Here is a 452,966-nt window from a genome sequence, read left to right as displayed (position 1 = left end):
GAGCTGCTGCACACGGAGGAAGTGCCGATGGCGGTCGCCTCGGGCTCCTCACGCGCAGCCATCGAGGCGGTCCTGGCGGGCACCGGTCTTGACGCGTTCATCACCACGGCCGTCTCCGCCGAGGAGGTCGCGCGGGGCAAGCCGGAGCCCGACGTGTTTGTGGAGGCCGCACGCCGCCTGGGTGCCGCTCCCGCCGACTGTGTGGTCCTGGAGGACGCGGCTCCGGGCGCGGCAGCGGCGCATGCGGCGGACATGCGCTGCATCGCCGTTCCCTACGTCCCCGAGACGGCCGACGACCCGGCCTTCGGGGCGGCGGGGCTGCTTTTCGCGGGCGGGCAGGGCGAGTTCACGGCGCGGGCGGCGTACGACTGGCTGCGGTCGGCGCAGGCCTGACGCCGCGCGGAGTCAGCCGACCCAGCCGCCGGTGAGGCCCTGCACGGCCGAGCCGTCCAGGTCGGCGAGCTTCGTGCCGGTGAACGCGCGGGCCCAGTCGGACGTCTGGACACGGAACGCGGGCCGGTCCGCCACAAGCGTCTCCAGGACGTTTTCCGCGACCTCGGCCGGGGTCTGCGCGCCGCTGAGGAACTGCGAGACGGTGCGGTCCACGTAAGCCCGCAGAGCGTCGGTGTACGGACCCGCCGCGGCGACGGCGGCCTCCGGGTCGACACCGAGGTTGTTGACGAACTCGGTGGCCACGGCTCCCGGTTCGACGACGGAGACGGTCACACCCAGCTTGGCTGCCACCGGCGCGAGGCTCTCCATGTAGCCCTCGACGGCGAACTTCGCGGCGCAGTACGCCTCGTTGAAGGGCTGCCCGACGACCCCGCCCACACTGGTGACGGTGATCAGCCGGCCGCCGGACGCGCGCAGGTGGGGCAGGGCGGCCTTGGAGACGTGAAGCACGCCGAAGAAGTTGACCTCCATGACCCGGCGCACGTCGGCCACGGTCTCGTTCTCGAGCGTGCCGAGGTGTCCGGCACCCGCGTTGTTGATCACGGCGTCGAGGCGGCCGTGGTCGCCGATCACGCCGTCGATCGCGGCGGCGACGGAAGCCTCGTCGGTGACGTCCAGCTGCCGGATGTCGAGCTCGACCCCCGCGTCCGCGGCCGCCTTGCGCAGCTCTTCGGCGCGGCCCGTGTCGCGCAGGGTCGCCACGGTCCGCCAGCCGGCCTTGGCGGTGGCGACGGCCGTGGCCAGGCCGATGCCGGAGGAGGTGCCGGTGATCAGAACAACCTTGGAAGGCATGGTGCGCCCTTTCGACGGTGACACCGAGAATTTCAGTGCGTGTACACACACTATAACCATTCTGTGTGTGCACACGCAATAGGTAGGATCGGGCTCATGGCACAAAGGAAGCTCACCCAGACGGAGATGCCGGTTGCCGACCACGCCTTCTATGGCCTCGTCTGGGCCGGAACCGTCCTCACCGAACGTGTGGACCGCGCCCTGACCAAGGCTCACGATCTGCCTGTCTCCTGGTTCGAGGTCATGCTCTGGCTCGCCTCCAGCCCGGATCCGGTTCCGGCCTCCGTACTGGGCAACAGCACCATGCTCAGCCGCAGCCAGGTGTCCCGCGTGGTCGACGCCCTGCAGAGCCGCGGGCTCGTCACCCGCACCCCGTCCCCGCGGGACGCGCGCTCCGTCGAGGTGGCGCTCACCCCGGAGGGCCGGCGGCTCTTCGAGGAGGCCGACGCGACGCGACGCGCCTGCCTTGCGCCGGTCTTCACCGACCTCCTCGACGCGGAGGATCTCGAAGCGCTCAGCACGGTGTGGCAGAAGCTCAAGGCCAACAAGGACGCCTGAGCGGGACGGTCGGACGGGTCGGCGGATCAGCCCCGGGAGGCCGATCAGCGGATCAGCCGAGGAACGAGAGCCGGACCTGACGGTCCGGGTTGTCCTTGTTGGTGTCGACCAGGCACACGGACTGCCAGGTGCCGAGCTCCAGACGGCCGCCGATGACGGGCAGGGTGGCGTGCGGCGGGACGAAGGCGGGCACGACGTGGTCCCTGCCGTGGCCCGGGCTGCCGTGGCGGTGCTGCCAGCGGTCGTCGGCGGGCAGCATGGTGTGCAGCGCGGCGAGCAGATCGGCGTCGCTGCCCGCGCCCGTCTCGATGAGGGCGATACCGGCGGTCGCATGCGGGACGAAGACGTTGAGCAGGCCGTCCCTGCCGCCCGCCGCCTCCATGAGGAACTCCTTGCAGGCGCGGGTCAGGTCGGTCACCGTCTCGGTCGGGCCGTTGGAGATGGTCAGGGTCTTGGTGGTGAAGGGTCCGGGCATGGGTCCATCTTCCCGTTCGCACCGCGCGATCGCGCGCGCACGCTCGCACCGCACGGAGTCCTCTCAGGCCCCGGCCGTCGCCCCCTGCCGCAGCGCCTCGATGAGCTTCTCCACCGACGGCCGCCCCCGCGCGGCAGCCCGCACCACCACCACGACATGGCGCTCCACCGGATCGTCCAGCGAAACCGGCACGATCCCCTCGGAGCGCAGCCGCAGCATGAGGCCGGTCAGCGGCGCCACGCCCAGCCCCGCCCCGACCATGGCCAGCGAGGTGGCGGTGTCGGTGACCTCGTGGACGACGCGCGGTTCGAATCCGGCCCGGCGGCAGGCCGTACGGATGGCCCTGCCGTAGTACGTGCGGGCCGCGGGCAGAATCGAGTCCCGGTCGGCCAGCTCGGTCAGCCGCCACGACGCCCCCGCGGGCGGCGCCCCGGCTGCCGGTACCGCCAGCGAGAAGCGCTCGGAGTGCAGCCGCACCAGCTCGGAGGCCTCGTCCCGGGCCAGCGGGGCATCCGGATAGTCCAGGCCGAGCGCCAGGTCGACCCGGCCCGCGGAGACCTCCGCGTGGGCCTGGTCGACATCCACCTCCTGGCTGACCACGCGCACGCCGGGGTGGTGCTCGGCGAGCCAGCGCAGCGCGGGCGGCAGAAACGCCGCGGCCGCCGTACCGAACACCCCGAGCCGCAGCCTCGCCGCGATCTCCGTACGGGTGCGCTCGATGGCGGCCGCCGCCTCGGCCTGGGCCCGCAGGATGCGCCCGGCGTGGACGACCAGCGTGTGCCCGGCGTCGGTGAGTTCGACCCGGCGTCCGGCCCGCCTGATCAGCTGCGCGCCCGCGGTCCGCTCCAGCTGGGCGATCTGCTGGGAGATCGCGCCGGGGGTGTAGCCGAGGGCCGCGGCGGCCGCCGTCATGGTGCCGCAGCGGTCGAGTTCGACCAGTGCGCGCAGATGTGCTCCACCCAGTTCCATACAGGGGATCTAAAAGATCGACTGCTGGAACTGTCAATGGACGCGAAGAGTCGGCCCGTCCACCATGGCTTTCATGGGTCACAGTGCTGAGGTCGTCATCGTCGGCGGTGGTGTCGTCGGGGCGAGCATCGCCTTCCATCTGGCCGAGGCCGGGGTCGGGGACGTCCTGGTCCTGGAGCGTGACGAACCGGCGTCGGGCTCCTCGGGCAAGCCGATCGGCGGGATTCGCGCCCAGTTCTCCGATCCGCTCAACATCAGGCTGGGGCAGCGCAGCCTGGAGGCGTGGCGGGCGTTCACCTCGCGCCCGGGGGCCGATGTCGGGGTCGAGAGCGTCGGCTATCTCTTCCTGCTCGGCGACGAAGCCGAGGTGACAGCCTTCCAGCAGGCCGTGGACGTACAGAACGAGCTCGGGGTCCGCAGCGGGATCATCACGCCGCGCGAGGCGCACGAACTGTGCCCGTACGTGGATCCGGGCTCCTTCGTCGCCGCCGCGTACTCCCCCGACGACGGCTTCGCGCTTCCGAGGGCGGCGGTCGACGGGTATCTGCGGGCGGCCCAGCGTCTCGGCGCGAGACTCCGTACGCACTGCGGCGTCACCGGCATCGACACCGACGGCGGCCGGGTGCGGGCGGTGCGCACGACGGCGGGCACGGTCCGTACCTCGGCCGTGATCTGCGCGGCGGGCCCCTGGTCCGCCGCCGTCGGCGCGATGGCCGGGGTGAGGCTGCCCGTCACCCCGCTGCGCCGGCAGATTGCTCTGACCGGGCGACTGTCCCCCGCGCCTCCGCGGATCCCCTTCACCCTCGACTTCGCATCGACGCTCTACTTCCACAACGACCGCGCGGACGGGCTGGTCCTCGGCCTGTCCGACCAGCGCCAGAAGCCGGGATTCGGGCGGGAGTTCAGCCGGGAGTGGCTGGAGCCGTTCCGTGAGGCGGCCGGGCGGCGGGCTCCGGCGCTCGCCGGTCTTCCGGCCAGGAGCGGCTGGGCTGGGCTGTACGAGATGACGCCCGACCGCAATGCCCTGATCGGCCGGTCGGGCGACGTGGACGGCTTCCTGTATGCCACCGGTTTCTCCGGGCACGGGTTTCTGCAGGCGCCCGCGGTCGGCGAGATCGTCCGTGATCTCTATCTGGAGCGGACCCCGTTCATCGATGTGGGCCCGCTGTCCGCGGCCCGCTTCGAGGGGCGGGCCGCCGCAGTCCGCCCCGAGGCCCACATCATCTGACCCGGCACGACCGGTACGGGAAGGAGAACACAATGCTCCCCACCTGGTGGCTGCGGGCCGCGTTCGCCCGTCGGCTCTCCGACATGTACGGGGCGGAAGTCCCCGCGTACACCACGCTTCTTCAGGTGTCGGCGCAGGTCAACGACGAGGTGATCGGCAAGCGCGGTCACGCGGGACGGCTCGGCGGCATCGAGCGGGTCACGGCCGAGCGGCACGGCGCCATCCGTGTGGGTACGCCGCGCGAGATGCGCCAGGTCGCCCAGATCTTCGCCGCCTTCGGCATGCAGCCGGTGGGTTTCTACGATCTGCGCGAGGCGGCGGCCAGCTCCGTGCCGGTCGTCTCCACCGCGTTCCGGCCCATCGATGCCGAGGAGCTGGAGCGCAATCCCTTCCGCGTCTTCACCTCGATGCTCACCACCGCCGACCGGCGGTTCTTCGACGCGGATCTTCAAGCGCGCCTCGAATCGTTTCTGGCCCGGCGTGAGCTCTTCCCGCCCGAACTCCTGGACCTCGCGGCGCGCGCCGAGCGGGACCAGGGACTCGACGAACCGTCCGGCGAGCACTTCCTCACCCTGGCGGTGGCCGCCTTCGAGCTGTCCCGGGAGCCGGTGGACCGCGCCTGGTACGCCGAACTGGAGCGGATCTCCGCCGTCGCCGCCGACATCGGCGGCGTGGCCGGCACCCACATCAATCACCTCACGCCACGGGTTCTCGACATCGACGAGCTCTACCGGCGTATGGGCGAGCGCGGCATCACGATGATCGACCGGATCCAGGGTCCGCCGCGCTGGGACGGGCCGGATGTGCTGCTGCGGCAGACGTCGTTCCGCGCGCTGGCCGAACCGCGCCGTTTCCGCGAGCCGGACGGCAGCGTCACCAAGGGTTCGCTGCGGGTGCGCTTCGGCGAGGTCGAGGCGCGGGGCATCGCGCTGACCCGGGCGGGCCGTGCGCTCTACGACGAGTTGGCCGGTGAGCCGGCCGAGGTCTGGGAGCAGCGGTTTCCGCGTACGGAACGTCAACTGGCCGTCGAGGAGCGAGCGTTCTTCCGCTACGAACTGGGCGGCGACCGGCCCCGCGACGACCGCACCCCGCCGGACGATCTCGCGGGCCTCCTCGACGGGCGATGGGTGAGCGCCCGTCCCATCGTCTACGAGGACTTCCTCCCCAGGTCGGCCGCCGGGATCTTCCAGTCGAACCTCTCCGACGAGGGCACCAGGGACTCAGCGGCCCTGGGCGCCCATTACGACCAGCAGTGGCTCTCCGGCGTACTGGAGCGCCCCGTCCACGACCCCTTCGACCTCTACGCCGCTCAGCAGGACAGCTCACTTCGCCACGCCTGTCAGGCCCTCGGACTCCCCAAGGACACACCGTGACCAGCACCACGCTTCCCGACAACGACTCGCTGCGCGCCCGGGCTCGCGAGAGCCTGCGCGGCTGCGGCGCCCGACTGCCCGTGGACGGCGGCGATGTCATCGCCCGTACGCCGCTGACGGGCACCACTTTGTTCACCCTGCCCGCGACGACACCCGAGCAGGCAGACGCGGCGATCGGCGCGGCTGACGCGGCGTTCCGCGAGTGGCGCACGGTCCCGGCGCCGCAGCGCGGTGCGCTGGTCAAGCGGCTGGGCGAGCTGCTGAGCGAGCACAAGGAGCAGCTGGCCGACCTCGTCACCATCGAGGCGGGCAAGATCCGCTCCGAGGCGCTCGGCGAAGTGCAGGAAATGATCGACATCTGTGAGTTCGCGGTCGGGCTCTCCCGGCAGCTGTACGGGCGGACCATGGCCTCCGAGCGTCCCGGCCACCGCCTCTCGGAAAGCTGGCACCCGCTCGGCGTGGTGGGTGTGATCTCGGCGTTCAACTTCCCGGTGGCGGTCTGGGCGTGGAACACCGCGATCGCTCTGGTCTGCGGTGACACGGTGGTCTGGAAGCCCTCGGAGCTCACCCCGCTGACCGCGGTGGCCTGCGACGCCCTGCTCGCGCGCGCCGCCGCCGACACCGGTGCGCCGACGGGTGTGCACGGGCTGCTGCTGGGCGGCCGCGAGACAGGCGAGCGGCTGGTCGACGACGAGCGGGTGGCCCTGGTGAGCGCGACGGGATCGGTCCGGATGGGGCGGGAGGTCGGCCCGCGGGTGGCCGCGCGCTTCGGCCGCTGTTTGCTCGAACTGGGCGGCAACAACGCGGCGATCGTCACGCCCTCCGCCGATCTCGACCTCTCGGTGCGCGGGATCGTGTTCTCCGCGGCGGGCACGGCGGGCCAGCGCTGCACCACCCTGCGCCGGCTGATCGTCCACGAGGACATCGCGGACCGGCTGGTGGAGAAGATCGTCCACGCGTACGGCCAACTCCCGGTGGGCGACCCGTTCCAGGAGGCCACCCTGGTGGGCCCGCTGATCTCCGCCACGGCTCACCGGGCGATGACCGAGGCGCTGGCGGCGGCCGAGGCCGGCGGCGGGAAGATCCTCACCGGCGGCGACCGGCAGCTGGGCGAGCAGGCGCCGGATGCGGCATACGTCCGGCCCGCGGTGGTGCGGATGCCCGCGCAGACGGACGTCGTACGCCGGGAGACCTTCGCGCCGATCCTCTATGTGCTCACCTACCGGACCCTTCAGGAGGCCGTCGCGCTGCAGAACGAAGTCCCGCAGGGCCTGTCCTCCAGCATCTTCACGCAGGACCAGCGGGAGGCGGAGCGCTTCCTCGCGGCGGACGGCTCCGACTGCGGTATCGCCAATGTCAACATCGGCACCTCGGGCGCCGAGATCGGCGGGGCGTTCGGCGGCGAGAAGGAGACCGGCGGCGGGCGCGAGTCGGGTTCGGACGCGTGGCGGGCGTACATGAGACGGGCGACGAACACGGTGAACTACTCCGACAGCCTGCCGCTCGCCCAGGGAGTGAACTTCCTGTAGGCCCCGTGCGGGATCGGGAGGAAGGATCGGGAGAGGTTCGGGAAGATCCACGCACCTCACGCGGTTGGTAGAAACGTGAACAACTTCGGGGTACGTGACGTGGACGTGGTCGTCATAGGCGCCGGACAGGCAGGACTGTCCGGCGCCTACCATCTGCGGCGCGCCGGACTGGTGCCGGACCGCGAATTCGTGGTGCTCGACCATGCCACGCGAGCCGGGGGTGCCTGGCAGTTCCGCTGGCCGTCGCTCACGTACGGCAAGGTGCACGGCATGCACGCGCTGCCGGGCATGGAACTGACCGGTGCGGATGACGGGCGCCCCTCCTCCGAGGTGATCGGCGCGTACTTCACCGCGTACGAGAAACGCTTCGATCTGCGCGTACACCGGCCCGTCGATGTCACTGCCGTGCGCGAGGGCGAGGGCGGGCGGCTGCTCGTCGAGACCTCGGAGGGGACCTGGGCGGCGCGGGCGCTGATCAATGCGACGGGCACCTGGGACCGTCCCTTCTGGCCACGCTACCGGGGTCAGGAGACCTTCCGTGGGCGGCAGTTGCACACGGTGAACTATCCGGGACCCGAGGAGTTCGCCGGACAGCGCGTGATCGTGGTGGGAGGCGGGGCTTCGGGCACCCAGCATCTGATGGAGATCGCGGAGTACGCGGCGGACACCACCTGGGTGACTCGGCGGCCGCCCGTCTTCCGCGAGGGCCCCTTCGACGAGAACACCGGGCGTGCGGCCGTCGCCATGGTCGAGGAGCGCGTACGCCGCGGGCTGCCGCCTCAGAGCGTGGTCTCGGTGACCGGACTGCCGCTCAACGACGCCGTACGGCGGGCCCGCGAGTCGGGCGTTCTGGACCGGCTGCCGATGTTCGACAGGATCACGCCTACGGGCGTGGCCTGGGACGACGGGCGGACGGTGGAGGCGGATGTGATCCTCTGGGCGACCGGATTCCGCGCGGCGATCGACCATCTCGCGCCGCTGAAACTGCGCGAGCCCGGTGGCGGCATCCAGCTGGACGGCACCCGCGCGGTACGGGACGCCCGCGTCCATCTCGTCGGATACGGGCCTTCGGCCTCGACGATCGGCGCCAACCGGGCGGGCCGGGCAGCGGTCCGCGATGTCAAGCGGCTGCTGGAGCGCGAACCGGCCCTCGTCTGACGCCCGTCAGCCGCTGCTGCTCGCGCTCCTGCGCCTGGCGTTGAACTCCGCGACGTTGCGCCGATGCTCTTCGTAACGGGCCGTGAAGCGCGTGTCCCCCGGCGCCACAGTGACGAAGTAGAGCCAGTTGCCGGGCGGCGGACTGATCGCCGCGCGCATGGCCTGCTCCCCCGGGTTGTCGATGGGGGTCGGCGGCAGCCCGCGGCGCTGGTAACTGTTGTACGGGCTGTCGATGCGGGTGTCGGCGGCCGTGGTGTCCAGCGTGCTGCGGTTCAGCGCGTAGTTCAGGGTCGAGTCCATCTGCAGCGGCATCCCCTGCGCGAGCCTGTTGTAGATGACGCGGGCGACCTTCCCCATGTCCTCCGCTGTGTCGGCCTCGGCCTGAACGATGCTGGCGACGCTCACCGTCTGATAGGCCGTCAGCCCGCTGCGCTCGGCACCGCTGCTGATGCGATCGGCCCCGAATCGCTGATGGGCCGTGTTGACCATGTAACTGAGCAGACTCTGAGGAGTGGACGTGGAGTCGACGGGATACGTGGCCGGGAAGAGGTAGCCCTCGGGATTGCCCCGGGCGTCGGCCGGGAGCTTCAGCCGCGCCGAGCCGACCGCCTTCGCAGTGGTGCCCGGCGGCTCGTCCAGGGCCTTGTCGATCGCCGCGTAGACCTGAGTGGCGCGCCACCCCTCGGGGACCAGCAGCGACTTCTTCTCCTCCTGGGCCCCGTTCAACAGCAGCGGCACCAGGACAGCGACCGCCGCGACGAAAACGGCGGTCACGGTCAGCACCAGTCGGCCCCGCCGGGTCAGCCGGAACCTGCGTCCGGGCGGCCCCGACGACGGTTCGCTCTTCATACAGGCACGCTAACCCGGGGCTCGCACCGATCCCGGCAGCCGGCGCTGGGCGGCACATGGCTGTGCCGCGGCCGACGACTGACCGGTGGCTCAGGGAGCGAAAGACGGCAGCGCCGCGAACTCGGGCACCACCTGGACCGCCCCGGCGAGCGCGTCGAGAGTGCGTCGCACGCGGCTCAGCGGGTGGTCGGGGAACTGCGCGTCCCACTGGGCGTGGTCGGCGGCATGGAAGGGCAGACCACCCTGCACCTCCGGCGCGTAGGGGTGCGGCCGGAAGTACTTGTCGTGGCCGACCTGCGCCATCACCATGGCCTCCCGCATCCCCGTCATGCCCCGCTCGGGTGCCTGGATCTTCACCACGGTGCTGCATGTCGCGCGCGGCACGGTGAAGCTGCCGATGAATGCCTGGCCGCTGGGCTGTCCCGGCAGCGGCAGCTTCAATATCTGCTTCAGCGCGGGAAGCGGTCCGAGCGACTTCACTGATGCCTCGATCAGGCCACCACCTGCCTGGGCGGTCAGGCGGGTGAGCGCGGCGCGCAGCGAGGGGCCGTCGTCGAGCGAGGCCGGCAGGTCCGGCGGCAGCCCGAAGAAGTGCAGCGACAGCACATCGCCTTCGTCGTTGGCCCAGACGTCCTGGTCGACGGGCCGGTATCCGGGGAGTTCCACACCGAGGAGAGCTCTCATGGGCGGTGATCATGCCGTACCCGGGCGGGCGACGGTCCGTCAGGGTGCCACCGGGGCCAACCGGGCGTCCCTGCGGACCAGGTCGGCATATCGGCCTTCCCGGTCGAGCAGCTCCTCATGGCTGCCGCGCTCGGCTATGCGCCCCGCGTCGAGGACCACGATCTGGTCGGCGCCCCTGACCGTGGAGAGCCGGTGGGCGATGGTGATGGTGGTCCGGCCCGCCGAGAGCGCGTCGATCGCCTGCTGCACGGCCTGCTCCGTACGGGTGTCGAGCGCGCTGGTCGCCTCGTCGAGGATGAGGACCGGCGGGTCGCGCAGAATCGTCCTGGCTATGGCGAGGCGCTGCTTCTCGCCGCCGGAGAAGCGGTAGCCGCGCTCGCCGACCAGGGTGTCGTAACCGTCGGGCAGCGATGCGATGTGGTCGTGGATCTGCGCCGCCCGCGCGGCCGCCTCTATCTCTGCCTGGGTCGCGTCCGGCTTGGCGAAGCGCAGGTTCTCGGCGACCGAGGCGTGGAAGAGATACGTCTCCTGGGAGACGACTCCCACGGCCCGGGCGAGGCTGTCGAAGTCGAGCTCCCGGACATCGACACCGTCGATCGTGACCCTGCCACCGGTGACGTCGTACAGCCGCGGGACGAGATAGCTGAGCGTGGACTTGCCGGAGCCGGTCGGGCCGACGACGGCGAGGCTGCCGCCCGCCGGGACGGCCACGTCGATCCTGTCGAGGGTCGGCCGCTTCTGCTTGTCGTCGTACACGAAGTCGACGTCCTCGAACCGGACTTCGCCGCGGATCTTCGCCAGCCGGACCGGCTCCTCGGGCTCGGTGATGTCCACCGGCAGGTCGAGATACTCGAAGATCCGCTGGAACAGGGCGAGCGAGGTCTGCATCTGCACTCCGGTGGAGAGCAGGCTCACGGCGGGGCGGAACAGGCCCTGCTGGAGCGAGACGAAGGCGACGAGCGTGCCGATCGATATCGCGGGCCGGCCCGACTGGAGGGCGAGTCCGGCGGCCCAGTAGATGAGGGCGGGCATGGCGGCCATGACGATGCCGATGGTCGACATCCGCCACCGCCCGGCCATGCTGGAGCGCACTTCGAGGTCGACGAGCCGCTCGGACTCCTCGGCGAAGGACCTGGTGAGCGAGTCGGCCCGGCCCATGGTGCGGCCGAGCAGGATGCCGCTGACGGAGAGCGACTCGGTGACGGTGGCGGCCATGGCGGCCATCTGCTTCTGGCGCTGCGTGGTGATCTTCTTGCGTTCGCGGCCGACGCGGCGGCTGATCCAGACGAACAGCGGCAGCAGGAGCAGCGAGACGACGGTGAGCCGCCAGTCGAGCGCCAGCATCGCGACGACGGTGGCGACCACGGCCGTGAGGTTGGAGACCAGGGAGGTCGCCGTCGAGGTCACGGTCGCCTGCATCCCGCCGATGTCGTTGGCGATGCGTGACTGGACCTCTCCGGTGCGGGTTCTGGTGAAGAACGCGAGCGGCATGCGCTGCAGCTGGGCGTAGACGCCGGTACGCAGATCGTGCATGACACGCTGGCCGACGGTGGTGGAGATCAGGGTCTGGAGCACGCCGAAGACGCTGGTCATCACCGCGGTGAGGATCATGCCGAGGGCGAGCAGGCTGAGCAGCCCGGTGCGGCCCTGCGGAATGGCGGTGTCGAGGATCTCGCGCAGCAGGAAGGGCGAGGCGACCGAGACGAGCGACGCGGCACCGACGAGCAGGCCGACGACGGCGAGGCGGCCGCGGTAGGGGCGGAAGAGCCGGAGGATACGCCGCACTTCGGCGGGCGGTTGCTCCGAATCACGGGGTGGTGGTGTCCAGTTGGACTCGGCGTCGATACGCATGGGCTCCTTCGACCAAGGGCGAGACGGCAGGGACGGTGAAGCAACAGGAAGGTGATGCGCGGCAAAGATTTTGAGAGCATAGCTCATTGTTACCTATATTCACAATGAGCCCGGTCCTGATATTGTTCCCGGCATGAGCACCGACCCCGACGGCCTGCTGGCCGAGCAACTCCTGCGGCTGACCCGACGGCTGCACCGCAGTCAGAAGCGCCAGCTGGAGTCGGCCGACATCGCGATCACGCCCGCCCAGTCCCGCCTCCTGCGCACCCTCGCGCATTACGACGAGCCGCCCCGCATGGCCGATCTCGCGGCCCGCCTGGAGGTGGTCCCGCGCGCCGTGACCAGCCTGGTCGACGGCCTGGAGACGAGTGGCTGCGTCCGCCGCGTACCCGACCCGACCAATCGCCGGGTGATCCGGATCGAGCTCACCGACACCGGCCGCGCCGCGCTCAGAGCGCTGCGCAGCGCGCGCCGGGCGGCCGCGGAGGACATCCTGGCTCCCTTGACCGCCGACCAGCGCGAGGTGCTCGGCGGACTGCTGTCCACCCTGGTCGACGGGCCGGGGCCCCGCTGCTGAAGCCGCCGACCCATCGGCGTCCGAGCCGCTAGGCCCTGTCCGGGCGCAGCTCAGCAGTACCGCCGGTCCTCGGTCAGCATCCCCTGGACCGTCCGCAGACCGCGGTCGTAGCAGCCGCCGGAGCCGTAGAGCCGGTAGCGCTCGGCCGTCGTGCCGACCGCGTGCCGCTGGTCACGCGGCACATTGGCCGTGTACGTCGCATCGCCGGTGTACGCATCGTCGAGGCGCGACCACGCCAAGCGCCGTCCGCTCCGCGCCACGACGGTGTCGGCCTTGTCCCCCAAGGTGAGGACAGTGCGCAGCCGGTCGCCTTCGCCCAGTGTCGTGACACCGTCCATCGTGTACGTCCGATGGCCGCGCGTGACCTGCCCACCGCTGGTGACGCTCTCGTCGTCGCTCCAGGTCCCCTTGAGTGCGTCCAGGTTCTCGCCCTCGGTCCAGCGGTGGACGGAGGTGTTCGCGAGCGTGCGGCTGACGGTGGTGGCGACCCGCCCGTGCGAGGTGTCGAGGTGGCCCCCGACGGTGAGCCGATGGGCGCCCTCGGTGTCGAGCCGGTGCTCCGAACCGGGGGTGTACGTCACGGAGTTGACCGGCGTGGATTCCTCGTGCCGGGTCAGCGCGCCTGTCACCACCGCGCTCCCCTCGTCCTGCCAGACCAGCACATTGGTGGGCGTACTCCAGTCGGCCTGACCCAGCGGGACTCCGACGACGGACACCTCGATCCGGTGCGGCATGCCGTCGTTGAGCCGGGCGGCGAAGGGCGTCAGGTCGTACTGGATGGGCTTGATGTCGAAGGCCCGCGGCCCCGGAATCACGTACCAGAGGAAGGGGTTGGACCAGCCGCCCGTCCAGACCGTCGGGAACGGCGCGGCGATTCCGGCGAGTTGTCCGTCGACCTTGATCTGCACCTCGCGGTACGGCCCGCCCGCGGCCTTGCAGGAGTACGGCGCGGATTCCGGGACGGTCAGATACCAGTACTCCTCGCAGCCGCCGCCCGACCCGGTCGCGTACACCTCGGCGAGGATCCGCTCGGAGTTGCGCGGCGTGGTGAGCGAAGTGCCGTCCAGCGCGAGCACCTTGTCGGGCGTGGCGGCCGCTTTCGCCGTGCCGCCCGCCGCGTAGAAGGTCAGCGTCACCTTGACGTCGAGTACCCCGGTGTACGTCTCGTTGACCACGTTGCCGATGAGCATCTCGACCGGCTGGGCGCTGCGCAGGGTGTCGCTGTAGCGCGTGACGTCCTTCTCGACCGACCAGGCGATGCCGTCCGGCGAGGGCTCCGGGGTGGACGTACGAAGAATCTCGACGCCACCGACGGTGAGATAACCGAGCCGGTCGTACTGCCGTCCCTTGACGCTGCCGTCCAGCCGCAGCACCACTCTGCTCCAGCTCCTGCCGCAGCTCTTCGGGGGCGCGTAACTCCCCTTGTACGGCGTGAAATCGCGGAACTGCGCCTCGGCGAGCGTCACGTGGCAGGACTTCGTGTCCGGGCGGGCGACGGGCGGCGCGGCGGTCACTGGGTCGTGCCAGTCGGTTCCGAACTCGGCAGGGGGCTCGTCGGCCGCGGCGGCGGGGCCGGCGCCGAGCAGCGATCCGGCCGCCAGCGCCAGACCGGCGAGCATGGACATGATCTGTCGTCGTCTCATGCGTCAGGAGTGAAGCGTGCGGCGGGCGCCGGGCGCCAGACCCACGTGTTCGACCTTGGCGCGTTGTGTGTGCTGCGCACGAAAATCGATTGCGGGACGGGGCTCCGAAAGGCGAACCTTGCACGGATTCCGCCACACTTTCGAGCTCTGGGACATCATGCAGATTCGCGATCTTCCCTATCCCGACCCCGGTGTGGCCGATGCCAGGTCCGGGCCGCGTTTCCTGCTCTGGCTCGGGCGGAATCAGCTGGGCGGACAATTCAAGGCGCTGGCCTGGGGTCTGCTGCACTTCTGCGGTGTGGCCGGACTGCCGCTGGGCGTCGGCCGGGCCGTACAGGCGGTCGTGGACCGTTCCGGCAGCGCCTTGGCACTCGCGGGTGCGCTGATCGTCCTGTGCGGCGTCGCGATCACCTTCGGCGACACGATGCTGCACCGCGCCGCCGTCACCAACTGGATCACCGCCGCCGCACGTGTCCAGCAGCTGCTGGCCCGCAAGGCGGCCGAGCTGGGCTCGGCGCTGACCCGCCGGGTCGCGGCCGGCGAGGTGGTCGCGGTGTCCACCGGCGACGTGGAGAAGATCGGCTGGTTCGTCGAGGCGGTCTCGCGCTTCGCCGCCGCCGCCATCACGGTGGTTCTGGTCTGCGTCGGCCTCGTCCTGTACGTACCGGCGCTGGGCATGGTCGTCGCGATCGGCGTCCCCGTGCTGGCGCTGGCCGTGCTGCCGCTGCTTCCGCGCGCCACCCGGCGCGCGGACATCCAGCGCGAGAAGGCGGGCAGGGCCACCGAGCTGGCCTCGGACACCGTCGCGGGATTGCGGGTACTGCGGGGCATCGGCGGCGAGGAGCTGTTCCTCGGCCGCTACCGGCAGGCTTCCCAGGAGGTGCGCAGGGCGGCTGTCCGCAGCGCCCGTATGTGGTCGCTGATCTCCGCTATCCAGGTGCTGCTGCCGGGCCTGCTGCTGATCGCGGTCATCTGGTACGGAGCCGGGCTCGCGCAGGACGGCCGGATCGAGGTCGGTGAACTGGTCACCGCCTTCAGCGCGGTGACGCTGCTCATGTACCCGTTGCGGCACTTCGAGGAGATCGCCATGGCGTACTCCTTCTCGCGGCCCTCCGCGAAACGGGCCGCGCGAGTGCTGTCACTGCGGCGGGCGACCGAGCCGTCCGGCGTGGAGTACGGCCGGCCGAGCGGCGATCTGTACGATCCCGCCACCGGCGTCCTCGCGCCCGCGAGCCGGTTCACCGCAGTCGTCTGCGGCGACCCGGACGCGGCGGGACTGCTCGCCGAACGGCTCGGCGGGCATCCGGCCGCCGACGTTGCAGGCGCGCCGTCCGTGCTGCTCGGCGGGGTGCCGCTGGACGACCTGGCGCTGGACGAGGCCCGTGCCGCCGTCCTCGTCCAGGACAAGGATCCGGTGCTGCTCTCCGGCACACTGCGGGAGCTCCTCGACGTCCCCTCCTCCGGCAACGTGTCCGCCCAGGACGCCCTGCGGGCCGCGCAGTGCGGCGATGTGCTGGACGCGCTCGCCCAGGCGTCCGTCGACACCGAAGGCGACCCGATGCGCACACGGATCACCGAGCGCGGACGTTCGCTGTCCGGCGGGCAGCGCCAGCGGCTCGCGCTGGCACGCTCCCTGGTCACCGACCCCGAGGTGCTGGTCCTCGACGAGCCCACCTCCGCCGTGGACTCGCACACGGAGGCACGGATCGCCGAGGGCATCAGGCGGCTGCGGACCGGCCGCACAACAGTCGTGTTCGCCTCTTCACCGCTGCTGCTGGACCGTGCGGACCGGGTGGTGTTCGTGCACGACGGCAAGGTGGCCGCGGTCGGTGTGCACCGCGAACTGCTGCACACCAGCGCCGGCTACCGGGCGGTGGTCACCCGCGAGACCGAGGAAGAACAGCACGCCGGGATCACCGTCATCGGCGAACTGGAAGCGATGGAAGAGATCGAGGAGTCGGCATGATCGGCGTGGCGCCACCGGCGTACGACCCGGCGGCCCCGGAGACGGCGGCGACCCTGCCCGTCGGCACACCGGCGACCGTGCGGGCGTACGTCCGCGAACTGCTGCGGCGGCACCGCAGAGCCTTTGTGCTGCTGGTCTCGGTCAACGCCGTCGCGGTGATCGCCTCGATGATCGGTCCCTATCTGCTGGGCGGGCTCGTTCAGGACCTGGCGGACGGGGCGCGGGATCTCCATCTGGAGCGCACCGCCGCGCTGTTCGCGCTCGCGCTGGTCGTCCAGACCGTGTTCGTACGGCTGATGCGGCTGCGCGGCGCGATGCTCGGCGAACAGATGCTGGCGGACCTGCGCGAGGACTTCCTCGTGCGGTCGGTCGGGCTGCCGCCGGGGGTCCTGGAGCGGGCCGGCACGGGTGACCTGCTCTCCCGTATCACCACCGACATCGACCGGCTGGCCAACGCCATGCGCGAAGCCGTGCCGCAGCTGGCGATCGGTGTGGTCTGGGCCGCGCTGCTGATCGGCGCGCTCACCCTGACCGCGCCGCCGCTGGCACTCGCGGTGCTCGTGGCCGTTCCTGTGCTGGTGATCGGCTGCCGCTGGTACTTCAGGCGTGCGTCTTCGGCGTACCGCTCGGAGGCCGCCGGGTACGCGGCGGTGGCCGCGATGCTGGCCGAGACCGTCGACGCCGGGCGGACCGTCGAGGCGCACCGCCTCGGCGGACGCCGGGTGGCGCTGTCCGAGCAGCGGATCAGGGAGTGGACCGCCTGGGAGCGCTACACGCTCTACCTGCGGTCGGTGCTCTTCCCCGTCATCAACGTGACGCATGTGACGATCCTCTGCAGCGTGCTGCTGATCGGCGGCGCCTTCGTTCTCCAGGACTGGATCAGCGTCGGGCAGTTGACGACGGGCGCCCTGCTCGCGCAGATGCTGGTCGACCCGGTCAATCTGATCCTGCGCTGGTACGACGAGCTCCAGGTCGCCCAGGTGTCGATCGCGCGGCTCGTCGGCGTACGCGACATCGAGCCGGACGCGGGCGACGCGGGCGTCGTGCCGGACGGCCGCGATGTCCGGGCGGACGAGGTGCACTTCGGCTACCGCGAAGGGGTGGACGTCCTGCACCAGGTGTCCCTGGCGGTCGCTCCGGGCACCCGGCTCGCCCTCGTCGGCCCGTCCGGCGCGGGCAAGTCGACGCTGGGCCGCCTGCTCGCGGGCATCTACGCCCCGCGGGCCGGACAGATCACGCTCGGCGCCGCCGAGCTGTCCCGGATGCCCGCGGAGCGCGTCCGCGAGCATGTCGCCCTGGTCAACCAGGAGCACCACGTCTTCGTGGGCTCGCTGCGCGACAACCTTCTGCTGGCCCGTACCGACGCGTCCGACGCCGAGCTGCTGGCGGCGCTCGGCGCGGTCGACGCGGACTCCTGGTCACAGGGACTGGACGACGGTCTGGACACCGAGGTCGGCTCGGGCGGCTTCGCGCTCACCCCGGCCCAGGCCCAGCAGATCGCGCTGGCCCGCCTGGTGCTCGCGGACCCGCACACGCTGGTCCTGGACGAGGCGACGTCACTGCTCGACCCGCGGGCGGCCCGCCATCTGGAGCGCTCGCTGTCGCGGGTCCTGGACGGCCGCACCGTGGTGGCCATCGCCCACCGCCTGCACACCGCGCACGACGCGGATGTGATCGCGGTGGTGGAGGACGGCCGGATCAGCGAGCTGGGCAGCCATGACGCGCTGGTGGCGGCGGACGGGGCGTATGCGGCGCTGTGGCGCTCCTGGCACGGGTGAGAGGTCGGTGCGGCTGAGGGGTGAGTTCCGGTGAGGGGTCAGTAGCCGTATCCGCTGTCGTTCTTGGCGGCGGGTACGGCTTTGGTGATGGCCTTGCCGTGCGCGTCCATGACGTACCAGACCTTGTCGATGCCCTGGCCCTTCACATCACCGGCCGCCTTGTCGGGCGCGTAGTAGTAGAGCGGGTGACCGGCGTACGTCGCCTGGGTCTTCCCCGCCAGGTCCGTGGTGTTGATCAGCTTCGCGTCGGCGCCGGCACCGGCCTTGGGCTTGCCCTCCATCGGCGGCCACAGCTTCAGGCACTGTGCGTCGCACTTCATCGAGTTCATGTTCTTGCCGTCCGCGGTGAACAGATAGAGGGTGCGCCCCTTGCCGTCTACGAGGATCTTGCCGAGCGAGGAGTCGGCGATCTTCACGGTGGACGGGTCCTTGACGGCGGAGGCGGCCTGGGTGCTCGATCCGCTGGTGCCGGTGGCGCCCGCGCTCCCGTCCCCGCATGCCGCGAGTCCGAGAGAAGCGGCGAAGACGAGCGCGACTGTCGCGACGGTGCTCCTGCTCATCCTGCTCATGGTGTGCCATCCCTTCCTTGACCCCGGTTGTACGCAGGGACGGCGGCAACGGATTGCGCGGCGATGCAATCCCTTCGCTGCGCCGTGACGTATCTATGCGATGTGGAGCTGTTCTCGCGCGCGGACCGGACCGACGACGCCTCACTCCTCGCCGGGCTCGGCATAGGCGACGAGGCGGCATCGACCGCGTTCGTCCGCCGCTTCCAGGGGGCTGTGTACGGTCTCGCGCTGTCCGTCACCCGCGAACCCGGCCTGGCCGAGGACATCAGCCAGGAGGTGTTCGTACGGGCCTGGCGCGCCGCAGGCAGCTATGACGCGCGCCGTGCGTCGGTGCTCACCTGGCTGCTGACCATCACCCGCAACGCCGCCATCGACGCGGTGCGGACCAGGCGGCCGACTCCCGTACTGGCCGAAACACTGGAGCGGTTGATCGGTGCGACCCTGCAAACGGAGGGACCGGAGCAGCGCGCGCTCCTCGCCGTCGAAAGCAGACGCGCCGTGGCACGCCTCCGTACGCTGCCCGCCGAGCAGGCGCGGGCCGTCGTGCTCGCCGTCATCGGCGGGTGCACCGCCGCCGAGGTCGGGCGGCACGAGAACATTCCGCTCGGCACCGCCAAGACCCGTATCCGCACGGGTCTGCGCAGGCTGCGCGACTCGCTGGAGGAGGAGAGCCGTGACTGAGAGCCACCCGGTCGAGGAGCAGCTGGTCGCCCTCGCGCTCGGCGATCTTCAGGACGAGCAGGCGGCGATGCTGGAGCATCTGCGCGGCTGCCAGGCGTGCCGGACGGCGTACGACGAGATCTCGGGTGCCGTGGACGCGGTGCTGCCCGCCGCGCCGGCCGTCGCTCCTCCGGCGGGCTTCGACGCCAAGGTCCTCGAACGCCTAGACGTGAAGCGCCCCGCGAGCCCCGCACCGCGCCGGTCGCGCCGGATCCCTGTGCTGGTCGCCGCGGCAGCGGCGGCCGTCGGGATCGGCATCGGCTCGGCCGTGACCGCGACGGTCGTCGACCAGGCCCCTGCGAGCGTCGCGCTCAGCGAGAACGGCGCACGGCTCGTCAGCGGCACCGGGTCCACGGTCGGCTCGGTCGAGCCGAGCCGGGCTGGGGACGAGCGGGTCGTCGCCATGCAGATCACCGACGCGCCACCCGGCAAGCACTACACCTGCCGACTGGTACTGAAGGACGGCACGGTCCGTGACGCAGGCGCCTGGTGGGTGCCCGCATCCGGACGCGCGACGTGGATCGCGTACGGCACGGCGAGCACCATCGACCGCGTGGAGCTGGTCGCCGACGACGGCGCCGTCTGGTCGACGGCCGACCTGTGACGGCTGCCCCAGGGGCGCCGGCCCCGCCTGTCCTCGATCGCGGGACGGACTGGGACAGGCCCTAGATGTAGCCCAGCGCCGCCGCGCCGCCCACTCCGCCGAGCAGCATGAACACCGGCATCAGCACCTTCAGCTCGATCCAGCTCCCGGCCCGGAACCGCATCGCCTTCGGCGGGCCGATCGGGTACCAGCGCTTGCGGCCCACCGGGATCGGCCACAGGATCGGGCAGCCCGAGACCGTCAGCGCGTCGCCGATGTCGTGCACGAGCGCGCCCAGCACGATCGGCAGGCCCAGCCACAGGTACTCCTGGCCAGGGGCCGTGAACAGCCAGTCCGCGCCATTGCCCGGCTTGTCGAGCACTCCCGCCAGGATCCATGCGCTCGTGGCGCCCAGCAGCCAGACCAGTATGTCGCTGGAGACCCGCGCCGCCCGCCACAGCAGGCCCTCCACCGCGAGCACCAGATGGATGAAGAGGATCGCGAGGACCGCCCACCGGCCTCCGAGGATGGCCAGCGCCGAGGTGCCCGCGCCGATCATGACTGCCCAGAGCCAGGTGTGGGTGAGCGTGCGATGGCCGCCGGTCCTGCGCTTGTCGCCCTGCTTCTTTGTCGCTTTGTAGACCGCGTACGACAGCTTGTCGACGACCTCGCACAGTCCGCGCGAGATGGGCCCGAAGGCCCGCGAGATCGTCGCCGCCTGGTGGTCGAGGTCCGGCGCCAGCGCCGCGCCGGCGCAGATCAGCGCTCCGACGACGAGGACCGGCCACGGCATCGGATGGCCGGCGGCGGCTGTCGCCGCGCCCACCCCCAGCCAGGCAGCCGCCCCGGACAGTGAGTGCGCCGGTCCCATCATGTGCGTTTCCCGCCCCATTGTTCTTGTGGTGAAGCCCAGTTGACAGGGCAGCGTATCGCCCGCGATCTTGCCGCCGACGTCCGGTTCCCTGATCCGGGGTGAAGGCAGGCAAGATGGGGGCGTGACCCTTATCGATCAGCTGCCGCCGGATGCCGACCCCGATGTCCTCTTCGAAGCCTTCTCCTCATGGGCCGAAGGCCAGGGCATCACGCTCTATCCGGCTCAGGAGGAGGCGCTGATCGAGGTGGTTTCCGGGGCGAATGTGATCCTTTCGACCCCCACCGGCTCCGGAAAGAGCCTTGTTGCGGCGGGCGCGCACTTCGCCGCTCTCGCCCATGACCAGGTGACCTTCTACACCGCGCCGATCAAGGCGCTGGTCTCCGAGAAGTTCTTCGACCTGTGCAAGCTCTTCGGCACGGAGAACGTCGGGATGCTGACGGGCGACGCGTCCGTCAACGCGGACGCCCCCGTCATCTGCTGCACTGCCGAGGTGCTGGCCTCCATCGCCCTGCGCGACGGCAAGAACGCCGACATCGGCCAGGTCGTGATGGACGAGTTCCACTTCTACGCCGAGCCGGACCGCGGCTGGGCCTGGCAGATCCCGCTTCTGGAGCTGCCGCAGGCGCAGTTCGTCCTGATGTCGGCGACCCTCGGCGACGTCTCCATGTTCGAGAAGGATCTGACCCGCCGCACCGGCCGCGAGACCGCTGTCGTGCGGTCCGCGACCCGGCCCGTGCCGCTCTCGTACGAGTACGTCACGACGCCCATCACGGAGACGCTGACCGAGCTGCTCGAAACCCGGCAGTCGCCGGTCTACATCGTGCACTTCACGCAGGCCCAGGCGGTCGAGCGGGCGCAGTCGCTGATGAGCATCAACATGTGCACGCGCGAGGAGAAGGACAAGATCGCCGATCTGATCGGCAGTTTCCGCTTCACCACCAAGTTCGGGCAGAACCTGTCCCGTTACGTACGCCATGGCATCGGTGTGCACCACGCGGGCATGCTGCCCAAGTACCGGCGTCTGGTCGAAAAGCTCGCGCAGGCAGGCCTGTTGAAGGTCATCTGCGGTACCGACACGCTTGGGGTCGGCGTCAACGTCCCTATCCGCACAGTGCTGTTCACCGCGCTCACCAAGTACGACGGCAGTCGGGTACGGACCCTTCGCGCCCGCGAGTTCCATCAGATCGCCGGGCGCGCCGGGCGGGCGGGCTTCGACACCGCCGGCTTCGTGGTCGCCCAGGCCCCCGAGCACGTCATCGAGAACGAAAAGGCGCTCGCGAAGGCCGGCGACGATCCCAAGAAGCGCCGCAAGGTGGTCAGGAAGAAGGCCCCCGAGGGCTTTGTCGCCTGGTCGGACACCACGTTCGAGAAGCTGATCGCCTCCGAGCCCGAGCCGCTGACCTCCCGCTTCCGGGTCACCAACATCATGCTGCTCTCGGTGATCGCCCGGCCCGGAGACGCCTTCAAGGCGATGCGCCACCTGCTCGAGGACAATCACGAACCGCGCAAGGCGCAGCTGCGCCACATCCGTAGGGCGATCGCCATCTACCGCTCGCTGCTCGACGGCGGAGTGGTGGAGCAGTTGGACAAGCCCGACGCCGAGGGCCGCACCATCCGGCTCACCGTCGACCTCCAGCAGGACTTCGCGCTGAACCAGCCGCTGTCGACCTTCGCACTGGCCGCCTTCGACCTGCTCGACCCGGAGTCCCCGTCCTACGCCCTGGACATGGTCTCCGTCGTCGAGTCGACGCTCGACGACCCCCGCCAGATCCTCGCCGCCATGCAGAACAAGGCGCGCGGTGAGGCGGTGGGCCAGATGAAGGCGGACGGCATCGAGTACGAGGAGCGCATGGAGCGGCTCCAGGACATCTCGTACCCCAAGCCGCTGGAAGAGCTGCTCTGGCACGCGTACAACGTCTACAAGAAGTCGCACCCGTGGGTCGGTGACCACCCGGTCTCGCCGAAGTCCGTCATCCGTGACATGTACGAACGGGCCCTGACCTTCACGGAGTTCACCTCCTGGTACGAGCTGGCGCGCACCGAGGGCATCGTGCTGCGCTACCTCGCGAGCGCGTACAAGGCGCTCGATCACACCATCCCCGACGACCTCAAGACCGAGGACCTCGAAGACCTGATCGCCTGGCTCGGCGAGATGGTGCGGCAGGTCGACTCCAGTCTGCTCGACGAGTGGGAGCAGCTCGCCAACCCGGAGATCGAGACCGCCGAGCAGGCCCAGGAGAAGGCCGACCAGGTCAAGCCGGTCACCGCGAACGCACGCGCCTTCCGGGTGCTGGTGCGCAACGCGATGTTCCGGCGGGTGGAGCTCGCCGCGCTCGACAGGGTCGACGACCTCGGGGAGCTGGACGCCGAGTCGGGCTGGGACGAGGACGCCTGGGGCGAGGCGATGGACGCGTACTGGGACGAGTACGAGGAGCTGGGCACCGGGCCCGACGCCCGCGGGCCCAAGCTGCTGCTGATCGAGGAGGACGCCGAGCACGGGCTGTGGCGCGTCCGGCAGATCTTCGCCGACCCGAACGGCGACCATGACTGGGGTATCAGCGCCGAGGTCGATCTGGCGGCCTCCGACGAAGAAGGCCGGGCCGTCGTGCGCGTCACGTCCGTCGGGCAGCTCTGACACCGGCCCCGACCACTGGGAACACAGGAGAACACTCGATGACGAACCCGGCCGAGCGCCTGGTCGATCTGCTCGACCTGGAGCAGATCGAGGTCAACATCTTCCGCGGACTCAGCCCGAACGAATCCCTGCAACGGGTCTTCGGCGGGCAGGTGGCGGGCCAGGCGCTGGTCGCGGCCGGCCGCACCACCGACGGCGAGCGGCCGGTCCACTCGCTGCACGCGTACTTCCTGCGGCCGGGCATCCCCGGCGTGCCGATCGTCTATCAGGTCGAACGGGTCAGGGACGGCCGCTCGTTCACCACCCGCCGGGTCACCGCGATCCAGGAGGGCAAGACGATCTTCAATCTGACCGCCTCCTTCCACCGGCCGGAGACGGGCAGCATCGAGCACCAGCTGCCGCCGCGGCTGGAGTTCCCGGACCCCGAGACGCTCCCGACGGTCGCCACGGAGATCCGTGAGCACCTGGGTGCGCTGCCCGAGGCGCTGGAGCGGATGGAGCGGCGCCAGCCCTTCGACATCCGCTATGTCGACCGGCTGCGCTGGACGCCGGAGGAGCTCAAGGAGGCGGACCCGCGCAGCGCGGTGTGGATGCGCGCGGTCGGCCCGCTGGGCGACGACCCGCTGGTGCACACGTGCGCGCTCACCTACGCGAGCGACATGACGCTGCTGGACGCGGTCCGTATCCCGGTGGAGCCGCTGTGGGGCAGACGGGGCTTCGACATGGCCTCGCTCGACCACGCGATGTGGTTCCACCGGCCCTTCCGCGCGGACGAGTGGTTCCTCTACGACCAGGAGTCGCCGATCGCCACGGGCGGCCGCGGGCTGGCGCGCGGCCGTATCTACGACCTGGCGGGCAATCTGCTGGTTTCGGTCGTGCAGGAAGGTCTCTTCCGTCCGTGGGGTTCACAATGAACGTCGATTGCCTGCCCATGAGGAGATTTCCATGACCCTGTACGACATCCCGCTGCGCACGCTCAACGGCGAGCCGACGTCCCTGGCCGACTACGAGGGCAAGGCCGTCCTGCTGGTGAACGTGGCTTCCAAGTGCGGTCTGACCCCGCAGTACGCCGGTCTGGAGCGGCTGCAGAAGCAGTACGGCGAGCAGGGCTTCAGCGTCGTCGGCGTGCCGTGCAACCAGTTCGCGGGCCAGGAGCCGGGCAGCGCGGAGGAGATCGAGTCCTTCTGCTCGGCGACGTACGGCGTGACCTTCCCCATGCTGGAGAAGACGGATGTGAACGGGGCCGACCGGCACCCGCTCTACGCGGAGCTGACGAAGGTCGCGGACGCGGAGGGCGAGGCCGGGGACGTCCAGTGGAACTTCGAGAAGTTCCTGATCGGCAAGGACGGCCAGGTCGTGTCCCGCATCCGCCCGCGCACGGAGCCGGAGGACCCGGCGGTCATAGCCGCGATCGAGGCGCTGCTCGCCGCGTAACACCGCCAAGCGCCGGACGGGCTCGGTCGAGTGCGTCCGGCGCTTGTTGATGACCTAGGCCCTGTCCGGTCGATCCTGCCGGGCTCGCGTGCCCTGGCACGGCACTCCCCCGTAGCCCTTCGGGCACGGGAGGTGCCCCCATCGCCAGACCCGCTCCCTGATCCGGCCTGATCGACCGGACAGGGCCTAGCGGATCGGCATGCCCGACAGGGTGCGGGCGATCACCAGGCGCTGGATCTCGCTGGTGCCCTCGAAGATCGTGTAGATCGCGGCGTCGCGGTGCATACGCTCCACCGGGTATTCGCGGGTGAAGCCGTTGCCGCCGAGGATCTGGATGGCCTGGGCCGTGACCTTCTTCGCGGTCTCGGAGGCGAACAGCTTCGACATCGAGCCCTCGGCCGACTCGAAGGGCTTGCCCGCCGCCGCCATCCACGAGGCGCGCCACACCAGCAGCCGTGCAGCGTCGATCTGGGTGCGCATGTCGGCCAGTTGGAAGGCGATGCCCTGGTTGTCGATGATCGGGCGGCCGAACTGGCTGCGGGTCATGGCGTAGTCGAGCGCGACCTCGTACGCGGCACGGGCGGTCCCGACCGCCATCGCGCCGACCGCCGGGCGGGACGCCTCGAAGGTGGCCATCGCCGCGTTCTTCACGCGCTCGCCGCCCTTCTTCACGCTCTCGCGCGCCCGGGCCAGACGCTCGTCCAGCTTCTCCTTGCCGCCGAGCAGGCAGTGGCCGGGGACGCGGACGTCCTCCAGGACCACCTCCGCGGTGTGGGAGGCGCGGATGCCGTGCTTCTTGAACTTCTGGCCCTGCGAGAGGCCGGGTGTGTGCGGCGGGACGATGAAGGAGGCGTGGCCCTTGGAACCGATCTCCGGGTCGACGACGGCGACGACGACATGGACGTTGGCGATGCCGCCGTTGGTGGCCCACGTCTTGGTGCCGTTGAGCACCCATTCGTCCTTGGCCTCGTCGTAGACGGCGCGGGTACGCATGGACCCCACGTCGGAGCCCGCGTCGGGCTCGGAGGAGCAGAAGGCCGCCAGCTTCAGATCGTCGACGTCGCCGTACATCTGCGGGATCCAGGTACCGATCTGCTCCTCGGTGCCGTTGGCGAGGACACCGACGGCCGCGAGTCCGGTGCCGACGATGGACAGACCGATGCCCGCGTCACCCCAGAAGAGCTCCTCCATCGCCACCGGGATGCCGAGGCCGGAGGGGTCGAAGAACTGCTGGGCGTAGAAGTCGAGGGAGTAGATTCCGACCTTGGCCGCCTCCTGGATCACCGGCCAGGGGGTCTCCTCACGCTCGTCCCATTCCGCGGCGGCCGGGCGCATCACGTCCTTGGCGAAGCCGTTCAGCCAATCGCGGACCTGCTTCTGGTCGTCGTTGAGCTCGAACGTGAACTCGGCCATGTTCCCCTCCAGCACTGCGGTGACGCTCTTTGTGTTACTTGCGGTAACCAGAGTCTGTTACCGGCAAGTAGCCCCTGTCAACCGGCGACGGGCCGATCCACTGGACGGTCAGGCATGGTGTTACGTTGCGCAGGCGCCACGCAATCCCAGGCGTCGCGCAATCGCTCGGGCGGGGAGAAACACCTATGGAGACCACACAGCAGGCGGCGGGCCAGCAGCGGACTGCCGACCAGCGGCGCCGGGAGCTGCTGGAGGCGGCCGACCGGGTGGTGCTCCGGGACGGGCCACAGGCGTCGATGAACGCCATAGCCGCGGAAGCGGGCATCACCAAGCCCATCCTGTACCGGCACTTCGGCGACAAGGGCGGCCTGTACCGGGCCCTCGCCAAGCGCCACACCGACGCGCTGCTCGACGCGCTGCGGGCCGCTGTCGACGCCCCGGCCGACCGGCGCGAGCGGGTCGAGGCCACGCTCGACACGTATCTCGCGGCGATCGAGGCCCGCCCGCAGGTCTACCGCTTCCTTATGCATCCGTCCGAGGACCAACAGCCCGCGGACGCGGGCTCGGAAGGGGCCTTCGACGTCGGCCGTCACTCGGCACCGCTGCTGCGCCGGCTCGGCGAGGAGCTGGCGAAGGTCATCCACGACCGGGTCGACCTCGGTCCGGGCAGCGAACAGCTGGCCCGGGTGTGGGGGCACGGCATCGTCGGCATGATGTACGCGGCCGGGGACTGGTGGCTGGGTGAACGCCCCTGCTCCCGCGCGGAGTTGGTGCGCTGCCTGGCGGACCTGCTCTGGGGCCGGCTGGCCGCGGCGGCGGACCGCGCGGGGAGCCCGGGGTTCTGACGGGGCGCCTGCGGCGGGCTGAAGTTCAGCCCGTCCGGCGTTTGAGGACATGCGGCCGAAGGTCGCATACGGGGTTCGGGGCGGAGCCCCCACGCGGCGGAGCCGCACAATGTCACAGTGGGAAGGGGCGGGGTGGGAAAAGGCCCCGCGCAGCGGCAACGCCTACCCCCACTTCGCCCGCCGCGCCGCCCGCAGCACCCTCGCCCGGCGCCACCCCGTCAGCCGGTCCGTGTAGACCAGCCCCTCCAAGTGGTCGCACTCGTGCTGCAGGCACCGCGCGAAGAACCCGGTGCCCGCCACCCGCACCGGCTCCCCGTCCACCGTCACGCCCTCCACCACCGCGTGGTCGAAGCGCTCCGTCCCGGCTTCGAGGCCGGGCAGCGAGAGACAGCCCTCCGGTCCGCGCACGGTGACCCCGTCCGCCTCCACCAGACGCGGGTTGACGATGTGTCCGAGATGGCGGACGTCCTCGTCGTCGGGGCAGTCGTAGACGAACACCCGTAGCGGGACGCCCACCTGGTTCGCGGCGAGGCCCACGCCCTGCGCCGCGTACATCGTCGCGAACATGTCCTCGACCAGCTGCCTCAGCGCGGGCGAGAAGTCGGTGACGGGCTCACAGGGGGCATGCAGCAGCGGATCCCCGAGCAGGCTCATGGCCTTCACGAGTCCAGAACTGCCGGGGATGGGCCGGTTTCGCATGGCCGTAAGGGTACGGTCCTCGATGACCTCCGCGTTCTCCGGCGGTGCCGCCGTACGGGCGCCTGGCCGGACCTCGATAGGCTGGGCCGGACCGATGCAAGGAGGATCAAGGACGATGTCAGGCAACTCGGAGCCCCTGACGCCGCGCGCCAAGCTGGCCGTGACGGCAGGCAAGGCCGCTGCGGCGGTGTCCCGCGCCGCCGGACGCGGCAGCGGCTCGGTGATCGGCGGCCGGGTCGCGCTCAAGCTCGACCCCGATCTGCTGGGGCGGCTGGCGCAGCACCTGGACGTCGTCCTCGTGTCGGCGACCAACGGCAAGACCACGACGACCCGGCTGATCGCCGAGGCCCTGCGGGCGAGCGGACCGGTCGTCTCCAACGCGCTCGGTGCCAATATGCCCGCGGGCATCACCTCGGCGCTGGCCGGTGGCTCCGACGCCAAGTTCGGTGTGATCGAGGTCGACGAGAAGTACCTCGCGGGCGTGGCCCGTGATGTGACGCCCAAGGCGATCGCGCTGCTCAATCTGTCCCGCGACCAGCTGGACCGCGCGGCCGAGACCCGGATGCTCGCCGAGAAGTGGCGCGAGGGTCTGGCCGGTACGAAAGCCATGGTCATCGCCAACGCCGACGACCCGCTGATCGTGTGGGCCGCCTCCTCCTCGCCCAACGTCGTGTGGGTGGCCGCCGGCCAGGAGTGGAAGGACGACGCCTGGTCGTGCCCGTCCTGCGGCGGTGTGATGCAGCGCCCGGGCGACGACTGGTTCTGCGGCGAGTGCGGCTTCCGGCGTCCCGCCCCCAGCTGGGTGCTCAGCGGCGACCATGTCCTCGACCCGCACGGCTCGGCCTGGCCGATCCACCTCCAGCTGCCCGGCCGCGCGAACAAGGCGAACGCCGCCACCTCGGCCGCGGTCGCGGCCTGCTTCGGCGTGCCGCCGCAGGTCGCCCTGGAGCGCATGTACTCCGTGCAGGCCGTCGCGGGACGCTATGACGTCGTCTCCTTCCTCGGCCGCGATCTGCGTCTGCTGCTGGCGAAGAACCCGGCCGGCTGGCTCGAAACCTTCTCCCTGATCGACCCGCCGCCGACCCCGGTCATCCTCTCGGTCAACGCGCGCGGCGCCGACGGCACGGACACCTCCTGGCTCTGGGACGTCGACTACACCCGGCTCGCCGGTCACCCGATCCTCGTGATCGGCGACCGCCGACTGGACCTGGCCGTACGGCTCGAAGTCGCGGGCCTGGACTTCCGGGTGTGCGAGAGCGTCGACGAGGCGGTGCAGCTCTCCCCGCCCGGGCGGATCGAGCTGATCGCCAACTACACCGCCTTCCAGGACGTGCGCCGCCGCGTCGGCAACTGACCCGCGGACCCCGAAAAGGACTTATGAGCATGAGCGACAACAGCCTGCGTCTGGTCTGGGTCTACCCGGACCTGCTCAGCACCTACGGCGACCAGGGCAACGCGCTGGTCGTCGAGCGCCGGGCCCGGCAGCGCGGCCTGGATGTGATGCGCATCGACGTACGCAGCGACCAGCCGGTCCCCACCTCCGGCGACATCTATCTGATCGGCGGCGGCGAGGACCGGCCGCAGCGGCTCGCGGCCGAGCGGCTGCGCCGCGACGGCGGGCTGAGCCGGGCCGCGTCCAACGGCGCGATCATCTTCTCGGTCTGCGCGGGCTACCAGATCCTGGGCCACGAGTTCATCAACGACCTCGGCGAGCGCGAGGGGGGCCTTGGCCTCATCGATGTGATCTCCACGCGCGGCGAGGGCGACCGGTGCGTCGGTGACGTACTGGCCGACATCGACCCGCAGTTGGGCCTGCCGCAGCTGACCGGCTTCGAGAACCACCAGGGCATCACGCACCTCGGCCCGACGGCCCGCCCGTTCGCCCGCACCATCCTGGGCCGCGGCAACGGCACCGGCGACGGCACCGAGGGCGCGTACAACGAGACCGTGTTCGGCACGTACATGCACGGCCCCGTGATGGCCCGCAATCCGCAGATCGCGGATCTGCTGCTCAAGCTGGCCCTCGATGTGAACGCGCTGCCGCCGACGGACGACCGGTGGTACGAGTCGCTGCGCGCCGAGCGCATCGCGTCCGCGACGCAGCCCGCCTGACAGCTCGCCCTGCAGCGCACCCGTCAGCCCGCCTGACAGAAAGCTGACGTCCATCTGTCGGACAACCGGTTCGGACCCGTCACCCAGCGCCGGTAGGGTGGCGGGGATCCGACCGGACGACGTGGTCCGGGACTCTGCCCACGTTGTAAAGGTATTTCGGGCTATGCGCATTGGTGTGCTCACCTCCGGCGGCGACTGCCCCGGTCTGAATGCCGTCATCCGTTCCGTCGTGCACCGCGCCGTCGTCGACCACGGCGACGAGGTCATCGGCTTCCACGACGGCTGGAAAGGCCTCCTGGAGTGCGACTACCGAAAGCTCGACCTTGACGCGGTCGGCGGCATTCTCGCCCGCGGCGGCACGATTCTCGGCTCCTCCCGCGTCCAGCCCGCGCATCTGCGCGACGGTGTGGAGCGGGCCAAGGGCCATGTCGCCGAGCTCGGTCTCGACGCGATCATCCCGATCGGCGGCGAAGGCACCCTCAAGGCCGCCAACCTCCTCTCCGAGGGCGGGCTGCCGATCGTGGGCGTCCCGAAGACGATCGACAACGACATCGCGTCGACCGATGTCACCTTCGGCTTCGACACCGCCGTCGGCGTCGCCACCGAGGCCCTCGACCGGCTGAAGACCACGGCCGAGTCGCACCAGCGGGTGCTGATCGTGGAGGTCATGGGCCGCCACACCGGCTGGATCGCACTCCACTCCGGCATGGCCGCGGGCGCGCACGCCATCGTGGTGCCCGAGCGTCCCTTCGACATCGAAGAGCTGACCAAGCGGGTCGGCGAGCGCTTCTCGGCGGGCAAGAAGTTCGCGATCGTCGTGGTGGCGGAGGGCGCCAAGCCGCGCGAGGGCTCGATGAAGTTCAACGAGGGCGGCAAGGACGTCTACGGGCACGAGCGCTTCGCAGGCGTGGCCCAGCAGCTCGCTGTCGAGCTGGAGCAGCGGCTCGGCAAGGAGGCCCGTGCGGTGATCCTCGGCCATGTCCAGCGCGGCGGTACCCCGACCGCGTACGACCGTGTCCTCGCCACCCGCTTCGGCTGGCACGCCGTGGAGGCCGCGCACCGCGGTGAGTTCGGCATGATGACGGCGCTGCGCGGCACGGACATCACGATGGTGCCGCTGGCCGAGGCCGTGGAGACGCTGAAGACCGTCCCGGCCGAGCGTTACGCCGAGGCCGAGTGCGTGCTGTGACGCAGGAGCGTACGACTGGAACCGCCCCCGGCCGCAGCAGCGGCCGGGGGCGGTTCTAGTCTGGTCCGGACAACAAGCGCGAATCGGGAGCGAGCGGATGGATCACAGCGGGCACGGCATGACGATGGATCTGCCGCCGTTCACGCTGGGGCGGGGGCTCGAGTTCTCACCGGACCCGTTCTTTCTCGTCGGCTGTCTGCTGGCACTCGGCCTGTACGGCTGGGGCGTGCTGCGGCTGCGCGGGCGCGGGGACAGCTGGCCGGTCGGCCGGACCGTCTGCTTCACGGTCGGCGTGCTGAGCGTGGCCCTGGTGATGTGCACCAAGCTCAATGACTACGGCATGGTCATGTTCAGCGTGCACATGGTGCAGCACATGGTGATCAGCATGCTCTCCCCCATCGTGCTGCTGCTCGGGGCTCCGGTGACGCTGGCGCTGCGCGCGCTGCCGGTCGCGAGCCGTCGCGGCAGCAAAGGGCCCCGCGAACTGCTGCTGGCCCTGCTGCACAGCCGCTACATGCGGATCGTCACGCACCCGGCCTTCACGATCCCGCTGTTCATCGCGAGCCTGTACGGGCTCTACTTCAGCCCCCTCTTCGACTTCCTGATGGAGTCCAAGACCGGGCATGTGGCGATGATGGTGCATTTCCTCGCGGTGGGCCTCGTCTTCTTCTGGCCGATCATGGGTATCGACCCCGGGCCGCACCGGCCGGGCTATGTGATCCGGATGCTGGAGCTCTTCGCGGGGATGCCGTTCCACGCCTTCTTCGGCATCGCCCTGATGATGGCGACCGAGCCGATGATCAGCGCGTACAGGAATCCGCCGGCCTCGCTCGGCATCGACGCGCTCACCGACCAGAACGCGGCCGGCGGTATCGCCTGGGCCTTCAGCGAGATCCCGTCCGTGCTGGTGCTGATCGCGCTGGTCTTCCAGTGGTACGGCTCCGAACAGCGGCAGGCCAAGCGCATGGACCGGGCCGCAGACCGGGACGGCGACAAGGATCTCGCGGCGTACAACGCGTATCTCGCCTCGCTCCAGGCACGCGGACAGTAACCGGGCAGTAGCGCGAGGCCCACCTCACGGGTGACCATGAGGTCGACGGCCGCGGCCGTCGGAGGAGGGCGCGCATGTCCGGATCCACGAAGGCGATGGGAGTGCTCACCGTCGGGACCCTGGTGGTCGTGACGGCGTACACGGCGGCACTCGGCAGCAATGGCTGGCTCTGGTTCGGCTGGGTGGTGCTCGGCCTGGTGACGATCGGAGTGATCGCTTCGCGCGGCACCTGACCCGGCGCACCGGGGACGGAGCCGCTCAGAAGCGGAAGACGTCCGTCCCCGGTCGCCGCGTCGAGTTGCCTGTCCAGATCTCCTCGCGCCTCGGTGAGTGCCTCGCAGGCGGCGACGGGATATGGGTGTGCCCCGCCGGGCTGCCGGCGGTACGCATCCGTGCACCAAGGAGTTCGACTCGGTCCAGAGGCCCGGCCCCCCATCGCTGCCGTCGCGGGCAAGGGGCCGCGCGGGCGGACAGCACGTACGGGCGGTGCGAATCGCCCGTACGGCTCCCGCGCGTGGCCCCTGCCGTCATCCGACCCCGGCGGGCGCGACGGCGCGGTCCGGCTCGCGGACCTTCGCCGGCACCGCGGACACCTCGTCCTCGGGGAACGCCAGGCTCCTCGGCAGCGGCTTGAACTCGCGGACGGGCGGCATCGAGACCGGCGCGGTACGAAGGACACGCTGGACTTCCTTGACGCGCCGGCTGAACCAGATCACCTTGCCGGTGGCGGTGCCGCACGTGCCCCAGCTGTCGCTGAGCACGGCGACGGTAGCCAGTCCGCCCTTCGTGGGGGAGGAACTGGTCACCCGCGGCATCCTGCGGTCCTTGTCCGCGACGGATGCGATCAGATGTCTGCCCGTCCAGCGCAGCTCCACCACGCACGTCTTGTCGCCCTTCACATGGTGGACGACGTTGCCGACGAGTTCGTCGACCGCGCGGCATACCGGTGCGATGTGGTCTTCGAGACTCCAGTACCGAAGATGCGCTGCGAGAATGCGCCGGATCTGGGGAATCCGTTCTGTCGATGCCTGCACTTCCAAGGTGTAGCGGCAGGCGGCCGTGACATGCATGACCGTTACTCCTCACCGCGACCTGGTCAGCTCTTCGACTAGGGACCCCGAGTGCGAAGAGTGAGCAAGTGTCGCTTCTGGGTCACCAACAAGATTGACCTCGGGTGGCCGAGACCGCAACACATCGCCCGACCGGAGCAAGCGGCGGCGGTGGGCGTCCAGTCATCACCATTCCGACCCCAGACGCTTACGCCCGGTAAGACCTGCACCTAGACTGACCCCCCGGCGTGCCCGATGACCTGGCACAACGCAGCCGTGAAGCCGATCCGGACCAAGTGAGGAGCACCCTCAATTGTTCTATTACGTGCTCAAATACGTCATTCTGGGGCCGCTGTTGCGGTTGCTGTTCCGGCCCAGGATCGAGGGACTCGAGCACATCCCCGCAGAGGGCGCGGCCATCGTCGCGGGCAATCACCTGTCGTTCTCGGACCACTTCCTGATGCCCGCGATCATCAAGCGGCGCATCACCTTCCTCGCGAAGGCGGAGTACTTCACCGGGCCGGGTCTGAAGGGCCGGCTGACCGCCGCCTTCTTCCACAGCGCCGGGCAGATCCCGGTCGACCGCTCGGGCAAGGATGCGGGCCAGGCGGCGATCCGTGAGGGGCTCGGGGTGCTGAGCAAGGGCGAGCTGCTGGGGATCTACCCCGAGGGCACGCGTTCGCACGACGGCAGGCTCTACAAGGGCAAGGTCGGCGTCGCTGTTATGGCGCTGCGGGCCGGGGTGCCGGTGGTGCCGTGCGCCATGGTGGGCACCTTCGAGATCCAGCCGCCCGGGCAGGTCCTGCCGAAGATCAAGCGGGTCACCGTGCGGTTCGGGGAGCCGCTGGAGTTCTCCCGGTACGCGGGCATGGAGAACGAGAAGGCGGCCATCCGCGCGGTCACCGACGAGATCATGTACGCGATCCTCGAACTGTCCGGCCAGGAGTACGTGGACCGCTATGCCGCCGACGTCAAGGCGGAGCTGGAGTCGGCGAAGAAGTTCCCGCGACGAAGAAGCTGACAGCGGATCCGCGCTCGGCGAACCGCTCTGGGCCCGGTGTCCGCCCCGCGCCTAGCGTGCCTCGTATGACCATGGGAAGCGCGGTTGTGCTGGGAGCGACAGGACAGGTGGGGCGGGCAGCGGTGCGCGCGCTTGCCGCGGACGGCTGGGAGGTGCGGGCGCTCTCGCGCGGCGGCGGCCGGGACGAGAGCTGGCCGGAGCGGGTGCGCGCGGTGCGTGCCGACCGGGAGGACGACGCGGCGCTGGCCGCGGCGCTCGGCGACGGCTGCGACGTGCTGGTGGACATGGTCGCCTACGGGAGCGGCCACGCACGGCAGTTGAAGGGGCTCGCGGACCGGATCGGTTCGGCGGTCGTGATCTCCAGTGGCGCGGTGTACGCGGACGACGAGGGACGCAGCTTCGACACCCAGGGCGAGCCGGGAGGCTTTCCCCGCTACCCGGTGCCGATCCCGGAGACCCAGCTCACCGTCCAGCCCGGGGAGGCGAGTTACAGCACCCGCAAGGTGGCCCTGGAACAGGAGTTGCTGGCGGCGGGCGCGGCTCTGCCGACGACGCTGCTGCGCGCGGGCGCGATCCATGGACCGTACTGCCGCACCCCGCGTGAGCTGTACTTCGTGAAGCGGGCACTGGACGGCCGCCCGGTGCGGGTGCTGGCGTACGGCGGCCGCAGCCGGTTCCATCCGGTGCATGTCGCCAATCTCGCCGAGCTGATCCGGCTCGCGGCCCGGACGCCTGGCTCGCGGGTGCTCAACGCCGGTGATCCCGAGGCGCCGACGGTCGCCGAGATCGGCGCGGCGATCGACCGGGTGCTCGGCCACCGGAGCGAGAGCGTACTGCTGGAGGGCGGCCCGCCCAGCGGCTCGGTCGGCGAGACGCCCTGGACGGCCGAGCATTCGGTCGTGTACGACATGACGGCACCCGAACGCGAGCTGGGCTACCGGGCCGTGACGAGCTACGAAGACTCCCTGCCCGCCACCGTCGAGTGGCTCGCCGGGCAGCTGAGCGGCAGGGAATGGACGGACGCCTTCCCGAAGATGGCCGCGCAGTACGCTCCGAACGGCGACCTCTTCGGGTATGCGGAGGAGGACGCGTGGCTCAAGGAACACGGCTGGGGAGCGAACTGAGCGCGTAGCACGACGCCTTGGGCAGTTTGATCGCCCTGCTGGACGAGCTTGCTGCGGCGCGACATACGAAAGGAGGGGCGGCCGGAACCGGCCGCCCCTCCCCCGTATCGGCTGTGTCCTACGGCTTCGGCGTGGCGTGCGGGGTGCACGTCACGTCGCTGCTGTCCAGCGTGCCGCTGACCAGGTAGGCGTCCACCCGCTGGTTGATGCACGGGTTGACCAGACCGGTCACACCGTGCGAACCGGCGTCCTTCTCGATGATCAGACGCGAGCCCTTGAGCCGCTTGTGCAGCTCGACGGCGCCATCGAAGGGAGTGGCGGCGTCACGCGTCGACTGCACGATGAGCACCGGCGGCAGACCCTTGCCCGTCTTCACGTACAGCGGGTTCTGCTGCTTGGACGACCACGTGGCGCACGGAAGGTTCATCCAGGCGTTGGCCCACGTCATGAACGGGTAGTCCTTGTGGAGCCGGGTGTTGTCCCGGTCCCACTTCTTCCAGCTGGTCGGCCACTTGGCGTCCGCGCACTCGACGGCCGTGTAGACGGCGTTGCCGTTCTCCGAGGCGATGTTGCCCTTGGTGTCGGACAGGTCGGGCGCCGCGGCGTCGACCAGTGCCTGGGTGTCACCCGCGAGGTACTTGCTCCAGGTCTGGGCGACGGGCACCCAGGAGGAGTCGTAGTACGGCGCGCTCTGGAAGAAGCTGATGAGCTCCGCCGGTCCGACGACCCCGCCGAGGGGGCTCTTCTTGGCGGTGGCCCGCAGCTTCAGCCACTGCTGCTCGACCTTCTCGGGGGTGTCCCCGATGTGGAAGGTCGCGTCGTTCTTGGCGACCCAGGCCTTCCAGTCGTTCCAGCGCATCTGGAAGGCGACGTCCTGGTCGAGGTTGGCCTCGTACCAGATCTTCTCCCGCGAGGGGTTGACGACGCTGTCGACGATCATCCGGCGCACATGGCCCGGGAAGAGCGTCGCATAGACCGCGCCGATGTAGGTGCCGTAGGAGACGCCCAGGAAGTTGAGCTTCTTCTCACCGAGGGCGGCCCGGACGACGTCCAGGTCGCGCGCGGTGTTCGGCGTGGTCATGTGCGGCAGCATCCAGCCGCTGCGCTCGGCGCACCCGTCCGCGTACTCCGCGGCGAGCTTGCGCTGGGCGCGCTTGTCGGCCTCGCTGTCGGGCACCGGGTCGGCCTTCGGCGCCTTCACGAACTCCTGCGGGTCCACACAGGAGATGGGGGCCGAGTGGCCCACACCCCGAGGGTCGAAGCCGACGAAGTCGTACGCCTTCGATGCGTTGACCCAGAGCGGGTTCTTGTTCGTGACCCGGGTCGGGAAGCGCATGCCCGAGCCGCCGGGGCCGCCCGGGTTGTAGATCAGGGCTCCCTGGCGCTCAGCCTTGGTGCCGGTGTTGCCTATTCGGTCGACGGCAATCTTGATCTGCTTGCCGTTGGGGCGTGCGTAGTCGAGCGGCACGCTCACCCATCCGCACTGGATGGGCTTGGCAAATCCCCAGTCCGCGGGGCAGTCCGCCCAGTCGATCCCCTTCTTCGCGGCCCGCTCCGCGGCGACCTGAACACCACGTGCCTCGGACCAACCGCTGTGGCTGCCAGTGGCGTTGGCTGCCGGAGCGGTGATCGCGCCCGTGATGAGGGTGCCCGCGATCAGAGTGCCGGCCGAGCCGAGCACTGCTGTGCGTCTCACGTAGAACTCCCCCTTCTGTTGTCGAGTTCTCCGGGGGATCCTTTCGTCTGTGGGGCTGCCGGGAACAGGTCGTACTGGTGTTTCTTTACCGAACCAATACCGGTAAGTAGTGTCCCGCTCAGCGGTGCACCGAAATGACCTGGTTGGCCCTACTCGGGCAGCTCAGCGCTCAGCACTTCGTCGAGTACGGACCGGAGTTGGCGGGCGTCCGGCGCGACGACCGTGACCAGGTAGGCCGGACCGGCAAGCGGTGTGAGCACCGCGCTCTCGCCCAACAGCCGCGGCTGGACGGGCTTCTCCTCGAACTCGGGGTCCACGACGAGGAGTTGGCCCACGGCTCGGTGTCCGGCCAGGACCGCGCCGCCGTCCCAGCCACCGGGGGCGCCGGGGCCGTAGCCCAATTCCTGGTCCAGCAGCGGACGTCCGGCGCGGTGGACGGTGAGGCGGGTCGCGAGGGTGCCGGGCTCTTCGCCGTGGCGGCCGAGGATCTGTTCCTCGCGCAGCACCAACCGTGCGCTCGCCGCCAGTTCGACGCGCGTACGCATCCGCAGATCGCTGCCGGACACGGAGATGAGCTGCTCCGGCAGCCAGCGCAGTTCGGCGTCCTCGCCGACCGTCAACGACACGTCGTAGTGGGCCTGTTCGGGGATGCGGCCGGGCAGGGCGATGGTCGCTGCGGCGGAGTCGACGTGGAGCCGTGCCCCGTCGGCCGCCTCCGCCTCGATGGCCAGCCGGTCGCCGCCGAGCGGCGCGCTCATCGCGCCGACGACGGTGACACGGATACCGGGGCCGACGGCGCGCGTGCGGCGCAGGGCGAGCGGTCCTTCGCTCGTCAGTACCGGCAGGCCGTCGCGGGTGGCGACGATGCGTGCGGTGGCCTGGATGCTCATGCGGTCCAGGCGGCCAGCTGGGCCCGCACCCAGTCGGCGACCGGGCGCACTCCGTCCTCGCCCCTCAGCGAGGTGAAGGCGACGGGGAGTTCACCGCGCTGTTCCTTGGCGTCGCGTGCCATCCGGCCGAGGTCGGAGCCGACATGGGGCGCGAGGTCGGTCTTGTTCACGACGAGCAGATCGGCGGTGGTGACGCCGGGGCCGCCCTTGCGCGGGATGTCGTCGCCGCCCGCGACGTCGATGACGAAGATCTGCGCGTCGACGAGGCCCTTGGAGAAGGTCGCGGTGAGATTGTCGCCGCCGGATTCGACCAGGATCAGATCGAGGGGACCGACGCTCTCCTCCAGGTCCTCGACGGCTTCGAGGTTGGCGGAGATGTCGTCGCGGATGGCGGTGTGCGGGCAGGCTCCGGTCTCGACCGCCTGAATGCGCTCGGGCGGCAGTACGGCGCTGCGGAGCAGGAATTCGGCGTCCTCGCGGGTGTAGATGTCGTTGGTGACGACGGCGATGGACAGCTGGTCGCGCATGGCTGCGCAGAGCGCGGCGACGGTTGCGGTCTTGCCGGAGCCGACGGGGCCGCCGAGGCCGATGCGCAGGGCGCGCCGGGTGCCGTCGGGGCGTACGGCGTCGGCGCTGACGGCCCCCGGGCCGGAGTGCGAGTGGTCGAGATGCATAGTGCGGCTCCTTGATGTCTTACGAGGCGAAGAGGCGTACGGGCCAGGCGGCGTGCGCCTCCGCCGTGATGTCGAGCAGCGGGGCGGACGCGGCGGGCAGCGCGTCGACACCGTCGCGCGCCGCGCGTGCGGCCTGTGCGGCGACCTCGTCCATGGCGGGCGCGAGGCGGGCGAGGACGGCGGTGGCCTCGAAGGGGTCCAGGCTGAGGAGGCGTACGGCTGCGGTGGCCGGTCCGCCGACCGACTCGTACACGGCGCAGTGCGCGGCGTCCTCGGGGGCGAGCCCGGCGGAGCGGGCGGCGAGCCCGAGGACGATCGGCTGGTGGGTACCGCGCGGGAACGCCGCGGCGAGCGCGTCCAGTTCGGGACTCGGCCAGGTGGAGCGGGCGGCGCGCATCATCTGGCGGCCGAGCTTGCGGGCGGTGGCCCGCAGGGCGGGTGAGGGGGTACGGGCGTCGGCGGCGGCGTCGAGCGCGAGGGGGTCGAGGCCGAGGGCAGCCGCGGCGGCGAGCCCCGCCGAGGTGAGACCGGTGGTGTGCAGCCGCCCCCGGCAGAAGGCCTCCAGATCCCGGGCATCGCGGATCCGGCCCGCCTTGACGGCCGGTTCGGCCCCGCCGGAGTGGGCGTGGCCACCGGCGGGGAACCGACCGTCGGTCAGGACGAGCAGCGCGGCTCTACTCATCGCGGCACATCAGAAAAGGAAGTAGCGCTGGGCCATGGGCAACTCCGCCGCGGGGGCCGGTTCGACCGGCTCGCCGTCGATCGTCACCGTGAACGTGTCGGCGTCGACCTCGACATGCGGGAGCGCGTCGTTCTCCCGCATATCGGCCTTGGAGACCCGGCGCGTGCTGGTGATCGGCACGAACTTCTTGCCCAGGCCGAGGCGTTCGGGCAGATCGTCCTCGATCGCCGCCCGGGAGACGAAGTTGAACGAGTTCGCCGCGGGCGCCTTGCCGAGCGCGCCGAACATCGGCCGCGGCATGACCGGCTGGGGGGTCGGGATGGAGGCGTTCGCGTCGCCCATCTGCGCGTACGCGATCTGGCCGCCCTTGATGACCAGCTGCGGCTTGACGCCGAAGAAGGCCGGATCCCAGAGCACCAGGTCCGCGAGCTTGCCGGTCTCGACCGAGCCGATCTCGTGGTCGAGGCCCTGCGCGACCGCGGGGTTGATCGTGTATTTGGCGACATAGCGACGTGCCCGGTGGTTGTCGGCACGGCCGTCTCCGGGCAGTACTCCCCGCCGCTTCTTCATCACATGGGCCGTCTGCCAGGTACGCATGATCACCTCGCCGACGCGCCCCATGGCCTGCGCGTCGGAGGAGATGATCGAGATGGCGCCGAGGTCGTGCAGGATGTCCTCGGCCGCGATCGTGGAGGGCCGGATCCGGGACTCCGCGAAGGCGAGGTCCTCCGGCACGGCAGGGTTGAGATGGTGGCAGACCATCAGCATGTCGAGGTGTTCCTCGATGGTGTTGACGGTGTGCGGCCGGGTCGGGTTGGTGGAGCTGGGCAGTATGTGCGGCTCGCCTACGACCGTGATGATGTCCGGTGCGTGCCCGCCGCCCGCACCCTCGGTGTGGTACGCGTGGATGGTGCGGCCCGCGATCGCGGCGAGGGTGTCCTGGACGAAGCCCGCTTCGTTCAGGGTGTCCGTGTGGATGGCGAGCTGGGCGCCCGTGTCCTCGCACACGCTCAAGCAGGCGTCGATGACGGCGGGGGTCGCCCCCCAGTCCTCATGGATCTTGAACCCGAGTGCCCCGCCGCGCAGTTGGGAGTGCATGGCCTCGCGGGACATCGTGTTGCCCTTGCCGAGCAGGCCGATGTTCACGGGGAAGGAGTCCATCGCCTCGAACATCCGGGCAAGGTGCCAGGGCCCGGGGGTGATGGTGGTGGCCTTGGTGCCCTCGGCCGGTCCGGTGCCGCCGCCGACGAGCGTGGTGACGCCGGTCGCGAGGGCCTGGTCGATGATGGTCGGCGAGATGAAGTGGACGTGCGCGTCGATGGCGCCCGCGGTCACGATCCTGCCGTTGCCCGCGATGATCTCGGTCTCTGGCCCGATGACGAGATCGGGGTGTACGCCGTCCATCGTGTCGGGGTTGCCGGCCTTGCCGATGCCGGTGATGCGGCCGTCGCGGATGCCGATGTCGGCCTTGACGATGCCCCAGTGGTCGATGACGACCGCTCCGGTGATGACGGTGTCGGGTGCGCCTTCGGCCCGAGTCGTACGGGACTGGCCCATCGACTCGCGGATCACCTTGCCGCCGCCGAACACGGCCTCGTCGCCCGCGAGTCCGGGCCCGCCGGAACGGTCCTGCTCGATCTCGACGAGAAGGTCGGTGTCGGCGAGCCGGATCCGGTCGCCGGTGGTGGGGCCGAAGAGATCGGCGTAGACGGCGCGATTCAGCTCAGGCATCGAGACCGCCTCCGACCTCTCCGCGCAGGCCCGCGATGACGCGTCGGCCGGTGAAGGGCACGAGTTCGACGTCTATGGGGATGCCGGGCTCGAAGCGCACGGCGGTGCCCGCGGCAATGTTCAGCCGCAGGCCGCGCGCGGCGGCGCGGTCGAATTCCAGGCCGGGGTTGGCCTCCGCGAAGTGGTAGTGGGAGCCGACCTGGACGGGCCGGTCGGCGGCGTTGACGACGGCGAGGCGGGTGACCTCACGGCCCTGGTTGAGGCACACGCGGCCCTCGGCGAAGAGGATCTCTCCGGGAATCATCGGCGGCCTCCCTTCAGACGATCGGGTCGTGGACGGTGACGAGCTTGGTGCCGTCCGGGAAGGTCGCCTCGACCTGGACGTCATGGATCATCTCGGGGATGCCCTCCATGACATCGGCGCGGGTGAGGACCTTGCGGCCCGAGGCCATGAGTTCGGCGACGGTGCGGCCGTCCCTGGCGCCTTCGAGGATGTGCGAAGTGATCAGGGCGACGGATTCGGGGTGATTGAGCCGCACCCCGCGCGCCCGGCGCTTCTCCGCCACGTCGGCGGCCACATGGATGAGCAGTCGTTCCTGCTCGTGCGGGGAGAGTTGCACGCGTCCACCTCACAGTCGTCCGGCCCGCCCGGGTGCAGCGCGAAGCTGACCCACGTCAACACTCTGTTGACCAAAGCGCGGGTGTCTCACGGCGAGCGGTTGAACGTTAGGCGGAGAGTTTTTCCGGCGCGTTAACTGATCTTGGTCTCACGCCGGGACACGCACGGACACGGCCTGCGCAGGGGCTGTGAGCCCCGCTGCGGTGGTGCTCACCTTCTGGGCTTCCAACCGGCCCAATGGCCCGTACGGACGAGGACGGAGGTCGTATACGGGCGGCGGCCGCCCGGGGCGCGCGGCCCTTCTGTGCGCCGGGGCGTGGTCAGCGGCGCTCGTCGGGGCGCCGGTGCTCGGCCGCGAGGCCGAAGCGCCCCCGTTCGCCGGTAGCGGATGCGGCCGAGCCGAGCGAGGAGACCGAGCTGATCACCTGCTCCTCGGCCGCCTCCCGATCGCGCTCGAGTCGTTCCAGGTCAGCGGCGGACACCAGCGCCACGAGCGGCTTTCCGTGCCGGGTCACGACGACGCGCTCCCCGCCGTAGACGACGCGGTTGATCAGTTCGGCGAGCTCTGCGCGGGCTTGCGTCACCGGAATCTCGTAGGCCATGCTCCCCATCATAACGGCCTGTACATCCTGTACATTTTTTACAGATGGCCGTGCGAGAGGAGACGTACGTCATGAACCGACCGGCCGCCCGCTACGTCCTGCCCCAGTTCACCGAGCGCACCAGCGCGGGCCACCGCACTCTCGATCCGTACTCGAAGCTGCTCGACGAGCGGATCATCTTCCTCGGCACCGCCGTCGACGACACCGCCGCCAACGATGTGATCGCACAGTTCCTGCACCTCGAGTACGCGGCACCGGACCTCGACATCGCCCTCTACATCAACTCCCCCGGCGGCTCGCTCAGCGCCATGTCCGCGATCTACGACACGATGCAGGTCATCACCTGCGATGTGGAGACGACCTGCCTGGGGCAGGCCGCCTCGACGGCCGCGCTGCTGCTCTCCGCCGGGGCCCCCGGCAAACGGATGGCGCTGCCCGGCGCCCGGATCGTCCTTCAGCAGCCCGCGTTCGAGGAGCCGTTGCAGGGCCAGCCCTCCGATCTGGAGATCCAGGCACAGGAGTTGCTGCGGCTGCGGACCCAACTCGCCGGAATGCTCGTACGCCACACCGGCCAGACCTCCGAGCGGATCGCCGCCGATCTGGAGCGCGACAAGATCTTCGACGCCGAGGACGCCAGGGCATACGGACTGGTGGATCATGTGATCAAGAACCGCAAGACTTCGCTCTCCGCCGCCGGTTCGAGGTGAGCACCGGATGCTGCCACCCGAACAGCCGCAACTGCCCGCACTGACCCGCGCCGAGTGCGAGTTCGTCGACAGCTATCTCGAAGTCCTCGATCTGCTGGGGCGGATCAATCCGGCCCGTGGCACGCACACCTATGGCGCACTCCGCGCGGCACAGGCGCTGGTCGGACGGGCCGAGGCGCTCAAGGACGCCCTGACGCTGATGCATATGCGCGGCGAGAGCGAGGTGCATGCGGCGACGCTCGCAGAAGCACTCAGAGTGCTCGACGGCGAGCGGCGGGCGCGCCGGGTGACGATGCCGCCCGCGACGACGAGTTGACGAAACAGGGGCTTCCGTACGCCATCAGGGTACCGGGGTGCATCCCCCATTCGATGGAGTCGACGCCCCTTCCTCGACTACGGACAACTTGCGCACCATGACTACCGATCTGGCGGAATGACTTGTTCCGGTGCTGGTGCGAGACTCCTCAACTGTCACGTACCCGTCCGCAAATCCGTTCTGTCCACCCGAACAGGTCAGGGGTGGCAAAGCTCACATACGGCCGTTTCAACTCGGAAATACGGCACAGAGTGGGTCAAGATCCCTGGGACGACAAGCCCCCGCCACCTCGGCGGGGCGGTCCGGGCGGACGCCGAGTCCTGCCGCCGCACCGGATGTCTGGTCGACAGGAGTGCATCGGCAGGAGTGGAGGACCCGAGCAGCACGGGACAGCCGGACGCCCGGCGGTCCCTCGGGGTGAAGCCGCATCCGCGGCCGGGCATCTTCGTCCGTCCGAACCCGACAGGTCATCCTTCACAGGCGGCTGACGAAGGGTTGCGCATGACTGCGCAGATTCATGTCCCGTACTTGATGACCAGGGCGGGCGCCGTGTCGGCTCTGACCCTCGCCGCCGTCGGCGGCTCACTGCTGGCACCGGGCGCCGTTCCGGAGGCGAACGCGGCAACGACCCACGCGAGAACGGCACTCAAGGTGGCTGCCTCGAAGAAGGGTGCGCCCTACAAGTTCGGCGCCACGGGTCCCTCCCGGTTCGACTGCTCAGGGCTGACGCTCTACTCGTACAAGAAGGCGGGCAAGAAGCTCCCGCGTACCGCCCAGCAGCAGTTCAACAGGACCCGTCGCATCCCGGCCTCCTCCCGGCAGCAGGGAGACCTGGTGTTCTTCCACTACGGCAGCAGCGTCTACCACGTGGGCATCTACGCCGGCCGCGGCAGGATCTGGCACTCGCCGAAGACCGGCTCCTGGGTGAAGCTGGAGAAGATCTGGACCAAGAGCGTCTGGTACGGCCGGGTGCGCTGACGGCCGGTGGCTCATGGCGCGCCGATCGCCGCGTTTCGCCGTGGCGATCGGTGCGCGGGCCCCCTCCGGCGCGCCAGTTCAGTGCGCCAGCGGTTCGGCGAGCAGGGTCACTCCGAGAGCCGTGAGCGCTCCGCCGGTGACGCCTTCGACGGCCCGCGTGGTGCGCGGCCTGCGCAGCCACGTCCCGAGGCGGTCCACGAGCAGGGCAACCGCCGGGAACCAGACCAGAGCCACAGCGACCACGATCGACGCGAGCAGCAGAGTGCGCGGCAGGACCGCTGCACCGTCCGGAACGAACTGCGGGAGCAGGCTGAGGAAGAGGACGGGAGCCTTCGGGTTGAGGACGTTCGTGAGGAAGCCCTGGCGCAGGCTGCGGCGTATGCCCTGCGCGGCCGGGCCCTGCGGATCCTCCACCGCGAGCGCCGGGCGCAGGGCGGAGCGTACGGCCCGTACGCCCAGGTAGAGCACATAGGCACCGCCCAGAATCTGCAGCGTGCGGAACAGCACCGGCACGGCGACCAGGACGGCCGCGAGTCCGGCGACCGCCAGCGCGGTGTGCACGAGCAGTCCCCCGGCGACGCCGATCGCGCAGGCCACGCCCGCGCGCCGGGAGGCGAGCGCATTGCGTACGACGACGGTGAAGTCAGCGCCCGGCATGGCCACCATGCCCGCGGCGACCCCGATGAAGGCGACCAGTTGTGCGTCCATGGCCACCATCGTGGACCGGCCATGGCCTTAACGTGTACTTGTAATCTTCTGGGTCTGCCTAAAGAGATGCTTAAGGGGTGGCATGTACGACCCGACACGGCTGGCGGCGCTCGTGGCGGTCGCCGAGGCCGGTTCGATCACCCGGGCCGCCGCCCGTCTGGGCTACACCGCGCCCGCGCTCTCCCAGCAGCTGGCCAAGCTGGAGCGCGAGGCGGGGGCGGCCCTGCTGGTGCGGAGCCATCGCGGTGCGCGGCTGACCGCCGCGGGCGAGCTGCTGGCGGCGCGGGCCCGCCGGGTGCTGGACGAGATGGACCGGGCGCGGCACGAGCTGGCGCGGCTGTCGGGGCTGTCCGGCGGGCGGCTGCGGGTGGGGACCTTCACCACGGTGGGCGTCCATCTGCTGCCGCCGGTGCTGAGCTCGTTCCGCCGGGCGCATCCGGATGTGGAACTGACCGTCGCCGAGTACGAGCCGCCGGGCGGGGTCCTGGCGGTGGCGGCCGGCGAGGTGGATCTTGCGCTGACGCACACGTACGAACCGGCGGAACCGGCGCCGCCGCCCGCCGGTGTGGTCCTGGAGCCGCTGCTGGTGGAGGAGTTGGTCCTGGTGACGGCGCCCGGCCATGCGCTCGCGGGTGGCTCGGGGCGGCTGCCGGTGGCCGATCTCGCCGGACAGCCTCTGATCAGCAGCGCGCCCTCGCATCCACCGCGCAGGGGGGTCGAGACCGCGCTCGCCCGGGCCGGGGCGACCCCTGCGGTGGTGTGCGAGTCGCCGGGCTACGCGCTGGTCTGCGCACTGGTCAGCGCGGGGATCGGGGTCGCGGTGGTGCCGGAGATGGTCGCGGCGATGTCGGCGACGCCGCTCGGCGTACGGCAGTTGGACCCGGCGGACTTCCGGCGGACGATCTCGGTGGCGCACCGGGGCGAGGAGTCGGGCCCGGCAGCGGAGTCCCTTCGGGCACTGCTACGTGGCGCGTTCGGCCGCGCGTGAAGTGCGGGGCGGACCGGCGGGGGCAGGTGCCGTCGGGCCGAGGCCTTCCGGCCGACGTCAGTTCTGGACGGGGGCCGTCCACGGAAGGGCGATCCAGACCGTCTTGCCGCCCTCGGGGGTCGGTGTGACCGAGAGCTGCCCGCCGCACTCCGCGGTGAGGCTGCGAATGATGACCATGCCGCGGCCGTTGTCCTGCCGGACCGCCGCCGGCAGCCGCTGCGGCCAGCGGGGATGACTGTCGGTGACGCCGATGCGCAGTTCCTCGTCGCGCTCGAGACGCAGGTCCACGGTGAATGTCGGCGACTGGCCGAAGGTGTGCTGGACGGCGTTCGTGGCCAGTTCGGAGACGATCAGCCTGACGGTGTCGACGGCTTCGGTCTCGACGGGCAGCCCCCACTCGGAGACAACATGTGCGGCGTATCTCCGGGCGGCGGAGACCGAGGCGGGATCGCTCGGCAGGGTTACGGAGGCTTCCTGATGGTCTGCCATGGCGAGCTGTCCCTTTCCCACCGTGGCCGCGCTCCGACTCGTAGCGGAATTGCAAGGACGGCCGCGGATTGTGCTTCGCGCCAGAGTGCCACCTCACGTGCTGCCCCAGGTGGCGATCCACCAAGATATGCAGATACCTGTCGCTCAAAGCGGTGAACTCTGCTACGCGAGACCGTATTTGGGCGCACAATCTCACGTTGACCGCGGGCGGAGGCGGGACTCAGTCAAGCCGCCGGCGCGACCTCGATGATGGTCTTCGTGGCCTGCTCGATCTGCTGATCCGTCAGGTCTGCCCGCGCCGTGAGCCGGAGCCTGGAGATACCGTCCGGCACCGACGGAGGGCGGAAGCAGCCGACCACAAGCCCAGCGGCACGGCAGTCCGCGGCCCAGCGCAGAGCCGCCTCGGGCGACGGAGCCTGTACGGAGACGACAGCGGCGTCGGGGCGTGCGGCGGTGAGTCCCGCGTCCGTGAGCCGCCGGTGCAGCATCGCGGCGACGGTGCGGGCCCGGTCCGCCAGCGCCGGTTCGCGGCGCAGCAGCCGCAGGCTCGCCAGGGCCGCTCCCGCTGCCGCGGGAGCCAGGCCGGTGTCGAAGATGAACGTACGGGCCGCGTTGACCAGATGGTCGATCACCCGGGCCGGGCCGAGGACCGCTCCGCCCTGACTGCCCAGGGACTTGGAGAGAGTGAGGGTTGCGACGACGCCGTCGGCGCCCGCGATGCCCGCGGCGCTCAGGGCCCCCCGGCCTCCCTCGCCCAGTACGCCGAGCCCGTGCGCATCATCGACGAGCAGGGCAGCTCCGTACTCACCGCAGGCCTCCGCCAGGCCGGCCAACGGTGCGGCGTCGCCGTCCACCGAGAAGACCGCGTCGCTGACCACGAGTGCCCGCTGCCCCGGATGCGCCTCAAGCGTCTTGCGTACGGCGTCGACGTCCGCGTGGGGGACGACCGCGGTCTCCGCGCGCGAGAGCCGACAGCCGTCGACGATCGAGGCGTGGTTGCCCGCGTCGGAGACGATCAGCGAGCCGAGGCCGCTCAGCGCGGTCACGGCGGCGAGGTTGGCGGCATAGCCCGAAGAGAACACCAGGGCCGCCTCGAAGCCGCAGAAGGCGGCCAGCTCCCGCTCAAGATCGGCGTGGAGGGCCGTACTGCCCGTGACGAGCCGGGAGCCGGTCGCCCCCGCGCCCCAGCGGCCGGCCGCCTCGGCCGCGGCGCCGGTGATCTCCGGGTGCCGGGTGAGGCCCAGATAGTCGTTGCTGGCGAGATCCAGCAGCTCGGACTCGGCAGTGCGCGGCCGGAGCGTACGGACGAGACCCGCGCGCTCGCGGCGGCGCGACTCGTCGTCGATCCAGGCGAAAGGATCCTGGTGCATGGTGGTCCGGTCCTTTTGTAGGCAGCGCACAGACCCTAACCGGGGTCACTAGAGGAGCGGATGTGGCCATGCACACACCTCAAACATGCTCTGTTGTGGAGTTCCTCCTTGGCCCTGGCGCATGCCGTACGTAAGGATCAGCGCCATGGACCTGCTGACCACGCTGGTGGACAAGGGGCTGCGGCGCGAGCTGCCGACCCGTGAAGAAGCGCTCGCCGTGCTGGCGACCTCCGACGACGATGTGCTCGAAGTGGTGGCCGCGGCCGGCAAGGTGCGCCGCCAGTGGTTCGGGCGACGGGTGAAGCTGAACTATCTCGTCAACCTGAAGTCGGGGCTCTGCCCCGAGGACTGCTCGTACTGCTCGCAGCGGCTCGGCTCCAAGGCCGAGATCCTCAAGTACACCTGGCTGAAGCCGGACGAGGCCTCGCAGGCGGCGGCCGCCGGTGTCGCGGGGGGCGCCAAGCGGGTCTGCCTGGTGGCCAGCGGCCGCGGTCCGACGGACCGGGATGTCGACCGGGTCTCGAAGACCATCGAGGCGATCAAGGAGCAGAACGAGGGCGTCGAGGTCTGCGCCTGTCTCGGACTGCTCTCGGGCGGACAGGCAGAGCGGCTGCGGGCCTCCGGCGCCGACGCGTACAACCACAACCTCAATACGTCCGAGGGGACATACGGGGACATCACGACCACGCACACCTACGCCGACCGCGTGGACACCGTGCATCAGGCGCAGGCCGCCGGGCTCTCCGCCTGCTCCGGGCTGATCGCGGGCATGGGCGAGAGCGACGAGGACCTGGTCGATGTCGTCTTCGCGCTGCGCGAGCTCGACCCGGACTCGGTGCCGGTCAACTTCCTGATCCCCTTCGAGGGCACCCCGCTGGCGAAGGAGTGGAACCTCACCCCTCAGCGCTGCCTGCGGATTCTTGCCATGGTGCGGTTCGTCTGCCCCGACGTGGAGGTAAGGATCGCGGGCGGCCGCGAGGTGCATCTGCGCTCGATGCAGCCGCTCGCGCTGAACCTGGCCAACTCGATCTTCCTCGGCGACTACCTGACCAGCGAGGGCCAGGCGGGCAAGGCCGACCTCGACATGATCGCGGACGCGGGCTTCGAGGTGGAGGGCACGGACACGACGACGCTGCCGGAGCACCGTGCGGACGCCTTGGCCGGGGGCGGCTGCGGTTCCCACTCCGGCTCCGGCGGCTGCGGACCGTGCGGTGACGGCGAGCCCGCCGCGGCCGAGGCGCCCGTCGCCGAGGTTCCCGCGGCGCGCACGGATCTGGTGGCCGTACGCCGCCGTGGAGCGGGCACGGATCTCGCGCCCAATGCCTGAGTCCGGGTACAGCCCCGGCGAGCTGCTCGACCTGGACCGGGCACACGTCTGGCATCCGTACGGCCCGATGCCGGGCCGTACGGATCCGCTGATCGTGGAGTCCGCGTCCGGAGTACGGTTGCGGCTCGCCGAACCGGTCCACGGACAGCGCGAGTTGATCGACGGCATGTCGTCCTGGTGGTCGGCGATCCACGGCTACAACCACCCGGTCCTCAACAAGGCCGTGCACGACCAGCTGGGGCGGATGAGCCATGTGATGTTCGGCGGGCTCACCCACGAGCCCGCCGTCCGGCTGGCCGCGAAGCTGGTCGAGATCACGCCCGAGCCGCTGCGGCACGTCTTCCTGTGCGACTCGGGCTCGGTTTCGGTCGAGGTCGCGGTGAAGATGTGCCTGCAGTACTGGCGCTCGGTGGGGCGGCCGCAGAAGCAGCGGCTGCTGACCTGGCGCGGCGGTTACCACGGGGACACCTGGCAGCCGATGTCGGTGTGCGACCCCGAGGGCGGGATGCACGAGCTGTGGTCGGGGGTGCTGCCGCGGCAGATCTTCGTGGGTGCGCCGCCGGCGGAGTTCGAGGAGTCGTACGCGCAGCAGCTGCGCGAGGCCGTCGCGCGGCACGCGGACGAGCTGGCCGCGGTGATCGTGGAGCCGGTGGTGCAGGGTGCGGGTGGGATGCGGTTCCACTCGCCCTCGTATCTGCGGGTGCTGCGGGAGGCGTGCGACGAGCACGGGGTGCTGCTGGTCTTCGACGAGATCGCGACGGGATTCGGCCGTACGGGCAGTCTGTTCGCCGCCGAGCAGGCCGGGGTCTCGCCCGATGTGATGTGCCTGGGCAAGGCGCTGACCGGCGGCTACCTGTCGATGGCGGCGACGCTGTGTACGACACGGGTGGCCGAGGGCATCTCGCGCGGCGAGGTGCCCGTGCTGGCGCACGGCCCGACGTTCATGGGCAATCCGCTGGCGTCTGCGGTGGCGTGCGCCTCGATCGATCTGCTGCTCGCGCAGGACTGGCAGCAGGAGATCAAACGCCTGGAGGCGGGCCTGCGGGACGGCCTCGCGGCGGCGGCAGGGCTGCCCGGTGTACGGGATGTCCGCGTGCTGGGCGGGATCGGCGTCGTGCAGCTGGACCACGAGGTGAACATGGCGGCGGCGACTGAAGCCGCGGTGCGGGAGGGGGTCTGGCTGAGGCCGTTCCGGGATCTCATCTACACGATGCCGCCGTATGTGACGGGCGACGAGGACCTCGGGCGCGTGTGCGGTGCGGTGCTCGCGGCGGCGGCCGCGGGCTGAGGCTGACGCCCACGCCCGGGCGCGCCGGCTTCGCAGCGCGGACGCGCACTCGCGGCGGGGTTCGCTTCGGCATCTTCGCGGGGCGCACAGGCGGCGGGGCGCCGGAACCCGGCGCGGAGTGATGGCTTCGCGCCGCGCGGCACGGCGCGCGCTCCTGGCTCGCGGCGTGGCGCCGGGAGGCGTCACGGAGCGCCTGGCTCGCGACACAAGGCGGCGCGGGCAGACTGGCACGCGGCGCAGGCCGGGGTCGGGGCCCCGCCGTACAACCGAAACAGAGAGGCAGCGCACAGCCATGGCAGTCATCGTCGTCACCGGGACCGGGACCGAGGTCGGGAAGACCGTCGTCACCGCCGCCGTCGCCGCGGCGTTTCGGGCGCACGGTCGGTCCGTCGCCGTGGTGAAGCCCGCGCAGACCGGGATTGCCGTCGGGGAAGACGGCGATGTCGCGGAGGTGGTCCGGCTCGGCGGAGACGTGGTCGGGGTCGAGCTTGCGCGGTTTCCCGAGCCGCTCGCTCCCGCCACCGCCGCGCGGCGGGCCCAGATGGCGGCCGTGCGGCCCGCGGACGTGGTCGAGGCCGTGGAGAAGCTCGCCGCCGAGCATGACCTCGTACTCGTCGAGGGGGCCGGCGGCCTCCTTGTGCGTCTCGACGAGGACGGGGCGACCCTCGCCGATGTCGCCCGGCTGCTGGCCGCGCCCGTGCTCGTCGTCGTGGCGGCCGGGCTCGGCACCCTCAACTCGACCGCACTGACCGCGGAGGCCCTGCGCGCACGGGAGTTGGAGCAGCTGGGTGTGGTCGTCGGGAGCTGGCCCGACGAGCCGGAGCTGGCCGAGCGGTGCAATCTCACGGACCTGCCCGAGGCCGCCGGGGCGCCGCTGCTCGGGGCCGTGCCTCAGGGAGCGGGCGCGCTGGCGCCCGCCGAGTTCCGTGCCCGCGCGGGGAGTTGGCTCGCGCCACGGCTCGGCGGCGTGTGGGACGCGGAGGCGTTCACCGCGGCCGTACGCTGATCCGCATGCGAGCCCGTATCGAGGAGATCGTCTTCGACTGCCACGACCCCGCCGGCCTGGTGCGTTTCTGGGCCGCCCTGCTCGGCGGCGACCCGGTCGACCGGAGCGAGGACTGGTCGTACATCGATCCGCCCGGCTTCGTACGCGTCGCCTTCCAGCGCGTGCCGGAGGGCAAGTCGGCCAAGAACCGGCTCCATCTCGATCTCGACGCGGGCGATGTCGACGCGGCCGCCGACGAGGCGGTCGCGCTCGGCGCCGTACGGCTGGGACCGGCCATCACCGACGAGTACGGCCGCTTCCAGGTGCTGAGGGATCCCGAGGGCAACGAGTTCTGCTTCGTCTGACCGGGGGGACAATGGCGGTGAGTGCAACCGCCGTCCCGAGGAGGCCCGCCATGCCCCGGAGCAGCTCCAAAGTGCCACAGGACGCAGTTCACCATCCTCTCTTCGCCCGTTTCTACGCCAGGTTCAGCGTGGCGGCCGACAAGAGCGCGGGGATCGTGGCCTTCCGCGAGGAGCTGCTGTCCGGTCTCTCCGGCCGGGTCATCGAGATCGGCGCGGGCAACGGTCTGAACTTTGCGCACTACCCGGCGGCCGTCTCCGAGGTCGTGGCACTGGAACCCGAGCGCAGGCTGCGGCACTTGGCGACGCAGGCAGCCCGGCGCTCCGAGGTCCCGGTGGACGTGGTGCCGGGTGCGGCCGAGGCGCTGCCGGTCAAGAGCGAGGCTTTCGACGCGGCCGTGGCATCGCTGGTGCTGTGTTCCGTACGGGATCTGCCGCGCGCACTCGGCGAGATCAAGCGGGTCCTGCGGCCGGGCGGAGAGCTGCGGTTCTTCGAGCACGGCCTGGCCGAGACGAAGGGCATGGCCAGAACGCAGCGCGCGCTGGACCGCACCGTCTGGCCGCTGCTGTTCGGCGGGTGTCACACCGCGCGGGACACGATCGCCGCGATCGAGGCGGCGGGCTTCGAACTCGGTATGTACCGCAGGCTGCAGATCCCCGAACGGGGCCTGCGGCTGCCGTCGTCGTCGTGTGTGCTGGGCGTGGCGCGACGTCCGTTCGTCAGCGACCCGCACGGGTGATCAGTGGGTCCACTGCCGCAGCTCGTCGGCGATGGTCCGCAGGTCGGCCTTGCCCTCCTTGACCAGCCGTGCCAGATCCCGTACCTGGACGGGTGATGTGGCGACCTTCAGTCCGCAGGCGACGAGATAGCCGTAGGCGACGGCGGAGGCGAACATCGCGTTGGAGTGCTCCAGCGCCGGTACATGGAGGAGCAGCTGAAGCAGGGAGGCGGCACGGGCGTGCGGATCGCTGTAGACGGGGATGCCGAATATCTCCGCCTCGTGGCGGCTGACGGCGGCGACGAGCGCGCCCCAGTCGGTGACCTGGGGGTCGCCGGGGGTCTTGTGCTCGGCGACCATGAGCAGCCAGGCGAGGTCGATCGAGAGGCTCATACGGTACGCGGCCGCTTCGGCGTCGTCGTCCGGTTCACCGCCGGCCCTTGCCCTGTTCCTTGCCGTGCCCGGTGCCGTGCTCCGTGCCGAACTCCTCGGCGAACACGGACTCGTACTGCTTCATGAAGTCCGACGCCGCCTCGACGAAGGTGCGTCCCACCTCGCCCGCGTCCTGCTTGACGAGTTCCTCGATATAGCGGTTCACACTCATCCCGCGCTGCATCGCCCGCCGGCGCGCGGCCTCCGCGGTCGTCTCGTCCACTCTCACGTTCAGCTGAGTCTTCGCCACGCCATCAAGCTAGCGCGCCGACGCTAGCATCGACAAGAGAGCCGTCGCGTGTCCCTTACATCCACCCCGAGGACCGGACCTAGGATGGATGCCGACTCGCCCGTGCGCGCTCTACCCTCGCCTCCTGTACGGGAGCCGGAGCGGCCACGACCCGGGAGGCGGCCTTGTCCACACCTGCCACTGCACCCACCTACGAGCAAGCCGCGGATGTGCCGCTCGCGGCCCGGGCGCGGGCTCTGACCAAGGCGTACGGCACCGGCGAGACGACCGTACGCGCCCTGGACGCCGTCGATGTCGACATCGCGCGCGGGCGGTTCACCGCGGTCATGGGGCCCTCCGGCTCGGGCAAGTCCACACTGATGCACTGCCTCGCCGGTCTCGACACGGTCTCCGCCGGGCAGGTCTGGCTCGGCGACACGGAGATCACCGGACTCAAGGAACGCGAGCTGACCCGGCTCCGGCGGGACCGGATCGGCTTCATGTTCCAGGCGTTCAACCTGCTGCCCACCCTGACCGCCGCCGAGAACATCACGCTCCCGATGGACATCGCCGGACGCAAACCCGACCGCGAGTGGGTGGAGCAGGTCATCGACACGCTCGGGCTGCGCGACCGCCTGAAGCACCGGCCGTCGGAGCTGTCCGGCGGACAGCAGCAGCGCGTGGCCTGTGCCCGCGCGCTGGCTTCCCGACCCGAGCTGATCTTCGCGGACGAGCCGACCGGAAATCTCGACTCGCGCGCCGGGGCGGAGGTACTCGCGTTCCTGCGCGAGGCCGTCGACCGGCTGGAGCAGACGGTGGTGATGGTGACGCACGACCCGGGCGCCGCCGCCCACTCGGACCTGGTGCTGTTCCTCGCGGACGGAAGGATCGTCGACGTCATGCCGGACCCGACAGCAGAGGCGGTACTGGAACGCATGAAGCGCTTCGACGCCCTGCGCAAGAGCTGAGGACACTGTGCTCAAGGCAACGCTGCGGAGCTTCTTCGCACACAAGGGCCGACTGCTGCTCTCGGCGCTCGCCGTACTCCTGTCCGTGGCCTTCGTCAGCGGCAGTCTGATCTTCTCGGACACCGTCTCGCGCACCTTCGACCGGCTCTTCGCCTCCACGGCGGCGGATGTCACGATCTCGCCGAAGGAGGGCATCAGCGAGAGCGTGCCGACCGGAGTCGTACGGACGGTGCCCGCCTCGCTCGCGGACCGCGTCGCCTCGGTCAACGGCGTCAAAGCCACCCATGTCGAGGCCGCCGTACAGAACATCACGGTCGTCGACGACAAGAACGAGGCCGTCGGGCCCACGACCGGCGCACCCACCATCGCCACCGTCTGGCGGGTCTCCGATCGCAGCCCGGTGAAGCTGACCAGCGGTCACGAGCCGAAGGGGCCGGGCGAGGCGCTGCTCGACAAGGACACCGCCGACAAGAAGAACCTGGGCATCGGGGACTCGCTCACCGTTCTCGCGCAGCCCGGATCCTTCAAGGTCCGGATCGTCGGGATCGCGACCTTCACCACCACCAACCCCGGTGCCGCGCTCGTCTTCCTGGACGGTCCGACCGCCCAGACCAAGCTGCTCGGCCGGACCGGTGTCGCCACCTCGGTGTCGGTCGACGCGGCCGACGGGGTGAGCGATGCGAGCCTCAAGCAGCGGATCGCCGCCGAGCTGGGTGGTACGTACGAACTGAAGACGGCCGACGAGCAGGCCGAGTCGGCCGCCGCTCAACTGGGCCCGTTCCTCGATGTCATCAAGTACGTGATGCTCGGCTTCGCGGGCGTCGCCGTCCTCGTCGGCGTCTTCCTGATCGTCAACACCTTCTCGATGCTGATCGCCCAGCGCACCCGCGAGCTGGGGCTGTTGCGGGCGCTCGGCGCCGACCGCCGCCAGGTGCGCAATTCCGTCCTCGCCGAGGCGCTGCTGCTGGGTCTGGTCGGCTCCACGCTGGGACTGGCCGCCGGTATCGGGCTCGCGGCCGGGCTGATCGAGCTGATGGGGCTGCTCGGGATGAATCTCAGCGCCGCCGAGATGGTGGTGGGGGTGGCGACTCCGGTATCGGCGTATGTGGTCGGGCTCGGCGTCACCTTCGTGGCCGCGTATCTGCCGGCCAGGCGGGCAGCCCGGGTGTCCCCCATGGCCGCGCTCTCGGATGCGGAAGTGGCAGGAGTGGGACGGCCGTTGAGGATCCGGGCGATCGCCGGGGCCGTCGTCGGCGCGGCCGGTGCGGCCGCGCTGGCCGGATGCGCGGTGAGCGAGAAGACCTCGTCGGCGGCCTCGCTGCTGGGACTCGGAGTGGTGCTGACGCTGATCGCGACAGTGGTGGCGGGACCGCTGCTGGTGCGCCCGGTGATCCGCGTGCTCGGCGGGTCCTTCCCCAAGCTGTTCGGCTCGGTCGGCCGGATGAGCCAGCGCAACGCGCTGCGCAATCCGCGGCGTACGGGCGCCACCGCGGCCGCCCTCATGGTGGGCCTGGCACTGGTCGGCGGTCTCTCGATCGCCAGCGCCTCGATGACCAAGTCCTTCGACAACCAGATCGACAAGACGCTGGGCGCGGACTTCGTTATCCAGAACGCCAACTTCATGCCGTTCCCGCAGGAGATCACCGAGAAGGTGAAGGACGTCGACAGCGCGGGCACCGTCGTGCGGCAGCGCTTCGCGCCCCTCGCGCTCAACATGCCCGACGGCAAGCGGGTGGAGTCGACGGCTTCGGGCTACGACCCGCAGCTGGACCAGGCCGCACACATCACCTACGCGAGCGGGAACACGGCGGCCGCGCTGGCGCCGGGCAGCATCGCGATGGACCGCGGTTTCGCCGAGGACCACAAGGTGCGCATCGGCTCGGTCCTGCCGGCCGAGTTCGCCGGCGGGCAGAAGGCCCGGCTCACGGTCGGGGCACTGACGAACATGGACCAGAGCGGCGGGCCCGGGATGCAGGGCGGCCTGTTCATGGGGCTGAGCACCGTCGAGAAGTATCTGCCGGGCGGGCAGGAGGCCGTGCTGTACGTCAACGCCGCGAGCGGCAGCGACGTCAAGGACCTGCGCAAGGCGCTGGAGACGACTCTCGACCGGTATCCGCAGGTGCAGGTACGCGACCAGGCCGACTACAAGGAGCTGATCCGCCAGCAGATCGCCGTGATGCTCTATCTCGTGTACGCGCTGCTGGGGCTCGCGATCGTCATCGCAGTGCTCGGCGTGGTCAACACCCTTGCCCTGTCGGTCGTCGAGCGGACCCGGGAAATCGGACTGCTGCGTGCCATCGGTCTCTCGCGGATCCAACTGCGGCGCATGATCCGGCTTGAGTCCGTCGTGATCGCGGTCTTCGGGGCACTGCTGGGGCTGGCGCTGGGCATGGTCTGGGGTGTGGCGGTGCAGCAGGTGCTGGCGCTGGAGGGGCTGAAAGCCTTCGCGGTGCCGTGGGGCACGGTCATCGCGGTGGTCGTGGGCTCGGTGATCGTGGGGCTGGCGGCGGCGGTGCTCCCGGCGCTGCGCGCCTCGCGGATGAACGTGCTGGCCGCCATCGCACACGAATAGCCGTCCGCGGGAGGCGAGTTCATGGCCGGGCCGTCGCCTTTGCGTAGCAGCCCTTCGCAACGTGGGAAGTCGGTGGCGGGCCCACACCTGACCGTGTTTGGCTGCGGGCCATGATCGACGTGCACATACGCCCCGCCACGGCGGACGAGGCGGAGAACGTCCTCGCCTTCTGGAAGGAAGCGGCCGAGGGTACGAGCATCACGGACGACGTGGAGGGGGTGACCCGCCTGATCGAGCGCGACCCGGAAGCGCTGATCCTGGCCGAGTCCGGCGGGCTGCTGGTGGGCTCGGTGATCGCGGGCTACGACGGGTGGCGGTGCTCGCTCTACCGCCTCGCCGTGCGTCCTTCGCACCGCAGGCAGGGGGTCTCGACGGCGCTGCTCGATGCGGCCGAGCGACGCTTCCTGGCCGTCGGCGGCAGGCGCGGCGACGCCATGGTGCTGGAGGCCAACGAGCGGGCCCAGCGTGCGTGGGCCTCGGCCGGGTACCACCGCGAGGACCACTGGCGCCGCTGGGTGAAGCCCTTTCCCGCTGCGTAGTGGCTCCATTCGCCGCGGCACCCAGCCCTTTGCCCGTCCTTTACCATAGGTGGACCAGTCACTCCCCCGTACGAAAGGTGTGAGCGTCCGCCCATGGGCGAGCCTCCCAGTAGCCGACATCGAGCAATCCTCCTGCCCCTACCCGATCATGGGACGGAGGTGACCCGATGACCGAAGTGCTCCTGCTCGTCGTGGCGGTGCTGCTCTCGCTCGCCTGTGGCGGCTTCGTCGCGGCGGAGTTCTCCCTCACCACCGTCGAGCGCGGGGACCTCGAAGCGGCCGTCGAGCGCGGTGAGCGCGGGGCGGCGAGCGCCCTCAAGGCCGTACGCAGCCTCACCTTCCAGCTCTCCGGCGCCCAGCTCGGCATCACCGTCACCAATCTGGTCGTCGGCATGCTGTCCGAACCCTCGATCGCGAAGCTGATCCGCGGCCCGATGGAGGCGCTCGGGCTCTCCCCCTCGGCGGCCTCGTCGACCGCCCTGGTCATCGGTACCGGGCTGTCGACGATCGTGCTGATGGTCGTCGGCGAGCTGGTCCCCAAGAACTGGGCGATCTCCTCGCCGCTGGCCGTGGCGAAGGTGGTGGCGCCGCCGCAGCGGGTCTTCACCGCCGCCTTCAAGCCCTTCATCAGCCATCTCAACAACACGGCCAATCGCATCCTGCGCCGGCTCGGCCTGGAGCCGACCGAGGAGCTGGCCTCCGCCCGCAGCCCCCAGGAACTGGTCGCCCTCGCCCGCCACTCCGCCAAGGAGGGCGCGCTGGAGGCGGACACCGCCGAGCTGTTCGTCCGCACGCTCAAGCTGGCCGAGCTCACCGCGGAGAACGTGATGACCCCGCGGGTCCAGGTCACCGCCCTCGACGTACAGGCCACCGCCGAGGACGTCGCCAACGCCACGCGCGCGACCGGCCTGTCCCGCTTCCCCGTCTACCAGGGCAGCCTGGACTCCGTCGTCGGCATCGCCCACATCAAGGACGTCCTCGCCGTCCCCGCCGCGCGCCGTCCCCGCCACCGCGTCTCCGAGCTGCTGCGCGAGCCCCTGCTCGTACCCGAGACGCTGACCGTGGACCGGCTGCTCGACCGGCTGTCCGGCAAGAACACCATGGCCGTCGTCATCGACGAGTACGGCGGTACGGCCGGCGTGGTGACGCTGGAGGACATCGTGGAGGAGGTCGTCGGCGAGGTGCGCGACGAGCACGATCCGCACGAGACTCCGGACCTGGCCCCGGCGGGCGAGGACGCCGACGGGCGCTCGCTCTGGTCGGCGGACGGTGCGGCGCGGACCGACCAGCTGGAGCGGGTCGGACTGCGGGTGCCCGACGGCCCCTACGAGACGCTCGCCGGCCTCATCGCCACCGCCCTGGGGCGCATCCCCGCCGAAGGCGACCGGATCGAGCTGGCGGACTGGCGGCTCGATGTGGTGGACGCGTCCGGTCGGCGGGCGGCCCGGGTGCTGATGCACGCACCGCTCCCCTCGGACGACGACACCGAGGAGGCCGGACGATGATCGCGGTCCAGCTCCTCATCGGCCTGCTGACCCTGGTGGTCAACGCCTTCTTCGTCGGCGCGGAGTTCGCCATGATCTCCGTACGCCGCAGTCAGATCGAGCCGGCGGCGGAAGCCGGGAACCGCAGTGCGCGCAGCGTCCTGTGGGGCTTGGAGCACGTCTCGGCACTGCTTGCCGCCGCTCAACTCGGCATCACGCTGTGCACTCTGGTGCTCGGCATCGTCGCCGAGCCCGCCATCGCGCATCTGCTCGAGCCGGTGTTCGACGCGTTGGGTGTCGCGCACGGCCTGATCCACCCGATCTCGTTCGTGATCGCGCTGTCGCTCGCGACGTATCTGCACATGCTGCTCGGCGAGATGGTGCCGAAGAACATCGCGCTGGCCGACCCCGCGCGCAGTGCGCTGCTGCTCGGCCCGCCGCTGGTCACGCTGGCGCGGGCGCTGCGGCCGGTGATCTTCATGGTCAACGCCCTCGCCAACGGGCTGCTGAAACTGCTGCGGGTGGAGACCAGGGACGAGGTGGCCGCGACCTACTCGGACGACGAGCTGGCGCGGCTGGTGCGGGACGCGGGTGACGCCGGTCTGCTCGACGACCGCTCGGCCGAGCGCCTGCGCGACGCCCTGGAGCTGGGGCGCCGACCGGTGCGCGATGTCGTGATGCCGGTCGAGAGGGTGGTGTACGCGCAGGCCGGGACGACGCCCGAGCAGCTGGAGATGCTGTCGGCCGAGTCCGGGTTCTCCCGCTTCCCGGTGGTGGACTCGGGCAGCGGGATCCTCGGCTATCTCCATGTGAAGGACGCGCTGGACGCGGCTCCGCGCGATGTGCCGTTCCCCGTCACCGCCCTGCGCCCGATCGCCCGGGTGCGGGCGGCGACGCCGCTCGACGACGTACTGACCGCGATGCGGCGCAGCCGTACACATCTGGCGGCCGTGCTGGACGAGGACGGCACACCGGAGGGCCTTGTGACGATGGAGGACGTGTTGCGGGAGCTGGTGGGCAGGCCCCGCTAGCTCGTCCCGGTTGCGGGTGCCGGGGTTGGCGCGATGGCGGCCCGTTCCGTGGTCTCGGTGAGACCCGGGCCGGGCCGTCCGGCTTTGGCCGCGCCGATCGCGGTGAGTACGGCGAGGAAGGTGGCCAGACCGGCGGTGGCGAGTGCGGCCTGCCAGTCGACGTCGAAGAGGTTCGTCGCGCCGGCTGTCAGGACGGCGACCAGGGACTGGGCGAAGGTGCGCACGGCGCGCTCCGCGGTGGCTTTCCAGAAATCTGCGGTGAACATGCTCTGGACATACTGCGGAACGCGCCGTACCGACAGACCCGGCGGCAGAACTGGAGCGCCGTAGCCCTGGAGCGCCGGTAAGCCGGGAGCGCCCGTATGCCTACAGCGCGGTTGCCTACAGCGCCGTCGCCGCCAGCCAGGCGTCGAGAGCGGCACGGTCGCCGCCGATGGCGAAGCGGGCGTCGTCCGTACGGTGGCGTCCGTACACGAGCAGCAGCAGATCGCCCGCCGTCGCCTCGACTCCGGCGGCGGCTTCCTCGGCGCTCTTCGTCCAGGAGTAGCCGCCGTCCCCGAAGCCGATCGTCCAGGCGGCACCGGTGTCCGTGGCCGTCAGCCGGACCGAGCCTCTCGCGAGGGCGGCGACCGGCTCGGCGATCCACGAGTAGTACGGGAGGTTCTCCAGGAACTCCTCGATGCCGTCGGCGGCCGTGCCCGCTGCGATACGCGGTTCCACGCCCAGCGCGAGTTCGGCGTCGGCGAGATGGACGACGGCCTCGAAGAGCAGGCGCCGCGGGAAGAAACGCACCCGCTGATCGGCTCCGTGGGACCACATCGGCGTATCCGGGTCGACGGCGCGCAGCGTCCTGAGCGTGGCTTCGGCGCTGCGGGCGAGCCACTGCGGATACGCCCTGGGATCGTCGGGGAGTTCGAGGGGGACGTCCCGCGACCAGACGCGCTCGGCGGCCCGGGTCCGCACGAGATGTTCCATCCATCGATGCGTGGCGCCGTGGTGCTTGACGAGATCGGCGAAGGTCCAGCCGGGGCAGGTGGGAACGGGCGTGGCAGGGTCCACGTCCCGTACGGTCTCGACGAACCGGCGCTCCAGATGCTCGACCGAGTCGCAGTACAGCTCGTGCTCGTCGTCGTCGAGACCGAAACTCTCGGGGATCCGCAGCAGATCGTCGCGCCAGGCTCCGTCGGGCTCACGGGCGGCCGCCCGGCGGATCAGCGCGGAGAGAGCCCGGCGGTCCCTGGGCGAGAGGCGCCCGAGCAGATAGCCGGTGTTCTCCAGCCATTTCACCGCGATGTCGGGGTCCAGGACATCGTCGTCACAGGTGTCGATCGTGGTCACCAGATCGGCCAGCGCCTCGGCCAGCGCGTTCAGTAGCGCGTCACTCACAGAGCTCCCCTCCCGGTACGGAACCGACGGACCTTACCGCGCGGTACGATCACTCCGCCATGGAGATGAATGCTAATTACACTAGTTTTGTCGCGGTCGGCGATTCCTTTACCGAAGGCATGTCCGACCTTCTGCCGGACGGCTCCTACCGCGGCTGGGCAGATCTGCTCGCGGGCCGAATGGCCGCGCGCACTCCGGGATTCCGCTACGCGAATCTCGCCGTCCGCGGAAAGCTCATCGGCCAGATCGTCGACGAGCAGGTGGACGTGGCGGCCGCCATGCAGGCCGATGTGGTCACGCTGGTGGGCGGGCTCAATGACACCCTGCGGCCCAAGTGCGACATGGGCAGGGTGCGCGGGCTCCTGGAGGAGGCCGTGGAGAAGCTGACGCCGTCCTGCCGTCAGCTGGTCCTGATGCGCAGCCCCGGCCGCAACGGTCCGGTGATGGAACGCTTCCGCCCCCGCATGGAGGAGCTGTTCGGTTACGTCGACGAACTGGCCGCCCGGCACGGCGCCCTGGTGGTGGACCTGTACGGCTCCGAAGTGCTCGGCGACCAGCGGATGTGGGACGTGGACCGGCTGCATCTGACGGCCGAGGGGCACCGGCGCGTCGCCGAGGCGGTCTGGCAGACCCTCGGGCACGACGCGGAGGAGGACTGGCGAGCGCTGCTTCCGGCCGCGGTGCGGCCGGGCTGGGCGGTGCGGCGGGTCGGCGACCTGCGGTTCGCACGCCAGTATCTGGGTCCGTGGGTCGGGCGACGGCTGACGGGGCGATCATCGGGCGACGGCCTTCCGGCGAAGCGGCCCGAGCTGCTGCCGTACGAGAATCCGCGTTCGTAGTAAGCCACAAACCGGACCGGGGCGCTGGCCTGCGCAAACCGCCAGTAGAATCCGTACACGTGACAGCCAAGCCCCGCATCCCCAATGTCCTGGCCGGCCGCTACGCCTCCGCGGAGCTGGCCGTCCTGTGGTCCCCCGAGCAGAAGGTGAAGCTGGAGCGTCAGCTCTGGCTCGCGGTGCTGCGCGCCCAGAAGGACCTCGGCATCGAGGTGCCCGAGGCCGCCGTCGCCGACTACGAGCGGGTGCTCGACCAGGTCGACCTGGCATCGATCGCCGAGCGCGAGAAGGTCACCCGCCACGATGTGAAGGCGCGCATCGAGGAGTTCAACGCGCTGGCGGGCCACGAGCAGGTCCACAAGGGCATGACGTCCCGTGATCTGACCGAGAACGTCGAGCAGCTGCAGATCCGGCTCTCGCTGGAGCTGATGCGGGACCGCACGGTCGCGGTTCTCGCCCGGCTCGGCAAGCTCTCCGGCGAGTACGCCGAGCTGGTGATGGCCGGACGCTCGCACAATGTCGCCGCGCAGGCCACGACCCTGGGCAAGCGCTTCGCGACCGCGGCCGACGAGCTGCTCGTGGCGTACGGACGCCTCGAAGATCTGCTGGGCCGCTACCCGCTGCGCGGCATCAAGGGCCCGGTGGGCACCGCGCAGGACATGCTCGACCTCCTCGGCGGCGATGCCGCGAAGCTCGCCGAGCTCGAGCAGCGCATCGCCGGGCATCTGGGCTTCGCGCACGCCTTCACCTCGGTCGGTCAGGTCTACCCCCGTTCGCTCGACTACGACGTGGTCTCCGCGCTGGTGCAGCTGGCCGCCGCGCCGTCCTCTGTCGCCAAGACGATCCGGCTGATGGCCGGTCACGAGCTGGTCACCGAGGGCTTCAAGCCCGGCCAGGTCGGCTCCTCCGCGATGCCGCACAAGATGAACACCCGCTCCTGCGAGCGCGTCAACGGCCTGATGGTCATCCTGCGCGGCTATGCCTCGATGACCGGCGAGCTGGCGGGCGACCAGTGGAACGAGGGCGATGTCTCCTGCTCCGTGGTGCGCCGGGTCGCGCTTCCGGACGCGTTCTTCGCCTTCGACGGTCTCCTGGAGACCTTCCTGACCGTGCTCGACGAGTTCGGCGCCTTCCCCGCCGTCGTCGCCCGCGAGCTGGACCGCTACCTCCCCTTCCTCGCCACCACCAAGGTGCTGATGGGTGCCGTACGGGCCGGGGTCGGCCGTGAGCTCGCGCACGAGGCCATCAAGGAGAACGCTGTCGCGTCGGCGCTGGCGATGCGGGAGCAGGGCGCCGAGCGCAATGAGCTGCTCGACAAGCTGGCGGCGGACGAGCGAATTCCGCTGGACCGGGCGCAGTTGGACGCTCTGATGGCCGACAAGCTGTCGTTCACGGGCGCGGCGGCCGACCAGGTGACGGCCGTGGTCTCCCGGATCGAGGAAATCGCCAAGCAGCACCCGGAGGCCGCCGGTTACACCCCGGGGTCGATCCTCTGACCCCCGAGGAGCTGGATGCCGCCCGCGATCGCATCGTTGCGGATGTGGTCGCGGGCGGGCTTTCCGTACTGTTCTGCGGCATCAACCCGGGCTTGATGACCGCGGCAACGGGCCATCACTTCGCCCGGCCCGGCAACCGCTTCTGGCCGGTGCTGCATCTGTCGGGCTTCACACCACGGCAGTTCAAGCCCGCCGAGCAGGAAGAACTGCTCGGGCATCGACTGGGCATCACCAATGTGGTGGCCAGGGCGACGGCTCGCGCCGACGAACTGAGCGACGAGGAGTTCCGCGAGGGCGGGCGGCTCCTGACGGCCAAGGTCGAGCGGCTGCGTCCACGATGGCTGGCGGTCGTCGGCGTCACCGCGTACCGCACGGCCTTCGGCGAGAAGAAGGCCAGGATCGGGCCTCAGGAGCGCACGATAGGCGAGACGAGGATCTGGGCGCTGCCCAATCCGAGCGGGCTCAACGCACACTGGACAGCGCAGACGATGGCCGAGGAATTCGGGCGGCTGCGAAGGGCCGCGGAAGTGGACGGTTCCCAGCAGGACGGTTCGACGCAAGCCGGTTCGCTCGGGGACGGCTCTTTCTAGAGCGGGTCTATCTCGGTGACCACGGCCAGCAGCTGGAACCTGGACAGTCCGACCGCTATCCACCGGTCCTCGATCCGCCACAGATGCAGCCATTCCATCTGCACGCTGAGCCTGCGCCACGGGTCGGGCACCTCTTCGTCCCTCTCGACGCGCAGCCGCGTACTGGCAAGGCTGAACAGGTCGGGCTCGCCCCAGCGTCGTTCGAGGATGTTCAGCAGGGCGCCGTGCTCCTCCGCACGCTGGTCGGCCGCCGCGTCCCCGCCCTCGTCATCGTCCGCTCCGTCGCCGAACTGCCCGTTCAGCTCCGCGATGTGAAATCCGGGGCCTTCCGAGCCGACGTCCGACGGGCCGGGCTCCACGGGGAACTCCCGGGAGCGCAGCAAGTCGATCGTGTCGAGGTGCTGTGCCGTGGTCATGCCCCCAGTAAACCGGCCCGCACTGACATTTGGCTGTCCGTCAGGCATCCCGGCGGCACAGGGCCCACCGCCACGCGCCTCAGGATTGCTCGCCGCCTTCGCGGCCAGCGAGTACGATCCGGGCACACACGCGCTCGAGCTGGGAGGACACACGGTGGGGCGGCTGACCGGCGGAGACCCGTCGCTGCTGCGGCGGATCAACTCCGCGGTGGTACTCCATGCACTGCGGGGCGCTGACTCCCCCACGCTCACGGACCTGACCCGGATCACCGGTCTGTCCCGGCCGACCGTCGAGGGCGTGATCGAGGGGCTCATCGAGGGCGGGCTCGTCGTCGAGAGCATCCCCGAGGAGGGCGGTACCCGCCGTCAGGGGCGCCCCGCCCGGCGGTTCAGGTTCCGTGCCGAGGCCGGTCATCTGCTGGGTGTCGAGATCGGGGCCCACCGGATCGCCGCACTGCTTTCCGGCCTGGACGGGCGGATCATCGGCGCCGGATCCAGGGAGGTCTCGGAGACGGCCTCGGCGGACGAGCGTCTGGAGCGGGTGCGGCAGGTCGTCGCCGACGTCCTGCGCAGGACCGGCGTCGCCCGCAGCAGCCTGCGGGCCGTCGGGGTCGGCTCCCCCGGCATCGTGGAGGCAGACGGAACCGTACGACTCGGGACCGCGCTGCCCGGCTGGACCGGTCTGGCGCTCGGCGAGCGGCTGCGCAGGTCGTTCCGCTGCCCCGTGCTGGTCGAGAACGACGCCAACGCCGCCGCGGTGGCCGAGCATTGGAAGGGCGCGGCGACCGAGTCCGACGACATCGTCTTCGTACTGGCCGGGCTCAGCCCGGGTGCGGGGTCGCTGATCGGCGGACGGCTGCACCGCGGTTTCGGGGGCGCGGCGGGCGAGATCGGGGCGCTGCATCTGCTCGGCCGCGAAGTGACTCCCGAGAAGCTGCTGTCGACGACCGACGAGCCGCTGCATCCGCTGGACGAGCAGGCGGTCGCCGATGTCTTCGCCCACGCCAAGCAGGGTGATCCGAGAGCGCAGGAGGCCGTCGAGCGGTTCATCCAGCGACTGGTTCACGATGTGGCGGCGCTGGTGCTGGCGCTCGACCCGGAGCTGGTGGTCATCGGCGGCTGGGCCGCGGGACTCGACGGCGTACTCGATCCGCTGCGCGACGAGCTGTCCCGGTACTGTCTGCGCCCGCCGCGGGTGGCTCTGTCGCTGCTCGGCGAGGCGGCCGTGGCGACCGGTGCGCTGCGTCTGGCGCTCGACCATGTCGAGGAGCAGTTGTTCGCCATCGAGGGAACAGTGACGGCCCGCCGCTGACCGCGAGTTCGGTGCGACGGGCCGTACGAGCCCTGTGTAGCGCGAAGGGCGAGACTCAGGAGGCGCGGCGCTCCTGGTCGTCGTGGCTGATCTCCAGATCGCCGGAGTCCCCGAAGGTCAGCCGGCAGGTGTCGGCGCGGTAGGTGGCCACCGAGACGGCGGCGGTCCTGCCCTCGGAGAAGTAGCGCGTGGTGACGATCAGGACGGGCGCGCCCGGCAACCGGTCGAGCTCCTTGGCATCGTCGGCGCGGGCCGAGCCCAGCTCCACCGCGCGGTCCTGCCCCTCGAACTCGAGGCGCTGGAGCTCACGCAGTACGGCGCGGGCCCGCGCGGGGCCGGACGGAGCGTCGATCGCCGACAGTTCGGGCACGGCGGAGGCCGGGATGTACAGGAGCTCGGCGGCGACCGACTGACCGTGGGAGACGCGCAGTCTGCGGACGGAGTGCGTCTGTTCGTCGGTCTCGGTCTCCAGCAGTCGCGCGACCGCGGCCGGCGGGACGACCGTCTGGCAGTCGACGGACTGCCAGGCGTCCTGCCCGGTGCCCGGCCAGGCCTGCTCGGTGGTGGAGACGTCGACGCCCATGCGAGGCGGCGCGACGGTGGTGCCGACTCCGCGACGGCGCTGCAACCGGCCTTCCAGCTCCAGCTGTTCGAGCGCCTGACGGAGTGTGGCGCGGGCGACTCCGAAGCGAGCGGCGAGATCTCGCTCGTTGGGCAGGATCTCCCCCACCGAGAAGTCGGAGTCGAGTGCTTCGCCGATCACGGTCTTGAGGTGCCAGTACTTAGGTTCCGGCACCGATTCGAGCTGCGTGGTCCCCACCCTGATCCTCCGCAATCGCCGTTCCAGCGGCGGCTATTCCGCGCCCTTGTTTATTAAAGGTTCCTGCACTAACTCTGCGACCATAGGACGGTACAACTACTTGGTCAAGACCAATCCTGCGGCCGTTACGCAGCGGAACCAGCCGGATTCGCAGAGCGTTCACAGGACGTTCGTACCGCGTGACACACCCGCAGCAACAGACCCCGTGGCCGGATCTGGACACGGGGTCTGACGTGCGAAAGGACGCTCTACTCCGGGGTCAGCGAGGTGAGCTTGTCGGGGTTGCGGATGATGTAGACGCACTGGATCCGACCGTCCAACACCTCCACCTGGAAGACGGTGTCCGGATTTCCCGCGGAGAGCACGAGGAGCGCGGGCGCACCATTGAGCTCGATGAAGCGGAGGTCCATCTCCGGGATCGGCTGCTTCACCACGGCGAACAGGAAGCGTCCGACCTTGTCGGCGCTCTCCATGACCCGCAGCGGCGCCTTGGCCTTGCCGCCGCTGTCGCCCACCAGGCGCACGTCCGGTGCCAGCAGGCTCAGCAGCGACTCCAGGTCACCGCCGGAGGCGGCGGCCAGGAAGCGCTCGGTGAGGTCGCGGCGTTCGGTGGGGTCGACGTCATAGCGGGGCTTGCGCTCCTCGACGTGGCGGCGGGCCCGGCCCGCGAGCTGCCGAACGGCTGCCTCGGACCGGTCGAGGGTGGTTGCGATCTCCGCGTACGGGAATCCGAAAGCCTCGCGCAGCACGAACACCGCGCGCTCCAGCGGCGACAGCGCCTCCAGCACGACCAGGACGGCGAGGCTGACGGATTCGGCGAGTACGGTCTGCTCGGCGGTGTCGGGGACGGTGTACCCGAAGTCGGTGGCGAGCGGTTCGGGCAGCCAGGGGCCGACATACGCCTCGCGCCGCGACTGGGCCTGGCGCAGCCGGTCGATGGCGAGGCGGGTGGTGATCCGTACGAGGTAGCCGCGCGGCTCGCGGACCTCGCTGCGGTCCGCGGCCGACCAGCGCAGCCAGGCCTCCTGCACCACGTCCTCGGCGTCGGCCACCCGGCCGAGCATCCGGTAGGCCACGCCGGTCAGGACGGGCCGGTGCTCTTCGAAGACGTCTGTCACGGTGTCGGTTGCCACACCTCTATCCCAACCGACCGCGCTGTGCCTGTCCAGCCGGTCGGGGTGCGGTGCGCGACACAGCGTGCGGCCGCGTAGGCTCGCCCCCTTGAACTGGAAGCTACCGAGCGGTAATTGTTACTGACAAGCCGTCTAAAACGTCTTCACGCGGGCGACACCAGGGAGCAGCAAGCATGGCCGAGAAGATCGCGTTCTCCATCGAGTCCGCCCGCGGCAGCCAGGCGCTGTCCGTCACCTACGAGCGCGCGGGCAGGGGCGAGCCGCTGCTGCTCCTCCATGGAATCGGGCACCACTGGCAGGCCTGGGAGCCGGTCATGGGGATCCTGGCGGCGGAGCGCGATGTCATCGCCATCGACCTGCCCGGCTTCGGCACGTCCTCCGCGCTGCCCGACGGTGTTTCGTACGACCTGACCAGCGTCGGCTCGGTCCTCGGCGCGCTGTGCGAGTCGCTGGCGATCGAACGCCCCAATGTCGCGGGGAACTCCCTGGGAGGACTGCTCGCCCTGGAGTTGGGCCGGGAGAAGCTCGTCCGGTCGGTCACGGCCCTGTCGCCCGCCGGCTTCTGGTCGCCGGGCGAGCGCCAGTACGCCTTCGGGATGCTGCAAACCATGCGACGCGCGGCCCAGGCGATGCCGCTGCCGATGATCGAGGGGCTGTCCCGGTCGACCGCCGGGCGGGCGGCGCTGATCAGCAGCATCTACGCCCGGCCCGGACGGCGATCACCTGAGGCGGCGGTCGCGGAGACCCTCGCCCTGCGCGAGGCCACCGGTTTCCACCAGACGCTCGCCGCCGGCCGGGACGTCCTGTTCACCGACGATGTGCCCGATGTGCCGGTCACCATCGGCTGGGGCATGCGGGACCGGCTGCTGCTGCGCCGCCAGGGCATCCGGGCCAAGCACGTCATCCCCGATGCCCGGCTGGTGCGACTGCCCGGCTGCGGCCATGTCCCCATGAACGACGATCCCGCGCTGGTCGCCCGCGTGATCCTGGACGGCAGCCGCTGACCGCTTGTTGAACACCCCGGAGCCGAGTGCCGCGCCCACCCCGGCCAGCACACCGCCCACCGCCTGGGGCGCGCCGAACGAGCCCGTCCCGACGAGCGGCGCGGTCAGGGCGGCGGCGACGGGGATCAGTCCGGAGAACAGCGTGGCGCGCTCGGCGCCGATGCGCTGAACACCCATGTACCAGGTGACGAATCCGACGACCGTGACGACGGCCGCCTGCCACAGCAGTGCGAGCGTCTCCGCCTGCCCCGGCGCGCGCACAAAAGCCGCGCCGTCGAGGACGAGGCCGATGATCGTGGATTCGACGGCGGCGATGCCGCAGACCGTGGCGGTGAGCAGTTTGGGGCCGAGCGGGCGCAGCACCGGAGTGGCCAGTACGGCGAAGCCGACCTCACCCGCCAGCGCCCCCACCGACCACACGATGCCGATCAGGTCGGTACGGCCCCACCCCTGGACGGTGAAGGCTCCGGCCGCCACCAGCAGCGCTCCGTACAGAACGGGCCGGGCGGGCCGTCGGCCGTCCAGGAGCGGTACGAGCACGGCGACGATGACGGGCGCGCAGCCGACGAACACGCCCGGAACAGCAGGCTCCGAGGTGCGTTCCGCGGCCAGGATCGCCAGATTGAATCCGACCATGCCGACGGCGGCGAGCACGCAGAGGCGTACCCACTGCGACCGGCCGAGGGCCCGCAACGGTGCGAGCGCGGCCCGGCCGCCGAGCAGCGGCAGCAGGAGCAGACAGGCCAGGGCGTAGCGCAGCGCCTGACCACCCGCGTACGGATAGTCGCCGAGGACGCTGTTGGCGGTGAAGGAGGCGCCGACGAGGACGTAGGCGAAGCTGACGAGCAGCGCCCCGCGCAGGGTATTCGCGTTCATGTGGCGACGCTATGGATCGAGGCGGTCCCGGTTAAGGTCCACTTCCATGACGTCATCGGGGACCACTTCGGCCGCGGGCGGATCGTCACGCGGTGAGGCCTGGAACACCGCCTGGGAACTGCTGCTGCCCGCGGCGGCCGCCCCCGCACGGCAGCGCGGGCGGGCCCTGCAGTCGGCGCTGCGCGACGCCGTGCGGTCCGGAAGGCTCGCGGCGGGCACACGGCTGCCGTCGAGCCGCGAGCTCGCCGCGGATCTGGGGGTCTCCCGTGGCCTGGTCACCGAGGCGTACGAGCAGCTGACCGCAGAGGGCTATCTGCGCAGCGACCGGGGCGCGGGCACCTGGGTCGGCGACGCGACCCGCCCGGCTGTGCGCGGGGCGCGCGACCTGGCGCCACGTGCTCCCGGCGCGCTGGTGGACTTCCGTCCCGGGACGCCGGATCTCTCGCTCTTCCCGCGCGCCGCGTGGGCCGCCGCGCACAAGTCCGTGCTCGCGCGGCTGCCGCACCGGGCGCTGGGCTATCCCGATCCGCGCGGGCTTCCTGAACTGCGGACCGCACTGGCCTCGTTGCTCACCCGGCGGCGCGGCGTCGTGGCCGACCCGGAGTCTCTGGTGGTGTGTTCGGGCGTCGCGCAGGCCATGACGCTGCTCGGATTTGTCCTGCACGGGCACGGCCTGCGGACGGTGGGTGTCGAGGACCCGGGCAGTCCCGACCACGGGTCGCTGTTCGCGGCGGCCGGGCTGAGCACGACGGCGCTGCCGCTGGACGGTGAAGGGCTCGCCACCGGGCCGCTGGAGCGGTCCGGTGTCCGCGCCGTGGTGACCACTCCGGCCCACCAGTTCCCGACCGGAATCGCCTACTCCGCGAGGCGTCGCACCGAACTCCTCGACTGGGCACGGTCGGTGGACGGCCTGATCGTCGAGGACGACTACGACGGCGACTTCCGCTACGACCGCGCACCTGTCGGAGCTCTGCAGGGGCTCGACCCCGACCGCGTCGCCTACACGGGCTCGGTCAGCAAGTCACTGGCGCCGGGGCTTCGGCTCGGCTGGCTGGTGGTGCCCGGCCGCCTGGTGGACGAGGTGGTCGAGCGCAAACGCACGATGGATCTCGGCAACCCCGCCCTCGACCAGGCGCTCCTCGCGGACTTCGTCGACCGCGGCGGCTACGACCGGCAGTTGCGCCGTTGTCAGCGCGCCTACCGGGAGCGGCGGGACACCCTTGTCGCGGCGCTCGCGGAGCACTTTGTGGGCTCGGAGGTCAGCGGCATCGCGGCCGGGCTGCACATCATCGCGACGCTCCCGGAGCGCTACGGCCCCGGGCCCCGGTTTGTCCAGCGCGCGGCCGCGGCCGGCGTCGCGGTGCGCCCGCTGGCCGACTACCGGGTGGCGAGCGCCGAGGACAGGGGCGTACGTCTGGTGATCGGCTACGCGCAACTGGCGCCGTCCGACATCGTGCGCGGGGTGCGCCTGATGGCCGAAGCCGCAGTGTCGTAGGGCACGTTGTTCACTTGGGGTTCGCGCCCTGGCCGTGGCCGGGCGTTAGGCATGGCTCGGCACACTCGCCCGACCTGCCCCAGGAGGCCCAGCGATGTCGCACAGCCCGCGGAGTTCGTCCCCCGACCGCCGTTCCGTACTGCGCGGCACGGTCGCCGCGTCGGCGGCGCTTGCACTGCCCACGCTCGCAGCCGCGCCCGCACTGGCGCTCTCCGGCCGCCCCGGCGCCGCGTGGGGTGTGCAGACCGGCGACGTCACCTCCTCGTCCGGCCTGGTGTGGGTCCGCTCGGACCGGCCCGCCCGGATGATCGTCGAGACCTCGGCCACGGACTCCTTCCGGCACACGCACCGCCGGCACGGCCCCCTGCTCGGGCCGGGCACTGACTTCACCGGTACGACGTCGCTGCGCGGCCTGCCCGCGGGCGAGCAGGTGCACTACCGGGTGACACTGGCCGACCCTGACGACCCGCGGCGCACGGGCGAGCCGGTGTACGGGACCTTCCGTACGGCTCCCTCGAAGCGCCGGGAGGGTGTGCGTTTCTGTGGTCGGGCGACATAGCGGGCCAGGGCTGGGGCATCAACCCTGACATCGGCGGCTACCGCGCGTACGAGGAAATGCGGCGCCTGGACCCGGACTTCTTCCTGTGCAGCGGCGACACGGTCTACGCGGACGGTGTGATCCAGCCGAGCGTGACCCTGCCGGACGGACGGATCTGGCGCAACATCACCACCGAGGAGAAGTCCAAGGTGGCGCAGACGCTGGCCGACTTCCGCGGCAACTTCCGCTACAACCTGCTCGACGAGAACGTCCGGCGCTTCAACGCGCAGGTCCCCACCGTCGTGCAGTGGGACGACCACGAGGTACGCAACAACTGGTACCCGGGCCAGATCCTGGACGATGTGCGCTACACAGAAAAGAACGTGGATGTGCTCGCCGAGCGCTCGATGCGGGCCTTCAGTGAGTACTTCCCGATCTCCACGCTCCCCTCGCAGGGCCGCGACGGCCGTGTCCACCGGGTGGTGCGCTACGGCCCGCTGCTCGACGTCTTCGTCCTCGACATGCGTTCGTACCGCAACGCCAACTCCCCCGGCCGGCAGGCCGACGACACCCAGGGCATCCTCGGCGCCGAGCAGCTCGCCTGGCTGAAGCGTGAGTTGTCGCGCTCGCGTGCGGTGTGGAAGGTGATCGCCGCCGACATGCCGCTCGGTCTGGTCGTGCAGGACGGCGCGACGAACTTCGAGGCCGTGGCTCAGGGCGATCCCGGCGTGCCTCTCGGCCGTGAGCTGCAGATCGCCGAGCTGCTTCGTTTCATCAAGCACTGCCGGATCACGGGCACGCTCTGGCTCACGGCTGATGTCCACTACACGTCGGCGCAGCACTACGCGCCCGAGCGGGCGGCCTTCAAGGACTTCGCGCCGTTCTGGGAGTTCGTCTCGGGTCCGCTGGCGGCTGGCGGCTTCCCGGCCAACGCGCTCGACGGCACCTTCGGGCCGGAGCGTGTCTTCGTGCGGGCGCCGGAGCGCGCGAATGTCTCGCCGATGGAGTCCCCGCAGTACTTCGGGGAGGTCGACATCGACGGCGGCAGCGGCGAGCTGACGGTGCGGCTGCGGGCTGAGGGCGGGACGGTTCTGTTCAGCAAGGTGCTCCAGCCCGGGTGCGTGGGGCAGTAGTACGCGCTCTGCGGTGAATCAGGGAGCCGAACAGTCCACGCCAGAAAGGGTAAGAACCAGCCGATAGCGACCCAGATCCGGGCTTAACCCATCAGTCACAAAGCGTTCGTGATCACGCAACACCATTCGGTCACAGTGATGCCATGACTGATGTGACTTCCGCGAAGACCGCCCGCCGCCCACACCACTGGCGGCGGGATCTCGTCGAGTTGGCGGCCATGTTCACCGCCGTGGCCGTCGCCGATGCCATCGCCAACATGGTCGGGCACGGCCCCGACGGCCCGTTCCTGCTCATCGCCTCGGCCGTGGTGCTCATCGCCACGGCCACCTTCCACACATGGTGGGCACGACGCCACAGCCACGCCCCTCCGGCGCTCACGTCCGATACCGCCGGTGGGGCGCGGGAGGCCGGCGCGACCGAGCTCGCGGCTCGGGGCGGCGAGCTGTTCGAGACCTCGCTGTGGCGGATGCGTACCACGGTGCGGGACACCCCCGGCAGCCTCGCCGCGCTGTGCACCGCCCTCGCCCGGCACCGGGTGGACATCCTGACCCTGCAGACGCACCCGCTCGCCGAGGGCACGGTGGACGAGTTCCTGCTGCGTGCCCCCGCGTCCCTCCAGGCCCAGCAGCTGACCCGGGAGATCTCGGCGGCGGGCGGCAGCAACACCTGGATCGAGCGCGCCGACGCCCACGACCTCGTCGACACCCCGACCCGGGTGCTCGGCCTCGCCACCCGTACCGCCCTGGACGCGGCTGAACTGCCGCTCGCGCTGCGCCAGTTGCTCGGCCGCTGCACGATCCACTCGCTGCCCGCCGTCAGCCTCTCCGGCCGACCCACGGGCGAGATGCCTCCCGTCGAGGGCGTACTGGAGGAGACGGTGATGCGGCTGCGCGACCCGAACGGCGGCGCGATCACCGTCGAGCGGCCCTATCTCCCCTTCACGCCCACGGAGTTCGCCCGGGCGCGGGCCCTGGTCGAGCTGGATGCCCGCCTGGGCCCCCGCGTCCCGCGCAGCGAGGACGTCCTCACCCTCCCCGAGGGCAATGAGATCACCGTGCGCCGCGCCGACCAGGGCGATGTCCCGGCAGCGAAGGCCATGCACGACCGCTGCTCCGACCGCACCCTGAGCCTGCGCTACCACGGCCCGATCGGCGACGCCGACCGCTATCTCAACCATCTGCTCAGCCCGCGCTTCGGCCGCACACTCGCCGTGCAGACGACCTCCGGCAAGCTCGTCGCCCTCGGTCATCTGCTGTGGGACGGCGACGAGACCGAGGTCGCCCTGCTCGTCGAGGACGCCTGGCAGCGCCGAGGGATCGGCGCGGAGCTGCTCGGCCGACTGGTCGACCTGGCCGTCGAGGCCGGCTGCGAGAGCGTCTACGCCGTGACCCAGTCGTCCAACACCGGCATGGTCGCGGCCATGCGCGGTCTCGGGCTGCCGCTCGACTTTCAGATCGAGGAGGGCACGCTGGTGATCACCGCCCGACTGGACGCGACTGCCGTACGCCCCCGCGCTCGCTTCGAACAGGCTGAGCGCTGAGGGCCTGGGTCAGATCGCGCCACAGATCCTCGACGTCCTCGAGCCCGACCGACAGCCGCAGCAGCCGGTCGCTGACGCCCGCCGAGCGCCGGTCTCCCTCAGCCACGATGCGGTGGCTGATGGAGGCCGGGTGCTGGATCAGCGTGTCGACGCTGCCGAGACTGACCGCGGGAGTGATCAGCCGTACGCCCGCGATCACGGCGTGCGGGTCGCCGTACACCTCGAAGGAGACCATCGCACCGCCGATCCGCGGATAGTGGACGCGGGCGACGCGCGGGTCGGCCGCCAGGCGGCAGGCCAGGTCGGCGGCGGTGGTGGAGGCGGCCCGTACCCGTACCGGCAGGGTCGACAGTCCCCGAAGCAACAGATATCCGGCCATCGGGTGCAGAACACCGCCGGTCGCGAAGCGGACCTGGCGCAGCTTGCCCGCGAATTCCTCGTCGCAGGCCACCACTCCGCCCATCACATCGCCGTGCCCGCCCAGATACTTCGTGGCACTGTGCAGCACGAGCCGGGCGCCGTGCTCGACCGGCCGCTGGAGCACGGGAGTGGCGAAGGTGTTGTCGACGAGCAGCGGCACGGAGCCGCAGGCGTGCCGCACGGCCCGCAGATCGACCTCCGCCAGCGTCGGGTTCGCGGGCGTCTCCACCATCACCAGACCGGTGTCCGGCCGGATCGCCGCGGCGATGCCCGCAGGGTCGGTCCAGGTCACCTCGGTGCCCAGCAGCCCGGCACCGAGCAGATGGTCGCTGCAGCCGTACAGCGGACGCACCGCGACCACATGGCGCAGGCCCATGCTCGCCCGTACCAGCAGTACGGCGGTGAGAGCCGCCATGCCGCTGGCGAAGGCGACCGCGCTCTCGGTCCCCTCGAGCCTGGCCAGGGCGGTCTCGAAGCGGGCCGTGGTCGGGTTGTCCAGCCTGGCGTAGACGGGCGGCCCCTCCAGGCGCGCTCCGGTGGCGGCGAACTCGTCGATCCGTTCCGCTTCGCCTGCGGCGTCGTAGGAGGGATAGGTGGTCGACAGATCCAGCGGCGGGGCATGCAGACCGAGCTGCGCGAGATCCTCGCGTCCGGCGTGGACTGCTTCGGTGGCCAGCGCCCGGGGTGGGTGGGCGGCGAAGGCTGCGTTCTCCATGCCCGCACTGTGAACACCCACCGGCAGGTCTTGGCCATGGCCCGTGTTACGTTCGGCGAATGGCTGAAACTGTCGCTCTCGACCCGGTGGATCTTCACATACTCCGGCTGCTGCAGAACGACGCCCGGACCACCTACCGCGATCTGGCGGCGGAGGTCGGAGTCGCTCCTTCCACGTGCCTTGACCGGGTGGCGAGGCTGCGCCGCTCCGGTGTGATCCTCGGGCACCGGCTGGCCCTGGACCCGGCCCGGCTGGGGCGGGGACTGGAGGCGCTGCTCTCCGTACAGGTCCGTCCGCACCGGCGTGAACTGATCGGTCCGTTCGTCGAGCGCATCCGGGCTCTGCCCGAGTCCCGTGCGCTGTTCCATCTCACGGGCCCGGACGACTACTTGGTGCATGTGGCCGTGGCGGACACCGCGGATCTGCAGCGACTTGTGGTGGACGAGTTCACCTCCCGGCGCGAGGTCGCCCGGGTCGAGACCCGGTTGATCTTCCAGCAGTGGGACTGCGGCCCGCTGCTGCCTCCTCAGACAGGTGGCTGACAGGCCGCTGGGACTCGATGATGGTGACGCGGAGGCCCCACTCGTATGAGGATGTGCCCATGTCAGTCACCCTCAGCAGCCAGCTGCCCCGCCAGGTCGCCGACGCCTACGTCGACGCACTCATCGAACTCGATCCGACGATTGGCACATATCTCGGGGTCAAGGAGAGCTCGGGTCTCCTTCCCGACTACTCCCCCGCAGGTCAGGAGGCATTCGCCGAGCTCGCACGCGAGACGCTGGCCAGGCTGGACCATGCGGAGAAGCTGCCGGGCGCCGAGAACGACGCCGAGCGGCGCTGCGGGCGGCTGCTGCGGGAGCGTCTGACGGCCGAACTCGCTGTTCACGAGGCTGATGAGGGTCTGCGTACGGTGAGCAATCTGCGCTCACCGGTGCATACGGTGCGCGAGGTGTTCACCGTGACGCCCACGGAAACCGATGAGGACTGGGCAGCCATCGCGCGGCGGCTGCGTGCGGTGCCGCACGCGCTGGAGGGTTACCGGGCCTCGCTGGAACTCGGTCTGGAGCGCAAGCTCCTGGGCGGCCCACGTGCCACGCAGACGAATATCGGCCAAATGACGGAGTGGATCGGCACGGACCGGAGCTGGTTCGACGACTTCGTCGCGGACGGCCCCGCCACGCTCCGCACCGAACTCGACGCCGCGGCCCGCTCGGCGACCGAAGCCCTGACCGAGCTGCGCGACTGGATGCGCGATGTGTACGCACCTGCCGGGGCGGACGCGCCCGACACGGTCGGGCGCGAGCGCTACGCCCGCTGGTCGCGCTACTTCAACGGCACCGACCTCGATCTCGACGAGGCGTACGCCTACGGCTGGTCCGAATACCACCGGCTGCTGGCCGAGATGAAGACCGAGGCCGACAAGATCCTTCCGGGCGCGGGGCCCTGGGAGGCGCTCGCGCACCTCGATGTGCACGGCGAGCACATCGAAGGCGTCGAGGAGGTACGGGTCTGGCTGCAGAGGCTGATGGACGAGGCGATCGAGGCGCTGGACGGCACACACTTCGAACTCGCCGAGCGGGTACGGAAGGTGGAGTCCCGTATCGCTCCCCCGGGCGGTGCCGCGGCGCCCTACTACACCGGTCCCTCGGAGGACTTCACCCGGCCCGGACGCACCTGGCTGCCGACCATGGGCGAGACGCGCTTTCCGGTGTACGACCTGGTGTCGACCTGGTACCACGAGGGTGTGCCCGGCCACCATCTGCAGATCGCGCAGTGGGTGCATGTCGCGGACCAGCTCTCCCGCTATCAGGCGACGATCGGCGGCGTCAGCGCCAACGCCGAGGGCTGGGCACTGTACGCGGAGCGGCTGATGGACGAGCTCGGGTTCCTGCCCGACCCGGAGCGCAGGCTCGGCTATCTGGACGCGCAGATGATGCGGGCGTGCCGGGTGATCGTGGACATCGGCATGCATCTGGAGCTGGAGATTCCGGCGGACTCACCCTTCCACCCGGGCGAGATCTGGACTCCGGAGCTGGCGCAGGAGTTCTTCGGCAGCCACAGCGGGCGGCCGGCCGACTTCGTGGAGAGCGAGCTGACGCGCTATCTGTCGGTGCCGGCGCAGGCGATCGGCTACAAGCTGGGCGAGCGGGCCTGGCTGCTGGGCCGGGAGAACGCCCGCAAGGCGCACGGCGACGCGTTCGACGCGAAGGCGTGGCACATGGCGGCGCTGTCGCAGGGTTCGCTGGGACTGGACGATCTGGTCGACGAACTGTCCAAGCTCTGACGACCGGTTCACACGGGCGGGTGAGGCGGCGGCCGGGCTCGGGTGCGAGACACCCTTCGGCCAGCCGCCGGCTCGTCGTCGAGGGTCGGCAGCAGCCGAGTCGTCCGCGCCGACGGGCGCTGTCAGCAGATCTGCCTCGCGCGGCGCGGGCGGCGCGCTGGGGTCGGTCACCACCAGCGTCGTCCACTCCTCGCCACTGCCTCGGCGGGCGATCAGCCGCCCAGCGGAGCCGACCGGAGCCGAACGACGGAGCCGTGCCGCTCCTTGACGATCTCCAGCTGGGCGGGGATACGACGACGCAGATCGGCGACATGGCTGACGATGCCTACGCTGCGGTCCCGTTCGCGCAGCGAGTCGAGGACGTCGAGCACCTCGTCCAGGGTCTGGTCGTCCAGGCTGCCGAAGCCCTCGTCGATGAAGAGGGTGTCGAGCCGTACGCCCCCGGCCTCGTCGGTGACGACATCGGCGAGGCCGAGCGCGAGGGCGAGTGAGGCGAAGAAGGTCTCACCGCCGGAGAGCGTCGCGGTGTCGCGTTCGCTTCCGGTCCAGGCGTCCACAACATGCAGACCGAGCCCGGAGCGCTTGCCGCCCGCTTTGGTGTCGCTGTGCACCAGGGTGTAGCGGCCGGACGACATGCGCTGCAGCCGCGCGGTGGCCGCGGCCGCGACCTGTTCGAGGCGAGCCGCGAGCACGTACGACTCGAGACGCATCTTGCGTTCGTTGTCGGCTGATGTACCGGCGGTGAGAGCGGCGAGCCGGGCGACCCGGTCGTACTCCTCGCGCAGCGGGCCCAGCCGGAGTACTTCCGCCACGGCCTGGCGGGACAGTCTCGCCAGCTCGGCACACCGGTCGCGGGCGGCGGCGAGCACGGACGCGGCGTCGCGCAATGCCCGCTCGGCGTTGTCGTGGGCGACGCGGGCGGCTTCCGGGTCGGCGGGCGGATGCTCCGCGGCGCTACGGGTGTCCGCCTCGGCCAGCCGGTCGGCGACCGCGGCCGCCTCGGTCTGCCAGGCGTCGATGCGGTGCTGCAGGCCGCGCTGCTCAGCGACTGACAGCAGCGCGGCGGCCGCGGCGCGCGGTGTGTCGAACCCGGCCCGGAACGCGGCGTCGGCCAGCCGGTCGTCGGCCTCCTTCAGCCGCTGCGCGGTGAGATCGAAGGACCGCACGGCGTCGGCTGCCCCGGCGAGCAGCCCCACCCTGCGCTCCAGCAGCGTGGCATGCTCGGCGACACTGCCCGCGTCACCCCGGGCCCGGACCAACTCGTTCTCCAGCGCCGCCTGTTCCCGGTCGAGACCTTCGCGCCGCGAGGTCCGCGCCGCGACCCGCCGCTCGGCCTGCTGCTGACCGGCGAGCCGCCCTTCGTGCTCGCGCTCGGCACGGTCGAGCGCCTCGCGCGCGTCGTGCATGCCGGAGGCGACGTGGTGCGCGTGACGGTAGTCGCGCTCCAACTCCTCGACGAGGGCGAACAGTTCGGCGGCGTCAGGGTCCGCGCCGGTCCCGCCCAGGGCGTCATCCGGCTGACCAGCCGCCGCATCAAGCCCCGTACCCGAAAGCACCGGCTCCCCGCCCCGCAACGCGGCGGCACCCGCATCCCCAGCCGGTTCCGAACCCGGCGACGGCGCCCGTGCCTCGTCCCTCGCCGTCGTGAACGCCTCGTGAACTACCGCCAGTTCGCGTTCCGTGTCCGTCTTGGCGGCATCCGCTCGCGTGTAGTCCCCGTACGCCGCGTCCTCGGCCGCGCGGTCCACGTGTCCTGCGCCCGCCCGGGCCGGGGCCGGGTGGTCGGCCGAACCGCAGACCGCGCAGGGTTCGCCGGGGACCAGACCTGTGGCCAACTCCGCGGCGATGCCGCGCAGCCGGCGTTCCTTGAGGTCGAGCCAGCTCTCGCGGGCTGCGTTCGCGCGTTCGCGAGCCGTACGCAGCCGCTCCTCCATCTGTGCGGTGCGTGCCGCCAGTTCGTCCCGTTCACGGGCTGCCCGCGCCGTGCGGCGCGCCGGATCGAGCTTCCCCGCGAGGTGTTCCGCGCGCGTCGCCGCTTCCTGCGCGGCCGCGATCCGTTCCTGGCAGGTCCGCCGGACCGTGTCCCAGTCAGCCAGCCAGCTCGCCGCGTCCTGGAGAAGGTCCTCGTCCGCCCGGGCCTGACGGTCGAGGTCCGCCCGCTCGCGGGTGATCTCAGCGCTGCGTTGCTCCGCGCGCCGAGCGGCTTCCAGGCCGCCCAGGTCCTGGCGCAGCTTCCGCTCCAGGGCCGACAGCTGCTCCGCTCCCGCATCCTTGAGCTCGGGCGGCAGCCCGGCGCGCGCCCGGTCACGGTCGGCGTGCGCGGCGCGGTGTTCTCGCTCGGCGTCGTCCCGCAGCCTCAGCGCGGGCTCGACGAGCTCCGCCTTGCGGGCCCGTTCCAGCGTGGCCTGGTTCTGGTCCCGCTCGGGACGCCGCGCCTCCACGGCCTCGCGCCGCTGCCGTGCGTCCTCGTATCTCGCCTGCAGCCTGGCCAGTTCGCGCTCGGCGTCCAGGGCGTGGCGGGCGGCCGCCTGCCGGCTTTCGGCCGCGGCCAGCGCGCAGTCGCCGATGTCCAGCGTCTCCCGGGCACCCGCGCGGGCGACGGCCGCCCACTCCAGGACGGCCGTGGCGAGTCCGGGGTCCCCCGGCTGCTGCCGGGGCGGCGGCCAGTCGCCCGCCGTTGCGCCCGCGGCCTGCTCCATGCGGTGGGCGATTGCGAGCAGCCGCTCGTCACCGGCCCGTACCTGCTGTTCGGCGGCGCGCCGCCGGTCGGCCAGGCGCTCCTCGACCGCGGCGAAGCGGCGTGTGTCGAAGAGCCGCCCGAGCAGCTTGCCGCGCGCCTCCGCGTCGGCGCGCAGGAAGCGGGCGAAGTCCCCCTGCGGCAGCAGCACCACCTGGCAGAACTGGTCGCGGCTCATCCCCAGAAGCTGCGCGATCTCCTCGCCGATCTCCTGGTGGGAACGGCTCAGCGCCTTCCACGCGCCTTCCTTGGCGTCGTATTCGCGCAGCCAGCTCTGCGCCCGTTCAGTCGTGAAGCCTTGCCCGTTCTTCTTGGGGCGGGGCTGGGCGGGCCGCCGCCGGATCTCCAACCGCCGTCCCGCCACGGTCAGTTCGAGGCATACCTCGGTGAAGGTGCCGGCCACCGCATGGTCGCTGCGCAGCGAGGCGCCGGGACTCTGCCGCGCGCCTGGCACCGCCCCGTACAGCGCGAAACATACGGCGTCGAGGACGGAGGTCTTGCCCGCTCCGGTCGGGCCGTGCAGCAGAAAGATCCCGGCTTCGCAAAGCTCGTCGAAGTCGACTTCCTGGGCGGCTGCGAAGGGGCCGAAGGCGGTGAGGCACAGCCTGTGCAGTCTCACCTGGCCACCTCGCGCACGCCGTCGTCCACCCGCACGTCGTCGAAAGCACCGCGCAGGACGGTGCGCTCCAGACCGTCGGGCCCACTGCCGCCGCGCACATGGGCCACGAAGTCCTCGGCGATCTGCTGGTCGTCACGTCCCTTCAACCGCTGTGCGTACGAGAGGATCTCGTCCTTGTCGGAGCGCTCGGGCTCGAAGACCAGGCTGAGGGTGTACGGGAACCGCTCGGCCAGCCGTGCCATCGGCTCGGCCGGGCGGACGGCGTCGGTGAGGGTGGCCTCGACGAACGACTGCTCGTGCGCTGCGAGGGCCGGGTCGTCGAGCAGTTCGCCGAGCGGTCCGCGCAGCCGGGCGAGCGGCCGCGGCACGGGGCAGTCGATGCGCTCGGCCTCGATCTCGCCGTGCGCGCCGAGATCGATGAGCCACATCGTCTTGCGGTGGTTCGTCTCCGAGAAGGAGTAGGCGAGCGGCGATCCGGAGTAGCGCACGCGCTCGGTGATGGTCTGGCAGCCGTGCAGATGGCCGAGGGCGGCATAGTCGACGCCGTCGAAGACCCCGGCGGGCACGGCGCAGACGCCTCCGACGGTGATGTCCCGCTCGCTGTCGCTCTCTTCGCCGCCCGCCACGAAGGCGTGGGCGAGGACGACGGATCTGGTCCCCGGCTCCCGGGTCGCGAGGTCGGCGCGCACCCGCTCCATGGCCGCGCCGATGACCGACTCGTGTCCCGCCTTCTCCGTCCCGAACTCGTCCTTCACCAGGGCCGGTTCGAGATACGGCAGTCCGTAGCAGGCCACCTGGCCGTGCGCGTCGCTCAGCAGCACGGGTGTGGCGCACCCGGCCGGATCGGTCCGCAGATGGATCCCGGCGCGCTCGATCAGCCCCGCCCCGACACCGAGCCGGCGCGCAGAGTCGTGGTTCCCGGAGATCATCACGGTCGGCACACCTGCGGCGGCGAGCTGGTGCAGCGCCCGGTCGTACAGTTCGACGGCGGCGAGCGGCGGCACCGCCCGGTCGTACACGTCTCCCGCGACCAGTACCGCGTCCACGTCGCGATCGCGCACCGTCGCCACCAGGTGGTCGAGGAACACGGCCTGGGCGTCGAGCATGCTCACCCGGTGGAGCGAACGCCCCAGGTGCCAGTCCGACGTATGCAGGAATCTCATGATCCCCGAGAGTATCGGTGGGGTCTGACATCACGGGCGGCTTCAGGCGTCTCCATACGCCTCGCCCCCCAGCTCCAGTCCCGCCGTCCCCGCCGTGGCGTCGGCCAGCCAGCCGCGGAAGGCGTCCACATCGGCGTCCGGCAGCCCGATCTCGATCGTCACCGCCTCCCCGTACCGCACCTCGCGCACCGTGCGTCCGGTCGCCCGCAGATCGTTCTCCAGCTTGCCCGCCCGCTGGTGGTCGACGGTGACGGTGGCCAGCCGGAAGCGCTGGCGGGTGATGGTGCCGAGCGTGTCCAGGGCCTCGCCGACGACTCCGCCGTACGCCCTGATCAGCCCGCCCGCGCCGAGTTTCACACCGCCGTAGTACCGGGTCACGACGGCCACGACATACCGGACGTCGCGCCGCATCAGCATCTGCAGCATGGGCACACCCGCCGTGCCGCCGGGTTCGCCGTCGTCACTCGCCTTCTGCACGGAGGCATCGGCGCCGATGACGTACGCGAAGCAGTTGTGCGTGGCGGTCGGGTGCTCCTTGCGGATGCGTGCGACGAAGGCCTGCGCCTCCTGTTCGGTCGCGGCGGGCGCGAGCGCGCAGATGAAGCGCGATCTGTTGATCTCGGTCTCGTGCACGCCCGCGCGGGCGACCGTCCGGTACTGCTCCTGCATCCGGCCACCCTATGCGCCTGCGCAGGACAAGAGCGCGGAGGGAAGCGGAGGCGAGGGGAGCGGAGGGGAATGCTCTGCGCGCGCCGCCCGTTGTCACATGCATGTACGCAGACGCAGAGACGATCCGCAGGATCCTTACCTCCACGGGCGACACCTGGGCGGTCGTCGGCCTGTCGAACAACCAGTCACGGGCGGCGTACGGGGTCGCCGACGTCCTCCAGCGCTACGGCAAGCGCATCGTCCCGGTGCACCCCAAGGCCGAGACGGTCCACGGCGAGCAGGGGTACGCGACGCTCGCGGACATCCCCTTCGACGTCGACGTGGTCGATGTCTTCGTCAATTCGGGCCTCGCGGGACCGGTCGCGGACGAGGCGGCGGCGATCGGCGCGAAGGCGGTCTGGTTCCAGCTGGGCGTGATCGACGAGGACGCCTATGAGCGCACCTGTGCGAGCGGCCTGGACATGGTCATGGACCGCTGCCCGGCGATCGAGATCCCGCGGCTGGGCTGACGGGCCGAGCGGGGCAGCGGCAACACCCGGACAGGCCTCCGCAGGTGCGGACTGGGGTTGTTCGGGTATGTACCACGCCCCCGGCGTGCGCCCATACTTGCGGCGTACCGACCACACGGGGGAGGCACCAGTTGGGGCAGCTGATTCGCACCCGGGACGGCCGGACTCTTGCTGTGGAGCACCAGGGAAATCCACAGGGCAGGCCGGTCTTTCTCTTGCACGGCACTCCGGGCAGCCGACTGGGACAGGCTCCGCGCAGCGGACTGCTGTACCGGATGGGCGTGCGTCTGATCACCTTCGACCGTCCCGGGTACGGCGGGTCGGACCGATTACCGGGGCGGCGGGTGGCCAATGCCGCGGACGATGTCGAGACGATCGCCGACGAGCTGGGGCTCGATGAGTTCGCCGTCGTAGGGCGCTCCGGCGGCGCGCCGCACGCTCTGGCCTGCGCGGCTCTGCTGCCCAAGCGCGCGACACGTACGGCCGCGCTCGTCGGGCTGGCTCCACGTGACGCCCAGGGCCTCGACTGGTTCGAGGGCATGACCGAGTCCAATGTCCGGGAGTACATCAACGCGGCAGCAGGCCTTGGACAGCTGGCCGCCGCGCTGCGGTTCCGCGCGACAGCGATCCGGGCGGACCCGGCGGGCTGGGTCGCCGACATGCTCCGTTTGCTGCCGGAGTCCGACCGCGGGATCGTCGCCGACGTCGGAATCCAGTCCATGCTCGTACGCAACTTCAAGGAAGCGCTGCGCAGTTCGGCCGACGGCTGGGTCGACGACATCATGGCGTTCAGCACGGACTGGGAGTTCCGCCCCGAGGACATCAGAGCGCAGGTGCTGCTCTGGCACGGCGAGGACGATGTCTTCGCCCCGGTGCAGCACACCCGGTGGCTGGCCGAGCGGATTCCCGGCGCGCAGTTGGCGGTGAAGCGCGGGGCGGCCCACTTCGGTGCGCTGCAGGTGCTCACCCGCGTACTGAGCTGGGCCACCTCGTGAGCCGCCTCAGACCGGCTGCGGTTCGAGGTCGCGGTTGACGCGCCGCCACTCCCGTGCCGCCTCGGTGATCGGATGCTTCACGCCCAGCTGTTTGGTGGCGGACGCCAGAGTCTCGGTGCGTAATTCCTGAGCCTCTTCCTCTCTGTCTGCCGAACGCAGCGTGATCGCGAGATTGGTCCGGCAGGCCAGTACATCCGGGTGCGTCGGCTCGTACCGGTGCAACAGGCCCTCCAGCGCGGCCCGTTCCCAGTGCTCTGCCTTCTCGTGCTCCCCCAAGTCACCGTAGGAGTTGGCGAGATTGATCGCGGCGCACAGCGTGAAGGGATGACGCGTGCCCAGCGCCCCCTCCAGCGCCGTACGGATCTCTTCACCCGCTTCCGCCGCCTGAGCCGCGGCGTCGAGACCGCGCTGGTAGATGGTCACGTTGTTGCGGCAGGCCAGGGTGAAGGGATGGTCGTTGCCCAGCGTCTCGCGGTACCCGTCCAGGATTTGCAGGGCGAGGTCGAGGGCCGCCTGCTTGTCTCCGACCGCCGAATAGTCCGCGGCCAGGTTGAGCCCGCAGGCGAGGGCGTCGGGCACCTTCGGTCCGTACCGCCCCCGGTAGCGCTTGTACGTCTCCTCCGTGATGCGTTTCGCCTCGTGCGGCTCACCGGCCTTGCGGAGGGAGACCGCGAGGCTCTTGGCCGTTCGCAGCACCTCGGGCACATCCGTGTTCAGTACGCGCTCGAACGCGGCCACGACCTCGCGCAGGACCTGTACCGAGGACCGGTACTCACCGGTTTCCCGCAGGTCACGGGCGAGGTGACCCTTGGTCGTCAGGGTGAACGGATGGTCTTCGCCGAGCAGTGCGCTGCGACGCTCCACCGTTTTCTCATCCAGCCTGCGCGCCCGTTCGCTGTCGCCGGTGAGCCGGTAGTCGATCGCGAGGTTGTTGGCCGCCATCAGCGTCCGCGGATGGTTCTCGCCGAAGATCTGGCGAAATCCGTAGTAGATCCGCCGGTCCCGTTCCAGCGCGTCGTCGAACCGCCCCAGGCCGCGCAGATCGGCGGCCAGGCTGCCGGTGGTGATCAGAATGCTGGGATGGTCGTCATGCGGGTGGTCCTCGTGGAGCACATGGATCTGGCGGGCGAGGGTGTCCTCGTCCATGTCGTGGGCCTCGTGGTACTTCCCCTGTGCGCGCAGGGCGTTGGCCAGCTCGAAGCGCATGTTCAGGGTCTGGAGGTCGTTCTCGCCCAGCTCACGGGACCAGGTCTCGTTGAGCTGTGATCCCAGGACCCGCGCGGCCTCGAGTTCACCGCGCTTGAGCAGATAGCGGACGCGGTCGACCATCAGCTGCCGTACGTTCTCCTCGTCGCAGTCCGCGATGCCCGACGGATCGAGGTGGGGCCAGATCAGGTCGAAACTCGGCCAGCTCTTGGGGTCGTTGACCGGATTGTCCCTGTCCGCCCTCTCCGCCGGCCGTGCCTCGGCGAGAACGCGATGCACTTCGTGCTTCGCCTTTTCCTGTTCCTCCGGCGAGAGCCCGGCCCGGACCGCTGCCTGTACCAGCCGGTGGACCTGGATTCTGCTGTCCACCGGGTCCTGGTCCACCTTGGCCAGCGCGAAGCGGTTCAGGGTCTCGATGACCTTGCCCAGCATGTACCTTTCCCGCAGGTCGGGGTCGTACGGCAGCAGCGACTGGAGCATCGAGTCACTGCCGATCAGCTGCATCGATATCGGCTCCGCGGAGAAGAACGAGCACAGCTCCAGCAGCCGAACCGCCGCTTTGGACTCCTCACGCAGCCGCGCGATCGAAATGTTCCAGGTCGCGCCGATCCGCAGGGAGTAGTCCTCGGGCTTGCCGAGTGAGAGGACCTTGGTGCTCTGCTCCTTCAGCTGCTCCACATAGGAGTCCACCGGAGTGGCCGTCTCGGCGAGCCAGGCAGCCGCCACTTCCACCGCCAGGGGGAGGTCGCCGACAGCCTCGGCGACCCGGTCGGCATCCCGGGAGGGCAGTTTCGACACCCGGCGGCACAGGTGCTCGACGCTCTCGGGGCGGGTGAAGACCTCGACTTCCATCGGTTCCAGCCGCGTCGATCGCGGCTTGTTGCGGCACGTGGCCAGGACATGGCCGTAGATGCCCTGGGACACGGGGCCGGTCTCCTCGGGGAGCAGCTTCAGCGCCCCGTCGAGATCCTCCACATTGTCGAAGATCAATAACCAGCGGGCGTACGGTTCGCCCCTGCGCAGCGCCTGCACCGCGGCCTCGGCCGCCTCGGCGACCACATCACCGGCCCTGAGACCGAGCTCCGCGGCCAGCTCCGCGAGTGAGGACACCACACGGTCGGGCTGTTCCGCCTCCACCCACCACACCAGGTCGTAGTCGGCCCGGAAACGGTGCGCGTACTCACGGGCCACCTGCGTCTTGCCAACGCCCCCCAGCCCGTACAGGACTTGGGGGAAGCGCTGGCCGGAGCGGGTGTCGCCGCGCAGCTGGTCGCGCAGTCGGTCAAGGACGGAGGCACGGCCGGTGAACCAGGAGTGGCGGGGCCGCAGGTTCCACACCTTGGGTACGGACCCCGGGTAGCGCACTCCGGCTGCCGCGGACGGCCGGGACATGGCGGCTCTCTCCCCCCGGTCCAGCGCGGACAGCAGCGCGGTCGCCGCATCTTCCTCGTCGAGCCGCACCAGATCGACGCCCCGGACGCTGATGGGCAGATTACGGCGTACGTCGCCGACTCGGACCGGGACCAACTGACGCCGGCTGACGGAGGAATCGAGACTGGTGGACGACTCCCAGAGGTTCCCGTCCCGCTGCGCGTCGAGAAAGGCCTGCGAGACCACGGCGAGCACGGTGTATGCCCCGGCGGACCCGAATTCCACTTCGACACCGGCCAGTCGCCCCGAACGGACATCCACCGGCACCACGTTGAATCCGCTGCGGCTGAGTACCGATTCGAGCCAGTCGGCCCACAGTTGGTCCTCGGCCACATAGGGCAGCACCACATTGGACTGCGGAATGGGCGGTCGCCGCGTATAGGACTTCACATGGGCGCGCCGTTCCGCCTCGTCGATCGGTGGCAGCGTACTCACCAGCCCATCGGTGAGCACGGAGGTGAGCCGCTCGCAGGCGGTGAGCATCGAACTGGAAATGTTCGGAGCGTCACCGAAGGTCGCGAGGATTTCCTCATACGCGTAGAACGGTCGGTAGGGAACCTCAACCGATCCCCAGTAATTGGCGAGTTCGTCCCTGCTCAGCCCTGCAGGAAGCCCGGGGAAGCTCTCCCTGGCCAGTGCGCGACCGGCGTCGGCCTTCTCCTTCTCGCCGTCGTCTATCCGCATCGGAACCGGCAGTATGCGGATGTTCTTGTCGTGGTACCGCTCTGCGATATCGCGGGCCACTTCTGACGCACCGTTGATGGACTGGTCGCTCAGGGTGAAGCAGACCACCAGAACCTGCGGCATCTGGACCGTACAGATATCGGCGATATCGCTGAGTCCGGTCCTGCTGTCGATCAGGGTGTAGTCGTAGTGACGGCGCATGTCCGCACGCATCGCGTCGAAGAACTGACCGCCTCCGAAACGCTCGTAGAAGTCGTCCCAGTCCATTCTTCCGACGGTCGCCGAATAGTCGCGATTGCGCCTGCCCGCGGAGAGGAAGTCGAGGCTGCCGCCTTGCGGAAAGGCCCAGTCGAGGGAGGTCGCGTGCGGCCTGACCCGCGCGTACTCGCGGTGCCAGTCGGTTTCGCGCTGCGCGGGCCGCCGGGCCTCCTCCTGGTACTCGGTGATCAGATTGATCAGCCCGGGAGTGGCTTCCAGGACGGGGAGATCGAGAAACGGGTGGAAGAAGCGGTGCAGGCCCGGTGCTTCCAGGTCCCAGTCGACGGCCAGCACGCGATAGCCGTTCGCCGCCAGAATCCAGGCGACGTTGGCCAGCGCCATGGTGCGGCCCGTGCCGCCCTTGTACGAGTAGAAGGTGACAATGGTCCCTTCGCGATTCCCTGTCATCACGACCCCTCCCCCTTGTCGGCGTTGCCTTTTGGCTGCTCCGTGTCATGAGCGGTGGATGCGGGAACTGCCGCTCCGTAGCCGATCCCCGACGGAAGCACCCGTGGGATCGGAGCGCTGGGTCCCGGTGGCGGATAGGTCCGCGCATGGGCCGCGTAGTGCTTGTCCGCCGACTTCACGGCGCCCGGCAGCTCCTGGCTGAACGCCTCCAGCGTGGGGAGTCCGCCACTCGACGACCGATGCCCGCCGCTCGCTTCCGGCCGCGGAGCCAGAGACTCTTCCGTGGCCGCACTCAACTCCTCCTCCCGCTGCCGCGATTCGGGGTCTTCCCGATTCCAGGGGATCATGACGCTGATCCAGGGACGGTCCTCGGCGCACAGCCGCCGCACCAGGTCCCTGTGGTGCGGGGCGTCGAGCGCCCAGCGGTCCAGCAGAAGAAGGCTCGGCGCCCGTGGCGGCCCCGGAGCCAACAGGCGCTCCGCTTCGGTCTCGAAATCCCCGACGCTCACCCGGTAGTCCAGGTTTCTGACGAGATCGACGGCGTGGTCGGCAATCGGTCTGGAGGATTTGGGATGGTACGGATTCCAGTCGCGCGGGCGGGGGCCGTAACAGTCCGAGCCGCGGTCCGGAGGAAGACTGGACCGGGAACAGGCGAGGACCGACACCTCCATCTCCCGTGGATGACCGGGCGGTCCGAACGCGCTGGGCATCGACCCGTAGTCCTGGCGGGGATCGCCCTCGGATATCTGTGTCTGCTCCGCCACGCTCACGATGCGCTTCGCGAGGAGATAGACCGCGCGCTCGTACTGGTCCCGTAAGTATCTGAGCTTGATCAGCCCATAGAACCCCTCGTCGGCATAATCTTCCCCGAACGTCGCATGGTTGAACTGCAGCCGCTCCGCCGGATGCGGCAGCTGCTTCGCCGGCACCGGAACCCACAGCGCCGGAACGATCCCGGTCACCGGGCTGCTGTTGATGCGCGCCTGATGGTGTGCCGCGCGTTTGGAGAAAACAAACCATTCACGGCCGCACTGTTCACTCAGGAAGTAGCGCGGCGAATAGAGCGGCACGAAGACCCTGCAGTAGGCCAGAGCCTCCGACAGCCGCTCCTGCCAGCCTTCCCCCGGCTGCATCTGCTGATCCAGGAACCCGGCCGACGCCCCCGCCGGAAGCGAGGTGAGCTGGCGCACGTGATCGCACAGATCGCTGTGCAGCCTCTTCACCCAGATGTTCGGGTCTTTGTCCTTCGGATGATTCTTCGGCGTGTGTGCATAGCTGAGGAAGAAGTATGGCTCTGATCCATCTCCCCCCGCCCCCATGGCTCCAAGCAACAACGTCTCCCCCGGTCCATGTCGATGGATCCCTCAGTGTAGAAACGCCGATTACTCAGCGGAACAGCGCGAACACGCCTGCCCGCGTTTCCCCTCAGTCGATCGCGTGAAGCCTGCTCGTCATCCCCGCCACAAATCGCCCACCAAGGGGTGTCAGCGCACCTGATCCGGCCAGCTCCTCGACAGCCTTGGCGGCCTGTCTCCGCCGGTCGGCGCACTGCGCCTGCGCCGTGGGCGCAGACTCGCCGTCCGCCGCAAGCCTCCGTACGCGCCAGAAGTCCGCCACCGCGAGCTGCGCGTACGCCTCCTGCATCAGACCGACGAGCGGCCCTGGGCAAAGATCGTGACGGTCCAGTACCGCACCCAGCTTCATCTGCTGGAACTCACGGATGATCAGCAGTGCCAGCAGGTCCGGCGAGCCGGGCCTGACCGCCCCCACCGCTCCGAAGGCTTCTCTGGAAGCGGCGCCGACATCGCTGCCGTCCCTAGAGTGCAGCGGGGTGATGGCTCGCAGACCGGCCGCCAAGCCCGGTCCATACAACGGCAGTTGACGTTGAATCAACGACCAGGCCTCGGTCAGGTCCTCCGCCCACATCTTCGCCTCACCGGCGGACAGGCGCTGAGCCACGGGCCACTCATAGGCGTCTCGCAGCGGGTCGGTGTCCTCCAACGCCACGGTCCAGCCCGGAAGTTCGACCAGTCGCACGGGCTGCCAGTGCGGAGTGAGTCCGTCCACACCCTCCTCCCAGGCGATCCGCAGCATCTTGCCCGCCGCCCGTACGGAGAAGCCCTCGACGTCCATGGCCACCTCCGCGTGGCCGGAATCGTGTCCGAGAGTCACCGCGCCGATGCCTGGGAGCCGCAGAAGTCCGTCGCTCACCGGGACGACGACTGTGACCTCGCTCCGCGCCCTCATCGCACTGGCCGCCGCGAGCTCGGCGAGACCTGCCGTGATGGTCCCCGACCCCCAGCCCTTCAGCACGCGCAGGGCCCATGGACGCGTATACGGGTGAGCCAGTACCGCGTCCACCGCGTGTGGGGCGTCCTGGTCCAGGTGCCGCAGCAGCTCCGATGCCGCCGCAGCAGCCCTGTCGCCGACCGGGGCACGCTCACTCACGGCGGCCAGCAGTTCCCGGTTGAGGTCGAGTTGTGCCGCTGCCAGGCGCTCCACGGTGTCCGCACTGCCGAATCCCGTGGCCAGTTCGTCGAGGTCGTCGGCTTCCCCCGATCGCAGGGGCCCGGCCGGCTGTGCCGCCGCGGCGGCTTCCCTGTCGCGAATATTCATGATCAGTGCCAGCAGATCGGGGCAGAAGACGGAGGGATTGTCGAATCCGCTTCCGGTCCGGTAGCGGTGGGCGTAGAGGCCACCCCCACAGGAGGTGACCACCGGGCAGGCGCGGCACTGATCGCTCAGCTGCTCAACTCCCAGCTGACGGGCGAGCATTCCGGGATGCTCAAGCACCTCGTCAACGGAGTTCGCGAAGACGTCCATGCCCGTGACCGGTGCGCCGTCATAGGCAGTTTTGAGGCTGTCGGCCTGCTCGAAGGTGCCGTCGGTCTCGATGACCACAAGATCCGCGGGTGCCAGTCCCAGCGACTCGGTCAGACTGCTCTCACCGCGCAGCGTGCGCAGCACGGAGTCGAAGATCCGCACGGGGACCGGGCGCCCGGAACCGTCCCAGCGCCGATAGATGGCAGCGAGCCAGTCCGCGTAGGGCGTCGCCGAGGCCCCCGGTCGCGGGGGCGGCACGTCCCAGGTCGCATGGGGCAGAAGGAAGTCGATGCGCGGGGGACGCAGGGCGACCAGGGCGTCGTACACCGCAAGGGGGTCGTTCTCGACATCGATCGTGCACAGCAGTCCCGCAAACAGCCGCCGGTACGTAGGCCGGTTGAGGAGATCGACGGCCCGCAGCACCTGCGGATGGCTGCTGCGGCCGTCGGCATAGCGGCGATGGCGGTCGTTGGATGCCTTGTCACCGTCGAGCGATACGCCGACATTGATGTCCAGTTCGGCAAAGAGATCGCAGAAGCGCTCGTCGAGCAGCACTCCGTTGGTGTGAATGCGCAGATCCAGGGCGCACACCCCGTCCAAGGCGCTGTACAGCTCCTCGGCGGCCTTCCTTAATCGGATGGGCCCGGCCAGCAGCGGCTCCCCGCCGTGCAGCACGACCTGGACCAGCGAAAGCCGGTGGGCCCGGGCATGCTCGGCGATGCGTGCCGCCGTCTTTTCCATTGCCTTTTCAGCCATTGCCCTGGGCCGACCACGCCAGCTCGAGTCCGCGTGCTCGTAGACATAGCAGTGATCACACGCGAGATCACAACGGCTGTGCACCTTGAGCACGAACTGACTCAACGACGGGAGTGGCCGGTCCACGGCTCGGCTCCTTTCAGTCACTCAGATCGAGGACTGAAAGGTTGCACCCAACGGACGAGACCCGTCACTGGTCGACAACAGTCGACGGACGGACGCGGGCAGGTCCCCACCAGCGTGGCCAATGGCCTGTTTGACCAGCGGCTCCCGATGGGTAACCTGCTGACTGGGTGCGGCCTCGGGCCTGCCGACCGCGGAGACAAGGGCAGTGTCCATTGAGCGCCTTTCAGTATGGATGGCTCATGGAACGCAGGAATGCGCACCAGTGAGACTATTGTGAAGCAATACAGCCTATTCGGACATTTCGCGCAACACGTGTCCCCCCTCGGCGCCAACGAAATTCAAGCGCTTTGGTTGTCGATTGCCCGATCAGGCCAGCCATTCGGGCGACACGCGCGGGCGCGCGTACCAGAGTAAAAGGCAGCCGCCCGCCTACGCCATGGCCTTGGCTACTCAAGACGTCTCGATTCCGAGACGTTCGACGACCACCGCACCCGGCAGCTCCGTGAACGCCTTCCCCGGCACGATCAGCTTCCCGCGCCGGCGCCCGCTTCCGATGAGCACCCACTCCGTGTCGACCACCGAGGAATCGACCAGCAGCGGCCAGTCGGCGGGCAGCCCGATGGGTGTGATGCCGCCGTACTCCATCCCCGTCTCGCCGACCGCCGTGTCCATTGAGGCGAACGACGCCTTGCGGGCGCCCAGTTGCTTGCGCACGACGCCGTTCACGTCGACCCGCGTACTGGAAAGGACCACACACGCCGCGAGTGTCGACTCGCCGCCGCGCTTGCCCGAGACGACCACGCAGTTCGCCGACTGTTCGAGCAACTCCCGCCCGTAGTGCTCGACGAAGGCGGCGGTGTCCGCGATCTCCGGGTCGGTGTCGACGTAGATCAGCTGCTGGGCGGGGATGTCGCCGTGCCAGGACCGCACGGCGTCGGCGACGGGCTCAGTGAGCAGTTCGAGGCAGTCGGCGGCGGGCCGGGCGTCGTCGAACGTGCCGATGGGAGCGTGCATTGGGCCACGCTAACAGCCGCTCCCACACTGGCGGTTGAGCGGCTCAGCGCGCGGGCGGGATCGAGACGGCCATGGTCATCTCCACCGGCTCGTCCCCATCGTTTCGATAGGCGTGCGGAGCGTTCGCCTCGAAGGTGGCGGAGGTGCCCGCCGGCACGGCGTGAGGCTCGCCGTCGACGACGAGGGTGAGCTCGCCTGCGGTGACGTGGAGCAGCTCGACCGTGCCGTCCGGGTGCGGGTCGGACTCGCTGGTGTCGCCGGGCATCAGCTTCCAGCCCCAGAGTTCGAGGGGACCGCTGCGCTCGGTGCCGACCAGCAGGGTCGTGTAGCTGCCGGTCGATGTGGACCACATGCGGACGGCCTGTTCCGGGGGTACGAGGCGGACCTGCGGGCCCTGCTCGTAGTCGAGGAGCGTGGTGATGCTGACGCCGAGGGCGTCCGCGAGCTTCACCGTGGTCCCGACACTCGGATTCGTACGCGCCTGCTCGATCTGGATGATCATGCCCCGGCTGACCCCTGCCCGGGCGGCGAGGGTATCCAGCGTGAACCCCCGCTCGCCGCGCCAGCGCTTGAGATTGCGGGCGAGCGACTGGGTGAGCTGATCGAGGTCCGACACATTCCGTCCAACTGTCCGGCCGTCCAATATTCTGGATGACAGAGTTCAATACATTGCACTACGGTGTGGTGCACCCAAACGTTCACTGCACTGTACTGCGAGGCCCGCCATGACCGCACTGTTCGCCCTGGCCACCAGCCTCCTGTGGGGTCTGGCCGACTTCGGCGGCGGACTGCTGACGCGACGTACGCCGGCCCTCACGGTCGTCGTCGCCTCGCAGGCGATCGCGGTGGTGGTACTCGGCGCGATCGTCGTCGCCACCGGCGGCTGGGCGGAGGCCGGACCGCAGCTCTGGTACGCCGTCGCGGCCGGTGCCGTCGGCCCCGTGGCGATGCTCTCCTTCTACAAGGCGCTCGCCCTCGGCCCGATGGGTGTGGTCTCCCCGCTCGGCTCACTGGGCGTCGCCGTGCCCGTCGGCATCGGTCTGATCCTCGGCGAACGGCCCGGGCTGCTGCAGTTCGCCGGAATCGCCGTCGCCGTGGCCGGAATCGTGCTGGCGGGCGGACCCCAGCTGCGGGGTGCGCCCGTGCAGCGTCAGGCCATCCTGCTGACCCTCCTCGCCGCCTTCGGCTTCGGCGCGGTGATGGCTCTGATCTCCGAGGCCTCGACCACGATCACCGGTCTCTTCCTCGCTCTGTTCGTGCAGCGCGTCACCAATGTGACGGTCGGCGGCGCGGCCCTGTTCGTATCGGTGAAGCGCGGGGCGCGGGCGCTGCCCGAGGACGGCGGGATGCGGGTCGTGTGGGCCTCGATCCCGGCGCTCGCCTTCGTCGGCCTCGCCGACGTCGCGGCCAACGGCACCTACTCCATCGCCGCGCAGCACGGCCCCGTCACCGTCGCCGCCGTACTCGCGAACCTCTACCCGGTGGTGACGGTCCTCGCCGCGCTCGTGCTGCTCAAGGAACGGCTGCGTGCGGTCCAGGCGACGGGCGCGGGGCTCGCGCTGGTGGGCACGGTCCTGCTGGCCACGGGCTGATCGTCGCCCCTGCCGTCAGCTCTCCTCCAGCTCCGCGAGCGCCAGCAGCTGCTCGGGGGTGATGCCTTCCGGGATCGGCACGGGAGCGGGCGTGCGCAGCGGGGGCTGCCAGCCGCGGACCGGGTCCCAGCTGCGTACGACCCGGGCGGGGGCCCCGGCAACCACCGAGTGGTCGGGGACCTCGCCCCGTACGACAGCGCCCGCCGCGACCACCACATTGCGGCCGAGCCGCGCGCCGGGAAGGATCACCGCGCCCGTGCCCAGCCAGCAGCCGGGACCGATCTCGACCGGCTCGGTGCGGGGCCACTGCTTGCCGACCGGCTCATGGGGGTCGTCGTAGCTGTGGTTGGTCGAGGTGATGTAGACATACGGCCCGCAGTACGTGTCCGAGCCGATGGTCACCCTGCTGTCGGCGATGACATGGCTGCCGCGGCCGAGGACCACACCGCCGCCGAGCGTCAGTACGGGGTCGGCGCCCAGGTCGAGACCGGGCATCATCCCCGCTGTGAGGGTGACCTGTTCGGCGATGATGCAGTGGTCGCCGAGCTCGATCCACGCCTCGCCGAAGACGGTGCCCTGCGGGAAGGCGAGCCGGGTGCCGGAGCCGAGCCGGCGAAAGCGCAGTGGGCCGGGGTGCTCCGCCGTGACTGCGCCTGTTTCCTGCACCCAGCGCCAGCCGCGCTGGACGGCGCGCGCGAGGACGCGCCGACGCCAGGCGGCGAGCGATGAGAACGTGTTTCTGTTCCGGGGCACCCGCACACGGTAGTCGGCCCGCCTGGCCTGATCACGGCCGTGCGCTGTGATGTTCGCCCCACGCCGCGTCACACAAGGTTATTGATCACCCGTCAGCGACGACAGGCCGTGCCCGGGGCCGGACCCCCCTGCCTCGACGAGGCGGCCACCGCGGTGGGGGACGTGGCCCGCGCTCGCCCCGGCCTTCCGGCATCCCGGGCACAGCACCGAAGCGGGCACTCTGCCTGCCGCGACGAGACACGGCAACGGTGCGTTCCGCATTTCGGTGCCTGGAAGCTATGCCGCAGGCCGACGAGCGCCTATCCGTGAACGCGATCTACGGATACGCAAATAAATCAGCCCGGGCGGTTGTTCCTTGACCGGCTGAGCTGCTGCCGGGACTGCGATTCGAGCTTCCGGCGGGCCCGGGAGACATGCTGCTCCACGGTACGCGGCGACAGATGCAGCGTAGCGGCGATCTCACGGTTGGTGAGCCCCGCGGAGGCCAGGTCCACGACCTCCTGCTCACGCGGGGAGAGCTGGTCCCCGTAGCTCGGGCGCCCGCGGGGGCGCTGCTCGGCGGCGGGCTGATGGGCACGGAGCGTCGCCCGTACGCGTGCCGCGTCCCAGCCCGCCCCCAGGTCGGTCAGTTGCTGGACACACAGCGCCAGCTCCTCGATCGCAGCGGCGGCTTCGGTGACCTGGCCCGCCTCCAGCACGCACTGCGCGGCAACCTCGTTGGTGAGGATGGCCACGTACGGGCGGTGCATCTCGGTGTACATGGCCGCTGCTTCACGGAAGTGGGGCGCCGCCCGGGCCGGTTCGCCCGCCGTCTCCAGCAGGACGCCATGACACCAGTGGAGTGCGGCCTCGGCCGCCGGTACGAGATTGCCCTTCACGCCGGCCTCGAACTCGGCGACCATGTCCGAGGCCAGCTGCGCCCGGCCCGCGCGTGCGGTCGCCTCGACGGCCCAGGGCGCGAGCTCCGAAGCCCACACCCAGACACCCTTGTCACGCAGTCGGTCCCAGGCGTCGGCTGCCTCGGAGGCCGCTGTGTCGATGTCGCCGCGGGCGATGGCGGTACGCACCAGCGCACCGGCGGCCGCGGCCACGTGCGGCAGCGGTGAGCCGACGGGCAGCGGATGCCCGTCGCCCGACAGCCAGGCCGCCATCTGCTGCCACTCGCCCTGGGACAGGGCGAGCATGCCGAGGACGATCCGGGCGTCGGCCGCCGGCCCGGGCATGACGCCCGTCTCGGCGACGAAGGCCCGCGCCCGGCCGGCCAGCCCCTCCCACCGGCCGTTGATCCAGTCCAGCAGGAGGACGCTGCCACGCCCGTCCTGTTCGACGTACGAGGCTCCGCTGCGGGCCGCCAGATCCAGCCCCTCTTCCAGCAGGTCCCCCACGCGCTGCAGATGTCCCAGCCACAGGGAGGCGTCCGCCGCGTTCACCAGTCCGCGCGCCACGTGCGGGAGCCGGTCGGGGTGATCGGTCTCCGCGCGCAGCCGCTCCAGCACGTCCCAGGCGGTGGGGTCCCCGATCTCCAGCTGTACGGCGATGCAGTTGGCGGCGACCGCCGTGCGCACTTCGGGGTCGTCGCTTCGGGCCGCCATCTTCTGGACCTTCTCCAGCCAGTGCAGATTGCGTTCCAGCGGGACCGCGGACATGACGGGCATGGCGAGCGCCGACATGGCGCGTGCCGCGAGGGCCGGACGTTCCGCCAGCTCGTCGGCCGCCTGCTCCAGTTCGACCCAGCCCTGCAGGCCCATACCGGCCTGGTTGTACAGGACGAGTCCCAGGTCGAGCCTGATCTGACCGCGTACGGCCGGGGGCAGGGACTGGTCGCCGAGGATCTGGCGCAGCACCTGAACGGTCTGGTCGGTGTGCAGCCCGAGCACCGCGCTGTGGGCCAGCAGCGGCGCGAGCCTGGCACGCACCTCGCGCGGTACCGACGGGTGGGACAGGGCATGTTCCAGCAGGTCCATCGCCGTCTGGTGTTCACCGGCCTCGGCACACTGCTGTGCGGCCCGCTCGACTGCCTTCAGCCAGCCGCGCAGCTGGCCGCCGCGGTGCCGGTGGGTGGCGAGCCGTGCCCACGGCACGGGGTGGCGGCGGGCGAGGACGGCGGCCGCCCGGCGGTGCATGTCCTGGCGCAACGGCCCGGGGAGTTCCTCGTAGACGGCCGTGCCCGCGAGCGGTGAGGGGAATCCGTACACATCACCGCCGGTCTCCTGGAGTACGGCTCCGCGCAGGGCGGCCATCAGGGCCTCGCGGCCGGTTTCGGCCGGCAGCGCGGCGACCGCGTACAGGTCCTCGGCGCTGCCGGGCTCGTCCAGTACCGCCGCCGCACGCGGGACGGCACGGTGCTCCGGTGACAGCGCGGCCAGCCGGCCGAGGACCAGTTCGGCCAGCCGTACGGGAGTGCCCGTGGCGTCCACGTCCCGTGCGGTGTAGCGCTCCTTCGGGCCGCACACGTCCTGTAGCTGGCGCACCAGGTCGACGACGACCTGCGGGACTCCCGCGGAGCGCTCGTGGATGCGGGCGACCAGTTCCGGCGGACAGCTCTCGGGGCCCAGCCGCTCCTCGACCAGCCGCCGCACCTCCTCGGCGTCCAGTGGTTCACGTCGTATGCGCAGCAGGGACAGCCGGGCCGGGTAGCTCACGGGTCTGCCCAGCACCAGACCGGGTTCGGCCAGCTCCTCGGGCCGGTAGACCAGCACGGCCGCAAGTCCGGCGGGCGGCCGTTCCAGCAGCCGCCGCAGCAGGTCCTGGCAGCCCGGGTCGGCGCGGTGCACGTCTTCGGCGATCAGCAGTACAGGGCCGCCGGACTCGAGCAGCGGCGCCAGCTCCTCGGCCAGCGCGGCGGCGTCCGGATAGATCCGCGGCGGCAGCGGCGGCGGTTCGATGCGGGCGCGCCCGTTGGTCCGGTCGTTGCCCGTCTCGGGGCGGGGCGGATGGGCGGGGTGATGTGCCAGTGCGGTGCCGGAAGCGGTGAAGGTCAGGACGACGCGTGGTCGCGGTCCCGTCTCGGAGGCGTCGAGCAGCCGGTCGACCAGTCGGCTCTTGCCGGTCCCTGCCTTTCCTTCGATCAGGAGCAGGGCCGGCTGGCGGGTGGGACGGTCGAGGGTCTGTTTCAGCCACCTTTCCCAGGTGTCGTCACCGAGTGTGTTCACCGGCTCACTCTCCTCGACATTTCCGGGCATTTCATTTCTTTAGGTATCCGTACTTCAGTCTCCCCAATTGCGCCGACTGTGCGCTGCCCACGAGGTTAGACCCAGCGCCCGGGCACCACCTGGGCAAAAGGAGCCGACAGTGATCGCATCAGCAGAGGAGTCCCCCCACCATCCGTCTTCCGGCCGGGTGCCGCATGGCGGAATTTCGGGACTGGCCCAGTGTGCGATGTCGGCGACGCCGGAAGCCGCGCGCACGCTGAGGCACTTCGCCCGCGCCGTCGCGCAGCGGTGGCGACTGCACGACGACTTCCACGAGGCACTTGCGGTGATCGTCACCGAGCTGGTCAGCAACGTGGTGCTGCACAGCGGCAGCCCGTGGGTCGCAGTGGCCATCAGGGTCCGCGGGAACACCCTGACGACCGAAGTCAGGGACGGCGGGAGCTGGAAGCACCGCTCAGTACGGCGCCAGGAGCCACTGGACGCCCACGCCGACCTCGGTCATGGTCTCCGGCTCGTCGACGCGTTCGCGACACGGACCACCACGCGCAGGCTGGAGGCCGGCAGCGTGGTGGCGGCAGAGATTGTCATGCCCGCCTCTTCCGGCGGACCCCCGGTGTAGCGGACTGCGGCCGCGTCGAGCGGGCGGGAAACCCGGCGGGAGTTCAGCCGGTTTCCGTCGCCTCGCGATGCCCCTTGGCCAGCAGCAGATACATCGAGGCGTTGAGCTTGATGCCCTCCCGCTCCTCCTCGGTCAGCTCACGCTTGACCCTGGCGGGCACGCCCGAGACGAGCGAGCCTGGCGGTACGCGCATCCCCTGCGGTACGAGCGCCTGCGCGGCGATCAGCGAACCGGCTCCGATGTGCGCGCCGTTGAGGACGGTCGCGCCCATGCCGACCAGTACGTCGTCCTCGACGGTGCAGCCGTGCAGCACGGCATTGTGGCCGACGGAGACGCGCTCGCCGACGGTGACCGGGAAGCCGGGGTCGACATGGACCGTGCAGTTGTCCTGGATGTTGGTGTCGGCGCCCAGGACGATCGGGCCGCAGTCCGCGCGCAGCACCGTGTGGTACCAGACGCTGGAGCCCGGGGCCATGGTGACCTCACCGATCACGACGGACGTGGGAGCGGTGAAGGCGTCGGGCGCGATGCTCGGCTCCTTGCCGCCCACTGCCGCGATCAGTGCCTGTCCCGCTGCCATCGCCGTCTCTCCTCGGTTCGCGTGTGGCTGGTCAGTCGGAGGCGGGCACGGGGTCCGGCTCGGCCTTCGCCTGCGCGGCCGCCTTCTTGGCGCGGCTCTTGAGCACCAGCATCGAGGTGAGGCCGATCAGCACGGCGAGGACGAGCCCCAGCCAGGAGAACCGCTTGAGCCAGGCCTCGGCGACGACACCTACGGAGTAGATGACGGCGGTCGTGCCGCCCGCCCAGAGGATTCCGCCGATGACGTTGGCGATGAGGAACTTCCAGTACGGCATGCGCAGCACGCCCGCGAGCGGCCCGGCGAAGATACGCAGCAGGGCGACGAAGCGGCCGAAGAAGACGGCCCACATGCCCCACTTCTCGAAGGACCGCTCGGCCACGGCGATCTGCGCCTCACCGAAGTGCTTGGGGAACTTCCCGCCGAGCCAGGCCAGCAGAGGTCTGCCGCCCTTCCGCCCGATGGCGTAGCCGATCGAGTCGCCGATGACCGCGCCGGCCGAGGCACAGGCGCCGAGGATGTACGGATTGATCTCGCCGTGCTGCGAGGCGAGCAGGGCAGAGCTGACGAGGACGATCTCGCCCGGCAGAGGAATGCCGAGGCTCTCAAGGCCGATGACCACCCCCACCAGGAGGTAGATGCTGACCGCAGGGACGGTCTCGAGCCACTCCTGGACGTGCAACGCCGGTTCCTCCCGAGGTCACCGGGCACGGGCTGCCCGGCGTGCACCCGCGTCGGCGCACGCCGGGCAGCCTACCTCGGGCGCTCAGGCAGTGCGCTCAGGCGATGTACAGGCGGTGTACTCAGGCGTTGGGGCGCAGCGTCCACACGATCGTCATCTCGCCGGTCACCGCGCCGTCCGCGCGCTGGATGGCGATCTCGACGGGGAACTCCGGGCGCTCCCCCGCGTCCAGTTCGGCGACGACATCGGCGATCGGGCGGCCGAGCGTGGCGGTCGCGGTGACGACGCCCATCGCCAGCTTCTTGTAGCCGATTTCCGCCTTGACGGCGAGCGGTACGGCACGGTTCATCTGGTCGCCGAAGGCGGCGATGACGATGGCACCACTCGCGGTCTCGGCGAGCGTGAACATCGCTCCGGCGTGCGGTCCGCCGACGTGGTTGTGGAAGTCGCTCTGGTCCGGCATGCGGACGACGGCCCGCTCGGCGGTGGTCTCCAGGAACTCCAGGTTGAGGGTCCGGGCCATGGGGACCGTGGCGGCGAGCATCTCGCCGACTGACATCTGATCAGCGCTCATGGACCGCAATGTTACCCATGAGTAGCAGACTTGGCCATCCCCTGGCGGGGGCGGACGTGGCACCTGTGGCACCGCACCTCTATCGTTACTCGCCATGTGGCCAGGACAGCAGCCGCCCGGGGGCGAGCAGAACCCGCAGGACCAGAACCCGTACCAGCAGCCGGGGTACCAACAGCCGAATCCTTATCAGCAGCCGGGATACCAGCAGCCGGGTTACCAGCAACCCAATCCGTACCAGCAGCCGACGGCGCCGCAGTACGCCGTGCCCGGCCAGCCGCCCGGTGCGCCGCAGCCGCCTCAGGACGACAAGAAGAAGACGACCATCGTCGCGATCGTCGCGGCCACGGCGGTCGTCGCGGCCGCGGTCGTCACCGGCGTCATCGTGCTCAAGGACGACGACAAGGGCACCAGTGACGAGGGCGGCAAGGTCAGCGCCTCGAAGACGCCCACCGCCAACAAGCCCAGCACTGCGCCCGCTTCACCGACCGAGAACCCGCGCGGGGGCGAGGACGCCAAGCCGCTCATCGCGGGCTGGAAGGTCGTCACCAACCCCAAGCGCGGGACCCAGTTCGACGTCCCGCCCACCTGGGAAGTCGCCGGCTCCAGCATGAGCACCTTCTTCGAGGACGAGAAGAAGAACGACGGCTCGCCCGTCGTCGTCATGTCGGCCCCGGCCCACTACAAGTCCAAGTGGTGCACGTTCGACACCGACAAGGACGGCAAGCCCGAGCAGTGGGGCCTGAGCACGACCGGCACCAAGGGCGGCAAGGGCGCGACCGACGCCGCCACCGGCGCCTACAACGAGGCGGGCAACTGGGTCTGGGCGGGTTACGCGCAGAAGGAGCCCAAGGGCACGGTCAAGATCACCAAGGCCAAGCCGTACACGACCAAGTCCGGGCTCACCGGCAGCGTCGCCACGGCCACCGCGCTCGGCGTGAAGAAGACCAACAAGTGCAGCACCGACGGCAAGTCGATCGCGTTCACCTTCAAGAACAGCAAAGGTGACTTCGCGAGCTGGGTCCTGTACGCCAACACCGGCGTCAAGGACGAGGTCCCGGACGCGACCATCGCGCAGATCCTGAGCACGGTCCGGCTGGCGGGAACGCCCAGCGACTAATCCGTTCGGCAATGCGGCCGACAGCGGGGATGGTCCCGAGGTGACCTTTCCAGCCACCTCTCCCCGCCGCCGGGGTTCCTGCATGTTCTGCAACGGCACCGGGACGCGATTGACGTTGGGCCCGAACGGGACCCGAATCGGCACGTGCCTGAGCTGCGGAGGCCGAGGTCGCCTTGGGCCGGCCCTGTCCGGCCGTCTCAGCCGATACTGAAAGCGCCGTCGGGCGGCTCGGGCGACGCCACCGCGTCCGCGTCTCGTACGACCCTCGCGTCCCCGATGAACCGGGTCAGCGACGGGCCGTGCTCCAGCCGCGCCGGGAAGGCGTCGGCAGAGGTGCGGCGGGCGAGGAGCGCCGTGTCGATGGGGGTCTGCGAGGCGAGCAGCAGCGCGTTGCCGAAGCGCCGCCCGCGCAGTACGGAGGGTTCCGCGATCAGCGCGAGCTCGGTGAACACCACGGCGAATGTGACGAGTTGGGAGCGCAGGAAGGCGAAGGGCGCGCCGTCGGCCAGGTTGGCGGCGTAGATTCCGCCGGGCCGCAGGACGCGTTCGGCGGCCCGCGCGTACTCGACCGATGTGAGGTGGGCGGGCACCCGCGAGCCGCCGAAGACATCGCCGATCAGCAGGTCCACGGAGTCCGCGGGAGCCGCCTCGACCCAGGCACGGGCATCGGCGCCGTGCAGCTCGATCCCCGATCCCGCGGGCAGCGGCAGCTGCTCGGCGACCAGCGCCAGCAGTCCGCGGTCCGCCTCCACGACGTCCTGGCGCGAGCCCGGCCGGGTCTCGGCCACGTAGCGCGGCAGGGTCAGCGCCCCGCCGCCCAGATGCAGCACATCGAGAGGGGCGCCCTCGTCCGCGGCGCAGTCGACGACATGGCCGAGGCGCCGCGCGTACTCGAACTCCAGATGGGTGGGCGCGTCCAGGTCGACATACGACTGGGGCGCACCGTCCACCGTCAGCAGCCAGGCCCGGTCCCGGTCGATGTCCGGCATCAGTTTGGCGGTGCCGCGGTCAACCTCGCGGATGACGGGTAGCTGCTCGTTCACCGTCTCATTGTGCCCACACCGCGGCGACGGCCTTGACGTGCGCGGCGGCCTGGGCCAGCCCGGCGCGGGCGGCGGGGGCACGCAGTGCCGGGTCCAGGCGGCCGCGTCCGATGGCCTTCCTGGCGGCGGCGTCCGGGGTGATGACCTCGACGCGGGAGCCCGCCGCGGCGAGCTGTGCGGCCTGGGCGCGTGGGGAGGCGATCGCCTTGGTGCCGGAGGCGATGGGAGCCAGAACGACCACCCGCTCGCAACCGGCGGCGAGGTGGGCGTTGGCCGTGGTGTGCACTCCCCCGTCGATCCACCTGCGGCCTTCGATGGTGACCGGCGGCCAGACACCGGGGACCGCGCAGCTGGCCGCGACGGCGGTGACGAGCGGTACGCCGCTGTCCTTGTCGTAGGTCTTCAACGCGCCGGTGAGCGCGTCGACGGCGGTGACGAGCAGGCGCCGCTCCGGCCATGTGTGTGAGAGCAGCCGCCGGGCGATCACCTCACGGCGGGACGCCTCGTCACCGGTGTCGCGGGCGAGTGCCAGCCTGCCGAGCTTTCGTCCGTACTCCTCGGGCGTACGGGACGTGAGGATCGCCCGTGCGTACCTCAGCGTCATCGAAAGACCGAACCGGGCGGCGCTCTCGCCCTCGGGCGGGGCGAGCTGCCGCTCGTACAGCTCGGCGAGGTCCAGCCTGCCGGATGCGACCTGGGCGGCGACGACCGCGCCCGCGGAGCTGCCGACAAGGAGGTCGGCGGTGGTCAGATCCACGCCCGCGCGGGCGAGTCCGTGGAGGATACCGATCTCCCAGCCCACACCGGTGATTCCACCGGCGCCGAGTACAACTGCCGTGTCAGCCATGGGAGTCAGTCTGGCGCGGCCGCGTCCCGCGGGCTGCGGCGGGGGCGGGGGCCGGGGGACGCCAGCTTCGCGGTGCGGCTCGCACCCGCGCGCGGCGAAGCCCACTCGCCTCCCGCGGGTGCGGCAGGGGACGGCCGTGGGGGCTGAGGCCCCACCCCGGGGCGCCGGCTCCGCGGTGCACCTCTGCACCCCGGCCCAGCGGATCCGGGCGCCGCCTCCCACGGGTGCGGGAGGGCAGAGAAGCGGGGGCTGACGCCCCCGCGCCCCCGGGGACGCCAGCTTCGCGGCGAAGCCCGGGTATCGCCTCGCGTGGGATACGGGCGGGAAGGGACGCAGCAGCTGACGCCCCCCATGCCCCCGGGCGCCGGCTTCGCCGCGCGGCTCGCGCCAAGCCGCGCGGCGAAGCCGACGGCACCCCGGCGCACCACCCGCCGAACCGGCGCCGCCTCCCGCAGGGTGCAGGAGGTGGGACGCAGCAGCGGAGGACAGCCCGCCTGCCGGCGCAACCGGCGCCCCTCGCCGCCGCGTCCCACCCCGCAGTCACACCAGTTCCGTCACCGTCCCCGCGCCCACCGTGCGGCCGCCCTCGCGGATTGCGAAGCCGAGGCCCGGCTCCAGTGGGATGTCGCGGCCCAGCTCCACGGTCATCGTGACCGTGTCGCCGGGCCGGGCGACCGCCGCCTCGCCGAGGTCGATGTCGCCGACGACGTCCGCCGTCCGGATGTAGAACTGCGGGCGGTAGCCGGTGGAGACCGGTGTCGCTCGGCCGCCCTCGCGGGTGGACAGCACGTACACCTGCGCCGCGAAGCGCCGACTCGGCACGACGCTGCCCGGCGCCGCCACCACATGGCCGCGCCGGACCGCGTCACGCGCCATGCCGCGCAGCAGCAGGGCGACGTTGTCACCGGCCTCCGCGGACTCCATCGGCTTGCCGAAGGTCTCCAGACCCGTGACGACCGTCTCGGTGTCCGCGCCGAGGACCTGGACGCGGTCGCCGACGCGGACCGTGCCCCGCTCGACGGCGCCGGTGACGACCGTGCCGCGCCCCGTGATGGTGAGCACGTTCTCCACCGGGAGCAGGAACGGCGCGTCCGTGTACCTGATGGGCATCGGCACATACGTGTCGACGGCGTCGAGCAGCGCATCGACGGCGGCCGTCCAGCGTGGGTCGCCCTCCAGCGCCCTGAGCCCGGAGACCCGTACCACTGGCGCGGCGTCGCCGCCGTACCCATGGGCCGTCAGCAGCTCGCGGACTTCCAGCTCCACCAGGTCGGTGAGCTCGTCGTCGCCCGCGTCCGCCTTGTTGAGGGCGACGACGATGTGATCCACGCCCACCTGGCGGGCGAGCAGGACGTGCTCGGCGGTCTGCGGCATGACCCCGTCGAGCGCCGAGACGACGAGGATCGCCCCGTCCAGCTGCGCGGCTCCGGTGACCATGTTCTTGACGTAGTCGGCGTGACCCGGCATGTCCACGTGGGCGTAATGCCTGGTGTCGGTCTCGTACTCGACGTGCGCGATGTTGATGGTGATGCCGCGCTGCGCCTCCTCGGGCGCCCGGTCGATCCGGTCGAACGGCACGAACGTGCCGGTCCCGCGCTCGCTGAGGACCTTGGTGATGGCGGCGGTGAGTGTGGTCTTGCCGTGGTCGACGTGGCCCATGGTGCCGATGTTGAGGTGCGGCTTGGTGCGCACGTATGCCGTCTTGGGCATGACTGTTTTCCTCGGTTTCCTCGGAACTCGAAGCGTGATGGGACCCCTGGGCCTTGCCGACCCTCCCCCTGTGGGGTCCGCAGGACGATCCGGGAAGGGTCAGCTTCGGGCGCCGTCGAGGGGCGCTGCGGCAGCGGCGGCTGCGGCCGCTGCGGGGAATGCGGCAGCCTTCGGCGCGTCCGCGACTGCGGACGGCGCTGCGAGGAAGGCGTACCGGAACATGTCGACGATGATCGCTCAGGGCGCTTCGCCGCGTCGAATGGTTTTCCCCGCACGGGAGTTGCGAGGGAGCCGCGCGGGAGTTGTACGTGAGTTCAGCAGCTCACAGGTTCTTGAGAGCCTCGCGTACGGACAGCGGCGCGAGCCGGTCCCGGTGCCGCTCGACGAAGTCGCGTACCGCGTCCGCATCGGTCTTGGCGTACTCGCGCAGGCACCAGCCGATCGCCTTGCGGATGAAGAAGTCGGGGTGGTCGGCACGGCGCAGGCAGTAGGCGAAGAGCCGTTCCGTGTCGGTCGCGTCCTTGTAGCGGAGCTGATGGAGCAGCGCGGTGCGCGCGACCCACAGGTCGTCGTCCTCGATCCAGCTGTCCATGACGGACTTCAGCCCGGGATCGGCGCTCACGAGCGGTCCGGCGACATGTGAGGCGAGCGCGTCGACGGTGTCCCACCAGGAGACGGTGACGACGAGATGGCGTACGACCGGCAGCAAGCCGGAGGAGCAGCGCTTCACGTGGCGGCGCAGATAGTCGACGGCGAAGTAGTGGTACTCGCGCTCTGGCAGCTCCCAGCAGCGCAGGGCGATCGCCGTGCAGTCGGCCTCGTCGGGGACGGCGGTGCCGTCGAGAACGCTGCGGGAGAGCTCGCGGCGGGCGCCGGTGTAGAGCCCGAGGAAGGGTGCGATGCCCTTCATGTACGCGGCGGTCGACTCGGCCCTGACCGCATCGGCGCCGGTCGGGTACACGGCGGTGAGGCGCGGAAGGACGGTGTCGGCGAGCTCGCTGTGCGGGACGGCGGGCGGTTGGACCGGGGTCATGCGGCTCACATTACGGCGATCACATCCACGTGTCGGTTAGTCTCCCCGGATGCTCGACCCCGTCCCCCGGCCCGCATCGGGCCTTGCCGTGCGCTGCACGCGGGCGCTGTTCTCGCCGTGGTCGCGCCTGTCCCTGCTCGTGGCGATGCTGGCCGCCGCCGCGGTGACGGTGGTGTTGTACGAGCCGCAGCGGCTGCTCTCGGCGGGCTGGCCGCCGCAGCTGAGCGGGGCTGCCGCGGTGGTGCTGTTCGGCGTCGCGTACGGGGCGTGCACCGCGGCCTTCGTGCCGCGCCCGCTGCTCAATCTGGCGGCGGGCGCGCTCTTCGGCTCGCAGGCCGGGTTCGTTTCGGCGCTCGCCGGGACGGTGCTGGGTGCGGGTATCTCGTTCATGCTGGGGCGACTGCTCGGGCAGGACGCGCTGCGGCCGCTGCTGCGGGGGCGCTGGCTGAAGGCGGCCGACACCCAGCTGAGCAGGCACGGCTTCCGCTCGATGCTGGCGCTGCGGCTCTTCCCCGGCGTGCCCTTCGCCGCGGCGAACTACTGCGCCGCCGTCTCCCGTATGCGCTATGTCCCTTTTCTGCTGGCGACGGCGCTCGGCTCGATCCCGAACACGGCGGCGTATGTGGTCGCGGGCAGCCGGGCGGGCTCGCCGACGTCCCCGGCGTTCCTGATCGCGATGGGCTTCATCGTGGTGACGGGGCTGGCCGCGGCCTGGGTCGCCTGGTGCAAGCGGCACCGGCTGCGGACGCGTTAGACCGGGCGCGGCGGACGGTCAGGGGCAAGGTCTTGCTGGACCCGGACTTACGGTCCATGGCGACCCCGCCGCCTCATCTGCTCGCCACCACCGCCCAGGTGGCGTGGGGGGAGTTGAGCGCGCGCCGGGCCGCGCACCAAGGCGTGGGCCCGCGTCCGGGCGTTGAGCGGGCGACGATGGCGCGCGGCTCCATGGGCGCCCCGTCCGGCCCGCGAGGGGGCGGGCGCCCGGTGCGGGCGCTGACAGGGGCTGCGAGATTGCCGCCAATCGGGGGACGCTACGCTTCCTGAGACCTGGCGCATGATCGGGAACGCTACGCGCCGTCAGACCGTGATCATTTCTTGGGTGGCGTAGTTTTCGATGTCTTGGTTCGAATCATTCATCCTCGGGCTCGTCCAGGGACTGACCGAGTTCCTGCCGATCTCCTCCAGCGCGCATCTGCGGCTCACCGCCGCATTCGCCGGCTGGGAGGACCCGGGCGCCGCCTTCACCGCGATCACCCAGATCGGCACGGAGACGGCCGTCCTCATTTACTTCCGCAAGGACATCGCACGCATCGTCTCCGCCTGGTCCCGTTCCTTGACGAACAAGGAGCTGCGCAGTGACCACGACGCCCAGATGGGCTGGCTGGTCATCGTGGGCTCGATCCCGATCGGTGTGCTCGGCGTCGCGTTCAAGGACCAGATCGAGGGCCCGTTCCGAGATCTGCGGCTGATCGCCACGACCCTGATCGTGATGGGCATAGTCCTCGGCATCGCAGACCGTCTTGCCGCCCGTGACGAGCAGGGCGGCAAGCACCGGGCCATCAAGCAGCGCAAGACGCTGCAGGAGCTGAGTGTCAAGGACGGTCTGATCTACGGTGCCTGCCAGGCGATGGCCCTGATTCCGGGCGTCTCGCGCTCGGGCGCGACCATCAGCGGCGGTCTGCTGATGGGCTACACGCGTGAGGCGGCGGCTCGCTACTCGTTCCTGCTGGCCATCCCGGCCGTGCTGGCCTCGGGCGCCTTCGAGCTGAAGGACGCGAGCGAGGGCGGGCATGTGGACTGGCCGCAGACCTTCTTCGCGACGATCATCGCCTTCGCCGTGGGCTACGCGGTGATCGCCTGGTTCATGAAGTTCATCACTACGAAGAGCTTCATGCCCTTCGTGATCTACCGCATTCTGCTGGGAATCCTGCTGTTCGTCCTGGTCGGAACGGACGCGCTGAGCCCGCACGCGGGTGAGTCGGGCGGCTGAGGCGCGTTGACGCGGGACTGACGGTTGTCGTACCGAGGCCTTAGCCTGTCTGCATGTCCCCCTTGTCCCGCGAGTCAGAAACCGCGTTGTCCGCCGCCGAGCTCAATGCCCGGATCCGAGAGCTGTGGGCGGACGGCGAGCTGCCCGACGACCGGCGCCCGGAGTACGAGGCGCTGGTGGTGGAGTGGGCCGCGGCCGCGCTCGGGGACGTACAGCACGCCGCCTGACCGCAGGGCGGGCAGGCCGGGAGCGCTCGGCGTGATCGCGGGCTCGGCTAGCCTGAGTGCACAATGAACCGTTTGACGACGTCATGGGGCGGCTTCGAGCTCGCCCGCTTCCCCGAGGAACCCCGCGACACCCTCCGCGCCTGGGACGCCGCCGACGAGTACCTTCTGCGGCAGCTCAAAGGGATGGACGACGCCGCGCCCACGGACCTGAACGGCATGCTGGTCGTCGTCGGGGACCGCTGGGGCGCCCTCGCCACCTCGCTCGCAGCCCACCGGCCCGTACAGATCACGGACTCCTTCCTCGGCCAGGAGGCGACCCGGGCAAATCTGGCCCGCAACGGCACCGACATGGACGCGGTACGCCTCCAGTCGGTCAGGGACCTGCCGCCGGAGCGTGTCGACGTACTGCTGATCCGGGTGCCCAAGAGCCTCGCGCTGCTGGAGGACCAGCTGCACCGCCTCGCGCCCGCCGTGCACGCGGACACGGTTGTCATGGGCACCGGGATGGTCAGCGAGATCCACACCTCGACGCTGAAGCTGTTCGAGCGGATCCTCGGTCCGACCAGGACCTCGCTCGCGGTGAAGAAGGCGCGGCTCATCTTCTGTACGCCCGACCCCAGACTCGCCCGCACCCCCAGCCCCTGGCCGCTGCGCTATGCGCTGCCCGACGACGTGGGCGTTGTCGCCGGCCGGACCGTCACCAATCACGCGGGCATCTTCTGCGCCGAGCGCCTCGACATCGGCACCCGTTTCTTTCTGCGGAGCCTGCCACAGCGGCACGGTCCGGAGCGGGTCGTCGACCTGGGCTGCGGCAACGGCGTGGTCGGCACGGCGGCCGCGCTGGCCAATCCGGCGGCCTCGGTGACCTTCATCGACGAGTCGTTCTCGGCGGTCGCCTCGGCCGAGTCGACGTACCGCGACAACGTCCCGTCGGACATGAAGGCGGAGTTCCTGGTGGGCGACGGTCTGTCCGGTGTGCCGGACGCGTCCGTCGATCTGGTGCTGAACAATCCGCCGTTCCACTCGCACCGGGCGACGACGGACACGGCCGCCCGCCGGATGTTCGGCGGGGCGCGCCGTGCCCTGCGGCCGGGGGGCGAGCTCTGGGTCGTTGGAAACCGCCACCTCGGCTATCACCTGAGACTGCGCCGCCTCTTCGGGAACTGCGAAGTCGTCGCCGGCGACCCGAAGTTCGTGGTGCTGCGGGCTGTCAGGCAGTAGCCGCCGGGGCCCGGCTCAGCGGCCCAGGCCGTCGGCGCCGTCCTGCCACTCGGCGTACGGAACACGGGAGATCTCGCGTACGCCTCCGAGCGTGGCCCATTCGTCCTTGCCGAGCCGGGTGAGCGGCGCCAGCTTCGTCACCTCGGGGTGCCCGCCCGCCATCACTTCCTTGCTGACCGCGGCGTGGACGACGCGGCCGAAGACGACCGTCGAGTCGCCGAGTCGTACGGTGCTGTGCAGTTCGCACTCCAGGGCCACAGGGGAGGCCGCGACGCGCGGAGGCTTCACACGCAGGCTCGTCTCGCGGGCGATGCCCACCGCGTCGAACTCGCTGATGCCACGCGGAAAGTCGGTGGCGGTGGCGTTGATCTGCTCGAAGAGCGGCTCGGGTGCGAAGTTGACCACGAAGGCCCCGGTGTCCTCGATATTGCGCAGCGAGTCCTTGCGGCCGACCGAGGTGAACTGCACGACGGGCGGAGCCACGCACGAGATCGTGAAGAAGGAGTGCGGGGCGAGATTGTCCGTGCCGTCGGCCGATGTTGTCGAGACCCAGGCGATGGGCCTGGGGACGACGGTGGCGGTCAGCAGCCGGTAGAAGGTGTCGCGGTCGCACTGGGCCGGGTCGTAGTCGATGCGCATGGGGGAAGTATGGCGCCTGACGCCGAACTGGCGCAGATCGACCGTTTGCTGAACAAGAGCGGGTGAAGAGCAGGTGACTGGCGTGCACAGCCCTTGGCCTTGGGCCCTTACTGCCCGAAACTGACCCGATGACGCAGCGCGTGGATCTCGCGACCGTGATGGACCGACTGACCATCGATGAATTGATCACCAGTTATGCGGTGGCGGTGGACGACGGCGACTGGGACGCCTACCGCGCCCTGTTCACCGCCGAGGGGCGCGCGGACTACCGCAGCTCGGGCGGGATCGAGGGGCCGGCCGCCGAGGTCGCCGACTGGCTGGCGGAGACGATGCGTCTCTTCCCGGTACGCCAGCACCTCGTCGTCAACCGGCGGCTGCACATCCAGGACCTGGGCGGCTATCCGGGCGACCGGGCCGAGCTGCAGGCCGACTATGTGAACCCGATGCGTCTGGAGTCGGGGGACGACTTCGTCTCCGGCGGCCGGTACACCTTCGGCCTGCTGCGTACGGACGCGGGCTGGCGGCTGCGCACAGTGGTGATCCACGAGAAGTGGCGGCGGGCTCCGGACGCGCCCGGCGGCGCCTGACCGACCTGGGCGCACTGTTCTTGCAGGTTCTGCTCGCGCACACTGGAGACGACACCGCTCGCGGTCGCTGCGAGGCGGACGAGGAGGCGCGGTATGCGGATTCCGGTCGGCCGGCCTGGCTGGGCCCGCGCGCGAGAGCTCGCGGCGTCTGGGCGCTGGCGGGCCGTCGCCGCGCTGGCCGCCGGTGCGCTACCCGCGCTGGCCTTTCCCGAACCCTCGCTGTGGTGGTTCGCGTATGTCGCGCTGGTGCCGTGGATGCTGCTGGTCCGGGACGCGCCGACGGGCCGCCGGGCGGCGGTCGAGGGCTGGCTGGGCGGCATGGGCTTCATGATCGCCGTGCATCACTGGCTGATCCCGAGCCTGCATGTGTTCATCGTGCTGATCGCCGCGCTGCTGGGGCTGCTGTGGGCGCCCTGGGGGTGGCTGGTGTGGTCGCTGCTGTCCGGGAGGCGGCCGAGGCCGGCGAGAGCCGCCGTCGCTCTGGCGGTGGTGCCCTCGGGCTGGCTGATGATCGAACTGGTCAGGTCGTGGGAGGGGTTGGGCGGTCCCTGGGGGTTGCTGGGGGCGAGCCAGTGGCAGGTCTCCCCCGCTCTGCGGCTCGCCTCGGTGGGCGGCGTCTGGCTGGTGAGCCTGCTCGTGGTGACGGTGAACACCGCGGTGACGGTGCTGATCGCGGTGCCGCACGCCCGGACGGCCGCGGTGGGCGGCGGGGTCATCTGCGCGCTCACCACGACCGCGATATGGCTCTGGCTGCCGCAGCCGGAGCCGTCGGGGCGGGCGCGTATCGCTGTCGTACAGCCGGGCGTCGTCGACGGTATCGAGAGCGTCGAGCGGCGCTTCGCCCGCAGTGAGGAGCTGACCCGCCAACTGGCCGGTCAGGACATCGATCTGGTGGTCTGGGGCGAGAGCAGCGTCGGCGTGGATCTGCGCGAACGCCCCGATCTGGCGGCCCGTATCGCGGTGCTCTCGCGCGCGGTCGGCGCGGATCTGCTGGTCAATGTGGACGCCCGGAGCCAGGACGGCGACGGCCGGGCGGGGATCTTCAAGAGTTCGGTCCTGGTGGGCCCGCAGGGTCCGACCGGTGATCGCTACGACAAGATGCGGCTCGTCCCCTTCGGTGAGTACATACCGGCGCGAGGGCTGCTGGGCTGGGCGACCTCGGTGGGCAAGGCGGCCGGCGAGGACCGGCTGCGCGGCAGCCGTCCGGTGGTGATGGTGCTGCCCGGCGAGGGTACGGGCGGACTGCGTCTGGGGCCGCTGGTCTGCTTCGAGTCGGCGTTCCCCGACATGAGCAGGAGGCTGACCCGGGACGGCGCACAGCTGCTGATCGCCCAGTCGGCGACCTCGTCGTTCCAGGGGAGCTGGGCGCCCGAGCAGCATGCCTCGCTGGCGGCGCTGCGGGCGGCCGAGAGCGGCCGGCCGATGGTGCATGCCACGCTCACCGGCGTCAGCGCGGTGTACGGACCCGACGGCGGCCGGGTCGGCCGCCTGCTCGGTACGGACAGCAGTACCGCCGCCGTCTACGACGTCCCGCTGGCCCGCGGCACCACCCCCTTCGTCAGGTTCGGCGACTGGCCGGTCTACGGAGCGCTGGCGGTCCTCGCCGCGCTCTGCGCCGCCGAGGGTGCGCGCTCGCTCAGGAGGCCTGCTCCAGGGCTCGCAGCACCACCTGTTCGCACAGCGCATGAGTCCGCAGCGCGTCCTGTGCACTGAGGAACTTCCCGGCCCGTACGGCGTCGATGAAGGCCAGCACCGACTGCTCGATACCTCGCTGGCGCGCGACCGGCACCCAGTCGCCCCGCCGCCGTACGCTCGGCTGCCCCTTGTGGTCGACGACCTCCGCGAGATTGCGGACCTCGCGCTTGGTGTCCTGGCCCGACACTTCGAGGATCTCCTCGGTGGAGCCGCTCATCCGGTTCATCGTCCCGATGGCGGTGAAGCCGTCGCCGGACAGCTGCAGCACCACATGGTGCATCAGGCCGTCGACGATCCGGGCCCGTACATCGGTGTGGTCGACCGGTCCCGGGGCCAGAAAGCGCAGGGTGTCGACGACATGGATGAAGTCGTCGAGTACGAGGGTGCGCGGATCCTCGGCGAGGCCGACGCGGTTCTTCTGCATCAGGATCAGCTCGCGCGGGTGCTCCAGGCACTGGGCGTAGCCCGGTGCGAGACGGCGGTTGAAGCCGACTGCCAGACTGGTGCCACGCGCTTCGCCGAGGGCCACCAGCCGCTCGGAGTCGGCCAGTTCGTACGCGAGCGGCTTGTCGACGTACGTCGCCACACCCGCTTCCAGCAGCCGCGTCACGATCTCGGCGTGCACGGACGTCGGCGCGTGGACGAAAGCGGCGTCCAGGCCCTGGGCGAGCAGCGAGTCGAGGTCGGTGTGGCGGCGCCCGGCCGGGATGTGGTGGGTCTCGGCGATCCGCGCGAGGGTGGCGGGGGTCCGGGTCTGCAGATGCAGTTCGACCCCGGGCAGCGTGGTGAGCACGGGCAGATAGGCCTTCCGCGCGATGTCGCCGAGCCCGATGCAGCCGACCTTCACAGGGGCCTCCCTTGGCGCTGTGCCGGTTGTCCTTCGTGTGCGTCGTGTGCTCCGGCAGCATACGTGCGCTGCGGCGGCCCGAGTTGCTGCGCGGAATGCTCGGAGAATAAGGCCTGGCGGCAGGTGGGTCCGTGCTCCAGGATGATCACCATGACCACACCTGAGCGCACCGAACCGGCCCCCGCCGCAGATGAACGCACCATGCTGGACGGCTGGCTCGACTACCACCGGGCCACGTTGGAACTGAAATGCGCGGGGCTCGACGACGAGCAGCTGCGCACGGCGTCGGCGCCACCCTCCACGCTCTCCCTGCTCGGCCTGGTGCGGCACATGGCGGAGGTCGAGCGGCACTGGTTCCCGGTGACCATGGCCGGCGAGGAGCCTGCGCCGATCTACTACTCCAAGGACGACCCCGATGGCGACTTCAACGTCACCGAGGCCGACACCTGGGCCGAGGGGTACGCCACCTGGCAGGCCGAGATCGCGCGGGCCAGGCAGGCCGTCGCGGGACGATCGCTGGACGAGCTCTCGGTGAGGAAGGACGGCCGCACCGGAGAGCTGTTCAATCTGCGCTGGATCTACACGCACATGATCGAGGAATACGCGCGGCACAACGGCCAGGCCGACCTCCTCCGTGAGCGGATCGACGGCGCGACCGGCGAGTGACCGACGGCTCCCGCCGTCACCCGTGTGGGCCATTGTCTGCTCGTACGACGGTGAACGCGCGCCGCGCACAGCAGAGTTGATCAGGTGCATCGTACGAGAACAACCGTCCTGGCCGGGATGGCCGCCTTCGCCCTGTCCGGCTGCGTCGTCCTGACCGGATGCGTGGCCGTGAAGCCGCGGCCCGCGCCCGCAGCACCGCTGCCGCCGCCGGGGAGCGGCCGTCCGGCGCAGGTCGGTGAGCCGCAGATCGGGCAGGACCCGGCACGGGAGGACCTTGCGCCCCCGGCGGCCGAGAAGACCACGCCGCCCGCCGCCGGGGACGCCCCGCGCGATCGGTCAAGACCGGGGCCCGCGAAGCCCGTCACCGCGGAGCCGCCGGCCCGGCCGCACGAAATGCCCGCGCGCCCGGGGAGGCCCGTGGAGCCCGTCACGCCGGCGCCGGTCGTCGTCCCTCCTGGCGTCTGTGCGCTGAGTGAGGACTACGGCCACTGGCGCCCCGGCAGCACCGAAGCCCGGATCTGCCGGGAGGTCTACGGGAATTGAGCCTCACTCCCCCCGCAGCCGCCCCTCCAGCCGCTCGATCGCGGCCCTGACGCCGTTGCCGTATCCGTCGTCCCCCAGGGCGTCCGTCGCCGCGCGAGCCCGGTCGAGATGGACCCGCGCGGCCTCGGGGCGCTGGAGCTTGACATAGTCGGCGGCGAGGTTGAGGTGGAGCGAGGGGTAGAAGGCACGCACCGCGGACGCCGCCTCGTGCCGGGTCGGCTGCTCCTCGCTCAGCCCGTCCGCCGCAGCCAGCGCCCGCAGGTCCCAGGCGAGCTCGTCACCGGGGTCGTCCTGGGTGTCCGCCATGTAGTGCGCCAGGGTGCAGCGGTGCAGCCCACCACCGGCCTCGCCGATCTCCGACCAGAGGGCGCCGAAGCGATTGCGGGCCTCCTCGCGGTCTCCGCCGTGCAGCAGCATGATCGCCTGCCCGATCCGGGTCATGACGGCGTCCCCCGACGCCTCCGGCTGCTCCCTCACTGCGGCCTCCCACGTCCATGCGGCGATTGCGCGAAATGCGACGATTCACGGATCACGACGCTAGCCGCCGCGCGTGACAATGCCGCACAGGCTCGGGCACGGGCCCGAGCCTGTCAGCCGGGTGCGCGAACGCTCAGCCGAGGTTCGGGATCCGCCAGTCGATGGGCTCGTGGCCCTGGGCGGCGACCGCCTCGTTGATCTGCGTGAAGGGGTGCGAGCCGAAGAACTTCTTCGCGGACAGGGGCGAGGGGTGGGCGCCCTTCACCACCACATGCCGCGTCTCGTCGATCAGGGGCAGCTTCTTCTGCGCGTAGGCGCCCCAGAGCACGAACACCGCGGGGTCGGGCCGCGAGGCCACGGCACTGATCACCGCGTCCGTCACCTTCTCCCACCCCTTGCCCTTGTGGGAGTTGGCCTCGCCGGCCCGCACCGTCAGCACGGCGTTGAGCAGCAGGACACCCTGCTCGGCCCACGGCATCAGATAGCCGTTGTCCGGGATGGGGTGGCCCAGCTCCGCCTGCATCTCCTTGTAGATGTTCCGCAGGGAGGGCGGGGTCCTGACGCCCGGCCGCACGGAGAAGCAGAGGCCGTGCCCCTGCCCCTCTCCGTGGTACGGGTCCTGGCCGAGAATCAGGACCTTGACGCGGTCGTACGGTGTCGCGTCGAGGGCGGCGAAGACCTCCTCGCGCGGCGGATAGACCGGCCCCTTGGCCCGCTCCTCCTCGACGAACTCGGTGAGCTCCTTGAAGTAGGGCTTCTGCAGCTCTTCGCCGAGGACGCCGCGCCAGGACTCGGGCAGCATGTCGGTGTCGGTCACGTCAACAACCTCCGGAATGGGACCAGTTCTCGACAAGAGAACCTACCGGGGGCCACTGACAACGGGGTCTACCAGCTGGCCTTGCGGTACAGCTGCCACATCTGCATGAACGTCTGCGGGTTGATCGCGAGTTCGCCGCCGCCGATCTCCTCGCTGGAGGCGACGTACATCTTGCCCTGCCACAGCGGCAGCAGCCGTACGTCGTCGCCGAGGATCTCCTGTGCCCGTTCGAACTGCTTGGTGACCGCACCGCGGTCGCTCTCGCGCCGGGACGCGGGCAGCAGCTGGTCGGTGATCTCGGGGCTCTCGTACGGCATGCTGAGCGCGTTGTTCTTGCCGACGAACGGCGCCACAAAGTTGTCCGGGTCCGGGAAGTCGGGGAACCAGCCGCGTCCGAAGACGGGGTACTCGCCGGCCTGGTAGGCCTTCCTGAAGTCCTTCTCCGGCTTGCCCTCCACCGTGATCTTGAACAGGCCGGTGGCGTCGAGCTGCCGCCTGAGCTCGACGAACTCGGCCTTGGAGGCGGAGCCGTAGCGGTCGGAGGAGTACCCGAACGTCAGCGGCACCGGCTTGGTGATACCGGCGTCCTTGAGGATGGCGCGCGCCTTGGCCACGTCCGGCTCGCCATAACGGTCGAAGAACTCGGTGGTGTGGCCGGAAATACCCTTGGGGACCATGGAGTACAGCGGCTCGGCCGTGCCCTGGTAGACCTTGGCGACCAGCGCGCCGCGGTCGACGACCTGGGCGATCGCACGGCGTACGGCGAGCTTGCCCGCCATGGGGTCCTTGGAGTTGAAGACGAGGTAGCGGATGTCGGCGCCGACCGTCTCGACGAGCTGGAGGCCGCCGTACTCAGGCTGCTTCGACTGAAACTTGACGACCTCCTGCGCGGTGAGACCACGGTAGATCGTGTCGATCTTCTTCTTCTTGAGCTCTCCGACCATCACGTCGGAGTCCTGGAAGTAGCGGATGGTGACGGCTTCGTTCTTGAGCTTCGCGAACCCTTCGTACTTGGAGTTCTTGGTCAGCTCGGCCCGGTCGCCCTTCTTGTACGAACTCAGGACGTATGGCCCCGAACCGGTCAGCCCGCCGTCCTCGCGGAGCTTGTCCGCCGGGTACTCCTTGGGCGGGACGACAGCCATGGCGGGCGTGGCCAGGATGAACGGGAACGTGGCGTCAGGCGTCTTGAGGCTGAACTTCACGATGCGGTCCCCGGCGATCTCGACCTTGTCGAGCGAGCCGAGCAGACCGTTGGGGCCACCCTGCGCATCGATCGTCCGGATCCGCTCGATGGAGTACTTGACCGCCTGCGCGTCGAGCTTGTCGCCGTTGGAGAAGGTGAGGCCAGGCTTCAGCTCGCACTCGAAGAGCTTGTTGCTGGAATCGGTGAAGCGGCAGGATTTCGCGGCGTCGGGCTGCGGCGCCGCGCTGCCGGACGGGAAGCTCACCAGCGTCTGGAAGACATTACTCAGCAATTCCCATGAGCCGTCCCAGGCTGCGGCCGGATCGAGGGTGGTGGGCTCGCTCATCGTACCGACCGTAATCTTCTGCTGGCGCTCGGTGCTCTCACCCGAAAACAGGCTGCATCCGGCCAGCAGAGATATGGACGCTAGGGCTGCAGTGGCCTGCAGGCAGGTCCGGTAGAACACGTGCACGCTCCTCGTTCAGCCATGGGTCGGCCGACCATACCGCAGCGCCCTGCCGGGTCAATCTGATGGCCCGGCAGGGCACTTGACACATTCAGGAACAAAAGGGTCCAGGGGGCTCAGTGCACCCCGGCATTGAGGAAGATACCCCCGTCTACGACCAGCGTCTGCCCCGTGATCCAGTCGGATTGGTCAGAAGTCAAAAATGCCGCCGCTCCGCCGATGTCCTCGGGCACGCCGAGGCGCGCGAGCGGGTAGGCCGCGGCCGCCTCTTCCTCCCTGCCCTCGTACAGGGCCTGGGCGAACTTGGTCTTGACCACTGCCGGTGCGATCGCGTTGACCCGGACACCCGGCGCGAACTCGTGCGCCAGCTGCAGTGTCAGATTGATCATCGCCGCCTTGCTCATGCCGTAGGAACCGATGAAGGGCGAGGGAGCGAGACCGGCGACGGATGCGATGTTCACGATCGCACCGCCGTTCTCCTTCTGCCAGGCCTTCCAGGTCTGCTGGGCGAAGCCGAGCGCCGAGATCACGTTGGTCTCGTACACCTTGCGCGCCACGTTCAGGTCGAGCTCGGCCATCGGCGAGTAGACCGGGTTCGTACCCGCGTTGTTGATCAGGAAGTCGACGCGGCCGAAGGCCTCCATGGCACGCTCCACGGCGGCCGCCTGGTGGGCCTCGTCGTGAGCCTTGCCCGCGACGGCGATCACCCGGTCGGCGCCGAGCTTCTCCACGGCCTCCTTGAGCGCGTCCTCACCACGGCCGGTGATGCAGACCCTGTCGCCGCGGGCGACGAGCGCCTCGGCGACGCCGTAGCCGATGCCACGGCTCGCGCCGGTGATCAGCGCGACCTTTCCGCTGTCCTGTACCTCTGCGGTCATGTCCGTCGTCTCCCGATTCAGTTGAGCGGTCCGCCGGCCACGTACATGACCTGGCCGGAGACGAAGCCGGCCTCGTCGCCCGTGAAGAAGGCGATGGCGTTGGCGATGTCCTCGGGGAACCCGACGCGCGCGACCGGGATCTGGGTGGCGGCAGCGGCCTGGAACTCCTCGAAGCCCATGCCGACTCGGGCGGCCGTCTGGGCCGTCATCTCGGTGACGATGAAGCCGGGGGCGACGGCGTTGGCGGTGATGCCGAACTTGCCGAGCTCCTTCGCCAGGGTCTTGGTGAAGCCCTGCAGACCGGCCTTGACGGCGGAGTAGTTGGCCTGTCCGCGGTTGCCGAGCGCCGAACTGGAGGAGAGCGAGACGATACGGCCGAATCCGGCGTCCACCATGTACTTCTGGCAGGCCTTGGCCATCAGGAACGCGCCCTTGAGGTGCACGTTCATCACGGTGTCCCAGTCGGACTCGCTCATCTTGAAGAGCAGGTTGTCGCGGAGCACGCCCGCGTTGTTGACGAGGATCGTCGGCGCGCCGAGCTCGGCGGCGACGCGCGCGACGGCGGCCTCCACCTGGGCGCTGTCGGAGACGTCGCAGCCCACGGCGAGGGCCTTGCCGCCGGCCGCGGTGATCTTCTCGACGGTGTCCTTGCAGGCCGCCTCGTCGAGGTCGAGTACGGCTACGGCGCGGCCCTCGGCCGCCAGTCGTACCGCGGTGGCTGCGCCAATGCCGCGCGCAGCCCCGGTCACGACGGCGACGCGCTGCTCGGTGGTGGACATGCTGGTTCTCCTCGCCCTTGGATGCGGCTCACCCGGTACGTCCCACGTCCCAGGGATGAGCGACCGCTTAGTACCTTCAGCAGACGTGACGCTAGAAGCCCTGGCACCCGGTGTCAACGGCCCACCGGGTGCGCCCCATCACTCACGGAATCACTCACCGGACGAGCAGGTCGAGCAGCCGCTCCACCTCGGCCTGTGGATCGGAGGTCAGTCCGGTGTGCACAGGGCCCGGCTGTACGACGGTCGAGCGCGGCGCGATCAGCCAGCGGAAGCGGCGTCCCGCGTCGTCGCGCGCCGCCTGGCCTGCGTCCTCGCCGCCTCGGCAGACACCCTCGACGGCCCGCAGCGCGGCGCGTACCCCCGTCACATCGGCACGGGGGTCGAGGGCCTTGAGTTTCCCCTCGTCGAGATGCGTACGGGCGGCGACGAAGGACTTGGCGCGGCAGTAGACCACCACACCGGCGTTGAAACACTCACCGCGCTCGACCCGAGGCACCACACGCAGCAGCGCGTACTCGAAGACATCACGCTCGCTGACATCACGCTCGCTCACTGGCCCGCGTCCTTCGTGCTCTTGGTCGGGTGCGGCCAGGGGGTCAGATGCTCGGTCAGCCAGCCGGGCGCCTGCGAGGGCCGGGGCTTGGAGGGCGCGCTCAGCGAGATCCGCTCATGGATCGTCGCCGCACGGGGAAGCAGCGCCTCGACATAAGCCCTGCGCAGCGCGTCGGTGGTCCCGAAACCCGGCTCGTCGACCAGCCACTCGTCCGGGACGTCGGCGGCGACCTCGGTCAGCAGTTCCTCGGTGACCAGCGGTGCGAGTTCGGCGGCGGCCGCGGCGATGTCCGGCTTGAAGGGCGCGAGGGCATGGTCGGACGCGTCGTACGGCTTGGCCGCCGAGACCGCGGCGCCCGGCCAGTTGTGGTGCCAGATCATGGTGGCTCCATGGTCGATGAGCCACAGGTCGCCGTGCCACACCAGCATGTTGGGGTTGCGCCAGGAGCGGTCGACATTGTTGATCAGCGCGTCGAACCAGACGACCTTGCCGGCCTCGGCCGCGTCCACCTCGTACGCGAGCGGGTCGAAGCCGAGCGAACCGGGCAGGAAGTCCATCCCGAGGTTCAGCCCGCCGCTCGCCTTCAGCAGCTCCTGGACCTCCTGATCGGGCTCGCCGAGACCGATGACGGGGTCGAGCTGGATGGTGACCAGCTCGGGGACACGCAGACCGAGCCGCCTGCCGAGCTGTCCGCAGATGACTTCGGCGACCAGGGTCTTGCGGCCCTGTCCCGCTCCGGTGAACTTCATGACGTACGTGCCGAGATCGTCGGCCTCGACGATGCCGGGGAGCGAGCCGCCTTCACGCAGGGGCGTGACATAGCGGGTCGCCGTGACTTCTGTGAGCATTTTCCCAGGTTATCGAGCCCAACATCCGACGGCCGCTGCCAGGCGTTGGCCGTTGATGAGCGCGACGACCGAGGATCCCGTGGCGAGACCGAGGTCGGCGACGGCGTCCTTGGTGATCGCCGCGGTGAGGCCGCCGCCCTCGACGTCGACCTTGACGCTCGCCATGGCGCCACCCACCGCCACGTCGCTCACCGTTCCCGGGATCTGATTGCGGATGCTCAGCCCTTCGACGGGGCCGGTGGCCAGAGCCACTTCGGTGGACTTGACGAGGGCGCGTACGGCGGAACCCTCGGCAAGCCCCAGTTCCTTGACGGCCTCAGCGATGATGGCGGCCGTGATGTCCTGGCCCCCGTCGAGGCGGACCTTGACGGTCGCCTTGGCCTCTCCGGAGGTGACCGACGTGACGGTGCCGGGGATCTGGTTACGAATGCTCAGGCCCATGAAGAAACACCTCGGGGTTTTGGATGGAATGTCGGTTATATCCCTCCGCGCCTCCTGCACCCTACCCACACCCATCGCAGCCGTTCAGTCACGCATCGCAAGCAGCAGGGCGTCTCTGCGTCTGGCCTGGCAAACCAGAGGAGACCTGGTTGCCGCCCGAGGACAAGCAGGATGCCCTGCGCGATGCAATTGCTCGTTCCTCCAATCGCCACAGCACCTGCCATGGAGAATCAACTGATCAATTGCAAATGAGAGGAGAAACGCCATACCGTGTCGCACATGCAGTCCTACACCATCGGACAGGCGGCACGTCTGCTCGGCGTCAGTCCCGACACCGCGCGCCGCTGGGCGGATGCCGGCCGGGTCGCGACCCATCGCGACGACGGAGGCCGCCGTCTCATCGACGGCCGTGATCTGGCCGCCTTCTCCATCGAGGTCGCCCAGGGCGGCAACGGCGAGGAAGACGCCTCCTACACCTCGGCCCGCAACGCCTTCCCCGGCATCGTCACCGCGGTCAAGCTCGGCGACGTCGCCGCGCAGGTCGAGATCCAGGCAGGTCCGCACCGGCTCGTCTCACTCCTGACCCGGGAGGCCGTGGAGGAACTGGGTCTGGAGGTCGGCATGCAGGCCACCGCCCGCGTGAAGTCGACCAGCGTGCACATCGACCGCACCTGACCCCTCGCGCAACCAAGCGGCGTCGCCCGTCACCGGCGCGGCTCATCACCATCCGCTCGGACGGCACCAGCCGACCACGTCCCCAGGGAGTTCCACCCTCATGTCCCTCACCTTCACCAGACGCCGCGCCGCCGCTGCCGTAGTGGCTGCTGCACTCCTCGTTCCGCTCACGGCATGCGGCAACGACGACTCCAAGAAGGACACCGGCAGCGCGAAGTCCACCGAGTCCGCCACAGGTGCTCCCAAGGCCAACTTGACGGTGCTGGCAGCCGCTTCACTGACCGACGTGTTCAAGACCGCCGGCGCGGCATACGAGAAGAAGAACCCGGGCACGAAGATCACGTTCTCCTTCGCCGGGTCGCAGGAGCTGGTCGCCCAGGTGAAGCAGGGGGCTCCGGCAGACGCCCTGGTCACCGCCGACACCAAGAGCATGGACAGCGTGAAGGCGGACACCGGTACCCCGGCCGTCATCGCCAAGAACCGCCTCGTCATCGCGACCGTGGAGGGCAACCCGCACAAGGTCGACGAACTGGGGGACCTCGCGGACACGAAGCTGAAGGTCGTCCTCGCCGCCCCCGAGGTGCCGGCCGGCAAGTACAGCAAGAAGATCCTCGACGCCCAGAAGATCACGGTGAAGCCGGTCTCGCAGGAGCCGAACGTCCGGGCCGTCCTGAGCAAGGTCGAGCTCGGCGAGGCCGACGCGGGTCTCGTCTACAAGACGGACGCCGAATCGGCCCCCGACAAGGTCGACGCCGTCGAGATCCCCGACGCACAGAACGCCATCGCCGAATACCCGGCCGCCGCGCTGAAGCAGTCCAAGAACGCCGAGGCCGCCGCCGCGTTCGTCGCATGGCTGTCCACGCCCGAGGCACAGAAGATCCTCCAGGACGCAGGCTTCCAGAAGCCGTAGTGCCGGCGACTGCCGTGAGGGGGCTGTCCGTTCCGGGGGAACGGACAGCCCTTCACTCATCCATAACCCCGAGTCCCAGGGAACTCCGATGAAACGAATCCGCGGTCGCGCACCGGGCCCCCGCACGCCGATCACCCTGGCGATCCCCGCGCTGCTCGCCGTCGCGTTTCTGATGCTGCCGCTCATCGGGATCCTTGTCCGCACCGAATGGGGCCAACTCGCGGACCATCTCACCACTCCGGGTACCACCGAGGCGCTGCGGCTGTCGCTGCTCGTCTCGTTCTGGGCACTCGGCCTGTCTGTGGTCCTCGGCGTGCCGCTGGCGTGGCTGCTGGCACGTGTGCCGTTCCCCGGGAAGTCGCTCGTCCGGTCCCTCGTCCTGCTGCCGATGGTGCTGCCGCCCACCGTCGGCGGTGTCGCCCTGCTGCTCGCCTTCGGCCGCCGTGGGCTGCTCGGCCCCTGGCTGGAGAACACCTTCGGCATCACCCTGCCCTTCCACACCTCCGGCGCGGTTGTCGCGGCGACGTTCGTGGCGATGCCGTTCCTCGTCATCAGCCTCGAAGGGGCACTGGGCGGGCTGCGTCCGAGTTACGAGGAGACCGCCGCGTCCCTCGGGGCCTCTCCGGTGCGGGTGTTCTTCACGGTCACGATGCCCATGGTCGCCCCGGGCCTCATCGCGGGCGCCGCCCTCACCTGGGCCCGGGCGCTGGGCGAGTTCGGCGCCACCATCACCTTCGCCGGCAACCTCCCCGGCACCACCCAGACCCTGCCGCTGCAGGTGTATCTGCTGCTCCAGGACGAGCCGGAGGCAGCGACATCGGTCTCGCTGCTGCTGCTCGCCATCGCGATGCTGGTGCTTGTCGCGCTGCGCGGCCGCTGGACCGCTACGCCCGCCGCCCGCTCGCAGGTACCCGGACCTCCGGTGGACGAAGCCGAACCAGGTGTGGCCCCGGTGGCGCCCGAGCCCGCCGACGCACAGCCCGCGGCTCCGCAGGAGCTCTGGCCCCTGCACGCCGAGGTCACCGGCTTCAACCGGCTCACCCTGGACGCCGGACCCGGCACCACTGTCGCCGTCGTCGGCCCCAACGGCGCCGGGAAGACCACCCTGTTGCGCGCCCTCCTCGGCCTCACTCCACGCGCCCACGCCGAACTGCGGCTCGGCGACCACGATGTCACCGGCCTTCCCCCGCACCGCAGGGGCGTGGCCTGGGTGCCCCAGGAAGGTGCCCTCTTCCCGCACATGAGCGCCCTTGCCAACACGGCCTACGGACTGCGCGCCCACGGCGTCCCCCGCACCGAGGCCCGCCGCAGCGCCCAGGAATGGCTCGACCGGCTCGGCGTCGGCCACCTCGCCCATCGCAAACCGGCTCAGCTCTCCGGCGGTCAGGCCCAGCGTGTTGCGCTCGCCCGGGCGCTGGCCGCACGCCCCCGGCTCCTCCTGCTCGACGAGCCGCTCGCCGCACTCGACCAGACCACCCGCGCCCACGTCCGCCACACCCTCCGCCGTCATCTCGACGGCTTCGGCGGCGTGTGCCTGATCGTCACTCACGACCCCGTCGAAGCCGTCGCGCTCGCCGACCGGGTCCTCGTCCTCGACGACGGACGTGCCCTGCAGGACGCCCCGCCCACCGACGTCACCCGTCACCCCCGCTCCCCCTGGGTCGCCCGCATGCTCGGCCGCAACGCCTGGCCCGGCACCGCCACCGTCGAAGGCATCCAACTCACCGGCGGCGGCACGCTCGTCGTCGCGGACCCGCTCCCGGTCGGCACTGGCGCCCTCGCGATCATCGCTCCGGAAGCCGTCGCCGTGCACCGTGACAAGCCCAGCGGCAGTCCTCGCAACGTGTGGCCCGGCACCGTACGGGAGATCACCACCAGCGGGAGCCGGCTACGTGTCCTGATCACGTCGGAGCAGGCGCCGGACCTCGTCGCCGAGATCACCCCGCAGGCCGCCGCCGAGCTCGGCCTCGCCGACGGAACTCCCGTCTGGACCAGCGTCAAGGCGACCGAAGCAGCTGTCGTGGCCCTCTGAGCCGATCCGGTGATCGCTCGGATTTTCGCTTGTCATGGCCTGCGCGGACATGCCAACGATGCCTCATGGCCGAAGACACGCAAGACCTCATGGACGCCCAGGACTTCCCCCGTCAGTACGCCCGGACCCGGCGTTTCTCGCTCGGTGTCCCGCGGCACTTCACCGTCTCGCCGGACGGCTCGCGCGTGCTGTTCGTGCGCAGCACGGGCGGCGAGGACCGCGTCAGCAGGCTGTGGTTGTACGAGGACGGACAGGAGCGCGTACTCGCCGACCCTCCCCCAGCCTTCGGCCGGGCGTACCCCCATCTCGCTGCGCTCACGCTCGGCGGCGAGGCGGACGTGCCGGAGGCGGAGAAGGTCCGGCGGGAGCGCGCCAGGGAGACCTCCTCGGGTGTGGTGTCGTACGCGACCGACAGCGCGGCCCTGATGGTGGCCTTCACGCTGGGCGGCGAGCTCTGGACCGTACGGACGGACGGCGGCGCCCCCCGCAGAATCGCCACGGCGGGCCCGGCGGTCGATCCGCGTCCCTCGCCGGACGGGGACCGGATCGCGTACGTCTCCGGGGGCGCGCTCCACGTCGTACGGGCCGACGGCAGCGACGACCGGCTGCTGGCCGCGCCCGAGAGCCCCGAGGTGACCTACGGGCTCTCCGACCATGTGTCGGCAGAGTCGATCCACCGGACGCGCGGCCACTGGTGGTCGCCGGAGGGGGACGCGCTTCTGGTCGCCCGGGTGGACACCTCACCGGTGCAGCGCTGGTACATCGCGGACCCCGCGAATCCGGCGAAACAGCCGGTATCGCTGCCGTATCCGGCGGCGGGAACGGCGAACGCCGAGGTGTCGATGCACATCATGCGCCTCGAAGGGGCGGGGAGGACGGCGGTCGAGATCCCTGAGGCGGCGGGCGAGGACCACTTCGCCTCGCAGTGGACCGATCCGACCTTCGAGTACGTCACGGCGGCGAGCTGGGACAGCCACGGCCCGCTGATCTCCGTGCAGACCCGCGACCAGCGCTCGGAGTACGTCCTGGCCGTGGACCCCGCGACCGGGGCGACGCGGACGCAGCATCGCGCCCACGATCGGGCATGGGTGGCTCTGATGCCGGGCACTCCGGTCCGCCTCCCGTCGGGCACTCCCGTGATCCCCTGGTGCTGCTCGGACACGCACGGGCTGCGTATCGGGGACGCCTTCACCCCGGACGGGCTTCAGGTCCGCGAAGTCGTCGGCACGGTCGGCGAGCGCGTCTTTTTCACCGCGAGCGAGGATCCGACCGAGATCCATGTCTGGTCCCACGACCCGGACGCGGGCTTCGTCCGCGTCAGCGAGGAACCCGGCGTCCACACCGCCCACGTCGGCGGCGACACCGTCGTCCTGGACAGCGGGACGGACGAGGGGCAGACGGTGACCGTGCTGCACGGCGGCAAGCCCGTCGGGCAGATCGCCGTGCTCGCCGAGAAGCCACGGGTCACGCCCCGGCCGGAGTTTCTCACGCTCGGAGAGCGTGAACTGCGCAGCCAGCTCTTCCTGCCGTCGTGGCACGAGCCGGGTTCGGGAAAGCTGCCCTTGCTCCTCAACCCGTACTCAGGAGCCGGCATCCAGCTGGTGGTGCACGAGCGCGGTTGGTGGTCGGCCGTGTCGCAGTGGTTCGCCGAGCAGGGTTTCGCCGTGCTCGTCACGGACGGCCGCGGCACCCCCGGCCGGGGCCGCGCCTGGGCGAAGGCCATTCACGGCGACCGGCTGACGCCCGTACTCGAGGACCAGATCGACGCGCTGCACGAGGCGGCCTCGCGCCATCCCGATCTGGACCTGGACGCGGTGGCGATACGCGGCTGGTCCTACGGCGGCTATCTGGCGGCGGGCGCGGTGCTGCACCATCCGGAGATCTTTCACGCCGCGGTCGCGGGCGCCGCCCCCACCGACCGCAGGCTCTACGACACACACTGGGAAGAGCGGTTCCTCGGCCACCCGGACGTGCAGCCCGAGAACTACGAACGCAGCTCGCTCGTCCCGTACGCGCACAAGCTGACCCGTCCGCTGCTGCTGGTGCACGGCGTCGCCGACGACAACGTCGTCTTCGCGCACATGCTGCGCTTCTCGTCGGCGCTGCTCGCGGCGGGGCGCCCGCATACGGTTCTGCCGCTCTCGGGGGCCACCCATCTGGTCACTCAGGAGGACCAGGTCAGCAACCTGATGCTGCTCGAGACGGCCTTTCTGAAGAAATCCTTGAATTCCCCGAGTATCTGAACGTGCCGCGCCGCCCACTCGTACACCATCAAGAACCGGCCGTTGTGCGGGGGCCGGACAGGGACCGTTGAGAGGGAGCCATCATGACCGGATCGCAGGGGTCTGCGCGGAACATGACACGCCGTACCGTCGTCGCCGCGGTGGGCGGGGCCGGTCTCGCCGTCGCGCTGACCGCGTGCGGCAGCTCGGACGACGGCAGTACGTCGGTGGCCGACAAGCCGGCGGGCGGGGCGGGCGCCGGGGGTGGCGGCAAGGAGCTCGCCAAGATCACGGACATTCCCGAGGGCGGGGGGAAGGTCATCGGCGATGTGGTTGTCACCCAGCCGAAGCCCGGAGAGTTCAAGGCGTTCTCGTCCAAGTGCACCCACGCGGGCTGCGCGGTGAAGGACATCTCGAACGGCACCATCAACTGCCCCTGTCACGGGAGCCAGTTCAGCGCGGCGGACGGCAGCGTCACCAAGGGGCCCGCCACCAAACCGCTGCCCGCGGCCTCGATCACCGTCGACGGCGGCTCGATCAAGCTCGCGTAGCGCGCCGGGGCCGTTTCCAGCAGGACAGGACATCGTCGGTCGTGGTGATCGTGGCGACGAGCGCGAGCGTGTTGCGGACCATCGCGGGGATGTAGTCGGCGGGCACCCCCGCGATGGCGTCCTGCGGAACCACCGCCGTATAGCCGAGGTTGACCGCGTCGAAGACTGCGTTGGGGATGGCGACATTCGCCGAGACACCGGTGACGACCAGCGTGCGGCAGCCGAGATTGCGCAGCAGTGCGTCGACGTCCGTGCCCGCGATGGGTGACAGGCCGTGCAGCCGCCGTACGACGAGATCCTCGTCCGCCACCTGTATCGGAGGTGCGATACGGACGGCCGCCGTACCGGAGTGCTGCTGTACGGGCAGCCGGGCGGCGGCGCGGAACAGCCGGGCGTTGTGGTTGGCGCCGCGCCCGTCGGGGCGCCTCTCGGCGACCGCGTGCAGCACCTGCACGCCCGTCTCATGAGCCCCGGCGACCAGCCGGGCGACCCGGTGGAGCGCGCCGGACGACCTGGCCTGCGCGGCGAGTTCGGGCAGCGCGCTGTCCATGCCGACGACACCTTGCTGGCACTCGACGGTGAGCAGCACGGTGGTGGCCGGGTCGAGCTGCTCCGCGAGCTGTTCGAAGGACGGCACAGCTTCCCCCTCATGCGGCTGGGACTGGGCGCGCGACAGTAACCGCCATTGCGCGACGACGGAAGAGCCTCCATGATTTCTGACACACAGTCAGTTACATGGGCGAACTACGAGGAGGGGGCCGCGCATGGCCGTCACACAGCGCCGGGGCCGTCGCATCATGATGACGCCCGGCGAGCTGGACGAGTTCCTGGCCGGGCAGCGCACCTGCCGGGTGGCCACCGTGTCCGCGGACGGCCGTCCGCATGTCAGCGCCCTGTGGTTCGCCTGGGACGGGGGCTCGCTGTGGCTGTACTCCATCACCCGCAGCCGCCGCTGGACCGAACTGCGGGCCGATCCACGGATCGCGGTCGTGATCGACGACGGCGAGGAGTACGGGGAGCTGCGCGGCGTCGAGCTTTCCGGCACGGCCGTCTTCGTCGGCGAGGCGCCGCGCACCGGTGAGCCGTGCCCCGAACTGGACGTACCGGAAAGCCTGTTCGCGCGGAAGAACTTCGGCCTCGACGAGATGCCGCACGACGGCAGGCACGCCTGGCTGCGGCTGACTCCCGATGCGATCGCGTCATGGGACTTCAGAAAGCTGTCGGGCCTCTGAGCCGTCGGAACTGCTGTCGGACCGCCGAGCGGTCAGTGCTGCTGCCGGCCCGACGAGCCGTCGGAGGTGCTGTCAGGCCGCCGAGCCGTCCGCACCCTCCCGGCCGGCCGCCTCGCGCAGCGCCGCGACCGCCGCCCTGATCGACGGTCGACGGTCGGCGTCCGTCCGCCACACCGCGTAGATATGCCTGAGCATCCGCTGCCGTACGGGTACCAGCCGCACCCCCTCGGGCACCCAGCCCCGTCCCAGCCTGGGCGTCACGCACACCCCGAGCCCCGCCTCGATGAGCGCCAGTTGTGTGTGGTGCTCCTCCGCCATGTGCGCGATCCGCGGCTCGAAGCCCTTAGAGCGCAGCGTGAACATCAGCCACTCGTAGCAGAATTCGCCTTCCGGCCAGGACACCCACTCGTCCTTCGCGAACTCCTCCAGATCCACCTCGGTCCGGTCCGCCAGCGGATGATCCGCGGGCATGGCGACATCGGGGATGTCGTCGAGCAGATGAGCCTGGGCGAGCCCGCCGGGCATGGGCAGTCGTTTGTTGCTCCAGTCGAGGACCACGGCGAGGTCGAGGTCGCCCCTGACCACCTCCCTGATCCCCTGCTCGGGCTCCACCTCGCGTGAGCGCACACGCAGTTCGGGGTGGGCCGAGCGCAGCGCGGTCAAGGCGGCGGGAAAGAGCCCGCGGGCGGCCGTCGGAAACGCCCCGATCCGCACCTCGCCGACGACCTGTCCGCGCTGTGCCTCGATGTCGGACTGGGCGAGCTCGACCTGGGACAGGATGCGCGCGGCGTGGTCGGCGAGCAGCTGACCGGCGTCGGTGAGCCGGACTCCGCGTCCGTTCTTCGCCAGCAGCTGCTGGCCCACCTCCCGCTCCAGCTTCGCCATCTGCTGGGAGACGGCGGAAGTCGTCACATGCAGCCCGTCGGCCGCTCCGCTGACCGAGCCGTGGCGGGCCAGCGCGTCCAGGGTTCGCAGGCGCTCCAGATTCAACATGTAAGCAATGCTAAGCGAAGGCCGCAAATAATTCTCGCTTGTCCTACGAGATCGGGAACGGGATCGTTGACGCCATGAGCACCGCTGCCCCCTCCAGAGCCTCTTCGGCACCCACCCACACCCCGACCGGCTCCGTACGCCGCCGCGGCCTCGACTGGCGCATCCGGTTCGCGGTGCTCTCCACCGTCTGGGGCTTCAGCTTTCTCCTCATCAAGGTCGGCACCGGCGCGTACGCCCCCTTTCAAGTGACCTTCGGGCGGCTCTTCTTCGGCACGGCGGTGCTTGCCGTCGCGATGACGGTCCGGCGGGACCGGCTGCCGCACGGGATCCGCACCTGGATGCACCTGGCCGTGGCCGCCTTCCTCCTCAACGCTCTGCCGTTCTCACTCTTCGCCTACTCCGAGCTGACGATCCCCTCGACGCTCGCCGGGATCTGCAACGCCACCTCGCCGCTGTGGGGCATGGCCCTGTCGATGGTCGCCCTCTCCGAGGACCGGCCCACCCGCCGCCGCGTCGCCGGGCTCGGTATCGGCTTCCTCGGCGTGCTGACGGTGCTCGGTGCCTGGCAGGGTTTCTCGTGTCTCGACTTCGGCGGCACGGCGATGGCGCTTCTCGCCTCGCTCAGCTATCCGATCGGCTGGATCTACGTCCGCCGCACACTCGCCGGCAGCAGCCACTCCAACCTCTCGCTGACCGGTGCGCAGCTGCTGCTCGCCACGGTTCAACTCGCCGTCGTCACACCGCTGTTCACCACGCTGCCGACCTCCTTCCCACTCGTCCCCCTGCTGGCGGTGGTCGCGCTCGGCGCCCTGGGAACGGGCTTCGCGCTACTCATGCAGTACGGCCTGGTCGCGGAGGTAGGCCCGACGACCGCGCAGATGGTCACGTACTTCATTCCGGTCATCGCGACGGCGGCGGGCGTCGCGGTGCTGGACGAGCAGCTCAGCTGGAACACCCCGGTCGGCGCGCTGATCGTCCTGGCGGGCGCGGCGCTGAGCCAGAGCAGGCCGAAGACACGCGCCGCGGCTCAGCCGTAGCTGCGCGCGGGGGCCGGGCCGACCGCCGCGGCGACCGCGTCGGCGACCTGCCCGATCTCGTCCATCGCCAGGCCCGAGACGGTGAGCCGCACGCCGGGCGGCGAGGACATCCGAAAGCGCGCTCCGGGCGCGACCGCCCAGCCCGCGCGCAGCAGCCGGGTCACGGCTCCGGTCTCGTCGGGCACGGGCACCCAGACATTCATGCCGCTGCGGCCGTGGGCCTCGATACCGCGCCCGGTGAGGGCCTGGACGAGCGCGTCGCGGCGCTGTCCGTAGGAGCGGGCGACCTCTCGGGGATCCACCGCACCGGACGTCCACAGCTGGACGACCGCGCGCTGCAGCAGCCTGCTGACCCAACCGGGCCCGAGCCCCTGCCGCCCCATCACACGGTCGACGGTGACGGCGTCGCCGGTGAGCACGGCTACGCGAAGATCCGGGCCGTACGCCTTGGCCGTGGAGCGTACGAGCGCCCAGCTGTCCGTCGGCCCCGCGAGGGGGTACAGCGGCAGATCGACGATGGCGTGCCCGTGGTCGTCCTCGATGAGCAGGGTGTGGGGGAACTGGGCGAGTACCGCGCGCAGTTCACGCGCGCGTGCCTTGCTCACGGCGGCGCCGGTGGGGTTCTGGGCGCGGTCGGTGACGATGAGCGCCCTGGCTCCGCCGGCGAGCGCCCCCCGCACCTCGCCGGGCAGCGGCCCGTCGTCGTCGAGTGCCACCGGCACGGGCTTCAGCCCCAGCGCCGACACCAGATCCAGCAGGCTTCCCCAGCCGGGGTCCTCGACGGCGACGGCGTCGCCGGGCTTGAGGTGGGCGGCGAGTACGCGCTCGATGGCGTCCAGCGACCCCGATGTGACGGCGACCGGCCCGTCAGGCACCCCGTCGGCGTCCATCCCGGCACGGGCGAGACGCCCGAACTCCGCGTCGACGGGCGCCTGTCCGTACAGACCGGGCTCCTGGGCATTGCGCCGGGCCGCGGCTGCGAGCGCCTCGTGCAGCGGGGGCAGCAACGCGGGGTCCGGGTTTCCCTCACCGAGGTCCCGCACGCCGGGGGGCGCTTCGACCCCGATGGTCCCGCGGGCCGTACTGGCCGGGCGGGGCCGCACCCGGCTGCCCTTGCGTCCGGCTGTCTCGATCACCCCGCGCTCGCGCAGGGTCCGGTACGCGGACGCGACGGTGTTCGGGTTGACGCCGAGCTCGGTCGCCAACTCCCGCATGGGCGGCAGCAGTCGACCCGGCTCCAGGTCACCCGTGCCGACCCCGCGCTCGACGCTGGCGGCAATCTCCGATGCGCGGCGGCCTACGATCCGATACTCTCCTAGCACAAACAAGATTATGCACTAGTGCAATGGAGAAGGCAATGCCGGACGCATACGAGCCGACCGACCGCACCGTCCCGACGCGCGCCAAGGAGCGCGCGGCGTACGACCGCGAGCAGGTCCACTCGATACTGGACGAGGCGTACGTCTGCCACCTCGGTTTCGTCCGCGACGGCGCGCCGGTCGTTCTGCCGACGTTGTACGCCCGCGTCGACGACCACCTCTACGTCCACGGCTCGACGGGCTCACGCCCCCTCCGCATGGCGGGCGAGCCGGAACCGGGCCTCGCCGTATGCCTGACGGTCACCCATGTCGACGGCCTGGTCCTGGCCCGCTCGGCCTTCCACCACTCGATCAACTACCGCTCGGTCGTCGTCCACGGCACGGCCCACCCGGTCACGGACCCCGACGAGAAGCGCACGGCCCTGGACGCCCTGGTGGACCACGTGGTCCCGGGCCGCTCGCTCGACTCGCGCCCCGCCAACCCGAAGGAACTGGCGGCCACGGCGGTCCTGCGCCTGGACCTCACGGAGGTCTCGGCCAAGCTCCGCACAGGCGGCCCGAACGACGACCCGGAGGACGCGACGCTCCCGTACTGGACGGGAGTGGTCCCCGTGACCACGCGGCGGGGAACCCCGATCCCGGCGGCGGACCTGGACGAGTCGATCGGCGTACCGGCCTACCTGACGCGGAGCTGACCTCACGGCCCGCGGGGCGGGGGCAGCGCCCCCACCCCGCACCCCCTACCGCCGCCCCACCCGCGTCTCTGCCACCGCCAGCCCAGCCACCGCCACCAGCAGCAGCAAGGTCCCGGTCACCGTCGCCCCCGTCAGCCGCTCGTCCAGCACCGTCACCGCGATGACCGCCGCGCTCACCGGCTCGAGCAGCATGATCACCGAGACCGTCGCGGCTCGCACCACCGCCGCCCCGGCGAAGTAGAGGGCGTACGCAAACGCCGTCGGCACTGCCGCAACATAGGCCAGCAGCCAGACCACACGCCCCAGTTCCTCGGTGTGCGGCAGCAGCCCCTCCCCCAGCGCCATGGGCAGCAGCCCGACCGCTCCGATCGCGAACGCCCAGGCCGTCGTCGACAGCGAGTCGCCACCGCCCCCGCCGCGTCCGAGCCACCGCGTGAGCAAGGTGATCGCCGCGTATCCGGCGGCTGAGAGCAGCGCGAGGGCCACACCCCCCGGCCGCACCGTCCCGCCCTCGCCGCCGAGCACGAGCACGAAGAGGCCTGCCAATGCCCCCGTGACCGCCAGGACACCGCCGCGCCCGAGCCGCTCGCCCATCGTCAGCCGCGCACCCACCGCGATCAGCACGGGACCCGCGCCCAGCGTGACCACCGTGCCGACAGCGAGCCCGGTCGCCTCCACGGCCGCGAAGTAGGCGCTCTGGAAGACGGTGAGGCCGATGCCCGTGGCCAGAATCCGCAGCAGCCGACGACGACGCGGTTCACCGGCCGCGGCACGGCGCGCGGCAGGCGTACGCCGCGTACGCAACGCCAGCACGCCCAGCAGCAGCACCAAGCCCCCGGCGCAGCGCCAGAACGACAGCGCGAGAGGACCGAGATCGCTCACCTGGAAGACCAGCGAGGCAGCCGCGCCCGCGGTCCCCCAGGCGACCCCGGCGAAGATCAGATAGAGGAGGCTCCGCCCGACGGGCACAGGAGTGGGCAGAGGCGTCGGGGCCGGCACATGTGCGGGCACGCCGACAGCGGGAGTTGAGGAAAATTTCGACACGTGACTTCTCCGTGTGAAGAACGGGATGGCTGGTCGCTCGGCTCCGTCACGCGGGCAGCGACGAACCGCTCGGGGACACCCCGAGCCCGGTCTTCGTCAACGGCTGGCCGCCCGCGCTAAGCGGCAGGCGGCGGAAGTACGGTCGAATGCATGACCGGCACCCTACGGTGCGGCGTGCGGAGCCGACAACTGTCCCCCGGGGACAGCGGACTCGGTGGGCCCACCCCCCGCGACCGGCCCCGACGGCGCCTTCGGAGCCTGTGACTGCGCGATGAACGCCCCGACCAGCACCACCGCACCGCCGAAGATCTGCGGCGCCGACAGATGCTCCCGCAGCAGCACCCACGCCAGCACGGTCGCGACAACCGCCTCCAGGCATGCCACGACGCCCGCCACCTGCGGCGAGAGCCTGCGCACCGAGACGACCCCGGTGACGTACGCGAGCACCGTGGCGATCAGGACGATCCAGCCGAGGAGCAGCCCCGCGGGCACCTGCGTGCCGCCCATGTCCGCGCTCCCGCCGAGGAGCGAGAAGTCCATCCCCCACGGCCGCGCCACCAGCGTCAGCACAGCCGCGCCGATGAGCAGTCCGTACGCGATGACGCCCATCGGGTCCGCCGCGTCGTCACCGTCCCCGCCGTGGTCGGACAGGACGAAGTAGCCGACCTGGCAGCACGCGGCGGTCAGCGCCAGCAGCAGCCCGACCACGTCGAAGCCGACCCCCGACCACACCTCGACGACGCATGCGAGACCGGCGACGGCGAGAACGACGCCGAGGGCGGCGGCCCTGGTGACCGGCCTGCGCTGGACAAAACGCACCCATCCCAGGACGAGCGCGGGCGCGAGATATTCGATGAGGAGCGCGACACCGACCGGGATCCGGGAGATCGCCGCGAAGTAGCAGGCCTGTACGCCCGCGACGGCGAGCAGCCCGAAGCCGACGAGCAGAACCGGCCTGCGCAGCACGAGGTCCCGGTGGCGCCAGGCCACCGGCAGCATGACGAGCGCGGATCCGGCCACGCGCAGCCACACCACATGCAGCGGGTCAAGACCCGCTTCGATCAGCGGCTTGGCCGCGACACCCGATCCACCGAACGCGAACGCCGAGCCCAGGGCGAGTCCCAGGCCGGCGTTTCTTCCCTCAGACGCCTGCATCGGCACATCATGACAGCGCACGACAGGACCGTCACCCCCGTGACACATGTCGAGACGCCGCGGCCCGGAGCGCGCGTCGGGCGGTCAGCCAGCCGCTGTCCGCCCGCTCAGAACCGCCGCGTCCGCCCCGGCCCGCCGCAGCACCTCCACGGCCCGGCACCCCGGATCCGCGGCGAGACTGGCGAGCAGATCGATGCCCGCGGCCCGCGCCTCACCCCGCAGTTGTGCCCGCTCCAGCGCGCCCTCCATCGCGGCGCCGGCCGCGGGCGACCACCCCGACAGTTCGCCGTCCGTCTCGCGTACGACGGCAAGGGTGCCCGAGTCCTCCACCGAGCCCTGCCAGCGCAGGCCGTACCCGATGCTGCGCTGTACGAGATAGCCGAGGACGCGCGCGGCCTGCGGCCCGCCGCCAAGTGCCGTCCGCACCTCGGGGTCCGACTCGATCAGCGAGTGCAGCAGATGCGCCGTGTCGATCTGACGGTCGCCGTCGCGCAGGGCCCTGCGGCGCGCACCGGCCACCACCGGAACCAGCTCCGCGGTGAGCCGGGAATCGATGCCCGTACGGATGACGGCGGGCTGCCGAGGCACCCGCGGGGTAGGGCTTTGCACATCTCCCACCCCATCAGCTCCCGAAGGCCCGGGCGTCCTCGCCGGGGCCCATTTGCACATCCCACGGAGGTTGGGCACGCACGACCGGTTTCTCCTCCTTACGGATGAGATCGAGACACTTCTCCCCCAGGGGTGCGCGCCGCCTTGCCCGATCCAGATCTGACTGTTCATCAGTATTGAATGTTCGGGCAGGTCCGGCTACGTTCCGCGACACCGTAACCCGACATGGAGGGGTGGTCGTATGGCCGAAGTCAGTGCCGAAGCCCGGATCGAGGCGCCGGCCGAGAAGGTCTGGGCCCAGCTGACCGACTTCACCAGCTACGGCCAGTGGAACGCCACCCACACCAGCTTCCCCAAGGGCGGGCCGCAGACGCTGGAGCTGGGCGCCACCTACGACGAGAACATGAAGCTCATGGGATTCCCGGCCGAAGTCGCCTGGACCGTGGACGAGTTCGAGGCCGGCCGGGTGCTGGGAATCAAGGGCAAGGGACCGATGGGCGTCAGCGTCGGCAACCGCTACACGCTCACGCCGGACGGGAACGCCACGCAGGTGCGCATCGACGGGGAGTTCACCGGCGCTGCCGTGTCGCTGATGGCAGGCAAGCTCAAGGACTCGGCGACCGCCGCACTCAACGAGTCGCTGCGCAAGCTGGGGGGACTGGTCACCTGACGCCCGCAGGACACAGGAGAGAACCACAGGGCACACGGGAAGAGCCCCGCGCTCGCGCACGGGGCCCTTCTCGCGCCGTGAGTCAGTGCTCGTCGGCAAGGATCAGATAGAGCTTCTTACGGGCTTCATTGATGACGGCGACGGCCTTCTGCCGCTGCTCGGTGCTGCCGGTCTTCCAGACCTGACCGAAGGCCTCCATCAGACCGAAACCGGCCTGACGGATCTCGTTGACCGTGTCCCAGTCGACCCCGCGCCCGGCCTCTTCCCACGGGGCCTCCGGCCCCGACTCGGCCTCGGTGCGCCCGGCGTCGGTGAGCGTGAACAGCTTCTTGCCGCCCGCGGTCTCGTTGGTGATCAGGCCTTCGTCCTCGAGCAACTGGAGCGTCGGGTAGACCGAGCCGGGGCTGGGCCGCCAGGCCCCTCCGCTGCGCTCGCCGATCTCCTGGATCATCTCGTAACCGTGCATCGGCCGGTCCTTGAGCAGCGCCAGGATCGAGGCACGCACATCTCCGCGCCGCGCCCTTCCCCGACCGCCGCCACGACCGCGTCCGCCCCCGAAAGGTCCACCGAACGGCGGCCCGAACGAGCCGAACGCCGCGCGCCGCCCCTCGAAGTCACCCCGACCCTGATGGCCGGGTCCGCAGTGCCCATGTCCCTGACCGTGTTCATGTCCCTGTCCATGTGAACGCATCGCTACGCTCCTTCCATCGTTGATCTGTCGCGATGCGTCAACGATATATCGGAATGTGTCGGCTGGCAACACCCAATCGGTCCAGCAACCTCGAATTGGCCTTGGCCTGCGGCTTCGTGGCACCTCTACGGTCGCGGGATGCGGATTCGAATCGTCGACGCCTTCACCGACCGTCCCTTCACCGGCAACCCCGCCGGAGTCCTCCTGCTGGACTCCGACCGGTTCCCCGAGGACTCCTGGCTTCGGCACGTGGCCAGGGAGGTGAACCACGCCGAGACCGCCTTCGCTCACCGGCTCCCAGCAGGCGGCGAGGCCGACTGGGCGCTGCGCTGGTTCACGCCGGCCACCGAGGTCGACATGTGCGGCCACGCCACGCTGGCGACGGCCCATGTGCTGCACACCACCGGCGCGGCCACGGGCAGGGTGCGCTTCGCGGCACGCTGCGGCATCCTGTCCGCCACCGCCGACCCGAGCGGCACGATCACGCTCGACTTCCCCACCGCGAGGCTCACGCAGCTCAAGATCCCGGACGGAGTCGCCGAGGCGCTCGGCGCCGACGTGCTCTCCGCGCACGACACGGGCCCGCACATCGGTGATCTGCTCGTCGAGCTGGCCGACGAGCAGGCCGTACGCTCACTGGCCCCGGACATCCGCGCCCTGGTCGACCACTCGGAGCGCGGCATCATCGCCACGGCGGCCGCCGCGGACCCGGAGAACGGCTATCACTTCGCCTCGCGCTGCTTCTTCCCGCGGGTCGGTATCGACGAGGACCCGGTGACCGGCAGCGCCCACACGGCACTCGCGCCGTTCTGGTCGGCCCGGCTGGGGCGCACCGAGCTGACCGGGCTGCAGGCCTCCGCGCGTACCGGCCTGGTCCGCACCTCCGTGCGCGGCGAGCGCACCCGGCTGACCGGCCACGCTGTCACCGTCATCGACGGCGAGCTGCTCTCCGCCCCCTGATCCGCGAGCGCACATACCGATGGGGCGTACGGATCTGCCGTACGCCCCATCCATGCACCCCGCTCACGGCGTGGGCAGCCACCCCACCTTGCCCGCCAGCAGCCCGTATCCGACGAAGGCCACGATGTCGAGCAGCGCATGCGCCGCCACCAGCGGCCCGACCCGCCCCCACCGCCGGTAGAGCAGCACGAACAGCACGCCCATCACCATGTTGCCGACGAACCCGCCGACGCCCTGGTAGAGGTGGTACGAGCCGCGCAGCACCGAGCTCGCCACCAGCGCGGCCATCGGGCTCCAGCCCAACTGCCCCAGCCTGCGGAGCAGATATCCGACGACGATCACTTCCTCCAGTACGGAATTCTGGATCGCCGAGAGAATCAGTACCGGGTACTTCCACCAGACGTCCGGCAGCGACTCGGGCACCACCGTGAGGTTGAACCCGAGGGCGCGCGTCGCCAGATAGAAGGCCAGCCCGGCGCCCCCGATCCCCGCCGCGACGAGTGCGCCGCGCCCGAGATCGCTCCATGGCCTGCTCCGGTCGAAGCCGATCGACCGCAGCCCGGCGCCCTCCCGGAACAGGAAATGCGCGACGAGCAGAACAGGCACCAGGGCCGTCGCGATGTCGAAGAGCTGCCAGGCGAGATCGAGCCACGGCCGTCCGGGGGCGAACGACCCGTTCAGCGTCGCCGCCTGCTGCTTCAGGCTGCCCGGTTTCGTCAGCGATCCGACAAAGCTGATCAGCGCCGACACCGCGCTCGCACCCAGTGAGAGCGCCAGCACGAGCAGTGTCTCGGACCGCAAGATCCTTCGCGACATGCCCTCTTGAGGAAGAGAATCAGCCACGCGTCCCGCCTCCGCCTGCACACCTGCCTCCAGTTGTGTAATCCCGCCTCATCCCCATCCTCGCCCCGCTAGGGTCTCGAATACAGGTGCGAAGATCGCGCGCGACAGGCCGGGGGACGAGCGTCATCGCGATGACGCGGTCCCCTTTTCCTTGCTCATCGTTCAAGGAGGGGCACCACCGCATGGGACGTCACAGCTTGCCCGACGGCGAGGCGAGGGACGGAGGCAGGTCCCGTCCACGCGTACGCAGGCGCACGATCGCGATCGCCACGATGCTCGTTCTCGCCGTGGCGGCGGGGACGGGCATCGCAGCACAGAGCGGTCTGCTGTCCTTCGCCACGTCGTGCGAGGACCCCGCGGTACGCCTGGACGTCGTCGCCTCGCCCGACATCGCGCCCGCCGTGCGCGAGGTCGCCGACCGCGCCCGGGAGAAGCGGATCAGATCCGACGGCCAGTGCATGGACGTACGCGTCACGGCGCGCGAGAACTACCAGGTCGCGCAGGAACTCGCCGCGGGCAGGGCCGAACCCGGCTACGAGGTGTGGCTGCCCGACTCCAGTGTCTGGGCCGAGCGCGCCAAGGCGCTCACGGAGAGAGTCCCGCTCACACCGGCCGGCAATGTCGCCGTCTCCCCCGTCGCCCTGGCCACGGTCCACTCGGCGGGCTCCGCCCTCGGCTGGCCCAGGAAGACGTACACCTGGGCGCAGCTGACGCAGGCCGCCACAGCGACGGACAGGGTGCGTCTCGGCTCCGCCGACCCGGACCGCAGCGCGACCGGGCTGCTGGCGCTCACCAGCGTCGCCCAGTCCGTGGGGAAGGCGGGCGGCCCGGATGCCGACACCGAGGTCGCCGCCACCGCCAAACTCCTGTCGCAGCGTGTCTCGGACGCGGACGCCAAGGTGGTGGGCACCCTGGCGCCCGGTAAATCCGGCAAGGGTGGCGGCGACCCCCTGAGCAACCAGGCCGTGTATCTCTCCGAGCAGGCCGCCTTCGCGTACAACTCAGCCACCCGCGACAGCGCACGCGACCTCGACCTCTTCTATCCCAAGGACGGCGCGCCCCAGCTCGACTATCCGTACAACCTGGTCGACGAGAGCCGGCTGAGCACCGACGAGGGCCGGGCCGCCACGCGCTTCATGGGGCTGCTGGGTGAGACGGAGGCCCGGCGGACCCTGACGGCGCACGGCTTCCGCGCTGCCGACGGCGAGGCCGAGGAATCGGTCGTAAGCACCGCCGGCGGCCGTGCGCCCCAGCCCTACGCCCCGTCGGCGGTCACGGCCCAGCCGCTGCCGACGGACGCCCTGCAGGAGACGCTGGGCACATGGACCATCACCGTGCAGAGCGCCCGTCTCACCACGGTTGTCGATGTCTCGGGATCCATGCAGCAGCCTGTGCCGGGCCGTGAACCGGAGAGCCGGCTCGATGTCACCAAGGCGTCCCTGCTGCAGGCACTACGCCAGTTCACACCGCAGGACGAGATCGGGCTGTGGGAGTTCGCGACCGGCCTCGACGGACCGAACGACTACCGCAAGCTCGTGCCGACGGCCCGGCTGGGTGCCCCCGTCAAGGGCGAGGGCACCCAGCGGGCCCGGCTCTCCAAGGCGTTCAAGGCGCTCGCTCCCGTCCCGGACGGCGCGACCGGTCTGTACGACACGACGCTCGCCGCCTACAAGGAAGCCCGGGCGACCTATGCGAAGGGCAAGTTCAACGCCCTCGTCCTGCTCACGGACGGCTCCAACCAGGACCGGTTCAGCATCTCCCGCAGCGAGCTGATCTCCCGGCTGAAAGAGCTCACCGACCCCGATCGTCCGGTGCCCCTGATCGCGATCGCGGTCGGCCCCGACGCCGATCAGGCGGAGGTCGACGAGATCGCCAAGGCGACGGGCGGCGCCGGATACCAGGTGAGCGATCCCGCGGAGATCCAGGGCGTGATCCTGAAGGCGATCATGGCGGTCGGGCAGACGGGGCGGACCGCGGCTCAGGAGTGAGTCCCGCCCAGGAGTCGGCTCGCCGGGGGAGGTGGACCGCCCAGGAGTGAGGCGCCCGCGCAGGATGGGGACCCGCTCAGGATGGGGACCCGCTCAGGAGCGGGATCCGGGGAAGCCGACCGGCCAGGTGTGCACCGGCTCGCCCAGGTGCATCAACTCGCAGTAGCGACGGGTGGTGGCCGCGAGTGCGGCCTCCCGTCCGAGACCGGCCTCCAGCGCGCGGTGATAGGTGTCTGCCTGCCAGGTGGCCCCGTTCACGCGCCTCTTGCACCGCTCCTCGATGACGCCGAGATAGAAGTCGCGGTCGGCGGGCTCGACGTTCCACGCGTCGAGTCCCGCTGCGGCGAGCGGCAGCAGTTCGTCCCGTACGAGCTTGACGGCCGGCACCGTGGTGATGCCGCCCGCCCGGCCCGGGCGCGGCCACCGGAGTTCCGCGTCGATGCCGTGGCGGCACGCGGTGTCGAAATTCTCGGCCGCGGCGGAGAAGGGCAGTTTGCTCCACACCGGCCTGGCCTCTTCGGCGAGCGCGCGCACCAGCCCGTAGTAGAAGGCGACATTGGCGATCACGTCGGTGACCGTGGGCCCGGCCGGGAGCACGCGGTTCTCGACCCGCAGATGGGGTACGCCGTCGACGACCGCGTACACCGGGCGGTTCCAGCGGTAGACGGTTCCGTTGTGCAGCACGAGCTCCTGGAGCCTGGGGACCCCGCCTTCTTCGAGCACCCGCAGCGGGTCCTCCTCCTCGTCGCAGATCGGCAGCAGGGCGGGAAAGTAGCGCAGGTTCTCCTCGAAGAGGTCGTACGCCGAGCTCACCCAGCGCTCGCCGAACCAGGTCCGCGGCCTGACCCCCTGCGCCTGCAGTTCGGGCGGTCGGGTGTCGGTGGCCTGCTGGAAAAGGGGCGGCCGCGACTCGCGCCACAGTTCCCTGCCGAACAGGAAGGGGGAGTTGGCGCCGACGGCGACCTGGACGGCGGCCACCGCCTGCGCGGCGTTCCACACATCCGCGAATCTCGCGGGCGTCACCTGGAGGTGCAGCTGCACGGACGTACAGGCGGCTTCGGGCGCTATGGACGCCGAGGTGCAGGTCAGCCGCTCCACGCCTTCGATGTCGAGCGCGAATTCCTCGCCGCGGGCCGCGACGATCTGGTCGTTGAGGAGCGTGTACCGGTCGACGTCCGAGAGGTTCGCGGAAACCAGGTCGTCCTGGGCGAGCGTCGGAAGAATTCCGATCATGACGATCCCCGAGCCAAGTTCTACGGCCTTTCGGTGGGCGTATCCGAGGCCGGTGCGCAACTCCTCTGCCAGCTGGTCGAGAACCCGCCCGCTCAGCCTGTGCGGAACAATATTTACTTCCAGGTTGAACATTCCGAGCTCGGTCTGGAAATCCTGGCTTGCGATACGCTCGAGCACTTCCGCATTCATCATCCGTGGCAGCCCGTCGGAACCCGCGAGATTGAGCTCGATCTCAAGACCCATGAGATTCTTGGGCCGGTCGAACCTCTTCTCGGCCAGCAGCCTCCCCAGTCCCGCGAGGCACTGCTGCAACTTCCTCCGGTACCTTTGCCGATCGGACAGGTGGAACCCGCCTGCCACGACCTTCTCCCCCATCGAAGCGTCCCTCCTCGAGTGGGCACCACGCAGCACCAGCCGATCACGTCACGGTCGATAATGCCCACACTGACTGATCCATAACGCCCCATGGACGGTCCGCTGCCAGTAGGGTGTGCGAAGTGGCCGAGCGGCACATTCCCTCGGCATGATGCAGTTCGCAGTTTCCGCTGCCCGATGCCTGGTGAAAAACACCGACAGGTTTCAGCCTACCGTGCCGACAGTAAAGCCCCAGGCCGTGAACCTGCTCGCTCAAGGAATCGGCAGATACTTCGCAACAAATAGACCTGATTCCGCCTTGCCGGAAATACGCAGGAGCGCTAGCAGAAACATGGCGAGAACACGTGTCGTATAAACTTCGCGAACGAGGCAGAGAGTTGGCGCCCGGTGGGGTTTCCGGCCCCCTCTGACCCCGCCACGCTGACAGTGCCGTCCGCACCTGCCCCTGCACAAACGTGTCTCCGAAGTGAGAGGCGACCCACCATGCCGCTGCATGTCCCCCCGGCCCCCGCGCCTGCCCTCCGCAGCGTCCTCGCGGCTCTCGGTTCCCCGACCGCCGTCCGCGAGGCCCGCACACCCGCTCTGAGGTCCGTCCAGGGATCTTTGAGCCCCGAACTGCCGCTTCCCGTCCATGTGCTGGATCAGATCGTCCCGAGCAGCAGTGCCCCCTACACCCGCCTCACGGGCTGGCGCTTCCTCATCCGCAGCGGCGAACGCGCTGTGGCCGCGGCGGAGACGATGCTCACCCCAGACGGCTGGACCTTCTCGCATTTCTTCGAAGGCCCCTATCTGAGCTCCACCGAACGGGCGCTGCGGCAGGCCGAGTCGATGAGGACCCACTTCCAGCCGCGGCTGCTCTCCATCCCCGAGCTCTACATGCTGACCCTCTGGCTGCACGGCGACACCGACGCCGACGCCGGGACCGGCACACCCCGCCCCACCGACGTACTGGTACCGCTGGCTCCGGCGCCTCCGGGCATCACCGCGCACCGGCCGCACCAGGTCTCCGATCTGCTCCCGGTCATGACCCTGCGCCTCACTCCGGCCCCGCTGCTCGGCTCCCCCGCATGACCGCCGCGGTCTGAGGAGCGCCCCCAGGCGGCCCCTGCTCACACCCACTTCGCGCCCCGTGACCGTCCGGTCGCGGGGCGCATTTCTGCCCCGGGTGGACTAGCCCATACCGGCCCCCCCGAACCACCCGAAAGGACAATGCAGTTGAGCTGAACCGTCCGCCCGGGTGACACGTCATTAACCAGTAAGAAGAGCTGCCGCGAAATCCCTGCGGATTGACGCCCGTGGGGCAACACTGGGATCGGACCGAGAGATACGGGGGGCGGCCATGAACTCCTCATCGAGCCGCAGGACAGTCACATTCGACACAACGCAGCGAAAGAACCCAGCCATGTGCCAGCACCAGCCAGCCTGCCCGACATCCGACTCAGCCGACCGGGAAGCCGCGCGTCTCGTGGCGCACCACCCGGAGCAGGGCTGGAGCCTGCTGTGCAACGGCATCCTGCTCTTCGAGGACACCGGCGAGCTGCTGCCGGACGGGCAGATCATCGCGCCGCACCGGCAGGTGATGACGGCCGCCTAGAGCCGTCCGTACGGCGACGAAAGTCGTCCGTTACGACGAGGGGCCGGCACGGAGACTGACCTCCGCACCGGCCCTGACGCATGCGCGCCGCCTGTCTGGCCCCGTCTGCCGGTCGCCGTCCGTCAGTTCTCGTACTCGTCCATCGGCGGGCAGGAGCAGACGAGGTTACGGTCGCCGAACGCACCGTCGATCCGGCGCACCGGCGGCCAGTACTTGTCCGCGGCGCTCACCCCGGCCGGGAAGACCGCCTCCTCACGGCTGTAGGCGTGCTCCCACTCTCCGCCGAGCGCGGCCGCGGTGTGCGGGGCGTTGCTGAGCGGGTTGTCCTGCGCGGGCCACTCGCCCGAGGCGACCTTCTCGATCTCGCCCCGGATCGCGATCATGGTGTCGCAGAAGCGGTCGATCTCGGTCAGGTCCTCACTCTCGGTGGGCTCGATCATCAGCGTGCCGGCCACCGGGAAGGACATCGTCGGCGCGTGGAAGCCGTAGTCGATCAGCCGCTTGGCGATGTCGTCGACACTGACACCGGTCGACTTCGACAGCGGCCGCAGGTCCACGATGCACTCGTGGGCGACGAGGCCCGCCGGGCCCGTGTAGAGCACCGGGTAGTGCGGCTCCAGGCGCTTGGCGATGTAGTTGGCCGCGAGCACGGCGACCTGCGTCGCGCGCTTGAGGCCCTCGCCGCCCATGAGCCGTACGTACGCCCAGGAGATGGGCAGGATGCCCGCCGAGCCCCAGGGAGCGGCCGAGATCGGACCCACACCCGTCTCGGGTCCCGCGGTCGGCTGGAGCGGATGGTTGGGGAGGTACGGTGCGAGGTGCGCGCGCACACCCACCGGACCCACGCCCGGACCGCCGCCGCCGTGCGGGATGCAGAAGGTCTTGTGCAGGTTGAGGTGCGAGACGTCGCCGCCGAACTTGCCCGGCTTGGCGAGACCCACCAGCGCGTTGAGGTTCGCGCCGTCGACGTACACCTGGCCGCCGGCCTCGTGGACCTGGGCGCAGATGTCGGCCACGTGCTCCTCGAACACGCCGTGCGTGGACGGGTAGGTGATCATCAGGACCGAGAGCTCGTCGCGGTACTGCTCGATCTTGGCGCGCAGGTCCTCGATGTGCACCTCGCCGTCGTCGGCGGTCTTCACCACGACGACCTTCATGCCCGCCATCACCGCGCTGGCGGCGTTGGTGCCGTGCGCGGAGGAGGGGATCAGGCAGATGGTGCGCTGCTCGTCGCCGTTGGCGCGGTGGTACGCGCGCACGGCCAGCAGGCCCGCGAGCTCGCCCTGCGAACCGGCGTTGGGCTGGATGGAGACCGCGTCGTACCCGGTGACCTCGGCGAGGCGCTCCTCCAGCTCATGGATGAGCGTGAGGTATCCGGCGACCTGCTCGACGGGGGCGAAGGGGTGGATCTGCCCGAACTCCGGCCAGGTGACCGGCTCCATCTCCGTGGTCGCGTTCAGCTTCATGGTGCAGGAGCCGAGCGGGATCATGCCGCGGTCCAGCGCGTAGTCCCGGTCCGCGAGCTTGCGCAGGTAGCGCAGCATCGCCGTCTCGGAACGGTGCTGGTGGAAGACCGGGTGCGTGAGGTAGTCGTCCGTCCGCAGCAGCGACTGCGGCAGAGCGTCCTCGGTCGCCGCGTCCAGCGCCTCGATGTCGCCCTCGATGCCGAAGGCGGCCCAGACCACGTTCAGCTCCGTGCGTCCCGTGGTCTCGTCGCAGGAGATGGAGACGGTGTCGGCGTCGACGAGGTGGAGGTTGACACCGCCCTCGCGTGCGGCGGCGAGCACGTCGGCGGCCTTGCCGGGCACCCGCGCGGTGAGCGTGTCGAAGTACGAGCCGTGCACGACCTCGACGCCACCGGCCCGCAGGCCCTCGGCGAGCAGCGTCGCGAAGCGGTGGGTGCGCTGCGCGATCGACCGCAGTCCCTGGGGGCCGTGGTAGACCGCGTACATCCCGGCCATGACGGCGAGCAGCACCTGGGCGGTGCAGATGTTGCTGGTGGCCTTCTCGCGGCGGATGTGCTGCTCACGGGTCTGCAGCGCGAGGCGATAGGCCTTGTTCCCGTCCGCGTCGACGGAGACGCCGACGAGCCGGCCGGGCAGGCTGCGCGCGAACTTCTCGCGGACGGCCATGTAGCCGGCGTGCGGTCCGCCGAAGCCCATCGGCACGCCGAACCGCTGCGTCGTGCCGACCGCGATGTCGGCGCCAAGCTCGCCGGGCGAGGTGAGCACGGTCAGCGCCAGCAGATCGGCGGCGACGGTGACGATCGCGCCGAGCTCGTGCGCCTGCTCGATGACGGGCTTGAGGTCACGGACGGCACCGGAGGCGCCCGGGTACTGGAGCAGTACGCCGAAGACGCCGCGCTCGGCGATCTCGGCAGGGATGCCCTCGCTCAGGTCGGCGGTGACGACCTCGACACCGGTCGGCTCTGCGCGGGTCTCGATCACCGCGAGGGTCTGCGGCAGGGCGTCGGCGTCGACCAGGAAGACGCCGTTCTTGACCTTGCCCACGCGGCGGGCGAGCGACATGGCCTCGGCCGCGGCGGTGGCCTCGTCGAGCAGCGACGCGCCCGACGTGGGCAGGCCGGTCAGATCGGCGACCATCGTCTGGAAGTTGAGCAGCGCCTCGAGGCGGCCCTGGGAGATCTCCGGCTGGTAGGGCGTGTACGCCGTGTACCAGGCAGGGTTCTCCATGACATTGCGCAGGATGACCGGCGGCGTGAAGGTGCCGTAGTAGCCGAGGCCGATCATCGGCGCCAGCACCTGATTGCGGTCGGCCAGCGTGCGCAGCTCGGCGAGGACATCGGCCTCGGTGCGCGCGCCCGGGAGATTCAGCGCCTCCGCGCTCTTGATCACATCGGGCACCGCGGCGGCGGTCAGCTCGTCCAGCGAGCCGTACCCCACCTGCGCCAGCATCTTGGCCTGGGCCTCGGCGTCGGGCCCGATGTGGCGCTGTTCGAAGGGGATGCCCTGCTCCAGCTGGGAGAGCGGAATGCGGTTGGCGGTCATTTAGGAGGCCTCCTGGTCTGACACGACCGGCGAGGGGCATCGCGGCGCGGATGCCCGGACGGCCTCCCCCTCTGTCATCTCAACCTGAGAGCTTCACCGGCGCGCACGCAGGCGCGCCGGCTTTCACCGTCGGTGAGAGCGGACGCCGTCCGACGCCCGCCCTGCTTTCCAGAGTGACCTCGTCCGTGCGGTACAGGGGCCTGAGAGATTCCGGGGAGGATTTGCTCCTTCGGCGCCGCCGGTGTGTCACCGGTGGACTCTCCCGCACGGGGTCAGCAGCCGTCTGCCAGCGTACCAGCGCGGTCTCGCTCCGATCGCTCAAGTGGCCGACAGTCACGATGTGCACTTTTGTAGTATTTAAACAGCAGTTGCGACCTATTGGAGGGACCGTGCAGACCGACATCGATCCGCGCAGCCTGATCGGCCGCAAGGCGTTCGACCGCAACGGCACCAAGATCGGGACTGTGGACGAGGTATATCTCGACGATGCGACCGGCGTGCCCGAGTGGGCTGCTGTGCGCACCGGCCTCTTCGGCAGGGACGCTTTCGTCCCGCTGGAGCCCAGCAAGGTGGTCGACGACACCCTGCACGTCCCGTACGAACGCTCGCTGATCAAGGACGCGCCGGACTTCGGTGTCGGCCGTCATCTCTCCCCGGAGCAGGAACTGCAGCTCTACCACCACTACGGCCTCGATCTGTCCGAGGCCCCTGAGACGCCCACGCCGTCGGCGGACACCTCCTTCGGCCGCGTCGCGGGCCAGGAGGACTGACCCGCGCCCTGCTCCTTCTCGGGCAGCGGCACCAGCGGCAGGGGGTCGGAGGGCTCGAGATCGGGGTCGTCGACACGGAAGGTACGGACGCGTCCCGGCGGCGACCCCGGCTCCTCGAACCGCACGGTGACCCGTCCGACGCCGCTGCCCTGCACCCAGCCCGCCCCGTACTGGGCATGCCGTACGTCGTGCCCGGCCGCCCAGCGCCGCTCCGCATGCGCCACGGGCTCCGCGACGCCCGCCCCATCCGACTCGTCGCCGTCGCCCTCCGCCTCCGCTGACCCCTCGTGCGCCGATCCGGCATGATCGTCCGCGGCAGCCTGTTCCTCGGCAGCAGCCTGGGCGAAGAGGTCTTCCTGGGTGTAGTCGGTGAGCCCGGTGACGCCCACGCCGAGCAGCCGTACCCCGCCCGTGGTGTCCACGGCCTCCAGGAGCCGCCCGGCGGCCTCCCGCACCACCGAGGGATCGTCGGTCGGCCCGCGCAGCGTCTCGGAGCGCGTGAGCGTCGAGAAGTCGTATCGCCGCACCTTCAGCACGATGGTCCGCCCGGAGTGCCCTGAGGCCCGCAGCCTCTGCACACACCGGTCGGCGAGCCGCTCCACCTCGATCCGAACCCGCACCCGGTCGTGCAGATCCACATCGAAGGTGTCCTCGACCGATACCGACTTCGTGTCCCGCTCGGCCACCACAGGCCGGTCGTCGTACCCCATGGCCATCCGGAACAGCGAGGTGCCGTGCGCCCTGCCCAGGAGCCGTACGAGCTCGTCCTCGCCCGCCTCAGCGAGCTCGGCGACGGTCGTCATACCAGCCCGGCGCAGATGCTCCCCCGTCGCAGGTCCAACCCCGGGCAGCGTCCGCACGGACATCGGTCCCAGCAGCTCACGTTCCGTACCCGGCTCTATGAGCAACAGACCGTCGGGTTTCGCCTGCTCGGAGGCGATTTTGGCCAGCATCTTGGATCCGGCGAGCCCGACGGACCCGGTGAGACCCGTGACCGCGCGGATCTCCCCACGCAGCCGCTCCCCCCTCTCCCTGGCGGACGTGGAGTCGTCAGCGACCCCGCCCGCCTCCAGGTCCACGAACGCCTCGTCCAGGCTCAGCGGCTCCACCAGCGGCGAGAGCCTGCCCAGCAGCTCCATCACCTGCTCGCTGACCGTGCGGTAGAGCGAGAAGCGCGGCACGAGATACGCGGCGTTGGGCGCCAGCCGTCTCGCCTGCGCCATCGGCATCGCGGAGTGGACCCCGAAGCGCCGTGCCTCGTACGAGGCGGTGGCGACGACCCCGCGCGGCCCGAGCCCGCCGACCACGACGGGCTTTCCGCGCAGACTCGGCTTCGCCGCCTGCTCGGCGGCGGCGAAGAAGGCATCCATATCCAGATGCAGAATCGTCGGCGCGGATCTCACAACTCCGATGCTGCCCTACGCCACTGACAATGGCCCCGGCAGAGCGTGGTCCGTACGCCGCGCCGGCTCAGACGGCCCGGTCGCGTCTGCGTCTGGCCAGCTCGTCCGCGGGGTTGTTGCCGACCAGCGTCTCGCCCGTGTCGATCCGCTCGCCGTGGAGCTGCGACAGCGCCGCCTCGACATCACGCCAGACCACGCCGACGGCGATCCCGAAGATCCCCTGGCCGCCCTGGAGCAGATCCACGACCTCGTCCGGCGACGAGCATTCGTAGACGGTGGCACCGTCGCTCATCAGCGTCATGCGCTCCAGGTCCGAGACGCCGCGCGCCCGCAGATGCTGTACCGCGGTGCGGATGTTCTGCAGCGCTACGCCGGTGTCCAGGAAACGCTTGACGATCTTGAGTACAACCACATCGCGGAAGCTGTAGAGCCGCTGCGTGCCCGATCCGTACGCCGACCGCACGCTGGGCTCGACCAGCCCCGTGCGCGCCCAGTAGTCGAGCTGGCGGTAGGTGATACCCGCCGCCGCACACGCGGTCGGACCGCGGTAACCGATCGTCTCCCTGGCCTCGGCCGCACTTTCGTGAAGCGGATGCAGCCCGCCCTCCCCCAGACTCCGTCCGGGGACGCCCCCAGCCGTACCGTCGCCGCTGCTTCTCACGCCGACCTCCGTCCTTGACCTGCCGACTCGACGGTAGGCAGTCACCAGGGGTGCGTCAACGATCGCCACGCCGAGTGATAATCACCCTGAGAGTGGTTTCTCGTGCCCGTATTCGGGGAAAGGCTACTCGAATGCGCTGACGCCGACCGTTCGGACGGTCACTGGCTGTTGGTGCCGAAGTCCTCGGGCGAGATCTGATCGAGGAACTCGCGGAACTTCTCCACCTCGTCCTCCTGCTCGTCCGGGATGGCAATTCCCGCGTCGTCGAGGACCCCGTCGCTGCCGTAGATCGGCGTACCCGTACGCAGGGCCAGCGCTATGGCGTCGGACGGCCTGGCGCTCACCTCGACGCCACTGGCGAAGACCAGCTCCGCGTAGAAGACCCCTTCGCGCAGGTCAGTGATGCGCACCTCGGTGAGCTCCTGGCCCACCGCCTCCAGCACATCCTTGAAGAGGTCATGCGTCAGCGGCCTCGCCGGAGCCATGCCCTGCTGGGCAAAGGCAATGGCGGTGGCCTCCCCGGGACCGATCCAGATGGGGAGGTACCGGTCGCCTCCCACTTCACGCAGGAGCACGATCGGTTGGTTCGAGGGCATTTCGACCCGGACACCCACAACGTCGAGCTCGTTCACACAGCAACCCTAGGACGTGCCCGACCGGTTTGGGTAGTCGGGCTCTCCCATGATCAGTGCAGCCGGACCCCGAGAGCCGTCTGTACCAGGGCCGCATGCAGCCGCACGGACAGGGCAGCGAGCTCTTTCGTGGTCGCCTCGGCGTGCGCCCTGGTCTGCGGATTACGGTGCCGCCGCAAGGGTGCAACGACCTGCTCGACCAGGCTCGCCTCACGGTCCGCGGCGGCTTTCATCGCCCGCAGATGCCGCGGCTCCAGCCCGAATCTCCCCAGGTCCGCGACCAGCTTGGCCACTGTCACCGACTCGGCGTCGTAAGCGCCGTCCTCGTCCTGCGCCAGCAGGCCGTACGACTCCCACTCGGCCAGGTCCGCCTCGCTCACATCAGCGGCCGCGAGGAGCTCGGAACGGCCCACCCGTGCGGCAGTCGGCCGGTCGGCGCCGGCTTCCCACGGGCCGTCGAGCAGCTCCCGCTGCGGGCCCTGCGAGGGCAGCTGAAGCTGCTCACCGCGGCCCAGGGCGTCGAGATGCTCACGGATGACCTTCAGCGGAAGATAGTGATCCCGCTGCATCCGCAGCACCTGCGCCAGCCGCTCCACGTCCTCGGAAGTGAACTTGCGGTACCCGGACGGTGTCCGCCGCGGCTCGACCAGCCCTTCGGACTCCAAAAAACGGATCTTGGAGATGGTCACTTCGGGAAACTCGTCGCGCAGCCGACTGAGCACCGTACCGATGCTCATCAGCCTCTCGCCCGCGGTGGCGGTGCCGTGCCCGGCACCGCCCGTCGGTGTTCGCAGCATGTACCTTCCTGGGGGTCCCCCCGGACGGAGTCTGGGGGAGGGTTACACGCCCCGCTGGCTCGCGTAGAAGACCAGCCGGTACTTGCCGATCTGGACCTCGTCACCGTTCGACAGGACGGCGGAGTCGATCCGCTCGCGGTTGACGTACGTGCCGTTGAGGCTGCCGACGTCCGCGACGCTGAAGCGGCCGTCCGGTCCCCGGCGGAACTCCACGTGACGCCGCGAGACGGTCACGTCGTCGAGGAAGATGTCGCTCTGCGGGTGACGGCCGGCCGTGGTCAGCTCGCCGTCCAGCAAGAAGCGGCTTCCGGAGTTCGGACCGCGGCGCACCACCAGGAGCGCCGAGCCGAGCGGCAGCGCGTCGACGGCGGCCTGGGCCTCGGGAGACAGAGACGGAATCTGTGTCTGCCCCGTCACCTCCGAGTCGTACGCCTCAAGGCCGGAGATGGAGATCGTCGAGGTCGTCTCCGAAGCACGCTCGGCGGGCGCCCCGCCACGCAGCGGCGCACCGCAGTTGGAGCAAAACCGGCTGGCCTCGGCATTGCGGTGCCCGCACCTCGTACAAACCAAGGCCGACATGGACGGATCCTCCTGCCGCGGCTGCCCCGCGTGGGGATTGGTTGAATACGGGTCCGGAGCAAACCCTCCACCCGTACTTGAGGTTGATGGTTCCCCGAAACCTATGCGGCCGGAACCGGCAGGGTCAACAGACGACGCGCCCTGACCGCCCGAAATGTCACCGCCCGGACCAGCGACCTCATCCCGGAAGAGCGGCCGCTCAGCGCCCTGCTCCTCACTCTGGCCATGGCGCGGCGCGCGATGCCGGGCGTTGCCACCGTCCTCGCGTGCGCTCTTGCCGAACAACTTCCCAAACAACTTCACGGGCGATTCCCCTTGACCGAAATAGACCCGCCCGTGGGGCAGGACGAACCCTCAATGATCAGACCTGCCGACCCGGACATCATCACAACGTCCGTGACCACCAGACAGTTTCCACCACGCGGCACGCGTGTGATGTGCCGACCCCCCGCAAGCTCATGCCCTGGTCCGCCGGACCCCATGCACCCCCGCCTCACTGCGCCGACGACCGAGCGTAGTCAGGCCGCTTCGCGGGTCGCAAGGCGTCCACGACGATCTTCTGCGAGCGCGCCACCGTGGCGGTGGCCTGCTCCTTCTCCAGTGTCTGGACCACGCCGCCCGGGATGTTCAGGGCGGGCTCCAGATCCTGCGGCTTGCCGATGACCTTGAATCGGTACGGGGCCTTGACCGGTTTGCCGTCCACCTCGATGTCGGCACCGGTTCCCGTGAAGTAGGTGTCCGCGACGACCCGGACGCCGTTGACCTGGATCGCTTCGGCGCCCGCCGCGCGCAGTTCCTGGATCGCGTCGAGCAGCATGTCCGACTCCACCGTGCCGGACGGGTCCTCGACGGTGAGCGTGATGCCGGGGCCCTGCGCGGCGACCGTACCGGCCAGGATGCCGAGCTGCTGCTCCTTCTGCAGGGTCTGCTTTCGAGCCTCTTCGGCCTGGTCCGAGCTGTTCTCCAGCTCGGTGCGCTGGTCCTCCAGACGCTGCTTCTCGTCCTCGAGCCGCTGCGTGCGGTTGTCGAGCTCGTCGAGGATGCGCACCAGGTCCTCCTGGCGGGCGCCGCGCAGCGCGCTGTTGTCGCTGTTGGAGCGGACCTGGATGGCGAGGCCCAGACCGAGGACGAACAGCAGGAGGGCGACGATGAGTTGAGCGCGGCTGACCCGCGGGGGCCACAGCACCGCGACGAGCCGCTGCCGACCGGTCTGTTGCGCGGGCTCGGGCTTCTCGGCCTCGGACTTCTGAGCCTCAGGCTTCTGAGCCTCAGGCTGCTCCGGGCGGGGCTGTTCCGGCTCGGGCTGTTCCGGCTGGGTCTGCTCCGGCTCAGCGTTCCCGGAACCGGTGTTGGCGGCCGACGGCGTCACCGACTCCGGCTCATCGCCCTTGGGGTGCTCTTCGCCCTGCGGATTCTCTTCGCTGTTCATCGGCCTCACGCCCGGAACACGTGCCGGCGGATCGCGGCAGCGTTGGAGAAGATCCGGATACCGAGCACGACGACCACACCCGTCGACAGCTGGGCGCCCACGCCCAACTTGTCGCCCAGGAACACGATCAGCGCTGCCACCACCACGTTCGACAGGAAGGAGACGACGAAGACCTTGTCGACGAAGATTCCGTCGAGCATGGCCCGCAGGCCACCGAAGACCGCGTCGAGAGCCGCGACGACGGCGATCGGCAGATAGGGCTCGACCACCGCCGGCACTTCGGGCCGGACCAACAGTCCGACCACGACTCCGACGACGAGGCCCAGTACGGCGATCACGATGTGCCCTTCCCTGTGTCAGCCGTGCCCTGCCCGTTGCCCTTCCCGGCGTCGGGGGTCTTCGGCTCTGCTGTACGTACGATCAAGCTCGGCGCCGCCGGCAGGCGCAGCTTCTCCTCGGTGGAGATGCTGGTGCGGATACCGAAGTTCTCCTGCAACGCGTGCAGATACTGCCCGTCGGCACTGTCCTGGAACGCGGTGCTCAACTTCTTCCCGTCCCCGACCGCGAGCACCGTGTACGGCGGCACCAGCGGCTTGTTGTCGACCAGTATGGCGTCGCCCGCCGCGCGGATCGCCGACAGGGCGGTCAGCCGCTGCCCGTTGATCGCGACGGCCTCAGCGCCCGACTCCCAGAGCCCGTTCACGATCCGCTGCATGTCGCGGTCGCGCACCCGGCCCGTGTCGTTGAAGCCGCTGCTCTCCCGCGGCCCGCCGCCACCCTGATCGGTGTCCTTCGCGTCGTCGACGACGAGCTTCACCCCCGGCCCCTCCACCTCTGTGGCGCCGGAGAGCAGTGCGACAAGTTCTGCCTGTTCCCCGCCCTGCGTCTTGAGGGCCTTGCGCTGCCGGTTCCCCACCTCGTCGCGGAGCGTGTCGACACTCCGCTCCAGCGCGTCGGCGTCCGCGGTCTCCGCGTCGATCCGGTCGATGAGCTCCTCGCGCTCTTTTGCCACCACCGGTGCAGATATCCGCGCCTCGGCCGCTCCGACGGTCACGACGAGCGCGGCCAGCACGAGGCCGGCCGCGAGTCCGAGCTTGGCACGCAGCGTACGGGGAAGACCTCCGCCCTCGGCCTCCTTGCGGGCCGACGCCTCCGCGTATCCGTCGTCGAGGCTGTGCTCCATGACGTTCGTCAGCAGCGACATGGACGCATCGGGACGTGCGGGTGGAGAGCCGGTGCTCCGAACGGGGGGCTGCTGCGACATGCCGCACATCGTCGCACGTCGCAGGTGTTACCGCCGAATGGCCCCACCGGTGTGCCGGAAGCCGTCTGCGGACAACTCCCGGCACACCCGTCACACGTCAGTGACCTGCGCTGTCCACAACGGCGGACCATTCGTCGAGGAGCGCCTGCGCCGAAGCGTCATCCGGCCCCTCTGCCCACAAATGAGTGACGGCCTCCGCGGGGTCGGGAAGGACCATCACCCAGCGACCGTCGGCCTCGACCACACGTACACCGTCGGTCGTGTCGACATGCCGGTCACCGGCCGCCTCCACGACGCGCCGCATCACCAGCCCCTTGACCGCCCAAGGAGTGGCCAGATCGCGCCGCAGCACATGCGCCCGCGGAATGCGGGCATCGATCTGGCTCAGCGTGAGCTGCGTACGGGCCACGAGCCCGACCAGCCGTACAAGGGCCGCCGAGCCGTCGAAGACGCTGCTGAACTCCGGAATGATGAAGGCACCTCGGCCGTCACCACCGAAGATCGTGGTCTCCTCGCGCCCGACACGCGTCAGATCGTCGGGCGAGGTGGTCGTCCACTCCACCTGTGTGCCGTGGTACGCGGCGACCTGCTCGGCGATCCGCGTCGTGGTCACCGGAAGCGCCACCCGCCCACTGCGCCGCTCCGCCGCCACCAGGTCGAGCAGCACAAGCAGCGCGCGGTCGTCCTCGATGATGCGTCCTCGTTCGTCGACCAGCGACAGCCGCTCACCGACGGGGTCGAAACGCACCCCGAAGGCCGCCCGGGCGGAGGCCACGATCTCGCCCAGCCGCACCAGTCCGGACCGCCGGGTGTCGGCCGACTCCGTCGGCCTCGATTCGTCGAGCCCGGGGTTGATGACCAGGGCGTCCACGCCGAGCCGTCCGAGGAGGCTCGGCAGAACCAGTCCGGCGCTGCCGTTGGACGCATCGATGACGACCTTGAGACCCGACTCGGCGATGCCGGAGGTGTCGACATTGCGCAGCAGGGATCCGGTGTACGAGTCGAAGACGCTGGACGGGAAGTGCAGATCCCCGATCTCGCCGGGGAAGGCCCGCCGGTACTCCTGGCGCGCGTACACCCGGTCCAGCTTCCGCTGACCGGCCTGCGAGAGGTCCGCGCCGCGCTCGTCGAAGAACATGATGTCGACGGAGTCCGGCACACCGGGAGACGTGCGGATCATGATGCCGCCGGCACTGCCGCGGGCGGTCTGCTGCCGCGCCACGGGCAGCGGCACGTTCTCCAGGTCGCGTACGTCGATGGCGCTGGCCTGCAGCGCGGAAATGACGGCACGCTTGAGCGCACGGGCACCCCTGGAGTGGTCACGCGCCGTGGTGACCGTCGCCCCCTTCTTGAGGGTGGTGGCATACGCACCGGCCAGCCGCACGGCCAGTTCGGGCGTGATCTCGACATTGAGGATTCCGGACACTCCGCGGGCCCCGAAGAGATGCGCTTGGCCACGAGACTCCCAGATGACCGAGGTGTTGACGAAGGCGCCGGCCTCGATGGTTTTGAACGGGTAGACCCGGACATTGCCCTGGATAATCGATTCTTCGCCGACAAGGCACTCGTCGCCGATGACCGCGCCGTCCTCGATACGTGCGGCACGCATGATGTCGGTGTTCTTACCGATCACGCAGCCTCGGAGGTTGCAGTGCTCACCGATGTACACGTTGTCGTGGATCACGGCCTTATGGAGAAAGGCGCCGCTCTTGACGACGACGTTGGACCCGACGACGGTGTGCTCGCGGATCTCCACATCGGCCTCGACCTTGGCGTAGTCGCCGATATACAGCGGACCGCGCAGCACGGCGTCCGGATGGACCTCCGCGCCTTCGGCCACCCACACACCGGGAGAGATCTCGAATCCGTCGAGTTCGACATCGACCTTCCCCTCGAGGACATCGGCCTGGGCCTTCACATAGCTCTCGTGGGTGCCCACGTCCTCCCAGTAGCCCTCGGCGATATAGCCGTAGATCGGCTTGCCTTCCTTCATGAGCTGCGGGAACACATCTCCGGACCAGTCCACGGGAACATCGGCCTCGACATAGTCGAAGACCTCTGGCTCCATCACATAGATGCCCGTATTCACCGTGTCCGAGAAAACCTGTCCCCAGGTCGGCTTCTCGAGGAAGCGCTCGACCTTTCCTTCTTCGTCCACGATGGTGATACCGAATTCGAGAGGGTTCGGCACTCGCGTCAGACACACAGTGACCAGTGCACCCTTCTCCTTGTGGAAGGAGATCAGGTCGCTCAGGTCAAAGTCGGTGAGCGCGTCACCGGAGATGACGAGAAACGCGTCGTCCTTCAGCGCTTCTTCGGCATTCTTCACGCTCCCCGCAGTGCCGAGTGGCTTCTCCTCATTGGCATAGGTGAGCTCCATCCCGAGCTCTTCGCCGTCACCGAAGTAGTTCTTGACGAGTGAGGCGAGAAACTGCACGGTTACGACGGTCTCATTGAGCCCATGCCGCTTGAGCAGGCGCAGGACATGCTCCATGATCGGCCGATTGGCCACTGGCAGGAGCGGCTTGGGCATGCTCGAGGTCATTGGGCGAAGTCGGGTACCTTCGCCACCGGCCATCACGACGGCCTTCATGTCGGAAGCGTCCTCCTTGAAGAGACGACGGTCTAGCCGACTGGACCCGTCAAATGAGGCCCTTTGGCGTCATGCACGGCCGGCAACACTGCTCGGCACGGCATCGACGAGGTCAATCGGCCACTGCATCCGCCTTGACGAGGCGGCGGACCTGGACCACGTAGAGGATCCCTGCCCACCAATACAGAGTTGTACCCCATCCTGCGAACGCCCATCCGAAAATAGCAGCGAGTGACGCAAGCCACCCACTCCCGTCACTCAGGAGCAGGAGGGGGAACGCATACATGAGGTTGAACGTGGCTGCCTTCCCCAGGAAGTTGACCTGGGGCGGCGGATAGCCGTGCCGGCGGAGGATTCCCACCATCACCAGCAGCATCAGTTCCCGCGCCAATAGGGCGGCGGTGAGCCAGATGGGCAGAATCTCGCGCCAGGTCAGCCCGACGAGAGTGGAGAGGATGTACAGCCGGTCCGCAGCCGGGTCGAGGAGCCGCCCCAGACTGCTGATCTGGTTCCAGCGCCGCGCAAGCTTGCCGTCGAGATAGTCACTGACGCCGCTCAGCATCAGTACGAGCAAAGCCCAGCCATCGCTGTTGGGCCCCCCGAACTCGGGGCGGAGAATCAGCCACAGGAAGAGCGGCACACCGGCGAGACGCGCCATGCTGAGGATGTTGGGGATGGTGAGCACCCGGTCCGTCTGGACGCGGGTCTCCTGGACCTCCACCCGGGGGCCTCCTGTGCGGAACGTTCCAATGATGCTCCCTGACCCTACCCTCAGCCGCAGCCGCGGGATGCACAGGGGTAGGACGGCGGTATTGCCCCCTGAACGCAGAAAAGCCCCGCACCAGAAGGTGCGGGGCTCTCCCACAATAATTGTTCGGCGGCGTCCTACTCTCCCACAGGGTCCCCCCTGCAGTACCATCGGCGCTGAAAGGCTTAGCTTCCGGGTTCGGAATGTAACCGGGCGTTTCCCTAACGCAATGACCACCGAAACACTGTGAAGATATCGATTCCGGAATCCCCCTGTGACCGTGGGGGGACTCGACAGTTCGTTACTTCAGAACTGACACAGTGGACGCGAGCAACTGAGGACAAGCCCTCGGCCTATTAGTACCAGTCAGCTCCACCCCTTGCGGGGCTTCCACATCTGGCCTATCAACCCAGTCGTCTACTGGGAGCCTTAACCCCTCAAAGGGGGTGGGAGTCCTCATCTCGAAGCAGGCTTCCCGCTTAGATGCTTTCAGCGGTTATCCTTTCCGAACGTAGCCAACCAGCCATGCCCTTGGCAGGACAACTGGCACACCAGAGGTTCGTCCGTCCCGGTCCTCTCGTACTAGGGACAGCCCTTCTCAAGACTCCTACGCGCACAGCGGATAGGGACCGAACTGTCTCACGACGTTCTAAACCCAGCTCGCGTACCGCTTTAATGGGCGAACAGCCCAACCCTTGGGACCGACTCCAGCCCCAGGATGCGACGAGCCGACATCGAGGTGCCAAACCATCCCGTCGATATGGACTCTTGGGGAAGATCAGCCTGTTATCCCCGGGGTACCTTTTATCCGTTGAGCGACGGCGCTTCCACAAGCCACCGCCGGATCACTAGTCCCGACTTTCGTCCCTGCTCGACCCGTCGGTCTCACAGTCAAGCTCCCTTGTGCACTTACACTCAACACCTGATTGCCAACCAGGCTGAGGGAACCTTTGGGCGCCTCCGTTACCCTTTGGGAGGCAACCGCCCCAGTTAAACTACCCATCAGACACTGTCCCTGATCCGGATCACGGACCCAGGTTAGACATCCAGCACGACCAGAGTGGTATTTCAACGACGACTCCACCTGAACTGGCGTCCAAGCTTCACAGTCTCCCACCTATCCTACACAAGCCGAACCGAACACCAATATCAAACTGTAGTAAAGGTCCCGGGGTCTTTCCGTCCTGCTGCGCGAAACGAGCATCTTTACTCGTAGTGCAATTTCACCGGGCCTATGGTTGAGACAGTCGAGAAGTCGTTACGCCATTCGTGCAGGTCGGAACTTACCCGACAAGGAATTTCGCTACCTTAGGATGGTTATAGTTACCACCGCCGTTTACTGGCGCTTAAGTTCTCAGCTTCGCCACACCGAAATGTGACTAACCGGTCCCCTTAACGTTCCAGCACCGGGCAGGCGTCAGTCCGTATACATCGCCTTACGGCTTCGCACGGACCTGTGTTTTTAGTAAACAGTCGCTTCTCGCTGGTCTCTGCGGCCACCCCCAGCTCACTGTGCAAGACAGATCACCAGTGATGGCCCCCTTCTCCCGAAGTTACGGGGGCATTTTGCCGAGTTCCTTAACCATAGTTCACCCGAACGCCTCGGTATTCTCTACCTGACCACCTGAGTCGGTTTAGGGTACGGGCCGCCATGAAACTCGCTAGAGGCTTTTCTCGACAGCATAGGATCATCCACTTCACCACAATCGGCTCGGCATCAGGTCTCAGCCTCAATGTGTGACGGATTTGCCTATCACACGGCCTACACCCTTACCCCGGGACAACCACCGCCCGGGCTGGACTACCTTCCTGCGTCACCCCATCGCTTACCTACTACCACCTCGGTTCGGCGGCTCCACCACTCCCCTTTGCCCGAAGGCTCCGGGGCGGCTTCACGGCCTTAGCATTAATGGGCTCGATACTGGGCGTTTCAAAGCGGGTACCGGAATATCAACCGGTTGTCCATCGACTACGCCTGTCGGCCTCGCCTTAGGTCCCGACTTACCCTGGGCAGATCAGCTTGACCCAGGAACCCTTAGTCAATCGGCGCACACGTTTCTCACGTGTGTATCGCTACTCATGCCTGCATTCTCACTCGTGAACCGTCCACCACTCGCTTACGCGGCGGCTTCACCCGGCACACGACGCTCCCCTACCCATCCGTACTCCCGTTGGGGATATATGTACGAATGACACGACTTCGGCGGTACGCTTGAGCCCCGCTACATTGTCGGCGCGGAATCACTTGACCAGTGAGCTATTACGCACTCTTTCAAGGGTGGCTGCTTCTAAGCCAACCTCCTGGTTGTCTCTGCGACTCCACATCCTTTCCCACTTAGCGTACGCTTAGGGGCCTTAGTCGATGCTCTGGGCTGTTTCCCTCTCGACCATGGAGCTTATCCCCCACAGTCTCACTGCCGCGCTCTCACTTACCGGCATTCGGAGTTTGGCTAAGGTCAGTAACCCGGTAGGGCCCATCGCCTATCCAGTGCTCTACCTCCGGCAAGAAACACACGACGCTGCACCTAAATGCATTTCGGGGAGAACCAGCTATCACGGAGTTTGATTGGCCTTTCACCCCTAACCACAGGTCATCCCCCAGGTTTTCAACCCTGGTGGGTTCGGTCCTCCACGAAGTCTTACCTCCGCTTCAACCTGCCCATGGCTAGATCACTCCGCTTCGGGTCTTGAGCGCGCTACTAAACCGCCCTGTTCGGACTCGCTTTCGCTACGGCTTCCCCACACGGGTTAACCTCGCAACACACCGCAAACTCGCAGGCTCATTCTTCAAAAGGCACGCAGTCACGACGCACAGAGTAAACTCTGCGCGCGACGCTCCCACGGCTTGTAGGCACACGGTTTCAGGTACTATTTCACTCCGCTCCCGCGGTACTTTTCACCATTCCCTCACGGTACTATCCGCTATCGGTCACCAGGGAATATTTAGGCTTAACGGGTGGTCCCGCCAGATTCACACGGGATTTCTCGGGCCCCGTGCTACTTGGGTGTCTCTTAAACGAGCCGCTGATGTTTCAGCTACGGGGGTCTTACCCTCTACGCCGGACCTTTCGCATGTCCTTCGCCTACATCAACGGTTTCTGACTCGTCTCATCGCCGGCAGACGATGACAAAGAGATCCCACAACCCCGTATGCGCAACCCCTGCCGGGTATCACACGCATACGGTTTGGCCTCATCCGGTTTCGCTCGCCACTACTCCCGGAATCACGGTTGTTTTCTCTTCCTGAGGGTACTGAGATGTTTCACTTCCCCTCGTTCCCTCCACACTGCCTATGTGTTCAGCAGCGGGTGACAGCCCATGACGACTGCCGGGTTTCCCCATTCGGAAACCCCCGGATCAAAGCCTGGTTGACGGCTCCCCGGGGACTATCGTGGCCTCCCACGTCCTTCATCGGTTCCTGGTGCCAAGGCATCCACCGTGCGCCCTTAAAAACTTGGCCACAGATGCTCGCGTCCACTGTGCAGTTCTCAAGCAACGACCAGCCACCCACCACCCCACCCAACAGGGCGAGTTCACTGGGGCCGGCATCGCGAAGGTCCAGACGTTTCAGTCCGTACCCTCAGACACCCAACAGCGCGCCCGGCAGGTCTCCCGCCCCGGGCTCCGTTCCACGCTCCGAAGAGCAGTACTGGAAGACCGAGTTGGTCAGACCTGCCGAATAGTCAACGTTCCACCCATGAGCAACCAGCATCGGACGTACGCCGATGTACTGGCCTCTGGACCGGCGGAGCCGGCCTAGAAGTGCTCCTTAGAAAGGAGGTGATCCAGCCGCACCTTCCGGTACGGCTACCTTGTTACGACTTCGTCCCAATCGCCAGTCCCACCTTCGACAGCTCCCTCCCACAAGGGGTTGGGCCACCGGCTTCGGGTGTTACCGACTTTCGTGACGTGACGGGCGGTGTGTACAAGGCCCGGGAACGTATTCACCGCAGCAATGCTGATCTGCGATTACTAGCAACTCCGACTTCATGGGGTCGAGTTGCAGACCCCAATCCGAACTGAGACCGGCTTTTTGAGATTCGCTCCGCCTCGCGGCATCGCAGCTCTTTGTACCGGCCATTGTAGCACGTGTGCAGCCCAAGACATAAGGGGCATGATGACTTGACGTCGTCCCCACCTTCCTCCGAGTTGACCCCGGCAGTCTCCTGTGAGTCCCCATCACCCCGAAGGGCATGCTGGCAACACAGAACAAGGGTTGCGCTCGTTGCGGGACTTAACCCAACATCTCACGACACGAGCTGACGACAGCCATGCACCACCTGTATACCGACCACAAGGGGGGCACCATCTCTGATGCTTTCCGGTATATGTCAAGCCTTGGTAAGGTTCTTCGCGTTGCGTCGAATTAAGCCACATGCTCCGCTGCTTGTGCGGGCCCCCGTCAATTCCTTTGAGTTTTAGCCTTGCGGCCGTACTCCCCAGGCGGGGAACTTAATGCGTTAGCTGCGGCACCGACGACGTGGAATGTCGCCAACACCTAGTTCCCAACGTTTACGGCGTGGACTACCAGGGTATCTAATCCTGTTCGCTCCCCACGCTTTCGCTCCTCAGCGTCAGTAATGGCCCAGAGATCCGCCTTCGCCACCGGTGTTCCTCCTGATATCTGCGCATTTCACCGCTACACCAGGAATTCCGATCTCCCCTACCACACTCTAGCTAGCCCGTATCGAATGCAGACCCGGGGTTAAGCCCCGGGCTTTCACATCCGACGTGACAAGCCGCCTACGAGCTCTTTACGCCCAATAATTCCGGACAACGCTTGCGCCCTACGTATTACCGCGGCTGCTGGCACGTAGTTAGCCGGCGCTTCTTCTGCAGGTACCGTCACTTGCGCTTCTTCCCTGCTGAAAGAGGTTTACAACCCGAAGGCCGTCATCCCTCACGCGGCGTCGCTGCATCAGGCTTTCGCCCATTGTGCAATATTCCCCACTGCTGCCTCCCGTAGGAGTCTGGGCCGTGTCTCAGTCCCAGTGTGGCCGGTCGCCCTCTCAGGCCGGCTACCCGTCGTCGCCTTGGTAGGCCATCACCCCACCAACAAGCTGATAGGCCGCGGGCTCATCCTTCACCGCCGGAGCTTTCAACCCCCAAGATGCCTCGGGAGGTGGTATCCGGTATTAGACCCCGTTTCCAGGGCTTGTCCCAGAGTGAAGGGCAGATTGCCCACGTGTTACTCACCCGTTCGCCACTAATCCACCCCGAAGGGCTTCATCGTTCGACTTGCATGTGTTAAGCACGCCGCCAGCGTTCGTCCTGAGCCAGGATCAAACTCTCCATGAATGTTTACCCGTAATCGGGTCGAACACCACAAGAGCGGGACGACCGGTCGGAATAAGACCGATCGTCCACAGCGTCCTCGCTGTGTCATTGCCTGCCCGCCACAAAGGACCGACAGGACTTTCAAAGGAACCTCAACCCACCGAAATGGGCCGGGGTTGTCAATCTGGCGTTGACTTTTGGCACGCTGTTGAGTTCTCAAGGAACGGACGCTTCCTTCAGACCCTTTTCATCGGGCCCTCCGGGCGCTTCCCTTCGGTGTTTCCGTACACTATCAGGCTTTTTCGGTCTTCCTGACCACCGCCCTGCGGGCAGGCAGAGGTTTAGACCAGTTAGTATCTCGGCTTGATAGGTGCTGCCGACCCCCGACTCAATGTCGCGTTGGGGCCAGGCAGGGGTACGACAGTACAGCTCGCCGAGAGATGAGGCAAATCGTTTCCGGTGCGCCCCTAGGTCCGCGAACTGGTAGCTCTCAGGCGTAACTGGGACATCCAGTGACATACCCTTCTGAACAGTGCGTCGTCCAGGACAGCAGGGACGACGCCGTACGAATCTCCGCCCTGGGAGGCTCCATGACCACAGTGACGTCCCCTATTGCCGGACGGGCCATCGGACTCGCTGCCGTGCCGGACCCCGTCTTCTCCGGTGCGATGGTCGGTCCCGGTACCGCTATCGACCCCGTGCGTGAGCCTTCGGAGGCCGTCGCCCCCGTCGACGGAATCATCGTCTCCCTGCACCCGCACGCCTTCGTCGTCGTCGACGACCAGGGGCACGGTGTACTGACGCACCTCGGCATCGACACCGTCCAGCTCAACGGCGAGGGCTTCGAACTGCTCGTCAACAAGGGCGACACCGTCCAGCGCGGGCAGGCAGTTGTGCGCTGGAACCCGTCGGCCGTCGAAGAGGCCGGAAAGTCCGCCATCTGTCCCGTCGTGGCGCTCGAAGCCACGGCCGACTCCCTCTCCGACCTCCGTGAGGACGGCGACGTCAAGGCCGGCGACTCGCTCTTCGGCTGGCAGTGACGCCGGAGTCGCAATGACGGCTGGTCGGACATCCACCGCGGCGGCACGGGCCGTCGCTCAATCGGAGACGGGTGTAATGGAGACAACGCTGCGAGGCGTCGGCGTGAGCCATGGTGTGGCGATCGGCGAGGTCCGGCACATGGGTACGGCGGTTCTCGAGCCGCCGGCCAAGCAGATTCGGCCCGAGGACGCGGAGCGTGAACAGGGGCGCTCCCGCAAGGCCGTGGAGGCCGTGGCAGCAGACCTTATTGCCCGCGGCAATCTGGCCGGTGGCGAGGCGCAGGCCGTGCTGGAGGCGCAGGCCATGATGGCGCAGGACCCGGAACTCATGGCCGACGTGGAGCGCCGTATCGCCGTCGGCAGTACTGCCGAGCGCGGTGTGTACGACGCGTTCGCCATGTACCGGGAGATGCTCGCGGGTGCCGGTGAGTACATGGCCGGTCGGGTGGCGGACCTGGACGACGTGCGGAACCGGATTGTGGCGCGGCTGCTCGGTGTGCCGATGCCCGGTGTACCGGACAGCGACGAGCCGTATGTACTGATCGCGCGGGATCTCGCGCCCGCGGACACCGCGCTGCTCGACCCGGCACTTGTACTCGGGTTCGTCACCGAGGAGGGCGGGCCCACCAGCCACAGCGCGATTCTGGCGCGGGCACTGGGAGTGCCGGCCGTGGTGGCGCTGCCCGGTGCCAAGGAGCTGGCCGAGGGCACGCTCATCGCCGTCGACGGCAGTACTGGCGAGATCTTCGTCGAGCCGAGCCAGGAGAAGCGGGGTCAGCTGGAAAGGGCGGCGGCGGAGCGCAAGGCGGCGCTGGCCGCTTCCAGTGGGCCGGGGGCGACCTCCGACGGGCACAAGGTGCCGCTGCTGGCCAATGTCGGCGGGCCCGCCGATGTGCCGGCCGCGGTCGAGGCCGGTGCCGAGGGTGTCGGTCTGTTCCGTACTGAGTTCCTCTTCCTGGACGACAGTAAGCAGGCGCCCTCGGAGGAGAAGCAGGTCGAGGCGTACCGCAAGGTTCTCGAGGCCTTCCCCGAGGGCAGGGTGGTCGTGCGGGTGCTGGATGCCGGTGCGGACAAGCCGCTCGACTTCCTGACTCCGGCGGACGAGCCGAACCCGGCGCTGGGTGTGCGCGGGCTGCGGAGCCTGCTGGATCACCCGGAGGTGCTGCGTACGCAGTTGACGGCGCTGTCCAAGGCCGTCGCCGGGCTGCCGGTCTATCTCGAGGTCATGGCCCCGATGGTGGCGGACCGCACGGACGCGAAGGCGTTCGCGGACGCGTGCCGCGAGGCCGGGCTGCAGGCGAAGTTCGGTGCGATGGTGGAGATTCCGTCCGCCGCGCTGCGGGCGCGCTCGATCCTGCAGGAGGTGGAGTTCCTGTCGCTGGGCACCAATGACCTCGCGCAGTACACCTTCGCCGCCGACCGTCAGGTGGGTGCGGTGTCGCGTCTGCAGGACCCGTGGCAGCCAGCGCTGCTGGACCTGGTGGCGCTGTCGGCCGAGGCCGCGAAGGCCGAGGGCAAGAGCTGTGGTGTCTGTGGTGAGGCTGCCTCCGATCCGCTGCTCGCGTGTGTGCTCACCGGTCTTGGTGTGACCTCGCTGTCGATGGGTGCCGCGTCGATTCCGTACGTCCGCGCGACGCTGGCGAAGTACACGCTCGCGCAGTGCGAGCGCGCTGCCGCCGCGGCGCGTGCCGCGGACACGGCCGAGGAGGCGCGGGTCGCCGCGCAGGCGGTGCTCTCCGGCGAGTAGCCGGTGTGCCGTGGCTCGATGGTTGATCGATGGGGCTTCCTGCCGGGGGCGGCAGGAAGCCCCATCGGCGTTTCAGTGGTGGTTGTCCCGGTCGTCGGTGGTGATGGCGAATCCCGCGCAGTATTCGACGCCGGGCTCCGGGGACAGCGGCTCCCCGGTGTTGGCGTCGGTGCAGTAGGCGCTGAAGACCTCGCCCGCGGTGAGCGGGACGAGACTGCGCTCGTGGAGCCGCCAGCCGTGCAGGCGGTCGGGGGTGCCATCTGCGCTCGTACGGAGAACTACTCCCCCGGGCGTTTCGAGGGCGATGCCCGTGGCGAGGACGGTCACGAACTCCGCGCCCTCCGAGGCGTCCAACTGGGCCTGTGCGTCGGCGGCACCCTCGGCATGGAGGACGGCGACGAGCTGTTCGTCCGGGGCGGGGATGCTGCAGACCATGTGGTGTCTGCCCGGTCCGGCCGCTTCGAGCAGGCTCATCAGAATGCTGGAAGCCCTGTCGAAGGCGGCACGGCCGATGTCCTGGCCGCAGTCGGCGCAGTCCCCGAGGTCGGCGAGGAGCATCGTCGCGTACTCCCAAGTGGCCTGGCGCACTGCCTTGTTGATCAGCTGGGGCAGCAGGCTGGTGACCGGCTGGCCGGTGTACGCCAGGGTGGCGCCGCGGGCCGCGATGGCGGCGGTGTAGCGGCTGCGGCTGGCGGCGGCGTCGGGGTCGAGGCCCGCCTCGGTGCAGTACTCGGCGAAGTCCTCGGGGTCGAAGAGGGCGACGGTGGTGTGCAGCTGCCGGGAAGCCAGGGTCTTGAGCAGCGCCTCGATCTGGCGGAGATAGGTGGGGTGGTCGTCGAAGGTGAAGGTGCGGTACTGGCGCATCGCGCTGAAGTCGTACTCGTCGGCGATGAGACCCACGGTGCTGGGCACTTCGCGGCGGAGGGTGCGGCGCAGGGATGCGGTGGTCTTGTTGCGCCGGCGCGTGGACTGCTTGGTGTTTGCCATGTCTCCCCCTGTGTCGATTACTGGTGACTCACCGTAATCGACGGCACTGACAACGGGGCTTCGGGCAGCTTGTTCCGTACGAGACCGCTCTGCGCGAAGCAGGTGGCTACCAGTCCGGCCCCCATCAGGGCCCAGCCCGCGGGGCCTGCCGCGATGACGCCGGTGACGATCAATGGGCCCGCGCTGCGCTGGGCCGATGCGGCCACTCCATGCACTCCGAGGTAGGCGCCCTGTGCCTCGTCGGGGGCGAGGGCGACAGAGAGTTCCCAGGAGATGGTGGCGTGGATGATCTCCGCCAGGGTGAGCGCGGCGGCGGCGAGGACGAGGGCGGTGATCGCGAGCCACCGGCTGCCGACCGCGGAGGCGCTCATGGCGAGGGTGCCGACGGCGAAGGCCGCTGCGAGGGGGACCAGCAGCCGCCGTGCTGCTCGCGTCGTGGCGCCGAACTTGGCTATGGGGATCTGCAGCGCCACGACCATCACGTTGTTCAGTACGAGGAGCAGCGGGGCCAGGCCGTGCGGAGCTTCGGTGGCGTGCACGATCCAGAGCGGTAGTCCGACCATGAAGACGGCGTCGTCGAGGAAGAGCACCGTCTCACTGGCCACATAGAGGAGATAGGTACGGTCGCGCCAGGGGTTCGCAGGCTTCACCGGGACCGTCTCGCTGCCGGAGCCGGTGACGACACGCGAGGGTGAAGGGGCGTCACCGCAGCGCAGGGTGAGCAGTGCTGCGGCGAGGGAGCTGATCGCGTTGCCCACGAGGAGGGACTGATACGCGGCGGTGGTACCGATGCCGAGCGCGGCTGCGGCGGCCAGGCCGCCGATGGCGAAGCCGGTGTTGCCGACGGTGCGGTTCAGGGCCTGATAGCGAACGCGCTGGGAGCCCGTGATGCGAGTGGCGTAGAGCTTGGTGAGGACGTTCGCGCCGCGGTCTCCAACGCTGGCGAAGGCCGCGCAGACGAGCAGCAGTGCGTAGTGGTCGGTGGTCAGCAGGGCCAGGCCGGCGAGGGCGCGCAGGAGCTGTGCGGCGATCAGGACGCGGGTGACGGACAGCCGGTCGGCGACGCGGCCGGCGATCGGTGCTCCGGCGATGCCGACGCCGGCCGACAGCGCAATGAGGAGGCCGACTTCGGTGAGGGAGAGGCCGGTGACGTAGGTGAAGTAGAGGGCCTGCGTGGCGGTCCACAGGCCGTTGCCCGTCTTGTCGACCATGGTGATGGCAAGCATGCGGCGACCATCACGGCCGCCTGGGATGCGGTTCTTGAGTGTGCCTTTGGGTGTGTCTTCGAGTGCTGCCCGGCTCTTCGGCAGGCTCACCGGTTCCCCCCTTGACGTGAGTTATGTATTGATACATAGTTCATTACGTGGCAACACAATATTCGATCAGTGGTACGACCGCCAAGGGAATCGCCGCGTCCGTCGAACGGGCTGTGGCGGACGGCGGTTTGGGGCCCGGCGACGCGCTGCCGCCGGTGCGGCGGCTCGCGGACGATCTCGGGGTGAGCGCCGGGACGGTCGCCACGGCCTACAAGGAGCTGCGGCAGCGCGGGGTCGTGGTGACGCGCGGGCGGGGCGGAACCGTGGTCGCCGCCGCGCCCGCGGTCGCTTCCCGGCGGCCTCCGAAGGTGCCCGAGGGGCTCCGGGATCTGGCCGGGGGGCACCCTGATCCGGCGTTTCTGCCGGATCTGCTGCCACCGGGGCAGCTCTCCCCCGGCGCCCGCTCGCACCGTTCGGCCCCGCGACTGCCGGAGCTGGAGGAGGCTGTACGCGCCTGGATCGGCGGCCATGGGGTGCCGGTCGAGCATGTCACCTTCGCGCACGGCGCACTGGACTGTGTGGCGCGACTGCTGTCCACCGAGCTGCGGCCGGGCGACACGGTGGCGATGGAGGACCCCGGCTACCACCACCTGCTGGATCTCGTACAGGCATTGGGCCTGCGGTCGGTGGCCGTGCCGGTGGACGACGAGGGCATGCGTCCCGAGGCGCTTGCCGCGGCCGTGCGGGCGGGTGCGCGGGCGGTCGTGTGCAGCCCGCGGGCCCAGAATCCGTACGGCGGATGCTTCTCGGCCGGGCGACGCGACGCGCTCGTCGAGGTGTTGCGCGAGACGCCCGAGGTGCTGGTGATCGAGAACGATCACGCCTCGGACATCGCGGGCGCGGAGCTCAACTCTCTTGCCGCGGGCGGGCTCTCACGCTGGGCGCATGTGCGGACCGTCACCAAGTTTCTGGGGACGGATCTGCGGTGGGCAGCGGCGGCGTGCGATCCGACCACGCTGGCGCGGCACGACGGTCGGCTGCTGCTGACCTCGGGCTGGATCAGCCATCTGCTGCAGCGCACCGTGCTCGGCCTCATGAGCGATCGGGACACCATGGGGCTGGTGGGCAAGGCGCGTACGGCCTATGGAGAGCGGCGGCGGGCGCTGGTGGCTGCGCTCGGCTCGCATCGCATCGCCGCACATGGGGTGAGCGGGATGAATGTGTGGGTGCCGGTCGTGGACGAATCGGGTGTCGTCAACGGGCTGCGGTCCAGGGGCTGGTGGGTCGCGGCCGGGTTCCGCTTCCGGATCGCCTCGGGACCGGGTGTACGGATCTCGACAGCGGGTCTTGAGCCGAGTGATGCGGTGCTGCTCGCCTCGGACTTCGCGGAGGTGCTGGGCGAGTCCGAGGCGACGTACGGGGGGTAGAGGGTCTCGGCCGGGCCCGGCCCAGCACCTCAGCCTGGCGAGCCGGACTGTCCGGCAGACGGGCCTGATCCGCGGGTGCGGGCCAAGTTCTCGTAGAAGCGCAGCAGTTCCAGGTTGTCGACCGAGCCCGGGTTGACCGCCTTCGTCAGGGCTGTGCCCTGGAGCAGGCGCTTCACCGGGACCTCGATGCGCTTGCCGGTGAGGGTGTGCGGGACGCCCGGGACCTCGATGATGTCGTCGGGGACATGGCGTGGGGAGAGCTGTTCGCGGATCGTCCGCTTGATGCGGGCGCGCAGGTCGTCGTCGAGAGTGGCGCCGTCGACGAGGTGGACGAAGAGCGGCATCCAGTAGCCGCCGTCCGGTTCCTCCAGGCCGATGACCAGGGATTCGCGGATCTCGGGGAGTCGTTCGACGGCTTCGTAGATGTCGGCCGAGCCCATCCGTACGCCCTGGCGGTTGAGCGTCGAGTCGGAGCGGCCGTGGATGACGACGGAGCCGTGATCGGTGATGGTGATCCAGTCGCCGTGCCGCCAGACGCCCGGGAACATCTCGAAGTAGCTTTCGCGGTAGCGGCTGCCGTCGGGGTCGTTCCAGAAGCGGATCGGCATGGACGGCATAGGGTTGGTGACGACCAGTTCGCCGACCTCCCCGATGAGTGGCTTGCCCTGGGGGTCCCAGGCCTGGAGGTCGGTGCCGAGGCAGGCCGCCTGGAGTTCGCCGATGTGAACGGGCAGGGTCGGCACCGCGCCCGCGAAGCAGCTGCAGACGTCCGTACCGCCGCTGACGGAGGCGATCCACAGGTCGTCGGCCACCTCGTCGTGCAGCCAGCGGAAGGCGTCGGGCGGGAGCGGGGAGCCGGTCGTCGCGACGCACTTGACCGCGGACAGGTCGAAATCGCGCGACGGGTGGACCTCTGCCTTGCGGCAGGCCATGACGTACGCGGCGGAGGTGCCGAAGAGCGTGGCCTTGGTGCGCTCGGCGATACGCCACTGGGCCGCGGTGTCGGGATAGCCCGGGCTGCCGTCGTACAGGACGACCGTCGTGCCGGTGAGCAGGCCGGAGACGAGGAAGTTCCACATCATCCAGCCGGTCGAGGTGTACCAGAAGAAGCGGTCCTCGGGGCCGAGGTCGCAGTGCAGGCCGATCTGCTTGAAGTGCTCCAGCAGAATGCCGCCCTGTGACTGGACGATGGCCTTGGGCAGCCCGGTCGTGCCGGAGGAGTACAGGACCCACAGCGGGTGGTCGAAGGTGACCTGCTCGAAGACGGGCTCGACGTCCGCCGATGTGACCGCCGACCAGTCGAGAGCGCCCTCGGGGGCCTCGGTGCCGAGCAGCGGGATGTGGATCACCGCGCGCAGGGTGGGGAGCTCGCGGCGCAGCTCGGCGACCGTGTCGGTACGGTCGTGCTCCTTGCCGCCGTAGCGGTAGCCGTCCACCGTGAACAGGACGACCGGCTCGACCTGCTGGAAGCGGTCGAGGACGCTGCGGGCGCCGAAGTCGGGTGCGCAGGATGTCCACACCGCTCCGACCGCCGCGGTGGCGAGCAGCGCGGTGACGGCCTGCGGAATGTTGGGCAGATAGCCGCTGACCCGGTCCCCCGGGCGTACGCCGAGGGCGCGCAGTTCGTCGGCCAGCGCGCCTACCTGGCGGCGGAGCTCGGACCAGCTGATCGGGGTCGGCTCATGTGTCTCGTCCACATGAAGGAGAGCCGGATCGTGGGGGCGCTCCTCGGCGGCGCGCAGGGCGTGCTCGGCGTAGTTGATGGTGGCGCCGGGGAACCACCGGGCGCCGGGCATGGCCCGGTCGGCCAGCACGCGCTCGTACGGAGTGGAGAAACGTACGTCGAACCATTCGGCGACCGCTCGCCAGAAGGTTTCGAGCTCGTCGATCGACCAGCGGTGCAGCGCCGCGTAACCGCCCTCGGCAGGGGCCCCGTGGCGCTCGGCGGCCCAGGCCTGAAAGCGGGTGATCCGGGCGGCGGCGATGCGGTCGGGGTCCGGCTGCCACAGAGGGGCAGGGTTCGCTGCTGAGGTCATGGGGCGTCTCCGGGGTGGCTCTACGCGGTGTGTGCGTGTCTCGCGCGCACGAGCGGGGTGTGCGCGTGACACGGCTGACACGGACGATGCCATGTGATCGTCTTTCGCACCAGGGCTCCCCACCCATGGTCGGGCAAGGGAATATGTGCTCCCACCACGGGTGAACGGGAGTTGAACAAACCCCCGCGCACCTACGAGCGGATGGCAGGCTGAGCTGCATGGACGGTCGTGGTCTGGTGCGCTCAGTGAGAATCTTCGGAACGATGCAGGGGCTGCGCGCGGCACGCTCGGCCTGGCGACAGCGTCGGACCGATGCCCGGGCGCTGCCGGCGAGAGGTGCGGAACGGGCCAGAGTGCCCGGGCCGGTCACCGGGGCCGAGCCACTGCCGGGCGGCGGGATCGTCCGGTTCGCCCGTTCTCAACTGCGGATCCGGGTGGCTGCCGGCGGCGCGGTCTTCTGGGGCTGGGACGGCGCCGAGCCCGAACCCTCGTACGCCCTCGCCGGTGCCGCTCCCGAGCCGGACCCGCGGGCGGAGCTGGAACCCGACAAGGACGGGGGCTGGCGTGTGGTGTCGGAGCGCGTGACGGTGGAGGTCTCCCGACACGGCGCCGTGGAGATCCGTACGCCCGGAGGTGTCGTACTGCGCCGGGATCTGCCACCGCGCTGGTGGGAGCCGGTGCGGGGCGGGCCCGCTCGGTGGGTGCAGCGGACCGAAGTGCCCGCGGACGCGCGCTTCTTCGGGCTCGGCGGCCGGGCGTCCGGGCCGCGGCTGCGCGACGGCTCGTACCGGCTGTGGAACACCGACCCGCGCGGCAGCTTCGAGCCCGGCGACGACCCGCTGTACATCACCATGCCGGTCCAGCTGGTGGTGGCCGACGCGGGCACCCATCTGGCCTTCCACGACAACTCCTGGGACGGCCGGGTCACCCTCCGGGAGGGCGAGGAAGGCGCGGGCTCCGGGCACGACCGGCCGGGCACCAGCGAGGTGCGCATGGAGGGCGGGCCACTGCGCTGCTGGGTCGTGGTGGGCACACCCACGCGCGTACTGGCCGGCTGGACCCAGCTGACGGGCGCGCCCGCGGTGCCGCCGTCCTGGGCGCTCGGTCCGCAGCACGCACGGTGGGGGTTCGGCAGCGAGCAGGAAGTGCGCCGGATCGTCGCGGGCTATCAGGAGCGCGAGCTGCCGCTGTCCGCGGTTCATCTCGACATCGATCACTACGACGCGCATCAGGTCTTCACCGTCGACCGCGAGCACTTCCCCGATCTGCCGGGGATGGCGAAGGATCTGCGCGACGACGGTGTGCGGCTGGTGTCGATCGTCGATCCGGCGGTGAAGGCGGAGCGCGGGAACGCGGTGTACGACAGCGGTGCGGTGGCGGGGGTGTTCGTGCGGGACGCGGCGGGCCAGGAGGTCCGTGGCGTCGTCTGGCCCGGCGAGAGCGTCTATCCGGACTTCACCGATCCGGCGGCCCGCCGTTGGTGGGGAGAGCTGTACGAGGAGCGGCTCGCCCAGGGCTTCTCCGGCGTCTGGCACGACATGAACGAGCCCGTGTCCTTCACGCCCTTCGGCGACATGACCCTGCCGCGGTCCGCCCGGCACGCGCTGGACGGACAGGGTGGCGATCACCGCGAGGCCCACAACCTGTACGGCCTCACGATGGCCCGTGCCGGCTACGAGGGGCTGCGGCGGCTGCGTCCCGACGAGCGGCCGTTCCTGTTCTCGCGCTCCGGCTGGGCGGGCATGCAGCGGTACGGAGGCACCTGGTCCGGTGATGTGTCCACGGGCTGGCCGGGGTTGCGGGCCTCGCTTTCGCTGGTGCTGGGGCTCGGGCTGTGCGGGGTGCCGTACTCCGGGCCGGATGTGGGCGGCTTCGACGGCAGTCCGTCGCCGGAGCTGTATCTGCGCTGGTTCCAGCTGGGGGCGCTGCTGCCGCTGTTCCGTACGCATGCGGCGATCGACGCGGGGCGCAGGGAGCCGTGGGAGTTCGGGCCCACGGTCCTCGAGCACGCGCGGGCCGCGCTCGTCGAACGGGAGCGGCTGCGCCCCTACTTCGTCACCCTCGCGCATCTGGCGCGGCTGACCGGGGCGCCGTATGCGCGGCCGCTGTGGTGGGGCTGCCCGGAGGACCGGGTGCTGCGCGACTGCGAGGACGCGTATCTGCTCGGCGACGCGCTGCTGGTGGCGCCAGTGCTGGAGCGGGGGACGGACCGGCGGGCGGTGCGGCTGCCGAGGGGACGGTGGTACGACACGGCGACGGGCCGGGCGTACGACGGCCCGGGTCAGGTGCTGGTGGACGCGCCGCTGTCACGTATCCCCGTACTCGCGCGGGGTGGCTCGGTGATCCCGGTGCGGGGGGATGACGGCGGGATGGAGCTGGAGGTCTGGGCACCGGCGGAGGGCCGCAATGGCAGGGGCCTGGTGGTCACGGACCTGGGCGACGGCTGGGAGCAGCCGGAAGTGGAGCGGTACACGACACGGCTGGTGGACGGACGGGTCGTGGTGAAGCAACAGAAGGGCGGGGGGTCGGCGCAGCCGAGGTGGCGGGTGCGGGTGCGGGGGTTGGGAGCGCGGGGGTAGGTCCGGGGTGCGGGGCTCGGGGTTCGCGGGTACCCGGTGCCGTACGGTCCGGGTTCCGGGTCCCCTACGGGCTCGACTCCTCGGCGTCGGCGGCAATGAGGGGTTCGCAAGGGCACCCGGCGTTGGCCGCCAATCGGGGGTTCGCCCGCGAAACCACCCACCGGACAGCAACCACCAACGCCCCCCGGCCCACGCTCACCACGGACGCTGGAAACGCGGGGACGACCCTGCACGACCCCTCCCCACCGGAACGGTACGGGTGCAGGCCGCCGGGGTGCGCCGCGCGAGACACACCACCGGCAGCCACCGCCGACGCCACCTAGGGCGTGTTTTAGAAGTCGCTCCCCCAGAGCTTCGCCTGGGAGGTACCCCCACCCCGCGACGCCTGGCACGCACACTCGCGGTGTTGTCGGAGTCGCCCAAGTACGTCCAGTACGAGGGCGATCCTCCGCCGTGCGATTGCACGCACCAGACGCCGCGGGGCCCGCCCTGCGGGCGGACGGCGCTACTTCTCAAAAACGCCCTAGGCGTACGTGCCCACGAACCAGTTTCGGACCGCGATCGTGTGCAGCGGGAACGTCAGCTCCGTCGGCTCGTGGAGCACGTGCCAGCCCGTCGTCTCCGGGGTCGGGGCCGGTGGTGGAAAGGACTCCACCGCGCGCGGTGGCAGGAGGCCGAACAGGAGCAGATGGCCGTCCGGGGCGCTGAGTGCGTCTGCGAGGCGGACGTCTTCGCGGGGGACCTCGATGCCGGTTTCCTCCGACAGCTCCCGGACGACCGCCTGCTGCCAGTCCTCGCCGAGGTCGATATAGCCGCCCGGCAGCGCGATGCCGCCCCGCCCCGGGTCGATCGTGCGGGTGATGACGACGAGCCCGGTTCCGTCCGCGTCGTACGCGGGCAGCAGCGCGACGGCGACCGGCAGCGGGTTGCGGTAGGCCGTCTCGCCGCAGGTCGGGCAGGTGCGGGGCCAGCGGGTCAGGGAGCCGTACGGTGCCCCGCAGTTGCCGCAGTGGGAGTCCATGGACACGCGCGGACTGTATCCGATCACTGGTAAAGCGTCTGCCCATGACTGGACTTGCTTCCGCTTTCCGCACCCTTGTCGTGGCGGCCGCCGCGCTTTCCGCGCACGCCGGGGCCGATCCGACGGCGCCCAGGGAGTTCGTGGCACTGCGCTCCGTCGACGCGACGATCATCCAGGAGATGCGCTACACGAGCCGTCACAACTTCGTGGGCGCGCCCGTCGACGGCTATCAGCAGCCGCTCTGCATCGTCACCCGGCCCGCCGCGCGAGCCCTGCACCGGGCGCAGTCGAAGCTGCTGCGGCAGGGCTATTCGCTGAAGGTGTACGACTGCTACCGGCCCCAGCGGGCCGTCGACCACTTCGTACGGTGGGCCAAGGACCTCGATGACGAGGCCATGAAGAAGGAGTTCTATCCACAGGTCGACAAGTCGAGGCTGTTCGCCGACGGTTACATCGCGGAGAAGTCAGGGCACAGCCGCGGCAGCACCGTCGATCTCACCGTCGTTAAACTGCCCGCTCTCCCGACCAGGCCGTATGTCCCCGGTGAGCCTCTCGTCCCCTGCTTCGCGCCCCAGTCCGAGCGCTTCCCGGACAATTCCGTCGACATGGGGACCGGATTCGACTGCTTCGACACGCTGTCGCACACCGACGACCCCAGAATCCAGGGCGAGCGGCGCGCCAACCGGCAGTTTCTGAAGGACACCTTGAGCGCCGAAGGCTTTGTGAATCTGCCGCAGGAGTGGTGGCACTTCACCTTCAGGCCGGAGCCCTTCCCGGACACCTTCTTCGACTTCCCGGTCGCTCGACATCAGTGAACGGGCGGCCGGGACCACCCCCGTAGGCTCCGGCCGCCCGTTCACTGATGTCGGACGCGGCCGGGCCGTATCCGGTTCTCCGCGGAAGGAATACGGTGCGGCTATGACGCAGCAGACATTCGATTCGTACGAGGAGTTCTGGCCGTATTACGTCGCCATGCACTCCAAGGCAGCCACCCGCTGGGTGCATCTGACCGGCACACTCACCGGTCTCGCGATCAGCGCGTACGGGCTGGCGCGCGGCCGGAAACGGTATGCGGCCGCGCTGCCGCTCATCGGATACGGGACGGCCTGGCCCGCGCATTTCCTCATCGAGAAGAACAACCCCGCGACCTTCGGGCATCCGGCCTGGTCACTGCGCGGCGACATGCAGATGATCCGGATGATGCTGGCGGGCAGGGACGGCGAGCTGGCCGAGATCGCCGCCAAGTGGCTCGCTGCGAACCGCTGACCCGTGGCACACTTCTGACGTTCCGTCAGATTGCTGGGCCGGGGAGGAACCGTGACGCGCACGCCCGTGGTGGCCGGATGGTTCACACAGGACAGCGGTGAGGAGGACTTCCGGCTGCTCGGCACCCGCTGTGCCGCCTGTACGTCGGTCTTCTTCCCGCGCGAGGACACCTTCTGCCGCAACCCGGCCTGCGAGGGCGGGGAGTTGACGGAGGTCCCCCTGTCCAAGCGCGGACGGGTGTGGTCCTACACGGACGGGCGCTACCGACCGCCGGCGCCCTATGTCTCCGACCCGGACACGGAATGGGAGCCGTACACCCTCCTGGCCGTCGAGCTGGAGGCCGAGCGCATGGTCGTTCTCGGGCAGGCGGTGCCGGGTGTGTCCGTCGGTGACCTCTCGGTCGGCATGGAGGTCGAGGTCGTACCCGGAGTGCTCGACGAAACCCCCCACACGGTCTGGACGACCTGGCACTGGCGGCCCGTGGGGGCGGCGTCATGACCGGCGACGTGGCGGTCCTCGGGGCCGGCATGCACCCGTGGGGCAAATGGGGCCGCAGCTTCGTGGAGTACGGCACGGTCGCAGCCAGGGCCGCGCTCGCCGACGCCGGGATCGACTGGCGGCAGGTGCAGTCGGTGGTCGGCGCGGACACCGTGCGCTGCGGCTATCCCGGTTACGTGGCGGGCGCGACGTTCGCACAGGCGCTGGGCTGGCAGGGCGCACGCGTCACCAGCGTCTACGCCGCCTGCGCCTCGGGCGCTCAGGCGATCAACACCGCGCGGTCCCAGATCCTGGCGGGCATGGCCGACGTCGTGCTGGTGGTCGGCGCGGACTCGGCGCCGAAGGGTTTCTTCGCGCCGGCGGGCGGCGATCGGCCCGACGATCCCGACTGGGTGCGCTTCCGGGTGCTCGGCGCCACCAACCCCGCCTACTTCGGGCTCTACGCACGGCGCCGCATGGCCTTGTACGGCGATTCCCCCGAGGACTTCGCGCTGGTCAAGGTCAAGAACGCGGCAGCCGGGGCGCTGAACCCCAACGCCCGCTACCGCAAGACCGTTTCGGCCGAGGATGTCGCCGCGTCCGCGGTCGTCGCCGATCCGCTGCGGCTGCTCGACATCTGCGCGACCTCCGACGGCGCGGCCGCGCTGGTGCTGTCCGGCATGGACTTCGCGCGGCGGCACGGGGTCAGTGATCCGGTGCGTATCCGCGCCGTATCGACCGTCACCCCGACCTATCCGAGGACCGTGCTCGATCTCCCTGACATCGCGACCGACTCGGCGGCCGCCGTCGATCCCTTCCCGCACACCTTCCGGGCGTCCATCGCCCGGGCCGCGTACGAGGAAGCCGGCATCGGTCCCGACGACCTGTCGCTTGCCGAGGTGTACGACCTCTCCACCGCCCTGGAGCTGGAGTGGTACGAGGACATCGGCCTGTGCGGGTCGGGCGAGGGCGCCAAGCTGGTACGCGAGGGCGCCACCGCGCTCGGTGGGCGTATTCCGGTCAATGTCAGCGGCGGGCTCGCGTCCTTCGGCGAGGCGGTGCCCGCCCAGGCCATCGCGCAGGTGTGTGAGCTGACCTGGCAACTTCGCGGGGCCGCCGGAGAGCGCCAGGTGCCGGGCGCGCGCACCGGAATCACCGCGAACCAGGGGCTGTTCGGCCATGGCTCGGCCGTCGTCGCCGTGCGCTGAGCTGAGTGCCGAGGAATACTCCCGCCGCCTTACGTTCCCCGCTACCGTGTCAACACACCGGCTGTGAACTGCGCTTGCTGTCAACGACCTTGACGGTCCGTCACCGCCGGTGAACACTGCCTCTTCGTCGGCATCGCCGCACTTCGGCACGCTCACCACGCTCGTCAAGGACGCCGGGCGGGGTACGGGACTCCCCTGCCTCCTGCCCGTAGCCATGGCACGCCATGGAGCACGCACCCTGCACGCAGGACCGGGGCCGGGCCCCGGGCGAAGCCTAGGAGCCGCCATGAGCAATGGAGACATTTTCCTCGGTGAGGTCATCGGCACCGCGATACTCATCCTCTTCGGCGCCGGTGTCTGCGCCGCCGTCACCCTCCCTCATTCCAAGGCCAGGGCTTCGGGCTGGGTCGTCATCGCCTTCGGCTGGGGCTTCGGCGTGCTGGCGGGGGCGTACACCGCCGCGCCGCTGTCCGGAGGGCATCTCAATCCCGCCGTGACCCTGGGGGTCGCCGTCGACACCGGGGAGTGGAGCAAGGTCCCGCTCTACATCCTGGCGCAGATGGTCGGCGCGATCCTCGGCGCCGTACTCGCCTATCTCGTCTACTTCGCGCAGTTCCAGGCCAACGCCGACGAAAAGAACGCCCTGCCCACGCTCGGGATCTTCTCGACGGGACCGGAGATCCGCAGTCCCGTCGCCAACATGATGACCGAGATCATCGCGACGATCGGCCTGGTGCTGCCGATACTCGCCTTCGGCAGGAACGACGGTATCGGCGTCGGCCAGATACCCGGGCAGGACGCCGGCATCTACGGCTCCGGCATCTCCATCCTTCTGGTGTCGCTGCTGGTCGTCGGCATCGGTCTGTCGCTCGGCGGGCCGACCGGTTACGCCATCAACCCGGCACGTGACCTCGGACCGCGCATCACCCACGCGCTGCTGCCGATCCCCAACAAGGGCACATCGGACTGGGGTTACGCCTGGGTGCCGGTTGCCGGACCCGCGATCGGCGGGCTGCTGGCCGGCCTCATCTTCAACGCCGCCTTCTAGGCCTTCCAGTTCCAGGCCTTGCGGGCCTCATTGACAAGGGGAAGTCATGACGGACAAGTTCGTCGCCGCAATCGATCAGGGCACCACGTCCAGCCGCTGCATCATCTTCAACCAGGACGGCGCGATCGTCGCCGTCGACCAGCGTGAGCACCGTCAGATCTTCCCCAAGCCCGGCTGGGTGGAGCACGACGCCACCGAGATCTGGTCCAAGGTGCAGGCGGTGGTGGCCGGGGCGATCGCCAAGGCAGGGCTGCGCGCCGAACAGCTCAGCGCGCTCGGGATCACCAACCAGCGGGAGACCACGGTCCTGTGGGACCGGGCGACCGGCAAGCCCGTGCACAACGCGATCGTCTGGCAGGACACCCGTACCTCCGCGCTCTGCAACGAACTGGGCGCCACGGACGGGCAGGACCGCTTCCGCGATGCGACCGGGCTGCCGCTCGCGAGCTACTTCTCCGGGCCCAAGGCGGCCTGGCTGCTGGACAATGTGCCCGGGCTGCGCAGCCGGGCCGAGCGCGGCGAGATCGCCTTCGGCACCATCGACTCCTGGCTGATCTGGAACCTCACGGGCGGCACCGAGGGCGGCGTCCATGTCACCGATGTGACCAACGCGTCGCGCACGATGCTGATGAATCTGCAGACCCTCGAATGGGATCCGGCCATCCTGTCGGCGATGAATGTGCCGCAGGTGATGCTCCCGGAGATCAAGTCCTCGGCCCAGGTGTACGGGAACGCTGTCGGCCAGCTCTCGGGCGTGCCGGTGGCATCCGCGCTCGGCGACCAGCAGGCGGCGATCTTCGGGCAGGCCTGCTACGACACGGGAACGGCCAAGAACACCTACGGCACCGGCAGTTTCCTGCTGCTGAACACCGGCAGCCGGCCCGTGCCGTCGAAGAGCGGGCTGATCACGACACTCGGGTACAAGATCGGCGACGAGGCGCCGGTGTACTGCCTGGAGGGGTCGATCGCGATCACCGGCGCGCTGGTGCAGTGGTTCCGGGACCAGCTCGGCATCATCCGCAGCGCGGACGAGATCGAGACGCTGGCGGCGAGCGTGGACGACAACGGCGGGGCGTACATCGTGCCCGCCTTCTCGGGGCTGTTCGCCCCGTACTGGCGCTCCGACGCGCGCGGTGTCATCACCGGCCTGACGCGGTATGTCACCAAGGCACATCTGGCGCGCGCGGTGCTGGAGGCGACGAGCTGGCAGACGCGTGAGGTCGTCGACGCGATGTACCAGGACTCCGGGGTGCAGATCACCACGCTCAAGGTGGACGGCGGCATGACCTCCAACAACCTGCTGATGCAGCATCAGGCGGATGTGCTGGGGGTGCCGGTGATCCGCCCGAAGGTGTCCGAGACGACCTGTCTGGGTGCCGCGTACGCGGCGGGGCTGGCGACCGGCGTCTGGTCGGACCTCGACGAGCTGAAGGCGCACTGGCAGCGGGACGTGGAGTGGTCGCCGCGGATGGAGGCGCAGGACCGCGAGCGCGAGTACGGCAACTGGCGCAAGGCGGTGGAGCGCAGCTTCGGCTGGCACGAGGAGGACGGGGCGTAGGGGGTGGCTTTTGGATCAGGCCGGATCAGTGAGCGGGGTCTGGCGTGGTGCCTCGCAAGGCGGAGGATGGAGCCGACGCGGAGCGTAGGCGACTGACGACAACGCAGCGAGGTGCCGGGCCAGGGCACGCGAGCCCGGCAAGATCCGAAAGACACCCCCTGGCCCCCTCCCGTAACCGCCCGCGGTCCCCCAAGACCCACGGCCCGTACCCCTGTCGGTGGGGGTACGGGCCGTGTCCTGCCGTGCTGTCCGCGTCAGGTCGTGGCGTGCTCGCGCTGCCGGTCGGCGCGGGTCAGTGCGTGCTCGACCACCGCCACCAGCACCTCCTTGACGGACTCGCGCTCGCGCGCGTCGCACATCAGCAGCGGCACCTCGGGGTCGAGGTCGAGCGCCGACCGTACCGCCTCGCCGGGAAAACGCCCTGCCCCTTCGAAGCAGTTGACCGCGACGGTGAACGGAATGCCGCGGCGCTCGAAATAGTCGATGGCCGCGAAGGAGTCCTCCAGGCGGCGCGTGTCGGCGAGGACGACCGCGCCGAGCGCGCCCTGTGCCAACTCGTCCCAGAGGAACCAGAAGCGGTCCTGACCCGGTGTGCCGAAGATGTAGAGCACCAGGTCCTCGCGGAGCGTGATGCGCCCGAAGTCCATCGCGACGGTCGTGGTCGTCTTGCTCTCGACGCCCTCGGTGTCGTCGACGGGACGGCCCACCTCGCTCAGCGTCTCCTCGGTGCGCAGCGGTCTGATCTCACTGACCGCGCCCACCAGTGTCGTCTTGCCGACGCCGAATCCACCCGCGACCAGGAGTTTCAGCGTGACCGGCTCGATGGGCGGCGTTCGGCGGCTAGAGCGCCCGAAGACCATTGATCACCTCGCGGAGAATGCTCACATCCGGCAGCTCGGCCGGCGGAACGGGACGGGTTACATGCACCAGGGCGTCCTCGACGAGATCGCCGACCAGGACGCGGACCACCCCTACGGGGATGTCGAGGGTGGCCGCGAGTTCGGCGATCGACTGAGGCGTGTCGCCGCAGCGTTCGACGATCTCGACATGCTCCGGCGAGAGCAGCTGGTCGCGGCCGGGGTCCTCTGCCGCGACCTCCGGAACGACAAGGGCGATCAGATCGAGCCGATGGCGGGTCTTGCTGCTCGTCCGGCCGCGGGTCATGGCGTACGGACGGACAACCGGGCCTGCGTCGGCGTCGAAGAAATGGTGCGGGTCGGTTGCGTACTGAGCCGATTCACTCATGCCGGCCCTCACCCTCCGGCGGTCTGACCGGTCCGTGGAGCGGTGGACAGGTGGACGCCGACCCGCTTGACCATGAGCGTCATTTCGTACGCCACCAGGCCGACGTCGGAGTCCGCGTCGGTGAGCACGGCCAGACAGCTGCCGTCGCCCGCGGCCGTGACGAACAGGAACGCCTCGTCCAGCTCGACGACGGTCTGACGGACCCGGCCCGCCTCGAAGTGGCGGCCGACTCCCTTGGCCAGACTGTGGAAACCGGAGGCGACGGCGGCGAGATGCTCACTGTCCTCGCGGGTGAGATCCCGCGAGGTGCCGGTTGCCAGGCCGTCGCCGGAGAGCACCAGGGCCTTGCGGATGCTGGCGACGCGGTCGACCAGCTCGTCGAGCAGCCAGTTGAGCTCGCCCGCCCCCTGTGTGGTCGGCCTGGCGGCCATGGAGTTGATTGCTGCGGCATGTGGTGCGGTCATCGACCGTCCCCCTCAGATGTCGTTCGTGGTGCGGTCTCGCCGGGGCCGGTGGCCTGGTCGGAGTGTCCGGCCTCTTCGGCGTTGTGGCGGCGGCCTCGCTGCCACCCTCGTTGCATGGAAGCCATCCGGCTGCGAACTTGCTCCGCGTCCCGCTCGACGTCTCCTCCCGCGACCGGGGCCGGCGGCTGCCGGTCGGCGGCCGACTCCCTGAGCTGGTGGGCGAGGCTGGCCTGGCGGACGCGACGGGGCAGGCCGTCCGGCCGCGGGGCCGTTTCGGCAGCGGGCTGCGGGGTGGATCGCGGCGAAGGCGAAGGTGCGGCACCAAGTCGGGGTACGGGCGCCGGTGCGGCCGGGGCGGGTGCGGGCCATGGCCCCTGGCGCGGCTCGGGAAGCTGGCGGGACCCTGGACCCTGGCGCGGGCCGGGGACCTGCCACGGCTCGGGAGCGGGCGCGAGCGGCTGCTCGGCGGCGCTCCCGGGCTCGCGGGCGGGAGCCGGGTGGGTGCGGCCCCGCTCGTCCACCCTGCGGCCGTGGTCGGTGACCAGGGTCGGCGGCTTGCGGCGGGGCAGCGGCACCGGGCCGGAGTTGCGCTCGGGCGTCGGGTCCAGCGCCTGCTGGTGCTGCTCGTCGGCGGTCGCGGCCCGGCGGTCGCGGCCAGCGCGGGCGCGGAAGATCCCGCCGCGCTCGCTCTCGGTGTCCTCGATGTCGGCGACGGAGTCCATACCGCCGCGGACCGGGCGGTCGTCGAAGCCCAACGAGCCGACCGGCGCCTCCAGTTCGACGGGCCCGTCGAGCAACGGGGAGCCGCCCAGGCCGGTGGGGGCCTTGGCGAGCGCCGAGAATGTGCCGTCGCTGCCGCGCCGTCCGGCCGGGCTCTCGCTCTTGCGGTCGAGGCGGAAGCCGGTGCCCTGGGTCTCGGGGGCCTCGGTGAGCAGGGCCGCGGGGATGAAGACGACCGCGGTGGTCCCTCCGTACGGCGAAGGCTGCAGCGAGACCCGGACGTTCTGGCGCTGGGCGAGCCGGCTGACGACGAACAGGCCGAGCCGGTCGGTGTCCGAGAGTTCGAACTCGGGGGTCTCCGCGAGCCGCAGATTGGCGTCGAGCAGCATCTCGGGGGCCATGCCGAGACCGCGGTCGTGGATTTCGAGGGTGAAGCCGTTGGCGACCCGTTCGCCGTGGACCTGGACCCCGGTGTGCGGGGGCGAGAACACCGTGGCGTTCTCCAGGAGTTCGGCAATCAGGTGGGTGAGGTCGGCGACCGCGGGGCCGCCGACGCCGATGCGCGGAAGCCTGCGCACCTCGATGCGCTCGTAGTCCTCGACCTCGGCGACCGCGGCCCGTACGACGTCCATCAGCTGGATCGGCTTGCGCCACTGGCGCGAGGGGGCCGCGCCGGAAAGGATCACGAGGCCCTCGGCGTGCCTGCGCATACGGGTGGTGAGGTGGTCCAGGCGGAACAGGTCCGCGAGTTCCTCGGTGTCCTCGGTGCGGCGCTCCATGGTGTCGAGGAGCGTGAGCTGGCGGTGCAGCAGAACCTGGTTGCGGCGGGCCAGGTTGACGAAGACGTCGGAGACTCCGCGCCGCATGTCGGCCTGCCGGACGGCGGCCTCGACGGCGGCCCGCTGAAGGGTGTTGAGCGCCTGGCCGGCCTGCCCGATCTCGTCCTTGTCGTATTCGAGTCGCGGTGCCTCGGTCTCGACGTCCACATGTTCACCGGAGGCGAGCCGGCGCATCACGCTGGGCAGCCGCACGCCGGAGACCTCGTGGGCCTCCTTACGGAGGCGGGAGATGTCGCGGACGAGGTCACGGCCGATGCGTACGGAGACGATGACGGAAACGAGGAGCGCGAGGAAGCCGAGGACACCGGCGACGCCCGCTTTGACGAAGACGCTGTACGCGGCGGGCTCGACGCGGTCCTCGTAGCGGACGCCCGCTTCCTTTGCCTCGCGGGCGAGGTCGTCGAGGACAGGTGTGGCCGCGGCCTGCCAGCGCCCGGCTTCGGAGGCGCCCGTCTTCTTGGTGGCGCCCACGGAGATCAGGCGCTCTTCGACGTCGCGCAGGGGTGCCGTCTCGGGGCTGCGCCAGTACTGCTCGTAGATCTCGCGCTCGTCGGCGGGCAGGACCTCGAGATTGGTCTCGTAGTACAGCTTGCGGTTCGCGATGAAGTCGGAGAGCGCGCGGATCTCTTCGGCAGTGATTTGGCCCGTGGTCAGCGCGGAGTCGATCAGGGCATCCTCGCGGGAGAGCATTTCCGCTGCGCGGACGAGACCGACGAGAGCGCGGCCCTGGCGTTCCAGCTCGACGTCGCTGAGGGCGTGGAGCGTCGTCAGGAAGCTGAAGCCGGGATCGATGATGCGGTTGTAGAAGTCGAGCGCCTGCTTGCGGGAGATGGTGCCCGTCTCGACCGAACGGCGCAGGGCGCTCAGTCCGTCGAGGCCCTCGACGAGCGAGCGCAGTTCCTCGCGGGTGTCGGGCCGCATGTGGTCGCGGACGCCGGACTTGTTCATGTTCGCCGTGATCTTGGCGATGGCCTTGTCGGTGGCCTGGCGCTGGCGGCGCAGGGCGGGCAGGGCGTCGGAAGCACGTTGGTCCGCAAGGTAGATGAGCGTCTGGCGGCGTTCCTTCTGAACGTCGCCGAGAGCGTCCGCCACCGGATACCCGACTTCCTTGACGACGGAGGTGACGTCCAGGAGTTCGCTGGCCTCCCGACCGGTCAGTACGGTGGCGAAGCCCCAGAGGGCGGTCAGGGAGACAAGCGGCACCAGCAACAACGCCACGATCTTCCGGCGGATGGACTTCCCGCGAAAGCGCATGGCCTCCCCCTGCTCAACCCCCGCCCGGTGCGGGTGGTGTTCCGTCAACAAACGGCGCGAGCCTACTACTGTCACACAGACAACTCGAAGGCACGTCCGGACGATTTTCGGCCTACGGCAGACGCGTTGATCATGAGTTGTCCTGGTATTCGGGGAGATGGCATTCCCCGCGGTGTCGGACCACACCTGGCGGCACGTCATCTTTCGGACGGTGGGAGATGGCTGGAATTCTTCGCTCCACGGGAATCATCGGGCCTGGTCAATCGTCATTCTGTACGGGGGGCACGGGGGTTCGCGGGTAGCGCGGGCACATCGCATTCGGTTCGGCTCCGGCCCTCAGTCGATGCGGCGGCCGGAGTAAAGCAGCGGAATCCGGGCAGCCACCCTGAAGTCGGACAGAGGTGGGGAGTGACAGGGTCCATGGACACGGACGAGCGTCGCGTCGGGGTTCGGGCGGCGAGTTGTACGAATGTCCCGCGGCAACTCTGGGTGGAGGAGCCGGCGGTGCGACGGCGCATGGCCGATCCGGTCCGTACGGCAGCGGTGCGCGCGGTCATCATCGCCTCGCTGACGTTGATTCAGGGAATGATCGCGTTTCTCTGCACGCTGGCCGGGTCGTGGCTGGCCTTTCCGATGGTGCTCAGCAGCGTCGGCAGCACGGTCCTGGCGACCTGGGCGGTGCTGGACGTGTGGGTGACCCGCCAGGTCTGGAACCAGCGCCACGGGGTCGTGTCGGTGCCGAGCAGCACGGCGCGTCAGCTGCGCCGTGAGCGCCGCCGCGCGCGCCGGACGGCGCGGGCGGCGCAGCGGCAACCGGGGCGCGGCGCCAGACCCCGGTCCTCAATGGCCGGACGAGCCTGACGCCTGGGGCCTGTCGTTTGGATCAGGCCCTAGGGAGTGTCTTCAAAGTAGCGTCGTCCGCCCGAAGGGCGGGCCTGACGGCGTCTGGTGCGTGCGATCGCAAGGCGGAGGAAAGAGCCCACGCGGAGCGTCGGCGACTGACGACAACGCAGCGAGCGTGCGTGCCAGGCGTCGCCAGGCAGACGGGACTTTGAAGACACGACCTAGGTCCTGTCCGCTGCAGCGGGCTCCGGTGACGCCGGGGTTCGTTTGAACATGCGCGTCGCCGTGATTTCGCCGTGGACCGTCTCGCCCGAGGGGTCCTGTTGCGGCAGACCCGGGCGCAGATGTTCCTCGACACTGATGTACTTCAGGCCCGCGCGCAGATCCGCGTCATTGCGCAGCCGGATGACCAGCGGGAATTCGGCGAGAGCCGTGGTGTCGAAGAGCCCTGTCGTATAGAGCAATTGGACGCCCAGCGCATCGGAGACCGCCCGCTGGAGTTCCAGCAGATACGTCGCATTGGCGCGGCCGATGGGATTGTCCAGGAAGAGCGTGCCGGCATGCCGATGCTTGTCCCTGCCGCGGTCGTTGCTGCGCAGCGCGGCCATCGTGCAGTAGAGGGCGATGGCCGCGGTGAGCAGCTGGCCGCCGGAGAAGACGTCGCCCATCTGCCCCACCGGGACCCGCTCGGCACGCAGCACCGCGTCCGGCTTGAGGATCTCGACGGCGACGCCCTTGGGCTGAAGTGCCGCCTGAACGCCGCGCAGCAGCAGGGACATTCCGTCCCGTCGACCCTCTCCGTAGGCCGCCGCGGCGTTCTTCTTCACCGCCGCACGGGTCGCCTCGTCGATGACCTCGCCGAGCCGCTCGGCGAGTGTCGCCTGATCCGGCTCCTCGAAGCGGATGCGCAGGAACTCCTGTCCGGACCACTCGCCCAGGCCCTCGGGAAGCCGGGAGAGCCGCTGTGCCGAGCGGAGCGTCGTCAGCGCGGAGTCCACCAGACCGCGCAGCCGGTCGACGATGGTGTCGCGGTTGCGCTCCAGCTGCTCCAGCTCGTCGGTCAGTACGCGCAGCCGGGGCGCGAACGCCTCCGCCCACTTGGCGGCGTGCTCGGGCAGCGCGGCGGCAGGCAGTTCCCGGATCTGCTGGCGCGCGGGAGTGCGTACCTGCTCGTACCGGGTGGAGTTGGCGTGCCGTACGAGAATGTCGCTCGCTTCCCGCACGGCCGCCTCGGCGGCGGACAGGTCGGTGGCGCAGCCGCGCAGTGAGCGCCGGGCCTCCGCGGCGGAGTGCCGGGCCTCCTCCAGGCTGCCCGGGTACGGCTCGGGCGCGTCCGGCGGCTCCTCGTCGTGCTGCTCCCGCAGCAGGTCCCGCAGCAGCGCGGCGGTCTCGTCGAAGCCGCCGGCCGCGTCCTCGGCTGCCCGGTGGGCCTGGAGCAGGGCGGCGTGCGCGCCCCGGGCCGTCTCCAACGCGTCGGTGCGCGACCCCAGTTCGCCCGTCGCGGTACGCAGCAGGGCCTGCGCCTGCTCGGCGTCGGCCGGGATCAGATCGTCCGGGAGTCCGGTGTGCGACTCGCCGTCGGCGGGGGCCAGCCGCTCGGCCTCGCCGCGCAGCCGGCCCAGCTTCTCGCTGGCTTCCGAGGCGCGCGACTCCAGCATCTGTACGAGCGACTCGGCGCGGGCTGCCGCCGCCTGGCGGGAGGGACCGTCGGCGCCGTCCGTGCTCTGAAGGAGCTGGGCGGCCCGGGTGCGGACCTTGTTGGTGAGCCGGTCGAGCTCGGCCAGGGCGGCGCTCTCGTCACTCTCCGCGCGGGCCTGCTCGGCGCGCAGGTCGGCGCCGACGCCGACCTTCTCGTACAGCTGGGAGGCGGCGCGGTAGGCCTCGCGCAGGGCGGGCAGCGCGGCGTGCGGGGTGTCCTCGTCGGCCTCCGGCAGATTCTCGGGAGCCCCGGCGATCTCGGCCCGCTCGGCGCGCAGCGCGCGGGCGGTGCGGCGTGCGTCGTCTCCCGCGCGCTGGGCGGCACGGCGGTCCTCGTCGGCGGCCTTGGCCCGCTCCAGGCAGGTCGTGGCCCGGGCCTCGGACTCGGCCGCGTCGTCGGCGAGTTCGCGCAGTTTCACCTGCCAGCCCGCGCGCTCACGCAGCCGGAAGGCCAGGCCCGCGAGTGCGTCGGCGGCACGGCGGGCTCGCTGGGCAGCCTCCTGGCGCTCGTCGCGCACACGGGCGGCGTCGGCGGCCGCCTCGTCCGCCTCGGCGCGTGCGGTGCGGGCCTCGGCCAGCGCCTCCTGCGCCTCCTCTGCGGCCTCGCGGGCGCTCTGCGCACCCTGCGCGAGCTCGGCGAGCATGCCGGGCGGGCAGTCCGCGCGCCACGAGCCGAGCCGGGCGGCGATCGAACGGTCCCCCGCGAGCCGGGCCGCGAGCGCGCGGATCTCCTCGTCCCGCGCGGTCGCCCGGGCCCGTAGCGCCTGGCGCTCCTCGTCGGCTGCGTGCTCGTCGTGCATGGCCGGGTTCGGCGGTACGAGGAACACGTCCCCGTCCCCGCTGACACCGGTGCCTGGACCGGGCACGGGTGCGAGCAGCGCGGCTGCCGTTCCGACGGCGACGGTCGAGCGGGGCAACAGCGCGGCCCCGGTCAGGACTTCGCGTGCGCGGGCGTGCGAGGCGGGGTCGGTGATCACCACGCCGTCGACCAGCTCGGGGCGCGCGGCGAGGACCGCTGCGTGGTCGGCCGGGTCGACGGCCTGCGCAAGATAGCGCCAGCCGGGAAGGGCGGGGACGCCGTGCTCGCCGAGGTACTCGACGGTCGCGAGGACGTCGGGCCCCGGCGGCAGCAGCCCGCCGTCGCCGAGCGCGCCCAGGATGCGGGCGTCGTCGGCCGCGGCGGTACGCAGATCGAAGAGCTGCCGCTCGGCTGAGGCGACGTACTGGTCGAGCAGCTCGCGCAGCTCGTCGGCGTAGCCGTCCAACTCCTCGGCGGTGAGAGGCCCATCGGTGGCACGCAGGGGTGTGGCGGGGCGGCCGTCGTCGGACAGGCCACGCCCGGTGTCCGCGGCCCCACCCGATGCGGCGTCGCCTCCCGCATTGGAGCCGAAGAGCGGGCCACCGGACGCGCCACGCGCCCTGTCGGTCCCGTTCTGCGACGGGTCCACGCCGGCGCCACGCCGCGGTGAAGGCACCGCCGCGTGCACCGTCGGCGGCAGGCTCAGCAGCTCCGCCAGGCGTTCGTCCTGGGCGATCGACTGTGCGGCACGGCGCTCCGCCTCGTAGGCGCCCTCCGCCGCAAGCGCCGCGTCCGAGGCGCGGGCCGCCGCGAGTTCGGCACGGGACTCGGCCGCGGCTGCCTCCCTCGCACGGTCCGCCGTCGTACGACCGGCCTCCCGTGCCGCGTCCCATGCCGCGACCGCCGTCTTCTCCGCGTCGCTGGCCGCGAGCGCGGCGCGCGCCGGGTCGGCGTCCGGTGCGGTGTCGTCGAGCCAGCCCGCCCGTACCGCCTCGGCGGTCTCCTGCTCGACTTCGCTCAGCCGCTGCCGCAGATGGCCGATCTCGCTGCGGGCGCGCTGCGCCTCGGTGGCCGCGGCCGTCGCATCGCGGTGGGCTGCTTCGCCCGCCTCCTGGAGCGCAGCGGAACGCTCCTCCTGCTCGTTGGCCAGCCGCTCACCGTCCTCCGCGGCGGAGTGCAGCGCGCGGACGAGGTCGGCGGCGGCCCTCGCGCGGGCGGCGAGTGCCGGGGCCGCGTCCCGTTCGGCCTCGCGGATGGCCACGGCGACGCGTGCGGAACGGTCGGAGGCGGCGCGGTGACGCAGTACGGCCTCCGCCGCCTGCCAGGCGGCGTGCAGGGTGCGCGCGTCGGTCAGTTCACGGCGCTGGGCCGCTGCGCTCTTCTCGGCGACGGTCAGCGCCAGCGAGGCGTGCCGGTAGGCCAGTTCGGCGGCGATCAGCGAACTGCGGCTGCGCGCCTGCTCGGCCTCGGTGACCGTGTGGGCGGCGGAGGTGACCTGCTGGGCGAGCTCCGCCGTACGCCCCCGTTCCCCTGCGGCGCGCGCGGAGAGCCGGCGGGCGAGCGTACGCGTACGGCGCTCGGCGCCCGCGTGGATGTCCCGCGCCCTGGCCCGCGCTTCGGCCGCCTCGACGATCCGGCCGAGCAGATCGGCCGAACCTGCGGTGAAGTCGCGTTCCGCGGTCAGTTCGGCGCGGCGGCCGAGCTTGTTGCCGAAACTGCTGACGAGGTCGGCGAGTCCGTCCGTGTCACGTGTGTCGGTGACGGCACGCAGCAGCAGATCGGTGAAGTCGGAGTCCTTCTTGACGGCGAAGAGACCGGCCGCCTCGCCCTCGTCGGCGTTCATCTCCCGCTGGTAGCGGAACAGTTCGGGGTCGAGTCCCACATCGCCGAGGTGCTCGTTCCAGCGGTCGTGGATCTCCTCCCAGTAGACGTCGAGGTGCGGATACGCCTTGCCCGCCTCGGTGATGGCGTCCCTGAAGCCCTTCATCGTGCGACGGCGGCCCTGCGCACCCGACGCGCCCTCGACCGGCCGGCGGACGGCGGTGGACTCGGCGACGGGCAGCGAGTCAAGGCTGAGCCCGGGGCCAGGGCGGAACGAATACCAGGCTTCCGCGAACTTCCGCGGGTCGCCCGAGACCTGACGGCCGCGCCACTCGCTGACCTTGCCGACCACGACGAGCTCGCCGGTGAGCGTGTGCTGCCACTCCAGGGCGACATGTCCGCAGTCGTCGGCGAGGAGGAACTTGCGCAGCACGCCGGAGCTGGCGCCGCCGAGGGTGTTGCGGTGGCCGGGCAGCATCACCGAGAAGATCAGCTTGAGCAGTACGGACTTGCCGCCGCCGTTCTCCAGGAAGAGCACGCCCGCGGGGGCGGGGCGGCGCGGCGGGCCTACCGGCTCCTCCTCGAAGAACTCCGCCTGTGCGGGGGCGGGATGGGGCACGGGCTCGCCGACTCCGCGCAGGTCCAGCACGGTGTCGGCATAGCGCGCACCGGCGGGCCCGATGGAGTAGAGGCGTACCCGGGACAGCTCGTACATGGTGGCGGACTCTCGTAAGTGGCAGGTGGGTGATCAGGCGTGGAAGGGCAGGCCCGCGTCGGCGGCCAGCTCCAGGTCGTCCGCGTCGGGCGGCGGCAGGAGCGTGGCGCTGCCGTCGCCGACCGGTACGACGCCGAGTTCGAGCAGTTCGGCCATGGCCGCGCTGCCCGCCATGTCGCGCACCTGCAACTGGTAGCGGGCGGTGGTGCGGTACGCGCCTCCGGCGTCGTCGCCGGTCCGCTGGAGGAAGCCGGAGTCGGTGAGGAAAGCGACCGCCTTGCCGACGATGCCGGTGGTGGATCCGGCGAGTCGGCGCGCGTCCTTGGTGGCGCCGGTGGCGCTGCGCCGTGCGTAGATCCGCCAGGCCGCCTCCAGGCCGGGTGCGTCGGTGGCCGGGTCGGTGTTCTCTCCCTGTGCGTCGGCACGCTCCTCCAGGCGGCGGCAGGCCTGGCGTACGAAGGCGTCGACGCCGTTGACCGTGAGGCGGCCGATGTAGGCGTCGTCGGCGAGGTCCTCGGGGCGGGGGAACGCCATGGCGGCGACGGCGAGATGGGCCAGGCCGTGCAGGAAACGGTCCGCGGAGTCGGCCGAGGCGCGCCGGGCGTAGTCGCCCATGCGGACGGCGAAGACGGAGTCCTCACCGGCGGCGACGGCCATCCCCGCGCGCGGGGAGACTTCGAGGACGATGAGGCCGAGGCCGGTGGCGACGGCGTCGGCGAGCCGGGCGAAGGCGGGGTCTTCGCGGTAGCGGCGCAGGAGTTCGGCGTACTCGGCGTCGCGGGCGGGCAGCAGTTTGGGCTGCAGCCCGAAGGAGACGAGGCGGGCGGCGTCGGCGGCGTCTGCGGGGGTGACGGCGGCGGCGGTGGCCGGTGCGGGCGATGCGACGGTCTCGGCCGAGCCTGTCGGATCGCGGTCGCGGTCGCGGTCGCTCCACGCGGTGGTCGGTGCGTGGTCGTCACTCACTGGAGTGTGCTCCTTGCTGCGGATTGCTGGTGTGCGGTTCGGGTTGCCTGCGGCGCTGTTCCCCTACCCGCCCCTTCCCGCTGTGACATTGTGCGGCTCCGCCGCGTGGGGGGCTTCGCCCCAGACCCCGTATGCGACCTTCGGCCGCATGTCCTCAAACGCCGGACGGGCTGAACTTCAGCCCCGCCGGCATTTGAGGCGCGGGGGTCCGGGGGCAGCGCCCCCGGCGGGGTCTGAAATTCAGCCCCGGATGTCGTGTTCACGCTGCCTCCGTGCGGGCCGCCGTCATGCCCGCCGCGTCCAGCAGGGCCGTGCCGACGATCAGGTCCGCGCCGCCGAATTCGGGGTCGTCCAGTTCGGTGCCGTCGTCGACCGCGAACAGGAGCCGTTCCTCGCCCTGGCGGTAGGCCGTGCCGACCGGGGGACTTGCCGCGTGGATGGCCAGCAGGGCGACCAGGTACGGCAGTTCGGGGTCGCGGCGGCGCGCCTCGGCGAGCAGGCCGGAGAGGCGGCGCGGCGCGTCGTGTTCCAGGTCGAGCAGTTCCATCGCGCTCGCCAGCTGCTCCTCGCTGAAGCGGCTGTCGTCGGGCGTGGCGATCAGGTCGGGCTCTGGCATCTCCGCGCCCAGGTGTTCGCGCTCCGCCGGCGGCGTGAGCAGCATGTCGACCAGATCGCCGACCCGAACGCATGACGGCGTGCGAAGCCCTGTCCCGCGGGCGAAGAACGCGTCCGTGACACGGATCGCCGCCTCGACGGGGAGCGGCAGCAGCGGGGCGAGAAGCTGGCCGTACAGATCGAGTCCGGTCCGTGCGGTGGGGCGGGCGAAGGCCTGGCGGTCCTGTTCGGCGCGGAACAGCGGCCCCGCCTCCAGGAGCCGGGACTGCAGCTGGGTGTGGCGGCGGATGCAGTCCTTGACTATGTCGACGAGCTCGGCGGCGCGGCGCTTGTGCTCGGGGTCCTCGGCCTCGTCGCGTGCCTTGCGGATGTTCGTCAGGATCGCGTTCTCGTGGCGGTAGCGGTCGGCGACATGGTCGAGCGCCTCGGCGATCATGTCGGGCACGGCATTGAGCCAGTCGACGGCGCGCACATTGCGCCGGGTGGCCTCCAGGGTCCTGCGCAGCGTCTCGGCGTACTGCACGGTCCGGTATCTGGCCTGCTCGGCCGCGAGCTGGGCGTCGGCGAGCCTGCCCCGGCTGATCAGGACCTCCAGCTTCACCTCGGCGGCGATCTGCGCGCTGGTGACGTCCGTGTCGAGCGCGCCGACCAGGACGTTGACCGCTTCGTCGGTCGTACGGAGATAGACGCTGCCGCCGTATCCCGGCACTTCCTCGATGAGCTTGAAGTCGTAGTCACGGCGGGTGTAGACGCCGTCGGGGCCGAAGGTGCCGTACACCGCGCGGAAGCCGCGGTCCACGCTGCCCACGTTGATCAGGTTCTCCAGCACCCAGCGGGCGACCCGCTCGTGTTCGGCAACGGGGCGCCTCGGGGCCTGGGCCGCGACGCGCGGCAGGAGTCTCGCCACTATCTGGTCGTGGTCGGCACCGGTGTCGAAGTCCATGTTGAGCGTGACGAGGTCGATGGCCGCGAGGGCAACCTCCGCCATCGCGTACACCGTGTACTCCCCCGCGAGATTCGCCTTGCGGGTGTCGAGGTCGTGCAACGGCGCGGTGCATGCGAGCGCGCGAAGCCGCCGCGCCAGCCCTTCGTCGGCGGCCGGGCCCTGCGCGGGCCGCGGCCCCGCGCTGAGCTGGGGCGGAACGAATTCCGTCGAGGCAGTCGAGACAGGCGAAGTCACGCTGCACAGATTAGGTCCTCGCACTGACAACGGTCGAAACGGCGCAGAAGCGACCGTCCGGCTACGCTCCGTCCGCGTGCCTCCACGGACCTCCTCTCGGGCCTCGGTCCCGCGCCGCTTGCGGAAGGAGCCGTGATCCCCTTGCGCGGCGCGCACGCGCGCGTGGACGCCGTCCCGCATCCGGCCCCGCCGGCCGAGCTGATGCTGCGGGTACGGTTCGGGCCACGCCAGGACTGGTTCACGGATGTTGCGCTGAACACGCTGGCCCGTGGCGGTTACCTGGTCTCGGCCGTGAGCAACCGCATCGGGCTGCGCACCGAAGGCCCGTCCCCGGAGCGCGCGTGGAACGGCGAACTTCCAGCGAGGCATGGTCCTCGACGCCGTTCAGGTGCCGCCGGACGGCTGCCCTGTGGTCTCTCTCGCCGACCATCCCACCACCGGCGGCTATCCGGTGATCGCGGTTGTCGACGAGCGGGATCTCGCGGCGGCGGCACAGGCCGCCGCAGGGATACCCCACCGCTTCGTCGCGGTTCGCTGACTACGGTTCGGGGGTGCCGTATCCCCCGCCGCCCGGGGTCTTCATCACGAGCACGTCCCCGGGGCCGACATCCACGGAATCGACGCCCTGGAGCTGCGTCACGCTGCCGTCGGCCCGCTCCACCAGGTTCGCGCCGAGCGCGCCCGGCCCGCCGCCCGCCATGCCGTACGGCGGGACGCGGCGGTGCCCGGTGAGCAGAGCGACCGTCATCGGCTCCAGGAAGCGGATCCTGCGGACCACGCCGCGTCCGCCCATCCAGCGTCCGCGCCCGCCGCTGCCCTCCCGTACGGCGAAGGCGTCCACGCGCACCGGGTAGCGCCACTCCAGCACTTCGGGGTCGGTCAGGCGCGAGTTGGTCATATGGGTCTGTACGGCATCCGCCCCGTCGAAGCCCTCTCCCGCGCCCGAGCCGCTGGCCACCGTCTCGTAGTACTGCACGCGGTCGTTGCCGAAGGTCAGATTGTTCATGGTGCCCGAGCCCTCGGCCTGGACGCCGAGCGCCGCGTACAGCGCGCCCGTGACGGCCTGCGAGGTCTCCACATTGCCGGCGACGGTTGCCGCGGGATAGACGGGCGCGAGCATCGAGCCGTCCGGCACGCGCACCTCCAGCGGCTCAAGGCTGCCGCTGTTGAGGGGGATGTCCTCGGTAACGAGCGTGCGGAACACGTACAGCACCGCCGCCATCACCACGGACGTGGGGGCGTTGAAGTTCCCCGGCTGCTGCGGCGATGTGCCGGTGAAGTCGAGTACGGCGCTACGCGCCTCGCGGTCCACGCGCAGGGCCACCTGGATGACGGCGCCGTTGTCGGTCTCGTAGCGGTACTCGCCGTCGCTGAGATCGGCGACGATCCGGCGCACCGACTCCTCGGCGTTGTCCCGCACATGCTGCATATAGGCCTGGACCACGTCGAGCCCGAAATCGTCGACCATTCGGCGCAGTTCGGCGATGCCCTTCTCGTTGGCCGCGATCTGGGCGCGCAGGTCGGCGAGATTGGTGTCGGGCGCTCGGGACGGATATGCGGCGGTGGTCAGCAGTTCCCGCGTCTCGGCATCGCGCAGCTGCCCGTCCCGCACGAGGAGCCAGTTGTCGAAGAGCACGCCCTCCTCGTCGATGGTGCTGCTGAAGGCGGGCATGGAGCCGGGGGTGATGCCACCGATCTCGGCGTGGTGCCCGCGCGAGGCCACCAGGAAGCGCAGTTCATCGCCGTCGAACACGGGCGTCACGACGGTCACATCGGGCAAATGCGTGCCGCCGTGGTAGGGGTCGTTGATCGCGTACACATCGCCCGGTCGCATGCCGCTGCCGTCCTTGTTGCGGCGCAGCACCTCTTTGATGGACTCGCCCATCGAGCCGAGATGTACGGGGATGTGGGGAGCGTTGGCGACCAGGTTGCCGTGGTCGTCGAACAGGGCGCAGGAGAAGTCGAGCCGTTCCTTGATGTTGACGGAGTGGGCGGTGTTCTCCAGCCGTACGCCCATCTGCTCGGCGATGGCCATGAAGAGGTTGTTGAAGACCTCCAGGAGGACCGGGTCAACATCGGTGCCGAGGGCGGTCTTGCTGGGGCGCGGGCGTACGCGCGTCAGCAGCAGGTGCCCGTTCTCGTCGGCGGCGGCGCGCCAGCCGGGGTCGACGACAGTGGTGGCATCGGCTTCGGCGATGATCGCGGGCCCCTCGACGGCATCGCCCGGGCGCAGATCCCCGCGCCGGTACAGAGGCGTCTCGCGCCGCTTGCCGTCCACGAACATCGGCACGGAGGCGCGCGGGGCGAACTCGCCGTCACTCTCGGTCTCCTCGACGACGTACGCGCCGTGTTCACCCGCCGTTCCCACGGCTTCGACCGAGACCGCCTCGATGACCAGTGGCTTGTCCATGGTGAACGCGTAACGCGCCCGGTGGGTCGTCTCGAACGCCTCCTTCATGGCGGTGACAGTGTCCAGCGGCACGGGCAGGCTCGCGTCCGTGCCCGCGTAACGGAGCAGCACGCGCGCCTGTGTGCTGATCGCGTCGTCCGGGATGTTGTCGTCGCGCAGTTCGGCGCGGGTGCGGGCGGCGAGCTCGTCGCAGAGTGTGCGTACGCGCGTCACCACCCGCTCGTCCAGCTCCGCCTCCACGGACTGTTCACGCATGGCGGTCGCGTCGGCGAGACCGATGCCGTACGCGGAGAGCACCCCGGCCAGCGGCGGCACGAGCACGGTGTTGACGCCCAGGGCGTCGGCGACCGCGCAGGCGTGCTGGCCTCCGGCGCCGCCGAAGGAGGTCAGCGCGTAGCGGGTGATGTCATGGCCGCGCTGTACGGAGATCTTCTTGACCGCGTTCGCCATGTTGAGGACGGCGATCTCCAGGAAACCGGCGGCGACTTCTTCGGGGGTGCGCCGGGTGCCGCTCTCCTTGTGCACCTCCTCGGCAAGCGCCGCGAAACGCTCGCGCACGGTTTCGGCGTCCAGGGGCTCGTCGCCGCCGGGTCCGAAGACGGCGGGGAAGTGGTCGGGCTGGATGCGACCGAGCATCACATTGGCGTCGGTGACCGTGAGGGGGCCGCCGCGGCGGTAGCAGGCAGGGCCGGGTACGGCGCCCGCGGAGTCGGGGCCCACGCGGTAGCGGCGGCCGTCGAAGTGCAGGACGGAGCCGCCGCCCGCGGCGACTGTGTGGATGTTCATCATGGGTGCGCGCATCCGTACACCGGCGACCTGGGTACCGAGCTCGCGTTCGAACTCGCCGGCGTAGTGCGACACATCGGTGGATGTGCCGCCCATGTCGAAGCCGATGACCCGGCCGAATCCGGCCTGCTCGGAGGTGCGGGCCATGCCGACGACGCCGCCGGCCGGCCCTGACAGCACGGCGTCCTTGCCACGGAAGCTGGCCGCTTCGCGCAGGCCGCCGTTGGACTGCATGAACATCAGGCGGATGCCGCCCAGTTCGGCGGCGACCTCGTCGACGTACCGCCTCAGGATCGGTGACAGATAGGCATCAACGACGGTGGTGTCGCCGCGCGGCACGAGTTTGATCAGCGGGCTGACCTCGTGGGAGGAGCTGACCTGGGTGAAACCGAGGTCACGGGCTGCTTCGGCGATCCGGCTCTCGTGCGCGGGGTGACGGTAGCCGTGCAGCAGTACGACTGCGGCGCTGAGGAAGCCGTCGGCGCGGGCCTGCTTCAACTGCTCGGTGACGGCTGCCAGATCGAGCGGCCGGACGGTCTCGCCGTGCGCGTCGACGCGTTCGGGAACCTCGATGACGCGCTCGTACACCGCCTCGGGCAGCACGATCCGGCGGTCGAAGAGGCGGGGCCGGTTCTGGTACGCGATGCGCAGCGCGTCCTTGAAGCCTTCGGTGATGACCAGGACGGTCGGCTCGCCGCGCCGTTCCAGAAGGGCATTGGTGGCGACGGTGGTGCCCATCTTCACGCTGTCGACCCGGTCGGCCGGGACGGGCTCGTCCGGGCCGACGCCGAGCAGCAGCCGGATCCCGGCGACGGCCGCGTCCCGGTACCGCTCCGGGTTGTGCGAGAGCAGTTTCCGGGACACCAGCCGTCCGTCGGGGCGTTTGCCCACGATGTCGGTGAAGGTGCCGCCACGGTCGATCCAGAACTCCCAGCGCCCTGTCATTCCCCCATTCTGGCAAGGGGAACGTCCAGGGACACGGCGGCGAGCGCGGCCAAAAGCGCGTGTTCGGCGCTGCGGTCCAGCCGCGCGCTGGTGCCGCGGGCCCAGTGGCGTACCTCCGCGCCCGCCAGCCGCATCAGCTGCGGCAGCAGATCGGTGCAGCGGCGCGCCACCCAGGCGGTCCCGGCCGTGGCCAGCCACAGCGCGGCCGCGGCACGGCTCGGCGGGGCCTGCTCGGGGTCGCTGCCGGGCGCGGTCCCGTGGGCGAGACCGCACTCGGTCAGCAGCTCGTGGAAACGCCGCGCGATCATCCGGTGCCCGCGCTCGCCCGGATGCAGCCGGTCGGCGCTCCACATGGTCCGGTCGGCGACCCAGGACGCCTCCGCGGCATGCAGATGTATGGCGCCGTAACGGTCGGACAGGGCGTGGACGACCGCGTTGACCGCCCGCTGACGCCTCGCGAGGGGGCGGGCGAGCGGCAAAGGCAGCCCGAGCATGCTGCCGGGGTCGGGCAGGCAGGCGGTCAGCAGCACGGTGCCGCGCGCGGTGAGCCGGGCGCACACGGAGTCGAGCTGCCTGGCCATGTCCTCGATGTCGAACGTGCGGCGCAGGGTGTCGTTGACGCCGACGAGCACGGACGCGATGTCCGGTGCGAACGCCAGTGCCTCAGGGGTCTGCCGTTCGGCGACGTCCCGGGTGAGGGCGCCACTGACGGCGAGCTTCCGGAACTCCGCGGGCTCCTGGAGGCAGCCGAGCCCGCCGGCGAGCAGCGCGGCCCATCCGCGCCACCCGTCGGCCACGCGGTCCCCCACGCCTTCGGTGAGGGAGTCCCCGAGCGCGACGAAGCGCAGAGGCCTCGTCGTGGGTCCGGGAGCGAGCCCGGCCGCGCCGACACCTGTGGTGTGGTCGGTGCCGCCGCATTCGGTGAACTCGGCGACCTCGTGCTCCTCGACGGGCTGGACGAGGCCCCGCTCCCGTACGCCGCCGTGGCCGCCCAGGCGCACGATGCCGGCCTCCGGAGCGCGCGGTACGGGCAGCGTGGTGGCGGTGACCACCACGACTGCCGGGGCATCGCGGGCGCCACAGGCCCCGCCCTGCGACTCCGACTCGTCCGCGAGCGCGGTCGGGGGTGCGGACGTCATGCCGCCACTCCCTCTCCGTGTGCCCGCTCGCGCAGCCGGGGAGCGTCGTGCGCGGCGAGGAACGCGTCCACCGACCGCTGCCAGTCGAAGAGTTCCGCCCGGGCCCTGGCCGCCTCGCGGCGTTCGTCCTCGGGACGGGCCAGCAACTTCTGCACCGCGTCGGCGAAGTCCGTCGGTGTGTCGAGGGCTGCCGCTCCGGCGTCCCCGATCACCTCGGGCAGCGCGGACGAGGCGCTCGCCACGACCGGGGTGCCACAGGCGAGCGCTTCGAGTGCCGAGAGCCCGAAGGTCTCGGCGGGCCCCGGCGCCAGGCAGATGTCCGCCGCCGCCTGCAGGTCGGCCACCGCCTCGCGGTCGCCCACATAGCCGAGGAACTGGGCAGGCAGCCGCTCGGCGCGGGCCCGGCGGATCAGCGCTGCCCGCAGCGGACCGTCGCCCGCGACGACGAGGGAGGCCCGTACGCCCCGCTCGCGGAGCTCGGCGAGCGCGTCCAGGGCCATGCCCGGGCGCTTCTCCACCGACAGCCGGGAGCAGAGCAGCAGCAGCACCTCGGCGCCTGCGGCGTGCTTGGCGCGCAGCACCGTGCTGCGCCGCCCCGGCCGGCAGCGGCGCAGGTCGACGCCGAGGGGCGCTCGTACGACATTGCGCGCCCCGATGCGGATGAACTCCCGCTCCGCCCATTCCGTGGTGCACACGATCCGCGAATACGCCCAGGCGGTGCGACGGTTGAGCCGGTCCGCGGTCCGGGCGGCGACGGACTCGGAAAGACCCCAGGTGCGCAGCACCCCGTCGGCCGTCTCGTGGGAGACCATCACCGAGGGGATGCGGTGGCGCCGCGCCCACTCGCCCGTCCAGCGCAGGGTGGTGCGGTCGGAGACCTCGATCCGGTCGGGCTCGAGGAGCTCCAGGACGTCCCGCAGCCGCCGCCGGGCGGCCAGCACGCGGTATCCGCCGGTGCCGGGCAGCTCGGGCCCCGGCAGGGTGATGACGCGCCCTTGTGGCGTCATCCGGTCGCTCTCCACGTCACCGGGCACGATCAGCACGGGCTCGTGGCCCGCGGCGGCGTAGCCCTTGCCGAGCTCGCGCAGAGCGGTACGCAGCCCGCCGGAGGCGGGGGTGACGAAGTTCGCGAGCCGTACGATCCGCAGCGCGCTCATGCCGCCACCGCCGTGCGTGCTCCGAGCACCTCGGCGTAGTGGTCGAGGAGCAGATCCCCGATCACGGCCCAGGTCCTGCCCTCGACGGCGGCCCGGCCAGCCAGCCCGTAGGCGGCCCTCAAGTCCGGGTCGGCCGCCAGCGTGGCGACGGCCGTGGACACCGCGTCCACGTCCCGCGGCTCGACCAGCATGCCGGTACGCCCGTGGTCGACGAGGTCGAGCGGCCCGCCCGCGGCGGGGGCGATGACCGGAACACCGCTGGCCATGGCCTCCTGCACGGTCTGGCAGAAGGTCTCGTACGGACCGGTGTGGGCGAAGACGTCCAGCGAGGCGAAGATCCGGGCGAGGTCGTCGCCCGTCCTGCGGCCGAGGAAGACGGCCCCGGGCAGCGCTCCGCGCAGGGTGGTCTCGCTCGGCCCGTCGCCGACCACCACGACGCGTACGCCGGGCATCGCACAGGCCCCGGCGAGCAGCTCCACGTGCTTCTCGGGGGCGAGGCGGCCGACGTAGCCGACGATGAGCTCGCCGTTGGGTGCGAGCTCGCGACGGAGTTCGCCGTCCCGCAGTTCCGGCCGAAAACGTGCGGTGTCCACGCCGCGCGGCCACAGCCGCACCCGTTCGACACCGTGTTCCTCCAGATCGCGCAGGGCGGCGCTGGAGGGGGCGAGCGTGCGGTCCGCGGCGCTGTGGACCGTACGGATGCGCCGCCACGCGGCGCCCTCGCCGGCGCCCACATAGGTGCGCGCGTATCCGGCGAGGTCGGTCTGGTAGACGGCGACGGCCGGCAGGCCGAGCCGTGCGGCGGCCGCCATGCCCCGCACGCCGAGGACGAACGGGCTGGCCAGGTGGACGAGGTCGGCCCGGTGGGCGGCGATGGTCGCCGCGACGCGGCGGCTGGGGAGAGCCACCCGTACTTGGGGATATCCGGGCAGGGGCAGGGAGGGGACGCGCACCACGGGGCAGGGTGCGGTTCGGTCGGAGTCGTCGGCCCCGGCGACTGCCGGGGCTATGACGAGCGGGTCATGACCGCGCGCGGCGAGGTGCCGGGCGGTCTGCAGGGCGCAGTGCGCCACACCATTGACGTCTGGCGGAAAGGATTCGGTGACGATGACGACTCGCATACCCGTGTTGTCGTCGCACCCGGGGTGGCTGACCCAACGTGGATCTTTCCGCTCGGGAAACGTCCCATGAGCGTTTGTGGCCGACGCCGTTCCGCGCCCGGAATGTCACACCGCGGGCATGTCCGGGCCGATTCTGCTGCGTACGGCGGTTTGCACCTCTGCCTCTTCGGCCGGATCCGCGGCGAGGCGGCGCAAACGCTCGGCCACGCGCACGTCACCGGTCTCGGCGTGCAGGGCTGCGACTTCCCGGGTGGTCTCCTCGCAGTCCCACAGGCATTCGACGGCGAATCCGGTGGGGAAGGAGGGGTCGGTCGCGGCGAGCGCGCGGGCCGCGCGGCCGCGCAGCTGCGAGGACGCGGTCTCGCGGTAGACATGGCGCAGTACGGGTGCGGCGCAGGCGATGCCGAGCCGGCCGGCTCCGTCGACGAGGGTCCACAGCAGGGTGGCGTCGGGCCCGTCGGCCCGTACGGTCTCGCGCAGCGCGCCGAGCACCAGCGGGGCGTCGCCCGCCGTGCCCCTGCAGGCGAGCACGCCCGCCGCCGATGCGCCAAGCGCGTCGGGCCGGTGGACCCAGCCGCGGGCCCGGTCGACGGCTTCGTCGCCGCACATTCGCTCGAACGCCGAGACGGCTGCCTCGGCGACGGCGTGGGAGCCGCCGGACACGGCGGCCTCGATGAGGTCGAGCACGACGGTGTCGCGTGACTCGGCGAGATAGTGCAGTGCGGCGCAGCGCGCGCCGTCGGATCCCGCGCGTGCGGCTTCGACGATGGCGGGCCGGTCCTCGGGTCCTGCGACGGCGGACAGGCATCGGGCGGCGGGCACGTGGAGGGCACTGCCGCGCTCCAGGCCCTGGTCGGCCCAGTCGAAGACTGCCTGGACGCTCCAGCCGGGGCGGGGCCCGCTGGGCCGCATCTGGCGCTGCCAGCGGTCGAAGGAGCCCGCCTCCTGGGCGGCGCGCACCCGAGCGCCGATCGCCTCACTCCGGTCCTCGGCCCACAGCCGCCACGGCCGCGGTTCGAAGGCGTCGCGTACGGCGACGGCAAGTTCGGCGTCGCCCTCTGGGGTGGCCGGGAAACGGGCGAGTACGGAAGTGGCCAGCGCCCGCAGGCCGGAGTCGTTGTCGCGCAGGGCGAGCTCGTCGAGCGCCCAGGCCCAGTTGGCGCCGTTCGCGGCGTAGCGCCGCAGCAGTGAAAGGGCGTCGCCCCTTCCGTACGAAGCGAGATGCCCGAGCACCGAGAGCGCGAGGCCCGTCCTGGCCTCGTCGGTGTCGAGGTGGTCGTCGGTGTCGCACAGGTGGCGCTCGATCTCCTCGAGACTGCCGTGGAGATCCAGGTAGAGGCGCGCGTAGTACAGGGAGCGGTTCTCGACCTGCCAGTCGTGGCGGGGGTCGTTCAGTACGCAGTGGTTGAGCGCGGCGAGCGCTTCGGCGCGCGGCGCTGCCAGCGCGTGCAGCGTGCCGTCACCGCGGCCCCTCTGCAGCAGGCCGAGCAGCGTGCCGCTCGGCGCTATGACTGGATCGAACATGGGAAAAGCCTCACATCAAGCTGTCGACGCAACCGGGGAGTGGAGATACCTAGGCCGCGCAGCAACATGTCGGGCCGCCCGTTGTCTTCCGCTTGGTGTAGACCATCTTCCTCTGCCTCTCGTCGGTGGCCCCAGGGGAACTCCCGGATGAAGTCCGGGGTAGGGCCCGACGTCATGATGACCCACCCATATCGCCACCGCGACCACATTTACGGCGTCCCTCCCGGCGACCGCTCAACAATCCGTCAACGGCCTTCCGGCGACCGCTCATTGGTCGCCGAACAGCTCCAGGAGGTCCGCCTTCCCAAACATCCGCGCTGTATCCACGGCGGACGGCGTCCCTGCCTTCGGGTCGGCTCCGCCGGCCAGGAGTACGCGGATGACGGCGTCCTCGCTCTTGAAGACGGCACCGGCGAGCGGCGTCTGGCCGCGGTCATTGGCCCGGTCCGGCTCGGCGCCGCGGGCGAGTAGGGCCTCCACGGCCGGGGCGTGCCCGTGGTAGGCGGCCAGCATCACGAGGGTGTCGCCGCGGTCATTGGTGAGGTTGGCGGGCACCCCGGCGTCGATGTACGCGGCGAGTGCCTCGGTCTCTCCCTGGCGCGCCAGGTCGAAGACCTTGGTGGCGAGCTCGATCACCTCGGGATCCGGCGCTTCGCTCATCGGAAGGACCGCCTTTCACTGCGTTGACCTGGGGCGCACGGCAGGAGCAGCCGTACGAGTGAATCGACAGGGTACTGCCCGCACTCCGAGATGAGGCGGTCCGGCCGCGGCAAGGATCACCGCGGGGGAGGCACTGTGCAGCGCAACCGCGCAGTGTGCCCCCCGGCCGGAGGTCCGGCGTCCGCCATTGGAGTGAAATCACAGGAATTTCACCCATTTGCACCTTTTATCACATAGATGCTTCCTGTGAGCATGGAAGTACTCATGGTGACTGTCCCCTCAACCAGGAGAACCACTCATGATCCTCTCCATCTCAGGCGTCGTGCTGCTCGGCATCATCGTCTTCCTCTTCTTCAGGAAGGACGGGCTCAAGGGCTCTCACGCCTTCGTCTGCTCGCTGTTCGGCTTCTTCATCTCGGGCACGGCCATCGCGCCGAGCATCAAGGCCGGCAGCGCGAGCCTCGCCAGCCTCCTGGGCGGGATCAAGTTCTGACTCCGGCACTACCGGTCCTGACTCCCGCAGTACCGGCCGGCACCATGTGCACCACCAGCACCTTCAGGAGACCGATGTGGCCCGGCGACCACTCCCCCGCATTCTCAGCAGCGGCAGCGCACAGATCGCCCGGAGCCGGGAGATCGCGCGCACGGCCGCCGACAGCGCCACGGACGTCCTCCATCCGCTGATCACCATCACCCGCGGTCTGCGGCAGCTGGCGGTCATGGCCCGGCACAGGTGGGCCGCCACGCCCAAGGATCGGCGTGGTCCCACGCTGTTCCTGGCCGCGTCCTGCGTCCTGGTGGTCGCGCTCATCCCGTACGGGCCGCTGGTCGCCCTGATCTCGGTGATGGCCGCGGCCGCCTGGAAGGGCCGGGTGCGTACGCCGGTGAAGAACGGCCCGGACGAGGCGGAGGCCGGCCGGCTGCGAGCCCTGTACGAGGCGCTCGTGCCGCACTTCTCCGTCGCCGAGGACCCCGCTCCGCTGTTCGCCCACGGCGGCGACTGGAGCAAGGCCTTCAGCGACTACGAGTTCGACGGCAATGGGCGCCTCACCCGGCTCCGGGTGGCCTATCCCGCGTACTTCACCGACGGCGAGGCCGAGTCCCGGGCCCGCATCGAGCAGCTGCTGCACGCCAAGTCCGGGCGCGGCCGCGAGTATCTCTTCACCTGGGACGAGGAGGGCAACCGGCTCGTGATGAGCGTGCTGCCCGCCCTGTCCACCTCCATCGCCGCCCAGCGTTTTGTCACCGTCCCCGGCGAGACCGTGCTGGGCTTCACCGATGCCGACGCCGTGCGGCGGACCGTGCCGGTGTCGGAGGGCGAGGAGACCAATGACGCCCCGCCGGTCCTCTGGCGCACCGGACCGCGCTCGACGGAGCCGCATCTGCTGGCGGTCGGCGAGCCCGGCAGCGGCACCACGACCCTGCTGCGTTCGATCGCACTCCAGGCCCTGCAGCACGGCGACGTACTGATCGTGGAGGGCAGCGGCACCGGGGAGTACGCCTGTCTCACGGGGCGGGCGGGCGTGCTGGCCGTCGAGTGCTCTCTCGCCGGTGCGCTGGCGAGCCTGGAGTGGGCGGCGCACGAGACCGAGCGTCGGCTGATCGCCGCCAACCGCGCCCGGCAGGCCGGGCATCCCGCGCCCGACGACACCAAGCGCCCGCTGTGGATCCTGCTGGACAGGCCGAGCATCTTCGGCCATCTGGCGGCGGCCGACGGGGACACCGACCCGCAGCAGCTGCTTCAGGTGCCGCTGCGTCACGGCAGGGCCGCGCAGGTCACGGTGGTGGTGGCCGAGCAGTTCGACAGCCTGGACTCGCTCACCGAGACCCTGCGGACGCACACCCGCGCGCGGATCGTGCTGGGCCCGGCCGCCTTCGAGCAGGTCGAGTCCGTCCTCGGCACCCGGCCGCACACCACGCCGACGCCCGAGGTCCCGCCCGGCCGCGGCTACGCACGGCTCGGTACGGGTCCGGTGCTCAGGATTCAGGTACCGGCGACGCCGGACCCGTACGACGAGGCGACGAGCGAGGCACACCGCCGGGCCGTGCTGGAGCTGCTGCCGGAGCGGCAGGACGAGGCCGCGACCGGAGCCGTACCCGATCGGGTCGCGGATCCGGTGGCGAATCCCGTGGCGGCTCCCGTACCGGCCGAGAGCTGACGAGGTCCGTCAGGCGACGAACGTCCTCGGCGCTTCCGTCCCGGTCGTCGCGCCCGTCTCGACCAGCCGGGCCGCGGCTGCCAGCCGCGCTGCCGCCTCGACCGCGACCGGTCCGCCGACCGTGAACGGCAGCCGGACGTACCCCTCGAAGGCCCCGTCGACTCCGAAGCGGGGCCCCGAGGGCACCCGCACACCCACCCGTTCGCCGACCTCGGCGAGCCGGGAGCCGGAAAGACCGCCGGTGCGCACCCAGAGGGTGAGCCCGCCGCTCGGCACGTCGTACTCCCAGTCGGGCAGCTCCCTGCGCAGCGCCGCGACCAGAGCGTCGCGGTTCTCCCGCGCCTGGCCCCGCCGGATGGCGACCGCTTCCTCCCAACCACCGGTCTGCATCAGCCAGTTGACCGCGAGCTGTTCCAGGACGGGCGTGCCCAGGTCGGCATACGCACGGGCCGAGACCAGCGAGCGGATCACATCCGGGGCCGCGCGCACCCAGCCGATGCGCATCCCCGCCCAGAACGCCTTGCTGGCCGAGCCGACCGTGAGGACCGTGCTGCCCGCCGGATCGAAGGCGCAGACGGGCCGGGGCATGTCGATGCCCTCGTCCAGATGGAGCTCGGACATGGTCTCGTCGACGACGAGTACCGTGCCGGCGGAGCGTGCCGCGTCGACGAGGCGGCGGCGCTGGTCCTCGTCGGCCAGGGCGCCGGTCGGATTGTGGAAGTCGGCCACCACATAGGCGAGCCGGGGTGCGGCGTCCCGCAGCACCTGCCGCCAGCGCGGGATGTCCCAGCCGGTCAGCCCTTCGGCCATGGCGACCGGCACGAGCCGGGCGCCCGCTTCCCGCATCAGCTGAAGGATGTTGGCGTAGGAGGGGGACTCGACGGCGATGCGCTCGCCGCGACCGGCGAAGAGATGGCAGATGGCGTCGATCGCGCCCATCGCACCCGTGGTGACCATGATCTGCTCGGGCATGGTCGGGATGCCGCGCTCGCTGTAGCGGTCGGCGAGCATCTGGCGCAGCGTGGGCAGCCCTGCCGGATAGTCGCCATGGGTGTGGGCGTACGGCGGCAGCTCTTCGAGTGCGCCCTGGACACTGCGGGTGAGCCAGGGTTCGGGGGCGGGCAGGGCCGCGCAGCCGAGGTCGATCATCGAACCGAGCGACTCGGGCGGCAGGGGTTCCAGGCCGCGGGCGGGCAGCGGGTTCCCGGCGGGCACAGCCGTCCAGCTACCCGCCCCCCTGCGCGATTCGAGGAAGCCCTCGGCGCGCAGCGCCTCGTAGGCGGCGGCGACGGTCGTGCGGCTGACGGACAGCGACAGCGCGAGCTCGCGTTCGGCGGGCAGCCGGGCGGCGACGGGGACGCGGCCTTCGAGGACGAGCAGCCGGATGCCGTCGGCGAGTGCGCGGTAGGCGGGCGGCTTGCGGGCGCCGGGCCCGGCCGGGCGGGGCTGCTGGGAGGTGAGCTGCCGGGCGAGCTGCGCCGCCCCCACCGCAGAAGTCCACTGCGTCATGGAAGTCAGTCCACCTTCCTCGAATTGGCCATGGTTGGCATCTGTTCCGTAGCCACAGAGTGTCATGAGCCAGTCCACACCCACCACCAGGGGGCGTCAAGTGACCGCCGTGTCCACTCATCTCACCCGCAGGCTGCTGCAGCTCTACATCGGTCTGGCCCTCTACGGAGTGAGCTCGGCACTCCTGGTGCGCGGCGGTCTCGGGCTCGAACCCTGGGGGGTGCTCCATCAGGGTCTGGCCGAGCGGACGGGTCTGACGATCGGGGTCGTTTCGATCATCGTCGGCGCGGCCGTGCTCCTGCTGTGGATCCCGATCAGACAGCGGCCCGGGCTCGGCACGGTCTCCAATGTCTTCGTGATCGGTATCGCGATGGACGGCACGCTCGCCCTGATGCCGGACGCGCACGGACTCGCGGTGCAGATTCCGGTGCTGATCGGCGGCATCGTGCTCAACGGCGTGGCGACGGGCCTGTATATCGCGGCGCGCTTCGGTCCCGGGCCGCGTGATGGTCTGATGACGGGTCTGCACCAGGTCACGGGCCGTTCGATCCGGCTGGTCCGTACGGGCATCGAGGTGGCAGTGGTGGGGACCGGTTTCCTGCTCGGCGGCACGGTCGGCGTCGGCACGGTCGCCTACGCCCTGGCGATCGGTCCACTGGCGCAGCTGTTCCTGCGCGTCTTCGCCATCTCCGATCAGGGCACTGGCAGCACGGTCGTCGCCGCGGGGACACCGGAGCAGGCGATACTGCGAAAGTGACGCGCGTACTCCACCCCTATCTGGACCATCCCTCCACGCTCGCCTTTGCCCATCGCGGCGGTGCGGCCGACGGGATCGAGAACACCGCGGCCGCCTTCCGGCGCGCCGCCGATCTTGGTTACCGCTACTTCGAGACCGATGTGCATACGACCGTGGACGGCAAGCTGGTCGCCTTCCACGACACGACGCTGGACCGGGTGACGGACGCGAGCGGCAAGATCGCCGCGCTGCCCTGGAGCGACGTGCAGCAGGCCAGGGTGGGCGGCAGAGAACCGCTGGCACTGTTCGAAGAACTGCTGGAGGAGTTCCCGGACGCCCGCTGGAACGTCGACATCAAGGCCGAGCCCGCGCTGGTACCCCTGGTCGATCTGATCCGCCGGGCGGGCGCCTGGGAGCGGGTGTGCGTCGGCTCGTTCTCCGAGGGCCGGGTGGCCCGTGCCATACGGCTGGCAGGTCCGCGCCTCGCGACGTCGTACGGCGTGCGGGGCGTGCTGGGCCTGCGCCTGCGCTCGTACGGAATTCCCGCCGCCCTGCGGATGGGCGCGGTGTGTGCGCAGGTCCCCGAGTCGCAGAACGGCATCCGCGTGGTGGACCGGCGCTTCGTGCGGGCGGCACACGAGCGCGGTCTGCAGGTCCATGTCTGGACCGTGAACGACGCGGATCGGATGGCAGCGCTCCTGGACCTCGGCGTGGATGGCATCATGACCGATCATCTGGAGACGTTGCGCACGGTACTGACCGACCGGGGAGTCTGGGTCTGAACCTCGAACGTCTGCACAACGGGACGAGCGAGGGGGCGCGGCGTGACGATCGACACCGCGGATCGGGCGACCGGGACGAATGAGCGCAGACGCGAGCAACGCGGCTGGTACTTCTACGACTTCGCGTGCTCCGTCTATTCGACGAGTGTGCTGACCGTCTTCCTCGGGCCCTATCTGACCGCGGTGGCGAAGGCCGCCGCGGACGCCGACGGCTTTGTGCATCCGCTGGGCATCCCGGTGCGCGCGGGCTCGGTATTCGCGTACGCGGTCTCGGTCTCGGTGGTGGTCGCCGTACTGGTGATGCCGCTGGCGGGCGCGGCCGCGGACCGTACCGGGCGGAAGAAGCCGCTGCTGGCAGTGGCGGCCTATGTGGGGGCGGCCGCGACGACGGGAATGTTCTTCCTGGACGGCGAGCGGTATCTGCTCGGCGCGTTCCTGCTGATCGTCGCGAACGCCTCACTGTCGGTGTCGATGGTCCTCTACAACGCGTATCTGCCGCAGATCGCGGAGCCGGAGGAACGCGATGCGGTCTCCTCGCGCGGCTGGGCCTTCGGCTACACGTCCGGGGCACTGGTGCTGGTACTGAATCTGGTCCTGTACTCGGGCCACGATTCTTTCGGCCTCTCGGAGTCGGCGGCGGTACGGATCTGCCTGGCGTCGGCAGGACTGTGGTGGGGCGCCTTCACACTCGTACCGCTGCGGCGCCTGCGGGACCGGCGGGTGGCGCCGAGCGGCGAGGGCGCGGTCGGGTCCGGCTGGCGGCAGCTGCTGGCCACGCTGCGCGACATGCGCAGGCATCCGCTGACGCTGTCGTTCCTGCTGGCGTATCTGATCTACAACGACGGGGTCCAGACGGTGATCTCGCAGGCGTCGGTCTACGGCTCCGAGGAGCTGGGCCTCGATCAGACGACGCTGATCACCGCGGTGCTGCTGGTCCAGGTGCTCGCGGTCGTGGGCGCGCTGGGCATGGGACGGCTCGCCCGGACCCACGGGGCCAAGCGGACGATTCTCGCGTCGCTCGCCGTCTGGACGCTGATTCTGGCGGCGGGGTACTTCCTGCCGGCCGGGGCACCGGTCTGGTTCTTCGCTCTGGCGGGGGCGATCGGTCTGGTGCTGGGCGGCAGCCAGGCGCTGTCGAGGTCGCTGTTCTCACATCTGGTGCCGCGCGGCAAGGAGGCCGAGTACTTCTCCGCGTACGAGATGAGCGACCGGGGGCTGAGCTGGCTGGGACCGCTGGTGTTCGGCCTCGCATACCAGCTGACCGGCAGTTATCGGGATGCGATCATCTCTCTGGTGGTCTTCTTCGTGCTCGGTTCCGTACTGCTCGCGCGGGTACCGATCAAGCAGGCGGTGGCCGCCGCGGGCAACCCGGTGCCGGAGCGAATTTAGACGTTGAAGTGAAAGGCCGGTAGTGTACGCCTTTGGCTTGCCAGGCGGACCGTTACTGCGCGCTGAAGAAGTGAAATCACTGGGTGACACTTTCTATCAGATGTGACAAACCGGGCACTGGTGGGTACAACAAGGGGCGGCACGACGGGCGACGCATGACCCGGAACGGGAATCTTTACCGCCGACCGGACGTTGCACGGATGACGACGACAGCGACACATGTCCTGTGGGCGACAAGCCCGGGAGGCACGATTCATGAGTGAGCGAGCTCTCCGCGGTACGCGACTCGTGGTGACCAGCTACGAGACGGACCGCGGCATCGATCTGGCCCCGCGCCAGGCGGTGGAGTACGCATGCGAGAAGGGCCATCGTTTTGAGATGCCCTTCTCGGTTGAGGCGGAAATTCCGCCGGAGTGGGAGTGCAAGGTCTGCGGGACCCAGGCACTCCTGGTTGACGGGGATGGGCCCGAGGAGAAGAAGGGCAAGCCGGCGCGGACGCACTGGGACATGCTCATGGAGCGGCGCACTCGCGAGGAGCTGGAGGAGGTGCTGGCCGAGAGGCTGGCGGTCCTTCGTTCCGGCGCCATGAACATCGCCGTGCATCCGCGGGACAGCCGGAAGTCCGCCTGACCGCGTAACACCGCGCGAACAGCGTCATCAATACACAACAGCCGCGGGCCGTCTCACATCACTGTGAGACGGCCCGCGGCTGTTGTGATCTCAGGGCGTCAGCGGGGGCCGGGGCCCCTCGTCCTCGTAACCGCGCGAAGGCTGCGTCGCGTCAGGCCGGATGACCTCACCCTGCACGACCTTCCCGTCCGGCCGGTGAATTCTGGCCTGCTGGAAAGCGTCGCCCAGGCTGCCCGGCGATGCGGCACGCACACGGCGCTCCAGCGACCGCTCCGCGTACCGGCCGAGCGCGGTGCGGACCGGCGGCACCAGGAGAGCCAGACCCACGACGTCGGAGATCAGGCCGGGCAGCATCAGCAGCAAACCGCCGAGCATGAGGAATCCATTGCCCGTGGTGCCGTTGCCCGTGCCGTTGCCCGTGCCGTTGCCCGTGCCGTTGCCGTTGCTCGCCGTGGGGCTCTGACCCTGCTGTTGCTGCAGGGTCTCGGTGAGATTGCGGAAGGCCCGCCGACCGGCGCGCTTGATGACGACGGCACCGAGCACAGCGCCGCCGACGAGCAGAGCCAGCACGGTCAGCCCGCCCGCCGCCGAAGCGACGAGGGTCAGCAGCCAGACCTCCAGGACCACCCAGGCGGCGATGCCGAGCGGGACGAAGGTGCGGGCTCGTGAGCGCTTGGGGACCGTCGGGGTGGGTGAACCGGTCGTCATGCTCCCAGTGTGCCTGGGCGTCCGCCCGAGCGGCGTAAGGGGCCGGTCAGGAGGGCTTGCGGCCGAGTAGGCGATTCGCCCGGTCGCCGACTCCCCAAGCGGTGACCCTCCACAGCGCCTCGACGACGATGTCCCGGCTCATCTTGGAGTCGCCCAGCTCGCGCTCGACGAAGGTGATCGGTACTTCCACGACGTGATATCCGGCGGCGACGGCCCGGCGGGCGAGGTCGACCTGGAAGCAGTAGCCCTGGGAGGCGACTTCGGTCAGCCCGAGACCCTGGAGGGTCTCGGCGCGGAAGGCGCGGAAGCCGCCGGTGACATCCCGGATGGGGACGCCGAGCAACAGGCGGGAGTAGGTGCTGCCGCCGCGGGAGAGGAACTGGCGGTGCTTGGGCCAGTTCACCACGCGCCCGCCGGGGACCCAGCGCGAGCCGAGGACCAGGTCGGCGCCCTTGAGCGCGGTCAGCAGCCGCGGAAGCTCCTCGGGCTGGTGGGAGCCGTCGGCGTCCATTTCGACGAGTACGCCGAAGCCGTGCTCGATGCCCCAGGCGAAGCCCGCGAGATAGGCCGCGCCGAGACCTTCCTTGCCCTTGCGGTGCAGGACGTGCACCTTGTCGTCCTGGGCCACGAGTTCGTCGGCGACCTTGCCGGTTCCGTCGGGGCTGTTGTCGTCGGCGATCAGGATGTCCGCCTCGGGCACGGCTGCGCGCACCCGGGAGACGATCGGCTTGATGTTCTCGACCTCGTTGTAGGTCGGGATGATCACCAAGGCTCTGCCGAGCGGGCCGTACCGCCGCTGACCGCCGTCGTTCACTGCTGCCCCTTAAAGTCCGTGCACACAGCCCCACCATAGCGAGCGCTCGGCGCGCGGCTGCGGCGGCACGGACCTGGGGGGTCAGGGGGCCCGGCGAAGCCCGCGCGAGGGCCGCGCGGATATCGGCCGGAGGGGGTGGGGGCTGTCTTTTGGATCAGGCCGGATCAGCGAGCGGGGTCTGGCGATGGGGGTACCTCCCGTGCCCGAAGGGCTACGGGGGAGCATCGCAAGGCGGAGGAAAGAGCCCACGCGGAGCGTCGGCGACTGACGCAACGCAGCGTGGGGGCACCTCCCGTGCCCGAAGGGCTACGGGGGAGTGCCGGGCCAGGGCACGCGAGCCCGGCCTGATCCGAAAGACACCCCCCAAGGCCTGCGGATCGGGGCCCGGCGTCCTTCGGGCCGACCTGGGACCCGCTGGCTGCGGGTCGACCGAGAGCCGTTGTCTACTGAACGCCGGACCCCACCCGGGTCACACCTGCCAACCGGCTGAAACCTTCCCTCGCCCCCGAGGCGCGGGCGCTGAACCTGGCTCCCAGTGGCAGTGCGCCGGTGCGGCACGCTGCCCCATGGCCCAGCGGCGTTCGAAGACTGCGTGGAAGTTGCCGGTCGGACGTCCCGTGGTGGACTCGGCCGAACCTACCCGCCGGTGGGCGCTCCATGTCAACAGTCGTCTGATCTGCGAGCTTTGCCCAAATCACCAGGTCAGCGCCGAAGATCCGCAGGTCGCGGCCGAGCGCCCGGAACTTCGATCGGCGGTACGAAATGTCCGCACGTCACTCGTTCGGCCGCTCAAAGACGGTTCGTCCGAAGACCACTGTCCGCAGGCAGACCGGGAGTTCGGCGCCAGGGGTGAGATCGGGCAGGCCAGGGGTGCCGGAACGCGGGTCGGTGGACCAGCGGGCCACCCGGTCGTCGGGGGCCTGGACGACCAAATCCCCGGTGCGCCACAGGGCGTAGTCCGCGGGCGCGCCCGGGACCAGAACGCCGGCGTCGTCGCGCCCGACGGCCCGCCAGCCACCGCGCGTATGAGCGGTGAAGGCCGCGCGGACGGAGACCCGGTGCCCGGGAGTGCGGTGGAAGGCGGCCGCCCTGACGGTCCCCCAGGGATCCAGTGGCGTCACCGGACTGTCGGATCCGAAGGCGAGCGGGACTCCGGCGCGCAGGAGTGCGGCGTACGGGTTGAGCGTGCGGGCCCGGTCGACGCCCAGACGCTGCGCGTACATGCCCGTATCGCCGCCCCAGGCCGCGTCGAAGGCGGGCTGGACGGAGGCCGTGAGGCCGAACTCGGCGAAGGCGGCGATGGTTTCGGGGGTGAGCATCTCGGCGTGCTCGACACGATGGCGGGCGGCCCGGACGCGGGCGAGGCCGAGCGAGTCGGCCGCAGCCCTGATGCCTTCGGTGACCGCGGCCAGCGCGGCGTCGCCGATGGCGTGGAAGCCGGCCTGCAGCCCGGCCTCGGTGCAGGCGGCGACATGGGCGGCCACGTCGGCGGAGTCCAGGTGCGCGGCGCCGGTGTGCGCGGCATCGGCGTACGGGGTGTGCAGGCAGGCGGTGTGCGAGCCGAGCGAGCCGTCGACGAAGAGGTCCCCGGCGGCGCCGATCGCGCCGAGTTCGCGGATGCGCCGGGCGTCCTTCGCATTCGCGACCCGTTCGGCCCAGTACCCGACGACCCTGGGCCCGACTTCCGCCTCGGCCAGGGCCAGCAGGGACATGAAGTCGTCCTCGTCGGAGATGTCGGGTCCGGCGCATTCATGGACGCTTCCGATGCCCAGTGACGCGGCCCGGGCGAGTGCGGCCCGCTGGGCCGCGGCGCGCTGCTGCGGGGTGATCGCGCCATGGGCCGCCGCGCGCACGGCGTGGTGGGCGGCCGCGGTGAGCGGCGCGTCCGGGTGGTAGCCAGTGCGGCCGGTGACACCGGGGACCAGGTCGAGCAGGGCCGTGGTGACGACGGCGGAGTGGACGTCGATCCGGGGCAGATAGAGGGGGCGCCCGCCGGTCGCCTCGTCCAGTTCGGCGCGGGACGGCGGACGCTGCTCGGGCCAGCGCGTGGCGTCCCAGCCATGGCCGAGGAGCACCTTGTCGGCCCGGTGTGCGGCACTGTGCTCCCGTACGAGACGAAGCGCGTCGGCCAGGCTGTCCGCCCGGGACAGGTCGAGCCCGGTGAGGGCGAGGCCCGTCGCCGTGGTGTGCACATGTGCGTCGGTGAACGCCGGGGTGACCAGCGCCCCTTCGAGGTCGATCACTTCGTCGACGCCTGCGGCGAAGGCGTCGGCAGCGCCCTCGGAGCCCACCCAGGCGACATGCCCTCGTTCGACGACCATCGCGGTGGCGAAGGGGTCGGCGGGGCTGTGGACTTCTCCACCGCGCAGCAGCACGGTGCGGTGTTCGCTCTGGGGGGCGGTGCTCTCGGTCATGGGACCAGCCTAGATACGCGGCCGGGCTAGATACGCGGCGGGCGTGCCTCGTACGGGGTGGAGAGCACGACGGTCGTACGCGTGGAGACCCCGGACAGCGAGCGGATGCGGGTGAGCAGATGCTCCAGCTCCAGCGGGGTCGGGACGCGCACCTTGAGGATGTAGTTCTCGTCGCCCGCGACGCTGTGGCAGGCCTCGATCTCGGGCACGTCGGCGAGACGTTCCGCGATGTCGTCCGGCGCGCTCGGATCGAAGGGCTTGACCGAGATGAACGCGGTGAGCGGCAGCCCGACCGCCTCTGGGTCGACGACCGCGGCATAGCCGCGGATGACGCCACGCTGCTCCAGGCGGCGGACGCGCTGATGAACCGCCGATGTGGACAGGCCAGTGGCCTTGCCCAGGTCGGTGTAGCTCATCCGTCCGTCCTTGACGAGCAATTCCACGATCTGTCTGTCCAGCTCCTCCATGCGGATCAACCTATTGCCCCAGGCAGCTTCCGGCACAGTCGGCGGAGGCACCCGGAGGCACCTGCGGCGGGCATGTGACGAATGCCACAGGCCTGCGGGCCGCTCCCTCGTGACCGCACGGTTACCTCCTGGGCCGGTGGGGAATTGCTTGCTGTGGTCGAGGCCGCACGTGGCTGGTCGGCCCACCCGAGGGGGAGATTCACCATGCAGAGCGTCAAGAACAGCGGACGTACCGAACCGGAGCCCGTCGATTCGGCCGAACCGGCTGAGATCGACGAGCTCGACGCGTACGACACCTTTGAGATGTACCGGGTCATCTGCCCGGACTGCGCACAGCCGATCGCGCTGCTGGCGGACGAGGACGTCCTGCCGGAGCACGCGCTGTGCCCCACGCCCTGGAATCCCTTCGGGCTCACGGTGTGCGCCGGGACCGGCCGCGCCGCCTCGCAGGCACGTCCCGCGGACGAGAGCCTGGAAGTCCAGGAGCAGGACACCGCGCTCCTGTTGACGCTCCCTCAGGGACTCGACTGGCGGACGCAGCCCTTCTCGCACGTCGGCGGTCCGGGCTCACGTCCCCTGCGCGTGCCGCACATGCGGCGCCAAGCGGCCTGACCTCCTACGTCCAGTAGCTTCCCTGCACCATGGCGGCGAGAGTGCCGTGGTGCAGGATCAGACTGTCCGGGTCATCGGGGATCCGGGCCTCGCCGAAGTGGACCTGGCGGTAGGCGACGCGCAGCATGACGATCGCGTGCCGCAGCGCCGCGTACAGCGTGTAGAAGTCCATGTCGCGCGGTGTGTGGCCGGTGAGTTCGGCGTAGCGCCGCTCGATGGCCTCGCGGCTCAGGAAGTCGGGCAGGCCCGGCTGGCCGAAGCTCACGGTCAGGTCCTGGAAGAAGCGGTGGAGGTAGACCGTCCAGCCGAGGTCCACCTCGCGAGGGGCGTGTGCGGCCATCTCCCAATCGAGTACGGCCGCGGGCTCGAAGCCGTCGTAGATGATGTTGCCGATGCGGGCATCGCCCCAGTTCTGGACGGGCTCGCCCTCATCGGCCGGCCAGCGGGCGTCGAGCCGGTCGAAGCCGGACTCGATGAGCGGTGAGCGCGGCAGCCCGTTCACCACCCAGGCGTAGTACGCCCGTTGGGCATCGACATGGCGGCTCAGCGCGCTGCCCTCGGCGGCTTGGACGGGGTGCTGGTCGTGCAGCCGGGCAAGCAGCGAGATCGTGGCGGCTTCGAGGTGGGCGCGCTCGGCGTCGCTCGCGGCGTGCACCCAATTGCCCTCGTACGTATAGGGCATGACGTCGGGCGGCACCCGGCCCTCCACGCGTTCCATCACGAAGAAGGGTGCGCCCAGGGCTCCGGGGTCCTCCTCCAGCCACAGCACGCGCGGGACGGGGAGGTCGGTGTGCTCGGCGACGTCCCGCATGGTGCGGTACTGCAGTGCCATGTCGTACACGGGGAAGATCGTGTACGCGTCGGGGTCGGCGGCGAGCCGCAACGCGCAGGCCCTGACGGGCGGTTCGGGGTGCTCGATGTCGAAGAGGAGCGTCTCGCTGGACATGCCGTTGGACTCGGGGACCCGGATCCCGCCGACCTTCGCGCCGGGCAGTCGGGCCTCCAGCCAGGCGGTCAGACGACGGGCCAGCTCCTCGGGGTCGCGGGTGGTGGTGCGGGGGCGGGGTGCCGTTGCCATCTGCCGGTTCCTCTCGGAAGGTCCTCTCGGGAGGTCAGGGGGCGACCGATTCGTACCCGGTGAAGCCGCTCGGGTCGTGCCGGCCGAAGCTGCCGTGCTCGAAGATCCCGTGCCCGGTCCGGCCGTCCAGGGTGAAGCGGGCGGAGTGGTCGGTGACGCCGTAGGGGGCCATGGGGTGGGCGGTGGGATCGGAGAGGTCATAGACGTGCCGGTCGGTCCAGCCGCGGCCCTGCCAGGTGCCGTGCTGCCAATCGGCGGCGGGCGGATAGCCTGCGCCGACGGCCAGCGGCGAGGAGGCGAGGATCTCGACGCCGAGTTCGAGGTGCTTGCGTGCCGGGTCGGTGAGATGCACCACGGCGCTGCGCGGATCGCGGGTTCCGGGCCGGTAGGTGATGTCGGTATGGGGCCAGCCGAGCTGGATGTCGCGCTCCCCGTCGCGTACGAGCACGGCCTCGTTCAGGCTGCGGTGGCCGTCTGCGTCCTCATGGACGATCACCATCACGAAGCGGTCATCGAAGCGGACGGGGATCCAGAGCCAGTGGAAGCCCTCCGGCCGCAGCTCTTCGGCGGCGCGGCCGCCTTCCTCGCCCGGGATGGGCCGCACGCCCCAGCTGCGGTCGCGGGTGCCCGTCCACTCCCCCGCTGCCACCTGTATCTCTTCCCCGGCCACCCGGATCACGCCGGTGCAGCTGCCCGCCTGGACGAAGCGGCGGCCGTCGAGCATCAGCCGGTCGCCGCGGCGCTGTATGTGGTGCGGCTCCCAGACGGCGGGGAAGTCCGCGCTCCAGGTGATGTCGTACGAGAGCGAGCCCGGGTCGTCCGGGTCGGCGTCGCAGTGCAGGGTGAGGCGGCGCAGCGGCTCGTCGACGGTGATGCGCAGGGGGCCGACGGCGAGGTTCATCCGGTCGTCGGTCAGGGCGTCGGACGCGCGTACGGCATGCAGCCGGTCGCCGAGGCGCAGGGTGGCGTAGGCGTCGATGACCCCCGTGTTTGGGTAGACCCCGAGACCGGCGATGAGCAGGGCGTGGCCCTGGTGGTCGAAGACCTGGAAGATGCACCGGTCGTAGGCGTTGCGGTCGCCGGTGACCAGGTGCTTCATCGACAGGGGAGCCTGGTGGACGGGGTATTCGTCGAGGGCGATCGGGCGGTCGTCGGACACGGCTGACCTCCTGGGCGGCAGGGGAATTGACGGTACGTCAGAAACCCTGCCGGAGACCAGATGCGGGCGCCCACGGGGTGCCCCCGCGAACAGGGGGCCGATTTGCCCGGGTGGTAACCCGTGCCGGACCGGCGGCGTTGGCCAGGCATGACCCTGCTGTACTCGAAGCCCGCCCACGACCGGCGCCGCCTCGCGACACCGGCACCGGCACCCGAAGAATCGGTTCCGCACCCGGCCGATCCGCCCATCTACCGGGAGCTGCTCCAGCTCTGGGCAAGCAGAGGAAGAACCTTGCCGGGGCGCCGCGACCCTGAGTGGAGCAGGCTCGCGGCGCCGCCGGCTTTCGCGTCGGCGCGGGCCGCTCGGGTGCGAGCCTCCGAGACGACCTACCGGACGGCAACGATCAGCCGGCCCTGGCCCACGGCGCCCACGGCGCCCACGAACCCGGGCGACTAGGGCGTGTTTTAGAAGTAGCGCCGTCCGCCCGCAGGGCGGGCCCCGCGGCGTCTGGTGCATGCAATCGCAAGGCGGAGGATCGCCCTCGTACTGGACGTACTTGGGCGACTGACGACAACACCGCGAGTGCGCGTGCCAGGCGTCGCGGGGCAGGCGAAACTTCTAAAACACGCCCAAGGGCCTGCCCAGCCGACCAGGCCCTAGCATTCAGCGCGTCTCGGGCCCTGCCAGGTGTCGGGCGATGACCATGCGCTGGATCTGGTTGGTGCCCTCGACGATCTGGAGCACCTTCGCCTCGCGCATATAGCGCTCGACCGGGAAGTCCAGCGTGTAACCGTAGCCGCCGAGCACCTGGACCGCGTCGGTCGTGACGCTCATCGCCGTGTCCGTGCAGAAGAGCTTCGCCATCGCCGCCTGCCGGGAAAAGGGCCGTCCCGCGTCGCGCAGCCGCGCGGCGGCGAGATAGAGCGCGCGGCCCGCCTCGATCCGGGTCGCCATGTCGGCGAGCATGAAGCGCAGCCCCTGGAAGTCGGCGATGGGCCGGCCGAACTGCTGCCGCCCGGTCGCGTACGAGACCGCCTCGTCCAGGGCCGCCTGCGCGAGCCCGATGGCGCAGGCCGCGATGCCGAGCCGGCCGGAGTCGAGGGCGGACAGCGCGATCGCGAAGCCCTGGCCCTCCTCGCCGATCCGACGGGAGTCGGGGACGCGTACGCCGTCGAAGTTCAGCTGGGCGGTGGGCGAGCCCTTCATGCCCATCTTCTTCTCGGGCGCGGCGGCGTTCAGGCCGGGGGTGTCCCCGGGGACGAGGTAGGCCGTGATGCCGCGGGCCCCCTCGCCGCCGCTGCGGGCCATGACCGTGTAGAAGTCGGCGATGCCGCCGTGCGTGATCCAGGACTTGGTACCGGTGATCACCCAGCTGTCGCCGCCGCGCACCGCCTTGGTACGCAGGGACGCGGCGTCCGATCCCGAGGCGGGCTCGGACAGGCAGTACGCGCCGAGCAGGCCGCCGCCGAGCATGGCGGGCAGATGCTCGGCCTGCTGCTCCTTGGTGCCGTAGCCGGCCAGCGCGTGACAGGACAGGGTGTGGACGCTGACGCCGAGACCGACGGTGAGGCGGGCGGCGGCGAGCTCTTCGAGAACCTGCAGGTAGACCTCGTACGGCTGGTCTCCGCCGCCGTACTCGGAGTCGTACGGGAGGCCGAGCAGCCCGGACTCGGAGAGGAGCGAGAAGACCTCGCGCGGGAAGTGCCCGGCGTCCTCCTCCTCGGCCGCCCTGGGGGCGATCTCCCGCTGGACGATGTCGCGTACCAGGGTGATCAGATCCCTGGACTCCTCGGTGGGCAGCTGACGTTCCACCGGCTGCGGGGCGCGGTCGGGCATTGCGGCGCTCTCCTCCCTGTCGGGCGCTGCGGCGTCGCGCGCGAAGGGTGTGGGCGCGCCGCCGGTCTTCCTGCCAGGCCGATGCTGCCCTTCCGGATCACGGAAGTGGCTGACGGTGGCTGTTGGCGCGTCGAGTATGCCTGATCAGCTCAGTTCCGTCACGGGGCGGCAATTCCAGCTCCGCATCCCGGGCACCGTGGCGAGATTGGTCCGAACCATTGACCAAATGGTCTAGTCCTTCTACCGTTTCCCCCCAGTGCATGACCGCGTTCATGCCAAAGAAGCCCGACGGCCGACCGCACATCCCCACCCGATCTCCCTCCCCCACGAGGAGACCTGATGCCCGGATCACACCGTCCCCGCGCCCGCTTCCGGGCGCTCGTAGCCGCCGCCTGTACCGCAGCCCTCGGCGCGACCCTGTTCACCGGCGCCCACTTCGCCTCCGCCGGCGAATCGGCCCCCGCCGCCAAGGCCGCCGCCCCGAAGGCCGGGAGCAAGGTGATCGGCTACTTCACCGAATGGGGCGTCTACGACCGCAACTACCACGTCAAGAACATCCAGACGTCCGGATCGGCGAGCAAGCTGACCCATATCAACTACGCCTTCGGCAACGTCTCCGGCGGCAAGTGCACGGTCGGCGACTCCTTCGCCGACTATGAGAAGACCTACACCGCCGCGCAGAGCGTCGACGGCGTCGCCGACACCTGGGACCAGCCGCTGCGCGGCAGCTTCAACCAGCTGCGCAAGCTGAAGAAGCTGCACCCGGGCCTCAAGGTCCTCTGGTCCTTCGGCGGCTGGACCTGGTCGGGCGGCTTCGGCCAGGCCGCGGCCAACCCGGCGGCCTTCGCCCAGTCCTGCTACAACCTGGTCGAGGACCCCCGCTGGAAGGATGTCTTCGACGGCATCGACATCGACTGGGAGTACCCCAACACCTGCGGCCTGAGTTGCGACACCAGCGGCCGGGAGTCCTTCAAGAACCTGATGTCCGCGCTGCGTTCGAAGTTCGGCAGCTCCAACCTGGTGACGGCGGCGATCACGGCCGACGGCTCGTCCGGCGGCAAGATCGAGAAGGCGAACTACGCGGGCGCCGCCCAGTACGTCGACTGGTACAACCCGATGACGTACGACTTCTTCGGCGCCTGGGCGGCGCAGGGGCCCACGGCCCCGCACTCCCCGCTCACCTCCTACACCGGCATCCCGCAGCAGGGCTTCAACACCGACGCGGCGATCAAGAAGCTCAAGAGCCTCGGCATCCCGTCGTCGAAGCTGCTGCTCGGGATCGGCTTCTACGGACGCGGCTGGACCGGCGTGACCCAGAAGGCACCCGGTGGCACGGCGACCGGGCCCGCGCCGGGCAAGTACGAGCAGGGAATCGACGACTACAAGGTACTGAAGTCCAAGTGCCCGGCCAACGGAACCGTCGCCGGGACCGCGTACGCGCACTGCGGCAATCAGTGGTGGAGCTACGACACCCCCTCCACCATCGCCGGGAAGATGACCTACAAGAACCAGCAGAACCTGGGCGGCACCTTCTTCTGGGAGCTCAGCGGTGACACCTCGAACGGAGAGCTGATCAAGGCCATCAACTGACGCACGGGTGAGACGAGTCGAGGGCGGGCCGCCCGCACGGCGGCCCGCCCTCGCCTCACGCCTCGACCGGTGTGGGCATGGAACCGGCGTCGGTGAGCGCCGCAGGCAGGGGCTCCCTGGGCGGTTCCGGGCACTCCGGCTCGAACTCGGCGATCGTATGGAGCGTGCCGCGCAGCATCCGCATCAGCAGCGCGCACACGGTCTCCCGCGGGAGCTCCCGGCGGCCCAGCCAGTCCAGGGTGATTCCCTCCACGCTGCTGAGCCAGCCCAGCAGCGCGAGGCGGGCGAGCACGGGGATGTCGCGCCTGCCGTACGCGCCCTCGGCGATGGTGGCGATCAGCTCCTCGCGCACCGCGTCACGTATCGACTGCACCTGGGTGTCGAAGCCGACTCCGCCGGTGACGATGGTGCGGAACGCCGCCTGGTGATGGTGGGCGTAGCGCAGATAGCCGTCCACGGTGCGGTACACGCGCTCGGCGCGCGGCAACTCGCTCTCGCCCGCGGCGCGCGAGACGAGGTCGGCCACCGAGTCCTCGATGATGGCCAGGTAGTAGCCGCGTTTGCTCTTGAAGTAGTAGTAGATCAGCCCCTTGGCGACTCCGGCGTGTTTGGCGATGTCATCCATCGACAGCGCGTCATAGGAAGTGTCGGCGAACAGCTTCCGCCCGGTTGCGAGGAGTTCACCGCGGCGTACCTGCGATCGTTCGGTCGCGCCGCGCTGTTGACTATTATTCAAATTGCGCCCTAGTCTCCAACTGCCACAGGATCTCCGCAGTATGGCAGACCTGTGCATGCACTCCCCTTACGCGCCGGGCGCGGGCGGCCCCCAGGATCCGCTCGTGCTGTCAGTGGATGCCGAAGCCCGCCAGAGCCAGGCGCTGCGCGGCCGTCGGGCGCGCGGGCCAGTACAGGTAACAGACGCCGCCTGTGCCCGACACCACTTTGCCGCTCGCGTTGTAGCGCTTGGTGCGGAGCCAGATCTTCTCCCACTCGGCACGCTGGTAGACGCGGCGCACGGCGGCGTTGCTGGGCGACGCGGGATCGTTGGCGATCACATCGCCCCCGGCGGTGAAGCCGATCACGGTCATCAGATGGCCGGATGTGCCGTAGCCCGCGCCGGTCAGCTCCTCCTTGAGGAACGACTGGGACGTTATGGCCGGGATCCCGGCCCGGATCAGCGTCTCCAGGTCGGTGAGCGAGGACAGCCGGGTGACGACGGCGCTCATGTCCGGGTAGCTCGCCGCGTAGGCAGCGTTGAAGGGCCAGTTCCCGCAGCCGTTGTACTGGTAGTCGAAGGTGAAGCGGGCCGCGTGGCAGACCTGGGGGTCGGCGAAGGCGGGATTCACCCAGGCCAGGTCGGCGGCGCCGGGCCTGCGCCCCCAGTACTCGATGATCATCTGCGAGGAGGTGGGGCTGCACCAGGCCTCACCGCCGTTGTCGTACTCCGGGTACTGGCCGACGTGCGTGTTCTGCGAGTAGCGCGGCACCCCCAGCTCACGCGTGAGCCCCGGCGTCGACGCCGGCACCGTGAAGCGGTCCGGGATGTCGGAGGCCATCGCGCCGAGTCGCCAGACCGTGGGCGTGAGGCTCGTTCCCGGCTTGCGGTAGAGCGTGAGGCGCAGCTGGTACGAGTTCAGCCGCAGACCGCTCGCCGCATCGTCGATCGCGAAGGTGTCGGTCCAGATGGTGGCCTTGCCGTCCGTCTGGTCGTCGAGCGAGGTACGCCTGATGTCCGCGTCACCCGCCGCCCAGCGGCCCATCACGAACCAGGGCGTCGCGGTGCCGTCGGAGTAGCGGCCGCGCAGCTCGACCTGGAGCCAGGTGCCGGCCGGGGTATGGGCGTTCCAGGAGGCGATGACCTCGGTCGCGGGCACCGGGGAGACATGGACGGGCGAGGTCCAGGTGGCGTACTCCCAGGTGGTCGTCTGCCCGGTGTGCGGATCGATGTAGACGCGGCGGCCCGCGGCGGCGCCGATGACCAGGCCGGGGCGGGGGCCCGCGACGGCCTGAGTTCCGGTGGCAGCGCCACTGCGCCAGTCGGTGTACGAGGTCCAGAAGTGGTTGTCCACCTGCGGCAGCGGCTTGCCCAGTCCCGTCGGCTTCGAGGCGGGGGCGGCAGGCGCAGCGGCGGCGGACGATAAGGGTGCGCCCGCGCCCGCCGCCGCGGCGATCGCGGCGCTCAGCACGGTTCTACGCGAAGCAGGTCTGGACATGGGACCCCCAAGTCAGGTGCGCGACAGTGGGGCCACTATCGCGGGTCGCGGTGGCCTTCTGCCAGCGTCGGGAGCCGAGTCGCTCCACCAATATGGGTGGTGCGACTCGGCCCACCACTATGGGTCTGGTCCACTGGCTGAGCTGGGGTGGGTCGCCCGCGCCTCGTAGGCTGGCCGGATGAGCGACCTCGATCGGCGGGCCCGTGCGCTGCGCGCGCTGCCGCCCTCCTGCGGACCGGTGCGGCTGATCGCGGTCGACGGTCACGCGGGCTCGGGGAAGAGCACCTTCGCCGCCCGGCTCGCCGCGGCCGTCGGCGACGACGGCAGCGACGACAACGGCGACGGCGTGCCGGTGCTGCATCTCGACGATCTGGCCAGCCATGAGGAGCTCTTCAGCTGGACGGACCGGATGCTGGCCGAGGTGATCGAGCCGCTCTCGAACGGCAGAACCGCACACTTTCACCCCTACGACTGGAATCTGCGGCGCTTCGGGTCCCCGCATCCGCTGGAAGCGGCTCCCGTCGTGCTGATCGAGGGGGTCGGTGCCGGGAGACGGGTGTTGCGCCCGTATCTGGCGGGGCTGCTGTGGATGGAGAGGGAGGCCGAAGAGGCCTGGCAGCGGGGCCGCCAGCGCGACGGAAGCGAACTCTCCGCCTTCTGGGACGACTGGACGGTGGCGGAGACACGCCATTTCGCGGCGGACCCTTCTCGTCCGTTCGCGGATGCCCTGATACGGGAGTGCCGCGAGGGATACGAGTGGCTCCCGGGACCTGCTAAGACAGCACGGCCGAACTGGTTCATCACACAGGGTGACCGCTTTCCCCCTGCATACTGAGCAGTCGGAAATCGCACTCTCAAGAGAGCTACAACCCTTCTTGACCGACAGGGCGTACAGGTCTTACGTTCTCAATGTGCGGCTTTCCGGAGCCGCCGCAGACGCGAAGCCCCCGGTTGTTCCCCCGTGATCGGGGGCTTCGTTCTGCCCTCTCCCCACTTCACCGGCATGGCGACCTGCCTCCGCTTACCCAGGGTCACGACCACCGGTTCCCTTGTGCGGCCTTATTGGCAACCCCTTTGCGCAGGTACGATGCACGTCGGTGGGGTCAATTCCCGTCCACGGCAAGGCGGTTCAGTGCGTCAGCTCAGCACACGTGCACGTTTGTGGGGGACCTGATGGACATCGGCACGCAGGGCGCACCGGCCCCCGCCGACCTCGCCTGGGTGCGCGGCGTGGACGCCTACACGATGGGCGCCTATCCGCAGGCGGAGGAGGAGTTCCGTACCGCCGTGCGGCTCGACCCCGGGATGGCCGACGGCTGGCTCGGACTGCACGCGCTGCGCGTCGACACGACAACCGCTCTGCTGCGCATGTACCGCGCACGCGAACGCTTCGGCGAGCAGCGCGCCCGCCACCGCCGCACCCTCAACTCCTGGTACTGGCTGGGTTGGTGGGTCCAGCCGGTCCTCGAGAGCCCGCGCGATCTCTTACTCGCCCACGCCTCCCACTGGCTCGACGGCCGCCATGTGCCGGAGCTGGACCGGGCGCTCGCCGGGCTGCCGCCGGTGGACGCCGACCCGCAGGTGCGCTTTCTGCACGCCTGCCGGGCCTATCTGGTCAAGGACTGGGAACAGCTCGTACGCCACACCGAGCCGCTGGTCAACGATCCGCTCCTGGGCATCGAGGCCGGCCTCTTCGGCGGTATGGCACGCGTGCGCCTGGAGATGTACGGGCAGGCGGAGCCGCTGCTCTCCTCCGCCCTGATGCGCTGTCGCAGCGAGCAGCCACAGCGCAAGGAACTGCGGTACTGGCTGGCGCGGGCGCACGAGGGCACCGGCCGCAGCGCCGCCGCCCTGCCGCTGTACCGGGCGGTGCACCGGATCGATCCGGCCTTCATGGACACCTCGGCGCGCCTCGCCGCGATCGCGGAGTACGACGGCATCGACGGATACGACGACTCGGCGGGGCTCGCGGCCGTGTCCATCGCCGGTGTCGGGCAGGACGTCGCCGACGCGCAGGCCGACGGCGACGGGCCCCTGGCGGCGGAGGCGCGGAGCGGCCCCGATCCGCAGACCCAGCTCCCGGGCTCGGTGCCGAGCGTCCCGCCCGAGGGGGTGCGGCGCAAGGCGGTCGTTCCCGTACAGCCGTCGCCGCCGACGTTCCCGGCGGGCCCCACCGATCCGGTACTGCTCGCCGAAGCACTCGCCGAGCTGGAGCGGATGGTGGGCCTTGAACCGGTCAAACGGCAGGTCAAGGCCTTGTCGGCACAGCTGAAGATGGCTCGGCTGCGAGCCGGCCAGGGCCTTCCCGTCCAGCCTCCGAAACGTCACTTTGTCTTCTCGGGCCCCTCCGGCACCGGCAAGACCACCGTCGCCCGTATCCTCGGCCGGGTCTTCTACGCCCTCGGGCTGCTCGGCGGCGACCATCTGGTGGAGGCCCAGCGCTCCGATCTGGTGGGCGAGTTCCTGGGCCAGACGGCGGTGAAGGCCAATGAGCTGATCGACTCGGCGCTCGGCGGCGTGCTGTTCGTGGACGAGGCGTACAGCCTCTCCAACTCCGGCTACTCCAAGGGCGACGCATACGGCGACGAGGCCCTTCAGGTCCTCCTCAAGCGCGCCGAGGACAACCGCGACCATCTGGTGGTCATCCTGGCCGGCTACCCCGAGGGAATGGACCGCCTCCTCGCCACCAACCCCGGTCTTTCCTCCCGCTTCACCACCCGCGTCGACTTCCCCTCGTACCGCCCTCTCGAACTGACCGCGATCGGTGAGGTGCTGGCCGCCGAGAACGGCGATGTGTGGGACGACGAGTCACGCGACGAACTGCGCTCCATCAGCGGGCATGTGGTCGACCAGGGCTGGATCGACGAGCTCGGCAACGGCCGCTTTCTGCGCACCCTGTACGAGAAGAGCTGCGCCTACCGCGATCTGCGGCTGTCCGGATACCCGGGCACGCCGACCCGCGAGGACCTCTCGACGCTGCGGCTGCCCGATCTGATGCAGGCGTACGGCGAAGTCCTGTCGGGCCGCGGCCCGGTGGACCGCGGCCCGCAGGATCCTCCACCTGTCTGACTCAGCCCACCAGGGCGCTGTCCAGGGACGGCTGGGGCGTCCTGGGCACCGTGACCCGGTGGGACGGGTCACGGACCTCGCCTACCAGCATCTCCAGGACGTCCTCCAGTGCGACCAGACCCAGCACCCGCCCGGACGCGTCGGCGACCTGGGCGAGGTGGGTGGCCGCGCGGCGCATCACGGTGAGGGCATCGTCCAGGGGGAGCTCGGCCCGCAGGGTCGCCATGGGGCGCCAGATCTGCTGGGGCACGGCCCGTTCGCCGTCCTCCACGTCGAGTACGTCCTTGACGTGGAGGTAGCCCATGAAGGGGCCCACGCCCTCGGCGCAGACGGGGAAGCGGGAGTAGCCGGTGCGTACCGTCAGCTCCTCGATCTGGCGGGGGGTCACCGACGGCGGGACCGTCACCAGGGTGGAGCGGTCGATCAGCACATCCGTCACCGGGCGGCTGCCCAGCTCCAGCGCGTCCTCAAGACGTTCCTGCTCGGCGGGCTCAAGCAGCCCCGCCTGACCCGAGTCCTCGACCAGCCGGTTGAGCTGCTCACTGGTGAAGACCGCCTCCACCTCGTCCTTGGGCTCGACCCGGAAGGCCCGCAGCACCAGCCGGGCACAGGCGCCGAGGCCCACCGTGACCGGGCGGCACAGCCGGGCGAAGCCGACCAGGCCCGGGCCCAGCCAGATCGCGGTCTTCTCGGGCGCGGCCATCGCGAGGTTCTTCGGGACCATCTCGCCGATGACGAGATGCAGGAAGACGACCACGGCCAGGGCTATGACATAGCCCAGCGGATGGATCAGCCCCTCGGGCACATGGGCCGCGTGGAAGACCGGTTCCAGCAGATGGGCCACGGTCGGCTCGGCCACCGCGCCGAGGGTCAGCGAGCAGATGGTGATGCCGAACTGCGCGGCCGCCATCATCTGCGGCAGGTTCTCCAGCCCGTGCAGCACCTGCCGGGCCCGCGACGAGCCCTCGGCGGCACGCGGCTCGATCTGGCTACGGCGTACGGAGACGAGGGCGAACTCGGCTCCGACGAAGAACCCGTTCGCCAGCACCAGCAGCAGTGCGAACAGCAGTTGCAGGAGGCTCATCGCGCGGCCTCCGTCAGGGCCGGAAGGTCGGCGGTGCGCACCAGACGTACCCGCTCGGCGCGATAGCGGTCCACCTGGCGCACGGAGAGCCGCCAGCCGGGCAGTTCTGCCCGGTCGCCGGGGGCGGGGATGCGCCCCAGCAGATCGGCGACAAGACCGGCCACGGTCTCGTAGGGACCGTCCGGCACTTCGAGGCCTATCCGGCGCAGGGTGAGGACGCGGCAGCTGCCGTCGGCCTCCCAAGCGGGATGGCCGTCCTCGGCCGCCACCGGAGCGAGTTCGGGCCGGGCGTCGGCCTCGGCGTCGTGCTCGTCGCGGACCTCGCCGACAAGCTCCTCGATGATGTCCTCAAGGGTGACCACCCCGGCGGTGCCGCCGTACTCGTCGACCACCACGGCTATGGGCTGCTCACTGCGCAGCCGCTCCAGGAGCTGCTGCACGGGCAGCGTCTCGGGTACCAGCAGCGGAGCGACGGCCACCCGGTCCACCCGGGTGCGCAGCCGCTCGTCGACGGGCACCGCGAGGGCGTCCTTGAGATGCACCATGCCGACGATCTCGTCGATGCGCTCCCGGTAGACGGGAAAGCGCGAAAGGCCGGTCGCCCGGGTGAGGTTGAGGACGTCCGCCGCGGTGGCGTCGGACCGCAGGGCGCTCATCTTCACCCGCGGGGTCATCACATGCTGCGCGGTGAGATGTCCGAGGGACAGGGTCCGTACGAACAGATCGGCCGTGTCCTGCTCCAGCGCGCCCGCCTGGGCCGAGTGGCGCGCGAGCGAGACCAGCTCGCCGGGGGTGCGGGCGGACGCCAGCTCGTCGGCCGGTTCGACGCCGAGCAGCCGTACGAGACGGTTGGCGACGGTGTTGAGCAGGGTGATGACGGGGCGGAAGGCGGTCGAGAAGAGATGCTGCGGTCCGGCGACGAAGCGCGCGACCTGCAGCGGCCGGGAGACCGCCCAGTTCTTGGGGACGAGCTCTCCGATCACCATCTGGACGGCGGAGGCGAGCAGCATCCCGATCACCACCGCGATGCCGGAGACGGCCCCTTCGGGCAGCCCGGTCGCGGTCAGCGGCCAGTGGAGCAGCCGGGCCGTCGCGGGTTCGGCGAGCATGCCGACGACGAGCGAGGTGATGGTGATGCCGAGCTGGGTGCCGGAGAGCTGGAAGGAAAGCTCACGCAGTGCCGTGACGACGCGGCGGGCACGGCGGTCGCCGTCGGCGGCCGCGCGCTCTGCGTCGGGCCGCTCCACCGTGACGAGGCCGAACTCGGCCGCCACGAAGAAGCCGTTGGCGAGGATCAGGAGGAATGCCGCGGCGAGCAGCAACAGGGCGATGATCATGCCGCCGCCTCCAGGGAGGGGGCGGCGCAGGTACTACCGGACGATCCGTCCATTGCTGGAGGGAGTCACTCCTCGGGTCGCAGGTGTCCCGCGGGCCGGGGCCGGCCGGGTGGTGCGGGAGGGGGCGCACTTGGCGCCACCGTCACCAGAGTAATCACGACAGGGGCGGACGCGGCAGGGGCATCGCCGCGCGGGCTCGCCGTGGTCCTCGTCTCAATCGTTGTCCGGGCGGGTGCCGCGGCTCTCCGCGAGCGCTCGCAGCGCGCGGGCGTCACGGATGGCGTGTGCCCTGGCGATGCCGGGCTGGATGCCGAGCACCGGCAGGCTGGTGCCGTCGCTGAGGTCGAGGAAGACCCACGGGTCACCGGGCCGCAGATTCACCCGCAGGATCTCGGCCCACTCGAGACGGCGCGTACGGGTGAGGTTGACGACGGTGACGCCGTTCTCGTCGGCGACGACCTTGGGCCTGCTCAGCAGGGCCAGTACGCCGAAGAAGAGCAGCGCGGTGAAGATGAAGCTGCTCCGCTCCCCCGCGCTGAGCTTTTCGAGCAGCAGGGCGACCGCGGTGATCACGGCGAACATCGCCACGCCCACGGTCAGCAGGACGACCCGGGTTCGGGTGGGCCTGAACGTGACCGGAAGCGCGGGGACTTGGGGCGCGTCGGCGGACATGGTCTCCGGCATTTCTCAGAGCCTGCAGGCGTGGATGGCCGTGGTGAGGATCGCCCGCGCGCCGAGCTCGTACAGGTCGTCCATGATCCGCTGCGCCTCCTTGGCGGGGACCATGGCGCGGACCGCGACCCAGCCTTCGTTGTGCAGCGGCGAGATGGTCGGGGACTCGAGGCCCGGGGTGAGGGCGACGGCCTGCTCCAGGTGCTCGGCGCGGCAGTCGTAGTCCATCATCACGTAGCTGCGGGCGACCAGGACGCCCTGGAGGCGGCGCAGGAACTGCTGCACCTTGGGGTCGTCCGCCTCCGCGCCGGTACGGCGGATGACGACCGCCTCGGACGTCATGATCGGCTCGCCGATGACCTCCAGACCCGCGTTGCGCAGGCTGGTGCCGGTCTCCACGACGTCCGCGATGATCTGCGCCACGCCGAGCTGGATCGCCGTCTCGACGGCGCCGTCGAGGTGGACGACGGAGGCGTCGATGCCCTTGTCGGCCAGGTGCTTGGCGACGATGCCCTCGTAGGAGGTGGCGATGGTCATTGAGCCGAAGTCGCCGACGTCCTTGGCCGTGCCGGGCTTGGTGGCGTAGCGGAAGGTGGAGCGGGCGAAGCCGAGCTGGAGGATCTCCTCGGCGTTGGCCCCGGAGTCCAACAGCAGATCGCGGCCGGTGATGCCGATGTCGAGCTTGCCGGAGCTGACGTAGATCGCGATGTCGCGCGGGCGCAGATAGAAGAACTCGACGTCGTTCTCGGGGTCGACGAGAACGAGCTCCTTGGACTCCTTGCGCTGCTGGTAGCCGGCCTCATGGAGCATCGCCGACGCAGGTCCGGACAGTGAACCCTTGTTGGGGACGGCGATGCGCAGCATGAGACGGGCTTCCTTTGTTCGTGCGTATGTGACGGGGGCGGTGCTCAGAGGTGGGCGTAGACGTCGTCGAGAGAGATCCCGCGGGCGACCATCATCACCTGGACGTGGTACAGCAGCTGGGAGATCTCCTCGGCGGCGGCTTCCTTGCCCTCGTACTCGGCGGCCATCCACACCTCGGCGGCCTCCTCGACGACCTTCTTGCCGATGGCATGCACACCCTTGTCCACCAGCTCGGCGGTGCGGGAGGTGGCAGGGTCGCCGTTCTTCGCCTTGAGCTGCAGCTCGGCGAAGAGCTCTTCGAAGGTTTTGTTCGCCATGATGGTGCCCACCCTACGACGAAGGGCCTTCTCCTCAGCGCCAGGGTTCAGATACTGAACGCAGGATGGTCGCGGTGGAGAGTGCGGCGGTGACCGCCTCGTGGCCCTTGTCCTCGTTCGATCCCTCAAGTCCGGCCCGGTCCAGTGCCTGCTCCTCGGTGTCGCACGTCAGCACACCGAAGCCGACGGGGACGCCGGTGTCGATGGAGACCTGGGTGAGGCCCTGGGTGACGCCCTGGCACACGTACTCGAAGTGCGGGGTGCCGCCGCGGATGACGACACCGAGCGCGACGATCGCGTCGTAGCCGCGGCCGGCCAGCACCTTGGCGACCACCGGGAGCTCGAAGCTTCCGGGGACACGCAGCAGCGTCGGCTCGTCGATGCCCACCTCGTGCAGGGCACGCAGGGCGCCGTCGACGAGGCCGTCCATGACCTTCTCGTGCCACTGGGCCGCGATCACCGCCACCCGCAGGTCGCCGCAGTTGCGTACGGACAGTTCGGGTGCACCCTTGCCGCTCATTTTTCTCCCTTGACGCTTTCTGTCGTGCTTCTCGCGCTGGTTACTGGTTGCCGCAGGCGGACGCGGTGGAGGCGTCGAGCCAGGGCAGGTCGTGTCCCATCCGGTCCCGCTTGGTGCGCAGATACCGGAGGTTGTGCTCGCCCGCCTGGACGGGCATCGGCTCACGGCCGTGGACGGTGAGTCCGTGCCGGACGAGCGCGGTGATCTTGTCGGGGTTGTTGGTCATCAGCCGGAGGCTGCGTACGCCGAGGTCCTCGAGGATCTGGGCGCCCGCCGCGTAGTCGCGGGCGTCGGCGGGCAGGCCGAGTTCGAGATTGGCGTCGAGGGTGTCGCGACCGCGTTCCTGGAGTTCGTACGCGCGCAGCTTGGACAGCAGGCCGATGCCGCGGCCCTCGTGACCGCGCAGATAGACGACGACACCGCGGCCGGTCTCGGTGATGTGCTCCATGGAGGCCTGGAGCTGGGGGCCGCAGTCGCAGCGCAGCGAGTGGAAGATGTCGCCGGTCAGGCACTCGGAGTGGACGCGGACGAGGACGTCCTCGCCGTCGCCGATCTCCCCGTGGACGAGGGCGACATGCTCTATGCCGTCGACGGTGGAGCGGTAGCCGTAGGCGGTGAACTGCCCGAAGGAGGTGGGCAGATTGACCTCGGCCTCCCGCTTGACGGTGGGCTCGGAGGAGCGGCGGTAGGCGATCAGGTCCTCGATGGAGATGATCGTCAGGCCGTGCTTGCGGGCGAACGGAATCAGCTCGGGCAGCCGCAGCATGACCCCGTCCTCGCCCGCGATCTCCACGATCGCACCGGCCGGGCGCAGGCCCGCGAGCCGGGCGAGGTCGACGGCGGCCTCGGTGTGGCCGTTGCGCACCAGCACCCCGCCGGGCTTGGCGCGCAGCGGGAAGACATGCCCGGGGCGTACGAAGTCGGAGGCCTCGGCCTTGCCGCCGGCCAGCAACTGGAGGGTGGTGGCGCGGTCGGCGGCGGAGATACCGGTGGTGACGCCGAAGGCCGGGCCCGCGTCGACGGAGACGGTGAAGGCCGTCCGCATCGACTCGGTGTTGTGCTCGACCATCTGCGGCAGGTCGAGCCGCTCCAGCTCCTCGCCCTCCATGGGGGCGCAGATCAGGCCGCGGCACTCGCTCATCATGAAGGCGACGATCTCGGGTGTGGCCTTCTCGGCGGCGATGACGAGGTCGCCCTCGTTCTCGCGGTCCTCGTCGTCGACGACCACGACGGGCCGTCCCGCCGCGATGTCTCGGATGGCCTGCTCGACCGGGTCGAGGGCGAAGTCCTCGACGTTGTCGGTGGAGTACCAGGTGGGCTGAGCAGTCATGCTGCCGCTCCTTCCAGGGAGGGCTTGGCGCTCGTACGGGAGCGCAGCCACCAGTCGCGCATGCCCCACAGGACGAGCGCGCCGTAAATGACGTAGACGAATCCGGAGAAGGCGAAGCCGTTGGCGAAGTTGAGCGGCACGCCGACGAGGTCGACGAGCAGCCAGGCGAACCAGAACTCGACCATGCCGCGGGCCTGGGCGTACATGGCGACCAGCGTGCCGACGAAGATGTACGCGTCGGGCCATGCGTCCCAGGACAGCGACGGGTAGAGGGTGAACAGGCCGCCGACGGCGAGCGTGCCGACGGCCGCGGCGGCGGCGAGGACTCCTCGCTCGCGCCATGTGGCGAAGCGGACGGCGATCGAGCCGTCCTGCGCCTGCTGCCGGCCGCGGGTCCACTGCGACCAGCCCCAGGCCGCGACGACCATGACCACGACCTGCTTGCCCGCACTGCCGGTGAGATGCGCGGAGGCGAACGCGACGAGAAGAATGACACCGGAGGCGAACTGCGCGGGCCAGGTCCATATCGAGCGCCGCCAGCCGAGCGCGAGGGCGGTCAGGCCGACGAGGTTGCCGATCATGTCGGCCCACTTGATGTGCTGGTCGAAGGCCGTGAAGGCCTCGCTGTTCAGCCAGTTGACGGCACTCACTTCGCGCTCTCCTCGGCGTCCGCGGCGTCCGCCGACCGCGCGCCGAGCAGCCGCTCGACGTACTTGGCGATGACGTCGACCTCGAGGTTGACCGGGTCGCCGGGCTGCTTGATGCCGAGCGTGGTCAGCGCGAGGGTGGTGGGGATGAGGCTGATGGTGAAGTAGTCGGGTCCGGCGTCGACGACCGTGAGGCTGACGCCGTCGACGGTGATGGAGCCCTTCTCGACGACATAGCGGGTGAGGTCGGCGGGGAGGGAGATCTTCACGATCTCCCAGTTCTCCGAGGGCTTCCGCTCGACGATGGTGCCCGTGCCGTCGACATGGCCCTGGACGATGTGGCCGCCGAGCCTGCCACCGACGGCCATGGGCCGCTCCAGATTGACCCTGGAGCCTTCCTGGAGCGCGCCGAGGCTGGAGCGGCCCAGCGTCTCGGCCATCACATCGGCGGTGAACTCGCTGTCGCCGAAGTCGACGACGGTGAGGCAGACGCCGTTGACGGCGATGGAGTCGCCGTGCTTGGCACCTTCGGTGACGACGGGGCCGCGCAGTCGGAAGCGGGAGGAGTCGCCGAGGTTCTCGACGGCGGTGACCTCACCCAGTTCTTCAACGATTCCGGTGAACACGCTCAGCGCTCCTTCGGGGCGGTTTGGGGTACGGCAGTGATGCGCAGATCGGGTCCGATGCGTACGGTCTCGGTCAGCTCGAGCCGCAACGCTTCGGTGATCGTGGAGATTCCTGCGTCGGCGAGGGCGGCGGGGCCCGCGCCGAGGAGTACGGGGGCGAGATAGCCGACGACCTTGTCGACGGTGCCCGCGGCGACGAAGGCTCCGGCGAGGGTCGGGCCGCCTTCGAGAAGGACGGAGCGGATGCCGCGCTGGTGGAGGGCTTCCAGCAGGGCCGCCACGGACAGGCCCCGCCCGGCGCGAGGCAGCCTCACGACCTCTACGGCGTCGGGCAGTTGGGCCTCGGCGTCCTCGGCGACGGCGATCAGCGTGGGCGCGGCGTCGTCGAGAACACGGGCGCCGGGCCCGACCGCGGTGGCCTCGGTGTCGAGAACCACCCGCAGGGGCTGGTCGGCGCCCTCGATGCCGCGCACCGCGAGATGCGGGTCGTCGGCGCGGGCCGTCCCGGACCCGACGACCACGGCGTCGGCCTCGGCGCGCAGCCGGTGGACGTCGGCGCGCGACTCGGGCGAGGTGATCCAGCGGCTGCTGCGGTCCTTGGCCGCGATGCGGCCGTCGAGTGTGGCCGCGTACTTCCACAGGACGAAGGGGCGGCCGAGGCGTACGGAGGTGAGCCAGGCGATGTTGCCCGCTTCGGCCTCGTCGGCGAGCAGGCCCGACTCGACCCGGACTCCGGCGGCGCGCAGGGTGTCGCCGCCGCCGGTGGCCTGCGGGTTGGGGTCGCCGACCGCGTAGACGACCCGGCTGACCCCGGCCTCGATGAGCGCCTGGGCGCAGGGGCCGGTGCGGCCGGTGTGGTTGCAGGGTTCGAGGGTGACGTACGCGGTGCCGCCGCGGGCCCGATCGCCAGCGTCACTCAGAGCGTTGACCTCGGCGTGCGGGCCGCCGGCGCGCTGGTGGTGACCCGCGCCCGCAGGCTCTCCCGAGGCGTCGAGAATGACGCACCCGACGACCGGGTTGGGGCTGGTGGAGCCGAGTCCGCGGGCGGCGAGCGTGATTGCTCGGCGCATGGCGTCCACGTCGGCTGCGGTGGCCACCGGGTCCTCCTGCCTCTTCGGGCACGGACTCCGGGGCCTGTCGATGACGACAGAGAGCGGAACAACATTTCACGGCGGTCGCCGAGGCCGAGCACACCGATCGCCGTTGGAACGGCGATCAGCCACTACGGCCGGCGTACCGGAAAGGTCGCCCGCCGCGCACTGCCTCCCATCCGGACTTTCACCGTCGGTCCAGGAATTTCACCTGGTCAACCGACCGCTGGATGCGGACGGGTCGCGGACTGTAACCGCCGGTTCGGAATTACACCGACCCCGGAGTGCGCTGCTGCTGATACAGGGCCAGTGTGCCATGCCGGGCATGGGCTGTACGAGTGACCAACTGTGGACTGGCTCACAAGGTTCTGTCCGGTCGGCCGGTTCTGACCTATTGACCACTCTGGTCTAGTCCTTTTAATCTCGGCGGCACCTCCGCTGTCCGTGGAGTGTCGACCGCCCGGCGGCGGAGAACCGGCCCTTGCCGCCGCCGGGTCTTCGGCTTCCCGGCGCCTCTGACAGGCTGATGCCATGGCATCGATCCTGGTGACGGGTGGTACGGGAACGCTGGGCAGGCTGGTGTGCGACCGGCTGCGCGGGCGCGGACACGACGTACGGGCGCTCAGCCGCCATGCGAAGCCGTATGCCGTCGATCTGCGCGAGGGTACGGGCCTGGACGCGGCGGTCGAGGGTGTGGACGCGATCGTGCACTGCGCGACCAGTCCGCGCGGCGGTGACGACAGGGCGGCCGGGCATCTGCTCGCGGCCGCGCGCAGGGCCGTAGTGCCGCATCTCGTGTACATCTCGATCGTCGGCGTGGACCGGCTGCCGCTCGGCTATTACGGCGTCAAGCACAAGGTCGAGCGGATGATCGAGGAGTCGGGCTCGGGCTGGACGGTGCTGCGGACGACCCAGTTCCACGATCTGGTGCACCGCCTGATCGCGGGCGCTGCCCGGCTGCCGGTGCTGGCGCTGCCCTCGGGGGTGAGCGTGCAGCCGATCGACACGGGTGAAGTCGCCGACCGGCTGGCCGAGTTGGCCGTGGGCGCGCCTGCGGGGCGGGTCGCGGACATGGGCGGCCCGGATGTCCGCCCGCTCGCGGATCTGGCGCGCTCGTATCTCCGCGCGACGGGCAAGCGCCGTCCGATCCTGCCGGTGCGGCTGGCCGGGAAGGCGTACGCGGGCTTCCGCGACGGCGAGCATCTGGCGCCCGAACGGGCCGTCGGGAAGGTCACGTTCGAGGAATTCCTGACGCGACGGCTCGGCTGAGGCGCACCTCGCGTGCGGTTCAACCCCGTGGGGTGAAGAGCTCGTCCTGTGCCGCCTCGCGCGCCGTGAGCAGGGCGCCGCTCAGCACCGCCGTACCGCCCAGCTCCCCGGCACGTACCTCCGTACGCAGCGGGGAGAGCCCGGCCAGCCGGGACTCGACCCGCGCCGCCAGCTCCGTGCCGCCGGCGTGGCCGACCTCGCCGCCGAGGACGACGCAGCCCGGGTCGAGTACGGCGGCGACCGCGGCCACGCCGAGGGACAGCCGGTGGGCGAGGGCGTCGAGGAAGTCGCCCCGCCCGGCCGCCACTGCCGACTGCACCAGCGCCGCGGCCGGGGGCTCCCCGCCACGGTCGGCCTCGATGCCGTGCTCGGCGGCGAGCTGGCAGATCGCGGCGGATCCGGCCAGTGAATGGAAGCCGCCTCCGCAGTCGACCGCGGTGGGCGTGCCCGCAGTGCCGGGCACCGGCAGGAAGCCGATCTCCCCCGCGCCTCCCGAGGCACCCTTGCGGAGCCTGCCGTCGAGGAAGAGGGCCGCCCCGACGCCGTGTCCGAGCCACAGAAGGACAAAGGTGTCGCGGTCGCGTGCCGCGCCGAGGCGCTGTTCCGCGACAGCCGCCAGATTGGTCTCGTTCTCGACGAGCACCCTGGCAGGCAGCCTCTCCTGGAGGGCGGCGACCAGACGGCGGTGCCAGGCGGGCAGGCCGGAGGTGTCGCGCAGTTCGCCGGTGACCGGGTCGATCAGGCCGGGCGCACCGATGCCGACGCTGTGCAGCCGGGGCGCGCCCGCATCGCGTGCGGTCCGTTCCAGCAGCGCGACCGCCTGCTCGACCGCAGGCTCGGTGCCGGTGTCGCTGCCGATCGGGAGGGAGGCCTCGGCCAGGGTGACGCCGAGCAGATCCGCGACAACGACGGTCACGCTCTGGGTCCGTACGTCGAGAGCGGCCAGGTGCGCGCGGTCGGCGACGATCCCGTACACCCTGGCATTGGGGCCACGGCGCTCCGTGCCCGCCTCGCCGACGACCTGGATCAGGCCGGAGCCCTGCAGGCGCTCCACCAGGTCGGCGACGGTGGGCCTGGAGAGTCCGGTCCTGGTCTTCAGCTGCCCTGCCGTCAACGGCCCTTCCTGCTGCAGCAGTTGCAGGGCGTGCCGGTCATTGATGGCACGGGCGGTGCTCGGTGATGCGGGCATGCCGGAATCCTTCCAGATCCCCGCCTCACTATTTATCAGGCAGGGTTCCTGATAGTTTACGCGGCACGACGACGGGGAGGGGCAGGGCATGGCGAACGAAGTGGTCTTCGATCAGCAGAGATTGAGGCGGGCGCGGTATGCCATCGCCGCCGTCTTCTGCGTGCACGGCGCGGTCACCGGCAGTTTCGCCACCCGGATCCCCTGGATCCAGGACCACGCGTCGGTCGGCGCCGGGCAGCTCGGTCTCGCGCTCGCCTTCCCCGCGCTCGGCGCGTCCGTGGCCATGCCGCTGGCCGGAGCGGTCAGCCACCGCTTCGGCGCACGCAACGCCCTGCGGGGGCTGATCGTCCTGTGGACCCTCTCGCTGACCCTGCCGTCCTTCGCCCCGAATCTGCTCGCGCTGTGCGCGGCACTCTTCGTGTTCGGGGCTGCTGCTGGGATGTCCGACGTGGCGATGAACGCCCTCGGCGTCGAGACCGAGAACCGGCTCGACCGGTCGATCATGTCCGGGCTGCACGGCATGTGGAGCGCGGGCGCGCTGATCGGCTCGGCAGGCGGCACGCTCGCTGCGCATCTGGGCAGCGACGCCCGGCTGCACCACGCGCTCGCCGCCCTGACGCTCACCGTGCTCGGGCTCGCCGCCTGTCAGGGCGTGCTCGACCTGCGCAGCGCGCCCGACGAGGCACCGCCGCCGCGGTTCGCGCTGCCGCCCAGGTCGGCGCTGGTCATCGGCGCGATCGGGTTCTGCGCGGTGTTCGCGGAGGGCGCGAGCCTGGACTGGTCGGCGGTGTATCTGCGGGACGAGATGGACACATCGGCCGGTCTCGCCGCCGCGTCCACCACCGCGTTCGCGCTGACCATGGCGGTGGCGCGGCTGGCCGGCGACCGGATCGTGGACCGCTTCGGGCCGGTGCGCACCGTGCGGGTGGGAGGCGTGCTGGCGACGGCGGGCGGGCTGCTGGTGGTCGTCGCGCCGCATCCGGCCGTGGCGATGACCGGCTTCGCGTTCATCGGGCTCGGGGTCGCCGTCGTCGTACCGCTGGCCTTCGCGGCGGCGGGGCGCAGCGGGCCGAACCCGAGCCAGGCGATCGCGGGCGTCGCCACGATCACGTACACCTCGGGGCTGATCGCGCCCTCGGCGATCGGGGCGGTGGCCGACGCGACGAGCCTGGTGGTCTCCTTCGGCCTGGTGACGCTGCTTGCCTTCGGGCTGGTCGCGGGCGCGGGGGTACTGCGTTCGGCGGGGCGGGACAGCGTGAAGTCCGGCGTCGCGGACGCGGTTGTCGAGCGGCTGCCCTGACGCGAGGGCGTGTTTTGGAGGGCGTGTTGAGAAGTCCCTCCCCCAGAGCTTCGCCTGGGAGGTACCCCCACCCCGCGGGCGGACGGCGCTACTTCCAGAACACGCCCTGGGCCGAAGCGCTCAGCCCGCGATCGAGTCCAGTTGTTCCGCCGCGGGCCGCAGCGCCCACAGGTCACCGCCCGGCGGTGTCTGAAGCCTCGGCACCGCCGCCCTCGCCCTGGCGTCACCCGCGTCCGCCGCCGCGTGCACCACGTCGCTCGCCGCGTACCGGTAGAACTCGAGCTCGGGATGCGACCAGGCCGTCGCCCCCGTCGCCGCGGGCAGCAGATAGTCGACCGCCTTGAACAGGCCCTGTCCCTGCGGGCCCCGGTACGCCCACAGGTCCACGCCCACCTGCCTGCCGATGTCGGCGAGCCGGGTGTACGCGACGAGGTCGAAGGTCGAGTAGTGCCAGCTGCGGGTCCGCGCGAGCTCCTGCGGCTGACTGCCGTCGGCGGCTATCTGCGGGTCGATCCGCTTGCCGCGCGCGTCGAGGACGACCTTGCGTGCGAGGTCCCTGTCGCCGGTGGCCAGCGCCAGGGCGGCCACCTGCATGTCGTGGAACGTGCCGTGGTTGTTCTTGGCCGCCGACTCGTCCTTGCCGAAGCGCGAGTTCACCAGCCAGTCCAGGAAAGACGTGTTCCAGGCCCGCATGGCGGTCCGGTCGCTCTTCGACCAGCCGGGCGCCCCGCTCTGAAGGATCGCGACGGCGTCCAGGACGCTGGTGTACTGCTGCGAGAAGTCGATGATGCCGATCGCCCGGCCGTCGTACTTGCAGGGGATGAACTGCCCGTGGTTCAGATGGGGGTTCATCCGGGTCGCCGGGTCCAGGAACCAGGTGCGCAGGATCCTCGACGCGTGCTCGGCGTACTGCTTCCTGCCCGTGTAGTACCAGGCGAGGCTCAGCGTGGTGACCGAGTTCACGACCTTGCCGATGTCGGGGCGGTCGGTGCCGGTGTCGACCTCGGGATTGCGTTCGCCGTCGCGCTGGACGTACGGGCAACCCCAGGGATTCTCGGGCGTCTTGGGCTGCGAGGGCCACCAGTAGGGCGCCTGGCTCAGATAGTCGTGGACGTCGCCGCTCGGTGCGGGCTTGGGTTTGTCGACGACGGTCCATGGCCCCTGTCCGAGCCAGCCGTCGGCGCGTACGACAAGAGCCTGGGCCGCCTTGCGCAGTGCCGGATCGCCGTGGTCGAGCCGCGACTTGGCCTCTGTGAGCCGCTTGCCGTCGATCACCACTGTCTTCGGCACCGGACGCGAGCCGGACGTGGCCGCGGCCTGGGACGACGCGATCGGTACGAGCACGGTGACACAGGCGGCGACGGCGGTGAGCACAACTCCCCGGCGCCGTCGGGGTCTTCCGGTCATCGAATGCTCCCATCAGGTATGTGATCGCAATTCATGGACGAGACCGTGAGAGCGTAGAGCCACCAGGTACGGGTGACAATGCCGTGTGCACGATTCACGGATGGGACTGCCGCCCGGGAAGCCTCCGTGAACCCCGGCGAACGACGCCGATCCGCGCGTCCTCCGTTCTGGGGAAGCCCCGGCCCGTCACCGCGCCATTTCGCCTCCGGCTGGGACGCTGCCTGCATGGCGCAGATGGAACATGTCGCGGCCCGGGCCGACCGTCGCCCCTCTCCGGTCGACTCAGTGGTGGAACGGATGCACGCGCTGCGCGACGACTGGCCCGCCACGGACGGGGTCGCCGTCTTCAACCGGGTCTATCTGGCCGTCACGCAGGAGATCGACCGGCACATCGACGGCGGCGGCTTCCCGGACCGCCGGGCCGCGGCCACGCTGGACGTGCTCTTCGCCCGCCGCTATCTGGCCGCCGTGGACGCGGCGGCGGAGGGACGCCGCCCGCCGGCCTGCTGGCGGCCGCTCTTCCAGTACCGGCGCCATCCCGGCGTACGGCCACTGCAGTTCGCGCTCGCAGGCATCAACGCGCACATCGGGCACGATCTGGCACTCGCCGTGGTCGACGCCTGCCGGGCGCTCGACTGCGAACCGGCCGATCTCGAGGCCGAGTTCGACCGCGTCGGCGACATCCTCACGCTCCTGGAGGAGCGCATCCGCGAGGATCTGATGCCGGGCCCCGATCTGCTGGAGATCGCCGATCCGCTCACCCACCTGGTCGGCTCATGGAGCCTCGACCGGGCTCGCGAGGGCGCCTGGTCGGCGGCGCGACTGTTGTGGGGAGTACGAGAACTCCCGGGCCTGGCCGAGGAGTTCACCGAACGACTCGACACGGGCGTCGGTCTCGTCGGGCGCTGTCTGCTCACGCCCTGGCGCTGACCGGGCGTCCGGGCGGCGGGCGCCTCGGCAGTTGAACACCGTCCGGGGCCGGCCGGATCGCGGCCGGCCCCGGACGGTCGTCTCAGTCCTCCGGCAGTTCGACCGGAGCGATCTCGTCGTACAGGTCGCCGGGGCCCGGGTTGCTCGGGTCGGTCTCCCCGCCGAGCTGGTGCATCACGCCCCACACCGCGTTCAGCGCGGTCTGCACGGCGCCCTCGGCCCAGCCCGCCGTCCAGGAGATGTCGTCGCCCGCCAGGAAGATGCCGCGCTTGTCCTCGGGCAGCCCGTCCTGCATGAAGTGCGTGAACAGACGGCGCTGGTAGCGGTAGTGGCCCGGCAGGTTCGCCTTGAACGCGCCCATGAAGTACGGCTCGTTCTCCCAGGACACGGTGACCGGGTTGCCGATGATGTGGCTGCGGATGTCGACGTTCGGATAGATCTCGCCCAGCGACTTGAGCATGACCTCCATCCGCTCGTTCGCGGGCAGCGGCAGCCACTTGAGGCTGTCGTCGCACCAGGTGTACGAGAGGCAGATGACGGCCGGCTTGTCGGGCCCGTTGTCGAGCAGGTACGTGCCGCGGGTCATCCGGTCGGTGAGCGTCATCGACATGACGTCACGGCCAGTCGCGTTGCCCTGGCCGTCGACGGCCTTGTCCAGCCAGAACGGCCGGTCGACCGGGACGAACAGCTTGGACGACTCCATGTAGTGGGTGCGCTCCATCGCCGTCCAGTGGTCGATGGGGAAGAGCGAGTCGTCACAGGCGATCTTGGAGAGCAGCATCCAGGACTGCGCGGTGAAGATGGCCGCCCTGTACGTACGGATGTCGCCGGAGGCGTCGGTGACGGTGATCCGGTTGCCAGCGGTGCGGTGCATCCGGGTCACGGCCGGCTTCGGGTCGCCTTCGTGCAGGGAGGACAGCGAGGTACCGGGCGCCCAGTAGGTGATCTTGGCGGGCTCGCGGTCCCAGAGCCGCAGCGGCAGCTGCTGGCTGCCCTCGACGATGCCGCGGTGGTGGTCGTCGGCCTCGGAGTAGACGACGCGCAGGATCTCCAGGATGGAGTTGGGGAAGTCGGTGTCCCAGCCGCCGGTGCCGAAGCCGACCTGGCCGAAGATCTCGCGGTGCCGGAAGGACTTGAAGGCCTCGGACTCGCAGAGGAATCCGTAGAAGGTCTGGTTGTCGAGCTTCTCGACCAGCTTCGCCCAGATCTCGCGGATGCGCGGCACATCGCGCTCGCGCATGGCGCGGTTCATGTCGGAGAAGTCGGCGCCCTCCTCCAGACAGGCGTTCCAGGCGTCCATCACATCGCGATAGACCTGCGGCAGGTCGTCGATGGTCTCCGCGTAGTGCGACTCGCCCTTGAGGTCGACGACGGTCGACGGGGTGCTGGGGGCGAGGGGGTTGGGGAAGGGCTGCGTGGTCAGACCGACCAGGTCGATGTAGTGCTGCAGCGCGGTGGAGGAGGGCGGGAAGCGCATCGCGCCCATCTCGGCGGACAGCTCATCCGTGCCGGTGCCCTCGAAGCCGACGGTGCGCAGCCGGCCGCCGATCTGGTCCGCCTCGTAGACGACCGGCTTGAGGCCCATCTTCATCAGCTCGTACGCGGCGACGATGCCGGAGAGCCCGCCGCCGATGACGGCGACCTCGGTGCCGTGCTCGGTCGCGGGTATCTGGCCCAGGCCCGCCGGGTGGGCGAGGAAATCGTCGTACGCATAAGGAAAGTCCGGACCGAACATGGTGATGGGCGGCTGCTCGTCGGTGTGCTGGACAGCAGTGGTGGGCACCGTGGACGTCATGGGGTACGGACTCCTTGCGGGGAAAGCGTGTGCGGCGAGCGGGGAGAGGTTCAGATCAGGGAGCCGTAGAGGCCCGGGCGGCGGTCGCGCAGATAGGGATTGGCCTCACGGGAGGCGCTCAGCAGGGCCGGATCGACCTCGCCGACGACCAGTTCCTCGCCCCGCCCGGCGCGGACGCGGGTCGTGCCGTCGGGGCTCGCCAGGCAGCTGAGTCCGACGAACTCGAACTCCCCTTCCGGGCCTGTCCTGTTGACGTACGCGATGTACATCTGGCTCTCGAAGGCCCGCACCGGGACGACCGACTCGGCCACGAACTGGAAGGGGTGCATCTGGGCCGTGGGCACCAGCAGGAGATCGGTGCCGGCGAGCGCGTGCGCCCGGACGTTCTCCGGGAACTCCACGTCGTAGCAGATCAGCAGGCCGATCCGGATCCCGCCGAGCTCGGCCTGGACAACCGGCTGCTCGCCCGGGGTGAACCACTGCTGCTCGAAGCAGCCGAAGAGATGGGTCTTGCGGTAGTTCGCGAGGCTCTCGCCGTCGGGGCCGATCAGCTGCGCGGAGTTGAAGATCCTCTCGCCGTCCCGCTCGGGATAGCCGTACATCACGGCGATGCCGTGGCGGCGGGCGATCTCAGCGGCGGACCGGGCGGCGGGGCCGTCGGCGGGCTCGGCCAGCACGGGCACCTGGTCGCCGATCGCGTACCCCGTCAGGAACATCTCGGGGCCGATCAGCAGTCCGGCACCGGCCGCCGCTGCGCGGGCCGCGGCCTCGTCGAGCACCTTGAGGTTCTCGGCGACCGAGCCCGGGCGGCCGGAGCTCTGGAGCAGGGCGGTGCGCAGCGGGGGCATCGGCAACCTCTGGGCGATGTATGCGGGGTGAAGAAGACGTTAAAAACGGTACGGTCCGGACTCCCGCCGGGACAACCCGCGACCGTTGCGTGTCGATGGTCGATCCATTGCGCTGTGCCCGCCCGGAGCGGTGATTCGTTGCGTGCCGCCGAATCAGAGCGGCATCACAGGTCGGAGCGGAGTCGCAGAAACAGTCCGGGATCCGCCCGATCAGGCGGGAGCGCCCGAGGAGAAGCGCCGCAGCAGCGGGGAGAGCACCAGCACCGATTTGGTGCGCACCACGAACGGCTCGCCCGCGATCCGCTCCAGCACCCGCTCGAAGTGGCGCATGTCGGAGGCGAAGACCTGGACGATCGCGTCCGCCTCACCAGTGATGGTGGAGGCGGACACGACCTCTGGGTAGCGCTCCATGCCGCGGCGGATGGCGTCGGGCGAGGTGTTGTGGCGACAGTAGATCTCGACGAAGCCCTCGGTCTCCCAGCCGAGCGCCGCCGGGTCCACGCGGACGGTGAACCCGGTGATGGCGCCTTCGGCGCGCAGCCTGTCGACCCGCCGCTTGACGGCGGGCGCGGAGAGGCCGACCTCGGAGCCGATGTCCGCGTAGGAGCGTCGGGCGTCCTCGGCGAGGGCGTGGACGATGCGTTCGTCGAGTTCGTTCAGTCGCACTGCGGGTGGATCACTTCTCTGCCGTGGCCAGTCGGGAGCGGCGTATGCCGTATCCGAAGTAGAACACGAGGCCGACGATCATCCAGCCACCGAAGACCGTCCAGGTGGTGCCGGGCATCGTGTACATCAGGTAGGCGCAGAAGGCGAAGCCGAGGATCGGGGTGAGGGGGAAGAGCATCACCGTGAAGGTGCGGTTCATGTCGGGGCGCTTGTAGCGCAGGATCACCACGGCGACGTTGACCAGCGCGAAGGCGAAGAGCGTGCCGATGCTGGTGGCGTTGGCCAGTTCGCCGAGCGGGATGAAGGCCGCGAGGGCACCGCAGAAGAGCGAGACGATGACGGTGTTGGCGCGCGGGGCACCGGTGCGCGGGTTCACCTTGGCGAACAGCTTGGGAACCAGGCCGTCGCGGGACATGGCGAACAGGATGCGGGTCTGGCCGTACAGCACGGCGAAGACCACCGACGCGATGGCGACGACCGCGCCCGCGGCGAGCACGACGCCCCAGATGCTCTGGCCGGTGACGTCCTTCATGATCTGGGCCAGGGCCGCCTCGGTGCCCTCGAAGTCCTGCCACGGCATGGCGCCGACGGCGACGAGCGCGACCAGGCAGTACAGCACGGTGACGATCAGCAGCGACAGCATGATCGCGCGCGGCAGGTCCCGCTTGGGGTTCTTGGCCTCTTCACCTGCGGTGGAGGCCGCGTCGAAGCCGATGTACGAGAAGAAGAGGCTGGCCGCGGCGGCGCTGATCCCGGAGACGCCGAGCGGGGCGAGCGGGGTGTAGTTGCCGGCCTTGATGCCCATGAAGCCGATGCCGATGAAGAGCAGCAGCGTCACGATCTTCACGCCGACCATGATCGTGTTGATCCGGGCGCTCTCCTTGGCGCCGCCCATCAGGAAGACCATGGCGAGCAGTACGACCACCAGCGCCGGCAGGTTGATCAGGCCGCCCTCGCCCAGCGGTGCGGAGACCGCGTCGGGGATGGTGACACCGATGGTGCCGTCGAGCAGCTCGTTGAGGTATTCGCCCCAGCCGACGGCCACGGCGGCGACCGAGACGCCGTACTCCAGGATCAGACACCAGCCGCAGATCCAGGCGACGATCTCGCCCATGGTGGCGTACGAGTACGAGTACGAGGAGCCGGAGACGGGGATGGATCCGGCCAGCTCGGCGTAGGAGAGCGCCGAGAACAACGCGGTCAGGCCTGCGACGACGAACGAGATCGCGACCGCAGGGCCGGCCAGCGGGGTGGCCTCGCCGAGCACGACGAAGATGCCGGTGCCGAGCGTCGCACCGATGCTGATCATGGTCAGCTGCCACATGGTGAGCGAGCGGCGCAGTGCGCCGCCCTCGCCCTGGCCGCCCTCGGCGACCAGTTGCTCGACGGGCTTACGCCGCATCAGCCGGGCGCCGAGGCCCGGGCTTTGGGCGGTGGACGGCTGCTTGGCGGGTGGGGCTGCGCCGGCATCAAGCACTGCGGGGCTCCTTCATGGCTGCGGGTCGGCGGCGGGTGACCGGCGGCTCGCGGGCATGGCGAAGAAGCCCGCGCATGAGGGGAGGGAACCGCCGAGCAGACGGTCACCGCCACTCCTGGTACGGAGAGTGAGCCTACGAGCCGCACGCTCGTGCCCGTAATGCAGGGTTGTTGCGCATCCGCGAACGATCATTGCGCGATGACGGGCGCCACGGGGAAACATTGCGCTCCGGTGAACGAAAGCCTCACAGCTCCCGAAGACGGTCGACGATTTCGCGCAGCAGCTCGGGGTCGTCGAGACCCTCGTGAGTGACCGGTGCGGAGACCCTGACGAGTCCGGCTTCGACCAGATCGGCGAGCAGGACACGTACGACGGTCAGCGGCAGATCCGCGTCGGCGGCGATCTCGGCGACGGGGCGCGGCTCGCGGCGTACCAGGTCGAGCAGCGAGCTGCGGGCATGGTCGAGCGGCGGCTCGGACCCGTCGAGGTCGAGGGCCGTGACCTGGGACATCAGATCGATGCCGTGCTCGGAGGCGGGACGGGTCCGGCCCTGGGTGACGGTGTACGGCCGCACCAGGGGACCGGTCTCGTCCTCGTACCAGTGGTCGCTCACGGGTCAGGCGTCGGTGGCCTCGGCGGCCGAGCGCGTGGGGACGGCCATGTGTCGGCCCACCCGCCTGACCAGCAGTGCCATCTCATGGGCGAGCTGCCCGACGTCGGTCTCGATGTCGGAGAGCACCGCGAGCCTGCTGCCGTCGCCGGCCGGGGTGATGAAGAGGAAGGCGTTGTCGAGCATGACCATCGTCTGGCGGACGCTCCCCGCCTCGAAGCGGTCGCCCGCTTCCTTGGCGAGGCTGTGGAAGCCCGCGCACACGGCGGACAGATGCTCGATGTCCCGCCTGACCATGCCGCGGGACGCGCTGCTGACCAGACCGTCGGCCGTCAGCAGCACCGCCTGGCGGACGTGGTCGGTCCTGGCCAGCAGATCGTCCAGCAGCCAGCCGAGGCCCGACTGATCGCCGGTGCTTGTCTCAGCCATCGTCGTCCGTCCCTTCATCTGTCGTGCGGGGGCGCCGTGCGGCGCTCGGCGACGCGGGGCCGACGCTATCGCCCTTGCGGCCACGGTCGAGGCCGGCCTGGAAAGCTCCGAAGATCGAGCGCATCTCGTCCGGGGACACCTCACGTTCGGGTCCGTCGGCAGATGCCGGCGGCGTCTCGCGCAGCGGGGCGGCGAGCGAGGCCTGGCGGACCCGGGTGGGCAGCCCGCCCAGCGGCGGACCTGGGGTGGCCGGTGGCGCGGGCTCGGGTTCCTCCGGGGCACGGTCGTGCACCGCGGGCACGGCCTCCAGCGTTCTGGGAGCGGGCACGGCCCGCACGGGCCGGGGCCTGTCCCGGGGCTCGGTGGCGGCAGGCTCGTCGACGGGAGCGAGGATCGCGTGCGGCAGCAGCACCACGGCGGTGGTGCCGCCGTACGGCGACCTGGTGAGGGTCACCCCGATCCCGTGCCGCTCGGCGAGCCGCCCGACGACGTACAGGCCGAGGCGCTCGTCCTGCGCCGGGTCGAAGTCGCCGGGATGCGCCAGTGTCCGGTGCGCCTGCTCCAGTTCAGCGGCGTCCATGCCGAGCCCGCGGTCGTCGATCTCCAGCACGAAGCCGTTGCGCGCGTCCGAGGTCCGCATGGTGACCTGGGTGTGCGGCGGGGAGAAGGCGGCGGCGTTCTCGACGAGCTCGGCGAGCAGGTGCACCACGTCGGCCACGGCCTCCGCGCTGATGCCGACGGCGGGCATCGGCGGCACCACGACCCGGGTGTAGTCCTCGATCTCACCGGCCGCCGCGGACACGATGTCAGCCACCGGCACCGGCCGGCGCCAGCGGCGTCCCGGCGTCGCGCCGGAGAGGATGATGAGCCCCTCCGCATGACGTCGCATCCGGGTCGTCAGATGGTCGATCCGGAACAGGTCCTCCAGCGTGTCCGGGTCGCTGGTGCGCCGCTCCAGCGTGTCGACGAGCTTCGACTGACGGTGGACCAGCGCCTGGTTGCGGCGGGCGATGTTGAGCAGAACGGCGAAGATTCCGCGGCGCAGCGTCGCCTGCTTGACGGCGGCCTCGACCGCCGCCAGACGTGCGGCGTTGAGCGCCTGCCCGACCTGGCCGATCTCGTCCGGGCCCCGGTGGTCGTCGCCGAAGTCCAGTGGCGGGGCGGCCGCTGCCGCGTCCACCTCCTCGCCCGCGCCGAGCCGCTCCATCACGTCGGGCAGCTGACGGGTGGCCAGCACATCGGCGGCGTCGCGCAGCTCCTCCAGACGGCGCGAGATGCGCCGCCCGCTGACCATCGAGAACCGGATCGACAGACCGACGGCGACCAGCCCCAGCACGCCGACGACGGCCGCCTTGACCATCTCGCGGTAGGCGAAGGCCCGCCCGCGGTCGGCGGTGTTGAGCGCCGAGTCGGTGCACAGCAGCATGTACCGCTTGACCGCGCGATCCGTCGTGGTCCGCCACGACTCGGCGGCCATGGCCTTGCCCGCGCCGGAAGCACCCGCGCGCAGCAGGGCGTCCTCGCCCGCGGTCAGCGCCCGGTACTCCTCGCCCTTCTCGAAGTCGGCGAACAACTGCCGGGAGTCGTCGGGGAGATCGGCGACGTACGTACGGTGGAAGACCCGCCGGTCCTCGATGGTCGCGGTGAGCGTGTCGTACTGCTGGTCGGTGAGGCTGCCCGAGGCGCGCGCCCCGGCCACGAGCGCGTCCTCACGGGAGACGAACTCCCGTACCCGCACCAGCTCGATGACCACCTGGCCCTCACGGGCCATCTGACCGGCCTGCAGGGCGGTCAGCGTGGACTGCACGTCGAAGGTCGGCTCGACCATGGCGGTGTACGCGTCGACGGCGCCGTCCCAGGAGATCGTCCGCGCCATCACCTTCTCCCGCAGGTCTTCGAGACCGTCGACGGAGCGTGCCATCGCGTCGAGGGACTGCCGCTGACGGTCGGACAGATCCGAGCGCCGGTCCCGGTCGCCGATGGCTTCGCGCATGGCGCGCACGGCCCGGTCGGTCGAGCGCTGCTGCTGGGTCAGAGCGGCGACGGCTGCGGAACTGTCCTTGCGCCCTGCTCCCAGATAGTCGGCGGAGATCCGGCGTTCGATCTGGATCTGGCCGATGGCGGTGTCGACGGGCGTGCCGAAACTCTCGTACACACCCTGTACGCGGATCAGGGCCCGCAGGTCTCCCGTCACCGACACCATGGCGAAGGTCCACAGCGCCATGAGTGCGATGACGGGTATGACCGTCAGAGTCACGATCCGTCCACGGATCGTGGGGCGGCGCAATCGCCGGCGCATGGTCTCCCCAGAGCAATAGGACAACTGATCAGCGGTGGTTACCCCCCGGTAGGGGCAGTCAAGCTACGCGACGGGACATGGACAACGCAATGTTCCTGGAGGTAACCGCCCCCAACCCCTGGAGGTCCCCGGTGAGCTGGCTCGATCCCCGCCCCTTTCTGTGTGGTGTGGCCTGGCTGGAGGAGGGACGCGCGGTGCGCGCGGACCCCTCGGATCTGGGCAGGCTGCCGTGGGACACCGGGCAGCGCGCGGCACTGCCCATCGGCGTGCGGCTGGAGTTCACCGCCGAGGGCGCGCAGGCGGTGGAGATCCGCTACCGCGCCTCGGTGCCGGGAGAGAACGATGCCCTGCGCACCGTCGCCCACTGCTTCGCCCTCTGGCAGGGCGGCGGCCTCGTCTCCGAGACGATCGCCGAGCCCGCCGAGGAGACGGTGGTCACCGTTGCCCTCCCGGCCGGTGCCCGCGGCCGGTTCACGGTCCACCCGCCGGAGGCCCAGTCCCCCGTGATCCTCGGCCTGCGCGGCATCGGCGGCACCATCGCGCCCGCGCCCCGTCAGCCGCGCTGGCTCGTCCACGGCGACTCCATCACCGAGGGCTGGTGGTCCACCCGCCCCGCCCACTCCTGGCCCGCCATCGCCGGGCGAATGCTGGGCCTGGACACGGTGAACCTGGGCTACGCGGGCGCGGCCCGCGGCGAACTGGCCACCGCGGAGCAGCTGTCGGCCCTCCCCGCCGATGTGATCACCCTCGCCTTCGGCACCAACTGCTGGACCGGCGTTCCCTGTTCGGCCCCGCTGCTCTACGAGACGACGCGCGCGTTCATCGCGCTCGTACGGCAGGGGCATCCGCGGATCCCGCTGCTGGTCCTCTCCCCCGTGCTGCGGCCCGAGGCCGAGCAGACCGCCAACCGGCTGGGTGCGACGCTCGCCGAGCTGCGTACGGCGCTGGAGCGGGCCGTCCTCGACAGCGGGGAGGCCACCGGCGACGGGCGGCTCTCCCTTCTGCCCGGACGGGACCTGATCGGCCCCTCCCAGCTGGCCGACGGAGTGCACCCCGACGACGAGGGCCATGCCGCGATGGCGGCCGCGGTCGCCGGCGTACTGCGCACGAAACTTATCTAAGGGAACCGGCTGATAGAAGTGCGACAAGTGGGGTAGGCGAGCGGAGATGAACGCAGAACCACATGTGGTGATCGACCACTCGCCACACAGAGGCAGCGCGGGAGCCCGAGGGGCCACCGCGGAGTTTCTGCTGCAGCACTGCCCCTGGGCCGACCTGGACGCGGTGCTGCTGGTCGTTTCCGAACTGGTCGCCAATGCGGTACGGCACACCGCCGGCTGGTGGCAGCTGCATCTGAGGGCGGGACAGGACACGCTGGTGGTCGAGATGGACGACTCCAGCCCGCTGCCTCCCGTACCGCGCGAGCCCGACTTCGCCGGTGGCGGCGGTTTCGGCTGGCACATGGTGCTGAGTCTCGCCGCGCAGGTGGAGGTCTGCCCCCTGCCGTACGGAAAGCGGGTGCAGGCGACCTGGCTGCGGCAGTCGCACTGACCGCTCACACATGAACACGTGAAAGCGGCGTCCCGGACGGCCGGGACGCCGCTTCTCCCGTGGGGGGTCCTCGGGGGCGATGGGTGGATCACTCCACGACGAGCAGGCCCTCACGCAGCCGCTTGGTGATCCGCGTCAGCAGCCGCGACACATGCATCTGCGAGACGCCGAGCTCCACGCCGATCTCCGACTGGGTCATCTCCTCGCCGAAGCGCATGCGCAGGATCCTCTTGTCCCGGTCGTCCAGCTCCTCGATGAGTGGCTTGAGCGCCTGGACGTTCTCCGCGATCTCCAGATCGGCGTCCGGCGCGCCCAGCCGGTCGGACAGCGGCACCGGTGCGTGGTCGGAGGCGTCGTCGATGGGCATGTCGATCGAGCCCGCGGTGTAGCCGTTGCTGGCGACCACGCCCTCGATGATCTCCTCCTCGTCGAGCCCGAGGTGCCCGGCGAGCTCGGCCGTGGTCGGCGCCCGGTCCAGCTCCTGGGAGAGCTCGTCCGTCGCCTTCGCCAGATCGATCCGCAACTCCTGCAGCCTGCGCGGCACATGGACGGCCCAGCTGGTGTCGCGGAAGAACCGCTTGATCTCTCCGACGATGTACGGAACGGCGAACGTCGCGAACTCCACCTCGCGGCTCAGCTCGAACCGGTCGATCGCCTTGATCAGGCCGATGGTGCCGACCTGGACGATGTCGTCCATCTGCTCGGCCCGGTTGCGGAACCGGCCCGCCGCATACCTGACCAGCGCCAGGTTCAGCTCGATGAGCGTGTTCCGTACGTACTGGTGCTCATGCGTCCCCTCGTCCAGCGAGGCCAGCCGTACGAAGAAGAGCTTCGAGATCTCGCGCGCGTCTCTGGGTGCTACCTCTCCAGGATTCGGCACAGACGGAAGATCCAGCTCCGCCATGTTCGGGCGCTGTGTGCCAGGCTGTGTGAGTTCGGTCGTGACCGTGCTCGCCGTGGACACTTCGTCCTCCCCTGCTCGTGGTCAGTGCAGGGCGCGTATACCCAGGCATTCGCCACGCATGCCTGCGCGATCGGGAGTTGAGGAATTACCGCGTCCGGCCGCCGCGAGCTTCGCGAGGGCCGGACGTGGTGTGGTCGTTCCTGGGTCCTGTCCGGTCGATCTTGTCGGGCCCGAGCTAGTTCCAGCTGGCGTGCAGCGGCTTGCCCTCGGCGTAACCGGCGGCGCTCTGGATGCCGACGATCGCCTTCTCGGCGAACTCCTCCAGCGAGCCCGCACCGGCGTAGGTGCAGGAGGAGCGGACGCCCGCGATGATCGAGTCGATCAGGTCCTCGACGCCCGGACGGGTCGGGTCGAGGAACATCCGCGAGGTGGAGATGCCCTCCTCGAACAGCGCCTTGCGGGCGCGGTCGTACGCCGACTCCTCGCTCGTACGGTTGCGCACGGCGCGGGCGGACGCCATGCCGAAGGACTCCTTGTACAGACGCCCGTCGGCGGCCTGCTGGAGGTCGCCCGGGGACTCGTAGGTCCCGGCGAACCAGGAGCCGATCATGACGTTGGATGCACCGGCGGCGAGCGCCATGGCGACATCGCGCGGGTGGCGCACACCGCCGTCGGCCCAGACGTGCTTGCCGTACTTCTTCGCCTCGGCGGCGCACTCCAGCACGGCCGAGAACTGCGGGCGGCCGACGCCCGTCATCATGCGGGTGGTGCACATGGCGCCGGGGCCCACACCGACCTTGATGATGTCCGCGCCGGCCTCGACCAGGTCGCGTACACCCTCGGCGGCGACGATGTTGCCCGCGACGATGGGCACCTGCGGGTCGAGCCCGCGGACCGCCTTGATCGCGCTGATCATCGACTCCTGGTGGCCGTGCGCGGTGTCCACCACGATGGTGTCCGCACCGGCGTCGAGGAGCTGCTTGGCCTTGCCGGCGACATCGCCGTTGATGCCGACGGCGGCGGCGATGCGCAGCTTGCCGTTGGCGTCGACGGCCGGGGTGTAGAGGGTCGCGCGCAGGGCGCCCTTGCGGGTGAGGATGCCGACGAGCCGGCCGTCCTTGTCCACGGCGGGGGCGTAGCGGCGGTTGGCGTGGTCGAGCTTGTTGAAGGCGTCGCGCGGGTCGATGTCCGCGTCGAGCAGCAGCAGGTCCCGGGACATGACCTCGGACAGCTGCGTGAAGCGGTCGACGCCGGACAGGTCGGCGTCGGTGACGACACCGACGGGCCGGTGGTCGGCGTCGACGACGACGCCCGCGTCGTGGGCCCGCTTCGGCAGCAGGGACAGCGCGTCGGCGACGGTCTGGCCTGGGGCGAGCACGATCGGGGTGTCAAGGACGAGGTGGCGCGTCTTGACCCAGGAGATGACCTCGGTGACGACGTCGATCGGGATGTCCTGGGGAATGACGACGAGGCCGCCGCGGCGGGCGAGCGTCTCGGCCATCCGGCGGCCCGCGATGGCGGTCATGTTCGCGACGACCAGCGGGATGGTGGTGCCGCTGCCGTCCGGGGAGGACAGATCCACGCCCTGACGGGAGCCGACGGCCGAGCGGCTCGGCACCATGAATACGTCGTCGTACGTCAGGTCGTACGGCGGCTTCAGGTCATTGAGGAAACGCACGTGCAGAACATCCCAGTCGATCGGAGTTGGCCCCCGGGCATCTCAGCCGGGGAAATCGCACGTACTTCATTGTCCCATGGCCGTGCGGATGTGATGCCCAGGCAAAAACTCCAGCTCACGGGCATGGCCCCCGGCAGATCCTCCAAACGTTCCCCGCCGCTCGGGCGTCAGTCGTCCGGGTCGGCCCGGTCCAGCGCGGGCCGCGGTCCGGGAGGCGCCGCAAGCAGATGGTCCGCGGCAGCGGTGTCCGTCACCAGGCTGGTGACGAGCCCGGAGCGCAGGACGGCCGCGATCGCGTCCGCCTTGCGCTGACCGCCCGCGATCGCCACCACCTCGGGGATACGGCGCAGCCGGTCGGCCTCGACCGTGATGCACCGTTCGCCCAGGTCACGGCCGACCCGGCGGCCCTCCGCGTCGAAGAGGTGCGCGGACATCTCGGCGGCGACGCCGAGCGAGGCGTAGTGCGCGCGCTCCTCGTCGGTGAGCATGTCGTGCACGGTCGAGATGCCCGGCTCCCACGAACCGATGGAGACGGCAGCCACGGTGACCTTGTCGAAGTACTCGAAGGCACGGGCGATGCCGGTCTGGTTGCGCAGCGCCGCGGCGGTGGCCGGGTCGGGCAGCAGCATCGGGGCGTAGATGGGGTGGGCCTCGCCGCCGGAGACCTGCGCGGCGCGCCGGACGGCCTCGACCGAGCCGCGCTCGGCGGTCCCCGCGTCGTACACGCCCGTGAGCTGCACGACCGTGCACGGTGGCAGCCGGTCGAGCGCGGCGGCCATGTGGATGGTGGACCGGCCCCAGGCCAGCCCGAGCACATCGCCCTCGTTCACCAGCTCGCCGAGGAGGTCGGCGGCCACCTCGCCGAGGTTCTCCGGGTCGGGCGACTCCTCCTCGCCCTCCGCCGGGGATTCGACCACGACCGCGTGCCGCAGTCCGTAGCGGGCGCGGAGCGCGTCCGAGCGCTCCGCGTCCAGCTCTGCGGGTACGCGGATCTCGATCCTTACGAGATCACGTTCGAGTGCGGTTTCCAGGACCCGGGCGACTTTGAAGCGGCTGACGCCGAACTCCTCAGCGATCTGGATCTTGGATTTGCCCTCGAGGTAGAAGCGGCGGGCCATGGCCGCCGCCTGCACCAGCTCAGCGGGTCCCATCCGCATGGCTGACCGGCCCGTCGACACCGCGATCTCCTCACTGCTGTACACACTCCGGATCCGTCATCCTGTCAGATCCGGCGGTTCTTGATCAGCCCTGTTGGGTTGAGTTCACTTGCTTGTGGCTCAGTGGTTGCAAGCCCACGCCGCCGAGGAGATGGTCTCCTCGGCCTTGGCGCGCAGCGAGCGCACCGCCTGCGCCGGGTCCTTGGCCCCGTAGACCGCCGAACCGGCGACGAACACATCCGCGCCGGCTTCGGCACACCGTTCGATCGTCGCGTCCGATACGCCGCCGTCGACCTGAAGCCACAGCTCGAGGCCGTGCTTGGAGATCAGCTCACGGGTGCGGCGGATCTTCGGCAGCATGATGTCGAGGAAGGCCTGACCACCGAAGCCGGGCTCCACGGTCATGATCAGCAGCATGTCGAGCTCGGGGAGAAGGTCCTCGTACGGCTCGATGGGCGTCGCGGGCTTGAGCGCCATCGAGGCGCGGGCGCCCTTGGCCCGGATCTCCCGCGCGAGGCGTACGGGCGCGGCCGCCGCCTCGACATGGAAGGTGACGGATCCGGCCCCCGCTTCGACGTACTGCGGAGCCCATCGATCGGGGTCATCGATCATCAGATGGCAGTCCAGCGGGGTGTCCGTCGCCCGGCTGAGAGATTCCACGACCGGTACGCCCAGGGTCAGGTTGGGCACGAAGTGGTTGTCCATGACATCGACATGCAGCCAGTCGGCGCCTTCGACTGCCTTCGCCTCCTCCGCCAGGCGCGAGAAGTCGGCGGAGAGGATACTGGGGCTGATCTGTACGGCCATGGGCCAAGCCTGCCACGTTCCGGAGCGCTTCCCTTCCTCGGTACGACTCCCGGTACGGACCAAGGGCTCCCCGGATCGGCGCACTCCGTGCAATCCTGGCGAATCGGCCCACCAGTGAGGGCCATGCGGCCCGCCGCGAGGGGTAATTGGGGGCGTCATGCCGGACGCGATCAAGGGACAGGAGCGGCCCAAGAAGGGTGTCGCCCACTTCGTCTGCGGGCGGCGCAGCAAATGGGTCGTCGTCGTGCTGTGGCTGGCGGTGATGGTGCTCGCCTTCCCGCTGGCATCGAAGCTCGGCGACGCCCAGGACAATGACGCCGCGTCCTGGCTGCCAGGCAGTGCCGAATCCACCCAAGTGCTCGAGGAGTCCAAGGGGTTCAGGCCCGAGGTCATCCCCGCGGTCGTCGTGTACGCGCGCGACAGCGGCCTGACCCCGGCCGACCGGCAGCAGATCAGCGAGGACGTCGCGGCGATCAAGCAGCTGCGGGACCACGGCGTGCGCGGCAACGAGACCCGCGGTCCCGTTCTGGACCGGCCGGTCGACCCGCGGGCCGCCCAGGTCTTCGTACCGATCACGATGGACGAGAAGGGCTGGGACCGGATCGCGCCCGCCGTCGACTCCATCCGCGACATAACAGGCAAGAGCAGCACCGGACTGGAGGTGCACATCACCGGCCCCGGCGGCACGGCCGCCGACTTCTCCGAGGCCTTCGAGGGCATCGACTCGACCCTGCTGTTCGCGGCACTCGGCGTCGTGATCGTGATGCTGCTGATCACCTTCCGCAGTCCGACGCTGCTGCTGGTCCCGGTGATCTCGGTGATCGTCGCGCTCTCCGCCGCGCAGGCGCTGATCTATCTCCTGGCCACGCATGCCGATCTGACCGTCAACGGGCAGAGCGCGGGCATTTTGACCGTCCTCGTCTTCGGCGCGGGGACGGACTATGCCCTGTTGCTGGTCGCCCGCTACCGCGAGGAGCTGCGCCGGCACGAGGACCGGCACGAGGCGATGGCCCTGGCGCTGCACCGCGCCGGTCCCGCGGTGCTGGCCAGCGGCGCGACCGTGGTGCTCGGCATGCTGGTTCTGCTGTTCGCCGAGATGAACTCCACCAGCGGGCTCGGCCCGGTCGCCGCGATCGGTGTCGCGGTCGCCCTGGTGTCCATGCTGACGCTCTTCCCCGCCCTGCTGGTGATCTTGGGCCGCTGGATCTTCTGGCCCGCGATCCCGCACCTCGGTTCGCCCGAGCCCACCGAGCGGGGCTTCTGGGCCCGTACGGGACGGCGTATCGCCGGCCGCCCGCGTGCGACATGGGGCATCACCGCCGTCATCCTCGCGGCCTTCGCCCTGGGGCTGACCCAGCTGCGGGCCGACGGCATCAGCAACGCCGACGCCTTCACCGGCGAACCCGATTCGATCGTCGGGCAGTCCGTCCAGGCCCAGTACTTCCCCGCGGGCAGCGGCGACCCCCTGGTGATCATCACCAATGCGCCACAGGCCCGGACGGTCGGCGAGACCGTCGCCACGACCTCTGGCGTGGTTCCCCGGTCGATCACCATCCCGCCCGGCACCAAACCGGTCAACGACGGCCGCGTGCTGTTCGAGGCGACCATGTCGGACCCTGCGGACAGCCAGGCGGCCAGGGCCACGGTCGAGCGGGTACGGGACGCCGTGCACGCGGTCCCGGACGCCGATGCCCAGGTGGGCGGCGGCACGGCAGCGCTCCTGGACGCGGAGACCGCCACCACGCGGGACAACTATGTGATCATTCCGCTGGTCCTGGCCGTGGTGCTGCTGGTGCTCACGCTGCTGCTGCGCGCTGTGATCGCCCCGCTGCTGCTGATCGGGACGGTGGTGCTGTCCTTCGCGGCAGCGCTGGGCCTGAGCGCGCTCGCGTTCCGCTACATCTTCGACTACGCCGGCGAGGCGACCGACTTCCCGCTGTTCGTCTTCGTCTTCCTCGTGGCGCTGGGCATCGACTACAACATCTTCCTGACCACCCGTATCCGCGAGGAAGCGGGCCGCCTGGGCACCAGACGGGGCGTGCTGACCGGCCTGGCGGCGACGGGCGCGGTCATCACCTCGGCGGGCCTGGTCCTGGCGGGCACCTTCGCGGCGCTGGGCACTCTCCCGATGGTCGCCTTCGCGGAGATCGGCTTCGCGGTGGCGCTCGGCGTGCTGCTCGACACCCTCATCGTCCGGTCCGTGCTGGTCACAGGTCTGTTCCTGGACGTGGGGCCGAAGATCTGGTGGCCGCACCGACGGGCCCGCGAGGACGAGCCACGGACGCCGGAGCCCGCGGTGGCGGGAAGCGCCGTGTCCGGCGGCGCGGTGTCGGGCGGCGGTTCCTCACCGAACGAGCCCGAGGGGTCCTAGCCTGAGGGAGTGCCCGGTGAACCGGCCACGCTGTTTCTCAGCGGCGACGTGATGCTCGGCCGCGGTGTCGACCAGATCCTTCCGCACCCCGGTGATCCGACGCTGCCGGAGATCTGGCTCCGGGACGCCCGCGCCTACGTCGAGCTCGCGGAGGCGGCCAACGGCCCGATTCCACGACCCGCCGACTTCTCCTGGCCCTGGGGCGACGCGCTGCCGGTGCTGGACGAGGCCGCGCCCGACGCACGGATCGTCAATCTGGAAACCAGCGTTACTCAGCACGACGAGATCGCACCGGGCAAAGAGGTCCACTACCGGATGCACCCGGCCAACCTGCCCTGCCTGGCGGCCGCCCGTCCTGACGTGTGCGTACTGGCCAACAACCATGTCCTGGACTACGGCCGCCCCGGCCTGGAAGAGACACTTGACGCGCTGAGCGCCGCCGGGCTGCGTACGGCAGGCGCGGGACGCAGCTCCGGCGAGGCCCGGCGGCCCGCGATCGTCCCGGCAGGACACGGCCGGCGTGTCCTGGTCTTCTCCCTCGGGATGGCATCCAGCGGCATCCCGCGGAGCTGGGCCGCCACTCAGGACCGGAGCGGGATCGACTTCGCGGCCCCCTCGCTCACCGCCGCGGCCGACGTGGCCGCACGGGTACGGCAGGCCAGACAACCGGGCGACATCGCGGTCGCCTCGATCCACTGGGGTTCCAACTGGGGCTACGACGTCCCGCGCGACCAGATCCGCTTCGCCCACGCGCTCGTCGATGCCGGGGTGGATGTCGTGCACGGGCACTCCTCGCACCATCCAAGGCCGCTGGAGGTGTACGGAGGAAAGCTCATCGCCTACGGCTGCGGCGACCTGATCGACGACTACGAGGGCATCGGCGGCTACGAGCAGTACCGGGACGACCTGCGCCTGCTGTACTTCGTCTCGCTGGACCCCGAGACCGGCAGGCTCCAGGACGTACGCATCACACCGATGCAGGCCCGGCGGATGCGTCTGCGACATGCCTCGCCCGAGGACGCACGGTGGCTGCACGGCGTCCTCGACCGGATCAGCCACCGCTTCGGCTCCCGCGTCGAGTCCGGGCCGGACGGCAGCCTCGTCGTCCGGCCGTCCCGGGAATGAGCGGCCCGCCATCCGCCACGCCCGGCGTCCACTGACACGCTCCACCGCCGCATCGTGACCGCGGAACCGGCCCCATGAGGGGAAGTCCTTCGCCTCAGGCGCGCCATCACAAGAGAATCACATCGGTTCGTCCCCACTGCTCACTTCGGTGGACGCCATCTAGAGTCACGCCAGCCGCCATGCCAGAGGACCGATCTTCGGCCCGACAGCGCGGTCAAGCGCCTCGAAGGGGAAGGACCGAACGTGCGCAACCGTTCTCTCATAGCTGTCACCGCCGCGCTCGCCGCCGGAGCACTCTCGCTCACAGCGTGCGGCTCCCGTGACACAGGCAAAGCCAACGACGCCGCCGCCGACGGCACCGTCGTCACCATCGGTTTCGACGCGCCGTTGACCGGGGAGCTCTCCGCTCTCGGCCTCGGCATGAAGAACTCGGTCGACCTCGCCGTCAAGCAGGCCAACAAGAACAAGGAGGTGCCAGGCGTCACCTTCAAGATCGAGGCTCTCGACGACCAGGCACAGCCCTCCTCCGGCCAGCAGAACGCAACCAAGCTCGTCGCCGACAAGAGCGTCCTCGGAGTCGTCGGCCCGTTGAACTCCTCCGTGGCCCAGTCCATGCAGAAGGTCTTCGACGCAGCCCAGGTGGTCGAGGTCTCGGTCAACACCAACCCCGCCCTCACCCAAGGCGACAAGTGGGACACGGGGAAGAAGATCCGGCCGTTCAAGTCGTACTTCCGGACCGCGACCACGGACGCCATCCAGGGCCCGTTCGCCGCCGAGTACCTGTACAACACGGCCAAGAAGAAGAAGGTCTACGTCGTCGACGACAAGAAGACCTACGGCGCCGGCCTTGCGGCGACCTTCTCCGCCCACTTCAAGAAGCTCGGCGGCGCGGTCGTCGGCACCGAGCATGTCAACCCGGAGGCCAAGGACTTCGGCTCCGTGGCCACCAAGATCAAGAACTCGGGCGCGGACGTCGTCTACTACGGCGGTGAGTACCCGGTGGCCGGCCCGCTCAGCGCGCAGGTCAAGAAGTCGGGTGCCGCGATCCCGCTCATCGGTGGCGACGCGATCTACAGCGACGAGTACGTCAAGCTCACCGGCGCCCGCGGCGAAGGCGACATGGCCACCTCCGTCGGCGCACCCGTCGAGGACCTGCGCTCCGCCAAGAAGTTCATCGAGGACTACAAGGCCGCCGGGTACAAAGAGGCGTACGGAGCCTACGGCGGCTTCTCCTACGACTCGGCCTGGGCGATCATCCAGGCGGTCAAGGCCGTGGCCAAGGACGGCAAGCTGCCCTCCGACGCCCGCGCCAACGTCACCGAGGCCCTGCAGAAGGTCTCCTTCGACGGAGTCATGGGCAAGGTCTCCTTCGACGAATACGGCGACGCCACCAACAAGCAGCTCACCGTCTACGAGGTCTCGGGCGCTACCTGGAAGGCGGTCACCACCGGCACGTTCGGAGGCTGACCGACCGCGCAGTCACACCATCATCTCGCCGCTGTCCTGCTGCGACTCGCCCTTCCGGGCCTGCGCGGCCAGTGATCATCCACCGCAGAGGCCTCACGGGGCCGGGCTGCTCCCTCCTCAGGGAGGGAGCAGCCCGGCCTCGCCGCTGTGTCCGCTCCGTGTGAGTACGTACGCCCCGGCCCCGTGCTTTGAGAACCTACAGACGACGACGCCTCGTCTCAGGCCGTACGGCGCAGCAGCGCGAGGTACATCGCGTCCGTGCCGTGCAGATGCGGCCACAGCTGTACATCGGGCCCGTCGCCCAGCGCGGGAACACCAGGCATCAGGGGCCTGGCGTCCACCAACTCGGCCTCCACGGCCTCGCCGCCGCGGCCCTTGAGTACGTCGTCCACGACCACCCGGGTCTCGGCAAGGTGCGGCGAGCAGGTCGCGTATCCGACCACTCCCCCGACCCGTACGGCCTTCAACGCCTCGCGCAGCAGCCCGCGTTGGAGCGGCGCGAAGCCCTCCAGGTCCTCGGGACGGCGACGCCAGCGGGCCTCGGGACGGCGGCGCAGCGCGCCGAGGCCGGTGCACGGGACATCGACGAGTACGCGGTCGAAGGAGCCCTCACGCCACGGCGGACGCGTCCCGTCCGCGGCGATGACCTGGTACGGGCCGGGGTTTCCGGCGAGCGCCCGCTCCACCAGACGGGCGCGGTGCGGCTGCTTCTCGGAGGCCAGGAGCGATGCGCCCCGCTGCGCGGCGAGCGCGCCCAGCAGCGCCGCCTTGCCGCCGGGTCCTGCGCAGCCGTCGAGCCAGCGCTCGTCGGGTCCGTCCAGCGGCGCGTTCGCGAGGGCGATCGCGACGAGCTGGCTGCCCTCGTCCTGGACACCGGCCCGGCCGTCGCGTACGGCCTCGATGGCGCCGGGTTCGCCGCCCTCGGCCAGCCGCACGGCGTACGGCGACCAGCGCCCCGGCAGCCCGGACTCCTCGCCCAGCACATCGAGCAGTTCGCCGGTGGTGGAGCGGCCGGGCCGGGCGACGAGGGTCACCTCGGGCCGCTCGTTGTCGGCGTCCAGCAGGTCCTCGATCCCGGCGCGGGGGCCGCCCAGCGAGTCCCACAGCGCGGAGACGACCCACCGAGGATGCGAGTGCACCACGGCCAGGTGGTCCTCGGCGTCGTCCTCGTAGGGCGGAGCGACCCGCTCGAGCCAGGTGTCCAGATCGTCCTGCGAGATCTTGCGCAGCACGGCGTTGACGAACCTCGCCCGACCGTCGCCGAGCACCACCCGCGCCAGCTCCACGCTCGCGGAGACCGCCGCATGCGTGGGGATCCGCGTCCCGAGCAGCTGGTGGGCGCCGAGCGCCAGCACGTCGAGCACGGGCGGGTCGACCTCGCGCAGCGGCCGGTCGATGCATGCTGAGATGATCGCGTCGTACGTGCCCTGGCGGCGCAGCGTCCCGTACACGAGCTCGGTGGCGAGCGCCGCGTCGCGCGCGTCGAAGTCGTCCTTCTCCCGAGCCTTCTTCAGCAGGGGCGGCAGGACCAGGTTGGCGTACGCGTCCCTCTCGTCGACGGCCCTGAGCGCCTCGAAGGCGAGGATCCGCACGGGATCCTTCTTGGGGCGGCGGTACGGCTTCGGGGGACGGCGATGTGCCTGCTCGTTCAAAGGTGCTCCGCGATCGAAAGGGTCGAACGCCCTCAGCCTACGTCCGCCGCGCCCACCCTCACGCCCGGCTCTATGCGCCGACTCCTTCTCCCGGGGCGATGCGCACCCCGCGCGCCCAGTCGGCCGCGCGCATCGGCTTCTTGCCCTGGGGCTGGACCCAGAGCAGCTCGACGGCGTGCGATCCGGTGCCCACGTACACATTGTTCTTGCCTGCCGAGAGTTCGCCGGGCTTGAGCTCTGTGTGGTCAGGCACCGGTGCCACGTGGATCAGCTTGAGCCGCTCCCCACGGAAGGCCGTCCACGCGCCGGGCGCCGGGGTACATCCGCGGACGAGGCGGTCGACGCGCAGCGCCGGGGCCTTGAAGTCCACATGGGCGTTCTCCACGGTGATCTTCGGCGCGAGCGAGATGCCCTCGGCCGGCTGCGGCACGGCCTGCAGGGTGCCGTCCTCGATGCCGTCCATGGTCGCGGCGAGCAGCCCGGCGCCCGCGAAGGCGAGCCGGGTGAGCAGGTCGCCGCTGGTGTCGGTGGGCCGTACATGCTCGGTGATCACGCCGTAGACCGGCCCGGAGTCGAGGCCTTCCTCGATCAGGAAGGTCGATGCGCCGGTCATCTCGTCCCCCGCGAGGATCGCGTGCTGGACGGGTGCGGCTCCGCGCCAGGCGGGCAGCAGCGAGAAGTGCAGATTGACCCAGCCACGGGCGGGCACGTCGAGGGCCACCTTGGGCAGCAGCGCGCCGTAGGCCACGACCGGGCAGCAGTCGGGCGCGATCTCGCGCAGCCGCTCGAGGAACGCCTCGTCGCGCGGTCTGGCCGGCCTCAACACCTCGATCCCGGCCTCCTCTGCACGCTGCGCGACGGGGCTGGCCACCAGGCGGCGACCGCGCCCCGCGGGTGCGTCGGGCCGGGTGACGACGGCGGCCACTTCATGCCGGTCGGAGGCGATCAGGGCGTCCAGGGCGGGTACGGCGACCTCGGGGGTGCCTGCGAAGACGAGCTTCATCGGTGGCTGACTGCCTCTCAGGCTGATGCGTGCTGGCAACTACTGGTCCGTGCGGTGACGAGCAGCACACCAGTCTATGGGGCGGGCTGCAGGGGGCGTACGGGCGGCCGTGCGCCCCGCGCGCATACGCATACACCCCTGCCCCGTGACCACATCGCCGGGTGGAGCGTTGGTCAAGAGAGATTGACCGAAGCGGGCCGCCCCGGATGCGGCCCACCCCCTTTTCAACGCCGGTTCGAGAGGCTTGTCAATGGCCGACCACGCAACCCACGACGCCCAAGCCCGGGCAAGTCTGCACCTGTTGGTGCGTGACATCGAGCGGGTCCGCCGGCAGGTGGACGCCTTGCGCACGCTCACCGCCCAGCTGGGCAATGTCTACCGCCCGCGCCGCTCAGGCCCCTCCACGGGCTTCGTCGTCTACGGCAGAGCCCCGGCCCCGACCGTCCGTCTGGCGCAGGAGCTGCGGGACAGCGTCGAGACACTGGTGACCGCGGCGGTGGACTTCGACCGTTCGCTGGGCTTCTCGTGGGACGCGGTGGGCTCGGCCCTGGGAGTCACCAAGCAGGCGGTACACCGCCGATACGGAGCGCGGCGGGCTGCGCAGCAGGCGGGCACCGCTGATGTGGACCACGGCGGGGAGACGGCGACGACCCGCACGCTGCCGGTGGGCCCGAGCCTGTCGGCCGTCCCCGCAGCCCGTACGATGCCGACGCAGTCGGCGCCCGGCAGCCAATCCCACCGCGAGGAGGCCCGCCCGAGCGCCTTCCCCGGCCCGCGCAACGGCTGACCTCCCGCCCGGCTGCCCCTGCCCCGACGGGTGGGGGCAGTCGTCTGCTGTGCGAGGCGCGGGGTCCGGTGTGCGGGACCCCTCAGCCGATGTCCGGCGGGTCGACCCTGATCCGTACCTGCTCGGTGCCCCCGCGCGCCATCCGGGCCGCCTGGGCCGACTTCAGCGCCGCGGCCAGTGCCGCTCCGCTGCCCGGCGGCACCCTGAGCAGCACCCGCTCCCATGTCTCGCCCACTGGGGGATCACCCGGCCTGCGGGGCCTGCCCGGGTCCGTGACCCGGAGCGGGACCGGGCCCAACACCTCGGTGTCGCCCGGCAGTTCGGCACTCGCCACAAACGCGGCGACCGCCTCCGCCCGGCCCGACACCGCCGCCATCCGCGACACCGGCGGAAACCCGAGCTCCGCCCGCTCGGCCAGCTCGCGCTGTGCGTGCCCGACCGGGTCCCACCGCACCAGCGCCTGTACGGGACGCAGCGTCGGCTCGGCGACCACCACCACCGTGCCGCCCTCGCTCTGCCCGCGTACCAGCGAGGCCGCGTCTATCCAGCGCCGCAGCGCGTCCTCACCCGCCCGCAGATCGGGCCGCCCCAGCATCGCCCAGCCGTCGAGCAGCAGCGCCGCCGCGTATCCGCCCTCGGCGACGGGCTCCGCACCGGGCGTGCTCACCACGAGCGCGGGGCGCCCGGGCACGCTGTCCAGCACATGGTCCCGGCCCGATGTGCGCACCTGGACGGCGGGGAAGGCGCGGCCCAGCTCCTCCGCCGTGCGCCGGGCGCCCACGATCTGGGCGCGCAGTCTCGTACTGCCGCACTCGACGCAGTGCCAGTCGGGCGCACCGCGCCCGCACCAGCCGCACTTCAGATCGCGCTCGTCCGGCGCCTCCAGCGGGCCCGCGCAGTGGCGGCAGCGCGCGGGCGTACGGCACCGCTCGCAGGCGAGCCTCGGCACATAGCCGCGCCTGGGCACCTGGACCAGCACCGGTCCGCTCTTCAGCCCGTCCCGTACGGCCTGCCAGGCCAGACTCGGCAGCCGTGCCGCCCGCGCTGCCTCGTCGCGCGCCAGCTCGCCGTCCCCGACCGTACGCACGAGGGGCGCGGTCTCGCGCACCTGCTCGCGGTCGGCGATCAGCGGCAGCGCCCAGCCGCTCTCCACGAGCTGGGCCGCCTCGACCGTGCAGCTCGTACTCCCCAGCAGGAAGCCGCATCTGTCGTGGGCGGCCCGCAGCTCCAGCACCTCGCGCACATGCGGGAACGGCGCGTTCTCATCGCTGTGGCTGGAGTCGCCGTCGTCCCAGATCGCGACCAGGCCGAGGTTCTGTACGGGGGCGAACATCGCGGCCCGGGTGCCGACGACGGCGCGCACGGACCCGCGTCGCACGGCGAGCCACTGCCGGTAGCGCTTCTCGGGGCCGGACTCGGCGGTGAGCAGGGCGTGGCGCCCCTCCCCCAGCAGCGCGGTGAGCGCGGCGTCGACGCGCGCGGCGCGCCGCCCGTCGGGCACGACGACCAGCGCGCCCCGCCCGGAGGCGAGCGTCGCGGCAACGGCCCGCGCGAGCTCGTCCGGCCACTGGGGCCCGGGCAAGGCGGTCCACACCGCCCGCGGCGCTCCCCCAGTCGCGAGCGCCTCCAAAAACGCCGCCCCCCGGCCATACCGCACCCAGCTCCCGGGCTCCGGCGCACCGGGCGGCGCCAACGGCTCCGGCGAGGGCTTCGCCTCGGCCCGTCCGTTCCTCGGCGGAACGGCGAGCTGCAGCACATCCGCCAGGCTCCCCGCATAGCGATCGGCGACCGCACGCGCCAGGGCAAGCATCTGAGGGCTGAGCACCGGCTCGGGCGAGACCACATAGGCGAGCGCGGCCAGCGCTCCCCCGTAGTCCGACTCGGCACGCCGCTCGATGAGAAAGCCGTCGATCAGGCCGCCCCCTTCGCGCCGCCCTTCCCGCACCCGGTGCGCCCCGGCCCCGAACCGCACGCGGACACGCACCCCGGGCTGCGCGTCCGCGTCCAGCTCTTCGGGCACGGCGTAGTCGAAGTACTGATCGAGATGCAGCACCCCTTTGTTGACCATCACCCGTGCTACGGGCAATTCCTTGGCGAGCGCGGCCCCTCGCCAGGTCCGCGGCTTCGCCTTGGGCACCTTGGCCTTGCGCACCGTCTCCCGAATGAGCGCAAGCTGCTCCGGCCCACCGGCGGCGGGCTCTTCGGGCTGCTTGTTGTCGCTGCTCACAGCCAAATTCCTACCAGATGCCACTGACAGAGCCGGGCGCCGGAGATCCGGCCCGATCCTCGGGCGCCGGACGTGCGACGGCCCCGGACCATCCCGGTCCGGGGCCGTCGCACGAGCCTGGAGGCTCAGGTCGTCCTGCAGATCTCAGTCGTTCTAGAGACCCGCGGCCTTGCGCAGCGCGTCCACGCGGTCCGTGCGCTCCCACGTGAAGTCCGGCAGCTCGCGGCCGAAGTGTCCGTACGCCGCGGTCTGCGCGTAGATCGGGCGCAGCAGGTCCAGGTCGCGGATGATCGCCGCCGGGCGCAGGTCGAAGACCTCTCCGATGGCCTGCTCGATCTTGTCGACGTCGACCGCCGCGGTGCCGAAGGTCTCGACGAAGAGGCCCACCGGCTCGGCCTTGCCGATCGCGTAGGCGACCTGGACCTCGCAGCGAGCCGCGAGGCCGGCGGCCACGATGTTCTTCGCGACCCAGCGCATCGCATAGGCAGCCGAGCGGTCCACCTTCGACGGGTCCTTGCCGGAGAAGGCGCCGCCGCCGTGGCGGGCCATGCCGCCGTAGGTGTCGATGATGATCTTGCGGCCGGTGAGGCCGGCGTCGCCCATCGGGCCGCCGATCTCGAAGCGGCCGGTCGGGTTGACCAGCAGGCGGTAGCCGTCGGTGTCCAGCTTGATGCCGTCTTCGACGAGCTGCTTGAGCACGTGCTCGACGACGAACTCGCGGATGTCGGGCGCGAGCAGCGAGTCCAGGTCGATGTCCGACGCGTGCTGCGAGGAGACGACCACGGTGTCCAGGCGCACGGCCTTGTCGCCGTCGTACTCGATGGTGACCTGGGTCTTGCCGTCGGGGCGCAGGTACGGGATGGTCCCGTTCTTGCGGACCTCGGACAGACGGCGCGAGAGCCGGTGCGCCACGTAGATCGGCAGCGGCATCAGCTCGGGGGTCTCGTCGCAGGCGTAGCCGAACATCAGGCCCTGGTCGCCGGCGCCCTGCTTGTCGAGCTCGTCCTCGTCGCCCTCGACGCGCTTCTCGTACGCGGTGTCGACTCCCTGCGCGATGTCCGGGGACTGTGCGCCGATGGAGACCGAGACGCCGCAGGACGCGCCGTCGAAGCCCTTCTTCGAGGAGTCGTAGCCGATCTCGAGGATCTTGTTGCGCACCAGCGTGGGGATGTCGGCGTACGCCTTGGTGGTCACCTCGCCGGCGACATGCACCAGACCGGTGGTGATCAAGGTCTCCACGGCGACTCGGGAGGTGGGGTCCTCCCGCAGAAGGGCGTCGAGAATCGTGTCGCTGATCTGGTCAGCGATCTTGTCGGGGTGACCCTCGGTCACGGACTCCGAGGTGAACAGACGACGGGACACAATGCTCCCTGGGGTTGCAGCGGCTGCTGGCTGATCATTGGCGGACCGGCCGGGGGCTGCGCCCCGCGACGTTCCACGAGCAGTTTATCCGGCGCTCTCCCACCGTGGTCCACCCGTCTCGCTCCGTGGGAGCTGTGTGACGTGTGTTCCGACGCGGGGCTGCAGAGCGACAGACCTGGTTCCTGGGTCAGTATGCCGGACTTCTCGGGATTTCATCCGTACATCGAAGCGAACCCAAGAATTCACCCAAGGCGCGGCACGACCAGGTCCCAGACAGTGTCCGCCAAGGACTCCTTGGGTCCGTACGGAACCGGCGTCTCACCGCCGTCCGCGGCGAGCACCACGGCCTCGTTCTCCTCCGAGCCGAAGGTCTTGCGCTCCCCCACCTCATTGACCACCAGCAGGTCACAGCCCTTGCGGCGCAGCTTCTCGCGGCCGTTGGCGAGCACGTCGTCGGTCTCCGCGGCGAAGCCGACGATCACCTGGCCCAGGCGGGCCCGCTCGGTGGAGATCTCGGCGAGGATGTCCGGGTTGCGGACCAGCACGACAGGCGCGGGCTCCTGGCCGTCCTTCTTCTTGATCTTGCCCTCGGCGTACGCGGCGGGGCGGAAGTCCGCGACCGCCGCGGCCATCACGACGGCATCGGCGTCCGCCGCGGCCTTGAGCACGGCCTCGCGCAGCTGGACGGCCGTGCCGACGTGGACGACGTCGACGCCCGCCGGGCCGGCGATGCCGGTGTTGGCCTCGATGAGCGTGACGCGGGCGCCACGGGCCGCGGCGGTACGGGCCAGGGCGTACCCCTGCTTGCCCGAGGAGCGGTTGCCCAGATAGCGCACCGGGTCCAGCGGCTCGCGCGTGCCACCCGCGCTGACGACCACATGGCGGCCCGCGAGATCCGGGGCGGCAACGCCGCGGGCGAGCACCCGCCGGCAGACCTCGAAGATCTCGCCGGGCTCGGGCAGCCGCCCCTTGCCGGTGTCGACGCCGGTGAGCCGGCCGACCGCGGGGTCGATGACGACGGCGCCCCGGCGGCGCAGTGTCGCGACGTTCTCCTGGGTTGCGGGGTGCTCCCACATCTCGGTGTGCATGGCGGGCGCGAAGACCACCGGACAGCGGGCCGTGAGGAGCGTATTGGTGAGCAGGTCGTCGGCGAGGCCGTGGGCCGCCTTGGCGAGCATGTCGGCCGTGGCCGGGGCGACGACTACCAGGTCGGCGCCCTGCCCGATCCGTACGTGCGGAACCTCGTGGACATCGGACCAGACCTCGGTCGACACGGGGTGGCCGGAGAGCGCGGACCAGGTCGCGGCGCCGACGAAGTGCAGGGCCGACTGGGTCGGCACCACCCGTACGTCGTGGCCCGACTCCGTCAGCCTGCGCAGCAGCTCGCACGCCTTGTACGCGGCGATGCCTCCGCTGACCCCCAGAACGACCTTCGGCCTGTCCACCACGGAACTCCCCGCTCCCGACGATTCGTACATGCCCATGCTGCATCACTCCGGGGGGACGACCCCCCGGAGGGCCCCGAACAGACCACAGGCCCGGCGGATGTACCGCCGGGCCTGTGGTGAAAAGCGTTGAACGCTACTGAGCCGGGCCCTCAATGGCCTCCGAGGTCAGCAGACCCGCGTTGATCTCACGCAGGGCAATCGAGAGCGGCTTCTCGTGGACGTGGGTGTCCACCAGCGGACCGACGTACTCAAGGAGACCCTCGCCGAGCTGCGAGTAGTACGCATTGATCTGGCGCGCGCGCTTGGCCGCGTAGATCACAAGGCTGTACTTCGAGTCGGTGGCCTCGAGCAGCTCGTCGATCGGCGGGTTGATGATGCCCTCGGGCGCAGTGATGGAAGAGGACACTCTCTAGCCTTCCGAAGAACTTGCACAATGATCGGACAAAGATCAAACAACTGCCATCAAGGCTAGCAGCTCACGAGCCACGTCCTCGACGGAGGTATTGACCAGGGTGACATCGAACTCCGACTCGGCGGCCAGCTCCACCTTCGCGACCGCCAGCCGGCGTTCGATGACCTCGGCGGACTCGGTTCCGCGGCCGGTGAGCCGACGGACCAGTTCCTCCCAGCTCGGCGGGGCCAGGAAGACCAGTTGCGAATCCGGCATGGATTCCTTGACCTGCCGCGCACCCTGGAGATCGATCTCGAGCAGCACCGGCTCGCCCGCCTCCAGGCGTTCGAGGACCGCACGGCGCGGCGTGCCGTAGCGATTGCCCGCGAACTCTGCCCATTCCAGCAGCTCGCCATTGGCGATCAGCTTGTCGAATTCCTCGTCGGTGACGAAGAAATACTGAACGCCGTGGCGCTCGCCGGGGCGCGGCTTTCTTGTGGTGGCCGACACCGAGAGCCATACCTCGGGGTGGACCTTGCGCATATGGGCGACGACCGTGCTCTTGCCGACCCCTGAGGGGCCGGAGAGCACGGTCAGCCGCGGACGTACCTCTGCTGCCATGCAGCGATTATCCAGGTTCCCGGGAGTGCCCGAGAACGTCAGGCGGCGCCGCCGCCGAACTCGCGCTCCAGGGAGGCGATCTGGTTCGAGCCGAGACCGCGCACACGACGGCTCTCGGAGATGCCGAGCCGCTCCATGATCTGCTTGGCGCGGACCTTGCCCACGCCAGGCAGGGACTCAAGGAGAGCGGAGACCTTCATCTTGCCGATGACGTCGTTCTCCTGACCCTGCTTGATGACCTCGTGGAGCGAGGCGCCGGAGTGCTTGAGTCGATTCTTGACCTCGGCCCGCTCCCGGCGAGCCGCGGCGGCCTTTTCGAGCGCGGCTGCGCGCTGTTCAGGGGTAAGGGGCGGAAGAGCCACGCCTACGTCACCTCGGATGTCGAACTGTCGGATACGGACCGGTGAGGAACCTTGGCGCGCCTCACCAGGCGAGCAACGGGCAACGCAGTGCACGTTCGCTCTTCGACGGAGACTAGCGGCCAAGACCGCTCCAGTCAGCGAGAACAGACGAAAAGTCCTGGTCAGCATCGACCGACTAGGACATTTCCGACATATCGTCCAGGTTTTGAGCCAAGTTTTCGTCAACGTGGTCGATGCAGGGATTTTCGGCGACGTGTGCGAGGCCCCCGCCAGGGCCTAAACGCCGGAGACCGCCGCACGTACCTCGTCCGCGAAGCGCGTCGCCGACTCCCTCAGCGCCGCCACGTCCGGACCGTGCCGCAGGACGCCCCGGCTGACGCTCGGCACGACATTCCCGACGGCCCGGCCGAAGACTCCGGGAAGGTCCGCGGGCGTCGCGCCCTGGGCGCCGATTCCGGGTGCCAGGAGCGGCCCGTTGATGTCGAGGTTCACCCCCGCGTCGCCCAGCGTCGCGCCGACGACCGCGCCCACGGACCCCATCGGTTCGGCGCCCGCGTTCTCCGCCGCCATGTGGTCGAGCATCAGCTGCGCCAGCGACCGGCCGTCCGCTGCCGTGGAGCGCTGTACCTCCGCGCCCTCCGGATTCGAGGTGAGGGCCAGGACGAAGACGCCCGCACCCGAGACCGTCGCTGCGTCCAGCGCCGGACGCAGCGAGCCGAAGCCCAGATACGGCGAGAGGGTCACCGCATCGGAGAAGAGCGGCGAGTCCTTGTCGAGGTAGGTCGCCGCGTACGCGCCCATCGTCGAGCCGATGTCGCCCCGCTTGGCGTCCATGAGCACCAGCGCGCCCGCGGCCCGTGCCTCTTCGACCGCCTTCTCCAGTACCGCGATGCCGCGCGAGCCGAAGCGCTCGAAGAAAGCCGACTGCGGCTTGAGGACGGCGACCCGGTCGGCAAGCGCCTCGACCGTCGTACGCGTGAAGCGCTCCAGGCCCGCGATGTCGTCGCTGAGGCCCCAGGCGGTCAGCAGGGACGCGTGCGGGTCGATCCCGACGCAGAGGGGGCCGCGGGTGTCCATGGCGTGGCGCAGGCGTGCGCCGAAGGGTGCGAGGGTCACGTGGTCGCCTTCCGGGTCTCGGCGCCGACGGCGTCGGCGAGGGTTGCGTACGGGGAGGCCGCGAGCCGGGCCGCGAGGCCCTTGTGGATCGCGCGGGCGTAGAAAGGGCCCTCGTAGATGAAGGCGCTGTAGCCCTGGACGAGCGTGGCGCCCGCCAGGATGCGCTGCCAGGCGTCCTCGGCGCTCTCGACGCCGCCGACGCCCACCAGGGTGATCCGGTCGCCCACGCGCGCGTAGAGGCGCCTCAGGACCTCCAGGGAGCGTTGTTTGACCGGTGCCCCGGACAGGCCGCCGGTCTCCTTGATCAGCGCCGGGTCGGACTTCAGGCCGAGGCCCTCGCGCGCGATGGTCGTGTTGGTGGCGATGATGCCGTCCAGGCCGAGCTCCAGGGCCAGGTCGGCGACGGCGTCGACATCCTCGTCGGCGAGATCGGGGGCGATCTTGACCAGGAGGGGGACGCGGCGGTCGGTGACCGTGCGGTCGGCGGCCTCGCGTACGGCGGTCAGCAGCGGGCGCAGCGACTCGGTGGCCTGGAGGTTGCGCAGGCCGGGCGTGTTCGGCGAGGAGACGTTCACGACGAGGTAGTCGGCGTACGCAGCCAGCCGCTCGGTCGACTTCACGTAGTCGGCGGCCGCGTCGTCCTCCGGGACCACCTTGGTCTTGCCGATGTTGACGCCCACGACGGTCTTGAAGACCGGCACGCGTGCGTGCAGCCGCTCGGCGACGGCGGCGGAGCCCTCGTTGTTGAAGCCCATGCGGTTGATCAGCGCGCGGTCCGGAACGAGGCGGAAGAGGCGCTTCTTGGGGTTGCCGGGCTGAGCTTCCCCCGTGACCGTGCCGATCTCGATGTGGTCGAAGCCGAGCATCGACATGCCGTCGACGGCGACGGCGTTCTTGTCGAAGCCGGCGGCGAGGCCGAAGGGGCCGTGCATCCGCAGGCCGAACGCCTCCGTGCGCAGCGACGAGTACCGGGGCGCGAGCACGGCCGCGACGAACGTACGCAGCACGGGGACCCGGACCGCGAGCCGGATCCAGCGGAAGGCCAGGTAGTGGGCCTGCTCCGGGTCCATCCGCTTGAAGACGAGGTTGAAGAAGAACTTGTACATGCTGGTGTCCTCACGAAGAGGGGGACACCGTTTCCGGTGTCCCCCTCGCCGTTTGCTAGTCGCGGGCCGCGGTCAGGTGTTCTGCGTGTTCCTGGAGTGAACGCACGCCCACATCACCGCGGTTGAGCGCGTCGATGCCCTGGACGGCGGCGGCGAGCGCCTGGACCGTCGTCAGGCACGGCACGGAGCGCGCCACGGCTGCCGTACGGATCTCGTAGCCGTCGAGACGGCCACCCGTTCCGTACGGGGTGTTGACGATGAGGTCGACGTCTCCGTCGTGGATGAGCTGGACGATGGTCCGCTCCCCGTTCGGGCCCTGGCCCTCGCTCTGCTTGCGCACGATCGTGGCGTTGATGCCGTTGCGCTTGAGCACCTCGGCCGTGCCGGACGTGGCGAGCAGCTCGAAGCCGTGTGCCACCAGCTCGCGCGCCGGGAAGATCATCGAGCGCTTGTCGCGGTTGGCGACCGAGATGAACGCGCGGCCCTTCGTCGGCAGCGGTCCGTACGCACCCGCCTGCGACTTGGCGTACGCCGTGCCGAAGACCGAGTCGATGCCCATGACCTCGCCGGTGGAGCGCATCTCCGGGCCGAGGACGGTATCGACACCGCGACCGTGGATGTCGCGGAAGCGCGACCACGGCATCACGGCCTCCTTGACGGAGATCGGTGAGTCCATCGGCAGGGTGCCGCCGTCACCGTTCGCCGGGAGCATGCCCTCCGCGCGCAGCTCGGCGATGGTCGCGCCGAGCGAGATACGGGCCGCGGCCTTCGCCAGCGGTACGGCGGTCGCCTTCGAGGTGAAGGGGACGGTCCGGGAGGCGCGGGGGTTGGCTTCGAGGACGTACAGGATGTCGCCGGCCATCGCGAACTGGATGTTGATCAGGCCGCGTACGCCGACACCCTTGGCGATCGCCTCGGTCGAGGCGCGCAGGCGCTTGATGTCGAAGCCGCCGAGCGTGATGGGAGGCAGCGCGCACGCCGAGTCGCCGGAGTGGATACCGGCCTCCTCGATGTGCTCCATGACACCGCCGAGGTAGAGCTCGGTGCCGTCGTAGAGCGCGTCCACGTCGATCTCGATCGCGTCGTCGAGGAAGCGGTCGACCAGGACGGGACGGGTGGGGCTGATCTCGGTGGACTCGGCGATGTACGCCTCCAGGCGCGCCTCGTCGTACACGATCTCCATGCCGCGCCCGCCGAGCACGTACGACGGGCGTACGAGGACGGGGTAGCCGATCTCGTCGGCGATGGCCTTGGCCCCGGCGAAGGTGGTCGCGGTGCCGTGCTTGGGGGCCGGGAGACCGGCCTCGGCGAGCACCTGGCCGAAGGCGCCGCGGTCCTCGGCGGAGTGGATGGCCTCGGGCGAGGTGCCGACGATGGGCACGCCGTTGTCCTTGAGCGCCTGCGCGAGACCCAGCGGGGTCTGGCCGCCGAGCTGGACGATGACGCCGGCGATGGGCCCGGCCAGCGATTCGGCGTGGACGATCTCCAGGACGTCCTCCAGCGTGAGCGGTTCGAAGTAGAGCCGGTCGGAGGTGTCGTAGTCGGTGGAGACGGTCTCGGGGTTGCAGTTGACCATCACGGTCTCGTAGCCCGCGTCGCTCAGCGCGAAGGAGGCGTGGACACAGGAGTAGTCGAACTCGATGCCCTGACCGATCCGGTTCGGACCCGAGCCGAGGATGATCACGGCGGGCTTCTCGCGCGGCGCGACCTCGCTCTCCTCGTCGTACGAGGAGTAGAAGTACGGGGTCCTGGCGGCGAATTCGGCGGCGCAGGTGTCGACCGTCTTGTAGACCGGGCGGATGCCCAGCGCGTGCCGGACCTCGCGTACGACGTCCTCGCGCAGCCCGCGGATCTCGGCGATCTGGGCGTCGGAGAAGCCGTGGCGCTTGGCGTCCCCGAGCAGCTCGGGGTAGAGCTTCTCGGCGGCGGCGAGCTCGTCGGCGTGCTCCTTGATCAGGAAGAGCTGGTCGACGAACCACGGGTCGATCTTGGTGGCCTCGAAGACCTCCTCGGGCGTGGCGCCCGCGCGGATGGCCTGCATGACGGTGTTGATCCGGCCGTCGGTGGGGACCTGGGCGGTCTCCAGCAGCTCCGCCTTGTCGCCGGGCTCCGAGGTGAAGGAGAACTGGCTGCCCTTCTTCTCCAGCGAGCGCAGCGCCTTGTTCAGCGCCTCGGTGAAGTTCCGGCCGATCGCCATGGCCTCGCCCACCGACTTCATGGTGGTGGTGAGGGTGGCGTCGGCGGACGGGAACTTCTCGAAGGCGAATCGCGGCACCTTGACCACGACGTAGTCGAGCGTGGGCTCGAAGGACGCCGGGGTCTTCTCGGTGATGTCGTTGGGGATCTCGTCGAGGGTGTAACCGACGGCGAGACGGGCGGCGATCTTGGCGATCGGGAAGCCGGTCGCCTTCGAGGCCAGCGCCGAGGAGCGCGAGACGCGCGGGTTCATCTCGATGACGATGATCCGGCCGTCGTCGGGGTTGACCGCGAACTGGATGTTGCAGCCGCCGGTGTCCACGCCGACCTCGCGGATGATCGCGATACCGACGTCGCGCAGCCGCTGGTACTCACGGTCCGTCAGGGTCATCGCCGGGGCGACGGTGATCGAGTCACCGGTGTGCACGCCCATGGGGTCGAAGTTCTCGATGGAGCAGACGACCACGACGTTGTCGTGCTTGTCGCGCATCAGCTCCAGCTCGTACTCCTTCCAGCCGAGGATGGACTCCTCCAGGAGCACCTCGGTCGTCGGCGAGAGCGTGAGGCCCTGGCCGGCGATGCGGCGCAGCTCGTCCTCGTTGTGCGCGAAGCCGGAGCCGGCGCCGCCCATGGTGAAGGAGGGCCGTACGACCACGGGGTAGCCGCCGAGCTCGTCGACGCCCCCCAGGACGTCGTCCATCGAGTGGCAGATGACCGAGCGCGCGGACTCGCCGTGGCCGATCTTGGCGTTGACGGCCTCGACGACGCCCTTGAACAGGTCGCGGTCCTCGCCCTTGTTGATCGCCTCGACATTGGCGCCGATGAGCTCGACGCCGTACTTCTCCAGCACACCCTGCTCGTGCATGGAGATGGCGGTGTTCAGCGCGGTCTGGCCGCCGAGAGTGGGCAGCAGCGCGTCGGGGCGCTCCTTGGCGATGATCTTCTCGACGAACTCGGGGGTGATCGGCTCGACGTACGTGGCGTCGGCGATCTCCGGGTCGGTCATGATCGTCGCCGGGTTGGAGTTCACCAGGATGACACGCAGGCCCTCGGACTTGAGGACGCGGCAGGCCTGGGTGCCGGAGTAGTCGAACTCGGCGGCCTGCCCGATGACGATCGGGCCGGAGCCGATGACCAGGACGGACTGGATATCGGAGCGCTTAGGCACGCTGGCCCTCCATCAGGGTTACGAAGCGGTCGAACAGGTACGCGGCGTCGTGCGGGCCCGCGGCCGCCTCGGGGTGGTACTGGACGCTGAAGGCCGGCTGGTCGAGCAGCTGGAGGCCTTCGACCACGTTGTCGTTGAGGCAGACGTGGGAGACCTCGGCGCGGCCGTAGGGGGTGTCGGAGACCTTGTCGAGCGGCGCGTCGACGGCGAATCCGTGGTTGTGCGCGGTGACCTCGACCTTGCCGGTCGAGCGGTCCTGCACGGGCTGGTTGATGCCGCGGTGGCCGTACTTCAGCTTGTACGTGCCGAAGCCGAGGGAGCGGCCGAGGAGCTGGTTGCCGAAGCAGATGCCGAACAGGGGCGTCTTGCGCTCCAGGACGGCCTTGACCACGGTCAGGTCGGCGGTGGCCGGGTCGCCGGGGCCGTTGGAGAGGAACACCCCGTCAGGGTTGACCGCGTACACCTGCTCGACCGTGGCCGTGGCGGGCAGGACGTGCACCTCGATGCCGCGCTCCGCCATCAGCTGCGGGGTCATGCCCTTGATGCCGAGGTCTATGGCGGCGACGGTGAACTTCTTGGTGCCAATCGCGGGGACGACGTACGTCTCGGTGGTGGCCACCTCGGCGGACAGGTTCGCGCCCTTCATCTGCGGGGAGGCCTGCACCTTGCCGAGCAGCGTGGCGTCGTCCATCACCGCCGCGCCCGAGAAGATGCCGACGCGCATGGCGCCGCGCTCGCGCAGGTGGCGGGTGAGCGCGCGGGTGTCGATGCCGCTGATGCCGACGACGCCCTGGGCGACGAGTTCGTCGTCGAGGGAGCGGCGTGAGCGCCAGTTGGAGGGCACGCGCGCGGGGTCGCGTACGACATAGCCGGCGACCCAGATCCGCTTGGACTCGTCGTCCTCGTCGTTGACGCCGGTGTTGCCGACGTGCGGGGCGGTCATCACGACGACCTGGCGGTGGTAGGACGGGTCGGTGAGCGTCTCCTGGTAACCGGTCATGCCGGTGTTGAACACCGCCTCGCCGAAGGTCTCCCCCACGGCCCCGTAGGCACGGCCGCGGAAGGTACGGCCGTCCTCCAGGACGAGTACGGCGGGAACCTTGGCGGCTCCCCGGGTGGAGGTCGTCATCGTGCGCCTTCCGTCGTGCTGTTCTGGTTCAGGTTGTTGATCGCCTCGACCCAGGCGGCGTGCTCGGCCGCGTGGTCGGAGCGGAAGCCGGAGTCGATCAGCTTGTCGCCGTGCGCCCAGGTGACGATCAGCAGTCCGCCCTCGGCGAGGACCTTGCCCGCGATGGCCTTGTCGAGCCGTGCCTCGCGCAGGGCCGCCGTGGGGACGAAGAAGTCCTGCGCCCCGGGGCGTACGACGTCCAGTCCCGACTCGGTGAGCGTGAGCTCGACGCGGCTGCGGGTGCCCAGACCATGGGCCACGATCCGGTCCAGCCACTGACCGGCCGTGGTCGAGCCGTGGTAGCGACCGCTCATGCTCAGTGTCGCCTCGCCCGGGGACTCGGGCATTCCAGGCAACGGCGGCTTGCCGTCTCGGTTGAGGGTCGTGGTGGGAGACGGGCGGGCAGGCAGCTCGGGAAGGTCGGACTGGAGGCTGCCGCGCCACTTCCACCCCTGGCGCATCAGCCAGTAGACGAGGGCGATGAAGAGCAGCAGTCCGACCACCCAGCCGACGCGTCCGGCCCAGTTGGTCACCTCCGCCGACTTCTCCCCGGCGGCCAGGACGATGAGTGATGTCACGCGAGCTTCCCGTCGACGACCGTGGCCCTGCCCCGCAGGAAGGTGTGGGTCACGCGTCCCGGCAGCTCAAGGCCCTCGTAGGGGGTGTTGCGGCTGCGGGAGGCGAAGCCCGCGGGGTCCACGGCTCCACGGTATGCCGGATCGACGAGCGTGAGGTTCGCGGGCTCACCTGCCGAGACGGGGCGTCCGTGGCCCTCCAGGCGGCCGATGGCGGCCGGGCGGAAACTCATCCGGTCGGCGACGCCCGCCCAGTCGATGAGGCCGGTGTCGACCATCGTCTGCTGGACGACGGACAGGGCGGTTTCCAAGCCCACCATGCCCATGGCGGCCGCGGCCCACTCGCAGTCCTTGTCCTCGTGCGGGTGCGGGGCGTGGTCGGTGGCGACGCAGTCGATGGTGCCGTCGGCGAGGGCCTCGCGCAGGGCCAGGACGTCGGCCTCCGTGCGCAGCGGCGGATTGACCTTGTAGACGGGGTTGTACGTGCGCACCAGCTCGTCGGTGAGGAGGAGGTGGTGCGGGGTTACCTCGGCGGTGACGTTCCAGCCCTTGGACTTGGCCCAGCGGACGATCTCGACCGAGCCCGCGGTGGAGAGGTGGCAGATGTGGACGCGGGAGCCCACGTGGGCGGCGAGGAGGACATCGCGGGCGATGATCGACTCCTCCGCGACCGCCGGCCAGCCGCCGAGGCCGAGCTCGGCGGAGACGACGCCCTCGTTCATCTGGGCACCCTCGGTGAGGCGGGGCTCCTGGGCGTGCTGGGCGACGACACCGTCGAAGGCCTTCACGTACTCCAGGGCGCGGCGCATGATCACGGCGTCGTCGACGCACTTGCCGTCGTCCGAGAAGACCTTCACGCCCGCTGCCGAGTCGTGCATGGCACCGAGCTCGGCGAGCTTCTTGCCCTCCAGGCCGACCGTGACCGCGCCGACAGGCTGCACGTCGCAGTAGCCGGACTCCTTGCCGAGGCGGTAGACCTGCTCGACCACACCGGCCGTGTCGGCGACCGGGAAGGTGTTGGCCATGGCGTGGACGGCGGTGAAGCCGCCGACGGCGGCAGCCTTGGTGCCGGTGAGGACGGTCTCGGAGTCCTCGCGGCCGGGCTCGCGCAGATGGGTGTGCAGGTCGACGAGTCCGGGCAGCAGGATCCGCCCAGCGGCCTCGATCACCGTCGCGCCCTCGGCCGGCAGGCCCATACCGACCGCGGCGATGGTCTCGCCGTCGATCAGGACGTCCTGGGCCTCGCCGCCGAGCACCTTCGCGCCGCGAATAAGGATCTTGCTCATGGTTACTTGTTCTCCTCGGTGCGCGCGTGGGTGGGGCTGACGGCGGGCTCGTTGCCGCCCAGAAGCAGATACAGGACGGCCATCCGGGTCGAGACGCCGTTGGCGACCTGCTCGACGGCCGTGCAGCGGTCGGAGTCGGCGACCTGGGCGGTGATCTCCATGCCGCGGTTCATCGGTCCGGGGTGCATCACGATGGCGTGCTCGGGCATCCGCGCCATGCGGTCGCCGTCCAGGCCGTAGCGGCGCGAGTACTCGCGCTCGGTGGGGAAGAAGGCGGCGTTCATCCGCTCGCGCTGCACACGCAGCATCATCACCGCGTCGGACTTCGGCAGCACCTCGTCGAGGTCGTACGACACCTCGCACGGCCAGTTCTCGACGCCGATGGGGACCAGCGTGGGCGGGGCGACCAGGGTGACCTGGGCGCCGAGGGTGCCCAGCAGCAGGACGTTGGAGCGGGCGACGCGGCTGTGCAGGATGTCACCGACGATCGTGATCCGGCGGCCGTCGAGGCCACGCCCGATCCCGGCGTCCGCTCCGACGAGGCGGCGGCGCATGGTGAAGGCGTCGAGCAGCGCCTGGGTGGGGTGCTCGTGGGTACCGTCGCCGGCGTTCACGACGGCGCCGTCGATCCAGCCGGAAGTGGCCAGGCGGTAGGGGGCTCCGGAGGCGCCGTGCCGGATGACGACGGCGTCCGCGCCCATCGCCTCCAGCGTCAGCGCGGTGTCCTTGAGCGACTCGCCCTTGGAGACCGACGAGCCCTTGGCGGAGAAGTTGATGACATCGGCGGAGAGGCGCTTGGCGGCGGCCTCGAAGGAGATCCGGGTACGCGTCGAGTCCTCGAAGAAGAGGTTGACGACGGTACGGCCGCGCAAGGTGGGCAGCTTCTTGATCGGCCGGTCGGCGACCCGGGCCATCTCCTCGGCGGTGTCGAGGATCAGCACGGCGTCGTCGCGGGTGAGGTCGGCGGCCGAGATGAGGTGGCGCTTCATCTGGGTGTGCTCCGTTGTCTGAAGGTCGTGGGTCCGGGCCTGCGGCCGAGCCGCGGGTGGGTGCGGTCCCGGACAGGCTCAGCGGCATGCGGGCGCGCAGGTGGCACGTCCGTACGGGACTGGTGGGCGTACGGAGGGGTGCTACTGCTCGCCGGCCGGGGCGGTCTCTCGCACACCGAGCAGCACGGTGTCGCGACCGTCCTCCTCGGAGAGCAGGACCTTGACCGTCTCCCGCAGCGACGTGGGGAGGTTCTTGCCGACGTAGTCGGCGCGGATCGGGAGTTCGCGGTGGCCGCGGTCGACCAGGACCGCGAGCTGTACCGCGCGGGGCCGGCCGATGTCGCCGAGCGCGTCGAGCGCGGCGCGGATGGTGCGGCCGGAAAAGAGCACGTCGTCGACCAGGACGACCAGGCGGCCGTCGACGCCGTCACCGGGGATGTCGGTGCGGGCCAGCGCGCGGGCGGGCCGCAGCCGCAGGTCGTCGCGGTACATGGTGATGTCGAGCGAGCCGACCGGGATCGTGCGTCCGGTGATCTCTTCGAGCTTGTCGGCGAGCCGGCGGGCGAGGTACACACCGCGGGTCGGGATGCCGAGAAGCACCACGTCGTCGGCGCCCTTGGCGCGTTCGACGATCTCGTGGGCGATGCGGGTCAGTACCCGCGCGATGTCGGGGGCCTCGAGAACGGGGCGTGCCGCATCGGAACTGCCATGCGTGTCCATATGAAACGGACCTCCTTCTCCGCCTCACGGGACGGATCTTAAAGGACGTCGAAATTGCGCTCCCCACGCTACCAGGGCCTTGCCGCGCCCCGGGTCCCGCCCCTGCGCGAGATCCGGACGGACCTTTTCGGCTTGACGCATCCAAGTAACGCTGCGTAACCTCACAGTGAGTTACCAGCCGCGCGGCGGAGCCGCACGTTGTCTCAGCGTCCGGGGAGCTATATGTCCAGCGAATACGCAAAACAGCTCGGGGCCAAGCTCCGCGCCATCCGCACCCAGCAGGGGCTTTCCCTCCACGGCGTGGAAGAGAAGTCCCAGGGCCGCTGGAAGGCCGTTGTGGTCGGCTCGTACGAGCGCGGCGACCGCGCCGTGACCGTACAGCGACTTGCCGAGCTTGCGGACTTCTACGGCGTCCCGGTGCAGGAGCTGCTTCCCGGCACCACGCCGGGCGGTGCCGCCGAGCCGCCGCCGAAGCTCGTCCTGGATCTGGAGCGGCTGGCCCACGTGCCGCAGGAGAAGGCAGGCCCGCTGCAGCGCTATGCCGCCACGATCCAGTCCCAGCGTGGCGACTACAACGGCAAGGTGCTGTCGATCCGTCAGGACGACCTGCGCACCCTGGCCGTGATCTATGACCAGTCGCCGTCGGTCCTGACCGAGCAGCTCATCAGCTGGGGCGTTCTCGACGCGGACGCGCGGCGCGCGGTCACCCACGAAGAGGGCTGACGCCACTTCAGGAGAAACGTCACGTCGGAGGGCGAACCCGTCATGTGCGGGTTCGCCCTCCGCTGTGTTTGTGAGCCGCGTCAGCTGCAGCCGAAAACGCCGACGGGGCTGGAAGATCCAGCCCCGTCGGCGTTTCGCTGCGCGGGATTCGGGGACGAGCCCCGACAGCCCCCGGCTAGTCGCGCCGCAGGCTCGGCTTGAGGTCCTTGAAGCGGCCGAGCATGCCGTTCACGAACGACGGCGACTCGTCGGTGGAGAACTCCTTGGCGAGCTGCACCGCCTCGTCGATCACCACCGCGTCCGGCGTCTCGTCCACCCACACCAGCTCGTACGCGCCGAGCCGGATGATGTTGCGGTCGACGACCGGCATCCGGTCCAGCGTCCAGCCGACCGAGTAGGTGGCGATGAGATCGTCGATCCGGTCCGCGTGCTGCGCGTACCCCTCGACGAGCTCCATGGTGTACTCGCCGACCGGCGGCTGCCGGTCGTCGGACCGCGAGTGCCGGACCCAGTCCGCGAGGACCGTCTGCACGGACGCCCCGCGCTGGTCGGCCTCGAAGAGGATCTGGAAGGCGCGCTTGCGGGCCTTGTTCCGGGCAGCCACGGTTAGCTGTTCACCCGGCCGAGGTACTCACCGGAGCGGGTGTCGACCTTGATCTTCTCACCGGTGGTGATGAAGAGCGGGACGCCGATCTCGAAACCGGTCTCCAGCGTGGCGGGCTTGGTGCCGCCGGTGGAGCGGTCGCCCTGGACGCCCGGGTCGGTGTGCTGGATGGTCAGCTCGACGGCGGCGGGCAGCTCGACGTAGAGCACCTCGCCCTCGTGCTGCGCGACGCTGGCGGTGAAGCCCTCGATCAGGAAGTTGGCGGCGTCGCCGACGGCCTTGCGATCGATGTGCAGCTGGTCGTACGTCTGCATGTCCATGAAGACGAAGTGCTCGCCGTCCATGTACGAGAACTGCATGTCGCGGCGGTCGACGGTGGCCGTCTCGACCTTCACGCCGGCGTTGAACGTCTTGTCGACGACCTTGCCGGAGAGCACGTTCTTCAGCTTGGTGCGCACAAAGGCGGGGCCCTTGCCGGGCTTGACGTGCTGGAACTCGACGACGGACCAGAGCTGGCCTCCGTCGAGCTTGAGCACCATGCCGTTCTTGAGGTCGTTCGTGGAAGCCACGGTTGCGGAATCTCCTGGACTGACGCTGGTGGACGACCGAGGAAGCGCGCTGCAGCGAAAGCTAGAGCGCGAGCAGCTCCTTGGTCGTGATGGTGAGTAGCTCGGGTCCGCCGTCCGCCTCCTGGCGCACGACGAGCGTGTCATCGATCCGGACACCGCCCCGTCCCGGGAGGTGGACCCCCGGTTCGACGGTGACCGGCACACAAGCGTCCAGTTTACCCATGGCCGCAGGGGCGAGCTGCGGGTCCTCGTCGATTTCGAGCCCGACGCCGTGCCCGGTGCGGGGTGCGAGGCCCTCGCCATGGCCCGCCGCGTCCAGGATCTGACGGGCCGCGTGGTCCACATCGCGGTACCCGGCGCCCGGTGCGAGAGACTCGCGGGCGGCCCGCTGAGCGGCGAATACGAGGTCGTACAGCTCGATCTGCCAGTCCGCCGGGGTCGTCCCGATGACGAACGTACGGCCGATCTCGCAGCGGTAGCCGCGATAGTTCGCGCCGACGCAGACCGAAAGGAAATCACCCTCCTCGACGCGGCGGTCGCTGGGCCGGTGCCCCCCTCGGCCCGAATGGGGACCGGTGGCGACCGAGGTCGGGAAGGCGGGGCCGTCGGCGCCGTGGTCGACGAGCCGCCGCTCCAGCTCCAGGGCGAGATGCCGCTCGGTGCGGCCGACCAGGATCGACTCCAGCAGTTCGCCGAGGGCCTGGTCGGCGATCTCGGCCGCGATCCGCAGGCAGGCGATCTCCTCCTCGTCCTTGACGACCCGCTGCTGCTCGACGGCGAGGCCGAGGTCGGCGAGGCGCAGCCGCGGCGCGACCGAGGCCAGGGCGCGGTGGCGGGCGACGGTCAGATGGTGCTCCTCGACGGCGAGCGACTCGACGCCCGCGGTGCGCGCCTGCTCGGCGGCGGCGACCGCCGGATCGCCGGCCGAGGTGGGCAGGACGGTCAGCCGGAGCTGTTCGTCGGGGCGGCCGTCGGCGGGATCACTGGTGGGCGTGCCGGGGCAGAGCAGGACGTCCTCGCCGGGGCCGAGCAGCAGTACGGCGCCGGGCGGTGCAGCGCCCGCGAGGTAGCGGACGTTCGCGGGGCGGGAGACCAGTACCCCGGCGCTGCCGGTGGCCGCGCACCGGTCCCGCAGCCGGCCGCGGCGGACCCCATACACCTCTGACATGTTCCGAGCCTACGAGCGGTTGCGCGGTCCGGCCTGGTCAGCGCGTCCGACCGGGGAGCTCTGGGGGAGGGACTTCCAAAACACGCCCTAGTCCGGCCCGCGGGTTACCAGTTCGGCGGGCTGGCGATGGACCGGGCCAGCACGTCGTCGAGTACCCGGGCCGTGGTCTCCACGTCGTACTTGGAGTTGTCGATGATCGGCAGCCCTGATCCGTACCAGCCGGCCATCCGGCCATGGATGCTGGCCACTTCCTCGTCCGAGAGGCGACGGTTTCCGCTGCGCTCGGCATTGCGCTCCAGCACGACCTCGAGGCCGGGGAGCAGGACCACGGGCAGCAGCCCGGGGCCGACGTGGCGCTTCCAGCCGCCGAGGCCGACGACCGGGCGGTCGGGGAAGACGGCGTCGTCGAGGATGCAGGAGATGCCGTTGGCCAGGAAGTTCCGGGCGGCGAATCCGCAGGTTCGGCGGGCGAGGCGGTACTGCGCCTCGGAGTGGTCGTTCCAGCCGGACTGGGGGTCGGCGAAGCCGGAGCAGACCCATTCGCGTACGTCGTCGAGGCTGATGTGCGCGGTGGGGACGCGGCGGCCCCCGGCCCAGTGCCTCGCCACGGTCGTCTTGCCGGCGCCGGCCGGGCCGATGAGCAGGACCGCGAGCGTGGCCGTGCCGGTGCCGCTGTCGGCAGGGGGCGGCGCGGGTATCGGAACCGGTCCGCCGGGGGGCAGCTGGATGTGCCCCGTGGTCTCACGGGACGGCGGGGCTGAAGCGTGCCTCGGGGTGGGACCGGCCCAGCCGGGGGCGGGGCGCCCGCCGTGCGTGTGCGGGGGCCCAGCGGGGGCCACAGGGGGCGGTGCTGCGGGCTGCTGCTGCCCCTGCGAGTGCGGCGGGCCGCCCGGCGCGCCGGGCGGCCCGGCGGGAGCGCCCGGGTGAGGCCCGGCAGGCGGCTGGCCCTGCGGGTGCGGAGGCCGGGCAGGCGGCTGGCCCTGCGGCGGCGCGGCAGGATGGGGCGGCGGGGGTCCGGCCGGCGCACCGGGCGGAGGCCCGGCGGGGTGCCGGCCGTGCGGCGGCGGGGGTCCCGCGGGAGCTCCCGGCGGCGGTCCCGGGTGCCGGGCGCTGTGTGTCCATCCGGCCGGTCCCTGCCCCGGTTCCTGGGGCGGAGGCAGCGGACCCCCCACTGCGTGCTGCATCCGGTGCCACTCCGTCTCGTACGACTCACGCTGGTCAGGCGCCTACCCGGCCGCCTTGCTTCCGAACGGTACCTTCCCGTTCGCCCCCAGAGGGAACGGCCGGGAGCCGCCCGAAGTGCCCTATCAGCCAGTCAATTCCTCGGCCAGCGCCCGCAGAGCGAGCCGGTACGAGCCGATGCCGAAGCCCGCGATCGTGCCGCTGGCGACCGCCGCGACAACCGAAGTGTGCCGAAATGCCTCACGGGTGTACGGATTCGAGATGTGCACCTCGATCAGCGGGGCGGTCCGCTGGGCGGCCGCGTCGCGCATCCCGTACGAATAGTGCGTGAAGGCACCGGGGTTGAGAACGACCGGAATTGAGCCGTCCGCGGCCTCGTGCAGCCAGCGGATCATCTCGCCCTCGTCGTTCGTCTCCCGCACGTCGACGTCGAAGCCGAGCTCCTTGCCGAGTTCCTGGCAGGTCTCCACCAGACCCGCGTAGGAGGTCGCGCCGTAGACGTCGGGCTCGCGCGAGCCCAGCCGTCCGAGGTTGGGGCCGTTGAGTACCAGCACCTGACGCGTCATGCGGACACCTCTCCGTACGCGGCGAGCAGCACCGCCGGGTCCGGGCCCTCCAGCACGGTCGGCTTGGCGAGGCCGTCGAGGACGATGAACCGCAGCAGATTGCCCCGGGACTTCTTGTCGACCTTCATGGTCTGAAGGAGCTTGGGCCACTGGTCGCCGCGGTAGGTCAGCGGCAGCCCGACGGACTGAAGGACCGAGCGGTGCCGGTCGGCGGTCGCGTCGTCCAACCGGCCTGCCAGGCGGCCCAGTTCGGCGGCGAAGACCATACCGACCGAGACGGCCGCGCCGTGCCGCCACTTGTAGCGCTCGTTCTTCTCGATGGCGTGGGCGAGCGTGTGGCCGTAGTTGAGGATCTCCCGCAGGCCCGACTCCTTGAGGTCGTTGGAGACGACCTCCGCCTTGACCCGGATGGAGCGCTCGATCAGCTCGGCGGTGTGCGGTCCCGCGGGACTGCGCGCGCCCTGCGGATCGGACTCGACGAGGTCGAGGATCGCGGGGTCGGCGATGAAACCGGCCTTGATGATCTCGGCCATGCCGCTGACGTAGTCGTTGACGGGCAGCGAGTCGAGCGCGGCAAGGTCGCAGAGCACCCCGGCGGGCGGGTGGAAGGCACCGACGAGGTTCTTGCCCTCGGCGGTGTTGATGCCGGTCTTGCCGCCGACCGCCGCGTCGACCATGCCGAGCACGGTCGTGGGTACGGCGATCCAGCGCACACCTCGCAGCCACGTCGCCGCGACGAACCCCGCGACATCGGTGGTGGCGCCGCCGCCGACGCCGACGATGACATCGGAGCGGGTGAATCCGGTCTGGCCGAGCGCCTTCCAGCAGTACGCCGCGACCTCGACGGTCTTGGCCTCCTCGGCGTTGGGCAGCTGAATCGCGATGGCCTCGAAACCCTGCGAAGCGAGGTCCTCGCGGATCGCCTCACCCGTCTCGGCGAGGGCCTCCGGGTGCAGCACGGCCACCCGCCCCCTACCTGCGGCGGGGGGACCCCCAGCGCGGCCGATGAGCCCGGGCAGCTCACCGAGCAGCTGCCGGCCGACCAGCACCTCGTACGGATCGGAGCCTTCCGTGCCGCCGACCTGGATACGGGTCACTGCCTGGTCCGTCATACGTCCTTCAGCTCCAAAGCGTCGAGGACCGCCTGGGCGACCTCTTCGGGGGTGCGGTCGTCGGTGGCGACGACGACACGCGCGACTTCCGTGTACAGATGGCGGCGTGCGTCCATCAACTCGCGCCACTGGCGGCGCGGGTTGACGGCGAGCAGGGGGCGCGCCTGGTTGAGGCCGACCCGCCGTACCGCTTCCTCGACGTCCAGCGACAGGTAGACGACGGGCAGCCCGGCGAGCAGCTCGCGGGTCGAGTCGTCGAGGATCGCGCCGCCGCCGAGGGCGAGTACGCCCGGGTGCTCGGCGAGCGCGGCGCGTACGGCCTGCCGTTCGAGCTCACGGAAGTACGGCTCGCCCTCGTCGACGAAGATGTCCGAGATCTCCCGGCCCTGCGACGCGACGATATCGGCGTCGGTGTCCCGGTAGGGCACTCCAAGACGCTCGGCGAGCAGCCCGCCGACCGTGGACTTGCCCGAGCCCATGGGCCCGACCAGGACGATCAGGGGGACGCTCACCGGATGTGGAGGTTGTCGAGGTACGACTGCACGTTGCGGCGGGTCTCGCCGACGCTGTCGCCGCCGAACTTCTCCGCGACCGCGTCGGCCAGGACGAGCGCGACCATCGCCTCCGCGACGATCCCGGCCGCCGGTACCGCACAGACGTCGGAACGCTGGTGGTGAGCCACCGCGACCTCGCCGGTGGCGACATCGACGGTGGCCAGCGCACGCGGAACGGTCGCGATCGGCTTCATCGCGGCCCGTACGCGCAACAGCTCGCCCGTGGACATGCCGCCCTCGGTGCCGCCGGAGCGGCCCGTCGAGCGCCGGATACCGTCCGGTCCCGGCACGATCTCGTCGTGCGCCTTGGAACCGGGCACCCGGGCGAGCTCGAAGCCGTCACCGACCTCGACGCCCTTGATGGCCTGGATCCCCATCAGCGCGGCCGCGAGCCGGGCATCGAGCCGCCGGTCCCAGTGCACGTGCGAGCCGAGGCCGACCGGCACCCCGTAGGCCAGCACCTCGACGACACCGCCGAGGGTGTCGCCGTCCTTGTGGGCCTGGTCGATCTCCGCGACCATCGCCTTCGACGCGTCGGCGTCCAGGCAGCGCACCGGGTCGGCGTCGAGCTTGTCGACGTCGGCAGGGGTCGGGTACACGCCGTACGGGGCCTTGGCCGAGGCCAGTTCGGTGACGTGGGAGACGATCTCGATCCCCGCCGTCTCCTTGAGGTACGAGCGGGCCACCGCGCCCAGCGCGACCCGGGCAGCCGTCTCGCGGGCACTGGCGCGCTCCAGGATCGGCCGGGCCTCGTCGAGTGCGTACTTCTGCATACCCGCCAGGTCGGCATGACCGGGGCGCGGCCGGGTCAGGGGGGCGTTACGGGCCAGCTGGGCGAGCTCGTCGGGGTCGACCGGGTCCGCGGCCATGACCTTTTCCCACTTCGGCCACTCGGTGTTGCCCACCATGACCGCGACGGGCGAGCCCATCGTCAGGCCGTGCCGTACGCCACCGAGGAAGGTGACCTCGTCGCGCTCGAACTTCATCCGGGCACCGCGGCCATAACCGAGGCGCCGACGCGCGAGATGGTCCGCCACCATCTCCGTCGTGATCGGCACACCGGCGGGAAGACCCTCCAGCGTCGCCACCAGTGCGGGTCCGTGCGACTCCCCCGCCGTCAGCCAACGCAACCTGCTCAACGGTGCTCCTCCTGCTCGCGCCTGGGACTGCGACGGCGCGACCGGGTGCGCGGCCCTGGCCCGCCTCCCCCGATCCTCCCACGTCCGCGTCCGTGACCCGTTCTCCGGTCCATCACCCGGACGCCTGCGCCCGCCGCCTCGGCAGCACCAGCGGGACGATCACGGCGATGCCGACGGCCGGCCCCGCGTACACCTGGAGCGGAACCATCCGCAGGAGGTATTTCGCGATCGACTCCGGGAATCGGCCCGCGAGATTCACGCGGCTCCGCCGCCGCTCAGCGCCTGCTCCCCGGCGGCCCGCATGGCGGCGAGCGGCGCGGGGGCACGGCCTGTCATCTGTTCGACCTGGAGAACCGCCTGGTGGACCAGGAGGTCGAGACCGCCGACCACGTCCCCGCCGTGCCCCGACCATGCGGCGGCCAGGGCCGTCGGCCACGGCTCGTACAGCACGTCGAACAGCGTTCCCGGCCGCTCGGGCACCTCGGCCGCCAGCGCGTCGGTCGCGCCCGCCGGGGTGGTGGCGATGACCAGGGGTGCCTCCAGCACCGTCGCGGCCTCGGCCCAGTCGGCGATGACGACATCGACACCGAGCCGCTCGCCCCAGCCGCGCATCTCCGCGGCCCGGGCCTGGCTGCGTACGCAGGCGACGACGGGTCCCGTGCAGATCCGGGCAAGCGCGGCGAGCGCGGACGACGCCGTCGCACCCGCACCAAGCACCGCGGCCGATGCGACCTTGTCGACGCCCCGCTCACGCAGTGCGGCGATCATGCCGGGGATGTCGGTGTTGTCGCCGAGACGGCGGCCGTCCTCGGTGAAGACCACCGTGTTGACGGCTTCGACGGAGGCGGCGGTGTCGCTGATGCCGTCGAGCAGCGGCAGGATCGCGCGCTTGAGCGGCATGGTCAGCGAAAGACCGGCCCAGGATTCGTCGAGTCCCTCCACGAATCCCGGCAGACCGGCCTCGTCCACCTCGAAGCGGTCGTACGACCAGTCGTCGAGGCCGAGTTCGGCGTAGGCCGCACGGTGCAGCACCGGGGAGAGCGAGTGGGCGATCGGCGATCCGAGAACCGCCGCACGCCGCTTCGTCGTGCTCACTGGCCGTTCTTCTCCTGCTGCTCTTCGTACTTCTTGCGGTTGCGCTCGTGCTCCGCATTGGTGACCGCGAAGAGCGTCTTGTCCTCGGTGATCGACACGAAGTAGTACCAGGGACCGGGGGTCGGATTCAGAGCCGAGCCGAAAGCGTCCAGACCCGGATTCGCGATCGGTCCTGGCGGCAGCCCCTTTATGTCGTACGTGTTGTACGGATCCTTGATCTCCCGCAGGTCGTCCACGGCGCCGGTGTCGAGCTTGCTCTCGCTCTTGATGTAGTTGATCGTCGAGTCGAACTCAAGACGTCCGACCGTCTCGGCGTTGTTCGGCTTGAGGCGGTTGTAGACGACCCGCGAGACCTTGTCGAAGTCGTGCTTGTACTTGCCCTCGGCCTGGACGAGGCTCGCGACGGTGATCACCTGGAGCGGCGACTTCAGGCCCAGCCTCGCGGCCTCGGCCTTGAGGTCCTTCTTGCCGAACTCCTTGTTCGCCTGGGCGACCATCTTCTGCAGGACGGCCTCCGGCTTCATGCCCTTGGCGACCGGATAGGTCGCGGGGTAGAGGAATCCTTCCAGCGGGTCCTTGATGTCCTTGTTGTCATTTGCCCACTCGGGCAGGCCAAGGGTCTTCGCCTTCGCCTTGGCGACGGCCTTGGTGGTCCCTGCCTTGATGCCGAGGCGCGCGTCGATCTGCTCGTAGATCCAGGAGTTGCGCTTGCCCGGAATAACGATCAGGTTGTTGCGGCTGGCCGGGTCGAGCATGCGGGTCACGGCGTTCTTGCCGGACATGCCCTTGGGGAGCAGGTAGACGCCGGCCTGGATGCTCTTTCCGTCGGCGGCGGAGACGAAGGCGCCCGAGCTCTTGACGACACCGGCCGTCGTGAGGATGTTGCCGATCTCCAGCAGGCCCGCGCCCTTGGGGATCTCGACCTGCGTCGACCCGCTTCCCGCGCCCGCATAGTCCTCGGCCGGGCCGAACCGGCCCTGCCAGAACTGGTAGCCGAAGTAGCCGGCACCGCCGAGGCCGCCCGCGAGAATCAGCGAGACGACCAGGCACGCGCAGCCGTTGCGGCTCTTCTTCTTGGTCTTGCCTCGACGCTCACGGCCGCCGCCCCGGCGCGACTCACCCGGGTCGTCGTCGTACTCGCCGTCGTCGTCACGGTCGTCGTCGCCGCCAGTGAAGAAGGGGTGGGTCTCCTCCTGCTGCGCCTCGGCGTCCCAGTCGGTGGGAGCGGGCTGCGGCTGGGCCTGGCGGCGGCCGGGGGGCTGCGGCGGCGGATAGGCCTCGGGAGTGGCGTAGTAGTCGGCTTCCTGCTGGTTTCCGTAGCCGGGCTGCTGGCCGCCGTAGGTGTCGGCCGGGCCCGCTCCGTACGGCATGGCGGGCTGCTGGCCGGTGTCCCAGCCGCCGTTGTACTGCTGCTGGTTGTACTGCTGCTGTTGCTGGTTGTACTGCTGCTGTTGCTGTTGGTTGTACTGCTGCTGCTGTTGCTGCTGCTGCTGTTGCTGCTGCTGTTGCTGCTGTTGGTACGGGTCCTGCTGCTGGTTGCCGTACTGCTGCGGCTGCTGCGGGTACTGCTGCTGTGGCTGGCCGCCGTACGGAGTCTCGCCGGCTGCGGCCTGCTGTCCTCCCCACCCCTGGTCCCCGTACAAGGGGTCCTCGGGATGCCACGGTTCGGAGCCAGAGCCCCGGCCATACTCAGTCATCGATCCCCTAGGGCCGCGAGGCAGACGCGGAACGTGCCGGCCTCTTTTCTGTGCGGCAGCTGTTCGAACACCGCCGCATCGCGCGGAACGTTACCGTATCGCGATCAGACAACCACTTCGACGCCCTCGCCCGGCGCAGTCCCGGACGCCCGTTCGGACTCCAGAGCGTTCTGAAGGATCACCACAGCGGCAGCCTGATCGATGACGGAACGGCCTTTTTTGGACTTCACGCCCGAAGCGCGGAGCCCCTGACTGGCCGTCACTGTGGTCATCCTCTCGTCTACCAGTCGGACCGGAATGGGGGCGATGCCGCCTGCGAACTCCTGGGCGAAGCCGCGGATCTTGACGGCGGCCGGGCCTTCCCCGCCGCTGAGCGAACGAGGCAGGCCGACGATGACCTCGATGGGTTCGTACTCCTCGACGAGCTGCTTGAGGCGCCGGTGGGCGGCCGGGACATCGCGGCCCGGCACGGTCTCCACCGGAGTGGCGAGGATCCCGTCGGGGTCGCACGAGGCGACCCCGATGCGGGCGTCCCCGACATCGAGCGCGAGGCGACGGCCTCTGCGCATCAGGCGGTCTCGGTGACGAGGCGCTCGACGGCGGCCACGGCGTCGCCGATGGCGTCCGGGTTCTGTCCGCCGCCCTGGGCGACGTCCGGCTTGCCGCCACCGCCGCCGCCGAGGGTCTTGGCAGCCGTACGGACCAGGTCGCCGGCCTTGAGACCGCGCTCGCGGGCGGCCTCGTTGGTGGCGATGACCGTGAGCGGGCGGCCGTTGGCCGTGGTGAACAGGGCGACCACTGCCGGGCGGTCGCCGGGGATGCGGCCGCGGACGTCGAGGACCAGCTTGCGCAGGTCGTCGGCGCCGGTGCCGTCCGGCACCTGGCCGGTGACGACCGCGACACCGCGTACGTCCTTGGCGCCCGAGGCGAGACCGGCGGCGGCCTGCAGGACCTTCTCCGCGCGGAACTTCTCGATCTCCTTCTCGGCGTCCTTGAGCTTGGCGAGCATGCCGGAGATCTTCTCGGGAAGCTCCTCGGGACGGCCCTTGACCAGCTCCTGGAGCTGGGCGACGACCGTGTGCTCCCGGGCGAGGAAGTTGTAGGCGTCGACGCCGACGAGGGCTTCGATACGGCGCACACCGGAGCCGATCGAGGACTCGCCGAGCAGCTTCACCAGGCCCAGCTGGGCGGTGTTGTGCACGTGGGTGCCGCCGCACAGCTCCTTGGAGAAGTCGCCGATGGTGACGACGCGGACCCGCTCGCCGTACTTCTCGCCGAACTCGGCGATGGCGCCCTGCTTCTTGGCCTCGTCGATGCTCATGACCTCGGCCTGGACGTCGAGTTCACGGGCGAGCACTTCGTTGATCTTCTGCTCGACGTCGGTGAGAACCGGGCCGGGGACGGCCGAGGGCGAGCCGAAGTCGAAGCGGAAGCGGCCCGGGGAGTTCTCCGAACCGGCCTGGGCGGCCGTCGGGCCGAGCGCGTCGCGCAGCGCCTGGTGGGTCAGGTGTGTGGCGCTGTGGGCGCGGGCGATGGCGCGGCGGCGCCTGGTGTCGATGGCGGCGTAGGCAGAGGCACCGACCGTCACCTCGCCGACCTGCACCGAGCCCTTGTGCACGGAGACGCCGGGGACCGGCTGCTGGACGTCGCGGACCTCGATGACGGCGCCCGTGTCGAGCTTGATACGGCCCTGGTCGGCGAGCTGGCCGCCGCCCTCGGCGTAGAAGGGGCTGCGGTCGAGGACGACCTCGACCTCGTCGCCCTCGGTGGCGGCGGGCGAGGGGACTCCGTCGACGAGCAGGCCGACGATGGTCGACTCGCCCTCGGTGGAGGTGTAGCCGGTGAACTCCGTGGCGCCGGACGTGTCGGCGACCGAGCGATAGGCGGAGAGGTCGGCGTGGCCGGTCTTCTTGGCCTTGGCGTCGGCCTTGGCCTGGTCCCGCTGCTGCTTCATCAAACGGCGGAAACCGTCCTCGTCCACGGAAAGGCCCTGCTCGGCGGCCATCTCCAGGGTGAGGTCGATCGGGAAGCCCCAGGTGTCGTGGAGCAGGAAGGCCTTGTCGCCGGCGAGGACCGTGCCGCCGCCGGCCTTGGCCTCGGTGATGGCGGTGTCGAGGATGTTGGTACCGGCCCTGAGCGTCTTGAGGAAGGCGGCCTCCTCGGCGCCGGCCACCGTCTCGATGCGCTTGCGGTCGGTGATGAGCTCCGGGTACTGCCGGCCCATCGTCTTGATCACGACGTCGACCAGGTCCTGGACGACCGGCTCGGTGGCGCCCATGAGGCGCATGTTGCGGATGGCGCGGCGCATGATGCGGCGCAGGACGTAACCGCGGCCCTCGTTGCCCGGGGTGACTCCGTCGCCGATGAGCATCACGGACGTACGGATGTGGTCGGCGACGACGCGCATCGAGACATCGGTGTCGTGCTTGTCGCCGTACCGCACGCCGGTCAGTTCGGTGGCTTTGTCCATGACCACCCGCAGGGTGTCCGTCTCGTACATGTTCTGTACGCCCTGCAGGATCATGGCGAGACGCTCGAGACCCAGGCCGGTGTCGATGTTCTTCGACGGCAGGTCACCGAGGATCGGGAAGTCCTCCTTGCCCTCGCCGGCGCCGCGCTCGTACTGCATGAAGACCAGGTTCCAGATCTCCACGTACCGCTCGTCGTTGACGGCTGGGCCGCCCTCGACGCCGAACTCGGGACCGCGGTCGTAGTTGATCTCCGAGCACGGGCCGCAGGGGCCGGGGACGCCCATGGACCAGAAGTTGTCCTTCTTGCCCAGGCGCTGGATGCGCTCGGCCGGTACCCCGATCTTGTCGCGCCAGATCTGCTCGGCCTCGTCGTCGTCGAGGTAGACGGTGATCCAGAGCTTCTCGGGCTCCAGGCCGAAGCCGCCGTCGGCCACGGAGCTGGTGAGCAGCTCCCAGGCGTAGGTGATGGCGCCTTCCTTGAAGTAGTCGCCGAAGGAGAAGTTGCCGCACATCTGGAAGAAGGTGCCGTGCCGGGTGGTCTTGCCGACCTCTTCGATGTCCGGCGTACGGACGCACTTCTGCACGCTGGTGGCGCGCGGGGCGGGCGGCTTGGCCTCGCCGAGGAAGTACGGCTTGAAGGGAACCATGCCCGCGTTGACCAGCAGCAGAGTCGGGTCGTCCGCGATGAGCGACGCCGAAGGCACGACGGTGTGCCCGCGCTCCTCGAAGAAGCTCAGCCAGCGGCGGCGGATTTCAGCCGACTCCATCAGTGGTCCTCATTCCGGTTGTACGAGTTGTAGGAGTGCTTGTCGTTGGAAGGCCCGGGCCGGTCGATCGCGGCGTAGCGGCGCTGCGCGGGCAGTTCGGGGTCGACCGGTGCATCGATGCCGAGTGCTTCGCCCAGTTCGGCCTCGCGCTGGACCATGCCCGCCCGGACGTCGAGTGCGAAGTCCTTGAGCTTGTGGCCCGCGTCGATCGCCTTGTTCGCGGCCTGCGCCGCGAGGCTCTCGGGGGTCAGCTGCCTGAGCTTGCGATTGACCTTGGTGGTGGCCCAGATGCCGGCTGCGGCGCCGGCGGTGAACCAGAACGTACGGCGGAACATGGTGCGTCAGCCTTTCCGCTTACGCCGGGGCGACGGCACGGTACGGCCGACGATCACCGTTCGACGCGACGGCGCGGCGGGGGCGTCGTCGCTCTTGCGGCTCATGGCCCGGCGCACGCCGTAGCCAAAGGCTGCGACCTTGACCAGCGGCCCGCCGAAGGTCGAGGCGACCGTCGTGGAGAGCGCCGATGCGTTCGATGTGACTTCCTGGACGTCCGTCGCGATCGCGTCGACCCGGTCGAGCTGGGTCTGTGCGGAGCGCACCGTGGCGGAGGCGTCGGCCAGCAGGGGCACCGCCTGCTCGGTCACGTCCGCCACCAGTTTGGTGGTCGCTCTGAGCGTCTGGGCCAGCCTCACCAGCACCACGGCGAGGAAGGAGACCAAGATCGCCCAGAAGACGGCAACCAGGATCCCGGCAACCTCTCCACCGGTCACGCTGCACCGCTCTCTGCTCGTCGATGGACACCTCGGAAATCGTCCTTTGACCCTATCGCGCCCGGGGTCGCACCCCATACCGCATTCCCGCCCGGGAGGAAGGGAGTTGCGCAGGGCAATTGTACGGAGTGGATACGCGCGAGTACGTTGCGTGCACGGGCGGCGAGGTGCTGGTGCCGAGCGTTGTGCCGCGTGCGTACGGGAGGGCCGCGAGCTCGGGCGGCGGCGTTCGGTCCGCAAGTCGGCCCCGGAAACGCGAGAGCCCGCCGGCTCCCGCACCGGTAAGGGCGGGGAAGCGGCGGGCTGAAGCGTTGTGAGCTACTCCCCCAGCTGCTGCTGGGAGGGGCCCCCAGATCAGCGGGCGTAGTACTCGACGACCAGCTGCTCGTCGCAGATGACCGGAACTTCCTTGCGGTTCGGGTCACGGTCCAGACGGAACGCCAGGGCCTTCAGGTTGACCTGCAGGTAGCGCGGGGTCTCACCGTCGGCGGCGAAGCCACCCTCACGCGCGACCTGGAAGAGGGGCTTCTCGCGGCTGCGCTCGCGGACCATCACGACGTCGTCGGGACGGACGCGGAACGACGGCTTGTCGACCTTGCCACCGTTGACCTCGATGTGGCCGTGGACGACCATCTGGCGGGCCTGGTAGATGGTGCGGGCGATGCCCGAACGCAGGACCAGGGCGTCGAGGCGACGCTCGAGCTCGACGACAAGCGCCTCGCCGGTCTTGCCCTCGGCCTTGCGGGCGCGGTCGTAGGCGCGGGCCATCTGGCGCTCGCTGATGTCGTACTGGGCGCGCAGACGCTGCTTCTCGAGCAGACGGACCTTGTAGTCCGAGTTCTGCTTGCGGCCACGGCCGTGCTCGCCCGGCGGGTAGGGGCGGGCTTCGAAGTACTTGACGGCCTTCGGCGTCAGCGCGATACCGAGCGCACGGGACTTCTTGACCTTGGGACGCGACTGGTTAGGCACGTTCTCCAGACCTCCGTTGTAGGTTAGGTTAGGCTCACCTTACTCAAGGAGATCGCATGTCTCGCCCTGGGAACACCAAGCGCATCACGGACAGCACGAAGAACGTCGACGCATCTAATGGCGTCGAGGCGACGGAGGTCCGATCAGCTCATGGTCAGCCGCGTCCCAGCGGGCTTGAAATCGCGCGGATGCCGTCAGCAGCCGAGCGCACACGAACTCTCGTACAGAGTACATGCTCGGCGGTGCTGCTCATCCCGGGGGTGGACGCCGCACGCCCCGAGCAGCTGACCCCGCAGGCGCGGGTCGTGGGAACCGACGGTGAGGTGTTCCTGCTGTTTCCCGCGGACTCCCCGGCAGTACGCACCGCCACGCACGCGCAGGACGACGAACTCTCCGCCGTGCTGGAGATCACCGATGTCGCGCCGGTCTCGGTGCCCCATCGTATCCGCGGCCGGGCCTGGCTCCACGGCTGGCTCACCTGCGCACCCGGCCTGGCCGCGCCCGGCGCCATGATGCTGCGCCTCGAAACGGGCGAGGCATGGGTGGACGATCTGTGGGGTGCGGCCGGCGTCTCGCCGGAGGACTTCGCGCAGGCGTCCGTCGATCCGCTCGTCGCGCACGAGACCGAGCTGCTGCAGCATCTGCATTCCGCGCACAGCGAGCAGGTGCAGGGGCTGTGCGGGCTGCTGGGCGAGGGGACGCGCGCGAAGGGGCAGCGGGCGGTGCCGCTGTCGCTGGACAGGTTCGGGCTGCGGGTGCGGTTCGTCGGCGGGCGCAGCTTCGACGCGCGCTTCGACTTCCCCACGCCGGTGCGCGACGTCGCGGAACTGCGCCGGGCCATGCACAGGCTCTTCGAGGCCGCGTCGCAATAGTCCCGGAGCCTGCCCGGTTACTCGCCGCGCAGGCGTTCGCGGACCTTCTCGACCACGTCGGCGTACCGCGCCTCCGCGCCGTACCGCGTCGGTTCGTAGTAGCGCTTGCCCTGCACCGCGTCCGGGGCGTACTGCTGCGCGGCGATCCCGCCCGGGACGTCGTGCGGATACACATAGCCCTGCGCGTGGCCGAGCTTGGCCGCGCCCTTGTAGTGGCCGTCGCGCAGATGCGGCGGGACAGCTCCGGCGAGACCGGCGCGCACGTCCGCGAGCGCCGCGCCTATCGCGGTCGTCGCGGCGTTCGACTTGGGGGCCAGCGCCAGCGCGATCGTGGCGTGGCTGAGGGTGAGCGCGGCCTCCGGGAAACCGATCATCGCCACCGCCTGGGCCGCGGCGACGGCGGTGGGCAGGGCCGTCGGGTCGGCGAGGCCGATGTCCTCGCTCGCCGAGATCATCAGCCTGCGGGCGATGAAGCGAGGGTCCTCCCCCGCCTCGATCATGCGGGCCAGATAGTGCAGCGCCGCATCCACGTCGGAGCCCCGGATGGACTTGATCAGGGCGCTCGCCACGTCGTAGTGCTGATCGCCGTCGCGGTCGTACTTCACTGCCGCGCGGTCCACCGTCTCCTCCAGCGTCTGGAGGCTGATCTCGCTCTCGCTCTTGTCGATCGCCGCGCCCGCGGCCGCCTCGAGCGCGGTCAGCGCCCGGCGTGCGTCGCCGCCCGCGATCCGCAGCAGATGCGCCTCGGCGTCCGCGGGAAGGCCGACGGCTCCGCCCAGGCCCCGCGCCTCCGTGAGGGCCCGGCGCAGCAGTCCGCTCAGGTCCTCGTCGGTGAGCGACTCCAGGGTGAGCAGCAGGGAGCGGGAGAGCAGGGGCGAGATGATCGAGAAGTACGGATTCTCGGTGGTGGCGGCGATCAGCGTCACCCAGCGGTTCTCCACGGCGGGCAGCAGGGAGTCCTGCTGGGCCTTGGAGAAGCGGTGGATCTCGTCGAGGAAGAGGACGGTCTCCTTGCCGAAGCCGCCCGCGGCGCGGCGGGCACCGTCGATGACCGCCCGTACTTCCTTGACTCCGGCCGTGATCGCGGAGAGTTCGACGAAGCGCTTGTTGGTCGCCTTGGAAACGACGTACGCGAGGGTCGTCTTGCCGATGCCCGGCGGACCCCAGAGGATCACCGACGAGGGTCCGGCGGGGCCTCCGCCGCCCTCGCCGACGAGGCGGCGCAGCGGCGACCCGGGCTTCAACAGGTGCTGCTGGCCGACGACTTCGTCGAGGGTACGCGGGCGCATCCGGACGGCCAGGGGGCTGCTGGACGGGTCCTTCTCCTGGCGTTCTTCGGCTGCGGCGGTAAAGAGGTCGGGCTCCACGCTGTGCAGCCTATGTCAGCGGTCTGACAGTCCCCCGTGGCCGGGTCAGCCGGTCCAGAAGTCCCACCAGCGGGTCAGGACGAGCATCCCGATGATGCCGATCCAGAGCACCGGCGGCAGCCAGTGGAACTCCAGCAGTCCCTTGCGCAGCCCCTCCGGCACCTTGATGATCCGGTGCTCGATGTTGTGCAGCGTGACGTAGCAGAACATCACGATGGTGGCGATCCAGGCCAGCGAGCACCACAGGCACAGCGCGTTGATCTCGTACAGCGACTGGTACTGCAGCCAGGTGCAGAACCCCACCCCGAACAGACACCCGGCGTTGAGACCCAACCAGTACCAGCGCCGGTAACGCGCCCCCGCCAGCAGCGCCACACCGATCGCGATCACCATCGAGTACGCCACAAGACCCAGCATCGGATTCGGGAACCCGAACGCCGACGCCTGCTCGCTCTTCATGATGTTCCCGCAGGACACCACCGGATTCAGACTGCACCCCGGCGTGAAACCCGGATCCTCCAGCAGCTTGAACTTGTCGATCGTGATCACCCACGACGCCAGCAGACCCGCCGCACCCGTGATCACCAGAAGCCAGGAGAAAGCACGACTCCCGCCGATCGCACCCTTGGAGCCGTTCTCCCGCTCGGAGGACACGTCGTCAACCGCTGCAGTCGCCATATCCCGTTCCATCGCTCAGTAGCCTGCTGGGGCACGGTCATTCTGCCGCACCCGCACCTGTGTCCACCGTTCGATGGACATAAGGATGTACGGACGGTCGTCCCCCGGGGCTCACTTCGGCGCGAAGCTCATTGCCATGACAGAACTCGCGGTGAACGTGCGCGGACTGCGCAAGCGGTACGGCGATGTGACAGCGGTGGACGACCTGGACCTGGGCATTGACCGGGGCGAGGTCTTCGGCATTCTCGGCCCCAACGGCGCGGGCAAGAGCACCACGGTGGAGATCCTTCAGGGGCATCGCTCCCGGGACGCGGGCGAGGTGACCGTACTCGGCTCGGATCCAGCGACCGGAAACCGCCTCTGGAGGTCCAGGATCGGCATCGTCTGGCAGGACGAATCGGCGCCCGCGGAGTTGACGGTCCGGGAGACGGTGTCCCATTTCGCCCGCTACTACCCGAAACCGCGCGACCCCGAAGAGGTCATCTCGCTCGTGGGTCTCGAGGAGAAGGCGTCGAGCCGGATCAAGGCGCTCTCCGGCGGTCAGCGACGCCGGCTGGATGTGGCGCTGGGCGTGATCGGCAGTCCTGAGCTGCTGCTGCTCGACGAGCCCACGACGGGCTTCGACCCCGGCGCCCGACGCCGGTTCTGGGAGCTGATCCGGCGGCTGGCGGACGAGGGCACCACCATCGTCCTGACCACGCACTACCTGGAGGAGGCCGAGGTCCTCTCCGACCGGCTCGCCGTGATCGCGGCGGGCAAGGTGGTCGCCGAGGGCACCCCGGCCGCCCTGCGCGAGGAGTACGGCACGCAGGCCACGGTCACCTGGACGGAGCCGGACGGCGCGCCGCGCTCCGAGCAGACGGCGACCCCGACCCGTACCGTCGCCGAGCTCACGCGCCGCTTCGACGGCGAGATCCCGGGCCTGCTGATCAGCAGGCCGACCCTCGAAGACGTCTATCTGCGGCTCACCGGACAGGAGGCGGCGCGATGACCACGGTCACGGATCTGAAGAGCGGCGTACGCAGCACATCACCCCAGCTTCCCGGGGCCTGGCGGCTGGGGGTGTTGCGCGGCCGCCTGGAGGTGCTGGCGTTCTTCCGCCAGCGCGAACAAGCCATCTTCACCTTCGCCTTCCCGATCGTCTTCCTCTTCCTCTTCGCGTCGATCTTCAGCGACGACGTGAAGGGCGCGGGCATCACCGCGTCCCAGCTCTATGTGCCCGCGATGATCGCGGCAGGCATCATGTCGACCAGCTTCCAGTCGCTGGGCATCTCCATCGCGATCGAGCGGGACGAGAAGCAGCTGCGGCGGCTGCGCGGGACGCCGATGCCGCCTGCCGCGTACTTCCTCGGCAAGGTGTGGCTGGTCCTGGTCACCGGGCTGCTGGAGACGGCGGCGCTGCTGGTCGTCGGCACGGTGTTCTACGATGTCGATCTGCCCACCAGCGTGGGCAAGTGGCTCACCTTCGGCTGGATATTCGTCCTCGGCCTGACCGGGTGCGCGCTGCTCGGTATCGCCATCAGCAGTGTGCCGAAGTCAGGGCAGAGCGCCACCTCCGTGGTCGTACTCCCCTTCCTGGTACTGCAGTTCATCTCCGGGGTGTACATCGCGATCAACACCATCCCGGACTGGATGCTGAACATCGGCGCGATCTTCCCGCTGAAATGGATGTGCCAGGGTCTGCGCGGGGTGTTCCTGCCGGAGTCGGCCTCCGTGCTGGAACAGGCGGGCAGCTGGGAGTACGGCCGTATCGCCCTGGTACTGGGCGCCTGGTGCATCGGAGGACTGGTGCTGTGTCTGCTGACCTTCCGCTGGAAGAGCCGGCGCGACGGCTGAGCGAGCCGGCCGGGGCGCGCGACTCCGACGTCTGGGACCGCAACTTCCTGCCCTGGGACGTGTACTTCGCGGTCGTGTGGTCAGCGACGCTGATCTTCACGCTCGCCACCCCGAGCTCCAGCTGGCCGGTCCGTCTGGTCGCAGCCGCGCTGTTCGTGCTGCTCGCTCCCTGGTATATGGGGGTCGGGCGGCCCGAGCTGATGGCCCAGGCCGGGGCCGAGCGGCACCCGGTGCGCTATATCGCCGGGTCGGTGGTGCTGTTCCTGGCACCCGCGATTCTGGTGGGCGAAACGCGCATCGCCGCCTTCGCGCTGGTCCCCCAGTGCTTCATGCTGCTGCGGATGCGGCTCGCCCTGATCGCCGTGGCGGTCATCAACATCGCCCCGGTGGTCGGGTGGGCCGTCCTGTGGCGGCCCGACGCCCAGACCGTCTTCCTCCAGTCCCTGTTCGCGCTCGTCAGTCTGGCCTTCTCCGCGGTACTCGGCAGCTGGATCATCCGGATCATCGACCAGAGCAAGGAACGGGCAGCGCTGATCGCCGAGCTGGAGGCCGGCCGGGAGGAGATCGCGCGCCTCTCGGCGGACCGCGGGGCCCTGGCCGAGCGGGAACGGATGTCCCGCGAGATCCATGACACGCTCGCCCAGGGGTTCACCAGCGTGCTGATGCTGCTGCAGGCGGTGGACTCGGAACTGGAGCGCGATCTGCCGCAGGCGCGCCGCCATCTGGAACTGATGGCGGACACGGCACGGCAGAACCTCGCCGAGGCGCGCGCCCTGGTGGCCGGTGGCGCACCGGCGGACCTGGACGACAACTCGCTGCCGGACGCGCTGCGCAGGCTCGCCGCGCGCCAGGACACGGCCGCCTCCGTCGAAGTGACGGGCACCGCACGGCCGTTGGCCCCGGCACTGGAGGTGGTGGCGCTGCGCACCTGCCAGGAAGCCCTGGCCAACGCCGCCAAGCACGCGGGGCCCGCGACGACGGTGGCCATCGCGCTCGCGTACTCCGAAGCCGCACTGTCCGTGTCCGTACACGACACGGGCCGCGGCTTCGACGACTCGGTGCCGCTGCGGGGCTACGGGCTGAACGGGCTGCGGGCCCGGGCCGCCGAGGTCGGCGGCTGCGCCGACGTACGCAGCGCGCCGGGCCGGGGCACGACTGTCACCGTACGACTGCCACTACCCGATAGGAGCGGTACGTGATCCGCATTCTGCTCGCCGACGACCATCCCGTCGTACGGGAGGGCCTGCGCGGGATGCTCGGCGCCGAGCCCGATCTGACCGTGGTCGGCGAGGCGTCGAGCGGACCGCAGGCGGAGGCGCTGAGCGCCGAACTCCGGCCGGACATCGTGCTGATGGACCTGCGGATGCCGGGCGGCGGGGGCGTCGAGTCGATCAACCGGATGCGCGCGGCCGGACTGCCCTGCCGGGTGATCGTGCTGACGACGTACGAGACGGACACGGACATCCTGCGGGCCGTGGAGGCGGGGGCGGCGGGCTATCTGCTCAAGGATCTGGCCCGCGGCGAACTGGCCGACGCGGTACGGGCGGCGGCCCGCGGCGAGACGGTACTGGCACCTTCGGTGGCGGCGCGCCTGGTCGACCAGCTGCGCCGGCAGCCGGAGCGGCCGCGGCTGTCGGAACGCGAGACGGCGGTGCTGCGGCTGGTGGCGGAGGGGTGCACGAACGCGGAGGTCGGGCGTCGGCTGTACATCGGGGAGTCCACGGTGAAGACGCACCTGCTGCGGATCTTCGGGAAGCTGGGGGTGGACGACCGCACGGCGGCGGTGACGAGCGCGATGCGGAACGGGTTGCTGTGACCTGTTCCCCACCCCGCCCGTTTCCAGGGTCCGTGGTGAACCTGGGCCGGGGGCGTTGGTGGTTGCTGCCCGTGGGTGGTTTCGCGGGCGAACCCGGACCCCCGGCGCCTCAGACTCCTCCAGACTTCGTCCGGGGGGACCCTCACGGGGCTGAAATGTGCGGCAGGGCCGCACAATCAGCCCGTCCGGCGATTGAGGACATGCGGCCGAAGGTCGCATACGGGGTCCGGGGCGGAGCCCAAGTTCGCGCCGCGAAGCGGGCGCAGGGGGCTGGGGGCTTGCCCCCAGCCCTCCGTCAGGCCAGACGTTCGCGAACCGCGTCCAGGACCGCGTCCAAGGCCACCGGCGACTGCTCGCCGGACTGCATGTCCTTCAGCTGGACGACCCCCTCCGCGAGGTCCCTCTCGCCCGCTACCAACGCATACCGCGCTCCCGACCGGTTCGCACTCTTCATCGCGCCCTTGAGCCCCTTCCCGCCGTACGAGAAGTCCGTCGCGACACCTGCCCTGCGCAGCTGGGTGACGAGACCGAACAGCACGCGCCGCGCCTCCTCGCCGAGCGGGACCGCGAACACACTCGTGGTGGCGGGCAGTTCGAGCTCGATGCCCTCCGCCTCCAGCGCCAGGACCGTACGGTCCACGCCGAGCGCCCAGCCGACCGACGGGAGCGCCGGGCCGCCGATCATCTCGGAGAGGCCGTCGTAGCGGCCGCCGCCGCCCACCGCGGACTGCGAGCCGAGACCGTCGTGGACGAACTCGAAGGTCGTGCGCGTGTAGTAGTCGAGGCCGCGCACCAGCTTCTCGTCGTCCTGGTAGGCGACACCCGCCCCGGTCAGCAGCTCGCGCACCTCTTCGTGGTACGCCTTGCACGCGTCGCACAGGTAGTCGCGGAGCAACGGCGCGCCCACCAGCTGCTTCTGGACCACGGCCCGCTTGTCGTCGAGGACCCGCAGCGGGTTGATCTCGACCCGGCGCCGGGTGTCCTCGTCGAGCTCCAGCCCGCGCAGGAAGCCCTGCAGCGCGTCCCGGTAGACGGGCCGGCACTCCTTGTCGCCCAGGGAGTTGAGCAGGATGCGGAACTGGCTCAGGCCGAGCGAGCGGTACGCCTGGTCGGCCAGGATGATCAGCTCGGCGTCGAGCGCCGGGTCCTCCGCCCCGATCGCCTCGGCGCCGACCTGCGAGAAGTGCCTGTAGCGGCCCTTCTGCGGGCGCTCGTAGCGGTAGTACGAGCCGGAGTACCAGAGCTTGACCGGCAGATTGCCGAGCTTGTGCAGATTGGCCTCCAGGGCCGCGCGCAGCACGGACGCGGTGCCTTCGGGGCGCAGCGCCAGCTTGTCGCCCCCCTTGGTCTCGAAGGCGTACATCTCCTTGGAGACGATGTCGGTCGACTCGCCGACGCCACGCGAGAACAGCTCGACGTTCTCGAAGCCGGGCGTCTCGATGTAGCCGTAGCCGGAGTTCTTCAGGGGCGCGGCGATGGCCTCACGTACCGCGAGGTACTTCGCCGAGTCCGGCGGGATCAGGTCGTACGTGCCCTTGGGGGCCTGAAAGGTGCTCACGGAAACTCTCGTCACATTCCTCGTCGAGGAGCGGGTTCCGCTCCCGGCCGGGCGGCCTCGGGGGTCTGGGGGTGTCCCCCAGAAGACGCAGCCCGAAGGTACGGGTTGGCGGCACGCTCGCGGCCGATGGTCGTCTGGGGGCCGTGGCCGGACAGCACCACGGTCGAGTCGTCGAGCGGCAGGCACACACGCGCCAGCGACTCGAGCATCTCGGCGTGGTCGCCGCCGGGCAGGTCCGTGCGTCCGATGGAGCCGGCGAACAGCAGATCGCCCGAGAAGAAGACCGACGGGATGTCATCGGCCTCGGGCATCTGAAAGGTCACCGACCCCTTGGTATGGCCGGGCGCATGCGCGACCGAGAAGTCGAGACCGGCGAGGCGCAGCTGCGCGCCGTCGGCCAGTTCCTTGACGTCGTCCGGCTCCCCCACGGTCAGCTCGCCCATGAGCGGCATGCCGATCGACCGGCCCAGGGCCTTTTCCGGGTCGCTCATCATGTACCGGTCCGCGGGGTGGATCCACGCCGGTACGTCATGGGCTCCGCACACCGGGACGACGGAGGCGACATGGTCGATGTGGCCATGGGTGAGGACGACGGCGACGGGCTTGAGCCGATGCTTCTTGAGTGCTTCCTCGACGCCTTCGGTGGCCTGGTGACCTGGGTCGATGATCACGCACTCCTCGCCGGCGGCGGGGGCGACCAAGTAACAGTTGGTCCCCCAGGCCCCGGCGGGGAACCCGGCAATAAGCACGATCGTCCTCGGTGTGGTGGTGGAGAGCAGCAGATCAGAGCCTACCGGCGCTGCTCGTCCCACAGCCAACCCGTATACGGTACGGGGCACACTCGACCGGTCGGCATCACGCGACGTACAAGGAGAACACCCGGTGGTCACCAGCGATCAGCGGCGGCGGCAGCTCGCCAGGGAGAAGTTCGAGCGCCAGCAGCAGCGTCGGGCCCAGTCCCGCAAGAAGAAGCAGCGGTACACGATCGTCGCGGCGGTGCTCGCCGTGGTGCTCGCGGCGGGCGCCGCCGCCTATGCCTCGATCGGGCTCTCCGACGGGGACACCAAGGCCGACGGCTCGGCGGGCGACAGCCAGTCCCCCAGCGCCGCCCCTTCCAAGAGCGAGAGCGCCTCCCCCGAGCCCGCCATGTCGATCGACAAAAAGGCGAAGTACTCGATGGAGCTCGCCACGAACCAGGGCGCCGTCAAGATCGCGATGGACGCGGCCAAGACCCCGCACACCGTGAATTCGTTCAAGTCCCTGGCGGACAAGGGCTACTTCAACGGGACGAAGTGCCACCGGCTGACCACGGAGGGGATCTTCGTGCTGCAGTGCGGAGACCCGAAGGGCGACGGCACGGGCGGGCCGGGGTACACGATCCCGGACGAGAATCTGACCGCGCTGGGCAAGGCGGGCGCGGATGGCACCGTGACCTATCCGGCCGGGACCGTGGCGATGGCCAATACCGGCCAGCCGCACTCCGGAGGCAGCCAGTTCTTCCTCGTCTACAAGGACTCCAAGCTGCCGCCGAGCTACACACCGTTCGGAACCATGGACGCCGCGAGCCTCAAGGCCGTACAGACCGTGGCGAAGGACGGAGTGGCGGGCGGAGCCAAGGACGGGGCCCCCAAGAAGGCCGTCACCATTGAGAAGGCGGTCGTCCCGAAGGCGTGAGCCGGGGAATTTCGGCCGCGCTGAGTGCGGACAGCCGGGCGGCCGGTCGCCTAGATTGGGCGTTGTGCAGCGCGGCCCGGATTGTTGCGTTGTGGAAGGCGGGCGCGGCCCGTCCAGGAAACTGTGGACGATGCCCGGGGGCGAACCCCCTCGCAGGCATCAGGTGGAGGAGGCGCTGTGAGCAGCGACCCGTGGGGCCGTGTCGATGAGACGGGCACCGTGTACGTGCGTACTTCCGATGGCGAGAAGGTCGTCGGATCGTGGCAGGCAGGGACTCCCGAGGAGGCTCTGGCCTACTTCGAGCGCAAGTACGAGGGCTTGGTGGTCGAGATCGGCCTCCTCGAGCGGCGGGTGAAGACCACCGATCTCTCGGCCAAGGACGCCCAGACCGCCATCGACCATCTGCGCCAGCAGGTGGACGAGCATCACGCCGTCGGCGACCTCGACGCACTGAGCAAGCGCCTCGACGGGCTCGTCGCGACGGTCGAGAAGCGCCGCGAGGAGCGCAAGGTCCAGAAGGCGAAGCAGAACGACGAGGCGCGCCACGCCAAGGAGGCCCTGGTCACCGAGGCGGAGGAGCTGGCGCAGAGCGAGCAGTGGCGGGCGGCCGGCGAGCGGCTGCGGTCGCTGGTTGACACCTGGAAGGGCCTTCCCCGGCTCGACCGGAAGTCCGACGACGAGCTGTGGCACCGCTTCTCGCACGCCCGCTCGGCGTTCTCCAAGCGCCGCAAGGCGCACTTCGCCTCGCTGGACGCTCAGCGCGAGGAGGCCCGTAAGGCCAAGGAGAAGCTGGTCGCCGAGGCCGAGTCGCTGTCCGGCTCCACGGACTGGGGCACGACGGCCGCCCGCTACCGCGACCTGATGACGGAGTGGAAGGCCGCGGGCCGCGCCCAGCGCGAGGCCGAGGACGATCTGTGGAACCGTTTCCGCGGTGCCCAGGACGTCTTCTTCGCCGCCCGCAGCGAGGTATTCGCCGAGCGGGACGCCGAGCAGGGCGAGAACCTCAAGCTCAAGGAGGAGCTCGCCGCCGAGGCCGAGAAGCTGGTGCCGGTGACGGATCTGAAGGCCGCGCGAGCCGCCTTCCGGGCCATCAACGAGCGCTGGGAGGCCATCGGCCATGTGCCGCGGGACGCCCGTCCCAAGGTCGAGGGCCGGATGCACGCCGTGGAGCGGGCGCTGCAGGAGTCCGAGGAGACCGAGTGGCGCCGGACGAACCCGGAGGCGCGTGCGCGTGCCGAGGGTCTGACCGGTCAGCTGCAGGCGGCCGTGGACAAGCTGCGCGGGCAGATCGACGCGGCGCGCGCGGCGGGCAACAACGCCAAGGCCGACAAGCTCGCCAAGGAGCTCGAGGGCCGGCAGGCGCTGCTGGACCAGGCGCTGAAGGGCCTGGAGGAGTTCGGCGGCTGAAAGCTGCATGGAAGGGCCCCTGTACGTCACGCGTCACGTACAGGGGGCCCTTCGTCTGCGCTACGGCGGCGTCGCGCTACGGCCTGCGCGCCGATGTGACCCGGTAGACGTCGTAGACGCCCTCCACGCCCCGTACCGCCTTCAGTACGTGCCCGAGGTGCTTCGGGTCGCCCATCTCGAAGGTGAAGCGCGAGGTTGCCACCCGGTCGCGGGACGTCTGGACGGCCGCGGAGAGGATGTTGACGTGCTGGTCGGACAGGACCCTCGTGACGTCCGAGAGCAGCCTTGACCGGTCCAGCGCCTCGACCTGGATGGCGACCAGGAAGACCGAGGACTGGGTCGGGGCCCATTCGACGTCGAGGATGCGCTCCGGCTGCTGCGAGAGCGAGTCGACGTTGACGCAGTCCGCACGGTGAACCGATACGCCACTGCCGCGCGTGACGAAGCCGATGATGGGGTCACCGGGGACGGGCGTACAGCAGCGGGCCAGTTTGACCCAGACGTCATCGACACCCTTGACGACCACACCGGGGTCGGCGTTGGCCCGGCGCTTGGAGCGGCTGCGCGAGGGCGGTGTGCTCTCGGCGATGTCCTCGTTGGCGGCCTCCTCGCCGCCCAGGGCCTGCACCAGCTTCTGTACGACGCCCTGCGCGGCCACATGGCCCTCGCCGATCGCCGCGTACAGGGACGAGATGTCGGGGTAGCGCATCTCGTGCGCCAGCGTGACGAGCGAGTCGCCGGTGAGGATGCGCTGGATCGGCAGGTTCTGCTTGCGCATGGCCCGCGCGATGGCGTCCTTGCCGTGTTCGATCGCCTCCTCGCGGCGCTCCTTGGAGAACCAGGCGCGGATCTTGTTGCGTGCCCTCGGCGACTTGACGAAGCCGAGCCAGTCGCGCGAGGGGCCGGCACCTTCGGCCTTGGAGGTGAAGACCTCGACCAGGTCGCCGTTGTCGAGGGTCGATTCGAGCGGTACGAGCCGCCCGTTGACCCGCGCTCCTATGGTCCGGTGGCCGACCTCGGTATGGACGGCGTAGGCGAAGTCGACGGGAGTGGCACCCGCCGGAAGCGCTATGACGTCGCCCTTCGGCGTGAAGACGAAGACCTCGTTGCGGGAGAGGTCGAAGCGCAGGGACTCCAGGAACTCGCTGGGGTCCTCGGTCTCCTTCTGCCAGTCCAGGAGCTGGCGCAGCCACGCCATGTCGTTGACGGTGTCCTGGCCGGCGGTGCCCTTGCCCGCCTTGGGCACGTCGGTACGGACCTTGGAGGTGCCGGCGACGGTCTCCTGCTTGTACTTCCAGTGCGCGGCGATGCCGTACTCGGCGCGACGGTGCATGTCGAAGGTGCGGATCTGCAGCTCGACGGGCTTGCCGTTGGGACCGATCACCGTGGTGTGCAGCGACTGGTACATGTTGAACTTGGGCATCGCGATGTAGTCCTTGAACCGGCCGGGGACCGGGTTCCATCGCGCATGGACCGTGCCGAGCGCCGCGTAGCAGTCGCGGACGGTGTCGACGAGGACGCGGATGCCCACCAGGTCGTAGATCTCCGCGAAGTCGCGGCCGCGGACGATCATCTTCTGGTAGACGCTGTAGTAGTGCTTCGGCCGCCCGGTGACGGTGGCCTTGATACGGGCGGCGCGCAGATCCGACTGGACCTCGTCGGTCACTATGGCGAGGTACTCGTCGCGCTTGGGCGCCCGCTCGGCCACGAGCCGCACGATCTCGTCGTACATCTTGGGGTAGAGGATCGCGAAGGCGAGGTCCTCCAGCTCCCACTTGATGGTGTTCATGCCCAGCCGGTGGGCCAGGGGCGCGTAGATCTCAAGGGTCTCGCGGGCCTTCTTCTCCTGCTTCTCCCGCTTGAGATAGCGCATCGTGCGCATGTTGTGCAGCCGGTCGGCGAGCTTGATGACCAGGACGCGCGGGTCCTTGGCCATGGCGACGACCATCTTGCGTACGGTCTCGGCCTGGGCGGCCTCGCCGAACTTGACCTTGTCGAGCTTGGTGACGCCGTCGACGAGCAGGGCCACCTGGTCGCCGAAGTCGCGGCGCAGTGTGTCCAGGCCGTACTCGGTGTCCTCGACGGTGTCGTGCAGCAGCCCCGCCATCAGCGTCGCCGGGTCCATGCCGAGCTCGGCGAGGATCGTCGTGACGGCGAGCGGATGCGTGATGTACGGGTCGCCGCTCTTGCGCTTCTGGCCGCGGTGCCAGCGCTCGGCGACCTGGTAGGCGCGCTCGACCTGGCGCAGCGTGGAGGTCTCGATCTTGGGGTCGTTGCTGCGCACTATCCGCAGCAGCGGCTCCAGGACGGGGTTGTACGGCGACGAACGCTGGACGCCCAGGCGGGCCAGGCGGGCGCGCACCCGGTTCGAGGAGCCGCCCGTCCGGGGGACGGCGGCGGGCGTGGGCCTGGCGGTGGACGTCGGCAGGGGCGCAGGGACGGGGGCCGCACCGTTCGCACTCCCCCTGGGAGCACCTCCCAGCGGTAGCTGGGAGCCTTCGGCCGGGGGGATCGCCATCTCGCTCCGCTCGGACACTCCGGGCTTCGGCTTCTCGGCCGGCTTGTTCTCGGGCGTGACAGGGGCTGCCGCGGCCTTTTCGGCCCGCTGGTCGGGCTGCGCGGCGGCGTGCTGGGCCTCGTCTGGCAAGAGCGCTCCTCGTGCGGTTCCGGGTCCCCCGGTCAGGCCCGGAGAAGCAATGGTATCGACCTCGGCGTTCTGGTGCTCCCGAGGCGGCAGGTCCGGACATGGCGGGAGAGGACACCCGAATCACTCCGAATGCCCTCTCGTCACTCCGCGCTGCACGCAGATGGCGCAGAGGAACGGGCGACCCGGGAAGATCCCGGGTCGCCCGTTCCTCGATCGACCCATGGGGTCAGAGCGTGATCAGCGCCTCCAGCGGAGCCCCGCGCAGGGCAGGCTCCAGGCGGGTGCGGCCGCCGAGGAAGCCGAGCTCCATCAGGACCGCGACGCCCGCGACATCGGCTCCGGCCCGCCGGATGAGCTCCAGCGACGCCTCGGCGGTGCCGCCGGTGGCGAGGACGTCGTCGATGACCATGACGCGGTCGCCCGCCCGCAGGTCCTCGGCGTGCACCTCGATCTCGGCGGTGCCGTACTCCAGCTCGTACGCCTGCGAGAGCGTCGCTCCGGGGAGCTTGCCCGCCTTGCGTACGGGAATGAAGCCGAGCCCGGCCCGGATGGCGACCGGTGCGCCCAGGATGAAGCCGCGCGCCTCAAGACCGACGATCTTCGTGGCCTCGTGACGTACGCACAGCCCGGCGAGCACCTCGGTGAGAACCGTGAAGGCCTCCGGGTCCGCGAGCAGGGGCGTGATGTCCTTGAACATCACCCCCGGCTTCGGATAGTCCGGGACGTCACGGATGCGGCTGAGCAGCAGCTCCGAGGGAGCGGCGGTCATCGGCGCTTGCCCGAGGGACGGCCACGGCCCCGGTTGCCGCGCGGGCCCACGACGGCGCCGGCCGGCGCCGCGTCGCCGGTCACCGAGTCCTCCGGCTCACCGGAGTCCTCCGCCGACACGCCCTCGGCGGCTGCCTTCGCGCGCTTGGCGAGCACCCGCTTCTTCAGGGCCTTCATCTGCGGCTCGCGCTCCTTGAGGTCGGCGACGAGCGGCGTGGCGATGAAGATCGAGGAGTACGCACCGGCCGCGAGGCCGACGAACAGCGACAGCGAGATGTCGTTGAGCATGCCCGCACCGAGGACGCCGCCACCGATGAAGAGCAGTCCCGCGACCGGCAGCAGCGCGACGACGGTGGTGTTGATGGAACGCACCAGCGTGCCGTTGAGGCTGCGGTTGGCGATCTCGCTGTAGGTGTAGCGGGTCTGCTTGGTGATGTCCTTCGAGCCCTCCTTGAGACCGTCGAAGACGACGACGGTGTCGTAGAGGGAGTAACCGAGGATCGTCAGCAGACCGATCACGGTGCCCGGTGTGACCTCGAAGCCCACCAGTGCGTAGATACCGATGGTGATCGTGAGGTCGTGGATCAGCGCGATCAGGGCAGCGATGGCCATGCGCCACTCGAAGGCGATCGCGAGGTAGATCACCACCAGGAGCATGAAGACCGCGAGACCGGTCCATGCCTTGTTGGCGATCTGCTCACCCCAGCTGGGTCCGACGATCTCGGCGTTGATCTTGTTCACCGGGATGTCGAGCTTGTCGGACAGCGTCTCGTTGACCTTGTTGGCCTGGGCCTGGTCGAGCTCGCTGACCTGGATCCGCAGACCGCCGTTGCCGAGCTTCTGGACGATCGCCTCATGACCCGAGGCGTCTATGGCGTACGTCCGTGCCTGGCTGACGGAGACGCTCGTCTTCGGGGTGGTGAAGACGGCGCCACCCTTGAACTCGATACCCAGGTTGAGACCCTGCACCGCCAGGCCGAGGATGGCCGTGATGGTGATCAGGATCGAAACCCCGTACCAGATCTTCCGCTTGGCGACGAAGTCGTAGCCGACCTCGCCGCGGTAGAGACGGGCGCCGAGAGTGCCAAGTCGCGACATCTCACGCCTCCTTCGGGTCGGTGGGGGCGGAGGCGCGACGGGAGCGGCGCAGCGGGGGCTTGGCACCGAGCCGCTTCGGGTCGAGGCCGGACCAGGGGTGACCGTCCGCGAAGAACTTCTTGCGGGCGAGCAGGGTCATGATCGGCTTGGTGAAGAGGAACACCACGACCACGTCGAGCACAGTGGTCAGGCCGAGAGTGAACGCGAAGCCCTGGACCTTGCCGACCGTGACGATGAACAGCACCGCGGCGGCGAGGAACGACACGAAGTCGGAGACCAGGATCGTGCGCCGGGCGCGCGGCCAGGCACGCTCGACGGCGGGCCGCAGCGTACGGCCCTCGCGGATCTCGTCGCGGATTCTCTCGAAGTACACGATGAACGAGTCCGCCGTGATACCGATCGCAACGATCGCACCACACACCGCGGGCAGGTTCAGGGCGAAGCCGATACCGGGGCCGAGCAGAGCCATGATCGTGTACGTCAGGATCGCGGAGACGACGAGGCTGAGGATCGCGATCAGGGCCAGGCCGCGGTAGTACGCCACCAGGTAGATGATGACCAGCGCGAGACCGATCGCACCGGCGATGAGGCCCGCGTGCAGCTGCTCGCCGCCGAGGGCGGCGGTGACGGTCTGGACGCTCTGCTCCTGGAAGGAGAGCGGAAGCGCACCGTACGAGAGGATGTTGCCCAGATCCTGGGCGGACTGCTGGGTGAAGCTGCCGGAGATCTCGGCGTTCGCGCTCAGTGTCGTACGCACGGAAGGCGCGGAGACGACCTCACCGTCAAGGACGATCGCGAACTGGTTCATCGGAGGCTGCTGCTGCGACAGCTTGCTCGTGATCTTCTGGAACTTCTTGGAGCCACCGTCGGTGAAATCCATCTGCACGATCCACTGACCGGTCCGCTGGTCGATCGTGGCCTTGGCGTCGTCGACGTCCTTGCCGTTGACCTCGGCAGGGCCGAGAACGTACTTCTCCCACTGCCCCTCGGAGTTCTTGCCACAGGCGACGAGCGGGTCGCTGGGCTTGACGCCGACACCGGCCGCGACGCGGGCCTTCTTGTTCGTGCAGTCGAGAGCCAGGAACTGCTTCTGCAGCTTGTCGGCGCCCGCCGTGTCCCCGGAGGGGGGCGGCTTCGGCGTCGAGGAGGGCTTGCCCGAACCGGCGGGGGTCGGGGTCGGCTTCGGCGCCTTGAGGGCATCGGTCACCGCGCGGCCCTGCGTGGTCGGCGTGGCCGAGGGGGTGCCGGACGGCGCGTTGGCCGTCGGCTTGCCCGTCTCCTTCGCCTTGCCGTCCTTGGCCTTGCCGGGCGCCGAGGCGCTCGGGGTGGGCTGCGGAGCGGTGGGGGTGCCTGCGGCGACCGTCAGCACCGGCCGGAAGTAGAGCTGGGCGGTGGTACCGACCTGCTCACGGGCCTGCTGGGAATTGGTCCCCTTGGGGATGTTGACGATGATGTTGCGTTCGCCCTGAGTCTGAACCTCGGCCTCGGAGACGCCCAGACCATTCACCCGGCGCTCGATGATGCCGACCGCGGTGTTCATGTTGGTCTCGTTGATCGCGTCCGGTTTACCGGGTTCGTTCTTCGCCTCGAGCGTGATGGACGTACCGCCCGCCAGGTCGATACCCAGACGCGGCGTGAGCTGCCCCGCCAGGAACATCCCGCCAGTGAGCGCGACCATGGCGATCAGGATCAGAGCCAGGGCGCGCCCCGGCTTGCCCTGAGCCCCCGCGGGCCTTCGGCCCCTATTCGGTGCTGCCACCTTCTCGTTTCTCCCTGTCCAACCGCCCCGCGCCGGGTGTGCGCCGGGGCGGCCACGAAGTGTTGTGGGGACCTGCCCCCGCAGAATTCAACACGACCCGGGGACCGCCGGGCACCGGTAGGCGCCTGCGCGGTCCCCGATCACGGCTACTTCGCGTCGGTCTCGCCGTCGGCCTTGCCGTTCTTGGCCTCGGCGTCCTTGGGCTCGGCGTCCGCGACCTCGGTGTCCGTGACCTCGGTGTCGTCGGCCTCGGCATCGGCGGCCTCGGGCTTCTTGCCAAGGTCGATCTTGGCGTCGTCCGAGGAGTCGGAGTCGGTGGCCTCGGTCAGCGAGGAAGCGTCGTCCGGAACGATGGGGCCGTCGGACTTGAGGTCGCTTTCGCCGTGCACGATGCGGTTGTACTCCTCGTCGTCGAGGACCGCCCCGATCGAGTTCTTGGCGAACACCAAGTGCACGCCGGGCGCGGCCTCGAGGAGAACCGTGTCGTGGTTGACCTCCTTGACGGTGGCGTACAAGCCGCCGATGGTCCGCACGCCGGTGCCGGGCTGCATCTGGTCACGCATCTGCGCGGCCTGGTGCTGCTTCCTCTTGGCGGAGCGGGTCATCAGGAACATGGCCCCGATGAGCACGATAAAGGGGAGGAGGGTCAAGATATTCACGGGGCGGAATTCCTTCGCACGACCGCGCGGATGAACGGCCTGATCTACGGGGGTGGGCACGCCGACCTGGAAGGGCGGCATCGGCGGAGTCTAAGCGAGTCCGCATCATTGGAACAACGCCCAGCATCCCACCCTGGTTCCTGGCCCGGCGAGTATCCGCGCCGTCACGTCCCGAACAGACCCTGTTGTCCAGCCCCGCCAGGGGCCTGCTGAGGCGGTACGAGGCCCAGGTGGGCCCAGGCGGCAGGGGTGGCGACCCGGCCGCGCGGCGTGCGGGCCAGCAGTCCCTCCCGCACCAGGAAGGGCTCGGCCACCTCCTCGACCGTCTCGCGCTCCTCCCCCACGGCCACCGCGAGCGTCGACAGACCCACCGGGCCCCCGCCGAAGAGCTTCAGCAGCGCCTGGAGGACGGCACGGTCGAGGCGGTCGAGCCCGCGGGCGTCGACCTCGTACACCTTCAGGGCGGCGGCTGCCACCTCGCGGGTGATCAGGCCGTCCAGCTTGACCTGGGCATAGTCGCGGACGCGGCGCAGCAGCCGGTTGGCGATGCGGGGCGTGCCGCGGGAGCGTCCGGCGATCTCGGCGGCGCCGTCGGCCTCTATGTCGAGGTCGAGAAGCTGCGCGGAGCGGTGGATCACGCGCTCCAGCTCCGCGGGCTCGTAGAACTCCATGTGCGCGGTGAAGCCGAAGCGGTCGCGCAGCGGCGGCGGCAACAGCCCTGCCCGGGTGGTGGCCCCGACCAGGGTGAACGGAGGCAGCTCCAGCGGAATGGCGGTGGCTCCCGGGCCCTTGCCGACGATCACGTCGACCCGGAAGTCCTCCATGGCCATGTAGAGCATCTCCTCGGCGGGCCGCGACATCCGGTGGATCTCGTCGAGGAAGAGAACTTCCCCCTCCTGGAGCGAGGACAGGATCGCGGCCAGATCACCGGCGTGCTGGATGGCGGGGCCGGAGGTGATCCGGATCGGGGCGTTCATCTCCGCCGCGATGATCATGGACAGGGTGGTCTTGCCGAGGCCGGGGGCACCGGAGAGCAGGACATGGTCGGCGGTCGCGCCACGGGCGAGGGCCGCCTTCAGGACGAGGTCCAGCTGCTCCCGGACCCGTTCCTGGCCGACGAACTCGTCAAGCGACTTCGGCCGCAGTGCCGCCTCGACGGCCTGGTCCTCGCCGTCGGCGGACGCGCCGACGAGCCGCTCGGCGGCGATGTCGTCGGTCGTCGGTGCGGTGTCGTCCCAGTTCACAGTGGATTGCCTCGCGCGTCGATGGCTGGAGTCAGCGGGTGCGGTTCAGGGTCTGCAGGGCGGCCTTGAGGAGCGAGCCCACCGAAGGCGCTCCCTCGGCGGCCTCGGCCTGCGGGGCGACGGCGGCGACCGCCTCGTCCGCCTCGCGGGTGGCGTAGCCGAGGCCGATCAGCGCGGCGTGCAGCTGGTCGCGCCATGCCATCGGGGCCGCCGCGGCGGTGCCGATGCCCTGCCTGCCGATGTGGGCGCCGACCGGCTCGCCGAGCCGGTCCTTCAGTTCGAGCAGCAGCTTCTGCGCACCCTTCTTGCCGATGCCCGGCACCGCGGTGAGCGCCCTCTCGTCACCCGTGGCTACGGCGACGCGCAGGGCGTCCGGGGTGTGCACGGCGAGCATCGCCTGGGCGAGGCGCGGTCCGACTCCGCTCGCGGTCTGCAGCAGCTCGAAGACCTGGCGCTCGTCGTCGTCCGCGAAGCCGTACAGCGTGAGCGAGTCCTCCCGTACGACAAGAGAGGTGGCGAGCTTGGCCTCTTTGCCGATACGGAGCTCGGAGAGGGTGTTCGGGGTGCACTGGAGGGCCATGCCGACCCCGCCGACCTCGATGACCGCGGTGGTGGGGGCGAGGGCGGCGACCGGGCCGCTCACAAAGGCGATCATGCGGTACGGCCTTTCGGTGCGTGCACGGTGCGATGTGCGGCGACGGCTTGCTGGAGGCGATTGTGCGCGGGCGCCCGCCAGATGTGACAGATGGCGAGGGCGAGAGCGTCCGCGGCGTCGGCGGGCTTGGGCGGAGCGTCGAGCCGCAGCAGCCGGGTGACCATCGCGCCGACCTGTGCCTTGTCGGCCCGGCCGCTGCCGGTGACGGCGGCCTTGACCTCGCTGGGCGTGTGCAGGGCGACGGGGATGCCGCGGCGGGACGCGCAGAGCATGGCGATCGCGCTGGCCTGCGCGGTGCCCATGACCGTACGCACGTTGTGCTGGCTGAACACCCGCTCCACCGCGACGACTTCGGGCCGGTGCTCGTCCAGCCACCGCTCGATGCCCTGCTCGATGGCGACCAGCCTCAGGCCCAACTCGGCGTCCGCCGGGGTTCGTACGACACCGACGCCGAGCATGGTCAGGGGCCGGCCCGCGACGCCCTCGACCACGCCGACGCCGCAACGCGTCAGCCCTGGGTCCACACCGAGTACCCGCACCCCCGCCCCCTCCCCTCCCTGCGGCCAAACCGCCGCCGCTCTCGCGGAGGTGGTCACTCGCCGTCGTGCCATCTCAATTAATGGTTGCGGTCGTCAGGCTAACCGGAGTCACTGACAAAGCGGCGGGCCGACGGGGTGTGTCCCGTCGGCCCGCCGTTTGACTGCCTGTCAGGCGTCGACCTTCTCCATGATCTCGTCCGAGACATCGAAGTTGGCGAAGACGTTCTGCACGTCGTCGCTGTCCTCGAGCGCGTCGATCAGCTTGAAGATCTTGCGTGCGCCCTCTTCCTCCAGCTCGACCTGCATGGTCGGGACGAAGTTGGCCTCGGCCGAGTCGTAGTCGATGCCGGCCTCCTGGAGCGCGGTGCGCACCGCGACCATGTCGGTGGCCTCGCTGAGCACCTCGAAGGACTCACCGAGGTCGTTGACCTCTTCGGCGCCCGCGTCGAGGACGGCACCGAGAACGTCATCCTCGGAGAGCTCACCCTTGGGGACGATGACAACGCCCTTGCGGTTGAAGAGATACGAGACCGAACCGGGGTCGGCCATCGAGCCGCCGTTGCGGGTCATCGCGACGCGGACGTCGGAGGCCGCGCGGTTGCGGTTGTCCGTGAGGCACTCGATGAGCACCGCGACGCCGTTGGGGCCGTAGCCCTCGTACATGATCGTCTCGTAGTCGGCGCCACCGGCCTCAAGACCGGCGCCGCGCTTGACCGCGGAGTCGATGTTCTTGTTCGGGACCGAGCTCTTCTTCGCCTTCTGGATGGCGTCGAAGAGGGTCGGGTTGCCCTCGACATCGGCGCCGCCGGTGCGGGCCGCGACCTCGATGTTCTTGATCAGCTTCGCGAAGAGCTTGCCGCGCTTGGCATCGATCACGGCCTTCTTGTGCTTCGTCGTAGCCCATTTAGAGTGGCCGGACATCTGCCTGTCTCCTTCGCGTAACCCATTCCTGCTGCGTTCGGCAGAGATCCTACCGGGACGACGTCAGTGGACGGCGCGCACCATGTCCACAAACAGACCGTGCACCCGGTGATCGCCGGTGAGCTCAGGGTGGAACGAAGTGGCCAGGACTTTGCCCTGCCGTACGGCGACGATGTGACCGCCGTGCTCGGCGAGCACCTCGACCTGGGCGCCGACCGACTCCACCCAGGGGGCGCGGATGAAGACACCCTCGACCGGTCCGCCGTCCACGCCCGCGACCTCGACGGCCGCCTCGAAGGACTCGTTCTGCCGGCCGAAGGCGTTGCGGCGGACGATCATGTCGATGCCGCCGAGCGTCTCCTGGCCCGAACGCGGGTCGAGGATCTTGTCGGCGACCATGATCAGACCGGCACAGGTGCCGTAGACGGGCATGCCCGCGGCGATCCGCTCACGCAGCGGCTCCATCATGCCGAAAAGAACCGCGAGCTTGGACATGGTGGTGGACTCGCCGCCGGGGATGACCAGGCCGTCGACCTCGGCAAGCTCCTCGGGGCGCCTCACCGGCCTGGCCACGGCGTCAGCCGCGGCCAGGGCGATCAGGTGCTCCCGTACGTCGCCCTGCAGAGCCAGAACTCCGATCACAGGGGAGCCGGGAGTGCTCATTACCAGCCTCGGTTCGCGTAGCGCTCGGTCTCGGGCAGGGTGTCGCAGTTGATGCCGACCATGGCCTCACCGAGGTTGCGGGAGGCGTCCGCGATGATCTTGGGGTCGTCGTAGAAGGTGGTGGCCTTCACGATGGCCGCGGCGCGCTTGGCGGGGTCGCCCGACTTGAAGATGCCGGAGCCGACGAAGACGCCCTCGGCGCCGAGCTGGCGCATCAGCGCGGCGTCGGCGGGGGTGGCGACGCCACCGGCCGAGAAGAGGACCACCGGCAGCTTGCCCAGCTCGGAGACCTCCTTGACCAGCTCGTACGGGGCGCGGAGCTCCTTGGCGGCGGCGTACAGCTCGTTGTTGTCGAAGCCGCGCAGCTTGGCGATCTCGTTCTTGATCTGGCGCAGGTGACGGACGGCCTCGACGACGTTGCCGGTGCCGGCCTCGCCCTTGGAGCGGATCATGGCCGCGCCCTCGGCGATACGGCGCAGGGCCTCGCCCAGGTTGGTGGCGCCACACACGAAGGGGGTGGTGAAGGCCCACTTGTCGGAGTGGTTGACCTCGTCGGCCGGGGTCAGCACCTCGGACTCGTCGATGTAGTCGACGCCGAGGGACTGCAGCACCTGGGCCTCGACGAAGTGGCCGATCCGGGACTTGGCCATGACCGGGATGGAGACGGCCTCGATGATCTCTTCGATCATGGTGGGGTCGGACATCCGGGCCACGCCGCCGTCCTTGCGGATGTCGGCCGGGACCCGCTCCAGGGCCATGACGGCCACGGCGCCCGCGTCCTCGGCTATCTTCGCCTGCTCGGCGTTGACCACATCCATGATCACACCGCCCTTGAGCTGCTCGGCCATGCCGCGCTTGACGCGCGCGGTGCCGGTCTCGGGGGCCTGCGGGATGGTGGGAAGCGTGCTGGACACGGATGGACCTCACTCGGAGACGACGTTGTAGTGCCTCACCGATGGAACATGCGTGGACCAGTCCACTGCAAGGGCCAATGAACAGCCGGTGGATCGTTTTCGAAGCTCAGGTGCGGGTCGCTCAGGTGCGGATCATGTGCCGGGGCGGTCTGCCAGGGCGACCGGGGGCTCGTCGTCCATCTCGAAGGCCAGCGGGAACGGCGCGTGGCCGGCCAGCCGGAACCAGCGGACCTTGCGGTGACGACGCAGAGCGCGGGCCGCGCGTACGGCGTCGTTGTGGAAGCGGCGCGCCATCGGGACGCGGCGTACGGCCTGGGCGAGCTCGCCCGCGGCATCCTCGCCGCCCGGGACCGCGCGTACGGCCTCGACCTGCGCGGCTTCGCCGAAGACGGCCCGCAGCGCGGCACTGAGCTCGCTCTCGGCGACCTCGCGCTGCTCCTCCTCCGCCTGGCGGGCGGCGTGCGCGGCCTCGTACAGCACGATCGACGCGGCCGGATCGAGCACACCGGAGGTGGCGAGCTCCTGGGTGACCGAGGCGCGGCGCAACAACTGGGCGTCGAGCGCGGCGCGGGCGGCGTCGATACGGGAGTGCAGCCGGTCGAGCCGTCCGGCGGTCCAGCTCAGATACAGGCCGATCGCGACGAGGGCGACGACGATCCAGATGAGGGTTACGGTCACGGGCGGCAAGGCTACCGGTGCGCTCGTCGCGCCTGCGGCGGGGCTGTTCCCCTACCCGCCCTCCCCCTACGGCCTGGCGGCCGTGGGAGGTACCCCCATCCCGAACTGGGGCTCCGCCCCAGACCCCTTGCGGGGGCTCCGCCCCCGAACCCCCGCGCCTCAAACGCCGACGAGGTTGATCTTCAGCCCGTCCGGCGATTGAGGACATGCGGCCGAAGGTCGCATACGGGGGCCGGGGCGGAGCCCCCGGTTCGCGCCGCGAAGCCCGCGCGGCAGGGGTCTGGGGGCTTGCCCCCAGTTCGGGAAGGGGCGGGGTGGGGAGAAATCAGTCCCGCGCCAGCCCGAACCTCGCCCGGAACCCCGACCTCTCGTCCGCCGCCACCGACGCCGCCCCGTCCGTCACCGTCTCGTACACCGCCAGGATGTCCGCCCCGACCGTCGACCAGTCGAAGCGGCGTACGTGCGCGCTGCCCCGGGCGCGCAGTTCCTCCCGGCGCACCGGGTCGCCCAGGAGGCGGACCGCCGCCGTGGCCAGTGCGTCCGCGTCCTCGTTGGCGAAGAGTTCGCCGGCCGCGCCCTGGTCCAGGACCTGGGCGAAGGCGTCCAGGTCCGAGGCGAGCACCGGCGCGCCCGCCGACATCGCCTCGACAAGGATGATGCCGAAGCTCTCTCCGCCGGTGTTGGGCGCCACGTACACGTCGACGCTCCGCAGCAGCCGTGCCTTGTCCTCGTCGCTGACCATGCCGAGGAACTCCACCTGCCGCCGCATGTCGACGGGCAGTGACGCGACGGCTTCTTCCTCGTCGCCGCGCCCGGCCACCAGCAGTCTGGTCGCGGGCCGCTCCGCGAGGATCTTGGGCAGGGCCTTCATCAGCACCGGCAGGCCCTTACGGGGCTCGTCGATGCGCCCTATAAAGCCGATCGTGTCGCCCTGCCACTCGGCCTTCGGCTCGGCCTTGTCGAAGAAGCCGACGTCGACGCCGTTCGGGATGACGACCGCGTCACCGCCCAGGTGCTCGACCAGGGTCCGCCGGGCGTACTCGCTGACCGCGATCCGGGCGCTGATCTTCTCCAGCGCGGGCTGGAGGATCGGATACGCCGCGATCATGGCGCGGGAGCGAGGGTTCGAGGTGTGGAAGGTGGCCACGATCGGGCCCTGCGCCGCCCAGCAGCTGAGCAGGCCCAGCGACGGCGAGGTCGGCTCGTGGATGTGGATGACGTCGAAGGTGCCGTCGTGCAGCCAGCGCCGTACCCGCGCGGCCGACAGAAAGCCGAAGTTGAGCCTGGCGACCGAGCCGTTGTACGGGACCGGAACGGCCCGCCCCGCCGAGACCACGTACGGCGGCAGTGGTGTCTCGTCGTCCGCCGGTGCCAGCACCGACACGTCGTGGCCGAGCCGGATCAGATGTTCCGCCAGGTCTCTGATGTGGAATTGGACGCCACCCGGTACGTCCCAGGAGTACGGGCAGACGATGCCGATCTTCACAGCGGCCGCTCCTCGAGGTCCGCGAGCCACAGCCGCTGCAGCATGTGCCAGTCCTCCGGGTGCTCGGCGATTCCCGTGGCGTAGGCGTCGGCCAGCGCCTGTGTCATGGAGGACGTCTTCTCGTCCTTGGTACCTGTCTCGGGCACCTCGACAGGCGGGTGGATCTGTCCCCGCATGAGCGGCGCTTCGTCGTACCACAGCGTCACCGGCAGCAGCAGGGCACCGGTCTGCTGGGCCAGCATCGCCGGTCCGGCCGGCATCCGGGCGCTCTCGCCGAAGTACTTCACCTCGACGCCCGATGCCGACAGATCACGGTCGGCGACCAGGCAGACCAGGCCGCCGGAGCGCAGCCGCCGGGCCAGCGTGCCGAAGGCGGAGCCGCCCGTGTGCGGCAGCACCTCCATGCCGAGGCTCTCTCGGTAGGCGACGAACCGGTCGTACAGCGTCTCGGGCTTGAGCCGCTCGGCGACCGTGGTGAAGGGAACGCCCAGGGTTCTGGTGACCCACACGCCCGCGAGGTCCCAGTTCGCCAGGTGCGGCAGCGCGAGGATCACTCCACGGCCGGAGGCGAGGCCGTCCGTCAGGTAGTGGGAGTCCTTGATCTGGACGTTGTCGGTGACGCGCTCGGCGCTCCAGGTGGGCAGCCGGAAGGACTCCATCCAGTACCGCATGTACGAGCGCATACCGGCCTTCGACAGCTCGGCGAGGCGCTCGGGGCCCGCGTCGGGCACGACGCGGGCGAGGTTGGACTCAAGCCGCAGCACGCTCTTGCCGCGCCGCTTCCACGCGATGTCCGCGATGGTGCGGCCGAGAGCGGCGGCCGCCGGCTCGGGCAGCTTCTTGACCGTGCTCCAGCCCAGGCCGTACAGCCCGTCGGTCAGCCGCTCCCGCATCACGTCGCCTCAGCCTCGTTCCCCTGCCCCGCGGCGGCGTCGGCCTCCGCGGACTCCCGCCGTACCGTCACGACCCGCTGCCCGAGCGTGACCAGGCTGCCGACGGCGACGACCCACAGCGCGATCGGCAGCAGTACCTCGATCCCCGGCACCCCGAAGGTGTGCAGACCGGCGAGCCCGGCGGCGACCAGCGAGATCACCAGTCGCTCTGCCCGCTCGATCAGCCCGTTGACGGCGACCGGGAGGCCGATCGATTCCCCGCGCGCCTTGGTGTACGAGACGACCTGGCCGCTCGCCAGACAGAAGATGGCGACGGCACACAACACATTGTCGTCCCCCGTGCCCGCGTACCAGAGCGCGAAGCCGCCGAAGATCGCGCTGTCCGCGACCCGATCGAGCGTCGAGTCCAGGAAGGCTCCCCAGCGGCTCGAAACCCCCGCCTGCCGCGCCATGTTGCCGTCGACGAGGTCGGAGAAGACGAACGAGGTGATGACGATCGTGCCCCAGAAGAACTCTCCCCGGGGGAAGAAGACCAGCGCACCCGCCATCACTCCGGCCGTGCCGATGAGGGTGACCGCGTCGGGGCTCACCCCTCGGCGGAGCAGAAACGCGGCGAACGGTGTGAGGACACGCGTAAAAAATGCACGCGCGTACTTGTTCAGCATGGCCTTCCCGAGGGTCGGTGGGCCGAGTGGCCCCAACGGCCACCGGCTGGCCCATCGTAGCCAGGCCCCGCGCGCTCCACCGAGGCACACCCGGCTCCCGTGGTCGCGTACGACGTATGGACGCAACCTGACGGGAGTGTAAAGCTCGAAAGACGACCGCGGGCATCGCCGGAGCTGCCCCCGGACGCTGTCCGGGACCCTCCCTCATGGCTCCCCGCGCCCGCGGCCCCACTCTCCTCACCGGGCAATCGATCGGGAGGCAAGATCATGGGCGACAAGAACGCACACCCCGGAGCCGCCGGCAGGGCAGCTACGGCCGACCAGCCCTCATCCGTACGGAACGTGGTGCTGGTCGGCCACAGCGGATCGGGAAAAACAACATTGATCGAGGCCCTCGCGCTGACGGCGGGGGCGGTCAACCGGGCGGGCCGGGTCGAGGACGGCGGGACGGTCTCGGACTACGACGAGATCGAGCACCGGCAGCAACGTTCCGTCCAGCTGTCCCTGGTCCCCGTCGAATGGGGCGGGTACAAAATCAATCTCCTGGACACTCCCGGATATGCCGACTTCGTCGGGGAGCTCAGGGCCGGTCTGCGAGCCGCGGACGCGGCCCTTTTCGTTGTGTCGGCCGCGCAGGAGGCCGACGCGATCGCGGGCGCGACCCGGATGGTGTGGGAGGAGTGCGCGGCGGTCGGAATGCCGCGCGCGATCGTCGTCACGCATCTGGAGACAGCGCGGACCGACTTCGAGGAGCTGACCCGGGTCTGCGGGAACATCTTCGGCGGCGACGACCCCGACGCCGTACTGCCGCTGTATCTGCCGCAGTACGGGGCGCAGAATCCCGACGGGCACGCCCCGGTCACCGGCCTCGTCGGACTGCTCTCCCAGAAGATCTTCGACTACTCCTCCGGCGAACGGAAGGAGACCCCGCCCGATCCGGCCCAGACGCCGCTGATCGAGGAGGCCCGCAACCGGCTGATCGAAGGGATCATCGCCGAGAGCGAGGACGAGACCCTCATGGACCACTACCTCGGCGGCGGCGAGATCGACCTCAAGACGCTGATCGGGGACCTGGAGAAGGCCGTGGCGCGCGGCATCTTCCACCCGGTGCTGGCCGCGGCCGCCGCGCCCGAGGGCGCCAAACAGGGGCTCGGCACGGTTGAGCTTCTCGAACTCATCACGGGCGGCTTCCCGACCCCGCTGGAGACCACCGCCCCCGCCGTGACCACCCCGCAGGGCGCGCCGCGCCCGCAGGTCAGTTGCGACCCGGACGGTCCGCTGGTGGCCGAGGTGGTCAAGACCGCGTCCGACCCCTATGTCGGCCGGATTTCGCTCGTACGGGTCTTCTCCGGCACCCTGCGTCCCGACGAGACCGTCCATGTGTCCGGGCACGGTCTGGCCGACCGCGGCCATGAGGACCATGACGTCGACGAGCGCATCGGCGCGCTCTCCGCGCCCTTCGGCAAGCAGCAGCGCCCGCTCGGCCACGTCATCGCCGGAGATCTCGCCTGTGTGGCCAAGCTGGCCAGGGCGGAGACCGGGGACACGCTCTCGGCGAAGGACGACCCGCTGCTGATGGAGCCCTGGACGATGCCCGATCCGCTGCTGCCGCTGGCCATCCAGGCACACAGCAAGCCGGACGAGGACAAGCTCTCCCAGGGGCTTTCGCGACTGGTCGCCGAGGATCCGACGATGCGTCTCGAACAGAACCAGGCGACGCACCAGGTGGTGCTGTGGTGCCTCGGTGAGGCGCACGCGGATGTCGCGCTGGAGCGGCTGCGCAACCGCTACGGCGTCCAGGTCGACGTCGTACCGCACAAGGTGTCGCTGCGGGAGACCTTCGGCGAGCGGTCGGCGGGACGCGGGCGGCATGTGAAGCAGTCCGGCGGGCACGGCCAGTACGCGATCTGCGAGATCGAGGTGGATCCGCTGCCGGCGGGCTCGGGGATCGAGTTCGTCGACAAGGTGGTCGGCGGCGCGGTGCCGCGGCAGTTCATCCCGTCCGTGGAGAAGGGCGTACGCGCGCAGGCGGCGCGCGGCGTCGCGGCCGGATATCCGCTCGTCGACGTACGGATCACGCTGCTGGACGGCAAGGCGCACTCCGTGGACTCCTCCGACGCGGCCTTCCAGACGGCGGGCGCGCTCGCGCTGCGTGAGGCGGCGGGCGATGCGCGCATCGATCTGCTGGAGCCGGTGGCCGAGGTGCGGGTGCTGGTCTCGGACGAGTACGTGGGTCCGGTGATGAGCGATCTGTCGGGGCGGCGCGGCCGGGTGGTCGGCACCGAGCAGGCGGGCGGTGGGCGCACGCTCGTACGGGCCGAGGTGCCGGAGATCGAGATCGGGCGGTACGCGGTGGACATGCGGTCGATCTCGCACGGCACGGGGCAGTTCAGCCGCTCCTACGCCCGGCATGAGGCGATGCCGCCGCAGCTGGCCGACAAGATCCGCGAACAGGCCGAGCACGGCTCATAGGTCCTGTCCGGTCGATCGGGCCGGATCAGGGAGCGGGGTCTGGTGCGTGCAGCTGCAAGGCGGAGGATGGAGCCCACGCGGAGCGTAGGCGACTGACGACAACGCAGCAGATGGGCGTGCCAGGGCACGCGAGCCCGGCAAGATCGGCCGGGCAGGGCCTGGTTGACAGTGCCGCCCGCCGACCGCTCTGGGGCGGGCGGCACTTCAAACCTGTGACGTGGGCCGTGCGCCCCCGATACGCTGTAGTGCCCCAGCTCAGAAGGTGTGCGGGGCGCGGTAGTTGGGAACAGGCCGCAGTGCAGATGCTTGCGGCGATGGGGGCGGTAGTGGCGAACGACGCTTTCGATTTCACTCCCGGGGCGCAGGTCCCGCTCCTGGGCTCGGCCGGACAGACGGCGGCGACGCATGCGCTCGCCTCCGCCGCGTACCGCGACAGCCCGGTCAAGGACCTGCTCAAGGCCAACAGCGAGTGGCACAAGTCCGAGGTGAAGCCGGGGAAGTTCTCGCTGTTCGAGCCGAATCTGGGCGAGGCGTTCTCGCGGGCGGTGCAGCTGCGGATGCTCGGCGGCGCGCGCAAGGCGCTGATCCAGTCCTTCGGCACCGAGCCGCAGGCGGTGGTCGAGCACTGCCTGGCCGCCACCCGAATCCGAAAGGAGCGCGACGCCAGACTCACCGGTGTGATGGCCGTGTTCGGGCTGCTCTTCCTGCCCGGGCTGCTGCTCTGGCTGGTCGTATTCCAGCTCCGGCGGACGATCGCGGGCGCGTCCAACAAGCGAGCGGGGGCGCTCGGCACCCTGCTGCTCGTCGGCATCGGCGGCCTGGCCGTGATCTTCCTGATCCGGCTGCCGTTCGGTGGGCTGCTCGGCTACTACATCCGCGGCATGATCGTGGCGCCGGTCATCGGCTGGGTACTGGCCAAGCGCATCTGCGAGTCCACGGCCAAGGATCTGCGCGCGCGCTGGGACAGCCTGCTGTCGGGTGGCGGTCTCGGCGCCAAGGTGCCCGAGGCCGTCCCCGGGCACCCCAATGAGACCGCGCGCGAGCAGCTGCGCCAGGGACTTGAGAAGCTCACCGCCGAGCAGCAGTCCAACGCGGTCTTCTACGCGGGCCCGAAGGGGATACTCGGCATGGGCACCCGCTGGGGAAGCTGGCAGATGGCCGAGGAGCTGGTCTCCAAGGAGGCGGGCAAGGACATCAACCAGTTCCGCAGCTGGGACGTGATACGAGCGGTCCACGACAAGCTGAAGATGCTGGAGCGCGGCCCGCTGAACTCCGGCGGCTTCCCCACCCCCTCGGTCAAGCACTGGATCGTGGCGCCGGTCGGTGAGAACGCCGGGGAGGTGTCCCGGCCGGAGGGCCAGGACGTGGAGACCTTCCAGGTCAAGGGCCACGAGATACAGCGGATCTGCAATCACCAGCAGTTCGGCGGCGGGAACCGCCACTATCTGGGCGTGCAGTTCACGCTCTGGGACGGCCAGTTGGTGATCACGATGATGATCACCGTGACGGTGCTCCACGAGACACTGCGCATCGAGGTGACCGGGCATGCGCTCGGCCCGGTGCACTCGCTGTTCACCACCAAGCCCGCGCCCAAGACCGTCACGGTCGCCAAGACGGTCCGTTTCTGGGAGACCGTCGACCGGGCGCTGCCGCTGGTGGAGACGCCCGAGGTGGTGCGGCTCGCGGTGCGGGCGCCCTTCACCTGGTATCCGCCGCTGCTCGACTTCCTCGGCGGCAAGCTGGTGCTCCCCGAGCCCTTCGGGCTGCGCCACGCCTGGGCCGAGAAGCCCTGGCGGCACCGTTTCATGGCGGACGACGCGATGCGTGCGGCGACGCCCGTCCTGCGTGTGACGCACGCCGCGGCGATGAGGGTGCTCGAGGAGAACGGCGTGGACACCGAGCGCTTCGGCAACCGCTCCATGATCGTGAGCGGCTTCGTCCAGGACCCCACGCCCCGCAAGGCCGACCTCTACGACGCGTAGGAGTGGCCCGCCTCTTCAGGAGGCGGGCCAGGCCTCCGCCAGCATCTTGCGGGTGTCGGCGAGCAGCTGGGGCAGCACCTTCGTGTGCCCGACGACGGGCATGAAGTTGGTGTCCCCGCCCCACCGCGGTACGACGTGCTGGTGCAGATGCGCGGCGATCCCGGCGCCTGCGACCGTGCCCTGGTTCATTCCGATGTTGAAGCCGTGCGCGCCCGACGCCTTGCGCAGCGCGGTCATCGCATGCTTGGTGAACAGGGCGAGCTCGGCGGTCTCCGCGTCGTCCAGTTCGGTGTAGTCGGCGACATGGCGGTAGGGCACGACCATCAGATGCCCGCCGTTGTACGGGTAGAGGTTGAGCACCGCGTAGACGTCCGAGCCGCGGGCGATGACAAGCCCGTCCTCGTCCGACGTGGAGGGGATGAGGCAGAAGGGACAGCCGTCGTCGGCCCCCGGACCGGTCGGCTTGTTCTCTCCCTGGATGTACGCCATGCGGTGGGGTGTCCACAGGCGCTGGAACGCATCCTGCGTTCCGACTCCGATCTGCTGCTCCGGCTCAAGCGTCATGCTGTGCAGCATATGACTTCGCCCGGCCGCGCAGACGGGAGACCCCCGCAGCACTGATCGCGCTGCGGGGGTCTCGTACGGCATGCGTGCGCGCTGCCGAGTGGGCGGCGGTCGTCAGAGCTGGACCCGCTCCTCGACGACCTTCGCGATCTTCGCGATGGCCTCGTCGACCGGGATGCCGTTCTCCTGCGAGCCGTCGCGGTAGCGGAAGGAGACCGCGCCGGCGGCCATGTCCTCGTCGCCCGCGATGACCATGAAGGGCACCTTCTGCTTCTGCGCGTTGCGGATCTTCTTCTGCATACGGTCCGAGGAGGCGTCCACCTCGACCCGCAGCCCCTTGGCCTTCGCCTTGGCGGCGAACTCCTGCAGGTAGGGGATGTGCGCGTCGCCGATCGGGATGCCGAGCGCCTGGACCGGCGCGAGCCAGGCCGGGAACGCGCCCGCGTAGTGCTCCAGCAGCACCGCGAAGAACCGCTCGATCGAACCGAACAGCGCGCGGTGGATCATGACAGGGCGCTGCTTGGTGCCGTCGGGACCGGTGTACTCCAGGTCGAAGCGCTCCGGCAGGTTGAAGTCGAGCTGGACGGTGGACATCTGCCAGGTACGGCCGATGGCGTCCTTGGCCTGCACGGAGATCTTCGGCCCGTAGAACGCGGCGCCGCCCGGGTCGGGGACCAGCGGGAGGCCCTGCTTCTCGGCGACCTTGCGCAGCGTCTCGGTCGCCTCCTCCCAGATCTCGTCGGAGCCGACGAACTTCTCCGGGTCCTTGGTGGACAGCTCCAGATAGAAGTCGGTGAGGCCGTAGTCACGCAGCAGGTTCAGCACGAAGGTCAGCGTCGAGTCGAGCTCGTCCGCCATCTGCTCCTTGGTGCAGTAGATGTGCGCGTCGTCCTGGGTGAAGCCGCGGGCCCGGGTCAGGCCGTGCACGACGCCCGACTTCTCGTAGCGGTACACGGTCCCGAACTCGAAGAGACGCAGTGGCAGTTCACGGTAGGAGCGGCCGCGCGCATCGAAGATCAGGTTGTGCATCGGGCAGTTCATGGGCTTGAGGTAGTAGTCCGTGCCCTCGTCGAGCTGCATGGGCGGGTACATGCCCTCGGCGTACCAGTCCAGGTGGCCCGAGGTCTCGAAGAGCTTCCCCTTGGTGGCGTGGGGGGTGTAGACGAACTCGTACCCCTCCTCCTCGTGCCGCTTGCGGGAGTAGTCCTCCATGACCCGGCGTACGACACCGCCCTTGGGGTGGAAGACCGCGAGACCGGAGCCGATCTGGTCCGGGATGGAGAACAGGTCCAGCTCGTTGCCCAGCTTGCGGTGGTCGCGCTTCTCGGCCTCGGCGAGGAACTCCAGGTGAGCCTTGAGCTCTTCCTTGGAGGGCCAGGCGGTGCCGTAGATGCGCTGCAGCATCGGGTTCTTCTCGCTGCCGCGCCAGTACGCGGCTGCATTGCGCATCAGCTTGAACGCCGGGATGTTACGGGTGCTTTGCAGGTGCGGACCGCGGCACAGGTCCTTCCAGCACAGCTCGCCGGTCTTGGCGTCGAGGTTGTCGTAGATCGTCAGCTCACCGGCGCCGACCTCGACGTCCGCACCGTCGTCGGAGGAGGCGGAGCCCTTGATGCCGATGAGCTCCAGCTTGTACGGCTCGCCGGCGAGCTCCTCGCGGGCGGCCTCATCGGTGACGACGCGCCGCGAGAAGCGCTGGCCGCGCTTCTGGATCTCCTGCATCTTCTTCTCGATGGCCTTGAGGTCATCGGGGTGGAAGGGCTTCTCGACGTCGAAGTCGTAGTAGAAACCGTCCTTGACCGGCGGGCCGATGCCGAGCTTGGCCTCGGGGAAGAGCTCCTGGACGGCCTGCGCCATGACGTGCGCGGTGGAGTGCCGCAGGATGTTGAGGCCGTCCTCGGAGGAGATCTCGACCGGCTCGACCTCCTCGCCGTTCTTGACCTCGTACGCGAGGTCCTTCAGCTCACCGGCGACGCGGGCGGCGATGACGGTGCGCTCGCCGGGGAAGAGGTCGGCCGCTGTGGTGCCCGTGGTCACCACGCGCTCTTCCCGCTCGGAATCGCGTTGGATGATCACACGGACGTCTGACACCGGTCTCTCCTGACTGAAGGGGGACGCCGCGTTGGTAGTGGGCGCGCTACGAATCGTACCGAGCCGGTGGGCCCGCTCGCGAAACGGTTGTTTCCCCCACCCCCGCCCCTTCCCGTAGCTGGGGGCAAGCCCGCAGACCCCCATGCGCCCTTCGGGCGCGTCCTCAAACTCCGGACGGGCTGGATGTGCGGCTCGGGCGCACACTCCAGCCTCGTGGGGGTCCCCCCGGACGAAGTCTGGGGGAGTTTGAGGCGCGGGGTCTGGGGCGGAGCCCCAGTTCGGGAAGGGGCGGGTAGGGGAAAGCCCGCCGCAGGCGCACCGCAACCCCCGCACCCTCACTCCCCCTGACACGCCTCCTCGAAGAAGTCCAGATTCTCCTGGAGCGACTTCATCAGCCGGTCCCGCTCCGCCTCATCCACCTGTACCGGAACCACATTCGAGGCATCCGTCAGCCGCCGGAACCCCCCTCGGCTCTCCAGGCGCCCCACGACCCGGATCGGCAGGCCGACCAGGTGCGCATGGCCCGCCGTGCGGTAGGAGTCCTCGTCCAGGGCCACCCGCACGTGCGGCACCTCCGCTCCCGCCAGGACGCGCAGCCGTACCGTCCCCGCCCCCCGCGGCCCGGAGCGGCGCATCCGGACCACCGTGCCGGTGACGCGGACCGGCACGGACGGCTCGTCCTGGAGATAACGGGCGCCGGCCTCGCGCAGCGCGGGCAGGTCGCCCGGCGAGAACTCGACCGGTTCGTTCCGCGGCGCGCAGCCTGCCGGGACTCCCGCCGCGGGTGACCACTCCAGAGCCACCCGCGCCCCTTCGGAGCCACGCACCAGCGCGATGATCGCTTCCGTCAGCTCGCGGCTCACTCCCGCCTCGACGGCCGCGTCGAACGCCTCCATCCCGCCCGTCGCGCGCTGGTAGTCCGCCGCCTCCCGCGCCGCCTGCAGGGCGTGGTACAGCCGCACCACGACCGCCCGCCCGCTCTGCACCGGCACGAACGCGGTGAGGCTGCGCCCGCCGGGCGCCGGTCCCACCAGGACCCCGTCCAGCGAGGCCTGCGCCTGCCGCCGGTGCCGCGCGCCGTAGTACCCCGCGCGGCCGCGCGCCGCCAGCGCCCCGGCCATCAGCATCTGCCGTGCGGCTCCCCGCAGTTGCTCCTGTACGGTCCACGATGCCGCGCCCGAGGGACCCTGGGGCACATCACGCCACCACCGGATCTCGTCGCTCGGCACGGTCAGTCCGACGAGCACCTCACGGGCCGAGGGCGCGGCGCTGCGCGCGAGCGCGGTGAGCGCCTCGCCCAGCAGGTCCTCGCAGTCCGGGAACGACCTGCTCTCGGGCACCAGCAGACTCGTACCGCCCGCCCCCGGCCCCGGCGGCGTCCAGCGCGCGTAGCGCCCGGCCGCTCCCCCGCGCCGCCGCCAGCCGTGCCGGTCCAGGAGCGCCCCGAGGACAACGGGGTCGACCTGGGCGGGGTCCGGTTCGCCGCTCCCGTACCAGGCGCCCGGCAGGTCGCCCGTCGGATGGGGCCGTACCGACTCGTCGAAAGGCCGCTGCATCAAGGTCTCCCTCCCACCCCGACCCTGGTCATGATCTCGCAGAGCGCCCGGTCGTCGAAGATCCGCGAGGTCGGGATCCGCACAGTGGTCCTGCTCCTGCCCGTCACCGGGTGGCCTGCCAGGTTGGTCCAGTAGCAGCAGTGCCGCAGATCGAGCCGGTCGTGACTGGCGCGCAGCCACTCGCCCTGGGTCCGGGGGACGAGCATCACGACGAGGATCTTGTGCACGGACACCGGGGTGCGGGCCAGCTTCACCAGGTGGTCGTTGTCGAGGGTGAAGGAGAACGCGGGTCCCGGTGGGTGCGGTGGGATCTGGTATGTGCACTTGAGCTGCACCTTGATGGTCACCTCGTCGTCGACGGTGTGACCGGCCGAGCTGTGGCTGACATGCCAGTCGATGCCGTTGTCCGGAAAGGGCTGCGACAGGGAGCAGCCCGCCGCTGCGGCAACGGCGTGCAGATAGCCCACCTGGAGTGTCTCCATGCAGGCGGTGGTGGCGAGTGCTCCGCGCAGCGGTACGGTCCGCTGGGGCAGCAGCCCTCCCCCTTGGCCTTCGGCCTGGGAGGTACCCCCAGACTCAGGCTGCGTGAGCGCCATGGCTCCTCGTGCCTTCCGGGCTGTGCCGATCGATGTCCCCTGGACGGGATGTCAACTCACGTACCCGTCATCTGTGTTGTCACCGCCCGGCGTACGGCGCAAACAGCCCGGGTATCACCGATTCGGGCAGGGGGACATCGCCATCTGCCAGGCATGTGCAAGGAGTTCGGGGATGACGCGCTGGTATGACGGCCCCCTGGCCGCATTTGACACTGAAACCACCGGAGTCGACGTCGAGGAGGACCGCATCGTTTCGGCTGCGGTCGTCGTCCAGGACATGACGGGCGGCCGCCCGCGCGTCACACGCTGGCTGATCAATCCCGGGGTGCCCGTGCCGCCGGGAGCCACCGAGGTGCACGGGCTGACGGACGATCACCTTCAGCGCAACGGCCGCTGGCCGGCGCCCGTGATGGAGGAGATAGCCAGGCTGCTTGCCGAGCAGTGCGCCGCGGCCCGCCCGCTCGTGGTGATGAACGCACCCTTCGATCTGACCATCCTCGACCGGGAGTTGAGGCGCCACCGCGCGGCGTCGCTCGCCCACTATCTGGAGAACGTCCCGCTGTGCGTGCTGGATCCGAGGGTCCTGGACAAGCATCTGGACCGCTACCGCAAGGGCCGCCGTACCCTCTCGGACCTGTGCGACCAGTACGAGGTGGTGCTGGACGGCGCCCATGACGCGGCCGCGGACGCGATGGCGGCGCTCGAGGTCACCCGGGCGGTGGGGCGCCGTTTCGCCTCTCGCCTGGAGCGTCTTGCCCCCTCGGAGCTGCATACGCTGCAGGCGGTGTGGCATGCGGCGCAGGCACGCGGGCTGCAGGCGTGGTTCGCGCGCAGTGGTGCGCCGGAGGAGGTGGACCCGCACTGGCCGCTGCGTACGGATCTGCCCGCTGCGGCCTGAGTCCGGGAGGCGCCCCGAGAGGGGCGCCACCCGGTTTGGTCGGCCGATTTGGTCGGCCGGTTTCGTCAGCCGGTGAATCCCGCGGTGATGGAGGTGAATTGCCAGTTGCTCTGGCTGATGCCGGAGCAGTTGCTCACCACTCCGCCGCCGGGGCAGGGACGGTCACGGTTGACCGACCAGTACGCGAGCCGTGCGATGTGGTGGGAGTTGGCCCAGTCCTTGATCTGGGTCCAGGTCGCCGGACTGGTGAGTTCCTGCTGGTCGCTGAGGCCGTTCATGCCCGAGATGCCGATATGGGCGTAGGCGGTGGCGTCCGACCAGCCGAAGGTGCTCTTGAGCTTGGTCTCGAGCCCCTCGGTGGCGTTGACGGTGTTGCCGTACATGTCGGCGCCGCCGCCGAAGTCGAACGGCATGATCGTGAAGACGTCGATGTCGGCCTGGAGTGCGTTCGCACGCTCGATGAGCCGGCTGCCCCACCAGGTCGGGCCGGTGGTGCTGGTGCCGAAGGTGAGAATCGTCTTCAGGCCGGGGTTGTTCTGCTTGACGATCTTCAGCGCGCCGAGGATCCGGTCTTGGACGACCTCGTTCTCGAACTCGTCGCTGTTCTCGATGTCGACGTCGATGGCCTTCAGGCCATAGGCGCTGATCACCTTCTGGTAGGCGCCGGCCAGCGCCTCGGGGGTTGAGCAGTTCGGGCCGAGCTTATTGCCGCTCCAGCCACCGATGGACGGGACGATGTCGCCGCCCGCGCCTCGGATCGCGTTGATGGTGGACTGGTCGGTGCCACCGGTGAGCGGGCGGTTGCCGTCCCAGGCGGGGTTGCAGCCGCCGGAGGAGAGGATGAAGGCCATGGTGAACCACTTGATGCCGGTCGCGCTCATCACCGAGGTGGCGCTGGGCGGGTCGCCCCAGCCCAAGTAGAGGTACGGGGCCGCCTGCTTGAAGCCGGTGCCACCGCCGCCGCCCGCATCGGTCGTCACGCTGACCGCGGTCGAGGCCGGGGAGAGATTGCCTGCCGCGTCGCGGGCACGGACCGTGAAGCTGTACGCGGTGCTGGCCGCCAGGCCACTGACGGTCGCGCTGGTGCCGGTCACCGTGGTGGCTCTCGTCGAGCCCTGGTAGACGTCGTAGCCGGTGACGCCGACATTGTCGGTCGACGCGTTCCAAGCCAGTGAGACGCTGGAGGACGACTTGCCGGTGGAGCGCGGATTCGTGGGGGTGGTGGGCGCCTGGGTGTCGCCGCCGCCTCCGCCGCCGGGACCGTCGAGGCTGATGTCGTCGGCGTAGTAAGTGCCCTGCGCGTACCAGCCGTTGACGTATATCTCGGCGGTGGTCTGTGCTGCGCCGGTGGTGAACGAGACGGACAGTTTGGTGTACGCGGTCGCGGACGGGGTCCAGGTGGACGTCCCGCCGGTCACGCCGAGGTAGACATAGCTGCCGCGCACCCAGCCCGAGAGCGTGTACGCGGTGTTGGGCTGCACCGCGACGGTCTGGGTGCACTTGGCGTTGTCGCTCGCGCTCACGGCACCGGCGAGCGCCTTCGAACCGCTGTGTACGGGGCTGCTCACCACCGAGCCGAGTCCGCCGGTGCAGGACCAGCCGGACAGGGAGCCGGTTTCGAAGCCGGGATTGCTGAGCAGGTTGGCGGCCTGGGCCGTGCCGGGCACGGCGAGCGATGCGGCTGCGGCGAGCAGCGCCGCACCGAGTCCGGCCAGTAGGCGATTTCGGATACGCACATGACCTCCCGGTGAAGGGGTGGGGGCGGGTCGTTCGGACCGGACGCGGCGCCACGATTGGTCTGGACCTGCGAGGCGGATTAGAGCGGAGTGGCGCGCTCACGTCAAGAGCGGACGCGGGACAACGGTCGCCGCCGACCCGGGAGTTGGAGCCCGGAAAACGCAGTGAGGCCGGTCCGTCGACTGACGGACCGGCCTCTCCCGGTGGGCGATACTGGGTTCGAACCAGTGACCTCTTCGGTGTGAACGAAGCGCTCTCCCACTGAGCTAATCGCCCGGGAACGCACTGAACCATACAGGTCCCCGCGGGCTTCCTTCAAACTCCGTCCAGGTAGGCGGCAAGTCCGCGCCGACCGCCGCGCATCATCACCGCGTGGTTGGCACGGAAGGCCGGGCGGCACGGCACCGCCAGCCGCCTCATCAGCGGCTTGCACACCTCCACCTCCTGTTCGTACAGCGCCCGGGTGCCCGTGCCACGCGCCGAAAGCGTCCATCGCGCCCAGCCCTCCAGGTCCCCCTCCATTCCCACTTCGAGCACGCCTGCCCCCGGGTCGCGCCGCTGGGCGCGGGCGGTGACGAGCAGTTCGTACGGGAGGAAGGAGCGGAAGCGGGCGGTCCCGGTCAGCTCGTCGAGCTGGGTCACCTCTCGCACCTGCGGCCACCAGCGCGGGTAGTCCTCGGCCCGCTCGAGCACCGCGAACACGGCGGTGGGCCGGGCGGTCAGGTCCCAGATGCTGCGGAAGCGGTATCGGCACCAGTTCATGGCCCAAGTCTGCGCCCACGAAGGTGTACGGCGGGGGTACTCACACGCGAACTGAGTATGCGCGCCCATGCCTCGGGATGTGGCGGTGGCCACACTCCGCACTATGGAGAACGTTCCGCCACCCGCCGAGGAACTGGCGATCCTCGACCGCGAGCTCGTCCGACTGGACGCCCGCCGGGCCCAGTTGCTGGCTCGCAGAGCCTGGCTGCTCACCGTCGTACAGCCGCGTGTGGCGCCGCCGCCTCCGGCGGCGCGGCCCTTCGCCGCTCCCCCGCCGGATGCCGCGCCGCGCAGTGTGCAGAACCTGCTGCTCACCCTGGGCGGCATTCTGCTGACCATCGCCGCGATTGCGTTCACACTGGTCAGCTGGGGTCACTTGGGTATCGGCGGGCGCTCGGCGGTGCTCGGCGCCGTGACGGTCGCGGCGCTCGCCGCACCGGTCGCGCTGTTGCGGCGCACGCTCGCCTCCACGGCGGAGTCCCTGGCAGGTCTCGGCCTGGTGCTGATGGTGCTGGACGCGTACGCCCTGCACCGGGTCGCGCTGGCGGAGACCGGCGGGCTCGCCTACGCGGCCGTCGCCTCGGCCGTGCTCGCGGCGCTCTGGGCGGCGTACGGACTGTCCCTGGATCGGCTGCGGATTCCGCTGCCGGTGGCCGTGCTGACCGCGCAACTCCCGCTGCCGCTCTGGTCGCTGACCGCCGGCCCGGGCGCGCCGCCGATGGAGTGGGCCCTGCTGGCGACCGCCTCGCTCGATGTCGCGGTCGCGCTGCGGACACCCGCTAGGGGGTGTCCGGTGGATCAGGCTGGATCAGGGAGCGGCGTCATGCGGCTTCGGATCCAAGACGGAGGAGGGAGGCATGGCGGAGCCATGCCGACCGACGACAACGCAGGAGACGGAGTCGCAGGGCGTCGCGAGCCCAGCATGATCCACCGGACACCCCCTAAGCCGGGACTCCGGCCCTTCGCAGCCACCGGCGCCGCGGTGACGGGTGGCTGGGCGCTGCTCATCGGCTGCGCCCAGTCGGTGACCGCGGACACGCCGCTCGACGCGCTCGCCCCGGCCGGGCTGCTCCTCGCGGCGGCGGGCGTAGCGCTCTTCGCGGCCTGGCGCTCGCCGTCGGCCGCGATGCCCTGCTCCGCCGTGGCCGGTCTCGCGACGATCGCGGCGCTCGGCGCAGTGGCCCGCGCGGGCGTCCCCGAGGGATGGTCGGTGCTGGGGTATCTGCTGTGCGCGGTCGGCCTGTTGGTTCTCGTACGGACGGGCTCGCCGCGGCAACTGCGTCAGGGTCTGACGGCCGCGGCGGGCGCGGTCCACGCGCTCGCGGCTCTCCTGATGCTCCCCCTGGTGGCGCTCACCCTGGCGGGCCCACTGTCGACGACGGACACCATCTGGTCGTCGGTCACCGGGCCGACCGCCCGCGGCGCACTGGGCGTACCGCTCCCGGAGCCGGGCCTCACGGCGTCCCCGATTGTCCTGCTGATCGTGGCGGCGACTCTTGCGACGGCGTCGCGCTGGTGGCCGTCGCCGACGGCGACGCGGACGGCCGCTCACGGCGACGCCCCGGACGAGACCACACAGCACGACCGCGCGGGCGCGCCGGAAGCACCGACCCCGGCGGGGCACCCCGCCCCTGCGCCCGGCACGCCGGGTACACCGCCCTCGGCCGGACCGGCCGAACCCCCCGCGGGCCCGCCGCCCACCGGCGCCCCCTGGCCCGCCTGGGGCCCGCCCACCGGCGCTCCCGCAGCCTCAGCAACCCGGCCCGACCGGCGTGCCGCGGCCGGCACCGGGGCCCTCGCCCTCGCGTGGGCAGGGCTGTTCGTCGTGCCGCCCGCGCTCGATCTCGGCTACATCGCGACCCTGACGCTGCACGTGCTCCTCACCGCCGCCGCCCTGGCGCTCGCCGTACGTCCCGCGTCGACCGCCCGGCTCGCCCCGGCCGCCGTCCCCCTTGCCCTCGCCTGCTCTCTCGCGGGCGCCGGGAGCGTCACCGTACTGTCCCTGGCCACGCGCCCCGCGACGTTCACGGTGCTCGGCACCCTGACCGCCGCCCTCGCCGCGGCCGCGTTCGCCGCCCGGGGACCGCGCGCCGTGCAGGCGGTCCTCGCCGGCACCGCCACCGGCTTCGCGACCGCGCTGCTCGGCGCCGTCGCCGCGGCCGCCGAACTCCCGCCCCACCGGGCCGCGTTGCTGATCCTCGCCGTCCCCGCCGCCGTGGCCCTGCTCGCCGCCGGGCCGGGACGCCACCCCGTGGCCCTCCCCATGGAACTCACCGGCGCGGCCGCGGGCCTTGTCGCGGTCGTCCTCGCCGCCGGGGACGGGCCGACCCTCGCCCTGGTGCTGGCGCTCGGCGGCGTGATCGCCGCGGGCACCGCGGTCCGGGCCGAGCGCCGGCCCGCCGCCGGATATCTCGCCGCGGCGCTGTTCGTGCTCGCCACCTGGGTACGGCTGTACGCATCGGACGTCACCACCCCGGAGGCGTACACCCTGCCCGTGACCCTGCCCGCGCTCGCCGTGGGCGCGCTGCGCCGCCGCCGCGACCCGGAGACCTCGTCCTGGACGGCGTACGGACCCGGTCTCGCCGCGACGCTCCTGCCGAGCCTCGTCGCGGCCTGGGGAGACGACCACTGGCTGCGCCCGCTGCTGCTCGGCCTCGCGGCCCTGGCCCTCACACTCACCGGCGCCCGGCTGCGCCTGCAGGCGCTGCTGGTGCTCGGCGGCACGGTGCTCGCCCTCGACGCGCTGCACGAGCTCGCGCCGTACGTCGTCCAGGTCGTGGGCGCACTCCCCCGCTGGCTGCCGCCCGCGCTCGCGGGACTGCTGCTCCTCGCCGTCGGCGCGACCTACGAGCAGCGACTGCGCGACGCCCGCAGGCTGCGGGACACCCTGGGCCGGATGCGCTGACTCGGCACCGGACGCACAAACGCCGAAGGCCCGGAGACTCGACGTCTCCGGGCCTTCGGTCCGGGTGGGCGATACTGGGTTCGAACCAGTGACCTCTTCGGTGTGAACGAAGCGCTCTCCCACTGAGCTAATCGCCCGGGCACTCCGCAAAGATTACCCCATGTCAGAGTGTCCCCCTGACCATTTTCAGGTCACTCCTTGATCTTCCACGGCATCACGATGCCGAACTTCCAGACGTAGATTCCGACCAGCACGGCGATGATCACGAGGCCGATCGTGGTCAGGATGATGTTGCGCCGGCGGACGCTCGGATCGAGCGCGCGCTGCGCCGCCTCGGTCACCTTCCGCTTCGTCCAGCGCAGCACCAGCTGCGCCCAGACGAACTCCGTCGCCCAGATCGCCATGCCGCCGAAGATCACCAGCCAGCCGGGCCCCGGCAGCGGCAGCATCACGATGCCGGCGCCGACCACCGCGAGGCCGACGACGAAAACGCCGACCTGCCAGCTCAGATGCAGCGGCCTGGACCGCTTGATGAAGTGGGGCGCCCTCGAGCCGAGCACCGGCTCCCTCGCCGCCGTCACGTCCCCCGTGGCGGGAACCTCGGTCGTCTTTGCGACGACCTCGCCCCGCTCGTCACTCTCCGCATTCATGAAGCCAAACGTACCGGATTCGGCCCGGTCACCGGAATGGCCCTATAACACAAAGTGATGCACCGCTATACGAGCGACATGAAGGATCACAAAACGGTCAGAGGGGTTTACAACGGCACCGTAGGTGGCATGTCGATTTCGCCGACGTGCGAATCCCCGAGCGCACACTGAGCGAAAGGCCCTGGCGCTTATGAACACCACGGTCAGCTGCGAGCTGCACCTGCGCCTCGTTGTATCGAGCGAGTCTTCACTGCCTGTACCCGCGGGCCTGCGGTATGACACGGCCGATCCCTACGCCGTGCACGCCACCTTCCACACCGGAGCCGAAGAGACGGTCGAGTGGGTCTTCGCCCGCGATCTTCTCGCCGAGGGTCTGCACCGGCCCACCGGCACGGGCGACGTCAGAGTCTGGCCGTCACGCAGTCATGGCCAGGGCGTCGTCTGCATCGCGCTGAGCTCCCCGGAGGGCGAAGCCCTGCTCGAGGCCCCGGCGCGGGCCCTGGAGTCGTTCCTGAAGCGGACCGACGCCGCGGTGCCACCGGGCACCGAGCATCGTCACTTCGATCTCGACACGGAGCTCTCGCACATCCTCGCCGAGAGCTGAGCCAGGCCGAGAGCTGCACGGCGCCGTCCGACTCGGGGCGACGGCGCCGCGCGGACAACCACACACGTCAGACACCGGCGCCGTCACCGCGGATTCCACCGCAGTGACGGCGCCGGTGCGCTCTTGGCACCAACCGCTAGAGTCAGCGCAATTCGGCGGGCACCGGCCCGCAGCAGCCAGGGAGCGAATCGTGCTGATCCCCCACGACACCCGCATCGCCCTCGACACCGTCGTCGATCTGGTGAACACCGCCCCGGAGAGCGGGCAGGACGACGCGCTCGCGGACGTCGCCTCGCTGTACGACTTCGTACGAAGCCACAGTGTCAGCGGCGTGGGCGAGCTGGGCCACCGGGACCTGAAGGCCATGCAGGGCGTGCGGACACAGTTCGCGGAGATCTTCGCGGCGCCCGACAGCCGCACCGCGGCCGAGCTGGTCAACGAACTGGTGGCGGCCGCGGGAACCACCCCGCAGCTCACCGACCACGACGGCTACGACTGGCATGTGCACTACTTCGCTCCGGGTGCATCTGTCGCCGACCATCTCGCGGCGGACTGCGGGATGGCACTGGCCTTCATCGTCGTCGCGGGCGAGCAGGAGCGCCTGCGGCGCTGCGAGGCCCCGGACTGCGGGCGCGCCTTTGTCGACCTCTCCCGCAACCGCTCACGCCGCTACTGCGACAGCCGCACCTGCGGCAACCGCCTGCATGTCGCCGCGTACCGCGCCCGCCGCAAGGAAGCGGCCGGCTGAGGGGCCCCGATCCCCTCACAGCAGGAACAGATCGTGTACCGCGGCCATGAGCAGCAGAAAGCCGATCACCGCGAGAAAGATCATCAGGGGCGGCTGGGAGAGTGCGAAGAGGCAGCCACGCGGCTCTTCGGTCGGTGCGGGGGCCTCGCCCCGTGAGGTATCGAGCATCTCGGGGTGATGATGGCGCAGAGCAGCCTGCCGTGATCAATCAACACGCCCCTCGACTGCGGGAGTTCATCAGATCCCGTGTTTGTGGCCATGGTGTGATACGTCAGATGCCGTGCTTCTTGAGGATCGCCTCGATGTCGCTGAAATCCTCGCCGGAACCGGCAGCCTTCGGCTTCGCCTTGGGCTGGGTCGCGGGACGGCTGCCCGGCCCGAGCGAGGGCGCCGACGCGGCCGGGGCGACCACCCCCTGCTCCGCCGCCCTGGCGGCGGCCTTGCGTTCCTTACGGGTCCCACCGCCCCGCCGCTCGATGGCCCGGGTGGTCATGAAGAGCAGCCAGGCGCCGCCGAGCAGGGCGAAGCCGAACCAGGCGGACGGGCTGAAGGCCGTGTCCACGGCCCATTCGACCGCGCCGGTCAGCACCAGGCCGATGGGGACCAGCGAGTAGGCGGCTATCCGTGCCGCGGCGAGGAAACGCTTGCGGTACGCCGTGACGGCGGCGATGCCCAGGCCCGCCGCGGACACCGCGGAACAAATGGTCTCGGCAAGCATCCGGTCCTCCAGGCTCAGACGGGCATGAGGGGGTACGTCCCTTCCATCGTGCACCGTCCGGCCGCGTTGCGGCCACGGTCCCGTACGACCTCAGGGAGATCTCCGGGGCGGTCTCCTCCCCAGGTCCCGGTCGGTGCGCCTCGCCACGGACTGGGACACTGGACCCATGAGCGACTCCACCACCGCCCGCCCCGTCGTGCTCGACGTCTGGTGCGAGCTCCAGTGCCCCGACTGCCGCAGCGCCCTGAAGGATCTGCGGGCTCTGCGCGAGCGCTACGGCGACCGGCTCGAGCTGCGGCTGCGGCACTTCCCCCTCGACAAGCACAAGCACGCCTTCACGGCGGCCCAGGCCGCGGAGGAGGCTGCCGAGCAGGGCAAGGGCTGGCCGTACATCGAGGCGGTGCTCGGACGCGTCGACGAGCTCACCGCGAAGGGCGAGCCGCTCCTGCTCGACGTCGCGCGTGAACTGGGCCTGGACACAGAGGAGTTCGACACCGCCCTGATCGACGGCCGGCACATCCTGATCGTCGACGCCGACCAGGCCGAGGGCAAGGCGATCGGCGTGACGGGTACGCCGACGTACGTCATCGACGGCGAGCGTCTCGACGGCGGCAAGAGCCAGGAGGGCCTGCGGGAGCGCATCGAGGAGATCGCGGACCGGCTGCTCGGCTAGGGCCTGTCGTTTGGATCAGGCCGGATCAGTGAGCGGGGTCTGGTGCGTGCGATCGCAGGCCGGAGGATGGGGGTCCCCCCGCCGAAGGCAGGGGGAGAGCCGACGCGGAGCGTCGGCGACTGACGACAACGCAGCGAGCGTGCGTGCCAGGGCACGCGAGCCCGGCCTGATCCAAACGACAGGCCCTAGGGTCCTGTCCGGCCGATCTCGCCGGGCTCGCGTGCCCTGGCACGGCACTCCCCCGTAGCCCTTCGGGCACGGGAGGTGCCCCCATCGCCAGACCCCGCTCACTGATCCGGCCTGATCGACCGGACAGGACCTAGAGGAGCGGCTTGAAGCTGTTGATGTGGGTCGTCTCGTAGCCGAGCGACTCGTACAGCCTGAGCGCCGGGGTGTTGTCCGCGAAGACGTGCAGTCCGAGCAGCGGCAGCCCGGCGTCCAGCGCGACGCGTTCGGCGAGCAGCATCAGGGACCGGCCGTGGCCGCGGCCGCGCTGTCCCTCGACGACCTCGACGTCGTACACATACGCCCCCGGCTCACCAGGACGGACCTCGCGCCGGCCGACGAGGACATGGCCCACGAGCGCGCCCTCCCGCTCCAGGACATGGATCCGGATGCCGGGGCTGGCGAGGCCGTCGGGCAGGAGCGCGCTGTGCTGGGCCTCAGACTTGGCGCGCGCCTCGACCACGGGGACTCCCCTGTCGATCCAGTTCTGTGCGTAGGTCTCGACGGCCGTGGCACGCCACTGCGCGAACTCCACCTCGCTCATGGGACGGCTCTCGACATCCCGCGGCAGGGCGGGCCGGCCGTCGGGCAGCTCTTTGAGCATGTTGCGGCCGCGCTCGACGTAGCCGAGTGCGGTCGCGAGCCGCGTGGCTGCGGTCGCCTCCGGCGGAACCGCGACCTGCACCTGGGTGCAGCCCCAGCCGCGCAGCACCTCCTCGGCGGCGAGCGCGGCGACGGTCCCGCGCCCGCGCCGCCGGTCCCGCTCGTCGATGCTCAGCGAGCGGATGGTGCCCGCCGTGGCGCTGAGCGCGGGGAAGGTGGCGATCTCGATCCGGCCGACGGGACGGCTGTTGACACAGACCTCGTAGAGGCGTGACTGCGCGCCGTCCGCCTCGTGTTGAAGCGGCCGGGTCGGCCGCAGGGTGGTGGTCATCAGGGGTGTTCTACCTGCCCTGCGGCCGCTCGTCACGGGGTTTTACGAGGCCTTCGGATCCACGTCGGCGGCCGAACGCTCCTCGAAGATCCGCATGGCCTTGGCGGTGACCGGTCCCGGCGCCTCCGTGAGCGCGCGCCCGTCGACGCGCCGGACCGCCTGTACGTCGCGCAGCGTCGAGGTCAGGAAGATCTCCTCGGCCCGCTCCAGTACGTCCAAGGGCAGGTCGGTCTCCTTGGCCCCGGTCCACTCCACGGTCAGCGCGCGGGTGATGCCCGCCAGGCAGCCGGATGAGACGGGCGGGGTGTGCAGCTCGCCGTCGACGACCACGAAGACGTTCGAACCGGTGCCCTCGCAGAGCTGTCCGACGGTGTTGGCGAACAGCGACTCGGACGCGCCCTGCTCGCTCGCCCTGGCGAGCGCGACGACGTTCTCGCCGTACGACGTCGTCTTGAGCCCGGTCAGGGCGCCGCGCTCGTTGCGGGTCCACGGGACGGTGATCACCGCGGTGGCGTCGGGGCGGCGCCGGCTTTCACCGAGCGCCACGACCAGTGTGGGCCCCGCGGTGCCGCGGTCGGAGCCGAGTGGCGAGGGGCCGCCGGTGTAGGTGATGCGCAGCCGCCCGAGCTCCATGGGGTTGGCTTCCAGTACGGCCGTACAGGCGCGCCGCACCTCGTCCAGGTCTGGGTCGGGCAGGCCGAGGCCGCGGGCCGAGCGGGTCAGCCGGTCGAGGTGCCTGGTGAGGGCGAAGGGCTGTCCGTGCACCGCCTTGACGGTCTCGAAGATGCCGTCGCCCACGGTCAGACCGTGATCGAACACGGACACCCGGGCGTTCTCGGCGTCCGTGAGTCCGCCATTGACCCAGAGCTTCATCCAGCTGTCCTTCCGCTTGCCGCGTACACCCCCGACGCTACCGCGAGCAGCCGGGACGCCTTCAGCTCGGTCTCGTCCCACTCGCGCTCTGGGTCGGAGCCCCAGGTGATCCCGGCGCCCGTGCCGAAGCGCAGCACCGGTCCTCGGGGCCGGTCGCGGTCGATCCAGAACGTGCGTATGCCGACGGCGAGCTCGCCGGTGCCGCGGTCGGCGTCGACCCAGCCGATGCCTCCGCAGTACGGGCCCCGGGGTGCCGTCTCCAGCGCGTCGATGATCTTCAGCGCGCTGGACTTGGGCGCGCCCGTCACCGAACCGGGCGGGAAGGTGGCCGCCAGCAGCTCCGGCCAGCCCGCCTTGGGCCCCAGCTCGCCGCGGACGGTCGAGACGAGGTGCACAAGGCCGGGGTGGGCCTCGACGGCGCACAGGGCGGGGACGGTGACGGTGCCCGTCGCGCAGACCCGCCCCAGGTCGTTGCGGACCAGGTCCACGATCATCACGTTCTCCGCGCGGTCCTTCTCCTGCAGGTCCTCGGCGGTGCGGCCGGTGCCCTTGATCGGCCCGGACTCGACGATCTGCCCGTCGCGCCTGAGATAGAGCTCGGGGGACGCGGTGGCGATCTCGACGCCGTGGGCGGGCAGCCGAATCGTTCCGGCGTACGGAGCGGGGTTGCCGCGCGCCAGCAGGGCGGTCAGCGCGTCGACGTCGGCCGCATCGGGGTCGGGCAGGGGCGCGGAGAGAATTCGGCAGAGGTTCGCCTGGTAGACCTCGCCCGCCGCGATGTGTTCGCGGATGCGGCGTACACCGGCCGTGTACGCCTGCCGGTCCAGCGAGGAGGTCCAGTCGCCGGCGGCCGGTCCACGCCAGCGCCCCGGCACGGGCTCGGGTACCGGCTGCGTACGCACATTGTCGAAGCGGGCGCAGGTCAGACGGCCCTCGAAGTCCGCGGCGACCGCCCAGAAGCCGGCGGAGCCGAGTGCTTCCGGGTCGCTGGTGACATCACGGAGGTCCGTGGCGAGGAGGTGGCCGAAGCGGGCCAGAGGAGCAAGGTCGTGCACGTCTGCGAGTGTATGGCGGGCGCCGACGGGCCGCTGCGGCGCGAACACACCTCAGCACGCTGCGGAAACGCGTTTTTGTGCTGGCCCAGGAATCCGCTAGAGTTCAACACGTCGCCGGGCCGCGCAAGCGGGCCGGAAACGATACGCGGACGTAGCTCAGTTGGTAGAGCGCAACCTTGCCAAGGTTGAGGTCGCCAGTTCGAACCTGGTCGTCCGCTCGCAGGAAAGTGGGGGATCTTCCCGAACCCCTGCACTCCGGGTGGAGTGGCCGAGAGGCGAGGCAACGGCCTGCAAAGCCGTCTACACGGGTTCAAATCCCGTCTCCACCTCCAAGGACGATTAGCTCAGCGGGAGAGCGCTTCCCTGACACGGAAGAGGTCACTGGTTCAATCCCAGTATCGTCCACTGGATCCGCAAGGATTCCCGCGCGATTAGCTCAGCGGGAGAGCGCTTCCCTGACACGGAAGAGGTCACTGGTTCAATCCCAGTATCGCGCACGCAGTACCACGCAGGACCGCAGCACAACTCAAGATCGTCCCGCGCGATTAGCTCAGCGGGAGAGCGCTTCCCTGACACGGAAGAGGTCACTGGTTCAATCCCAGTATCGCGCACCAGCCAGAACCCCCGGCCGTCGAGACGGCCGGGGGTTCTGTCGTCCGTGGGGAGCGGCTCAGGAGGAGAAGAGCATCCGGCCGAAGCTCTTCTGGCGGTAGTGGCCGCCGTGGTGTCCGCCGTGGTGCGGGGCGCCCCAGGCGGGCGCGGCGGGCGCAGGGTAGGCCTGCGGAGCCGGCGGCGCGGGCGGGGCCTGCGTCCACTGCGACTCCAGGCGGGTCAGGGACTCCAGCTCGCCGTAGTCGAGGAATATCCCCCGGCAGCCGCTGCACTGCTCGATCTGAACGCCGTTGCGGTTGTACGTGTGCATCGCCGCATGGCACTTGGGACACTGCATGATCTGCTCAGCTCCTCGCGTTCGGTCGACGTCGCCGGGATGCATGCCCGGTGACAGGTGGTTCAGCCTACGACGGAGGCTCGAACTCCAACTCGGGCGGGAGGGCGGCAATTCGGGCACAGGCGTCGATCAGGGCCCGCTCCACCTCGTCCGGTTCGCGGTGTTCTGCGGCGGATTTCGCGAGGGCGAGGGCAGCGGTCTGGACGGTCAGCGCGCGGGCGGGGACGTCGAGTTGGGGCCAGGGGTCGCCGTCAACGCTGACCGCGGGCCCCTGTGCGGCCGTGTACGCCCCGAGGAAACGCCCCCAGATCTCCGGGGGCAGCAGACCCGCCGCGTACCAGGCGGCGGGCCGGGCCAGGTCCCAGGCGGGGTCGCCGAGACCGAGGTCGTCCACGTCGATGAGCAGCCAGGGGCCGGCGGGGGCGGGATGGCGGACGAGCTGGCCGAGGTGGAGGTCACCGTGGCAGAGCGTGTCGGCGCGGGGCGAGGGCGCTTCGTCGCGGGCCCAGGCGGGCAGGCGCGCCCAGGCCCGCTCCACGGTGGTAGCCGCGGGGTGGTCGCCCGCCGCCGCACGCATCCGCGCCAGGGCCGCGGCGGCCTTGGCGGGTCCGCGCATGGGCGGGAGAGGGCCGGGGAGCCCGGCGGGCTCGACGCGGTGGAGCCGAGCCAGCAGTACGGCGGCTTCCTCCCAGGGGGCGGTGTCGGGATCCGCGGGGTCCACGGGCAGGCCGTAGGGCCAGGCGGTGACGGGCCGGCCGTTGATGTCACCGGCTGGGAGGGGGACGGGGGCCAGGAGGATGCCGGTGAGGCGGGGGTGGGCGGCGACGGCAAGGCGGGCGTGGTGCGCGTCGGGGTCGGTGCCGGGAGCGTGCGCCTTGGCGACGGCTTCCCCGTGCCGTACGACGGCGCCGTCGTCCCGCTCGGCGAGAACGGCCTCGTCGCGCCCGCAGGCGCGGCACGCCTGCCGTGGCGTGACGAGGTGCGCGGCGTCGCGGGCGACGCGGGCGAGCGTGCGGACGACGTCTGCGGTCACGGTCTCCCCCCGGGGTGCGGTTTCCCTGGCGGGAGCCTACGCGGCGGGGGCGGTGGTCTTCCCCCACCCCGCCCCTTCCCGAAACTGGGGCGAGCCCCCAGCCCCCAGGGGGAGGGGAAGTGCGGGGGCTGACGCCCCCACTCCCCAGGGCGCCGGCTTCGCGGCGCAAGGCCCTTGACCCCGAGCGCAAGGTTCGCGGCGCAGTGCCCGTACCCCGTGGACCCCCGGCCTCGCCGCGCGGTGGTGGCACCGGGTAGGTGGACTAGGGCCTGTCGTTTGGATCAGGCCGGATCAGTGAGCGGCCCGCCGCGCAGCGGCTGATGTCACTGCGGTGCGTGCGATCGCAGGCCGGAGGATGGGGGTCCCCCCGCCGAAGGCAGGGGGAGAGCCGACGCGGAGCGTCGGCGACTGACGCAACGCAGCGAGCGCGCGTGCCAGGGCACGCGAACCCGGCAAGATCCAAACGACAGGCCCTAGCTGCGTGGCGCGGTGGACGCGCACGCGGAGCCGACCGGGCGTGCGGCTCAAGGGTGCCTCGCAGTCCGCACAAGGGAGCCAACCCCACCTTCACTACGCGGCTGGGCCCCTTCCGGCGGACGGAGTCCGGCGCAGTGGTCCGAAACCCCGAGGCCGCCAGAGCCGAGCGGTGCGAGGGGTGCACGCAAGAGGGGAAACAGCGCGATGGCCGGTCAGCTCCCCAGCTGACCGGCCAAACGCTGCCGTCCGCCGCACCCCCGTCCCCACGGGGTTGTTGGCCGGATGTCCCCGACCCGGACCGCTCTTCCGGGCCCGGGGCGCCGCTCAGCGCCCCAGCATCACGCCCACGGACGACGCTTGTGTGACCACTGCTTCCCAGCCGCCGAAAGCGACCACGAGCAGGGCTGCGAGAGGGAGCACCATCGCCGTCGCCACCAGCGGATGGCGTCGGCCCGACGGGCGGCCGCCGAACGCGGCGAATGCCCTGCGTCCCTGCGTGCGGATCATCGTCCGCGATGCCGTGTCGGCCATGGTCCCTCTCCTGTCGTATTTGGAAGCGGCGGGTGTCTGACCTCGGGGGACGAGTGCTGCACCCGCCGCTTGACTTCAACATTAGGGATCCGGGGGGTCCCGGGCGTCATGCCCTCGTACCGATTGCCGGGCCTCCCGGAGGATGAGCAGCGCCCCGGTGACGTACTCCCCTGGGTGGAGACGAGGTCCTAGGACTTGGGGTCTTCCCCGAGGGGACGCTCCGAGGAGTCCTCCCGCGGCACCGGCTGCTCGACCAGTGCCAGCACCCTCGTGGCCATGAAGCGCGCCGTCCGCACCACCGTTCCCGTGCGGGTGACTTCGCTCACTTCCACCACCCCTCTGCGCACCGCCGTCTCGACCCTGCGACCCGCCCGGCTTGCCACCACTTCGTACGTACGAGTCGTGTCTCCCGCGTCCACGACTATCTCCACGCGGTCACCCTTCACCGATCCAATCCCCCTTCTGCGACGGACCTTTGAGATCTCGCACGGGTCACGGGGGCCCGATCCGCGGCCCCCTGACCACTCTTCAAGTTTCCCACCCGGCACTGACAATCGATCGGGCCGCGAGGGCGCGGCCTATGAGCACACCGGGGCAGGGGTACGTAAGCTGTGCCACGTCAAACGGACGACCGTGGCAGCGGGGGTGGGGTCTCCCCACCGTAGGTAGGGGACGGACATGGCGATGATGCGGCTCCGGCGCGAGGACCCGCGTGTCGTCGGCTCGTTCAGGCTTCACCGGCGGCTCGGCGCGGGTGGCATGGGGGTTGTGTACCTCGGGTCCGACCGGCGCGGGCAGCGCGTGGCTCTGAAGGTGATCCGGCCGGACCTCGCGGAGGACCAGGAGTTCAGATCGCGCTTCGCGCGCGAGGTCTCGGCCGCGCGGCGGATCCGCGGCGGCTGTACGGCACGGCTGGTGGCCGCCGATCTGGAGGCGGAGCGCCCGTGGTTCGCCACCCAGTACGTCCCCGGTCCCTCCCTGCACGACAAGGTGGCCGAGGACGGCACGCTCCGGGCCGCCGAGGTGGCCGCGATCGGGGCCGCCCTGTCGGAGGGCCTGGTCGCGGTGCACGAGGCCGGGGTCGTCCACCGGGATCTGAAGCCGTCGAACATCCTGCTCTCGCCGAAGGGCCCACGGATCATCGACTTCGGTATCGCCTGGGCGACGGGAGCGAGCACACTCACGCACGTCGGCACGGCGGTCGGCTCCCCCGGTTTCCTCGCGCCCGAGCAGGTGCGCGGCGCCGCGGTCACCCCGGCGACGGACGTCTTCGCGCTGGGCGCCACGCTCGCGTACGCGGCGACCGCCGACTCGCCCTTCGGACACGGCAGTTCGGAAGTCATGCTGTACCGGGTGGTGCATGAGGAGCCGCAGCTGTACGGGGTTCCGGACGCGCTTGCTCCGCTCGTACGGGCCTGCCTGGCGAAGGACCCCGAGGAACGGCCCAGCACGCTGCAGCTGTCGATGCGGCTCAAGGAGATCGCGGCAAGGGAGGCCCAGGGGCTGTCGGAGGCCCGTCCGCCCGCCCAGCGCGAGCGGATCGAGCAGGACCGGCCGACCTCGCGCTATCCGCAGCGTACGGAACGCGTGGAGCGCTCCGAGAGGGTGGAGCGGACAGCGCGCCTCGATCGGCGGACGGCGGGCACGTCCATGCCGCGCCCGGCGCAGCCGCCGCGCACCGGCGGCACGCGCCCTCAGGCGCCGCGCAACACCTCCCGCACGAACGGGCGTCAGGGCACCAAGCCCGGCGTGCGCCCGACTTCGCCCGGGCGGCGGCCCGCCAACCCACGGCTGCTGCGACAGCGCATCATCGTCTTCGTCGTGGTGACGCTGATCGTGGCGCTCGGAATCGCCGCGGCCCAGCAGCTCTAGACGGGCGGCTGTCGCGGCTGTGGCTCAGGCGCCCGGGCGGCCCGTCGCGACCGCGTAGAAGGCGACCGCGGCGGCCGCGCCCACGTTGAGCGAGTCCACTCCGTGCGCCATCGGGATCCGCACCCACTCGTCGGCGGCGACCAGCGCCTGTGTCGAGAGCCCGTCGCCCTCCGCGCCGAGCATCAGCGCGACGCGCTCCAGCCGGTGCGGGGCCGCCTCGTCGATGGCGGAGGCCTTCTCGTCGGGAGTGAGGGCCAGAAGCTTGAAGCCCGCTTCCCGTACGGACTCCAGGCCCCTGGGCCAGGATTCGAGACGTGCGTACGGGACGGAGAAGACCGCGCCCATGGACACCTTCACCGAGCGGCGGTAGAGCGGGTCCGCGCAGTCCGGCGAGAGCAGTACCGCGTCCATGCCGAGGGCGGCGGCGCTGCGGAAGATCGCGCCATCATCTTCGCTTTAAGTCTACAATCGAAAGGATGAGATGAGAGGGGGCATCACGTGGGGGTGCCAGAGACTCTCCGGGTGAAGCGTGCCGTCATCTACGCACGAGTGTCTCTTGATGTTCCCGGCGAAGGACGGTCGGTCGAGCGCCAGCTCGAAGCCTGCCGACAGCTCTGTGAGCTGCGTGGCTGGGCGGTCGTAGCGGAGCGGGTCGACAACTCGATCTCCGCCTCGACCGGCAAGGAGCGACCGGCGTGGAAGTCCGTGCTGGCGATGGTCGAGGCCCGCGAAGTGGACCTGATCGTGGCGTGGCACATCGACCGCATGACGCGCTCGATGCTCGACCTGGAGGAGCTGATCCTCCTTGCTGAGAACGCTGGCGTCGGTGTCGCGACAGCCTCGGGTGACCTTGACTTGACCACCGACGTCGGCCGGATGGTGGCTCGCATCCTGGCGGCCGTCGCTCGCGCCGAGGTGGAGCGGAAGGGTGCTCGTCAGAAGCTGGCGAACGCTGCTCGTGCCGCCGAGGGAGACGTGCACTTCGGTGGCGTCCGGCCCTTCGGGTATACGAACGACCGCATCACGATCATCCCGAAGGAGGCCGACGCCATCCGCAAGGCGGCGGTCGACGTGCTCGCCGGCAAGCCACTGGCGCAGGTGGCGCGCGAGTGGAGCGACGACGGGCTCGTCTCCTCCCGGGCTGAGATCGGGTGGGAGAAGGGGAAGCGGAAGCCGAAGGCGGGCTGGTCTGCGCGGGGCGTGAAGAACGTCCTCGTGAATCCTCGGTACGCAGGCATCCGCGTCTACAACGGCGACGAGGTGGGCACCGGAGTCTGGGACAAGATCCTGGAACTGGAGAACTACCTCGCCCTGGTTCAGTTGCTCGTCGATCCGGACCGCAAGATGGGAGAGAACGCCGGGCGTAACGGGCGCAAGCCTCAGTCTCTGGTGACCGGCATCGGCGAGTGTGAGACGTGCCAGGAGACGGTACGGGCGGCCTCCAACCGCGGCGAGTTGACGTACTCGTGCCGGATGTCTCACGTACACACGAATCGGGCGTACGTCGACACCCGCGTGCATGGCGAGATGATCGACCGGCTGTCCCGGCCCGGTGTGCTGGCTCTGCTGGCACCGTCAGGGGACAACAAGGCGGAGGAGGCGAGGGCGGATGTCGAGAAGGCGCAGGTCAAGCTCGATCGGCTTGCCAAGCTCCTCGCCGCCGACCTGATGACCGACGAGCAGTTCATCACGGCCACCGCGACGGCGCGGGAGAAGATGAAGAAGGCCGAGGCGGTGCTGACCAAGGCTGGGACGGGCGCCTTGACTGTGGGGCTCGACCTGGGCACGCCGAAGGTCAAGGAGCAGTGGCTTGAACTGCCCCTGGAGCGTCAGCGGAAGCTCGTTGAGGCTCTGCTGAAGGTGACTCTGGTTCCGCGCGGACGGAAACGTCGGGAACCGAAGCCGCTGGAGGAGCAGGTCATCATCGCGGACCGTAAGCCCGAGTCTGAGGGCGAGTAGAACGCGCGAAGCCCCCCATCTCCAGACTCGGAGACGGGGGGCTTCGTCATGCGGCGAGCGCATGACGCTCGCGGTCCGGCGCGAGGAGTGTACATATGAGGCGAGCGTGCTCTGCGGTCAGTGGTGGAGGCGGTGTGCTCTGCCCTCGGCGCCTCGCGATCTCGATCGCCTCGTCGATGGTGAGGCTCACGGCACGACTCTCCCGTGCTTCTGAAAGGCGGCGTGCGTAACCGGCATGCGCTGGGCGAGGGCCTCTTCTATCTGCTCGTCCGCCATCTCGATCTCCCACGCACACCACGCACATGAAGGCGAAGGCGTTCGGCCGTCATCCCATCCCGACGACGCCTGCGTGATAGGCCATGTCGCAACGCCGAACCTGCGTCAGGTACTTGCCGGCGAGCAGGAAGGCGCTCGCACGCACCACGACGGCCTTCTGACGGGCCTCGTCCTCCTCGTAGAGGGTGACGGCGGCCTCGGCGTCGAGGATGCCAGGGAGGCGCTTAGCCACGCTGTGTCGTAGCAATCGGCGTGGTACAGGGAGTGGCTGTCGTCGATGTCGCGCTGAATGGCGCCAGAGTGGGCGCCTGCTCGGCTTCGAAGATCACTTCCCGCAGCCCGACCGGAGGCATGAGGGCTCGGCGGAGCTCGGAGAGCTTCGGGCCGTCGCCTTCGCCGATGTGGACCGGCTCGGGAGCCTCGGTGGCGAACAGGCTCGACGTCCTAGTTCAAGAGGGAGGACGGGAGCGTCGGCTTCCAGTGGATCTGGGGGTTCTCGTGCGGGGAGCCGGTGGCGACCCACATCGTCACGGTGTGCCGCGATCACCTGGAGCGCCGATGCTTCCCTGGCCCGACTGACGCTCAGGCGGGCCGCGGTCGGGTCGCGTAGAACGCGACGGCTGAGGCTGCCGCCACGTTGAGCGAGTCGATTCCGGCGGCCATAGGGATGCGTGCCCACTCATCCGCCGCTCGAAGGGCGTACGTGGAGAGCCCATGCCCCTCGGACCCGAGCATGATGGCGCACTTCTCCAAGCGGCCAGGGTCCAGCTCGTCGAGCGGCGTCGCCTTCTCATCCGGGGTCATGGCGAGGATGTTGTACCCGGCTTCGCGGACGGTATCGAGCCCGCCCGGCCAGTCTTCGAGTCGGGCGTACGGGAGGGTGAAGGTGGCACCCATTGAGACCTTGATCGCTCGCCGATAGAGGGGGTCTGCGCAGTCCGGGGACAGCAGGATGGCCTTGATCCCGAGGGCGGCGGCACTACGGAAGGCAGCCCCGAGATTGGCGTGATCGACGAATCCCTCGAAGATTGCGATCCGCTGACCTGCGGAATCTTGTAGATCCATGCTGTGGTCGTTGACCGACTCCATGACCACGACCCGGCGGGCGGTCAGCAGCAGTTCGTCGGCCGTGGGCAGGGGCTTGCGCTGCATGGAGGCGAGCGCGCCGCGGTGCACGTGGTAGCCGGTGACCCGTTCGGCGAGCTCGGGGCTCACCGCGTACACCGGTGCCGGGAGCTCGTCGATGACGTCCCGCATGACGTCGACCCACTTGGCGGAGAGCAGCATCGACCGCATCTCGTAACCGGCGTCCTTGGCGCGCCGGATGACCTTCTCGCCCTCGGCGATGAACAGGCCCTCCGCGGGTTCGCGCTTGCGCCGCAGCTCGACGTCGGTCAGACCCGTGTAGTCGCGCAGGCGCGGGTCGTCGGGGTCCTCGACAGTGATGAGATCAGCCACAGGGTGATACTGCCTTCTCCTGGGTGTGGTGCCAACGGCTGGGCGCAGGTCGGTTACTGGCGGTCACGCGGCGCGGAACGCTCATGCCTTGCGCGGGCCGACGGTGACGACGTCGCCGATGACGATGACCGCCGGCGGGCGTACGTCCTCGGCCCGGACCGTCTCGGCGACGGTCGCCAGGGTCGCGTCGACGCGGCGCTGGGACGCGGTCGTGCCCTCCTGGACCAGGGCCACCGGGGTGTCGGGGCTCTTTCCGTACGCGACGAGGGTCCGCGCGATCGCGCCGATCTTGTCCACGCCCATCAGGACGACGAGCGTGCCGCGGAGCTTGGCGAGCGACTCCCAGTCGACGAGCGAACGCTCGTCGTCGGGGGCGACATGGCCGCTGACCACCGTGAACTCATGGGCCACCCCGCGATGGGTCACCGGGATGCCGACGGCGCCGGGGACGCTGATGGAGCTGGAGATGCCGGGGACGACGGTGCACGGGATACCCGCCGCGGCGAGGGCTTCGGCCTCCTCCATGCCGCGGCCGAAGACGAAGGGGTCGCCACCCTTGAGGCGCACGACCGCCCTGCCCGCCTTCGCGTGCTCGATCAGGGCGTTGTTGATGGCCTCCTGGGCCATGTAGCGGCCGTACGGGATCTTCGCGGCGTCGATCACCTCGACGTGGGGCGGGAGTTCGTCGAGAAGGTCCCGCGGGCCGAGGCGGTCTGCGATGACGACGTCCGCCTCGGCGAGGAGCCGGCGGCCGCGGACGGTGATCAGGTCCGGGTCGCCGGGGCCGCCGCCGACGAGGGCGACGCCCGGGGTACGGGTGCGGTGGTGGGGCGCCGCGAGGGAGCCGTCGCGCAGACCCTCCACGATCGCGTCGCGCACGGCTGCCGAACGGCGCGGGTCGCGCCCCGTCAGCACGGCGACGGTCACGCCCTCGGACCGGCCGGTGGCCGGGGTCCAGGCGGTGGCGGCGCCGGCGTCGTCGGAGCGTACGCACCAGGTGCGGGTGCGCTCGGCCTCGGCGGACGCGCGCTCGTTCGCCTCTGCGTCGGAGGTCGCGATGAGGGCGTACCAGGTGTCCGCGAGGTCGCCCTCGGCGTACGGGCGCCGCTCCCAGCCGATCTCGCCGGCCGCGGCCATCGCCTCGACGGAGGGCGTCGCCTCCGGGGACACGAGGACGATGTCGGCACCGGCCGCGATGAGCGCGGGCAGGCGCCGCTGGGCGACCTGGCCACCGCCGAGGACGACGACGCGGCGCCCGGTGAGGCGAAGTCCGACGGGGTAGGCGGGATGCTCGGCTTGCTCAGCGGGCTCGGATTGCTCAGCGGGCTCTGCGTGCTCGGCCATGGCGGTCGTGGCTCCTCGTGCGGGGCGGTGCGTGTACGGGACCGCTGCGGCGGTGAAGCGGCTGGTGGGGTGGGGTGGGGGCCCTGGCGAATACCTTAAGGGGGTGGGGGGTTTCTCCCCTGCCCCGCCCCTTCCCGAACCTCGGGCGGTGCCCCAGACCCCGTAGGGGGAGGGCTACGCGGGGGCTGACGCCCCCATGGCCCCCGGCGGCAGCTTCGCGCCGCGGACCCTCGCCCCGGGAGGCGCCGACCAACCGGACGCCCTGAACGGGCAGGCGGGCCTGCCGGCCACCGGGCCGCAGCCGCCGTCGGCGCGCGGCCACCAACCAAAGGCCTCCAGCAACCGGTCGGCTGAAACGGGTGCGCGGGTGGGAATACGACCCGCCGAAGGCGGGCCCACCCACCACGGGGCCGCACCCACGACGGCGGCGAGCCACCGACCGGTCGCCCGAAAACGGGCGGCGGGCCTGTCGGCCACCGGACCGCAGCCGCCGTCGGCGCGCGGCCACCAACCAAAGGCCTCAGCAACCGGTCGCCCGAAACAGGCGGGCGGGGGGACAACAGGCCCGCCGAAGGCGGGCGCATCCCCCACCGGGTGGCAGGCGCCGATGGCATCGGCCAGCCACAGGCGTCCACTACCTGCCCGGAACGGGCGGCGGCGGGCGCATCCCCCACCGGGCCGCAGCGCCGACGTCGCGGCGGGCTACTTCTCCGTGACGCCCGCCGAGTCGAACGTCGCCACCTCGTGCATCGCCCGCGCAGCACTCTGCACCACCGGCAGCGCCAGCAGCGCCCCCGTGCCCTCCCCCAGCCGCAGGTCCAGGTCGACCAGCGGCCGCAGGCCCAGTTTGTTGAGGGCCGCCACGTGGCCCGGCTCCGCGCTGCGGTGGCCCGCGATGCACGCCGCCAGGGCCTCGGGCGCGATCGCCCGGGCGACCAGCGCGGCAGCGCCCGCCGAGACGCCGTCCAGCACCACCGGCGTACGCAGCGACGCGCCGCCGAGGATGAAGCCGACCAGCGCGGCGTGCTCCAGGCCGCCGACCGCCGACAGGACGCCGATCGGGTCGGCCGGGTCCGGCGCGTGGAGTTCGAGCGCGCGGCGCACCACGTCGACCTTGCGCGCGTGCATCTCGTCGTTGATGCCCGTACCGCGGCCGGTGATCTCGCCCGGGTCGATGCCCGTGTAGACGGCGATGAGCGCGGCCGAGACCGTCGTGTTCGCGATGCCCATCTCACCGGTGAGCAGCGCCTTGTTGCCCGCCGCCACCAGATCCCGCGCCGTCTCGATGCCGACCTCGACGGCCGAGAGGACCTCCTCGCGGCTCAGCGCGGGCCCGGTCGTGAAGTCGGCCGTGCCGGGCCGGACCTTGCGCGGCAGCAGTCCGGGCGTGGCGGGCAGGTCCCCGGCCACGCCTACGTCGATGACGCAGACCTCGGCGCCCACCTGGTTGGCGAACGCGTTGCAGACCGCGCCGCCGCCGAGGAAGTTGGCCACCATCTGGGCCGTGACCTCCTGGGGCCAGGCCGTGACGCCCTGCGCGTGCACCCCGTGGTCGCCCGCGAAGATCGCGACGGCCGCGGGCTCCGGGATCGGCGGCGGGCACATCCGCGACAGTCCGCTCAGCTGCGCGGAGATGATCTCCAGCATCCCGAGCGCGCCCGCGGGCTTGGTCATCCGCTTCTGCCGCTCCCACGCCTCGCCGAGCGCCTTCGCGTCCAGTGGACGGATGTTGGAAACGGTCTCCTGGAGGAGGTCGTGGGGCTCCTCACCGGGCAGGGCGCGACGCCCGTACGTCTCCTCGTGGACGACCCACGACAGCGGACGGCGCTTGGACCAGCCCGCCTGCATCAGCTCGGGCTCCTCGGGGAACTCGTCGACGTAACCGACACACAGGTACGCCACGACCTCCAGGTGCTCCGGCAGCCCCAGCGCGCGCACCATCTCGCGCTCGTCGAAGAAGCTGACCCAGCCGACGCCGAGGCCTTCCGCGCGGGCGGCGAGCCAGAGGTTCTCGACGGCGAGGGCGGAGGAGTACGGGGCCATCTGCGGCTGGGTGTGACGGCCCAGCGTGTGGCGGCCGCCGCGCGTCGGGTCGGCGGTGACCACGATGTTCACAGGGGTGTCGAGGATCGCCTCGATCTTCAGTTCCTTGAACTGCTTGGCTCTGCCCTTCGGCAGGGACTTCGCGTACGCCTCGCGCTGCCGCTGGGCGAGTTCGTGCATCGTCCGCCGGGTCTCGGCGGAGCGGATGACGACGAAGTCCCAGGGCTGGGAGTGGCCGACGCTGGGCGCCGTGTGGGCGGCTTCCAGGACGCGCAGCAGCACTTCGTGCGGGATGGGGTCGCTGCGGAACCCGTTACGGATGTCCCGGCGTTCACGCATGACACGCAGTACGGCTTCGCGCTCGGCGTCGTCGTATCCGGGCGCGGCCGCGCGACCGGCTGCAACCGGCTCGGGCGCGGGGACGGCGGCGGGCTCCGGCTCCGGCTCCGGTTCGGACGCGCGCTCGGGCTCGGGCTCGGGTTCTTCAGCCACGACAACCTCCTCGGGAGCCACGATCGGCACGGCCTCGGCGACAGGAACGGCGACAGGAACAGTGGCGGGCTCGACAGCCGCCTCGACGACAGGCAGGGCAGGAGGTACGGCGGCGGGCTCGACAGCCGCCTCGACAAGCGGTTCGGGGTCGCCTTCGCGCGGCGCGGGCACGAGGATCGGCTCGGCCTGAGCAGCCGGCTCCGGCACGAGCAGTGGCTCCGCCTCCGGCTCAGTGACCGCTGCCACGGTCTCGACCTCGACCTCCTCCACGGGCTCGGACGCCGGTTCGGGCTCGGCAAAATGCACCACTGCGGGGACCGGCGTCGGCGCGAGGTGGGGAGTGGTGGGCAGCGACCCGTTGACCGGGACGAACTGCCCGGCCGACGGCTGCTCGGGCTCCGCCTCCGCCTCCAACTGCGCCTGCGGCTCGGGCTCGGGCTCGGCGGCCGCGAGAGGAGCCTCGGCGACAACGGGAGGGACTGGTGCGACAGGAGCGGGCTCCGGGACGACCGCTTCTACCGACGCCGGAGGGGGCGTGTGGGACTGCGGGGGCTGAGGATCCCAGGGGGTCCCGCCCTGCGGCGGAATCTCGCCCAGCTGCGGTCCGGGCAGCACGGCAGCCGACCCCTCGCGCGGGATGTCGAGGTACTCCGGCCCGGCCGTGGGCGGCCCGGGGTTGGCGACCGCCATCGCGGGCGGGCGCGCGCCCGCCGGACCGCGGTCGGCGAGCGAGCGCACCACTCCGCCCGAGGTGTCGGGCAGCGGCGGGCCCATGTGCAGCGGCCGTCGCAGGGGCGGAGGCGTCGGCATGGCCGATGTGGGCGGAATGCGTACGCCATTGAGGTCGACGGAACCGGAGTCCCGGCCCCCGGCCTCGTGAGCACCCGACTCGTGAGCGTCGAAAACAGGCGGGGCGGGTGCCACCGCCTCGACCACCAGGGCCGGTTCGGCGACAGGCTCCGACACGGGCTGCTCTTCTCTGAACTCGGGCGCAACCTGCGCGGGAGCGGCGAACTCGGCAGCCGCGTACTCCGGCGCCGCGTACTCAGGTCCGGCGGGCGGCTGCGCCCCCACGAACGCCTCGGCATGAACCTCGGACACAAGGGACTCGGCGCCATGGTGCTCGGAGACGAGATGCTCGGGAGCGGAGGTGTGAGCCGTCGGCGCGGGCGGCGGCACGGCCACCGGAGCCTGTCCCACAGATTCCATGGATCCCGCAGACCCATGACCGGCCGGCGCCTGAGCCACCGGGCCCTGCTGCACGAACTGCACGGACTGCACGGGGACGGACTGCACGGGGACGGACTGCGCGGACGGCACGGACTGCATCGCCTGGACAGGCTGCGCCGACGGCACGGACTGCATCGGCTGCGGATCGCTCCACGCCCCCTGCGCGCCCGGCATCAGCAGCAGATCGTCCTCTTCGGAGCCGTTCTCGGAGGGGTCGAGGTAGGTGTACGCGCCAGGAGCGGGGATGCCCGGCTGCTCCACCATGCCTGCGTTCTCCGGCAGCCCCTCGCCCGGGATCTGGCCGGTGTCAGTCATGCGTACCCCTCGCCCATCGCTTGTGTTCCTTCGCCCGTCGCCCGGGACGCCCGATCGCGGCACACCTGACGCCCGTCAACAAGAACGAGCGTGTGCGCCGCGCGGCACGATGCCCCCACGGTCTCCAAGCATTCTCGCGGCCGTTCGGCGCCGCGGCCATGAGATCTGCCACGGCCCGCTGTGGGCTGCGCCACGTTGCGCTTCCCCCGGTTCTGACGTACCACATATCGGAACCAAAGCGGCCCCATTTTCCGGACATTGACGAACGAAGCGACGAACGTCCGGGTGCGGTACAACGATCGGCCAGCCTACCGCGCGCCGTCCGGCGGCAAGGTCATGGGGCGCTCTCCACCCGTCGGCCGGAGAGCAGGAAGACGACCGAACGCTCCCGCTCCGCCCATGCCGTCGTGTCCATGTCGACGCACTGCAGCAGCGCGCACTCCACCTCGTAACCGCCGGCCCCGAGGGCCGCACCGATCGCCTCCGCCTCGTCGCGGGTCGAGGCATGCGTGACGATGCGCTGCGGCCGCCGGTCGGCGCACGCGGTCACCACCGGCACTCCCCCGCCCCCGATCCGTACGACATCGGGCTCCGGCAGCCGCTCCAGCACATGCGGCGCGCGCCCCTGGACGACCTGGAGCTGGGCGCCCGCGTGCCGGGCCGTGGCCTCGGTGCGGGCGCAGGCGTCCGCGTCCGCGTCGACGGCGATGACCGCGGCGCCGAAGCGGGCCGCCTCCGCCGCGAGTGCGCCGCTGCCCGAGCCGATGTCCCAGACGAGGTCGCCGATGCGCGGCCCGAGGCGGGCCAGTTGGGCGGCGCGCAGCTGCACCGACTCGCCCTCGCCGAGACCTTCTCCGTACGAGTGTCCGTACGCCTGTGAAGGCAGCGCCCAGCCCCGTACCGCCGACGGGTAGCCGGGATCGTGCCCCGCGATCCAGCCTCCGCCCTGGACGGCCGCGGTCCCCGCTCCCCCGATGACGATGACGACGTTGGGGTCGCGCCAGGCGTGGTCGGCGGCCTTGTCGGAGGTCAGGACGGTGACCTGCTCGCGGTCGGTGCCCAGTTCCTCGCAGATGACGAAGGTGCGGTGCACGCCTTCGAGCAGCAGGGCGAGCTCGGCGGGCCCGGCGCCCGGGGAGGTGAGGACGGCGACCTTGGAGTGCGCCCGGCACACGTTGACGGCGCGGCGCAGCGTACGGCGGTGTGCGACGACGATCTGGGCGTCGTCCCAGGGCATCCCGGCCCGGGCGAAGGCCGTGGCGACGGACGAGACGGCGGGCACGACCTCGACCTCCAGGCCGTGCTCCGGCGCGCGCAGGGTGCGTACGACGCCGAAGAAGCCCGGGTCGCCGTCGGCGAGGACGACGGCGCTGCCGCGGTGCCCGGCGATTCGCCGGGCGGCGAGGCCGACGCTGCCGAGCCGGATGCGCTCGGCACCCGCCGGTACCTCGGGCAGCGCCAGATGGTGCGCGGCTCCGGCCACCAGCGTGGCGGCGGAGAGGGCGGACCTGGCCGCTGCGGTGAGGGGCGAACCGTCCCAGCCGATCACCGTGACGCGGTCGGCCATCGTCGTCAGTCTCCTGGTGTCGTCGCAGGTCGGGGCAGCCCGCAGGTGCGGGCATGGCGAGAGTACCTGGAGCGGGCGGCGGTCGGTCGTGGCCGGGTGGCGTCAGTTCCAGTCGGTGAAGGAGGCGTAGCCCGCGTCCGCCATCTGGCCCGAGACGCCCTCGATGTCCTCGGGGAGCAGGCTCCAGACGATCAGATCGGTGCGGATGTCGGCCCAGCCGCCGTCCTCGGTCTGGGTGCGCGCTATCCATGCGTTGCGCAGCACGCCCTCGCTGATGCAGCCGATCTTCTGCGCCACCTGCTGGGAGGCGGTGTTGTCGGCGGCGGTGCGCAGTTCCAGTCGCTCGAACTTCTGGACGCGGAACAGCCACTGGGCGACGGCGAGCACCGATTCGGTGGCGTAACCCTCGCCGCGCGCCCAGGGGGCGGTGACGTACGCGACCTCGGTGGCGAGGGTGCGCCAGTTGGTGTTCTTGAGATGGACGATGCCGACGAGCCGCTGGGTGAGGAACTCGGTGACGGCCAGAACGATTCCGCGGCCTTCGGTGCGCTCTGCAGGAGCGATCCTGCAGATCCACTCTTCGGAGTCTGCGGCCGTGTACGGGTGCGGCACCGAGGTCCAGGCGGTGACCATCTCGTCGTTCATCATCTCGGTGTGCGCCGGGATGTCGGCTTCTTCGAAGGGGCGCAGCACCAACCGCTCCGTGCTGATGGACACGTCCGGGAAGGTGGTAGTCATGCGCAGCTCCATGCCGAAGACCGTCGAAAGGGTCGTAGCCGTAAAGGCACAGCATGCAGCATCCGGTGACGGATGCGCATGGCCGGGTGGTGAGTTGAACGAGGCCCGGCGCACCTGTGGCGGTGCGCCGGGCCTCGTTCAAGGGGCATGCGGCTAGGGCGTGTTGTAGAAGTAGCGCCGTCCGCCCGAAGCCTTACTTGGCGGCGCCGAAGGCCGGGACGACCGAGCCGGCGTACTTGTCCTCGATGAACTTCTTCACCTCGGGGGAGTTGAGGAGCCGCGCGAGCTTCTGCACGCGCGCGTCCTTCTCGTTGCCCTGCTTGACGGCGAGGAAGTTGGCGTACGGGTTGCCCTCGGCCTTCTCCAGCGCCAGGGCGTCCTTCGCGGGCTTGAGGTCGGCCTCGATGGCGTAGTTGCCGTTGATGACCGCGGCGTCGACGTCATTCAGGGCGCGGGGCAGCGTGGCGGCCTCGATCTCCTTGAACTTCAGGCCCTTGCTGTCCTTGATGTCGGAGAGCTTGGCGCTGGTGCCCGCGCCGTCCTTGAGGGTGATCAGGCCGTTGTCGGCCAGCAGCTTGAGCGCGCGGCCCTCGTTGGTGGTGTCGTTCGGCACGGCCACACTCTGGCCGGACTTGATCTCCTTGAGGTCCTTGACCTTCTTGGAGTAGAGGCCGAGCGGCTCCAGGTGGACGTTGACGACCGGGACGATGTGGGTGTTGTTCTTCTTGTTGAAGTCGTCGAGGTACGGCTTGTGCTGGAAGAAGTTGGCGTCGACCTGGCCGCTCTCGGTGGCGGTGTTCGGCAGGACGTAGTCCGTGAACTCCTTGACCTCGAGGTTCAGTCCGGCCTTCTTCGCCAGGTTGTCCTTGACGTAGTTGAGGATGTCGGCGTGCGGCGTCGGGGACGCCGCGACGACCAGCGCCTTGGACTCGTCGGCCTTGGCGCCGGAGTCGGCCCTGGCGGCCGGGTCGGAGGCGGTGCCGCAGGCGGTGAGGCCGAGGGCGAGGGCCCCGAGAGCGGCGGCGGACACGGTGAGCTTGGTGTTCTTGCGCACGAAAAGTGCCTCTTTCTGGTGGAGCGGAACGACGCCCGGACAAGGAGTGCGGGCTGTGCGGGGGAAGGTCTGGTGGGTCAGGAAGCGGTACGGCCCCGGCGTGCCAGGAGTCGTACGACTCCGTCGCCGATGAGCTGTACGACGGTGACGACGGCGATCAGGACGACGACCGTGATCAGCATGAACTGGGTCTCGAAGCGCTGGAATCCGTAGGTGACGGCCTTGGACCCGAGCCCTTCACCGCCGACCGCGCCTGCCATCGCCGAGTAGCCGACGAGCACGATCACGGTGGTCGTGACGGCGGAGACGAGCGAGGGCAGAGCCTGCGGCAGCAGCACCTTGCGGACGATCGTCGGGATCGAGCCGCCCATCGACTGGACGGCCTCGACCAGACCGTGGTCGACCTCGCGAATCGCCGTCTCGACGAGCCGGGCGAAGAACGGAATCGCGCCGACGGCGAGCGGCACGATCATCGCGGTGGGGCCGATGAAGGTGCCGACGACCAGCGTGGTGAAGGGGATCAGCGCGATCAGCAGGATGATGAACGGCAGCGAACGGCCGATGTTCACGATCACGCCGACGACCTTGTTCACCGGGGTGTTCTGCAACAGTCCGCCCTTGTCGGTGAGGACCAGGAGCACACCGAGCGGCAGTCCGCCCGCGACGGTGACGAGGGTGGACCACAGCACCATGTAGAGGGTGTCGACGGTGCCCTGGCTCAGCAGCGGCTGCATTTCCGACCAGGTCACTTGGCGACCCCCTCGACCAGTGCGGCGGTGCTCTGCGCGGGGAGGGCGAACTGCTCGGCGGGGGCCTCGGAGTCGACGACCTCGACCTGGAGGCCCTGCTCGCGCAGGAAGCCGACCGGGACGACGTTCTCCTCGTACCGTCCGGGCAGTTCGATGCGCATCCGGCCGATCTGCTTGCCGCCGACGGTGTCCATCGCGGCGCCGAGGATCGAGATGTCGACGTTGTACGTGCGCGAGAGCTGGGAGATGACCGGCTGGGTCGCGGACTCACCGTGGAAGGTGACGTCGACTACGGTGCTTTCGGGGCCGGAGGCCTCGCCACCGACCGGGAACAGCTCCTGAGCCAGCTCGGAGCCGGGGGTCGCGAGCAGTTCGCTCACGGTGCCGGATTCGATGATCTTCCCCTTCTTCATCAGTGCTGCCGAGTCGCAGATGGTCTTGACGACGTCCATCTCGTGCGTGATGAGCAGGACGGTCAGTCCGAGCTGCCGGTTGAGGTCGCGCAGCAGCTGCAGGATCGAGCGGGTGGTCTCGGGGTCGAGGGCGCTGGTCGCCTCGTCGGAGAGCAGCACCTTGGGGTCACCGGCGAGCGCCCGGGCGATGCCGACGCGCTGCTTCTGGCCGCCGGAGAGCTGGCCGGGGTAGGCCTTCGCCTTGTCGGCGAGGCCCACCAGGTCGAGCAGTTCGAGTGCCTTGCGCGAACGCTCGGCGCCGGAGACACCGAGGATCTCCAGCGGCAGCTCGATGTTGTCCTTGACGGTGCGCGAGGACAGCAGGTTGAAGTGCTGGAAGACCATGCCGATACGGCTGCGTGCCTCGCGCAGTTCCCTGGAGGCGCGGCGGCCGCGGCCGGCGAGCGCGGTGAGGTCCTGGCCGGCCACGGTCACGGTGCCGGAGGTGGGGCGCTCGAGCAGGTTGACGCAGCGGATCAGCGAGGACTTACCGGCGCCGCTCTGGCCGATGACTCCGAAGACCTCGCCCTCACGGACATGCAGATCGACGCCGTCCAGGGCGGTGACCTCGCGGCCTCGTGACTCGTAGACCTTGGTAAGGCCCGTAGTGGTGATCACAGGGGGGTTTCCGTCACAGTCGAGTGCACGGCGAAGTGTCCGCCGGGCACGGGGCATTTCGGGTTGTGGACAGTCGGGCGCTGCACGGCTGATTCGGCTGGTGGCCGGGGGCAACGCGTGCGCGGGGCAGGCTCGGTCCGATGCGTCCTGGCGGAGCACCGGAGTCGGCTCGGCTGTCGGTCTCGCTTCGGGGCGCGAGACTCAGGCAGGGGCCCTCAGTTGGCGCACATTCGACACATACAACGAGCACCGGGCGTCGTGATCGCCTCGGTCGCAAGGGTGCGGCTGCTCGTCGTGGTCATGTCGGCAAGTAAAGCAGACAGGGGTACGAAGCGATCAAAGCTGTCCGAATAACGGACCGATTTGCTTCAGTATTCGGACAGCATACGGGCGGGCTCAGTCGGCGGCCGTGATCTCCACTCCCCCGTGCATGGCCTGCGCGGACACGGCCGAGAGGTCCCTGACGACGACATCGGCAAGCAGTTCGGAACGCTCGTGCGTTGTGGCCAAGGCCACGGTCCGCATGCCCGCCGCGCGACCCGCGGTCAGCCCCGCCGGGGCGTCCTCGAAGACGACGCAGCGCGCCGGGTCGACGCCGAGGCGGACGGCCCCGAGCAGATACGGCTCCGGGTCGGGCTTGCCGCGTGTGATGTCGTCGGCGGCGACGAGGACCTTGGGGCGGATGCCGACCTCTTCGAGCCGGGCCTCGGCCAGCCGGCGGGTCGCGGATGTGACCACGGCCCAGCGGTCGGCGGGCAGCCGGTCCAGCAGCTCGGCGGTGCCGGGCAGCAGCACGACTCCCCCGGCCACGTCCTCGACCTCGAGCTGTTCGATACGGGCCACCGCCTCGGGCACGACATCCGCGGGCAGCAGATCGGCGGCTATCTCCGCGGCGGGGCGGCCGTGCAGCTCGATGCGGGCGAAGTCCTCCGCCGTGATTCCGTATTCCCCCGCCCACCGTGTCCAGCAGCGCTGAACGGACTCCAGCGAGGAAACCAGGGTTCCGTCGTTGTCGAAGAGCAGGGCTTCGGCGGCAATCTTCATGGTCGTCGACCCTACGCGGCGGCCGGGGCCGCGCGCATCGGGCCTTTTGGCCCGTAATACGCTCGGGGCCATGCTTGACGCCCTGACGGTCGCGGTCGCCGTGACCGCGCTCGCCCTCGCCGCCTGGTGCGGCTACGCCGCCCTTCGCGACCAGCCCACCAAGGACTGGCACTTCATCGGCATGGCCGTGGTGTCGGTGCTGGCGCTGGCGCAACTGCTGGTCGGGATCGTGCAGCTGGCACGTGGCGAGGAGGCCGACGAGGGTTCGGTCATCTTCGTCGCGTATCTGATCGGGGCGTTCGCGGCCGTACCGGCGGCGGGTTTCCTCTCGCTGGCGGAGCGGACCCGCTGGGGCTCCGTGACGGTCGCGGCGGGCGCGATCGTCCTGGCCGTGCTCGAAGTGCGCCTCTACGACATCTGGAACGGCTGACCATGACCGAGACCGCGGAAAGCAAGAAGACCCGGCTGGTCCAGGGCCCCGGACTGCTGCTGGTCTGGGTGTACGGAGTGATGTCGGTGGGCGCCGTCTCGCGCTCCGTCTACCAGATCGTCACCGACTACGACTCGGCGCCGCTGGCCCACACGCTCTCCGCCGTCGCGGCCGTGGTGTACGCGTTCATCACGTACACGCTGGTACGCGGCGGGGAGCGGGCCCGCAGGGCGGCGCTGGTGTGCTGCGCCGCCGAGCTCGCGGGCGTGCTGATCGTAGGGACCTGGACGGTGGTGGAGCCTTCCGCCTTCCCCGACTCGACGGTCTGGTCGGCGTACGGCATGGGCTACATCTTCATCCCGGTACTGCTGCCGATCACCGGAATGCTCTGGCTGCGCCGCTCCCGTGCGGACGTGGCGCAGCCCACGGCCTAGACCTGGCGCTACGCGCTCGCGGCGAAGTCGCGCGCCACGGCCTCCTTCTCCAGCGTGAGCAGCGTCAGCCGCGGGCCGACCTGCTCGCTGGAGACCTGCAGATAGCCGCGGCTGCGGTACAGCCGCAGATTGCTCTCGCTGCGGTGGCCGGTGAAGAGCTGGAAGCGCTTGGCTGCGCCTTCGCCCGAAAAACGCTTCTCGATGGCGTCGAGCAGCCGGCCGCCCAGGCCGTGGCGCTGCATCCGGGGGTGCACGATCAGCTTGGCGATCCGGGCCGTTCCGCCCTCGTCGACGCTGCCGCGCACGGAGGCGACCACCTCGTCGCCGAGCTTGGCCACCAGGGCGTGCCCCTGGGCTATTTCGGCCCGCAGATCGTCCAGGGACTGGGTGAGGGGCTCGATTCCGTAGTCACCGTACAGCTCGGCCTCGCTCTGGTAGCACAGATACTGCAGCTTGAGGATCTGCTCCGCGTCCTGTGCTCTTGCCGCTGAGATGGTCACGCTCATGCCCATGTGCGCATGCCTCCCGCTCACCTGTCCGCCGGTTGTCTACCGCTCCTTTCCCCCAGGTTCAGGAGCCGCAACCTCTGCCGTCAGCATTCTGCGCAGGCATCCCAGGCAACGGGAACGCATCGGCCCCAGACTGCCTTGTGAGATTCCCAACTCCCCTGCGATTTCGCGGTAGGTCGGGTCGTCGGGCGACAGCATCGCAGTCAGCAGCCGCGGACAGTTGCCCGGCGTGCGGGCGATCGCGGCGCGCAGAGCACGGCGGCGCTCGGACCACAGTGCGGCCCGTTCCGGGCCGCCTGCCGGGTCCGCCGACGGCTCCGGACCGTAGGGCAGCTCCCGGGCCGCGGTGCGCCGGGCGCGGCGCGCTTCCGCGCGTACGGCCGACTTGACCCAGCGGGCGGCGTCCGGCGGCGGGCCGTCCCCGTCGAGACGTTCGAGCAGCCGCACCCAGACGGCCTGTTCGAGATCGCGGGCCTCCATCGCGGCGGCGGGGGCCTCGGCCGTCGCCTCGGCGCTCACGAGAGGACGAAGTTCTTCGAGAAGCGTCATGCCCGGCGGGACGTGCCGTCGCACGGCGGCGGTTGCCGTGCGACGACACAGTCACCCGTACGGGCGGCCGGGCCTCGTGTGCTGCCGGGCGCCGGTCAGCCGTTGAAGTCGGCGGCCGCCAGCAGTCCGGTGTCGGCGTTGTCGGTGAAGATGCCGTCGATGCCGGTCTCGAAGTAGATCTTGAACGCGCCGAACGCGTCGCCGTAGGCGTTCGGGTCGGTGCCGCGCCGGAAGTCGGCGGGCAGGAAGACGTTCTCGTTGCGCATCGTGTACGGGTGCAGGATCAGGCCCTCGGCGTGCGCGTCGGCCACCAGCGTCGTCGGCGTGCCCAGCTTGCCGCTCGCGTCCTTCGGGATGATCAGGTCGAGGGTGGGACCGATGCCCTGCGCGTAGGACGCGATCCACCGCAGACCCTCGGGCTTGACGAGGTCGGCGACCGTGCGCGGGTCGCCCGCCACGACGAAGTCCCACGGGCGGCTGCTCGCACCGGACAGCAGCACGACGCGCGGCGAGGACACCAGCTTCGCCAGTCGCTGGATGCTGCTTGGCTCGAACGACTGAAGGAAGACCGGCGAGTTGCGGCGGTCGCGGCCGTAGCGGCGCAGCAGCCGGGCGAGCGGCTCCTCGAGACCGAGGCCGAGCCCCCGGAAGTACGTGGGGTGCTTGGTCTCGACATGGAGCCATACGGGACGGCCGCGCCGGCGGCCCTCCTTCTCGGCCCAGCGCAGCACCTCTTCGAAGGTGGGGATCGTCCAGCGGCCGTCGTAGAGGGTGTTCTCCTGGCGGTTGGCCGGGATCCGCTCCTTGGCGCGCAGCGTCTTGAGCTCGGCGAGCGTGAAGTCCTCGGTAAACCAGCCGGTCAGGCTGACGCCGTCGACGGACTTGGTGGTCTTGCGGGAGGCGAACTCCGGGTGGGCGGCGACATCCGTGGTACCCGTGATGTCGTTCTCGTGACGGCATACGAGATGGCCGTCCTTGGTGGGCACCAGGTCCTGCTCGATGACGTGGGCGCCCAGGTCCAGGGCGAGCTGGTACGAGCCGAGAGTGTGCTCGGGCCGGTAGCCGCTGGCGCCGCGGTGACCGATGATGGTGGGGGAGGGCAGATCCCTGTACGACGAACCGTGTCCGTCATGGCTCAGTTGGCGCTCGTCGGCCCCGGCAGGTCCGGCGGTGAGGCCGCCGACGCCGAGAGCTGCCGTGCCGATTACCGCCGCGCCCAGGACGGTCCGACGTCCGGGACTTGTGTCCGCACCCTGTGTCATCGACATTCCTCCGTGTGATGTCCCGCACCTGCCAAGCGACCGCCCGATGGTAGGCAGCCGAGCCTTACCTGCGGCAGACCGTGGACGAACGCAGCGAAAACTCACGTCAACACTGCGTATCCGCTCCGTGAACCCGATGTGCGATCAGGTGCGACCCGCGAGTATGGTCCTCACCTGCACAGACTTCGCCGCCGTTACCGTCCGCCCCCACGCCACCGCTGTATGACACCGGAGGACCCGTTGTCCCGCTTGTCGCTCATCAAGGCCGTGCTAGGACCGATCCTGCGCCTGATGTTCCGCCCACGCGTGGAAGGCGCCGAGAACATCCCGGGGAGCGGACCCGTCATCCTCGCCGGCAACCATCTGACGTTCATCGACTCGATGATCCTCCCGCTGGTGTGCGCCCGTCCGGTCTACTTCATCGGCAAGGACGAGTACGTCACTGGCAAGGGCGTCAAGGGCCGGATGATGGCCTGGTTCTTCACCGGCTGCGGCATGATCCCGGTGGACCGCGACGGCGCGAACGGCGGTGTGGCCGCGCTGATGACGGGCCGTCGAGTGCTGGAGGAGGGCAAGATCTTCGGCATCTACCCGGAGGGCACCCGCTCCCCCGACGGCCGCCTGTACCGGGGGCGTACGGGCATCGCCCGGCTCACCCTGATGACCGGCGCGCCCGTCGTCCCGTTCGCGGTGATCGGCACGGACAAGCTGCAGCCGGGCGGCGCGGGTCTGCCGCGGCCGGGCCGGGTGACGATCCGGTTCGGCGAGCCGATGGAGTTCTCGCGCTACGACGGGATGGACCGCGACCGCTATGTGCTGCGGGCGGTGACGGACTCGGTGATGACGGAGGTCATGGAGCTGTCCGGCCAGGAGTACGTGGACATGTACGCGACGAAGGCGAAGGCGGCCTGACGGCCTTGCGGCTTGAGGTGGGCCGGACCCGGCGTGGGGTCCGGCCCTTCCGTCTGTGGGCGCTAGGGGGTGTCCTGGCACCCCCTAGGGGTGTTCGAGGCCGTCCTCGAGCTTCTGGCCGCGCAGCAGGAACCATGCGGCAACGGCGGTGGCGAGCAGCACCGCCGCGCCCACCCCCGTCGCGAACCGCAGGCCGTCGACGAACGCCTCCTGGGCGGCGCCAACCAGGGCCGCACCCTGGTGCTGCGGCAGTGCGGCCGCCGCATCGAAGGCCCCGCCGAGCGACTCATGAGCAGCGGATGCGGTGACGGACGGCACGCCGGCCGGGGTCGCGAAGTCACGGTAGACACCGGTGACGACGGAGCCCAGCAGTGCGATGCCGAGGGCCGCCCCGAGTTCGTACGCCGTCTCGGACACCGCGGACGCTGAGCCGGCCTGCTCCTTGGGCACGCTGGACAAAATGACGTCGGCGGTGACGGTGAAGGAGAATCCTGCGCCGACGCCGACGAAGAGCAGCGCGGCTCCGAGCAGCGGATAGCCGGTGGACTGGCTGATCATCGTCATCGCGGCCAGGGCGAGACCCACGGCGGCGAGCCCGCCGGCGACCACGGACCGTACGGAGAACCGCCGTGCGACGGTGCCCGCTATCAGGCCGGTCGCCACCGCGGCGATCGCGGCGGGCAATTCGGCAAGACCGGCCTCGAACGGCTCCCGGCCCTGGACCAGTTGCAGGAACTGGGACAGGAAGAACACCAGGCCGGAGAGCCCGAGGATGGTCAGCAGGTCGGCCAGAACCGCGCCCGAGAACCCCCGGTGGCGAAACAGCGTCATGTCGAGCAGCGGCGCCGGCAGCGTCAACTGCCTGCGGACGAAGCCGTGCAGCGCGCCGAGCCCGATGAGAGCCGCGGCACCGGCCTCCCAGGTGAGGCCGTGGGTCGCTGCCTCCTTGATGCCGTATACGACGCCGACTATGCCGACCAGGGACAGCGCGACGCTGATCAGGTCCCAGGGCCCGGACACCGGGCTCTTCGACTCCGGCAGCAGCTTGATGCCGACGAGCACCAGAACGGCCATCACGGGCAGGTTGATCAGGAAGACCGAGCCCCACCAGAAGTGCTCCAGCAGGAAGCCGCCGACGACCGGCCCGATCGCCGCGCCGGCGGAGGCCATCGCGCCCCAGATGCCGATGGCGAGGCTGCGCTCCTTGGGGTCGTGGAAGATGTTCCGGATCAGCGCGAGGGTCGACGGCATGAGGGTCGCGCCTGCCACGCCGAGGAGAGCCCTGGCGAGAATCATCATCTCGGGGGTGGTGGCGTACGCGTTGAGAACGGAGACGGCGCCGAACGCGACCGCCCCGACCAGCAGGAGCTTCTTGCGGCCGATCCGGTCACCGAGGCTGCCCATGGAGACGAGCAGACCCGCAATGACGAACGAGTAGACGTCGCCGATCCACAGCAGCTGGGTGCCGGAGGGCTTGAGGTCCTCGCTGAGGAACGGGGTGGCCAGGCCGAGGACGGTGGCGTCCACGGCCACCAGCAGGACGGCCAGCACCAGAACCGCGAGCGCGAGCCAGCGCCCGGGGCGGTACAGGGTCTCGTCCGTCCGGCTCGGGCGCTGGACGGTGCTGCTCATTTCTCCACACTCCGTCGTGCTCCGCCGAGCAGCAGCTCGGCGATCATGTACTGAAAGTCGTTCTTGGCGACGCGGCCGTCCATGACGGACCAGGCGCAGGCGCCAATGAGGCCATAGAGAGCCTCGGTCAGCCATGCGGGCGTCAGGTCGATCCGGAACTCGCCCTCTTCCTGGCCACGCTTGAAGAGCGCGGACACCCGGGCGTCGAGCCGTGCCCAGCCCTCGTGGACCTGTTCGCCCTCGAAGAGCTGGTTCTCGGTGACGAGAAACGCGAGCAGATCGGCGGCGGGCTCCATCTCGGCGATGAGCCGCCGCAGCCCGTCCCCCGCCCCACCCTCCTCCAGCCGCGCCCGGTCGAGCGCGGCCTCGAATTCCTGTATGCCGAGCGCTTCCAGGGCTTTGACCAGCGCGTCCCGCCCCGCGAAGTGCCGATGGAGGGTGGCCCGCCCGATACCGGCGGCGCGGGCGACCTCGTCCATGGTGGCGGTGGACTTGCGGGAGAGGAGGGCGGCGGCGGCGCGGAGCACCTGTTCACGATCCATGGCCATGAGACGAGAGTACACTAAATGAGACGTCATTGTCTCATGCGAGGTATGGATGTCTCATTCACGGCACCGGGTGCGGGAATGCCAAAGCCGCCCGACCGGGGCCGTGAGGCTCCCCGGTCAGGCGGCTGAAGTGAGCGCCGGCTCAGCCGACGGGCAGGCAGTCGGGCCGGAAGCCCGGGTCGGCGGGACCGGACCGCCCCAGGGCGTTCAGTACCCACTGGGCAACGACGAGATCTTTGGGGGCCTGGTCGTGCTCCGAAGTGTTGAGCGGACAGGCGTCCTGGAGCAGCACGTTGGTGACATACCGGCCAGAGCCCGAGAGATAGGAACTCGTGTACGGCACCACGACCTCGTCGTACCGAGTGGCGATCTGCGTGTAGTCGGGGCCGACCGGCGCCTCGGGGTCGGCGTTGAGCTGCGTCAGCAGCTCGGAGCCGGCCGTCTGGTCCACACAGGACGGGCAGACGGTGGCACCGGCGGCGAGCGCCAGCGGGTTCGAGGTGCCGTGGTTGGACGGCACGATGCCGACCAGGTCGTCCACCTTGGTCGCCCCGCCGAGGAACTTCACGTAGTAGCGCGGCATCATGCCGCCCTGACTGTGACCGACGAGGTCGACCTTCTTGGCACCTGTTCTGCTGCGCACGGTGTCGACGAAGTCGCGCAACTGCGCTGCCGAGTCGGGGATCGGGGCGGTGGCCGCCTCGCCGTAGTCGAACGCGAAGACGCAGTAGCCCTCCGCGGCCAGCTTCGGCGAGAGCGTGGCCCAGTTCTCCGCCATCGTCTTGAAGGTGCCGTTGACCAGAACGACGGGCTGCGGGTGCGCCGCGTCCGGCTTGCAGGACCAGTCGTTCGCGCCCGGCGGGGCGATGGCCACGTCCGCGGCCGAGGCGGTTCCGGATGCGGCGAGCCCCGCCGCACCGAGTACCGCCGCCGCGGCGGCCGAGATCAGCGGGCGGATGAGGGTGCGTAGACGCATGGCGTGGGGGCCTTTCCGTGCACCGGCCGACGCGGGTGTTCGGCAATGCCGACCGGAATACGGAATATTCGCTTCCACGTTACTGACGCGTCAAGACATGGGTCGTCGGAAAATGTCACACCGGCCAGGGCGCAGGCCCTGGCCGGTGTGACTGAGACTCGTATGCGGATGTCAGCGCTTGGCGTCCGCCCAGGCCCGCTGTACGGCCAGATCGGCCTTCAATTCGGCGAGTTGGACGGCCACCGCCGAGGGCGCCGTGCCACCGCGGCCGCTGCGTGAGGCGAGCGCGCCGGGCACATTGAGAACCTTGCGGACATCTGGCGTCAGATGCGCAGAAATCTTGGCAAACTGAGCATCCGTCAGCTGGTCGAGCTCGATACCGAGCGCCTCGCACTCCTTGACGCACTCCCCCGCCACCTCGTGCGCCACCCGGAACGGCACGCCCTGCTTGACCAGCCACTCCGCGATGTCCGTCGCGAGCGAGAAACCGGCCGGGGCCAGCTCCTCCATCCGCTCGCGGTTGACCGTCAGCGTCGCCATCATCCCGGTGAAGGCCGGGAGCAGAACCTCCAGCTGGTCGCAGGAGTCGAAGACCGGCTCCTTGTCCTCTTGGAGGTCGCGGTTGTACGCGAGCGGCAGGGCCTTCAGCGTGGCCATCAGCCCCGTCAGATTGCCGATCAGACGGCCCGACTTGCCGCGCGCCAGCTCCGCGATGTCCGGGTTCTTCTTCTGCGGCATGATCGACGACCCGGTCGAGAACGCGTCGTGCAAGGTCACGAAGGAGAACTCCTTCGTGTTCCAGATGATGATCTCCTCCGCGATCCGCGACAGATTGACACCGATCATCGCGGTGATGAAGGCGAACTCCGCCGCGAAGTCACGCGAGGCCGTGCCGTCGATGGAGTTGCCCACCGAGCCGTGTTCGAAGCCCAGGTCCGCGGCGACCGCCTCCGGGTCGAGGCCGAGCGAGGAGCCGGCGAGCGCGCCCGAGCCGTACGGGGAGACCGCGGTCCGCTCGTCCCACTGCCGCAGCCGCTCCGCGTCCCGGGACAGCGACTGGACATGCGCGAGGACGTGGTGGGCGAAGAGCACCGGCTGTGCGTGCTGAAGATGCGTACGGCCGGGCATCGCGACGTCCGGGTGCGCCTCGGCCAGACCCACCAGCGCGTCCTGGAGGTCGGCGATCAGTCCGCCGACGATGCGGGCGTGGTCCCGCAAATACATCCGGAAGAGGGTGGCCACCTGGTCGTTCCGCGACCGCCCGGCCCGCAGTTTGCCGCCGAGGTCGGGGCCGAGGCGCTCCAGCAGGCCCCGCTCGAGGGCGGTGTGCACGTCCTCGTCCGCGATCGTGCCCACGAAGGACCCGTCGGCGACATCCGCTTCGAGCTGGTCGAGCCCGGCCAGCATGCGCTGGAGCTCGTCGTCCGTGAGCAGGCCCGCCTTGTGCAGCACGCGCGCGTGCGCCCGCGAACCGGCGATGTCGTACGGCGCGAGACGCCAGTCGAAGTGGACCGACGCGGACAGCTTGGCCAGCGCCTCGGCAGGACCGTCGGCGAACCGGCCGCCCCAGAGCCGGACGTCACCGTTGTTGCTGCTCACAGCTGAAGCTCCTCATGAGGGTGGATGTGCAACCGCCTCCCCGCCGCGGAGCAACGGGGAGGCGGCCTGGTACGAGTATGGAATCAGGCGAGGTCGCGCTTCGCCGCGATCTTCGACGACAGGCCGAAGAGCTCGATGAAACCCTGTGCCTTCGACTGGTCGAAGGTGTCGCCCGAGTCGTAGGTGGCGAGGTTGAAGTCGTACAGCGACTCGTCCGACCTCCGGCCGGTGACGACCGCGCGGCCGCCCTGCAGGGTCATCCGGATGTCGCCGGTGACGTGCTGGTTGGCCTCGTTGATGAAGCCGTCCAGGGCCCGCTTGAGCGGGGAGAACCACAGGCCGTCGTAGACCATCTCGCCCCAGCGCTGCTCGACCTGCCGCTTGTACCGAGCCAGCTCACGCTCGACCGTGACGTTCTCCAGCTCCTGGTGGGCGGTGATCAGCGCGATCGCTCCCGGCGCCTCGTACACCTCACGGGACTTGATGCCGACGAGCCGGTCCTCGACCATGTCGATCCGGCCGATGCCGTGCGCGCCGGCCCGCTCGTTGAGCTGCTGGATGGCCTGCAGGACGGAGACGGGCTTGCCGTCGATGGCGACCGGGACGCCTTCCTTGAAGGAGATGACGACCTCGTCGGCCTCCCGCTGCACCGCGGGGTTCGAGGTGTACTCGTAGATGTCCTCGATCGGCCCGTTCCAGATGTCCTCCAGGAAGCCGGTCTCGACGGCCCGCCCGAAGACGTTCTGGTCGATGGAGTACGGCGACTTCTTGGTGGTCGCGATCGGGAGCTGCTTCTCCTCGCAGAAGGCGATCGCCTTGTCCCGGGTCATCGCGTAGTCACGGACCGGGGCGATGCACTTCAGGTCGGGACCGAGGGCGGAGATACCGGCCTCGAACCGCACCTGGTCGTTGCCCTTGCCGGTGCAGCCGTGGGCGACGATGCCGGCGCCGTGCTTCTTGGCGGCGGCGACGAGGTGCTTGACGATCGTCGGCCGGGAGAGGGCGGAGACCAGCGGGTAGCGGTCCATGTAGAGGGCGTTTGCCTTGATCGCCGGAAGGCAGTACTCGTCCGCGAACTCGTCCTTGGCGTCGGCGACCTCGGCCTCCACTGCACCGCAGGCGAGCGCGCGCTTGCGGATGACGTCCAGGTCCTCGCCGCCCTGGCCGACGTCCACGGCGACGGCGATGACCTCGGCGCCCGTCTCCTCGGCGATCCAGCCGATGGCGACGGAGGTGTCCAGGCCGCCCGAGTAGGCGAGTACGACGCGCTCGGTCACGGGTTTCTCCTTACGGTGCATTCAACGATAGGCATAACTATGCACTACACCGTATGTTTCGTCAACGCGGTCCCTGGGCGGGCCCATATTTCGGCGGCGCGCGGCCATGCGGCCCGCCTACGATCGCCTCTCTTGGCAGGTACAACCAGGGGGAGCGGCAGTGACGAGGGACCTTCGGACCGGGTGGGCGTTGGCGGGCAGGCTCCTGGACGGCGAGCCGCTCAACGCGGTCGTCGACACGGCCGATGTCTCAGCCTGGACGGCTCTCGATGTGGGCATACGCGATCGGGCGCAGTTCCGGCCGGCCGTCCTTCCATCCCGCACCCGCATCGAGGGCCGACGGATCGCGTGGGACCAGATCGAGGGGCTTCGGCTGAACCTCCGGGGCCGTGCTCCGCTCAGCGAGAGCGAGCTCGCTCTCGCGCTGTGCCACGTCGACGGCCGGATCCGGGAGGCCGTGATCGAGCGGGTCGCGGACTTCCCCGGGCTGCTGCCGCTGATCGTGATCCGCTGCACGGACTGGGCCGCGCCGGTGCGTGAGCGGGCCCGGCCGCTGCTGGCGAGCGCGCTGCCCGAAGTCGGCGGGCCGTACCTGGTCGCCCTTGCCGCCCTGGTGCTCCGGGTCGCCGGGCGCGGCCACGGCATCTTCGCCCGAGACCTGCTGGAACGGACTCTGCGGGAGGGGCCGCGTGAGAATGTCGAAGCGCTGCTCGCGAGCGGGGATCGCACCACTCGCCGGTTCGCTCATCGCCTGGCGGTCCAGGAGCGGCTGCTCTCCCCGGCGAGCCTCGCCCGTGCCGCCGCCGGTGACGGAGACGTCGTCATCCAGGACCTCTGCGCCGAGGCGGCCCACGCCGCCGTGCGCGAGGGTGCGTACGACGAGGTACTGGGCCCGCTGCTCTTGTCTCGACAGCCGCGGGTGCGCTCGGCTGGGGTCACCGCGTTGCGCCGGGCGGGGCGCCCGGCGCAGGCCGAACCCTTTCTCGTCGACCGCTCCGGACTCGTACGCGCCTGTGCGCGCTGGGTGCTGCGGCAGCACGGCACCGACCCGCTGCCGCTCTATCGGGAGCTGTGCGCCGACCCGTCCGACCCGAAACTGCCGCCCGCCGCACCGCTGGGGCTGGCCGAGTCCGGAACGCGCACGGACGCAGCGCTGCTGATCCCCCTGCTCTCCCACCCGTCCGGGCCGGTCCGCGCCGCCGCGGTCGCCGGTCTGCGTCTGCTCGACCGGGCCGACACCGAACTGCTGCTGGCGCTGCTGGACGACTCCTCGCCGTCCGTGGCCCGCGAGACGGCTGCCGCCCTCCTCCCGTCCGCGGAACATCTGCCCGAGGCGTGGCTGACGCAGCGGATCGCCGCGGACCGCCCCGCCCACACCAGGAAGGCCGCCTTCCGGCTGCTGCGCGCGCAGGGCGGCGTCGCCCAACTCCGGGCGGCGGTGCATCTGCTGACAGACGAGAACCCCAGGCTTCGGGCACTGGCCGGGCAGACCATCCAGCTGTGGACGGTGCCGCCGACCGATGTCCCGCTCGGCGACGCCGAGGTGGATGCGCTGCTCGACCGCTGCACCCATCTGTTCAGCGACTACGTCCTGCGCCGACTGCGCCGGCAGTTGGGTATCAGCAGGTGAAATCTGACCCGGCGACCGGACCCGGTCGCCGATAATCCGTGGCATGGGAAAGCTCTACGAACGGATAGACGGCCGACTGCGCACCTTCATCGAGGAACAGCCCCTCTTCTTCACGGCGACCGCGCCGCTGTCCGGCGACGGGACGGTGAACCTGTCCCCCAAGGGTCTGACGGGCTCCTTCGCCGTCATCGACGACCGGACAGTGGCCTACCTCGACTTCGCCGGGAGCCACAACGAGACCATCGCCCACCTCCGCGAGAACGGCCGCATCACCCTGATGTGGTGCGCCTTCCAGGGGCCGCCGAACATCGTGCGGGTGCACGGCCACGGCGAGCCCGTCTATCGGGACGATCCGCGCTGGAAGGAGCTGCTGGCGCACTTCCCGGACATCGACACCACCCCGCACGGGCTGCGCGCCATCATCGTCGTACGGGCCGAAGTCGTCCGGGACAGCTGCGGATTCGCGGTGCCGTACATGACGTACGACGGGGACCGTGAGACGCACGGCCAGCGGTTCTCGCGCGAGGACGACGCGTCGCTCAGTGCGTACTTCGAGAAGAAGCCGGACATCGCCAGCAGCATGGACGGGCTTCCGGGGCTCCCCCTGCCGCTGCCGCCGACACCCTGAGCCGTACGGACCAACGGCGCTGCCGCCGGGGCCGGGGGCGCATACCGTCGCCCCTATGCGCAAGGCTTCTCTCCTCGGTCCTGTTCTGTTCGTCGTCTCCTTCGTGGTCGCTTTCGTGCTGTCCGCATCGGCAGGCGCCGCGCCGGTTCACGCGCCTGTCCGCGCGCCGCTGCCCGCGCGGATGGCCGACACCGGCGGCGGGTCCCAGCTGATCACCGCCGAGGCCGCGCGGCCCGGCTCCACCACGGGCACGGTGACCTGGTGGGACCGCCGCAATGACGGGCGGTGGGTGGTCGCGGGATCGGCCGTGGCGCGGTTCGGCGCGAAGGGACTGGTCGAGGGCGCCGGCCGAAAGCAGGGCACCAGCACCACGCCGACCGGGCTGTACCGACTGCCGTACGCCTTCGGGATCGAGGCCGCGCCCGCCGGAACCGCGTACACCTATCGCCGTGTGACGAATACCTCCTGGTGGTGCCAGGACACCGCGTCCCGCGCGTACAACCGCTGGGTGGAGTCACTGCCCGCGGACTGCCGGGCCGCCGAGTCCGAGCATCTGACTGCCTACAGCCCGCAGTACGCCCACGCGATGGTCATCGGCTTCAATTACGACCGTCCGGTGCGCGGCCGCGGCGCCGGGATCTTTCTGCACGTCAACGGGCGCGGCGCGACGGCCGGTTGTGTCTCGGTGCCCGAGGCGGCCATGAACCGGATCCTGGCCTGGGCCGACCAGCACCGCAACCCGCACATCGCCATCGGCACCGCTTCTGGACGCACCGCCGTCACGCGCTACTGACCGGGCGGCCGAGCCACATATTGCACAAGCGTCCCTCAAGTTGAACTCCACGCGCCTCGTATGCGTATCCCCGTACGCGAAAGTGGTACAGGCGAGGAGCAGCCGTGGCGATGTTGCAGAGCGGTCGGGCCGCGAGGCGTCAGACCATGCGTGCCATCCGCCCGCGGCGTGACCCGGCGGTGGCGCTGCTGGCCGTCACCTGGGCAGGGGCGGTGGCCGTCCTTTCCCTGTGGTGGCAGAACACGGCGGTGGTGCACATGACCACCGCCGAGTGGCTGATCGGTGCCGGCAGGATCACCGGCCTGCTGGGCGGATACGTGATCGCGCTGGTGGTGCTGCTGATGGCACGCGTCCCGGCTCTGGAACGGCGGGTGGGTTCCGACCGGGTGACCCGCTGGCACGCGATGAGCGGACGCTACGCGATCAGTCTGATCGTCACGCATGTCGTGCTGACCGTCTGGGGGTACGCCGTTCAGGCCCGTACCGGCCTCGTGGAGCAGACCGTCACCGTCGTCGTCGACTTCCCCGAAATGATCAAGGCGGCGATCGGCACCGGGCTCCTGCTGCTCATCGGCTTCGTCTCGGCAGGCGCGGTGCGTCGGCGGATGTCGTACGAGACGTGGTACTACCTGCACCTTCTCACCTATGCCGCGGTGTATCTGACCTTCTGGCACCAGTTGGCGACGGGTTCCGAGTTCGTGGCGAACCCGACGGTGCGCACCGTCTGGTACGTGCTGTACGGAACGGTCGGCGCGCTGCTGCTCTGGTACCGCGTCCTCGCGCCCGTCCGGCTCAATCTCTGGCACCGGATGCGGGTCGAGTCGACGGTGGACGAGGCACCCGGTGTGGTCTCCGTGCTGATCACCGGGCGACGGCTGCACCGGCTCGGCGCCGAGGCGGGTCAGTTCTTCCGCTGGCGGTTCCTCACCAAGGGGCTGCGCTGGAGCGCCAATCCGTACTCACTCTCCGCCGCGCCCCGCCCCACTCTGATGCGTATCACCGTCAAGGCGGTCGGCAAGCACAGCACCGCCCTCTCCCGGCTGGAGCCGGGGACGCGGATCTGGGCGGAGGGCCCGTACGGAGCCATGACCGCCGGCCGCCGGAGCCGCAACAAGGTGCTGCTGATCGCGGGCGGCGCCGGAATCACCCCGCTGCGAGCACTGTTCGAGACGCTGCCCGGCGGCCCGGGCGACCTGACACTGCTTTACCGGGCCAGCAAGAAGCAGGACCTGGCGCTCTGGAGCGAGCTCCAGCAGATCGCTCAGCGCCGGGACGCACAGCTGATGTACGCGGTGAACGGTCCGGACGGAGCCCGGCCCGAGATCACCTCCGAGCGGCTGAGAGAAGTGCTGCCGGACATCGACGAGCACGACGTCTATCTCTGTGGGCCGCCCGGCCTCGCCGAGGAGTCGTACCAGGCACTGCGCGAAGCGGGAGTGCCGTCCCGCCGGATCCACCACGAGTCCTTCGAGATGTGAGGCCGTCCTTGAAGAGGAAACATCCACTTCGCCGGATCATGATCGGCGCCGCCGCCACCACGTCCGGCGTCGTCCTTCTGCTCGCACTGAAGCAGCCTGGCACCAGCGTGGCGGAGGCGTCGTCGCAGGCCGGCTCGCAGGTGCCGCCCGCCGGCTCGGCGTCCGCCGGAAACGGAGCCGGGGCGGGAGAGACGGTCCTCGGTGACAGCGCCGACACGCAGTACGGCGACGTCCAGGTCCAGCTCACCCTCAGCGGCGGACGAATCACCGGAGCGCGGGCGGTGAAAGCGCCCAGCGCCGAGGCCAGAAGCCGGCAGATCGCCGCCGACGCGATCCCCCGGCTCAACCAGGCCGTGCTGAGGGCGCAGAGCGCACAGATCGATGCCGTCTCCGGGGCCAGCTACACCAGCGATGGCTACATCAAGTCCCTGCAGAGCGCGCTCGACAGGGCGGGAGCCGCGGGGGCGGGGGGCTCCGGTGCCGCGGATACCGGCAGCGACGGTTCCGGCGCGCAGTCCGGGACACAACCAGGACCGGGGACGCAGCCCGGAGGGGCTTCGGGTTCCGCTGAGGCCGACGGCTCGGGCTCGGGGTCAAGCCCCGGTGGCGCCCCGGCGGCGAAGACCGTCCTCGGCAACGTGGCCGACACCCAGTACGGCCCCGTGCAGGTCCGGATCACGGTCAGCGGCGGCAGGGTCACCGCGGCCGACGCCGTCAAGGCACCCGACTCCGACGCCAAAAGCCGACGGATCGCCGCCACCGCTGTCCCCCAGCTCAACCAGGCAGCACTCACGGCGCAGACCGCACAGATCGACGCCGTCTCCGGGGCCAGCTACACCAGCGAGGGCTACATCAAGTCCCTGCAGAGCGCGCTCGACAAGGCGGGTCTGTGATGCCCGGCGGGCGGGAGCGCCTGCGCCATGTCGAGCACTCCATGGGCACCGTCTTCTCCTTCGACATCCGTATCGCCGACGGCAGCGCCTCTCCCCGGGTGCGCGCCGGGCTCGCCGCCGCCGTGGCCGGGCTGCACCGTGTGGACGAGACCTTCTCGACGTACCGTCAAGGCAGCCAGCTCAGCCGGCTCGCCCGCGGCGAACTCTCGCTCGGAGACTGCGTCACCGAGGTCGCCGAAGTGCTCGATCTGTGCGCAGCCGCCGAGCGGGAGAGCGAAGGCTGGTTCACCGCCCGCTACGCCGGCGAGCTGGATCCGACCGGCCTGGTCAAGGGCTGGGCGGTGGAGTGCGCGGTCCGTATGCTCGCCTCGTCCGGTGCGGATTCGGTCTGCCTCAACGGAGGCGGCGACATCCAGCTGTACGGCGGACCCTGGCGGGTGGGAGTCAGTGACCCGCTGCACCCCGGCGAGCTCCTCACGGTGCTCGAGGCCGACGAGGGCCTCGCCGTCGCCACCTCGGGTCCGGCCGAGCGCGGCTGCCACATTCTCGACCCGCACACTCGCCGGCCACCCGCCGAGCCCATGGCGTCGATGACCGTCGTCTGCCCGGGGCTGACCCACGCGGACGCCCGGGCGACCGCCGCGTACGCCATGGGCGGGCGGGCCCGGGACTGGCTGGAGGAACTGCCCGACACGGAGGGATTTGCGGTCAATGCCGACGGCAGCACCTGGCGGACCAGCGGATTCGCCCGCCACACGGCGAAGTTGGCTGTCTGACGACCGGACCGCCGGCGGCCTCAGCGGTCGTTCTGAGCCAGACGCAGCAGATGGTCGGCGAGCGCCTGGCCGCCCGCCGGGTCCCGGCTGATGAGCATCAGCGTGTCGTCGCCCGCGATGGTGCCGAGGATGTCGTGCAGTTCGGCCTGGTCGATGGCCGAGGCCAGGAACTGCGCGGCGCCCGGCGGCGTACGCAGGACCACGAGGTTGGCGGAGGCCTCCGCGGAGATGAGGAGTTCCGCGGAAAGGCGCCGCATTCGCTCCTCCTTCGCCGACTCGCCGAGCGGCGCCTGCGGGGTGCGGAAGCCGCCCTCGCTGGGCACCGCGTAGATCAGCTCGCCGCCGGTGTTGCGGATCTTCACCGCGCCCAGCTCGTCGAGGTCCCGGGAGAGCGTCGCCTGGGTGACGCTCAGTCCGTTGTCCGCGAGGAGCTTGGCCAGCTGGCTCTGCGAGCGCACCGGCTGCCGGTTGAGGATGTCCACGATCCGGCGGTGGCGGGCCATACGGGTCTGGGGTACGGCGGGCCCGCCGTGCTCGGTGTCCTGCGCCTCGGTCATCGTCGTCTCATTCTCCGGCTCGTCCATCCCCGTTGGCTGCGTCGAGAACGCCCGGCAGGGCCCGGAGGAATCCGTCCACGTCCGCCTCGCCGATGATCAGCGGCGGCATCAGCCGTACGACATCGGGGGCGGGGGCGTTCACCAGGAAGCCGGCGTTCTGAGCCGCCTGCTGCACCTGGGGCGCGAGGGGCTCGTTGAGCACGATACCCAGCAACAGGCCCGCGCCACGGACATGGGAGACCAGCGGATGACCCAGGGATTCGATTCCGTCCCTGATCTTCTCGCCGAGCCGCTTGACCTCGTCGAGGATTCCGTCGGCCGCGAGCGTGTCGAGCACGGCGAGTCCGGCGGCGCAGGCGACCGGGTTCCCGCCGAAGGTGGTGCCGTGCTGCCCCGGCTTCAGCAGCTCGGCCGCCTCGCCGAACGCGATCGTCGCGCCGAGGGGGAGCCCGCCGCCGAGCCCCTTTGCGAGCGTGACGAGATCGGGCTCGATGCCCTGGTGGGCCTGGTGCTCGAACCAGTGGCCGGTCCGCCCGATGCCCGTCTGGACCTCGTCGAGCACGAGAAGCGTGCCGGTGGCCCGGGTGATCTCCCGGGCGGCCTCCAGATAGCCCTTGGGCGGGACGACCACGCCGTTCTCGCCCTGGATCGGCTCGATGATCACGAGCGCGGTCTCCTCGGTGACCTGGGCTCGCAGCGCCTCAGCATCACCGTAGGGCACGTGGCTGACATCACCGGGCAGAGGCAGGAACGGCTCCTGCTTGCCCGGCTGTCCGGTGAGCGCGAGGGCGCCCATCGTGCGGCCGTGGAAGCCGCCGACGGTGGCGACCATGTACCGGCGGCCCGTGAGCCGGCCGATCTTGAACGCGGCTTCGTTGGCCTCCGCGCCGGAATTGCAGAAGAAAACGCGTCCGGGGCGCCCTAGGAGCTGGACCAGCCGCTCGGCGAGCGCGACGGGCGGCTCGGCGACGTACAGGTTGGAGACATGGCCCAGGGAGGCGATCTGGCGCGAGACGGCCTCGACGACGGCGGGATGGGCATGGCCGAGCGCGTTGACGGCGATACCGCCGACGAAGTCGGTGTACTGCACGCCGTCCGCGTCCCAGACGGTGGCGCCCTCGCCGCGGACGAGCGACAGCTTGGGCGTGCCGTAGTTGTCCGCCATCACGCCCTGCCACCGCTGTGTGAACTCCCGGTTGGTCATGATTCCCCCAGTGCGTCGGGCAGGACCATCGTGCCGATGCCCTCGTCGGTGAAGATCTCCAGCAGGATCGAGTGCGGCACGCGGCCGTCGATCACACGGGCGGTGTTGACCCCGTTGCGCACGGCGAACAGGCAGCCCTCCATCTTGGGGACCATGCCGCTGGAGAGGTCCGGCAGCAGCTTCTCCAGCTCGCTCGCGGTGAGCCTGCTGATCACCTCGTCGCTCTGCGGCCAGTCCTCGTACAGGCCCTCGACATCGGTGAGAACCATCAGCGTCTCCGCACCCAGCGCCGCGGCCAGCGCGGCCGCGGCGGTGTCGGCGTTGACGTTGTAGACGTGGTGGTCGTCGGCGGAGCGCGCGATGGAGGAGATGACCGGGATGCGTCCGTCGTCGAGGAGCGCCTGGATGGCGCCCGTGTCGATCTCGGTGATCTCGCCGACCCGGCCGATGTCGACGAGCTCTCCGTCGATCTGCGGCTGGTGCTTTGTCGCGGTCATGGTGTGGGCGTCCTCGCCGGTCATACCGACGGCGAGCGGCCCGTGCTGGTTGAGCAGCCCGACGAGCTCGCGCTGGACCTGTCCGGCGAGCACCATCCGTACGACGTCCATGGCTTCGGGCGTGGTGACCCGAAGGCCCGCCTTGAACTCGCTGACCAGGCCGTGCCGGTCCAGCTGCGCGTTGATCTGCGGGCCGCCGCCGTGCACGACGACCGGCTTGAGCCCGGCGTGGCGCAGGAAGACGACGTCCTGGGCGAAGGCTGCTTTGAGATCCTCGTCGATCATGGCGTTGCCGCCGAACTTGATGACGACGGTCCTGCCGTTGTGCCGAGTCAGCCAGGGCAGCGCCTCGATGAGGATCTGGGCCTTCGGCAGTGCGGTGTGCTTGCGCGTGGTGTTCGTCATGAGCTGTACGCGCTGTTCTCGTGGACGTAGTCCGCGGTGAGGTCGTTGGCCCAGATGACGGCGGACTCGGACCCGGCGGCGAGGTCGGCGGTGATCTTCACCTCGCGGTAGCGCATGTCGACGAGCTCACGGTCCTCGCCGACGCTGCCGTTCTTGCACACCCACACGTCGTTGATGGCGACATTGAGCCGGTCCGGCTCGAACGCGGCCTTCGTGGTGCCGATGGCCGACAGGACCCGGCCCCAGTTGGGGTCCTCGCCGTGGATGGCGCACTTGAGGAGGTTGTTACGGGCAATCGAGCGGCCCACCTCGACGGCGTCGTCCTCGGTCGCGGCGTTGACGACTTCGATACGGATGTCCTTGCTGGCTCCCTCCGCGTCACCGATGAGCTGACGGGCGAGGTCGTCGCAGACGCTCTTCACGGCCTCGGCGAAGTCCTCGTACCGGGGCGTGATCCCGCTCGCTCCGGACGCCAGCAGCAGCACGGTGTCATTGGTGGACATGCAGCCGTCGGAGTCGATCCGGTCGAAGGTCAGGCGGGTCGACTCGCGCAGGGCCTTGTCGAGGGTCGCGGCTTCGAGGTCGGCGTCGGTGGTGAGGACGACGAGCATGGTGGCGAGTCCGGGGGCGAGCATGCCCGCGCCCTTGGCCATTCCGCCGACGGTCCAGCCGTCCTTGGAGGCCACGGACGTCTTGTGGACGGTGTCGGTGGTCTTGATGGCGATGGCGGCCTTCTCGCCTCCGTGCTCGCTCAGCTCTGCCGCGGCCCTGTCGATGCCGGGCAGCACCTTGTCCATGGGCAGCAGCAGACCGATGAGGCCGGTGGAGGCGACGGCGACCTCTCCGGCGGAGACCTCGGAGGCACCGTGGCCTTCAAGAGCCTCGGCGACCTTTTCGGCGGTGGCGTGGGTGTCCTGGAAGCCCTTGGGGCCCGTACAGGCGTTGGCGCCGCCGGAGTTGAGGACGACGGCACTTACCTCGCCGCCGCGCAGGACCTGCTCGGACCACAGGACCGGGGCGGCCTTGACGCGGTTGGAGGTGAAGACGCCCGCGGCGGCGCGGCGCGGACCGTTGTTGACCACGAGGGCCAGGTCCGGATTGCCGTTCTCCTTGATCCCGGCGGCGATACCGGCCGCCGTGAATCCCTTTGCTGCCGTGACGCTCACGGTGCCACTCCGATCGTGGAAAGTCCTGTGCCCTCGGGGAGCCCGAGGGCGATGTTCATGCTCTGCACCGCGCCGCCGGCGGTGCCCTTGGTGAGGTTGTCGATGGCGCTGATCGCGATGATGCGGCCCGCGGCCCCGTCGTACGCGACCTGGACCTGAACGGCGTTGGAACCGTAGACGGACGCGGTCGACGGCCACTGCCCCTCGGGGAGCAGGTGGACGAACGGCTCGTCCGCGTACGCCTTCTCGTACGCGGTCCGCACATCGGCCGCGGTCGTGCCCGGCCTGGCCTTCGCACTGCACGTGGCGAGGATGCCGCGGGGCATCGGCGCGAGGGTCGGCGTGAAGGAGACGGTGACCCGCTCCCCCGCCGCCGCGCTGAGGTTCTGGATCATCTCGGGCGTGTGGCGGTGGCCGCCGCCGACGCCGTACGGGGTCATGGACCCCATCACCTCGGAGCCGAGCAGATGCGGCTTGGGCGTCTTGCCCGCGCCGGATGTCCCGGACGCCGCGGTGATCACGGCCTCGGGCTCGGCGAGGGAGGCGACGTACGCGGGAAACAGCGCGAGCAGCACGGCGGTGGGGAAGCAGCCGGGCACCGCGATGCGCTTGGACCCCTCCAGCGCGGCGCGGGCACCCGGCAGTTCGGGCAGGCCATAGGGCCAGGTCCCGGCGTGCGGGGAACCGTAGAACGCCTCCCAGTCGGCGGCGTCCTCGAGCCGGAAGTCGGCACCCATGTCGATGACGAGCACGTCGTCACCGAGCTGCTCGGCGACGGCGGCGGACTGCCCGTGCGGGAGGGCGAGAAAGACGGCATCGTGCCCGGCGAGCACCTCGGGGGTGGTCGGTTCGAGCACGCGGTCGGCGAGCGGCAGCAGATGCCGCTGCAGGCCACCGAGCTTCTGACCTGCGTTGGAATTGCCGGTGAGGGCGCCGATCTCGGTCCCGGGGTGGGCCAGGAGCAGTCGGAGCAGTTCCCCGCCCGCGTATCCGCTCGCCCCTGCGACTGCTGCGCGTACTGCCATCGAACCCTCCATCAGTGATGGCATGACTATACGCATCTCCGCACTTTTATGCAATCAGCGCCAAGACGATCCGGCGGTCATGTTCGGTGATCAGCCGTCGGGGTGCGCGGCTGCCCAGCCGTGTTCGAGCAGGGCGAAGACTTCTCCGGCGGCCCGCATCGGGTCGGGATTCCGCCCCACGAGGTCCCGGGCCTCCAATGCGAAACGGGCCAGGGCGGCGCAGGTGACATCGCCTTCGGGGGCGCCGACCTCCTCGGCGATGGCCCGGGCCACCGCCGCTTCGTGGCGCATCCACATGCGGTGGGCGTGCTCACGCAGTGCCGGAGTGTCCTCCACCATGCGCCTGAACTCGCCGAACCGCGGGTCCGCGGTGGGAGCCTGCGCCCGCAGGGCGTGCTCGCACAGGGCACGCGGAATCGACTGCCCGGGGGCGCGTTCACGCACCGCGGCGACGAGCGCCGCCTCGATGTCGTCGTCCTGATCGAAGACCAGCGCTTCCTTGCTGGGGAAGTGCTTGAACAGGGTGGTCACCGACACGTCGGCGGCCTCGGCGACGTCCTTGACGCCGACCTGGTCGTATCCGCGGTCGAGAAAGAGCTCGAGCGCGGCGTCGGCCAGGGACCTGCGGGTTTGGGCCTTCTTGCGCTCGCGGCGCCCGGTCGGTTCGGTCACCGGCACACCGTACCTCGGAGCACACTCACTACGAAAGTTTAGTCATTGCACTTATTTAGTGAGTGTGCTTTCTTGGTGGTGCGCCGGGGACCTCCCGGCGAACACCCGCCTTCCGAGGGGACAGCCCCATGCACTCCGCCCATGACGCCCGCATCGCGATCGTCGGCGCCGGCCTCGGCGGCCTTGCCTGCGCCCGCGTCCTGCAACTCCACGGTCGCTCCGTAACCGTCTTCGAAGGCGAGGCGTCCGTCGACGCCCGCCCTCAGGGCGGCACTCTCGACATGCACGCCGACACCGGGCAGATCGCCCTGCGCGCGGCGGGCCTGCTCGATCGGTTCCGCACCCTCTCCCGTCCCGAAGGCCAGGAGTGGCGCGTGCTCGACACCGCCACCGCCGCCCTCCTGCCTGATCAGGGGCCCGCGGACGACGAGGGCGACGGCGACAGGCCGGAAATCGACCGAGGCCAATTGCGCGGCCTGCTCCTGGAGTCCCTCACCGCGGGCACCGTGCGGTGGGGCCGCGCCGTCAGCGGGGTCACCCCGCTCGGGGACGGCACCTGCCGCCTGCTCTTCGGTGACGGCACCGCCGAGGACTTCGACCTGGTCGTCGGCGCCGACGGCGCCTGGTCCCGGGTCCGCCCGGCCCTGTCGGACGCCACGCCCGGCTACACCGGTGTCACCTTCGTGGAAGCCGGCTTCGACGACTGCGACACCCGCCATGCAGGGCTCGCGCGGCTGGTCGGCGACGGCACCATGCTCGCCAAGGCCGGCGGCAAGGCCCTGTTCGCCCAGCGCAACAGCACCGGCCACATCCGCGCCTACATCGCGTTCCGCGCCCCGGAGAACTGGCACGTGGCCGCCGGTGTGGACCTCGGTGACGCGGCGGCCGTGCGCACGCACCTGCTGAAGACCTTCGACGGCTGGCACGAGAGCCTGCTCCATCTCCTGCGGTACAGCGACAGCGGCTTCGTCAATCGCCCCCTGTTCGCGCTGCCCGTCCCGCACACCTGGGAGCACACCCCCGGCGTCACCCTGCTGGGCGACGCCGCGCACTTGATGCCCCCGCTGGGGCTGGGCGCCAACCTCGCCATGCTCGACGGCACCGATCTCGCCCACGCCCTCGTTCGCGAACCAGGCCTCGACGACGGCGTCCGTGCCTACGAGAGCATCATGCTGCCGCGCTCGGCCGAGGCCGCGAAGGGCTGCGCGGAAGGACTCGGCCACCTGCTGCCCCCGACGGACTCCTGAGCACGTTCCGTCACGTCATACGCCCGGTGGCCAGCGGTGGCCGGCAACCACCCGGCGGGCAAAAATTGAGGTGGATCCGTTCATACCGGGGGCTCTCGCCGGGAGACGCCAGTGGTGCACACCGACGTAACGGACGTACTGATCGCGGGCGCCGGCCCTGTCGGGTTGACCGCGGCCGCGGAGCTTCGACGGCGGTCCGTCGCCTGCCGCATCGTCGACCGGCTGCCGGCCAGGTTGCCGTTCGCGAAGGCCGTGGGCATCCAGCCACGCACCCTGGAGATCTGGGACCGGATGGGCCTGGTACGGGCCGCGCTGGACGCGGCCGTCCCGATGCGCGGGCAGCTGACCTACGTCAACGGCGTGGAGCAGGCCCGGATCGACCTCGCCCTGCCGCCCGAAGTGCCGTACGGATTCGCCGCGCTGCCGCAGTACGAGACCGAGCGCATCCTCGATGAGTTCCTGTCTCGCTTCGGGACCCGGATCGAGCGCGGTACCGAGCTGGTGTCGTTCACCCAGGACGCCGACGGAGTGACCAGCCGGCTGGTCACCTCCTCCGGGGCGGAGGAGGAGGTCCGCTCCCGGTTCCTGGTGGGGTGCGACGGCGCGCACAGCGTTGTCCGCAAGGCACTCGGGCTCACCTTCGAAGGGGGCGCCTTCCCCGATGAGTACATGCTCGCCGACGTGGAAGCCGACTGGGACCTGCCGCACGGGTACGGCGTACGCGCCATGCATCGCGGTGCCGACGGCGTCGTCGACGACCTGCTGGTGTGCATTCCGCTGCCCGGCCTGGGCCGGTACCGGATGTCGATGCTCGTGCCGCCCGAGCTCTCGACCGCCCGGCAGAGCGAGGGAGCCGACCGGAGCCGGGACGGGGTGGAGCATGGCCTGGAGGGCGGCCGGGCGCCCTCGCTCCCCCACATCCAGGCGGTCCTGGACCGGTTGGCGCCGCAGCCGACCACCGCGTCGGCCATGCGCTGGTCCTCGGTGTTCCGGATCAGCCACCGGATGGTCGACCGGTACGCCGAGGGCCGGGTCTTCGTCGCGGGGGACGCGGCGCACATCCATCCGCCGACGGGCGCGCAGGGCATGAACACCGGCATCCAGGACGCGTACAACCTGGCCTGGAAGCTCGCCCTCGCGGCCGAGGGTGCCGCGGATCCCCGGCTGCTCACGAGTTACGACGCCGAGCGCCGGCCGGTCGGCGAGGAGGTCGTCGGCCGCACCGTGCGGCACGCGGCCGAGGGCATCCAGGCCGACCCGACGGACCCGGCGACCCTGATGCTGCGCGAAGCGCAACTGCTCGTCGCCTACCGCGGCAGCCCGATCGTGGGGCGGCCCGACCCGGACGGCAACGGGGACGGCCCCCAGCCCGGCGACCGGGCCCCGGACTGCGGCGGCCTCGCCGGGGAGATCGCCGCGTACCCGTCGCGACTGTACGACGTGCTGCGGGACCGTGGGCACGTGCTGCTGCTGTACGGGCACGACCCGGCGGGCAACCAGTTCGACGAACTCGCCGCCGCGGCAAAGGAGTTGTCACAGGGCAGGGTGGAGGCATGCGCGGTGCTGGCCGACGGCGGGCCGGCCGACGGGACGCGGCTGCCCGTATACCGCGACAGCCGCGGCGAGTTCGGGCGGATCTACCGGGCGCAGGATCCGACGGCATTTGTCGTGCGCCCGGACGGCTACCTGGGCGCCCGGCTCTGCCCGCCGACCGCCCAGGAGCTGGCCGCCCACCTCGCGGGCGTGTTCCGGACGGGCTGAGCCACGCGCACGCTGGCCGCCACCAGGGCGCGAGAGGGGTTCACCCGCGGCGTGGTCAGCCGTCTTCGCCGCAGCTGGCGGACATGGGCTGCGTCTACTGCGAGGACTGCGAGATCGCGGAGCTCGTGGACGAGGCCGAGGTTCAGCTCGTCAAGGCGTCGATGAAGCCGGGCAGCCCCTCGGGCACCGGAGCCTGCGCAGAGAAGCCCTCCTCGGGGAAGAGCAATATGAACTCCCGGTCCAGATCGTCACGGCGGGTGCACGCCGCCATGCGGACCAGTCGCTTGTCGTTCACGTCCTCGCCCTTCACGCCCTCGTTGCCGTCGGCCCCATGCGCTCGGCCTCGCGCCACAGCAGGGCGCAGCTCAGCGCGGCGAGCAACTGGCATGCGGCGGCCGTCAGCAGGGCTCCGGGCAGGGAGCGGACGGCCAGGGGCCCGGCGATGGCCGCGCCGACAGCGAAGGCGGTCAGCTTGAGACTGGCGCCCGTGGTGAAGATCTGGGCGCGCAGCCGCTCGGGTGCCTCCCGGTGACGTACCGCGATCAGCACGCTGAGGGCGATCGGGATACGACCGAGGGCGACCAGGATGACGACGAGCGAGGAGGCGTAACCCGTCAGAGCCCCGGTCAGCAGGCGGCCCGGCCTGGCGGACCTGTCGAGCAGTACGCCGAAAACGGGGCCGCCGACCGCGGCCGCGATCATGATGCCCGCCAGCAGTGAGGAGGCCACGGCGGCCGATCCTGTGACGGCGAGCCCGGCGAGGAGCAAGGCCGGGCCCGACATCTCGTCGCCGGTGCGGGCGGCGGCCGCTCCTGCGGTGTAGCGCCCCAGCTCGTAACCCTTTTTCATCTGGATCACGTTACGCACGTAACTCAAAACCACACCAGGTGCGTTACATTGGCAGAGTGTTCCCCTTGAACGGCGCTGGCGCTGACGGCACATGGTCGGCCCGGCATTCGGTTCAGGCCGTCGCCCTGCGAACGGCCGCCCTGATCAACGCCCTTGCCGATGAGAGCCCGCCGGCCGGCCGCATCTCCGAGGTGCTGCGCGAGCACGGCGAGACGGACCCGGTCGAGCTGTCGGACAGCGACATCGCCGGGATGCGCGCGGCCGCCCTGCGACTGCGCGAGGTCTTCGCCGCCGATCACGTCGACGCCGCCGCGGCCTGCCTGAACCGCCTGCTGCCGCAGAGCACCGGCCCCCTGCGCCTCACCTCGCACGGCGGCCGCTCCCCCTGGCACCCGCATCTCGACAGCCATGACGACGCGCCCTGGGGTGAGTGGTTCCTCGCCTCGTCCTGCCTGGCCCTGACCGTCCTCGTCTGGGACCGCCAGCGCCCGCCCGGCGGCGTCTGCGCCTCCTCCGCCTGCCGCAATGTCTTTCTCACTCAGGGCAGCGGACCGACACGTCGCTACTGCTCACGGCGGTGCGCGACACGTGAACGCGTGGCCGCCCACCGGCGGGCGAAAAATCCTGCGGACCTGGCCGCGTCCCCTGTCGATCCGGCCGGGGGCCGTTCGTATAGGGGATGAGAGCCCGGCCGCCCGGCGCCGGCCACCACACCGAGGAGGGACGCCATGCAGAACTATCTGCTCAGCATCTACCAGCCCGACGGGGGCCCGCCGCCGCCCGAGGTCCTGGATCCGATCATGCGGGATCTCGAAGAGGTGAACGCCGAGATCAAGGCGGCCGGTGCCTGGGTGTTCTCCGGAGGTCTGCACCCGCCGAGCACGGCCACCGTCGTACGGGTGAAGGACGACGAGGCGCTCATGACCGACGGTCCTTACGTCGAGGGCAAAGAGCACATCGGCGGGTTCACGGTCATCCGGGCGGCCGATCTCGACGCCGCGCTCGAATGGGGCCGCAAGCTCGCCCGGGCAATCACCCTCCCGATCGAAGTGAGGCCGCTGCAGCACGTGTCCGGCGGGTGAGTTCCGGCATGCCGGAGGTGACCGCGTCGGTGATGGAGCGGGTGTTCCGCGAGGAGTACGGTCGCGCGGTCGCCGTCCTGGTCCGCGTCTTCGGTGACATTGACATCGCCGAGGAGGCGGTCCAGGACGCGTTCACCACGGCCCTGGAACGGTGGCCGTCCACCGGGCTGCCGCCCAGCCCGGCCGGCTGGATCATCACCACCGCCCGCAACCGGGCGATCGACCGGCTCCGCAGGGAGGCGTCACGCGCGGACCGGCACGCGCAGGCCGCCCTGCTGTCCGCCGACGGCGAACCGTTCGAGGAGGGCCCCGTGCGCGACGACCGGCTGCGTCTGATCTTCACCTGCTGCCACCCGGCGCTGGCGCCCGCCGCCCGGGTCGCGCTGACGCTGCGCCTGCTGGGCGGGCTCACCACGGCCGAGATCGCGTCGGCCTTCCTGGTCGCCGAGCCGACCATGGCGCAGCGGCTGGTCCGCGCCAAGGGCAAGATCCGTGATGCGGGCATCCCCTACCGGGTCCCGCGCGACACCGATCTGCCGGACCGTCTGCGGGCCGTGCTCGCCGTCGTCTACCTCATCTTCAACGAGGGCTACACGGCCAGTTCGGGCGAGCGGCTTGTCCGCGAGGACCTGTGCGCGGAGGCGATCCGCCTCGGCCGGCTGCTGGCCGAGCTGATGCCCGACGAATCTGAGGTCAAGGGGCTGTTGGCGCTGATGCTGCTCACCGAGTCGCGCCGGGCCGCCCGCACCACGCCCGACGGCGACCTCGTACGGCTGGCCGAGCAGGACCGCGAGCTCTGGGACCGCGGTCTCATCACCGAGGGCCAGGATCTCGTCCGGCAGTGTCTGAGACGTGATCAGCCCGGTCCGTACCAGATCCAGGCTGCCATCAACGCGGTCCACAGCGACGCGCCGGTCGCGGCCGCGACCGACTGGCGGCAGATCCTCCAGCTGTACGACCAGCTGCTCGCCCTCGGTCCACATCCGGTCGTGTCTCTCAACCGCGCGGTCGCGGTGGCCGAGGTCGAGGGCCCGGCGGCGGCGCTCGCCCTGGTCGACGATCTCGATCTCGACGGTCACCACCTCTTCCACGCGATCCGCGCGGATCTGCTGCGTCGCCTGGGGCACAAGGCGGGGGCCGCGCGCGCCTATGAGGCGGCGATCGAGCGCGCGGAGAATTCCGCCGAGCGTGCCTTCCTGCGGCGTACCCTCCTGGGCATGTCCATCACATTCGGCGAAGACGCACTCAGACTCCTCGACGAGCCGAACCCCGCGGTCCTGGCGACCGTCAACCCGGATGGAAGCCCGCAGACTTCGGTCGTCTGGGTGGCCAGGGACGGGAACGAACTGCTCATCTCCACCGAAGCCGGACGCCGCAAGGACAAGAACGTACGGCGCGAGCCGCGGGTCAGCCTCACCGTGTACGACCGGAACGATCCGCTCCAGTACATCGAGGTGCGCGGCACGGCCACCGTGAGCGAAGACGCCGGGAGGAAGCTCGCCGTGTCGCTGGCCGAGGAGTACGAGGGGTCGGGCGCGGGCGAGGAGTATCTGGAGCTGCCGCCGGAGGTCGTACGCATCGTCATCCGGATCACGCCGGAGCGGGTGGTGGGCAGCGCCGCCGGGTGATGCCGGGCCCGCCTCGGTCGCGGCTGTGGGGCCCGCCCGTCAGACGGTCGTCCCCAGGCGCAGGCTCCAGCGGCCCGCCCCGCCGGCCAGCGTCACCGTCGACAGGGGGCGGACGTCCACGTTCCAGTACGACGAGGGCGGCGCTTTCAGCGCGTAGACGAGGGCTGCCTTGACGACCGCCGGTTCGGCTACGGCGACCATGGAGCCGCCGTCCTCGGGGGGCCTGGTGTCCAGCCAGCCCCCTATGCGCGATATGAACGCGAGCAGCGGCTCACCGCCGTGCGGCGCCGCGCGCGGGTCGGCGAGCCAGGCGTCGACGGCGGCGGGCTCGCGGGCCGCGACCTCGGCCAGGGTGTAGCCGCGCCAGCGGCCCATGTCGCAGTCGCGCAGGGCGGGCTGCGCGATCGGCGCGAAGCCGAGTGCCTCGCCGGTCGCCCGGCTGCGGGCGGTCGGCGAGCAGTACCGCAGCTCGGCGGTGTTGAGCGGCACCAGGGCGTACGCGGAGCGCTGCACCTCGTGCCAGCCCGCGTAGTCGAGTGGCCGGTCGTCGTCGAAGCGCTCCGCGAGCACGGCGGAGCTGCGGGCCGCGGCGACCAACGTGATCCGGACAGTCATGGCGTGATCGTGGTTCCCAAAGCCCCGCAGGTCAAGAGGCGACCGGAGGGGCGTGCTCCGGGTGGTCGCGGCCCTGGCGGGGGCTTCGCCGGTTCAGCGCCGCCGGGTTTCCGGGGGGTGCGGCTGCTCTGCCGGGTCGCTGCTGACGGCCCGTCGGCCGAGCACCTCGTCGCAGGCGGCGCGCAGTCTTCGGACACCCTCGGCGATCTCGGCCGGGCCCGCCACACCCGCGAAGCCCAACCGCACATGACCGGCGGGGGGTTCGGCGCAGAAGTAGGGTCGGCCGGTGGCGATGGCGACGCCTGCGCGCAGGGCGGCGGAGAGCAGGGCCGCCTCGTCCGTGCCGTCGGGGAGGCGCAGCCAGAGGTGATAGCCGCCGGACGGGATGTGCGGGAGAGCGAGTTCGGGCAGGACGAGGCGCAGGGCGGCTGACATGGTGTCACGTCGGGCCTTCAACTCGGCGGCCACGGCGCGCAGATGGCGATTCCACGCCGGTGAGCCGACCAGCTCCAGAGCTGCTTCCTGGAGCGGGCGGGGCACGAAGAAGGTGTCGACGACATGGATGGCGCGCAGCCGCTCAAGGACCGGGCCGCGGGCCGCCAGCATGCCCACCCGCAGGCTGGGCGAGGTCACCTTGGTGAGGGAGCTGACATGAACGACGACTCCGTCGTGGTCGTCCGCGGCGAGCGGGCCGGGCAGCGGGCCCGCGTCCTCGTGGACCAGTCGGCGGGCGAAGTCGTCCTCGATGACAAATGCCCCGAAGTCGCGGGCGATGCGCAGCACGTCGCCGCGGCGCTCCGGCGCGAGCACCGCACCGGTCGGGTTCTGGAAGAGCGGCTGACAGACGAAGACCCGGGCGCCGGTGGCCTTGAAGGCGGCGGCGAGCAGTTCCGTACGCACCCCCTGGGCGTCCACCGGGACGGGCACCGGCCGCAGCCCGGCGGCGCGGGCGATCGCCAGCATGCCCGGGTAGGTGGGTGACTCGACAAGGACGGGGGCGCCGGGCGGGGCGAGCGCGCGCAGGGCGGTGGTCAGCGCCGACTGGCCGCCGGCCGTGATCAGCACATCGGCCGCGCCGCAGCCTTCGCCGAGGCCGCGGGCGAACCATTCGCGCAGCTCGGGCAGACCGTCGGTGGGCGGCCGCCCCCAGGCGCCGGGCCGCCGTCCGGCCCTGGCCAGTGCGGCGGCCATGGCTCGTTCCGGCTGGAGGGAGTGGTGCAGATAGCCGCCGTTGAACTCCACCACGCCCGGCGCCGGAGCGGCGAGCGTCGCGAGGACTCCGGAGGCGTCCACGGCACGCGGCACCAGCTCGGTCGCCGCGTCCGCACTGAGGGTGACCTCCTGCCAGGAGGTGTCCCCGTGCGCGGGGCCGGTGTCGGTGCGGGGCTGCGCCCGGAAGGCTCCCGCGCCGGGGCGGGTGACGACCAGACCCTCGGCGGCGAGCTGGGCGATCGCGCGCGAGACGGTCACCGGGGAGACGCGGTATCGCTCGACCAGCGCCCGGCTCGACGGCAGCTTCTCTCCCGGTGAGTAGCGGTCGAGCTCACGCTTCAGGGAGTTCGCCAGTTCCGTGACACTGCTACGCTCATACATGAAGGCACAGGATAGCGCTACTGCACGCACCTCGATAGCGGTCGCCGACCCGGCGCAAGCCACCACGGCCGACCGCGCCGACGCCCTCGCACCTCGGTACCGGAGCCCCGCCGCGGGACGCAGCGGCACGCTCCTCGCCGCGCTGGGCGTCGTCGCGTTCTCGCTCACCTTCCCGTCCACCGTCTGGGGCCTGGAGAGCTTCGGCCCCTGGTCGCTCGTCGCCGTACGCAGCGTCCTGGCGGCCGTCGTCGCGGGTGGCTTTCTGCTGGCGCTGCGCGTCCCGCTGCCCGAGTCGCGCCGCTGGGCGGGCCTCGCCGTGGTGGCGGGCGGTGTGGTCATCGGCTTTCCGCTGCTGACCACGCTGGCCCTGCGGACCTCCACCACCTCGCATGCCGCCGTGGTCGTGGGACTGCTGCCCTTGACGACCGCCGCCTTCGCCGCGCTGCGTACCGGCCGCCGCCCCTCGCGCGCCTTCTGGCTGGCGGCGCTCGCCGGCGCGGCCGTGGTGATCGCCTTCACCGTGCAGCAGAGCGGCGGCGCACTGCAGAGGGGCGATCTGTATCTCTTCGGCGCGCTGCTGGTCTGCGCGGCCGGCTACACCGAGGGCGGCAGGCTGGCCGGCCGGATGCCGGGCTGGCACGTGATCGGCTGGGCGCTGATCCTCTGCCTCCCGCTGAGCCTGGCGGGCTCGGCTCTCGCCCTGTCCGTCGAGCCGGTCCGGCTCACCGCGCACGGCGTGATCGGACTCGCCTGGGTCGCGGCCGGTTCAACCTTTTTCGGTCTGTACGTCTGGTATCGGGGCATGGCCTCGATCGGCATCGCCAAGGCCAGCCAGCTCCAGCTCGCGCAGCCGCTGCTCACCCTGGTCTGGTCGGTGTCGCTGCTCGGTGAGCAGCTCTCCCCCGCCGCTCCGGTCGCGGCTGTCGCGGTCCTGGTCTGTATCGCGGTCACCCAGCGGTCCCGCAGCTGACGACCGGGCGCCGGGAACGACCCAGAGCCTCGGGGGTGCAACTCCCGGCCCCGGCCGTAGACTCGAAACACGGACCACCGCCTTCGAGGAGGTCACTCCCGATGCAAGCGAACGTGGGCGACACACTGCTGGTGCACGGCAGGATCGTGGGACAGCACGACAAGACCGCCGAAGTCGTCGAGGTACTGGGGCGGGAAGGCAACCCCCCGTACCGGGTGCGCTTCGACGACGGCCACGAGGCTCTGCTGTCCCCGGGCCCCGACACCGTCGTACGCCACCACGAGCAGGCCTGACTCAGTCCGGCGGGCGCACTCTGGTCGGATAGTGATCGGCCACCACCCTGGCCATCGCCCCGATCGGGTCCGTCCTGACCTCCTTCGCCGAGAAGAAGCAGTGCCCGCGCACTCCTTCGTACGCGCGCGCCAGCGTGAGATGGCGTGAGAGCTCGGCGGGGTCCTGCCAGGGCGCGGGCTGGGCGGGGTCACCCGCCTTGTAGAGAGCCTCACCCGCATAGAGATCGACGTCCGTGTCCTGTACGACGTCGTTCCACCAGGGGAGCAACCGGGCGTAATCGGCTACCGGGAACCCGATGTTCCAGTAGATCTGCGGGACGACGTAGTCGATCCAGCCCTTCTTGACCCACTTGCGGGTGTCGGCGTGCAGATCGTCGTAGGTCTGCACGCCCGCCGCGGTGTCCGAGCCGCGCGGATCGGTGGCGGCGTTGCGCCACACTCCGAAGGGACTGATCCCGAAGGGAATGCCCTTCCTGGACTTCTTGATCCGGTCGGCCATCTCGCGCACCAGCCGGTCGGTGTTGTCGCGCCGCCAGACGGCCTTGTCGGGGAAACCGGCGCCGTAGCGTGCGTAGGTCGCGTCGTCGTCGAAGACCTGGCCTGCGACCGGATAGGGGTAGAAGTAGTCGTCGAAGTGCACGCCGTCGATGTCGTAGCGGCGGACGGCGTCCATCATCGCGTCCTGGACGAAGCTGCGGACCTCGGGAATGCCGGGGTTGTAGTACAGCTTTCCGCCGTACGGAAGCACCCACTCCGGGTGCACCCGGGCCGGGTGGCTCTCGACCAGCCGGGACGGATCGGTGTGCACGGCGACGCGGTAGGGATTGAACCAGGCGTGAAGCTGTAGATCGCGCCGGTGGGCCTCGGCCACGGCGGTGCCGAGCGGGTCCCAGCCGGGGTCTCGCCCCTGTAATCCGGTGAGGTACTGCGTCCAGGGCTCGTACGGTGATGGCCACAGGGCGTCCGCGGTTGGCCTGACCTGGAGGACGACGACGTTCAGCTTCCGGGCGACCGCCGTGTCGAGATGGGCGCGGAGTTCGGCTCGCTGCTGTGCCGGGGTGAGGCCGGGCGCGGAGGGCCAGTCACGGTTGGCGACGGTCGCGATCCACATCCCGCGGAACTCCCGGGCTGTCGCATACCGCCTCGACGCCTGTGCCGCGGACTGCGCTGCCGCGTCCCCAGGAGTCGCGTCCCCAGCTGTCGCCAGTGCGGCCATGGCTCCGGCCGCCGTCATCACGAATCCTCTTCTCCCGATCCGCCCCATATGCCGCCCTCAGCTCCCTCGCTGCCGACCGTCGTATCCGCACAGCATGCCCGCCGAAGGACACCCCCTAGCCGTGGTCCACGCATACATCCGGAGTAACGTCGGGGGGTCGAGGCGGGCGCCGGAATCACACGGGGGACTCGCCGCACGAATCAGCGAAAGGCACGAGGTGACGGACTCAATGGCCGACATTGCACGCGTCGGAGTGGTGGGCTGCGGCCAGATGGGCGCGGGCATCGCGGAGGTGTGCGCCCGCAGCGGCCTCGAGGTGAAGGTCGCCGAGACCACGGGCGAGGCCCTGGAGATCGGTCGCACCCGCCTCTACAACTCCCTCTCGAAGGCCGCCGAACGCGGCAAGATCACTGAGGAGGAGCGCGACGCGACCTTGGCGCGCCTCAGCTTCACCACCGACCTCGGGGAGTTCGCCGACCGCGATCTCGTCATCGAGGCCGTCGTGGAGAACGAGCAGGTCAAGACCGAGATCTTCCAGGTGCTCGACCAGGTGGTGACCCGGCAGGACGCGATCCTCGCCTCCAACACCTCCTCCATCCCGCTGGTGAAGCTCGCCGTCGCGACCTCCCGCCCGGACCAGGTCATCGGCATCCACTTCTTCAACCCGGCCCCGGTCCAGAAGCTCGTCGAGCTGATCCCGGCGCTCACCACCTCCGAGGAGACGATCAAGCGCTCCGAGGCCGTGGTGCAGCAGGTGCTCGACAAGCACCCGATCCGCGCCCAGGACCGCTCAGGATTCGTGGTGAACGCCCTGCTCATCCCGTATCTGCTGTCCGCGATCCGGATGTTCGAGTCGGGCATCGCCAGCCGCGAGGACATCGACAACGGCATGGAGCTGGGCTGCGCCCACCCGATGGGTCCGCTCAAGCTCTCCGACCTGATCGGTCTGGACACCGTGGCCTCGGTCGCCGACTCGATGTACGCGGAGTTCAAGGAGCCGCTGTACGCCGCTCCCCCGCTGCTGCAGCGGATGGTGGACGCGGGTCGCCTCGGCCGCAAGTCGGGCTCCGGGTTCTATCCGTACTCCTGATTCACACGGAGTGTGCGGGGCGTGCCCGCATATGCCCTGCGCACACGCTCCCGCCCTCCTATCAGGGAGAGTTGACTCGGTTCCGCTCAACCAAGGGTCCGCTGTACAACCTTCCGAAGAGGAGTTGAATCCGTGACCACCGACCCTGATCATTTAGTGGTCGTCGAGGAGTTCGCCGAGTTACGCCGCTGCCTCGACGTCGGCCTCGCCCGTATCGACGGGCATCTGGCACTGCTCGCACAGCGCAACGACCAGATCGACCGCGATCTCACCGATCTGGCCGCGCGCGTCGGGGCACTCGAGCACGCCAGGTGGCCGCTGCCCGCCGTGGCCGCGCTGACCGCGCTCGGAGCGCTGGCGGTGGCGGTCTGGCAGGCGCTCGGACACTAGCTGTTGAGGTCAGCCCAGCCGCAGATGGTGAAGCATCAGCAGCCCGGCCGCCATGTTGGCGGCCGGGACCTCACCCCGGGCGATCATGTCCGGGACCAGCTTGAGCGGTATCCATTCGCGGCGCGAGGACTCGAAGTCGTCCTCGGGGTGCCCGATGTACGTCGCGTCCTCGGACCAGTAGAGATGGTGCCGAGCGTCGGTGAGGCCGTTGGACGGCTCGACGGTCATCAGGTGCTGGAGGGGGCCCGGGCGCCAGCCCGTCTCCTCCTCCATCTCCCGGGCGGCCGCGGCCTCGATGTCCTCGCCGTCCTCGACGACCCCCGCGGCGAGCTCCCAGCCCCAGCTGTTGGTGATGAAGCGGTGCCGCCAGAGCATCAGCACCTCGTTGGCCCGGTTGACCGCGGTCGCGACGGCGACCGGGCGGAGCCGTATGAGGAAGTGGTCCAGGTGTCGGCCGTCGGGGAGTACGACGTCTGCCAGGTTGACCCTGAACCAGCGGTTTTCATACACAGTTTGTTCGCTTAAGTTCGTCCACTGCACTTTTCTGCCACCTTCCGACAAGTAGATGGCAATATCGCAGCAGGAGCTAGGTCAGAGGGGAACGCGCAGTGCCCCGTCGATGAGTTCGGCCGCCTCGTCCGCGTTCGTGCAACCGCTCGCCACGAGATGCTCCCGCACCGCGCGCAGCCGGTCCCTCAGACGCTGCGACTCCATCCCCCTCGCCCGCTCCACCATCTCCGCGGCCGTGTTCGCCGCCCGGTCCACCTCGCCCTGGCGCAGCTCGATCTGGCTGAGCATGGCGAGCCGGTGGACCCGGCCGCGGTCGTGCGCGGGGGTGTCGACGGCAGCCGCGGCGTGCGCGCGCGCGGCCGGGAGATCACCGAGACTCAGCAGGGCCTCCGCGACCTGGACGTTCACCAGGCCCGGCTGGACATAGCCCGTCTCGTCCGGCTCATACCCCGGACGGATCCGTTCCGCCTCCAGTTCGGCCCGCCGGATGCACCGCAGCGCGCTGCTGCCGTCGCCGAGATGCGCGTAGGCCTTGGCCTGCATCGCGTACAGATCGGCGGCCAGCGCCGGGGTGATCTGCTGCCCGGCCGCCCGCAGGGCCGCCTCCGCGAAGGCCACCGCCTGCCGGTGCTCGGCCATGAACAGCGCCTGGTTGACCAGCAGCGCGATGACATACGCGCCAAGTCCCCTGTCCCCGCTGGCCTTTGCGAGCCGCAGCGCCTGATGGAAGTAGCGCTGGGCGAGACCGTGCGCGTCGGAGTCGTAGGCGCAGATACCGGCCACCGCCACCAGCCCGCCCGTCGCCCGGTGCAGTTGGCGGCCCAGCGCGTCGCTGTAGCCGCCGCGCAGCAGCGGCGCGGTCTCGGCGTTGAGAAAGCCGACGATGCGGGCGCGGGTCGCGATGCCGCCCGCCTTGCGGTACATCAGCTCGTAGTGCGCCCGTGCGGCCCGCAGCATCTTGATGTCGGCCATGCTGACGCGGGTCTGCCCCGAGCGCGAGACGTCGGAGTCCTCCGGCGGGTTCTCCCACTCCCATACGGGCATCACGGCGGGGGTGCCGGTGACGGCGGGCGCCTCGATGATGTGCGGCCGCTGCTGTTCGTCGCAGCGCCACAGTGCGGTGGCGCGCTCCACGAAGCCGCACAGCGGCGAGCCGGGCGGTGTGTCGAGCTCGCCGGGCCCGCCGAGACCGATGTCGCCGAGCGTTATGGCCCGGTGCAGCCGGCCCGCGAGGACCTCACAGATCAGGTCGGGCACCTGGCCGCGCGGACGTTGGCCCTTCAACCAGCGTGCTACGGCCGTGTGTTCGTAGCGCAGCGACAGGCCTCGTGCCCGGCCCGCCTGGTTGACGCGGGCGGCGAGACCCGCGTTGGAGATACCCGCCTCGTCGAGCAGGGCGTCGAGCAGGGTGTTGGGCTGCATGGGGCAACTCCGGTGGCTCGGTGGCCTCAGCGTAGTGGAGGGGGATTCGCACGGGGTGTGAACCAAGTGCCCCGATCTGTGCCTCGCGCGCTCTGCCGCCGTACCGCACACCCCGGTTGACTGAAATGCCTCTCACAGAGGCGGCCGGGCCGCCGGCTCCCCCTCGTACAGTGCGGCGGCCCTCGATCGCGTCGTCTGCCCTGCTGATCTGCCCGACACTCCGCGGCAGGGCGGGCGGCGCCGGCCGCACGGCAATCCCTTGGTTGCCGAAGCTGCACATGGCTGCAGGTGACGGCTATCGATTGGAGGGTTCCCGCCGGGTACGGCGCAGTGTGGCGTCCCCGCACTGCGCCGGCACCCGGGAGCGGTCATTGCGCAGCACCAGCAGCGCCACATCGTCGGCGAGCCGCCCACGGGTGTGCCGCAGCAACTGCGAGTGAACGGTGGTGATCACGGCGGCGGGCGAGACCGGCGAGCCGAGCGCCGCCTCGGCGAGCACGGCTTCCAGAGCGAAGAACTTCCCCGACGCGTCACGGGCGTCCGCCGCCCCGTCCGTGTGCAGGAACAGCGCCTCACCGGGAAGCAGCCGCGCGCACCGGTGCACCGGCAGCTCGGCGGGCAGCGGAAACAGGCCAACGGGTGGCAGCGGATCCACACAGGCGAGCGGCGACACCCCGTGGCAGCCGAGCCGATAGGGCCAGGGGTGACCGCAGTTGAGAGCCACCAGGCTTCCGTCGGGACCGATCTCCAGCAGCAGTACGGTGACGAACTCCTCCGCCGACGGGCAGTCGGGCTCACCTCCGCCGGCCGCCGGATGCTCGTCCATGCCACGCTCCCGCAGATGCCGCTGGACCGCCCGGTCCAACCGGCCGAGCACACCGCCCAGTTCGGGCTCGTCGTGGGCGGCCTCCCGAAAGCTGCCGAGCACCGCGGCGACCGCCCCTATCGCGGCCAGGCCATGACCCCGGACATCGCCGATGACGATCCGCACGCCGTACTCAGTGGCCACCGCCTCGTACAGATCACCGCCGACCGCAGCGCCGCGGCTCACCGAGAGCTGCCCGGCGGCGAGCGCCAGACCGTCCAGGCGCGGTGGCAGCGGCCGCAGCAGCACCCGCTGTGCGGCATGGGCGACTTCGCGCACCCGCCTGAGCTCGCGGCTCAGCTCCCGCCGGATGCCCAGCACAAAACCGGTGCCCACGGCGAAGAAGACGACGGCGGTGACGATCCGCCGGACAAGACTCTCCGGCTGGTCCGGCGGCCAGACGACCCTCCAGATCAGAGCGGCGACGCCCCACGCGGCGGGAAGCAGCAGAGGCAGCAGTCGTCTGATCCGTGAGCCGCCGACGTGCGCTGCCCTCGCCCGCCGCGGGGTCCGCAAGGGACCCCCAGACCTGTAACGGATCATGCGGATGGTCCCCTCGTAGGCCCTCCGGCGCGCAGGCAGGCCCCTACGGCCGCGTCGATTCTGTCGATCGATCAGGCCCTGCGGGAACGTCGCCCCGCGTTCTCACCCGAATGAGTGAGGGGCTCACCCGGTGGTCCGGGTGAGCCCCTCATCAGGCGGTACGGCATATCCACACGCAGTCAGGCTCCGCGCAGGACCGCCCCCGTGCGCTCGGCGGCCAGCGCCACGGCGGCGTCACGGGCGGCCGATGCCTCCTCGACCGTCAGCGTCCGGTCGGCGGCACGGAACCGCAGCGCGTACGCCAGTGACTTCTTGCCCTCGCCGATCTGCTCACCGGTGAAGACGTCGAACAGCCGGATGGACTCCAGCAGTTCACCCGCGCCTTCCCTGAGCACCCGCTCGACCTCGGCGGCCGGAACGCTGTGGTCCACGACCAGCGCGACGTCCTGGGTCGCCACCGGGAAGGTGGAGATCCGCGGCGCCTGGAGGGCGCCCTGGGAGGAGCGCTCCAGCAGGTCCAGGTTCAGCTCCATCGCACAGCTGCGCGCGGGCAGATGCAGCGCCTTGACCACGCGCGGGTGAAGCTCACCTGCGTAACCGACGGTCTGCTCCACTCCGTCGATCACCACGGCCAGCTCGGCGCAGCGGCCCGGGTGCCACGGACCGTACTGCCCCTGGCGGACGATCAGTTCGGCCACGGCCTCGCGGGCTACCGCGCGGGCGGACTCGACCGCGTCGGCCCAGTCGGCCGGGCGGCCCTTGCCCCACCAGCCGGCCTGCTCGCGGGCACCGGTGAGCACGACCGCGACATGGCGCGGCTGCACGGGCAGCACTCCGCTCAGACCGGCGATCTCCTCGTCGGTCGGACGGCGGTGGACCGGCAGCCGGACCGCGATGCCCTCCTTCTCGGGAGCCCGGAAGACCAGGCCGGTCTCGAAGAGCGCCAGGTCGTGGCTGCCGCGGCCGTCGTTGCGGCGCAGCGCGCCGAGCAGCCCGGGCAGCAGCGTCGTGCGCAGCGCGGGCTCCTCGTCGGAGAGCGGGTTGACCAGCTTGACCAGGCGGCGGCTCTCGTCGTCCGCCGGGATGTCGAGCTGGTCGAGGACCTGCTCGCCGATGAACGGGTAGTTCAGCGCCTCGACATAACCGGCACCGGCCAGCGCCCGGCCGACGCGGCGGTACAGCCGCTGCCGTTCGGTGAGCCCGCGGCCCGAGGGGGGCTTGGGCAGCGTCGAGGGGAGGTTCTCGTACCCCTCGAGACGAATGACTTCCTCGGCGAGGTCGTTCGGCTCGACGAGGTCGGGACGCCAGGACGGGACGGTGACGACCAGCTCGTCCTGTCCGTAGACGTCGCAGCCGACCTCCTGGAGGCGGCGTACGACGGTCTCGCGACCGTAGCCGACACCCGCGACACGGTCGGGGTGGTCCGACGGCATGGTGATCGTGCGGGGCGCGGACGGGGCGACGATCTCGGTGACCCCGGCCTCGGCGGTGCCGCCCGCGAGCAGTACCAGCAGGTCCACGGTCCGCTGGGCCGCGGCGGCCGCGGCCTGCGGGTCGACGCCGCGCTCGAAGCGCTTGGACGCCTCGGAGGCCAGCTTGTGCCGACGCGCGGTACGGGCGATGGAGATCGCGTCGAAGTGCGCGGCCTCGATGACGACCCCGGTGGTGGCACCGGCCTCGTCGTCGTGGTCGGCGATCTCGGTGTTGGCGCCGCCCATGACGCCCGCGAGACCGATCGGACCGCGGTTGTCGGTGATCACCAGGTCCTCGGCGTCCAGCACCCGCTGGACTCCGTCGAGGGTGGTGAGCTTCTCGCCGGGCTCGGCGCGGCGCACCCCGATCGGCCCGTCGAGACGGGAGCGGTCGTAGGCGTGCAGCGGCTGGCCGAGCTCGAGCATCACGTAGTTGGTGACGTCGACGGCGAGCGAGATCGGGCGCATTCCGGCCTTCTGCAGCCTGCGCTGCAGCCAGATCGGGGAGCGGGCCTCGGGCTCCAGGCCGACGACGGTGCGCGCGGTGAAGCGGTCGCAGCCGATCGGGTCGGCGACCTTCACCACGTAGCCGTACGAGTTCGGGGCGGGGACGTCGAGTAGCGCCGGGTCGCGCAGCGGCAGCCCGTAGGCGATGGCGGTCTCGCGGGCGACTCCGCGCATCGAGAGGCAGTAGCCGCGGTCGGGCGTGACCGCGATGTCGAGGACCTCGTCGACCAGCTCGAGCAGCTCGATGGCGTCGGTGCCGACCTCGTACTCCGGCGGCAGCACGATGATGCCGCCGCTGCCGTCGTCGCCCATGCCGAGCTCGGCGCCGGAGCAGATCATGCCGTGCGAGGTCTTGCCGTACGTCTTGCGCGCGGCGATCGCGAAGTCGCCGGGCAGGATGGCGCCCGGCAGGACCACGACGACCTTGTCGCCGACGGAGAAGTTGCGCGCGCCGCAGACGATCTCCTGCGGCTCACCGGTGCCGTTGGCCTGGCCGACGTCGACGGTGCAGAAGCGGATGGGCTTCTTGAACTCCGTCAGTTCCTCGATGGTGAGGACCTTGCCGACGACGAGGGGGCCCTTGAGCCCGGCGCCGAGCTGCTCGACGGTCTCGACCTCGAGGCCGGCGGCAACGAGCTTGGCCTGGACGTCACGGCCGGTCTCCGTCGCCGGCAGGTCGACGTACTCCCGCAGCCAAGAAAGCGGGACCCGCATCAGATCTCCATCCCGAACGGCCGGGTGAACCGGACGTCACCCTCGACCATGTCTCGCATGTCTTCGACGTTGTGGCGGAACATCAGCATCCGCTCGATGCCGAACCCGAAGGCGAATCCGCTGTACTTCTGGGGGTCGACGCCGCAGGCGATGAGCACCTTCGGGTTGACCATGCCGCAGCCACCGAGCTCGATCCAGCCCTCGCTGCCGCAGGTGCGGCAGGGCCGGTCCGGGTTGCCGACGGACTCGCCGCGGCACACGTAGCAGACCATGTCCATCTCGGCGGACGGCTCGGTGAAGGGGAAGAAGTTCGGGCGCAGCCGCGTCTTCATGTCCCTGCCGAAGAGCGCCTGGACCATGTGGTCCAGGGTGCCCTTGAGGTCGGCCATGGTCAGGCCCTCGTCGACGGCCAGCAGCTCGATCTGGTGGAAGACCGGGGTGTGCGTCGCGTCCAGCTCGTCGGTGCGGTACACGCGGCCGGGTACGACGACATAGACCGGCGGCTCGCGGTCGAGCAGCGTGCGGGCCTGCACCGGGGAGGTGTGCGTACGCAGCACGATGCCGGACTCGTCGTCGACGGTGCCCTTGGGGCCCTGGACGAAGAAGGTGTCCTGCATCTGCCGGGCCGGGTGGTCGGGCACGAAGTTCAGGGCGTCGAAGTTGAACCACTCCGCCTCGACCTCGGGGCCCTCGGCGACCTCGTATCCCATGGATACGAAGATGTCCTCGAGCCGCTCCATGAGCGTGGTCAGCGGGTGGCGGGCGCCGGCCGGGACGCGGTCGTGGGGCAGCGTGACATCGACCGCCTCCTCGACGAGCACCCGGGCGTCGCGCTCGGCCTCCAGCTCGGCCTGGCGGGCGGCCAGCGCCTTGCTCACGGCGCCGCGGGCCTGGCCCACGCGCTTGCCGGCCTCGGCCTTGGCCTGCGGCGGCAGGGCGCCGATCTCCCGGTTGGCGAGCGCGAGCGGCGAGGCACCGCCGGTGTGCGCGACCTTCGCGTGAGCGAGCTCTTCGAGGTCGCCCGCTGCGGCGAAGGCGGCGAGCGCCTCGTCCCGCATGCGCTCGATCTCTTCCGGTTTCAGTGCCTCGACCTCAACAGGGTCGTACGACTTATTGGGTGCGGACATCTCTTCCCGTACTTCCGATGGGCTGGCTGGGGCCCCCGCTCGTCGACCTGGGACGGACCGAGGACGCAAAGGTGCCAAAGGCCGAGTCTAACGGGGTGTGGAGTGGCGAATGAGCCCGCGGGCCGCTCAGGCCAGGTAGGCCGGGGCGCCGACGGGCAGAATAAATCGGAACTCGGCGCCGCCGCCTGGTCCGCGGCCGACGGTGATCGTCCCGCCGTGCGCCTCGACGATGCCCTTGACGATGTAGAGGCCCAGGCCCGTGCCGCCGCGCTTGCTCCCCCGCCAGAAGCGGGTGAAGACGCGCCCCATCGACTCCTCGGGGATGCCGGGGCCTTCGTCGCTCACGGTGACGGCCGTACCCTTCTCGTCGTCCTTCGCCGCTGCCGGCGCCACCTCGATGGTGACCGTTCCGGCGCCGTGGCGCACCGCATTTTCCAGCAGATTGCCGAGCACCTGGTCGATCTTGTCGGGGTCGGCCCACAGATCGGGCAGTCGGCGCTGGATGCGGACGAAGAAGCGGTCAGGAGACTGGCCGCTGGCTATGTGTGCCTGGATGTGGCGTCCGACGGCCGCCGCGATGTCGATGGGCTGACGGCGTACTTCGAGCCGGCCGGAGTCGATACGGGAGATGTCGAGCAGTTCGGCGATGAGCCGGGTGACGCGGCTGGCGTCGGCGTCGACGGTCTCCAGCATGAGCCGCTTCTGGTCGTCGGTGAAGCGTTCCCACTTGGCCAGGAGCGTCGCGGTGAAGCCCTTGACGGAGGTCAGCGGCGAACGCAGCTCATGGGCGACGGTGGCGATCAGCTCGGCGTGGCTGCGTTCGGTGCGGCGCCGGGCTTCGGTGCCCCGCAGGCTGATGACCAGGCGGCGTATCGGCCCGGTGGGGCGCTCGCGCACATAGCGCGCGGAGACGAGGACTTCGCGGCCGCCTGGCAGCAGCAGATTGCGCTCGGGCTGGCCGACGCGGGTGGCGAGTCCGCCGTACGGATCGGTCAGCGTCCACCAGCGGCGGCCCTTGAGGTCCTCCAGCGGCAGCGCGGTCTCCAGCGGGTGATCGAGCGCATCGGCCTTGGCGACGGCCGTGATCCTGACGGCCGCGTCGTTGAAGCAGATCACCCGGCCGGTTTCGTCGGCGACGACCAGTCCGTCGGGGAGGTCGTCGGGGTCGATGCCGAGCGCCTCGGGGCCGCTGGAACGGCACAGCAATGCCCCGTGTGTCTCCGCGGGCCTGCTCGTCCCGACAGCCATCCCCGTACCCCACCTCTCCGCCTGTGCAGTGGGCCCCCGAGCCCGTCACCCTACTAGCTGGAAGTGACGGAGCGGACCCCCTGAGCGAGTACTCGAGCTCAGCGAGCACTGCCTGCGCGCTGGGCGCGCGCCGAGGCATAGAGGCATACGGCTGCGGCGGTCGCGAGGTTCAGACTTTCGGCTTTTCCGTGGATGGGGACGCGCACGACGGCGTCGGCGAGCGCGCGGGTCTCCTCGGGAAGCCCCCAGGCCTCGTTGCCGAAGATCCACGCGGTGGGTCCGCCCATGGTGCCCGCGTCCAGCTCGTCGTCGAGGTCGTCATCGCCCGCGCCGTCGGCCGCCAGTACGCGCACTCCGGCGTCGCGCAGTCCCTGCACCGCCTCTTCGACGGGGACGCCGACGACGACGGGCAGATGGAAGTGCGAACCGACCGAAGCGCGTACGGACTTGGGGTTGTACAGGTCCACGGACGCGTCGGTCAGGACGACGGCGTCGGCGCCGGCGGCGTCCGCACAGCGCAGCACCGTGCCCGCGTTGCCGGGGTCGCGTACGTGCGCGAGTACGGCGACGAGCTTCGGCCGGGCCGCGAGGATCTCCTCGAAGGGCGAGTCGAGAAAACGGCACACGCCGACGAGACCCTGCGGGGTGACGGTCTGCGAGACCTCGGCGAGGACGGCGTCGGACGCGTAGTGCACCCGGACTCCGGCGGCCCGGGCGGCATCCACGATGTCCGCGTACCGCTCGGCTGCCTCGACGGTGCTGAACAGCTCCACGAGGGTGGGCCCACCGCCCGGCCCGCGGTGCGCGACGGCCTCGCGCACGGCCTGCGGCCCCTCGGCGATGAACAGGCGCTCCTTGCTCCGGAAGGCACGCCTGGCCAGCCGCCGTGCGGCGGTGACGCGCGGGGATCGCGGGGAGATCAGCTCGGGAGTAGGCATGTGCCTGCGGCTCTCTGACTCAGGTCCGGGAGTGTCCCGGACGCGCCTGCGGGGGTGGTGGGTGGCGGCACCGGTCGGGCCGCACCGGCGGGGTGCGGGAGGTCTCGGCCGGACCGCCGGGGGCGGGCCATCCCGGACGCGCGGGCCGGGGTCGGTCCCTGGCGCGTACCAGACGGCCGCCGCCGGCCGACCGGGCGTCCCGCGCGGGCCCGCGTAGGTCCGGGGCCACCGTCCGGCGACTCGCCCCCTGGGGGGCGGGTCCGGATGGGACACACCCGCCGGGGCGGACAGTCCCGTACGTGCCACGCGAAAGCCCGCGCCCGTACCGGCAGACCCGCAGGCCGACCGGGGCGGGGGCGCGGCTCGGCCACCCATGCCGGAGGCGGTCCCTGCCGGAGCGGGCGGCAGTCCCGTACGGGCCACGCACACGTCCCGGGCCGCCCGCAGGCCGACCGGGGCAGGAGGCGCGCCCCCGAAGCGAGGCCAAACACGCCGGACCCGCAGGCCGAAGGCCTGCGGGTCCGGTCGGCTCGGCGCGGCCGTCAGGCCGCCGACGCGGCCTTCGGCGCGTTGACGTCGCTCGGAAGCGCCTTCTGCGCAACCTCGACCAGCGCGGCGAACGCGTTGGCGTCGTTGACCGCCAGCTCGGCCAGGATCTTGCGGTCCACCTCGATGTTGGCGGCCTTCAGACCCTGGATGAGGCGGTTGTACGTCATGCCGTTCTGGCGGGCAGCGGCATTGATGCGCTGGATCCACAGCTGACGGAAGTCGCCCTTGCGCTTCTTGCGGTCGTTGTAGTTGTAGACCAGAGAGTGGGTGACCTGCTCCTTGGCCTTGCGGTACAGGCGCGAACGCTGACCGCGGTAACCGCTGGCGGCCTCGAGAATTGCCCGGCGCTTCTTGTGGGCGTTGACTGCCCGCTTGACGCGTGCCACTTGTTAACTCCTTGTAGCGGGGCCGCGGTTGGACTCACACGGCCCGGAAACGAATTGGTCCCGGTCTCGGCGTGTGTCCCCGGGGACCGGGGACACGAACGTCACTTGCCGAGAAGCTTCTTGATGGTCTTCGAGTCACCCGGGGCCATCTCGGCGTTGCCGGTGAGGCGACGCGTCAGCTTGGACGACTTGTGCTCGAGCAGGTGGCGCTTGCCGGCGCGCTCACGGAGCACCTTGCCGGAGCCGGTGATCTTGAAGCGCTTCTTGGCACCGCTGTGCGTCTTGTTCTTCGGCATCGCGCCGTATCTCCTCGTCAGTGGCGCTCCCCCGGTGCGGACACCGGACAACAGGAGCGTCAGATCTTGGTTTGTGGTTCCGGGCGGGACCCGGGGCGCCTGGATGGCCGCCCCTCAGGTCACGCCTCGGAAGTCTCGGCGGGTGCTTCGGCCGGAGCCTCGGCAGCCTCGTCCGAGGTCCCCTCGTTCGCGTAGCCCTGGCGCTCCGCCTTGCGGGCGGCCTGAGCCTCACGTGCCTCGGCCATGGCCTCGGTCTTCTTCTTGTGCGGGCCGAGAACCATGATCATGTTCCGGCCGTCCTGCTTGGGGTTCGACTCGATGAATCCGAGGTCCTCGACGTCGGAAGCGAGACGCTGCAGCAGGCGGAAGCCAAGCTCGGGGCGGGACTGCTCACGACCACGGAACATGATCGTGATCTTGACCTTGTCACCCTGCTTGAGGAACCGGACGACGTGACCCTTCTTGGTGTCATAGTCGTGCGGGTCGATCTTCGGCCGGAGCTTCATCTCCTTGATGACCGTGTGCGCCTGGTTCTTGCGCGCCTCACGGGCCTTCATGGCCGACTCGTACTTGAACTTCCCGTAGTCCATGAGCTTGCACACGGGCGGGCGGGCGTTCGCCGCCACCTCGACGAGGTCGAGGTCGTACTCCTGAGCAAGCTCAAGGGCCTTGGCAAGCGGAACAATCCCGACCTGCTCGCCGCTGGGACCGACAAGTCGCACTTCGGGAACGCGAATCCGGTCGTTGATGCGGGGCTCGGCGCTGATGGATCCTCCTCGGTAGCACCACACGGCTGGCTGGCAGGCAGCCGCGTAACGTCTGTTTGTTGGACCAACCGCACCGGAACGTCAAAAATGCCCCGGACGGAACACAGGCGGGAGCTCCTGGAATACCGGAACACCGCCGCGTGCAACCGCGGGGCTTATCGGGTGGCTCCATCGTCCGTACGGAACGATGGGCGCCGCCTGACCGGTGACCCGCCGTCCCGGAGGACAGCCAGGTGGGAGATCGGAGCCTCCACTTGTGGGCCGGGCACACACGTGTCCGGCCGGTCGTTACACAAGGTTAGCAGCTCTGGCCGGAACGGGCTAACCGGTGGCCGGGACCGGGCGCCGGGCGCCGGGGCATATCGTGTGGGTCATGAGTGACGCGACCACACCCAATGAGTCCCCCGGCTTCGACGACATGACCCGCGACATCGCCGAGGTCCCCGCCGTCGAGGTGATCGTCACGGTCGCGGTGAACCTGATGAGCGCGGCGGCCGTGAAGCTCGGTCTGACCGAGGACGGCGCCGACCACAAGGACCTGGACGAGGCCCGGAAGCTGGTCCATGCGCTGGCCGGCCTGATGGACGCCAGCGCGACGGAGATCAGCTCCTTCCACGCGGCGCCGCTGCGCGACGGACTCAAGTCGCTGCAGCTGGCCTTCCGCGAGGCCTCGCTGGTCCCGGACGAGCCGGGCCAGGGTCCGGGCGAGAAGTACACCGGTCCGGTCTACGGCTAGCCGCTACGACGGCAACCGCTACTCACGTACGAACAGGGGCTCGCCCGGAAGCGACGCCTCGGCCGGCAGCAGTGCCAGGTCGAGGCCACGCACCAGGCGGGCCCTCAGTACGTCGTCGGCCGCCAGCGCCTCGGCGACGCGGCGGGCCGACCGGGCCGGGTCGGCGTCCGCCGAGAGAACCAGGGCGAGGGTGCCGTCCGCGCCGCCCGGGCCCAGATGGGCGCGGAGCACCCCGGGTTCGGCCGCCACCGCGTCCCGTACAGCCGTCGTGACGGCCGGGTCGTGGAGCGGGTCCGTACTGGTGCGCCCCTCCGCAAGGGCGAGCAGCGCACGGCCGGCCAGCTGGTACGTGACGGGCCCGGCCAGGTCGAGTACGAGCGTGTCGGCCTTCTCGTGCGCGGCCGCCTGGAGCGCCTGATGGAGCGGCACGGCGACGGGCCGCGCCTCAGGGTCCCAGCGGGCGAGTGAGGCGATCGAGGTGAAGGCGGGCAGCGCCCGGCGGTCGCCTGCCGTCAGGGTGGGCACGGCCATGTCGCTGGTCTTCTCACGGCGCAGACCGCCCACCCGTCTCCCACCACCACCCTTGCCTGACGCTTCGCGGCCCCCCTGATCGTCCTCCTCGACCTCGCCTAGGACGGCGACGACCGGGACGAGCAGCCGGGCCCCTTTGAGGGCTTCGAGCACCGGCCCCTCGGCCGTGCGGTCGGCGGACCACGCGGCGAGGGCCGCGGTCAGCCGGGGATCGGCCGTGCCGTCGTCGTCGGAGAAACCGGGGTCAGGGATGTTCTTGAGCGCCACGCGACGAGCCTAGCCGCCCCCGCTCCGGCGATTTCTCACCGGACCCGAATGTTGGACACAGGCCGCGCCCCGCGCCGTATCGTCGGCCCCGCCGCCCGAGTCCCCGTCGTGGAGTCCCGAGCCAGCGGAGGTCACCGTGGATCTCGATACGGTGCTCGCCGCCGCGGTCGAGCCGGTCCTCGCCCGGTCCGGCGCGTCGCTGTCGGTCGCGGTGCTCGACACCGCGAGCGGGGAGAGCGCGGTGTACGGCGAGGAGACGTACGACACCGCGAGCATCGTCAAGGTCGACATCCTGGCGGCTCTGCTGCTCGCGGTGCAGGACGCGGGCCGTTCGCTCACCGCACAAGAGAAGACGCAGGCAGCCGCCATGATCCGACTCAGCGACAACACGGCGGCCACGGCGCTGTGGGGGACGATCGGCGGGGCGCAGGGGCTCGACGCGGCCAATGAGCGGCTCGGTCTCACCGAGACGGCCGGGGCCGATGCCTGGGGGCTGACGCAGACCACCGCCCGCGATCAACTCGCTCTGCTTCAGACCGTGTTCGGTACGGACTCGGTGCTGAGCGAGGCATCACGTACGTATCTGCAGGGGCTGATGGAGCAGATCTCGACGGACCAGGACTGGGGGGTGTCGGCGGCCGGTAGCGGCTGGGCGCTCAAGAACGGCTGGATGCCACGGACCGCCACCGGGCTGTGGGACGTCAACAGCATCGGCCGGGTCTCGGTGGACGGCCGAGTCTGCCTGGTGGCGGTGCTCTCGGACGGGCATGCGACGAAGGAGGCGGGCATCGCGCTCGTCGAGGCGGCGGCGCGGAAAGCGGTCAGTTCCCTCTGACCGGGCCGCCGCGCCAGAGGGCGGCCGCGCCCAGCAGCACCAGCACGCCCATGCCGCCCGCGAGCGGGGCGAGCCAGGCGGCCGGTTCCGAGTCCTTGTCCGCGCGGGCGGGGCCCGGGCCGAAGTACTGCTTGCCGAAGCCCGCGGATGCGGCCTTCAGATCCGCGGGGCGCAGCTTCGCGCCCGCCTTGATCGCGGCGGCCGGGTCGACGCTGCCGTAGCCCTTGGCATCGTCGCGTCCCCCCTTGGGGCCGTTGCGGGCGGTGTCCGCGAGGAGCTTCTTGATCTGGGCCGGGGTGAGAGCGGGATGGGCCGCGCGCACCAGGGCGACCGCGCCGGAGACGAAGGCGGACGCGGCACTGGTGCCCCAGCCCTGGTAGTACTCCCGGTCGGGGTCGGCGATGACGATGTCGACGCCGGGGGCGCTGACCGTGGCGTACCAGCGGCGGGTGGAGAAGGCGGCGTGCGTGCCGAAGCGGTCGACTGCCGTCACGGCGATCACACCGGGGTAGGCAGCGGGATACGAGATGTGGTCGCCCTTCTCTCCGCCGTTGCCGGCCGAGGCGACGACGACGCAGCCCTTGGCGAGCGCGTACTGCACGGCGGCGTCCTCACCGGCCTCCGGGTGCGCGGACTCGCTGTCGTCCCCGAGCGAGAGGTTGATGACGTCCGCGCCGTTGTCGGCGGCCCAGCGGATGCCCTGGGCGAGGGCGTTGCCGCGGGTCTTGCGGGCCTTCTCGCGGGCCTTGTCGGTGCCTTCGAGGATGACGCGGACGGGGAGGATCTTGGCCTCGGGGGCGATGCCGATGACGCCCTCCTCGTCGTCGAGGCCGTGGCCGTGGGCGGCGATGATGCCCGCCATCGCGGTGCCGTGCCGGGCCCAGGAGCGGTCACCCTGCTGGGCGCCGAAGCCGATGAAGTCCTTGCCGGGCAGGACCGAGCCGACCAGGTCGGGGTGGCTGTCGTCGACTCCCGTGTCCAGGACCGCGACGGTGATGCCCTTGCCCTTGGTGGTGTTCCAGGCCTGGTCGGTGTGCAGGGCGTCGAGGCCCCACTGCTGGGCCCGGATACCGTCCGCGTGCGCGGGCGTCGCCGGGAGCAGGGCGAGGGCGGCGGCCGCGAGGGCCGCGGCGATGCGGTGGCGGTGGCGGTGGCGGCGGTTCATTCGGGCTTCTCCGTGGCCGTGCTGACGGACTTGCGCAGACCGCCCTCGATCCGGTCCGCGATGCCCGTCGCCTCATGGCCGAGGCCCGCCTGCGCCGGCGCCGACGTCGCGCCCTCCGCCTTGGCCTCGGCGGCGGGCAGCGGGTCGGTGACGGTGCGTCCGTCGGCGAAGCCGGACACGGCGTAGACGACGACGGGCATCTCGGTCAGGACGCTGACCGTCCAGCTCGCGCGCTGCCGGTCGCCGAAGCCTGCGGCGGCGGTGCCCTTGGAGGGGAGGGTGCGGGGCATCAGATCGTGGCGCTCGTCGAGACCCTGCTCGGTGAAACGGGAGTTCAGTGTGCCCATCGCTTCCGCGTCGGCCTCAGTGAAGATCATTCCGACCGTGGTGACACTGCTCGCGGTGGCGTCGGTGTAGGTGGCGCGCAGCACCCGGACGCAGCCGACCGGCTGGAGCGTCTTGAGCAGCAGCGGGTCGAGTGCGGGTGCGCAGGGGCCGTCCGGCGCGACGGCGATCCGCGTCCAGACGCGGTCCGCGCCGCCGGGTCCTGCGCCCTCGCCCCTGAGGGTGCGGGGGAAGAGCGTGTCCACGGGGACGCTGTGCCACAGCGTCCGGGTCTCGGTGTAGCCGGTGCGGGCGCTGGGGTCCGCACTCGAGTCGCCGGTCAGCCAGCTGCCGGTGGCGGCGCCGCCGATCAGCCCGAGGCCGAGGACGACACAGGCGAGGGCGCCGATGGTCCGTGCCGGGCGCCGGGTCCGTACGGGGCGGAGCCGGGTGGTCATTTCGGCCGGGGTCTCCGGCGGCACCCAGGAGTAGGCGGCGGGTCCCGGGTGCGCGGGGCGTGTGCCGGGTGCGGGAGGCGTGAGGTCGACGGAACCGACGGGCCTGCGGCGGGCGGGGGCGACGACGGGCCGCGGCGGGGCCTCGGGCGGCAGGGGTGCGGAGCGGGGCGCGGCGATGGGCCGCAGCCTGGCGGTGGTCTCGACGGGTGCGACGGGCGGCTCCGCGCCGGCGGACGGCCGCGCGGGCGGTACGTCGGGACGCGGGGGTATGGCGGCCGGCGGCTGGGACGCGGGGGCGCTCGGGGTCGGCTCGGGACGCGGGGGTGTACCGGTCGGCGGCCGGTGTACGGGCACGCTCGGTGACGGGGCGGCGGTGGGTGCGGGCCGGGGCGCCTCGGAACGCCCGGCGGCGGGCGGGCGGGCCCCGGTGGAGGGCGTACTCGGCGACGCGTCGGAGGCGGACGGGCGAGGAGGTCCGTCGGCTTCGGGGCGACCGGCCGCGGGCGTCGAGGGCGCCGGGCGACCGGCTCCACCAGCAGGACCGGGACGGCCGTCAGGAGCCGGGACCGGCGTAGCGGGCGCGGGGCGACGAGGTCCGTCGGCGTCAGCGCGACCGACGGCGGGTGCCGTCGAAGGCGCCGGGCGTGCGGCCGCGGGCGTACTCGGGGCCCCAGCTCGGTCGTCGTCGCCCGGGTCCGGGGGCAGGAGCTTGGCGATGCCCGAGATGCGCAGTTCCTTCGGGGCCGTCTCCGGCGGGACCAGCGCATCCGTGATGCGCGAGGCGCCGGGCGTCGTCTCCCCGTCGTCGGGCTGAGACGAGGCAGAGCCGGAAGGGCGCTGCGCCTCCGTGCTCATCCCGCCCCCTGTTCCTCGTCCACGTACACCAACGGATCGCCTTTCGGGGCAGGCCCGTTCGTCACCGCGTGTGCGTCACTCTACGGGCTCGAACGCACCCGGCGGCAACGAGACCGGGGGTCCGGGCGGATCTGCCCAGAACATCCCCCTACCCTGCGGTAATCGGGTCTGGCAAGCTCGGGCCATGACGCCCCTTGCCGCTGACCGGGCCCGCTACGACAGGGCCACCGCCCATCTCGACGCGCCGCTCGCGGTCGTCGATCTAGACGCGTTCGACGCGAACGCCGACGACCTGGTGCGCAGAGCGGGCGGCAAGCCGATCCGGGTGGCGAGCAAATCCGTACGCTGCCGGGCGCTGCTGGAGCGGGTCCTGGCGCGGGACGGTTTCGCGGGAATCATGTCGTTCACGCTGGACGAGTCGCTGTGGCTGGCACGGGCCGGGTTCGACGACGTACTGCTGGCCTACCCGTCCGCGGACCGGTCCGGTTTCGCCGAGCTCGCGGCTGATCCGAAGCTCGCTGCCGCCGTGACCGTGATGGTCGACGACGCGGCTCAGCTCGAACTGATCGACCGCTCGCGCGCCGGCGGCAAGGAGGAGATCCGGGTCTGTCTGGAACTCGACACCGCGCTGCAGCTGCTGAGCGGTCGGGTACGGATCGGGGCGCGCCGTTCGCCGCTGCGTGAGCCCGCCCAGCTGGCCGAGCTGGCTCGTTCGATCGCGCGCCGCCCGGGCTTCCGGCTGGTGGGGCTGATGGCGTACGAGGGGCATGTCGCCGGTGTCGGCGACTCGCTCGCGGGCCGTCCGCTGCGCTCACGGGCGATCAGGCTGATGCAGGCGGCGGCCCGCAGGGAGCTGGCGGAGCGGCGGGCGGCCGTGGTGCGTGCGGTGCGGGCGGTGACGCCGGACCTGGAGTTCGTGAACGGCGGCGGCACCGGCAGCGTCCAGCACACGGCGGCCGAGGACGCGGTGACCGAGATCGCCGCGGGCTCCGGGCTGTATGTCCCGAGGCTGTTCGACAACTACACGTCGTTCACGGGGCGTCCGGCCGCCCTTTTCGCGCAGCCCGTGGTGCGCAGGCCCGGCGTGGGCGTGGTGACCGTGCTCGGCGGCGGGTATCCCGCCTCGGGTGCCGCGGGCGCGGACCGGCTGCCCGTGCCGTACCTCCCGGAAGGGCTGCGTTACGACCCGCAGGAGGGCCCCGGCGAGGTGCAGACCCCGCTGCTCGGCTCACCCGCCGACGATCTGCTGATCGGCGACAAGGTGTGGTTCCGGCACGCCAAGGCCGGGGAGTTGTGCGAGCGCTTCGACACGCTGCACCTGATCGAGGGCGACCGTGTGACGGGGACGGCGCCCACCTATCGGGGCGAGGGCCAGACCTTCCTGTAAAAGGCGAGCAGCCCTAGGGAGTGTCTTCAAAGTAGCGTCGTCCGCCCGGAGGGCGGGCCTGGCGGCGTCTGGTGCGTGCGATCGCAAGGCGGAGGAAAGAGCCCACGCGGAGCGTCGGCGACTGACGACAACGCAGCGAGCGTGCGTGCCAGGCGTCGCCAGGTGGGGGTACCTCCCAGGCGAAGCTCTGGGGGAGGGACTTTGAAGACACGACCTAGGGCCTGATCCGAACGACAGGCCCTAGCCCGGGCCGATGCTGCTGCCCACCCCGCCGCTCGTCGCGTCGCCGATGGGCCGGATGCTCGCGGCGATCTTGTCCATGTCCGCGAGCTTCGGCGCCTCGGGGCTCGCGTCGAAGGCGAAGCGGACGATCACCATCGACTCGCTCCCCACCGACGAGGGGAAGACCAGCGACTGCACGTACCCGCCGGGGCCCGCTCCGGTGACAACCCGCCAGCGGACGAGATGGCCGGCGCGCCCGGCGACCGCGGCGGACTGGGACTTGAGCACCGTGTGGGACCTGATGCCGCCGTAGATGCGGGTGCCGACGGCATCTTCCTCGTACGCCTTGTCCGCCGCCGTCGCGATGTCCTGCTCGGCCAGCGCCGCGGGCGATTTCCCGTCCGTGCGCGATGCGGTGATGGAGGACACCCGGCCTCGTCGGCAGAGCGGCGAGCCGCCCGCCGGGCAGTCGTAGGTCTCGTCCGTGACCATCGTCGCGCCCTCGTCGAGCGAGCTGTCCGATTTCTCCCAGCCCTCGGGGATCGGGATGGTGATGCCGTTGAGCTGGTCGGTCAGTGACCCGGAGTCGTCCGTCGCGGGCGGAGTCGTGGACTGGCTGTTCTTCGGGTCCGCCGTGGTCGCGGCCGGCTCCGAGACGTTCGGCGCGGCACCGGGGTCCGCGTCGTCGCCCTTCCCGAGCAGCACCGCACCGACGGCGACAGCGCCCACGAGGACGACACCCGCGGCGGCGAGCGCCAACAGCCGCCCCCTGCCGCCGCCTCCGGACGCCGCGTGCGCCATCGGCACGGTCGGCGGTCCGAACCCGGCGGGCCCGGCCGGGACCGGCGGCGGGACCGGGACCTGCGCCTGGACCGGGCGGGTGTGCGCGGTCCAGACGGTCCCGTCCCACCAGCGTTCGGTGCCGGGCGTGTTCGGATCCGGAAACCATCCGGCCGGGGTCGTCATGCTCATCCGGCCACCCTAGGGGGCCGAACGAGCCCCTTCCACGGGCGTTATACGGGAGTGACGTACGCGCCCGCGATACCGCCGTCGACGAGGAAGTCCGTCGCGTTGATGAAGGAGGAGTCGTCGCTGGCGAGGAAGGCCACGGCGGAGGCGATCTCGTCCGCCTCCGCGAAGCGTCCGGCCGGGATGTGCACCAGGCGGCGCGCGGCACGCTCCGGGTCCTTGGCGAACAGTTCCTGCAGGAGTGGGGTGTTGACCGGCCCCGGGCACAGCGCGTTGACGCGGATCCCGTCGCGCGCGAACTGCACGCCGAGCTCGCGCGACATGGCGAGCACGCCGCCCTTGGACGCGGTGTACGAGATCTGCGAGGTCGCCGCGCCCATCCGGGCCACGAAGGAGGCGGTGTTGATGATGGAGCCGCGGCGCTGGCGGCGCATGTAGGGGATGGCGGCCTTGCAGCACAGGTAGACGGAGGTGAGGTTGACCTCCTGGACGCGCTTCCATGCTTCCAGACCCGTGGTGAGGATGGAGTCGTCGTCGGGGGGCGAGATGCCCGCGTTGTTGAAGGCGATGTCGACGCTGCCGTAGGTGTCGAACGCCGTCTTGAACAGCGCCTCGACCTGCTCGGGGTCGGTGACGTCGACGCGTACGAACGTGCCGCCGACCTCGTCGGCCGCGGCCTTGCCCGCGCTCTCGTCGATGTCGGCGCACACGACGTTCGCGCCCTCGGAGGCGAGACGGCGCGCGGTGGCCAGCCCGATGCCGCTGCCTGCGCCGGTGACGACTGCGGTACGGCCCACGAGGCGGCGGCAGATGGGGGTCTCAACGGTCATGATGCTTCAGGCCTCCGTGCTGATGAAGACGTTCTTGGTTTCGGTGAAAGCGGTGAGGGCGTCGGGGCCCAGTTCACGGCCGAGGCCGGACTGCTTGTAGCCGCCGAACGGCGTCCAGTAGCGGACGCTGGAGTGGGAGTTGACCGACAGGTTTCCGGCCGCGACGGCACGCGAGACGCGGATCGCGCGGCCGATGTCGCGGGTCCAGATCGATCCCGACAGGCCGTACTCGGTGGAGTTGGCGAGCCGGACCGCATCGGCCTCGTCCTCGAAGGGGAGGACGACGGCGACCGGGCCGAACACCTCCTCGCAGGCCGCGGGGGCGTCCGGCGCGAGGCCGGTGAGAACGGTCGGCGGGAACCAGAAGCCGGGGCCCTCGGGGGCGGTGCCTCGGATCCCCTGCAGCTCGTCGGTGACGTACGAACGCACCCGGTCCAGCTGCACCCGGGAGATCAGCGGGCCCATCTGCGTCTTCTCGTCGGCCGGGTCGCCGACGACGACGGACTCGATCGCGGGCGCGAGGAGGTCCAGGAAGCGGTCGTACACCGAACGCTGCACCAGGATGCGCGTGCGCGCGCAGCAGTCCTGGCCACTGTTGTCGAGGAAGGACATGGGGGTCGCGGCGACCGCGGCCTCGATGTCGGAGTCGGCGAAGACGATGTTGGGGCTCTTGCCGCCGAGTTCGAGCGTCACGCGCTTCACGCGCTCGGCGCATCTGGCCATGATGCTCTTGCCGACCCTGGTCGAGCCGGTGAACACGATCTTCGCGACGCCGGGGTGCTCGACGAGCGCGCTGCCCGCCACGTCGCCCGCGCCGGGCAGTACCTGGAACAGATCCTGCGGAAGGCCTGCCTCCAGGGCGAGTTCGGCCAGCCGCAGTGCGGTCAGCGGGGTCGTCTCCGCAGGCTTGAGGAGGACGGCGTTGCCGGCCGCCAGCGCGGGGGCCGTGCCCCAGGCGGCGATCGGCATGGGGAAGTTCCAGGGCGCGATCACACCGATGACGCCGAGCGGTTCGAGGATCGTGATGTCGAGGCCGCCCGCGACGGGGATCTGGCGGCCGCTGAGGCGCTCCACTCCCCCGGCCGCGAAGTCGAGGAGATCGCGCACGTTGCCCGCTTCCCAGCGGGCGTTGCCGATGGTGTGCCCGGCCTCCCGGACCTCCAACCGGGCCAGTTCTTCAAGGTGTTCGTCGACGACGACGGCGAAGCGGCGCAGCAGCCTTGCCCGGTCGGCGGGTGCGGCCGCCGCCCAGCCCTGCTGTGCCTTCGCGGCCCGGGCGACGGCGGCATCGACCTCGGCGGCCGTCGTCGCGGGGACGCTCGCGACGACTTCTTCGGTCGCCGGGTTCAGTACCTGGAGCTCGTACGACAAGTGGTTCCTCACAGACGTTCGAAGGAGCGGCGCAGCTCCCAGTCGGTCACCGCGGCGTCGAAGGCCTGGAGTTCGACCCGCGCCATGTTGCGGTAGTGCGCGACCACCTCGTCGCCGAACGCGGCCTTGGCGATGGGGCTGTTCTCCCACAGTTCGGCGGCTTCGCGCAGCGTGGTGGGGACCTGTTCGTACCCGGCGGTGTAGGCGTTTCCGGTGCACTCGTCCGGGAGTTCCAGCTGCTGCTCGATGCCGTACAGACCGGCGGCGACGAGTCCGGCGACGGCCAGGTGCGGGTTGACGTCGCCGCCCGGCAGCCGGTTCTCGAAGCGCATCGAGCGGCCGTGGCCGACGACGCGCAGCGCGCACGTGCGGTTGTCGTAGCCCCAGGCAACGGCGGTGGGCGCGAAGGAGCCGGGCTGGAAGCGCTTGTAGGAGTTGATGTTGGGCGCGTACAGCAGCGAGAAGTCACGCAGCGCGGCCAGCTGTCCGGCCAGGAAGTGCCGCATGACCCTCGACATTCCGCCGGCTCCCTCGCCCGCCATCACATTGCGGCCGTCGGCGTCCTGGAGCGAGAGGTGGATATGACAGGAGTTGCCCTCGCGCTCGTTGTACTTGGCCATGAAGGTGAGCGAGACGCCCTCCTGGGCGGCGATCTCCTTCGAGCCGGTCTTGTAGACGGCGTGCTGGTCGCAGGTGACCAGGGCCTCGTCGTACTTGAACGCGATCTCGTGCTGGCCGGGGTTGCACTCGCCCTTGGCCGACTCGACGGTGAGGCCGGCCGCGGCCATTTCGTTGCGGATCCGGCGCAGCAGCGGCTCGATACGGCCGGTGCCGAGGACGGAATAGTCGATGTTGTACTGGTTGGCCGGGGTGAGATCGCGGTAGTTGCGGTCCCAGGCCTGCTCGTAGGTGTCCTTGAAGACGATGAACTCCAGCTCCGTGCCCACATGCGCGGTGAAGCCGTGTTCGGCGAGGCGCTCCAGCTGGCGGCGCAGGACCTGGCGGGGTGCGGCGACGACGGGTGAGCCGTCGTTCCAGGCGAGGTCGGCGACGAGCAGAGCGGTGCCCTGGTTCCAGGGGACTCGTCGCAGTGTGGTGAGGTCGGGGTGCATGGCGAAGTCGCCGTAGCCGCGGTCCCACGAGGACATCTCGTAGCCGTCGACGGTGTTCATCTCGGTGTCGACGGCGAGAAGGTAGTTGCAGCCCTCGGTGCCGTGTTCCAGGACCTCGTCCAGGAAGAAGGGTGCGGCGAACCGCTTGCCCTGGAGTCGCCCTTGCATGTCGGGGAAGGCCAGGACGACTGTGTCGATCTCACCGCTCGCTACGAGGGCGCGAAGCTCCTCGACCCCGAGCGGGGGTTTGCGGTCTGCCACGGGATTACGCCTCCTTGGGTCAGCCGGAAGCCATAAGGTATTACCCAAGACCATTGCCTGGGAAGAGGAAACGGCAACGTGGCGGAGAAGAACAATGCGGGCGACCCGCTGACACCCGTACTGCGCACCGTACGCGCGGGCAACGGCTTCGAAGAGGCGCTGGAACAGATTCTTCAGCTGCTGCGCCTCGGCCTGGTCCCGGGCGGTGAGCGGCTGCCCGCGGAACGTGAGCTCGCCGAGCGGATGGGGATCAGCCGGGTCACGCTGCGCGAGGTGCTGAAGGTCCTGACCGACCAGGGGCTCGTGGAGAGCAGGCGCGGCCGGTACGGCGGCACCTTCGTGCTGCACCGCCCGGACGCCCATGGCGAGGACGAGCTGCGCAGGCGCGTCGCGGCGGTGGACGTCGAGGACACCCTGCGTTTCCGCGAGGTCCTGGAGGTGGGGGCCGCCGGACTGTGCGCCGCGTACGGCCTGACCGACGAGGGCGCGGACCGGCTGCGTACGGCGCTTTCCGCGACGCACGACGCGCCGCTCACCGAGTACCGGCGCCAGGACACCCTGCTGCATCTGACCCTCGCCGAGCTCTCCGGCTCGCCCACCCTGACCGCCCAGTACGCCGCCGTGCGGGCGACGCTGAACGAACTGCTGGACTGCATTCCGCTGCTCGTACGCAATCTGGAGCACTCCCAGCATCAGCACACCGCGCTGGTCGAGGCGGTTCTGGACGGGGACGCGGACGCGGCGCGCGAGGTGATGCGGGAGCACTGCGAGGGGACCGCGGCGCTGCTGCGCGGCTTCCTGTCCTGACACCCGTCGTCGGCCGAGCCGTAACCACAGGTTTACGCACGGGGCTTGCGCATCCCCGACGGCTACCGCAATGGTGTCCGCACAAACCTTTGAACCTCTGCACCTGCCAGGAGCGACTCATGGCCCAGGGCACCACCACGCGCGAATCCTCCCCAGCCGACGACGCCTATCTGAAGGCCCGCACGCTGCGCCGCGGCAGCGCCGGCTGGCTGCTGCTCACCGGCCTCGGCGTCGCCTATGTCGTCTCCGGGGACTTCTCCGGCTGGAACATCGGCCTTGCCAAGGGCGGCTTCGGCGGGCTCGCGATCGCGACCCTCCTGATGGGCGTGATGTACGCCTGTCTCGTCTTCGCACTCGCCGAGCTGTCGGCGATCCTTCCCACCGCGGGCGGCGGCTACGGCTTCGCCCGGCGTGCACTGGGCACCTGGGGCGGGTTCCTGACCGGCACCGCGATCCTCATCGAGTACATCCTCGCCCCCGCCGCGATCTCCATCTTCATCGGCGACTACGTCGAATCGCTCGGCCTCTTCGGGCTGGAGTCGGGCTGGCCCGTCTATCTCGCCTGTTTCGCGATCTTCATCGGCATCCATCTGTGGGGCGTCGGCGAGGCGCTGCGCTTCAGCCTCATCGTGACGGCGATCGCGGTCGCGGCACTGCTGATCTTCGCGGTCGGCGCCTTCACAGACTTCAGCACGGGCAATCTGGACGACATCCCCGTCGACAAGGACGCCCTCGGCTCGGGTTCCTGGCTGCCGTTCGGGCTGCTGGGCATCTGGGCCGCGTTCCCCTTCGGGATGTGGTTCTTCCTGGGCGTCGAGGGCGTACCGCTGGCGGCGGAGGAGGCGAAGGACCCGGTGCGCTCGATGCCGCGGGCACTCGCCATCTCGATGGCGATCCTGGTGCTGCTGGCCGTGGTGACATTCTTCGCGTCGACCGGCGCGCGGGGCTCGGCGGCCATCCAGGAAGCCGGAAACCCGCTCGTGGTCGCCCTGCAGGGCAACGGCGATCCGACACCGCTCAGCCGCTTCGTCAACTACGCGGGCCTGGCCGGCCTGGTCGCGTCCTTCTTCTCGCTCATCTACGCGGGCTCGCGCCAGCTCTTCGCGCTCTCCCGCGCCGGCTATCTCCCCCGCTTCCTCTCCCTCACCAGCCGCCGCAAGTCGCCGTACCTCGGGCTGCTGATCCCCGGGGCGATCGGCTTCGCGCTGGCGGCGGGCACCGGGAACGGAGCGCGGATGCTCAACATCGCTGTCTTCGGCGCGACGATCTCGTACGCGCTGATGGCCCTCTCGCACATCGTCCTGCGCCGTCGCGAGCCGGGCCTCGAGCGCCCGTACCGCACGCCGGGAGGTGTGCTGACCTCCTCCGTGGCGTTCGTACTGGCGCTCTCCGCGCTGGTGGCGACGTTCCTGGTGGACAAGGACGCGGCGTTCATCGCGCTCGGCGTCTACGCCGTCGCCCTCGCCTACTTCGCGATCTACAGTCGGCATCATCTGGTCGCTCGCGCGCCGGAGGAGGAGTTCGCGGCGCTGGCGGCGGCGGAGGCCGAACTCGAACGCAACTGAACAGGACCGGAACGGAACGGGAGTCGCTGTGTCCAAGCCGCTCATCGGTGTCACCACCTACCTGGAAACGGCCGCGTGGGGCGTGTGGGAGATGCCCGCGGCTGTACTGCCCGCCGGATATCCCCGCCTCGTCCAGGCGGCGGGCGGCCTCGCCGCACTGCTCCCGCCGGACGAACCGGCCTCGGCCGAGTCGGTCGTGGCCCGGCTGGACGGCCTGGTCGTCGCGGGCGGCGCGGACGTCGAGCCCGTACGGTACGGAGCCGAGCCCGACCCGCGCACGGGCCCACCCGCGCGGGACCGGGACGCCTGGGAACTCGCCCTGATCCGGGCGGCGTTGGCGGCCGGAACCCCGCTGCTCGGGATCTGCCGCGGCCTCCAACTGCTGAACGTGGCGCTCGGAGGGACGCTGGTCCAGCACCTGGACGGGCACGTCGGGGGTGTGGGCGTCTTCGGCCGCCACACGGTCAAGCCGGTACCGGGCACGCGGTACGCCTCGATCGTGCCGGAGGCGACGTCCGTCCCGACCTACCACCACCAGTCGGTGGACCGCCTCGCCACCGCGCTCACGGCGAGCGCCCACGCGGAGGACGGCACGGTTGAGGCGGCGGAGCTGGCGGGGGCGGGGTGGGTGCTGGGGGTGCAGTGGCATCCGGAGGCGGGTGAGGACGTGCGGGTGATGTCGGCGCTGGTGGAGGCGGCGGGGTGATTTTCCCGCGCCCCTTCCCGGAACTGGGGCCGGCCCCATTCCCTGGGGCGGGAACGTTGGGCTGCCGCCCGCCCCCACGAGCGCCGGCTTCGCGGCGCGGGGCGACCAAGCGGCCACCCGGCAAGGGGGCCGCGGAGCGGGTGGAGTCGGGACGTAGAGCGTGATGTGTGGCGCCCGGCGCAGCCGCCAGACGGTCACCGACACCACACCGGGCACCCCCGCGGCCCGCACCCCGGACCGCTCACCCCGACCTCGTCAGCGTGAGCAAATCCCTCGCCGGGCCCGTCGGGCGGTGCGAGGTCGGCCAGACCGCGCGCAGGGCCCGGCGCAGGTCGACCCCCTCCAGCGGGATGCGCGTCAGGCGGCGCGACGCCAGCTCCTCCGTGACGGCCAGTTCGCTCATCACCGCCGGCCCCGCCCCGCTCACCGCCGCCGCCTTGACCGCCGTCGTCGAGGCGAGTTCAAGCAGCGGCTCCGCCAGCCCCCCGCACCCGCTCAGCGCCGAGTCGAGGACCTGCCGCGTCCCCGACCCCCGCTCCCGCAGGATCAGCGGGGCCGCCGCCAGTTCGGGGGCCGAGAGCGGCGTACGGCGCCGCGCCCACGCGTGGCTCGGCGCCGCCACCACCACGAGCCGGTCGTGGCCGATCACCGCGCCGTCCAGGCCTTCCGGCACGGACAGGCCCTCGACGAACCCCAGGTCCGCCTCGCCCGCGAGCAGCCGCTGAGCGACGGCCGCGGAGTTTCCGGCCGACAGCGAGACGGCCGTGCCGGGCCGTGCCGCACGGAGCGCGATCAGCCAGCCGGGCAGCAGATACTCCGCGATCGTCATCGAGGCAGCCACCCGCAGCCGCGAGTCCCGTCGCCCCCGTAGCGCCTGCGCCCCCGCGTCGAACGCCTCGGCCGCCTCCACGACCCGCCGGGCCCAGTCGGTGACGAGCGCCCCCGCATCCGTGAGCCGGGAGCCGCGCGGGGACCGGTCGACGAGCGCCACTCCCAGTTGGCGCTCCATCGAGCGGATCCGGCTGCTCGCGGCGGGCTGGGTGATCCCGAGCTCACGCGCCGCGCGCCCGAGGCTGCCGTGCCGGGCGACGGCCAGCAGCAGCTCCATCGCGCCCAGATCCGGCACCCGGTGTGCGAGCGGAATCCGCTCTTCATCCCCATCGCTCATAAACCCAGCTTATGGGGCCATAGGGCAGCGGTCCGTGGTGGGGAGCCTCGCCCGGCCCGACAGTGGGGAAATGGTCACAGCCGTGCAGCCCCGCACCCGCACCACCGCGTCAGCTCTCACCACCGTCCGGCTGCCGTCGCTCCGCCATTTCGGCCCCAATTGGTACGCGACGGTCATGGGCACGGCCATCGTCGCGACCGCCGGCGCCGGCCTCCCGGTCGATGTGCCCGGCCTGCGGACCGCCTGCACCGCGGTGTGGGCGCTGTCCGCCGCGATGCTCGCCGTCGTTCTGACCGCCCGCGCCGCCCACTGGGTCCACCACCGCGACCAGGCCCACGACCATCTCGTCGACCCGGCGATCGCGCCGTTCTACGGCTGTCTGTCGATGGCACTGCTGGCCGTCGGCACCGGCACCCTGACCGTGGGCCAGGACGTGATCGGCCACAGAGCCGCGGTGGCGACGGCGGCGGGGCTCTTCGGCGTCGGCACGCTCATCGGCCTCGCGGCCGCCGTCGTCGTCCCGTACCTGATGGTCGTACGACGGCGCGTCGGGCCCGCCACCGCCTCGCCCGTATGGCTGCTTCCGGTCGTCCCGCCGATGGTCTCCGCGTCGCTCGGCCCCCTGCTGGTGCCGCATCTGCCCGCCGGACAGTGGCGCGAGGCGCTGCTGCTCGCGAGCTACGCCATGTTCGGGATCAGCCTGCTCGCGACGCTCACCATCCTGCCGGTGGTCTTCTCCCGGCTGATCCACCACGGCGCCCTGCCGCTCGCGCTCACCCCCTCCCTCTTGCTGGTGCTCGGCCCGCTGGGCCAGTCCACGACCGCGGTCAACAAGCTCGCGGACGCGGCCCCGGGGGCGATCGACGCCCAGTACGCGCAGGGCTTCGGCGCGTTCGCCGTGATCTATGGCGTACCGGTGCTGGGCTTCGCCCTGCTCTGGCTGGTACTCGCCGCCGCGATGGTGGTGCGGGCCGCCCGGAAGGGCATGCCGTTCTCGATGAGCTGGTGGGCCTTCACCTTCCCGGTCGGCACGTGTGTGACCGGCGCGGAGGGCCTCGCCCACCACACCGGCCTGGTGGCCCTCGAATGGCTGGCCGTCGGCCTGTACGTACTCCTGGTCACCGCCTGGGCGGTGACCGGCTTCCGTACGCTGCGCGGCCTGCTCGGCGGAGCGCTGCTCGCGGCGCCCCGGCAGACGTGACTACGGGATCAGTGAGTTGTGCAGCACCACCACGGACGTGTCGAAGGGCGGCGCTCCGAGCTCCTGTGCGACAGGCATGAGCTTCCCTTCCACGAACTGCCGGAACGCGGCTTCCGACTCCCATACGTCGACGACCTGCCAGCCGCCGTTCTCCCCGGGCGCCGCGAGGTGGGCGATGAGCCCCGTGGGCGGCTTCGTACGGTCCGGGATCGCCCGGTCGAAAGTCGCCTGGTACAACTCCTCGTTCCAGCCGGCGCCGTAGTTCTGCACCAGAACTGCCATCTCAGCTCCTCGATTCACGTCCGAAATCAGCTTGCCTGCCACGCTATGTCCACACCTCGGTTACAGCGAGTGGTGGCGAAGGACCCTGCGCCGTCCGACGGAATCCAGAAGGAACGCAGGTACCAGGCAGCTACAGCCGGCCGAGTCCTCGTCGCAGCGCCGTGCCGAGAACCGCCGGCGCCTCGGCCAGTGACGGCCCGTACCAGGTGAGATGCCGGCCGCTGACCAGCGCGGCCGGCAGCGAAGGAAAGGCTTCGGGCCCGTCGTCCGCCGTGAAGCGGTACGGCTCGTCCGGCAGGACCGCCAACTGGGCGCCGCAGTCCCGCAGTTCCTCCAGCGGGATACGGGGATAGCGCTCGGCGTGCCCCGCGTACACGTTGCCGACGCCGAGCCGGGCCAGCAGATCACCGGCGAAGGTGTCGCGCCCGAGCACCATCCACGGCCGCCGCCAGATGGGCACGACCGCCCGCAACTCCCCCAGCGACGCGAGCCCGGCCCAAGCCGCCTGCGCCTCGTCCAGCCAGCGGGGACGCGTGAGGCCGCACCCGGCCACCAGGACCCGCTCCAGCTCGCGGAAGGCCTGGTCGAGGTCGCGTATCTCCGTTTCGAGCACCTGGATGCCCGCCGCCCTGAGCGCCGCCAGGTCGGGCGCCCGGTTCTCCTCCTCGTTCGCGATCACCAGCTCGGGGCGCAGCCGGATCACGGCTGCCACGTCCGGGTTCTTGGTGCCGCCGATCCGTACGACGTCGAGCCCGGCGGGATGGCTGCACCAGTCCGTGGCCCCGACCAGCAGCCCGGGCGCGCTGACGGCCACGGCCTCGGTCAGCGAGGGCACCAGGGAGACGACGCGCATGACGGCTTCCTACGGCTCCGGCGTCTCGATGTGGTCGGAGACCGTGACGACGATGATCCGGGTGTCGGGTGCGGTCGCGCGCCAGCGGTGCCGTACGCCTCCGGAGAGGAAGAGGGTGTCGCCCCGTGCCAGGCGGTAGGCGCGGCCTTCCGCCTCGACCTCCGCCGCGCCGTCGGCGACGTACATCAGCTCGTCGTTACGGTGCTCGAACTCGCGCCCCGTGTCCTGCTCTCCGGTGAATTCGAGGGCCTGCAACTGGTGCTGCCCCCGCACGAGCCGACGGGTCCTCGCAGTGGGCGGCAGCTCACCGCCGTGCGGGGCGCGTACGACCTTGATGGTGCGGGCGGCGTCGGAAGCGGCGAGCAGCCGTGCGGTCGTGGTTTCCAGGGCGTCGGCGACCCGCTGGAGCGAGCGGGTGCTGGGGCGGGCCCGCTCGTTCTCGATCTGGCTGAGGAAGGGCACAGAGAGGCCGCTGCGCTCCGCCACCGCGGCGAGCGTGAGGTCCAGGGCGCGGCGGCGTCTGCGGACAGCGGCGCCCACCCGAAGGGGTTCGGTCTCCTTCGGGTCCTTCGCGTCCTTCGCGTCCATCTGGCGGACTCCCCTCCCCTTCCCTGGTCCTGTCCTCACCTTACGCAGCTTCCGGCTCCGGTTTCCCGCGCAGGCCACCGCACCCGGGTACGCACGGGCCCGCTACCGGCGGGGCAGCCCGAAGGGGTGGCCCCGCCACCGGCGAGGACCACCCCTTGTGCGTACTGAAGGCTACTGCGCAGCGATCTCGTCCGCGCTCGAACGCTCCACCACGGCTCGTGAAATCCTCGAGCGCGCAGCCGCGGGCCCTCCAGGACCTCCCCTGCCCGGACAGTTCACTCACGGTGACTGTCAGTGCGGTGCGGCATCATCAGGGTTGTGACGCGACGCCTGATGCTCCTCGACACCGCTTCCCTGTACTTCCGCGCCTACTTCGGCGTCCCCGACTCGGTCCGGGCCCCCGACGGCACCCCGGTCAACGCCGTGCGCGGACTGCTCGACTTCATCGCACGGCTGGTCCAGGACCACCGCCCCGACGACCTGGTGGCCTGCTGGGACAACGACTGGCGGCCGCACTGGCGGGTGGAGCTGATCCCCTCGTACAAGGCGCATCGCGTCGCCGTCGAGACGGAGACGGGACCCGACGCGGAGGAGATCCCCGACACCCTCTCCCCCCAGGTCCCGGTGATCGAGGATGTCCTCGACGCGCTGGGCATCGCCCGTGTCGGAGCCGACGGCTATGAGGCGGACGACATCATCGGCACCCTCACCGGGCGGGCCACCGGACCCGTCGACATCGTCACCGGCGACCGGGACCTCTTCCAGCTGGTGGACGACGCCCGCGGCCGGCGGGTGCTGTATCCGCTGAAGGGGGTGGGGACGCTCCAGGTGACGGACGAGGCGTGGCTGCGCGAGAAGTACGGCGTGGACGGCCCGGGCTATGTCGATCTGGCGCTGCTGCGGGGCGACCCGAGCGACGGGCTCCCGGGTGTGCCCGGGATCGGCGAGAAGACCGCGGCCAAACTCCTGGACACCTTCGGCGATCTGGCCGGGATCATGGCCGCGGTCGACGATCCGCGCGCCAAGCTGACGCCCGCGCAGCGCAAGCGGTTGGACGAGGCCAGAGACTATGTCGCGGTCGCCCCCAAGGTGGTGCGGGTCGCCTCGGACGTGCAGTTGCCCGACTTCGATCCGGCCCTGCCCGCCGAGCCGCGCGATCCGGCGACCCTGGACGAGCTCGCGACCCGCTGGGGATTGGGCGGAGCGCTCCAGCGTCTGCTGTCCACACTTCAGGGCTGAGGTGTTAGCTTAGGCAAGCCTAAGCACACACAAGCCCAGGGAGACCGCCGTGGCAGAACGACCGGCCCGCAAGGCACCCAAGCCGTACGAGGCGCGGGTGGTGCGCACCGAGCGGATCACTCCGCACATGGTGCGCGTCGTCCTGGGCGGTGAGGGGCTGGCCGGTTTCACCCTCGGCGCGTACACCGATCATTACGTCAAGCTGCTGTTCGCGCCCGAGGGCGTGAGCTATCCGGAGCCATTCGACATCGAGCGGATCCGTGAGGAGTTCCCGCGCGAGCAGTGGCCCGCCAACCGCACCTACACGGCCCGGAGCTGGGACCCGGTCCTTGGCGAACTCGCGGTCGACTTCGTGGTGCACGGCGACGAGGGACTCGCCGGTCCCTGGGCGGCGCGGGCGCAGGTGGGCGACATCATGCGCATCACCGGCCCGGGCGGTGGTTACGCCCCGGCGCCGGAGGCCGACTGGCATCTGCTGGTGGGCGACGAGAGCGCCCTGCCCGCGATCGCCGCGGCCGTGGAGCGGATGCCCTCGGGTGCGGTCGTCCACGCCTTCGTCGAGGTCGCGGGCCCGGAGGAGGAGCAGAAGGTCGTCACGCCTGACGGCGTCGTGATCACCTGGCTGCACCGCGGGAACCTCCCGGCGGGCGAGCAGCTGATCGCGGCGGTGAAGACGCTGGACTTCCCCGAGGGCGCCGTCTGCGCGTTCGTCCACGGCGAGGCGGCGTTCGTGAAGGAGCTGCGCCGCCATCTGCGCCTGGACCGGCAGATTCCGCGCGAGCAGCTGTCGATCTCGGGCTACTGGCGGCTCGGTCAGAGCGACGAGGCGTGGCGCGCGGTCAAGCGCGAGTGGAACGAGCAGGTGGAGCGCGAGCAGGAACGCGTGGCCTGACGCCCGCTGCCCCACGGACCCCCGGCTGCGTCAGCCGGGGGTCTTGTCGTTGGCCGAAGTCCCGCGGCCCGCGCGGGCCTTGAGGCCGCCACGGCTCTTGCCGTCCGCCCGGGCCTTGTCGCCGGGGGTCTCGTCGTCCGCCCCCGCCACGTCGTCCGCCCCCGCCTCGTCGTTCTCGTACACGCGGGCCGAGCCGTCGGCCTGGGCGAGCCTGCGCAGCGAGGCGATCAGGCTGTCCCCGAGCACGGTGCCGACGACAGCGCTCTCCACCAGGTCGTCCAGCCCCGCGAGCCGGGCCACATAGGCGAGGTCGGCCCGTGCGATCTGCTCTGCCGCGTCCGCGTACGCGTCCAGGACCTCGGCGAAGGCGCCGTGTCCGGCTCGGTTCAGCGCGGCCAGCGCCATAGCGAGCGCCTCGCCGGCGGGAGAGTCGTCGTCCGTCAGCCAGCCGCGCCGGGCGATCAGGTCCCGGACCTCCTTGCGGGCCGCGTCCAGTGCGGCGTCGGGCTCGACGTCCGCATAGGTCGGGACGATCAGTTCCGTCGCCACGCCCAGCACTTTGTGGACCGATGTGCCGGGCTTGTCCACGGCCGTGAGGACCTCCGCGATGGCCGCTACTTTCAGCCCTCCTACGTCGAGGAGCGCGCGGATCAGCCGAAGCCTGCGCTCGTGCGCTTCGTCGTAGCTCGCCTGATTGGGGCTGGTCAGCTGCCCGGCGGGGAGCAGGCCCTCCCGTATGTAGTACTTGATCGTCGGTACCGGAACACCGGTTCTGCGACTCAACTCGCCAATGCGCACTGCCCGTTCATCCTTCCGCCCTTGCCAACGCCACACACCAGCATAGATAGTTTCACTACCGGATAGCAGATGGTGTCACTATCCATTCCACTCGGGAGGGAGTTCCGCATGCCTTCATGGCGTTCCTGGCACCGGCCGCTCATGATCTTCGCCGCGTCGATGGCCGTACTGACGGTGGTGTCGGGCATCGGCATGATCACCGACGACCGCGTTCTGGTCGGCTCACCGATCTGGTTCAAGCCCTTCAAGTTCTCGATCTCGCTGATGATCTACGCTCCCGCACTGGCCTGGATGCTCTCGATGGCCACCCGCGGCCGACGGGTGGGCTGGTGGGCGGGCACGGTCGTCGCCCTGGCCGGGGCGATCGAGATGGTGATCATCGTCGGTCAGGTGATCCGCGGCAAACGCAGCCACTTCAACTACGCAACCGCCTTCGACACTCTGCTGTTCAACATCATGGGCGCCACCATCATCACTCTCTGGGTGAGCTCGATGGTGATCGCGTTCCTGCTCTTCCGCTCACACCTCGCCGACCGCGCAGCCGCCTGGGCCATGCGGCTCGGCGCGGCCATCGCCCTGGTGGGCGCCGGACTGGGCAACCTGATGACGCGCCCCACCTCCGAGCAGCGGGCGGAAGGCGAGCTCGCCAAGGTCATCGGTTCCCACAACGTCGGCGTTCCGGAGGGCGGCCCCTCCATGCCGATCACGGGCTGGTCGACGACCGGCGGTGATCTGCGCATCCCGCACTTCGTCGGGATGCACGCCCTTCAGCTCATCCCCCTCTTCCTGCTCGCCCTCATCGCTCTGGCGCCGCGCTTCGCCCGGCTGCGTGACGAGCGCGTACGCCTGCGGCTCGTGCTCGTGGCCTGCGGGGCGTACGCCGCCGTGGTCGCCCTGGTCACCTGGCAGGCGCTCCGCGGCCAGGCCCTGATCCACCCGGACGGCTCGACGCTCACCGCCGCGACCGCGATCCTCGTCGCCGCGGCGGCCGGATCACTCCTCGCACTGCGGACAACTTCGCCGTCGCGTACGGCAGACGACACCCACAAGGAGCTCGTGACATGACCGAATTTCTCTTCGACCTGTCCTTCTATCTGGCAAGCCCCATATGGCTGCTGATGATCTTCGCCCCCAACTGGCGCCCCACGGCCAGGATCGCCGCCTCGCCGCTGACGGTCATCCCGATCCTGGCGGTCTACCTGACCATGGCGATTCCCGTCTTCCCCGAACTGTGGGCAGCCGTGAGCAGCCCGTCCCTCGACGGATTCCGGGATCTGGCAGCCCTCGCGAACGGCGCGGGAGCCGTCTGGGCGCAGGTCATCGCATGGGATCTGCTGCTGGGCCAGTGGATGTTCCTCCAGTCGCGCCGGCTGGGGATCCACCCGCTGGTGATGGGCCCGCTGCTGGTGCTGACGATCCTGCTCTCGCCGATCGGGCTGCTGATCTTCCTGGCGCTGCGCGCGGCGAAGGCCCGGTCCGCGACCGGAGTCGAGGACCGGGCCGTACAGCCGTCGTCGTACTAGCCTCGTTTCAGCCCGCGTCCAAGCCTGCGCACTGGCCCGCGTTGTGGCTAGACCGACTTCTGGTACGAGCGCAGAGCGCGCGTCGACAGCCACACCGCGACCACCGCGAGGCCGACGAGCGCTCCCCCGCGACCGAGCACATCAGCCCAGTCCGGCTCGGCGGCAAGCGCCGAACGGCCCGCCACCATCGCCCAGTTGACCGGGTTGAAGTCCGCGATGCGGGCCATCCAGGACGGCATCTGGCTCGGGGCCATGAAGGCGGAGGAGAGGAAGGTCAGCGGCAGCAGCAGGAAGGTGTTGAAGCCGATGATCGACTCCCGCTGGCGGACCAGCATGCCCACCGCGTTCGAGAAGGCGCCGAAGACCGCGCCCAGCAGCACCGAGGCGAGGAGGAGGACAGCGATCCCGACCACGCCGCCGGGGTACTCCGCTCCCCCGGCCAGGCCGAGCAGCACGATGATCACGGACTGCAGGGCGGTAGTGACGCCGTTCTGCACGACATTGGCGTTCATCAGCGCGCTGCGGCTCACGGGCGTGGTCAGGAAGCGGTTGAGCGTGCCGCGCTCGATCTCCTCCAGCGTGCCCATCCCTGCCCACATGCTGGAGTTGAGCGCGCTCATCACCACGATGCCGGGGATCAGGTAGTCGAGATAGGTCGTGGTGCCGAAGCCGCCCAGCTCCACGATCTTCTTGAAGAGATTGCCGAAGAGGAACAGCCAGATCACGGGCTGGATCAGCATCATCACCAGATAGGCGGGCTGGCGGGCGACCGCGACGAGCTGACGCTGAGTCATGTACCAGGTCTGGGCGACTGTGTTGGTGCTCATCGGGTGCCTCCGGAAGCGGCGAGGGCGGCCTCGTCCTGGGTGTCGGCCGCCATCGGCACGGACTCCGCCTGAGACTCGGCTTCGGACTCGGCTTCGGCGAACCGGCGTCCCGCGTACCGCAGATAGACGTCGTCGAGCGAGGGCCGGGCTACTGTCGCCGCGGCGACGGCGGCTCCCGCCCGCTCCAGCGCGCCGAGCAGTACGGGCACGGCGGCGGCGCCGTCGTCGGCGCGGACGCTGACGCGGCGGCCGTCGACGAGGACCTCGTGGATGCCCGGCAGCGGGGCGAGGGCTCCGGTGAGTTGCGTCCGGTCCCCCTCCGTCCGCAGTTCCAGGTGCACGGCGTCGCCGCGCAGTTCGCCCTTGAGTCCCTCGGGGGTGCCCTCGACGACGACCCTGCCGCGGTCGACGATCGCGATCCGCTCGGCCAGCCGGTCGGCCTCCTCCAGATAGTGGGTGGTGAGGACGATGGTCAGGCCGTCGTCACCGGCGAGGCGTGAGATCTCCTCCCACATGGCGGTACGGGATTCGGGGTCGAGGCCCGTCGTCGGCTCGTCCAGAAAGAGCACCTCAGGGCGGTGCACCAGTCCCAGCGCCACGTCCAGGCGCCGCTGCATCCCGCCGGAGTATCCCCTGACCTGGCGCTTCGCGGCGCCGGTGAGGTCGAAGCGGCCGAGCAGCTCATCGACGCGGCGGCCCAGCGCGGCGCCCCCGAGCCCGTACAGCCTGCCCTGGAGCAGAAGGTTCTCACGGCCGGTGGCGACCGGGTCGGCGCCGGACTTCTGGGCGACGACGCCGATCGAGCGGCGCACCCGGTCGGGGTGGCGCAGCACATCGTGGCCCGCCACGACGGCGCTGCCGCTGTCGGGCCTGGCCAGGGTGGTGAGGATCTTGACGGTGGTGGACTTGCCGGCGCCGTTGGGGCCGAGCAGTCCGAAGACGGTGCCGGTCTCGACGGTGAGATCCATGCCGCGCAGGGCGGTGACATCACCGGGGTAGGTCTTGATCAGTTGCCGCGCCTCGACGGCGGGCACAGGGGTACTCATGACGGAGCTCTCCTCGGGGTTCGTCGGCTTCTCGGGTATGCCGGGCCGAACCGCGTGAAGAGCATCGGGCTATCCTGGGTGTGCCGCACCTCGATCGCCCGGTCTGCCTTCTCGGCGGGTCCGGTCCGGGGTTCGAGACCCTGGCGGGAGCTGCTCCAACAGCCTCCGCCGGGGTCTTTTCTGGTTACGTATCCGTGGAGCGGCCCTCGGCTCTCTTCTGAAGTTCCTTGAATTCCGGGGGCAGTTCACCGGTCTCGTGGAAGGTCCGCCACTCCGCGACACCCTGGTAGGTGCCGTGCTCGACCTCCTTGAGGAAGCCGCGGACCCACTCCGCCTCGGCCTCGAGCATGTGGAGCTGGTACTCGTTCTCCACGACGAAGATCCGGGGCAGCGTGCCGTACAGCATCTGCAGCGCGCCACGCGCGGAGGCGATCTGGACGTCCAGGGCGGCGAGCCGGTCCGTGAGCAGCTGGATGACCTCGTCGGGCGGCAGGACGGCCATGAGTGAGAGCGCTGTCTCGAAGAGCGGGTACTCACGGGCGGGCACCGCGAGCAGATCGGACAGCCACTCCGCCATTTCCGCGCGGCCGGCTTCGGTGATGCCGTAGAGCGTGCGCTCGGGCCGGTTGCCCTGGCGCTGCACATCGGTGACCTCGACCAGGCCGTGCTTCTCGAGGTTCTGCACGACGGTGTAGAGGGAGCCGAAGTTGACCTTGACGCTGTTCTCCTTGCCCCGCTGGCGGATCGTCTGCGCGATCTCGTAGGGATGCATGGCCCGCTCGGAGAGCAGCACCATCACCACGAGCGCCAGCGGGTTGCTGAGCCTGCGCCGCTTGGCGGCCATTCCGATCACCTCGCTCCCGAATACTCGTGACCGAACATATCGCGAGACAGACCCCTCGTCAACCACGACATATCGCGAATCTGTGAGGCGTGCGGAGCCGCACGTGCAACCATCTGCGGATCCCTACCAATCCACCGCCCCACGGGCTCCGAATGCCTGGTGAAATCCTGTCCGGACTACATGCCCGCACAGTGGAGGAAAGCCGCGTGAAAGAAGCCGTACATATCGGCGGATCCGCCCCGGCGGGACCCGATCTGCAACAGCTGCTCGGACTGGTCGCCCGCGGGGACCAGCAGGCCTTCTCCCGCCTGTACGACGCTGTTTGCGGTCCGATCTTGGGGCTGGTGCGCGCCGTGTTGCGCGACCCGGCCCAGTCCGAGGAGGTGACCCAGGAAGTGCTGATCGAGGTCTGGCGCAGCGCGGCGCGCTTCCAGCCGTCCCGCGGATCGGCGATGACCTGGATCCTGACGCTCGCGCACCGCAGGGCCGTGGACCGGGTCCGCTCGGCCCAGGCAGCCACCGACCGGGAGCGCAGAGCGGCGCTGCTGGAGCAGACGCCCGCCTACGACGAGGTCACCGAACAGGTCGAGGCCCGGCTTGAGCGCGAGCAGGTACGACGCTGTCTGCGCACCCTCACCGAGCTGCAACGGCAGTCGGTGACGCTCGCGTACTACCGCGGGCTGGCCTACCGCGAAGTGGCCGAACTGCTCGCCGTGCCACTCGGCACGGTCAAGACACGACTGCGCGACGGGCTCATCCGGCTGCGCGACTGCCTGGGGGTGAGCGCATGACCATCGCTGATCTGCACACGCTGACCGGCGCCTATGTGCTGCACGCGCTGGCGCCCGACGAGCGTGCCGAGTTCGAGCGGCATCTGCAGGTGTGTCCTGCCTGCGCCCAGGAAGTGCGTGAACTGGCCGCCACGGTCGGCAAGCTGGGCCTCGCGGTGGCCGTGACGCCGCCGCCCGCGCTGAAGCAGCAGGTGCTGCGCCGGATCGCCGCCGAGCGCCAGGATCCGCCCCGGGTCGTGCGACAGGGCCGCTCCGGCGGTGCCCACCGCAGCCGGACGATGTCGCGCTTCGTACTGGCCGCCTGTCTGGCCGCTGCCGCCGCGTTCGGCGGTGTCTCGTTCTGGCAGCACCAGGAGGCCCAGGACGCGCGCCAGGAGGCGCAGCGCGCACAGCAGCGGGCCGAGGAGCTGGCCTCGGTGCTCGCCGCGCCCGACGCCCGGGTGAGCGGTGCGAAGCTGACGGGCGGTGCGCGCGGCACGGTCGTGGTCTCGCAAAGCAGGAACAAAGTGGCCTTCCTGACCTCGGGGCTGCCCAGGCCGCCGCAGGGCGAGGTCTACCAACTCTGGTTCTCCGACGGGGGGAAGTTCCGCTCGGCCGGTCTGATGGACCCGGTCGTCACCAACAACGCCGTGCTGATGGACGGTCCGTTGGACGCCGCGTCGGGCATGGGGATCACGGTCGAACCGGCCGGCGGCTCTGCTCAGCCGACGACCGATCCGCTGGCCCTGGTGCAGTTCCCGACGTGATGACCGCCCGGGTCCGACGCGTGTCTGCTGCCTGTCCGACGCCCCGTTCGAGGAAGGACACCGCATGAGCGTTGCGGTGATGCTCTTCACCTCCGATCTGCGACTCCACGACCAGCCGGCGCTGAGTGCCGCACTGCGCGAGGCCGACGAGATCGTGCCGTTGTTCGTGCTGGACAGGGGCATACGGAAGGCGGGCTTCGACGCGCCCAACCGGCGGGCGTTTCTGGCCGACTGTCTGCACGCGCTGGACGCCGGGCTGCGGGAGCGCGGCGGCCGGCTGGTGGTTCGTACAGGCGATGTCACCGAGCAGGTCTGCCGGGTGATCACCGAGAGCGGCGCCCGTTCGGTGCATGTCGCGGGCGGCGTCAGCGCGTACGCGCTGCGCAGGGAGGAGCGACTGAGGGAGGGGCTGAGCGCCCTCCGCTGCGCCCTGCACGTCCACGACGGGGTGGTGACCGCGCTGCCGCCGGGGCGGGTGACACCGGACGGCGGCGACCACTTCGCGGTGTTCACGCCGTACTTCCACACGTGGCAGGACACCGCGCCGCGCGAGACGCTGCCCGCTCCGCGCGCCGTGCCGGTTCCCGAACTCGCCGGCCATCCCATGCCCCGGCGCACCGCGGTCGGCGGGGTGTCGCCGGGGCTGGCCCTGGGCGGGGAGACCGAGGCCAGACGGCGGCTGCGGACCTGGCTCGCCGACGAAAGCCACGGCATCGCGGCGTACGACAGGCGGCAGAACGATCTGCCGGGCGATGCCACCTCCCGGCTGTCCCCACACCTCCACTTCGGCACGCTGTCGGCCGCCGAAGTCGTCCAGCGGGCACGCGCCAAGGGCGGCCCCGGCGCGGACGCGTTCGTACGGCAGCTGGCCTGGCGGGACTTCAACCATCAGATACTCGCCGCCCGGCCCGACGCGTCCCACGCCGACTACCGCGGCCGCGACGACCACTGGCGCGGCGACGAGAAGGAGATCGCCGCCTGGAAGGAGGGCCGCACGGGCTGCCCGATCGTGGACGCCGCGATGCGCCAGCTGCTGCACGAGGGCTGGATGCACAACCGGGCGCGGCTGCTGACGGCGAGCTATCTCACCAAGACGCTGTACGTGGACTGGCGCGTCGGCGCCCGCCACTTCCTGGAACTGCTGGTGGACGGGGACATCGCCAACAACCAGCTCAACTGGCAGTGGGCGGCGGGCACCGGGACCGACACCCGCCCCCATCGTGTCCTCAATCCGTCAGCACAGGCGAAGCGCTGCGACCCGAACGGCGACTATGTCCGGCGCTGGGTGCCGGAGCTCGCGGAGCTGGCCGGGCCCGCCGTCCACGAGCCGTGGAAGCTGGACGTGCTCCAGCGGGACCGGCTGGACTACCCGGATCCACTGGTGGACCACGCGGAGGGGCGGGCCCGGTTCGAGCGGGCCCGCAGTCTCGGCTGATCCGCCTAGGGCGTGTTTGAGAAGTCCCTCCCCCAGGGCTTCGCCTGGGAGGTACCCCCACCCCGCGACGCCTGGCACGCGCACTCGCGGTGTTGTCGTCAGTCGCCCAAGTACGTCCAGTACGAGGGCGATCCTCCGCCTTGCGCTCGCACGCACCAGACGCCGCGGGGCCCGCCCTGCGGGCGGACGGCGCTACTTCTCAAACACGCCCTAGTCGGCCAACTCCTCCTTCGTGAGCAGCAGTTGCTGCACATCCAGGGTTCCGGACCGGAAGCCCGCCTCCATGTGGGCGAGGTGGAAGGTCCACATCCGGCAGAAGATCTCGTCGAAGCCGAGGGCGTCGGCATGCGCGGCGTTGTGCGTGAAGCGTTCGCGCCACAGCCGCAGCGTCTCGGCGTAGTGCGGGCCGAAGCTGTCCCGTCCGGCCAGGCTCAGCCCGGTGCGGCGGGTGACGATGTGCTCGATCGCCTCGGCCGACGGCAGCAGCCCGCCGGGAACGATGTACTTCTGGGTCCAGGTGCGGTTGCCGCGCGAGGCGAGCAGCCGGTCGTGCGGCATGGTGCTTGTCTGCAGGGCGACACGTCCGCCGGGCGCGAGCACTCGGTCGAGCGTCAGGAAGTACTGCGCCCAGCACTCCTCGCCGACGGCCTCGATCATCTCCACGCTGACGATGGCGTCGAAACGGCCGAGCACCCTGCCGAAGTCGCGCACGAGGACACTCACCCGGTTCTCGAAGCCCGCGTCACGGATGCGCCGCCGTGCCAGTTCCTGCTGCTCCGACGACTGGGCGACGGTCAGCACCCGCGCGCCGCGCTGCGCCGCCCTGATCGCCAACTCACCCGATCCGGTGCCGAGTTCGAGGAGCTGGGTGCCGCTGCCTACCTGGGCGAGGTCGAGCAGCCGGTCGGTCTTGCGGTGCTGCGCCGCCGCCAGGAGGTACTGCTCGGCCGGGAAGCCGCGAAAGAGCGCGGAGGAGTACGTCAACGTCTCGTCGAGGAAGAGCGCGAGCAGCTCGCCGGAGAGGTACGGGCTCGGGCGACCGTCGGAATGCTGGGCTCCGCGCGTCCGCTGGAGCGGCCTGCGAACGAGGGCGGCCTCGTGCTGGGCGAGCACGGTCAGCACACCGACGAGATCGCGCGCCTCCCACTCACCCGCCATGTACGACTCACCGAGGCCGACAAGGCCGCCGGCGCCGATCCTGCGGAAGAAGGCGTCCGGATCGTGCACCTCCATGAGGGGTCCGCCCCGTCCGACCGGGTCGCCGCCGCCGAAGCGCACTCGTATCGGCAGCGCGCCGAGCGCATGCCGAACACGCCGTCCGGCCGCGGCCGTCCGCAGTCGGGAGGACGGGGGCACGGTTGCCACATCGGGCCAACGGCGTGCGGCGACGGGCGCGGTTGGCCGGGCCTGGGACCAGGATGCCGGGGACAGGGACACGCTCAATTCACACCCTCCTGGGGAGCCGGACTCCACTGGACACGGCGACGGTGGCGCCGTCCTCAGTGGACATTCGGCGCGGGGGCGACCGCGGATTGGTACCGCGGCGGGATCTTTCGGCGAACGCAGCTCCGCCGCGCACCCGGCACGGGGCAAGCCCGAAACCCGCGCCCCGGACGCCTCGGGCCCGCCGAGCCGGGCAAGCCCGGACCCCCGGACCCCCGCCTCAGCCCCGCTCCGCTCCCACTATCCGCAGCGCCGCGTCCGCCATCGCCCCCGCCAGGCCCGACACCGCCCGGCCCGGCCTGCCCCTGTGGATCAGGATGACGCCCTCGATCAGGCCGAACACCAGGTCCGTGCGCAGCGCCCGCTCCATGCGCGAGAGTTCCGAACCCGCCGCCGTCGCCGCCAGCAGCTGCCCGTACGCCGCCTTCAGGTCCGCTCGTACGCCGTGGAAGCGCTGGAAGCGTTCGCTCTGTACCTCCGGCAGCAGGTACAGCGCGCCCAGGTTGTGCGGGCCCTGGCACAGCAGTCCCACGTCGGAGCGGCACAGCTCCCACAGGCGGTCCTCCGCCGGGCGCCCGTCGTCCGCCAGCAGTGCGCGCGCGAGGGTCAGGGACGGCGTGACCGTCGACTCGAGGAGCTCCGCCAGCAGGTCTTCCTTGCCGGTGAAGTAGTGGTACATCGTCGCCTGCCGCATGCCCGCGCTCTCGGCGACCGCCCGCGTCGTCGTCGCCGCGTATCCCCGCGTCGTGAACAACTCCGCGGCGGACAGAAGGAGTTCGTCCCGTGCGGACATCCCGCTGTCCGGCCGCTGCGTCGCGCGCGGCCTGCCGACTCGTCGTCCCGTGGTGGTGCCCATGAAGCCGATCGTCGCACACGCCCGGCACGCCCCCGTCGCCAAGATCACGGCGAGCGTTCCGTAACGGTCCGGCAGTCGCCCGGACCCGCGGAGACAGGCGTACAGAGACAGGTGACAACCCCCTGCGTGGACAGCCCTCCACGCCCGGCGGAACATGGAGCAAAGGGGAAGTTATAGGGATGGAAGGCGTGATTCGTATGGCTGAGCACCCGGACTGTGCCCTGGTACGCCGGGGTTACGCAGCGTTCGGAGCGGGTGACATGGAGACACTCGGCTCTCTGATGACGGCGGACGTCGTCCACCACGTGCCCGGGAACAACATCTTCTCCGGGCATCACAAGGGCCGGGACGCGGTTCTCACGTTGTACCGCCGCCTGGGCGAGGAGACCAACGGCTCCATGCAGGTCGAACTCGAAGCGGTGCTCGCCGACGGGCGCGGGCACGCCATGACACTCCACCTGACCCGGGCCGACCGGCGCGACCGTGGAATCGAGATCCGCGAGGGCCTCTTCTTCACGATCGTCGGCGGCAAGATCACCGACATCGACCAGTGCGCCGAGGACATCGACGAAGAGGACGCGTTCTGGGCAGCCTGACCGGGCGAAGGCCCCGTTTCGCCGCCGGATACGCGCGTCGGCCCCGTTCGGCGCCCGAAAGCGGTGAACGGGGCCGACGTGCCGTCGTCCCGCTCAGCCGACCGAGCTGTACGCCACGACACCTCGCAGCAGGGCATCGACCGCCTTGCGTGCGTTCTTCGCGACCGTGCTGCCCTCGCGCGGCGCCGCGGCCGCGATCTGCCCGAGCACGTCGATGACCTGCTTCGTCCACCGTACGAAGTCACCCGCGGGCATCTCCGCCTCGCGCAGCACCTCGTCCAGCGTCCGGTCCGAGGCCCACTGGTGCGCGGCCCAGGCGAAGCCGAGATCGGGCTCCCGCTGCCCGACACCCTCCGCCTGGTTGATCTTGAACTCTTCCTCCAGCGCGTCGAGCCGGCCCCAGATGTGGACCATCTCGCCGAGCGCGGCCTTCGCCTTGCCCGCCGGGACCTTGGGTGCGACCGCGTCGTCCGACTGACGCGCCTCGTACACCAACGCCGAGACGCACGCCGCCAGTTCGGCCGGGGTGAGCCCCTCCCACACGCCGGCGCGCAGGCACTCGCTCGCCAGCAGATCCAGCTCCCCGTACAGCCGGGCGAGCCGCTTGCCGTGCTCGGTGACCTCGTCGGCGCGCAGATAGTCCAGCTCGGTCAGCAGCGCCACGATCCGGTCGAAGGTGCGGGCGATGGTGTTCGTCCGGCCCTCGATACGGCGCTCCAGCTGGCGGGTGTCACGCTGCAGCCGGTGGTAACGCTCCGCCCAGCGCGCATGGTCCTCGCGCTCGTCGCAGCCGTGGCACGGATGCGCACGCAACTCCGTGCGCAGCCGCGCGATCTCGCGGTCGTCGGCCGCGGCGGCCCGGTGCCTTCGGTGCCGCTCGGGCTCGATGTGCCCGGCCTTCGTCCGCAGCGCGGAGGCCAGGTCGCGGCGCGACTGCGGCGAGCGCGGGTTGAAGGACTTCGGGATCCGCATCCGCTCCAGCGGCTCCACCGGCACCGGGAAGTCCATCGACGCCAGCCGCTTGACCTGCCGTTCGGCCGTCAGCACCAGCGGACGGGGGCCGTCGTGGTGCTCGAATCCGCGGTGGCCGTTGCTCCGTCCCGCCGGGATCCCCGGGTCGAGGACGAGCGCGAGCCCCGCGAACTTGCCCGTGGGGACATGGATGACGTCGCCCGGCTTCAGCTTTTCCAACGACGTGGCAGCCGCGGCCCGACGCTGGGCCGCGCCCTGCTTGGCCAGTTCCGTCTCGCGGTCCTTGAGGTCGCGGCGCAGCCGCGCGTACTCCTCGAAGTCCCCCAGGTGGCAGGTCATTCCCTCGCGGTAGCCCTCAAGTCCCTCTTCGTTCTTCTGCACCTGGCGGGAGATGCCGACGACGGACTTGTCCGCCTGGAACTGCGCGAACGACGTCTCGAGCAGCTCGCGCGAGCGGTGCCGCCCGAACTGCTGCACAAGATTGACGGCCATGTTGTACGAGGGCTTGAAGCTGGAGCGCAGGGGGTAGGTGCGCGTGCCCGCGAGTCCGGCGAGACCTACGGGATCCATGCCCCGCTGCCACAGCACGACCGCATGGCCCTCGACGTCGATGCCCCGCCGCCCGGCCCGTCCGGTGAGCTGGGTGTACTCACCGGGGGTGATGTCGGCGTGCTGCTCGCCGTTCCACTTGACGAGCTTCTCCAACACCACTGAGCGGGCGGGCATGTTGATGCCGAGCGCCAGGGTCTCGGTGGCGAAGACGGCCTTCACCAGACCACGGACGAACAGCTCTTCGACAACCTCCTTGAAGGTCGGCAGCATGCCCGCGTGGTGCGCGGCGATGCCCCGCTCAAGTCCTTCCAACCACTCGTAATAGCCAAGGACATGAAGGTCCTCGGACGGAATGGCGGAGGTCCGCTCCTCGACGATTTCGCGCACCCTCGCACGCGCCGCGTCGTTGTTCAGCCGCAGTCCCGCGTACATGCACTGCTGTACGGCGGCCTCGCACGCGGCGCGGCTGAAGATGAAGGTGATCGCGGGCAGCAGCCCTTCCGCGTCCAGCCGCTCGATGACCTCCGGCCGTCCCGGTGTCCAGATCCGGGTGCGCTGGCGCCGCTCGCGCTCCCGGTCCGCCTCGCGCACCATCTTTCCGCGGCGGCGGTCCTTGGGGTTGTACGTGCGCTGGTTCTCCATCCGTGCCAGACGGGCGAGTTCGGGATTGACCTCGCGCCTGCCGGGGCCGCGGCCGCCGTGGTCGGTCTCCTCCTCGAAGAGGTCGTACATCCGGCGGCCGGCCATGACGTGCTGCCACAGCGGCACGGGCCGCTCCTCGGAGACGATGACGTCGGTGTCGCCGCGGACGGTGTCGAGCCAGTCGCCGAACTCCTCGGCATTGGACACGGTCGCCGACAGGGACACCAGAGTCACCGACTCGGGGAGGTGAATGATCACTTCCTCCCACACGGCCCCGCGGAAGCGGTCGGAGAGGTAGTGCACCTCGTCCATGACCACATAGCCGAGTCCGAGCAGCGACTGCGAGCCCGCGTACAGCATGTTGCGCAGCACCTCGGTGGTCATCACGACCACGGGCGCTTCGGAGTTGACGCTGTTGTCGCCGGTGAGCAGGCCGACCTTCTCCGGGCCGTAACGCCTGGCCAGGTCGGTGTACTTCTGGTTGGAAAGGGCCTTGATGGGCGTGGTGTAGAAGCACTTGCGGCCCTGCTGAAGGGCCAGATGGACGGCGAATTCGCCGACGATGGTCTTGCCCGAGCCGGTGGGCGCGGCGACCAGCACGCCCTTACCCGCCTCCAGGCTCTGACAGGCTTCGATCTGGAAGGGGTCCAGCTCGAATTCGTACATCGCGCGGAAGGGGGCCAGCGCAGTGGCCTCCTCAACAGCGCGGATGCGGGCGGCGGCGTAGCGCTCGGCGGGAGAGAGGTCCTCGGTCATCTTGCTCACGAGCCTACCCGCCACCACTGACAGTCAGGCGATCTTTAATTGACCGGGGCAAGCACCGGCGAGAGCACTCGTACCGCACCGGGCACGCACTGGGCGGTCAGCGGCAGCGCGCCCAGTGGCTCACCGTCGGCGTATCCCGTGACCCCGTCGGCCTGGAGCGTGATCGTCCGGACGCGGTGGGTGCTCACCTTGGGGTGGCTGAGGTGCGTTCCCCTGTAGACCTTCGGGAACACCCTGAGCAGGGTCGTACGCGTACAGTCCCCGACCACCGTCACATCGAAGAGTCCGTCGTCCGTGCGGGCGCCGGAGCAGATCCGCATGCCGCCGCCGTACGAGGATCCGTTGCCCACGGCGACCAGGGTGGCCTCGATCTCCCGGACCTCTCCGCCGTCGAGAGTGATCCGGTACGGGATGGGCTTGAAGGCCGCCAACTCGGCGATCATCGCCAGGTCGTACCTGAAGCGCCCGCCGGGCCACCGCATCCTGTTTCCCCGGTCGTTGACCCGGGAGTCGAAGCCGGAGGCGAGGACGGTCCCGAACCACCGCTCCCCCACGCGGCCCAGATCCACGTCCCTTATCCGATTGCCCTTGAGCGCCTCGGCGGCCAGTTTCCCTGCGGCCGCCGGGTCGCGTACGGGCAGCCCGAGCGTGTGGGCGAAGTCATTGCCGGTCCCGACGGCCACCACGCCCAGCGGAGTCCTGGTCCCGGCGAGGGCCTGCAGGGCGAGCGACATCATCCCGTCACCGCCGACGGCGACAACGGCTCCGGTCCCGCCGGCGACGGCTTCGCGGACCCGCCGCAGGGCGTCGTCGGCGTCCTCGCCCAGGACGGTGCGTACGCAGAACCCGGCATCGCGCAGGGCACGGGCGGCGGGCTGGGCGGCATGAGCGCCGCGTCCGCGGCCCGCCGTGGGATTGACGAAGAGGGTGATCTCGCTGGTCACCCGCGCGAGGGTACTCCACGGCCCATGGACAAGGCCGGATGGATTCCCATCCGGCCCCTCGCGCAGTCCGCGTCTCAGGTGATGTCGTCGTAACCGTTGAGCCGCTCCGAGCGGCTGCCGTCCGCCTGCTCGGGCAGGACACGGCTGGCCGGTACGGACTCGATCTCGCCGATGTCCCCGGGGGTGAGGTCGAGGTCGGACGCCTCGTCGTCGTCGAGTTCGGCGTCGGGGTTGTTCCGAGCGCGCCGCTTGTCGTTGAGGATCGAGAAACCGACCGCCATGAAGTAGAGCACGATGATCGGCCCGGCGAGCGCGACCATGCCCAGCGGGTCGGTCGACGGCGTGGCGACGGCTCCGAAGACGAAGATCCCCATGACCACGCCCCGCCACCAGCCGGCCATCCGGCGTCCAGTGACGACGCCGGCCGCGTTGAGCATGATCAGCAGGAGCGGCAGCTCGAAGGAGAAGCCGAAGATCAGCACCATCCGGACGGCGAAGTCCAGGATCTTGTCGACCTCGAGGAAGTTCGCTGCAGTGTCCGGAGTGATGCTCAGCAGCACCTTCATGCTGACCGGCATGACCACGAAGGCGAGATAGGCACCGGCCGCGAAGAGCGGAACGGCCGCGGCGGCGAAGTAGTACGTGTACTTCTTCTCGTTCCTGTGCAGACCCGGGGCCACGAAGGCCCACAGCTGGTAGAGCCAGACCGGGCAGGACGCGATGATGCCCGCCATCATGACCACCTTCACCGTGGTGGTGAACGGCGACAGCAGGTCGGTGTACACGATCGTGGCGCACTTGCCGCCGGTCTCGAGCACGCCCTTTTCACAGGCGGTGACCGGCGAGGCCAGGAGATGCATCAGCTCCTGGCTGTAGAACGCAGCCACGACAGACGCGATCGTGACCGCAAGCATCGCCTTCGCAAGCCGGTTGCGGAGCTCACGCAGATGGTCCGCGAGCGGCATCCGCCCCTCGGGGTCCTTCTCCTTCTGTTTAGAGCGGGCAGGCTTGAGCAACCCACGTCCTCATCTCGTGCGGCAGGCCGCTGTGGGCGGCCTTGGGGTCAGCGCTGGGGGGTGGTGTCGGTCGGCTCGTTCACCGGGCGAGCGCTCGTCACATCGCCGGGGGACGCCTGGATAGTCCGAGGAGCGGCCTGACCCTGGGCCGGGTCCTGCGGCGGGTCGGCAGGAGTGGCAGCCGGCTGCCCCTCGGACTTCATGGCCTTGGCCTCGCTCTTGAGGATCCGGGCCGACTTGCCCAGCGAGCGGGCCATCTCGGGAAGCTTCTTGGCTCCGAAGAGCAAGACCACGACGACGAGAATGAGAATGATCTCGGTGGGGCCGATCTGTCGGAACATAACTGGTGTCTACCTTCTCACCGAGGCGGCATGGGGCTGAGCTGCTGATCGCGGTGGACTGCTGTCCGCGCCGCGACTGGCTGCGATCGTAACTCTCACGGGTAAACGCAGGGCAATCCCTCTGCGTACACCCGTTTGCGGCCGGCGCCTCATTGCCTGTTGCCGCCATCTATCAGCCTACCGCCCGGGTCACCCCCGCATCAGGGTGCACCCGTCCCAGCAGTGCTTCTAGCGCAGGGCCTCGCCGGTACGGGCAAGATCGGTCGCCGCGTGTTCCAGATCCTCCGCCGCGCGGTTGATCCGCTCGGTGGTGCGTGCCACCTCACGGCCCAGGCGCTGGGCCTCGACGAAGACCCGGATACCGAGGATGCCGAGCACGGCGATCCCGAGGAAACCGAAGGCGATGGCGAGCATGGGCCAGAACATGCGCAGAGCCTAGACCGTTCTAGACGGTGGAGTGCAGGCGCAGCGTCCGCACTCCACCCCCGGTGAGGAGTTCGATGATGCGCTCACCGGCCGGCTTGCGGACGGCGGCCTCGCACTCGGGACAGGTGAAGGAGTAGAAGGTGGTGCGACGGCTTGCGCCGATGGCCAGTCGCAGCGCCCCCGCCGACAACTCCAAGCGAGCCCGGCACTCGGGGCACGCGGCCTTGAAGAGAACCGGGCCCACCTGGGCAGGGATGGAAGACATCAGAGACATCCGGCGCAGATCTCCTTATTCCTGACCGTCATAGGCCTCGAGGGCTTCGCGCGCCGCGAGCCGGGCGCTGTCCGCCAGGTCCTGCGGCGAGACGATCCGCCCGTCCTGTCCCAGCCGCAGGGCGAGCCGTCGCAGCGAGGCGGGAGCAGGCGTACGCAGCGTGATGCGCAGCCCTCCGTCGGGCAGCTCCTCCGCGCTGTCGTGCGGGTAGTACTCCGCGACCCAGCGCCCGCCCGGACCGACCTCGACCACGACCTCGGGATCGTCGGCGGACGGCTGGACCAGCCCCTCCGAAAGATCACGCAGTTCGATCTCGGGCGGCGCGGCGGGGGCGTCGAGCAGCCTGATCTCGGCCACCCGGTCGAGACGGAAGGTCCGGCGCGCCTCGGAGAGCCGGCACCAAGCCTCCATATACGTGTGTCCGACGGCGAAGAGCCTGATCGGGTCGACCTCGCGCTCGGTGAGTTCGTCGCGCGCGGGCGAGTAGTACTTGAGCCACAGCCGGCGCCGTTCCGAGATCGCCCGGTCGACCTCGGCGAAGACGCCGCCCTCGGACTCGAAGGTGACCGACAGCCGGGAGCTGGCCCCGGCCACCTCGCCGGCGGCGGTCTCCAGCTTCGCGGTGGCGCGCAGCAGCGCCTGCCGGTCGCTCTCGCGCAGGCCCGGCAGCGTGGCCACGGCGCGCGCGGCGACCAGCAGCGCGGTCGCCTCGTCGGCCGCGAGCCGCAGCGGCTCGGCGACATCGTCGGGGTTGTGCCACCAGATGCGGTCACCGTCCGTGTCGATGTCGAGCAGATCGCCACCGCGGAAGCTCGTCCCGCACATCGGCAGGACGTCGAGGTCGGAGATCAGCTCGTCCTCGGTGATGCCGAAGGCGCGGGCGACATCACCGACGCGCGCGCCGGGGCGCTCGCGCAGATAGGTCACCAGCGAGAGCATCCGCCGGGTCTGGTCGATGGCATTGGCGGCCATGGTTGTCCGAGTCCCCCTCAGCCCTTGGCCACGGCGCGCAGCCGCTCGACCACATCGGCCCGCAGATCCGCGGGCTCCAGTACGACGACGTCCGGGCCGAACTCCACGAGCCAGGCGTCGAGCCCGTGTCCGTACGGAATCTCCAACTCGTCCCAGCCCTCCCCCAGTTCCCGTATGGACTGGGCCCTGGAGCGCAGCGGGTAGCCGCAGTCGGTGCGCAGCCGGATCCGCGCGGAGCGGGTGGCGGTCTCCCCGGCCCAGGTCTCGACGGTCTCCCGGACGGTGACGACATCGGGCACGGGCGCGGTGAACGAGCCGGCGCGCGAGCGGACCCGGCCGGTGATGCGCGAAAGCCGGAAGACCCGTTCGGCGTCGCGGTCGCGGTCCCAGCCCGCCAGATACCAGTGCCCGCGCCAGCATTCGAGGGTCCATGGTTCGACATGGCGCTGCCCGGGGCGCGCGGCGTTGGCCTTGCGGTAGTCGAAGACGACGGGGCGGCGGTCGCGGCAGGCGAGCATCAGCGGCTCAAAGGCCGCCTCGTGGACGGGAATTCGGGGTTCGAGGGCACTGTAGTGCGCCTCGTAGGAGTCCTCTGCCTCGGGCATGCCGGCCGCGCGCAGCTTCTGCAGGGCGCCACTTGCGGCTCCGGCGAGGCGCGCCTGCTGCCAGACCTTGGCCGCGAGGCCGAGTGCGGCCGCCTCCTCGGCGTCGAGTGTGATGGCGGGCAGCCGGTTGGAGTCGCGCCGTGCGAGATAGCCGGTCTCACCGTCGAGGTTCTCCACCGTCGCGATGACCAGGCCGAGTTCGCGCAAGTCGTCCTTGTCACGCTCGAACATCCGGTTGAAGGAGTCGTCGGAACCGGCCTCCAGGTAGGCCTCGATGGACCCGCGCAGTTCGCGCTTGCTGAGCGGGCGGCGGGTGCCCAGCAGACACAGCGCCAGATTCATCAGCCGCTCGGCCTTGGCAATGGCCATCGACGCCCTTCCTCACAGTGCTTCTGATCGTCGACCGTACCGCCCCGGGGTGTCGCGGCAAAGCCGAGGGCCCATGCCGACCGGCATGGGCCCTCTTACTGTCCGTACGTGATCAGACGGCGACCAGATCGCAGACGAAGATCAGCGTCTCGCCGGGGGCGATGGCGCCGCCACCGGCGCCGCGGTCGCCGTACGCGAGGTGCGCGGGGATGATCAGCTGGCGGCGGCCGCCGACCTTCATGCCCTGCACGCCCTGGTCCCAGCCGGAGATGACCTGGCCGACACCGAGCTGGAACTGCAGCGGGGTGCCGCGGTTCCAGGAAGCGTCGAACTCCTCGCCGGTGGAGAAGGCCACGCCCACGTAGTGGACGGAGACGGTGTCGCCCGCCTTGGCCACCGGGCCGTCGCCCTCCCAGATGTCCTTGATCTCCAGGTCGGCCGGCGGCTCGCCACCCGGGAAGTCGATCTCGGGCTTCTCGATGCTCACTGAACTGCTCCTCTTAATGATGAACGGGGCAACCAGGACAGTCTTACATCTTTGCCCTTACGGCTTCGTCAGAAGGTCCATGGCGAAGACAAGCGTCGAGTTCTTCGGGATGCCCTGCTGCTCCTTGGCACCGAAGGCCTGGTCCGGCGGGATGACCAGCAGCACACGGCTGCCGACCTTCTTGCCGATGATGCCGTCCTTGAGGCCCTTGAGCGTGACCTGCGCCAGCGGGAAGGTCTGGGTCTTGCCTGCGGCGTAGGTGCTGTCGAACTTCTTGCCGCCGGCCCAGAGGAAGGCCTCGTACTTCACGACGATGGTGTCCTTCGCCGTGAGCACCGGGCCCGTGCCCTCGATCACGTAATTCGAGACGAGCTTCTTCGGCGGGTCGGCCTTCTTGGGGAAGGTCACCGAGGGGGCCTTGCCGTCGGTGTTGGTGCCCACCTTCGGCAGATCGATGTTGTCCTGCGCGACGTCGGTGCCCTTGGCGGAGAGGGGAATGACGGTGGCCTTGACGATGTCCATGACGAACACCAGCGTGGCGTTGGGCTTGATCTCGCCCTGACCCTGCTTGCCGTAGCCGAGCGCCGGCGGGATCGACACCTCGAGACGGCTGCCGACCTTCTGGCCGTCGAGGGCCTTCTGCCAGCCCTCGATGACACCGCCGCCGCCGATCGTCACGTCGAAGGGCTGGCCCCGGTCGAAGCTGTTGTCGAAGGGCTTGTCGGAGTCCCACATCTGGCCGAGGTAGTTGACCTGGGCCTGGTCGCCCTTCTTCAGCTTCGCGCCCTTGCCCTCGCTGATCACGACGACCTTGAGGTCCTTGGGTGGATCACCCTCACCCTTGGCCAGGGTCGGCTTCTCGCCGAACTTGGCGCCCGCGGTGATGGCGGGCAGCCCGCCGGACGAGGTGGAGTCGGAGTCCTTGTCGTCGCTGCCGCACGCCACTGCCGACAGCAGCAGCAAGGGGACGACGAGAAGGCCGGCAAGTCGGCGCACGTGTTCCTCAGATCTCAGACGGCACAGTAGGTCCCGGACACTCTAGGGCGTGGAACGGGCCCCGTACGAGAACGTACGGGGCCCGAGTGGCGTTCCACTCAACGTGTCGTTACATCCCTGCGATCAGTTTCTCCACCCGGTCGTCGACCGACCGGAACGGGTCCTTGCACAACACGGTGCGCTGCGCCTGGTCGTTGAGCTTGAGGTGCACCCAGTCGACGGTGAAGTCCCGCCGCTGCTCCTGCGCCCGGCGGATGAAGTCGCCGCGCAGCCGAGCCCTGGTGGTCTGCGGGGGCACCGACTTGCCCTCGAAGATCTTCAGGTCGTTGCAGATGCGAGCGGCCTGGCCCTTGCGTTCCAGCAGGTAGTAGAGCCCTCGGCGGCGGTGGATGTCGTGGTAGGCGAGGTCTATCTGGGCGACTCGCGGATGCGACATGGTCATGTTGTGCTTGGCGCGGTACCGCTCGATGAGCTTGTACTTCATGACCCAGTCGATCTCGGTGCCGATCCGGTCGAGGTCCTCGGCCTCGATCGCGT

General features: G+C 70.3%; 415 protein-coding genes, 7 tRNA genes, 3 rRNA genes, 6 pseudogenes and 3 riboswitches (2 of these 434 cut by a window edge). Of the genes and pseudogenes, 161 read left to right on the top strand and 270 right to left on the bottom strand.

Annotation, left to right across the window (positions count from 1 at the left end; translation table 11 throughout):
* Positions 1 to 393 carry the 3' portion of an HAD family hydrolase gene (locus OG905_RS34830; RefSeq protein WP_328680643.1) on the top strand. The gene continues 297 nt to the left of window position 1, outside the view, so only the last 393 of its 690 coding nucleotides appear in the window; its start codon lies off the left edge, out of view; it ends in the stop codon at positions 391 to 393.
* Positions 394 to 405: 12 nt separating this feature from the next.
* On the opposite strand, the gene OG905_RS34825 is transcribed toward OG905_RS34830, so the two are convergent.
* Positions 406 to 1,245 (bottom strand): SDR family oxidoreductase, encoded by an 840-nt coding sequence (locus OG905_RS34825; RefSeq protein WP_328680641.1) that lies wholly within the window; start codon positions 1,243 to 1,245, stop codon positions 406 to 408.
* A 96-nt stretch (positions 1,246 to 1,341) separates the two neighbouring features.
* Here OG905_RS34825 and OG905_RS34820 point away from each other — a divergent pair, with 96 nt between their 5' ends.
* Positions 1,342 to 1,803 (top strand): MarR family winged helix-turn-helix transcriptional regulator, encoded by a 462-nt coding sequence (locus OG905_RS34820; RefSeq protein ID WP_324979574.1) that lies wholly within the window; start codon positions 1,342 to 1,344, stop codon positions 1,801 to 1,803.
* 52 nt (positions 1,804 to 1,855) lie between these two features.
* Here the strand turns inward: OG905_RS34820 and OG905_RS34815 are convergent, their stop codons facing one another.
* Positions 1,856 to 2,278: a YjbQ family protein gene (locus tag OG905_RS34815; protein ID WP_328680636.1), complete on the bottom strand. Its 423-nt coding sequence runs from the start codon at positions 2,276 to 2,278 to the stop codon at positions 1,856 to 1,858.
* A 63-nt stretch (positions 2,279 to 2,341) separates the two neighbouring features.
* Positions 2,342 to 3,247, bottom strand: a complete 906-nt coding sequence (locus OG905_RS34810) for a LysR family transcriptional regulator (RefSeq protein WP_328680635.1) — start codon at positions 3,245 to 3,247, stop codon at positions 2,342 to 2,344.
* A 73-nt stretch (positions 3,248 to 3,320) separates the two neighbouring features.
* Between OG905_RS34810 and OG905_RS34805 the strand changes: the two genes are divergently transcribed.
* The 4 genes from OG905_RS34805 (at position 3,321) to OG905_RS34790 (ending at position 8,535) form a co-directional block, all read left to right on the top strand.
* Positions 3,321 to 4,475 carry an NAD(P)/FAD-dependent oxidoreductase gene (locus OG905_RS34805; protein WP_328680634.1) on the top strand — a complete coding sequence of 385 codons (1,155 nt, stop codon included), beginning with the start codon at positions 3,321 to 3,323 and terminating at the stop codon, positions 4,473 to 4,475.
* Between the two features lie 32 nt (positions 4,476 to 4,507).
* On the top strand, positions 4,508 to 5,848 hold the full coding sequence (gene hglS, locus OG905_RS34800) for a 2-oxoadipate dioxygenase/decarboxylase (protein ID WP_328680632.1): 1,341 nt from the start codon (positions 4,508 to 4,510) through the stop codon (positions 5,846 to 5,848).
* Positions 5,845 to 7,377 (top strand): L-piperidine-6-carboxylate dehydrogenase, encoded by a 1,533-nt coding sequence (amaB, locus tag OG905_RS34795; RefSeq protein ID WP_328680631.1) that lies wholly within the window; start codon positions 5,845 to 5,847, stop codon positions 7,375 to 7,377. Before hglS ends, amaB begins: the two co-directional genes overlap by 4 nt.
* A gap of 75 nt (positions 7,378 to 7,452) precedes the next feature.
* Entirely contained in the window at positions 7,453 to 8,535 is a 1,083-nt protein-coding gene (locus OG905_RS34790; protein WP_328680629.1) for an NAD(P)-binding domain-containing protein, read from the top strand.
* A gap of 6 nt (positions 8,536 to 8,541) precedes the next feature.
* Here the strand turns inward: OG905_RS34790 and mltG (OG905_RS34785) are convergent, their stop codons facing one another.
* The 3 genes from mltG (OG905_RS34785) to OG905_RS34775 all read right to left on the bottom strand — a co-directional run bounded on the left by mltG (OG905_RS34785) (position 8,542) and on the right by OG905_RS34775 (position 11,919).
* On the bottom strand, positions 8,542 to 9,384 hold the full coding sequence (gene mltG / locus OG905_RS34785; RefSeq protein WP_328680626.1) for an endolytic transglycosylase MltG: 843 nt from the start codon (positions 9,382 to 9,384) through the stop codon (positions 8,542 to 8,544).
* Between the two features lie 90 nt (positions 9,385 to 9,474).
* Positions 9,475 to 10,068 carry a hypothetical protein gene (locus OG905_RS34780; protein ID WP_328680624.1) on the bottom strand — a complete coding sequence of 198 codons (594 nt, stop codon included), beginning with the start codon at positions 10,066 to 10,068 and terminating at the stop codon, positions 9,475 to 9,477.
* A gap of 39 nt (positions 10,069 to 10,107) precedes the next feature.
* A complete protein-coding gene (locus tag OG905_RS34775) occupies positions 10,108 to 11,919 on the bottom strand; it encodes an ABC transporter ATP-binding protein (RefSeq protein WP_328680621.1) in 1,812 nt (603 codons plus the stop codon).
* Positions 11,920 to 12,052: 133 nt separating this feature from the next.
* On the opposite strand from OG905_RS34775, the gene OG905_RS34770 reads away from it, so the two are divergent.
* Positions 12,053 to 12,496, top strand: coding sequence for a MarR family winged helix-turn-helix transcriptional regulator (locus OG905_RS34770; RefSeq protein WP_328680619.1), 444 nt, complete (start codon positions 12,053 to 12,055; stop codon positions 12,494 to 12,496).
* Positions 12,497 to 12,546: 50 nt separating this feature from the next.
* On the opposite strand, the gene OG905_RS34765 is transcribed toward OG905_RS34770, so the two are convergent.
* Positions 12,547 to 14,139 (bottom strand): peptide-N4-asparagine amidase, encoded by a 1,593-nt coding sequence (locus tag OG905_RS34765; protein ID WP_328680617.1) that lies wholly within the window; start codon positions 14,137 to 14,139, stop codon positions 12,547 to 12,549.
* 157 nt (positions 14,140 to 14,296) lie between these two features.
* Here OG905_RS34765 and OG905_RS34760 point away from each other — a divergent pair, with 157 nt between their 5' ends.
* Complete coding sequence (locus OG905_RS34760; RefSeq protein ID WP_328682758.1) at positions 14,297 to 16,105, top strand: ABC transporter ATP-binding protein; 1,809 nt, start codon at positions 14,297 to 14,299, stop codon at positions 16,103 to 16,105.
* A complete protein-coding gene (locus OG905_RS34755) occupies positions 16,102 to 17,883 on the top strand; it encodes an ABC transporter ATP-binding protein (protein ID WP_328680615.1) in 1,782 nt (593 codons plus the stop codon). Before OG905_RS34760 ends, OG905_RS34755 begins: the two co-directional genes overlap by 4 nt.
* A gap of 38 nt (positions 17,884 to 17,921) precedes the next feature.
* Here the strand turns inward: OG905_RS34755 and OG905_RS34750 are convergent, their stop codons facing one another.
* On the bottom strand, positions 17,922 to 18,443 hold the full coding sequence (locus OG905_RS34750; RefSeq protein WP_328680612.1) for a COG4315 family predicted lipoprotein: 522 nt from the start codon (positions 18,441 to 18,443) through the stop codon (positions 17,922 to 17,924).
* Between the two features lie 72 nt (positions 18,444 to 18,515).
* Here OG905_RS34750 and OG905_RS34745 point away from each other — a divergent pair, with 72 nt between their 5' ends.
* Both OG905_RS34745 and OG905_RS34740 read left to right on the top strand, forming a co-directional pair.
* The gene (locus OG905_RS34745; protein WP_328680611.1) at positions 18,516 to 19,133 is read left to right on the top strand and encodes an RNA polymerase sigma factor; all 618 of its coding nucleotides are present in this window, start codon (positions 18,516 to 18,518) and stop codon (positions 19,131 to 19,133) included.
* A complete protein-coding gene (locus tag OG905_RS34740; protein ID WP_328680609.1) occupies positions 19,126 to 19,776 on the top strand; it encodes a zf-HC2 domain-containing protein in 651 nt (216 codons plus the stop codon). The genes OG905_RS34745 and OG905_RS34740 overlap by 8 nt, the downstream gene beginning before the upstream one ends.
* A 61-nt stretch (positions 19,777 to 19,837) precedes the next feature.
* Here OG905_RS34740 and OG905_RS34735 read toward each other — a convergent pair whose 3' ends face one another.
* Complete coding sequence (locus OG905_RS34735; RefSeq protein ID WP_328680607.1) at positions 19,838 to 20,629, bottom strand: metal-dependent hydrolase; 792 nt, start codon at positions 20,627 to 20,629, stop codon at positions 19,838 to 19,840.
* Positions 20,630 to 20,750: 121 nt separating this feature from the next.
* Here OG905_RS34735 and OG905_RS34730 point away from each other — a divergent pair, with 121 nt between their 5' ends.
* From OG905_RS34730 to OG905_RS34720, 3 genes are read left to right on the top strand one after another with little or no spacing between them, the layout of a single operon-like run.
* Positions 20,751 to 23,264 (top strand): DEAD/DEAH box helicase, encoded by a 2,514-nt coding sequence (locus OG905_RS34730; RefSeq protein ID WP_328680606.1) that lies wholly within the window; start codon positions 20,751 to 20,753, stop codon positions 23,262 to 23,264.
* Between the two features lie 38 nt (positions 23,265 to 23,302).
* On the top strand, positions 23,303 to 24,178 hold the full coding sequence (locus OG905_RS34725; RefSeq protein WP_328680604.1) for an acyl-CoA thioesterase: 876 nt from the start codon (positions 23,303 to 23,305) through the stop codon (positions 24,176 to 24,178).
* A gap of 31 nt (positions 24,179 to 24,209) precedes the next feature.
* On the top strand, positions 24,210 to 24,698 hold the full coding sequence (locus OG905_RS34720) for a glutathione peroxidase (RefSeq protein WP_328680602.1): 489 nt from the start codon (positions 24,210 to 24,212) through the stop codon (positions 24,696 to 24,698).
* 186 nt (positions 24,699 to 24,884) lie between these two features.
* Here the strand turns inward: OG905_RS34720 and OG905_RS34715 are convergent, their stop codons facing one another.
* Positions 24,885 to 26,111 (bottom strand): acyl-CoA dehydrogenase family protein, encoded by a 1,227-nt coding sequence (locus tag OG905_RS34715; RefSeq protein ID WP_328680600.1) that lies wholly within the window; start codon positions 26,109 to 26,111, stop codon positions 24,885 to 24,887.
* A gap of 185 nt (positions 26,112 to 26,296) precedes the next feature.
* Here OG905_RS34715 and OG905_RS34710 point away from each other — a divergent pair, with 185 nt between their 5' ends.
* Entirely contained in the window at positions 26,297 to 26,956 is a 660-nt protein-coding gene (locus tag OG905_RS34710) for a TetR family transcriptional regulator (protein ID WP_328680598.1), read from the top strand.
* 162 nt (positions 26,957 to 27,118) lie between these two features.
* On the opposite strand, the gene def is transcribed toward OG905_RS34710, so the two are convergent.
* Complete coding sequence (gene def, locus OG905_RS34705; protein WP_328680595.1) at positions 27,119 to 27,655, bottom strand: peptide deformylase; 537 nt, start codon at positions 27,653 to 27,655, stop codon at positions 27,119 to 27,121.
* Between the two features lie 115 nt (positions 27,656 to 27,770).
* Here def and OG905_RS34700 point away from each other — a divergent pair, with 115 nt between their 5' ends.
* The 5 genes from OG905_RS34700 to OG905_RS34680 all read left to right on the top strand — a co-directional run bounded on the left by OG905_RS34700 (position 27,771) and on the right by OG905_RS34680 (position 32,240).
* Positions 27,771 to 29,009: a Mur ligase family protein gene (locus OG905_RS34700; protein ID WP_328680592.1), complete on the top strand. Its 1,239-nt coding sequence runs from the start codon at positions 27,771 to 27,773 to the stop codon at positions 29,007 to 29,009.
* Between the two features lie 29 nt (positions 29,010 to 29,038).
* Positions 29,039 to 29,767, top strand: coding sequence for a type 1 glutamine amidotransferase (locus OG905_RS34695; protein ID WP_328680590.1), 729 nt, complete (start codon positions 29,039 to 29,041; stop codon positions 29,765 to 29,767).
* A 163-nt stretch (positions 29,768 to 29,930) separates the two neighbouring features.
* Complete coding sequence (locus OG905_RS34690; RefSeq protein ID WP_328680587.1) at positions 29,931 to 30,956, top strand: 6-phosphofructokinase; 1,026 nt, start codon at positions 29,931 to 29,933, stop codon at positions 30,954 to 30,956.
* Positions 30,957 to 31,053: 97 nt separating this feature from the next.
* Entirely contained in the window at positions 31,054 to 32,007 is a 954-nt protein-coding gene (locus tag OG905_RS34685; protein WP_328680585.1) for a cytochrome c oxidase assembly protein, read from the top strand.
* A gap of 74 nt (positions 32,008 to 32,081) precedes the next feature.
* Positions 32,082 to 32,240 (top strand): hypothetical protein, encoded by a 159-nt coding sequence (locus OG905_RS34680; protein ID WP_328680583.1) that lies wholly within the window; start codon positions 32,082 to 32,084, stop codon positions 32,238 to 32,240.
* A 294-nt stretch (positions 32,241 to 32,534) separates the two neighbouring features.
* Here OG905_RS34680 and OG905_RS34675 read toward each other — a convergent pair whose 3' ends face one another.
* Entirely contained in the window at positions 32,535 to 33,077 is a 543-nt protein-coding gene (locus OG905_RS34675; RefSeq protein ID WP_328680581.1) for an ATP-binding protein, read from the bottom strand.
* Between the two features lie 292 nt (positions 33,078 to 33,369).
* Here OG905_RS34675 and OG905_RS34670 point away from each other — a divergent pair, with 292 nt between their 5' ends.
* Both OG905_RS34670 and OG905_RS34665 read left to right on the top strand, forming a co-directional pair.
* Positions 33,370 to 34,077 (top strand): lysophospholipid acyltransferase family protein, encoded by a 708-nt coding sequence (locus tag OG905_RS34670; RefSeq protein WP_328680579.1) that lies wholly within the window; start codon positions 33,370 to 33,372, stop codon positions 34,075 to 34,077.
* A 65-nt stretch (positions 34,078 to 34,142) separates the two neighbouring features.
* Positions 34,143 to 35,201, top strand: a complete 1,059-nt coding sequence (locus OG905_RS34665) for an NAD-dependent epimerase/dehydratase family protein (RefSeq protein WP_328680577.1) — start codon at positions 34,143 to 34,145, stop codon at positions 35,199 to 35,201.
* 118 nt (positions 35,202 to 35,319) lie between these two features.
* Here the strand turns inward: OG905_RS34665 and OG905_RS34660 are convergent, their stop codons facing one another.
* The 8 genes from OG905_RS34660 to OG905_RS34625 form a co-directional block, all read right to left on the bottom strand.
* A complete protein-coding gene (locus tag OG905_RS34660) occupies positions 35,320 to 36,897 on the bottom strand; it encodes an alpha/beta hydrolase (RefSeq protein ID WP_328680575.1) in 1,578 nt (525 codons plus the stop codon).
* A 149-nt stretch (positions 36,898 to 37,046) separates the two neighbouring features.
* Positions 37,047 to 37,787, bottom strand: a complete 741-nt coding sequence (locus OG905_RS34655) for an urease accessory protein UreD (protein WP_328680573.1) — start codon at positions 37,785 to 37,787, stop codon at positions 37,047 to 37,049.
* Positions 37,784 to 38,461: an urease accessory protein UreG gene (gene ureG / locus OG905_RS34650; protein WP_328680571.1), complete on the bottom strand. Its 678-nt coding sequence runs from the start codon at positions 38,459 to 38,461 to the stop codon at positions 37,784 to 37,786. The genes OG905_RS34655 and ureG overlap by 4 nt, the downstream gene beginning before the upstream one ends.
* A 19-nt stretch (positions 38,462 to 38,480) precedes the next feature.
* Positions 38,481 to 39,143: an urease accessory protein UreF gene (locus OG905_RS34645; protein ID WP_328680569.1), complete on the bottom strand. Its 663-nt coding sequence runs from the start codon at positions 39,141 to 39,143 to the stop codon at positions 38,481 to 38,483.
* Between the two features lie 9 nt (positions 39,144 to 39,152).
* Positions 39,153 to 40,874 carry an urease subunit alpha gene (locus OG905_RS34640; protein WP_328680567.1) on the bottom strand — a complete coding sequence of 574 codons (1,722 nt, stop codon included), beginning with the start codon at positions 40,872 to 40,874 and terminating at the stop codon, positions 39,153 to 39,155.
* On the bottom strand, positions 40,867 to 41,178 hold the full coding sequence (locus tag OG905_RS34635; protein ID WP_328680565.1) for an urease subunit beta: 312 nt from the start codon (positions 41,176 to 41,178) through the stop codon (positions 40,867 to 40,869). Before OG905_RS34635 ends, OG905_RS34640 begins: the two co-directional genes overlap by 8 nt.
* A 13-nt stretch (positions 41,179 to 41,191) precedes the next feature.
* Positions 41,192 to 41,494 carry an urease subunit gamma gene (locus OG905_RS34630; protein WP_266488229.1) on the bottom strand — a complete coding sequence of 101 codons (303 nt, stop codon included), beginning with the start codon at positions 41,492 to 41,494 and terminating at the stop codon, positions 41,192 to 41,194.
* Positions 41,495 to 41,813: 319 nt separating this feature from the next.
* Positions 41,814 to 42,095 (bottom strand): type II toxin-antitoxin system Phd/YefM family antitoxin, encoded by a 282-nt coding sequence (locus tag OG905_RS34625; RefSeq protein ID WP_328680559.1) that lies wholly within the window; start codon positions 42,093 to 42,095, stop codon positions 41,814 to 41,816.
* A 71-nt stretch (positions 42,096 to 42,166) separates the two neighbouring features.
* Here OG905_RS34625 and OG905_RS34620 point away from each other — a divergent pair, with 71 nt between their 5' ends.
* The 3 genes from OG905_RS34620 (at position 42,167) to OG905_RS34610 (ending at position 44,096) form a co-directional block, all read left to right on the top strand.
* On the top strand, positions 42,167 to 42,802 hold the full coding sequence (locus OG905_RS34620) for a ClpP family protease (protein ID WP_328680558.1): 636 nt from the start codon (positions 42,167 to 42,169) through the stop codon (positions 42,800 to 42,802).
* A 7-nt stretch (positions 42,803 to 42,809) separates the two neighbouring features.
* On the top strand, positions 42,810 to 43,118 hold the full coding sequence (locus OG905_RS34615) for a hypothetical protein (protein ID WP_328680556.1): 309 nt from the start codon (positions 42,810 to 42,812) through the stop codon (positions 43,116 to 43,118).
* Between the two features lie 334 nt (positions 43,119 to 43,452).
* A riboswitch (cyclic di-AMP (ydaO/yuaA leader) is annotated at positions 43,453 to 43,616 on the top strand.
* A 3-nt stretch (positions 43,617 to 43,619) separates the two neighbouring features.
* Positions 43,620 to 44,096: a C40 family peptidase gene (locus OG905_RS34610; protein WP_328680554.1), complete on the top strand. Its 477-nt coding sequence runs from the start codon at positions 43,620 to 43,622 to the stop codon at positions 44,094 to 44,096.
* A 78-nt stretch (positions 44,097 to 44,174) separates the two neighbouring features.
* Here the strand turns inward: OG905_RS34610 and OG905_RS34605 are convergent, their stop codons facing one another.
* Positions 44,175 to 44,804 (bottom strand): LysE family translocator, encoded by a 630-nt coding sequence (locus OG905_RS34605; protein ID WP_328680552.1) that lies wholly within the window; start codon positions 44,802 to 44,804, stop codon positions 44,175 to 44,177.
* Between the two features lie 82 nt (positions 44,805 to 44,886).
* Here OG905_RS34605 and OG905_RS34600 point away from each other — a divergent pair, with 82 nt between their 5' ends.
* Positions 44,887 to 45,792 carry a LysR family transcriptional regulator gene (locus OG905_RS34600; RefSeq protein ID WP_328680550.1) on the top strand — a complete coding sequence of 302 codons (906 nt, stop codon included), beginning with the start codon at positions 44,887 to 44,889 and terminating at the stop codon, positions 45,790 to 45,792.
* A 57-nt stretch (positions 45,793 to 45,849) separates the two neighbouring features.
* Here OG905_RS34600 and OG905_RS34595 read toward each other — a convergent pair whose 3' ends face one another.
* Together OG905_RS34595 and OG905_RS34590 are read right to left on the bottom strand one after the other, a co-directional pair.
* Complete coding sequence (locus OG905_RS34595) at positions 45,850 to 46,281, bottom strand: ATP-binding protein (protein WP_328680548.1); 432 nt, start codon at positions 46,279 to 46,281, stop codon at positions 45,850 to 45,852.
* A gap of 224 nt (positions 46,282 to 46,505) precedes the next feature.
* The gene (locus OG905_RS34590; protein ID WP_328680546.1) at positions 46,506 to 47,651 is read right to left on the bottom strand and encodes an 8-amino-7-oxononanoate synthase; all 1,146 of its coding nucleotides are present in this window, start codon (positions 47,649 to 47,651) and stop codon (positions 46,506 to 46,508) included.
* A 145-nt stretch (positions 47,652 to 47,796) separates the two neighbouring features.
* On the opposite strand from OG905_RS34590, the gene bioB reads away from it, so the two are divergent.
* The 5 genes from bioB to OG905_RS34565 all read left to right on the top strand — a co-directional run bounded on the left by bioB (position 47,797) and on the right by OG905_RS34565 (position 52,353).
* Entirely contained in the window at positions 47,797 to 48,978 is a 1,182-nt protein-coding gene (gene bioB, locus OG905_RS34585) for a biotin synthase BioB (RefSeq protein WP_328680544.1), read from the top strand.
* Complete coding sequence (locus OG905_RS34580) at positions 48,971 to 50,266, top strand: adenosylmethionine--8-amino-7-oxononanoate transaminase (RefSeq protein WP_328680542.1); 1,296 nt, start codon at positions 48,971 to 48,973, stop codon at positions 50,264 to 50,266. The genes bioB and OG905_RS34580 overlap by 8 nt, the downstream gene beginning before the upstream one ends.
* A 292-nt stretch (positions 50,267 to 50,558) precedes the next feature.
* Entirely contained in the window at positions 50,559 to 51,272 is a 714-nt protein-coding gene (gene bioD / locus OG905_RS34575; protein ID WP_328680540.1) for a dethiobiotin synthase, read from the top strand.
* A 5-nt stretch (positions 51,273 to 51,277) separates the two neighbouring features.
* Positions 51,278 to 51,616, top strand: a complete 339-nt coding sequence (locus tag OG905_RS34570) for a VOC family protein (protein WP_328680539.1) — start codon at positions 51,278 to 51,280, stop codon at positions 51,614 to 51,616.
* Positions 51,617 to 51,666: 50 nt separating this feature from the next.
* Positions 51,667 to 52,353 (top strand): class I SAM-dependent methyltransferase, encoded by a 687-nt coding sequence (locus OG905_RS34565; RefSeq protein ID WP_328680538.1) that lies wholly within the window; start codon positions 51,667 to 51,669, stop codon positions 52,351 to 52,353.
* On the opposite strand, the gene OG905_RS34560 is transcribed toward OG905_RS34565, so the two are convergent.
* Both OG905_RS34560 and OG905_RS34555 read right to left on the bottom strand, forming a co-directional pair.
* Positions 52,354 to 52,725 carry a fic family toxin-antitoxin system, toxin component gene (locus OG905_RS34560; RefSeq protein ID WP_328680537.1) on the bottom strand — a complete coding sequence of 124 codons (372 nt, stop codon included), beginning with the start codon at positions 52,723 to 52,725 and terminating at the stop codon, positions 52,354 to 52,356.
* Positions 52,726 to 52,759: 34 nt separating this feature from the next.
* Positions 52,760 to 53,014, bottom strand: coding sequence for an antitoxin (locus tag OG905_RS34555; RefSeq protein WP_328680536.1), 255 nt, complete (start codon positions 53,012 to 53,014; stop codon positions 52,760 to 52,762).
* A gap of 164 nt (positions 53,015 to 53,178) precedes the next feature.
* Here OG905_RS34555 and OG905_RS34550 point away from each other — a divergent pair, with 164 nt between their 5' ends.
* From OG905_RS34550 to OG905_RS34530, 5 genes are all read left to right on the top strand, one after another.
* Positions 53,179 to 53,961: an ABC transporter ATP-binding protein gene (locus tag OG905_RS34550; protein ID WP_324989572.1), complete on the top strand. Its 783-nt coding sequence runs from the start codon at positions 53,179 to 53,181 to the stop codon at positions 53,959 to 53,961.
* Between the two features lie 7 nt (positions 53,962 to 53,968).
* Positions 53,969 to 56,533: an ABC transporter permease gene (locus OG905_RS34545; protein WP_328680534.1), complete on the top strand. Its 2,565-nt coding sequence runs from the start codon at positions 53,969 to 53,971 to the stop codon at positions 56,531 to 56,533.
* Between the two features lie 110 nt (positions 56,534 to 56,643).
* Positions 56,644 to 57,072, top strand: a complete 429-nt coding sequence (locus OG905_RS34540; protein ID WP_328680532.1) for a GNAT family N-acetyltransferase — start codon at positions 56,644 to 56,646, stop codon at positions 57,070 to 57,072.
* Positions 57,073 to 57,239: 167 nt separating this feature from the next.
* Positions 57,240 to 58,577 (top strand): hemolysin family protein, encoded by a 1,338-nt coding sequence (locus OG905_RS34535; protein ID WP_328680531.1) that lies wholly within the window; start codon positions 57,240 to 57,242, stop codon positions 58,575 to 58,577.
* Positions 58,574 to 59,587 carry a hemolysin family protein gene (locus OG905_RS34530; protein ID WP_328680530.1) on the top strand — a complete coding sequence of 338 codons (1,014 nt, stop codon included), beginning with the start codon at positions 58,574 to 58,576 and terminating at the stop codon, positions 59,585 to 59,587. Before OG905_RS34535 ends, OG905_RS34530 begins: the two co-directional genes overlap by 4 nt.
* Here OG905_RS34530 and OG905_RS34525 read toward each other — a convergent pair.
* Positions 59,584 to 59,853: a holin gene (locus tag OG905_RS34525; protein WP_328680528.1), complete on the bottom strand. Its 270-nt coding sequence runs from the start codon at positions 59,851 to 59,853 to the stop codon at positions 59,584 to 59,586. The two genes, OG905_RS34530 and OG905_RS34525, sit on opposite strands and share 4 nt — an antisense overlap.
* A gap of 115 nt (positions 59,854 to 59,968) precedes the next feature.
* Positions 59,969 to 60,973: a maleylpyruvate isomerase family mycothiol-dependent enzyme gene (locus OG905_RS34520; RefSeq protein ID WP_328680527.1), complete on the bottom strand. Its 1,005-nt coding sequence runs from the start codon at positions 60,971 to 60,973 to the stop codon at positions 59,969 to 59,971.
* Between the two features lie 59 nt (positions 60,974 to 61,032).
* Here OG905_RS34520 and OG905_RS34515 point away from each other — a divergent pair, with 59 nt between their 5' ends.
* From OG905_RS34515 to mug, 3 genes are read left to right on the top strand one after another with little or no spacing between them, the layout of a single operon-like run.
* Positions 61,033 to 61,812: an SGNH/GDSL hydrolase family protein gene (locus OG905_RS34515; protein ID WP_328680525.1), complete on the top strand. Its 780-nt coding sequence runs from the start codon at positions 61,033 to 61,035 to the stop codon at positions 61,810 to 61,812.
* Between the two features lie 59 nt (positions 61,813 to 61,871).
* A complete protein-coding gene (gene purB / locus OG905_RS34510) occupies positions 61,872 to 63,305 on the top strand; it encodes an adenylosuccinate lyase (RefSeq protein WP_328680523.1) in 1,434 nt (477 codons plus the stop codon).
* Positions 63,302 to 63,895: a G/U mismatch-specific DNA glycosylase gene (gene mug, locus OG905_RS34505; protein WP_328682757.1), complete on the top strand. Its 594-nt coding sequence runs from the start codon at positions 63,302 to 63,304 to the stop codon at positions 63,893 to 63,895. The genes purB and mug overlap by 4 nt, the downstream gene beginning before the upstream one ends.
* Here mug and OG905_RS34500 read toward each other — a convergent pair.
* A complete protein-coding gene (locus OG905_RS34500; RefSeq protein ID WP_328680522.1) occupies positions 63,892 to 64,311 on the bottom strand; it encodes a hypothetical protein in 420 nt (139 codons plus the stop codon). The genes mug and OG905_RS34500 overlap by 4 nt on opposite strands.
* 154 nt (positions 64,312 to 64,465) lie before the next feature.
* Here OG905_RS34500 and OG905_RS34495 point away from each other — a divergent pair, with 154 nt between their 5' ends.
* Complete coding sequence (locus tag OG905_RS34495; RefSeq protein WP_328680521.1) at positions 64,466 to 65,623, top strand: ROK family transcriptional regulator; 1,158 nt, start codon at positions 64,466 to 64,468, stop codon at positions 65,621 to 65,623.
* Between the two features lie 55 nt (positions 65,624 to 65,678).
* On the opposite strand, the gene OG905_RS34490 is transcribed toward OG905_RS34495, so the two are convergent.
* Together OG905_RS34490 and OG905_RS34485 are read right to left on the bottom strand one after the other, a co-directional pair.
* Entirely contained in the window at positions 65,679 to 66,443 is a 765-nt protein-coding gene (locus OG905_RS34490; RefSeq protein ID WP_328680520.1) for a GntR family transcriptional regulator, read from the bottom strand.
* Positions 66,444 to 66,691: 248 nt separating this feature from the next.
* On the bottom strand, positions 66,692 to 67,576 hold the full coding sequence (locus tag OG905_RS34485; RefSeq protein WP_328680519.1) for an RNA polymerase sigma-70 factor: 885 nt from the start codon (positions 67,574 to 67,576) through the stop codon (positions 66,692 to 66,694).
* A 173-nt stretch (positions 67,577 to 67,749) separates the two neighbouring features.
* Between OG905_RS34485 and OG905_RS34480 the strand changes: the two genes are divergently transcribed.
* The gene (locus OG905_RS34480; RefSeq protein WP_328680518.1) at positions 67,750 to 68,580 is read left to right on the top strand and encodes an alpha/beta fold hydrolase; all 831 of its coding nucleotides are present in this window, start codon (positions 67,750 to 67,752) and stop codon (positions 68,578 to 68,580) included.
* Between the two features lie 36 nt (positions 68,581 to 68,616).
* Here OG905_RS34480 and OG905_RS34475 read toward each other — a convergent pair.
* Positions 68,617 to 69,216, bottom strand: a pseudogene (locus OG905_RS34475) (EamA family transporter); the annotation flags it as partial.
* A gap of 286 nt (positions 69,217 to 69,502) precedes the next feature.
* On the opposite strand from OG905_RS34475, the gene pdxR reads away from it, so the two are divergent.
* The 3 genes and pseudogenes from pdxR (at position 69,503) to OG905_RS34460 (ending at position 74,163) form a co-directional block, all read left to right on the top strand.
* Complete coding sequence (gene pdxR, locus OG905_RS34470) at positions 69,503 to 70,951, top strand: MocR-like pyridoxine biosynthesis transcription factor PdxR (RefSeq protein WP_328680516.1); 1,449 nt, start codon at positions 69,503 to 69,505, stop codon at positions 70,949 to 70,951.
* Positions 70,952 to 71,045: 94 nt separating this feature from the next.
* Positions 71,046 to 72,622, top strand: a pseudogene (locus tag OG905_RS34465) (alkaline phosphatase D family protein).
* Between the two features lie 143 nt (positions 72,623 to 72,765).
* Positions 72,766 to 74,163 carry a GNAT family N-acetyltransferase gene (locus tag OG905_RS34460; protein WP_328680514.1) on the top strand — a complete coding sequence of 466 codons (1,398 nt, stop codon included), beginning with the start codon at positions 72,766 to 72,768 and terminating at the stop codon, positions 74,161 to 74,163.
* Here the strand turns inward: OG905_RS34460 and OG905_RS34455 are convergent.
* A complete protein-coding gene (locus OG905_RS34455; RefSeq protein ID WP_328680512.1) occupies positions 74,099 to 75,298 on the bottom strand; it encodes a trans-sulfuration enzyme family protein in 1,200 nt (399 codons plus the stop codon). The genes OG905_RS34460 and OG905_RS34455 overlap by 65 nt on opposite strands.
* A gap of 59 nt (positions 75,299 to 75,357) precedes the next feature.
* On the opposite strand from OG905_RS34455, the gene OG905_RS34450 reads away from it, so the two are divergent.
* The 3 genes and pseudogenes from OG905_RS34450 to OG905_RS34440 form a co-directional block, all read left to right on the top strand.
* Complete coding sequence (locus OG905_RS34450) at positions 75,358 to 75,840, top strand: Lrp/AsnC family transcriptional regulator (protein WP_266488317.1); 483 nt, start codon at positions 75,358 to 75,360, stop codon at positions 75,838 to 75,840.
* 59 nt (positions 75,841 to 75,899) lie between these two features.
* A complete protein-coding gene (locus tag OG905_RS34445) occupies positions 75,900 to 77,582 on the top strand; it encodes a DUF885 domain-containing protein (protein WP_328680508.1) in 1,683 nt (560 codons plus the stop codon).
* Between the two features lie 142 nt (positions 77,583 to 77,724).
* Positions 77,725 to 77,850, top strand: a pseudogene (locus OG905_RS34440) (Lrp/AsnC family transcriptional regulator); the annotation flags it as partial.
* On the opposite strand, the gene OG905_RS34435 reads toward OG905_RS34440, so the two are convergent.
* Genes OG905_RS34435 through OG905_RS34425 form a run of 3 tightly spaced genes read right to left on the bottom strand, consistent with a single transcriptional unit; the run spans position 77,795 to position 82,770 of the window.
* Entirely contained in the window at positions 77,795 to 80,938 is a 3,144-nt protein-coding gene (locus tag OG905_RS34435; RefSeq protein ID WP_328680506.1) for an AAA family ATPase, read from the bottom strand. The pseudogene OG905_RS34440 and the gene OG905_RS34435 sit on opposite strands and share 56 nt — an antisense overlap.
* Entirely contained in the window at positions 80,935 to 82,101 is a 1,167-nt protein-coding gene (locus tag OG905_RS34430) for an exonuclease SbcCD subunit D (RefSeq protein ID WP_328680505.1), read from the bottom strand. The genes OG905_RS34435 and OG905_RS34430 overlap by 4 nt, the downstream gene beginning before the upstream one ends.
* A 42-nt stretch (positions 82,102 to 82,143) precedes the next feature.
* On the bottom strand, positions 82,144 to 82,770 hold the full coding sequence (locus OG905_RS34425; protein ID WP_328680504.1) for a YigZ family protein: 627 nt from the start codon (positions 82,768 to 82,770) through the stop codon (positions 82,144 to 82,146).
* Positions 82,771 to 82,871: 101 nt separating this feature from the next.
* On the opposite strand from OG905_RS34425, the gene OG905_RS34420 reads away from it, so the two are divergent.
* On the top strand, positions 82,872 to 83,279 hold the full coding sequence (locus OG905_RS34420) for a CoA-binding protein (protein ID WP_328680502.1): 408 nt from the start codon (positions 82,872 to 82,874) through the stop codon (positions 83,277 to 83,279).
* Positions 83,280 to 83,410: 131 nt separating this feature from the next.
* Positions 83,411 to 84,274 (top strand): alpha/beta fold hydrolase, encoded by an 864-nt coding sequence (locus tag OG905_RS34415; RefSeq protein ID WP_328680500.1) that lies wholly within the window; start codon positions 83,411 to 83,413, stop codon positions 84,272 to 84,274.
* A gap of 6 nt (positions 84,275 to 84,280) precedes the next feature.
* Here the strand turns inward: OG905_RS34415 and fxsT are convergent, their stop codons facing one another.
* The 5 genes from fxsT to OG905_RS34390 form a co-directional block, all read right to left on the bottom strand.
* Positions 84,281 to 88,261, bottom strand: a complete 3,981-nt coding sequence (gene fxsT / locus OG905_RS34410; RefSeq protein ID WP_328680499.1) for an FxSxx-COOH system tetratricopeptide repeat protein — start codon at positions 88,259 to 88,261, stop codon at positions 84,281 to 84,283.
* The gene (locus OG905_RS34405; RefSeq protein ID WP_328680497.1) at positions 88,261 to 89,592 is read right to left on the bottom strand and encodes a TIR-like protein FxsC; all 1,332 of its coding nucleotides are present in this window, start codon (positions 89,590 to 89,592) and stop codon (positions 88,261 to 88,263) included. Before OG905_RS34405 ends, fxsT begins: the two co-directional genes overlap by 1 nt.
* Positions 89,593 to 89,686: 94 nt before the next feature.
* Positions 89,687 to 91,924, bottom strand: coding sequence for an FxsB family cyclophane-forming radical SAM/SPASM peptide maturase (locus OG905_RS34400; protein WP_443044104.1), 2,238 nt, complete (start codon positions 91,922 to 91,924; stop codon positions 89,687 to 89,689).
* A gap of 492 nt (positions 91,925 to 92,416) precedes the next feature.
* Positions 92,417 to 92,980 carry a YbaK/EbsC family protein gene (locus tag OG905_RS34395; RefSeq protein ID WP_328680493.1) on the bottom strand — a complete coding sequence of 188 codons (564 nt, stop codon included), beginning with the start codon at positions 92,978 to 92,980 and terminating at the stop codon, positions 92,417 to 92,419.
* 43 nt (positions 92,981 to 93,023) lie between these two features.
* The gene (locus OG905_RS34390; RefSeq protein WP_328680491.1) at positions 93,024 to 93,596 is read right to left on the bottom strand and encodes a helix-turn-helix domain-containing protein; all 573 of its coding nucleotides are present in this window, start codon (positions 93,594 to 93,596) and stop codon (positions 93,024 to 93,026) included.
* A 109-nt stretch (positions 93,597 to 93,705) separates the two neighbouring features.
* On the opposite strand from OG905_RS34390, the gene OG905_RS34385 reads away from it, so the two are divergent.
* The gene (locus OG905_RS34385; RefSeq protein WP_328680490.1) at positions 93,706 to 94,572 is read left to right on the top strand and encodes a DMT family transporter; all 867 of its coding nucleotides are present in this window, start codon (positions 93,706 to 93,708) and stop codon (positions 94,570 to 94,572) included.
* A 15-nt stretch (positions 94,573 to 94,587) separates the two neighbouring features.
* Here the strand turns inward: OG905_RS34385 and OG905_RS34380 are convergent, their stop codons facing one another.
* Both OG905_RS34380 and OG905_RS34375 read right to left on the bottom strand, forming a co-directional pair.
* Positions 94,588 to 95,325 (bottom strand): acyltransferase, encoded by a 738-nt coding sequence (locus OG905_RS34380; RefSeq protein ID WP_328680488.1) that lies wholly within the window; start codon positions 95,323 to 95,325, stop codon positions 94,588 to 94,590.
* A 335-nt stretch (positions 95,326 to 95,660) separates the two neighbouring features.
* Positions 95,661 to 98,477: a LuxR C-terminal-related transcriptional regulator gene (locus OG905_RS34375; protein WP_328680487.1), complete on the bottom strand. Its 2,817-nt coding sequence runs from the start codon at positions 98,475 to 98,477 to the stop codon at positions 95,661 to 95,663.
* 139 nt (positions 98,478 to 98,616) lie between these two features.
* On the opposite strand from OG905_RS34375, the gene OG905_RS34370 reads away from it, so the two are divergent.
* A complete protein-coding gene (locus OG905_RS34370; protein ID WP_328680484.1) occupies positions 98,617 to 99,096 on the top strand; it encodes an ATP-binding protein in 480 nt (159 codons plus the stop codon).
* 43 nt (positions 99,097 to 99,139) lie between these two features.
* Here the strand turns inward: OG905_RS34370 and OG905_RS34365 are convergent, their stop codons facing one another.
* From OG905_RS34365 to OG905_RS34355, 3 genes are all read right to left on the bottom strand, one after another.
* Positions 99,140 to 99,676, bottom strand: a complete 537-nt coding sequence (locus tag OG905_RS34365; RefSeq protein WP_324978519.1) for a gamma carbonic anhydrase family protein — start codon at positions 99,674 to 99,676, stop codon at positions 99,140 to 99,142.
* Positions 99,677 to 99,707: 31 nt separating this feature from the next.
* Positions 99,708 to 100,355: a DedA family protein gene (locus OG905_RS34360; RefSeq protein ID WP_328680481.1), complete on the bottom strand. Its 648-nt coding sequence runs from the start codon at positions 100,353 to 100,355 to the stop codon at positions 99,708 to 99,710.
* A gap of 121 nt (positions 100,356 to 100,476) precedes the next feature.
* Positions 100,477 to 100,914, bottom strand: coding sequence for a DUF4442 domain-containing protein (locus tag OG905_RS34355; RefSeq protein ID WP_328682755.1), 438 nt, complete (start codon positions 100,912 to 100,914; stop codon positions 100,477 to 100,479).
* 109 nt (positions 100,915 to 101,023) lie between these two features.
* On the opposite strand from OG905_RS34355, the gene OG905_RS34350 reads away from it, so the two are divergent.
* The gene (locus OG905_RS34350) at positions 101,024 to 102,046 is read left to right on the top strand and encodes a hypothetical protein (protein ID WP_328680480.1); all 1,023 of its coding nucleotides are present in this window, start codon (positions 101,024 to 101,026) and stop codon (positions 102,044 to 102,046) included.
* Between the two features lie 197 nt (positions 102,047 to 102,243).
* Here OG905_RS34350 and OG905_RS34345 read toward each other — a convergent pair whose 3' ends face one another.
* The 5 genes from OG905_RS34345 to OG905_RS34325 form a co-directional block, all read right to left on the bottom strand.
* Positions 102,244 to 103,089: a spermidine synthase gene (locus OG905_RS34345; protein ID WP_328680479.1), complete on the bottom strand. Its 846-nt coding sequence runs from the start codon at positions 103,087 to 103,089 to the stop codon at positions 102,244 to 102,246.
* A 4-nt stretch (positions 103,090 to 103,093) separates the two neighbouring features.
* Positions 103,094 to 103,936, bottom strand: a complete 843-nt coding sequence (locus OG905_RS34340) for a patatin-like phospholipase family protein (protein ID WP_328680478.1) — start codon at positions 103,934 to 103,936, stop codon at positions 103,094 to 103,096.
* A gap of 540 nt (positions 103,937 to 104,476) precedes the next feature.
* Positions 104,477 to 105,646 carry an elongation factor Tu gene (tuf, locus tag OG905_RS34335; protein WP_328680477.1) on the bottom strand — a complete coding sequence of 390 codons (1,170 nt, stop codon included), beginning with the start codon at positions 105,644 to 105,646 and terminating at the stop codon, positions 104,477 to 104,479.
* A 99-nt stretch (positions 105,647 to 105,745) separates the two neighbouring features.
* Positions 105,746 to 105,868 carry a hypothetical protein gene (locus OG905_RS34330; RefSeq protein WP_324983621.1) on the bottom strand — a complete coding sequence of 41 codons (123 nt, stop codon included), beginning with the start codon at positions 105,866 to 105,868 and terminating at the stop codon, positions 105,746 to 105,748.
* Positions 105,869 to 105,968: 100 nt separating this feature from the next.
* Positions 105,969 to 106,679: a DNA alkylation repair protein gene (locus OG905_RS34325; protein WP_328680475.1), complete on the bottom strand. Its 711-nt coding sequence runs from the start codon at positions 106,677 to 106,679 to the stop codon at positions 105,969 to 105,971.
* Positions 106,680 to 106,728: 49 nt separating this feature from the next.
* On the opposite strand from OG905_RS34325, the gene OG905_RS34320 reads away from it, so the two are divergent.
* From OG905_RS34320 to OG905_RS34305, 4 genes are all read left to right on the top strand, one after another.
* The gene (locus tag OG905_RS34320) at positions 106,729 to 107,433 is read left to right on the top strand and encodes a TVP38/TMEM64 family protein (protein ID WP_328680474.1); all 705 of its coding nucleotides are present in this window, start codon (positions 106,729 to 106,731) and stop codon (positions 107,431 to 107,433) included.
* A gap of 360 nt (positions 107,434 to 107,793) precedes the next feature.
* Entirely contained in the window at positions 107,794 to 108,669 is an 876-nt protein-coding gene (locus OG905_RS34315; protein ID WP_328680473.1) for an undecaprenyl-diphosphate phosphatase, read from the top strand.
* A gap of 53 nt (positions 108,670 to 108,722) precedes the next feature.
* Complete coding sequence (locus OG905_RS34310) at positions 108,723 to 108,896, top strand: hypothetical protein (protein WP_266488392.1); 174 nt, start codon at positions 108,723 to 108,725, stop codon at positions 108,894 to 108,896.
* A gap of 63 nt (positions 108,897 to 108,959) precedes the next feature.
* Positions 108,960 to 110,117, top strand: coding sequence for a methyltransferase (locus OG905_RS34305; RefSeq protein WP_328680471.1), 1,158 nt, complete (start codon positions 108,960 to 108,962; stop codon positions 110,115 to 110,117).
* 15 nt (positions 110,118 to 110,132) lie between these two features.
* Here the strand turns inward: OG905_RS34305 and OG905_RS34300 are convergent, their stop codons facing one another.
* On the bottom strand, positions 110,133 to 110,756 hold the full coding sequence (locus OG905_RS34300; protein ID WP_328680469.1) for a flavin reductase family protein: 624 nt from the start codon (positions 110,754 to 110,756) through the stop codon (positions 110,133 to 110,135).
* Between the two features lie 128 nt (positions 110,757 to 110,884).
* On the opposite strand from OG905_RS34300, the gene OG905_RS34295 reads away from it, so the two are divergent.
* Entirely contained in the window at positions 110,885 to 111,343 is a 459-nt protein-coding gene (locus OG905_RS34295; protein ID WP_328680467.1) for a nuclear transport factor 2 family protein, read from the top strand.
* Between the two features lie 93 nt (positions 111,344 to 111,436).
* Complete coding sequence (lnt, locus tag OG905_RS34290) at positions 111,437 to 113,056, top strand: apolipoprotein N-acyltransferase (RefSeq protein ID WP_328680465.1); 1,620 nt, start codon at positions 111,437 to 111,439, stop codon at positions 113,054 to 113,056.
* Here the strand turns inward: lnt and OG905_RS34285 are convergent.
* The gene (locus OG905_RS34285; RefSeq protein WP_328680464.1) at positions 112,980 to 113,885 is read right to left on the bottom strand and encodes a Gfo/Idh/MocA family protein; all 906 of its coding nucleotides are present in this window, start codon (positions 113,883 to 113,885) and stop codon (positions 112,980 to 112,982) included. The genes lnt and OG905_RS34285 overlap by 77 nt on opposite strands.
* 150 nt (positions 113,886 to 114,035) lie before the next feature.
* Between OG905_RS34285 and OG905_RS34280 the strand changes: the two genes are divergently transcribed.
* Together OG905_RS34280 and OG905_RS34275 are read left to right on the top strand one after the other, a co-directional pair.
* Complete coding sequence (locus tag OG905_RS34280; RefSeq protein ID WP_328680462.1) at positions 114,036 to 114,551, top strand: DinB family protein; 516 nt, start codon at positions 114,036 to 114,038, stop codon at positions 114,549 to 114,551.
* Positions 114,552 to 114,635: 84 nt separating this feature from the next.
* Positions 114,636 to 115,094, top strand: a complete 459-nt coding sequence (locus OG905_RS34275) for a hypothetical protein (protein ID WP_328680460.1) — start codon at positions 114,636 to 114,638, stop codon at positions 115,092 to 115,094.
* A gap of 3 nt (positions 115,095 to 115,097) precedes the next feature.
* Here OG905_RS34275 and OG905_RS34270 read toward each other — a convergent pair whose 3' ends face one another.
* From OG905_RS34270 to OG905_RS34235, 8 genes are all read right to left on the bottom strand, one after another.
* Positions 115,098 to 115,571 carry a hypothetical protein gene (locus OG905_RS34270; RefSeq protein ID WP_328680457.1) on the bottom strand — a complete coding sequence of 158 codons (474 nt, stop codon included), beginning with the start codon at positions 115,569 to 115,571 and terminating at the stop codon, positions 115,098 to 115,100.
* Between the two features lie 133 nt (positions 115,572 to 115,704).
* Complete coding sequence (locus OG905_RS34265; protein ID WP_328680455.1) at positions 115,705 to 116,388, bottom strand: uracil-DNA glycosylase; 684 nt, start codon at positions 116,386 to 116,388, stop codon at positions 115,705 to 115,707.
* 68 nt (positions 116,389 to 116,456) lie between these two features.
* On the bottom strand, positions 116,457 to 118,037 hold the full coding sequence (locus tag OG905_RS34260) for an ABC transporter substrate-binding protein (RefSeq protein ID WP_328680454.1): 1,581 nt from the start codon (positions 118,035 to 118,037) through the stop codon (positions 116,457 to 116,459).
* Between the two features lie 116 nt (positions 118,038 to 118,153).
* Positions 118,154 to 118,915, bottom strand: coding sequence for an SDR family oxidoreductase (locus OG905_RS34255; RefSeq protein ID WP_328680453.1), 762 nt, complete (start codon positions 118,913 to 118,915; stop codon positions 118,154 to 118,156).
* A gap of 17 nt (positions 118,916 to 118,932) precedes the next feature.
* Positions 118,933 to 119,694 carry a 3-oxoacyl-ACP reductase FabG gene (fabG, locus tag OG905_RS34250; RefSeq protein WP_266488421.1) on the bottom strand — a complete coding sequence of 254 codons (762 nt, stop codon included), beginning with the start codon at positions 119,692 to 119,694 and terminating at the stop codon, positions 118,933 to 118,935.
* A gap of 154 nt (positions 119,695 to 119,848) precedes the next feature.
* Positions 119,849 to 120,247, bottom strand: a complete 399-nt coding sequence (locus OG905_RS34245; RefSeq protein ID WP_328680448.1) for a DUF3037 domain-containing protein — start codon at positions 120,245 to 120,247, stop codon at positions 119,849 to 119,851.
* A complete protein-coding gene (locus OG905_RS34240) occupies positions 120,244 to 121,095 on the bottom strand; it encodes a HipA family kinase (RefSeq protein WP_328680447.1) in 852 nt (283 codons plus the stop codon). Before OG905_RS34240 ends, OG905_RS34245 begins: the two co-directional genes overlap by 4 nt.
* A 9-nt stretch (positions 121,096 to 121,104) precedes the next feature.
* Positions 121,105 to 121,536: a TOBE domain-containing protein gene (locus OG905_RS34235; protein ID WP_328680445.1), complete on the bottom strand. Its 432-nt coding sequence runs from the start codon at positions 121,534 to 121,536 to the stop codon at positions 121,105 to 121,107.
* 279 nt (positions 121,537 to 121,815) lie between these two features.
* Here OG905_RS34235 and OG905_RS34230 point away from each other — a divergent pair, with 279 nt between their 5' ends.
* The 5 genes from OG905_RS34230 (at position 121,816) to OG905_RS34210 (ending at position 127,926) form a co-directional block, all read left to right on the top strand.
* The gene (locus tag OG905_RS34230) at positions 121,816 to 122,211 is read left to right on the top strand and encodes a TOBE domain-containing protein (protein WP_328680443.1); all 396 of its coding nucleotides are present in this window, start codon (positions 121,816 to 121,818) and stop codon (positions 122,209 to 122,211) included.
* Between the two features lie 100 nt (positions 122,212 to 122,311).
* A complete protein-coding gene (gene modA, locus OG905_RS34225; RefSeq protein ID WP_328680441.1) occupies positions 122,312 to 123,121 on the top strand; it encodes a molybdate ABC transporter substrate-binding protein in 810 nt (269 codons plus the stop codon).
* Between the two features lie 88 nt (positions 123,122 to 123,209).
* Positions 123,210 to 125,153, top strand: coding sequence for an ABC transporter permease (locus OG905_RS34220; protein WP_328680439.1), 1,944 nt, complete (start codon positions 123,210 to 123,212; stop codon positions 125,151 to 125,153).
* A 65-nt stretch (positions 125,154 to 125,218) separates the two neighbouring features.
* Positions 125,219 to 127,396: a S9 family peptidase gene (locus tag OG905_RS34215; RefSeq protein WP_328680437.1), complete on the top strand. Its 2,178-nt coding sequence runs from the start codon at positions 125,219 to 125,221 to the stop codon at positions 127,394 to 127,396.
* Between the two features lie 83 nt (positions 127,397 to 127,479).
* Positions 127,480 to 127,926 (top strand): Rieske (2Fe-2S) protein, encoded by a 447-nt coding sequence (locus OG905_RS34210; protein WP_328680435.1) that lies wholly within the window; start codon positions 127,480 to 127,482, stop codon positions 127,924 to 127,926.
* On the opposite strand, the gene OG905_RS34205 is transcribed toward OG905_RS34210, so the two are convergent.
* A complete protein-coding gene (locus OG905_RS34205) occupies positions 127,913 to 128,563 on the bottom strand; it encodes an isochorismatase family protein (protein WP_328680434.1) in 651 nt (216 codons plus the stop codon). The two genes, OG905_RS34210 and OG905_RS34205, sit on opposite strands and share 14 nt — an antisense overlap.
* A gap of 127 nt (positions 128,564 to 128,690) precedes the next feature.
* Between OG905_RS34205 and OG905_RS34200 the strand changes: the two genes are divergently transcribed.
* Positions 128,691 to 129,158, top strand: a complete 468-nt coding sequence (locus OG905_RS34200) for a pyridoxamine 5'-phosphate oxidase family protein (RefSeq protein WP_328680432.1) — start codon at positions 128,691 to 128,693, stop codon at positions 129,156 to 129,158.
* A gap of 72 nt (positions 129,159 to 129,230) precedes the next feature.
* Here OG905_RS34200 and OG905_RS34195 read toward each other — a convergent pair whose 3' ends face one another.
* Positions 129,231 to 130,151 carry a LysR family transcriptional regulator gene (locus OG905_RS34195; RefSeq protein WP_328680429.1) on the bottom strand — a complete coding sequence of 307 codons (921 nt, stop codon included), beginning with the start codon at positions 130,149 to 130,151 and terminating at the stop codon, positions 129,231 to 129,233.
* Positions 130,152 to 130,225: 74 nt separating this feature from the next.
* Here OG905_RS34195 and OG905_RS34190 point away from each other — a divergent pair, with 74 nt between their 5' ends.
* Complete coding sequence (locus OG905_RS34190; RefSeq protein WP_328680428.1) at positions 130,226 to 131,188, top strand: DMT family transporter; 963 nt, start codon at positions 130,226 to 130,228, stop codon at positions 131,186 to 131,188.
* On the opposite strand, the gene OG905_RS34185 is transcribed toward OG905_RS34190, so the two are convergent.
* Positions 131,179 to 132,510 carry an aminotransferase class I/II-fold pyridoxal phosphate-dependent enzyme gene (locus tag OG905_RS34185; protein WP_328680427.1) on the bottom strand — a complete coding sequence of 444 codons (1,332 nt, stop codon included), beginning with the start codon at positions 132,508 to 132,510 and terminating at the stop codon, positions 131,179 to 131,181. The genes OG905_RS34190 and OG905_RS34185 overlap by 10 nt on opposite strands.
* A 23-nt stretch (positions 132,511 to 132,533) precedes the next feature.
* On the opposite strand from OG905_RS34185, the gene OG905_RS34180 reads away from it, so the two are divergent.
* Positions 132,534 to 133,202 (top strand): pyridoxamine 5'-phosphate oxidase family protein, encoded by a 669-nt coding sequence (locus tag OG905_RS34180; RefSeq protein WP_443044025.1) that lies wholly within the window; start codon positions 132,534 to 132,536, stop codon positions 133,200 to 133,202.
* 45 nt (positions 133,203 to 133,247) lie between these two features.
* On the opposite strand, the gene OG905_RS34175 is transcribed toward OG905_RS34180, so the two are convergent.
* The 3 genes from OG905_RS34175 to OG905_RS34165 form a co-directional block, all read right to left on the bottom strand.
* Complete coding sequence (locus tag OG905_RS34175) at positions 133,248 to 134,213, bottom strand: DMT family transporter (protein ID WP_328680424.1); 966 nt, start codon at positions 134,211 to 134,213, stop codon at positions 133,248 to 133,250.
* A gap of 195 nt (positions 134,214 to 134,408) precedes the next feature.
* Positions 134,409 to 135,401, bottom strand: a complete 993-nt coding sequence (locus OG905_RS34170; protein ID WP_328680423.1) for an EamA family transporter — start codon at positions 135,399 to 135,401, stop codon at positions 134,409 to 134,411.
* 84 nt (positions 135,402 to 135,485) lie between these two features.
* Entirely contained in the window at positions 135,486 to 136,010 is a 525-nt protein-coding gene (locus OG905_RS34165) for a Clp protease N-terminal domain-containing protein (RefSeq protein WP_328682753.1), read from the bottom strand.
* A 241-nt stretch (positions 136,011 to 136,251) separates the two neighbouring features.
* Between OG905_RS34165 and OG905_RS34160 the strand changes: the two genes are divergently transcribed.
* Positions 136,252 to 136,680, top strand: a complete 429-nt coding sequence (locus tag OG905_RS34160; protein ID WP_266488483.1) for a type II toxin-antitoxin system Rv0910 family toxin — start codon at positions 136,252 to 136,254, stop codon at positions 136,678 to 136,680.
* 82 nt (positions 136,681 to 136,762) lie between these two features.
* Here the strand turns inward: OG905_RS34160 and OG905_RS34155 are convergent, their stop codons facing one another.
* On the bottom strand, positions 136,763 to 137,371 hold the full coding sequence (locus OG905_RS34155) for a PadR family transcriptional regulator (RefSeq protein ID WP_328680420.1): 609 nt from the start codon (positions 137,369 to 137,371) through the stop codon (positions 136,763 to 136,765).
* Positions 137,372 to 137,509: 138 nt separating this feature from the next.
* Between OG905_RS34155 and OG905_RS34150 the strand changes: the two genes are divergently transcribed.
* Positions 137,510 to 138,331, top strand: coding sequence for a PhzF family phenazine biosynthesis protein (locus OG905_RS34150; protein ID WP_328680418.1), 822 nt, complete (start codon positions 137,510 to 137,512; stop codon positions 138,329 to 138,331).
* 63 nt (positions 138,332 to 138,394) lie between these two features.
* On the opposite strand, the gene OG905_RS34145 is transcribed toward OG905_RS34150, so the two are convergent.
* Positions 138,395 to 139,195 (bottom strand): CPBP family intramembrane glutamic endopeptidase, encoded by an 801-nt coding sequence (locus tag OG905_RS34145; protein ID WP_266488490.1) that lies wholly within the window; start codon positions 139,193 to 139,195, stop codon positions 138,395 to 138,397.
* Positions 139,196 to 139,356: 161 nt separating this feature from the next.
* On the opposite strand from OG905_RS34145, the gene OG905_RS34140 reads away from it, so the two are divergent.
* Positions 139,357 to 141,162, top strand: coding sequence for a substrate-binding domain-containing protein (locus OG905_RS34140; RefSeq protein ID WP_328680413.1), 1,806 nt, complete (start codon positions 139,357 to 139,359; stop codon positions 141,160 to 141,162).
* Between the two features lie 93 nt (positions 141,163 to 141,255).
* On the opposite strand, the gene OG905_RS34135 is transcribed toward OG905_RS34140, so the two are convergent.
* Complete coding sequence (locus OG905_RS34135; RefSeq protein ID WP_328680410.1) at positions 141,256 to 142,770, bottom strand: glutamate-cysteine ligase family protein; 1,515 nt, start codon at positions 142,768 to 142,770, stop codon at positions 141,256 to 141,258.
* 483 nt (positions 142,771 to 143,253) lie between these two features.
* On the opposite strand from OG905_RS34135, the gene OG905_RS34130 reads away from it, so the two are divergent.
* On the top strand, positions 143,254 to 143,841 hold the full coding sequence (locus tag OG905_RS34130) for a hypothetical protein (RefSeq protein ID WP_328680409.1): 588 nt from the start codon (positions 143,254 to 143,256) through the stop codon (positions 143,839 to 143,841).
* A gap of 331 nt (positions 143,842 to 144,172) precedes the next feature.
* Complete coding sequence (locus tag OG905_RS34125; protein WP_323136137.1) at positions 144,173 to 144,364, top strand: DUF5999 family protein; 192 nt, start codon at positions 144,173 to 144,175, stop codon at positions 144,362 to 144,364.
* A gap of 122 nt (positions 144,365 to 144,486) precedes the next feature.
* Here OG905_RS34125 and gcvP read toward each other — a convergent pair whose 3' ends face one another.
* Positions 144,487 to 147,372, bottom strand: a complete 2,886-nt coding sequence (gene gcvP, locus OG905_RS34120; RefSeq protein ID WP_328680408.1) for an aminomethyl-transferring glycine dehydrogenase — start codon at positions 147,370 to 147,372, stop codon at positions 144,487 to 144,489.
* Positions 147,373 to 147,550: 178 nt separating this feature from the next.
* Positions 147,551 to 147,647: riboswitch (glycine riboswitch) on the bottom strand.
* Between the two features lie 114 nt (positions 147,648 to 147,761).
* Here gcvP and OG905_RS34115 point away from each other — a divergent pair.
* Positions 147,762 to 148,142, top strand: a complete 381-nt coding sequence (locus OG905_RS34115) for a PRC-barrel domain-containing protein (RefSeq protein ID WP_328680406.1) — start codon at positions 147,762 to 147,764, stop codon at positions 148,140 to 148,142.
* Here the strand turns inward: OG905_RS34115 and OG905_RS34110 are convergent.
* The 13 genes from OG905_RS34110 to OG905_RS34050 form a co-directional block, all read right to left on the bottom strand.
* Entirely contained in the window at positions 148,055 to 149,545 is a 1,491-nt protein-coding gene (locus OG905_RS34110) for a DNA polymerase IV (protein WP_328680404.1), read from the bottom strand. The two genes, OG905_RS34115 and OG905_RS34110, sit on opposite strands and share 88 nt — an antisense overlap.
* A gap of 67 nt (positions 149,546 to 149,612) precedes the next feature.
* Positions 149,613 to 150,206 carry a MerR family transcriptional regulator gene (locus tag OG905_RS34105; RefSeq protein WP_328680402.1) on the bottom strand — a complete coding sequence of 198 codons (594 nt, stop codon included), beginning with the start codon at positions 150,204 to 150,206 and terminating at the stop codon, positions 149,613 to 149,615.
* Positions 150,207 to 150,364: 158 nt separating this feature from the next.
* Positions 150,365 to 150,838, bottom strand: coding sequence for a bifunctional nuclease family protein (locus tag OG905_RS34100; protein ID WP_006123076.1), 474 nt, complete (start codon positions 150,836 to 150,838; stop codon positions 150,365 to 150,367).
* A gap of 53 nt (positions 150,839 to 150,891) precedes the next feature.
* On the bottom strand, positions 150,892 to 151,635 hold the full coding sequence (ftsR, locus tag OG905_RS34095) for a transcriptional regulator FtsR (RefSeq protein ID WP_328680400.1): 744 nt from the start codon (positions 151,633 to 151,635) through the stop codon (positions 150,892 to 150,894).
* A 42-nt stretch (positions 151,636 to 151,677) separates the two neighbouring features.
* Positions 151,678 to 152,559, bottom strand: coding sequence for an FHA domain-containing protein (locus OG905_RS34090; protein ID WP_328682751.1), 882 nt, complete (start codon positions 152,557 to 152,559; stop codon positions 151,678 to 151,680).
* A 148-nt stretch (positions 152,560 to 152,707) separates the two neighbouring features.
* Entirely contained in the window at positions 152,708 to 153,643 is a 936-nt protein-coding gene (locus OG905_RS34085) for a DUF881 domain-containing protein (protein WP_443044024.1), read from the bottom strand.
* Positions 153,644 to 153,648: 5 nt separating this feature from the next.
* On the bottom strand, positions 153,649 to 153,981 hold the full coding sequence (locus OG905_RS34080; protein ID WP_003970459.1) for a small basic family protein: 333 nt from the start codon (positions 153,979 to 153,981) through the stop codon (positions 153,649 to 153,651).
* Positions 153,978 to 154,907, bottom strand: a complete 930-nt coding sequence (locus OG905_RS34075) for a DUF881 domain-containing protein (protein WP_328680339.1) — start codon at positions 154,905 to 154,907, stop codon at positions 153,978 to 153,980. Before OG905_RS34075 ends, OG905_RS34080 begins: the two co-directional genes overlap by 4 nt.
* Positions 154,908 to 155,004: 97 nt before the next feature.
* Positions 155,005 to 157,500 carry a mannose-1-phosphate guanyltransferase gene (locus OG905_RS34070; protein WP_266488513.1) on the bottom strand — a complete coding sequence of 832 codons (2,496 nt, stop codon included), beginning with the start codon at positions 157,498 to 157,500 and terminating at the stop codon, positions 155,005 to 155,007.
* Positions 157,501 to 157,612: 112 nt separating this feature from the next.
* Positions 157,613 to 158,221 carry a CDP-alcohol phosphatidyltransferase family protein gene (locus OG905_RS34065; protein WP_328680337.1) on the bottom strand — a complete coding sequence of 203 codons (609 nt, stop codon included), beginning with the start codon at positions 158,219 to 158,221 and terminating at the stop codon, positions 157,613 to 157,615.
* 151 nt (positions 158,222 to 158,372) lie between these two features.
* Positions 158,373 to 158,489, bottom strand: a 5S ribosomal RNA gene (gene rrf, locus OG905_RS34060).
* Positions 158,490 to 158,584: 95 nt separating this feature from the next.
* Positions 158,585 to 161,708: ribosomal RNA gene (locus OG905_RS34055) — 23S ribosomal RNA — on the bottom strand.
* A gap of 313 nt (positions 161,709 to 162,021) precedes the next feature.
* Positions 162,022 to 163,546, bottom strand: a 16S ribosomal RNA gene (locus OG905_RS34050).
* The 16S, 23S and 5S rRNA genes sit together here, the layout of an rRNA operon.
* Positions 163,547 to 164,115: 569 nt before the next feature.
* On the opposite strand from OG905_RS34050, the gene OG905_RS34045 reads away from it, so the two are divergent.
* Both OG905_RS34045 and ptsP read left to right on the top strand, forming a co-directional pair.
* Entirely contained in the window at positions 164,116 to 164,565 is a 450-nt protein-coding gene (locus OG905_RS34045; protein ID WP_328680334.1) for a PTS sugar transporter subunit IIA, read from the top strand.
* 76 nt (positions 164,566 to 164,641) lie between these two features.
* Positions 164,642 to 166,312, top strand: a complete 1,671-nt coding sequence (gene ptsP, locus OG905_RS34040) for a phosphoenolpyruvate--protein phosphotransferase (RefSeq protein WP_328680333.1) — start codon at positions 164,642 to 164,644, stop codon at positions 166,310 to 166,312.
* Positions 166,313 to 166,384: 72 nt separating this feature from the next.
* Here the strand turns inward: ptsP and OG905_RS34035 are convergent, their stop codons facing one another.
* Both OG905_RS34035 and OG905_RS34030 read right to left on the bottom strand, forming a co-directional pair.
* Positions 166,385 to 167,299 (bottom strand): hypothetical protein, encoded by a 915-nt coding sequence (locus tag OG905_RS34035; RefSeq protein ID WP_328680331.1) that lies wholly within the window; start codon positions 167,297 to 167,299, stop codon positions 166,385 to 166,387.
* A 17-nt stretch (positions 167,300 to 167,316) separates the two neighbouring features.
* Positions 167,317 to 168,525 carry an MFS transporter gene (locus OG905_RS34030; RefSeq protein ID WP_328680329.1) on the bottom strand — a complete coding sequence of 403 codons (1,209 nt, stop codon included), beginning with the start codon at positions 168,523 to 168,525 and terminating at the stop codon, positions 167,317 to 167,319.
* 137 nt (positions 168,526 to 168,662) lie between these two features.
* Between OG905_RS34030 and OG905_RS34025 the strand changes: the two genes are divergently transcribed.
* Positions 168,663 to 169,982: an aminotransferase class I/II-fold pyridoxal phosphate-dependent enzyme gene (locus OG905_RS34025; RefSeq protein WP_328680327.1), complete on the top strand. Its 1,320-nt coding sequence runs from the start codon at positions 168,663 to 168,665 to the stop codon at positions 169,980 to 169,982.
* 29 nt (positions 169,983 to 170,011) lie between these two features.
* Here OG905_RS34025 and OG905_RS34020 read toward each other — a convergent pair whose 3' ends face one another.
* Positions 170,012 to 172,018 carry an acetoacetate--CoA ligase gene (locus OG905_RS34020; protein ID WP_328680325.1) on the bottom strand — a complete coding sequence of 669 codons (2,007 nt, stop codon included), beginning with the start codon at positions 172,016 to 172,018 and terminating at the stop codon, positions 170,012 to 170,014.
* Positions 172,019 to 172,236: 218 nt separating this feature from the next.
* Here OG905_RS34020 and OG905_RS34015 point away from each other — a divergent pair, with 218 nt between their 5' ends.
* Positions 172,237 to 174,597: a glycoside hydrolase family 31 protein gene (locus tag OG905_RS34015; protein ID WP_328680323.1), complete on the top strand. Its 2,361-nt coding sequence runs from the start codon at positions 172,237 to 172,239 to the stop codon at positions 174,595 to 174,597.
* A gap of 523 nt (positions 174,598 to 175,120) precedes the next feature.
* Here OG905_RS34015 and OG905_RS34010 read toward each other — a convergent pair.
* Positions 175,121 to 175,618: an NUDIX domain-containing protein gene (locus OG905_RS34010; RefSeq protein ID WP_328682749.1), complete on the bottom strand. Its 498-nt coding sequence runs from the start codon at positions 175,616 to 175,618 to the stop codon at positions 175,121 to 175,123.
* A gap of 44 nt (positions 175,619 to 175,662) precedes the next feature.
* On the opposite strand from OG905_RS34010, the gene OG905_RS34005 reads away from it, so the two are divergent.
* From OG905_RS34005 to glpK, 6 genes are all read left to right on the top strand, one after another.
* On the top strand, positions 175,663 to 176,433 hold the full coding sequence (locus OG905_RS34005; protein WP_328680320.1) for a M15 family metallopeptidase: 771 nt from the start codon (positions 175,663 to 175,665) through the stop codon (positions 176,431 to 176,433).
* Between the two features lie 103 nt (positions 176,434 to 176,536).
* Entirely contained in the window at positions 176,537 to 176,884 is a 348-nt protein-coding gene (locus tag OG905_RS34000) for a DUF962 domain-containing protein (RefSeq protein ID WP_328680319.1), read from the top strand.
* A 66-nt stretch (positions 176,885 to 176,950) separates the two neighbouring features.
* Positions 176,951 to 177,382: a Zn-ribbon domain-containing OB-fold protein gene (locus OG905_RS33995; protein ID WP_328682747.1), complete on the top strand. Its 432-nt coding sequence runs from the start codon at positions 176,951 to 176,953 to the stop codon at positions 177,380 to 177,382.
* Entirely contained in the window at positions 177,379 to 178,569 is a 1,191-nt protein-coding gene (locus OG905_RS33990; protein WP_328680317.1) for a lipid-transfer protein, read from the top strand. The genes OG905_RS33995 and OG905_RS33990 overlap by 4 nt, the downstream gene beginning before the upstream one ends.
* Positions 178,570 to 178,855: 286 nt before the next feature.
* The gene (locus OG905_RS33985) at positions 178,856 to 179,617 is read left to right on the top strand and encodes an MIP/aquaporin family protein (RefSeq protein WP_328680316.1); all 762 of its coding nucleotides are present in this window, start codon (positions 178,856 to 178,858) and stop codon (positions 179,615 to 179,617) included.
* A 46-nt stretch (positions 179,618 to 179,663) separates the two neighbouring features.
* Positions 179,664 to 181,175: a glycerol kinase GlpK gene (gene glpK / locus OG905_RS33980; protein ID WP_328680315.1), complete on the top strand. Its 1,512-nt coding sequence runs from the start codon at positions 179,664 to 179,666 to the stop codon at positions 181,173 to 181,175.
* 254 nt (positions 181,176 to 181,429) lie between these two features.
* Here glpK and OG905_RS33975 read toward each other — a convergent pair whose 3' ends face one another.
* Genes OG905_RS33975 through OG905_RS33960 form a run of 4 tightly spaced genes read right to left on the bottom strand, consistent with a single transcriptional unit; the run spans position 181,430 to position 185,697 of the window.
* On the bottom strand, positions 181,430 to 182,035 hold the full coding sequence (locus OG905_RS33975; RefSeq protein ID WP_324985095.1) for a GTP-binding protein: 606 nt from the start codon (positions 182,033 to 182,035) through the stop codon (positions 181,430 to 181,432).
* Positions 182,016 to 182,420 carry a DUF742 domain-containing protein gene (locus OG905_RS33970; RefSeq protein ID WP_328680311.1) on the bottom strand — a complete coding sequence of 135 codons (405 nt, stop codon included), beginning with the start codon at positions 182,418 to 182,420 and terminating at the stop codon, positions 182,016 to 182,018. The genes OG905_RS33975 and OG905_RS33970 overlap by 20 nt, the downstream gene beginning before the upstream one ends.
* Positions 182,421 to 182,428: 8 nt before the next feature.
* Entirely contained in the window at positions 182,429 to 182,884 is a 456-nt protein-coding gene (locus tag OG905_RS33965) for a roadblock/LC7 domain-containing protein (protein WP_328680308.1), read from the bottom strand.
* Positions 182,881 to 185,697, bottom strand: coding sequence for a sensor histidine kinase (locus tag OG905_RS33960; RefSeq protein ID WP_328680306.1), 2,817 nt, complete (start codon positions 185,695 to 185,697; stop codon positions 182,881 to 182,883). The genes OG905_RS33965 and OG905_RS33960 overlap by 4 nt, the downstream gene beginning before the upstream one ends.
* Positions 185,698 to 186,201: 504 nt before the next feature.
* Between OG905_RS33960 and OG905_RS33955 the strand changes: the two genes are divergently transcribed.
* A complete protein-coding gene (locus OG905_RS33955; RefSeq protein WP_443044023.1) occupies positions 186,202 to 186,558 on the top strand; it encodes a hypothetical protein in 357 nt (118 codons plus the stop codon).
* Positions 186,559 to 186,761: 203 nt separating this feature from the next.
* On the opposite strand, the gene OG905_RS33950 is transcribed toward OG905_RS33955, so the two are convergent.
* The 3 genes from OG905_RS33950 to OG905_RS33940 form a co-directional block, all read right to left on the bottom strand.
* Positions 186,762 to 191,573, bottom strand: coding sequence for a hypothetical protein (locus tag OG905_RS33950; RefSeq protein WP_328680302.1), 4,812 nt, complete (start codon positions 191,571 to 191,573; stop codon positions 186,762 to 186,764).
* A gap of 33 nt (positions 191,574 to 191,606) precedes the next feature.
* Positions 191,607 to 192,536, bottom strand: a complete 930-nt coding sequence (locus tag OG905_RS33945) for a hypothetical protein (RefSeq protein ID WP_328680301.1) — start codon at positions 192,534 to 192,536, stop codon at positions 191,607 to 191,609.
* A 259-nt stretch (positions 192,537 to 192,795) separates the two neighbouring features.
* Complete coding sequence (locus OG905_RS33940; RefSeq protein ID WP_328680298.1) at positions 192,796 to 194,331, bottom strand: hypothetical protein; 1,536 nt, start codon at positions 194,329 to 194,331, stop codon at positions 192,796 to 192,798.
* Between the two features lie 81 nt (positions 194,332 to 194,412).
* Between OG905_RS33940 and OG905_RS33935 the strand changes: the two are divergent.
* Positions 194,413 to 194,869: pseudogene (locus tag OG905_RS33935) on the top strand (allophanate hydrolase subunit 2 family protein); the annotation flags it as partial.
* On the opposite strand, the gene OG905_RS33930 reads toward OG905_RS33935, so the two are convergent.
* The 6 genes from OG905_RS33930 to OG905_RS33905 form a co-directional block, all read right to left on the bottom strand.
* On the bottom strand, positions 194,870 to 198,472 hold the full coding sequence (locus OG905_RS33930; protein WP_328680296.1) for a hydantoinase B/oxoprolinase family protein: 3,603 nt from the start codon (positions 198,470 to 198,472) through the stop codon (positions 194,870 to 194,872).
* Entirely contained in the window at positions 198,469 to 199,611 is a 1,143-nt protein-coding gene (locus OG905_RS33925; protein ID WP_328680295.1) for an SGNH/GDSL hydrolase family protein, read from the bottom strand. Before OG905_RS33925 ends, OG905_RS33930 begins: the two co-directional genes overlap by 4 nt.
* Positions 199,608 to 200,768 carry a glycosyltransferase gene (locus tag OG905_RS33920; protein WP_328680293.1) on the bottom strand — a complete coding sequence of 387 codons (1,161 nt, stop codon included), beginning with the start codon at positions 200,766 to 200,768 and terminating at the stop codon, positions 199,608 to 199,610. The genes OG905_RS33925 and OG905_RS33920 overlap by 4 nt, the downstream gene beginning before the upstream one ends.
* Complete coding sequence (locus tag OG905_RS33915; RefSeq protein WP_328680291.1) at positions 200,765 to 201,889, bottom strand: glycosyltransferase family 4 protein; 1,125 nt, start codon at positions 201,887 to 201,889, stop codon at positions 200,765 to 200,767. Before OG905_RS33915 ends, OG905_RS33920 begins: the two co-directional genes overlap by 4 nt.
* Before the next feature lie 105 nt (positions 201,890 to 201,994).
* Positions 201,995 to 203,413: a HEAT repeat domain-containing protein gene (locus tag OG905_RS33910; RefSeq protein ID WP_328680289.1), complete on the bottom strand. Its 1,419-nt coding sequence runs from the start codon at positions 203,411 to 203,413 to the stop codon at positions 201,995 to 201,997.
* A 267-nt stretch (positions 203,414 to 203,680) separates the two neighbouring features.
* Positions 203,681 to 204,073: an ankyrin repeat domain-containing protein gene (locus OG905_RS33905; RefSeq protein WP_328680288.1), complete on the bottom strand. Its 393-nt coding sequence runs from the start codon at positions 204,071 to 204,073 to the stop codon at positions 203,681 to 203,683.
* A gap of 298 nt (positions 204,074 to 204,371) precedes the next feature.
* Between OG905_RS33905 and OG905_RS33900 the strand changes: the two genes are divergently transcribed.
* Positions 204,372 to 204,566 (top strand): hypothetical protein, encoded by a 195-nt coding sequence (locus OG905_RS33900; protein WP_142215972.1) that lies wholly within the window; start codon positions 204,372 to 204,374, stop codon positions 204,564 to 204,566.
* Between the two features lie 76 nt (positions 204,567 to 204,642).
* A complete protein-coding gene (locus tag OG905_RS33895; protein ID WP_328680285.1) occupies positions 204,643 to 206,232 on the top strand; it encodes a hypothetical protein in 1,590 nt (529 codons plus the stop codon).
* Positions 206,233 to 206,241: 9 nt separating this feature from the next.
* Here OG905_RS33895 and OG905_RS33890 read toward each other — a convergent pair whose 3' ends face one another.
* Positions 206,242 to 207,741, bottom strand: coding sequence for an SCO1417 family MocR-like transcription factor (locus tag OG905_RS33890; protein ID WP_328680283.1), 1,500 nt, complete (start codon positions 207,739 to 207,741; stop codon positions 206,242 to 206,244).
* Positions 207,742 to 207,805: 64 nt separating this feature from the next.
* On the opposite strand from OG905_RS33890, the gene yczE reads away from it, so the two are divergent.
* The 4 genes from yczE to OG905_RS33870 all read left to right on the top strand — a co-directional run bounded on the left by yczE (position 207,806) and on the right by OG905_RS33870 (position 211,278).
* Positions 207,806 to 208,498: a membrane protein YczE gene (gene yczE / locus OG905_RS33885; protein ID WP_328680281.1), complete on the top strand. Its 693-nt coding sequence runs from the start codon at positions 207,806 to 207,808 to the stop codon at positions 208,496 to 208,498.
* On the top strand, positions 208,495 to 209,259 hold the full coding sequence (locus OG905_RS33880) for a glycerophosphodiester phosphodiesterase (protein ID WP_328680280.1): 765 nt from the start codon (positions 208,495 to 208,497) through the stop codon (positions 209,257 to 209,259). The genes yczE and OG905_RS33880 overlap by 4 nt, the downstream gene beginning before the upstream one ends.
* Positions 209,260 to 209,301: 42 nt before the next feature.
* On the top strand, positions 209,302 to 210,648 hold the full coding sequence (locus tag OG905_RS33875) for an MFS transporter (protein ID WP_328680278.1): 1,347 nt from the start codon (positions 209,302 to 209,304) through the stop codon (positions 210,646 to 210,648).
* A gap of 255 nt (positions 210,649 to 210,903) precedes the next feature.
* Complete coding sequence (locus OG905_RS33870; RefSeq protein ID WP_142215978.1) at positions 210,904 to 211,278, top strand: RNA polymerase-binding protein RbpA; 375 nt, start codon at positions 210,904 to 210,906, stop codon at positions 211,276 to 211,278.
* Positions 211,279 to 211,368: 90 nt separating this feature from the next.
* On the opposite strand, the gene fxsA is transcribed toward OG905_RS33870, so the two are convergent.
* The 4 genes from fxsA to OG905_RS33850 all read right to left on the bottom strand — a co-directional run bounded on the left by fxsA (position 211,369) and on the right by OG905_RS33850 (position 215,681).
* Entirely contained in the window at positions 211,369 to 211,986 is a 618-nt protein-coding gene (fxsA, locus tag OG905_RS33865; RefSeq protein ID WP_328680272.1) for an FxsA family membrane protein, read from the bottom strand.
* 46 nt (positions 211,987 to 212,032) lie between these two features.
* Positions 212,033 to 212,800 carry a polyprenol monophosphomannose synthase gene (locus OG905_RS33860; RefSeq protein ID WP_266489500.1) on the bottom strand — a complete coding sequence of 256 codons (768 nt, stop codon included), beginning with the start codon at positions 212,798 to 212,800 and terminating at the stop codon, positions 212,033 to 212,035.
* A 773-nt stretch (positions 212,801 to 213,573) separates the two neighbouring features.
* Positions 213,574 to 215,214: an amidohydrolase gene (locus OG905_RS33855; protein ID WP_328680271.1), complete on the bottom strand. Its 1,641-nt coding sequence runs from the start codon at positions 215,212 to 215,214 to the stop codon at positions 213,574 to 213,576.
* 26 nt (positions 215,215 to 215,240) lie between these two features.
* Entirely contained in the window at positions 215,241 to 215,681 is a 441-nt protein-coding gene (locus OG905_RS33850) for an Lrp/AsnC family transcriptional regulator (RefSeq protein ID WP_142215982.1), read from the bottom strand.
* A gap of 204 nt (positions 215,682 to 215,885) precedes the next feature.
* Here OG905_RS33850 and OG905_RS33845 point away from each other — a divergent pair, with 204 nt between their 5' ends.
* Positions 215,886 to 216,293, top strand: a complete 408-nt coding sequence (locus OG905_RS33845; RefSeq protein ID WP_328680270.1) for a hypothetical protein — start codon at positions 215,886 to 215,888, stop codon at positions 216,291 to 216,293.
* 4 nt (positions 216,294 to 216,297) lie between these two features.
* On the opposite strand, the gene OG905_RS33840 is transcribed toward OG905_RS33845, so the two are convergent.
* From OG905_RS33840 to OG905_RS33825, 3 genes are all read right to left on the bottom strand, one after another.
* Positions 216,298 to 217,371, bottom strand: coding sequence for a phosphotransferase family protein (locus OG905_RS33840; protein ID WP_328680269.1), 1,074 nt, complete (start codon positions 217,369 to 217,371; stop codon positions 216,298 to 216,300).
* Positions 217,372 to 217,405: 34 nt separating this feature from the next.
* Positions 217,406 to 218,530 carry a DUF7064 domain-containing protein gene (locus OG905_RS33835; protein ID WP_328680268.1) on the bottom strand — a complete coding sequence of 375 codons (1,125 nt, stop codon included), beginning with the start codon at positions 218,528 to 218,530 and terminating at the stop codon, positions 217,406 to 217,408.
* Between the two features lie 663 nt (positions 218,531 to 219,193).
* Positions 219,194 to 220,366, bottom strand: coding sequence for an acyl-CoA dehydrogenase family protein (locus tag OG905_RS33825; protein ID WP_328680266.1), 1,173 nt, complete (start codon positions 220,364 to 220,366; stop codon positions 219,194 to 219,196).
* 339 nt (positions 220,367 to 220,705) lie between these two features.
* Here OG905_RS33825 and OG905_RS33820 point away from each other — a divergent pair, with 339 nt between their 5' ends.
* Positions 220,706 to 221,956 (top strand): glycoside hydrolase family 18 protein, encoded by a 1,251-nt coding sequence (locus OG905_RS33820; protein ID WP_328680265.1) that lies wholly within the window; start codon positions 220,706 to 220,708, stop codon positions 221,954 to 221,956.
* A gap of 55 nt (positions 221,957 to 222,011) precedes the next feature.
* On the opposite strand, the gene OG905_RS33815 is transcribed toward OG905_RS33820, so the two are convergent.
* Both OG905_RS33815 and OG905_RS33810 read right to left on the bottom strand, forming a co-directional pair.
* The gene (locus OG905_RS33815) at positions 222,012 to 222,692 is read right to left on the bottom strand and encodes a TetR/AcrR family transcriptional regulator (RefSeq protein WP_328680264.1); all 681 of its coding nucleotides are present in this window, start codon (positions 222,690 to 222,692) and stop codon (positions 222,012 to 222,014) included.
* Between the two features lie 109 nt (positions 222,693 to 222,801).
* Positions 222,802 to 224,169 carry a peptidase C39 family protein gene (locus OG905_RS33810; RefSeq protein ID WP_328680263.1) on the bottom strand — a complete coding sequence of 456 codons (1,368 nt, stop codon included), beginning with the start codon at positions 224,167 to 224,169 and terminating at the stop codon, positions 222,802 to 222,804.
* Positions 224,170 to 224,347: 178 nt separating this feature from the next.
* On the opposite strand from OG905_RS33810, the gene OG905_RS33805 reads away from it, so the two are divergent.
* Positions 224,348 to 225,004 carry a uridine kinase family protein gene (locus OG905_RS33805; RefSeq protein WP_328680262.1) on the top strand — a complete coding sequence of 219 codons (657 nt, stop codon included), beginning with the start codon at positions 224,348 to 224,350 and terminating at the stop codon, positions 225,002 to 225,004.
* A gap of 338 nt (positions 225,005 to 225,342) precedes the next feature.
* Positions 225,343 to 227,238: an AAA family ATPase gene (locus tag OG905_RS33800; protein ID WP_328680261.1), complete on the top strand. Its 1,896-nt coding sequence runs from the start codon at positions 225,343 to 225,345 to the stop codon at positions 227,236 to 227,238.
* A 1-nt stretch (position 227,239) separates the two neighbouring features.
* On the opposite strand, the gene OG905_RS33795 is transcribed toward OG905_RS33800, so the two are convergent.
* The 10 genes from OG905_RS33795 to ribD all read right to left on the bottom strand — a co-directional run bounded on the left by OG905_RS33795 (position 227,240) and on the right by ribD (position 235,732).
* Positions 227,240 to 228,322, bottom strand: coding sequence for a hemolysin family protein (locus OG905_RS33795; protein WP_328680260.1), 1,083 nt, complete (start codon positions 228,320 to 228,322; stop codon positions 227,240 to 227,242).
* Complete coding sequence (locus OG905_RS33790; protein ID WP_328680259.1) at positions 228,319 to 229,659, bottom strand: hemolysin family protein; 1,341 nt, start codon at positions 229,657 to 229,659, stop codon at positions 228,319 to 228,321. Before OG905_RS33790 ends, OG905_RS33795 begins: the two co-directional genes overlap by 4 nt.
* Positions 229,660 to 229,872: 213 nt before the next feature.
* Entirely contained in the window at positions 229,873 to 230,331 is a 459-nt protein-coding gene (locus OG905_RS33785; protein WP_328682745.1) for a PH domain-containing protein, read from the bottom strand.
* 15 nt (positions 230,332 to 230,346) lie between these two features.
* On the bottom strand, positions 230,347 to 231,195 hold the full coding sequence (hisG, locus tag OG905_RS33780) for an ATP phosphoribosyltransferase (RefSeq protein WP_328680258.1): 849 nt from the start codon (positions 231,193 to 231,195) through the stop codon (positions 230,347 to 230,349).
* 44 nt (positions 231,196 to 231,239) lie between these two features.
* The gene (locus OG905_RS33775) at positions 231,240 to 231,512 is read right to left on the bottom strand and encodes a phosphoribosyl-ATP diphosphatase (protein ID WP_142215995.1); all 273 of its coding nucleotides are present in this window, start codon (positions 231,510 to 231,512) and stop codon (positions 231,240 to 231,242) included.
* 34 nt (positions 231,513 to 231,546) lie between these two features.
* Complete coding sequence (gene ribH, locus OG905_RS33770) at positions 231,547 to 232,032, bottom strand: 6,7-dimethyl-8-ribityllumazine synthase (RefSeq protein WP_142215996.1); 486 nt, start codon at positions 232,030 to 232,032, stop codon at positions 231,547 to 231,549.
* Positions 232,033 to 232,072: 40 nt separating this feature from the next.
* Positions 232,073 to 233,362: a bifunctional 3,4-dihydroxy-2-butanone-4-phosphate synthase/GTP cyclohydrolase II gene (locus tag OG905_RS33765; protein ID WP_328680257.1), complete on the bottom strand. Its 1,290-nt coding sequence runs from the start codon at positions 233,360 to 233,362 to the stop codon at positions 232,073 to 232,075.
* Entirely contained in the window at positions 233,359 to 234,012 is a 654-nt protein-coding gene (locus OG905_RS33760; protein ID WP_328680256.1) for a nicotinamide mononucleotide transporter family protein, read from the bottom strand. Before OG905_RS33760 ends, OG905_RS33765 begins: the two co-directional genes overlap by 4 nt.
* Entirely contained in the window at positions 234,009 to 234,635 is a 627-nt protein-coding gene (locus tag OG905_RS33755) for a riboflavin synthase (RefSeq protein ID WP_328680255.1), read from the bottom strand. The genes OG905_RS33760 and OG905_RS33755 overlap by 4 nt, the downstream gene beginning before the upstream one ends.
* Positions 234,636 to 234,637: 2 nt before the next feature.
* A complete protein-coding gene (gene ribD, locus OG905_RS33750; RefSeq protein ID WP_328680254.1) occupies positions 234,638 to 235,732 on the bottom strand; it encodes a bifunctional diaminohydroxyphosphoribosylaminopyrimidine deaminase/5-amino-6-(5-phosphoribosylamino)uracil reductase RibD in 1,095 nt (364 codons plus the stop codon).
* A gap of 155 nt (positions 235,733 to 235,887) precedes the next feature.
* Positions 235,888 to 236,018: riboswitch (FMN riboswitch) on the bottom strand.
* Positions 236,019 to 236,257: 239 nt separating this feature from the next.
* Between ribD and OG905_RS33745 the strand changes: the two genes are divergently transcribed.
* On the top strand, positions 236,258 to 236,995 hold the full coding sequence (locus OG905_RS33745) for an SDR family oxidoreductase (protein ID WP_328680253.1): 738 nt from the start codon (positions 236,258 to 236,260) through the stop codon (positions 236,993 to 236,995).
* Between the two features lie 19 nt (positions 236,996 to 237,014).
* On the opposite strand, the gene OG905_RS33740 is transcribed toward OG905_RS33745, so the two are convergent.
* Positions 237,015 to 238,184 carry an ROK family transcriptional regulator gene (locus OG905_RS33740; RefSeq protein ID WP_328680252.1) on the bottom strand — a complete coding sequence of 390 codons (1,170 nt, stop codon included), beginning with the start codon at positions 238,182 to 238,184 and terminating at the stop codon, positions 237,015 to 237,017.
* An 88-nt stretch (positions 238,185 to 238,272) separates the two neighbouring features.
* Between OG905_RS33740 and OG905_RS33735 the strand changes: the two genes are divergently transcribed.
* Positions 238,273 to 239,484, top strand: coding sequence for an MFS transporter (locus tag OG905_RS33735; protein ID WP_328680251.1), 1,212 nt, complete (start codon positions 238,273 to 238,275; stop codon positions 239,482 to 239,484).
* A gap of 120 nt (positions 239,485 to 239,604) precedes the next feature.
* On the opposite strand, the gene OG905_RS33730 is transcribed toward OG905_RS33735, so the two are convergent.
* Positions 239,605 to 240,891 carry an alginate lyase family protein gene (locus tag OG905_RS33730; RefSeq protein ID WP_328680250.1) on the bottom strand — a complete coding sequence of 429 codons (1,287 nt, stop codon included), beginning with the start codon at positions 240,889 to 240,891 and terminating at the stop codon, positions 239,605 to 239,607.
* A 225-nt stretch (positions 240,892 to 241,116) separates the two neighbouring features.
* On the opposite strand from OG905_RS33730, the gene OG905_RS33725 reads away from it, so the two are divergent.
* The gene (locus tag OG905_RS33725) at positions 241,117 to 241,821 is read left to right on the top strand and encodes a DUF5995 family protein (RefSeq protein ID WP_328680249.1); all 705 of its coding nucleotides are present in this window, start codon (positions 241,117 to 241,119) and stop codon (positions 241,819 to 241,821) included.
* An 82-nt stretch (positions 241,822 to 241,903) separates the two neighbouring features.
* On the opposite strand, the gene OG905_RS33720 is transcribed toward OG905_RS33725, so the two are convergent.
* The 7 genes from OG905_RS33720 to OG905_RS33690 all read right to left on the bottom strand — a co-directional run bounded on the left by OG905_RS33720 (position 241,904) and on the right by OG905_RS33690 (position 249,903).
* Positions 241,904 to 243,616 (bottom strand): flavin monoamine oxidase family protein, encoded by a 1,713-nt coding sequence (locus OG905_RS33720; RefSeq protein WP_328680248.1) that lies wholly within the window; start codon positions 243,614 to 243,616, stop codon positions 241,904 to 241,906.
* Positions 243,617 to 243,666: 50 nt separating this feature from the next.
* The gene (locus OG905_RS33715; RefSeq protein WP_328680247.1) at positions 243,667 to 244,464 is read right to left on the bottom strand and encodes a carbon-nitrogen hydrolase family protein; all 798 of its coding nucleotides are present in this window, start codon (positions 244,462 to 244,464) and stop codon (positions 243,667 to 243,669) included.
* A gap of 210 nt (positions 244,465 to 244,674) precedes the next feature.
* Positions 244,675 to 245,130: an Lrp/AsnC family transcriptional regulator gene (locus OG905_RS33710; protein WP_324985777.1), complete on the bottom strand. Its 456-nt coding sequence runs from the start codon at positions 245,128 to 245,130 to the stop codon at positions 244,675 to 244,677.
* A 10-nt stretch (positions 245,131 to 245,140) separates the two neighbouring features.
* Complete coding sequence (locus tag OG905_RS33705) at positions 245,141 to 246,607, bottom strand: amino acid permease (protein WP_328680246.1); 1,467 nt, start codon at positions 246,605 to 246,607, stop codon at positions 245,141 to 245,143.
* Positions 246,608 to 246,851: 244 nt separating this feature from the next.
* Positions 246,852 to 247,220 carry a DUF742 domain-containing protein gene (locus tag OG905_RS33700; protein WP_328680245.1) on the bottom strand — a complete coding sequence of 123 codons (369 nt, stop codon included), beginning with the start codon at positions 247,218 to 247,220 and terminating at the stop codon, positions 246,852 to 246,854.
* Positions 247,221 to 247,223: 3 nt separating this feature from the next.
* Complete coding sequence (locus tag OG905_RS33695) at positions 247,224 to 247,646, bottom strand: roadblock/LC7 domain-containing protein (protein WP_328680244.1); 423 nt, start codon at positions 247,644 to 247,646, stop codon at positions 247,224 to 247,226.
* Complete coding sequence (locus OG905_RS33690) at positions 247,639 to 249,903, bottom strand: sensor histidine kinase (protein WP_328680243.1); 2,265 nt, start codon at positions 249,901 to 249,903, stop codon at positions 247,639 to 247,641. Before OG905_RS33690 ends, OG905_RS33695 begins: the two co-directional genes overlap by 8 nt.
* Before the next feature lie 119 nt (positions 249,904 to 250,022).
* On the opposite strand from OG905_RS33690, the gene OG905_RS33685 reads away from it, so the two are divergent.
* The gene (locus tag OG905_RS33685; RefSeq protein WP_328680242.1) at positions 250,023 to 251,066 is read left to right on the top strand and encodes a GDSL-type esterase/lipase family protein; all 1,044 of its coding nucleotides are present in this window, start codon (positions 250,023 to 250,025) and stop codon (positions 251,064 to 251,066) included.
* 46 nt (positions 251,067 to 251,112) lie between these two features.
* The gene (locus tag OG905_RS33680) at positions 251,113 to 251,496 is read left to right on the top strand and encodes an ATP-binding protein (protein ID WP_328680241.1); all 384 of its coding nucleotides are present in this window, start codon (positions 251,113 to 251,115) and stop codon (positions 251,494 to 251,496) included.
* 88 nt (positions 251,497 to 251,584) lie between these two features.
* Here OG905_RS33680 and OG905_RS33675 read toward each other — a convergent pair whose 3' ends face one another.
* From OG905_RS33675 to rpe, 4 genes are all read right to left on the bottom strand, one after another.
* A complete protein-coding gene (locus OG905_RS33675) occupies positions 251,585 to 252,460 on the bottom strand; it encodes an RNA polymerase sigma factor SigF (RefSeq protein ID WP_328680240.1) in 876 nt (291 codons plus the stop codon).
* A gap of 175 nt (positions 252,461 to 252,635) precedes the next feature.
* The gene (locus tag OG905_RS33670; RefSeq protein WP_443044103.1) at positions 252,636 to 254,084 is read right to left on the bottom strand and encodes a GuaB1 family IMP dehydrogenase-related protein; all 1,449 of its coding nucleotides are present in this window, start codon (positions 254,082 to 254,084) and stop codon (positions 252,636 to 252,638) included.
* A 161-nt stretch (positions 254,085 to 254,245) separates the two neighbouring features.
* Positions 254,246 to 255,280, bottom strand: coding sequence for a sugar-binding transcriptional regulator (locus OG905_RS33665; protein WP_328680239.1), 1,035 nt, complete (start codon positions 255,278 to 255,280; stop codon positions 254,246 to 254,248).
* A 75-nt stretch (positions 255,281 to 255,355) separates the two neighbouring features.
* Positions 255,356 to 256,042 carry a ribulose-phosphate 3-epimerase gene (gene rpe, locus OG905_RS33660; protein ID WP_142216015.1) on the bottom strand — a complete coding sequence of 229 codons (687 nt, stop codon included), beginning with the start codon at positions 256,040 to 256,042 and terminating at the stop codon, positions 255,356 to 255,358.
* Between the two features lie 157 nt (positions 256,043 to 256,199).
* Between rpe and OG905_RS33655 the strand changes: the two genes are divergently transcribed.
* The 3 genes from OG905_RS33655 to OG905_RS33645 all read left to right on the top strand — a co-directional run bounded on the left by OG905_RS33655 (position 256,200) and on the right by OG905_RS33645 (position 261,005).
* Positions 256,200 to 258,413, top strand: coding sequence for an MMPL family transporter (locus OG905_RS33655; protein WP_328680234.1), 2,214 nt, complete (start codon positions 256,200 to 256,202; stop codon positions 258,411 to 258,413).
* 9 nt (positions 258,414 to 258,422) lie between these two features.
* The gene (locus OG905_RS33650; RefSeq protein WP_328680232.1) at positions 258,423 to 259,538 is read left to right on the top strand and encodes a CapA family protein; all 1,116 of its coding nucleotides are present in this window, start codon (positions 258,423 to 258,425) and stop codon (positions 259,536 to 259,538) included.
* A gap of 243 nt (positions 259,539 to 259,781) precedes the next feature.
* Positions 259,782 to 261,005, top strand: coding sequence for a branched-chain amino acid ABC transporter substrate-binding protein (locus tag OG905_RS33645; protein WP_328680230.1), 1,224 nt, complete (start codon positions 259,782 to 259,784; stop codon positions 261,003 to 261,005).
* A gap of 218 nt (positions 261,006 to 261,223) precedes the next feature.
* Here the strand turns inward: OG905_RS33645 and OG905_RS33640 are convergent, their stop codons facing one another.
* Positions 261,224 to 262,657, bottom strand: a complete 1,434-nt coding sequence (locus OG905_RS33640; protein WP_328680228.1) for an RsmB/NOP family class I SAM-dependent RNA methyltransferase — start codon at positions 262,655 to 262,657, stop codon at positions 261,224 to 261,226.
* A gap of 70 nt (positions 262,658 to 262,727) precedes the next feature.
* Positions 262,728 to 263,660, bottom strand: coding sequence for a methionyl-tRNA formyltransferase (fmt, locus tag OG905_RS33635; protein WP_328680227.1), 933 nt, complete (start codon positions 263,658 to 263,660; stop codon positions 262,728 to 262,730).
* Between the two features lie 250 nt (positions 263,661 to 263,910).
* Between fmt and OG905_RS33630 the strand changes: the two genes are divergently transcribed.
* Complete coding sequence (locus OG905_RS33630) at positions 263,911 to 264,447, top strand: hypothetical protein (RefSeq protein WP_328680226.1); 537 nt, start codon at positions 263,911 to 263,913, stop codon at positions 264,445 to 264,447.
* Positions 264,448 to 264,529: 82 nt separating this feature from the next.
* Here the strand turns inward: OG905_RS33630 and OG905_RS33625 are convergent, their stop codons facing one another.
* The 14 genes from OG905_RS33625 to pyrR form a co-directional block, all read right to left on the bottom strand.
* On the bottom strand, positions 264,530 to 266,674 hold the full coding sequence (locus OG905_RS33625; protein WP_328680225.1) for a primosomal protein N': 2,145 nt from the start codon (positions 266,672 to 266,674) through the stop codon (positions 264,530 to 264,532).
* 153 nt (positions 266,675 to 266,827) lie between these two features.
* Positions 266,828 to 268,036 (bottom strand): methionine adenosyltransferase, encoded by a 1,209-nt coding sequence (gene metK, locus OG905_RS33620; RefSeq protein WP_328680224.1) that lies wholly within the window; start codon positions 268,034 to 268,036, stop codon positions 266,828 to 266,830.
* Positions 268,037 to 268,278: 242 nt separating this feature from the next.
* Complete coding sequence (gene coaBC, locus OG905_RS33615; RefSeq protein ID WP_328680223.1) at positions 268,279 to 269,481, bottom strand: bifunctional phosphopantothenoylcysteine decarboxylase/phosphopantothenate--cysteine ligase CoaBC; 1,203 nt, start codon at positions 269,479 to 269,481, stop codon at positions 268,279 to 268,281.
* A 136-nt stretch (positions 269,482 to 269,617) separates the two neighbouring features.
* On the bottom strand, positions 269,618 to 269,890 hold the full coding sequence (gene rpoZ, locus OG905_RS33610) for a DNA-directed RNA polymerase subunit omega (RefSeq protein ID WP_005319902.1): 273 nt from the start codon (positions 269,888 to 269,890) through the stop codon (positions 269,618 to 269,620).
* A gap of 42 nt (positions 269,891 to 269,932) precedes the next feature.
* A complete protein-coding gene (gene gmk / locus OG905_RS33605; protein WP_324989557.1) occupies positions 269,933 to 270,496 on the bottom strand; it encodes a guanylate kinase in 564 nt (187 codons plus the stop codon).
* A 38-nt stretch (positions 270,497 to 270,534) separates the two neighbouring features.
* Entirely contained in the window at positions 270,535 to 270,858 is a 324-nt protein-coding gene (locus OG905_RS33600; protein WP_005319887.1) for an integration host factor, read from the bottom strand.
* A 276-nt stretch (positions 270,859 to 271,134) separates the two neighbouring features.
* A complete protein-coding gene (gene pyrF, locus OG905_RS33595) occupies positions 271,135 to 271,974 on the bottom strand; it encodes an orotidine-5'-phosphate decarboxylase (RefSeq protein WP_328680120.1) in 840 nt (279 codons plus the stop codon).
* The gene (locus tag OG905_RS33590) at positions 271,971 to 273,080 is read right to left on the bottom strand and encodes a quinone-dependent dihydroorotate dehydrogenase (protein ID WP_328680118.1); all 1,110 of its coding nucleotides are present in this window, start codon (positions 273,078 to 273,080) and stop codon (positions 271,971 to 271,973) included. The genes pyrF and OG905_RS33590 overlap by 4 nt, the downstream gene beginning before the upstream one ends.
* Positions 273,081 to 273,135: 55 nt before the next feature.
* Positions 273,136 to 276,444 carry a carbamoyl-phosphate synthase large subunit gene (carB, locus tag OG905_RS33585; RefSeq protein ID WP_328680116.1) on the bottom strand — a complete coding sequence of 1,103 codons (3,309 nt, stop codon included), beginning with the start codon at positions 276,442 to 276,444 and terminating at the stop codon, positions 273,136 to 273,138.
* The gene (gene carA / locus OG905_RS33580; protein ID WP_328680115.1) at positions 276,437 to 277,573 is read right to left on the bottom strand and encodes a glutamine-hydrolyzing carbamoyl-phosphate synthase small subunit; all 1,137 of its coding nucleotides are present in this window, start codon (positions 277,571 to 277,573) and stop codon (positions 276,437 to 276,439) included. The genes carB and carA overlap by 8 nt, the downstream gene beginning before the upstream one ends.
* Positions 277,570 to 278,190 carry a PH-like domain-containing protein gene (locus OG905_RS33575; RefSeq protein ID WP_328680114.1) on the bottom strand — a complete coding sequence of 207 codons (621 nt, stop codon included), beginning with the start codon at positions 278,188 to 278,190 and terminating at the stop codon, positions 277,570 to 277,572. The genes carA and OG905_RS33575 overlap by 4 nt, the downstream gene beginning before the upstream one ends.
* Positions 278,187 to 279,473, bottom strand: coding sequence for a dihydroorotase (locus OG905_RS33570; RefSeq protein ID WP_328680112.1), 1,287 nt, complete (start codon positions 279,471 to 279,473; stop codon positions 278,187 to 278,189). The genes OG905_RS33575 and OG905_RS33570 overlap by 4 nt, the downstream gene beginning before the upstream one ends.
* A 2-nt stretch (positions 279,474 to 279,475) precedes the next feature.
* The gene (locus OG905_RS33565; protein WP_328680111.1) at positions 279,476 to 280,462 is read right to left on the bottom strand and encodes an aspartate carbamoyltransferase catalytic subunit; all 987 of its coding nucleotides are present in this window, start codon (positions 280,460 to 280,462) and stop codon (positions 279,476 to 279,478) included.
* Positions 280,463 to 280,603: 141 nt separating this feature from the next.
* Complete coding sequence (gene pyrR / locus OG905_RS33560) at positions 280,604 to 281,182, bottom strand: bifunctional pyr operon transcriptional regulator/uracil phosphoribosyltransferase PyrR (RefSeq protein WP_324982327.1); 579 nt, start codon at positions 281,180 to 281,182, stop codon at positions 280,604 to 280,606.
* Positions 281,183 to 281,404: 222 nt separating this feature from the next.
* On the opposite strand from pyrR, the gene bldD reads away from it, so the two are divergent.
* Positions 281,405 to 281,905, top strand: coding sequence for a transcriptional regulator BldD (gene bldD / locus OG905_RS33555; RefSeq protein WP_266489365.1), 501 nt, complete (start codon positions 281,405 to 281,407; stop codon positions 281,903 to 281,905).
* 175 nt (positions 281,906 to 282,080) lie between these two features.
* On the opposite strand, the gene nusB is transcribed toward bldD, so the two are convergent.
* The 16 genes from nusB to rpsD form a co-directional block, all read right to left on the bottom strand.
* Positions 282,081 to 282,509 (bottom strand): transcription antitermination factor NusB, encoded by a 429-nt coding sequence (nusB, locus tag OG905_RS33550; protein WP_142216033.1) that lies wholly within the window; start codon positions 282,507 to 282,509, stop codon positions 282,081 to 282,083.
* A 2-nt stretch (positions 282,510 to 282,511) separates the two neighbouring features.
* Complete coding sequence (gene efp, locus OG905_RS33545) at positions 282,512 to 283,078, bottom strand: elongation factor P (protein WP_328680110.1); 567 nt, start codon at positions 283,076 to 283,078, stop codon at positions 282,512 to 282,514.
* A 61-nt stretch (positions 283,079 to 283,139) separates the two neighbouring features.
* Positions 283,140 to 284,246: an aminopeptidase P family protein gene (locus OG905_RS33540; RefSeq protein WP_328680108.1), complete on the bottom strand. Its 1,107-nt coding sequence runs from the start codon at positions 284,244 to 284,246 to the stop codon at positions 283,140 to 283,142.
* Between the two features lie 104 nt (positions 284,247 to 284,350).
* Positions 284,351 to 285,430, bottom strand: a complete 1,080-nt coding sequence (locus tag OG905_RS33535; RefSeq protein ID WP_328680107.1) for an AAA family ATPase — start codon at positions 285,428 to 285,430, stop codon at positions 284,351 to 284,353.
* A gap of 123 nt (positions 285,431 to 285,553) precedes the next feature.
* Positions 285,554 to 285,994 carry a type II 3-dehydroquinate dehydratase gene (aroQ, locus tag OG905_RS33530; protein ID WP_266489356.1) on the bottom strand — a complete coding sequence of 147 codons (441 nt, stop codon included), beginning with the start codon at positions 285,992 to 285,994 and terminating at the stop codon, positions 285,554 to 285,556.
* Positions 285,991 to 287,106, bottom strand: a complete 1,116-nt coding sequence (gene aroB, locus OG905_RS33525; protein ID WP_328680106.1) for a 3-dehydroquinate synthase — start codon at positions 287,104 to 287,106, stop codon at positions 285,991 to 285,993. Before aroB ends, aroQ begins: the two co-directional genes overlap by 4 nt.
* Positions 287,103 to 287,618, bottom strand: coding sequence for a shikimate kinase (locus OG905_RS33520; protein WP_328680105.1), 516 nt, complete (start codon positions 287,616 to 287,618; stop codon positions 287,103 to 287,105). Before OG905_RS33520 ends, aroB begins: the two co-directional genes overlap by 4 nt.
* Positions 287,615 to 288,799 (bottom strand): chorismate synthase, encoded by a 1,185-nt coding sequence (gene aroC, locus OG905_RS33515; RefSeq protein WP_328680104.1) that lies wholly within the window; start codon positions 288,797 to 288,799, stop codon positions 287,615 to 287,617. Before aroC ends, OG905_RS33520 begins: the two co-directional genes overlap by 4 nt.
* Positions 288,800 to 288,911: 112 nt before the next feature.
* Complete coding sequence (locus OG905_RS33510) at positions 288,912 to 289,058, bottom strand: hypothetical protein (protein ID WP_328680103.1); 147 nt, start codon at positions 289,056 to 289,058, stop codon at positions 288,912 to 288,914.
* Complete coding sequence (locus tag OG905_RS33505) at positions 289,055 to 289,894, bottom strand: shikimate dehydrogenase (RefSeq protein WP_328680102.1); 840 nt, start codon at positions 289,892 to 289,894, stop codon at positions 289,055 to 289,057. Before OG905_RS33505 ends, OG905_RS33510 begins: the two co-directional genes overlap by 4 nt.
* Positions 289,891 to 291,591 carry an endolytic transglycosylase MltG gene (mltG, locus tag OG905_RS33500; protein ID WP_328680101.1) on the bottom strand — a complete coding sequence of 567 codons (1,701 nt, stop codon included), beginning with the start codon at positions 291,589 to 291,591 and terminating at the stop codon, positions 289,891 to 289,893. Before mltG (OG905_RS33500) ends, OG905_RS33505 begins: the two co-directional genes overlap by 4 nt.
* 104 nt (positions 291,592 to 291,695) lie before the next feature.
* A complete protein-coding gene (gene ruvX, locus OG905_RS33495; protein ID WP_328680100.1) occupies positions 291,696 to 292,160 on the bottom strand; it encodes a Holliday junction resolvase RuvX in 465 nt (154 codons plus the stop codon).
* Entirely contained in the window at positions 292,160 to 294,829 is a 2,670-nt protein-coding gene (gene alaS, locus OG905_RS33490; protein WP_328680099.1) for an alanine--tRNA ligase, read from the bottom strand. Before alaS ends, ruvX begins: the two co-directional genes overlap by 1 nt.
* A complete protein-coding gene (locus OG905_RS33485; RefSeq protein WP_328680098.1) occupies positions 294,829 to 295,164 on the bottom strand; it encodes a DUF6167 family protein in 336 nt (111 codons plus the stop codon). The genes alaS and OG905_RS33485 overlap by 1 nt, the downstream gene beginning before the upstream one ends.
* A 6-nt stretch (positions 295,165 to 295,170) precedes the next feature.
* Entirely contained in the window at positions 295,171 to 295,599 is a 429-nt protein-coding gene (locus OG905_RS33480; RefSeq protein ID WP_324977906.1) for a DUF948 domain-containing protein, read from the bottom strand.
* A 354-nt stretch (positions 295,600 to 295,953) separates the two neighbouring features.
* Complete coding sequence (rpsD, locus tag OG905_RS33475; protein WP_142216046.1) at positions 295,954 to 296,568, bottom strand: 30S ribosomal protein S4; 615 nt, start codon at positions 296,566 to 296,568, stop codon at positions 295,954 to 295,956.
* A 188-nt stretch (positions 296,569 to 296,756) separates the two neighbouring features.
* Between rpsD and OG905_RS33470 the strand changes: the two genes are divergently transcribed.
* Complete coding sequence (locus OG905_RS33470) at positions 296,757 to 297,440, top strand: DUF2470 domain-containing protein (protein ID WP_328680093.1); 684 nt, start codon at positions 296,757 to 296,759, stop codon at positions 297,438 to 297,440.
* 17 nt (positions 297,441 to 297,457) lie between these two features.
* Here the strand turns inward: OG905_RS33470 and OG905_RS33465 are convergent, their stop codons facing one another.
* Both OG905_RS33465 and OG905_RS33460 read right to left on the bottom strand, forming a co-directional pair.
* Positions 297,458 to 298,807: a replication-associated recombination protein A gene (locus tag OG905_RS33465; protein ID WP_328680092.1), complete on the bottom strand. Its 1,350-nt coding sequence runs from the start codon at positions 298,805 to 298,807 to the stop codon at positions 297,458 to 297,460.
* A 45-nt stretch (positions 298,808 to 298,852) separates the two neighbouring features.
* Positions 298,853 to 299,485, bottom strand: coding sequence for a vitamin K epoxide reductase family protein (locus tag OG905_RS33460; RefSeq protein WP_328680090.1), 633 nt, complete (start codon positions 299,483 to 299,485; stop codon positions 298,853 to 298,855).
* Positions 299,486 to 299,621: 136 nt separating this feature from the next.
* On the opposite strand from OG905_RS33460, the gene OG905_RS33455 reads away from it, so the two are divergent.
* The 4 genes from OG905_RS33455 to OG905_RS33440 are packed head-to-tail and all read left to right on the top strand — an operon-like array spanning position 299,622 to position 303,137.
* A complete protein-coding gene (locus OG905_RS33455; RefSeq protein WP_328680088.1) occupies positions 299,622 to 300,476 on the top strand; it encodes an ABC transporter ATP-binding protein in 855 nt (284 codons plus the stop codon).
* Positions 300,473 to 301,321, top strand: a complete 849-nt coding sequence (locus OG905_RS33450; protein WP_328680086.1) for an ABC transporter permease — start codon at positions 300,473 to 300,475, stop codon at positions 301,319 to 301,321. Before OG905_RS33455 ends, OG905_RS33450 begins: the two co-directional genes overlap by 4 nt.
* Positions 301,279 to 302,520 (top strand): sensor histidine kinase, encoded by a 1,242-nt coding sequence (locus OG905_RS33445; protein WP_328680085.1) that lies wholly within the window; start codon positions 301,279 to 301,281, stop codon positions 302,518 to 302,520. Before OG905_RS33450 ends, OG905_RS33445 begins: the two co-directional genes overlap by 43 nt.
* A complete protein-coding gene (locus tag OG905_RS33440) occupies positions 302,517 to 303,137 on the top strand; it encodes a response regulator transcription factor (protein ID WP_328680084.1) in 621 nt (206 codons plus the stop codon). Before OG905_RS33445 ends, OG905_RS33440 begins: the two co-directional genes overlap by 4 nt.
* 295 nt (positions 303,138 to 303,432) lie before the next feature.
* On the opposite strand, the gene hisS is transcribed toward OG905_RS33440, so the two are convergent.
* Positions 303,433 to 304,695, bottom strand: coding sequence for a histidine--tRNA ligase (gene hisS, locus OG905_RS33435; protein ID WP_328680083.1), 1,263 nt, complete (start codon positions 304,693 to 304,695; stop codon positions 303,433 to 303,435).
* An 11-nt stretch (positions 304,696 to 304,706) separates the two neighbouring features.
* Complete coding sequence (locus tag OG905_RS33430; RefSeq protein ID WP_328682741.1) at positions 304,707 to 305,444, bottom strand: MBL fold metallo-hydrolase; 738 nt, start codon at positions 305,442 to 305,444, stop codon at positions 304,707 to 304,709.
* Between the two features lie 133 nt (positions 305,445 to 305,577).
* On the opposite strand from OG905_RS33430, the gene OG905_RS33425 reads away from it, so the two are divergent.
* A complete protein-coding gene (locus tag OG905_RS33425) occupies positions 305,578 to 306,369 on the top strand; it encodes a peptidylprolyl isomerase (RefSeq protein WP_328680082.1) in 792 nt (263 codons plus the stop codon).
* 177 nt (positions 306,370 to 306,546) lie between these two features.
* The gene (locus OG905_RS33420) at positions 306,547 to 307,776 is read left to right on the top strand and encodes a DUF349 domain-containing protein (RefSeq protein ID WP_328680079.1); all 1,230 of its coding nucleotides are present in this window, start codon (positions 306,547 to 306,549) and stop codon (positions 307,774 to 307,776) included.
* Positions 307,777 to 307,852: 76 nt separating this feature from the next.
* On the opposite strand, the gene OG905_RS33415 is transcribed toward OG905_RS33420, so the two are convergent.
* The 15 genes from OG905_RS33415 to pgsA all read right to left on the bottom strand — a co-directional run bounded on the left by OG905_RS33415 (position 307,853) and on the right by pgsA (position 323,365).
* Positions 307,853 to 310,423 (bottom strand): RelA/SpoT family protein, encoded by a 2,571-nt coding sequence (locus OG905_RS33415; RefSeq protein WP_328680077.1) that lies wholly within the window; start codon positions 310,421 to 310,423, stop codon positions 307,853 to 307,855.
* 226 nt (positions 310,424 to 310,649) lie between these two features.
* Positions 310,650 to 311,192 carry an adenine phosphoribosyltransferase gene (locus OG905_RS33410; protein ID WP_328680075.1) on the bottom strand — a complete coding sequence of 181 codons (543 nt, stop codon included), beginning with the start codon at positions 311,190 to 311,192 and terminating at the stop codon, positions 310,650 to 310,652.
* Positions 311,189 to 312,289: a protein translocase subunit SecF gene (secF, locus tag OG905_RS33405; protein WP_328680073.1), complete on the bottom strand. Its 1,101-nt coding sequence runs from the start codon at positions 312,287 to 312,289 to the stop codon at positions 311,189 to 311,191. Before secF ends, OG905_RS33410 begins: the two co-directional genes overlap by 4 nt.
* A gap of 1 nt (position 312,290) precedes the next feature.
* Positions 312,291 to 314,048 carry a protein translocase subunit SecD gene (secD, locus tag OG905_RS33400; protein WP_328680072.1) on the bottom strand — a complete coding sequence of 586 codons (1,758 nt, stop codon included), beginning with the start codon at positions 314,046 to 314,048 and terminating at the stop codon, positions 312,291 to 312,293.
* A gap of 146 nt (positions 314,049 to 314,194) precedes the next feature.
* Complete coding sequence (yajC, locus tag OG905_RS33395; RefSeq protein WP_328680070.1) at positions 314,195 to 314,707, bottom strand: preprotein translocase subunit YajC; 513 nt, start codon at positions 314,705 to 314,707, stop codon at positions 314,195 to 314,197.
* A gap of 164 nt (positions 314,708 to 314,871) precedes the next feature.
* A complete protein-coding gene (gene ruvB / locus OG905_RS33390) occupies positions 314,872 to 315,951 on the bottom strand; it encodes a Holliday junction branch migration DNA helicase RuvB (protein WP_328680069.1) in 1,080 nt (359 codons plus the stop codon).
* Between the two features lie 31 nt (positions 315,952 to 315,982).
* Positions 315,983 to 316,606, bottom strand: a complete 624-nt coding sequence (gene ruvA, locus OG905_RS33385; RefSeq protein ID WP_328680066.1) for a Holliday junction branch migration protein RuvA — start codon at positions 316,604 to 316,606, stop codon at positions 315,983 to 315,985.
* Positions 316,603 to 317,145, bottom strand: coding sequence for a crossover junction endodeoxyribonuclease RuvC (gene ruvC / locus OG905_RS33380; protein WP_328680064.1), 543 nt, complete (start codon positions 317,143 to 317,145; stop codon positions 316,603 to 316,605). Before ruvC ends, ruvA begins: the two co-directional genes overlap by 4 nt.
* A 168-nt stretch (positions 317,146 to 317,313) precedes the next feature.
* Entirely contained in the window at positions 317,314 to 318,066 is a 753-nt protein-coding gene (locus tag OG905_RS33375; RefSeq protein WP_328680062.1) for a YebC/PmpR family DNA-binding transcriptional regulator, read from the bottom strand.
* A gap of 63 nt (positions 318,067 to 318,129) precedes the next feature.
* A complete protein-coding gene (pdxT, locus tag OG905_RS33370; RefSeq protein ID WP_328680060.1) occupies positions 318,130 to 318,729 on the bottom strand; it encodes a pyridoxal 5'-phosphate synthase glutaminase subunit PdxT in 600 nt (199 codons plus the stop codon).
* Positions 318,729 to 319,643 carry a pyridoxal 5'-phosphate synthase lyase subunit PdxS gene (gene pdxS / locus OG905_RS33365; protein WP_324978449.1) on the bottom strand — a complete coding sequence of 305 codons (915 nt, stop codon included), beginning with the start codon at positions 319,641 to 319,643 and terminating at the stop codon, positions 318,729 to 318,731. Before pdxS ends, pdxT begins: the two co-directional genes overlap by 1 nt.
* A gap of 132 nt (positions 319,644 to 319,775) precedes the next feature.
* On the bottom strand, positions 319,776 to 320,321 hold the full coding sequence (locus tag OG905_RS33360) for a hypothetical protein (RefSeq protein WP_324978451.1): 546 nt from the start codon (positions 320,319 to 320,321) through the stop codon (positions 319,776 to 319,778).
* 325 nt (positions 320,322 to 320,646) lie between these two features.
* On the bottom strand, positions 320,647 to 321,807 hold the full coding sequence (locus tag OG905_RS33355) for a glycosyltransferase family 4 protein (RefSeq protein ID WP_328680054.1): 1,161 nt from the start codon (positions 321,805 to 321,807) through the stop codon (positions 320,647 to 320,649).
* Entirely contained in the window at positions 321,804 to 322,700 is an 897-nt protein-coding gene (locus tag OG905_RS33350) for a phosphatidylinositol mannoside acyltransferase (RefSeq protein WP_328680053.1), read from the bottom strand. Before OG905_RS33350 ends, OG905_RS33355 begins: the two co-directional genes overlap by 4 nt.
* Complete coding sequence (pgsA, locus tag OG905_RS33345) at positions 322,700 to 323,365, bottom strand: phosphatidylinositol phosphate synthase (RefSeq protein ID WP_328680051.1); 666 nt, start codon at positions 323,363 to 323,365, stop codon at positions 322,700 to 322,702. The genes OG905_RS33350 and pgsA overlap by 1 nt, the downstream gene beginning before the upstream one ends.
* Before the next feature lie 267 nt (positions 323,366 to 323,632).
* Between pgsA and OG905_RS33340 the strand changes: the two genes are divergently transcribed.
* Both OG905_RS33340 and OG905_RS33335 read left to right on the top strand, forming a co-directional pair.
* Complete coding sequence (locus tag OG905_RS33340; RefSeq protein ID WP_328680050.1) at positions 323,633 to 325,837, top strand: elongation factor G-like protein EF-G2; 2,205 nt, start codon at positions 323,633 to 323,635, stop codon at positions 325,835 to 325,837.
* Positions 325,838 to 326,163: 326 nt separating this feature from the next.
* Entirely contained in the window at positions 326,164 to 327,819 is a 1,656-nt protein-coding gene (locus tag OG905_RS33335; protein WP_328680048.1) for a hypothetical protein, read from the top strand.
* A 15-nt stretch (positions 327,820 to 327,834) separates the two neighbouring features.
* Here OG905_RS33335 and OG905_RS33330 read toward each other — a convergent pair whose 3' ends face one another.
* The 4 genes from OG905_RS33330 to OG905_RS33315 all read right to left on the bottom strand — a co-directional run bounded on the left by OG905_RS33330 (position 327,835) and on the right by OG905_RS33315 (position 332,626).
* Positions 327,835 to 328,395, bottom strand: coding sequence for an HIT family protein (locus tag OG905_RS33330; protein WP_328680045.1), 561 nt, complete (start codon positions 328,393 to 328,395; stop codon positions 327,835 to 327,837).
* A gap of 102 nt (positions 328,396 to 328,497) precedes the next feature.
* Complete coding sequence (thrS, locus tag OG905_RS33325; RefSeq protein WP_328680043.1) at positions 328,498 to 330,474, bottom strand: threonine--tRNA ligase; 1,977 nt, start codon at positions 330,472 to 330,474, stop codon at positions 328,498 to 328,500.
* Between the two features lie 335 nt (positions 330,475 to 330,809).
* A complete protein-coding gene (locus tag OG905_RS33320) occupies positions 330,810 to 332,030 on the bottom strand; it encodes a hypothetical protein (RefSeq protein WP_328680042.1) in 1,221 nt (406 codons plus the stop codon).
* The gene (locus OG905_RS33315; protein WP_328680040.1) at positions 332,030 to 332,626 is read right to left on the bottom strand and encodes a DUF4365 domain-containing protein; all 597 of its coding nucleotides are present in this window, start codon (positions 332,624 to 332,626) and stop codon (positions 332,030 to 332,032) included. Before OG905_RS33315 ends, OG905_RS33320 begins: the two co-directional genes overlap by 1 nt.
* Before the next feature lie 172 nt (positions 332,627 to 332,798).
* Here OG905_RS33315 and OG905_RS33310 point away from each other — a divergent pair, with 172 nt between their 5' ends.
* Positions 332,799 to 333,524 carry a 3'-5' exonuclease gene (locus OG905_RS33310; RefSeq protein ID WP_328680038.1) on the top strand — a complete coding sequence of 242 codons (726 nt, stop codon included), beginning with the start codon at positions 332,799 to 332,801 and terminating at the stop codon, positions 333,522 to 333,524.
* A 65-nt stretch (positions 333,525 to 333,589) separates the two neighbouring features.
* Here the strand turns inward: OG905_RS33310 and OG905_RS33305 are convergent, their stop codons facing one another.
* The 3 genes from OG905_RS33305 to OG905_RS33295 form a co-directional block, all read right to left on the bottom strand.
* Entirely contained in the window at positions 333,590 to 335,260 is a 1,671-nt protein-coding gene (locus OG905_RS33305; RefSeq protein WP_328680036.1) for a carbohydrate binding domain-containing protein, read from the bottom strand.
* A gap of 205 nt (positions 335,261 to 335,465) precedes the next feature.
* Positions 335,466 to 335,537 (bottom strand) — tRNA-Val (locus OG905_RS33300).
* A 39-nt stretch (positions 335,538 to 335,576) separates the two neighbouring features.
* A complete protein-coding gene (locus OG905_RS33295) occupies positions 335,577 to 336,023 on the bottom strand; it encodes an SRPBCC family protein (RefSeq protein WP_328680035.1) in 447 nt (148 codons plus the stop codon).
* A 103-nt stretch (positions 336,024 to 336,126) separates the two neighbouring features.
* Here OG905_RS33295 and OG905_RS33290 point away from each other — a divergent pair, with 103 nt between their 5' ends.
* Entirely contained in the window at positions 336,127 to 338,928 is a 2,802-nt protein-coding gene (locus tag OG905_RS33290) for an SCO7613 C-terminal domain-containing membrane protein (protein WP_328680033.1), read from the top strand.
* Positions 338,929 to 338,993: 65 nt separating this feature from the next.
* On the opposite strand, the gene OG905_RS33285 is transcribed toward OG905_RS33290, so the two are convergent.
* Positions 338,994 to 339,065, bottom strand: a tRNA-Val gene (locus tag OG905_RS33285).
* A gap of 54 nt (positions 339,066 to 339,119) precedes the next feature.
* On the bottom strand, positions 339,120 to 339,578 hold the full coding sequence (locus OG905_RS33280; protein ID WP_328680031.1) for a TIGR02611 family protein: 459 nt from the start codon (positions 339,576 to 339,578) through the stop codon (positions 339,120 to 339,122).
* 190 nt (positions 339,579 to 339,768) lie between these two features.
* Here OG905_RS33280 and OG905_RS33275 point away from each other — a divergent pair, with 190 nt between their 5' ends.
* Together OG905_RS33275 and OG905_RS33270 are read left to right on the top strand one after the other, a co-directional pair.
* Positions 339,769 to 340,182, top strand: a complete 414-nt coding sequence (locus tag OG905_RS33275; protein ID WP_003959770.1) for an SsgA family sporulation/cell division regulator — start codon at positions 339,769 to 339,771, stop codon at positions 340,180 to 340,182.
* A gap of 190 nt (positions 340,183 to 340,372) precedes the next feature.
* The gene (locus OG905_RS33270; RefSeq protein WP_328680028.1) at positions 340,373 to 340,930 is read left to right on the top strand and encodes a CGNR zinc finger domain-containing protein; all 558 of its coding nucleotides are present in this window, start codon (positions 340,373 to 340,375) and stop codon (positions 340,928 to 340,930) included.
* Between the two features lie 15 nt (positions 340,931 to 340,945).
* Here OG905_RS33270 and OG905_RS33265 read toward each other — a convergent pair whose 3' ends face one another.
* Both OG905_RS33265 and OG905_RS33260 read right to left on the bottom strand, forming a co-directional pair.
* On the bottom strand, positions 340,946 to 341,098 hold the full coding sequence (locus OG905_RS33265) for a hypothetical protein (RefSeq protein WP_186357054.1): 153 nt from the start codon (positions 341,096 to 341,098) through the stop codon (positions 340,946 to 340,948).
* 103 nt (positions 341,099 to 341,201) lie between these two features.
* Positions 341,202 to 341,648, bottom strand: coding sequence for a hypothetical protein (locus tag OG905_RS33260; protein ID WP_328680027.1), 447 nt, complete (start codon positions 341,646 to 341,648; stop codon positions 341,202 to 341,204).
* 166 nt (positions 341,649 to 341,814) lie between these two features.
* On the opposite strand from OG905_RS33260, the gene OG905_RS33255 reads away from it, so the two are divergent.
* Entirely contained in the window at positions 341,815 to 342,321 is a 507-nt protein-coding gene (locus OG905_RS33255; protein ID WP_328680026.1) for a DsbA family protein, read from the top strand.
* Between the two features lie 319 nt (positions 342,322 to 342,640).
* Here OG905_RS33255 and OG905_RS33250 read toward each other — a convergent pair whose 3' ends face one another.
* The 3 genes from OG905_RS33250 to OG905_RS33240 are packed head-to-tail and all read right to left on the bottom strand — an operon-like array spanning position 342,641 to position 345,408.
* Entirely contained in the window at positions 342,641 to 343,480 is an 840-nt protein-coding gene (locus OG905_RS33250) for a GNAT family N-acetyltransferase (RefSeq protein WP_328680025.1), read from the bottom strand.
* A gap of 42 nt (positions 343,481 to 343,522) precedes the next feature.
* Positions 343,523 to 344,353, bottom strand: coding sequence for an aminotransferase class IV (locus OG905_RS33245; protein WP_328680024.1), 831 nt, complete (start codon positions 344,351 to 344,353; stop codon positions 343,523 to 343,525).
* Positions 344,350 to 345,408 (bottom strand): chorismate-binding protein, encoded by a 1,059-nt coding sequence (locus tag OG905_RS33240; protein ID WP_328680022.1) that lies wholly within the window; start codon positions 345,406 to 345,408, stop codon positions 344,350 to 344,352. The genes OG905_RS33245 and OG905_RS33240 overlap by 4 nt, the downstream gene beginning before the upstream one ends.
* A gap of 145 nt (positions 345,409 to 345,553) precedes the next feature.
* Here OG905_RS33240 and OG905_RS33235 point away from each other — a divergent pair.
* The 5 genes from OG905_RS33235 (at position 345,554) to OG905_RS33215 (ending at position 346,022) form a co-directional block, all read left to right on the top strand.
* Positions 345,554 to 345,626: transfer RNA gene (locus OG905_RS33235), tRNA-Gly, on the top strand.
* Positions 345,627 to 345,666: 40 nt separating this feature from the next.
* Positions 345,667 to 345,740, top strand: a tRNA-Cys gene (locus OG905_RS33230).
* A gap of 1 nt (position 345,741) precedes the next feature.
* Positions 345,742 to 345,813, top strand: a tRNA-Val gene (locus OG905_RS33225).
* Positions 345,814 to 345,833: 20 nt separating this feature from the next.
* Positions 345,834 to 345,905 (top strand) — tRNA-Val (locus tag OG905_RS33220).
* A gap of 42 nt (positions 345,906 to 345,947) precedes the next feature.
* A tRNA-Val gene (locus OG905_RS33215) sits at positions 345,948 to 346,022 on the top strand.
* A 56-nt stretch (positions 346,023 to 346,078) separates the two neighbouring features.
* Here OG905_RS33215 and OG905_RS33210 read toward each other — a convergent pair.
* The 4 genes from OG905_RS33210 to OG905_RS33195 form a co-directional block, all read right to left on the bottom strand.
* Positions 346,079 to 346,357 (bottom strand): TFIIB-type zinc ribbon-containing protein, encoded by a 279-nt coding sequence (locus OG905_RS33210; protein ID WP_328680020.1) that lies wholly within the window; start codon positions 346,355 to 346,357, stop codon positions 346,079 to 346,081.
* Between the two features lie 67 nt (positions 346,358 to 346,424).
* Positions 346,425 to 347,390 (bottom strand): phosphotransferase family protein, encoded by a 966-nt coding sequence (locus tag OG905_RS33205; protein WP_328680018.1) that lies wholly within the window; start codon positions 347,388 to 347,390, stop codon positions 346,425 to 346,427.
* Positions 347,391 to 348,191: 801 nt separating this feature from the next.
* The gene (locus OG905_RS33200) at positions 348,192 to 348,398 is read right to left on the bottom strand and encodes a hypothetical protein (protein ID WP_266478543.1); all 207 of its coding nucleotides are present in this window, start codon (positions 348,396 to 348,398) and stop codon (positions 348,192 to 348,194) included.
* A gap of 188 nt (positions 348,399 to 348,586) precedes the next feature.
* Positions 348,587 to 348,844, bottom strand: a complete 258-nt coding sequence (locus OG905_RS33195; RefSeq protein WP_266478540.1) for a hypothetical protein — start codon at positions 348,842 to 348,844, stop codon at positions 348,587 to 348,589.
* Positions 348,845 to 349,076: 232 nt separating this feature from the next.
* Between OG905_RS33195 and OG905_RS33190 the strand changes: the two genes are divergently transcribed.
* On the top strand, positions 349,077 to 350,270 hold the full coding sequence (locus OG905_RS33190; RefSeq protein WP_328680016.1) for a serine/threonine-protein kinase: 1,194 nt from the start codon (positions 349,077 to 349,079) through the stop codon (positions 350,268 to 350,270).
* Positions 350,271 to 350,294: 24 nt separating this feature from the next.
* On the opposite strand, the pseudogene OG905_RS33185 reads toward OG905_RS33190, so the two are convergent.
* Positions 350,295 to 350,714, bottom strand: a pseudogene (locus tag OG905_RS33185) (TrmH family RNA methyltransferase); the annotation flags it as partial.
* Between the two features lie 60 nt (positions 350,715 to 350,774).
* On the opposite strand from OG905_RS33185, the gene OG905_RS33180 reads away from it, so the two are divergent.
* Positions 350,775 to 352,229, top strand: coding sequence for a recombinase family protein (locus OG905_RS33180; RefSeq protein WP_328680014.1), 1,455 nt, complete (start codon positions 350,775 to 350,777; stop codon positions 352,227 to 352,229).
* A 325-nt stretch (positions 352,230 to 352,554) separates the two neighbouring features.
* On the opposite strand, the gene OG905_RS33175 is transcribed toward OG905_RS33180, so the two are convergent.
* The 10 genes from OG905_RS33175 to OG905_RS33130 all read right to left on the bottom strand — a co-directional run bounded on the left by OG905_RS33175 (position 352,555) and on the right by OG905_RS33130 (position 365,609).
* A complete protein-coding gene (locus OG905_RS33175) occupies positions 352,555 to 352,737 on the bottom strand; it encodes a hypothetical protein (RefSeq protein WP_328680012.1) in 183 nt (60 codons plus the stop codon).
* Between the two features lie 350 nt (positions 352,738 to 353,087).
* Positions 353,088 to 353,963: a TrmH family RNA methyltransferase gene (locus tag OG905_RS33170; protein WP_328680011.1), complete on the bottom strand. Its 876-nt coding sequence runs from the start codon at positions 353,961 to 353,963 to the stop codon at positions 353,088 to 353,090.
* Between the two features lie 81 nt (positions 353,964 to 354,044).
* Positions 354,045 to 355,307: a uroporphyrinogen-III C-methyltransferase gene (gene cobA, locus OG905_RS33165; RefSeq protein ID WP_328680009.1), complete on the bottom strand. Its 1,263-nt coding sequence runs from the start codon at positions 355,305 to 355,307 to the stop codon at positions 354,045 to 354,047.
* 702 nt (positions 355,308 to 356,009) lie between these two features.
* Entirely contained in the window at positions 356,010 to 359,387 is a 3,378-nt protein-coding gene (gene cobT / locus OG905_RS33160) for a nicotinate-nucleotide--dimethylbenzimidazole phosphoribosyltransferase (RefSeq protein WP_328680007.1), read from the bottom strand.
* 334 nt (positions 359,388 to 359,721) lie between these two features.
* On the bottom strand, positions 359,722 to 360,954 hold the full coding sequence (cbiE, locus tag OG905_RS33155) for a precorrin-6y C5,15-methyltransferase (decarboxylating) subunit CbiE (protein ID WP_328680005.1): 1,233 nt from the start codon (positions 360,952 to 360,954) through the stop codon (positions 359,722 to 359,724).
* A gap of 102 nt (positions 360,955 to 361,056) precedes the next feature.
* Positions 361,057 to 361,704: a GNAT family N-acetyltransferase gene (locus OG905_RS33150; protein ID WP_328680003.1), complete on the bottom strand. Its 648-nt coding sequence runs from the start codon at positions 361,702 to 361,704 to the stop codon at positions 361,057 to 361,059.
* 181 nt (positions 361,705 to 361,885) lie between these two features.
* Positions 361,886 to 362,746 carry a MetQ/NlpA family ABC transporter substrate-binding protein gene (locus OG905_RS33145; RefSeq protein WP_328680000.1) on the bottom strand — a complete coding sequence of 287 codons (861 nt, stop codon included), beginning with the start codon at positions 362,744 to 362,746 and terminating at the stop codon, positions 361,886 to 361,888.
* 77 nt (positions 362,747 to 362,823) lie between these two features.
* Entirely contained in the window at positions 362,824 to 363,495 is a 672-nt protein-coding gene (locus OG905_RS33140) for a methionine ABC transporter permease (RefSeq protein WP_328679998.1), read from the bottom strand.
* Entirely contained in the window at positions 363,492 to 364,565 is a 1,074-nt protein-coding gene (locus OG905_RS33135) for a methionine ABC transporter ATP-binding protein (protein WP_328679996.1), read from the bottom strand. Before OG905_RS33135 ends, OG905_RS33140 begins: the two co-directional genes overlap by 4 nt.
* Before the next feature lie 396 nt (positions 364,566 to 364,961).
* Positions 364,962 to 365,609 carry an HAD family hydrolase gene (locus OG905_RS33130; RefSeq protein WP_328679994.1) on the bottom strand — a complete coding sequence of 216 codons (648 nt, stop codon included), beginning with the start codon at positions 365,607 to 365,609 and terminating at the stop codon, positions 364,962 to 364,964.
* A 70-nt stretch (positions 365,610 to 365,679) separates the two neighbouring features.
* Between OG905_RS33130 and OG905_RS33125 the strand changes: the two genes are divergently transcribed.
* Together OG905_RS33125 and OG905_RS33120 are read left to right on the top strand one after the other, a co-directional pair.
* Positions 365,680 to 366,039 (top strand): hypothetical protein, encoded by a 360-nt coding sequence (locus OG905_RS33125; protein ID WP_328679992.1) that lies wholly within the window; start codon positions 365,680 to 365,682, stop codon positions 366,037 to 366,039.
* 2 nt (positions 366,040 to 366,041) lie between these two features.
* Positions 366,042 to 366,473: a hypothetical protein gene (locus OG905_RS33120; RefSeq protein WP_328679990.1), complete on the top strand. Its 432-nt coding sequence runs from the start codon at positions 366,042 to 366,044 to the stop codon at positions 366,471 to 366,473.
* 8 nt (positions 366,474 to 366,481) lie between these two features.
* Here OG905_RS33120 and OG905_RS33115 read toward each other — a convergent pair whose 3' ends face one another.
* From OG905_RS33115 to OG905_RS33105, 3 genes are all read right to left on the bottom strand, one after another.
* Positions 366,482 to 366,985 (bottom strand): GNAT family N-acetyltransferase, encoded by a 504-nt coding sequence (locus OG905_RS33115; protein WP_328679989.1) that lies wholly within the window; start codon positions 366,983 to 366,985, stop codon positions 366,482 to 366,484.
* A 36-nt stretch (positions 366,986 to 367,021) separates the two neighbouring features.
* Positions 367,022 to 367,531: a sigma-70 family RNA polymerase sigma factor gene (locus tag OG905_RS33110; protein ID WP_328679987.1), complete on the bottom strand. Its 510-nt coding sequence runs from the start codon at positions 367,529 to 367,531 to the stop codon at positions 367,022 to 367,024.
* Positions 367,532 to 367,626: 95 nt separating this feature from the next.
* Positions 367,627 to 368,793 carry a glycerophosphodiester phosphodiesterase gene (locus OG905_RS33105; RefSeq protein ID WP_328679985.1) on the bottom strand — a complete coding sequence of 389 codons (1,167 nt, stop codon included), beginning with the start codon at positions 368,791 to 368,793 and terminating at the stop codon, positions 367,627 to 367,629.
* Positions 368,794 to 369,042: 249 nt separating this feature from the next.
* Here OG905_RS33105 and OG905_RS33100 point away from each other — a divergent pair, with 249 nt between their 5' ends.
* Positions 369,043 to 369,705, top strand: coding sequence for a lysophospholipid acyltransferase family protein (locus OG905_RS33100; protein ID WP_328679982.1), 663 nt, complete (start codon positions 369,043 to 369,045; stop codon positions 369,703 to 369,705).
* Between the two features lie 84 nt (positions 369,706 to 369,789).
* Here the strand turns inward: OG905_RS33100 and OG905_RS33095 are convergent, their stop codons facing one another.
* The 5 genes from OG905_RS33095 to OG905_RS33075 form a co-directional block, all read right to left on the bottom strand.
* Positions 369,790 to 371,337: an MFS transporter gene (locus tag OG905_RS33095; protein WP_328679980.1), complete on the bottom strand. Its 1,548-nt coding sequence runs from the start codon at positions 371,335 to 371,337 to the stop codon at positions 369,790 to 369,792.
* Positions 371,334 to 371,885, bottom strand: coding sequence for a TetR/AcrR family transcriptional regulator (locus OG905_RS33090; RefSeq protein ID WP_328679979.1), 552 nt, complete (start codon positions 371,883 to 371,885; stop codon positions 371,334 to 371,336). Before OG905_RS33090 ends, OG905_RS33095 begins: the two co-directional genes overlap by 4 nt.
* Before the next feature lie 142 nt (positions 371,886 to 372,027).
* A complete protein-coding gene (locus OG905_RS33085) occupies positions 372,028 to 372,861 on the bottom strand; it encodes an alpha/beta fold hydrolase (RefSeq protein ID WP_328679977.1) in 834 nt (277 codons plus the stop codon).
* A 171-nt stretch (positions 372,862 to 373,032) separates the two neighbouring features.
* Positions 373,033 to 374,460: an argininosuccinate lyase gene (gene argH, locus OG905_RS33080; RefSeq protein ID WP_328679975.1), complete on the bottom strand. Its 1,428-nt coding sequence runs from the start codon at positions 374,458 to 374,460 to the stop codon at positions 373,033 to 373,035.
* Between the two features lie 83 nt (positions 374,461 to 374,543).
* Positions 374,544 to 375,737 carry an argininosuccinate synthase gene (locus OG905_RS33075; RefSeq protein WP_266478478.1) on the bottom strand — a complete coding sequence of 398 codons (1,194 nt, stop codon included), beginning with the start codon at positions 375,735 to 375,737 and terminating at the stop codon, positions 374,544 to 374,546.
* Between the two features lie 160 nt (positions 375,738 to 375,897).
* Between OG905_RS33075 and OG905_RS33070 the strand changes: the two genes are divergently transcribed.
* From OG905_RS33070 to OG905_RS33045, 6 genes are all read left to right on the top strand, one after another.
* On the top strand, positions 375,898 to 377,367 hold the full coding sequence (locus OG905_RS33070) for a hypothetical protein (protein ID WP_328679971.1): 1,470 nt from the start codon (positions 375,898 to 375,900) through the stop codon (positions 377,365 to 377,367).
* Positions 377,368 to 377,410: 43 nt separating this feature from the next.
* Positions 377,411 to 377,995: a pyridoxamine 5'-phosphate oxidase family protein gene (locus OG905_RS33065; RefSeq protein WP_328679970.1), complete on the top strand. Its 585-nt coding sequence runs from the start codon at positions 377,411 to 377,413 to the stop codon at positions 377,993 to 377,995.
* Between the two features lie 55 nt (positions 377,996 to 378,050).
* Entirely contained in the window at positions 378,051 to 378,788 is a 738-nt protein-coding gene (locus OG905_RS33060; RefSeq protein WP_328679968.1) for a L,D-transpeptidase family protein, read from the top strand.
* Positions 378,789 to 378,934: 146 nt separating this feature from the next.
* Positions 378,935 to 380,266, top strand: a complete 1,332-nt coding sequence (locus tag OG905_RS33055) for a ferredoxin reductase family protein (protein WP_328679966.1) — start codon at positions 378,935 to 378,937, stop codon at positions 380,264 to 380,266.
* A 38-nt stretch (positions 380,267 to 380,304) separates the two neighbouring features.
* Entirely contained in the window at positions 380,305 to 381,159 is an 855-nt protein-coding gene (locus OG905_RS33050; RefSeq protein WP_328679965.1) for an FMN-binding protein, read from the top strand.
* Positions 381,159 to 381,935: an FAD:protein FMN transferase gene (locus OG905_RS33045; protein WP_328679964.1), complete on the top strand. Its 777-nt coding sequence runs from the start codon at positions 381,159 to 381,161 to the stop codon at positions 381,933 to 381,935. The genes OG905_RS33050 and OG905_RS33045 overlap by 1 nt, the downstream gene beginning before the upstream one ends.
* Positions 381,936 to 381,955: 20 nt before the next feature.
* On the opposite strand, the gene OG905_RS33040 is transcribed toward OG905_RS33045, so the two are convergent.
* The 6 genes from OG905_RS33040 to OG905_RS33015 all read right to left on the bottom strand — a co-directional run bounded on the left by OG905_RS33040 (position 381,956) and on the right by OG905_RS33015 (position 387,461).
* Positions 381,956 to 382,492: an arginine repressor gene (locus OG905_RS33040; protein ID WP_324982540.1), complete on the bottom strand. Its 537-nt coding sequence runs from the start codon at positions 382,490 to 382,492 to the stop codon at positions 381,956 to 381,958.
* A gap of 7 nt (positions 382,493 to 382,499) precedes the next feature.
* The gene (locus OG905_RS33035; protein WP_328679961.1) at positions 382,500 to 383,696 is read right to left on the bottom strand and encodes an acetylornithine transaminase; all 1,197 of its coding nucleotides are present in this window, start codon (positions 383,694 to 383,696) and stop codon (positions 382,500 to 382,502) included.
* Positions 383,693 to 384,598, bottom strand: a complete 906-nt coding sequence (gene argB, locus OG905_RS33030) for an acetylglutamate kinase (RefSeq protein ID WP_328679959.1) — start codon at positions 384,596 to 384,598, stop codon at positions 383,693 to 383,695. The genes OG905_RS33035 and argB overlap by 4 nt, the downstream gene beginning before the upstream one ends.
* A complete protein-coding gene (gene argJ / locus OG905_RS33025; RefSeq protein WP_328679957.1) occupies positions 384,595 to 385,764 on the bottom strand; it encodes a bifunctional glutamate N-acetyltransferase/amino-acid acetyltransferase ArgJ in 1,170 nt (389 codons plus the stop codon). The genes argB and argJ overlap by 4 nt, the downstream gene beginning before the upstream one ends.
* A complete protein-coding gene (gene argC / locus OG905_RS33020) occupies positions 385,761 to 386,789 on the bottom strand; it encodes an N-acetyl-gamma-glutamyl-phosphate reductase (protein ID WP_328679955.1) in 1,029 nt (342 codons plus the stop codon). Before argC ends, argJ begins: the two co-directional genes overlap by 4 nt.
* A gap of 90 nt (positions 386,790 to 386,879) precedes the next feature.
* Complete coding sequence (locus tag OG905_RS33015) at positions 386,880 to 387,461, bottom strand: TetR/AcrR family transcriptional regulator (RefSeq protein ID WP_328679953.1); 582 nt, start codon at positions 387,459 to 387,461, stop codon at positions 386,880 to 386,882.
* A 128-nt stretch (positions 387,462 to 387,589) separates the two neighbouring features.
* Here OG905_RS33015 and OG905_RS33010 point away from each other — a divergent pair, with 128 nt between their 5' ends.
* Positions 387,590 to 388,708, top strand: coding sequence for an FAD-dependent oxidoreductase (locus OG905_RS33010; protein WP_328679951.1), 1,119 nt, complete (start codon positions 387,590 to 387,592; stop codon positions 388,706 to 388,708).
* Between the two features lie 111 nt (positions 388,709 to 388,819).
* Positions 388,820 to 390,469, top strand: a complete 1,650-nt coding sequence (locus OG905_RS33005; RefSeq protein ID WP_328679949.1) for an FAD-dependent monooxygenase — start codon at positions 388,820 to 388,822, stop codon at positions 390,467 to 390,469.
* A 142-nt stretch (positions 390,470 to 390,611) separates the two neighbouring features.
* Here OG905_RS33005 and OG905_RS33000 read toward each other — a convergent pair whose 3' ends face one another.
* Both OG905_RS33000 and OG905_RS32995 read right to left on the bottom strand, forming a co-directional pair.
* Positions 390,612 to 390,764 carry a hypothetical protein gene (locus tag OG905_RS33000; protein WP_328679946.1) on the bottom strand — a complete coding sequence of 51 codons (153 nt, stop codon included), beginning with the start codon at positions 390,762 to 390,764 and terminating at the stop codon, positions 390,612 to 390,614.
* Between the two features lie 11 nt (positions 390,765 to 390,775).
* Positions 390,776 to 391,318 carry a hypothetical protein gene (locus tag OG905_RS32995; RefSeq protein ID WP_328679944.1) on the bottom strand — a complete coding sequence of 181 codons (543 nt, stop codon included), beginning with the start codon at positions 391,316 to 391,318 and terminating at the stop codon, positions 390,776 to 390,778.
* Between the two features lie 65 nt (positions 391,319 to 391,383).
* Between OG905_RS32995 and OG905_RS32990 the strand changes: the two genes are divergently transcribed.
* The 4 genes and pseudogenes from OG905_RS32990 (at position 391,384) to OG905_RS32975 (ending at position 394,028) form a co-directional block, all read left to right on the top strand.
* Positions 391,384 to 392,001 (top strand): CGNR zinc finger domain-containing protein, encoded by a 618-nt coding sequence (locus OG905_RS32990; protein ID WP_328679942.1) that lies wholly within the window; start codon positions 391,384 to 391,386, stop codon positions 391,999 to 392,001.
* Positions 392,002 to 392,046: 45 nt separating this feature from the next.
* The gene (locus tag OG905_RS32985; protein ID WP_328679941.1) at positions 392,047 to 392,400 is read left to right on the top strand and encodes a YciI family protein; all 354 of its coding nucleotides are present in this window, start codon (positions 392,047 to 392,049) and stop codon (positions 392,398 to 392,400) included.
* Positions 392,401 to 392,408: 8 nt separating this feature from the next.
* Positions 392,409 to 393,605 (top strand): annotated as a pseudogene (locus OG905_RS32980) (RNA polymerase sigma factor); the annotation flags it as partial.
* Between the two features lie 12 nt (positions 393,606 to 393,617).
* Positions 393,618 to 394,028 carry a PPOX class F420-dependent oxidoreductase gene (locus OG905_RS32975; protein WP_328682738.1) on the top strand — a complete coding sequence of 137 codons (411 nt, stop codon included), beginning with the start codon at positions 393,618 to 393,620 and terminating at the stop codon, positions 394,026 to 394,028.
* A gap of 39 nt (positions 394,029 to 394,067) precedes the next feature.
* Here the strand turns inward: OG905_RS32975 and OG905_RS32970 are convergent, their stop codons facing one another.
* Both OG905_RS32970 and OG905_RS32965 read right to left on the bottom strand, forming a co-directional pair.
* The gene (locus tag OG905_RS32970) at positions 394,068 to 394,643 is read right to left on the bottom strand and encodes a histidine phosphatase family protein (RefSeq protein WP_328679938.1); all 576 of its coding nucleotides are present in this window, start codon (positions 394,641 to 394,643) and stop codon (positions 394,068 to 394,070) included.
* 93 nt (positions 394,644 to 394,736) lie between these two features.
* Positions 394,737 to 396,236 (bottom strand): aminotransferase-like domain-containing protein, encoded by a 1,500-nt coding sequence (locus OG905_RS32965; protein WP_328679936.1) that lies wholly within the window; start codon positions 396,234 to 396,236, stop codon positions 394,737 to 394,739.
* On the opposite strand from OG905_RS32965, the gene OG905_RS32960 reads away from it, so the two are divergent.
* Both OG905_RS32960 and OG905_RS32955 read left to right on the top strand, forming a co-directional pair.
* On the top strand, positions 396,235 to 397,206 hold the full coding sequence (locus tag OG905_RS32960; RefSeq protein ID WP_328679934.1) for a DMT family transporter: 972 nt from the start codon (positions 396,235 to 396,237) through the stop codon (positions 397,204 to 397,206). The genes OG905_RS32965 and OG905_RS32960 overlap by 2 nt on opposite strands.
* A 101-nt stretch (positions 397,207 to 397,307) precedes the next feature.
* Positions 397,308 to 397,499 carry a DUF1918 domain-containing protein gene (locus OG905_RS32955; RefSeq protein ID WP_328679933.1) on the top strand — a complete coding sequence of 64 codons (192 nt, stop codon included), beginning with the start codon at positions 397,308 to 397,310 and terminating at the stop codon, positions 397,497 to 397,499.
* 1 nt (position 397,500) lies between these two features.
* Here the strand turns inward: OG905_RS32955 and OG905_RS32950 are convergent, their stop codons facing one another.
* The gene (locus tag OG905_RS32950) at positions 397,501 to 398,763 is read right to left on the bottom strand and encodes a glycoside hydrolase family 10 protein (RefSeq protein WP_328679932.1); all 1,263 of its coding nucleotides are present in this window, start codon (positions 398,761 to 398,763) and stop codon (positions 397,501 to 397,503) included.
* Positions 398,764 to 398,944: 181 nt separating this feature from the next.
* On the opposite strand from OG905_RS32950, the gene OG905_RS32945 reads away from it, so the two are divergent.
* Both OG905_RS32945 and OG905_RS32940 read left to right on the top strand, forming a co-directional pair.
* Positions 398,945 to 399,805, top strand: a complete 861-nt coding sequence (locus tag OG905_RS32945; RefSeq protein ID WP_328679930.1) for a 3-hydroxybutyryl-CoA dehydrogenase — start codon at positions 398,945 to 398,947, stop codon at positions 399,803 to 399,805.
* Positions 399,806 to 399,937: 132 nt separating this feature from the next.
* Entirely contained in the window at positions 399,938 to 400,195 is a 258-nt protein-coding gene (locus tag OG905_RS32940; protein WP_324982598.1) for a hypothetical protein, read from the top strand.
* Between the two features lie 9 nt (positions 400,196 to 400,204).
* Here the strand turns inward: OG905_RS32940 and OG905_RS32935 are convergent, their stop codons facing one another.
* From OG905_RS32935 to infC, 10 genes are all read right to left on the bottom strand, one after another.
* Positions 400,205 to 400,735, bottom strand: coding sequence for an NUDIX hydrolase (locus tag OG905_RS32935; RefSeq protein WP_266478394.1), 531 nt, complete (start codon positions 400,733 to 400,735; stop codon positions 400,205 to 400,207).
* A 51-nt stretch (positions 400,736 to 400,786) separates the two neighbouring features.
* Positions 400,787 to 402,127, bottom strand: a complete 1,341-nt coding sequence (locus OG905_RS32930) for a transcriptional regulator (protein ID WP_328679924.1) — start codon at positions 402,125 to 402,127, stop codon at positions 400,787 to 400,789.
* Between the two features lie 295 nt (positions 402,128 to 402,422).
* Positions 402,423 to 403,535, bottom strand: coding sequence for a PP2C family protein-serine/threonine phosphatase (locus tag OG905_RS32925; RefSeq protein ID WP_328679922.1), 1,113 nt, complete (start codon positions 403,533 to 403,535; stop codon positions 402,423 to 402,425).
* A gap of 179 nt (positions 403,536 to 403,714) precedes the next feature.
* Complete coding sequence (gene pheT, locus OG905_RS32920) at positions 403,715 to 406,228, bottom strand: phenylalanine--tRNA ligase subunit beta (RefSeq protein ID WP_328679920.1); 2,514 nt, start codon at positions 406,226 to 406,228, stop codon at positions 403,715 to 403,717.
* Entirely contained in the window at positions 406,228 to 407,355 is a 1,128-nt protein-coding gene (gene pheS / locus OG905_RS32915) for a phenylalanine--tRNA ligase subunit alpha (protein WP_142216129.1), read from the bottom strand. The genes pheT and pheS overlap by 1 nt, the downstream gene beginning before the upstream one ends.
* Before the next feature lie 126 nt (positions 407,356 to 407,481).
* The gene (locus tag OG905_RS32910; RefSeq protein WP_328679917.1) at positions 407,482 to 408,603 is read right to left on the bottom strand and encodes a sensor histidine kinase; all 1,122 of its coding nucleotides are present in this window, start codon (positions 408,601 to 408,603) and stop codon (positions 407,482 to 407,484) included.
* A 98-nt stretch (positions 408,604 to 408,701) separates the two neighbouring features.
* Positions 408,702 to 409,541 (bottom strand): TrmH family RNA methyltransferase, encoded by an 840-nt coding sequence (locus tag OG905_RS32905; protein WP_328679915.1) that lies wholly within the window; start codon positions 409,539 to 409,541, stop codon positions 408,702 to 408,704.
* 542 nt (positions 409,542 to 410,083) lie between these two features.
* Complete coding sequence (rplT, locus tag OG905_RS32900; protein ID WP_266478373.1) at positions 410,084 to 410,476, bottom strand: 50S ribosomal protein L20; 393 nt, start codon at positions 410,474 to 410,476, stop codon at positions 410,084 to 410,086.
* A 101-nt stretch (positions 410,477 to 410,577) separates the two neighbouring features.
* Positions 410,578 to 410,772, bottom strand: a complete 195-nt coding sequence (gene rpmI / locus OG905_RS32895) for a 50S ribosomal protein L35 (protein WP_142216133.1) — start codon at positions 410,770 to 410,772, stop codon at positions 410,578 to 410,580.
* 119 nt (positions 410,773 to 410,891) lie between these two features.
* A complete protein-coding gene (gene infC, locus OG905_RS32890; RefSeq protein ID WP_328679911.1) occupies positions 410,892 to 411,563 on the bottom strand; it encodes a translation initiation factor IF-3 in 672 nt (223 codons plus the stop codon).
* Positions 411,564 to 411,912: 349 nt separating this feature from the next.
* Between infC and OG905_RS32885 the strand changes: the two genes are divergently transcribed.
* A complete protein-coding gene (locus tag OG905_RS32885) occupies positions 411,913 to 412,275 on the top strand; it encodes a DUF1844 domain-containing protein (RefSeq protein WP_266478368.1) in 363 nt (120 codons plus the stop codon).
* Between the two features lie 18 nt (positions 412,276 to 412,293).
* Here OG905_RS32885 and OG905_RS32880 read toward each other — a convergent pair whose 3' ends face one another.
* Positions 412,294 to 413,073, bottom strand: coding sequence for an SseB family protein (locus tag OG905_RS32880; protein ID WP_328679909.1), 780 nt, complete (start codon positions 413,071 to 413,073; stop codon positions 412,294 to 412,296).
* 136 nt (positions 413,074 to 413,209) lie between these two features.
* Between OG905_RS32880 and OG905_RS32875 the strand changes: the two genes are divergently transcribed.
* A complete protein-coding gene (locus tag OG905_RS32875) occupies positions 413,210 to 413,908 on the top strand; it encodes a serine hydrolase (protein WP_328679907.1) in 699 nt (232 codons plus the stop codon).
* On the opposite strand, the gene mycP is transcribed toward OG905_RS32875, so the two are convergent.
* On the bottom strand, positions 413,895 to 415,073 hold the full coding sequence (mycP, locus tag OG905_RS32870; protein ID WP_328679906.1) for a type VII secretion-associated serine protease mycosin: 1,179 nt from the start codon (positions 415,071 to 415,073) through the stop codon (positions 413,895 to 413,897). The genes OG905_RS32875 and mycP overlap by 14 nt on opposite strands.
* Positions 415,070 to 416,209, bottom strand: a complete 1,140-nt coding sequence (locus OG905_RS32865; protein ID WP_328679904.1) for a hypothetical protein — start codon at positions 416,207 to 416,209, stop codon at positions 415,070 to 415,072. The genes mycP and OG905_RS32865 overlap by 4 nt, the downstream gene beginning before the upstream one ends.
* 685 nt (positions 416,210 to 416,894) lie before the next feature.
* Between OG905_RS32865 and OG905_RS32860 the strand changes: the two genes are divergently transcribed.
* The gene (locus tag OG905_RS32860; protein WP_328679903.1) at positions 416,895 to 418,097 is read left to right on the top strand and encodes an amino acid deaminase/aldolase; all 1,203 of its coding nucleotides are present in this window, start codon (positions 416,895 to 416,897) and stop codon (positions 418,095 to 418,097) included.
* Positions 418,098 to 418,337: 240 nt separating this feature from the next.
* Here OG905_RS32860 and OG905_RS32855 read toward each other — a convergent pair whose 3' ends face one another.
* From OG905_RS32855 to OG905_RS32840, 4 genes are read right to left on the bottom strand one after another with little or no spacing between them, the layout of a single operon-like run.
* Complete coding sequence (locus OG905_RS32855) at positions 418,338 to 419,291, bottom strand: DUF2510 domain-containing protein (RefSeq protein ID WP_328679901.1); 954 nt, start codon at positions 419,289 to 419,291, stop codon at positions 418,338 to 418,340.
* 41 nt (positions 419,292 to 419,332) lie between these two features.
* The gene (locus tag OG905_RS32850; protein WP_328679899.1) at positions 419,333 to 420,118 is read right to left on the bottom strand and encodes a 3-oxoacyl-ACP reductase; all 786 of its coding nucleotides are present in this window, start codon (positions 420,116 to 420,118) and stop codon (positions 419,333 to 419,335) included.
* Between the two features lie 6 nt (positions 420,119 to 420,124).
* Positions 420,125 to 421,489 carry an aldehyde dehydrogenase family protein gene (locus OG905_RS32845; protein WP_328679897.1) on the bottom strand — a complete coding sequence of 455 codons (1,365 nt, stop codon included), beginning with the start codon at positions 421,487 to 421,489 and terminating at the stop codon, positions 420,125 to 420,127.
* An 8-nt stretch (positions 421,490 to 421,497) separates the two neighbouring features.
* Positions 421,498 to 422,862 (bottom strand): glutamine synthetase family protein, encoded by a 1,365-nt coding sequence (locus tag OG905_RS32840; protein WP_328679895.1) that lies wholly within the window; start codon positions 422,860 to 422,862, stop codon positions 421,498 to 421,500.
* Positions 422,863 to 422,940: 78 nt separating this feature from the next.
* Here OG905_RS32840 and OG905_RS32835 point away from each other — a divergent pair, with 78 nt between their 5' ends.
* From OG905_RS32835 to OG905_RS32825, 3 genes are all read left to right on the top strand, one after another.
* Positions 422,941 to 423,669 (top strand): FadR/GntR family transcriptional regulator, encoded by a 729-nt coding sequence (locus OG905_RS32835; RefSeq protein ID WP_328679893.1) that lies wholly within the window; start codon positions 422,941 to 422,943, stop codon positions 423,667 to 423,669.
* Between the two features lie 119 nt (positions 423,670 to 423,788).
* Positions 423,789 to 425,234, top strand: coding sequence for an ethanolamine permease (gene eat, locus OG905_RS32830; protein ID WP_328679890.1), 1,446 nt, complete (start codon positions 423,789 to 423,791; stop codon positions 425,232 to 425,234).
* Between the two features lie 28 nt (positions 425,235 to 425,262).
* The gene (locus OG905_RS32825; RefSeq protein WP_328679888.1) at positions 425,263 to 425,940 is read left to right on the top strand and encodes a gamma-glutamyl-gamma-aminobutyrate hydrolase family protein; all 678 of its coding nucleotides are present in this window, start codon (positions 425,263 to 425,265) and stop codon (positions 425,938 to 425,940) included.
* A gap of 241 nt (positions 425,941 to 426,181) precedes the next feature.
* On the opposite strand, the gene OG905_RS32820 is transcribed toward OG905_RS32825, so the two are convergent.
* On the bottom strand, positions 426,182 to 427,108 hold the full coding sequence (locus tag OG905_RS32820) for a LysR family transcriptional regulator (protein ID WP_328679887.1): 927 nt from the start codon (positions 427,106 to 427,108) through the stop codon (positions 426,182 to 426,184).
* Positions 427,109 to 427,178: 70 nt separating this feature from the next.
* On the opposite strand from OG905_RS32820, the gene OG905_RS32815 reads away from it, so the two are divergent.
* Positions 427,179 to 428,309 (top strand): TDT family transporter, encoded by a 1,131-nt coding sequence (locus OG905_RS32815; protein ID WP_328679884.1) that lies wholly within the window; start codon positions 427,179 to 427,181, stop codon positions 428,307 to 428,309.
* Here OG905_RS32815 and OG905_RS32810 read toward each other — a convergent pair whose 3' ends face one another.
* The 3 genes from OG905_RS32810 to OG905_RS32800 form a co-directional block, all read right to left on the bottom strand.
* Entirely contained in the window at positions 428,310 to 428,591 is a 282-nt protein-coding gene (locus OG905_RS32810; protein ID WP_328679882.1) for a hypothetical protein, read from the bottom strand.
* Positions 428,592 to 428,721: 130 nt separating this feature from the next.
* On the bottom strand, positions 428,722 to 429,444 hold the full coding sequence (locus tag OG905_RS32805) for a helical backbone metal receptor (RefSeq protein ID WP_328679881.1): 723 nt from the start codon (positions 429,442 to 429,444) through the stop codon (positions 428,722 to 428,724).
* Between the two features lie 9 nt (positions 429,445 to 429,453).
* A complete protein-coding gene (locus tag OG905_RS32800) occupies positions 429,454 to 430,032 on the bottom strand; it encodes a helix-turn-helix domain-containing protein (protein WP_328679879.1) in 579 nt (192 codons plus the stop codon).
* 333 nt (positions 430,033 to 430,365) lie between these two features.
* Between OG905_RS32800 and OG905_RS32795 the strand changes: the two genes are divergently transcribed.
* Both OG905_RS32795 and OG905_RS32790 read left to right on the top strand, forming a co-directional pair.
* Entirely contained in the window at positions 430,366 to 431,271 is a 906-nt protein-coding gene (locus tag OG905_RS32795; protein WP_328682735.1) for a 5'-3' exonuclease, read from the top strand.
* 49 nt (positions 431,272 to 431,320) lie between these two features.
* On the top strand, positions 431,321 to 432,163 hold the full coding sequence (locus OG905_RS32790) for a siderophore-interacting protein (protein ID WP_328679877.1): 843 nt from the start codon (positions 431,321 to 431,323) through the stop codon (positions 432,161 to 432,163).
* Between the two features lie 30 nt (positions 432,164 to 432,193).
* Here the strand turns inward: OG905_RS32790 and OG905_RS32785 are convergent, their stop codons facing one another.
* Complete coding sequence (locus OG905_RS32785; protein WP_328679875.1) at positions 432,194 to 432,961, bottom strand: MerR family transcriptional regulator; 768 nt, start codon at positions 432,959 to 432,961, stop codon at positions 432,194 to 432,196.
* Between the two features lie 108 nt (positions 432,962 to 433,069).
* Here OG905_RS32785 and OG905_RS32780 point away from each other — a divergent pair, with 108 nt between their 5' ends.
* Together OG905_RS32780 and OG905_RS32775 are read left to right on the top strand one after the other, a co-directional pair.
* A complete protein-coding gene (locus OG905_RS32780; RefSeq protein ID WP_328679873.1) occupies positions 433,070 to 434,026 on the top strand; it encodes a hypothetical protein in 957 nt (318 codons plus the stop codon).
* On the top strand, positions 434,023 to 434,484 hold the full coding sequence (locus tag OG905_RS32775) for an ABA4-like family protein (RefSeq protein WP_328679870.1): 462 nt from the start codon (positions 434,023 to 434,025) through the stop codon (positions 434,482 to 434,484). The genes OG905_RS32780 and OG905_RS32775 overlap by 4 nt, the downstream gene beginning before the upstream one ends.
* Positions 434,485 to 434,531: 47 nt before the next feature.
* On the opposite strand, the gene OG905_RS32770 is transcribed toward OG905_RS32775, so the two are convergent.
* The 3 genes from OG905_RS32770 to OG905_RS32760 all read right to left on the bottom strand — a co-directional run bounded on the left by OG905_RS32770 (position 434,532) and on the right by OG905_RS32760 (position 437,201).
* Positions 434,532 to 435,311, bottom strand: coding sequence for an ABC transporter permease (locus OG905_RS32770; RefSeq protein WP_328679868.1), 780 nt, complete (start codon positions 435,309 to 435,311; stop codon positions 434,532 to 434,534).
* The gene (locus tag OG905_RS32765; protein ID WP_328679867.1) at positions 435,308 to 436,357 is read right to left on the bottom strand and encodes an ATP-binding cassette domain-containing protein; all 1,050 of its coding nucleotides are present in this window, start codon (positions 436,355 to 436,357) and stop codon (positions 435,308 to 435,310) included. The genes OG905_RS32770 and OG905_RS32765 overlap by 4 nt, the downstream gene beginning before the upstream one ends.
* 184 nt (positions 436,358 to 436,541) lie before the next feature.
* A complete protein-coding gene (locus tag OG905_RS32760) occupies positions 436,542 to 437,201 on the bottom strand; it encodes a PadR family transcriptional regulator (protein WP_328679865.1) in 660 nt (219 codons plus the stop codon).
* Between the two features lie 206 nt (positions 437,202 to 437,407).
* On the opposite strand from OG905_RS32760, the gene OG905_RS32755 reads away from it, so the two are divergent.
* From OG905_RS32755 to OG905_RS32745, 3 genes are all read left to right on the top strand, one after another.
* On the top strand, positions 437,408 to 437,992 hold the full coding sequence (locus OG905_RS32755) for a sigma-70 family RNA polymerase sigma factor (RefSeq protein ID WP_328679863.1): 585 nt from the start codon (positions 437,408 to 437,410) through the stop codon (positions 437,990 to 437,992).
* Positions 437,989 to 438,738: an anti-sigma factor gene (locus OG905_RS32750; protein WP_328679861.1), complete on the top strand. Its 750-nt coding sequence runs from the start codon at positions 437,989 to 437,991 to the stop codon at positions 438,736 to 438,738. The genes OG905_RS32755 and OG905_RS32750 overlap by 4 nt, the downstream gene beginning before the upstream one ends.
* Before the next feature lie 64 nt (positions 438,739 to 438,802).
* Entirely contained in the window at positions 438,803 to 440,173 is a 1,371-nt protein-coding gene (locus tag OG905_RS32745) for a cryptochrome/photolyase family protein (RefSeq protein ID WP_328679859.1), read from the top strand.
* 210 nt (positions 440,174 to 440,383) lie between these two features.
* Here OG905_RS32745 and OG905_RS32740 read toward each other — a convergent pair whose 3' ends face one another.
* Both OG905_RS32740 and OG905_RS32735 read right to left on the bottom strand, forming a co-directional pair.
* Positions 440,384 to 441,616 (bottom strand): class I SAM-dependent methyltransferase, encoded by a 1,233-nt coding sequence (locus OG905_RS32740; protein ID WP_443044022.1) that lies wholly within the window; start codon positions 441,614 to 441,616, stop codon positions 440,384 to 440,386.
* Positions 441,617 to 441,836: 220 nt separating this feature from the next.
* A complete protein-coding gene (locus OG905_RS32735; RefSeq protein WP_328679858.1) occupies positions 441,837 to 442,472 on the bottom strand; it encodes a TetR/AcrR family transcriptional regulator in 636 nt (211 codons plus the stop codon).
* A 197-nt stretch (positions 442,473 to 442,669) separates the two neighbouring features.
* Between OG905_RS32735 and OG905_RS32730 the strand changes: the two genes are divergently transcribed.
* On the top strand, positions 442,670 to 443,068 hold the full coding sequence (locus OG905_RS32730; RefSeq protein ID WP_328679857.1) for a nuclear transport factor 2 family protein: 399 nt from the start codon (positions 442,670 to 442,672) through the stop codon (positions 443,066 to 443,068).
* Positions 443,069 to 443,161: 93 nt separating this feature from the next.
* On the opposite strand, the gene OG905_RS32725 is transcribed toward OG905_RS32730, so the two are convergent.
* From OG905_RS32725 to pafA, 11 genes are all read right to left on the bottom strand, one after another.
* Positions 443,162 to 445,990 (bottom strand): DEAD/DEAH box helicase, encoded by a 2,829-nt coding sequence (locus tag OG905_RS32725; RefSeq protein ID WP_328682731.1) that lies wholly within the window; start codon positions 445,988 to 445,990, stop codon positions 443,162 to 443,164.
* A 44-nt stretch (positions 445,991 to 446,034) separates the two neighbouring features.
* Positions 446,035 to 446,943 carry a diacylglycerol kinase gene (locus OG905_RS32720; protein ID WP_328679855.1) on the bottom strand — a complete coding sequence of 303 codons (909 nt, stop codon included), beginning with the start codon at positions 446,941 to 446,943 and terminating at the stop codon, positions 446,035 to 446,037.
* Between the two features lie 74 nt (positions 446,944 to 447,017).
* Complete coding sequence (tatC, locus tag OG905_RS32715) at positions 447,018 to 447,908, bottom strand: twin-arginine translocase subunit TatC (protein WP_328682729.1); 891 nt, start codon at positions 447,906 to 447,908, stop codon at positions 447,018 to 447,020.
* A gap of 98 nt (positions 447,909 to 448,006) precedes the next feature.
* Entirely contained in the window at positions 448,007 to 448,300 is a 294-nt protein-coding gene (gene tatA / locus OG905_RS32710) for a Sec-independent protein translocase subunit TatA (RefSeq protein ID WP_328679853.1), read from the bottom strand.
* Positions 448,301 to 448,528: 228 nt separating this feature from the next.
* A complete protein-coding gene (locus OG905_RS32705) occupies positions 448,529 to 448,726 on the bottom strand; it encodes a hypothetical protein (RefSeq protein ID WP_328679851.1) in 198 nt (65 codons plus the stop codon).
* A gap of 19 nt (positions 448,727 to 448,745) precedes the next feature.
* Positions 448,746 to 449,000 carry a hypothetical protein gene (locus tag OG905_RS32700; protein WP_328679849.1) on the bottom strand — a complete coding sequence of 85 codons (255 nt, stop codon included), beginning with the start codon at positions 448,998 to 449,000 and terminating at the stop codon, positions 448,746 to 448,748.
* Positions 449,001 to 449,015: 15 nt separating this feature from the next.
* Positions 449,016 to 449,972, bottom strand: coding sequence for a helix-turn-helix transcriptional regulator (locus OG905_RS32695; RefSeq protein WP_324972200.1), 957 nt, complete (start codon positions 449,970 to 449,972; stop codon positions 449,016 to 449,018).
* A 17-nt stretch (positions 449,973 to 449,989) separates the two neighbouring features.
* Positions 449,990 to 450,946, bottom strand: a complete 957-nt coding sequence (locus OG905_RS32690) for a helix-turn-helix transcriptional regulator (RefSeq protein ID WP_328679845.1) — start codon at positions 450,944 to 450,946, stop codon at positions 449,990 to 449,992.
* Between the two features lie 112 nt (positions 450,947 to 451,058).
* Positions 451,059 to 451,433 carry an FKBP-type peptidyl-prolyl cis-trans isomerase gene (locus OG905_RS32685; protein WP_266478309.1) on the bottom strand — a complete coding sequence of 125 codons (375 nt, stop codon included), beginning with the start codon at positions 451,431 to 451,433 and terminating at the stop codon, positions 451,059 to 451,061.
* 57 nt (positions 451,434 to 451,490) lie between these two features.
* A complete protein-coding gene (locus OG905_RS32680) occupies positions 451,491 to 452,429 on the bottom strand; it encodes an FKBP-type peptidyl-prolyl cis-trans isomerase (protein WP_328679843.1) in 939 nt (312 codons plus the stop codon).
* 109 nt (positions 452,430 to 452,538) lie between these two features.
* A protein-coding gene (gene pafA, locus OG905_RS32675) for a Pup--protein ligase (protein WP_328679841.1) crosses the window boundary here: on the bottom strand, positions 452,539 to 452,966 show its 3' end. The gene runs 934 nt beyond the window's last position; only the last 428 of its 1,362 coding nucleotides appear in the window; the start codon falls outside the window, past its right edge; the stop codon is at positions 452,539 to 452,541.

It is taken from the genome of Streptomyces sp. NBC_00322 (genome assembly GCF_036147535.1).
Lineage (GTDB): Bacteria > Actinomycetota > Actinomycetes > Streptomycetales > Streptomycetaceae > Streptomyces.
Note: the sequence above shows the minus strand (reverse complement) of the source record. Positions and strands in the feature narration are given on the sequence as shown.

What these genes read in the sequence shown, in the direction of transcription:
- OG905_RS34280 (WP_328680462.1), top strand. Translation starts at nt 114,036, where the DNA reads ATGACCACACCTGAGCGCACCGAACCGGCCCCCGCCGCAGATGAACGC.
- OG905_RS34680 (WP_328680583.1), top strand. Translation starts at nt 32,082, where the DNA reads ATGTCCGGATCCACGAAGGCGATGGGAGTGCTCACCGTCGGGACCCTG.
- OG905_RS33200 (WP_266478543.1), bottom strand. Translation starts at nt 348,398, where the DNA reads ATGGCCGACACGGCATCGCGGACGATGATCCGCACGCAGGGACGCAGG.
- OG905_RS34690 (WP_328680587.1), top strand. Translation starts at nt 29,931, where the DNA reads ATGCGCATTGGTGTGCTCACCTCCGGCGGCGACTGCCCCGGTCTGAAT.
- OG905_RS33125 (WP_328679992.1), top strand. Translation starts at nt 365,680, where the DNA reads ATGCTTGACGCCCTGACGGTCGCGGTCGCCGTGACCGCGCTCGCCCTC.
- OG905_RS33460 (WP_328680090.1), bottom strand. Translation starts at nt 299,485, where the DNA reads ATGGCGACTGCAGCGGTTGACGACGTGTCCTCCGAGCGGGAGAACGGC.
- OG905_RS33375 (WP_328680062.1), bottom strand. Translation starts at nt 318,066, where the DNA reads ATGTCCGGCCACTCTAAATGGGCTACGACGAAGCACAAGAAGGCCGTG.
- OG905_RS33990 (WP_328680317.1), top strand. Translation starts at nt 177,379, where the DNA reads ATGACCGGCGACGTGGCGGTCCTCGGGGCCGGCATGCACCCGTGGGGC.
- OG905_RS33960 (WP_328680306.1), bottom strand. Translation starts at nt 185,697, where the DNA reads ATGCGCTTTCGCGGGAAGTCCATCCGCCGGAAGATCGTGGCGTTGTTG.
- OG905_RS34140 (WP_328680413.1), top strand. Translation starts at nt 139,357, where the DNA reads ATGGGACGTCACAGCTTGCCCGACGGCGAGGCGAGGGACGGAGGCAGG.
- OG905_RS34170 (WP_328680423.1), bottom strand. Translation starts at nt 135,401, where the DNA reads ATGCAGGCGTCTGAGGGAAGAAACGCCGGCCTGGGACTCGCCCTGGGC.
- lnt (WP_328680465.1), top strand. Translation starts at nt 111,437, where the DNA reads ATGCGGATTCCGGTCGGCCGGCCTGGCTGGGCCCGCGCGCGAGAGCTC.
- OG905_RS34130 (WP_328680409.1), top strand. Translation starts at nt 143,254, where the DNA reads ATGCCGCTGCATGTCCCCCCGGCCCCCGCGCCTGCCCTCCGCAGCGTC.
- OG905_RS33970 (WP_328680311.1), bottom strand. Translation starts at nt 182,420, where the DNA reads ATGAGTGAATCGGCTCAGTACGCAACCGACCCGCACCATTTCTTCGAC.
- OG905_RS33190 (WP_328680016.1), top strand. Translation starts at nt 349,077, where the DNA reads ATGGCGATGATGCGGCTCCGGCGCGAGGACCCGCGTGTCGTCGGCTCG.
- OG905_RS34725 (WP_328680604.1), top strand. Translation starts at nt 23,303, where the DNA reads ATGACGAACCCGGCCGAGCGCCTGGTCGATCTGCTCGACCTGGAGCAG.
- OG905_RS33050 (WP_328679965.1), top strand. Translation starts at nt 380,305, where the DNA reads ATGATCGGCGCCGCCGCCACCACGTCCGGCGTCGTCCTTCTGCTCGCA.
- ftsR (WP_328680400.1), bottom strand. Translation starts at nt 151,635, where the DNA reads ATGCTGCGAACACCGACGGGCGGTGCCGGGCACGGCACCGCCACCGCG.
- OG905_RS32885 (WP_266478368.1), top strand. Translation starts at nt 411,913, where the DNA reads ATGAGTGACGCGACCACACCCAATGAGTCCCCCGGCTTCGACGACATG.
- mltG (WP_328680626.1), bottom strand. Translation starts at nt 9,384, where the DNA reads ATGAAGAGCGAACCGTCGTCGGGGCCGCCCGGACGCAGGTTCCGGCTG.
- OG905_RS34010 (WP_328682749.1), bottom strand. Translation starts at nt 175,618, where the DNA reads ATGGACTCCCACTGCGGCAACTGCGGGGCACCGTACGGCTCCCTGACC.
- OG905_RS33120 (WP_328679990.1), top strand. Translation starts at nt 366,042, where the DNA reads ATGACCGAGACCGCGGAAAGCAAGAAGACCCGGCTGGTCCAGGGCCCC.
- OG905_RS34695 (WP_328680590.1), top strand. Translation starts at nt 29,039, where the DNA reads ATGAGCGACAACAGCCTGCGTCTGGTCTGGGTCTACCCGGACCTGCTC.
- OG905_RS34515 (WP_328680525.1), top strand. Translation starts at nt 61,033, where the DNA reads ATGGAGATGAATGCTAATTACACTAGTTTTGTCGCGGTCGGCGATTCC.
- OG905_RS32970 (WP_328679938.1), bottom strand. Translation starts at nt 394,643, where the DNA reads ATGACTGTCCGGATCACGTTGGTCGCCGCGGCCCGCAGCTCCGCCGTG.
- OG905_RS33110 (WP_328679987.1), bottom strand. Translation starts at nt 367,531, where the DNA reads ATGACGCTTCTCGAAGAACTTCGTCCTCTCGTGAGCGCCGAGGCGACG.
- OG905_RS33115 (WP_328679989.1), bottom strand. Translation starts at nt 366,985, where the DNA reads ATGGGCATGAGCGTGACCATCTCAGCGGCAAGAGCACAGGACGCGGAG.
- OG905_RS32805 (WP_328679881.1), bottom strand. Translation starts at nt 429,444, where the DNA reads ATGCGCGTCGTCTCCCTGGTGCCCTCGCTGACCGAGGCCGTGGCCGTC.
- OG905_RS34810 (WP_328680635.1), bottom strand. Translation starts at nt 3,247, where the DNA reads ATGGAACTGGGTGGAGCACATCTGCGCGCACTGGTCGAACTCGACCGC.
- ureG (WP_328680571.1), bottom strand. Translation starts at nt 38,461, where the DNA reads ATGCATCTCGACCACTCGCACTCCGGCCCGGGGGCCGTCAGCGCCGAC.
- aroQ (WP_266489356.1), bottom strand. Translation starts at nt 285,994, where the DNA reads ATGACGCGTCAGGTGCTGGTACTCAACGGCCCCAACCTCGGACGGCTG.
- OG905_RS34530 (WP_328680530.1), top strand. Translation starts at nt 58,574, where the DNA reads ATGATCGCGGTCCAGCTCCTCATCGGCCTGCTGACCCTGGTGGTCAAC.
- OG905_RS34655 (WP_328680573.1), bottom strand. Translation starts at nt 37,787, where the DNA reads ATGAGCATCCAGGCCACCGCACGCATCGTCGCCACCCGCGACGGCCTG.
- OG905_RS34315 (WP_328680473.1), top strand. Translation starts at nt 107,794, where the DNA reads ATGTCTTGGTTCGAATCATTCATCCTCGGGCTCGTCCAGGGACTGACC.
- OG905_RS34330 (WP_324983621.1), bottom strand. Translation starts at nt 105,868, where the DNA reads ATGTTCCGGTACGCCTTCCTCGCAGCGCCGTCCGCAGTCGCGGACGCG.
- argB (WP_328679959.1), bottom strand. Translation starts at nt 384,598, where the DNA reads ATGACGAACACCACGCGCAAGCACACCGCACTGCCGAAGGCCCAGATC.
- OG905_RS33150 (WP_328680003.1), bottom strand. Translation starts at nt 361,704, where the DNA reads ATGGAGCTGCGCATGACTACCACCTTCCCGGACGTGTCCATCAGCACG.
- pyrR (WP_324982327.1), bottom strand. Translation starts at nt 281,182, where the DNA reads ATGGACACGCATGGCAGTTCCGATGCGGCACGCCCCGTTCTCGAGGCC.
- OG905_RS33915 (WP_328680291.1), bottom strand. Translation starts at nt 201,889, where the DNA reads ATGCGAGTCGTCATCGTCACCGAATCCTTTCCGCCAGACGTCAATGGT.
- OG905_RS33590 (WP_328680118.1), bottom strand. Translation starts at nt 273,080, where the DNA reads ATGTACAAGTTCTTCTTCAACCTCGTCTTCAAGCGGATGGACCCGGAG.
- OG905_RS34365 (WP_324978519.1), bottom strand. Translation starts at nt 99,676, where the DNA reads ATGGCAGCGGGACAGGCACTGATCGCGGCAGTGGGCGGCAAGGAGCCG.
- OG905_RS34605 (WP_328680552.1), bottom strand. Translation starts at nt 44,804, where the DNA reads ATGGACGCACAACTGGTCGCCTTCATCGGGGTCGCCGCGGGCATGGTG.
- OG905_RS33570 (WP_328680112.1), bottom strand. Translation starts at nt 279,473, where the DNA reads ATGAGCAAGATCCTTATTCGCGGCGCGAAGGTGCTCGGCGGCGAGGCC.
- OG905_RS34645 (WP_328680569.1), bottom strand. Translation starts at nt 39,143, where the DNA reads ATGAGTAGAGCCGCGCTGCTCGTCCTGACCGACGGTCGGTTCCCCGCC.
- OG905_RS34770 (WP_328680619.1), top strand. Translation starts at nt 12,053, where the DNA reads ATGAGCACCGACCCCGACGGCCTGCTGGCCGAGCAACTCCTGCGGCTG.
- OG905_RS33105 (WP_328679985.1), bottom strand. Translation starts at nt 368,793, where the DNA reads ATGACACAGGGTGCGGACACAAGTCCCGGACGTCGGACCGTCCTGGGC.
- OG905_RS33315 (WP_328680040.1), bottom strand. Translation starts at nt 332,626, where the DNA reads ATGGCGCTCACGCAGCCTGAGTCTGGGGGTACCTCCCAGGCCGAAGGC.
- OG905_RS32735 (WP_328679858.1), bottom strand. Translation starts at nt 442,472, where the DNA reads ATGGGCACCACCACGGGACGACGAGTCGGCAGGCCGCGCGCGACGCAG.
- hglS (WP_328680632.1), top strand. Translation starts at nt 4,508, where the DNA reads ATGCTCCCCACCTGGTGGCTGCGGGCCGCGTTCGCCCGTCGGCTCTCC.
- OG905_RS33795 (WP_328680260.1), bottom strand. Translation starts at nt 228,322, where the DNA reads ATGAGCCTCCTGCAACTGCTGTTCGCACTGCTGCTGGTGCTGGCGAAC.
- OG905_RS33055 (WP_328679966.1), top strand. Translation starts at nt 378,935, where the DNA reads ATGCGTGCCATCCGCCCGCGGCGTGACCCGGCGGTGGCGCTGCTGGCC.
- OG905_RS32945 (WP_328679930.1), top strand. Translation starts at nt 398,945, where the DNA reads ATGGCCGACATTGCACGCGTCGGAGTGGTGGGCTGCGGCCAGATGGGC.
- OG905_RS33920 (WP_328680293.1), bottom strand. Translation starts at nt 200,768, where the DNA reads ATGAGCGCGCTGCGGATCGTACGGCTCGCGAACTTCGTCACCCCCGCC.
- OG905_RS34640 (WP_328680567.1), bottom strand. Translation starts at nt 40,874, where the DNA reads ATGCCTGAGCTGAATCGCGCCGTCTACGCCGATCTCTTCGGCCCCACC.
- fxsA (WP_328680272.1), bottom strand. Translation starts at nt 211,986, where the DNA reads ATGACGACCGGTTCACCCACCCCGACGGTCCCCAAGCGCTCACGAGCC.
- OG905_RS33965 (WP_328680308.1), bottom strand. Translation starts at nt 182,884, where the DNA reads ATGACCGCACCACATGCCGCAGCAATCAACTCCATGGCCGCCAGGCCG.
- OG905_RS34700 (WP_328680592.1), top strand. Translation starts at nt 27,771, where the DNA reads ATGTCAGGCAACTCGGAGCCCCTGACGCCGCGCGCCAAGCTGGCCGTG.
- OG905_RS33540 (WP_328680108.1), bottom strand. Translation starts at nt 284,246, where the DNA reads ATGTCAGAGGTGTATGGGGTCCGCCGCGGCCGGCTGCGGGACCGGTGC.
- OG905_RS33245 (WP_328680024.1), bottom strand. Translation starts at nt 344,353, where the DNA reads ATGAAGCTCTGGGTCAATGGCGGACTCACGGACGCCGAGAACGCCCGG.
- OG905_RS33320 (WP_328680042.1), bottom strand. Translation starts at nt 332,030, where the DNA reads ATGCAGCGGCCTTTCGACGAGTCGGTACGGCCCCATCCGACGGGCGAC.
- OG905_RS33275 (WP_003959770.1), top strand. Translation starts at nt 339,769, where the DNA reads ATGAACACCACGGTCAGCTGCGAGCTGCACCTGCGCCTCGTTGTATCG.
- fabG (WP_266488421.1), bottom strand. Translation starts at nt 119,694, where the DNA reads ATGTCCACCACCGAGCAGCGCGTCGCCGTCGTGACCGGGGCTGCGCGC.
- fmt (WP_328680227.1), bottom strand. Translation starts at nt 263,660, where the DNA reads ATGAAGCTCGTCTTCGCAGGCACCCCCGAGGTCGCCGTACCCGCCCTG.
- bioD (WP_328680540.1), top strand. Translation starts at nt 50,559, where the DNA reads ATGGCAGTCATCGTCGTCACCGGGACCGGGACCGAGGTCGGGAAGACC.
- OG905_RS34455 (WP_328680512.1), bottom strand. Translation starts at nt 75,298, where the DNA reads ATGGAGAACGCAGCCTTCGCCGCCCACCCACCCCGGGCGCTGGCCACC.
- OG905_RS32960 (WP_328679934.1), top strand. Translation starts at nt 396,235, where the DNA reads ATGAAGGCACAGGATAGCGCTACTGCACGCACCTCGATAGCGGTCGCC.
- OG905_RS34230 (WP_328680443.1), top strand. Translation starts at nt 121,816, where the DNA reads ATGCAGTCCTACACCATCGGACAGGCGGCACGTCTGCTCGGCGTCAGT.
- hisG (WP_328680258.1), bottom strand. Translation starts at nt 231,195, where the DNA reads ATGCTGCGCATCGCCGTCCCCAACAAGGGTTCACTGTCCGGACCTGCG.
- OG905_RS32765 (WP_328679867.1), bottom strand. Translation starts at nt 436,357, where the DNA reads ATGAGTACCCCTGTGCCCGCCGTCGAGGCGCGGCAACTGATCAAGACC.
- OG905_RS34355 (WP_328682755.1), bottom strand. Translation starts at nt 100,914, where the DNA reads ATGTCAGTCGGCGAGATGCTCGCCGCCACGGTCCCCATGGCCCGGACC.
- OG905_RS33250 (WP_328680025.1), bottom strand. Translation starts at nt 343,480, where the DNA reads ATGACCACCACCCTGCGGCCGACCCGGCCGCTTCAACACGAGGCGGAC.
- OG905_RS33350 (WP_328680053.1), bottom strand. Translation starts at nt 322,700, where the DNA reads ATGCGGGAGCGGCTGACCGACGGGCTGTACGGCCTGGGCTGGAGCACG.
- OG905_RS33035 (WP_328679961.1), bottom strand. Translation starts at nt 383,696, where the DNA reads ATGACCAACCGGGAGTTCACACAGCGGTGGCAGGGCGTGATGGCGGAC.
- OG905_RS33925 (WP_328680295.1), bottom strand. Translation starts at nt 199,611, where the DNA reads ATGACGTCCGCACCCCCGACCGCGCTCGCGGACGAGTCGGAGTCGCAG.
- OG905_RS33905 (WP_328680288.1), bottom strand. Translation starts at nt 204,073, where the DNA reads ATGAGCGAAGCGCCGGATCCCGAGGTGATCGAGCTCGCCACCAAGGTC.
- secF (WP_328680073.1), bottom strand. Translation starts at nt 312,289, where the DNA reads ATGTCGCGACTTGGCACTCTCGGCGCCCGTCTCTACCGCGGCGAGGTC.
- OG905_RS33655 (WP_328680234.1), top strand. Translation starts at nt 256,200, where the DNA reads ATGCCGGACGCGATCAAGGGACAGGAGCGGCCCAAGAAGGGTGTCGCC.
- OG905_RS32745 (WP_328679859.1), top strand. Translation starts at nt 438,803, where the DNA reads ATGAGCGTTGCGGTGATGCTCTTCACCTCCGATCTGCGACTCCACGAC.
- glpK (WP_328680315.1), top strand. Translation starts at nt 179,664, where the DNA reads ATGACGGACAAGTTCGTCGCCGCAATCGATCAGGGCACCACGTCCAGC.
- OG905_RS34745 (WP_328680611.1), top strand. Translation starts at nt 18,516, where the DNA reads ATGCAATCCCTTCGCTGCGCCGTGACGTATCTATGCGATGTGGAGCTG.
- OG905_RS34595 (WP_328680548.1), bottom strand. Translation starts at nt 46,281, where the DNA reads ATGGCAGACCATCAGGAAGCCTCCGTAACCCTGCCGAGCGATCCCGCC.
- OG905_RS34675 (WP_328680581.1), bottom strand. Translation starts at nt 33,077, where the DNA reads ATGCATGTCACGGCCGCCTGCCGCTACACCTTGGAAGTGCAGGCATCG.
- OG905_RS33045 (WP_328679964.1), top strand. Translation starts at nt 381,159, where the DNA reads ATGCCCGGCGGGCGGGAGCGCCTGCGCCATGTCGAGCACTCCATGGGC.
- OG905_RS32750 (WP_328679861.1), top strand. Translation starts at nt 437,989, where the DNA reads ATGACCATCGCTGATCTGCACACGCTGACCGGCGCCTATGTGCTGCAC.
- OG905_RS32975 (WP_328682738.1), top strand. Translation starts at nt 393,618, where the DNA reads ATGTCCATCACATTCGGCGAAGACGCACTCAGACTCCTCGACGAGCCG.
- OG905_RS32695 (WP_324972200.1), bottom strand. Translation starts at nt 449,972, where the DNA reads ATGGCCGCCAATGCCATCGACCAGACCCGGCGGATGCTCTCGCTGGTG.
- OG905_RS33785 (WP_328682745.1), bottom strand. Translation starts at nt 230,331, where the DNA reads ATGTCCGCCGACGCGCCCCAAGTCCCCGCGCTTCCGGTCACGTTCAGG.
- OG905_RS34340 (WP_328680478.1), bottom strand. Translation starts at nt 103,936, where the DNA reads ATGGCTGACACGGCAGTTGTACTCGGCGCCGGTGGAATCACCGGTGTG.
- mltG (WP_328680101.1), bottom strand. Translation starts at nt 291,591, where the DNA reads ATGACTGAGTATGGCCGGGGCTCTGGCTCCGAACCGTGGCATCCCGAG.
- rpe (WP_142216015.1), bottom strand. Translation starts at nt 256,042, where the DNA reads ATGGCCGTACAGATCAGCCCCAGTATCCTCTCCGCCGACTTCTCGCGC.
- OG905_RS33565 (WP_328680111.1), bottom strand. Translation starts at nt 280,462, where the DNA reads ATGAAGCGCCACCTCATCTCGGCCGCCGACCTCACCCGCGACGACGCC.
- OG905_RS32910 (WP_328679917.1), bottom strand. Translation starts at nt 408,603, where the DNA reads ATGGCTGTCGGGACGAGCAGGCCCGCGGAGACACACGGGGCATTGCTG.
- OG905_RS34035 (WP_328680331.1), bottom strand. Translation starts at nt 167,299, where the DNA reads ATGGCAAACACCAAGCAGTCCACGCGCCGGCGCAACAAGACCACCGCA.
- OG905_RS34610 (WP_328680554.1), top strand. Translation starts at nt 43,620, where the DNA reads ATGACTGCGCAGATTCATGTCCCGTACTTGATGACCAGGGCGGGCGCC.
- OG905_RS33010 (WP_328679951.1), top strand. Translation starts at nt 387,590, where the DNA reads ATGCACTCCGCCCATGACGCCCGCATCGCGATCGTCGGCGCCGGCCTC.
- OG905_RS34615 (WP_328680556.1), top strand. Translation starts at nt 42,810, where the DNA reads ATGCTGCCACCCGAACAGCCGCAACTGCCCGCACTGACCCGCGCCGAG.
- OG905_RS34565 (WP_328680538.1), top strand. Translation starts at nt 51,667, where the DNA reads ATGCCCCGGAGCAGCTCCAAAGTGCCACAGGACGCAGTTCACCATCCT.
- def (WP_328680595.1), bottom strand. Translation starts at nt 27,655, where the DNA reads ATGCGAAACCGGCCCATCCCCGGCAGTTCTGGACTCGTGAAGGCCATG.
- OG905_RS33950 (WP_328680302.1), bottom strand. Translation starts at nt 191,573, where the DNA reads ATGTACGAGCTGTCCCGGGTACGCCTCTACTCCATCGGGCCCGCCGGT.
- OG905_RS33845 (WP_328680270.1), top strand. Translation starts at nt 215,886, where the DNA reads ATGCAGAGCGTCAAGAACAGCGGACGTACCGAACCGGAGCCCGTCGAT.
- OG905_RS34215 (WP_328680437.1), top strand. Translation starts at nt 125,219, where the DNA reads ATGGCCGAAGACACGCAAGACCTCATGGACGCCCAGGACTTCCCCCGT.
- OG905_RS34540 (WP_328680532.1), top strand. Translation starts at nt 56,644, where the DNA reads ATGATCGACGTGCACATACGCCCCGCCACGGCGGACGAGGCGGAGAAC.
- OG905_RS34430 (WP_328680505.1), bottom strand. Translation starts at nt 82,101, where the DNA reads ATGAGATTCCTGCATACGTCGGACTGGCACCTGGGGCGTTCGCTCCAC.
- ruvX (WP_328680100.1), bottom strand. Translation starts at nt 292,160, where the DNA reads ATGCGCAGAGGCCGTCGCCTCGCGCTCGATGTCGGGGACGCCCGCATC.
- OG905_RS34500 (WP_328680522.1), bottom strand. Translation starts at nt 64,311, where the DNA reads ATGACCACGGCACAGCACCTCGACACGATCGACTTGCTGCGCTCCCGG.
- OG905_RS34305 (WP_328680471.1), top strand. Translation starts at nt 108,960, where the DNA reads ATGAACCGTTTGACGACGTCATGGGGCGGCTTCGAGCTCGCCCGCTTC.
- OG905_RS32815 (WP_328679884.1), top strand. Translation starts at nt 427,179, where the DNA reads ATGGTCACAGCCGTGCAGCCCCGCACCCGCACCACCGCGTCAGCTCTC.
- OG905_RS33975 (WP_324985095.1), bottom strand. Translation starts at nt 182,035, where the DNA reads ATGGTCTTCGGGCGCTCTAGCCGCCGAACGCCGCCCATCGAGCCGGTC.
- OG905_RS33060 (WP_328679968.1), top strand. Translation starts at nt 378,051, where the DNA reads ATGCGCAAGGCTTCTCTCCTCGGTCCTGTTCTGTTCGTCGTCTCCTTC.
- OG905_RS32770 (WP_328679868.1), bottom strand. Translation starts at nt 435,311, where the DNA reads ATGAGCACCAACACAGTCGCCCAGACCTGGTACATGACTCAGCGTCAG.
- OG905_RS32705 (WP_328679851.1), bottom strand. Translation starts at nt 448,726, where the DNA reads ATGTTCTGGCCCATGCTCGCCATCGCCTTCGGTTTCCTCGGGATCGCC.
- OG905_RS33130 (WP_328679994.1), bottom strand. Translation starts at nt 365,609, where the DNA reads ATGAAGATTGCCGCCGAAGCCCTGCTCTTCGACAACGACGGAACCCTG.
- OG905_RS32800 (WP_328679879.1), bottom strand. Translation starts at nt 430,032, where the DNA reads ATGGACGCGAAGGACGCGAAGGACCCGAAGGAGACCGAACCCCTTCGG.
- OG905_RS34030 (WP_328680329.1), bottom strand. Translation starts at nt 168,525, where the DNA reads ATGCTTGCCATCACCATGGTCGACAAGACGGGCAACGGCCTGTGGACC.
- OG905_RS33470 (WP_328680093.1), top strand. Translation starts at nt 296,757, where the DNA reads ATGCCGTCAGCAGCCGAGCGCACACGAACTCTCGTACAGAGTACATGC.
- OG905_RS34775 (WP_328680621.1), bottom strand. Translation starts at nt 11,919, where the DNA reads ATGCGTATCGACGCCGAGTCCAACTGGACACCACCACCCCGTGATTCG.
- tatC (WP_328682729.1), bottom strand. Translation starts at nt 447,908, where the DNA reads ATGCCGCTCGCGGACCATCTGCGTGAGCTCCGCAACCGGCTTGCGAAG.
- OG905_RS32810 (WP_328679882.1), bottom strand. Translation starts at nt 428,591, where the DNA reads ATGGCAGTTCTGGTGCAGAACTACGGCGCCGGCTGGAACGAGGAGTTG.
- OG905_RS33090 (WP_328679979.1), bottom strand. Translation starts at nt 371,885, where the DNA reads ATGGCCATGGATCGTGAACAGGTGCTCCGCGCCGCCGCCGCCCTCCTC.
- cobT (WP_328680007.1), bottom strand. Translation starts at nt 359,387, where the DNA reads ATGACTGACACCGGCCAGATCCCGGGCGAGGGGCTGCCGGAGAACGCA.
- OG905_RS34155 (WP_328680420.1), bottom strand. Translation starts at nt 137,371, where the DNA reads ATGCGTTCACATGGACAGGGACATGAACACGGTCAGGGACATGGGCAC.
- OG905_RS34635 (WP_328680565.1), bottom strand. Translation starts at nt 41,178, where the DNA reads ATGATTCCCGGAGAGATCCTCTTCGCCGAGGGCCGCGTGTGCCTCAAC.
- OG905_RS34180 (WP_443044025.1), top strand. Translation starts at nt 132,534, where the DNA reads ATGGAGAAGGCAATGCCGGACGCATACGAGCCGACCGACCGCACCGTC.
- OG905_RS34590 (WP_328680546.1), bottom strand. Translation starts at nt 47,651, where the DNA reads ATGCACCAGGATCCTTTCGCCTGGATCGACGACGAGTCGCGCCGCCGC.
- OG905_RS34160 (WP_266488483.1), top strand. Translation starts at nt 136,252, where the DNA reads ATGGCCGAAGTCAGTGCCGAAGCCCGGATCGAGGCGCCGGCCGAGAAG.
- pgsA (WP_328680051.1), bottom strand. Translation starts at nt 323,365, where the DNA reads ATGCTGAACAAGTACGCGCGTGCATTTTTTACGCGTGTCCTCACACCG.
- OG905_RS32760 (WP_328679865.1), bottom strand. Translation starts at nt 437,201, where the DNA reads ATGGCCGCCAAGCGGCGCAGGCTCAGCAACCCGCTGGCGCTCGTGGTG.
- OG905_RS34190 (WP_328680428.1), top strand. Translation starts at nt 130,226, where the DNA reads ATGAGCACCGCTGCCCCCTCCAGAGCCTCTTCGGCACCCACCCACACC.
- OG905_RS33890 (WP_328680283.1), bottom strand. Translation starts at nt 207,741, where the DNA reads ATGACGCAGTGGACTTCTGCGGTGGGGGCGGCGCAGCTCGCCCGGCAG.
- OG905_RS34085 (WP_443044024.1), bottom strand. Translation starts at nt 153,643, where the DNA reads ATGAACAGCGAAGAGAATCCGCAGGGCGAAGAGCACCCCAAGGGCGAT.
- OG905_RS33910 (WP_328680289.1), bottom strand. Translation starts at nt 203,413, where the DNA reads ATGTTCGATCCAGTCATAGCGCCGAGCGGCACGCTGCTCGGCCTGCTG.
- OG905_RS34240 (WP_328680447.1), bottom strand. Translation starts at nt 121,095, where the DNA reads ATGCTCACAGAAGTCACGGCGACCCGCTATGTCACGCCCCTGCGTGAA.
- OG905_RS33695 (WP_328680244.1), bottom strand. Translation starts at nt 247,646, where the DNA reads ATGGCTGAGACAAGCACCGGCGATCAGTCGGGCCTCGGCTGGCTGCTG.
- OG905_RS33730 (WP_328680250.1), bottom strand. Translation starts at nt 240,891, where the DNA reads ATGACCGGAAGACCCCGACGGCGCCGGGGAGTTGTGCTCACCGCCGTC.
- OG905_RS33410 (WP_328680075.1), bottom strand. Translation starts at nt 311,192, where the DNA reads ATGACCGCCGCTCCCTCGGAGCTGCTGCTCAGCCGCATCCGTGACGTC.
- OG905_RS34045 (WP_328680334.1), top strand. Translation starts at nt 164,116, where the DNA reads ATGACCACAGTGACGTCCCCTATTGCCGGACGGGCCATCGGACTCGCT.
- gmk (WP_324989557.1), bottom strand. Translation starts at nt 270,496, where the DNA reads ATGGCAGCAGAGGTACGTCCGCGGCTGACCGTGCTCTCCGGCCCCTCA.
- OG905_RS32690 (WP_328679845.1), bottom strand. Translation starts at nt 450,946, where the DNA reads ATGGCCATTGCCAAGGCCGAGCGGCTGATGAATCTGGCGCTGTGTCTG.
- OG905_RS33630 (WP_328680226.1), top strand. Translation starts at nt 263,911, where the DNA reads ATGGCCGACCACGCAACCCACGACGCCCAAGCCCGGGCAAGTCTGCAC.
- fxsT (WP_328680499.1), bottom strand. Translation starts at nt 88,261, where the DNA reads ATGACAGGGAATCGCGAAGGGACCATTGTCACCTTCTACTCGTACAAG.
- OG905_RS33870 (WP_142215978.1), top strand. Translation starts at nt 210,904, where the DNA reads ATGAGTGAGCGAGCTCTCCGCGGTACGCGACTCGTGGTGACCAGCTAC.
- OG905_RS33765 (WP_328680257.1), bottom strand. Translation starts at nt 233,362, where the DNA reads ATGACTGCTCAGCCCACCTGGTACTCCACCGACAACGTCGAGGACTTC.
- OG905_RS32850 (WP_328679899.1), bottom strand. Translation starts at nt 420,118, where the DNA reads ATGACCGTTGAGACCCCCATCTGCCGCCGCCTCGTGGGCCGTACCGCA.
- OG905_RS33720 (WP_328680248.1), bottom strand. Translation starts at nt 243,616, where the DNA reads ATGACGTCCACGGTGCCCACCACTGCTGTCCAGCACACCGACGAGCAG.
- OG905_RS34445 (WP_328680508.1), top strand. Translation starts at nt 75,900, where the DNA reads ATGTCAGTCACCCTCAGCAGCCAGCTGCCCCGCCAGGTCGCCGACGCC.
- OG905_RS34075 (WP_328680339.1), bottom strand. Translation starts at nt 154,907, where the DNA reads ATGTCGCAGCAGCCCCCCGTTCGGAGCACCGGCTCTCCACCCGCACGT.
- OG905_RS34235 (WP_328680445.1), bottom strand. Translation starts at nt 121,536, where the DNA reads ATGGGCCTGAGCATTCGTAACCAGATCCCCGGCACCGTCACGTCGGTC.
- OG905_RS34395 (WP_328680493.1), bottom strand. Translation starts at nt 92,980, where the DNA reads ATGCACGCTCCCATCGGCACGTTCGACGACGCCCGGCCCGCCGCCGAC.
- OG905_RS34535 (WP_328680531.1), top strand. Translation starts at nt 57,240, where the DNA reads ATGACCGAAGTGCTCCTGCTCGTCGTGGCGGTGCTGCTCTCGCTCGCC.
- OG905_RS34350 (WP_328680480.1), top strand. Translation starts at nt 101,024, where the DNA reads ATGTGGCCAGGACAGCAGCCGCCCGGGGGCGAGCAGAACCCGCAGGAC.
- OG905_RS33825 (WP_328680266.1), bottom strand. Translation starts at nt 220,366, where the DNA reads ATGCCCGACCGCGCCCCGCAGCCGGTGGAACGTCAGCTGCCCACCGAG.
- OG905_RS34570 (WP_328680539.1), top strand. Translation starts at nt 51,278, where the DNA reads ATGCGAGCCCGTATCGAGGAGATCGTCTTCGACTGCCACGACCCCGCC.
- OG905_RS34735 (WP_328680607.1), bottom strand. Translation starts at nt 20,629, where the DNA reads ATGATGGGACCGGCGCACTCACTGTCCGGGGCGGCTGCCTGGCTGGGG.
- OG905_RS34780 (WP_328680624.1), bottom strand. Translation starts at nt 10,068, where the DNA reads ATGAGAGCTCTCCTCGGTGTGGAACTCCCCGGATACCGGCCCGTCGAC.
- OG905_RS33040 (WP_324982540.1), bottom strand. Translation starts at nt 382,492, where the DNA reads ATGACCGAGGCGCAGGACACCGAGCACGGCGGGCCCGCCGTACCCCAG.
- OG905_RS33255 (WP_328680026.1), top strand. Translation starts at nt 341,815, where the DNA reads ATGAGCGACTCCACCACCGCCCGCCCCGTCGTGCTCGACGTCTGGTGC.
- OG905_RS33900 (WP_142215972.1), top strand. Translation starts at nt 204,372, where the DNA reads ATGATCCTCTCCATCTCAGGCGTCGTGCTGCTCGGCATCATCGTCTTC.
- OG905_RS33450 (WP_328680086.1), top strand. Translation starts at nt 300,473, where the DNA reads ATGACCACGGTCACGGATCTGAAGAGCGGCGTACGCAGCACATCACCC.
- OG905_RS33810 (WP_328680263.1), bottom strand. Translation starts at nt 224,169, where the DNA reads ATGTCCAGACCTGCTTCGCGTAGAACCGTGCTGAGCGCCGCGATCGCC.
- OG905_RS34460 (WP_328680514.1), top strand. Translation starts at nt 72,766, where the DNA reads ATGACTGATGTGACTTCCGCGAAGACCGCCCGCCGCCCACACCACTGG.
- tatA (WP_328679853.1), bottom strand. Translation starts at nt 448,300, where the DNA reads ATGTTCCGACAGATCGGCCCCACCGAGATCATTCTCATTCTCGTCGTC.
- OG905_RS34685 (WP_328680585.1), top strand. Translation starts at nt 31,054, where the DNA reads ATGGATCACAGCGGGCACGGCATGACGATGGATCTGCCGCCGTTCACG.
- OG905_RS34220 (WP_328680439.1), top strand. Translation starts at nt 123,210, where the DNA reads ATGAAACGAATCCGCGGTCGCGCACCGGGCCCCCGCACGCCGATCACC.
- OG905_RS34820 (WP_324979574.1), top strand. Translation starts at nt 1,342, where the DNA reads ATGGCACAAAGGAAGCTCACCCAGACGGAGATGCCGGTTGCCGACCAC.
- OG905_RS34325 (WP_328680475.1), bottom strand. Translation starts at nt 106,679, where the DNA reads ATGACCCCGGTCCAACCGCCCGCCGTCCCGCACAGCGAGCTCGCCGAC.
- OG905_RS32775 (WP_328679870.1), top strand. Translation starts at nt 434,023, where the DNA reads ATGACCGAATTTCTCTTCGACCTGTCCTTCTATCTGGCAAGCCCCATA.
- OG905_RS33740 (WP_328680252.1), bottom strand. Translation starts at nt 238,184, where the DNA reads ATGCCCGCATCACCGAGCACCGCCCGTGCCATCAATGACCGGCACGCC.
- OG905_RS34750 (WP_328680612.1), bottom strand. Translation starts at nt 18,443, where the DNA reads ATGAGCAGGAGCACCGTCGCGACAGTCGCGCTCGTCTTCGCCGCTTCT.
- OG905_RS33290 (WP_328680033.1), top strand. Translation starts at nt 336,127, where the DNA reads ATGGAGAACGTTCCGCCACCCGCCGAGGAACTGGCGATCCTCGACCGC.
- OG905_RS32725 (WP_328682731.1), bottom strand. Translation starts at nt 445,990, where the DNA reads ATGACCGAGGACCTCTCTCCCGCCGAGCGCTACGCCGCCGCCCGCATC.
- OG905_RS32730 (WP_328679857.1), top strand. Translation starts at nt 442,670, where the DNA reads ATGGCTGAGCACCCGGACTGTGCCCTGGTACGCCGGGGTTACGCAGCG.
- OG905_RS33840 (WP_328680269.1), bottom strand. Translation starts at nt 217,371, where the DNA reads ATGGCAACGGCACCCCGCCCCCGCACCACCACCCGCGACCCCGAGGAG.
- bioB (WP_328680544.1), top strand. Translation starts at nt 47,797, where the DNA reads ATGGACCTGCTGACCACGCTGGTGGACAAGGGGCTGCGGCGCGAGCTG.
- OG905_RS34310 (WP_266488392.1), top strand. Translation starts at nt 108,723, where the DNA reads ATGTCCCCCTTGTCCCGCGAGTCAGAAACCGCGTTGTCCGCCGCCGAG.
- OG905_RS34715 (WP_328680600.1), bottom strand. Translation starts at nt 26,111, where the DNA reads ATGGCCGAGTTCACGTTCGAGCTCAACGACGACCAGAAGCAGGTCCGC.
- OG905_RS34210 (WP_328680435.1), top strand. Translation starts at nt 127,480, where the DNA reads ATGACCGGATCGCAGGGGTCTGCGCGGAACATGACACGCCGTACCGTC.
- OG905_RS33485 (WP_328680098.1), bottom strand. Translation starts at nt 295,164, where the DNA reads ATGTTCCGCCGTACGTTCTGGTTCACCGCCGGCGCCGCAGCCGGCATC.
- OG905_RS32855 (WP_328679901.1), bottom strand. Translation starts at nt 419,291, where the DNA reads ATGAGCATGACGACCCCGGCCGGATGGTTTCCGGATCCGAACACGCCC.
- OG905_RS34815 (WP_328680636.1), bottom strand. Translation starts at nt 2,278, where the DNA reads ATGCCCGGACCCTTCACCACCAAGACCCTGACCATCTCCAACGGCCCG.
- OG905_RS33340 (WP_328680050.1), top strand. Translation starts at nt 323,633, where the DNA reads ATGGGCGACAAGAACGCACACCCCGGAGCCGCCGGCAGGGCAGCTACG.
- OG905_RS32995 (WP_328679944.1), bottom strand. Translation starts at nt 391,318, where the DNA reads ATGAAAAAGGGTTACGAGCTGGGGCGCTACACCGCAGGAGCGGCCGCC.
- OG905_RS33280 (WP_328680031.1), bottom strand. Translation starts at nt 339,578, where the DNA reads ATGAATGCGGAGAGTGACGAGCGGGGCGAGGTCGTCGCAAAGACGACC.
- alaS (WP_328680099.1), bottom strand. Translation starts at nt 294,829, where the DNA reads ATGGAGTCGGCTGAAATCCGCCGCCGCTGGCTGAGCTTCTTCGAGGAG.
- aroB (WP_328680106.1), bottom strand. Translation starts at nt 287,106, where the DNA reads ATGACGGACCAGGCAGTGACCCGTATCCAGGTCGGCGGCACGGAAGGC.
- carA (WP_328680115.1), bottom strand. Translation starts at nt 277,573, where the DNA reads ATGACGACCTCCACCCGGGGAGCCGCCAAGGTTCCCGCCGTACTCGTC.
- OG905_RS33855 (WP_328680271.1), bottom strand. Translation starts at nt 215,214, where the DNA reads ATGACCGAGAGCACCGCCCCCCAGAGCGAACACCGCACCGTGCTGCTG.
- OG905_RS34000 (WP_328680319.1), top strand. Translation starts at nt 176,537, where the DNA reads ATGACGCAGCAGACATTCGATTCGTACGAGGAGTTCTGGCCGTATTAC.
- OG905_RS33800 (WP_328680261.1), top strand. Translation starts at nt 225,343, where the DNA reads ATGGACATCGGCACGCAGGGCGCACCGGCCCCCGCCGACCTCGCCTGG.
- OG905_RS34135 (WP_328680410.1), bottom strand. Translation starts at nt 142,770, where the DNA reads ATGGGGGAGAAGGTCGTGGCAGGCGGGTTCCACCTGTCCGATCGGCAA.
- OG905_RS34070 (WP_266488513.1), bottom strand. Translation starts at nt 157,500, where the DNA reads ATGAAGGCCGTCGTGATGGCCGGTGGCGAAGGTACCCGACTTCGCCCA.
- OG905_RS33680 (WP_328680241.1), top strand. Translation starts at nt 251,113, where the DNA reads ATGAACGCAGAACCACATGTGGTGATCGACCACTCGCCACACAGAGGC.
- pdxT (WP_328680060.1), bottom strand. Translation starts at nt 318,729, where the DNA reads ATGAGCACTCCCGGCTCCCCTGTGATCGGAGTTCTGGCTCTGCAGGGC.
- OG905_RS32950 (WP_328679932.1), bottom strand. Translation starts at nt 398,763, where the DNA reads ATGGGGCGGATCGGGAGAAGAGGATTCGTGATGACGGCGGCCGGAGCC.
- OG905_RS34195 (WP_328680429.1), bottom strand. Translation starts at nt 130,151, where the DNA reads ATGTTGAATCTGGAGCGCCTGCGAACCCTGGACGCGCTGGCCCGCCAC.
- OG905_RS33850 (WP_142215982.1), bottom strand. Translation starts at nt 215,681, where the DNA reads ATGGAGGAGCTGGACAGACAGATCGTGGAATTGCTCGTCAAGGACGGA.
- OG905_RS34765 (WP_328680617.1), bottom strand. Translation starts at nt 14,139, where the DNA reads ATGAGACGACGACAGATCATGTCCATGCTCGCCGGTCTGGCGCTGGCG.
- OG905_RS34015 (WP_328680323.1), top strand. Translation starts at nt 172,237, where the DNA reads ATGGACGGTCGTGGTCTGGTGCGCTCAGTGAGAATCTTCGGAACGATG.
- OG905_RS33310 (WP_328680038.1), top strand. Translation starts at nt 332,799, where the DNA reads ATGACGCGCTGGTATGACGGCCCCCTGGCCGCATTTGACACTGAAACC.
- OG905_RS34755 (WP_328680615.1), top strand. Translation starts at nt 16,102, where the DNA reads ATGATCGGCGTGGCGCCACCGGCGTACGACCCGGCGGCCCCGGAGACG.
- OG905_RS33745 (WP_328680253.1), top strand. Translation starts at nt 236,258, where the DNA reads ATGGCATCGATCCTGGTGACGGGTGGTACGGGAACGCTGGGCAGGCTG.
- OG905_RS34300 (WP_328680469.1), bottom strand. Translation starts at nt 110,756, where the DNA reads ATGCGCATCGACTACGACCCGGCCCAGTGCGACCGCGACACCTTCTAC.
- OG905_RS33085 (WP_328679977.1), bottom strand. Translation starts at nt 372,861, where the DNA reads ATGCGTCTACGCACCCTCATCCGCCCGCTGATCTCGGCCGCCGCGGCG.
- pheS (WP_142216129.1), bottom strand. Translation starts at nt 407,355, where the DNA reads ATGTCCGCACCCAATAAGTCGTACGACCCTGTTGAGGTCGAGGCACTG.
- OG905_RS34125 (WP_323136137.1), top strand. Translation starts at nt 144,173, where the DNA reads ATGTGCCAGCACCAGCCAGCCTGCCCGACATCCGACTCAGCCGACCGG.
- cobA (WP_328680009.1), bottom strand. Translation starts at nt 355,307, where the DNA reads ATGGCCGAGCACGCAGAGCCCGCTGAGCAATCCGAGCCCGCTGAGCAA.
- OG905_RS32700 (WP_328679849.1), bottom strand. Translation starts at nt 449,000, where the DNA reads ATGTCTCTGATGTCTTCCATCCCTGCCCAGGTGGGCCCGGTTCTCTTC.
- OG905_RS33725 (WP_328680249.1), top strand. Translation starts at nt 241,117, where the DNA reads ATGGCGCAGATGGAACATGTCGCGGCCCGGGCCGACCGTCGCCCCTCT.
- OG905_RS33715 (WP_328680247.1), bottom strand. Translation starts at nt 244,464, where the DNA reads ATGCCCCCGCTGCGCACCGCCCTGCTCCAGAGCTCCGGCCGCCCGGGC.
- pheT (WP_328679920.1), bottom strand. Translation starts at nt 406,228, where the DNA reads ATGCGGGTCCCGCTTTCTTGGCTGCGGGAGTACGTCGACCTGCCGGCG.
- ruvA (WP_328680066.1), bottom strand. Translation starts at nt 316,606, where the DNA reads ATGATCGCCTTTGTGAGCGGCCCGGTCGCCGCCCTCGCCCCCACCACC.
- OG905_RS34295 (WP_328680467.1), top strand. Translation starts at nt 110,885, where the DNA reads ATGACGCAGCGCGTGGATCTCGCGACCGTGATGGACCGACTGACCATC.
- OG905_RS33805 (WP_328680262.1), top strand. Translation starts at nt 224,348, where the DNA reads ATGAGCGACCTCGATCGGCGGGCCCGTGCGCTGCGCGCGCTGCCGCCC.
- OG905_RS34420 (WP_328680502.1), top strand. Translation starts at nt 82,872, where the DNA reads ATGTACGCAGACGCAGAGACGATCCGCAGGATCCTTACCTCCACGGGC.
- OG905_RS33210 (WP_328680020.1), bottom strand. Translation starts at nt 346,357, where the DNA reads ATGCAGTGTCCCAAGTGCCATGCGGCGATGCACACGTACAACCGCAAC.
- OG905_RS34625 (WP_328680559.1), bottom strand. Translation starts at nt 42,095, where the DNA reads ATGGCCTACGAGATTCCGGTGACGCAAGCCCGCGCAGAGCTCGCCGAA.
- ribH (WP_142215996.1), bottom strand. Translation starts at nt 232,032, where the DNA reads ATGAGCGGCAAGGGTGCACCCGAACTGTCCGTACGCAACTGCGGCGAC.
- OG905_RS34720 (WP_328680602.1), top strand. Translation starts at nt 24,210, where the DNA reads ATGACCCTGTACGACATCCCGCTGCGCACGCTCAACGGCGAGCCGACG.
- OG905_RS33535 (WP_328680107.1), bottom strand. Translation starts at nt 285,430, where the DNA reads ATGCAGCACGCAGTGGGGGGTCCGCTGCCTCCGCCCCAGGAACCGGGG.
- OG905_RS33095 (WP_328679980.1), bottom strand. Translation starts at nt 371,337, where the DNA reads ATGAGCAGCACCGTCCAGCGCCCGAGCCGGACGGACGAGACCCTGTAC.
- OG905_RS34620 (WP_328680558.1), top strand. Translation starts at nt 42,167, where the DNA reads ATGAACCGACCGGCCGCCCGCTACGTCCTGCCCCAGTTCACCGAGCGC.
- yczE (WP_328680281.1), top strand. Translation starts at nt 207,806, where the DNA reads ATGAGCCAGTCCACACCCACCACCAGGGGGCGTCAAGTGACCGCCGTG.
- OG905_RS33455 (WP_328680088.1), top strand. Translation starts at nt 299,622, where the DNA reads ATGACAGAACTCGCGGTGAACGTGCGCGGACTGCGCAAGCGGTACGGC.
- gcvP (WP_328680408.1), bottom strand. Translation starts at nt 147,372, where the DNA reads ATGACCGCCAACCGCATTCCGCTCTCCCAGCTGGAGCAGGGCATCCCC.
- OG905_RS32930 (WP_328679924.1), bottom strand. Translation starts at nt 402,127, where the DNA reads ATGCAGCCCAACACCCTGCTCGACGCCCTGCTCGACGAGGCGGGTATC.
- OG905_RS34600 (WP_328680550.1), top strand. Translation starts at nt 44,887, where the DNA reads ATGTACGACCCGACACGGCTGGCGGCGCTCGTGGCGGTCGCCGAGGCC.
- OG905_RS34150 (WP_328680418.1), top strand. Translation starts at nt 137,510, where the DNA reads ATGCGGATTCGAATCGTCGACGCCTTCACCGACCGTCCCTTCACCGGC.
- OG905_RS34450 (WP_266488317.1), top strand. Translation starts at nt 75,358, where the DNA reads ATGGCTGAAACTGTCGCTCTCGACCCGGTGGATCTTCACATACTCCGG.
- OG905_RS32860 (WP_328679903.1), top strand. Translation starts at nt 416,895, where the DNA reads ATGACGCCCCTTGCCGCTGACCGGGCCCGCTACGACAGGGCCACCGCC.
- OG905_RS34425 (WP_328680504.1), bottom strand. Translation starts at nt 82,770, where the DNA reads ATGCAGGAGCAGTACCGGACGGTCGCCCGCGCGGGCGTGCACGAGACC.
- OG905_RS34710 (WP_328680598.1), top strand. Translation starts at nt 26,297, where the DNA reads ATGGAGACCACACAGCAGGCGGCGGGCCAGCAGCGGACTGCCGACCAG.
- OG905_RS33295 (WP_328680035.1), bottom strand. Translation starts at nt 336,023, where the DNA reads ATGAACTGGTGCCGATACCGCTTCCGCAGCATCTGGGACCTGACCGCC.
- OG905_RS34020 (WP_328680325.1), bottom strand. Translation starts at nt 172,018, where the DNA reads ATGACCTCAGCAGCGAACCCTGCCCCTCTGTGGCAGCCGGACCCCGAC.
- OG905_RS32780 (WP_328679873.1), top strand. Translation starts at nt 433,070, where the DNA reads ATGCCTTCATGGCGTTCCTGGCACCGGCCGCTCATGATCTTCGCCGCG.
- OG905_RS32955 (WP_328679933.1), top strand. Translation starts at nt 397,308, where the DNA reads ATGCAAGCGAACGTGGGCGACACACTGCTGGTGCACGGCAGGATCGTG.
- pdxR (WP_328680516.1), top strand. Translation starts at nt 69,503, where the DNA reads ATGACGTCATCGGGGACCACTTCGGCCGCGGGCGGATCGTCACGCGGT.
- OG905_RS33685 (WP_328680242.1), top strand. Translation starts at nt 250,023, where the DNA reads ATGGACAACGCAATGTTCCTGGAGGTAACCGCCCCCAACCCCTGGAGG.
- eat (WP_328679890.1), top strand. Translation starts at nt 423,789, where the DNA reads ATGGCCCAGGGCACCACCACGCGCGAATCCTCCCCAGCCGACGACGCC.
- OG905_RS33260 (WP_328680027.1), bottom strand. Translation starts at nt 341,648, where the DNA reads ATGCTTGCCGAGACCATTTGTTCCGCGGTGTCCGCGGCGGGCCTGGGC.
- OG905_RS34665 (WP_328680577.1), top strand. Translation starts at nt 34,143, where the DNA reads ATGACCATGGGAAGCGCGGTTGTGCTGGGAGCGACAGGACAGGTGGGG.
- OG905_RS32925 (WP_328679922.1), bottom strand. Translation starts at nt 403,535, where the DNA reads ATGATCCGTTACAGGTCTGGGGGTCCCTTGCGGACCCCGCGGCGGGCG.
- OG905_RS32965 (WP_328679936.1), bottom strand. Translation starts at nt 396,236, where the DNA reads ATGTATGAGCGTAGCAGTGTCACGGAACTGGCGAACTCCCTGAAGCGT.
- cbiE (WP_328680005.1), bottom strand. Translation starts at nt 360,954, where the DNA reads ATGGCCGACCGCGTCACGGTGATCGGCTGGGACGGTTCGCCCCTCACC.
- argC (WP_328679955.1), bottom strand. Translation starts at nt 386,789, where the DNA reads ATGGCAGTACGCGCAGCAGTCGCAGGGGCGAGCGGATACGCGGGCGGG.
- OG905_RS34525 (WP_328680528.1), bottom strand. Translation starts at nt 59,853, where the DNA reads ATGTTCACCGCAGATTTCTGGAAAGCCACCGCGGAGCGCGCCGTGCGC.
- OG905_RS32795 (WP_328682735.1), top strand. Translation starts at nt 430,366, where the DNA reads ATGCTCCTCGACACCGCTTCCCTGTACTTCCGCGCCTACTTCGGCGTC.
- OG905_RS33985 (WP_328680316.1), top strand. Translation starts at nt 178,856, where the DNA reads ATGAGCAATGGAGACATTTTCCTCGGTGAGGTCATCGGCACCGCGATA.
- OG905_RS34560 (WP_328680537.1), bottom strand. Translation starts at nt 52,725, where the DNA reads ATGAGCCTCTCGATCGACCTCGCCTGGCTGCTCATGGTCGCCGAGCAC.
- mycP (WP_328679906.1), bottom strand. Translation starts at nt 415,073, where the DNA reads ATGAACCGCCGCCACCGCCACCGCCACCGCATCGCCGCGGCCCTCGCG.
- OG905_RS34760 (WP_328682758.1), top strand. Translation starts at nt 14,297, where the DNA reads ATGCAGATTCGCGATCTTCCCTATCCCGACCCCGGTGTGGCCGATGCC.
- OG905_RS32985 (WP_328679941.1), top strand. Translation starts at nt 392,047, where the DNA reads ATGCAGAACTATCTGCTCAGCATCTACCAGCCCGACGGGGGCCCGCCG.
- OG905_RS34200 (WP_328680432.1), top strand. Translation starts at nt 128,691, where the DNA reads ATGGCCGTCACACAGCGCCGGGGCCGTCGCATCATGATGACGCCCGGC.
- OG905_RS34825 (WP_328680641.1), bottom strand. Translation starts at nt 1,245, where the DNA reads ATGCCTTCCAAGGTTGTTCTGATCACCGGCACCTCCTCCGGCATCGGC.
- OG905_RS33775 (WP_142215995.1), bottom strand. Translation starts at nt 231,512, where the DNA reads ATGGCGAACAAAACCTTCGAAGAGCTCTTCGCCGAGCTGCAGCTCAAG.
- OG905_RS34385 (WP_328680490.1), top strand. Translation starts at nt 93,706, where the DNA reads ATGACCGCACTGTTCGCCCTGGCCACCAGCCTCCTGTGGGGTCTGGCC.
- OG905_RS34480 (WP_328680518.1), top strand. Translation starts at nt 67,750, where the DNA reads ATGGCCGAGAAGATCGCGTTCTCCATCGAGTCCGCCCGCGGCAGCCAG.
- OG905_RS34580 (WP_328680542.1), top strand. Translation starts at nt 48,971, where the DNA reads ATGCCTGAGTCCGGGTACAGCCCCGGCGAGCTGCTCGACCTGGACCGG.
- OG905_RS33330 (WP_328680045.1), bottom strand. Translation starts at nt 328,395, where the DNA reads ATGCTGCACAGCATGACGCTTGAGCCGGAGCAGCAGATCGGAGTCGGA.
- bldD (WP_266489365.1), top strand. Translation starts at nt 281,405, where the DNA reads ATGTCCAGCGAATACGCAAAACAGCTCGGGGCCAAGCTCCGCGCCATC.
- OG905_RS33930 (WP_328680296.1), bottom strand. Translation starts at nt 198,472, where the DNA reads ATGACAGGGCGCTGGGAGTTCTGGATCGACCGTGGCGGCACCTTCACC.
- rpmI (WP_142216133.1), bottom strand. Translation starts at nt 410,772, where the DNA reads ATGCCGAAGAACAAGACGCACAGCGGTGCCAAGAAGCGCTTCAAGATC.
- OG905_RS34805 (WP_328680634.1), top strand. Translation starts at nt 3,321, where the DNA reads ATGGGTCACAGTGCTGAGGTCGTCATCGTCGGCGGTGGTGTCGTCGGG.
- OG905_RS34320 (WP_328680474.1), top strand. Translation starts at nt 106,729, where the DNA reads ATGCTCGACCCCGTCCCCCGGCCCGCATCGGGCCTTGCCGTGCGCTGC.
- OG905_RS33265 (WP_186357054.1), bottom strand. Translation starts at nt 341,098, where the DNA reads ATGCTCGATACCTCACGGGGCGAGGCCCCCGCACCGACCGAAGAGCCG.
- OG905_RS33820 (WP_328680265.1), top strand. Translation starts at nt 220,706, where the DNA reads ATGCCCGGATCACACCGTCCCCGCGCCCGCTTCCGGGCGCTCGTAGCC.
- OG905_RS33735 (WP_328680251.1), top strand. Translation starts at nt 238,273, where the DNA reads ATGGCGAACGAAGTGGTCTTCGATCAGCAGAGATTGAGGCGGGCGCGG.
- OG905_RS33065 (WP_328679970.1), top strand. Translation starts at nt 377,411, where the DNA reads ATGGGAAAGCTCTACGAACGGATAGACGGCCGACTGCGCACCTTCATC.
- modA (WP_328680441.1), top strand. Translation starts at nt 122,312, where the DNA reads ATGTCCCTCACCTTCACCAGACGCCGCGCCGCCGCTGCCGTAGTGGCT.
- tuf (WP_328680477.1), bottom strand. Translation starts at nt 105,646, where the DNA reads ATGCCCAAGACGGCATACGTGCGCACCAAGCCGCACCTCAACATCGGC.
- ptsP (WP_328680333.1), top strand. Translation starts at nt 164,642, where the DNA reads ATGGAGACAACGCTGCGAGGCGTCGGCGTGAGCCATGGTGTGGCGATC.
- OG905_RS32820 (WP_328679887.1), bottom strand. Translation starts at nt 427,108, where the DNA reads ATGAGCGATGGGGATGAAGAGCGGATTCCGCTCGCACACCGGGTGCCG.
- OG905_RS32905 (WP_328679915.1), bottom strand. Translation starts at nt 409,541, where the DNA reads ATGCCTACTCCCGAGCTGATCTCCCCGCGATCCCCGCGCGTCACCGCC.
- OG905_RS34005 (WP_328680320.1), top strand. Translation starts at nt 175,663, where the DNA reads ATGACTGGACTTGCTTCCGCTTTCCGCACCCTTGTCGTGGCGGCCGCC.
- OG905_RS33790 (WP_328680259.1), bottom strand. Translation starts at nt 229,659, where the DNA reads ATGATCATCGCCCTGTTGCTGCTCGCCGCGGCATTCCTCCTGATCCTC.
- OG905_RS34255 (WP_328680453.1), bottom strand. Translation starts at nt 118,915, where the DNA reads ATGACCGCAGAGGTACAGGACAGCGGAAAGGTCGCGCTGATCACCGGC.